The sequence below is a fragment of the Psychrobacter sanguinis genome, from assembly GCF_020736705.1.
GTDB lineage: Bacteria > Pseudomonadota > Gammaproteobacteria > Pseudomonadales > Moraxellaceae > Psychrobacter > Psychrobacter sanguinis.
The window spans coordinates 115,343-576,715 of record NZ_CP085990.1 but is presented as its reverse complement, the minus strand read 5'-3'; the positions used below and the strand labels follow the sequence as shown (position 1 = coordinate 576,715).

Sequence of the window (461,373 nt, the reverse complement as noted above, 5' to 3'; positions counted from 1 at the left end):
CTTCAGTGTCTGGTAAATTGGCCGTACCTGCCACAAAGAACCAACCTTTATAAACAAAGATATAAACCAAAGTCGTTAATAGACCGGCCAACATACCAGCGATGGCACCATAGTTATTAATACGCTTGGAGAAAATACCCATCATTAAAGCGGGGAATAAAGAGGCGCCTGCAATACCAAATGCTAGGGCCACAACTTGTGCTGCGAATCCAGGCGGATTGATACCTAAGTAAGTGGCCACCACGATGGCAACTGCCATAGAAATACGTGCCACCAATAGCTCACCTTTATCAGTAATATCAGGGTTAAAGTTACGTTTTACTAAGTCATGACTGATGGCAGAAGAAATGGCCAACAGTAAGCCTGCTGCTGTCGATAAGGCTGCTGCCAGACCGCCTGCGGCAATTAGACCAATAACCCAAGGTGGTAGATTGGCAATCTCAGGGTTGGCCAATACCATGATGTCATTGTTCACATCCAGCTCATTACCAGCCCAACCTGCATTACTAAATTTACCTTCAAGCTCAGCAGCATGCGCCACCTTCGCTTCTTCAACAGCGGTTGTCGCAGCCGCAACATCTCCGCCTTCTTTTTCAGCGGCAGTTAAAGCAATTTGTGCTGCACCCAGGCCGCTATCGTTATACATTTGAATACGACCGTCGCCATTTAGGTCGGTATATTTGATAAGACCTGTCTCTTCCCAAGTTTGCATCCAGCTTGGACGCTCATCATAACGTAGAGCAGGCTCATTCACACCTTGAGGATATAAAGTGTCCATTAGGTTTAAACGTGCCATGGCACCCACGGCAGGGGCAGTGAAATATAACAGTGCGATAAACACCAATGCCCAACCTGCTGACCAACGCGCATCAGCCACTTTAGGCACAGTAAAGAAACGAATGATAACGTGAGGTAAACCTGCAGTACCAATCATTAAGGATAAGGTGAAGAGCACCATATTAAGCTTATTGGGTACATCTGCTGTGTAGGCAGTGAAGCCAAGGTCAGTCACCACTTGGTCTAGCTTCGTTAATAATGGAATGCCTGATTCACTGTGGGTTGAAAACATACCTAGACCAGGAATAGGATTGCCGGTTAGCTCAAGTGAGATAAATACGGCAGGGATGGTATAGGCAATGATTAGCACCACGTATTGGGCAACCTGAGTATAGGTAATACCCTTCATGCCACCTAAAACCGCATAGAAAAAGACCACAACCGCTGCAATAATTAGCCCTGTGGTATTGTCGACCTCTAAGAATCGAGAGAAGGCGACTCCAGCACCCGTCATTTGTCCAATAACGTAAGTGGTAGAAGCGATAATAAGACAGGCTACAGCCACTAAAGCTGCAGTCTTGGAATAAAAACGATCGCCAATAAAGTCAGGCACCGTGTACTTACCAAACTTACGTAAGTAAGGGGCCAGTAGCATTGCCAGAAGTACATAACCGCCTGTCCAGCCCATTAAGTAAGTTGAAGCCCCATAACCACCAGCTGCAAGCAATCCTGCCATAGAGATAAAAGAGGCAGCACTCATCCAGTCCGCCCCAGTGGCCATACCATTTAGCACCGGGTGAACGCCGCCACCTGCCACATAGAATTCTTTAGTAGAGCCTGCTCGTGCCCAAATAGCGATGCCAAAGTAGAGTAAGAAGGAGGCACCGACAAATAAAATATTAATAGTAAACTGGCTCATAACTTACTCCTCATCTAAGCCGTATTGTTTATCCAGCTTATTCATACGCCAAGCGTAGAAGAAGATGAGAATAATAAAGGTGATAATCGAGCCCTGTTGTGCAAACCAGAATCCCAGATCAGCGCCCCCAAATTTTATCCCTGCCAATAAAGGACGGAATAAAATACCACAGCCGTATGAACAAAAAGCCCATATAAAGAGACAGATAAGAATGAGACGGACATTGGCTTTCCAATAGCCTGATGAGTCTTGTGAAGAATTCATAAGACAAACTCCTTTTGTCAATAAGAGGTGTATAGCGCAACCTCAGTAAGGGAACTGCTTCCTGCAGCCTAAAATAAATGTAAGGATTATGTAATAAATCCTCCTAAAGTAATTTATCTTGTATCAAGATAGTTACTTATAGGTATTTTAGTTTACAGCCGTATACCTGTTTAGGCAATAAACTATTTTTAAAAAAATAAAGTAATATTTTTAAAAAAGGAAGGCGTCTTAAAAGCATGGGTTGTGAAAAAAAAGCGATTGGGAAAATTAAAACGTCATCAACCCATAGCTGCTGTGGTTAAAAGTTAAAAGACGGTTAAATAAAACCAGTCAAATAAATAGAAACTGCTTAAAAATGACATAAATTTTTCAATTTATTTTTTTTATTATTGTCTGTTGTGCTAAAGTCGACATTTTTTTAGAATGACCCGCTTATTTTTTTCGGTTTATGACAAGATTTACGTAGTACTTTTCGTACTAACGAACCAACTAATTAACGAATTAACTCACTAATTAAGTAAATAAGGCTATTAGGCTCATCAATTGATTAAATATTACGGTTACTGATGATAGGCCTTTACTTATCCATTTAAATTGACTTGTTTATCAAAACCAAACACTTGCTTGTTGGTCGTTGTATTTATTTGAGGTTAAACCCGTTAAAGCCATAGGTATTAATTAGGGTATGAGGTATAAGGGCATGAGGGATAAACATCGAGTATCGATTGCCTTTTAAATCGTCCTCTAAGTCGCCCTAGAAATACTAAAATAAATAGCTGACCGATATATAAAACGCTTATAGATAAAAGCCTTAGCATTTATTTAGGGCACTGGTTTTGATAAAAGGAGAATGACTATGCTCGAACAGCCGAATGCTTTCACTGAAGGCTTTAATACCGTTGTAAATTGGGTGAACGGAGTTATCTGGGGTAATGATTCCTGGCTAATCATGGACAATCCATGGTTTGGTTTACTGGTTTTCGTGCTCATTGGTGCCGGTATATTTTTTACAGTGGCCACCCGTTTTATCCAGTTTCGCCATTTTGGTCATATGTGGAGTTTGCTACGCATTTCAGGTGAAGGTCGTAAAGAAGGGGGCATTAGCTCTTTTGAAGCCTTAATGACATCTTTGGCTGCCCGTGTCGGTACTGGTAACTTAGCGGGTGTGGCTATCGCGATTTATATCGGTGGCCCAGGTGCCGTATTCTGGATGTGGATTACCGCTATTCTAGGGATGTCGACCAGCTTTATTGAGTCAACTTTGGCTCAGGCTTATAAAGTACCGCATACAGACAACGTTTACCGTGGTGGACCTGCCTACTATATCGAAAAAGGCTTAGGTAAGCGTTGGATGGCGATATTTTTCTCGCTCTGTTTATTAGTAGCCTTTGGTTTGGCCTTTAATGGGGTTCAGGCCAATACCATCGCTCAAGCTTCGCATGAGGCATTTGGTGCCCCAACGTGGATGACCGGAATCGTCTTAGTAGTATTAGTAGCGCCAATCGTATTTGGTGGTTTACGTTCTGTGGCAAGAGTGGCAGGTAAAGTGGTACCAGTAATGGCCATTTTATACATATTATTGGCCCTGTTTATTATCGTAACGAATTTCAATGCGTTCCCATCGGCGATTGCTTTAATTGTGAAATCAGCCTTTGGTTTGGAGCAAGCGGCAGGGGGTGTGCTAGGTTATGGTATTGCTCAAGCAATGATTAATGGTATCAAACGTGGCCTGTTCTCTAACGAGGCCGGTATGGGTTCTGCACCTAATGCTGCTGCCACCGCAAAAAGCCACCCAGATCATCCAGCTGTACAGGGCTTTATGCAAATGTTAGGGGTGTTCATTGATACTTTAGTGATTTGTAGCGCCACTGCTTCTATCATTATTTTATCAGGTGTGACCAGCGACCCTAATGTTGAGCAAGAAGGTATTAAATTGACTCAGCTAGCGTTATCACAATATGTGGGCGACTCAGGGGTTTACTTTATTGCTGTTGCTATTTTCTTCTTTGCGTTTACTTCTATCATTGCTAATTACAGCTATGGTGAGTCAAACTTAGAGTTTATCTCTGGAGAGAAAAGTGCCAAATCTGCCATTATGATTTTCCGTTTTCTAGTGCTGGCGATGGTGTTTATTGGTTCAGTGGCAAGCTTACCTGCCATCTGGAACTTCGCCGACTTATCTATGGGCTTAATGGCACTGACTAACTTGGTCGCAATTGTGCTGTTGTCACCTGTTGCGCTACGCGTCTTACGTGATTATGAGCGTCAGATTAAAGAGGGCAAAACACCTGATCAAATCACTTTTGATCCTGACCAGTTTGTGAAGTTAAAAGATGAAGCAAACCGTGATGCGTGGAAGGACTAATTAGCGTCAATAAGTTAAAAAAACAACTTAAATACACAAAAAATCCCGTTCATTGAACGGGGTTTTTTTATAAAGCGGTAACTTGTTTATAAGGTATCAATCATAACAATACCTAAAAACATGAGCGTATTAGACTACATGTTTGGATAGTTAGGACCGCCGCCGCCTTCTGGGGTTACCCAAGTAATGTTCTGTGCAGGGTCTTTAATATCACAGGTCTTACAATGAACACAGTTTTGTGCGTTAATCACAAACTTAGCGCCTTCTGCATCCTTCACAATCTCATACACGCCAGCTGGACAATAACGCTGTGCAGGCTCGGCATAGATAGGTAAGTTCACAGTTACCGGTATTGTAGGATCGGTAAGCTTCAAGTGAGTAGGCTGATCTTCTGCATGGTTGGTATTAGAGATAAACACTGAAGACAGCTTATCAAAAGTTAACTTACCATCCGGCTTCGGATAATGAGGCTTATAAGACGTACTGGCCTTATCTAGACTATCATAGTCAGGCGTCGTGTCACGAACAGTCAGTGGCATTTTACCTTTAAGTAAGTTGTGCTCGAGAAAGGTAAAAGCGCCGCCCATGAATTGGCCCATACGGTGCATGACTGGCGAGAAGTTACGCGCTGACTGATTGTCTTCAAATAACCAAGACTCTTTATAACGCTGGCAATAGCTTTCAACTTCATCATGTTGACGGCCAGATTGTAGCGCTTCAAATACCGCTTCAGCAGCTAACATACCTGACTTCATCGAAGTGTGCGTGCCTTTGATCTTAGCAGGGTTTAGGAAACCTGCATCATCACCAACCAATACACCACCTGGGAAAGTTAACTTAGGTAAAGAGTTTAGACCCCCTTTGGTTAAGGCACGAGCGCCATAAGACAAACGCTTACCACCCTCTAATACCTGTCTGATTACCGGATGGGTTTTTAAACGCTGCATCTCATCAAAAGGAGACATGTATGGGTTGTGGTAAGCTAAGTCGATCACCAAACCAAAGCTCACTTGGTTATTTTCATCATGATATAACCACCAACCACCGGTCGAACCCGTTTCGGTTAATGGCCAACCTAGACCGTGCATAACCACACCTTGCTCGTGCTTGCTTGGGTCAACTTCCCACAGCTCTTTGATACCGATACCGTAATGTTGTGGATCGCTGTCTTTGTCTAGCGCAAAACGGCTGATAAGACGTTTGCCTAAATGTCCACGGCAGCCTTCAGCGAAGATAGTGTATTTGGCATTTAGCTCATAGCCTGGCTCATAGCCTGATTTTTTTGAGCCGTCAGATGCCACACCCATATCGCCGGTTAATACGCCACGAACTGACCCATCGTCATTATATAAAATTTCAGATGCTGGGAAGCCTGGGAACATCATAACTTCAAGCTCTTCTGCTTGTTCTGCCAACCAGCGTACTACATTACCTAATGACACAATGTAATTACCATGGTTGTGCATTGGGGCAGGCACAAGAGCATCAGGTACCTTAGTTGAACGTTGTGATGAATTTAAATAATAAATGCGATCTTCGTTAACCGGTACGTTTAATGGCGCGCCTTTTTCTTTCCAATCTGGAATCAGTTCATTCAAAGCACGGGGTTCAATTACCGCACCTGATAAAATGTGAGCGCCAAACTCAGAGCCTTTTTCTACCACACAGACCATGAATTCATCTAGGCCAGCTTGCAGAGCGAGTTGACGTAGACGAATGGCTGCTGAAAGACCAGAGGGACCACCCCCAACGATGACAACATCAAAATCCATTGACTCACGTTCTATTTGTTCATCTTGCATTTTAAACTCCTTATAGCTGGCTTAATCATACCAACACCACATATTAACGGCAGGCGTGGACACTATTAATTTAATCGCTAGCAAACATTAATTTGAATACCCGTCACTATACCCCACCGCATAATAAGCAACGACAGTTAAGTATAGAAAGCAGGATTTCATGACTTGAGCTGCGGAAATATAAAAAAAGGGTTGCAGTTAGTTACCCATTATAAAATAAAAGTTGGATAAAGACGACACGATTTGTGACTCAGTCGTGATAAAGTAACAATACCTATTGTTTTAAGATAATGTTAGTAAGAATAATAAAGGATATAATTATAATGTCACACTCAAACCAGCAACAGTCAAACGAGAATCCTGCCCAGACAGCTAGCAGTTTAGAATCATTGTCTGAGTTTATCAAACAAGAGACCAGTGACCGTCGTGGTCGCTCGATTCCTCCTCTTGAAAAGTGGCAGCCTGAGCGTCAAGGCGAGATGGATCTAGTCATTAAAGCCAATGGTGAATGGTGGCATGAGGGCACTAAAATTACGCGTCAATCTTTAGTAGATTTGTTTGCGTCCATATTGTGGCAAGAAGGGTCTGAGTATTATTTAAAAACCCCTGTCGAAAAGCTGCGTATTAATGTAGAAGATGTGCCTTTTTTAATCACTGAGGTAAATGTTATTGAGCAAAAAGAGCAGGGCACGTCGCTTATTGAATTTATCACCAGTACGGGTGATGTGGTGCACTTAGATGATGAGCATCCGCTTGAAATGGGTGAGTATCAAGGTGAAGAGCGACCTTATATCGAGATTCGTTTTGGTATGAAAGGTCTTGTCTCACGCAATGTATTGATGCATTTGACTAAAATTGGTGAGCTCACTGAGCATGATGGCAAAACCAGTTTGACCTTACACAGTGGTGTCAAGGCCTACTCAGTAACAGTGAGCAATTAGTTTATTTTTATAAGCAGTTTATTAAGCTGGTACAGACTCAATACTGTGCCGGCTTTGATCTATTAACAGTAGCAAGCAGGCCATGGCAACCCAAACCGCAATTAATTCGTCTTCTTCTGTACTCCTGCCTTATTCAGCGCCCATTGGTATTTTTGACTCGGGTGTGGGCGGCTTATCGGTATATCTTCATCTTAAACAGCAACTGCCTAATGAACATTATCTTTATTACGCCGATACCCTAAATGTGCCGTATGGGCCGAGGTCAAGTGCCGAAATCAAAGTCTTGTCCTTAATTGCGGTCGACTGGCTAGTAGCTGCAGGCTGTAAGCTTATCGTTATCGCTTGCAACAGTGCGTCGGCTCATGCACTACCGCATGCTCGTCAGAAACATCCGCATATTCCTATTGTTGGCTTGGTTCCGGCATTGAAGCCCGCCGTTTTAAACAGCAACAGCAAAAATGTGGCGGTCTTGGCCACCAAAGCCACCTTAGATGGTGAACTGTTAAATACGGTGATCAGCGATTATGCTTTGCCAGCTAACGTCAATGTGATGAAGTGGTTTGATCCCAATCTTGTACCGTGGGTGGAAGCGGGAATGCCCTTAGACAGTGAAACGCCAGAACGCTTAAAGTGTCAATTAAAAAGATTTGCTGAGCAAAGAGTAGACCATTTGGTATTGGGCTGTACCCACTATCCTTTTTTCAGAGAGTTTGTGTTAGCTGAGGTAGAGAGCGAGAATTTAGGCATTAAAGTGGTAGATTCTGGCGCCGCTATTGCAGCACGGGTTAAGGCGTTACTTCAGCAATTTCAGTCGTTGGCGCTCAATGGATCTCTAAGCTCCGAACTATCAAATAGCGAGTCGCTAAGCACCGAATTACTAAGCACTAAGTTAATAAATCCTGGACCACTAAGCACTGAATCACTAAATGCTAGACCGACAACCATTGAACTAATAGACACTGAATTTCAAATTCCCTCAGTAAGCGAATTATATATTGGTCATACCACGCAAGGGACAAATGATTTCAGCCAAGTTAAGAATATTAAGAGTAAGCTGTCTTTCTTTGTTTCTGACCCCAAAGCGGACTTGGCACAGGTGACGCGCTTAGTACAACGGTTGATTTATCGTGAGTCGGCTTAAATAGCCCCTTGCTGCTGGTAGGTTGTCGCTACTGGGTTATTGTCTACTTATTACTGATAGATCACAGTCATTAAGTTACCAAAAGCTTGAGTTGGTAATATAAAGCATACGAGTTTGGTTTGTGAAACGTCATGGCTTACAGTAGAATTTAACTTATCGTGCGTAATTCTTCACCTATAATCTTTTATTTAGGTGGAGATGTAAGCACGGGCGACCTATTCTAAGGATTTAGGTTTATTGCTGATAATTGATGCTAAATGCAAATAATGCTAAGTTATACCTATATTCAAGTTGACTGACAAACTATGCTTAAAGCCTATAAATACAGAATTTACCCAAACTACGAACAGCGAGTGCTAATCGAAAAGCATTTTGGCTGTAGTCGGTTTGTGTTCAATTGGGCGTTGGCATTGCAAAAACGCTACTATGCTATGTTTGGCAAATCATTATCACGTAGCAAAATCCAAAGCCATTTAGTAAAAAAGAAAAAGAAAGCTCAGTTTGCATGGCTAAACGAGGTCAATAGCCAATCACTACTAAATGCCTTACTAAATGTCTATACCGCTTTTACTAACTTCTTCAAAGGTCATGCCAAATTTCCACGTTTCAAATCTAAAAAAATCCCACAGCGTAGTTATCAATGCCCTCAACATTGCACCGTAAACTTTGAGCAAGGTATTATCAATCTACCTAAAATAAAAGGCATCAAAACCGTATTTAGCCGTGAATTTGTTGGTAATATCAAAACCGTTACTATTAGTAAAACCGCCACAGGCAAATACTATGCAAGCGTACTGGTTGATAATGCTGATATGTTGCCAACGCCTACGACCATTGAACCTAGATTAACGGTTGGCATTGACTTAGGTATTAGTCACTTACTCAATCTATCAGATGGTAGCAAATTTGATAACCCAAAGCATTTAGCCAAAGCCAGTAAACGACTTGCTATACAGCAAAAAATCTTTGCTCGTAAACAAAAGACCAGTAAGAACTATCAAAAACAAAAATTAGCTGTTGCTCGTATTCATGAAAAAGTACGCAACGCTCGATTAGACTTACATCACAAAATCACGCATAGCCTTATCTGTGAAAACCAAGCGACAAGCTATGCGATAGAAGATTTAGGTGTGAAAAACATGGTAAAGAACCGTAAACTTGCCAAAGCGATTAATGACGTGGGTTGGGGGCAGTTTGTTACCCTGCTTACCTACAAGGCGAATTGGTATGGTAAGAATATCCTAAAGGTAAATCGGTTCTTTGCTAGTAGTAAAATTTGTTCGCATTGTCATCACAAATTAGATACTCTGCCGTTGTCAGTCAGAAATTGGACGTGCCCTAGCTGTCAAACACAGCATGACCGTGATACCAATGCAGCAAGCAATATACGCTCTCAGGCGTTAGCTGATGTAGCAGGACGTGCTACTGTGTAAAGAGTTCCTCCATGCCTATACCTATCAGCGTAGGTGGCATGGCGAAAGGTAACAACTTAGGTTGTTATGGGTCGCAAAGATTCCCCCACCATAACCGTTAGGTTTGGTGGTGGGAGTATGTCAATAATTCTAACTTCAGTATGCTTTAAAATACAGTGACCTAACAGGTCTAAGGATAATAATATGACTAATAATAATGATCATAAGTTAAAACAAGAGATTAACCAGTTAGAAGATACGATGCATGATGCGGATCAGTATCATACATTGGAAGAGCAAGTTGCAGACATGAAGCGTCGAGGCATTGATCCTAGCAGTACTTACAAAAAATGGGATGATGAAAAAGACAACGATTGGGGCGACGCTACCTGGAAAGAAAATGGTAAGTGGGAACATAAAACACCTGAAGACTTAGATAAAAAGGCTCAGGAAAATTGGGATGGTGATAACGGTAAACCAAACCCACCGCCTATTGTTTAAATGCCCAATAAACAGTTAAAAGATTAAACTATAAAAAAAACCACGCAATTGCGTGGCTTTTTTTATGAACTAAATTTAATGAGCTGTGTTTAACAAGCTTAATAATCAGCTAATTAAATTACTGGCCGTTATCAATACGGATAATGCGGAGATTACCGTCTTCTGACATCACTTTACGAGCTCCATCTTGTTGTTGAATAAGACGACCGATACTGTCGTTACTGGTATTACTCTGACTACTTGGCTGACTAATCGGTTGATTGTACTGAGAGTAATTAGGCTGTGACTGAGTACCATGATTGCCCATAATCAAGCGATAGAACTTTTGACCAGCACGGCCATCGGCAGGGAATACGCCCTTGCTGGTTTGATACTGCTGAATCGCTTTACGGGTATTGTCACCAATAATACCGTCGACTTCACCAATGTCATATCCGGCATTAAGTAGCCCTTGCTGGATGTCTTTGGCTTGTTGGCGGCTGATACCTGCATCATCGGTTGGCCAAGCAGTAATGAAGTCAGTTTTGTTGCTGTTCTCGCTCTCGATCAAATCTGACAAATGAGCAATCGCTAAAGCATAGTTTTCCGACGCATTATAAGAGTAGAAAGTATCGAAGTTTTTACCCACTAAGAACGCTGGTCCTTCTAGACCTGCTGGCAATAACAAACCTGCACTGCTTAAATCATAAGGTAAGGGACGGCCGTCAGCTAAAGTAAAGCCTTTGTCACGCCAGTAGCTCATTGATTTTTTGTCTGTACGGCTATTTGAACCCCAGAAGCCGGCTGGTATCTTAACTTCATAACCCCATGGCTCACCGCTACGGTAGCCACGTTTTGCCAAGAAGTTAGCAGTTGAGGCTAGAGCGTCAGTCTTACTATTGACCAAGTCGCGGCGACCATCGCCATCGAAATCAACGGCTAAGTCTAAGAAAGTCCCTGGCATAAATTGAGTCTGACCAAAAGCACCTGCCCAAGAGCCTTTCATATCGCTGGCGGCAATATCACCATTTTGAACGATTTTTAGCGCATTGGCGTATTCACCACGGAAATAAGACTGGCGACGGTCAAAACAAGATAAAGTGGCCAATGATTGAAATAAGTCTTTTTTACCTAAAGTCTGACCAAAGTTGGACTCAACGCCCCATACGCCTAATACATGCTCCGCTTTAACCCCGTAACGCGATTCGATGCGACGTAAAGTGTCTGCCATTTCACGCTTAGCACGAATACCATCTTCAACACGCTCTTTGTCTACCAGTGAAGATAGATAATCCCAAACATCTTTTTGAAATTCTGGCTGGTAATTTAGTGAAGCAATAACACTTGGGTCAGGCTCGCTAGGACGGTAGTTTTCAAAAGTAGAGCTACTGACACCACGGAAGGTGCTTGAGTTTTTGAGGCCATCTAAACATTGTTGGAATTGAGAATTAGATAAATAAGGGGCCTCTGGGGCAGCTTGGGCGCTGGTTGCAGCCAATGATAGACCTATGGCTGTGGTTATAGCAGCAGCAATACGAGTGGGCAGCATAGAATGATTCCTTAATGAGAGTCAGTTATTTATAGTATTAGAATGAGGGATAAAGTAAAAACTAGATGAATAATAAAAGTAAAAACAGGTTATCGGCGTTATAAATCTGTCAAAAACATAGGTTTTAGGATGCTCAATCTTAGGGTAACCAAAATGAAGATTAAATAAAAGGTATGAGCAGGTTTGGTTACCATAAGAAAACGTGTTAAAAAGGTAGGGTTAAGATAGAGGTGTCTTAGATTAGGAAGGGAGCATGTTCATTGTTAAACTAAGCTCATGACTTTCGCCTGGTGCCAAAGCGATACTGTCTAAATGAGCATTGGCTGTCTCTATACATAGCATCTTTTTATAATCATCTTTGGCAAATTGAGAGATTTCGTGGGCTTTGGTATGCCAAGGGTTCCAAACCACCGTACTGTTACTGCCCTTATTTCTTATAATCGGAATACCGGGTGCAAAAGTATAAGCAGACAGATAAGGAGCATCGTGATAAATACGATCGACGCCTTCGCTAAAAGTCACATCACCTTGCTGAGTTTTGGTGGTCCAACCATCTAAAGCGTCGGTATAGGTAACTTTATCTAACCCGCTAATTTTAGTGGTTTCAATATTTGCTGTGGGTAAGTAGGTATGTAGCGCTTGAGAAAAATGTACCGTATCCTCGCTCTGGTTGCTGGTGATTAAACTAATGCTAAAGCCGTCAGAGCTAAATAAGAATTTAACCTGCAAATCTAGCTTAGGATGAAAATTATTAAGCTCTGGTAAGTTTAAAGTCAAGCTTGCGTAGTGTCTAAGGGCATCATCTACATGAAGCGGGTTGAACATTTCAAGATCAAAAACTTGAGTACGGGCGAATCCATGCTGTGTCAAATCAAAACGGCAGTCTGCGAAACTGTCTTTTACGGCCTGAGGGTTGGCATCGAACTGACCAAAGACAGGCCAACATATAGGTACTCCACCTCGAACTGAGTCACCTGCTTTGTATTCAGCTTTTTCACTGACCCAAAGCCAATTATCAGGTTCATATTGGGTAGAGAAGTGTATCAGCTGCGCGCCTTGTAATAACACGGTAGCATGATAATTAGAAGCAGTAATGGTGATTGCATCCAGCTCATCAATTTTGCTGTATTCTAGAGTCGGTAACAAGTCAGTTCCTTAAGGTAGTCAGTTAAAATAGGGGTAGTTAAATCAATTTAATTCAATAAATATCAAAACTAGCTAGCATCTTGTTTTAATTAATCCTAATTTCGTTACAGGCATTATGGGCTGTACAGGTATTAAGGCTATGCAGGTATTAAATGCCAAGCTAGGTTTAAAAAAGGTTTGCCTTCACTGTTTACTTTTTGGGTTTCATGAGATTCAAGTAGAACGAGTTGGTAAGCGTGTTGATAGTAGTCATGAATTCTTTGAGTGGGAATTAAAAAAGGAGGTCCTGAATAATTGGCATACTCAGTTTCATCAACCCCACTTAACCCAAAGCTTAATAAAAGCTGCTGAGCTTTTGGTGCCAGTTTAATCAGTTGCTGAGCATAGCGAAACCGTAGCGAGTCATTCGTACCATCGTCTGGCAAAGCAACCAAAGCAGCTCGATCATATATGGCATCGACCGTTCCGATATCCTGTTGGTTCAATAAAAAGATATCGCCTACCCAGATAATAATATCGCTATTATTATAACGACCTTGATAGTACTTAAGATTGGGCTCGCTCTCATGAGGGTGGACGCTAGCGGCAATATTGTTTTCAGTAAAAAATTCCGCCACAGCTATCTCTACCAACTCTACGCCGACCACATTAAATTGTTGTTCAGCAAGCCAAAGCATATCAATACTTTTGCCACACAACGGCACAAATATACGGCTTCCCTGTGCTAGATTTAGGGTCGGTAGGTACTCAATCAACATCGGATTGGGCTTGTTTTGATTAAAACCAAGCTGATTGCTTTGCCATTTTTTTTGCCAAAATTCAGGAGTCATAATACGGCTCTTTTAAAGGGGATAATGTTTGATTATTGGCATCCGCTACTGCTGTTTATCGTTAAGCGCTGTTATTAATCTTTATTATTGATGATTATTATTGACGATTATTGCTTTGATTTAAAGTGTATCTGATTTCATAACGGGTGGCATTAAAAAAGCTGGAAGCTACTTACGTAGCCCCAGCTCACTAGTTTACCGCTTACTTTTTTTACAGAATTTGGTGGTGGTTCAAAAAGTAGGCTGAAAAAAACAGGCTGAGAAATTGATAAAATAGTGAAATGCACATCACACTATACATCAAATGCCCAGCCTGTCTAAGTGACAATATAAAGAAAAATGGCTTCAAAAGCTATGGTAAACAAAACTATAAATGCAAAGACTGCAAATGGCAGTTTATTGGCGACCATGCCTTAACGTACCAAGGCTGTCACTCCCAAAAAGATAGCAAAATACGACATCTTATGGTTCGAGGCAGTGGCATAAAAGACATCGCTTGCGTTGAGAGAATCAGCAAAGGCAAAGTACTAGCCACCCTAAAAAAGTGTCACTACCAAATAACCCCCAAGCAAAGGCAATATGACTGTCTTGAAGTCGATGAGCTTTGGACATTCGTAGGTAAAAAGACTAACAAACAATGGCTAATTTATGCCTATCACCGTGACACAGGTGAAATTGTTGCCTATGTGTGGGGAAAACGAGACCTTGACACTGTCAAAAAGCTTAAAGCTAAGCTGGAAGCCTTAGGCGTCAGTTGTGCTAAAATCGCTAGTGAAACCTGGGATAGCTTTGTTACCGGTTTTAAGGGCTTTACCCAAGTCATCGGCAAGTTTTTCACGGTCGGCATTGAAGGCAATAATTGCACTATCAGACATCGAGTAAGGCGAGCATTTAGGCGAAGTTGTAACTTTTCTAAAAAGCTGGAAAATCACTTTAAAGCCTTTGATTTAGCTTTCTTTTACATCAATCATGGGTATGTCTAATGTTAGCCTACTTTTTGAACCACCACCCAGAATTTTATTGCTGCAGATACTGCTTGAACTCTTTACGTAGCTTGCTCAATTTCGGTGGAATAACCGCTTGGCAATAGGCTTGTGTTGGGTTCTTATTAAAGTAGTCTTGATGATAGTCTTCGGCCACATGGAACTCATGCACAGGGTGTACTTCAGTGACGATACCAAGTCCCATATCACGTAATTTATTGATAGTGCGGTCGATAGTTGGCTTTTGCGTTTCTTCATCGGTGTAAAATACCACTGAACGATATTGACTACCCACATCGTTGCCCTGACGATCACGAGTCGTAGGATCATGAGTGGCAAAGAAAATATCTAAGATAACCTCTAAGGGCACAATGCTGTCATCGAAGTCGACACGCACTACTTCGATGTGTCCCGTTGTTCCAGAGCACACATCTTTATAATTGGCTAAAGCCGCATCTTCACCGCCCATATAGCCTGAAGTGACTTTTTGCACCCCTTTTACTGACTGAAAAACAGATTCAGTACACCAAAAACAGCCGCCACCTAAAATAATCGTTTGCATATTTTTTCCTTTATTTTTATCGAAACTTGTTTATTAGAACTTATGTTTTATTAGAACTTATGTCTGCCCTTAAATTTTATCAGGACAGGGAACCGCAATAAGTAACAAACAGTAATGATATAATACAGCGTATTGTGATTTGAATAAGAGATTTGAAATGTCAAATACTGTGGATACCGCGCCTAAGCCTGTACAACCTGATACTGTAGTTTATGATAATGTTTTTACCACGCCACTAGACAAAGCTGCCCGTTTCTCCTTTGATGAGCAAGTAGTGGCATGCTTCCCAGACATGATTCGTCGTAGTGTGCCAGGCTATGGTCAGATGTTGGCGATGTTGCCGATATTCGCCAAGCGTCATTGTCAGTTTGGGCAGATAAATGACAAAGGCCAACGTATCAGCCGAGTTTATGACTTGGGTACCTCATTGGGCGGTGCGACTATGGCACTTCTTAATGAAACAGGAGGGTTTGCCCCAGACGAGCTACAAATAAAAGCAGTAGACATTTCTCCGGCTATGACTGAGAAGGCAGAAGTACTGCTTAAAGAAAACTACCCAGACCATGATATCGAAGTCATTACGGCTGATATTCGAGAGCTTGAGTTTGAGCCTTGTGACATGGTGATATTAAACCTTACCTTACAGTTTTTACCGCCTGAAGATAGAACGCAAGTATTACAAACGGTGTATAACGCCCTTAATGATGGCGGTATTTTAGTACTAACAGAAAAGAACCATACTGGCGATGAACAAGATGACGCTTGGTTGGTAGAGCGTTACTATGACTTTAAACGTGCCAATGGCTATAGCGAGCTTGAGATTAGTGGTAAACGTAATGCTTTAGAAAACGTGCTAATTACCGATACCTTAGAGTTACACCATCAGCGCTTAAAACAAGTGGGCTTTAGTCGCAGTTTGACTTGGTTTCAGTTTTTAAACTTTGCTTCTATGGTGGCGTTTAAATAGGATTGCCTTTTAGTGATTCACTACATAACCGGTGGCGAACGTTCAGGCAAAAGTAGCTTGGCGCAATCCTTGGCTGAGCAAATAAGTGACCAGCCTTACTATTTGGCCACCTCAAGAGTGTTGGATGAGGATTTTGCTAATAGGGTAAAGCGTCATATAGAGGATAGAGCAGAATCAAAGAGTAATTGGAGTACTATCGAGGCCAATATAAATTTAGCCAACGCCTTAACCAAATATTTTGACAGTCAGCAGTCCCATCCAAAACACAGCCCAAAAAATCATTCTAAACACATTAACCAACCGCTTAAGCCACTTACGATCGTTATCGACTGTGTCACCTTATGGCTGGCCAATTACGTCATGGATTATGACTATTATATTGAAAAGTGCCTGGAACTCGCTAAGCAAGAAATTGACCAATTATGCGACTTTGCTAATCAGTATCACGCTACGCTGTTTATTATTTCCAATGAAATTGGTATGAGCTTACATGCCAGCACTTCAGAAGGTCGAAAGTTTGTGGCACTTCAAGGCTGGGTCAATCAATATTTGGCACAAGTGGCTGATAAAGCGACTTTGGTAGTTTCGGGTTTGCCGGTTACTCTCAAATAAATCCCTAACGGAAAAGGTTAAATTAGAGCAGTACGGTAAATTTAAAATCAGGAAATTAATCTATCAGCTGATAAAGGATAGTCCATGAGTGCAAGCTTTAACCTCCTAAAAACAGCATTACTACTTGCTGCTACCATCCTGCCTTTCTCAGCAGGTGCTACTGATACTGTTAATGATGATTCCTTTCTTGAAACCGCAGAAGACTGCGAAAAGCCTGCTATAGATATGACAGATACAAAATATACTATGGTGACTTGCCTGCATCAGGGAGTTTCTGTTTTTGGCATAAAAGATGAATTAGATAACAACTATTATGGTTTAATCAATGCCAAAGGTGAAGAGGTGACTGCACCGGAGTATAGAGCAATTCGGTATTTTTCAGATGGATTTTTAAGAGTTTATAAAGGTAATAAAAAGGGTATCATCAGCACCACAGGTAAAGTAGTTTTGCCTATTATTTATGATCATATTGGGTTAATCCATGATGGTTATGCAGAAATTTTGATAGCACAGCCAGACGGTGATAACGTTAAAAAAGGCTTAGTGAACCAAAAAGGTCAGGTTGTTATTGCGCCTAAATACTATGAAATTGTTTATGACATGACGGGGCTTTCAGGTCTTGATAGTGACGTGTTAGCAGTTAGCATTAAAGAGGATGATGATATTAAATACGGTTTAATATCATTTTCTGATGAAGTTGTTGTACCCCTCATCTATGATGACATCCTTGGGTTTTCAGCAGGATGGGCAAGAGCATGTCAGGATAAACGCTGTAATTTTATAAACACTAAGGGTGAGTTGTTATTACCGTATTGGGCGGATAATGTTGGTGTCTTTAATGAGTCTAAGGCTTGGGTTAAGCACAATAGTAGATACGGCTATATCGATGCCTCGGGACAAGTAGTGATACCTTTTTTGTATGATAGTGCTGACTTCTTCAAAAATGGACGTGCTATTGTGTCTTATAATCCTGAAAATCTAACTCGGAAACACAGCCAAGATGAAGAGGTACAATCTGATACTTACGGGTTAATTGATACTGATAATAATACGATTGTCCCGTTTAAATATCAGAAGATAAGAAGAATAAATCCGAATCTTTTTTATGTAGAAAACTCTAATGGCTTTTCTTTTGTAGATAATGATGGCAAGTTAGCGACGACTAAAAACTTTGATAATATTGTTTTCGCATCGATTTTCAATGAATTACTTGCAGTAAAAAGAGAGGGTAAATGGGGTTATATTAATCATAAGTTTGAAACAGTAGTTCCTTTTGAATATCAAAAAGCCATCGAATTTGAAGAAGATTTAGCAGCAGTAAAGAAAAATAATAAGTTCGGCTTTATCGATAAAAAGGGGCAAACAGCTATACCCTTCGAATATGATGACCCAAATATTGATGTTGAAGATTGGCGTACCAGTACTGAGTATAAGTATCGGTTTTATAGTGGTATGACAGCAGTGCGTAAAAATGGCTATTGGGGAGTGATAGATAAAGACAATAATATCATTGTGCCTTTTGAGTATGATGATGTGGTTATTGAAAGTTCCTCCCAAATTAAAGCAACCAAAAATGGCGTAGAAAATTTATTTGATGAGCATGGCAGTCCGATTGAAGATGGTTGTTGCTCTTTAGACTGACGCTATCATTAGGGAAAAAGCATGAACTCAATCCCATTTTTACTCGAACAAAAGATTCATCAAGTTATCATTCAAAAGATTAGTCTCAAAGACTTTGAGCAGTGGTTATATCAAAATGACGAGTTGGAAGTTTTAAATCCAAATTTATATCTTGAATTGATTTCTTTCGATTATAGTCATGAGTCTAGTTTTAAGGAATTTCAGATAAGCTTTGCAAAGTTTGTTGATAGGTATAAGTTTGAAGTTGAGCGTATTAAAGACTATCTATGCTCAATCATTGATAGAGATGAAAACTGTGCAAAATCAATTCTAATGACATACGAGCTATATTGTATGGGTTATGAGTTCTTGCAAAAGCTAGGTTTAAAGTATGGTTTATGTTTGATAGATACCTCTTATCCAGTCGAATTGGTCAAAGATTCTAATGATGTTATCGATATGTTTTATCCCGATGTTATTAGCGATGCAGAAAATGTCTTAGGCTGGTTCAAAGAAGGTAAAATTATTTTCAGAGAAGAGAAAAATGAAAGGGGAGGATTTGAATACGATGATTTACGTACGGAGGAAGAAAAGCAACAAGGAAAGTTCTAGTTCATTTTGTTAGCTATCTATAGTCATTTTCACGTCTAACCGATATCTATTGCATATCTAAGTTCACGCGCACCACCATACCCCTTATAATAAGCACTAAAATACAAGCACTGTAATAATTGCCACCCCACATTCAAACACATAACGAACCGTCTATGACCAATAAAACCATCGAAACCGCAGAACGTGAACTTTATCTAGCACTGATTCAACGTGCCCAATATCGTCCCATTGCCACCCAGTGGTTGGCAAACTTGCCACAGTGGCTCAGTGACGTGAAAGACAAACGCCGCTATGCTCATGCACCAGCCTATTTATCTGCGGTAGAAAATCTACCAAAAATCGAAGTCAACGGAGTAGACTTAAACAGTGACGTGTTGACCATAGAGGCTCAATTAAACGATGGGCAAAGTAAGCAGATAACGGCCTTGATGAAGCAGTTGATGCCGTGGCGTAAGGGCCCATTTCAGATTGGTACTGGCGATAATAGGGTGTTTATTGATACCGAATGGCACAGTGATTGGAAATGGAATCGTATTAAGCCACATTTAGGGACGCTTGAAGGCCGTTACGTACTCGATGTGGGCGGCGGTTCAGGCTATCACGGCTGGCGTATGGCGGGTGCTGGCGCCAAACAAGTTGTTATTATTGATCCGTCTTGTCTTTTTTATCATCAGTTTATGGCCATTCGTCATTTTGTGGCCGGCTTTGATACCGATATGGATGCGGATAAGACGGGAGTAGGCTATCGTACCCATTACATTCCGGTAGGTTTAGAAGAATTACCCTCAAGCTCAGATCAAGGCAATCAATTGTTTGATACGGTGTTTTGTATGGGGGTGCTGTATCATAGACAGTCACCCTTTGAGCATTTAAACCAATTGAGAAATCAGTTAATGACTGGCGGACAGCTGGTGTTAGAGACGTTAGTCATCGAAGGTGATGCCAATACAGTGTTAGTGCCGCACAATCGTTATGCGAAGATGAATAATGTTTATTTTATTCCATCGGTGGCTGCCTTGACCGGCTGGCTAGAGAAAGTGGGCTTTAGTGAGGTGAAGTGTGTGGATATTGATATCACCTCAGTGGAAGAGCAGCGTGCGACAGATTGGATGACGTATCAATCGCTTAAAGATTTCTTAGATCCTGATGACCCGACCAAAACTATTGAAGGATATCCGGCGCCGATGCGAGCCACCTTAATAGCGACCAAATAATCACTCATTACTAATTAGCCGTTCCAGTTAAACTACGCCATTTTCAACTTCACTAAACAGACAGGACAGAGCCTAATGAGCAAATTGCATTTAATAAGCGCAGCTTTATTTGGATTGTCTACAGTGATGACCTTACCTGCTTTAGCGGCAGAAGGCTATGGCAAACCGTTTGAGGATTGGGGTTACAATAAAGATGATTGGCAATTGGTCTGTGATAATACGTTGACCTGCCGGGCAGCCGGTTATTCAAGCGAAGATAACTTTGACAGACCAGCCACAATTTTGATCACCGCCGTACCTCAGCAGATGATACCTAAGGTGGAAGTACAATTTTTACCACCATTAAAATCAGCTAGTAAGCAGGACATTGGGCTGTGGCTAAATGATAAGTTTTATGGTCAATTAAGCGTCAGTTCAGATGGCGATGTTTATCAGTTAAACCAAAAACAGACCCAAGCTCTGCTTAAGCAGGCGAGTCAAAATACTAAAATCGAGATAGTGGCTGTTTCTAAGGTGGGTAGTACACGCTGGCAAGTCAGTGATAAAGGCATGAGTGCGGTGTTACTCAAATTAGATGAGGTACAAGGTCGAGTAGGCAATTCATTGGCGCTGGTCAGTCAGAGTCATCGTAATAAGCAAGTCCCTAAATCAGCGGTAACAAAACCTATTATTCATAAAGCGTTTGCTTTTTCTGATAAAAAACAAACGACGCTTGAGCCCGCAAAGCTTAACTATTTTAAGTCTAATATTGAAAAATGGATAAACGTAGACTCTAAAAGCCTAATGGGTACTCAAGATGAAATGGGGGATTGTGAACTGGCAAACCCTAAGTCTGAACAATATCAATCCTTCAAACGATATGACTCAAATCGTCTTGACTGGACCTTTACTCGAGTAGATAGTGCTCATACCTTGGCCAGTCATTTGTGCTGGAGTGGCGCTTATAATATGGGTTATGGGTATTGGTTGATAGACAACGCTAAACCCAGTAAGCCTCAGCTTATCACTACCTCTGGTTCAGAGTATGCCAAGGGTGAGATTTGGTCGACTCAAAAAGGTCGCGGGTTAGGTGACTGCTGGGGACAAAAACAGTGGGTATGGAATGGGAAGTCTTTTGTGATTTCAAAAGAGGCAACCACGGGCATGTGTCGTGGCTTTGCTGGTGGTGCGTGGCAATTACCTACTTACGTTAGTGACGTTTATAGTAATCAGATAATTAACCATAAAGCGTCGAATGCCAATTAGCCATCGACGCTTAAATAGACATCGTTAGGGTTAAAGAACCCATCTTTCAAACACAACTTCTAGTAGAAGTTTTAATAAGAAGCCAACAAAACCTGCCCCTAAGGCTAGGAAAATCCAGAAAGTTCCTGCACGACCGGCGTCAGATTTCTTGGAGATGTCCCACATAATAAAGAACAAGAAAGCGATAAAGATAGGCAGTAAAACGTATAGGCCCCAATTGGTAACGGTTTCAGCAGCAATAGCAAATACAGTAGCAATCATAAATTTATCCAGTTATAAAAAAGTTTAAAATACAGTGCCCATTATAGAGGAGTGGGCTTGTAAAATGCTATGAACGCTGTATAACGCTAACAAAACAACAAACATCAAAGTTTATGGAAAAAACGGGCAAACCTTGATATATTAAAGGGTTGCTCCAAATATATTAGCAATACATTATCGGTCTGTATTGCTGTAAAATCGTTTACATCTAATATTCACTTAACTTCAGAGTTTAATAAATTATGTCGCAAGCTCAAATTGATGAAATCTTTGCGTTATTGGATAGCGCAGCCAAAGTATTGATTGATCAAGATATATTGCCGAATGACTGGCAAAACAACAGTCAAATTACGCGCAGTAAAAGCCCTGAGCATGGCGATTATGCCAGTAATATCGCTTTAACTGCAGCCAAAGCGGCTAAGTCAAATCCACGTGCTTTGGCAGAGCAACTTATTGCTGCGTTGCCTGACAATGATAGCATTGCTAAGTTAGAGGTGGCAGGACCTGGATTTATTAATATCTTTTTAAACACTGGTGCTAAGTTTGCGGTATTAGACGCTATTTTTGATAACAATGAGCGTTACGGCTTGACCGATGAGTTTTCAGACAAAAAGATTCAAGTTGAGTTCGTCTCTGCCAACCCCACCTCAAGTCTACATGTCGGTCATGGACGCGGTGCGGCCTTTGGTATGAGTGTGGCTAATCTGCTAGAAGCCGTGGGTTATAAGGTAACCCGTGAATATTATGTCAATGATGCTGGTCGTCAAATGGATATCTTAGCGGCAAGTACCTACTTACGCTATTTAGAGCTTAACGGTGAGCAAGTACATTTTCCAGTAGGCGGTTACCAAGGCGATTATGTTACGGATATCGCTCAAACTATCAAGACTCAACAAGCCGATGCTTATGTGCATCCTTATGCTGAAATTAGTGCCAATGTTCCAGAAGATGCGGTATTTGAAACCAATGCTGATGGCGAACAAGAGCTGGTTTCAGGGGATAAAAACGCGCACGTTGATGGCATTATTGCCAACAGTAAACAAGCCCTAGGCGACAATTACGAAATCTTCTTAAATGCGGCGTTGAGTGAAATTTTAGAAGACATCCAAGATGACTTGAATGACTTTGGGGTTCGTTTTGAGCGTTGGTTTAGCGAAAAATCTATTGCCGATGAAATTGAACCTGTTTTAGCAGAACTTGAAAGCAAAGGTCATCTATACGAAAAAGACGGCAATACATGGTTCCGTTCAACTGATTTTGGTGATGAAAAAGACCGTGTAGTACGTCGTGCCAATGGTTTAACCACTTACTTCGCCTCTGATATTGCTTATCACAAAAACAAATTCGAGCGTGGCTTCGATACGGTGATTAATGTCTGGGGTGCAGACCACCATGGCTATATTGCCCGTGTCCGTGCCGCCTTAACGGCTCTAGGTATCGATGAAAAACGTTTAGAGGTTATTTTGGTACAGTTCGTGGCGCTATGGCGTGGCGAAGAAAAAATCCAAATGTCTTCTCGTTCAGGTAAGTTTGTGACTTTACGTGAGCTGCGTGAAGAGGTGGGTAATGATGCGGCTCGTTTTTATTATGTGGCCCGTAAACCTGAAGTTCACATCGACTTCGATTTAGATTTAGCAAAATCACAAAGTAAAGACAACGCGGTTTATTACATTCAATATGCTCATGCGCGTGTGTGTAGCGTGCTTGAAAAGTTAAATGCCAAAGGCTTCAATGTGGATGATGCTCAAGGTAAAGCGATGCAGAATCTGCTACAAGCAGAAGCAGAGAGTGAGTTGATTAAGTTACTGGCGGCTTATCCAGCGACGTTAAAGCGTGCGGCTACCGGTTACGATCCTCACGTATTAACCAACTACCTAAAAGACTTGGCTTCTTTGTTCCATGCTTGGTATAACGACAATCGTATTTTACCGGTTAGTATCATTGCTGATGAAAAACCAACTCAAGAAGAGCTGGATCTCATGCAAGCTCGCTTACGTTTGTCAAAAGCAGTTCGCCAAGTATTGGCCAACGGTCTAAGCCTTCTAGGACTATCAGCCCCTACCAACATGTAGCATTTAGGTGTTAGGTGTGGGCAGTTTGTTTTTAATGTTCGATGGCCTATAAGTCGTTAATAGTTATGCCTTACACGGGCTATATAGAATTGATGGCTTATAGGGGTGTTTATGGCTTATAGGGGTGTCGAAACCTTTAACAAACTTGGCCTGACTGACTCATAAATGGAGAAAATTTATGTTAGCAAAAAAACCAAAAGGTGCAGTAGAAAGGCGACAAGGCGGTGGGGTAGCAAGCTTACTGTGGATGTTCGTCGGTGCTCTACTAACCGTAATGTGCCTAGTGGTATTGTATCTATGGAATCCATTTGATATTGGCTCAGAGACCAAGACCGAAGAGCGCAAAGTAGAGCCTATTAATCAGCCCAAAACCGAAACCAATGATTTCGAGTTTTATGATTTACTGCCCGACCAAGAGATGATCAGCTTGCCAGATGAAGCGGTGGTGGTTGACGACAATACACCTGTCGCAACGGATGAGTTAAAACCTGATGTGGTAGTTACTCAGCCTGGTAGAGAGCCGCGTGATAATAGCATTGGTACTATTGACCACTCTGGTACGACTCAGGATACCACAGCGAATCCAAGTGGTACGCCACAGACGCCAGTGGCTAGCGGCGAACCTGACATTGTTATTGTGGAAGAAGAGGGCACTTATGATGACCCTGCTCCTCAGCCCAATGGAAATACTCAAGGTGCCGCTACCAATCGTCCGACCAAAGGCAACATGACCGCACAATCAGCTGCAAAACCTGCGCCATTAAAGCAAAGCTATATTTTACAGATTAATAGCTTTAGCAGTGCTGAAGATGCCGATAAACGCCGAGCACAAGTATTGATGGCGGGGGTAGATGCTTACGTGGTAAAGACCAAAATGGCTAATGGTCAAGTCATCTACCAAGTGGTATCTCCCACAATGACCAACCGCCAGAAAGTTGTGGCGGCGCAACAAAAATTACAAAATAATGGCATCGATTCTTTGGTCGTTGAACAACGTCGATAGAATCTATAACCCTTAATTTGAAGGTGTGTTAAGTATGCCAAAAGTTTCCTCCATTACTCGAGTGCTGCAAATTATTGAAGCGGTGTCTTACGCGGCAAAGCCGATTACACCGCTTGAGCTGTCACAGCAGTTAGAGATACCCAAACCTACCATTCATCGATTACTGCAACAGTTAATCGATGAAGGGTTTGTGATGGTCGACATTACAGGCGGTATTGTCGCTGGACGACGGGTGCGTAACATGAGCGTTGAACTGTGGCAGCAGCGTCAATTTTATAATGAGCGTCATGTTATTTTGCAGCGCTTGGTACGAGAAGTGAAAGAAACTTGTGGTATTAGTGTGCCGCATAATATGCACATGATTTATACCAATCGTGCCAAAACGGAGTTACCGCTACAGATTTATCTGCCCGTTGGTTCAAAGTCGCCATTATGGTGTACTGCCACTGGTAAGTTGTATCTAAGTCAGCTGTCAGTAGAGCGACGTAATAAAATGCTGCAAAACTTGAGCTTAGATAAATTTACCAAAAATACCATCACCGATATAGACAAGCTCAATAAAGAACTAGATGCCATTGCTCAGACAGGTATTGGTATCGACAACGAAGAATTTATTTCCGAAATGGTCGCGGTATCCGTGCCTATCTTAGATAAGCAAGACCGTTATCTGGCCTCGCTTTATATGCATGCGCCTACGGTAAGAGTGTCACTCGAGGATTTAATACAGACGGTGCCACGTTTACGTGAAGCGGCAGTCGACATTCAAGCACTGGTCTATGAATTACAAAGCTAAAAACTCAAAAAAAGCCCAAGTCACTGACTTGGGCTTTTTGATTTAAGATGGCTTTGACGGCAACTAGTTTAGCGGCAATTGATTTTGCTATGACTGATTTAACACGCTGTCGTTAAAATGGGCCATGATACTAGAAAAGTCTTTTTCATTGTGCTGTTTGATATGCTCATCATACAGCTCAGCAGCTTTGGCGCCCATCGGTACGTCAGCCCCTATGTCTTCTGCCGCTTGCAACGCTAAATGCAAATCTTTGTGCATGTGCTGACTCATAAAGCCGCCAGTATAACCTCGACTTGACGGTACGTTTTCTAGCACACCTGGATAAGGGTTATAGACTTCAAGCGTCCAGTTGCGTCCTGAGCTTTGTAGCATAATCTCAGATAATACGCCTGCATCTAAGCCATTTTGTACGCCAAGATTAATAGCCTCTGCCGTACCGCTCATTAATATGCCTAGCAGCATGTTATTACAGATTTTGGCCACTTGACCCGCCCCATTATCGCCGGCATGAAAAATGTTTTTGCCCATGGCTTTTAAGATAGGCTCAGCACGGTGGAAAGCACTGTCATTACCCCCGACGATGAAAGTAAGCGTACCGGCTTCTGCACCCGCAGTACCGCCCGATACAGGCGCATCTACTAATTCAATGCCCTTGTCGCTCGCAATACGGGCAACGGTTCTAGCCGCTGCAGCGTCAATAGTGGAGCTGTCGATGACTAAGGTGCCCGCTGGTAAGTCTGATAAAAGCCCTTCTTCGGTCAGCTCAGTGGCATCAGCATCGCCTAAATAAACGCTTTTTACATGCTTACTGGCAGGTAACATGGTAATGACTACCTCAGCATTTTTTGCTGCTTCCTTCGGTGAGATTGAGGTAGTAGCGCCAGCTGCGGCCAGTTGCTGCTGGGCATCATCTGATAAGTCAAATACAGTAACGCTATAACCTTTTTTCAATAGGTTTTTGGCCATCGGGCCACCCATGTTGCCCAGTCCGATAAAGGCAATCTGAGGGTTGTTAGTAGAGGCTGTATTTTCTGTCATATCATCACTCCTTGATGAGTCTAAAAAGTTAAGTTAATTTTTATTATGCACCCTAAATATATAAATTTTGACCGACCGACTGAGCCAAAGGTTGGTGCTTTAGCCTTCTAGCAGCGAATGAGTTTTCTGTGAGCCAGCCTTCAAAGATATGTTCACCAGCGGGATAAGGGTTATCGAAGTGGCTAGCAATATAAGCTTGTCCAGCATCATCTAGACATTCCTCTAATGTGCGTGACCAGCTTGGATTCTTATCTTTATCAATAAGAAGTGCCCGAACCCCTTCTTTGAAATCAGGATTGTCGGCACAGTGAACCGAAACATTGGCTTCAAGATATAAGATTTGTTCTAAAGAAAAATCTTTGACGCGGTGATACAACTCATAAGTTAAGCAAGCAGTAACTGGGCAACCTTGACGATACGTAGATAGGGCACGTTGTACCCAGTTATCAGCTGCAAAATTGGCATCAAGCTGGGCTAACTTTTCATCATCTTGCAGTAATGCATCAATCTCACGTAAACCGCCACTGACCATAATGGTCTGTATGGTCTGCCAATGTTCAGCCAATTTGCTAGGTTTAAGCTCAGCGTTAGAACGTTGTTGTAACTCGGCCAGACAATGATTAGCCACACGATGCGCATCACTGTATAAAGTGTCTGCTTCAGAAGAGCTAGACTGCCAAGGAGCAACTAATAGCGCGTCAATAACTTGCTGATAGTCGTCACTGCTAACCGCATATTCAGCAAGACCGGCAAATTTGGCATCATTACCGTTGCAGAGAGCTCCGGTTAAGCCCAAGAAAAGACCGGATTTGGCCGGCATACGTTGTAGAAACCAGCTGCCAGAGGCGTCTGGAAACAAGCCAATGCTAATCTCTGGCATAGCGAATTTGGTGCTGTCAGTGACAATGCGATGACTACAAGCCGCCATCAGTCCCATGCCACCCCCCATGATGATGCCATTGCCCCATAAAATGATTGGCTTATTATAAAAATGCATTTGGCGATACAACGCGTATTCGCTACCAAAAAAGTCTGTGGCATAAGGATTGGGCATCGGTGGATTATCGAGCATGCTATCATACAGCTTACGAATATCACCGCCCGCGCAAAACGCTTTGTCACCAGAGCCGCGTAATAAAACTGCCACGACTTTGTCGTCATTTTGCCACTGACTTAGCTGGGCACTCATAAGCTCACACATATCAGCACTAAGGGCATTCAATGACCTAGGCGAATTGAGCATCATCTCGCCAATGAGATGTCCAGACTCGGTAGGGTGAGTGCTAAATAGGACAGATGCTTGGGTATCTTGCTGCTGCATATCGGTTGCCTCTATTTATTCTGCCAAGTGGGTTTGCGTTTTTCTAAGAAGGCCTTGACCCCTTCGGTCTGATCGGCGGTATCAAATAATTTGACAAAAGCTTCACGCTCATTAATCAGATTATAAGCAGGCGGGGTATAGCGAGCCGATTGTACCAATTGTTTCGATAAGGTCACGGCAACAGGCGACTGCTTGGCGACCTTTTGTGCCAATTCGATAGCGACGGCTAAGCCTTGACCTTTTTCAACCACTTCTTCGACCAGTCCAATACGCAGGGCAGTCTCTGCATCGACACGCTCACCACACAAAATCATGCGTTTAGCCCAGCCTTCGCCGACCAGCCACGGTAGATTTTGAGTACCCCCAGCGCAAGGCAGCAAGCCAACACCCGCTTCAGGCAAGGCCATTACCGCATGCGATTCAGCGATACGAATATCACAAGCCAAAGCACACTCTAGGCCACCGCCCATGGCGTAGCCATTGATAGCAGCAATGCTGACACCGCGGTAGTTAGATAAAGCTTCAAAAGCTTCACCAAAGGCAATCGCCATTGAAATAGCATTGCCTTTATCGCCATCGGCAAAGGTATTTAAATCCGCACCGGCTGAGAAGAACTTCTCGCCATCACCATGGATAACGAGCGCATAGACCGAGTCGTTGTCATTTAAGTCTGTAACGAGCTGTTTAAGCGCAGCCAGACTGTCAGCGGTCCAAGTATGGGCCGGCGGGTTATTTAGCGTTAATGTTGCGACATGACCATCGATATTCAGATCTAAGTTGGTATAGTTTGTCATAGGTTTGCCTTCTATCATTCCGTGTTTTGAACCATCCGTATTGTTAGCAGTGCTGGGTAAGTTGCTTTATATAAGCTACTTTACATAAGCCGCTATTGGCTCTAAAGGGTTTTGCTAAGTTTAACGTAAGCTGTCTAACGCAAAGTCACGCATCATGCTACGTGACACAATGACACGCATAATCTCGTTGGTGCCTTCTAAAATTTGGTGTACTCGTAAGTCTCTTACATGACGCTCAAGTGGATATTCATTGAGATAACCATAGCCACCATGCAGTTGTAATGCCTCATTAGCAACGGCGAAGCTCAAATCAGTGGCTAGGCGTTTGGCCATGGCGCAGTAGGTGGTAGCATCACTGTGTTTTTTATCGACTTTATTAGCGGCTAAGTACAGCATCTGACGGGCAGCAATGGTTTGAGTTAACATATCGGCCAGTTTAAATTGCACCGATTGTAATTCAGCGATGGCACTACCAAACTGCTTGCGCTCTTGCACATAATTTAGTGCCGTTTCTAATGCAGCTTGAGCCGTCCCTACCGCACAAATACCGATATTGATACGGCCACCATCAAGGCCTTTCATGGCAAATTTAAAACCTTCGCCCTCATTACCCAGTAGATTTCTGGCAGGCACTTTGACGTCTTTGAAATGGATGGTGCGGGTAGGCTGAGCTTTCCAGCCCATTTTTTGCTCATTTTTGCCGTAGCTGATGCCTTCACTATGCGCATCGACCACAAAGGCCGAGACACCTTTAGGACCGGCATTACCGGTGCGGGCCATGACCACTAAAATATCGGTGGATCCAGCCCCTGAAATAAAGGTTTTTTCACCATTTAATAAATAGTAGTCTTCGCCGTCTTGTTTGACCGCTTTGGTAGTTAGCGAGCCTGCATCAGAGCCAGCGTTTGGCTCGGTAAGACAGTAACTTGAAAGCAGCTCGCCGCTGACTAATTTGGGCACTATCTCGGCTCGGACGTCGTCTTTGGCATATTCGCCAATCATCCAAGTGACCATGTTGTGAATACTGATATAGGCTGCAACCGCGGTATCGCCCCAAGCCAACTCTTCAAAAACAATGGCAGAATCTAAACGAGGTAAGCCTAGGCCATCATAATCGGGGTTGGTATATAGGCCTAAAAAACCCAGCTCGCCTGTTTTTTTAATCACATCAACGGGGAAGTGGCTGTCTCTATCCCATTGAGCAGCGTTAGGTTTCAATTCCTTCTGAGCGAATTGGCGTGCGGTTTGTTGATAGGCCAATTGTTCTTCGGTTAATGCAAAGTCCATGATGCATCCTATTTAACTATATAAAAGTACCAGTAGTATAAAAGTATTAACAGTTAGGATTAAAGTACCAGTTCTACTAGAGTATCAAAAAGTGAGTTTAGTTGGTGTTTTCGCTATTAATATTAAATGGCTATATTAGATAGCCTCAACGTCGCTAATATTGCTGTACTAGCTTGGCCAATATATGTCGTAATGACATAAGCCATAAAATAGATATTAGCTAGTACAGACTTAGGGCATCGAGATTTACATTGAAATCGTGGTATTAACCTTGCCTTTACTGGCTTCATCATCAAACCAGCGTGCCGTCACAGTCTTGGTCTGGGTATAGAACTGTACTGCCTGCTTGCCGTAAGGACCTAGGTCACCTAATTTACTGGCACGTGATCCTGAGAAGGAGAACATAGGTAGAGGCACAGGAATCGGTAAGTTAATACCGACTTGACCCACATCAATATCTTGCTGGAATTTATGAGCTGCAGCACCCGACTGCGTAAAGATAGCCGTACCATTCCCGTTCGGGTTGGCGTTTATGATCTCAATGGCTTCATCTAATGAGTCTGCACGCATGATGCACAGCACAGGGCCAAAGATTTCTTGGCTATAAATCTGCATATCAGTAGTTACGTTATCAAAAATCGTTGGACCCACGAAGTTACCGTTTTCATAACCTTCAACCGTGATGCCGCGGCCGTCTAATAGTAAAGTAGCCCCTTCATCGACGCCAGATTGAATCAGACGCTCAACACGCTCTTTGGCTTGCGGACTGATTAAAGGACCTAAGTCTTTATCATCTTTACCTGCCGCGACCACTAGGCCTTCTGCCTTGGCTTTAATGTCCTCGATCCAAGCACCTGCTTCACCAACTAGGACCACTACCGATAAGGCCATACAGCGTTGACCTGCTGCGCCAAATGCAGCACCAGCCAATTGGTTTAAAGTTTGTTCTTTATTGGCATCGGGTAGGATTACCGCATGGTTCTTCGCGCCCATCATACACTGTACACGTTTGCCGGCTTTGCTTGCACGGTCATAAACGTGGTGACCAACATTGGTTGAGCCCACAAACGAAACCGCTTTAATATCGGGATGATCACAGATGGCATCTACCGTAGGTTTGCCACCATGGACCACGTTCAATACGCCCTTAGGCACGCCCGCTTCTAAGGCCAACTCTACCAAACGTAGGGTAACCATCGGGTCTTGCTCTGAAGGTTTTAAGATAAAGGTGTTGCCAGTGGCAATCGCCATGGGGAACATCCATAAAGGAATCATGGCAGGGAAGTTGAACGGAGTGATACCGGCACAAACCCCTAATGGCTGCCAGATGCTATAAGTATCGACGCCATTAGCGACGTTTTCAACGAAATCGCCCATTTGTAGGTTGGCAATACCAGCAGCGTGCTCTACCACTTCTAGGCCTCGGAACACATCACCACGAGCATCGGCAATGGTTTTGCCTTGTTCTGAAGTTAATAGCTCAGCCAACTCATCCATGTGCTCACGGATAAGGGCTTGATAGGTTAAAAAGATACGGGCGCGGGTGTTGATAGGAGTTTTGCGCCAAGTCTTAAAGGCTTCTTTGGCGGCGGCCACAGCTTCGTTAATTTCGTCATCGGTAGTTTGAGGTACTTTAGCGATAACTTGTTGAGTGGCTGGATCGGTTAAGTCAATCCATTGTTCGGTTTTGGAGTCAACAAATTCGCCATTGATGAGCTGCTTTACGTGGTGCATGAGATATCCTTATCTTCTCTTGTTTGAGGTTTATCAGCTAAATAAGCAATTTTAAAAAGCTGATATTAATTGGTTTTAATAATAATGATACATATTATCTCATTTTACAAGAAAAATTTATGAAATATGATTATGATTTATATCAACATTTTGTAATCATTAAAATGACCCAAAAATAGTGCCCAAGAAAATAATAACAATGAGAGCAATGATAGGAACAATTACTGCAGTGACAAATACGTCTTTATAAGACTCTCTATGAGTCAATCCGCAAATAGTTAACATTGTAATCACGGCACCATTATGAGGCAGGGCATCTAAGCCTCCTGATGCCAAGGCGGCTATACGATGCATTAACTCAGGATCGATATTGTATTGCTGTGCCAACTGCATATAATTGGCCCCCATAACCTCTAAAGCTATGCCTAACCCACCTGAGGCAGATCCTGTTATGCCAGCCAATACGTTAATGATAATAGCTTCAGAAATCAGAGGGTTGTTGGGTGAAATGCCCATCAGAAAGTGCTGAATAATAGAAAATCCTGCTAAACCAGCAATGACAGAGCCATAGCCTACTTCAGAGGCGGTATTGAATATGGGTAATAATGATCCCATCGCCCCTTTATTTAAGCTTTCTGCTAGATTTTTGATTCTTGTAAAATTGAGGACAATAACGAATAGACAAGCTATGGCTAGGGATAGAATAATCGACCATAGACCTACCACTGAACTTAGACTGACACCGCCAAATTTTTCATCTGCTAGATAGCTGTTGTTCCACATAGGTATGATAAGTTTGGAAAATAGATAGTTACCCACAACCACAATAACAACAGGAAATAGTGCCAACCAAAAGTTTGGTATCTTATCGCCTATATCTAACTCTTTCTCATTCAAAGTATGCGTGCCATAGCCTTCATTATTTTTAGCTGCGACACGTAATTGATGTTGCATCCACCACATACCACCGACCAACATCATAACAGCGGCAATAAGACCCAATATAGGGGCAGCGAAAGCATCTGTTTGAAAGTAGGGCATGGGGATAGCATTGTGTATGGCTGGAGAGCCAGGCAAAGCAGTCATTGTGAACGTAAAGGCACCGATACTGATAGCCCCTGGTATAAAACGCTTAGGAATATTGACTTGTTTGAATAGCTCTGCAGCAATGGGATAAACGGCAAAAGTCACTACGAAAACTGACACGCCACCATAGGTTAATATGGCACACGCCAATACTACCGCTAATAATGCATGCTTATCACCCAGTTTATTGACGATATAACGAGCAATACTATACGCATACCCCGAATCTTCCATTAACTTACCGAAGATAGCCCCTAATATAAATAGTGGAAAGTATTTAATGGCGAATCCGCCCATACCATCCATAAAAATTTGGGTATATATCCCCATTGATTGCGTACCTTGCCCACTTAAAACTACCGCTAAAATAGCTAGGACAGGGGCTAAAATTAGAACGCTTACCCCTCTATAAGCAAAATACATTAGTAAGGCTAAAGACAATAGAATCGCAAAAATACTCATATTTAGTTCCTTCTAAATAAGGGTGCGAATTAAAATTATTAAAAATTACCGTCTAAGATATAGGCGTTATTACAATCTAGTAACTGTCAAGAGCCAGCTTCACCGCGTCAATAGCGGTAGGATCATCAAGAGTCGACATGTCGCCAGGCTGCTGTCCTTCGGCAAGCGCTCGAATGGCGCGGCGTAGGATTTTTCCAGAACGGGTCTTCGGCAGTGCTTTAGGGAAATACACCGCCGCAGGTCGGGCAAGAGCGCCCAGAGACTTAGCCACCACGCCCAATATTTGCTGTTCTACTCGGAATCTATTTTCGGTATCTTCGATGATTGAGGGGTCGCGTAGAATACAAAAAGCGATAGGCAACTCACCTTTGAGCTCATCCTTGATACCCACCACGCCAACTTCTGCAACTTCAGGATGCTCACTAATAGCCGCCTCGATTTCTTGAGTTCCAATACGATGTCCGGCGACGTTAATCACATCATCGGTACGACCTAAGATGTAAAAATAGCCTTCTTCATCGGTGACTGCATAATCTGAGCTTGAATATTGTTGACCATCAAATAGACTGTAATAGCTTTTTATAAAGCGCTTATCATTTTTCCAAACCGTAGTCAAACACCCAGGTGGTAGCGGAGCGGAGATAGCCAATAATCCTTTTTCACCTGGCTGACAAGGCTCACCAGTTTCTTCATTAAGTACTTTGGCATCATAGCCAAACATAGGGTAGCCTGGGGTGCCGGGCTTATGGTCTTTGTGATTGAATTTAGGGGCATGACTTAAAATAGGCCAACCGGTTTCAGTTTGCCAATAATGGTCAATAATCGGCACGCCTAAATGACCAGATAACCATTTACCTGTGGGCTCATCTAATGGCTCGCCGGCTAAGAAGAAGGATTTGACGCTACTGGTATCATAACGAGTTAGCCAAGTCTCATCTTGTTTTTTGAGCATACGTACCCCGGTAGGAGCAGTAAATAAAATATTGACCTTGTTGGCTTCAACAATACGCCACCAGATGCCGGGGTTAGGCGAGTGAGGTAGGCCTTCATACATAATACTGGTCAAGCCAGAGAGTAGTGGGGCGTAAATAGTATAAGAATGGCCTACTGCCCAACCAATATCAGAGATGGCCCAGAAAGTCTCACCAGGCTTAGCGTCGTAGATATAATCCATAGAAGTAGTCAAGGCCACTGCATAGCCTCCAGTATCACGTTGGACCCCTTTAGGAGTGCCTGTGGTACCTGAAGTGTAAAGCAGATAAGAAGGGGTGTTTGACTCAAGCCACTCAGGTTCAACTACCGCTCTGGCATCACAGCTAATACGGCGTTCAGTGGCATAGTCAACGTCAATGGCGGTCGGCTCATAGGGCATGATGCCGCGGTTTACCACTAGCACATGCTCAGGTTTTACTGAAGCTTCTTCTACCCCTTGATTTACTAGGTTTTTATAGTTAATAACTTTACCACCGCGCAAGCCTGCATCCACGGTAATAACTACTTTGGCTTCGGCATCCCTCATTCGTATCGCCAAGTTATGGGCGGCAAACCCACCGAATACCACCGAGTGAATAGCACCAATGCGGGTACAAGCCAACATGGCATAGGCCGCCTCTAAAATCATAGGCATATAAGTAATAACTCGATCGCCTTTACCCACGCCCATGCGCTGTAGCACGTCAGAGAAATAATTCACTTCTTTATAAAGGCGGTTGTAGGTTAAACGGCGCTTGGCATAATCGGTGTAAAATTCAACGTCATTATCCAGTGCCTTAAAGGCAGGTACGATACCAGGATGATTGTCTATTAATTCCTGATTAATCTCTGAGGACACCCAAATAAAGGCATCTTGTTCAGCACGTGTCTCTAAATGGCGGTCGATGCAGTTATAACATAGGTTGGTTTCACCGCCCACAAACCACTGGGCAAAGGGTAGTTTGCTGTCATCGAGGATTTGTTGTGGGGGCTTGTGCCAATAGATACGTTCGGCTTGTTTTTGCCAGAATTCGCTGGGCTTATTGATAGAGGTGTTATAGAGCTCTGAGAATGATTCGGTCGAAGTAGCAGTGTAATTGCTATTTAATTGACTCATAGTGCTGTCCTTAGCTGAATTAAAAAAGACGCGATTGGCTCAGACGCTGAGCTATATCGCAACTAACATTAACAGTCCTTGCTAATGTGGCATAAAAATTGAAAAACGATTCAATGGAACGATCAAATAGAACGACTAAAGAAAGCGATAAAATAGTGCTTATAACATGAGACATATTTTATCGTTTTAATAGCGTTTAATCTAACAAAGTTACTCGCTTGTGGTCAACACAATTATTAACCGTCGGCCAAAATCAAGCAGTCAAGCATTGTGCATCGGAGTCTTTATCATGCCAAAAGCAGCAATCAATAAAGCAATTATTTGTACCACTACCAATAGCGCTACCGTGGCAGACCATTCTCCGTAAGCGTAAGCTAGACCACAAGCCCAAGCTCCTGCAGTGCCCCCTGCATAATAGCCCATATAATATAAGCCGGACGCCAAAGAGCGACCTTCACTCACATTGGTAGCGATATAGCCTATCGTTGCCGATTGGGTAATAAATACCCCTGAGGACATGACGGTTAGACCAATAATAATTAACCACAGCGGTGAGCTTAGCGTGATTAAAACCCCAAGCATCGATATTAACACTGCCACAATAATGGTACGTGCGGAGCCAAAGCGTTGTATTAACTTTGTAGATAGAGGGGTAATGATGACACCAATAAGGTAAACGGCAAAGATATTTGCCAATTGCCCCGTGGTTAAGTGGTAAGGCTCATTGGCCAAATGCAGGTTAATAAAAGTAAAACAGCCCACTAAAGAGAACAGCACACAAAACCCTAACAGCGATGCTGAAACCACATAACGGTTGGTCAAGTGGCGAGATAAAGTACCGAGTGCAGTACGAAACTTAGGACTGGGCACGAAGTTTTTTGAAGCGGGTAGGGTTTTGGCAACCCATAATGCGCCAAAAACTGTCAGCGCAGCCATGAAGTAGTATCCAGTACGCCAACCCACCCACTCATGCAAATGACCGAGAATAAAGCGTCCTAAAAAACCACCCAATACCGATCCTGAAACATAGTAAGCCATGAGTTCGGCTACAGCACTGCCTTTAAACTCCTCGCCCAAATAAGCGATGGTCACCACCGTAATGCCTGGCACTGATAGTCCTTGTAAAAAACGCCAGATGGTCAAGGTTTCTACGCTATTACTGAGGGCAATAAGACCGGTCGGGATAGCTAAGAATAGTAAAGCACCGACAATAATAGACTTACGTCCAAGGGCATCAGACAACATACCTAAAAAAGGCGACATTAGAGCAACCGCCATTACCGTGGCGCCTACTGCCATACCCACCTGAACTTCACTGGCCTTAAAGTCCATCATTAACACTGGCAAAATAGACTGGATAGAATAGACCTGTAAGAAGGCAAACATGCCGATAAGCATGGCAGTGGCTTTTAGCACAAAGCTAGGGGCATTATTTACAGCATCGGTCATAGAAGAGGGCTGGGGGGAGGGCGTAGAGTTTTGCATAAAATGACCAGTCTATGTCAAGGTAAAGCACATCGAAGCATCGACATGCTTTACAGTATAAGGCGTGAAATTTAAATAGTGGCTTGAGGTGCTTATGGCTATAGGGCTGAGCCAGTAGACCATAATAAGTTAGTATGGCCGTAAATTGTATAACTCCCTATGGTATCAGACTATTGTTTTTGCGTAGCTTTTGATTTGACCCTAACGGCCTTTGGACTATTTTGCAATTGGGGCTACTTTTGCATCTAAACCTGTTTTCTCAATTGAGCTAGGTTGTTTGGAGGAACGGTTTGGTTTGATCATGCGTTTTTGCTTGGCTTTGATGGCCAATAGTCTGGCTTTGTGCATCACCTGCCCATAATGAGAGGGGAAAACACGCTGAATTAAATCGATTATCTTAGCATCATCGCCAATCAGACAACGGGCTTGGTCATTTGCTGCAGCCATTAAGATAATTTGTGCCGCAGTATTGGGGTTAAATTTAAGCAATTTATTAAAGCTTCTTAACCCCTTAGCGCCAGTGGCCATACCTAGCGTACTGACACTTTCATTACCACGGGCATTATTGGCAATATTGGTTTTGATACCACCAGGGTGTACGGAGGTTATCGACACGCCACTACGCTCAATCGCCAACTCTTGGCGTAAGCTTTCATTAAAGCCGCGGATGGCGAACTTACTGGCATTATAGGCGGACTGTGCAGGTTGAGCGATAATGCCAAACAAGCTAGATATATTAACGATATGTCCGTTTTGCTTGCCATCACTGTCTTTCACGCTCTGCTTAATAAGCGGTAAGAACGCTTTGGTACCATACACCATGCCCCAGAAGTTAATGCCCATGACCCATTCAATTTCTTCAATGCTTTCTCCCTCAACCGTAGAGGATAAAGCGACGCCAGCATTATTAAAAATGAAATTGACTCGACCATGCTGCTGTTGCACGTCGCTTGCCCAGCGGTAAACGGCTTCTTTATCTGCCACATCGAGTTCAGTAGTACTTACCTTGACGTCATAGTCTTTTAACAGGGCGTGGGTCTCGGCAAGATTCTCGCTATTAATATCGGACAATGCAAGGTCACAGCCAACGGCAGCAAGGTTTAGCGCAAGACCGCGGCCAATGCCTGAACCTGCACCAGTAATAGCGGCGACATGTCCGCTATAAAAATTTGCGAGGACTTGTTCATCAATATATGGTGCTATAAAGGGAGTCACAGGGGATAGCTGTTGTGACAGTCGCTTAGGAAGGTGGTTGGATAGCTGATTAGACAGTTGATTGGTTAGGGATAATAATGACAATGCAGACATGATAATACTCATCCTTGAATAGTGGTAACGCAGAGCAATAGATAACAGACAAATTCTATGTTAGGTTTTTATAATAGGTGAGTGTTGACTCACAAGCAATAAAAAAACGCCCAACGGTAACGGTGGGCGTTTTTAGCTATCAAATTTAACTACCAAACAGGTTTAGCTAATGAAGCCTTGAGCAAGCGCTTCAACGCTAGATTTTGATCGTGTTTGAGGAGGGCTTAAGAAATCTTAGGGGTTGCGCCATCATTAATAACGGACTCATCTACCACCACAGTTTTCGCCTCTGACATAGAAGGCAACTCATACATGGAATCTAGCAAAGCGTTTTCAACGATTGAACGCAAACCACGTGCCCCTGTCTTACGCTCCATAGCCTTATGAGCAATGGCTTTTAAACCTTCTTCTGTAAAGGTCAACTCGGCGTCTTCCATCTCAAATAAGTACTGATACTGTTTGATAATGGCGTTTTTAGGTTCAGTTAAAATCTGCATCAACGCGTCTTCGTCTAACTCTTCAAGGGTCGCAATAACTGGCAGACGACCGATAAGCTCCGGAATCAGGCCAAATTTAATCAAATCTTCTGGCTCAACTTGCTTGAATAGCTCAGTCAGTTGTTTGCCATCTTCTTTCGATTTAACTTCTGCATTAAAGCCAATTCCTGATTTCTCAGTACGCTGCTGAATCACTTTATCCAGACCCGAGAAAGCGCCACCCACAATGATTAGAATATTGCTGGTATCTACTTGGATTAGCTCTTGGTTAGGATGTTTACGGCCGCCATGAGGTGGGATAGCCGCTACCGTACCTTCGATCAGTTTTAGTAAAGCTTGCTGTACGCCTTCACCCGATACATCACGAGTGATAGACATGTTTTCGCCTTTTTTACTAATTTTATCAATCTCATCGACGTAGATAATACCTTGCTCCGCTCTTTCTACATCATAGTCCGCCGCTTGCAATAATTTTTGGACGATGTTTTCAACATCTTCACCGACATAACCGGCTTCGGTTAAGGTCGTCGCATCTGCCATTGCAAAAGGTACGTCTAGCATACGTGCTAAGGTTTGGGCCAATAATGTTTTACCAGAACCGGTAGGACCGATTAGCAAAATATTACTTTTCGATAGCTCAACCATGGCATCATCAGCGCCTATTTTAGCTTGTTTTCTATCATCTGCCAGTTTAGCCGCCACTTTAAGACGTTTATAATGGTTATAAACGGCTACTGATAAGGCTTTTTTGGCAGTTTCTTGACCAATAACATAACTGTCTAAGTGCTGACGAATCTCTTTTGGTGTTGGGAGTTTTTTGGTCAGCCAAGTATTTACTTCGCCGTCTTCACCCTCAACACTGTTGGCATCGCCATCTTCGATTAGATCTGTGCATAGCGCCACACATTCATTACAGATATTAGCGTCATCAGCAGCAATCAGCTGAGCCACTTCGTCTTTCTTTTTACCACAAAATGAACACTGCGGTGTTTTGTCCTTTGCCATGCTTGGCGCTCCTTAATAATTGCATGCTTCGCTGGGACGACTTAGTAACAACAACTTATTAAAGTAGCCATTACAGGGTGCCCAACAGCAAAGCCGTAAATTTGTTAATCTCTTGCTAAAAGCGTTATGCCTCAAAGACCTTTATAATTATTTTAGTTCTTCAGGACGACGCTCTAATACTTCATCTACTAGGCCGTATTCTTTGGCTTCTTGAGCATCTAACCAGTAGTCACGCTCAACGTCTCTTTCGATTTTTTCTAGAGGCTGGCCAGTACGTTCTGCCAAGATACGGTTTAGACGGTCACGGATTTTTAAGATTTCACGTGCATTAATTTCGATATCAGTGGCCTGACCCTGCGCGCCGCCTGAAGGTTGGTGAATCATTACGCGTGAGTTTGCTAACGCATAACGCTTACCTTTCTGACCGGCTGCCAATAGGAATGAACCCATGCTATATGCACCGCCCATACAAATAGTAGACACGTCTGGTTTAATAAAGTTCATGGTATCAAACATGGCCAAACCGGCACTCACTGATCCGCCTGGTGAGTTGATATACAAATGAATGTCTTTATCAGGGTTTTCTGCTTCTAAGAACAGCATTTGAGCCACGATTAAGTTGGCCATGTTGTCTTCAACCTGACCGGTTAAAAAGATAACACGCTCACGCAATAGACGTGAATAGATGTCAAAAGAGCGCTCACCACGGGCTGATTGCTCAACAACCATAGGTACTAAAGCCGCTTGAGGTACGCTTACTGTTGCATCGCGCATGTCTCTTAATACCGCATCATGAGCCGCCACAAGCTTCTCAAAATGAGGGTTGTTTATGATACGTTCGATATCTTGTTGGGTGTTTTGGTGATTCATAAATAATCCCTGTTTATTGGTCAATTTTACAATTTATAAGTAATCGTTTTAAGTAAGTTAAATAGACTCTGCTTTTTTTTGTCACAAAAATAAGCGGACAGCATCGGCCTATGTTATCTCTTTATATTTTGGGGTGGTCAACAATAAATCAAGCATTAACTGCACATTAACCTTATATTAACTGCCTATTGTTATATTAGTCTTATATTAGCTAGCTATATATTAGTTGCCTATGAATATTAATTGTCTAGAAATGTCGCTATCTCGGTTATCTTACTTGATGATAGACGATTAATACACAGTTTTAGAGTCTTAGACAAAAATGCCCCAACAAAAGTGTCGGGGCATTTTTTAGTTTAAGTCGTGACTTATCGCTTAAAGAACAAATAATTGAAGAACACATAATTTAAGCGGATAAGTTAACGCTTAAAGGCAATAACTTACATCATGCCTTGTTGCTGAGCTGCTAAAAGCTCTTGGTAACCTACTTCTTTATCGGTTACTTTACCTTGCTCAAGTAAGAAGTCTACTACTTGGTCTTCTAGTACTACAGACTCGATGTTAGCACGTTGCTGCGCATCGTTGGTGTAGTATTCGATAACTTCAGCTGGGTCTTCATAGTTTTCAGCAGTTTCTTTAATGAAAGTTTCAACTCGTTCTTGGTCAACTTTCAAGTCGTTTTCTTCGATAACACGTGATACTAAAACGCCTAAACGAGCGGCACGGATAGCTTGCTCTTCAAATAGCTCACGTGGCAACATGTCTTTGTCGATGCTGTTTGCGTTACCGCCAAACTGTTGAGCAAAGCGCTGCATCATTAGGTTACGCTGACGGTCCACTTCTTGATCAATCATTGCGCTTGGTACGTCAAATTCGTTTTTCTCAAGTAACGCATCAAAAGCCGCTTGTTTTACTTGGTTGCGAGCTGCGTTCTTAACTTCACGAGTCATGTTCTTACGAACGTCTTCTTTAAGCTGCTCAACACCACCTTCTTTCACGCCGAATAACTCAAGGAATTCAGCATCGATTTCTGGAAGTTTGGCTTCTTCAACAGTTTTAACGTTGATTTTGAACTGAGCTTTTTTGCCTGCTAAGTTTTCTGCTTGGTATTCTTCTGGGAAAGTTACGTCGATAGTTTTTTCATCGCCAGCTTTCATGCCTACGATACCGTCTTCAAAGCCAGGGATCATTTGACCGCTACCTAGCACAAGTTTGAAGTCTTCGGCTGCGCCGCCTTCAAATTTCTCACCGTCGATAGAGCCTTCGAAATCGAAAGTAACTTGGTCGCCTTCCGCGGCTTCACCTTCTTTTTCAGCGAATTCTTGACGTTGTTTACGAAGGTTGTCGATCATAGTGTCAACGTCTTCATCAGTGATGTTAGCAGTATGACGCTCTACTTCGATATCACTGATACCTTCAACTTTAATTTCTGGGAAGATTTCAACAGTGGCTTGATAAACTAAGAACTCGTCTTCAAGTTTTACGTCATCAATGTTTGGCATGCCAACAGCGCGCACGTCTTCAGCTTTGATAGCTTCAAATACGGTATCACGGATAACGTCATTGATAACTTCTTGTTGAATACCAGCACCATACTGAGCACGGATGTGTGAAACAGGCACTTTACCTTTACGGAAACCATCAATTTTGGCAGTTTTTGCCACATTGCGGATACGGCCTTCCACTTTATTTTGAATTTGTTCAACAGGTACTTTTACTGTCAACTGAGTTTGATTGTCGTTTACCTTGTTAGTGGTAACTTGTAGATCTTTTGCCATGGTTATTAACCCTGTATGTTAATCGTTTGATTTTAATGATAAGCAATGCTCAAGTGATATCAGATTAATAAACTTGATATCTAGTCCATGAGAAATGCCAAGAATATAACGCTAAAACTGGTTTTTTAGTGATAAATACTAAAACTATAAAGCCGCCAAGCTTAAATAATAGTGGCTAACCCACAACCTAATATAACGACCAGTTTATGACTCAAACAAGTGACAATATCTAGGTATAAAAGAGCACTACTTATGGCTTTGATACAGCTTTATATAGGCAGCACGCACATCACTTATCTACATAGCGTAGAGGTGATGGGTCTTAGGGGTACTGCTACAAAATTATAAAAGGAGAACAGTATAGTCTATCAGCCTATTAAAGTAAAAATAAAGTACAAATTACTCAATTTAACGCTTTGATATTTAATGCTTTGATATCTAACGCTTAAGTGCCACAGTTCCATCATGGTGCTAAGCATTTGTGAGCTGTTGTAATAAACTTTGAAGCGCAAGGCCGCGGTGACTGATTTTATTCTTTTGTTCAGGGGTCATAGCCGCCGCAGTTTGCTGATACTCAGGCACCCAAAATAAAGGGTCGTAGCCAAAGCCATTTTCACCTTGAGGTTCGGCTAGTATCTCACCTTGCCACAAGCCTTGAGCGATGATAGGCAATGGGTCATCGGCATGACGTACCAAAGCCAGTACACAGACGAAATAGCCTTTTATAGCAGACTCTGTATTAGCAGAATCAAGATCCGTACCTCTATAAGGCTGCAAATCGGCGATGAGTTTGGCATTGTTTTTTGCATCATTGCCATGCTCGCCGGCGTAACGTGCGGAATAGATGCCTGGAGCATTACCTAAAGTAGGCACACACAAGCCTGAATCATCGGCAACGGCAGGTAAGCCACTGATACGACTGGCATGACGGGCTTTGATAATCGCATTCTCTACAAAGCTTAACCCATCTTCAATAGCATCCTCTATATTGAGCTGACCTTGAGGAATAATCTCTATACCCAAATGGGCTTGGTCAAATAGACGCTGAAACTCCGCCAATTTGCCTTTATTGTTACTGGCCAATACCCAACGCTTTTCAGAGGTCACTGAAACAGCTTTTGAGGCAGGGGCAGGGGTTGTAGTTTGACTGTCGCTCATAATGAAACTTCCTTATATATTGGATTTACTGTTTTGTGAAACCGTATTTGATGTTTGATTTAAAATAATAGTGTTTGAAATAACAGTATTTTAAAAGAACGATATTTAAGACAAGGGAGACAGAGTAGGTATTATCCACATTCTATATGACTTTTTTATGGCCTCTTATGTTTATGGCATAAATTTTTACGTGATTAATTTTCAGGCCAACAATAATTCAGGCTAACAATAAGTAGACCTTTCACCTTTCTACTAACTCTATTAACCTATCGGTAAACCTAGCAGGTAAGCACTACTCAAATTTACCGTCTATAACATTCGGTAACTGAGTCGAGACTGGATAATTGTTATAGTAATTATCAAGACTTCGAAGAGGTACGTTAGACTTTATAATCGAGTAAACGTACTATCTTGTTAGACATGGGTTGATAAATTCTCCTCAGTCTATATTATGAAGTGGCAAGTTTAGGGTAATTTGCCTTTGGGCGAATCTTGAATTTGTCTCAGCAGCCTAATTCGATTAAATGTGCTATTAGTTTAATAGGGTTAATGAGCTGACTGTATGGAAATAACTTACAATAAATTCAGCCAACTTAAGTGTTGTTATCGTAACTTTTTATCTGTCTAATTATAATTTCGAGGGTAAGTTACAAGCAACATAACAACATTTATTCAGCCAAGGATAAAATAATATGTCAAACATTACTCTACCAGATCTACCTTATGCAAAAGACGCACTTGAGCCACATATCAGTGCAGAAACTTTAGAGTTTCACCATGACAAGCACCATGCTGCGTATGTTAACAAACTAAATGAATTACTACCTGGTTCTGGTCTTGAAGGCAAAGAGCTTGATGAAATTATCCAAGCTACTGCAAAAGATGACAGCAAACAAGGTATGTTCAACCAAGCTGCTCAAGTTTGGAACCACACTTTCTACTGGAACTGCATGACGCCAGACAATGGTGGCGGCGAACCTACTGGTGATCTTAAAGCGAAAATCGAAGAAGATTTTGGTTCATACGACAAATTCCGTGAAGAGTTCAAAAATGCAGCAACTTCACAGTTTGGTTCAGGTTGGGCTTGGTTAGTAGCTGACTCTGTAGGTGGCAAACTTTCAATCATGAAAACTGCCAACGCGGATACCCCGCTAGCTCATGACAAAGTAGCGGTATTGACTTGTGACGTATGGGAACATGCTTACTACATCGATTACCGTAACCGTCGTCCTGACTATGTAGATACTTTCTTAGACAAGTTAGTAAACTGGGACTATGCAAACGCTAAATATAAAGGTCAAGATGCCGGCGTTGAAGAATAATTAATCTTATGTTTGAATAATTTATCACGTTAAGCTATTAAGACCTCTGTTTTATAGCAGATGCTTGTTTTAAAGCAAAAAGGATACCTTCGGGTATCCTTTTTTTTGTGCTCAATTTATGTGTGTAATAACATAACTTTCACCAGTGCAGCGGCAATAGGCTGACTAAACTCAAGCTGTCTTTCGGGTAAAGTCATTTATCATATTAGTAGAGGATAGGAGCCGACCTGTTTATCAACAGATGCCTGTTAAAAACTCTGAGTAAAAATACCAATCAAAAGTGATAATTAAATATAGCTCCCGAGGCTAATTATTAAACCCTAACTACTCAACCTAACTATTGGACCTAGCTATTAAAGTCGAATAGACGGGCTATAAGACCTCAAACTGTAGGGCTTGTAAAGCCTCACGGAGCATCGCAATGTTATAGTAAGCATGAGCCTTGGTCGAGTTTTGAAAAAACACGTAAAGCTGATCAAAGTGTTGGCGTTGATTGGCAATGGCTTGGGCCCAAGCCTGCATCTCCTCAACGCTATAACGATAATCATGACGTTCACTGGCTGCCAGCGCATTCCACCAATTTAGATTATTGCCATGCATACGTAGATAACCAATACGTGGTTTTGCTAATGAATTAACACCGAGCTCAGTGGGAAGCGTCTCACCTTGCGAATTTGGTCGTTCAGTCTGGGTAGGGAGATGGGGTGAATTAAGCTGGGTAAACAACAGTCTTGATTTGGGTAACCCAGACACTTGAGGATAGTCGACACTACACCAGATAAGCCCAAGCTTTTGGAAACTGTGTTCTACTTGCGCAATGTGCCAGCTGGCATGACGAAACTCAATTGCCAAATCAAAGCCGGCGAACCAATCTGCTAATTTTGCCAAATACAGACGGTGCTCACGGGTTCTATCAAACCCATGTGGAAACTGAATTAGCAAAGGCGCTAAGCAATCCGCTTCAATAAGGGGTTGTATCGCTTCTATAAACGCGATTGCATGCTCGGGCGTTGCTTTTAGAGTATGGCTAAAATCTTGATGCAGCTTAATGGCGAACTTTACCTGTGCCTCTGATTTTCGAACCATGCCTTCATAAGCTTTGTGACCTAAAGGCGCGTAAAAGCTACTGTTAATCTCAACTGCTTTATAATGCTTCGCATATTCAGCCAAAAAATCTGTTTTTTTAGTGCCCAGAGGATACAGCGTGCCTAGCATGTCGGTATCACTATAACCACCGGTACCCAGATAGACAGTTGGGGAGAGGATAGGAGATTTCATCATATAAGATAAGCTAAGCCAGTTTTTTGAAAGTATCAAAGTTTCAAAGTATTGAAAGTATCAAAGTATTGAAAGTATCAAAGTATTAACAGAAAGTTGAGTAACTTATGCCTCTTATCACTTAATCGATGCCCGATATTATGAGGCTTTGAGGCTATATAATATAGCATTCGTGAATGTATTGGCATTCGATGTTATAATTCTCTGTTTATATCGTCTGTCAGGCTCTCTTTAATTATAAATCCAGTTGTAAATCGTAGAGATTTACAGCTGTCTGTAATGCTCACTCTTGATAAAGGGCAATACGCCCCTTATTTATAAGCGGTAGTGAATCATTTTTTTATAAGTGTGCTTTGATTAAGCATTTTAATACTGGCGGTTTAACTTAAATTAGTTGGTAGATTTTACATGAATCTCGTAGTCATCGGTGTGAACCATAAAACTGCCCCCGTCGCGCTGCGTGAACGGTTAGCATTTGTGGGCGGCGACATACAGGTGGCACAGGCGGAATTACAGAAAATAACGGCAGGCAGCCTGATAATCTCGACATGTAACCGTACCGAAATCTATGCTTTGGCGCCCAATACCCAAGCACTAATCGACCAAGTACCAAGCTTACCTTCTTCAGCCTTAGCTAACGAAGCACACGCTGCAACACCGGTAACTACTAGCCAACTTACCGAACAGCTGGTGAGCTGGTTGGCTGAGTTTAAACACTTACCCATTGCGGAAGTGCGTCCTTATCTATATGACTATATTGATAGCCAAGCGCTGACTCATTTATTACGGGTCGCAGCGGGTCTTGACTCTATGATATTGGGTGAGCCGCAAATCTTTGGTCAAATCAAGCGTTCTGTGGCAGATGCCAAACAATATGGTTATTTAACCAATCAGCTAAACTGGGTGGTTGAACAAATTTTTGCAGGCGCCAAGAGGGTCCGTAACGAAACCGATGTCGGTACCCAAGCTATCTCACTGGGTTATGCTGCATCGAAGTTAGTGACCCAAATATTTGATAAGCCAGAAGAAGCGACTTTTCTATTGGTTGCCGCTGGTGAGATGAACCGTTTGGTGGCGCAACATATCGCCGCTCTAGGGGTCAAAAAAATTCTAATCTGTAACCGTACTCCGCAGCGTGCACAGGAACTGGCCCAAGAATTACAACGTCCTGGGTTACAGATTGAAGTACATGCGCTGAGTGAGCTGAATAATCTATTGTATCAAGCAGATATTGTCAGTAGCTGTAGTGGCAGCATGGACATGCTGATTGATCAACATATGACCCGTCGCGCCTTAAAAAAACGTCGTTATAAGCCCATGCTTATGGTGGATTTGGCAGTACCAAGAGACATTGATTCAAGTGTTGGCAAAATTGATGATGTGTATTTGTACTCGGTTGATGATTTACAACATGTCATTGCCGGTAACTTAGAAAAACGTCGTCAAGCAGCGGTTGAAGCAGAGCTTCTGGTCAGTCAACTGGTGGTTGAAATTGAACGCCGTTTTCAGGTTCGTAAAGTCGGCCAAGATATTTACGAATATCGTCATAGTGCAGAACAAAAAGCCGATGCCATATTACAAGACATGCTGCATCAGCTAGCTACTACGGACATGAGTGCTGAGCAGGTCATGACAGAGTTGACCCGCCGGTTAACCCAAACATTATCCCATGCTCCGTCCTCGTTGATGCGCCGCGCTGCGCATGACGGTAACTCAGAGGTATTAAATGTGATTATCACTGGGCTCAAAGACGCTTATCGCAAAAAATAACCCCATACACCATGCAACATAAAATAGATAATAAAAAAAGGAGTGCGCTAAGCACTCCTTTTTTTATGGTTAATGCAACTATTTAAATAGAAACTGGCTAAATAGAAGCTGGTCTCAAGCCAAGAGTAAATAGCAAACTTAATTGAATGTCTCAAGCTTTCTTAAACTCAGTCTTGCTTAGAAAGAGGGGTGCATTAATGCATTGAAGAAATGGGGTAGAACATTTGGAGACAGAATGATAGTCGCTAACACACCGAAACCGCCGCCCCATAAATGAGCTAAGTGATTGATATTGGAATTGCCTTTCTTATTGGCATAAACACTATAAGCGACATAGGCAATGGCAAATACGATGGCGGGAATAGGTAATACGGCAAAGAGGTAAAGCATACTCCAAGGTGCCATCAGAATAAATGAGAACAAAATAGCAGATACTCCGCCAGAGGCACCTAAACTCCTATAATTAGCGTCATTTTTATGCTGTAAATAACTGGGAATCATGGCCACTATAATGGCCCCTAAATAGACCGCCAAGAATCCAAAACCACCCAAAAATTGATTAAAGAATCGTTCAACTGCCCGACCGAAGAAGTACAAGGTGAACATATTAAACAATAGATGGGTACTGTCAGCATGGATAAAACCATGGGTAATAAAACGATACCATTCTCCTTTGTTGACCGCAGGAGGGTAGAAGATTAATTTGGCCATTAATCCTTTGTTTTGCCAAGCCAATAAACTAATAATGACGGTAATAATAATAATTAAAGTCGTATGACTACTTAATAAACTGTTCAAAATATTTCCTTACTTAGCATTATGCTTAAAAGTAAATGAGTAAAAGGAGGAGGTAAATTGTGATTAATAAAAGGATGATAGGGTCAATAAGGGTAAAGCAAACTTGGGGGCTCTATTGAATTATCCTAAGTGCTCAAGTCGGTTAAAAGTAAAATTAAAGGGAGAGCAGTTAACTAAAATCAAACTATTAAAATCAGGTTAACCAATTAGGTCTATATTTACACTATTTTTATTAACAAGGTCTAGCCGGATATTTTATCAGTTTGTGACCAAAATATATTTCTGTAACACGCCTTAACTGAGAATTTACCTGAATATAACGTACTTATTTAAAAGATAGGGTATTGTAGTAGGCAAGTTTGGTAGATAGAAAAAGTTTGCCCTGCATTTAGTACTTTACTTGCATTGATTGCTTTGGCTTTATCAAGCATTTTTAACGGTCATTTGAGTACTAGTGCAGTTAGACCCTGTCTTAAGTAGCCATACTTATTTTAAGTAATAAGTAATTAGTAGCTTAAGTAATTGCACGAGTACGACTCAAGTAATACTACTTAAAAAATTAATTTAATAAAAATTAAAGAGTAGTATCAATGCAGGAATTCTAACTTTAAACTCACCTTACATTTTTGTCATTATTTAGGAGATTATTCAATGGATATCATTGGTCATTTAGCACGTACAGTTACCCCTGCTGTTTTGGGCGACAATCGTAACCCACAAAACGAAGGCTTATTAAAGCAGTTTTACGCTTTGTTTGCTGCCAAACTTGCGGATAACGATACTTACACGCGTTTAGGCACTCAAGAAGTAAATCGTGATGACTTAGGTCTATTTGACCGTTTATGGTCTGATGAAGCCCAAAAGTCAAATATTGCTCAACAGCTTGCTACCCATAACAATGTTGATGTGAGTTCTGTAAAAGGCCTATTGGCTTCTGCAGCCCCATTAGCCTTTAATGAAATTAAAAGTTTAGCAGGCGGCACGCCAGTTCCACAATTCTTGCGTGATAACCTATCGTCATTCCGTGACCATATTCCAAGTTGGGCGACTGCTTTATTACCAGCGGGTATTTTAGGCGCTGGCGTTGCAGGTGCTCATGCGGTACATAATAATGTAACAGCCAATACCACCTCTACTGCGGCTCATACTCATGAAGCAGGTCATCGTATTTCAGATACTACGAGCACAGCACCTTTACAGCGTGAAGAGAAAGAAAGTGGTGGCTTCATGAAAGCTCTACTTCCTATCATTGGTTTAATCATTTTAGGTGCTTTAGCTTGGGCTTTATTGAAAGGCTGTCAAGATAATCCAGCACCAGTGGCTACGCCAGAGCAAACGGTACAGCAGACTACTCAAACGACTACAACCACTCAAACTGATCTTAGCCCAGCAGTGTTAACCCTTGCTACTGGCGAAGGCAATGACTTATTTGCTTGTCGTATCAGTGCGGGTAATGATGAGCTAGGTAACAGTGTAATTAATGCTGTGAAAGATGTATTTGGTGGCAATGCTGATAAATGTCGTGCCGATATCGATGATAACTTCGCGACAGATATGCCAGCCTCAGCACATTTAGCGGCTATCTTACCTCTCATCAAAAATACACCTAATGCCAACGTAATCATCGAAGGCAACGATGTTCGCATTGATGCGCCAGACCAAGCACAACTTGATAAGTTAGTAGCAGACATCAAAGCAGCTGCTCCTGAATTAAATGTTATTGCTGCTGGTCCTCTAGACTTAGATGCTGAAATCAAACAAAGTATTGCTAATGCAACCACTGCTATGGATAATCTAGGTGAAAATCCAGATCCTAAAGATGTGGCACGTGCGTTAAGCCTACAGGTTATTAACTTTGAAGTGGATAAAGCAGACATTCCAGAAGTTAACAAAGCGGTATTAGACCGTGCTGTAGAAGTGATGAAAAATGTTCCAAATATGCAGTTAATGATTTTGGGTCATACTGATAGCGATGGCGATGACGCTCATAACCAAGAGCTATCACAGCGCCGTGCAGAATCTGTAAAACAGTACTTAGTGTCTAAAGGTGTTGACGCATCTAAATTAATGACCAAAGGTATGGGTGAAACAGATCCTATCGCAACTAACCAAACTGACAATGGTAAGTTCCGTAACCGTCGTATCGAATTTACTGTATATGATGAAGCGACAATGGGTAACGATGAAATTCAAGTGACTCAAGATGCTGCAGCAGTAGATCCTGCAAATGCTAATGAAGTAGCTGCACCAGCACAACCAGCAGCTCCAGAAGAAGCTAAAGATCCAGAGTCAACTAACACTGCACAGTAATAAATTTGGACTACTACAACTAAGCGTACCGTATGTAACGTCTACCTTAATTGTTATAGAATCCATTAAAGTTAAATAAAAAAAGACCGTCCTAAGGGGCGGTCTTTTTTATAGTTTGTTGTTTTTTCTGGTACTTTCTTTAGTTTTAGTTGTCTCAGTTCAAATCAAGCCAAAATTTTCAGTTCAAAAACTAATAATGAATTAGTGACTATAATGAGTAGGGTCACGCTCTACGAACACAGACATGGTGTCAGCAAAAAAAGCGTGTTGCACATTTTGTTGAGCGGTCTTCCAATACTCAAACTGAGCACAAGTCGCCTCCAAACTACCTTGCCATTCTGGAATATGGCTGCGCATGGCCTTTAAGCGTTCTTGATTCGGCACAGGTAAAGTAGCCGCAGTTTCAATAGCTTGGATGGCGGCAACACGGTCGTTACAGACTAAAGCCATATCACATCCGGCATTTAGAGCAGCAGTGACTCGGGCGCCCACATCCCCCGCCACATGAGCGGCTTTCATTGACAGGTCATCTGAGAAAAGCACACCGTTAAAGCCCAATTGTTCACGTGCAATGTCCTGCAGCCAAATTTTGGAGAAGCCGGCTGGCTTATCATCCACTTGACTGAAGATCACGTGAGCAGGCATTAAAGCATCTAACCAAGGCTGACACTGAATAAAAGGCTGTAGATCAACCCGTTTGATTTCTTCAAAGCTGCGTTCATCAATAGCGTCTGCCACATGAGAATCTGGAGCAATAGAGCCATGCCCAGGGAAATGTTTGCCTGTGGTGGCCATGCCTGCGGTTTTCATACCCCGCATAAACTGCATAGACAGCGCCACGATAGCTTCTGTACGGCGATGAAAGCTACGATCGCCAATCACTTTACTAACACCATTAATATCCAAGACTGGGGCAAAACTAAGGTCAATACCGACTGCCATAACTTCTGCGGCCATCAGATAACCACAGTCATAAGCTAGGCTCAAAGCGCGGCAAGGATCAGCGTCAAACAAGTCTCCTAATTTACCCATAGCAGGCAGCGGGGTAAAACCGTTACGTAAGCGCGCCACACGGCCACCTTCTTGATCGACACCGATAAGGATATCTGGCTGTAGCTGATGAATGTCATCACAAAGGCGGCGCACCTGATCCGGGTTATCAACGTTACGTGCAAATAAAATAATACCGCCGACTTCCTGACGGCTTAGTACTAAGCGGTCTTCCTCAGTCAATTCTGTGCCAGCGACATCGATCATTAATGGCCCATACATAAGGTTTCCCCTTTGAATTTATTTTAATCTAAATATGAATTGGTTATTATTACAGTAAACGTAATGAATACCAACCGCTGTATCACTCACAATAGCGTCTCTCACTGGCAAGGAAGCTAAATACAGTGAAGTAAGTTAAGGTAGTTGTAGGTTAAACGTAAAATTAGGTAAGAATGCTTATACAGTTTTAGACAGTCAACAGCTATTTGTTATGCTAATATCAAGGCATTATATCTATATTATAAAATAATGAGCGAGAATAATTTATGAGATTTCAACCAACACAGCTGGTATTAAGTGCTGCCGCTATTGGCGTTGCGGGAATTGTTTTTTCCCAAAGTTATACCGAAGCTGTTGCTTCAGATAAAGCTACTTTTGTTGCCACTCCAGAACAAAGACTAACCGCCCGTCAAGTGGCGGCTTTATTAGATAGAGCTCACTATTCTAATAAACGTTTTGACTCAGAGATGGGTCTTAAAGTGTTAGAGATGTATTTTGATCGCCTAGATCCCAACCATACTTTATTTTTGAAATCTGATGTGGATGAATTGACCAAAAAATATGGGTCAACTTTCGCAGACAGACTTAAAAAGGGAGACTTAAGCGCGGCTCAAAGTATCTTTAATCGTTATATTCAACGCTCAAACGAATACTATAATTTTGCCAATAAGTTTTTAAGCAAAGAAGTCAATCTGAATCGCAATGATTCTGTGGTATTAGACCGAGAAAAAGAACCTCGTTTTAATAGTGCTGCAGAGCAACAGCTATACTGGGAACGTCAATTAACTCTACAGATTATCAACTTAACTTTGGGTCAAGAAGAAGATAAAGCTCGAGATGAGCTGTATACCAAGCATCCTGAGCTGACCAAAGGTAATGACTTAATCTTGGGAGAAGATCGAAACCCAAGAGAGGTGCTGCTCAATCGCTTAAACCGTCAAAAAGAACAGTTGTCGCGTATTAAAAGCGATGAGATTATGGAGTCGGTGCTAAATACCGCCATGCTGACTTATGATCCACACAGTAATTATTATGCCCCGGTACAGTCAGTCGAGATGCAAGTACAGTCTAATTTACAGTTAGAAGGCATTGGGGTGACTATTCGCCCTTATCGTAAGAATCCAGACTATACCCAAATCGTTACTTTGGTAGAGGGTGGACCAGCCGCTAAGTCAGGTAAAGTACAACCCAATGATTTAATCATGGCAGTGGCCAAAGACGGAGAGAACTTACAAGATGTGGTAGGTTGGTCGACCCGTGAAGTCGTGGCTTTGATCCGCGGTAAGCGCGGTACTGATGTTACCATAAAAGTAAAACAGCCAAACAGTCCAGATGCCGCTGCCCGCAACATTGTGTTGACCCGTGATGTGATTGAGCAAGAAGATGCTGGCGTGACCCATCGTGTTATTACTGTTAAGCCTGAGGGTAGCAATCAAGAGAAGCGCATTGGAGTGTTAGAGATTCCTAGCTTCTACCTGAACTACCAAGCACGTCGCAACGGTCAGAACTATCGCAGTGTTAGTATCGACACTCAAAATGAGCTTAAAAAGCTAAATGAGCAAAATATTGATGGCCTTGTGGTGGACCTGCGTAATAACCCAGGCGGGTCGCTTGATGAAGTGGCGAAGATGTTAGGGTTATTTATTAAAGAAGGGCCTTTGGTCCAAATTCGTGATAACCGTGGCAACGTCCAAGTGTATCAAGATGAAGATGGCGGTAAGCAGCTGTATTCGGGTGATATGGTAGTGATTACCAATATGGCCTCAGCTTCAGCCTCTGAGATTTTTGCTGCAGCTATCCAAGATTATGGCCGTGGCTTAGTAGTCGGAAGTACCACGACTGGTAAAGGCTCTGCTCAGATTCAGTTAGACAGTTTGGCTTTAGGATCTGCCACCTTGACCCAGCGTAAATTTTATCGCGTTACTGGGGGAAGTACTCAAAATAAAGGGGTAGTACCTGACATTCCTTTAGTTAATATCTATGAAGGTGCAGAATTTAGTGAGCGTGATCAAAAACATGCGATGGCTTGGGACACAATTAAGACCTCACCTTACAAACCAGAAGGTAAATTTAGCAGTCAGACATTGGCCACATTAAATCAGCAATCTAAAATTCGTCAGACCACCAATCCGCAATTCGTGTATTTAGATACTTTGAATAGAGTGCGTAATATGGAAGATGATAAAAAAGCTGTTAAGCTGAATATCAATGAGCGTCGCGCGCATCAAAAACAAATTGAGCAGAAGACTTTAGATGCTGAAAATGCGCGTCGTGTGGCCACCGGTAATAAGCCTTATGCCAGCTGGACAGAATATCAAGCGGCCGTTGAAGCAATGTTTGAAGAGCGTAGTCGTTTAAAAAATGACCAGCGTCCAAAACTACCGGAAGATGAAGCCTATGTGATTGAAGCCGCTAAAATTATGTTAGAGGCCGATAAGTTACAGAGATTTCAGGAGTTAGAAAACTCTAGATAAAAATTAAATAAAAATCAGTCATTCATGGTGTTTATTATAAATGGCTTATTTTGTTATAAACCTTTATACCTCAAGGGGTGTAAAGGTTTTTTAATAGGTAAATTGACTCTTTTATCAGCGGCATCTATCCATGTAAGCATATGCTTACAACACATGACGCTTTGGCGACTTACTCTAATGCAGTTAATTTGCGATTATAGCTTCACGGCATCAAGGATGATGACTCAAAGGATTGAGTGCTTTAAATTATCTGTTTATGGTTCTGACCAATAAGTTGGCAGTCTTATAACAATAAAGTAAAGTTTCCGGATTAAGGACAAGTAGCTTTCATGAACAGAGTATCTGGTTTGATATTGTGCCATGGATTTAGTAGGGAAACCCACTCTTTGATTTTAGTAGCACAGGAAGTGAGACTTAACGTTAAAGGGAAATGTAATATTTAGAGCAGGACGCTCACTATGATTAACTATTCTAGGATGGGGTAGAGAGTTATAGTCTGTCAGGATGACAACAACGAAAGCCGCATAATGAGAATTATGCGGCTTTGTTATGTTTATCGATTGAGTATTTGATCAGTTCAAAATATTCAGAATCATATAACCAAAGTCATATAACGAACGAAACTCATTTAACAGTAACAGCAATTATAAAAATAAGCATTTCAAAAATGGATAGAAAAAAAATAGGTAGGAAAGGACTATTTCTAGTCTTCTCCTACCCATTTCTATATTCAATATTTATTTTATGTCTAAATTTATCTCTCTATAAAATAAAGATAATACCCATTAGATAAATACAGCTATCGACTAAACATCGTGTTTAACACGCCATTCACGAACTTGCTCTTCAACTTTCTCTTTGGTATGGCCATAGCGTTCTTGGATTTTACCAACTAGCTTATCAAAGCTACCTTCAGCATGGGTTAAATCGTCGTCAGTTAGTTCCGCCCACTGCTGTTTAATATCACCTTTAAGCTGGTTCCATTCGCCTTTAAATGTATCTTTATTCATAGTTATATTCCTTGTTTTAGTTAGAGGTTGTTTCAAAAGCTATTTTAAAAATTATCTAAGTTGCTAACTCTTATTGTCTTAGTGATGTTAGTCTTATGGTTATTATTATGCATCTTATAATAATTGATTGTGTATATAGCTATGTGGCTTATTATAGGTTTTTGGTTTCGATTGTTAGCGAAAATAACAATTAATAGTAAAAAGGGTTAGATTAAATTATTTCTCTGTATCCCTTATTCTATAAGATTTTAACAGGTTAACGATTAGTGATGTAAGCATATGCTTACATCACATGATGCTTTTAACGTCTTACCACATGCCTATTAATTTGAGACTATAGCTCTACTGCATCAAGGATGATGAATCATGACCAACAAGCGTAATCTTGTCTCATGAAATTTAGTAAGGATACTCACTCTTGATTTAATACTCATAGGATGTGAGCATTAAATTAGAGTGATAAGTACACTCAGAGCAGGATGCTCATGTTATTAACTATTCTAGGATGGGTTAGATAATAATAGACCGTCAGGATGACGACAACAAAGCCGCATAATCAACGTTATGCGGCTTTGTTGTGTCTGGTCTGGTATCGCTTAGCTTTGTAAGGGTCAGGTTAGAGGCAATTAATTATAGATAGGATAGCGTTGTTAATGAAAGCGCTAAACCTACAGATCAAAAATCAAAGGTCTACAAGAACCAAAGTATGAGACCAAGTCATAATAAGTTATAAATAGTATCTGCTAAAACATACAGAAAACAAGACATCGAAACCTAATCTTGAGACCCAGACTAGAATTAATGAAGAAATACACTGTAATTAATAAAAACTTGAGGCAAGATAAAGAAGTAAAATTAGTTAAATCATAGTGTTAGCGGTAATTTATAGGGGGCAATAGGCTCTTGTAAGCATATGCTTACAGCAATAGACGCTATTGCGTCTTACACCTACGTCGACAATTTGAGATTATAGCGGTACGGCATTAAGGATGATGACTCAAAGGATTGAGTGGTTTAAATTGTTTATAATTTTTTATAATAGGTTTTAGCAATAGTAACTTCCGTATTAAGGATAAGCAGCTATTAAGTTAGCAAGTATGAGCAAGGTATCTAGATTGATAGTGCGCCATACCAAAGTAGGGAGACATGACCTATACAGTACAGACTTACTGTAATAGGGCGCAATACCAGAGCAGGATGTTCGTTAATATTAACGGTCTAAGGCTGGGTTAGTTAATATTATACAGTCAGGATGACACACAGCGAAAGCCGCATAGCGAAAGTTATGCGGCTTTGTTTTTTTATACTAATGGCTAATAGTTAATACTCAAAGATGAGTCGGTAAAGTGGCTTCAATGATTAATCCAGAGTGGCCGTCTTGACGGTTGTAAGCCACCAGTTCCCCTTGATGAGCCAAAATAATCGCATGGGCAATGGCCAAACCTAAGCCATAGCCATTGTATTTTTTGGGGGATTGAGTAGCGTTAGCTTGAGTACTGTTTGGCTGATTCAAGCGCTCTCTAGAGGTACTCAGTCTGACAAAGGGTTGAAAGATACGTTGTAAATCCGCTTCGGCCACACCGCTGCCTGCATCCATAACTTTGACCCTTAAATAAGGTAAGTGCGTCTCCGGGTGCATAAAAGTCTCTAAGCTTACCTCGACGATTGAATGGGGTGCAGTGTGAGTAAAAGCATTGCGAATGATATTTTCAAAAGCACTGTGTAACTGTTGTTGATCGCCCATAAGTTCATAGAGGCCGTTATCATGTCTGGCTAACGGTGCTTTAACATTTGCTTCATTGAGTACCTGCCATCGCCAAGAGACAGATTTTTCCTGAAACTCAAAGCAGACATCTTCCTTAATTTCATCGATTAAAGTATATAAATTAATGGGTTGATGGGCTTCGATATCTAGCGCATATTGACGCATTTGCAATGATTGAATTTGAATGATGTGTTCGATAAGCTCATTCGTAAGCATCCGACCAACCCCCTATTGCGGTGGCACCCAGCGATGAGGCAACAACTCCTCCAGATCCTCTTGAATAGGCAGGCGTCTTAGCACGTCTGTCAAATAAGCAGACACATCCAAACCATTTAAGCGAGCTGACTGAATGATTGACATAATATTCGCAGCCCGCTGCCCACTTCGCAGCGAACCGGCAAACAACCAGTTTTTACGCCCAAGTGCCCACGGACGCATCTGATTCTCCGCCCAATTATTATCAATCGGCAGCCTGCCATCATCTAGATACTGAGTCAGCGCCTGCCAACGTTTCAGGCAATAATCCATCGCCTTACTAATACTGGCATTTTTAGTGGTTAACTGCCTTTTTTCTTGTAACCATTGGTGCAGCTTATCGGCAATCGGTTTGGCTTTTTCTTGCCTGATTTGCCGAACTATTTGGGGATCTCTTGGCATTGGGGGTGTATTTTTTTCAAATCGCTCGTCAATCTCACGTTCAACAGCATACAACTGCCTAAATAACGTTAATGCCTCAATGCTCACGATACTTTGGCCAGTGATATGCAGTTCATGAAACTTACGCCGTGCATGAGCCAGACAACCGATTTCAGTTACACCTTGATGAAATAAGAACTTATACCCGCTGTAATCATCGCAAACCAGCTTACCGCGCCACTTATCTAAAAAGGCTTTAGGGTGCTCATTACGACGACTTTCAGCAAAGTCATAGACCACCGCCTTTAAGGAGCTGTGCTGTGGCGTAAGATACGCCCAGACATAGCCTTTTTTTAATGATTTACCACCTACCTTTACATGGTTCTTCATGATAGATACCGGTGTTTCATCGGCATGTAAGATAGGCTCAGACAGTAATAGTTCATGCAAGCGACTGACTAAAGGCTCAAGGGCAACGCCGCAGCGTCCTACCCAGTCTGCCATAGTAGCATCGGGGATATTTACCCCACTTCGCTGATAGATAATATTCTGCCGATATAACGGGTGATGGTCTGCATATTTGCTAATAAGGATGTGTGCAAGCAGCTCTGGGGTGGCGATGCTTTTGTTAATAATCTGCTTGGGGGTAGCCGCTTGATGAATGATGTCACACTCACGGCATACCCATTTAGGATAGATGTGACGCTCAATATAAAACTGCTTAGGGATAATGCCAAGTTTGTCTTGTTTATCCTCCCCAATTCGCTTCATTTGACAGCCGCAGTCACAGACGGTGGTAAGTGGTTCATGAACCTGGGTTTTCACCTCAAGGTTGTCAGGAATCACTGTGTATTTGGCACGCTTTGTTTTTTTAGGCTGATCAGTAGCTGAAGCTGGCAGCTCATCTGTGCTCTCTTTGCCGGCTTCAAGCTCACCCTCATCGATGAGGGTTTCTGCCTGAGTAAGTTCAATAGCAGGCAGCTTGGCAAGCTCATCTTTGCTTAAGCCACTAAGGTAGTCATCTCGGATTTGTTCAAGCTGCGCTAAGTCCTCTTGCGCCGCCTCATAATTTAAGTGGGTTTGTCTGGCAGTGATGCCTTCACTTTTTTGTCCATAGAGCCGGTGAATAAGCCGCTTTTGTTTTTCGATGAGTTCAAGCACTTGTTCATACAGCTTGTGGTTTTCTTCAACCACTTGGTTAAAAAGCTGCTGTAGTTGATCGTGACTTGTGTTTGTTTGATCAATTTGTTGCTGCAGGTGCTCATTACGCTGTTCAAGCAGGTGAATTTTCAACAAAAGCTCGGCGTAAGTGGGGTCTTTTGATAAGTCGGATAAGTTGGCAACAGTCATGGCGATATGTTGCCAGAGTTTTATTTGCCTGTCATCTGCTATTTATAGGATGGGGGTTAATTTATCTTTGCCCATGTTACGCCAAGGCAGTCCACTGATTAAGGCATTAAATTGTTCACGGTTGATGCTGATGCCAGTTTGAGTGGTGGTGAGCGGCTTGGTTAAGCCATGAAATTTATTGTCATCAAGCTGACGGCTACAAAGCCATACGCCAAGCCCATCATGAATGAATACTTTTAGGCGTGTGCCTGCTTTGTTGTAAAATAGGTAGGCACAGTGAGGGCGAATGCTTTGGTGTTCGGTGAGGATGTGGGCCAGTAGTTTGCCACTACCACATCGCATGTCCATGGGCGTGGTGGATAGCCAGATGTGAGTGATGGGTATCATTGCAGTCCTCGTAGTAGGTCAATCAAGCTTTGAGTGTCTATTTGGGCAATGTTGAGGCTTATCGTCCCAGATGCTCGAGATGTGGTTTGCAGTTTGATGTTCTTTATGACGGAGGCTGAGCCTAGATGCGCACCTTCAGGCGCAAGATGAATTGGAATAAAGTGCGGGTTTGTTGGATTATCTGGTCTGCTTATAGCGCCAGGTAATGTGTCAGCTTGAGTCTGCGTGCGCTGATACTGGCGTTTCCAGTTATGTAGAAGGTTTTGGTTAATGCCATGCTCTAGAGCGATACTGGCAATTGATCGACCTGAGTCTGTCGCTTCTTTTACTAAAAGCGCTTTAAACTCAGCGCTGTAAGTTCTGCGTTTGGGCTTATTAGGGTATTGTGTTGTCATGTTAGTGTCCACGATTATTTGTTCATGGACACTATCTCGCATTTTTTAATAGAAAAAAAGATGGGATGGTCGGATGCTTACGCTCATTCATGCGCTCTGATTCTTTTTCAATACGGTCTAGATAGTGTCCTGCCTCGGGTGCAAAGTCTCGGGTCAATTCGGTGGCCACCTCTAATCGGGCCAAGGGCGAACGTAGTTCATGAGAGATGTCACTTAACATTTGTTTTCGGGCCAATTCACTATTGGCTAAACGGGTAGACAGTTTGGACACGTCTTTTGCCAACATGCCTAGCTCATCGTTACCCAAATCTTTTAACTCCTCTCCAGCAGTAAAGCGTCCTTCACTCATTAAATGAACCGCTTTTTGAACCCGCTTAATGCGGCCAATTAAAGCACGGCTTAACCAGTAACAGACCAAAATGCTAAACAACAAGATAAGTGATACTCTGATTAGAGTGTGGTCTTTGCGCAGTGAGATTAGATCCCGTAAAGAAAGCTTCGGCTGAAGTTGGACGGTATAGCTTATACCGCTGTTGGAAACTACAGTGGTGTCTTTTAACTCCGGATAATTGGTAATTTCCGCACTAACTTGTTGCCAAGGCTGCTCCGACCAAGGCAACAGGAAGCTTCGATCGCGCTCTTCAGGCGGAGGAGATAGTGAGGGTAAGCTTAAGTTAGAGGAACGAGACGATGGGTTTTGAGCATCAGGATGAGGCACTGAATCATAGAGATTAATTCTTTTATTATCAGGATGAAAACGACCAAAGCTAGGTAGAATCACAGCACCTTTTTCATCCACAATACGCATTTGTGACAGTAGCCATCTGTTTCCATGATACAGGTATTTAACGGTCTGTAGGTCATCGTTGGCCAACGCTGCAACAGTATGCTGACGGGCGACTAGCAGCCGAGCAACCTGTAGCTCCATTCTGTTGTTAAGCTCTTTAGCATTGATCCAACGTTCAATCCCTACTGATAGAGCGGAAGTTAATAGTAAAATAGCGAGCATGCTTAAAAACAGACGCCAGAATAAGGTGAGCGGCTGATTGAACCGGTGCTGTGAAACTTTTTTTGGCGTTGTTTTTTTCATATAAAAATACTCTATAGGACCAATTGATAACCTTTACCACGAACGGCTTTAATGGGGTCTTCATGAAAGGGCTGTAGCTTTTTTCTAAGCCGAGAGATATGCACATCTAAGCTTCTATCGAGCGGCTGTAGTTCGCGCTGTAATACGGTCTGTGACAGCCATTCTTTACTGGCCACATTGCCTTGTTGCAGAAGTAAGGCGATCAGTAAATCAAACTCAGTGCCTGTCACTTGCAACACCTTACCATCGACTTTACATACTCGGTGTACCTGGTCAAGCTCTAACCGTTCATGCACTAACGGGGTAAAGTCAGTAGCTTGGGCCGTGGTACGCTTAATTACGGCATTAATCCGGGCCAATAGCTCGCGTGGGTTGCAAGGCTTAGCAATATAGTCATCAGCCCCTAATGCCAAACCAATGATACGATCTATCTCATCACCTTTGGCGGTAAGCATAATGACAGGTGTCTGTGTCAATGTGGGTAACTGACGCAGCACACTTAACCCATCAATCTTTGGCATCATAATATCTAGCACAATTAAGTCATAGCTGTTCGTTTTCAGCTTCTGTAGAACCTGCTCTCCATCATAAGCACAATCGCACTCAATTCCGTGATTGGTGAGATATTCCACCAATAGATCGGAAAGCTCTGTGTCGTCATCGCCTAGTAAAATATGTGTCATAAACAAACCCTGAGAGAGATAGCCGGAGAGATAGAAAGTTAACAGCATTATACGTCGCTTATTAACGGCCAGACTTATTAAAAACCAGACTTATTTAAAATAATGTTATCGAAGTTGGCTGCATAGGAATACTAACGAGGGTCATTGACACAAGCAAGGGCAGAGGAACTGTATTGTTGCAATTGTTACCTTTCTTAAAGTTTCATCAAATTAAGTTACTTAGAAGTGGCTTATGATAGCGTCAATGAATCAAAGTGCTAAAGTTATTGAGTTCACGACCTTCGACGGGTCGATAAATTAATAGATTCAATAAACTTGATGGCTCAAAAAATTTGATTAAGAAAATTTAATGTAAAAACCACTTTAAGGGTAATGGGTATGAAAAAATTAGTATTAAGTTCGATATTGGCAGTATCAGGTAGTTTGGCAATGGTAGGCTGTACTCAGGCCAGTGCAGTTTCTGAGTCTCAAACCACGCCAGCCACTAAAATGCAGCACAAAAAAGGTGAGCACTCTAAAGGTGGTCACCATATGGGTAAGCGTGGTAGTTTTGAGAAGCTTAATTTAACGGATCAACAAAAAGCACAGATGAAAGCCTTGCGAGAAGCACAGAAGCAGAAGCGTCAAGCCAATGCTCAGCAAGACAAAGCAAAAATGCAGCAACTGCATGCACAGACTGAAGCGTTAATTAATAGCCCAACTTTAAACACTGCCGCCTTAAATAGCTTAGCTGATCAACAAGCCGCGTTATCAAAGCAGAGATTTGTTGAGCGTGTTCAAGCACAGCATACGATGGCTCAGATTTTAACTGCTGAGCAAAGAGCAGAATTGAAAAAAATGCGTGAAGAGCAAAAAGCCAAATTCCAAAGCAAAATGGCTGACAGAGCGGCTAAAGCAAACGCAGCTGCCCAGTAATGACCGCTAGTCAATTTATAAATTGACAGTCAATAAGTAGCCATCAAAAAAGAAGTAGCCATCAAAAAAGCGATCTTAGGATCGCTTTTTTTTTGGTTTCTAAAACAGTCTAACTCGTTGTTATAGACCCTATAAAGTTGGTTAAAACTTATTTGACTAAAATAAAGCCAACTAAAATAAGACCGATTGAATGAGGACTATTAAAGGAAGGTTGACTTAAACTTTAAGCATCACGTGCCACATTGCCTTGTAGGGCTGTAGGCAAAGGTAATAGCTGTAGCTCGGAGTTCTCTAAATGTTCAGGGCGGGCCACAACTAACGCTTCAAAGCCTAAATTATCTTGTGTTGCAATAGCATTCACCACTTGGACCTTATCCAAGCTCGCGCCAGGTTGAGGAACTTCCCCCTCACCTTTGACGCGGTGTAAGAAAGCTTTCGGTGAGGCTTTAAAGTAAATTCGAGCGATAACTTCTTGGCCTAGGTAACAGCCTTTATCATAATCTACTCCGCCACGTTGATGTAATCTCAGTTCTTGAGGTTGAAACAGCTCTTGAGTCGCCTCTACAATCCAATAGTTGCCTGTCGCAATACTTAGGGCTTTCCATTCTTCCACATCGCACTTGTCTGCATTATGGCTAAAGGTAGCCTCTTGTTCATCCGTGTCTGCGCCTAACACACAAGGATAGATATCAATGGGCTCTGAGGTAGTGAACTTAGAAAAAGCACCGAATTTTTTTAAGTGAGCCTGTAAGCTTGGTAGACAGTCGGCACTGATTACGATATCAAACTGATCTTCCGCTTGTTTTTTGACCCAAATACCAAATTCGATACGACCTTTTAGATTGGCAATAGCCGCTGGAATATAACTTAAATCGATTTTGTTGATATTAACCGTTAACTGGCTTTGTAAGAATTTTCCAGCATCTTCACCTTGTAAAGTGATTTGTTTAAACGTTAAATTGCTCACAGTGGGCATCCTTTTTAGTGGTTTTTTAAAATTTTTAATTCAGTCTATGTGATTGATATATTAAGTGAGTCTATGGGCAAGATATATTGTCGATTATTATAAAGGCGTCGTAATATCGTACTTTTGTCCGTAGTGGCAGTATGTAACTTATTAAAGTCACGGTAGTTACTACTTTAATTTGGCTGAATAAGATTATTTCAACCGCTTGTTTGAGCAAAAATCTGCAGTTTAGGCTACAATACTAAACGATATGAATTCAATACTGTATCTTAAATAATGGAAATGAGGATAAAATGAGCTTACCTAATTGCCCTAATTGTGATTCTGATTTAACTTATGAAGATGGCGCCTTATTGGTTTGCCCTATGTGTGCTCACGAATGGACAGCTGCTGAATCAGATGGAACGGCTGCTGCTGCAGAAGATAATGTGATTCGTGATGCAGTGGGTAATGAATTACAGGATGGCGATGCCGTTACTGTTATCAAAGATTTAAAAGTGAAAGGTTCTTCTACGCCCTTGAAAGTCGGCACAAAAGTGAAAAGCATTCGTTTACTACATGACGCTCCAGACGACCATGACATTGACTGCAAAATCGATGGTTTTGGTCAAATGAAGTTAAAGTCATCGGTGGTTAAAAAGGCTTAACGAGTTTAATGGGTGCTATTTATAGTGTAGCAACTTAAATTTTAGAAGGTCTGACCTGAATTTTAAAAAGTCTCACTTCGTAAAGGAGTGAGACTTTTTTATGGTTATCGAAATTAGTTCTGAGTGCGCTCTAGTAAGTGGTTTTTAGGATCGTGGATTCGATAATAGAGCATTTACGGATATCAGGATAACAATAATAAAATCATAATGCTCAAATGAATCTTAGTTAATCCATAAATATTTTAAGGGTTTAAAGCTTACAACCATAAAACAATTCATAGATGGTGATTTTTGTGAATTAAGTTACGCAGTCTTTGCTATAATAATTAAATAAATCTATTTAATCTAGGTTAGATAGTTAACAATGAGGAGTGAGCATGTCAAAGAAAAGCGGTAAACCAGAAAAGATTAATGATGAGTACGTGACCAATCAAAAAAAGATTGAAAAGTATGAAACACAGAAGAAAAAAGATGGCTCACGAATCAAGACCAAAGAGGTTATTGACCAAGTATTATTGAAAGACTTGAATGAAGGTAATTTCGATAGTATCTCTGAAAATTTACAAGCGTTAATACATGATGCTTCACCCGATGATCTTGAAAAGCTTAAAGATTTATTTGCAAAACATGCGTTAGCCAATGCGGTTAAAACAGGTGAGAAAAAAGACGATGAGTTGTCAGATAACTGGCGTGAAGGCGGCTATCCTTATAAAAACCGTTTATCCCGTAAAACGTATGAAAAGCAAAAATACCACCTACAAGTAGAGCTACTGAAACTACAGAAGTGGGTACGTGAAAACAATCAAAAAGTGGTTATTATCTTTGAAGGTCGTGATGCGGCTGGTAAAGGGGGTTCTATCAAACGCTTTATGGAAAACCTAAACCCTCGTAGTGCCAGGGTAGTAGCGCTTGATAAGCCGACAGAACGTGAAATGGGGCAATGGTATTTCCAACGTTACATTCAGCATTTGCCTGCTGCCGGTGAAATGGTGTTATTTGACCGTTCTTGGTATAACCGTGCTGGCGTTGAGCGTGTGATGGGTTTCTGTACCGAAGAGCAGTACCAAATCTTTATGAAACAAACCCCCGAGTTTGAAAGACATTTGATTGATTCGGGTATTCATCTCATTAAGTTTTGGTTCTCTGTAAGCCGTGATGAGCAGCGTCGTCGCTTTAAGCAACGTGAAGCGCACCCCTTAAAACAGTGGAAGCTGTCTCCTATTGATATGGCATCACTAGACAAGTGGGATGAGTATACTTTAGCGAAAGAAGCCATGTTCTATAACACGGACACGGCAGAGTCGCCTTGGATTGTTATCAAATCAGATTGTAAAAAACGTGCTCGTCTAAATGCCATGCGTTATGTATTAAATAAACTTCCCTATGAAGGAAGAAACCAGAAGCAAGTCGGTAATGTGGACCCGTTAATTGTGGGCCGTGCTGGTGCCTTGTATGAATTGGGCGAAAAGTCTGATTTAGCCATCTAATTAGTCAGACTTGATCTTCCAATAAAAAAGGAGCAATCATTGATTGCTCCTTTTTCATTTTATATGACTAACTGATAATGTTCTAAGTTTCGCAGTGATGTCCTAACTAGGATGTTGACCACAAGACAAGCCTTAAACTAAGCACTTATTTTGCCCATTTTAACCAATCTAGAAGTAATAGAGCCTTTGGTACGTTGATGACGCTCAGCTAGAGTCTCCACGCTATCACCATTATCAAACCCTGTATTGAGGCTTTCCTCCTCTTCTGTTTCCCAAGGCTTGCCTGCATTGGCCGGTAACTGTGCTTGGCGCTCAATCCATCTTATACGTGCTTGAAGTGCAGGAATAGCCACTTGCAAAGCCCGTTGAATATCATCATTTAAACATAGGCTCTTGGGTGTTAGTGGCTCATCGGATAGAGGGTTAATGCCTTCACTAAGCTTTTCAATAATACGAAAAGCTTCAAAAGTATCCATAGGTGCTACTGCTGCTTCAGGTTGGGCCAGTGATTCTACTGCTGTTTTTATATTATCCATGAGGGATTAATATTCCTTTTGATAGAGATTCAGCTTGGTTTGGTTGAGTTTTCATTACATGTAAATAGTTAAATTAACTAAACTATATTAGCACCAAATCTAATCAATAAAAATATTTTCTTTCAACCTTAGCACGTCACATTGGCCCATGTCCCACTCGTGGTGACTGACTACAATCAATAAATCTTGCTGCTGATGGACCCGCACACTATGCCATACTTTCTCACGGGTCTCGACGTCTAGTCCGGCAAAGGGTTCATCAAGCAGTAACACACGGCGCGGCTTTAAGAGCAGTCGGGCTAAAGCAACGCGTCTGGCCTGTCCGCCAGAGATAGCGGCACCATATTCTCCTAAAGGCGTATCTAACCCTTGAGGCTGAGCATGTAACCAAGGCAGTAAACCTACTTTATCCAAAGCAACTAACAACTCATCGTCCGTAGCATCTGCCTTGCCAAGGCGTAGGTTAGCGGCCAAAGTTTGGTCAAAGATATCCAATTGCTGCCCCAAATAACCCAGTTGATCTTGCCACTCATAATCGAACCAATTGGCATCGTTTAAGGTAGCGTGACCTGAGGTTAAAGGCAGCTCACCTGCCAAAGCTTGCAGTAAGGTAGATTTACCACATCCAGAAGGGCCTTTGATAATTAAGGGGGTACCAGAATGCATGCTAACATTCACATCTTGTGCACCTACCAAAGCGTTAGGAATTTTAGCAGAGACCTGGGTCAACTTAGCGTTAAGTGGCCCAGTGGGTAGTTTTAATCCTGCATGATTCTTAAGTTTATGGTTGCTCGCCGAATAGTTCTCGTCTGTCTTATTATCGAAGATTGTTTTTTCGCTATTTGGTTCAAGTTCTGAGGCGGTTAATAAGGCATTGAGACGATCTTTGGCAGAGACACTGTTGCCTAACGCCAAGTAATGCTGACCGAACGGCACAATAATCTCTTGTATACCTAATAAGCCTAAAGTTACTGCCAATACCAGTGGCACATCTATGTTATTAAGCACAGCTTGAGGCGAGGTAGCATTGCTAGAGAGTTGGAATATTGAAAATAATACCACCAATACGGCAGCATAAAAGAACCATTGAATAAGTAGCATGACAGTAGAGCGTAGTTTTTGAGCGCTCCATTCCAACTTTTGTAATTCATTGTCTTGAGCGATATAAATTTTGGTTTGGGTTTGCCATTGTCGCCAAAGTAGCAGTTGGGTAATAATAGCCAACGGTGCAAGCAGTTTTTGGCGACGGGCTTCAGAAACCTGCGACAGTTTTTTCGCGCGGTTAATGCCTCTTAAGCTGACAATCAAAGGCAGTAGCAACGCTAGTAATAACAACAAATAAATCGTAATTTTACTCACTGCACTGACAGGTAATGCCCAGCTGATAAATAAAGCCAATAATAAAACCGAAACGCTGCCCACCAGCCAAGGCGAGATTACTCTAAGGATAAACTCATCTAACTTATCAATATCACTGACCAAGCGGTGCATATATTGTGAAGCATGTAGCGTATTACGCTGTTGTATCAACGGCAATGCAGCCAAGCGATTAAAAAAGCGTAAGCGTAAGGTCTTCAATAAATCAAAAACCGCATTGTGCGATACCATTAGCTCGCCATAGCGACCTGCAGTGCGTGCCATGGCAAGCATACGGATAATGCCGGCGGGTAGCATATAGTTAAAAGCATGTGACCCTACCGCAATCATGCCAGCCAAAGCCGCTCCGGTGATAAACCAGCCTGATATCATCAATAGTGCAATCATCGATAGCGCTGTGACCAGTCCTAAGATCCAAGAGAATACCCATAAATCAAAAGAGGGCTTAAACATATCACGTAGGCGAAACACGGGGGTAGGCGCTGCTGAATCTAGTAGCTGCTGCGAGTTGACCTTGCTTTCAGTGACTTTCTGCTTATTCATAATCACCTCCCATTTCAGTCAAAGCTACCGGAAGAGACAGCGTTACTTGTCTATCTAACCAGTTTAACGTCTCATAGGCATGGGTAATCCATATGACTGTTTTGCCAATGCTAACCCGCTGCAGAAGTTGATGAATACGCTGCGCGGTATCGGGGTCGAGATGCTCAGTGGGCTCGTCTAATAGCCATAGACTGTCATTTCTTAGCAGTAATTGGGCAATGCCCAAACGCTGCTGTTGACCGCCTGACAAACCTTGACCTCTATCGCCAAGCTGGGTGTTAATTCCTTGGGGCAAGCGCTCAATAAGCTGCCAAAGCTCGACTTCTTTAAGCGCATCAATAAGCTGCTGGTCTGTGGCATTAGGATTGGCAAGGCGTAAGTTTTCAGCGATGGTCAGTGGCATCAATGCCACCTGCTGTGCTAAGTAGCCCATGTGTTGTCTGAGCTGCTGTTGAGGCAGTTGTTTGATGTCTATACGCTCTGAATTGGCAAGGGTAATTTGGATAGTACCCTGATAATCAACGAATCCCATTATCGCCTGTAATAAACTGGACTTGCCGCTGCCACTGTCTCCCGTCAAGGCTATCCTTTCTGTAGGCTGTAACTCGAAACTGACTGGGGCCAAACGGGTGCGATAAGTCATTGCTTTGACTAAACTATCAGTGGCATGAGCATCCGAACCCTTAATATTAGAGCCATCAACTTTAGAGCCATCAGCAGCAGGGCTTAGGTATTGTTCTGAAATATTGTCGCTAATAATGCTATCGCCGCTAAGAATATTATCTTCGCTAATAATAGGGGTCTGAATGCTGACGTTTGTTATTGTTAATCCAAAGGGTTTTGATAAGTCGACAGGAGCTTGTGACAGATCCTCCGGACTTGTGTCTTTCTCAGAATCAAATTTGAAGGTATCTACTGAGTCGCCTTTGCTAAGCTGCGCTGCTTTAATAATGGGCAACAAGCTTTGTACCGCGCCTTCGGCTTCAGCTTTGGCATGATAATCCGCACCAAGTTGACGTAGAGGGACATAAAATTCAGGGGCTAATAGTAAAATAAATAACGCCCCGAAATAAGCCACAGGGACATGACCTTTGTCCCACGGCAAAATACCCATTAATCCGAAACCAAGATAGACCGCAACCAGTGCGATACTCAGGGCGGCCAACAGCTCAAGTACTGCACCATTTAAAAACGCAATCTTCAGTACATCCATAGTGCGGCGACGATACTCTTCACTACTAATGGCCAAGTCCTGCTCGGCAATGGAAGTGGCTTGTAGTCGTTTCAGAGTTGGCATACCCCGAATCCAATCCAAAAAACGACCACTTAACTGTGACAAGGCACTAAATTGAGCCGCGTTTTTTTTGGCGGTAAGATGACCAATTAGGATCATAAATATAGGCACTAAAGGGGCGGTCATTAACAGTAGTGCGGCTGCAAACTTACTCTGCCAAGCCACTGCTATCAGTAGAATAAGGGGCGTGGTAACGGTGACATTCTTTTGCACACTAAAACGGCTGATAAACCCATCTAGGGCATCAGTTTGGTCAATAATTTGACTGGAAATACTGCCATCGCTGCCGAAATGACGTAAGTTAGGCCCTAAAGTAGCCATGGTAGACAGTAATGACTGTCTTAACTCACTACGGACTTTTAAGCTGGCTCGGCTACTCAATAATTCTCGCCCCATATTGAGTAAAGGTCGCAGTACAAAGCACAGTGCAAGTCCTATAAACCAAGCAGAATCAATACCCGTGGATAACGGTATCTTATTAAAGTAGTTGGTTAGCCATAAGCTGAAGAGGCTGGCGAGTAGCCAAGCTTGCCACACAAAAATAAGGGTGCTTATAACCGTGAGTAGCCACGCCAGACTAAGAGGTCGGCGCACGGTATTTACCAGCTGTTTTAAAAAGCTTTTTTCGGCAGTAGAAAGGGTGGCCATAGTAACGTCTGATTTAGAAAAAAAAGAGAAAGTTATAAGATACAAAAGTTAAAAAATATGTTTTTCAATGGGTGTATGATTTAGCAAACATTCTAAGCTTACTACATTGAAAAGCCAATGTATGTTAATGTATCTCGCGAAACCTTGGGCCCGTAATAGAACCCTATAAAATATTTAGCATAGGACAAAGTTCGGTGATTATCTTGATAATTTGCCACGTTTATCATTGCTGTTGTGAAATAAAAGTGAACAGTTTATGGAACAAATATTTTAAATCGAGTAATATAAGCCGCAATAAATCATTGTTGATATAGTGGTTTTATTGTATTTAACGTTGTATCTAATTATGTGCCCAGTGAGTACTCTATTTTTTATACTTTATAAAATTATATATTATAAAATAAAGATGAATGGTTTAGAGCAGTAACAGAGGCTAAGTCGTATTCTTCAGTAGTGTTTTGTGATAATCGTTTTAATCGCTTATTAGCATCTAATGTGGTTTATAGATGTTAAAACTTATCGGTAATGCAGGGTTAATCACTCGTTTGGTTTGATAGGGTAACAGGAGTAGGGAGATAGGGCCAGCCAGTAGGGATGTGAGCAGTAAGGTGGTCCTATACTTTGCATATCAAAGCTATGCCTATCAAGTCATAGTGTGATTTGATCCTTCTTTTTAGGGAGTTTGGTATGATTACTGAACATCTAGTTGATATATCCCGCTTGCAGTTTGCGGTGACGGCGCTTTACCACTTTTTATTTGTCCCATTAACCTTGGGTATGGTTTGGATTCTGGTCATTATGGAATCCGTTTATGTCACAACAGGTAATCAAATCTGGAAGGACATGACTAAGTACTGGGGCAAACTCTTCGGTATTAACTTTGCTCTAGGGGTAACCACTGGGATTACCATGGAGTTCCAGTTTGGTACTAACTGGGCTTATTATTCGCATTATGTGGGTGATATCTTCGGTGCCCCTCTTGCCATTGAAGGTTTAATGGCTTTCTTCCTTGAATCCACCATGGTGGGTCTATTCTTTTTTGGTTGGGATAGATTGTCTCGTGCCCAGCATTTGATCGTTACTATGCTAATGGCCTTAGGGACCAACCTTTCTGCGTTATGGATTTTGATTGCTAACGGCTGGATGCAAAGCCCAGTAGGGGCGTCCTTTAGCTATGAAACCATGCGCATGGAAATGGACAGTTTCGCCACTATCTTATTCAACCCTGATGCGCAGAATAAATTCGTACATACTGTCTCTGCAGGCTATGTTACTGCCTCAATGTTTGTACTTTCTATTTCTGCCCTGTACTTGCTTCGCAAGCGCGATGTGCCTTTTGCCAAGCGTAGCTTCCAAGTGGCTTCAGCCTTTGGTATTGCTTCTATTTTAAGTGTTATCGTTTTAGGGGATGAATCAGGGTATTCAATCGGTGCCGCTCAGCAAACCAAGATGGCAACGATTGAGGCCATGTGGCATACCGAACCTGCACCGGCTTCTTTTAACCTGATTGCAGGTATTAATGAAAAAGAGCAAAAGAACGATTGGCAGATTCAGATTCCTTACGCGATGGGACTAATCGGTACGCGTTCGCTTGATAAAGAAATTCCAGGTATTCACGACATCAAGGCTGTGAACCGAGTACGTATTCAAAATGGGATTGTTGCCGTCAGCTTGCTTGAACAGCTGCGTGAAAATCCTAAAGATGAGATGTTGAAAGCACAGTTTGAAGAAGTGAAAGATGACCTAGGCTTTGGTTTATTGCTTAAAAAGTACACTCAAGATGTGTCACAAGCTACCCCAGAGATGATTCAAAAAGCAGTGGATGACACCATTCCTGCCGTAAAACCTATGTTCTGGTCATTCCGCGGTATGGTGGGTCTTGGTTTCTTAATGTTGGCATTATTTGCAACCAGTATGTGGCATACCGTAAAAGGCAACTTTGCAGAAAAAACATGGTTGTTAAAATGGGCTGTCATTATGTTGCCAGCACCGTGGATTGCCATTGAGCTTGGTTGGTTTGTGGCGGAATATGGCCGTCAACCTTGGACTATTTATGGGGTTCTGCCTACCTACCTTTCAGTTACCAACTTTAGTGTGGCCAACGTTTATGGCTCATTAGCAGGCTTCGTAGGTTTCTATACTATTTTACTTATCATTGAAGTTTATCTAATGGTTAAGTATGTGAAGTTAGGTCCAGCAAGCTTAGGCACAGGTCGTTATGATGGAGAAACTCCGCGTAATGTGACACCTGTAAGTGGCAAAAAGGAGGTCGACCATGTTGTTTGATTATGAAACGCTAAAAATTATTTGGTGGCTTTTAGTCGGGGCTTTACTGATTGGTTTTGCCATTATGGATGGACACGACATGGGGGTGTGTACCCTATTGCCATTCGTCGGCAAAGATGATGATGAACGTCGTGTTATCGTTAATACAGTCGGTCCTCACTGGGAAGGTAACCAAGTCTGGTTTATTACCGCAGGTGGGGCATTATTTGCCGCTTGGCCAATGGTCTATGCGTTAGCCTTCAGTGGTTTCTATTGGGCCATGATGGCGGTATTATGGGCCTTGTTTTTCCGTCCTGTAGGCTTTAAATACCGTAACTTAGTGAAAGACCAAAGATGGCGAAATGCCTGGGACTGGGGCCTATTTGTCGGCTCTTTTGTACCGGCAGTGGTATTCGGTGTGGCATTCGGAAACTTATTTTTAGGGGTGCCTTTTAGTTTTGATAATATGATGCGCTCTACCTATACCGGTAGCTTCTGGAATTTATTGAATCCTTTCGCAATTCTTTGTGGTTTGGTCAGTGCTACTATGCTTATCATGCAGGGTGGGGCTTTTCTTGCCCACCGTACAGAGAATGGCATTCAACAACGTACCATTAAATACACGATGATCTCTGCTGTGGTAATGGTGGTACTTTTTGTGGCAGCAGGCGTGTGGATTCAGTCCATTGATGGCTATGCCATTGTGTCGCAAATTGACACAGCTGCTGTGGCCAACCCATTGACTAAAGAGGTGGTGGTACAGCCCGGTGCTTGGATGGCTAACTTTGAGAAATACCCTTGGGCTTGGGCTTTCCCTGCGCTTGGGGTAATTATGCCACTTATCACCGCCGCTTTATTGAAAGCGGGTAAAACTCTGACCGCTTTTGTGACATCAAGTTTTGCTGTCCTTGGCGTTATCATGACTGCCGGCATCGCGTTATTCCCATTTGTTATGCCATCGTCAACGTTCCCAAATGCCAGCTTAACCGTATGGGATAGTGTGTCTAGTCACTTAACGTTGATGGTGATGTTCTACGTCGTGGTGTTACTGCTACCGATTATTGTGTTTTATACCAGTTGGGCTTATAGCGTCATGCGCGGTAAGGTGACCACTGCTTATATCCGTGAAAATGATCATACGGCATACTAAGCTATCTACTTATTTAGGAGAACATTATGTGGTATTTTGCATGGATATTGGGCCTTGGATTTGCCGTCCTTTTGGCCATTGTGAACGCTGTTTGGTTGGAGCACGAACAAGGTCGTCTAGACTCATATGATGCTCAGCGTAAAAAGATTGACCCTCACTTAGAGAAGACACCTAAGTAACAAGGACTAGGTCAAACCAACCGGCATTTGTGGTTATTGACCTATGCCTGTTAAGCGATAACAGTATGACAATGATACAAAGTGGGCTCATAAGAGCCCACTTTTTTTTGCTAATATAGAGCGGTTGTTACAAGGACAAATGCGTCACATTTGGTTATAGGCGCCAAACCTTGTAATATTGTTGCAGTGATACAGGGTAAATTGTATTTTTGACCTTAAATAGGTTTTCTTTTAACCCAAATCTTATAACTATTATGCTTAAAATCAACACCCTTAAACCTGAACTTTTAACTCTTAACCCTTAAAACTATCTTCCTAATAATCAAAAGACCTAACCTAGGTTTCTTTCATCTGTAAAGTCGAGTGACTACTATGAGTACTAAAAACGAACAACTATTCCTACAAGCCAAAAAACATATTCCAGGGGGTGTTAACTCTCCCGTACGTGCTTTCGCTGGCGTGGGTGGCACGCCAGTATTTATGCACAAAGCAGCTGGCAGCAAAATTTACGATACCGAAGACAACGAATATATTGATTATGTCGGCTCATGGGGCCCTATGATTCTAGGTCATGCACACCCGAAAGTGATTGACGCGGTTAAAGCCGCTGCCGATGACGGACTAAGCTTTGGTACCCCAACTACGTTTGAGACTTCAGTGGCCGATAAAATCTGTGAAATTGTGCCAAGCGTTGAGATGATTCGTATGACCAGCTCAGGCACAGAGGCGACAATGAGCGCTATTCGTCTGGCTCGTGGCTATACTGGACGCGATAAAATCGTCAAATTTGAAGGCTGTTACCACGGTCACTCAGACAGTTTATTGGTAAAAGCAGGCTCAGGTATGTTAGATATCGGTGAGCCAACGTCACAAGGGGTGCCAGTTGACTTTGCTAAGCACACCATTACCTTGCCATATAATGACCCTCAAGCAATTAAAGACTGCTTTGAAAAATGGGGCGATGAGATTGCCTGCGTTATCGTTGAACCTATCGCCGGTAATATGAATATGATTGTACCAACTCAAGAATTCCATGATACTTTGCGCCAACAGTGTACCCAAGGCGGTGCAGTGTTAATTTTTGATGAAGTAATGACCGGTTTTCGTGTGGATCTAAAAGGGGCTCAAGGCTACTTTGATATCGAACCAGACTTAACTTGCTTTGGTAAAATCATTGGTGCAGGTCTGCCAGTAGGTGCCTTCGGTGGTAAGCGTGAAATCATGGAATGCATTGCCCCAATGGGCGGTGTGTATCAAGCCGGTACGTTATCAGGCAACCCACTGGCGATGCGTGCCGGTATTGCCATGTTTGAAGACTTAACCCAGCCTGGTTTTTATAAAGGCGTGGCAGATAAAGTGACTTATTTGGTGAACGGTATTCAAGATGCGGCAGAGAAACACGGCATCGAACTACGTTCAACGAAGCTTGGTGGTATGTTTGGTCTATTCTTTGTGAAAGATAAAGCCACTGGTGTACCGCAGAACTTCGATGAAGTGACAGCATGTGATATGGACAAGTTCAATACTTTCTTCCACGGTATGTTGGAGCGCGGTATCTATCTTGCGCCTTCTGCTTATGAAGTAGGCTTTATGTCCTCTAAGCATAGCACTGAAGATTTGGATGCGACTATTAAAGCCGCTGATGAGGTGTTTGCTGAAATGGCAGCGGCATAATACAGGCCAATAGGATTAATAATATTAGCACGGGTCATTAACACGGATGAGGCCAGTGCTATTTATTAAACAATTGACTATAGAGGTTGTTTTTTACGTCAACCTCTATTGAAAATAAAGTATATTTATTTCATAGGTCTTTATTGGTTTAGGTAAACTTTAGGATGTTAGTCTATTATTAATATGTTAGGCTCTCAATGGTTTACTGGCACTAACGAAGGCCTATTTACCATATTTTACATCCCATTTTTTATAGCAAGGAAGCCGTTTTATGAGTAGTTCTTACTCTGATATAAATGAAGTTTATGCCCGCCACAATGTTAATTACAACCTCTTTATCGATGACAATATTGAAAGTATTATCGACCTGTTACAACCAAAATTAGAACAAAATTATCAAAAAACAGCACTTCGTATGGGGCAGGCTACCCTGTCGTTTGAACAACTCGATATTGCCAGTAAACGCTTTGCTGCATTTTTACAATCTCAAGGGATGATAAAAGGCGATAGAGTGGCTGTACAATTGCCAAATATTTTGCAATATCCAGTTGTTATGTTGGGGTGCTTACGCTCGGGAATGGTGTTGGTCAATGTCAATCCTCTATACACTCACTATGAGTTAGCTCACCAAATTACAGACGCTGACGTAAGAGGTCTGATACTGTTAACTGGTATGGATACGGCTTATCAGCAACTAGAAGACAGTGTAAAAAGTAGTTTGGACTGGGTAATGCATTGCTCGGTGACCGGTGATTCGGCAGCGCAAAATGATATCTTAGCGTTAATGCAACTAGAGACTTCTCTAAGCTCTTCAAGCACGATAACCCCTTCAAGCACAATAGATAGCAATGAAGATGCTCAACCGCAGGAGTCTGTTAGCCTCTCTACTAAGCCACACACCGTAAAGTTTGCTGATGCGATTAATAACCATCATGAAAATGACTTTAAAATGCCAGATATTGGCCGTGAAGATTTGGCGTTATTGCAATATACCGGTGGCACCACGGGTAAGCCAAAAGGGGCTATGTTATCTCACTACAACGTACTGGCGAATATTTTGCAGTGTTATGAGTGCTTTGGCGCTTACGTTGAAGCCAAGTCAACCCAACAAGTCAAAATGCTCAATCCGCTACCGCTGTACCATATATTCTCCTTCACGGTTTGTGGTTTATTGAGTTTGTATGGCGGCTGGGAAGATATATTAGTGACTAACCCTAGAGACATGGATAGTTTGATTGACGTTATTGATAAACATAAGCCAAATATTATTCCTTCAGTAAACACCTTGTTCATAGGCATGCTCAGTCATCCAAAATTTGCTAGCTTAGATTTTAGTGAGTTGTATCTCTCTGTTGGGGGCGGCACGGCCATTATCAGAGCAGTCGCTGAGCGCTGGGAAAAGGTAACAGGTCAAACCATTAATGAAGGGTATGGTATGTCTGAAACCAGTCCGGTTATTTCTTTTAACCCGCCAAGTGTGACAGAATTCAATGGCACAGTAGGCCTGCCTCTGTCGCTAACTGTATTCAAAGTTTTCGATGATGCGGGCAATGAATGTGCAGTTGGGGAGCCGGGTGAAGTCTGTATTAAAGGGCCACAGGTTATGAAAGGCTACTGGCAACGTGATAATGACCAAACCTTTACCGCAGAAGGCTTTTTGAAAACAGGAGACATTGGCTTTATCGATGAATCAGGATTCGTGACTTTAGTGGATAGAAAAAAAGACATGATTTTAGTGTCAGGATTTAATGTTTATCCCAATGAAGTTGAAGCAGCATTGACTGAGCATCCAAAAGTGAAGGAAGTCGCAGTGGTAGGCGTCGCAGATGACTATAGCGGCGAGGCCCCTAAAGCATTTGTGGTAAAAAATGATGAGAGCTTAACGGTAGAAGAGTTACAAGCTTTTGCCACTGAGCGAATGACCGGTTATAAACGTCCTAAGTATTATGAGTTTATTGCTGAATTACCCAAATCTGCTGTGGGCAAGATTCTGAGAAAAGAATTACGCTAAAGCAGGGGGATAGCGACAAGGTCTACTGATCTGGTCAGCCTATCTATTAGTCATTTTATTTATTAATCGCTTTATCTTGTTTTCTCTTAACTATAGTTTTTGTTGGCTATAGAAAGTGACATTTTTATAAGTAACTAAAGTTAATGAGCAACTAAAGCCATCCTATTTATAGGGTGGCTTTTTTGTGAGTCAGGGTTGTTAAATATGCCGAAATTTAAGTAAATTTTATTAATATACCCTTGCTTGCCACTTTTTAGCATAAGTGATTTAATGAGATGGCCTATCTTATTTGTGCTAAAAGTTTGGGGCAACCACCTTTTAAGTTAATTTAGAACGGATTTGGCGAATTTGCTTTCTAACTTTGTTAGAATAGAGCCCTATCAGCGAATATGGTTTTTAATATACTGGCAGCTAAAATGCCTCGCTAAGTTTATTTTTAAGATTTGGTATTTAACTTATCGTGCGTAATTCTCCACCTATAATCTTTGATTTAGGTGGAGATGTAAGCACGGGCGACCTATTCTAAGTATTTAGGTTTATTGCTGGTAATTGATGCTAAATGCAAATAATGCTAGGTTATACCTATATTCAAGTTGACTGACAAACCATGCTTAAAGCCTATAAATACAGAATTTACCCAAACTACGAACAGCGAGTGCTAATCGAAAAGCATTTTGGCTGTAGTCGGTTTGTGTTCAATTGGGCGTTGGCATTGCAAAAACGCTACTATGCTATGTTTGGCAAATCATTATCACGTAGCAAAATCCAAAGCCATTTAGTAAAAAAGAAAAAGAAAGCTCAGTTTGCATGGCTAAACGAGGTCAATAGCCAATCACTACTAAATGCCTTACTAAATATCTATACCGCTTTTACTAACTTCTTCAAAGGTCATGCCAAATTTCCACGGTTCAAATCTAAAAAAATCCCACAGCGTAGTTATCAATGCCCTCAACATTGCACCGTAAACTTTGAGCAAGGTATTATCAATCTACCTAAAATAAAAGGCATCAAAACCGTATTTAGCCGTGAATTTGTTGGTAATATCAAAACCGTTACTATTAGTAAAACCGCCACAGGCAAATACTATGCAAGCGTACTGGTTGATAATGCTGATATATTGCCAACGCCTACGACCATTGAACCTAGATTAACGGTTGGCATTGACTTAGGTATTAGTCACTTACTCAATCTATCAGATGGTAGCAAATTTGATAACCCAAAGCATTTAGCCAAAGCCAGTAAACGACTTGCTATACAGCAAAAAATCTTTGCTCGTAAACAAAAGACCAGTAAGAACTATCAAAAACAAAAATTAGCTGTTGCTTGTATTCATGAAAAAGTACGCAACGCTCGATTAGACTTACATCACAAAATCACGCATAGCCTTATCTGTGAAAACCAAGCGACAAGCTATGCGATAGAAGATTTAGGTGTGAAAAACATGGTAAAGAACCGAAAACTTGCCAAAGCGATTAATGACGTGGGTTGGGGGCAGTTTGTTACCCTGCTTACTTACAAGGCGAATTGGTATGGTAAGAATATCCTAAAGGTAAATCGGTTCTTTGCTAGTAGTAAAATTTGTTCGCATTGTCATCACAAATTAGATACTCTGCCGTTGTCAGTCAGAAATTGGACGTGTCCTAGCTGTCAAACACAGCATGACCGTGATACCAATGCAGCAAGCAATATACGCTCTCAGGCGTTAGCTGATGTAGCAGGACGTGCTACTGTGTAAAGAGTTCCTCCATGCCTATACCTATTAGTGTAGGTGGCATGGCGAAAGGTAACAACTTAGGTTGTTATGGGTCGCAAAGATTCCCCCACCATAACCGTTAGGTTTGGTGGTGGGAGTATGTCAATAACGTTCGATACTTAGCAAAAATCAACAATTAACAACACTCGATACTTAATGATCTTTTCATCCTTGCATTAATTTAAGGTAAGACAGTCGCTTATGCCGAATAATTTTCTAGCAAATAACGAACTTATGGCAGCCATTGACATTGGCTCAAACAGCTTTCACCTAGCTATTGCCCGATTGGATCATGGTGAGGTTCGAAAAGTGGCCTCTATGTCTGAAAAGGTTCAGTTGGCTGCAGGTCTAGATGAAAATAAATACCTCAGTGAAGAGGCTCAACAGCGAGGCTTAGATTGCTTGGCACGTTTCATGGGTCGACTCGACTCAGTATCTGCCGACAGATTACGTATTGTGGCGACCAACGCTTTGCGCCAAGCCAAAAACGCAGAAGATTTTATTAGACGAGCCAATGAAATTCTGCCCAAACCAATTGAGATTATTGCAGGTCGTGAAGAAGCCCGTCTGATTTATTTGGGGGTATCACACACCAATGCCAGTAGTGATAAAAGATTGGTAATCGATATCGGTGGCGGCTCTACTGAATTCATTATTGGTCAAGAGTTTGATCCCTTATTGACTGAAAGTTTGCAAATGGGCTGTGTGGCCTATACGCAGTGGTTTTTCCAATCAGGAGACATCACTGAAAGTGCATTCAACGATGCTATTTCAGATGCCCGTAAAGAGATTTTACGTATCAGTACCACTTATCAAAAAACTGGTTGGACTAGCGTGGTGGGCTCTAGTGGTACTATTAAAGCGGTGCGTAATGTATTGGTCTCCAAAGGTTGGGCAGATGACCAAGAGCGTATTACTTACGAAGGGGTTAAAAACCTACAAAAGCTGCTAATCAAAATCGGCCGTGTTGAAGATATTGATTTAGAAGGGGTAAAAGAGCACCGTAAAGCTGTTTTCCCGGCAGGAGTGGCGGTATTGTTAGCCGCTATGAAAGTGTTGGGTATTGATACCATGACCTATTCAGACGGCGCGTTAAGAGAAGGGGTGATGTACGATATGCTTGGCAGATTTGCCAGAGAAGACGTCCGTGACCGTAGTGTTCATGCCTTAGTTGAGCGTTATTCAGTAGACAAGCGTCAAGCAAAACGCGTGGTTAGAAGCTGTGAGCGTCTTTTTGAGCAGACCCAAGAGGCATTGGGTCTGAGTAATGAGGACAATGACTTGCTGCGTCGCACCGCTTATCTGCATGAAATTGGTCTGGCCATTAGTCACAGTGGCTACCATCATCACAGTGCTTACTTGTTGGAATTCTCAGACATTCCAGGCTTCTCTCAAGTCGATCAAATACGCATGTCACAGTTGGCTCGCAACCACCGTCGCAAGTTAAAGACGGAAATGTTGGAACAAGTGCAAGATATTGGCGGTAGAACCTTGGTGTACTTGTGCCTATTGCTACGCTTAGCGGTATTGGTTCATCGCAGCCGCAATGATCATGATAAGAGTGATTTACAACTGCATATTATCGATGAAGACCATTGGCAAGTTATTGTGGATCCAGAATTTGAAGAATATGCCTTGCTTGTTTTTGATCTGGAAGATGATATAGATCAATTTAAGAAATGGGGTGTGGAGCTGACGGTGATTAGCCATTCAACGGAACAATAAACGTTGCTTGATCGACTGTCAGTTAATAAAACAATTCAATTCAACAAATAAGCAGTACTATAATAATATTTTAAGGACCTATCATGAGCGCAGTTTGGGATAGCGTTGGCTTAGCAAGACACCCTAAACGCCCTTTATTTTTAGATTATGTGGGGCAATTGTTCACTGAGTTTGATGAGCTCCACGGTGACCGTGTGTTTGGTGATGATCGAGCGGTAATCGGTGGTTTGGCACGGTTTAACAATCAGCCAGTGATGGTAATTGGTCAGCACCGAGGCCGTAGTACCCGTGAGCGCATTGCTCATAACTTTGGAATGGCGTATCCAGAAGGCTATCGTAAAGCCATTCGTTTGGTAAAACTGGCTGAGCGTTTTAAGTTGCCAGTATTGACCTTTATTGATACCCAAGGCGCTTACCCTGGGGTGGATGCCGAAGAGCGGGGCCAAGCTCAAGCCATTGCAGAGAGTATTGCAACTTTTAGCAGTCTCAAAACTCCGATTATTGTTACTATTATTGGGGAAGGTGGGTCTGGTGGGGCATTGGCTATCGGCGTCGGCGATAAAATTAATATGCTGCAGCACAGTATTTATTCAGTGATTTCGCCTGAAGGCTGTGCCTCTATCTTATGGAAAACTGCTGAGAAAGCGCCTGAAGCTTCTGAGGCGTTAAAATTGAATTCTAGCAATCTGTATCAATTGGGTTTAATTGACGCCGTTATTGAGGAAGGGGAAGGGGCTCATATCGATGCCAAACCGGTAATGGATAATCTGCAACAGTTATTGATTGGGCAACTAGAGGAACTTAAACAGATAGAAGTAACTGACTTGGTCGAGCAACGTTACCAGCGTTTAAGAAGCTTTGATTCAACGTTAAGTCTCAATATCGTTGAGTCCTAAATTAATTAATCTTTCCGTAAATTTAAGGCAGGCGAAAGCCTGTCTTTTTTATTTTACACTCTTAACAATAAGAATAGGTTAGGCCAATGATATCAAGACGTCGGTACTGTAAGTTTAAAATATTTTAAAAATAATTGGTTTTATTTTAAGTTATTTTAAAATAAAGCTTGCCAAAGAGTAAATAGGGTCCTATAATGCACATCTGCTTGAGAGAAGCCCGCAGCAAATCATTACCTCGTAGTATTAGCATTAATCCTCCGTTTTAAGATTTACCGTAGTTGCTCAAAGCGTTACCCGACCAAATTGGTCATTATGTTTTAAAATTAGGAAGATGAATATGTCAGATACTATCAAAGGTACAGTAAAGTGGTTTAACGAAGCTAAAGGTTTTGGTTTCATTGCTCCAGAATCAGGTCCAGACGTTTTTGCTCATTACAGCGAAATCGCAAGCTCAGGTTTCAAAACCTTAGCGGAAGGCCAAGAAGTTGAGTTCACAGTAACTCAAGGTGCTAAAGGCCCACAAGCCCACGGTATCACAGCTATCTAATTAGCTAAGATAATTTAGAGTAATGATAATTTAAAAACATTACTTTAAATGAATCAAAGAAACGAGCCTATGGCTCGTTTTTTTTGGTCTGTACTTTTTATTCTGTTCTTTATTTTCTTTTTGGCAGTTATTTTCGGCAGCTATTTTTAAGACTCATTTTCAGGCCTTTTTAGAGACTGTCTTCTCGCTAGTATCTTTGATTTTTCTTGTTTTACTATTTTTGATTCTTAGCTCGGTTTTTATTAGTAAATTTAACCGCTAAATCCTTACCATTTATTAAATATCTTTCTGTTTATCTTAATGTATGTGAATTGCTAACATCAGTGACAGTACACACAGATATGACCTATACTTTATGATTATATACTTATGGTTAGGTTAATAATCTTTCTTACCCATAACTCTCTGTTTACCCCTTAAACTTTAGTAAAAGTGAACATTCTCTTGATTAGATTGTAGCTTCAAATTATTAGAATGTGTGCCCTTCAGTTGATAATTATAAAATGAGGTCTACCATGCGCAAGATACCGGTTTATAACCATCCCGCTGCGGGTTGGTCCGCTCTAATAGACTCTTCTCGTGTCCTTATGGATTACAAAGCTTTTTTACGCGGTAGTAGAAGTGTATTAGGCAGTAACCAACCTGAATGGGGCTTTGATTGCCCAGGTTGCGCGTGGCCTGATCATAAAACCCATAAAGCGATTGATGTCTGTGAAACAGGTATCAAAGTCTTAGCCAGTGAAACCATGGATGTCTGTGCCGATGCAGAGTTTTTTTCCAAGCATTCTGTTACAGAATTACAAAATTGGTCAGGCTATGAGCTAGAGCATGCTGGTCGTTTAGCACAGCCGATGCAATATGATGCGTCTCAAGATAAATATCTCCCTATTGCTTGGGAAACGGCTTTCAAGCGTATTGCTGAGAAGCTACAGAATTTAGACTCTCCGGACGAGGCACTGTTTTATACATCAGGCCGTGTTACTAATGAGCCGGCCTTTATGTATCAGTTATTTGTGCGGTTGTTTGGGACTAATAATTTACCAGACTGCTCAAACATGTGTCATGAGCCGACCTCAGTCATGTTGGCTAAGCAGCTTGGCGTTGGTAAGGCATCAGTGGTACTGGAAGACTTTGAACAAGCCAAGCTGATACTGATGTTTGGACAAAATCCAGCCCCCAATCACCCTCGTATGCTAGAGATGCTGGCGCATGCGCATCAGCAAGGCTGCCGCATTATTTCAATAAATCCTATGCGCGAGCAGGGACTGCGTAAGTTTAGAAATCCGCAGAAAGTCACTCATATGGTGGCCGGCTCTAGTGATGATATGGTGGATGAGGTCATTCAAATCCAAATAGGCGGTGACGCTGCTTTATTGACGGGTTTGGCCAAATGGCTTATTGAAAATGACAAATTAAATCAAGATTTCATTGCAGAACATACCTCAGGTTTTGAGCAATTTAGCCGCTGGGTATCTGAGCAAAGTTGGACAGACATCGAAAAGGGCTGTGGCATTAAACAAGCCGATATTATCAACTTAGCGCGTCTGGTTGCGGACAGTCCAGCTACTATCTGTACTTGGGGCATGGGCATTACCCAGCATGTGCAAGGTGAAGATAATGTTGCTATGATTACTAACTTGCTCCTATTGATGGGTATGATAGGCATAGAAGGGGCAGGGGCATCGCCGGTACGTGGGCACTCTAATGTACAGGGTGACCGTACTATGGGCATTCACGAACGTCCTGCTCAATCATTGCTCGACAGCTTACAAAGTTTCTTTAAGCGCCCTATGCCGCAACAGCCTGGTTATGATGGGGTTAAAGGGGCTAAAGCCATGCAGCAAGGCAAAATAAAAGCTTTTATGGCAATGGGAGGTAACTACTCAGTTGCTGCCCCCGACAGTCAAGCCATTCAACAGGCCCTTACTAACAATGAACTCAACGTCTTTGTGGCGACCAAACTTAATGAAACCATGCTTCATCCCGGTGAGAATAATATCATTCTACCTTGCCTAAGTCGTACTGAGCGCTTAGTCACTAGCAAAGGCAATCAATTTGCGACGATAGAAGACTCTATTTGCCAGATTGTTAAAACCCAAGGCAGGCTAAAGCCGATTAGCGATTTTCTTAAATCTGAAGCACAAATTGTAGCGGGAATTGCTACTGAGTTGTTTGGTGAAGATAGTCGCTTAGATTGGCAGGCAATGAGTGAGGATTATGATCTAGTACGCGACTATATCGCACAGACTATTGAGGGTTTTGAGAACTTTAATGTGCGTATTCGTGACAATAAGCGCGGTTTTCATTTATATCATCCTGCCCGTCATCGTCAATGGCATACTGAAAGTGGCAAAGCACAATTTGAAGTGCCGCAGTATCCTATCACTTATGTGGCGCAAGAGATGCAGTCTAAGTCGGATGCTATAGAAGCTGTTCATGAACAGCAAGCCGAGCACAAAGCCTCAGGATCTAATCAAGCGATTTGGCAATTTACTAGCGTGCGCAGCCATGATCAGTTTAATACCACTATTTTTGGTCATGAAGATCGCTATCGTCAAACCAAACGCCGTGATGTATTGTTTATGCATCCCGATGAAATGAGCCGAATGGGGTGGCAGGAAAACGATAAGATTGTTGTTATGCGCAAAGACAGCCAAGGTAAAACCCGTAAATTAGGCCCATTGGTACTCACCAAAATGGATATTGCCTCAAACGCAGTGGCAGGCTACTATCCAGAGTGTAATAACTTAATGGATTTAGACAGTCATGCGCCTACCTCACATATTCCTTCTTATAAGTCGGTGACAGTTGAGCTACAACGGATTGAGGAGGCGGTCTCTGCCTAAATTAAATCCGTGCTCAAATTGAGTCTGTGCTTAAGTCAGATTTAGGATTAATAGACGGCTTGATTTATAAGCCTGATTCTTTATTCGTAAAAGTCAGTTTTTGAGCAAGTTTTTAGAGGCAGTAAACCAAACTTCACGATGTGAATGAGTATGTCAGCATGAGATTAAGGTGGCTACGGCTTTATTTGAAGCGGTGCCACCTTAATTTATTTAGGGGTACGATTATTATGAGTGGCTTAAATTTAGGTACAGTGGCACTATGACAGGTAACAATACAAATAACGCAGATACTAGCACCGAAAATAAAAGTTTGGCCCGTCGACACCCTACTGAACGAGCCTCTTATATAGTTGGGCCTAGCGCACAGGCTCTAAAGCAGTTGCAGGTAAATCATACTTCTGAGAGCTTAGCGGTAGAAGCAGCGATAGCTTTAGTTATCAATGGCATCCACTATGCAGTACTTATGGCCAGTCCCAGTGACCTTGAGTATTTGGCACTAGGCTTCCTTTATAGTGAAGGCTTAATACAACATAGCGGCGAATTGTTAGATTGGAAGATTACCAAACTCACTCCTGAGTCAAACTTAACGGCTTTTATGGATCAAAGATTTGATGAATCGGCGACCTTGCAAATATTGGAACAACAGCTACAAGACTACGAGGCCTATATTGTAGAATTGACCTTAAATCAGCGCCGGCATCAGCAGATTCAATTTCAGCGGCGCCAACTTTCTGGACGTACTGGCTGCGGTATGTGTGGTATGACGGGGCTGAGCCAAGCACTACCTGATTTGAGCGCTTACCGCTGTGACGGCTCAAGCTCTTCTAAGCCACAGTTAGATACCCTGCTAGAGATACGCGAGCAGATTGCCAATGCGCAACAGACCCATCAGTTAACGGGTGCGGTCCATGCGGCAGCCACACTCTATAAGGGACAGCTTAAACTGTTTGAAGATGTGGGCCGCCACAATGCGCTGGATAAACTCATTGGCTGGCAGCTGCGCCATAAACTAGAGTTGGACTTGGTTGTTATGACTTCTAGGCTGTCTATTGAGTTGGCCCAAAAAGCCATCCGTTGTCGATTGCCATGGCTAGTGGGTATGTCTGCCCCAACTAGCACAGCCGTCAAGGTAGCACAGCGTTATGGTTTGGGTCTGGCAGGGTTTTTAAGAGAGAATAGAGTCACTTTTTATACTGACTAGGTGCTTTCTATATTCACTATCTACTTTTTATACTGATTGGCTATACTCGATAGGTACTAGTATTTTCCTATTTATAAAGCTTATCTAACTTGTTTTTTTATGACGTAATTTAACTTTATTATGACCACTAATAATGCATTGGCTCAGGTGCTTCTGAACAGTTTTGAGCAGCATAAACGACAGCTACTAGGTAGAAGAGTATGGCTTGCCTGTAGTGGCGGCCGAGATTCGTTAAGTTTGGCACATCTTTGTCAGCAATTATTTGAAGCAGGCAAGCTACCATTTTTACCACAGTTACTGCATGTGAATCACGGTATGCAACAGGCAAATGAAATTTGGGCTGAGCAGGTCTCAAATTGGGCAAAGCAAAACCGAATGCCTTGCCAAGTGCTTGAAATTAATTTAGTAAAGAAGACAGAACAAGAAGCGCGTCAAGCCAGATATGAGGCAATGATGGGCGTTATGAATCAAAATGACGTGCTGATACTAGGCCACCATCAAGATGATCAGGTCGAAACCTTATTAATGCGCCTGTTTAATGGGGCAGGGGTCAATGGGCTTAGTGGTATGAAAGAATGGTCTACCAAACAAAGCATGGCGAACGATTATCGTTGTCAGAAAAGCATATTTTTATGGCGACCTTTACTGAGCGTCAGTCGGGAACAAATTACCGAGTATGCCAATCATAACCAATTGGCCTATATCGATGACCCGACCAATATCGCCTCACCGCCTATTGATCACATTGTAGAGGACCAGACGCTTAACGATAGAGCGTGGCTACGCAGTGTGTTATTACCGCATATTACTCAGCGTTATCCTAAAGCTAGAGAGGCGATGGCACGCACAGGTCAATTAATGCAAGATGCACATATCATCTTGAATGAACAAAGCACAGCAGATCTAAGCAAGGTATCTATAGCCACTAATTTGTGGTGCGCTATTCTCGATATTGCTCAGTTGAATGACTTGTCGAATGCCCGTCAATCGTCCGTCATTCACAGTTGGCTAGCACCAACCGCCGCTGAGTTACCACCCTCTAAACGATTGGTTGAAGACGTGTTAGGTTTGGCCCAACGTACTGATGCCAATCATCAGACTAGTCTTTATTGGGACAGTGGCGTATACCAATACCAAATTCGGCGCTATCAAAATAAACTATATCGACTGTTTGATAGCTACAGTCAATGGCTGCAATTAGCACCACAAACACAATCTCTTAGTTTTACAGACAACTCGACAGATGGCTCAATAGATAAGTCGGTTAAGGTAACAGATAGGTTGGCTTTAAAATCATCAAATCTTGAGTTTGAATGGCATTTCAGCGGTTTATTGGGTTTAAAAAAGGCCATACAACAGCAATTGGTTGAGGAAGATAAGTCCTTAACATTGATTTTTGAGCCGTTACCTCGTGACTTAAAGCTGGCATTATTAGGTAGGGCCGGGCGTAAATCAGGCAAAAAACTTTTACAGGCTATAGATCAGCCCAGTTTTATGCGTCAGTCTGTGGTCTTATGCTCACTAAAGCTGCCGACACAAGCACAGCCTTTGCCATTGCTACTCGTAACCCCAGACGAATTAGTGGTGTTACAAAGTGATTTTTCACACTCCATTAGGTCGCTAATGACCTCAAATGAGTTGACCTCTCAGTTACAGCGCCGCGTGTAATATAAGTCTCTACTTAATATTATGTCGCCTGATAAACTTAAAGCTAGCGGTTGGCAGTAATATAATCCTCAAAATGATGTGTTACACTAGCAGCATTATTTACGTACATCGTATTTACATTAAATATAACAATGACTAATTTAAAGCTTTAGCCGCAATCAACAATTTCAAGCTAAGCTTTAAATGAAGGGAGGAACAATGGCAGAACTTAAAGGTAAAAAAATCAGTTTTATTGGTGGCGGTAACATGGCTCAAGCCTTAATTAGTGGGTTGATAGGTCGTGGAATTAAGCCAACAGATATTACCGTTGCCGATCCCTCAGCTGATATTCGTGAGCGTCTGAAAAGCCAGAAAATTAATACGGTAGACCCAACAGGCACTACTGAAAGCGATAATTCGCAAATTGCAGTACAAACAGCAGACGTGGTGGTATTGGCGGTTAAACCTCAGGTCATGAGTAAAGTGGTCTCTGACTTTGCAGAAGTGCTAGACCAACAATTGGTCATTTCAGTGGCTGCGGGCTTATCCACTGATAGCATCAGTAAAATGTTGGGGGGTTATAACAATATTGTTCGTGCCATGCCCAATACGCCGGCCATGATCCAAAAAGGCGCCACTGGACTTTATGCCACAGCACAAATTAGCGATACAGATAAAAAGCTAGCAGCAGCATTAATGGCAGCTTCTGGATTGGTAATCTGGGTGGAAGAGGAATCGCAATTACATGCCGTTACTGCGGTATCTGGTTCTGCTCCGGCTTATTTCTTTTACATGATTGAGTCAATGATTGACGCTGCCGTTGAGCAAGGTCTCGATAGAAAGCAAGCAGCTGCATTGGCCATGCAAACCGCATTAGGTGCGGCTCAAATGACTATTGCTAGTGACGAGACGCCAGCAGAATTGCGCCGTAAAGTGACTTCTCCTAATGGCACTACTCAGGCTGCTATTGAGTCGCTCCAGCAAGATAACTTCGTTCAAACCATTAAAACGGCGATGCAAGCATGTTATGCGCGCAGTGAAGAAATCAGTAAAGAGCTAGCAGATTAAATTAAATGCCGCTAAGTGTTTCCTCAATACGATATTAATTGATATAAAAAGACCCTTCGACCCTGTCATATGGTCGATAGCCCCTTTATTAAGCCAAACTAGTAAGAGTACGTTGAATGACAAGTCTTTCGTATACCCTGTTTAATATGGTAGTTAATTTTGCCATGCTTCTTATTTTTATCCGTTTTATGCTTCAGTTTGCGGGGCTTGAGCGTAATCATCCTTATGTTGAGCCGGCTTACAAAGCCACTCGAATTGTTGATGTTTTTGGGCGTATTTTCCCGACTGTGGGCGGTGGCCGAGTAAGCTTAGCTGCAGTTATGTTGTTATTTTTAATAAAATTAATTGATCTTTCTGGTAATGCGGCGCTTGCAGGGCATGGGTATACGCCTATTAGGTTGTTCTTTGAAGGGACTTTATCGTTAATCCTTAGTTTTTTGAGTGTGGCACGTTATCTGATTATTGGCTCAATCATTATCAGTTGGGTAGTATTATTGACCCAAAAAATGCATCCTATCTTTGAGCTAATCGTACAGATGGCTGAGCCTATCTTGGCACCTTTCCGCCGTATCACACCAAATTTGGGGATGCTTGATCTATCGCCTATCGTCGCTATTTTTGGTCTATTGTTAATTGAAATCTTTGTGGGCATCATTGCTAGAAATTTATTGCCTATGATTGGTTAGGTTTTTGATTGGCAGATGTCAATGACGTTAGTTACCGTTTAGGCCTTGAGCAGAGTAAGTTTCAGGTCGTTGTCTTAATTTTTTTATGTACTTATTGGGTAGAATAAGTGGACAAAAAGCCGATTTAAATGGCTTAATTTGTATAAACTATAAAAACATACTTGCAATGCTGATTTAGTTTGCTATAATACTCGCCCACAACATGAGGTAACTGGCTGAATAAGCTGACATCCTAAAGTTGTGTTTTTAGAAGTTTCGGTGAAGTGGGTGAGTGGCTGAAACCGCACCCCTGCTAAGGGTGTATACGTTAACGCGTATCGAGGGTTCGAATCCCTCCTTCACCGCCATTTTTTTAGTGATTTAGTTAAAAATTATTTTTTTAAAAAAATCATAAAAAAAGATTGACTCCTAAAAAAAACTGGCTATAATAGCCATCCTGTTAACGGCAAGTACTACTAGAGATAGTAATCTACTCAGCAGTTAATAAGAGAAAAGATAAGTTAGATAATTGTTGATAAAACAAATATGCGCCTGTAGCTCAGTTGGATAGAGCACTTGGCTACGAACTAAGGGGTCGGGAGTTCGAATCTCTCCAGGCGCACCATCTAACAAATCACTAAATTAATCGCCCATTGTTTGGCGATTTTTTTATGCCTGTCATATTTGTAAAGGTCCTATCTTTGTCTTCATTGCCTGCAAGCAATTCCATCCAGGCATTTTACCTCAAGACAATACATCGATAAGTATTGCGCCGAATAACTTAGAATATGAGCTTTTTGGCATATGAGTTTTCTGGCTTACTGTCTCATGCTGTGTAGTTTTAGCTCTTTCATAATTATGCCCCGTGCTTACCTTCTGCCTTGGCTGTTTTGCCACATTAAATATCCTAGCACTCATCCTCGTCTTCTATCATTCTCAAAATAAGTTACAATAGCTTTTTTATATAAACGCGTCTGCCACTACTGAGTTGTTATTTAATCATGTCTAAACAACGTACCCCCAAGCTTTCTCGTCGTCCTCAGGCTGCACCACTCAAAAGTACTGAGCCACTTAGACCTACCGGTATTGATGGCGTACACATCTCTGGTGAGCCTGAAATCGCCAAAGCCGGAACTCGAGTTATCGCTATCGTATATGATGGCATGCTGATTTTGGCGCTATTGTTTTTGGTAGGGACCGTATTGACGGTACTAGGAACCATGATGACCATGGAAACAGGGGTAACATCTGATCAAGCGCAGACCTTACCACGCTGGTACCAAAATTTAGTGTTAACCCCTGCTTTCATTTTGACTTTAATTGGCTTTTATGGCTTATTTTGGCGCCGAGGCGGGCAGACTTTAGGCATGCAGACTTGGCGTCTAAAAACAGTAGACAGTAACGGCCAGCTCTTGACTTGGTCTAAAGCCATGAAGCGAATTTTAGCCGCTTGTGTGGTGCCCGTTATCTGCGGTTTGATAGGCTATGCGTTTCATGGCTCACGTTCTGCCATGTTATTCAGTGCCTTTTTTGGGCTGATGTTTAACTATCTATTTTGTTTGTTTAACCGTGGCGGTCTGGCAGTACATGATATGTTGTCAGACACCGTCACGCTTAAAATGCCAAAAATCCATCACGAAGGGTTATTGAAGTCTTTCAAGAAGAAAAAATAACGGTAAATAAGAATGGCTTGCATTATTCACATGCTCACACAAAATGTTGTCTAACTTAGACAGTAATCTTAGTTAATCCTAGCTATAATTGAGTGATATTTAAAATCTCTGTACACGACAAAAAACAAAAAAGCTGACTAAGGACAAGGCATAATAGTAATTTTTCTTACGAACCACACTATGCCAAACCTTAATCAGCTCATAAATATATTATCGCAAAACCTAACCATGAACAAGGCAAGACTGACCTGTTTAGCCTTAATTACTCTAGCGATAATACAAGTACAAAGTAGTAACCTCAAACAAATAGCAAGAGGATTTGTCAAAGGTAGGACAAACAGTAATTACAGACGGCTACAACGCTTCTTTGCACAAGTTGACATAGACCAAGACCAGTTAGCCAAATTCATCTATCAACTCTTTGACTTAGACGAAGTCATCATCAGCATAGACAGAACCAACTGGAAATGGGGTAAAAAGAACATTAACATCTTTTTGCTCAGCGTTGTTCATCAAGGAATCGCTATTCCCTTATACTGGACACTACTGGATAAAAAAGGTAACAGCAATAGTAATGAGAGATGTGAGCTCATACAAAAGTTCATCAACACCTTTGGCGCAGACAAAATACAGTATGTATTAGCCGATAGAGAGTTTGTTGGCAAAGAGTGGTTTCAATGGCTAAATAAAGAGCAAATAAAGTTTTGCATTCGCATCAAACACAACACCCTAGTAGCCAATCATCAGGGTAAATTGGTACAAATAAAGACATTGTTACGTCATCTATCCCCTCATGAAACGTTTATGTTAGCCAGAGCTGTTCCCGTATATGGCGTTAAAGTTCGTCTATTTGCAAAGCGTGATGCTGACAACGATTATGTCATTATAGCGACTAACAATTTAGATCATACGGATGCTATGGCTCTTTATAGCAGACGCTGGGAGATTGAAACCTTGTTTTCTTGTTTTAAAGGACGAGGGTTTAATCTTGAAGATACGCATCTTACACAGTTGGATCGGGTAAGTAAGTTAGTGGCTGTTTGTGCGCTAGCATTTTGTTGGTCATATCGCATTGGGATTAAAACTGTACAGCAACACCCTAAAAGACGAAAGCTTAAGAAACATGGTCGACCCCAGCAAAGTTTGTTTGCTATTGGTTTGGATGTTTTGATTGATGGTTTGCGTGAGTATTTCTTTGCTGGCAATCGGCGTGTGTTTGAGGTTCTAATAAGTTATTTGTCTCCTAGTGCACGACCTTTGAGACTTTGAGCATTTTTGTCGTGTACAGAGATTTAAAATAAAAAAGTTTAAATAGTACATATTTATAAGCGCTAAAAATTCTAATAAGCAATTTGACTGATTTTTTGACTGACTTTGGAGAAGACCATGAGTAAAGATACGGGTGTGAATTTCGATCAAGACATTTTCGCCGCATTAATTACTAAACATGATATACAGCGTGACCTATGCGATAAGCTTGAAAATGAAACAAATAACGAAAAACGTAAAACCATTTATGAAGAGTTGAAAGGTGAGCTACAAGCTCATGCAGCAGCAGAAGAACGTCACCTATATATCCCAGTGATGCAGCATGATGAAGGCTTAGATTTGTCGCGTCACGCCATCACTGAGCATCATGAGATGGATGAAATGATGGAAACATTAGATGATGGTCGTATTAGTCAAGACACTTGGGATACCACTTGTGCTGATTTGATTCATAAAGTGCGTCATCATCTACAAGAAGAAGAAAATGAGTTCTTCAAAGAAGCACGTAAAATTTTAGATGATGATTTACAACAGCGTTTAGGCGCTTTATATCAAGTAGAGCATGATGAGTTTGAAAAAACGCATGCTGATGATTAATCTCGTTAAGTTGTAAGTAGTTAACTGTTACTGTAGTAGAAAAGACCCACTAGATTTATCTGGTGGGTTTTTTATTTGCATTTTTTATGTGTGTAATATAATAAAATTGTAACGACCGGTCTATTTTACTTTTAATTTCTAATTACGGCATCATAATAGAGGTCGTAACTCTAACCACAGTAGTTATTAACCCTATTAAAATCATCAAAAAATCAATCAAAAAACTAAAGGAACCTTTATGGCATACGCTACCTTATTCCAACCTCTTGAGATGGGCAATGAAACTTTTAAAAACAGAGTATTTATGGCACCGCTAACCCGTTTACGTGCGATAGAGCCTGGAGATATGCCTAATATTTTGGCAGCAGAGTATTATGCTCAGCGCGCAGGGGCAGGTTTGATTATTACAGAAGCGACTCAAGTGTCGCTACAAGCCAAAGGTTATGCCGGTGCACCAGGTCTGCATGATGAAAATCAAGTAACCGCATGGAAAGTAATTACCGATGCGGTACATGCCAAAGGTGGCAAAATTGTGGTTCAGCTATGGCACACCGGTTTGGTATCACATAAAAGCGTACAGCCAGACGGTAAAGCGCCTATATCTGCCTCTGACGTGAAGGTAGGCGTACGTACTAGCTTACGTGATGCATTAGGCCAAGCGATTCGTGTAGACAGCACCACACCACGCCCAGCAAGCCTAGAAGAAATTAAGCAGGTCATTGCTGACTTTGCTCAAGCTACCAAATACGCCAAAGAAGCTGGTTTTGATGGTGTGGAAATTCATGGTGCTCATGGCTATCTAATACACGAGTTCTGGGCGGAGCATACCAATAAGCGCGATGACAATTATGGCGGCAGTCGTGAGAATCGTGCACGCTTAATGCTAGAAGTGATTGATGCTTGTGTTGATGCTTGGGATAAGGACCATATCGGCATTCGTATCTCACCATTGGGTACTTTTAACAATGTTGAGGTGGGCTATAATGAAGAAGAAGCCACTTGGCTGGTCGAACAAATTAATAAGCGTGGTCTGATGTATTTACATCTTTCTGAGCCAGACTGGGCTGGAGGCACGCCTTATTCGACTGAGTTCCGTCAGAAAATGCGTCAAGCGTTTGACAATACCATTATCGCTGCTGGCGGTTATACTCCTGAGAAAGCGGAATCATTGATTGAGGCCGGCTATATTGATGCTGTTGCTTTTGGCCGTGATTATATCGCTAACCCAGATTTGGCAGAGCGTATCGAAAAAGGGGTGGCCTTAAATAAACAACACCCTGAGACGTTCTACGGTGGAGACAGAAAAGGCTATACTGATTATCTTTTTATGAGTAAATAAGTATTCATTATTCGTTAGCAACTCCATGAGTTAACAAAAAGCCCTACCTGTGACAGGTAGGGCTTTTTAGTGGCTTTATTTTTGATATAGTGAAAGAACTTATAAACTGTTACAAAGCCAAAGAAAATAAAAGAACAAAGTATCGATACAATGCAGACGCCAGTCTTTACGTTTACGCTTGATCCAAGCCCAGGCTTTTTCGATGGGATTTAAATCTGGGCTATAAGGTGGTAGCCATAAAATACAGTGTCCTGCATCATTAATAAGCTCTTGAATATCAAGTCTTTTATGGAAGGTGGCGTTGTCCATAACAACAACGCTATTCTTAGGTAGGTTTGGCAGTAGCAATTGTGTCACCCAGCTATAGAAGACGTCGGCATTGACATTACAATCATAAAGGCCAATAGCGAATAGTTGATTATTGTGAATAGCACCGATAGCATTAGTTTGATTCTTTAGTTGCCAGTTATAACTGCCAAAGCACGGTTTGCCTTTATAGGAATAGCCGTGTGGTCGATTCTCATGAGACTTAAAACCACTTTCGTCTAAATAAATAATAGCTCTATCGCTTTCTTCAAACTCAGACAGTTGTTCAAGAAATAGACGCCTTAGATTGTCATCTGCTTTAGGGTGTTTTAGTGTCTTTTTTTTGAGTAATGCCGATACGCTTGAGAGCTTTTCCTATGCCTCTGTCGCTACAGTTAAATCGCCTTGCTCGTTCATAATGATAGTCATCAGGATAGGCTTTGACATCTGCTATAAGGGCATCGTTGTCTATCTTACTAGGGATTCGTTTGCATTGTTTGCGCTCAAGCCGTTTCTTCCAGTTTTGTATACTGGTTGGGCTAATTTGATACTCTTCGGCTAACTCCCGAAAGCTGTAGCCTTCGTCAAGTTTGCTAAGAATCATTTGTCGGTAGTCTTTTGAATATGCCATAAGTTTTAGTGTACCACTTTATTCGTTCTTTGACTATAGCTTTAACACTCATTATGGTCAAAGGTTGACGACGTCCATAGAGTCAAAATAGTATTAAACTCTTATATGCTAATTAATGCTGATCAAAATAGCGCATAAGCCCATTTAGCAATAGATTTTCTCTAATATGAATAGGATGGGTCAGGTGCTGGGCTAAAATAGGTGAATCGCCTCCAGTCAATGTGAACTCATAGTTGGGGTGGCGCCGGGCTATCTCATTAATAGCGCCCACAATTGACAGTAGAATACCTCGATGAACCGCATCAGACGTAGTCACTCCCTCACTAATGCTATTAAAAGTCCCTTCAACGATACTAATCTGCTTGGTACCTGAGAATAATGCTTCTCGCTGCAAATAAATGCTAGGGAAAATATAACCGCCTAAGTGATGGGCATGGTCTATTAAATCTATGGTCAATGCTGTCCCGCAGCCAACAATACATTGACGCTTTTTGCTATCTACTGCACCCAAAATCTGTAGCCAGCGATCCACGCCTAATTGTCCGGCATCATAGTCACTGCTAAGCAAAGGGTGATGCGCATCCACATGAACAAACTCAAAAGGAATGTCTAATGTGGACAAAGACTCAGCCACTTGAGCATTCACTTCTTCGCCCAATACTGAGGACACACCAATAAATTCTGGCGCAAGTTTATCAAACCTGTCCGTCAATCCTATTAATAACTCAGCCGGAGCTTGTAGATGCTGTTTGGCATCAGAGGTCACAATTTGACCAATATCATCGGCCAGCCAATATTTTAGTCTGGTATTACCCAAATCAAGCCATAAGTTAGCCATACATGCTCCATTGCCTTGGGCGTTAAAAAATTAGTCAATATTAATTAATACAGGGTCTATCAATAAAGGATTTAGCGATAAAGGATCTAGTAATAAAGAATCTAATGATAAAGGGAACAATGATAGCAGCTTATTTTAAAACTGCGCTAGTGAATTTTGCGATTTAAAACGGTCGAAATAGGTGGGTCTTGGTTATCGATTTACAGTAGATTTTGAGTAATAAATCGACTGTTTATGACCTAGCAGATAAGCATTGATTTTATTAAGTTAATACAACAAATTACGTTTTTTTAGAATACTAATTTACTGTAAACTGAATCAACCTATAGAATAATTCAACCTATTCTCTCATTTATCTCTTACAGCGACTGACCCCACTCATAAGCCACAAATGAGATAGGCGATTCCTCTAAGGACATATATGCCAGCAGTAACCTTGCCATTTTTATCTAGACTTAATGCCGCTTCATTAATCGCACTAACTACCGCGCTGCTGGTGACTTCATTGCCGGCTAAAGCACTTGATTTGTTAACCACTGAGGTTTTAGCACAACAAGACAGTCCGCAGGAACAATTTAATTTGGGCTGGATTTATGAGACAGGCAGTGAGGGAGTCACCCAAGACTATAAAAAAGCGTTTCAGTGGTATCAAAAAGCGGCCGTAAATGGTAATGCTGACGCTCAGTTTAATCTAGGGGTGATGTATCATGAGGGCAGAGGGGTTGCTAAAAATATTACTAAAGCGATGCAATGGTATAAAAAAGCAGCAGACCAGGGTGACAAAGATGCCCAATATAATCTGGGAATACTCTATGAAAACGGCATTGGCATTGCTCAAGATTACCAAGAAGCTCTAAAGTGGTATCTAAAGGCGGCACAGCAAGGCGACTTACATGCTCAGTATAAAATTGGCTGGTTTTATGAGAGTGGGCATGGGGTCGATCCTGATATGTCGAAAGCCATAAAGTGGTATCTGCCAGCGGCTGATAAAGGAAATGTCGATGCACAGTACACCATGGCCACTTTATATGATGAAGGCCGAGGTGTGCCTCAAGATTATAACAAAGCACTTAAATGGTATTTAAAAGCCGCCAGTCAGGACGATGTCGATGCTTACGTCAATCTCGGTGTCTTATATTATCAGGGTCATGGCGTTGAGGTAGATTATGCGAAGGCAGTGCAGTGGTTTTTGAAAGCAGCTCAGGAAGACAACGCCATTGGCCAACTCAATCTAGGTATCATGTATGAAAACGGTCTGGGTGTGGAACAAGACTTTGAAATGGCAGCAAGTTGGTACAAGAAAGCTGCTGTTAAAGGAGATCCTCAAGCACAGTACAGTTTAGGTATGCTTTATGACAGTGGCTACGGGGTTGAGTATGATCCGAGACAGGCTGTGGCATGGTACCAAAAAGCAGCCGACCAAGGCATGGCCGAGGCGCAATATAATTTGGCTATGAGTTATTATTTGGGCGAAGGTGTCCCTAAAGATTTCAAAAAAGCGATAAAATGGTATACCCAAGCTGCGGATCAAGACTATGGCAAAGCCAGCTATAATCTGGGAACAATGTATTATAACGGAGATGGGGTGACTCAAAGCTATAGTGAAGCTAAAAAATGGTTTGAGCGCGCCTGTCTGGCAGAGGATGTAGATGGCTGTCGTATTTACATCGATCTGTCCTCTGCAGACGAATGATTTATCCTTCCACAACGGCAAATTAACGAATCAATAAACCCATAAAAAAGACGCTAATTAATTAGCGTCTTTTTTATGGGATAAAAGCTTTTGAAAAGTTAAAGATTCTAAAAAGAGTCCCTAAAACAGATGGTTAGCGTTCGCTTAAGTCGCGGGCTACTAACTTTTTAAGCTCTTCAGGTGAAGACCATAAGCCTTCTAAGTCATAAAATTCACGAGCTTGGCGCGTCATGATATGAACAACAACACCGCCCAAATCTACTAAGGTCCAGTCGCTGTCTTTCTCGCCTTCACGGCCTAATGGCATGAAGCCAGATTTTTTGGCAATGGCGCCTACTTGATCGGCCAAAGCACTCACATGACGCTTTGAAGTACCTTCAGCAATAACCATATAATCCATGACGTCTGTCAATTCTGACACGTGTAGCACAGAGATGTTTCTTGCTTTTAAATCGTCTAGAGCTTCTTGAGCCATCTCAAGGCAAAACTGTAGTCTTTCATCGCTCATGGGTGTTCTTTGATTTGCGTCTATTGTCATAGCTATCCTATAGGGTTGTCTGTATATACTTTATGGCTTGCGGGCCAAAAGGTATGTTTGAAAGTTTGGGTGAAAATTTAGTTCATTAAGAGGGCGTTGGGTTTTACGTAGGCGGTATGGAAACCGTAAACTCAATAAGAATGATATAAATTGTTTTTCATGATATACGAATATACGGAGTGTGGCAAAGCAGATTTTGCAATATCTGACTTACCTTCTGTAATTGCTGCCCGTATAGCACTGCTCGATAAGGGTGCGACGGTATGTGAATCTATGTATATGTGGCCACAAGTATGGTTCTTCAAGTCCTCCACATTGGCGGTCACTTGAGATCTCAAAGATTGAGGCAATAAGGCTTTGATGTCAGTCTCGGACTGTAAAGCATCTCGAGGTACGACCCATAAATGAGCAAACTGGGTCAGTTTATCACCGTCTTGCCATTGGGGTAAGCTGGCGACATTATCGGCACCGATAATAAAAATTAAACTAACCTCAGGAAATTGTTTACGCAGTTCAGCCAAGGTGTTTATGGTGTAAGTAGGCGGGGTTTGCCATATCTCATGCTCACTAATGGCCAGATTTGAGTAAAATTGGGCAGCAGAGTGAGTCGAGGTAAACAATAACTCAGAGAGAGAATCAGATTTTAAGTCTTCAATAGCCTTCGCCAGCATTTGTAACCGATGCTCAGCACTGCTGCTATTCGTTTTAAGTGGTGAGCGTGAGGTGGGCATAAAGTAAGCTTTAATGTCTGCTCCTGAGAGATTACCCACTGCTAGCCTTCGATAGACGTGAGTGATCAATGCCAAGTGACTTTTGTGTACGGGATCAAAAGAACCCCCAAGATAAATATGGATAGCAGAGGGCACAGACATTTGGGTGACATCAGGGCAGGGTACGGCTACAGAAGGGTTAGAGGCTACGGTCATTCAAAATCCATCACATTGGCTTTAGGTAAACAGGTTGAAGCAAGTGCTTTAAAAATAGTCATTGGCTAACTGACAAATAAGATAGCCAACTAATTAGCTATAGTGTTAATGGCTAAGTAAGTATAGAGACTTGCTGTTTGAAAACCAACAGCCTGTGATCAACGGTTAGTTAGCCTAATACCCATACCAATATGGAAATCAAATAAAAAGACATGACTCATAAAAATAGCCGACAATTTGCCGGCTATTTTTTACGAGATATAAACTTTTAGAGTTATACGTCAGGGCTAGCGGCTTGAATAGCCGTTAGAGCGATGGTGTAAACAATGTCATCCACCAAGGCACCACGTGACAAGTCGTTAACTGGTTTATTTAAACCCTGAAGCATAGGACCAACGCTGACCACGTTTGCGCTACGTTGTACCGCTTTATAAGTGGTGTTACCGGTATTTAAATCTGGGAAAATAAATACGTTGGCTTGACCGGCCACAGGCGAATCAGGAGCTTTTTGCTTACCAACGCTAAGAACAGAGGCCGCATCATATTGCAATGGGCCATCTACCATTAAGTTTGGCGCACGTTCACGGACAATCTGCGTAGCTTGTTTTACTTTTTCAACATCATCGCCGGTACCCGATGCACCCGTTGAGTAACTGATCATAGCCACTTTAGGGTCAATACCAAATGCTTTGGCAGAAGCCGCTGATTGAATAGCAATTTCCGCCAATTGTTCAGCATTAGGATCAGGGTTAATCGCACAGTCACCATAAACCACTACTTGTTCGGGTAGTAGCATGAAGAAGATTGAAGAGACCAGTGAGTATTGTGGAGCGGTTTTAATCAACTGGAAGGCAGGGCGTACTGTATTGGCTGTGGTATGAATGGCACCTGAAACTAGGCCATCGACTTCATCCAAATGCAGCATAGTAGTGCCTAGCACTACGTTGTCTTGCAACTCTTCTGTCGCTTGCTCTTCAGAGGCTTTACCTTTACGACGCTCGACGAAAGCTTTGACATACTTATTAAGGTCAATGTTAGCAGGGTCAATAATTTCGATGTCTTCAGGCAAATCGACACCACGGTTTTTGGCCACTTGAGCAATCTCTTCTGCATTACCAATTAACACACACTGAGCAATACCACGGCTCTGACAAATAGCCGCTGCTTCAATGGTACGTGGCTCTTCACCTTCTGGTAATACCACACGTTTTTTAACTTGTTGTGCTTTTTTCACGACCTGATGACGGAAAGCAGAAGGCGATAAGCGCGGTGTATAGTCACGTTCGAAATAAGATTTTAACCAATCTAAGTCTAAGTGAGCTGCCACAAAACGCGTTACCATTTCTGCACGTTCTGAATCGTCTTTTGGAATTTCATTACTGATGGTTGATAAGTTGGTTACGGTCTCTAGACTGTCGGTAGTCACGCTCATGACAGGTAAGCCAGTCTTCAATGCAGGCTGGCACAGATTAATGACAGCATCATTTGGAATAATACCGCCCGTCAACACAATACCGGCCATTGGAATGTCATTCATGGTGGCCATGGCAGTGGCCAATAAAAGGTCATCACGATCGCCTGGGGTGACTACTAATGTACCACGAGTAAAAATTTCACCGACGCGCGAGATAGTGCGTGCAGTTAAGCTGGTTTTTAGTACACGGCGCTGCTTCGCTTCACCTTCACTAAGCCAAGTGGCGCCTAACTGTTGGGCAATGTCCCAAGTGCGAGGCACTGATAGGCTGTTGCTAAAGGGGACCACACCGATTAGATGGAATTTTTCAGTCGCGAAGTTAGGTGAGTGTGACTGCATCGCTGCAATGAAGTCTTCATCGAGCTGTAAAATTGCCTTACCAGGGGCGACGGGCTGAGTGTCAAAGGTATTGGGAACGTTTTTGGCGCGCATTAGGATACTGCCTAGGGTGCGCTCTCCATTTAGGCCACCAAATATACGGGCATGCACGTCTAATTTGTCAGCCAATTGTTTTGGATTTTCAAGATCTGCCATACTGACAAAGATGACTTTGGCATCGAGTGCAGTCGCCAAGGCAAAGTTAACTTGTGAGGCATAGCTGACCTCTTCGGTAGGCACCAAACCTTCACAGACAACGACATCATAATCACCATCTAGTTTGTGAAAGTTAGTGACTACTTCTTCCATTAAGTCATCGACATTTCCCGCATTCATCATGTGCTCAACACGTTCGCGAGGGATAGACTCTGGTGGGTTTAGACCAAAAGCCAGACGGGTTAAGTCGCTTGAGCTGTCTAAAGTATGCTGTGAATCATGTGAATCATCTTGTAAAAACGGCTTCATAAAGCCAGCTTGCATGCCCAAATAGTCTAGTGCCTTAATTAGACCTAGACCTGCAGAAGTTAAACCAATACCACGGCCGGTAGGAACCAGCAAAATAGTTTGCATAAACAAGTCCTTAGTTATTCATTATAGGATTTTAGATTATTAAATTATGGTTATAGGCCCAGTACGGCTCTGGTTTCTTCAGCAATTTGTAATTCTTCGTCGGTTGGAATGACCCAAAGTTCGTACTTACTTTCTGGAGTATGGAAGCTGCCTTCTTCACCGCCATATAAGGTGCTGTTTTTCGCTTCATCAAGGTCTAGGCTAAAGTGGCGCATAACCTCTAAGATTCGGCTTCTAATAGTCGCTGAGTTTTCGCCTATACCGCCTGAGAACACGATACCGGTTAGGGTAGGTAGGGCACAAGAAAGAGCGGCTAGATATTTGCCGGTACGATAGCAGAACATTTCAACAGCAAGTTTGGCGCTTTGCTGATCGGGATGTGACTCATCATTGGCAATGGCCTCAACAGTACGCATGTCATTTGATACGCCAGATATCCCTAATAAGCCGCTTTCTTTATTTAAAATAGTATCAATCTGCTCTAAGTTAAGCCCCATGGTACGCTTTAAGTGGATGTGTAAGCTTGGGTCGACATCACCACAACGGGTACCCATCATTAACCCTTCAAGTGGGGTTAGGCCCATGCTGGTATCTAAGCTTTTACCATCATAGACAGCAGTGGCAGAACTACCATTACCTAAGTGTGCAATGAGCCAGCCATGAGGACCTTCTTGCTCAGTCAATACGCTGGCACGGTTTGATAGGTAAGCATGCGAAGTACCATGGAAGCCATAGCGGCGAATGAAATGTTTTTCATACATCTCTTTTGGGATCGCATAGCGGAAAGCTTTTGGTGGCATAGTTTGGTGAAAAGCGGTATCAAATACCACCACTTGAGGTAGGTCTGGGTGAATGGCTTCAACAGCTTCAATGCCAGTGGCGTTAGCAGGGTTATGCAAAGGAGCAAGCTCTTTTAAACGTCTAACTTCATCTACCACATGAGGGGTCACTTGGACAGCCGAACTAAATTCACGACCACCATGAACCACGCGATGACCAACCGCAATCGGAGATTGATCGCCTAAAAGGTCCATAATCTTAACCAAAGCGGCTTTGTGGTTGGCACCTGGGATACTAACTTCTGTTTTTTTGCCTTCTAGGCATTTGTGCACAATACGAGCATTATCTAACCCTAAGTTTTCAGCCAAACCTGTAATACGGTATTGATTGTCTTCGCTGATTAATGCGTACTTGATAGAGGAGGAACCACAGTTAACAACTAACGTTGGTTTGGTGATAAGGTTATTGCTCATATTGTGTCCTTACATTAAGAATTTAAAAGAAAAAAATATGACAGCAAATACTGTCATAAAATTAATAGGCGCATCGTGCCCCATCTTTTACCAACACATAACATCCTATTAGGGTGTGGCCTGAATTTCGAAATCAATGATCTATATTTGAGCAAATTAGTAATGTATTCTACAAAAATAAAATACCATTGAACTTAAGGTTGCCCTAATATCCACTATGATTGATTGCTGGTATGCACCTGCTTTAAGTATAGCCCAGATTAATTTTAAATACACCGATTTAGTGCTTAAAAATAAGTTAAGTCCTTAAGAATTAAAAGTTTCTTACAGTGGCTTAAATTTTATGGTTAAAAGCTTTTAGGTAAATTTTGAGAATTTTGTTACCATAGCAAACAGTTGTTTTTTTGCCGGTACCTCCACAATTAACATGCATAGGAAGTCGTCCATGCCAAACACTTATTCTCAAAATTCAAATCATGCTGGTTTAGTTGCTCTAACGGATATCAATACAACAAAGCCAAATATCAATCGTTTGGTGGTGGCAGCGACTACAGTTATTTTGACCACTGCTTTTTTGAGTGGCTGTGGTCAAAGAGGAGATCTGTACCCAACTGCAGAGGCACCAAGCAATACCAATTTCCTACTGTATAAGGGCAACAAAGATAGCAGTAAGAGCGCAGAAGAGGCACAAGCTGAGCGTGCTATTGAGCAGCAAAAGGTTGAAGAGGCAGCGCTTCAAGATCCTCAAGATTATTAGGACTCGACAATTGGCAAAGCCCCAACTAGCACTGTCGCAAATTATCATGCTTTTGAATAATCGATAAATCATTATACTCAGTCATTTATTTTAATTGTTTAGATTTAATGATTTAATAAGACTCAACTTTAAGACTTACCTTTAATTGGACACTTTCATACTATGAGTAACCCAGACTTATCTCAGGCCACAGTACAACATACCCCGGATGGACTACGTATCAATGCAGAAAGCTTTGTCAAAAAACTACCCACGTTAAGCTACCAACAAGGGGTTTTATCGATAGAAGCCGTCTCTGCGCAACAGTTGGTTGAACAATACGGCACCCCTCTGTATGTGTATTCTAAGAAGGCAATTTTAGAAGCTTATCAAGCCTATAGTGATAGCTTCGCTGAGATTGATCATCAGGTGTGTTACGCGGTAAAAGCCAATTCTAATTTAGCGGTATTAAAGGTATTGGCAGAAGCAGGGGCAGGGTTTGATTTGGTGTCTTCAGGGGAGCTGGCTCGAGTACTGGCAGTGGGCGCAGATCCTAAGAAAATTGTATTTTCGGGGGTAGGTAAGACTGTCGCTGAGATGAAAGCGGCACTACAAGCAGGCATTGGCTGTTTTAATGTTGAGTCATTAAGTGAGCTGGACCGATTAAATGCGGTGGCAGCAGAGATGCAGGTTAAGGCACCTATCTCTATTCGGGTTAATCCTGATGTCGATGCCAAGACCCACCCTTATATTTCGACCGGTCTTAAAGACAATAAGTTCGGTATTAGCCATGATGTGGCCGTTGAGGCCTATAAGCATGCAAACAGCCTAGCTCACTTGCAAATAGTGGGTATTGATTGCCATATTGGTTCACAGCTTACTGAAATTGATCCTTTCGTGGCTGCCTTAGATAAGGTATGTGAGCTAATTGACGCTTTAAAACAAGCGGGTATTGAGCTTGAGCATATTGATTTAGGCGGTGGCTTGGGGGTTATTTACATCGATGAGCAAGTGGCAGAAGTCAGCGAGTTTGCCAATGCTTTATTACCAAAGCTAAAGCAATTGGGCTTAAAGGTGTTCTTCGAGCCAGGTCGTAGTATCGTGGCTAATGCAGGGGTATTGCTCACTCAGGTTGAAGTACTGAAGCCGACTGAGCACAAAAACTTCGCCATTGTTGATGCGGCCATGAATGATTTGATTCGCCCAGCTCTTTATCAGGCCGAAATGGCAGTTATTCCAGTTAATAGCCAACCGCAATCACAAACACAGGAACAAAGCTGGGATATTGTGGGCGCAGTTTGTGAAACAGGCGACTTCTTGGCCAAAAAACGCTTACTGTCATTAGCAGTAGGTGAAGTCTTGGCCATTACCGGTGCGGGTGCTTATGGCTTTGTGATGAGTAGTAACTATAACTCACGTCCTCGTCCAGCTGAAGTTATGGTGTCAGCTGACAAGCATCAAGTGGTGCGTAAGCGTGAGACCCTTGAGCAGTTATTTGATACTGAGTCATTCTTTAAATTCGACTAAGCTCATCCAAATTAAGTTCAGCGAATTATTAACGAAAACCTGCGTATCACACGCAGGTTTTTTTATGGCTTAAAATCATTATCAAAATTGTGATGCGATGATTTCTTTAATCACAAAGGATATGACTTTAGTCAAATTAAGTGGATATAACCATTTGATAACGGGGAACAAAAGACAGGACACAGTTATTTTATTTAGCAACGCTTCGCTATTATCATTGTTATATTGTGCATGGTAAGATAGGGCATAAATAGACTCTAAGGAATAGAAGAATGCTTATAGAATTTACAAAAATGCATGGATTAGGCAATGATTTCATGGTCATTGACTTAGTCACGCAGCGTTTAGAGTTAACGGAAGAGTTGATTGCGTTACTGGCAGACCGTCATATGGGAATAGGCTTTGATCAGCTGTTAGTGGTTGAACCACCGATGCGTCCAGACGTTGATTTCCGCTACCGTATTTTTAACGCAGATGGTAGTGAAGTAGAGCAGTGTGGTAATGGTGCACGGTGTTTTGCTCGATTTGTACAGGCACGAAAGTTGTCTTTTAAACAGCGCATACGGGTCGAAACTAAGTCAGGTATTTTAACTTTAACCACTGACAACTACGGTTGGGTAGAAGTGGATATGGGCAAGCCACGCTTCGAGCCTGCTGAAATCCCATTTACCCCTAAGGCCATTACCAAGATCCAAAACGCCTACCATCTAGACGTTGAAGGGACGCCGGTGCAGTTATACGTGGCCAATATGGGCAATCCCCATGCAGTGATTAAAGTGGACGATATTCTAACCGCTGATGTTGAAAAACTAGGCAGTGCCATTGAGTCACATCCGGCTTTCCCAGAAAAGGTGAATGTCGGCTTTGTACAGGTCATGAACCAGCGTCATATTCGTTTACGTGTTTATGAGCGTGGCGTGGGGGAGACTCAGGCTTGTGGTACAGGTGCTTGTGCTGCAGTAGCGACGGGTATCAGAGAGGGCTGGCTAGATGAAGGTGAAGAGATTAGAGCACAGCTTTATGGCGGCAGCTTATTGATTCGTTGGTCTCCAGGCTATTCGGTGATGATGACGGGCCCTACTGCCTTTGTTTATGAAGGCGTATTTAGTCCAGATGGTATTATGGCACAAGCAGGTCTAAAGCCGTCTGCTTAAACGATTAAGGCAATTAGACAAACTATGTGTGCTAAGCCAACATCGCCACCAAAACTGCCTCAGAAGTCCGCAAAGACAGATGAGGCAGACAACAAGCAATCCCTAGAGTTATCAGGTGAGTTGCAAGCTTTATTGCTACCTGTCGAACAGTGGTTGGCAGAGTTGTCCGTGCGTCAAATGTCTGCGCATACTATTGAGGCCTATTATGCCGGACTGTTTCAACTGGCCAACTTTCTGGAGGCGGGCAAGTTAAGCTGGACCCGTTGTGACAAACGTCAGTTGGCAAAATACATTGCGCAGCGCTTGGATGTTGACGCCTTAGCCATCTCTAGTGTGCAGCAGGAACTGTCTGCGATTCGTCATTTTTACAGTTGGCTGATAGATCAGGGTCAGGCCCGTATCAATCCGACCACAGGCTATCAGTTAAAACGAGCCCCCCGACCTTTGCCGAGTATCGCTGATGGGGATTTGCTGACTCAGTTATTAGAGCAGCCGATGCCTGATACTCCTGAGCAAGCTAGACTGTGGATACGGGATAAGGCAATGTTTGAGTTGCTTTATAGTAGCGGACTCCGAGTTGGCGAACTCGTTGGTCTTAACGTCTCCGACTTGCGGATAGATGCGCAGGGCGAACGCGGTGAAGTCAGAGTAACTGGTAAAGGCAATAAAACACGTCTGGTACCTGTAGGCAGGCAAGCACTGAAAGCGATTAATACCTATTTGCCCCATCGTTATCTGTGGGAAGAGCAAGGAGACACTGCTTTATTTATCAGTGAAAAATTGGGTACGCGATTGACCACACGGGCTGTCCAACAGCGGCTGAAAGTGGCCGCCAACCGTGCTGGCATTGCTCAAAATATGTATCCCCACTTATTGAGGCACTGCTTTGCTTCCCATATGCTATCGGGCAGTGGTGATTTGCGTGCGGTCCAAGAAATGCTGGGTCACAGTGACATCAGTACCACTCAGATATATACCCACGTTGACTTTGCGAAGTTGACTCAAGTCTATGACAAAGCCCATCCTCGAGCAACGCACAATAAAGACTGACCCTGATAGTCGGGTCCATCTCTATTTGTAAAATCCTAAATTTTATCTCTATTTTATTGCCTAGATAACCGCGATTAGGGCAGTCTATGACAGTTATGAATGGGCATATTTTGACGCCAAGTTTGCTGAGCTTCAGCATTGAATGGCGTCGTAATCAGAGCATACGCTTCGTTTAAGGTGGCCTGACCTGTCTCGACGACCCATTCACCATTGGCATTAGCAAAAGCACTGTGTCCCCAAGTTTCACGACGCGTGTCTTGAATGTGATGAGTACCGCCTTGTGCGGAGCCGACTACTAAGCACTGAGCGTCCAAAGCACGTGCTTGCAACAGCAGCTGCCAGTGTGCTTTACCGGTCTGATAGGTAAAAGCTGAGGGAGCCGTTAAGATATCTGCGCCCGCCTGTCTCAATCTTTGGGCCAAGGCAGGGAAACGTAAGTCAAAGCAGACCATCATACCGATAGAGACAATACCTGATCGGTCTACATTGCCTTTGGCGTCGGCTAAGGTTAAATTAGGGTTTAAATTCTTCAAATCACACTGAGCAACGACGGTATTGTCACCCGGCTCAAAAGTGAGACCTTCATCATAGCTGCCGGTATCATCGGCCACTTGCGCTCTAAATAGGTGAATCTTGTCATAACGTGCCAGACGCTTGCCATCAGGAGCGAAGATTTGGCTAACTTGTCTAAGTCTGTCATTAGGAACAGGAGTACCGTCTGGGCGGTAAGGGCAAGGAAGGGTGCCTGCCACAATAAACATTTGATGCTCAAACGCTAAATTGGCATACCAACTAGATAGTTCATCAAAGCGCTCAGCCAGCTGCTTTTGCCCACCCATACGGCAGGCATTCTCAGGTAATACCAACAAGCTCACCTGTTGACGACTGGCGTCAGCGATGGCTTTTTCGATGATGGCTCTATTGGCTTCAATATCAAACTGACTATTTAATTGTACACATCCAATATTAGGCTGAGTCATAATTACCTTCTGCTGTTATCAATGATTATTAAGATATGGGTGCTAAAAATACGTGATCAAAAAGACTGAGCAGATGCTCTATTTACTTAAAGCTTTGTTTAATTAGAGTAGCATGGAATCTTGCAGCAATCTATTTAGCTTTAGGCAGAATCTAAATGAGAGTATTGGTTGCTTTTTAAGGGTGACATTGTTTATCTGACACACGCTAACGCTGCTAGATGCTAACTTAATAAAAATAACAGCCGCGGCTCTATTGAGAGTAATACTTATTGGTGGGTGTTCATAAATTTATTTACTAGCACAATAAGTTAGGGTATTTTTTATGAGTACAGATAACACAGTTTTATCATTTTTTAGCCGCCAATTGTGTCATTATATTTAATATAAACAGTTAATTTAAATGATAATCTAACCAATACCTTGATTGAGTGATTGGTTGAAAAGCAAAAAACGATCGTTACCTGTCCACCCAACTGTGACAAACTATTGAGGCCAAAAGTATCCTATGATGAGCTCCTCTTTTAATTTAGGTGTCAATCTATCCACAGCACAAAAACTTACCCCTCAAATGCAGCAGGCGATTAAGTTATTGCAGCTTTCTAGCCTTGAGCTTGAGCAAGAAGTGCAAAATAAATTAGACAGCAATCCTCTTTTAGAACGAATAGAGGAAGACGATATCAATGCTGAAGACTTTAACAGTATTGAAGAGCTTACCCGTTTAGAGCTTGATGCTGAAGCCCAAAAAGAGGTTTATGAACTGGCCAATGATCATTCAGAGGGTTATGAAACTGACGCTTACGATGAGTATGATTATGACAATCCTTCAGAGGCTTATCAGTCAGAGTCTGCGTATGAAAAGATAGATAATGATAGCCTGTCCTCAAGTGACAAAGACCCGCTTTCGCAAAATATAGCAGAGATTAAAGCCAGTAATATTGTGGAAAGTACGTCGGACGATAGAAGCAAAGCGGATGAATTGGCAGAGGCTCAGACTTTAGGAGAGCTACCCATTGATACCGACTGGGATGATATCTATATTCATAGTGCAACAGGATTAGCACGCCCAGACACACAAGGTATGAGTGACTATCAAGGTGCCACCTCAGTCAGCTTGCAGGACCATATCCGGTGGCAACTTAATTTCAGCCAACTGTCTCAGCAGCAATCGCTTATTGCAGATTATTTAATTGATGCTATGGATGAATATGGCTTTATCCAGATAGACATGGCGGAGTTAAAAGCAACTTTTGATGAGATGGCCAGTTTCTACAACTGGGAAAATCGCATCGAGCTTGAGCAAATAGAAGCGGTAAGGGCACTGATTCAAACTTTTGAGCCTTTAGGTGTAGGGGCCAGAAGTCTTGCTGAATGTCTGCAAATTCAGCTCTATAATTTGGATCAAGAGACGCCTTTTCGCGAGCAAGCGTTGCGTTTACTCGATGAGCACGAGCTGTTGGTGAGTAATAATATAAAAGAGCTTATGCACCGTACAGGTCTTAAAAATAGCGAGATCGGTCCCAGTCTAGCCCTTATTAGAACCTTGAATGCTGCCCCCGGTTTGGCTTTTTCTACGTCGCAGCCGGATTATGGGGTACAGCCTGAAGCCTACGATATTCCAGATGTCTTGGTGCAGTTGGTGACCAACCACGAGTCAAAGCAAGCCGTTTGGAAGGTAGAGCTAAATCCAGAAACCTTGCCCAAACTCAGGGTCAATCAAGAATATGCGAATCTGATTAAGCGTGGAGATGACAGCCCAGATAATGTTTATTTGCGTGATAATTTAGTCGATGCCCGCTTATTTATCCGTAGTATTGAAGAGCGTAATCAAAATCTACTCAAAGTAGCGACCAGTATTATCAAACGGCAACAAGACTTTTTATTGCAAGGGGCCACTGCCATGAAACCCTTGATACTAAAAGACATTGCTGATGAAGTGGGCTTGCATGAGTCGACAGTTTCTAGACTGACCACCAGTAAAAGCATCTTAACGCCACAAGGTCTATTCTCCTTAAAGCATTTTTTCTCCTCACACGTCTCAAGTGATCAGGGCGACATTTCCTCTACGGCGATTAGTGCCATGATACAAGCGTTGATACAGCAAGAAGATCCCAAATCACCTTTGTCCGATAGTGCCATTAAACAACATCTAAAGCAGCAAGGCATCGATATTGCACGACGCACAGTCGCTAAATATCGAGAAGCGATGAATATTGGTTCTTCTACCCAGAGGAAAGTGAAGTTTTAAACAAATTCTTAGCTAGATAATTATGAGCCAAATTATTTCAGTTAAATTATTAGCTAAGTGATTTCAGTTAAATTCTCGCAGTTAAACGATGAGTTAGAAATATTGTTAATAGTCGTAAAATGAACTTCGAAACCCAGTATAGATATAGGGATACGTCAATTTTAAAAAATAAAAAAATTTCAGATTATATAGTATTTGTTTCTGGAAATACCAATTAATTACATTAATTTACAATAAAAATGCTTGTACAATCCTTATTTTCATGTCAAATTAAAGCTATCCCAACAAATGTTAGCTAATACAAATGAGGGGATAGAGTGAGTTTAATATGGATTTTAAATTTCACTTTTTATGTTAATACCCTATGTGAATGCTTAAGCTGCAAGATCTAATTTGCATTATTGAGTTTGACGCTATTTAGATCATACTAGTTAAATAAATAGTCAAATAAAACAAGGGTGTATCTAATGACTTAGATGGAAAATTAGTGGCATTGCTAACACGTGACCTCAAGTCAGTTGGCATATACGTCATTAACTAAGTCCTTAACTAAAAAGTCACTTTGAGTCAGCACGGGCTACTCAAATTAAAAAAAGGATGTAAGCACTATGAACATTTCAATCACTGGCCATCACATCACTATTTCCGACGCTATGAAAGACATGGTTATGGACAAACTTTCTAAAGTAGAAAGACATTTTGACCAAATCCAGAGCATTAAAGTGATTCTATCATTAGACAATAACCGTAGCGATACCAGCCATAGTGGTAAGAATAACCATAAAGCTGAAGCGCTTATGCGAGTAGCAGGTCAAGAGATGTTTGTACAATCATATGATGATGATATGTATAAGGCTATCCATGAAATGGCAGACAAACTAGATCGCCAAGTACGTAAATATAAGACCCGTCTTGACCGTAAGACCCGTGCCTCTAAACGTAAAGAGCGCTTAGCATTACCAGTAGCAGAGCCCATTGAAGAGTCGTATGCTTATTGAGGCTTAGTCTAGGGTTGCTAATCTACAACCTGAAATGAATGTAAAATTGAAGAAAATATCGAAGATTGAACGTAAAATATACTGAGTACAAAAAAGCCCTTACTTGAATAAAGTAAGGGCTTTTAGATTTTATAGGAGGTTAAATTTAATCAATATTAGCCACCGCCTACTGCTTGTACTACCTCAATAACCATGGACTGCTCAATAGGCGTAGCGGACAATTCAGACTTGGGGATTAGTTCTCCATTAATTTCAACCGCATAACGTCCTTGGGTTAATTGTAATTCGTCTAACACCACTTTCACCATTTGGTGGTTTGTCTGTTGCTGCTCTCCATTTACTGTAATTGTATACATTTTTCCCTCTATTAAATCCTATCTATACTAAAGCTTATGATTTAGTTTCACATGATTTAAACAACAGTATATCTCGTTAACTCGCTGAGTGTCTAAAAGCAGTAACCGCCAACCAAACCCAGCCAATAATCATAAGCGTACCCCCAATTGGGGTAATAGCGCCTAACCAACGCGGTGCACCAAGGGTCATGGCAAATAAGCTACCTGAGAAGATAATAAGGCCAATTTGCAATAACCAAGCAGTAGTAGAGGTGGTATATCCCATCTTAATCAAAATGCCCACCAACAATAAGCCTAAGGCATGATAGAAGAAATATTGTGTGCCGGTTAACCACCACGCCATCTGCTCAGGAGAGGCAATGGATTTAATACCATGTGCCCCAAAAGCACCTAAAGCAACAGCAAGCGCCAAATTAACGGCGGCTATAGCTATCCAATTCATAGTACATCCTAACAATCAAAGTTAAAGAAGCCAGACTGCAAACCTAATTCATTTAGAACATAATATTTAGGAAAAAATATTTAGAATATCAAACCCTAAATCATCGCCGAGAGGATTGTGTTGCTTCAGCGTATGCCCTATAAAACAGTATCTACTAAAGAATCATAGGCAATACAGAATGATTAGAAGCTGTCTTCATTGGGCATAATGACACTATCAATGGTCATCGCTTCACGGATTTTGTCCATAGCATTTTTTTCGATCTGACGTACCCGCTCTGCAGAAATGTTGTAAACCGCAGCCAGTTCATGCAAAGTTGACTTCTGCTCAGACAACCAACGCTGCTCAACAATATCACGAGAGCGGTCATCTAAGGTATCCATGGCATCCATTAGGGCATTGGTATTATTCTCTTCCCAGTCTGCATCTTCCACCATTTCAGCAGGATCCACACCATCTTCTAAGAATAACTGAGGTGCATAGTGACCATCTTCATCATCACTTGATTGTGCTTCAAAGGACGCATCATAAGATGTCAAACGAGATTCCATTTGCAGAACCTGTTTGCGTGTCACATTTAAGTCGGCTGCAATGGCATCTGCTTCTTCTAGAGTAAGCTGATTGTTGGTCTTTTTTAAGCTGCGCAAATTAAAGAAGAGTTTGCGATGAGCTTTGGTGGTTGCAACTTTGACAATACGCCAGTTACGAATCACGAACTCATGTATCTCTGCTTTAATCCAGTGTACTGCAAAAGATACCAGACGCACGCCTTTATTGGGGTCGAAACGCTTTACAGCTTTCATAAGACCTAAGTTACCTTCTTGAATCAAGTCTGCTTGAGGCAGACCATAGCCTGAGTAACTACGAGCGATATGAATCACAAAGCGTAAGTGTGACATGACCAAAATACGTGCTGCCTCAACATCACCTTCGTCATAGTAACGGTGGGCAAGCTCTTGCTCTTGTTCTGTGGTCAAAATAGGAATTTGATGCACAGAGTTCATATAAGCACCAAGGTTAATACCTGGAGCTGAAAGATTGACCGGCATGGCAGGAACCAAATCACGAGTACTGGTATCGGGATAATGACTCACCCATTCTTCTGTGGTCGCAACTTCCTGCGTTAGCAAATCATCTTCAAGTTCATCGTAAGGTAAATCATCCTCTTCAAGATCGAGGGAGTCGTCTTGTTCAAGAGACTCTGCCGGTTCAAGAATAGCCGGGTCGTCTTTTTTAGAGATGTCTTTTTTATTTATTTTAGGAGTAGCCATGTTTTGACCTTCAAAGTAATAACTTTATTGAGGTCTATTGTAATGGATTGCACCCCCTAGTTACCATTCGTTTTGGTAATGATGAGGTGAAAGATTGTATCGAGTTTTTCTAAACTATCATCCAAAGACTTATTACTTAAGGTACTAAGCACAAGTTGCAACCCTGCTTGCTGACAAAAAGCATCTAAATCTGTTTGTGAATTTGGGTCGGTGGCTAAGATATAAACACTTTCTGAAGGCTTCATAGTGCGTAGGGCAACTTTGGTTTTTAATAGAGGCATTGGGCAAGCTAAACCACGGCCATCGACCAAGGCAGTAATGTTTAATTCTGGAGTAATCGCATTAAGTTTTTCGGTTTCAGAAACGGGTAGCGTATCAAGGCTATCTTTAAGCAGGGCTTGTTGATCATCACTTGCTAAATTAATATGTATCATAGAGTGCCATTTTATTCAGTAAATATAGAGAAAGTAAATATAGAGAAGAGGACAGGTCAATCCTTCATGACCGGATTTTTACGACAGACTTTTATTATAGTTCTTTCATAACACATTGGTAATAATAAGTATTTCATATTAGCTTAATAACGCTAGTAGTTTAATAACAGTGGGAGTTTAATAAGAGCAGGAGCTAAATAATAATAGTGGCTCAATGACAAAGGTATAAAAAGTTAGCCTATAAAAACAGTCGCTAAGCCATTGTATAACTTGGGTTACTATAAAAAATTACATCCGAGAAATGATGATATAAGGTTAACCGATTATGATGGTATCATCGAAAGAAGATTTAATAGTGATGCCAAAGAAATAAAATTCAAGCGAATTTTCCAACACCGCCAAGCCCCTCAAGGAATAGATATTTGCGCCCTTTACAGTCCACCATGCGATTAATGCAATATAAAGCATCGACTTTCAAACTCGATTACCGTGCTTCAAAATCGGTAGTGGTCAAGATGCCTTGGGTACTTGTTTTAGCGTTGCTTGGGGCTGGTCATTCTGCCTTTGCTGAGGATAAGGCGGACTATGTGTGGTCAGGAAGTACATGGTCCACAAATGCTTGGTCAGGCAACATGGGGTCTAAAAATACGGCTTCTTTTTCTATTCCAAATGGCTCAAGTAGCTTAGATACGCCTCAATTTAGCTTACCAGAGTTGGGCAGTGGTGGGGGACGTTTTATTGAGGTCAATCAACATAAGGCATTGGGTGAATGGTCCTTGCAACAGTTGGGCAAAAGTGCCCCTTTACTTAATGACCCTTGGTCACAAGAGCAGCTTGAGGCCATCGTCTGGCAAATTAACGCCCAAGCTCGAACACAGGCGCCACTGGGTTTATTGCTGATAAACAATGCCAGTATTAATGCTTTTGCTATTCCAGGCGGAGTAATGGGAATCCATACCGGTACCGTTGTTGAAGCCAATAGTGTGGATGAGCTGGCCAGCGTCATTGCCCATGAAGTTGCCCATTTAAGCCAACGCCATTATGAACACCGTGATGAGGCCAGTCGTAAAGCATTACTGATGCAAATTGGCGGTGTATTAGCGGCCATTGCCGCTTCTGCTGCTGATGGTGATGCGGCCGCAGCGGTAATGATGGGCAGTCAAACGGCAGCACTTAATGCGCAAATGGCATTCAGTCGCAGTAACGAGCGCGAGGCTGATCGTATAGGTATGCAGCTGATGGCAAAGTCAGGATATGACCCTAGAGCCATGCCTAAGTTTTTTGGGACATTGGACAAAAAGTCGCAGCTAAATATGAGCGACAATGCCTATCTTCCCAGTTTTATTATGACCCACCCTTTAAGTTCTGAGCGTCTAAGTGAAGCTCAAAGTCGTGCCAATAGTTACCCAACCTTGGCATTAAACAGTAAACGGCAGCCGCTTAGTTTTGAGCTACTAAAATGGCGACTCAAAATGCTGAGCAACCAGACGACTGAGGGTGAGCTTGAGATTGCCGCTACCAAAAACAAAGGCGCTGAATTGGCACTGGCCTACTGGTATGCAAAACAAAATCGTTATCAACAAGCAGCCGATAGAATTAAGAAGCTAAAAGCAAATACCGCCATTGCTTCTGCTGCAGATAAAGTTTCTTTTGAGATTTTATTAGCGATAACAGAATCACAAATTGCTGGCTTACAAGGGCAGTGGCAAGTGGCAGAAAAAGTACTCATGCCTTATTACAGACTTTATCCAGAGCGCCGCGATGTTAAGCTGCTATTGGCCGATTCTTGGTTGCAGCTTGGTAAATATAATGAAGTGATTGCTATGGTTAAGCCTTTGGTACAAAGCAGACCTCACGACTTAGAGAGCTTATATCGCTTACAACGGGCTTATGAATTGATGGCCATTAGTCCTAATGTCAGCAATACTAGCAACGCAGACACTGTCTTAGTCAAGAATATTACTTTAGTTAATGCACTACGCTATCGGGCCAAAGGAGAGTTATGGCGAGGCAAGTATACGGATGCTTTAGTGTCTTTACAGCAAGCCAAAAAACAGGTTGAAGACTTAAGTTCACAACCTAATGCTGCTTTCAATCCCAAACCTTTATTGGCCAATATTAATAATGAAATCGCAGAAGTGAAAACAGCCAGAGACTTTCGTCCCTAGCTGTAGTAGATGAGTTAACTATTTAATAGATGTGGCTATTTAATAAATAGCTAAATCTTTAAATAAGCGACTTAACCCATTAATGCTTTTTTGACCAATTGTGACATAATGGCAGGGTCAGCACGGCCCGCAGTTTTAGTCTTTAACGCACCCATAACTTTACCCATGTCTTGCATTGAGCTTGCACCTTGAGCGGCTATCTCCTGATTGATCAAGTTAGCCAATTCAGCCTCATCCATTTGTTGTGGCATAAATTCATTGATAATATCGATTTCAAACTGCTCTTTTTGAGCCAAGTCTTCACGGCCATTGTCTTGAAACACAGTCAATGATTCTTGGCGTTGTTTTAATTGCTTCTGTAAAATTTCCAGTACACCGGCATCATCAAGTTCAATTTTACGGTCAATTTCAATTTGCTTTATAACCGATTGTACGTTACGTAATACCTTTACTTTTTCTAACTCACGCGCTTTCATTGAGGTTTTAACTTGTTCGGTAATTCGATCTTTTAATGCGCTCATGATTAAATCCTTATTATATTGTTATGGTTATCACTTAAATAACGTAATGACTGCTATCTCAGCTGAGTATTGTCTGTTTAAGCTAATTATCGTCTAAAATGAGTATTATCTAAGCGGGGAAAACTTAACAGTTATTTTTGGTATAAAAATTTTAGCATAAAAAAACCACCTATATTATGGCGCCATCAGCAAAGTATGCGGGATAGGCGACAAAATAAGGTGGTTTTTCTTAATCAATGGCTAAAAAAATTAAACTTTAGCCTCTATGCACCATTTAAGGAGCAATAGAATTGATTAGTACATACGAGTTGTACGGATAGACTCGCGCTGTAATTTCTTTTTGTAGCGTTTTACTGCTGCTGCCTTTTTACGCTTACGCTCTTGCGTTGGCTTTTCGTAAAACTCGCGCTTACGTACATCAGATAAAACACCAGCTTTTTCGCAGGCACGCTTGAAGCGACGGATAGCGATATCAACAGGTTCGTTTTCTTTAACCTTAACTGAAGGCATGCAGACTCCTTAATAAAAGTAGTGGAAATTAGAGACTAGGAACATTAACAATGCTGTGTGATTGGTATTAGCCGTAGTGTCTCATAGGGTTACGGCATCAGCTATTGCTAGGATATAAACTAAATATTCTATTACGAATGTTAGAATAAGAGCGAGAATATACTAAAAATTAGAGCCATTGTCAAGTTATAGGCTGTTATTAAAGTTATAAGGCTCACCAATATAATAAACTCTAACAAGGCAATACTGACTAAAATAATCTTTAATAAAGGTTGTTTTTGATACACATATTAGCAGTTATAAAAACTGAAAAATTAGTTTGAAGAGTAAATTTAAAGCGTTTATAATAACCTTAAACATTCATTTAAAATGAATCAAATAGATAGAAAATTTGTTTCACGATTTTTGAATTATTAAGACAAAAGCAATGTTGGCGATAGTGACTAATTAAGTGATGTGATATTATTACAAGGTAACGTTGATAAACTATATATAGGTCATTTTTAGACCGCTAAGGGTTTCATAAATTCATAGATATCTTTTTATGGCTTTTATATTTACCCTCTTTGTCTACCCCCTATATTAACCACCCTTTTAGGAGTAAGAAATGTCACTAACCCGTCTTCTAAGCAATAAAATTGCGGCAGGTCGTGCAGTAAAATTAACCACTATTATGTTTGCTGCTGCTTTCACTTTAACCGCATGTGGTGGTGGAGAGCATGAAGTTAAAGCTGTCGATAAATTGGATGAAGCTGCTGAACTTGCCAAAGCAAATGCCCCAGAACATGAGTTTTTAGCGCCAGAAGATATCGCCCCTGCTGCCGCTGCCCCTAATGCTGCAGCTGCTGGTACTGATGCAGCAACCGACGGAGCCGCCGCTACTGATCCTGCAGCTGGTGAAGCCACTGCAACTGGCACCACGACAGAAGCGCCAGCAACGGATGCAGCCGCAAGTACAGCTGCACCAGCAGAGGCTACAACAGCGACTGATGCTACAGCAGCACAGCCAGCAGACCAAAAAGAAGCGGCAGCACAATAAGCTTTCTTAAGTAGATACATTTAAGCAAAGGCGTTGTTAGTGTCGTTATCTGGTCGCATCAAGCTTATGACTTAATAAATGTTTTATCTTTTAATTGATTAAATAGCAAAGGTGAGGTTTCTCATGCTAAAAAGAAGTAAACAATCCAGTAATAAAAAGTCACTAGCCCCTTTGAATAAAGCCACTCTACTTTTGGCAGGTATATTGACCTTGGGCCTAACAGTAGGCTGCAGCGGTGAATCAAAGTCTGATACAGCGGCTGAGCCTAGTGTTAGTGAAAGTGCACCGGCTACTACTGAACCTGTTACCGAACCCGCGACTGAGACTGCAGAGCCTGAAGTAGCACCGGAAGAAGAAGTGGTAGCAGAGCCAGAACAACCTGAAGCCGCGACTGAATCAGCGGAGTCTGAGCCAGCAGAAGCGGCAGCACCTTTAGCGGCAGACGCAGGGGCTAAGCTGTATGAGGCCAAATGTAAGTTGTGTCACGAAAAAGGCTTGTTAAATGCGCCTAAATTTGCCAATCCTGAGGATTGGGCACCGCGTATTGCCAAAGGCAAAGAAACCTTATACAAGCATTCAGCAGAAGGCTTTAATGCGATGCCAGCTCAAGCTGCTGATGGAGTGACTGTAGAACAGGTTCATGCTGCTGTGGATTATATGGTAGACAACGCCAGCTAGTAAGCTTGGTTCGAGTTAATCACCTTTACCACGCTGAGCTGACTTGTATACCCTGAAAACTCACTTGATAATCTGATAAACTACCGCCATTGTGTAGACACATGGCGGTATTTTTTTGTCATGAAATCCGTTCATCGTGTGTTGGTGGTATTCATACCATCAACGACAGAATATTCCCCTTATTAAAACAGTAGGTGCGACTTGAAAGTTTTAGGTTTAGAGACATCATGTGACGAAACAGGATTGGCCATTTTTGACAGTGATCGCCTTGTAGAAGGTAAGAGCGGACTACTGGGGCAAGTACTGTATTCTCAAATTGAATTGCATGCAACGTATGGTGGTGTGGTACCTGAACTTGCCAGCCGTGACCATATTCGTAAACTAGTACCCTTACTTGATGAATTACTGGCCCAGTGCGGTATTAGCAAACATGAGATGGATGCTATTGCCTTTACCAAAGGTCCAGGGCTAATAGGGGCATTGATGACTGGTGCGCTGTTTGGACGTAGCTTAGCCTATGCGCTAGATATTCCAGCCATTGGGGTGCATCATATGGAAGGTCATTTATTGTCTCCACTGTTGGGTCCAAACCCACCGAAATTTCCTTTTGTATCTTTGTTGGTTTCAGGAGGACACACCCTATTGGTGGCCGCTCATGCCATTGGGGAGTATGAGATATTAGGGGAAAGTATTGATGATGCGGCAGGGGAGTGCTTCGACAAGGCCGCTAAGATGTTAGGCTTGCCTTATCCAGGCGGTCCTAACGTAGCACGTCTGGCTCAATCTGGAAATCCACAAGCTTACGACTTACCAAGACCCATGCTGCATAGAGGGTTAGACTTCTCCTTTAGTGGTATGAAAACTGCGGTACACAATCTCATTAAAGACACGCCAGGCTCAGATTCGGACGAGCAGGTTCGTGCGGATATAGCGGCCAGCTTCCAACATGCAGTGGTCGATACTCTGGTTAAAAAGTGTGTCAAAGCTCTTAAACAAACAGGCATGTCGCAACTGGTCATCGCAGGCGGTGTCAGTGCCAACCTCCATCTACGTGACACGTTAGAAAAAGAGTTAGCAAAAATCAATTCGACCGTACATTATGCACCACTTGAGCTGTGTACCGACAATGGAGCAATGATTGCCTATGCAGGCTATCAGCGTTTGCAGGCAGGACAAGCCGATGATTTGGCGGTCAGCTGTGTCCCTAGATGGAATATTAGCGAGTTGCCAGCCTTAACTTAGGTTGGCGGTTTTGATTTCTTTAGATGAATTGATTGCTTTAGATGAATTGACTGTCTTAGGTTAAATAGAATATTGGCGATAGCCTATATTTCTTAAAACGCAGCTTTTAAGACGCGGTTTTTAGGATACAGTTTTTTAAGGCATAGTTTTTTAAAGCAGTTGGTCGCTTAAGCTTACTCTCAAACTTAGTAAGGAACGTAAATGCAGTGGTTGGCGATAGGGATTGGGGCTGGAATAGGGGCGTGCTTACGGGCATGGCTGGCGAAGCTCAATCCTCTGCATTCGTGGATACCTTTAGGTACGTTAAGCGCCAATGTGCTGGGTGGCCTACTTATCGGTATCGCCATGGTGATATTTATGAAAGTTGGACAAAGCTGGCATCCGAACGTGAAGCTATTTGTGATAACCGGTTTTTTAGGCGGCTTGACCACATTTAGCACGTTTAGTAGCGAAGTGTTTGGGCTATTAAATGAGGGAAAAATAGTTGCCGGCTTAAGTTTAATAGGGGTTCATGTATTGTTTACCCTAGTGGCAACCGCCGTTGGCTATTATTTAACCCGCCTAGTATTGTAAGGACTTAATAGTATTGTAGGGGCTTGATAGTCGAAAAATAAATATTTTAGAAAATAAGTGACGCTTGCTACTCTTGCTTATGGTCTTCTCTAACGCATAAAAGTCCATAAATATAGCAAGCGTATGGTTATGAAGTACCTATAAACATGTACGAAACGCATGGAAAACCGTTTTTAAGCATATTTTATACTTGGGTCTGTTGGGTCTATCAAAGTTTGCTTATCTAACCTCTAAGGCTTGACCAGTTCATCTAATAGTTTAGCAAACCCCTGCATATAGGCCACATCTTGGCTTTTCTCACGTGTCGCGGCAAACAATTGGCAGTACACTCCAGGTCTATTATAGTTACCCCTAAAAGAGCGAGCGTCTTTGTTCGACTCCAAGTCTGGTGAAATAAGCGGACGAGTCACTACCCAGCCCTTTTTCTCATACTCTGCTGCTACCCAGTCTGGAAGTGCAGCAACGCCTCTTTCACTGGCCACAAGTTGAATGAGCATTGCGGTCAACTCTGTGGTACGGATTTTGGCAAAATTTACATTGGCTGGGGCCATAAACTTAGCAATCACATCCAGCCTTTTGGCCTCTACCGGATAAGCAATTAAGGTTTGATCCACCAGATCGGTAGGCACAATACTCTCTTTGCTGGCCAAAGGGTGAGTAGGAGAGAGCACCAAGCGACTTTCGTAAGTAAATAGTGGCTGGTAGCAAATGCCCTCTAAATCCAAGTCACTGGTAGTAATCAATAAATCTATATCCCCTTCACTTAGCAGATGATGAGGCTCAGGCTCAAAGCCTGTCGCAAAATCTAGCTCCACATCCGACCATTCGCGTCGAAACTGATTTAAGATCGGCATAAGCCAATCAAAGCAGCTGTGACATTCAGACGCCAATCTGAGACGTCCCGCTTGACCGTGCGCCAGTCTTTTTAGATTATTTTTGGTTCTTATGACTTGAGGCAAAATACTGTCCGCCAGTTTTAGTACCACATTGCCTGCAGGGGTAAATGTCAAAGGACGGGTACGACGGTTAACCAATTTCACACCATAGTAATTCTCTAGCTCTTTTAATTGATGCGAGACGGCAGAAGCGGTCACGTGTAACTCATCTGCGGCTGCCGCGAGTGAGCCGTGTGCTCGTAAAGCAGATAGGGTTTGAAGATGACGAAGCTCAAGCATAATTTCAAATCGTTTTATTTAATTGTTGAGGCCTCTATTCTAACCTATTAGGTAAGATAGATTCATCCGCTTAATCCCGTGCTAATCTTTAAATGGGTAAAAGTGGTCAGATCATGTCTTTAATTTAACGTTCATATCGTTCTATTTAGTGAAAAAAGTGTTCGTTTGACCTGTCAATAATAACCTTTGAGAATAGGTATCATAAAAATTACTTGCGGTAAGGGTAACTTTTACTTTATATTGAGCGCATACTGACGAGTCACATAGATTTACATTAGAGTAACTATTAGTTGAGAAATATTGGCCTGAATCTTTATTTATTGAAATTGCTGATAACCCCTTAATGAACGTTAATTCCTTTGATTGCTGTGACTCAAAACTCACAAGGAAGATGGATAGCTGCTTTGTTTTTATGACAATTATTTCTATTGTCAACGTTAGATAATGAGAAACGTAAAAATCAGTAAAGCAGTTAATCATAGTGAAATTGTCTATAGCAGAGTGAAAAAACAAGAGGGCCGTTAAGCCATAAACGACGTTTTTTCTGTCCCCGCTGCTGTGCTAATGAATGAATTCAGCATCTCCCTTTTAAACAAGTATTCTGAGATAGCAAGTGTGCTCACAGATTAAGGCACTTGCTTATAGGGTTATGCATTGAGGATAAAGCTATGTGGAAAAATATGGGTTTGACCAGTAAGATTCTGGTCGCAATGGTACTAGGTATCATTCTAGGACTAATTTTTAACTATACCGGCTTAAATGCCGAAGGTAGTTTCGTTAACACTTATTTAGTAAATGGCTTATTTAGTATTGTCGGTAAGCTGTTTGTTAACTCGTTAAAAATGTTGGTTGTACCCTTAGTGCTAATCTCACTTATCTGTGGGGTGTGTGGTATTGGTGACATCCGTTTGCTAGGTCGTATTGGTACTAAGACCTTTTTTATCTATATGTTCACTACCGCAATTGCCATTGCAACAGCCATTGGTCTTGGCTCAATATTTGGCATTGGTAAAGGGATGAACCTTAAGCCTGAGAACGCTTTTGAAGCCAAAGATGCACCGCCTTTAATTGACGTTTTCTCAAATATCATTCCATCTAACCCGATTAGTGCTATGGCCAATGGCGATATGCTGTCTATCATCTTCTTTGCCATTTTAATTGGTATTAGTATTCTGATGGTAGGTAAGCCTGCTAAAGGTTTGGTCCAGAGTCTAGAACTGATCAATGAAGTTATCTTAAAAATGGTAACCATCATTATGAACCTGGCACCATACGGTGTATTTGCGCTGTTAGTAATAGCCATGTCAGATTTAGGCTTAGAATTGATGGTGTCATTATTCGGTTATGTGGCCGTATTGGTAGGCTCTTTGGCTTTCCACTTCTTTGTGACCATGATGATTATCCTAAAGCTTACTTCAGGACTGTCGGTAAGAACTTTCTTAGCCAAAATGCGTGAAGTGCAGATTTTTGCTTTTAGTACTTCAAGCTCAAACGCCACTATTCCAGTTAGCTTACGTACCGTAACCAAGCGTATGGGTGTTGATAACTCTGTGGCTTCATTTACCATTCCTTTTGGTGCGACCATCAACATGGATGGTACCGCCATTATGCAAGGTACAGCCACTATCTTTATCGCCAATTTATACGGTATAGATTTAAGTGCGGGCCAGTACTTAATGGTTATCTTAATGTCAGTACTGGCTTCTGTAGGTACTGCAGGGGTACCTGGTGTGGGCTTAATTATGCTTTCAATGGTATTTGCTCAAGTGGGTCTGCCCATCGAAGGTATCGGTCTGATCTTAGGTGTTGACCGTTTGCTTGATATGTTACGTACCGCCGTAAACGTTGGTGGTGATGCTGCTGTAACCGCTATTGTGGCAAAAGCGGAAGGCAAAATGGACTTAGATGTCTATAATGACCCAGAAGCGGGCACCAAAGATGTGTTTGATGGTCACATTGACCCAGAAAGTGAGCAAGAGTTTGCTCATGTCATGAGTGATGGCATCATGGGCAGTGAATATGATGATTTGAATAAGCGCTAGGGCTCATTGACCAAGCGATATCTGCTATAAAGTTATCATTTAAAATTATGATACCTAAAAAAGCCCCAATATCAAGTTGGGGCTTTTTTATATTCGTTAATTAATGTCTGTTACGTAATATGTGTCAAAGAGTTTTATTTTAGAACGTAAAATAGCGATAACTGGCTATTTAGCCCATCATATATTTGGTAACCATGGCCAAACAAACCAGAACAATCACCGGGCGAATAATTTTACTACCGCCTTTTACCACCATATGTGAGCCTGCATAAGCGCCTATGGTTTGTCCGACCATCATCGCTAGGCCTACTTTCCACAGCACATTGCCACCGATAATAAAGAAAATAAGGGAAGCGATATTGGTAGATAGGTTTAATACTTTTGCCGCCCCTGTAGCAGCGATGATTTGTCTACCACGTAATGCCACATTACCTAAAGCAAAAAACATACCGGTACCTGGACCAACATAGCCATCATAAAATCCGATTAAAGGGGCGACCACTCGTTGCCAAGTAGACTCTGATACTCTTGGCTCCGCTTCTACTTCACCTAAACTTGGCGCAAATAAGGTATAGATACCGATAGCCGCAATCAAAAATGGGATAAGCTTTTCTAGCATATCAGGGGGAGACATCTGTACAGCAATGGTACCGAGAACTGAGCCGATAAAAGCACCCGCAATGGCCAATTTCATCTTTGATGGCGAGACCACGCCTTTTTTTATCATTGTGATAGAAGCAGTTAAGGCGCCAGAAGCTGCTTGTAGTTTATTGGTACCTAAGGTTAAAACGGGCGGGATATTGGCCAATAACATAGCAGGAATGGTTAATAAACCGCCACCACCTGCAATGGCGTCGATAAAACCGGCGACAGCGGCCACAGCCGTTAACATTAAAATAACTTCAAGGGTTAAGGATAAATCCATACGTGATATCCAATAATCAGGTTAAGTAGGTAACTTTTTCAGCACCCTCTCAAAAATTAAGCGCAAAAAATAAGAGCATAAAACTAACGTTTGGGCGGTCGCCACATAAGCGCCGAATTATAGCACGCACTAAAAGTCAGAACCTGACACATTGCTTTGTTTCTGGACAATCTATGCTAAAAAAAGCAGGGGCTTAAACAGGTCAGTCAGGTAAGCGTTGACGTATTAAGCGTTATAGATTTCAAATTTTATCTCGATATAGGAGACTTTTCTGCTACCATAAATGCGAAATGTATAAAGACAAATTAATAAATTAAATAGTTTGGTGGGTTACTAGATTGGCCCATTAGCAAGATAGTGAGGAAGCATTGTGTTTCAAAAACTAAAAAAATTCTTTGAGTATGAGGCGGCAGGCGGGATTGTACTGGCCATCGCTGCCATTGCAGCAATGATTGTTGCTAACTCACCTTTGCATGACTGGTATGAGTCCTTTATTCATGCCCCAGTGGTTGTGCAGATAGGAAGTCTTATTATTGACAAAGATGCGCATCACTGGATTAATGATGGGCTAATGGCGATATTCTTCTTCTTAGTGGGTCTAGAGCTCAAGCGAGAGGTGCTCATAGGTGAGCTGTCCAATATTAATCAGATAGTGTTACCAGCAGCAGCAGCCATAGGAGGGATGATAGCTCCCGCTTTAGTCTATGTGGCTTTTAACCATAACAATCCTGAATATTTAGCAGGTTGGGCAATCCCCGCCGCAACAGATATTGCCTTCGCCATTGGTATCTTGAGTTTGCTCGGCAGCCGAGTGCCTAATTCGCTAAAGATATTTCTAGTCTCTATCGCTATTTTTGATGATATCGGTGCTATCTTAATTATTGCTCTATTTTACACCAGTGATTTATCCTTTGTATCATTGGCCGTAGCAGGGCTATGTTTGCCATTCTTGTACTTGCTAAATAAACGCAATGTTACCTCGATTACTCCTTATTTGATCTTTGGTATCATCATGTGGATTGCAGTGCTTAAGTCGGGAATTCATGCGACATTGGCCGGCGTGGTACTGGCTTTGTTTATTCCTATGGTCAATGCGGATGATCCGGAACATTCGCCTTTAGAAGATTTAGAGCATGACTTACATGGCACAGTAGCCTTCGCTATTTTGCCGCTATTTGCTTTTGTTAATGCCGGTATCTCATTGCAAGGAGCAGGCTTTGGCCAGCTACTGCATAGCGTACCTTTCGGTATCGCTGCAGGCTTATTTATAGGTAAGCAAGTGGGTATTATGCTAATGACTTGGGCCATCATTAAAGCTGGAATGGCTAAGCTGCCGAGCGGTACCGACTTTAAGCAAATTTATGGAGTGTCATTACTGTGTGGAGTTGGCTTTACCATGAGTTTGTTTATCAGTGGATTAGCATTCTCAGGCAACACAGATGGCTTTGATCCACGCTTGGGTATTATTTTAGGGTCTATCATCTCTGGTATTGCTGGGTACGTATTATTGAAACGTACTTTAAAAGATGATGTGACCGTCTCAAGTTTGGATTTAACTAAGTTATAAAAAGTTATAGAAGCTCTGAGCCCTTTTAAGGTTTAATTTATACTGAGCGAGATTAAGTGGTTCAGTGTCAGTGAAACCGACATTAGTTGCCATTAATATGCTACTTATGAGCCTGAAAATAAATCTTTATAAGATTAAATTTCAGGCTCATTTTTTATGGTATAAATTCTAACAAACAATAATTTATTGCCAATCTCTAAAGGAAGTAAGGTTATGACGCTAAGCTGTTTTACATTAAGCACGGGTAGAGCAGGCTATTTAGCCGCGATAATGACGGCTGGGTGTGTGTCACTGCTATCAGGTTGTGCCACCCTCTCAAAGCAAGAATGTTTAACCGGCAACTGGCAAGCCGTTGGATTTACGGATGGTGCCGCGGGTAGGCCAGCAGATTACCTGAGTAGTCACAACAAAGCGTGTTCTAAGGTAGGGGTAGCGACGGATTATGCAGCGTGGGAACAGGGCAGACAGGAAGGGTTAAAAAAGTACTGTACTGAAACCCATGCCTATCAGATTGGGCGTAGAGGCGAGCAAATGACCCCAGTGTGTCCTGCGCAGGTAACCCCAAACCTTGAACGCATTAATGCAGATGGGCGCAGTTTCTACTCATTAAGTAAACAACTGAGCATTGAACAAGAGCGTTTAAACAGCTACCAACAGCAGTATGACAAGTTGCTCAAGCGTCATAGCGTAGCCTTAAGCAGCCAATCTGGAGTTACAGAGTATCAGAATGGATTGTCTGAAAGAATTAAAAACACCACTCAGCGTATCAATAACTTAGAGCGTGCACTGCAAGAGTTACAACGCACTTATGGCTATTAGGCCATTAAATTATTAGAAAAAAAGAAATAAGCAGAAATAGTAAGAACAGAAACTCACAAGATTTTATTTTGTTACATAATTTAATCAAAAACGTTAAGAGAATACTAATTTGAACCACAAGAGGTAACAGACAGTGAGAAATGCACTCTTATAATGATAACAAGCTTATTTTTCGGTTGGCTTATGTGGTTTAAGGTTAAGTCTTATAAGACTTAACTGTATGACTTAAGTTTTGGCATAAGATTCAATTCATTCAACGAAACCTTATAAGAAAATATTTAAAAATATTCACTTTCTATTATCCCATGTAGGGGAGCTTAGAATCGAAAGATTCTGGCTCCTTCTCAATTTTGTCTCACTAATAAAACTATTGGAGTTTTTTATGAAAAAATTACTGACGTTATTACCGCTAAGCTTAGTAGTTGCTGCTTGTGCAACTAGTCCAACGACTGCGGTTCAGACTCAAACTCAAACCACTAATAAAGCTTATGACCGCATGGCACCTGAGCGTTTTGTTTGTGAAGACAATGCCACCGTTATGCCAAAGTATTCTATAGATGGCGAACAAGCTACGTTAACTGCTAGCCTACCTAAAGCCAACTGGAACAACCAAACGATAGTTATGGATATTGCCACTTCAGGTTCAGGTTCACGCTATGTCAATAACGCTAGCCAAAACATTACTTATGACTGGCATACCAAAGGTGATCTAGGTATCATGCGATTGAAATGGGCAGACGGCACTGAATACGCGGTTAAATGCGAGCGTCAATCATAGATCAATGAAACTATAGACTAATAAGAGAGCATAGGTAGACAGCTAAATAACTTAAAATATGTCTATCTTTATTTCCTTTAAAGACAATATTTTTTTAAGGACAATCGAAACTAGATCAGCTATTAATTGTCCTTAAAGGCTCTCCTAGACCTTAAAAATATACGATGACAGTCACTATTGATTAAAGTAGTGGCTGTTTTTTTATGGGTCTGCTATAATCTGCCGCTTGGTAAACCAGACGATCGCCGTTTTGCTTTTGCAGAAGGGAGGAAAGTCCGGGCTACATAAGGCAGCGTGCCAGCTAACGGCTGGGCGGGGTAACCCGACGACAAGTGCAACAGAGAGAAGACCGCCTCATGTTAAGCTTTAGAGCCTAGCTCTATAGTATGAGGTAAGGGTGAAAGGGTGCGGTAAGAGCGCACCGCATGGCTGGTAACAGTTCATGGCGAGGTAAACTCCACGCGTAGCAAGACCAAATAGGTGTCCATTACTTGTCGCCTGCAGGGGACACGGGTAGGTTGCTCGAGTGTACTGGCAACGGTACGCCTAGATGAATGATCGTTCACGACAGAACCCGGCTTATCGGTTTACCAAAATCTTTTATGCTTACTTTAAAAAAAGCGTATATAATAGCCACTTGCTAATGAAATAGCAGAGACTACCCCTTAATTTGAAATTATTTTCAATTTTTTTGCTTTTAGGGGTTGACGGCTAACAATGTTTTAGGGATAATACCGCCCTCAAATGGCGATGTAGCTCAGCTGGTTAGAGCGCACGACTCATAATCGTGAGGTCAAGAGTTCAAGTCTCTTCATCGCCACCATATATTTGGCCATTAGCGCCTAAAATAGCCGATTACTTTGCCCTATTATGCTAAGTAGTTGGCTTTTTTTATGTCTCATCGTTTTGTTAGCCTCCCTCTTTTCAAACACGTCGTTAACCATTCGCCTTGTCAGGTAAAAAACTATTAACCTTGCAAGCTAAAAAGCTGTTAATGTTGCCAGACAAACGACTGTTAAAATTTTGCAGTATAAGAGGGCAGAATCTAACCATAGCACTCAAACAGCTCTATTTTGACCACTGTCAATTAGCATTGCATTTCTATCACTTACAAGCCCGCTTAAAGCTGATAGAATAGATCACCTTAATATATTTATTACTTCATTTTTGTTTTTATAAATGAACTCAACAACTAGGTAGCCGCAAGACGTGACCGCATTATCAAACATTCGAAACTTCTCAATCATCGCCCATATTGACCATGGTAAATCTACCTTGGCCGATCGTTTTATTCAGACTTGTGGTGCGCTGCAGGATCGTGAAATGCAGGCTCAAGTCTTAGATTCAATGGATATTGAACGTGAGCGTGGCATTACCATTAAAGCGCAATCCGTAACCTTGTATTATGATCACCCCAATGGTGAGCGCTATCAGCTTAACTTCATTGATACGCCAGGTCACGTTGACTTCTCTTATGAAGTGTCTCGTTCTTTGGCCGCTTGTGAAGGTGCTCTATTGGTAGTGGATGCTGCACAAGGGGTAGAAGCTCAGTCGGTGGCTAACTGCTACACCGCAGTAGATTTAGGTCTTGAAGTATTGCCGGTACTGAATAAAATTGACCTACCGCAAGTAGAGCCTGAACGTGTGATTCAAGAGATTGAAGACATTATCGGTATTGAAGCGATGGATGCCCCTCGCGTTTCTGCCAAATCAGGCCTAGGCGTTGATGAGCTTTTAGAAGCATTGGTAGAACGTATTCCAGCCCCAACTGGGGACCGCGAAGCGCCACTACAAGCGCTTATTATTGATTCATGGTTTGATAATTATCTGGGCGTTGTGTCCTTAGTGCGCGTGCGCCAAGGGACGATAAATAAAGGCGATAAGATTTTAATCAAGTCAACAATGGATGCGCATTTGGTTACCTCTATCGGGGTGTTTACGCCCAAACCTTTAGAGACAGGCAAGTTAGAGGCAGGGGAAGTTGGCTTCGTTATTGCCGGTATTAAAGACATTCATGGTGCGCCAGTGGGGGATACCATTACTCATGCTAAAACCCCAGATGTTGACTTAATTCCTGGTTTCAAACAGATTACGCCGCAGGTATATGCCGGTCTGTTTCCTGTAGATTCTAGTGACTTTGAAAAGTTCCGTGAAGCGTTACAAAAACTGCAGATTAATGACTCTGCTTTGTTCTTTGAACCTGATACTTCAGATGCTCTAGGCTTTGGTTTCCGTTGTGGCTTCCTAGGTATGCTACATATGGAAATCATTCAAGAGCGCTTAGAGCGTGAATACAATCTTGATCTGATTACCACTGCGCCCTCGGTTATCTACCAAATTAAAAAGAAAAATGGGGAAGTCTTACTAGTCGACAACCCTTCACGACTACCAGATCCTGGTTTTGTTGAAGAGTTCCGCGAACCCATTGCCCGCTGTCATATTTTAGTACCCCAAGATTATTTGGGTAACGTGATGACGTTGTGTATGGAACGCCGTGGCACTCAAGTCGATATGCGCTTCATGGGCAAACAGGTTCAGTTGATTTTCGATATCCCACTGGGTGAAGTGGTAATGGATTTCTTTGATCGTCTAAAATCTGTTTCTCGTGGTTTCGCTTCTTTAGATTATGAATTTGATCGTTATGAAGTGGATAAATTGGTCAAAGTTGATGTGTTAATTAATGGCGATAAAGTTGATGCTTTAGCCATGATTTGCCACCAAGATCAAGCGCGTTATCGTGGTGGCCAACTCGTTGAAAAGATGAAAGAGTTGATTCCGAGACAGATGTTTGATGTGGCGATTCAAGCGGCTATTGGTAGCCAGATTATCGCACGTAGTACGGTTAAAGCCATGCGTAAAGACGTTCTTGCTAAATGTTATGGCGGTGACGTTTCTCGTAAGAAGAAACTGTTGTCGAAGCAGAAAGAAGGTAAGAAGCGTATGAAGCAGGTGGGTAGTGTGGAGATTCCACAAGAAGCCTTCCTAGCGGTGTTACAAGTGGACAATCAATAATCTTATTGATAATCGGTAAACTTGGCTCAAGCCTTTTAGGTTTGGGCCAAATTAATACGATTTACCAATCAGCTAAAGCGTTGTCAGCCAAAGAATTGTGCTGAAGACAAAAAGCAACCGATCAATAGCAGAAGCGTGGCGGATATATTAGTTACCTTCATCGAGTTTTAGAAAATAATGACGTGGCTAAGGCAGCAGTATGGACTTTGACTTTAATATAATTTTAGTGCCAGTAACCTTAATTCTTGGGTTGATATGGCTGCTGGACAAGTTCTGGCTTAAGCAGCACAATAAGTCTAAGACGGGTAACTCGAAAGAAATACAGGCAGCTCAAGCAAATCTAGCGGCCAAAAAGAGCGCTTATATTCAGTCGTTGTCTCAACACAACATGCTCACTAGTGATAATGATGAGGCCTTAGAGTCAATTGCCATAGATGAAGCGCCAATGCCCGTTAAGCAGGCAGAGCGTGAGTATCGTGAGGCGAAGCGCCATGCTAATATTGCTACCAGTCAAAAGCTGGCCAAAAGTTCAGATGAGCATTTTTTAGTACGTTGGGCTTATGATTACTTTCCTGTATTGGCCATTGTATTAGTAGTACGCTCATTTATCGTTGAACCTTTTAACATACCTTCTTCCTCGATGGTCCCAACGCTTTATACTGGTGACTTTGTGGCGGTTAATAAGTATGCTTATGGTATTCGCTTACCGCTGACTTATAATAAAGTGATTGATGTGGGTCAGCCAGAGCATGGTGATGTGGTTGTTTTTAGATATCCGGAAAACCCTAAGATTTATTACATCAAACGTATCATTGGTCTACCAGGAGATACGGTTAGCTTTAATAACGGCAAACTGGCGGTAAATGGTAATGTACTGCCTAGTGAGCAAGTAGAATTTACTGCTGATGCCGCTTTAACTGATCAATTGTATACACCAGTGAAAGGCAGCGACCCGAGCAGACAGTGGGATTTGTCGCCTGAAGATGCGGTCGTGGTCGCACAGACAGAAGAAAGTGGTGCGCGATATTATCAAGAGAAGTTGGGTGAGCACACGTATCTTCGTCGTTATTTAGCCCCTACTTTAATTCGTGAAGAGTACTCAAACTTCTTAGAACAACCGATAACACATGCGAGCAACTGGTCGGTTACAGTGCCAGAAGGTAATTACTTTGTTATGGGTGATAACTCTGATCGCAGTGAAGATGGACGTTACTGGGGTTATGTGCCTGATGAAAATTTAGCGGGTAAAGCAGTTTATGTATGGATGCATAAGAAGCCAGGTCTGTCTAACTTACCCACATTTAGCCATAATCGACCCATTGATTAAGTCTTATACTATTTGAGCAGTTTCTTTATCTAACATTTATTATCCGTTAATATCTTTTATGCGGTAAATGATAGAAGCTAAAGAGACTGCCATAATTCAAACATTCTATTTAATCCCTTCAATTAATATACATAGCTGTTTTTAACTGTATTTAAAGTTGATTAACAGTTCTTAATGTGCCGAAATAATATGCCAAAAGTTTTTAAAAAAGAGAGCGGTGATAAAAGTAAAGTAACAGAAATGGCTGATATAGTAGCTTCTACTAAACAGCCACCCAAACAACGTTATACCAGTTTTGAGCAAGGATTGGCCAGTTTACAAAAAGTCTTGGGATATACTTTTAAAGATACTAGTCTGGCAAAACTTGCTTTAACACACCGCTCTTTTGATGGCAAAATTAACTATGAGCGTTTAGAGTTTCTAGGGGATGCCTTACTGGGAATGATCATTGGTGAAGCATTGTATTACCAATATCCTAACCAAAATGAAGGTCGACTCACGCGTATGAGAGCCACTTTGGTACGCCAAGAGTCGTTAGTGATCGTGGCACAGAAGTTAAACTTATCCTCACATCTGATTTTGGGAGTCGGTGAGCGTAAGGGTGGAGGACGTGAGCGGGCCTCAATATTAGCAGACACGGTAGAGTCCTTAATCGGTGCCATTTATCTCGATAGTCAGAGTGTTGATGTGGTTAAAGCCTGTGTGTTGGATTGGTTCGCTGAATTAATCAACAACGTCAATGATCAAAGAGTTTTAAAAGACGCCAAGAGTCGACTGCAAGAATGGCTACAGGGCCATAAGTATGAACTACCTAACTATGAGTTGTTAGAGACTCAAGGCAATGCGCCAAATCAAATATTTATTGTACGGTGTGAAGTAGAAGTGCCACATAGTACGCCTATTATTGAATCTGGTGAAAGTCGCCGTATCGCTGAGCAAAAAACGGCTGAAAAGATGATCAACCAACTTAATAAGCTTGTCAGTGATCGTATTATTAAAGTGAAGCTGTAGACTCAAGACCTTAGTGTAAACTGCAAACTATAATCTAATGTAAACTCTAAAATGCAAACTATAAACAGTATAGTTCGTTCTAATTCTAGGTTGGCTTAGTAACCTATTAACCCTCTACAAAATTAAATTGAAGCCCTTAATTCAAGTGCTTCCACAAGATAACATCGGATAAACAGATATATGTCAAATGCACCACAAGAAAATAAAGAATTAGACCTTCAGTCAACAGACACGACTGATAACCTGTTAGATAGCTTCTTTAATGAAGAGTCATTGCCAGAAGACTATCGCGCGGGCTACGTTGCCATCGTGGGTCGTCCTAACGTGGGTAAATCAACTTTAATGAATCACATGTTGGGACAAAAGTTGTCAATCACCTCACGTAAACCACAAACTACCCGTCATCGCATTCATGGCATTCTGTCCAATTCAGAGATGCAAGCGGTATTTGTTGATACCCCAGGTATTCATAGCAACGAAGTTCGCCTTATTAATGAGCGCATGAACAAAGCGGCTTTTTCAGCGTTGGTTGATGTGGATTTAGTTTTATTTGTGGTTGATGGTGAGCAGTGGCGTGAAGATGATTTGTTGACGCTTGAGAAAATCGGCGAAACGGATACCCCTGTGGTATTGGTTATTAATAAAGCTGATACTATTAAAGACAAAGGCTCTATCTTACCGCTAATTGAAACCTATCATGAAAACTTTGAGTTTGCTGACATCGTACCGGTGTCTGCCTTAAAAAATCAGAACTTAGAACGATTAGAACAAGTGATTCGCTCACACCTGCCACAGGGTGCGCCTATTTATGATACAGAGCAAATTACTGATCGTAGTGAACGTTTCTTAGCCAGTGAAATTATTCGCGAAAAAATCATGCGCCAATCAGGTGACGAAGTACCTTATGATTTAACGGTACAGATTGATGAGTTCAAAGATGAGCCAGCGCATATTGATCCTAAGACTGGACGTAAGCGTAAAGCTGTGACCTTTATTGATGCCACTATTTTTGTTGAGCGTAATGGTCAAAAAGCGATTATCATTGGTGATAAAGGCAGCCGTATTAAACAGATTGGTATGGCCGCACGTGAAGATATGGAAGCTTTATTTGAACGTAAAATCATGCTTAACCTATGGGTTAAAGTGAAGCAGGGCTGGTCAGATGATGCCCGTGCCTTGACCAGTTTGGGATACTAATTTAACGGTCGCTATAGCATGACAGTAAACTATTAATAAATAGTAAACCGTCAATGAGCGACTAAAATTAGTATCAAATCATTAGTCGTTCGTTGTTATTTATAAACCAATAACGATAAGCGGCTAATGATAAATTGGGTTGAAGAGGGGCGCGTTAGTCAAAATCTTACTAGCATATAGGATGGGTAATCACATTGCGTAATGAGCCATTAAATGCGTATAGTTTGCATCAACGCCCCTATCAAGAAAAAAGAAGCATCTATTATTTGCTGACCAAAGAGCATGGTATCTTGCATGGTATTGCCAAAAAGGGCATTCCCCAATTTGTGCCTTTAATGCTCTTTGCGACTGGCAAAAAATCCTTAAAGACCTTGCAACAGGTCAACATTGTCGAAGCCGTTCCAAGCTTGATGGGCCAACAACAGTATGCGGCTCTATACCTTAATGAAATTACCTTAAAACTATTGCCCGTGGAAGACAGTATGCCTGTCGTTTACGAGCAATACAGTCGAACCATTCGCCAATTACAGCAGCCATTAAGCTTGGATCAGTTAAAACTTGTTTTACGACTTTATGAACAGGTTTTGTTTAGCGAGCTCGGCTTCGCCATTGACTTTGAACAAGATAGTGAGCAGGCAATAATTGATGAGAAACAGTGGTACTACTTTGCTCCTGATAGAGGATGGGTCAAGCAATCAATGACCAAAGCAGCGCTAGATGCTCAGGATGCTATGATTCAAGATACTACGATTCAGGAAACGGGTGTTTTCCATGGTAGTGATGTCGAAACTACAGATACCGTTGATACTACTCAAAGCGAACAAGACTCTGAATCTAGTCTTAATCAACGCAACCCTTCAGCCTTTATGCAACAGTTTCCTATCTCAGGCGAGACAATCATAGCCATGCAATCAGGCATTAGTCCTCAAACCATTAACAGTTGGACTGATATTCATCGCCAACTTATTGATCATTTATTTGACTATCAGCCTTTACAAAGCCGCATTTTGTGGCAACAGTTTTATCGTTATCAATAAACTATAATAAACTAGCTGGCAGATACTGGTAAAGTCAGAGGTTGTTTTAAATCGACGTAGTGCTAAGCTTGGTTTTATCTTATATAGTTCGGTCTACGTTATTGTGATCTACATTATATTATTGTCAATTATTAATTATTAATTATTAATTATTAATTATTAATTATTAATTATTAATTATTATCCTTACTAGGTTGTTTCTTTTACTGTTGTTATGACTTTATTAAGTCAGCTAGGGTGACATATTATGAATAAAATGGTTCCAACCGCTGTTAAGACACCATTATTGGGTGTCAATATTGACCACGTGGCCACACTTCGTCAGGCACGTGGGGTTAATTACCCTGATCCAGTGGAAGCTGCCTTACTTTGTGAGCAAGCAGGGGCAGATGGTATCACTCTTCATTTAAGAGAAGACAGACGTCACATCCAAGATGACGATGTCTATCGTATGAAGCCTTTATTAAAGACTCGTATGAACTTAGAAATGGCCACTACCGAAGAGATGTTAAATATCGCGCTAGAGGTCAAGCCTGAATGGATTTGCTTAGTGCCAGAAAAGCGTGAAGAACTGACCACAGAAGGGGGGCTAGACGTGGCCTCGCAGGTAGAAAATATTAAACGCTACATAGCGTCTCTACATCAAGTCGGCAGCAAAGTTTCTTTATTTATTGATCCAGATGCCAAACAGATAGATGCAGCCATAGCTTGTAAGGCAGATGCTATTGAGCTACATACCGGACAATATGCTGAGGCGACATTGGCCAAAGAAAGTACGGCGATTGAACATGAGCTAAATAGAATAAAATCAGCTACCAAATATGCCCTATCGCAACAAGAGACATTGATTGTTAATGCCGGCCATGGTTTAACACGTGATAATGTGTCTGCCATTGCTCGTATTCCAGGCATCTATGAGCTTAATATAGGTCATGCCTTAATTGCCGATAGTGTGTTTATGGGGCTTGAAAAGGCGGTTGCTACTATGAAGCAGGCAATGCAAGGTTAGGGTTTGTAAATTAACTGCAGCCTATAATTTAGAGTGTATTAATTGTATGTGTGAGGGTAAGGGTGTGGATGGCTGTTCATCGTCCAATTAACTAACCAACGTTGCCTTAATCTATCGTAATGCTCTCTGGTGTCTTATTAACTGGTTTTAGCAATTAGTGATCAACAAGAGGGTTCAAGTGATTGGGCAATCAAGTCAAGTAAAAAGTTCTTAAGGGCAACCCGTCTTTTTAAGTCCATAGGGCTTAAAGCGGTGGTTACCTTGTTGGTTTAATGAGATTTGATACATATTATGGATTGAATGATTATTAGGACAATATTTTATGTGACCGAAATGTCCACGAGGTAATCCACTATCACCAAAGAACTTGATATAGTTACGCTTTCCTGCATGCAAATACACTCTACCATAATCTAAATGTAGAGGTTGCTGTAGGATCATTTGATTAATGGCACTATTAAACTGATGATTGCCATCGATATCACTGAAAATTAATAAGTATTCTTTTGCCTGTTTATGGCATTGATAATTAGCATCTGCTAGACAGAGTATGGTGTCTTGACGCTGCATGAAGCTGTGTGCTTTAGCAGTTCGAAAGCCATCGGTTATATGACTGCGTACTTCTTTGGCCTCCCAAGTTCTTAAGGTAGTGATAAAAGAGGGGAGTGCTATTGTAGTCATGGTGGCTAAGATAATCAAGGTTAATAGCAACTCTAATAAAGTAAAGCCTTGATTATGGATATTTCTATCAGAGAAGTGAAGTTTATCCACTGAGTATAGCCTAAAGTTATGTGTTCCCTGCACTTCGTTAGGTACAGCATATCGCAACTTAACAATAGACATGTGCATTGTAGATAAGCCTTATAGTAAGTTTAGCTAAATATATAGTAAAACTCAACAAAGGCCTACTTATAATAGGGAAATATAACCTATTGTCAAATTTTGTTACATTTGGTGAAAAAGTAGGGCTTAAGGATAGAACTATTTGAGCGTATGTATTAGAATTGCCTTTAGTAAGTTGTGTATCACATTTAGTTATATTTAATTACATATCATTTAATCACATAACAGAATAAATGTACCCATTATAATGTGATTGATTTGAGTTAGTGTTTAATAATCGATTACAATGTAATTAGTAAATGGGTTATGTGATTTTTATGTGTACTAGATGACTGGGTCACAAAAATATGTTGTAAATAAATTAATTTATATATAAGCTATTATGCGAAAGTATAAATTAGTGCTTAGTTCGTTTTAAAAATGTCCTGAGTATACAAATTAGAGATATTAAGTGTTTTTTGCACACAAACCGTCCCTTGGAGGAAGTTTATGAAACTTAACAAAATTACTTTGGCATTGATTGCCGCTGCTGCAGCGCCAGTAATGGCAACTGCTGGCGTAACTGTGAGCCCAGTATTACTTGGTTATCACTTCACTGAAACTAATGATGATGACTACGAAAAAGAAGATCTTCGTTTTTCTACTGAAGACGATCTATACACTGGTGCTGCACTAGGTATTGAATTGACTCCTTCAACTCAGTTCCAAGTTGAATATGGTGTAACTGATTCAGACGCTCTATATAAAGGCGACAAAATTGGTGATGCTGAGCGTGAAATGATCAGTGGTAACTTCCTAGTAGGCTTTGATGAGTTCTCAGGCTACCGTGACACTGCTTTCCGTCCATACGCTTTAATCGGTGCCGGTCAACAGAAAATCGAAGTTAAAGATTCAGCTGGTAAACAAGTTCGTCAAACTACTGATACCATTGGTAACCTAGGTCTAGGTGCTATGTACCGTATCAACGATGCACTAAGCCTACGTGGTGAAGCTCGTGCGATCCATAACTTTGACTATGATCTATGGGATTACATGGGTCTAGCTGGTCTAGAAGTAGTTCTAGGCGGTCACTTAGCTCCTGCAGTAGTTGCTCCAGCAACTATGGTTGAACCAACTCCAGTAGTTGTGGTTGAAGCTGACCAAGACAGCGATGGCGATGGCGTAATCGATAGATTAGACCAGTGCCCTAACACTCCTGCTAACGTAGTAGTAGATGAAACTGGTTGTCCAGTACAAGTTCAGATCGATGACGAACTGAAAATGGAACTACGTGTATTCTTCGATAACGATAAATCAGTTATCAAAGAGCAGTACAAGCCTGAAATCGCTAAAGTAGCAGAAAAAATGCGTGAGTATCCAAACTCATCAGCTAGCATCGAAGGTCACGCTTCTAAGACTGGTCCATCAGCTCGTTACAACCAACGTCTATCTGAAGCCCGTGCAATCGCTGTTAAAACTATGCTAACTAACGAATTTGGCGTTGCGCCAAACCGTCTAAGCACAGTTGGTTACGGTTATGACCGTCCAATCGCGCCAAACGATACTGAAGAAGGTCGCGCAATGAACCGTCGTGTATACGCTGTTATCACTGGTAACAAGAGCATGACTGTTGACCAAACTAAAGATATGAACGTTCAATAATATCTTAAGTATGTTTTAGTAGTTATTTGAAAAAAAGCTGCCAAATTGGTGGCTTTTTTTCGTTATATACCATTAGTAACCTTTACATTTTTCTTAATGCATTCACAAAATCAGTTTATTAACTGTAATACAAAGGTGTTATACTTCGAGCGTGAAAAGAGTTACTGATTATTACCCGAAAAATATTGAGTCTTTAAAATATGTCTAACGAAATAAAAAATTTACGCAATATCGCTATTATTGCTCACGTCGACCATGGTAAAACCACCTTAGTTGATACACTATTACATCAATCTGGTACCTTCGACGGGCGTGCAAATATTGCAGAACGCGCAATGGATTCAGGCGCAATTGAACAAGAACGTGGTATTACGATTCTTGCGAAAAACACTGCCATTAAGTGGAAACATCCCGATAGAGATATTGAATATCGCATCAATATTGTAGATACCCCGGGTCACGCCGACTTCGGTGGTGAAGTAGAACGCGTAATGTCTATGGTTGACTGCGTACTATTGGTAGTAGATGCTATTGATGGCCCTATGCCACAAACTCGCTTCGTGACTCAAAAGGCATTCGAACAAGGTTTGAAGCCAATCGTTGTTATTAACAAAATTGACCGTCCAGGTTCGCGTCCTGATTGGGTAATGGATCAAATATTTGATCTATTCGACAATCTTGGTGCCAGTGATGAGCAACTAGATTTTCACGTAGTATATGCATCAGCCTTAAATGGTATTGCTGGCTTAGACCCAGAAAATCTTGCACCAGATATGACGCCATTATTCGAAACAATCGTCGATGTGGTAGAGCCGCCCCAAGTAGATGCAGATGCGCCTTTCCGTATGCAGATTTCAAGCCTTGATTACAATAACTTCGTAGGGGTTATTGGTGTTGGCCGTATTGAGCGTGGTCGTATTTCTACCAACACGCCAGTTACTGTAATCGATAAAGATGGTAATACGCGTAATGGACGTATTCTAAAAATCATGGGTTATCATGGTTTAGACCGTATCGATGTTGAAGACGCACAAGCAGGTGATATTGTATGTATCACAGGTATTGATGCCTTAAACATCTCAGATACTATTTGTGATCCTAATAATGTTGAAGCCTTACCGCCACTTACGGTAGATGAGCCAACAGTTTCTATGACCTTCCAGGTGAACAACTCACCATTCGCAGGTCGTGAAGGTAAATTTGTAACGTCACGTAATATTCGTGAGCGTCTAGAACGTGAACTTATTCATAACGTTGCTTTACGTGTGGAAGACACTGAATCAGCAGAGAAGTTTAAAGTATCAGGTCGTGGTGAGCTTCATTTATCAGTACTGATTGAAAACATGCGCCGTGAAGGGTATGAATTGGCTGTATCACGTCCTGAAGTTATCGTTAAAGAAGTTGATGGTAAGTTACAAGAGCCATATGAAAACGTTATCTTTGATGTGGAAGAACAGCATCAAGGTCCTATCATGGAACAAATAGGTCTGCGTAAAGGCGAAATGACAGATATGCAACTAGACGGCAAAGGCCGTATGCGTATTGAAGCAACTATGCCTGCCCGTGGTCTAATCGGCTTCCGTTCAGAGTTCCTTACTTTAACTTCAGGTACGGGTATCTTGACCTCTAGTTTCTCTCATTACGGTCCACAAAAGATCGGTGATGTAGGCGGACGTACCAACGGTGTTCTAGTATCAATGGCAAACGGTGTTTGTTTAGGTTATGCCTTATTTAACCTTCAGAAGCGTGGTAAGCTTTTCGCTGAACCACAACTTGAAGTATATGAAGGTATGATTGTTGGTCTTAACTCACGTAGTGATGACATGGTTGTTAACCCAACAACCGCTAAACAGTTAACGAACGTTCGTGCCAGTGGTACTGATGAAGCGTTGACTCTAGTACCTGCTGTTAAGTTTACGTTAGAGCAAGCACTTGAGTTTATCGAAGATGATGAATTAGTTGAAGTAACACCTAAGTCAATTCGTCTACGTAAAAAATATCTGACTGAAAGTGAGCGTAAGCGTCACGGCCGTAAAAAAGAGAAATAAATCAAATAGTTGCTAATTCAGATCTAAATGTCAGTAATAAATTAGCATTAAATTGAGTGAGATTCTTGTATTTATCTCTCAAAAATAGGTCAATTATTTACATTTTGACTACTGAATAGCTTTTTGGAAGAGTTAATATAGGCGCATTGTCTATGTTAACTCTTTTTTATTTTGTGTTTAGTCTGTTTAACATATAACAATTAAATGGAATATTAACAGTCCATCTTTCTTGATGGATTTCTGTGTTACCCCCTTATTTTGTACGACCTTAAGGCGTTAAGCATTTCGGTATTTGCTTACATCGTTGGCTCGTGCTTTTTGATTAAGTTTTTATTTTGGAGGAAAAATTATGAGTATGATGTCAGAGTTTAAAGAGTTTGCCCTAAAGGGTAATGTTATGGATTTAGCAGTGGGTGTGATCATTGGTGGCGCATTCTCAGGTATCACAAACTCTTTGGTTGAAGATGTGATCATGCCAATCGTTGCTTTCATCGCTGGCGGTGAGATTAACTTTAAGAACATGTTTATTTTATTAGGCGATGCCCCAGAAGGCGTTGCCATGACTTATGATGCATTGAAAGCAGCTGGTGTTCCCTTATTGGCTTATGGTAGCTTCATCACCGTACTTATTAACTTCTTAATCTTAGCCTTCATTATCTTTATGATGGTGAAAGGTATGAACAAAATGCGCCGTAATAACAAAGTGGAAGAGGTGGTTGAAGAGACCCCGTCAGAAGAAATTTTATTGCTTCGTGAAATTAGCCAAAAGCTAAGCAAGTAACCCTCTAAGCAGTAACTGCACAAGTTAGAAAATAAATAAAAAAAAGAGACTACCTACGGTTAGTCTCTTTTTTTATTCGCCCTATCTTATTAGATTCTGTTTACTTTAATTTACGAGTTAGCTTCAGGTTGGCAGTTTGGACAAAAAGTACTAGCACGGCCAGTAATAGTAACTTTATCAATCGTCGTGCCACAAGTAGGGCAGGGCTGTTTGTGTTTGCCATAAACCAGTAGTGTTTGTTGAAAATACCCTGTAGTCCCACTGGCCACAGTAAAGTCTCTTAGAGTTGAGCCGCCTTGGGTAATGGCACGTTTTAATATAACGCGAATATGCTCTGCTAGTACAGAGAGCTGGGATTTTGTAAGTTTATCGGCGGGAGTGCTAGGGTGAATACCAGATAAAAAGAGGCTTTCAGTGGCATAAATATTGCCCACACCTACCACAAAGACCTGATCCATTATTACTGCTTTAATTGAACGGGTAATGGGCTTTAATTCAGTTTTACTTTGCGGTTTACGGACTTTATTTTCTGAGAGTCTATGAATCTTGTCGTATAAATAATCCCCTGAAAATGCTTCATCTAAAGGTTCTATACCTAAATGACCAAGCAACTTTTGTTCATAATCGTCCAACCATAAAATAGCCCCAAAACGACGAGGATCATGGTAATGCAACTGGATAGGAGTTTGGGTGGCATCAGCGCTGGCATACTGCATGATTACATGATCATGCTTACGTTTTTCAGTGCCTACCGGAAATTGTTGTAGACTACCGGACATGCCTAAATGAATAATTAAGGCCTTAGTATCTCTAGCTGAGGCAATATTTATAATATTAGACTGTTTATTATTCAGAGAATCTTTGTTATCCCGTCTGAATTTTAAAATCAAATATTTTGCCCGACGTTCAATATCCTGAAGTACATAGCCTGTTAAGCTGTCTATATCTTGTGGTACAGGCCAACGTAATTTGGGCTGGAAAACCTCGACTGTCTCTACTTTTTTATTAAGTAAAGGTTTTAAACTGGTTCTGGTGGTTTCAACTTCAGGTAACTCGGGCATAAGGTGACTCAGGTATAGGAACTTAAAAGTATTTATACGGCTCGTCTGGCATGTAAGATACCAGGCTGTTGTTCAAGTTTGGCGAGTAGTTTTGACAATTGCGATAAGCCCGTTACTTCAAGACGGAATTTCAGATGGGCCACATTGTCGTCATCGCTGTTGGTGTCTACGCCTCGAATATTGATGTCTTCTTTATCAATTACTTGAGTAAGATCCCGCAATAAACCTCTTCTATCGTATGCCTCAATAATAATTTCTACGGGTTGATAACTGGTCTGTTGCGAGACCCAAGAGGCTGAAATTTGACGCTCAGGCTCTCGTTCAATTAATCGATTGTATTCTGCGCAGCCACGATTATGTACCGAGACACCACTACTTTGAGTGATATATCCAGCGATAGGCTCACCATAGACAGGCTGACAACAGTTGGCAAAACGCATTTCAATATTATCGAGCCCATCAATATTAATCTTATAAGCATCAAGCTTACCAGTAACTTTAGGATGGACACTTGGGGTGTAGTCCTGCTCTTCCTTATCGATGACTAAATCAAGCTCACGTGAAATATGACCCGTGAGCTGATGAAGCCCAATCTCACCGGTAACCAATCCTACCAAAATATCATCAGCAGAATTAACGTTAAAATGTTTAACGTAGTCTTTTAAGCTAATACTATTGGGATGGACCGATAAGCGCGCTAACTCTTTGGCCAACATTTGCTTACCGATTTCTAAGTTTTTATCGCGGTCTTGCTTGTTAAACCATTGACGTAACTTAGAACGCGCACGTGACGTTTGAATGTAGCCTAAAGACGGCACCAACCAATCACGATTGGGTTCACGAGAAGATTTGGTGATAATCTCGACTTGCTCACCCGTTTTTAATTGATAGGTCAAAGGCACATAGCGTTGGTTAACTCGAGCCGCTTGAGCACGGTTACCTACTTGGGTATGGACATAGTAAGCAAAATCTAAGACAGTAGCGCCTTTAGGTAATTCGGTAATATCACCATCACGGCTAAACACGTAAATGTGTTCTAGTTCCCCAAAATCTACCAGTTGCTCTTCATCTTCATCCACCTCAAACTCATCTATCAGTCCGTTATGAGTAAGGTTTTTGTTGGTGCTATCACTGCCCGCTAATAGTAACTGACGTAAAGAGTTAATCTTCTGATTGAGATACGCATCAGGCTTGTTTTTACCGCCTTCTTTATAGTTCACGTGAGCACACATACCCAACTCAGCCTCAAAGTGCATCTGATGAGTACGAATTTGAATCTCTAGCGATTTATTCTCAGCAATAACAGCCGTATGTAATGAGCGATAACCATTGGCTTTTGGATTGGTGATATAGTCATCAAATTGCTCAGGAATATGGCGCCACATACCATGGACCAGACCTAAGGTGTGATAGCATTCAGATTGGGTATCTACCAAAACCCGCAGTGCCCGAATATCATACAGCTGATCAAAAGATAAGCCTTTGAGTTTCATCTTACGGTAAATTGAATAGATGTGTTTGACCCGTCCTGAGACTTCACCTTTAATGCCTGCCTCTTTTAACGCTGCTTCAAGTTGAGCTTGCACTCGTTCAATGTATTCCTCGCGCTCGCTACGTTTTTCAGCCAATAGTTTGGCTATTTCTTTATAGCGGTCAGGGGCCAAATAACGAAACGCTAAGTCTTCTAACTCCCACTTTATTTGAGCAATGCCTAAGCGATGAGCTAAAGGGGCATAAATGGTCATAACCTCGCGTGCCACACGCTGTCTACGCTCTTCACTGGCGTAAGACAACTCTCTCATGGCAAAGGTACGCTCTGCTAGCTTAATAAGCACCACACGCACGTCATTGGTCATTGAGATAAGCATGCTGTAGATATTCGACAGCTGTTCTCGTTGATTATTAACGAAATGATCTTCTAGGCGCTTATTACTCTCAATGATTTCTGACAATTGTCCCATTGCCAACGCATCATTAACCAGCTTTGCCACTTCATCGCCAAAAACTTCTTGAATGCGTTCATGAGAAATAAGATTGGTACGGGCAGCACGGTACAGCATTGCGGCCGTTAAGGCATCTTCATCTTGGTAGAGATAGGTAAGGATATCGGTCATGCCAATACCAGTCATATAGGCGCTAGATCGATTACCTTCCTCATCTAAACTAGACTTAGTGCCCACCATTTCGCAAGCTTTTGCCAAATCTGGCAACTCTGGAATATTCACTCGATTAGAGACCGCTTTTAGCCAAGCGGGCAGATCAATAATAGTATTGTCTGCCAAGGTCTTGTTGTTACTAGACTCATCGGTAAAACTAGACTTGTCTTGTAGAGGCGTGTCTTTTAGGGGATTAAGGCCAGTGGAATCGTCACTGCTAAGCCCATTATGCGAGTAGGTCAGGGTATCAAGCTGAATCCTTCTGACTAACTCAGCATCGTTAAGAGGCAGGAAGTCCGCTTGAATCGAGCGGTCCATGGCAGTGGTCAATTTGGACGTGGATAATTGCTTTTTTAAGTCTTCATTAAGCAAATCAAAGGAAGCGCTCGCCCCAGGCTTATAGTATCCGTGTTGCTGCTGAGCAATCATTTGCGCAGCCATGGAGGCGCTGTCTTCAGTTGTTGTCTGACCATCAATAAGGGGTAACCCTTCGCGAACTTTTACCAAGTCTTCCTCCCTTAACATATATCGGACCGGCTTAATGACTTAAACCAGGTCCTGTACTATGCTATTTGCTATCACTTAACTATTATTCAGTATTATCTTATCTACAAATAATATTTCAAGCTTAGCTCTGTGAACAGTTGTGAATCAGCGTAATAAACTGACTCAAGAAACAATAAGTATTTTATAGTAAGTGATTGGCATCCATTAATGTGATAGTGAACTTAGGTATATCTTTAATTGCATAAGACCAATTGTTGGGTCTAAACCTTGACTTAAACCGCCTCAACTTTTTCAAAACGGGCAATCGATTCAACATGGCCGGTATGACAGAACATGTCCATAACACCCGCATCCGTTAAACGGTAACCTTGTTCAATCAGTGCTTTAGTATCGCGTGCTAGTGTAGCAGGATTACATGACACATAGACGATGCGAGAGGCATTAAAACGAGGCAGGTATTGCATCACTTCCCAAGCGCCAGAACGAGGCGGATCAATTAAGATAGCATCAAAGCCTTGCTGTGCCCAAGACTGATCACTAAAGTCTTGAGTTAAGTCTTGATTATAAAACTCAGTATTTGTAATACCATTACGCTTGGCATTGTCAGCGGCACGAGCCGTCATCGCATCAGAGCCTTCCACGCCAATAGCTAGGCCTTGTGAACCATCTTCACCACCCACCAAACGGGCTAATGGTAAACTAAAATTACCCAAGCCACTGAATAAGTCTAAAACACGTTCACCTGGCTTTAAGTCAAGCAAGTCGCATGCCAGCTTGGTCATTTTACGGTTTACAGACAAGTTAACCTGGGTGAAATCAGTCGGAATAAACTCATAAGTTAAGTCAAATTCAGGCAGTTGATAATACAAACGGCCAAACTGTTCCGTTAAATCATCGGTGTCGTGTAGGGCAATACGCTCGATGCTGTCAGGGCCTTTTGATTGCAAATAAAGCTGCCAACTGCGGGCTTTAAAGAAAGTCTTTAGCTTCTCGATATCAGATTCAGACAGCGGTTCAAGATGACGCAAAATAAGTGCCACAGGTTGGTCGCCATCGGCTAATTCCGGTATCGCTTCGCCCATTGCCAACTCAATTTGAGCAATATGTGAGCGTGCTTCTAGTGAGCTGATTAATGCTTTTAGATTCTCAATCTCAAAGCCAATGCGCTCATCTAAAATATGACACTCATTTAATTCAGCCAAGAAGTTACTGTTGCGCTCACGGAAGCCAACCAATGCAGTGTCTTTTTTGGCGACATAACGCACACCCATGCGTGCTTTGGTACGATAACCAAGGCGGTCTGCAACTACGGGCGGTAGCCAGTTATCAGGCTGGACATCGGCTTGGTGCTGTAGCAATTCTGCCAATACGGTTTGTTTAAAAGCAATCTGTCCATCGGGCTGCCAGTGCTGCAAGCTACAGCCGCCACATACCCCAAAATGAGGGCAAGGCGGAGTTTGACGCTCTGGATGTGCATTGTCTAGTAACTCAACTGCATCCCCTTCTTCAAAGCTTTTTCGGCTGTTGGTCAGTCTTACATTTACCGACTCATTAGGTAGGGCGAAGCTAACAAACACTTTCTTACCGTGCTTTTCTTCGATATGACCCTCATCGGTGCCAAAGCCATTGCCATATATAGCCACACCGCGGCCATCATGAGACAGACCATCTATTTTGAAAGGAAGCGGAGCGGCATCTTTTAGACGACGACGGACTCTTGAGCTTGGCTTGGAAAGTTTCTTACTTGGGGCCGCTGCAAGAGAAGAATTGTCTGTCGTGTTATCGGTCAAAGAAGAAGTATTGTTTGTGGTATCGGTGGGCTGCATAAACCTGCCTGTCTGTTAAATTTGCTAAAAATAGGGTATGAAAGATGGGAGAGATTTTAACACATAAAGCCTCAGCTTGAGGCCGTATATAAAAAAAGAGAGGGTCATAAGACCCTCTCTTTTTAATTAAGCAAACTGTTTTATATGGTTTAAGATACGGTTCTATATTTACGTCGGTATAAACTTCGAATAATTGGAAGAAATACCATCAGTAAAGCTAAGATCCATAGCGCTATAGTAATAGGGCTACTCCAAAGAATGCTTAATTCACCCTGAGAAATGGACAAGGCACGTCTCAAGTTAGACTCCATTAACTCTCCTAAGACATAGCCTAAAATAAGTGCAGAGAGAGGAAAATTTAGTTTTCGTAAGAAGTACCCAAATACGCCCAATGCAACCATAAAGATTAAGTCAAAGGTTGTACTATGAATCGAATAAACCCCAACGAAGCTAATAGCAGCAATGGCAGGTAGTAACATATAACTGGGGATGTTGAGTAATTTAGCAAAAAAACCTACTAAAGGGATATTTAGGACTAATAGAATGATATTACAAATAAAAAGTGAAGCAATTAAACCCCAAACAATATCAGGCTGTTCCGCAAATAATTGAGGGCCTGGGGTTATATTATAAAGAGTTAAAGCCCCCATCATAACAGCTGTAGTTCCCGATCCTGGGACGCCTAGCGTTAGCATAGGGATAAATGACCCACAAGCTGACGCATTATTAGCGGCCTCAGGGGCAGCTATTCCGCGTAAGTCGCCATCGCCAAACGTACCACTTTCACCCGCTATTTTTCTTTCACTAGCATACGTCATAGCACTAGCAATGGTAGCACCTGCTCCTGGAAGAATGCCAACAACAAATCCCATAAGTCCACTGCGAAGCATGGTGGCTAGACTAAATAAAAACTCTTTAAAGTTTAAAAGGCTACGTTTGCCCTGTTCTATAACTTTATGTCCCGTAGTCGTTCTTTCTAATAGAATCAGAATTTCACTGACGCTAAAAAAACCAATGACTATCGTGGTAAATTGAATGCCATCTGAAAGGTGTACTGAGTCAAAAGTAAATCGATAAATACCGGTAACAGCATCAACGCCTACGGTTGCTAACCCTAAACCTATTAGAGCAGCGATAGCTGTCTTTATAGGTTGATCACCCACTAAACCGCTTAAGCAGGTAATGGCGAATACCATGAGTACGAAATACTCAGCTGGACCAAAAGAAACCGCCCATTTTGCTAATAGTGGGGCAAATAAAACCACACCAATAGTCGCAATAGTGGCACCTATAAAAGAGCTAACTGCAGATAAAGACAATGCAATACCTGCTTTACCTTGACGTGCTAGGGGATAACCATCAAGTGTAGACATAATGGCACCAGCGTCACCAGGTACGTTAATTAGGATAGCAGAGATGCGACCCCCATATTCACATCCTAAATAAACAGCAGCTAACAAAATCAAGGCACTTTCTGGAGGTAGGCCAAGAGCATAGGCAAAAGGCAGTAGGATTGCTACACCATTAATAGGGCCTAGTCCTGGTAACATACCCACAATAGTTCCTATAAAAGCACCAATTAAGGCAATTAATAAGTTTTGTGGGGTCATAGCAATGGCAAAGCCATGCATCAAAAATTCAAAAGTACTCATCATTTACCCCCTTAGTCCTGAAAGAAATCCAAGCGGTAGTTTCACGTCTAGTAAAATATCAAATAAAATATATAAAAAGACGCTAAGCAGAGCAGAGTAAATTAGACTCTTTACCGGGCTACCACCAAACAACACTCCAACAGCAAATGACATTAGGGTTGTGGCAATAGGAAAACCAAGGGATTCAAAGAAAAGTCCGTAAACCAATAAAGCTACGGTACATAAGATAAGATTTCTAATAATAGGTGGCGTAAAGCCTAAGTCGATTTTTTGGGTAAATCGTGCAGGACGCACGGCTACTATAAGACTGCCTACAGCCAACATGGAAAATATTAGTATAGGATAAGGTCTTGGACCAATAGGATCATAGGCTATAGGGGCTGTATATCCCATAGCCAAATAAATACATCCTAAACTGACTAAGGCAAGTAGCCCTGAAAAAAGACGCTCCATCGTCATGATAATATCCCTGAAGCTAAAAATGAAAAGGCTAGCATTTTAGTGCCAGCCTTAATAAACTGGTTAGCAGTAAGTAATTACTTAATTAATGAACTATTTTTCTACTAGGTTAAATTCAGCAGACAGTTCACGTAATTCGCCTGTACGTTTGTAAACATATTGTTCAAGTTCTTCACCTGTCATTGAGAAAGGTAACAAGTCTTGTTGCTCACGAATTTCGGCAAATTTTGGATCAGCTAGCATAGTGTCAAAACTATTTTTCCACCATTTATAAGACGCTTCACTAACATCAGGACCCATATAGTAGCCACGAATTACCGGCCATACGACATCGTAACCTTGCTCTTTAGCAGTTGGGACATCGGCTAAATTACCTTTTAATCTTTCATCAGAGAATACAGCTAGAACACGCAGTTTCCCGGCGGTGACTTGAGGCATGACTTCAGCAAGACCTGAACTTACAGCTGTGATGTGATTACCTAAAACCGCAGTTACGGCTTCGCCACCCCCTTCCATAGCAACATAGGTCATAGTATTGGGATCAATACCTACTGTTTTAGCAAACATAGCGGTTTGTAGCCAGTCTTGTCCACCAACACTACCGCCTGCTCCGAAACTTACTGATTTAGGGTCTTTCTTAAGGGCATCTGCCAAGTCACTTAGGTTCTTGATAGGGGAGTCTGCACTGACTGAAATAGCCCCATAATCTGTTCCTACTGCAGCCAACCATTTGACATCTTTTTCGGTAAATTTACCAAATTTACCTTGGGATAGATTCAAGATTGAACCTGTCGAAAATGCGACGATGGCATCATTGTTAGCACGGTCGTTGCTGACAATCTTATTGTAAGCTACTGCACCAACGCCCCCTGGCATATAAGTAACGCGCATAGGTTTTTGTAACAAATTAGTATTTTTTAAACCAGATTGTGCCAGTTTACAAGTAAGATCAAATCCACCGCCTGGTTTTGCTGGAGCGATACATTCAGGACGAGAAGGTTCGCCCTCTGAATTGTTAGAAGCAGATGGATTTTTATCAGTATTATTACAAGCTGTTAAAGAGAGAACGGAAAGTCCGAAGACTAAATAAGATAGTTTTTTCACACTAAACTCCATTTTGTGTTGACTAACAAACTAAAGACAATCATTTATCCAATGATTTGATAACAGAAAATAATTCTGATAGGTATTGACGTGGTTATTTATGACTTTGAACCATTTATTCAATATTGTTACAGAACTATGTCTTAAGTAACAAATAATGCTACATAGAATATATAAATTCAATAGCCTAGATGAATGTTGCCACTATAATTATAAAGAGAGTTTAGTATCCGTTTAAACTGAAAGGTTTTTAGTTAACTGGCCAATAATCTAAAAAATCCTGATGACGAACGCTATCGTTTTCATTGCGCTTATTTTGCAAGAAATCACGGGTTTCAGCTTGCCACATGTCAAAGTCAGCAGACGAGATATTACCTATCAGACGCATCCAACGTAGGTAAATCAACCACGTATTTAGCACGTCGGATTCGCAATAAATAGAGAGTTGTTGCCACTGTTTTTGTGCCACCATTTCACCTACTTGACTACCATCTATGTCGCGCTTACCGGGCAAGCCATATAAATTAGCCACAATGCTCATTGCTTCGCGACGACTGCCACCATATTGGCTAAATCTATCCATTAAATCCAGATGGCGGGATTGATAGCGATTGACATAGTTGTCATAGCGCATGGCGTTGATGCGATTGCCTTCCTCAAATAATAACGGCACACTGAGGTCATACAGCATCGCTCGATAGATTAATACTGGAATATCGAAGCCTGACCCATTCCAACTGACCAACTGGGGCAACGTATTAAGGTCTTTAAAGGCGCGGAAGAAGGTGGATAAAATTTCTTTTTCTGAGAGAGTCTCAGCAGTTAATGAAAATAAAGAAAACTGACCCTCTTTGATATAAAACACAGAGATGCACACAATCTTATGTAGTGGCAAACGCATAAAATCATGGCCTGACTCTTGGATACGCAAGCTTGTCAAAGCTGTTAAAGCATCTTCATCGTTCAAATTGGCCAACTGCGGATAAACGCGACGCGCGCCTTCGATATCGGCGATGGTTTCAATATCGAATACCAAAACAGGATTTTTTAGAAAGTCAGTCATAGCGTATCTACTGTATTTATGTCACGTTATATAAGGGTGTTGCTTATGGGCCATCTTGTCATTTACAGGGCAGAGCATTTTCAATACTCGTTAAAGACGCTCTGCACACACTCCAAACTGTTAATTCAGTCTGAATTTGCTTATTCAGCGGTAACTTTACTTATTCAGCAGTAAATAGGCCAGTGGATAAATATCTATCACCACGATCACAAACAATAAATGCTATAACCGCATCAGGCTGAGTGTCTTTAATCTCTTTAGCAACTTCAATCGCTGCCCAAGCAGCGGCACCAGAAGAAACCCCAGCTAAGATACCTTCAGTACGGGCCAATTTACGCATGTAAACCTCTGCCGTATGTTGGCTAATGTCCATAGTGCGATCAATAACAGCAGGGTCATAAATTTCAGGTTTGTATTCTTCAGGCCAGCGGCGGATACCGGCGATAGAAGACTCATCATCAGGCTGTAGACCAATAACTTGAATGTTGGGGTTTTGCTCTTTTAGGTATTTACCCGTGCCAGAGATGGTACCTGTCGTGCCCATTGAACTAATAAAATGAGTGATACGGCCCCCAGTTTGACGCCATAATTCTGGACCAGTTGTCTCATAGTGAGCTGCACTATTGTCTGGGTTGGCAAACTGATTCAATACAATGCCTTTACCTTCAGCCTGTAGTTGTAACGCTTGATCGCGTGCGGCTTCAATACCTTCATCTACTTCGATTAAAGTTGCGCCATAGGCGGCCATCGCATCTTTACGTTCTTGTGTAGAGTTGGTTGGCATTAATAAGATCATATTGTAGCCACGCATCGCAGCAACCATCGCCAATGCAATACCGGTATTGCCGCTGGTGGCCTCAATTAAGGTATCCCCTGGTTTAATTTGTCCCCGGTTTTCGGCTTGTTGAATCATATTGAAAGCAGGGCGGTCTTTGACCGAGCTGGCAGGGTTGTTGCCTTCTAACTTAGCCAATACTTGTACTTGAGTGTCAATACCTTCAAGCTGCGGTAGACGCTGCAAAGACACCAAAGGGGTATTGCCGACGCAATCTGCTAGGGTAGTGACTTGTTCGAAGAAGTTAATGGGAGTTTGAGTCGTATTTGACATAGATGGCCTCAGTACACGTTATCGGTAGTATGGTGTGATTATAAGTGCGAAAGATTATAACATTTTGAGTCTCTCCAAGTTATCTGCAATGCGTTGAAAACCTGTTACACTTATTCTAACTTCTGCTTTGTCCTAAGTTGTGCTTTACTTGACCTAAGATTTACTCGACCTATAGTTTATTTGATGGTTTGTTTAATGATTTATTTAATAGGTTATTTACTAAATTGTTCCCCTAATCTATGACGGCTTCATGGCCCCTGAATAAAGTCTGGACCTAATGCGAAAGAAAATAATTGATTTTAGTAGTGCTTATGCACAGCTCATCTTGCTGGTGTTTTTACCGATTGTGGTATTGGCAGCGGTAGGCGCTTATTTGGTAGAAAAAGAGTCAAGTAAAGCAATTAAGTCTGAGCAACATACCTTGGCGACTGCTGCTTTAATACGCTATGAGCCTATGGTCAAACAACTGTTGCCTATTATCTTAAAAAACCAAGACCTAGATTTAAACAATCAAAGCCTAGAAAATAACCGCATCAATTTAGAGGCAACAGACACTAATAGCCAGAGCGGGCCAAAGTCAAAACTAGATAATGAAACAGAAGCATCCGAAGACGCTGCCACGCAAGTGACCAATATGTCATTGCCTGATGAGCTTAAGGGCAAAAATGGCGTCATTGAAAGTCAGCAGATTGAAAAAAATCTTCAGTCCTTGGATGACGTACAGAAGCGTATCAGCTATCTATTGTCGTCCATGAATAACAATCAGCATATTCAGCGTGTGGCCATTATCGATCAAGACGGTAAGGTATTGGCGTCTTCTGGTGACCAACAATCAGAGCCTTGGATTGATTTCAAACAGTATTCATTACTTGACCGAACGGCAGTGGACCAACAGGGATTTATCTCTAGCATACCGACTGATATGGGGACTGCTTACGGTCATTTATTAGGAGATTATGAAGGCAGGCAGTATTGGCTATTCGTCGATATGGACAATGAGCCGCTGACCATAGCCCAGTTAAAAGTATGGCTAGGTTTAGGGATTACGGGTCTGTTCACGCTGCTTATGTTGCTTTTAAGTTTGAATACCTACGCCAAGCGCTGGATTGCACCGATTTATAACTTAAGACTTTACCTACAGCAAATTACCCCTGAAAATATGTATTTGCCGGTCAATATTGAGTCGACTGGGGAGTTAAATCAGTTACAGCAAGACCTACTGAAGACTTTTAGACGTCTATATGGGGACTTTCAAGAGCTAAAAGACCACTCGGATCAGACCGAAGATGATTTACGGGATGCCTTTGATGAGATGGAGATGCAAAACATCTTTATTCGCGAGGCTCGCGACCAAGCAGTATCGAGTAGCCAAGCTAAGTCGGCCTTTCTTGCAAACATCAGTCATGAGTTACGAACGCCTTTGAACAGTATTGATGGGTTTATTAACTTATTGGCCCGTCATGGTGATTTGACAGCAGAGCAAGATTTGTACGTGCAGACCATTCGTAAATCCTCCGCTCATTTGTTGGCATTGGTAAATGATGTTTTAGACTTTTCAAAAATTGAAGCGGGTAAACTGGTGTTGGATAAACATGAGTTTAGCTTATACTCAGCAATCTACGATGTGATGGATATGTTGTCCCCTTTGGCAGCTGAAAAGGGGCTACGTATGGCAGTGATGTACTACAACGATGTGCCCAATACTATTATCGGTGATGCACTACGGGTGAAACAGGTATTAACCAATTTGGTGGGTAATGCCATTAAGTTTACCGATGTTGGTGAGGTGGTAATTCGGGTAGGCATTGACGAGGTAGAGGATGTGACCGTCATTGATATGCCGTCAGAGCAAGACAGTATCAAAGTTGAGGACCAAAGCAGTCAACCATCTGGCAGTATGATTCACATTGCTATTCAAGATACCGGTCATGGCTTGTCTGAACAAGCAAAAAGCTATCTGTTCAAAAGTTTTAGTCAAGGTGACCCTTCGATTACGCGTCAATATGGGGGTACGGGTTTGGGCTTGGTTATTTCCAAGCAATTAACCAGACTAATGGGGGGTAATATCGGCTTTTACAACAATGACAATGCCGGAGCAGAAGGGCAAGTGGTCGTGGCAGATTCCGCCTTACAGCCCACAGCCAATAAAAGCCCAGTACGCACCGGGGCAACCTTCTGGTTTAGTGTGCCTGCTCATGTGGAGGTCGATGTACCTGATGATATAGAGTTTGGTGCCACACATGAAGATTTAGAAGACGAAGATCAAATTAAGCTGCCTGTCCTACGACCTTTTGGCCAATCTACCGCAGACGACAAGCCATTTGAAATGTTGGTTTGGATAAACCACGGCCCAAGCATACAAGTATTTATGGCTGCCACGCGTCCATTAAATATGAATGTGACCATTGCCCGTTCTCTGGCAGGGGCGCTAGAGAAACTTAAAGAGGGAGGCAACCGCTGGGATTGGGTCATAATCGATGGTGGTGAGAGTGAAACGAGAGAGGACAAAGCCGCACTATTAAAACAGATTCGACTACATTATCAGGGTAAATTAGCGATTTATGGTTATCAAGTGTCGTTAGATGCGACGTTACTTGAGCGTTATAAAGCGATGGGACTGTATCAACCTTTCGACAAACGTCAACTCTATCGCATGCTAGACACCAGAACCACCCATGTTTCTACTTTAGTAGCACCACCGACTTGGCAAGGGGTGACCGTATTAGCAGTAGATGATCATCTGCCCAATTTGTTGGTACTTGATGCGTTATTAAGTGAGTTGGGTATCAAAGTGATCACCGCAAACAGTGGTTATGATGCCGTCGATATCATCAGTAAGCAGATTATGTACGATACTTATGAACCATCGGACGTCTCTATAGACCAAGACGTAGACGCTGCTAAGAATGTGAAAAAGGGTAAAAATGCTAAGATTGACTTGGTGTTTATGGATGTTCAAATGCCAAGGATGTCAGGTGACGAGGCAGCTAAGAAAATACGTCAATTAGAAGAAGATGCGCAAAAGCAACATCCGAATTATCACAAACGTTTACCAATTATCGCGTTAACTGCTCATGGCTTAGCCGATGGCAAAGACAAGTTAATTGCAGCGGGTATCGATGATTATGTCGGTAAACCCATTAGCCGACCTCAGTTATTGCAGATACTACAGCGCTGGTTGGGCCGGGGTGGTGAAACTCCTGCGAGTACTCTGAAACAAACGCTTAAAAGCTCACCTTCAAATACGGCAATCAACAATCAACCTGCTGAAGGAACGGTGTCTAATACAGAAGGTGGCGAGCTGCCGGTTGTGGATTGGCGAGATGCCTTAATGCGCTCAGCAAACAAAGCAGACTTGGCAAAACAGTTGTTGCTGATGATGCAAGACTCAGTCGAGAATGAGTTGATTGATCTTCAAAAAGCTTGGGATGATAGAGATCGAGAGCAGTTGGCACAAATCGCCCATCGAATTTTGGGGGCAAGTCGCTATTCTGGTGTGCCACAAATTCGCCAAGCCAGCCAGGACCTTGAAGACAAATGTCTGCTTAACGTACAGCACACCACGCCTTCACAGTTTAGTATGTTGGAGGAGTATTACAGCACGCTGATCACAAGCTTGAAGGTATTACAGGCATTAGATTTGGAAGCTTATATTACCCATCAAATGCAGCAGAATGAAGATAAGCCGTTAAGTGAAAATGATATGACTTGGAAAATGATTTAAGCCTATCAAAGTTATGATAGGTCCAACCTATATCGTTTTTATAGCTTTAATGATAAGTAAATTCCAAGTGAAGATCACCAGTACAATTTATGAACACCGTTATAATCAGAGATGCAGTTTAAGCCAATATTACAATTAAAACCAATAGTACAACTTAAGCCAAAAGAGAGCCGTTATGTCATCAGTATTCAATAAAATGTTAAATAAAACCGATTCAAGCAACAGTTATTCAAGTAGCAGCTATTTAAGCCATACCTATCAGACCATTACGTTAACCGAAGCCAATGATATTTTGACAGTGACTTTAAATCGTCCTGAAAAGAAAAATGCGATGAGCTTTGAGATGATGAAGGAGCTTATTCATCTGGCTAAAGGGCTGAAAAAAGACCGTCAGACTCGTGTTGTCATCCTCAATGGGGCAGGTGATACTTTTTGCGCAGGCATTGATTTGGGGGATTTAAATGACCCAAAAAATGCCGCAATGGCTATGTATGAATTGGTAAAACCGACTCAAAGTATTTTCCAAAAGGTATGTTTAATATGGCGTGAAGTACCGATGCCTGTTATCAGTGTTACTCATGGCTATTGTATTGGGGCGGGCATGCAGTTGGCATTAGGGTGCGACTTCCGTATTAGCGCGGCAGAATGCCAGTTCTCTATTATGGAAGCCAAATGGGGATTGGTACCAGATATGGGGTTGACCCAATCCGCTTTGCATTTGCTGCCAGTGGATACTTTAAAAGAGTTGACCATGACAGCCCGTCTAATTTCAGCAGATGAGGCGCAACAATTTCATTTAGTGACGCACGTGGATGACGAGCCATACCAACGAGCACAAGCACTGGCTGAAGAAATAGCCACACGTTCGCCAGATGCTGTATTGGCCAGTAAACGTGTAATTAACCGTATGACCCAGCAAGGTTGTAGCTCTTTATATCAAGAGAAAGTGTGGCAGCTTAAGTTGATGGCAGGCGGCAAAAACCGTAAATTGGCCATCAAAAAAGCCAAGGACAACAGTGTGCAGTTTCTAAAGCGCCAATTTGGTTAACTTCAGTTTGCTTGTCGAGAGACTGGTTTTTAATATTCGTAAGGCCTTATTTATTTTATGTCAAACAAACAAACGACTTCTCATAATAAGCAAGAGATGCCCGTAGCTTGGATTATGATGCTCGGGCTAATTGTCGCCATAGGCCCATTGTCGATAGATATGTATCTGCCCGCGTTACCTACCATGGCTGAAGACTTCGGCGTCAGTACGGCGCGGATTTCAAACTCGGTACCTGCTTATTTTGTGGGATTGGTGTTTGGTCAACTTATTTATGGCCCACTGAGCGACCGTGTGGGTCGGGTTAAACCGCTTTATTTTGGGATGACCCTATATGTCATAGCCTCACTTATCTGTGCTACCACAGACAGTGAATATGTTTTATTTGCTGCCCGTACTTTGCAAGCATTAGGGGCTTGTGTGGGTGCGGTAGTAACTCGAGCGGCGATTCGAGATACTTTACCGCCTAGACAGATGGCCAAAGCTTTCTCTATTATGGTTTTGGTCATGGGATTGGCACCAATCTTAGCGCCTTCAATGGGTGCCGCTTTTCTACATTTCTTTGATTGGCATGCTATTTTCTGGTTTTTAGCCGGATTTGGGGTTTTAAACCTGCTGCTGACCAAGTTCTTTTTTAAAGAGACTCTGACCGATAAAAATCGTAATACTCAGCCGTTGAATACCATCTTTAGCCAATATGTGAGTTTGTTAAAGGACCCAAGTTTTGGTTATCCAGCCATTGGTGCCGGGCTATTGATGGGAGCAATGTTTGTTTATATTAGTGCTGCCCCAGAGTTACTAATGGATGGTTATGGGCTCACAGAGAGTCAATTCAGTATTGTTTTCGGTATTAACGCCGCTGGGTTTATAGGCCTGACTCAAGTAAATCAGTTTTTGACCAATCGCTTTCGTCTGGTTTCATTATTAAGATTTGGGGCGACAATGCAAGCCATTGCTGCGATAGGGTTATTAATTTTGGGTGTCTTGTATGGCGCAGAGGCTTGGTTGCCTTTAGTTTTAATCTGTATTTTCTTTTGTATTGCTGGTCTAGGATTGACCCAACCCAATGCCACAGCGATTGCTTTGGCTTTCCAAAAACACCGTGCAGGCATGGCCAGTGCTTTGCAAGGCTCACTCATGTTTTGTGTGGGTATATTTGGTGGCGTTTTCTTAAATATGTTCCCGGTCAATCCCGTATTAAAATTGGGGGCGACCATGACCATCTTAATGTGCTTAGGGGCTTATTCGGTATACCGTATCGATAGAAATCTAAATTTAGATGAAACAGAGTAGGGCTGGTTTGCCAAGGCATCGACTTTGGTTAATTTACTGAGCCAAAATTCTAGACGTAAAAGATAAAAGGTGGCAACCTATATAAATAAAAAAGACCTTCCGGCTTACTGGCAGAAGGTCTTTTTTGATAGCATTTTCAACATAGCGATGCGAGTTAATTGGCATGAAATCCTACCAAACTCGTGGTCGCCAGAAAGGGTCTTGACGACCATAAGAGTAGGGACCGTAGCCATAAGGTCCATAACCCCAAGGGTAAGGGGTGCTTAAGTACTCCATATCGCGCTGGCGAAGATAGTAATAACGCCCTTGATTGTAAGCCTCTTCTAATTTTTCAATACCCTCTAGAGGACAGACAGGTTGCCAGCCATAACCTTCTCGGCCAAGCTTATAAGCATTAAGCTCAGTACAAAATTCTTTTAACCCCTCCTGACGGCCTTGCTCCCACAACATACGGTTAGGAGCACTGCCTGGTATCGGTGTACAGTTTTCAAGGTGTTTGGCGAAGTAAGCACCAGATCGACCTACCATGCCGTCTGCATAACCAATTTGTTGCCAGTTGCCGGCCTGACATTGTTCAGGGGATAGGGAAGGTGTGGTGGCACATCCTGAGAGCAGACTCAAAGCCAAAGTTAAGCCACTACCTATTAAAGTCATACGTATTAAGGTCATTTTTTGCTCCTAAGAATTGACACCTAGATTGACAGTCGCTTTACAAGTTAAACGGTAGTAGAGCTAGGTTTAATAAATCTAATTAAGAGAGCATCACGTTATCTGCTTATACAATACGCTAGTTCTGCTATTATAGTGACTGATTTACTGCATAAAGTTAATAGGCAAATATTGAATTTAAGTTAAATCACGTATATATAAGTAGTATAGAAAGGATTTATAAATTTTTAAATGACAATAAACGATAATAATGGGCAGTAACTATGAACACAGTATTAGTGGCAAATCAAAAGGGAGGCTGCGGTAAGACATCAGTAGCAATTACGCTTGCCGCCGCTTTGGCAAATCAAGGGCAAACAGTTGCTTTGGCTGACGCTGATCCCCAAAAATCTAGCTTACGCTGGTTAGAGCAGCGCCCAGAGACCGCCGCAAAAATTTATGCTGTTGATTGGCGTGATGAAGAAGATATTGGCGAGCTTCCTAAGAAAGCTGCCAAAAAATTAGGTAAAAAAGACTGGCTAATTATTGATGCCCCCGGCTCGTTAACTGCGGATCGTGCTCAGTCTTTAATTAGTGAGGCTAAAGCAATATTGATTCCGGTTTTACCCTCGATATTTGATGCGGACAGTACCAAACAATTTTTAACGTCCATTCAAGACATGAAGCGTATCCGTAAAGGTAAAGTGGATATTCATTTGTTGGCCAATCGCATTCGTCCACAGACCAGTACTAACCAAACACTACAAAATTTCTTCGTTGAAATAGGTCAGCAACCTCTTGCCTGGTTAAGCGAAAGAAGCTTGTATCCTCAATTGGCGGAGCAAGGTCTTAGTGTTTTCGACTTTAATCAAAAACGTTATCGTGATGTTCAAGCTCAGTGGCAGCCAGTTATGGATGCTTTAATGCCCAAAGTGGCCGGCAAGTACGAAGAGATATTATCGGACAGCCAGATACCTGCAACATTAGAAAAACTGGCCAATACCCATAATTTAAGCGGTAATCCAAATATCAGTCAAGTCAGCAATCAAAGCAGTAAGCAAAGCAACAATCAAGGCAATAAATCATCAAAAAAAGCAGATGATAGCTCAACATGGTATGAATAAAAGCAAAAAACGAATAAACTAGCGCCCTATTTATATCACTGACGGTCTTTGTCATTACTGACAGCGTGTCAAAATTACGGGGAAACTATGGGTACCTGGATAGCCATTGCTATTGTATTGTTTGTATTAGGTTCAATTATGGCACTGAAGCCTAGTGCCATTGATGTGCGTCTCGATAAATTACGTATGACCGCCAGAAGATTAGAGCTTAATCCTAAGCTCATTGAGTGTCCAGAATGGATTCGAGGGCGTGACAATGAGTTTGGTAAAGGGATGATTGGACAATATGCCATTATCGTGAATGATATGAAATTTCCTGAGACACACTATCAAGCAATCGACGGCAAATTAAGACTCGACAACCACCCTCACTCCAACCAAAATAGTGTCAAATCTGCCTCTCTAGAGGGACTAGGGTCAATGCCTAAACAGGCATTAGGGAGTACTTTGGATTCTGAATTGATAGCACTGCCAACCCCGATAATACCCTTAGTAAAAGGGGTCTATACCAAAGCCAATGGTTTGGTGGTATTTTGGCATGACATCGGCTATGTGCAGCCCAAAACAAACCCAAATTTTGACATGGCACAAATAGAGCCTGACTTATTGGCACTGAAGTCAACCATGGAGACTTGGGCTCAAAAGTTAGCCGCAAAAGCCTAAAATAAAGGCCCAAACCATCTAAATTTGTACAATACTTATGCCTCGCTCTTGAAAAACACTGTTGACAGCGCAACTGTTAGCAGTGTAACGTCAATGAAATTTTAAGCATTAAAGGTCTTTTAATAGTAAAGTGCATGCTTAACCCTCATATATAAAAAATATAATTTATAAAAAAGCTTAATTAGGATTGTGATATCAATGGCTAAAACCACCGGTAAAAAAACAACATCGACCTCTTCAGCCAGTGCCAAAGGTAAGTCACTGGTTATTGTGGAGTCCCCTGCAAAAGCAAAAACCATCAATAAGTATTTGGGCGATGACTTTATTGTGCGCTCAAGTATTGGTCATGTCCGTGATTTACCGACCAGTAGCGGTACCAAGAAAAAAGCAACCAATGCTGACGAAGGGCTATCAAAAGAAGAGAAAGCGCAGCAAGCATTGGTACGCAGAATGGGAATTGACCCAGAACATGGCTGGAAGGCGGTGTATGAAGTCTTGCCTAGCAAAACCAAAGTCATTAAAGAGCTAAAGTCTCTGGCCAAAGATGCCGATAAGATTTATCTGGCAACGGATTTGGATAGAGAGGGAGAGGCTATTGCCTGGCACTTACGCGAGGTAATCGGTGGTGATGACAGCAAATATCAGCGTGTGGTGTTTAACGAGATTACCAAAACCGCTATCCAAAACGCTTTTAAAGAACCCGGCAAGTTGGATATTGACCGCGTAAATGCCCAACAGGCACGCCGCTTTTTGGACCGAGTCGTGGGCTTTATGGTCTCACCTTTATTGTGGCAAAAAATTGCCCGTGGTTTGTCAGCAGGCCGAGTACAGTCGGTAGCGACACGTTTGGTAGTAGAGCGTGAACGTGAAATTCGCGCCTTTATTCCTGAAGAGTATTGGCAAATTTATGCCGATACCACCATGAAGGGCAATGACAATGCCAACGTGGCCCAAGATACGCCGATCCGTCTAGAAGCGGTTAAGCAAGATGGTAAGACCTTAAAGCTAGGTAATAAAGAGCAAACTGACGCGGTTTTAGAGGTTCTAAAGCCTGCTAAGTATGTAGTTAAAGAGCGTGAAGAAAAACCAACACAGTCTAAGCCGAGTTCACCATTTATTACCTCGACCTTACAGCAAGCAGCCAGTACTCGCTTGGGTTTCCCAGTGAAGAAAACCATGATGTTGGCTCAGCGTCTGTATGAAGCCGGTCATATTACTTATATGCGTACCGACTCTACCTTCCTATCTGCTGATGCGTTGGCCGGAGTTCGAGGCTTTATCGAAGACAGCTATGGCAAACAATACTTACCTGAAAAGCCTAACTTCTATGGTAGTAAGCAAAACGCACAAGAAGCCCACGAAGCCATTCGTCCGACCAATGCCAACCTGAAATCAACGCAGTTAAAAGGTGTCGAGCGTGATGCCATTCGTTTATACGAGCTAATTTGGCGTCAGTTTGTGGCTTGTCAGATGTTACCTGCCAAATATAAGTCGGTTAACTTGCTGGTTGAAGCAGATAACGTAGAATTAAAAGCCCGTGGTCGCACTATGACCTTTGATGGCTATACCAAAGTTATGCCACCAGCAAAAACAGACGACACGTTATTGCCCGATGTTAAAAAAGGCGATGAGCTGAATTTAATTAAGCTTGACCCGAGTCAGCATTTTACTAAGCCGCCGGCACGTTATACCGAAGCTAGCTTGGTAAAAGAGCTTGAGAAAAAAGGCATTGGCCGTCCATCCACCTACGCGTCTATTATTTCTACTATTCAAGATCGTGGTTATGTGAGATTGGAAAACAAACGCCTCTATGCAGAAAAGATGGGTGACATTGTTACCGATCGTCTGACTGAAAGTTTCCCAGAATTGATGGATTATACCTTTACTGCAGGTCTTGAAGATGAGTTGGACCACGTTGCGCAAGGTGATCAAGATTGGAAAGCAGTACTCGATGACTTCTATGGCGACTTCAAAAACAAGCTTGAACATGCCAAAGAAAAAGACGGTATGCGTCCCAATGATCCGACAGATGTGCCAGATGTGCACTGTGACCTATGTGACAGACCGATGCAGCTACGTAATGGCTCAACTGGGGTATTCTTAGGCTGTACCGGTTATAACTTACCGCCCAAAGAGCGCTGTAAAGGTACCAAAAACTTAATGCCTGTTGAGGCCTTCGCTAACTTAGATGACAGTGAGATTGATGAGACCGCTGAAGTCAAAGAGTTGATGGAGAAGAAACGCTGTCCAAAATGTAGCACTGCAATGGATGGCTATATTGTCGATGGCGGTTTGAAATTACATATTTGCGGGAATAACCCAGATTGTGATGGCTATCTTCTAGAAGAAGGTAAGTTTGAAGTGCCAGGCTCTGATGCACCGACCATCGACTGTAATAAATGTGATGGCCAAATGGAACTGAAGACCGGACGTTTTGGACCATATTTTGCCTGTAACAAATGTGATAATACTCGTAAAGTGCTTAAAAATGGGGAACCTGCGCCACCGCGTATGGATCCTATCGATCTGCCAGAGCTTAAGTCGACCAAGCATGAGGACCATTTTATCTTACGGGAAGGGGCGGCAGGTCTATTCTTAGCGGCCTCTAAATTCCCTAAAGTGCGTGAGACAAGACCACCGAAGTTGGCTGAACTGCGTGCTATTAAAGACCGGATGGATGAGAAGTTTCAATACTTATTCAAAGGTCCTGATGAAGATCCAGAAGGTAACCCTACCATTCTGCGTTGGTCACGTAAGCAAAAAGAGCAGTATATTGGGTCAGAGAATATTAAAACTGGTAAGGCAACGCGCTGGGGTCTTTACTGGCGCAATGGCGAGTGGGTAGAGGCGTAAAAGTTTACCCTAAGACTCTATAGCCAGTAAGTCATTTTTTAACCATTAAAAAGGCCCAACACTTAGGTGTTGGGCCTTTTTGTTAGATTAAGTTCTTTGGTTAAAGATGTCTGATTGAATCTGCTTAATCAAGTGTACAGATAAATATGCAAAAAATAGCGCTCAATTAACCGTAGAGCGGTAGATTAATCTTGCTGTTGTTCTAGTTTAGCCTGTAATTTTTGCTGTTTACGCGCCTCAATAACCTCTTTTACCTCTGCGCCAATGTGGGCTTCACCACGCTCTTTGGCCAGTTGAATTTGACGTTGACGTTCGCGGAACCTTGCACGCTGCTCTTCGGTAGCTTTATCAATACAATGCGGGCAAGACTCACCTTTAACATAAGCGGGATGTTGTTTGTCTGCTTCAGTGATAGGCATACGACAGGCATAACATTGGTCGTAGTCGCTTTTCTCAAGACTGTGATTGACTGCTACTCGGTTATCAAACACAAAGCAGTCGCCCTCCCACATAGATTCCTCAGCCGGCACTTCTTCTAGATACTTTAAGATACCGCCTTCTAAATGATAGACCTCATCAAAACCTTGTTCACGTAAGTAAGCGGTGGACTTCTCGCAACGGATACCACCAGTACAGAACATGGCAACTTTCTTATGTTTGGTAGGATCTAATTCATTTTTAACATAGTCAGGAAACTCACGAAATGTCTCAGTCTTGGGATTGACCGCATTTTTAAAAGTGCCGATCTGAACTTCATAGTCGTTACGGGTATCAATTAACAGTACCTCAGGATCACTAATCAGATCATTCCACTCACTTGGTTTCACATAGCGGCCCACGGATTGCAAAGGATCAATACCTTCGACTCCCATAGTGACGATTTCTTTTTTTAGTTTAACTTTGGTACGAAAGAAAGGCTGGGTATCAGTGAAAGATTCTTTATATTCTACCGTGCCGATAGCAGGTATCTGCTGGATATAGTTGAGTACTGCGTCAATACCGGCACGGTCGCCAGAGATAGTACCGTTAATACCTTCAGAAGCAAGCAGTAGGGTACCGCGTACGCCATTGTCTAGCATGATCTGACGTAACGGTTCACGGTAGTCTTCATAATCGCTAAAACGGGTAAATTTATAAAGGGCAGTGACGACTATGTCTTCTGTCTGAGAGGTCGTCTCTACGGTTGAAAGGTGCTGATTTTTCATGTTTTTCTCCTGCTGGCTAGGTCGCAAACCTAGTGCTGATTGAGTCAGTACTATAGGAATATACCAAAATGGATAGTCTATAAGCACTGAAAAGATAGATATAAACAAAGCTCTATTGAATGGCTTCTGCTTAGTGGTACTGCTTGAGTAATTCAATAAGTTAACACTAAGTCGTTGCTATGCTTTAAGTCCTTATTTATATCAAAAATAAAAGCGCTATTCTAAAAATAGCGCTTTTGGATATTATATCATGATAATTGAGGCCACTATAGCTGAGCTGGCTCATTGATTGGCTTGCTTCAAAGCTAAATTTACTCTGAGTAATTTGCCAAGAAAATGTAGGTTATTACCCTTTATTCTGCCTGCGCCGCTTCAATCTTTTTATCGACCGGTTTGGTTTCTGCTTTTTCAGTAGGTTTGACCGGTTCTGGTTTTCTCACAGGTTTTGGCTCATTTGCTAAAACCGCAGGAGGCTCAACCGGCTCAGGTGGTTTTCTTTCCGTCAAAGCAGCCCTAGGTAAGGTAACACCTGCATTACCAGTCACCTTATGGTTGGTGATTTTAGTAGTGTTATCGCCTTCAGCTTTACCATCCTTATTATCGGTCAAGTTCACGACCTTTTGTTTGGTAATTTCCGACTTAGCGACATTATTGAGCATCACCCATTGATAAGGGGTAGATTTCAAGGCAGTGCGCATATATTCAACCCAGATAGGTAATGCCGCAACTCCCCCGTATTCTCCTCTACCTAAGGTAGAAGGTTGGTCGAAACCTAACCAGACCACAGACACCTGAGTAGGATGGAAGCCGGCGAACCATGCATCCTTCATCTCGTTGGTAGTCCCTGTTTTACCCCCAACGTCACTACGGCCTAGAGCTTTAGCGCGAGTAGCTGTACCACTTTGGATAACAGATCGCAGCATATCTGCCATTTCATACGCAACCGCAGGCTTTAAGATACGAGGGGCTTGGTCAGCCACCTTATAAGTTAAAGGCACAGGCTTTAATCGGTCAGACTCTGGACCAGCATCATAGCGCAATGACTCGATTGTGGCTTGTAGCGACTGTTTGGCATCAGGCTTAACGTCTTTTGCGTCTTTGTCTTCTGCTGTATCAGACTCTGAGTCTGAAGTTGGCTCAGAATTAGCCTCTGGTACTTCATCGGTCGCTTCTACGTCCAATAAGTTTGGATCTTCTTTTAAAGCTTTTAACGCTTTTTCGCGTTGTTCGACTTCTGTATCCGTTTGTTCTTCAAAATCTTTTATTTGCTGCTCATTCAACTTCTGCAAATCATTGTTATAACATAGAGCGCAGGCACGTTGTGGATTGGCCAAATACAATAGATTGTTTTGATAATCGTAAACTTGATCAATAAAGTAAGGCTGTATGCGATGGCCGCCATTGGCAAAAGCAGCGTAAGCGGTGGCCATTTGTAAAGGCGTGGCTTGACCTGCACCCAATGCCAAAGATAGGGTAGTCGGTAACTTTTCTTTGTCTAAGCCAAACTGATCCAATAGTTGACGGGCTTCAGCCGTACCTACCGCCTGCAGCAGACGAATAGAAACTAAGTTACGCGATAAAATGAGACCACGTCTGATGGTCATGTCACCATAGAAACGGTTGTCAGAGTTTTTAGGCTGCCAGTCACCAATACGTAAAGGACCGTCTGAAATCATACTATCAGGACGATAGCCTTTTTCTAAAGCAGCAGCATAGTTTAATGGCTTAATAGTTGAGCCTGGCTGACGCCAACCTTGAGTGGCACGGTTGAACTTACTATAACGATAATCAAAGCCACCGACTAAGGCCTCGATTGCCCCTGTTTCAGGATCTAAGGCGACGAGACTGCCTTGTACTTTTGGTAGCTGTGTTAAGCGCCAAGAAGTATTATTTTCATTAGCAATCAAGCGTACGATATCATCTTTTTTAACGATATCTGAAGCACTGTTGGGATACCTTCTAATGCGGTTGGCATCAAGATATTCTTTGGCCCAGCTCATGCCAGACCAAGGTATGGTAACCACGTCTCCGTTTTGCAGTTCCGCCTTAAAGCTACGGCCACTTACTTCAGTCACTTTGGCAGGTACCATATTAGAGTAGGTACTGAACTCAGATAAAGGTTTGCCATGAGCTTCTGCACCGCGCCAACCGTGACGACGGTCATAGCCAATCAATCCCTTTTTAATAGCCGTATCAGCGGCTCTTTGGTCCACGCTGTCGACGGTAAGCTTAACGCGCCAACCCGCATTAACCACCTCTTCCCCATAACGATCTACCAAAGTACGACGCGTCATTTCTGCCAAATACGGCATATTCACATCTAGCTTTGCTTTATAAAGATGAACACCGATAGGTTCTTTTACCGCACTGTCATGTTCAGCTTGCGTAATATGACCCAGCTCTAGCATACGGCCTAGAATCCAGTTACGACGCTCAAGCGCTACTTCAGGATTAGAAACGGGGTTATTTTGAGAAGGGGCTTTGGGCAGACCTGCTAGCGTTGCCATTTCTGCAAGGGTCAGGTTTTCAAGCGACTTACTAAAATATTTTTTGGCAGCGGCACGGATACCGTAAGCGCCTTCACCCATATAAATTTTGTTGACGTATAAAGTTAAGATTTCTTCTTTGCTTAACTTATCTTCCATGCTGCGCGCTAAATATAATTCCGTTAGCTTACGGCTAAAGGTACGTTCAGGGCTTAAAAAATAGTTTTTAGCCACCTGCATAGTGATGGTTGAACCGCCCGTTTGACCCTCATCGTCAGTAATAATCTCAGTAACAGCACGGCCAAGACCTTTGATACTAATCCCACTGTGTTCATAAAAAGAAGAGTCTTCAGCCGCTAAAAAGGCGTTAATAAATTTCTTCGGCACTTCTTCGTAGGTAACCGGTAACGACATGCGATTACCGTACTGGCCAATTAACTTATTGTCTTTACTGTAAATCTGCAAAGGCATTTCTAGATTTGAGGTCTTAATATCTGAAATTTCAGGTAAGTCTGGCGAGATATACATGGCCATCCCATAAAATCCAATAGGGAATGCCAACACCAATATGAGAGCCAATGCAATAATGGCCAATAATATGGACACAATATAGTGGATAAGACGAGAATTAGCAGACGATTGAGGCATAGTGACTCTATTATTTAGAAACTGAAATATTTGGCATAGAAAAGATCACAATACTTAGCTAGATAGCCAATCAGAACATTAATCTATAGCAGAAGCTATGACAGATTAACTTAAAGATAGACAGTAATTGTGACGCCTTACTATGTATACAACGCGCATATAAGGACAATTATAAAGCAAATTATAAAGTAAATGAGCGATATCTTATAGACCTAACATTAAAACACAATAATGCTAGGAGTTTTATATCAAAAAACTGCCAAGTTTATTCTAAAAATAAGTTTTGAATATAACAATAAATATCGAATATGTAATTTAGTTAAAATTATCAGACATCATACTTATAGTGATTATTATCTTAACAGTTATATTAAATTTAATTTAAAATTAAGTTGACAAAGTCAGTTCAAATAAATAGAGTAAGTTCAAATAAATAGGCTAGTTAAACCCATCACTCGGCCGACGATACTACTTTTACCCGTCATTATAAGGATGTGTTTATTGAGGCTATATTTTGCAAAACCTAAGACACTTATTGGTATCGCGATTAGCACTACCACATTAAGCTTGGTGGAATTAAATCATAAAAATAAACAATATCATTTGTTGAGTTATGGGCTTACCGTACTGAGTGAAGGAGAGGTAATAGACAATCAAATTATTGATAGTGAGCAAATGGGCCAACATATTGCTACGCTAATAGCACAGCTTAAATGTACGACCAAAAAGGCAGCCATAGCACTAGGTGCTAACTTAGTCATAACGCGTGAGATTGAATTGCCTATCGACTTTAGCGAGCAAGATATTGACGCACAAATTCGAGTCGACGCTGACCAGTATATTCCTTATCCGTTATCAGAGGTGAATCTTGACTTTGCAATATTAGGTCGCTCTTTAGTGCAAGCCAACTACAACAAGGTTTTATTAGTTATATCGCGCTCAGAGCATATTGAACAGCACAGCGATGCTTTGGTGTTTGCAGGACTAAAGCCTAGTGTCATAGATACTGAGCCTGAAGCCAGACAACGCGCCTTTCAATTTTTATCTAGCCATAATACTGACTTTTTGGGTACTACGGTATGGGTGGATATAGGCCAAACCCGTCTCACCATTTATATTGCGGTTAAGGGCGAGTTTGTTTATCACTTAGAGCAGCTGTTCGGCGACAGTCACTTGGTTCGTGCCATTGCCACACACTATAACTTATCAGCTGCTGACGCTGAGCAAGCTAAATTAGACCCGCAGCTATTGGGCTCTCAGTGTCTTATGGACTATGACCTCGTTATCTTTCAGCCCTTTATACAAAGCCTTGTTGATTCTATCAAAGTTGCTTTTGAGCAATATATTGCTATATCACCAGATAAAGAAGTAGAACAAATCATATTAAGCGGAGATGCCGCTGGCCTACCACAACTTGATAAAAGTTTACAGCATCAAATGGGACTACCAGTAACCTTGGCCAATCCTTTTTTATCCATGTCCTTGTCTCATAGTATAGATGCAGAGCAATTATTTAAAGATGCCCCACAGCTCATGACAGCTTGTGGCTTAGCCATGCGAAGTCGCACTATGACCCAGATTTACTAATGGCAGCCATTAATCTGTTACCGTGGCGTGAGCGTCATCGTCAACATAAAAACAGGCAGTTCACAATCGCCCTTACTCTCAGTTTTGTGTTGAGTATAGTGGGTGCGGCTGCCGTGTGGGGTTACCTATATCAATCCAAAATTAATCTAATTTCAGCCAATCAATATCTAATCGAAAATAATACGCTCTTAGAAGCGGCATTACAGCACGATCAGTTAATGAAGCAACGCCGTGAAAAGACCTTAGCTCAATCTAAGCACGTAGAGAAATTGGCTAACTACCAAATGGAATTAGTACAGTTGTGGTCAGATTTGGCGACAGTGATACCAACCTCTCTTTATTTGACAGACTTTAGGAGAGAACAAGCATCAATTATGTTGAGAGGTAGCACCATCGAGTCAAGTCAGGTCTCAAAACTCGACTCTTATTTGCAACAAAATAAATCTCTACAGCAAGCCCAAATTAAATTTATAAAAACCGTGGAATCAGGGGCGCACTCTGTGTCCAATCAGAAGGGGAATGATCAAGATGCCATTAACCATACTGGTGCTGCCAATCCTAATCGCTATCTACAGTTTGAAATTGTGGCCACCATGTCTGAATCTGAAGCTAAGGATACTTACTCAGCACAGACAGCTATCACAGAGCTAGATTTAAAAAATGAGGTGGGGCAATGAGCGCAAGATTTGAGAATCTACTGCCTCTCTTAAATAAGCAAAGTGCAGCAAAGCGGTTTGAACTAAAACAGTTTTATTATCAGCTACGAAGCTTAGATAGTGAAAACTATGGGAGTTGGCCCAGAGCGGTTAAGCTGTTCATGCTAATGGCAGTCATATTGATAACCTGCGTAATAAGCTATGCACTGCCTATTAATAGTCAATTAAAGCAGATTAAGGCCCAACAAAATCAGCAACAGATCCTACTCCAAACTTATCGTAGCAATAAAGCGCAAGTACGGCGGCAACGAAGTAATCTTACTCAACAGAAGATTGACCAGCAACGGTTATCGCAGTTGGCACAACTGCTGCCCACGAAGGAGCCCATCGCTTTGCCACAGCAGTTTAATGAGTTGGCCCTTAGCAGTGGGGTTGTGCTGCAAGATTTGATGGTTGATGCCGAGGTAAAACAAACCTTTTATATTGAGCAGCCGCTGCATCTGGTGGCACTCGGCAACTATCATCAACTCGGGCAGTTTTTGGGAAGTTTGTCTGCCTTACCACGTTTGGTTACTGTGCATGATTTTAATCTTAAACCTGTACTACAGGTTGCCATAGCAGAAACAAGCACACCACGCTTAGTGCTCACGTTGCATATCAAAGCCTATCGTGCCAAACCTGACGACCCAATGGATACACAAGCTAAAACACAAATTGAGACTGCATCTTCTAGCACCAATACTGAACTTAAGGAGTAATCCCATTTGGTTATGGCTATAGTGCTGAACTCAAATACCACAATAAACCGTCTAAAATTGGTTTTATTAATCACGGTCTATTTGATATCGCTCAATGGCTGTAAGGACTATCTAACGCTGGTAAAACAAGAAGTGGATGAATACCCAACACACTTATTGACCACGACAAAGAGTACAGAAACGCTTCCTAATAGTCTTAGAACAAAAGCTAAGGTTGAGACCGAAGTTGAAATACTCAGTAATCCCTATCAAACCACTACCCAGCGTAGTCCTTTTGATTTGCCTGATTTTATAAAGCCAAAACCCAGTGGCGCAAATAAAGTTAGTCTCGATTCTAAAATGACTGACGGTAACGATGCTACTAACGATGCTACTAACACGCCTTTTGAAAATAGGTCGGCACCCAATAGAGGGCAACGACATCCGCTTACTTATTTTAAATATCGAGGCATGATGTCCAGAATGGGTGGTTTAGATTATGGTCTGGTTCAGCGTCCCGACGGGATAATAATAAGTGTCAAAGTAGGACAAAGTATAGGAATTAAGCAGATTCAAGTAGTAGAAATCACTCCCACTCAACTTAATCTGGTTGAAAAAATTGAATCGCCTCAATTTGGGAAAACAGAAAATAGATGGGCACTGATAGCACCAGTACAACCCTGATATAGGTTGATTTCGATTTAAATAGTCTGATTAACTAAGCCGCTATATAAAAACTTTAACAGGCTTAAAAAACTTAAACATTTTAAACACCCTCTAACCGCTATACAGGAAATGCCCGATGACATTTTATCCCTCGGCTTTAAAGCTGACTTGGTCGGGATTGCTGCCTGCGTTAACCTTGTCTCTAAAGATAAGTCTGTATTCGATTTTAATCTTAGAATTGCTTTTGGGTTTTAATAGGTTCGGGTATGCCAGCAGTTCTCACTTTGAAAATAGACCTTCTCTTAAACAAAAGGCGATCAGCTATCAACCCCTCTCTGACGGTATTGAAAAGATTGATATTGTTTTGGCGGATGTTACGACCAAAGTGGATATCGAGCGACAAGGCAATAAGATAATACTGCGTCTGGGCAATACTAAAGTGGAACCGGGTCTAATATATAAGCAACATTCAAAACAACGTTTGCTACGCTCTATCTATACCGATAATAAAGGCAAACAGGGTCGAATTAGGATTGATATAAAGCAAGATTTTGAGTATCAAAGCTATCAGCTAGGCAATAAGCTAACGTTGACCATACAGCCGGTACAACGTCTCATAAAGCCTGAACCTGCCGTAGACAAGTACAGCGGCAAGCCTATCTCAGTCGACTTCCAAAATGTAGAAGTGCGCAGCGTACTTCATTTGTTGTCACAATTTATGCAAACCAATATTGTGGCCAGTGATGAGGTGACTGGGACCATTATGCTCAACTTAATTAATGTGCCTTCTGATCAAGCGCTGGATATTATCTTAAGCAGTAAGCACCTAGGCAAGCGGGTGAATGGCAATGTTATCTTGGTAGCGCCTCTTGCAGAGTTGGCCAAACAACAGGAGAACTATCTTAACGCTCAACAACAAAAAATCGCCAGGCTGCCGTTACGCAGCGAATATATTCGTTTGAATTATGCCAAAGCCAGTGAGGTACACGCTTTAATTCTGAAAGCCAGTAGTCAACATATTGATAACCGTATTAATAGTAGACATTATATTGACAATAATGGCCTTGAAAGCAGCCACGTGAATTCAAATCCAACTGAAAGTGATGAGACAAGTCAGTTATCTTCCACGAATAACAGTACCTTATTATCGAGTCGCGGCGTTATTGCGGTCGATACGCGCACCAACACATTAATTGTCAAAGACACTGCGGACAGTATTAATAATATTAGAATGCTTATTAGTCAAATAGATATCCCGGTTCAGCAAGTAATGATTGAGGCGAGAATTGTTAGTGCCACAGACAACTTTAGTAAAGAGTTGGGCGTTAAATGGGGGGTACTATCGAATGGAGTGGCAAACAATGATACTTTGTTGGTCGGCGGGAGCGATCAGACGTTAGCAGATTTAAAACAGTTTAGCATGCGCAATACTACCTTTAAGGGAAAGCCACTCAGCTATCCCGATTATGCAGTGAGCCGTCCGGATAATCTAAACATAGACTTAGGAATTGCCAACCCTGCTGGCAGTATCGCCTTTGGTATATTGAGCATGTCAGACTTGATGATTGATTTGGAGTTATCAGCGATGCAAGCAGAAGGTCGTGGTGAGGTAATTTCAACACCCAAAATTCTCACTTTAGACAAACAAACTGCCAAAGTGTCTTCCGGTACTAAAATTCCTTATCAAAGTGAATCAGAGGGTGGCGGAACGACCACTCAATTTGAAGAAGCACTGTTAAGCTTGGAGGTGACCCCTAATATCACCCCTGAAGGCGAGATATCATTACAGCTTAATATTGAAAATGGGCGGCCCAACCCTGTAAGTTCAGGCGTAATACTGATTGACACCGATAGATTAAGCACTCATGTTACCGTAGCAGATGGTCAAACCATTGTTTTGGGCGGGATTTACCGTAATCAGATATTTAATAATGTGGAAAAAGTGCCTTTTTTTGGTGACTTACCCCTTTTGGGCCGTTTATTTAAGAAAGACTTACGCCGCAATGATAAGCAAGAGCTGCTGATTTTTGTTACCCCTACCTTAATACAGAAACCTCAAACTTAATACAGCAACAGCAACAGCAACCCTAACTTACCTCTCGTAAATATTGTTTTTATCTTTTTAAGATAAAGTGACTTGTGATCTGACTCTTGTGAGCAAAATAAACCCTCAGTATATTTAATTATGCTGTGGATTTTGTTTTTATTGTGCTCATTTGTCTCTTAGGTTGTGGCTAAGCCAGAATTGAGTTGCTATTATTAGACCGATATTGAACTTATTATGACTAGATTATTGATAACTACGGTCTTTTGAAAGTAAGTTTAATCAGTCAGTTAATCTTTTATATTCAATCTTTTGTAGTTTTTTAGTTTGATGGGATTGTTCAGCGAAACAGGACTAACGACGAAAATGCCTGTATAATCTGTGAATTTATGTGAGAGATAATAATGCAATCGACATTGCCGTCATTATTTATTGTAGGCCCTATGGGAGCAGGGAAGACCACTATTGGAAGGCTACTAGCAAAGCATTTAGGGCGCACTTTTATAGACAGCGATCATTACATTTGTGAACAAACGGGTGCTGATATTCCGTGGATTTTTGAAAAAGAAGGTGAGGCGGGCTTTAGAGAGCGTGAGGCAAAAGCGATTGCTGAGTTAACGGAATTACCTGACATTGTATTGGCCACGGGCGGAGGCGTAGTAACCCAACCTCAGAATCGTCAAAACCTAAAAAATCACGGTATTACCATTTATCTCAGAGCCAATGTCGATGTGCAATTAAAAAGAACGTCTAAAGATAAGTCACGGCCTTTATTAAACAACCCCAATCCTCGTGCTGTGCTGCAATCCTTATTTGAGGTTCGTGATCCGTTATATCTGGAAGTTGCAGATATTGTGGTAGAGACCGGCGACGGCTATCCGCGCTATATGCTAAAGAAAATAATAGAAGCTCTAAAAGAAAAATATCCTGGACATTTAGCGGATAGCAAATAGCATACGATGCTATTAAATGTGCAGGCACTTAAATAAGTGGGCAATAGAATAATAAAAGCCCGAGGTTAACACCGGCTGTTAGATATATTATCCGTTCATGGAAGTACTGATTAAAAATTGTAAATAGCCCAACAGCAGATATGAGAGACCTATGAAAGCTAATTTAACTGTGCATACCCAAAGTCATGATTACCCTATTGTAATCACCAGTCAGTGTGATATGGCTACCGAAATAGCGCCCTATATTAAGGGTAAGCAAGTAATGGTGGTTACTAATACTACTGTAGAGAAGCTATATTTGCAGCCGCTGGTTGAAGGGCTTAAAGCAGATTTCGAGGTGTTTAGTGTGGTATTGCCAGATGGCGAGCAGTACAAGACACAACAGTATATCGACAAAATTTACGATGCTTTAATGGGTCATCACTGTGCTCGAGATGTGACCCTAGTCGCCTTAGGCGGTGGAGTAATTGGTGATATGACCGGATTTGCTGCAGCTTCCTTTATGCGTGGGGTTAATTTTATTCAAATTCCGACCACGTTACTGTCTCAAGTAGATTCTAGCGTGGGCGGGAAAACCGGCATTAACCATCCCAAAGGTAAGAACATGATAGGGGCTTTCTGGCAGCCCCAAATGGTGCTAGCAGACATGCATACCCTAACCACATTGCCGAGTCGTGAGCTTTCCGCGGGTATGGCTGAGGTTGTAAAATATGCATTGATTATGGATGCAGGTTTCCTAACGTGGTTAGAGGACAATATGTCTGCCTTGATGACATTAGATAAGTCAGCGTTGGCAGAAGCGGTCGCCAGATGCTGTCAATATAAAGCAGATATTGTGGCTCAAGATGAACGTGAGTCAGGTAAAAGAGCTTTATTGAACTTTGGACATACCTTTGGTCATGTGATTGAAACTCATGAGGGGTATGGACAATGGTTACATGGCGAAGCAGTGGCAGCGGGCATGGTACAGGCAGCTCAGCTATCTGAAAAGATGGGCTGGATTAGTGAGCAAGAGGTACAGCGTATCTGTCATGTTCTACAATCTGCCCAGTTGCCTATTCGCCCGCCTAGCATTGATACCGAGACCGCTTTGGGCTTAATGCAACATGATAAAAAAGTTAAGTTAGGACAAGTTCGATTGATTTTGTTAAAATCGTTGGGTGAAGCCGTGGTGACCGCTGACTTTGATCACACATTGCTTGAGGCTGTCCTTAGTGACACAGTATAATAAGCGGTGTAGCAGCGCTTAAGTTAGCACAAAGTTAGATGAATTATCTTAACTGCTTTAGCTTTCTTTTAATTACTGTCACAGGCAGTAATAATACTCTTTTAGTCACCTTCTTTTTTTAATAACTATCTATTTACTGGATTTGCTCTATGGCAATCACTCAAAGCTCTCCTTCTAATAATCCTGAGAAGTCACAGAAGAATAAAAAACGCATTGTTGCCAGCGTGTGGCTTATCATGGCTTTATTAACGAGCGCTGCAGCTCTGGCTTTGTGGATGTTCAGCTCGGCTCCAATCTTCGAAGATGAGAAAGAAGCAGAGAAAGAGGCGCCACCAGAAGTGCTGGCTTCTAATATTGATCAGGTAAAGCACATTGAACAATTAAATGAGTTAAGTGCAGATGTTAAGCCTATCTCTTTTGATGAACTGGTTAGAGAGTTACGTGATTATCCTAGTGAGTTTAAAGACTCTAGATATTTGAAGAAAAATAAGGGTAAATGGACGGTTCAGGTAATGGACGTGTCTGAGCATGAGATTATTACTGACTATTTAGATTCACGCGATGATAGACAAAAGTTTGCCTATTTTCGTTATCGTGATTCTAATAACCAACCCCGTTATTTGTTAACTTACGATGTCATGGGCAATAAGCAGCAGGCAACCAATGCTGCTGATAGTGTAGATTTTGGTTTACCCGCCAATGTTCAAGTCCTTCCTGAAGAGATTTCAGATTATTTAGACATTATCGAAAACTACGAGCTATCTGGACCGGTAAAAGATTTGTCTAGAAACAGAACCAGACAAGTGAAGCTTCAGCCTACTAGACGTGAGTTGGCTGCTCGTACTCGTGCCACTGAGTCAAAATCTAATCAGAACAATGCCCCGACTAAGAGCAACGAAAACAGCTATACTAGCAATAATAATTCGTCCTCCTCTGCCTCGAGCCAGCCAGCGGTTACTAGTAATGAGATTAGAAACTCTAACGATACCAGTGAGACTTTATCGGTTAAAGAAGAGCGTAAAGTGGTGACTAATGAGACGTCTACCGAAAAAGAAACTACCGCGCCGAAGACTCCTACCAAACCTAAAGTCGAGCCTACTAAGCCTCAAGAAAAGCAAGAGAAAAAGTCAGCTGAAAGTAATAAAAATAGTCAAAAATCCTCGAACAATGGTGAAAATGACAGTATTAAACAACTTATCGATCAAAAATCTGAATAGTAAACTTAACGTGTTTTAAGATTATTTACGCTAAAGGTGCTCAATTAAGAGCACCTTTTTTTATGTCTGAAAATAGACTTATAAAAAATGAAAATGAGTTTTGTGTTAGGGTTTGTTCACCTTTGTTATCAAGGCACGATAGCATATCTAGTGTGTATGGCAGACTCTAAAATTACATATTCTAAAGGGCAAGGACAGATTTTCTAAACACTACAAATCGATAAAGCTATTAGTTAATAAGGGCTTACGCAAAAATAAAATGTCACGAAAAAAACCAACTGGGTCATTAAATTTCACTGGATTTTATAACTATGTTTCTCTAATATGGTTTGTAGAACGTTTAGCAATGTTATTATAGGTATTTTTATTCTTGATAGTAATGACCGATATTTTCCGCTATCTTAGATAATTGCTCCGTTCATTATTCATTCATTATTTACGACGCTTTTTTAGATGATGAATAGTTACCTGGTGAGGGCGATAAAGTATTAAATATTATCCCAGCTTTATCTGACTTATTTAGGTAGAGTGTTAATGTTTAAGCGATGTATTGTTGTTAGACATTGGCCTCACAAAGCGTCACAGTCATTAAGATACGTAGTGAGATGCTTATTCGAACTCTCTATTTTTTGGCTTACTTCCTACCACAGCTGTTATATCTATCCCGATAGCTGTGCCTATCTAGAAAAATCATTTAGTGATGAGTCAAAGCCATCACATAAATAAAGGACACGCCATGACACAGACTTTTACAGCCCACTCTGCCGCCCTAAATTATCCCGATAGCAAGCCTCCTCATTCTTCTACAGACAATTCTACTACCGATAACATTACCTATTTAGCCTCTCCTGACGATTTCACAGACAACTGTGGTTTCGGATTAGTGGCTCATATTGAAGGTAAACCAAGTCATCATTTAGTTAAAACTGCCATTCATAGTTTAAGCTGTATGACTCACCGTGGTGGGGTTGCTGCTGACGGTAAAACGGGTGATGGTTGTGGTTTGTTATTGGCCAAACCAGTTGAGTTTTTCCAAGTGGTTGCTGCAGAGCTAGGTATTGAATTAGAAGAAAACTTTGCAGTTGGTATGGTATTTTTAAACCTTGATGACAGCCTAGCGGCACATAGCCAACAGGTATTGGACAAAGAAATTGAGCAGCAAGGACTGACCGTTGCCGGTTGGCGTGATGTGCCAGTAGATTTGTCAATAGTTGGCGAAATCGCTCGTGAGACACTACCACAGTTCAAGCAAGTTTTTGTCAATGCGCCTGCTGAACTGTGCGCTGAGGATTTTAACCGTAAGTTATATGTTGCTCGTAAAAAAGCAGAGATTGCATTAACCGAAGATCCTTTATTTTATGTGACTTCTTTAAACTGTGAAACGGTTATCTATAAAGGTTTGGTAATGCCTTCAGATCTACCTGCCTTTTATAGCGACTTGCAAGACAGCCGTCTGCATTCTCATATCGTGGTTTTCCATCAACGCTTTTCAACCAATACGTTGCCACGTTGGCCATTGGCCCAGCCTTTCCGTTATTTGGCACACAATGGTGAGCTAAACACCATTACCGCCAACCGCAACTGGTCGGTCGCCCGCACGCCTAAACTTGAGACACCAAAGTTACCAGAAATCACCCAATTACATCCTTTGGTTAACCGCACTGGTTCGGACTCTTCAAGCTTAGACAATATGCTTGAGGTATTGATTTCAGGGGGTATGAGTTTGTTCCATGCCATGTCAATTTTAGTGCCACCTGCTTGGCAAAACGTTGACAGCATGGACATGGATTTACGTGCTTTCTATGAATTTTACTCGCAGCATATGGAGCCATGGGATGGTCCGGCAGGTCTGGTTATTCAAGATGGCCGTTATGCAGTATGTATGTTAGACCGTAATGGTTTACGTCCTTCACGTTGGGTTACTACCAAAAATGGTTACATCACAGTAGCTTCAGAGATTGGGGTTTGGGATTATGACCCTAACGATGTGATTGCCAAAGGTCGTGTCGGACCTGGTCAAATGTTGGTTATTGACACCTTAAATGGTGAGGTATTGGATGACCAGGTGATCAGTAATCGCTTGAAAAAAGCCCACCCTTATCGCAAATGGTTACGTGAAGAAGCCACTCGAATTCGTGAAAATGAACAGATAGAAGAAAAGCTGCTTGAGCAAGGAGTACGCGGTGAGCCGCTAAAAGCACTGCAAAAAATGTTCAACATCACCAACGAAGAGCGTACCGAAATCATTCGTCCCAATGCTGAAAATGGTCAAGAGCCAGTAGGTTCAATGGGGGATGATACGCCTATGGCAGTATTGTCTAAGCAAGTGCGTAATGTGGCTGACTTCTTCCGTCAGCAATTCGCTCAGGTTACCAACCCGCCAATCGACCCTTTACGTGAATCGATTGTAATGTCGCTACAGACGTGTTTGGGAGCTGAGACCAATATTTTTAACCCGACTCCTCGAGACGCGCACCGTATTATCTTATCGTCACCAGTATTGTCACCAAGTAAGATGCAGCAAATCGAAGCGTTAGATGATTCGGCATTTGTCAGTCAGCGTATCGATATCAACTACGATGAGTCTCTGTCATTAGACACTGCCATTAAGCAAATTTGTGAGCAGGTTGAGCAAGCCATTTTAGACAAAAAAACACTGATTATCTTGTCAGATAAAGGCATTGAGAAAGGTAAATTGCCTGCCAATGCTATATTGGTGACAGGGGCAGTACATCATTACCTTATCGAAAAAGGGCTTCGTACCGATGCCAACTTAATTATTGAAACAGGTATTGCCCGTGACTCGCATCAAGTTGCAGTATTAATTGGCTTCGGCGCTACCTGTGTCTATCCTTACTTGGCTTATGATGTTATTTCAGATTTGGTATCATCAGGTGAGCTATTGGGTGACCCTCTACAAGCACGCGCTAATTTCCGTAAAGGCTTAGACAAAGGCTTGTTAAAAATCCTATCTAAAATGGGTATCTCAACCATTGTCTCTTATCGTGGTGCTCAGCTTTTCGAAGCAGTGGGCTTGTCCGAAGAGATTGTAGAGCTATGCTTTAAAGGGGTGCAAAGCCGTATTCAGGGCGCAACTTTTAAAGATTTAGCAGAAGACCAAGCTTTACTGGCTAAGAATGCCTTTAGTCGTCGTACGCCCCTGGATCAAGGTGGTATGTTGAAATTCGTTTTCAACAAAGAATACCATGCGTTTAACCCTGATGTGATTAACACCCTACATACAGCGGTTCGTACCGGTGATTATGAAAATTATCGTCAATACGCTAGCTTAGTAAATATGCGCCCTGTGGCCACATTGCGTGATTTACTGCAATTAAAGTCAGGCAATAGTATTCCTGTGGAGGAAGTAGAGGATATCGCTGATATTTTACCTCGTTTCGATTCTGCAGGTATGTCCTTGGGCGCGTTATCCCCTGAGGCTCATGAAGCTATTGCGATGGCGATGAATACCATTGGCGGTCGTTCAAACTCTGGTGAGGGTGGTGAAGATCCAGTACGTTACGGCACTATGCGTAACTCAAAAATTAAACAGATTGCCTCTGGCCGATTTGGGGTAACGCCAGCGTACCTACGTTCGGCACAAGTAATGCAGATTAAAGTAGCCCAAGGGGCAAAACCGGGCGAGGGTGGTCAGTTGCCAGGTGGTAAAGTGAACTCACTTATTGCCCGTCTGCGCTATTCAGTACCGGGTGTGACTTTGATCTCTCCACCACCGCATCATGATATTTACTCGATTGAGGATTTGGCCCAGTTAATCTTCGACTTAAAACAAGTGAACCCTGAAGCATTAGTATCAGTGAAGCTCGTTTCTCGTCCTGGGGTAGGGACTATTGCTACCGGTGTTGCCAAGGCCTATGCTGATTTGATTACTATTTCTGGTTATGATGGCGGTACTGCAGCATCACCTTTATCTTCAATCCATCATGCCGGCTCTCCTTGGGAATTAGGCTTGGCTGAAGCGCACCAATCCTTACGGGTTAATGGTCTGCGTGACAAAGTGCGTATGCAAACTGATGGTGGCTTAAAAACGGGTCTTGATGTGGTAAAAGCCGCTATTTTAGGGGCAGAAAGCTTTGGTTTTGGTACCACGCCAATGATTGCAGTGGGCTGTAAGTACCTAAGGATTTGTCATTTAAACAACTGTCCAACAGGTGTCGCTACTCAGCAAGCCCGTTTACGTGACGAGCATTTCATTGGTGAAGCTGAAATGCTAATTAACTTCTTCAAGTTTGTGGCTACTGAAACTCGTGAGTGGTTGGCCTTCTTAGGTGTGCGTTCTATGGAAGAGTTGGTCGGTCGTACAGACTTATTAGAGATTATAGAAGGTACAACTCAGAAGCAGCGTAATCTAGACTTAACGCCTCTGTTACGTAGTCATCCTGCCGCTGAAGGTAAGCCGCAAACTTGTCAGGTAGAACGTAACGAGCCGTTTGATAAAGGCTTGTTGGCTGAAAAAATGGTCGACGATATGATTTTGGCAATTCGTCAAGGTCAAGGCGGGACTTATAGCTATCAAGTAGGTAACTGTGACCGCTCAATTGGTGCCCGTATCTCAGGTGAGATTGCTCAGGTATGGGGAAATTTAGGAATGTCAGACAGTCCTATTAAATTGCACCTTGCCGGTACCGCAGGTCAAAGTTTGGGTGTATGGAATGCGGGCGGATTAAACATCGAGCTTGAAGGTGATGCCAACGACTATGTTGGTAAAGGTATGGCGGGCGGTGAAATTGTTATTTATCCGCCTAAAGGGTCAACGTTTGCGTCGCAAGAAACTGCCATTATTGGTAATACCTGTTTATATGGCGCAACGGGCGGTAAATTGTATGCTTCGGGGACTGCGGGAGAGCGTTTTGCAGTCCGTAACTCAGGGGCTCATGCTGTAGTTGAAGGCGTCGGCGATCACTGCTGTGAATACATGACTGGGGGTGTGGTGACCGTGTTGGGTAAAACCGGTCTAAACTTTGGTGCTGGTATGACTGGTGGCTTTGCCTTTGTTCTCGACTTAGACAATACTTTCTTTGATCGTTGTAACCACGAGCTTATTGACTTGCATCGCATCTCAAGCGAGCAGACGGAAGAGCATCGTATTTATCTAAAACAAATCATTGAAACCCATGTCGAAAAAACCGGTAGTGCTTGGGGTCGTCAGATTTTGGCAGACTTTGAACATTATGTGCGTAAAGTATTCTTAGTGAAACCTAAAGCCGCTAATATGGCCTCACTATTACACAGCACAACGGCAGACCCTCAATAGGGAGCATATGAACCTTAGTCTTGGGGATCAATAATTTGAGATCCAAGACTGCTTACCCCAAGATTGGTTTTATTTTAATAAAGGTTGAGAATTAAAGAAGAAAAGCAGTTTACAGTTTTCTATTTGAAGCTTAAGCCTTTCTCTTTGTCCCAACCTCCCAGTATATTTTGTCCAAGTGAGGGAGCAACCCCTCTTGCGGCAGGTTTTACCGTAGCAGCAGCGTATGGGCCAACTATTTTATTTAAGCCTGATGACTGCAGTGGTAATACCAACTTAAGGAGACAAAACCCTAATGAAGCGTATTAATAACAACTTTCAGTTTTTAGATGTGCCTCGTCGTGAGCCCGAGAAAAAAGACATTGTCACTCGCTCAACTGAATTCGTAGAAATCTATACCCCTTTCGAATCTCAAGAAGCCGCGCAGCAAGCACACCGCTGCTTAGAGTGTGGTAACCCGTATTGTGAATGGAAGTGTCCGGTACATAACTACATTCCTAACTGGTTAAAGCTGGCTACTGAAGGTCAAATTTTCCAGGCTGCGGAGCTGTGCCATCGTACTAATACTTTGCCTGAAGTATGTGGTCGTGTTTGTCCACAAGACCGACTTTGTGAAGGCGCCTGTACTCTAAACGATGGCTTTGGTGCCGTAACCATTGGTAATGTTGAAAAATATATCAACGATACTGCCTTTGCTTTAGGCTGGCGTCCTGACATGAGTGACGTGCAGTGGACGGATAAAAAAGTCGCCATTATTGGCGCCGGTCCTGCCGGTCTTGGCTGTGCGGATGTTCTGGTTCGTGCCGGCGTGAAGCCAGTAGTATTTGATAAGCGTCCGGAGATTGGTGGCCTGCTCACTTTTGGTATTCCAGAGTTTAAGATGGAAAAACAAGTGATGCGCAATCGTCGTGAAATCTTTGAAGGCATGGGCATTGAGTTTCGTTTAAATACTGAAGTAGGTACAGATGTGACCATTGAGCAATTACTAGAGGATTACGACGCAGTCTTTATGGGTATGGGTACCTATACTTATATGCGTGGCGGCTATCCTGGAGAGGAGTTAAACGGGGTTTATGATGCGCTAGATTATTTGATTGCCAACGTTAACCGCTGTAATGAATGGGAACAGAATCCAGAAGAGTACATTAACTTAAAAGACAAAAAGGTAGTGGTACTCGGCGGTGGTGATACCGCAATGGACTGTAACCGTACCGCCATTCGTCAAGGGGCAGATAGAGTGGTTTGTGCTTATCGCCGTGACGAAGCCAATATGCCCGGGTCGCTTCGTGAAGTAAAAAACGCCAAAGAAGAAGGCGTTGAGTTTCTATTTAACCGTCAGCCCACACAAATTGTCGGTTTAAATGGCCAAGTTAAAGGAGTGAAAGTAGTCACCACTCAGCTAGGCAAACCTGACAATCGGGGTAGACGCCGTCCTGAGCCTATCCCTAATTCTGAAGAAATCATTGAATGTGATGCGGTCATCATGGCTTTTGGTTTCCGCCCAAGTCCAGCCGATTGGTTTGCCACCAGCGATATTGGTATGGACGAATCAGGTCGTGTTGTCGCACCAGAAGAACAACCATTCAAATTCCAGACCAAAAACCCAAAAGTATTCGCTGGTGGAGACATGGTACGTGGTTCTGATTTGGTAGTAACTGCCATTTGGGAAGGTCGTGAAGCAGCCAAAGGTATTTTGGATTATCTAGAAGTATAATTTTAATATAGAGCCATTCTTAGAGTAGAAAACTACTTTCAAACAGTTATCACATAAAGCCCTCTAATATGAGGGCTTTATGCTATCTACAGCTTTTATTTATATACCTATTTATGAACTACTTATTGCATCAACAAGCCAGTCAAAGTCACAGTTATGGTCAGTCAGAATAGTAGTGAAATAAAATAGCAATGATTCAAAGCATCAAGACACTGTTGTCAAAAGAGCAGTATCGTGTCTCAGTTTAGTCAGGGTCGAGCCTGTTAAATCACAATAAATTTGTGGGTTTTCAAGCTTAAGGAAATTGTGGAAGGTCTGTAAAACTTAGCATAATAATGGCTAAGAACCTCATTGGCTTATGTTAGAATTATCCCCAAACTTTCTAATGTACCCCTATTTTCAGCCCCATATTTAACCCTATTTTTGACAAGGACGAGACCGATATCATGCCATCAAGAAATCAAGGTGACAAACCTAAGACCGGTGAAGAAGCATTACAGTGGCTAAAAAGTGGCAATGCCAGATATGTCAAAAGCTTAACTGATCCTAATCATCCTATGCCTGCCCGTCATGAACTAATTTCAGAGCAAGACCCATTTGCCATTATTTTAGGCTGCTCAGATGCTCGTGTACCCGTAGAGATTGTCTTTGACCAAGGTTTGGGAGATTTATTCGTTATTCGAGTCGCAGGCAACGTGGTTGCACCATCTCAAATTGGCTCGATTGAGTTTGCGGTGGAGAAGTTCGGTACTCGTTTGGTGGTAGTATTAGGTCATTCTCATTGCGGTGCAGTGACCGCTTGTGTTGAAGCATTAATGAATCCAGAGCAAAACTACACCACCAATCTGCAGTCGATCGTCGATCGTATTCGCCCCAGTGTGTATAACTTACATGAGCTTGCCACTGCCAAAGGCGGCGATATTGATGTACAAGAGCTTATTGATCGCTCAATTAGCGCCAATGTGCGTATGTCAGTCAGCCAACTAAAACATGCCTCACGCTTACTAGAAGACATGAACCGTGAGGGTGAGTTGCTTATTGTGGGGGCGGAGTATAATTTAGACACAGGTGAGGTAGAATTTTTACCTATGTAAGAGCCTCCATGTAAAAGCTTCTAGTTCATTTTTCACTTTATTGATATTAGTGGTATTGATAGGAGTGATTTGAATAAATTGACTGTCATTTATTGATTTAGATTAACTTTTTTATCTCAAATTTTTTATCTCAATTATAGCTAAGGAAATAACTATGTCTGTTACTTATATTGATCAACCAGAAAATTCAGTACAGGTAGATGGAGTGCAGCCGATTGCCTCTGCCACGTCTGGTTATACTTTTAACCATACGATGTTGCGGGTAAAAGACCCGAAGCAGTCTTTGGCCTTTTATACTGGGGTCCTTGGCATGACATTATTGACTGTTAAAAAGTTTCCTGAAATGGAGTTTGATTTGTACTTTTTGGCCAAATTGACTGAAGAAGAGGCTGCCAATCTGCCTGCAGATCAAGACTTGGCAATTTATACATTCCGTCAGAGAGGCATTTTAGAGTTGACCCATAACTATGGCACTGAGAATGAAGAAGGCCGTATCTATCATGATGGTAATGCCGAACCTCAAGGCTTCGGTCATATTTGCTTTAGCGTACCAGATTTAAATGCAGCAGTGGCTTGGTTTGACGAAAACAACGTGGAGTTTAAAAAACGTCCTGACGAAGGCAAAATGAAAAACGTTGTTTTTATTAAAGACGTGGATGGCTACTGGATTGAAGTAGTACAGGCAGACTTAATGGGCTAAAGCGTCTTAAGTGTTCAAGTATCAATAATTTATTGATTAAACCATTTAATTTTTATAAGGAGTTTCATGCCCCAGGTAACGGTTACTGACAAAGTAGGTGATAAGATAAATGAATATCAGGTCATAGCCTCGGCTGCCAATGATATGGTAAACGACTTTATTGTTCGTTTGCCTTATTTTATGGTGGCGGTTGTCGTGCTACTGGTATTTTGGCTGTTATCGCTTATTTTTAAGAGCGTGGTTAGTAAGCTACTGTCAAAAAGCCATACCCATCGTAACTTAGTGCGTGTGTTTCAGCGTATTGGCGGGGCATTAATCTTCTTTATTGGTTTAATGATAGCCATGGTGATTGCCATACCCGGCTTCACCCCTGCCAAGCTTGTCGGTGCGCTAGGGATTGGTTCGGTAGCCATTGGTTTTGCTTTTAAAGACATTTTTCAAAACCTACTATCAGGTATCTTGTTGCTACTTTCTGAACCGTTTCGAATTGGCGACCAGATTGTTTCCGGCGAATTTGAAGGTACGGTAGAGGACATTAAGGTCAGAGCCACTTTGAAGGTACGGTAGAGGACATTAAGGTCAGAGCCACTACCATACGCACTTATGACGGTAGACAGGTAGTTATTCCCAATTCTCAACTTTATACCAGTGCCTTAACTGTCAATACGGCTTATAAACGTCGTCGTTTAGAGCTGACGGTGGGTATAGGCTACGAAGATGATATTAGAAAAGCAAAAGAAGTTATTCTACAGGCGCTTGAAAAAGCGGAGACTGTTTCTAAATTAGCAGAGCCTTCTGTAGTGGCAACAGAGTTTGGTGCATCAAGTATTGACTTAAAGGTCAGATGGTTTATTAATGATGGTACTCAAGCCAATAAAGTCGCCTCTATTCATGAGGTAATCTTAGAGATTAAAGACCAACTAGATGCAGCAGGGGTGAATATTCCGTTTCCTATTCGTACTTTGGATTTTAGTGATGAATCGGCCAGTGAGCTGGTTAAGAAGATGGCTAAGTTACAAAGCCAACAGCTAGACCAACAGCCAGAATAATTGAAGATTGCTTATTCAAACAAGGTTTTTTTGAAAAGTGATATTAATACGATACTTAAAAGCCCTGAATAAATTCAGGGCTTTTTTTTGCTAATAATTAGAGTAAATGAAAATAAACTTTAATCCTTGGCCTTTCTAAAGTCTTCATGACAAGACTGACAGCTGTCACCCACTGGTTTTAAAGCCGGCAAGATTTCCTCTAAAGTCGTTGCATTTTGAGCCGTTGTGTTCAGTTCTGCGGTTACTTTTTGAAAGTTTTCAGTTTCTGCTTTAAAATCAGTAGCATTGACCCATACAGCATCAGTGGCCTCACCTAATTGGTTTTTATCCGCAAAGTGAGCCCAAGGTTTATTGGCACTTTCTGCGAGAAACTTGGCGTTTTCTTGAAACTTAGCAAGATCGAAAGTTTCAGGCGCTTTGGCCATGCCACCCATAACACTCATGGCATCTTTCCAATCTTTCATAACATCTTGACGGGCACTAACGTCAGGATTTGAACCACCTGAACAAGCCGTTAATGCCAAAGTTAGGGGAAGAGTAATTGCCACTAATAAAGATTTTATTTGCATAGCGATATCCTTGCTTTAGTAATTTATACTTTTTCTATAAAACAACCTATCTTTTTCAAACTCACTAAACCAATTACTTGTCGTGTTGGCATTGGTTTTGCGTGATAGGTTGATTTTTAGATTCGGTATTCCGGGTTATTTAACTCATAAAATAGAGCTCTTTAATCCATAATATTAGCAAAATTAATAAAAATGTCACATTCGAAATGTGGCTATCTTGTTATCAACGGAAAATTTAACTCATTACTAAGACTTGGTCGCTAAGATTTATGCTCTAAGAACTGTTATCTAAGAATCACTGTCTAAGTTCAGCCAATCATGGGGCTTCAAGTAATAATTAGTCAGTTCATACTCTGCGGTACCTGGCTCAGGCTCATAGCGATATTGCCAGCCAGTCAATGGCGGTAAGCTAACTAAAATCGACTCGATACGGCCGTTGCTTTGTAAGCCAAATAAAGTACCACGGTCATAGACTAAGTTATACTCTACATAACGGCCACGGCGATATAGCTGGAAATCACGCTGCTGTTCGGTATAAGGGGCATTTTTGCGTTTTTCGAATATTGGCAATATTGCCTCTAGATAACCTTGACCCACTGCTTGCATAAATTTAAAGCAGGTTTCAAAGTCCCAGCCACGACTCATAGTGTTGACATCATCATAGAATAAGCCGCCAATACCACGCTGCTCATCGCGGTGACGTAAATAAAAATAATCATCACACCATTTTTTGAATTCAGGATAAATCTCTTCTCCAAACGGTGCACATAAGTCATGACAAACTTTATGCCAGTGCACGCAGTCCTCTAATACAGGATAAAAAGGAGTCAGGTCAAAACCGCCCCCAAACCACCAAATAGGCGCTTCACCTTCTTTTTCGGCCACAAATAAACGCACATTAGCATGGCTAGTAGGAACGTTTGGATTGCGAGGGTGTATGACCAATGAAACGCCCAAAGCTTGGGCTTTACGACCCGCGATATCAGGATGACGAGCGGTGGCAGTAGGGGGCAAATTATTAATGTGGATGTGACTGAACATCACGCCTGCTTTTTCAATGACTTCGCCACCTGCCATAACACAAGAGCGACCACCACCACCTTCAGGACGCTTCCAATCATCGGGCGTAAAAGTTGCCGTACCGCCACCGTCTGCCTCTTGTTGCTCTATGGCTTGACAAATATCCGCTTGCAGTTGAACCAGAAAGTCATGTACCCGTTGGATATCATGCACAGTAGGATTGCTACTTTTGTCAGTGGCGGTTTGTGAGTGGTCATTGGTTCCGATAGAGGATATAGTCATGCCGTACTCCATTATGAGTTGTAATGCAGTGGATTAGAGGAAACTTACCGCTTAAATACGCTGTTTTTATGTGGCTAGTTATAGAAGAGTAATGGTTAACAAAGTAAAATGAAAACCTACTAGGCTGTTTATTTACTCGTTTATTTGTTGGTCTACGATAGGTTTGAAAACCAAAGAGCCGATGTCACTTTGTAAATGATGTCCCATACGCTCACGTTTGGTGGCCAAGTAGTCGACATTAAATGGGTTTAGTCCCACGACTAAAGGAATACGTTCAACTACCTCAAAACCTAGATCTTCTAGATAGCTGAGCTTATCTGGATTATTGGTTAATAAGCGCAATTTGGTAATACCCACGTGATCTAACATAGGCTTACACATTTCATAAGTGCGCGCATCCGCAGGTAGACCTAGCATTAAATTAGCATCAAGAGTGTCATGGCCTTGATCTTGCAATGCATACGCTCGAATTTTGTTGGTTAAGCCAATCCCTCGACCTTCTTGACGTAAATACAAAATCGCCCCACAGCCTTCCTCTTGAATGGCTTGCATCGTGGCATTTAGCTGCGGTCCGCAATCACATTTTAAAGAGGAAAAAGCATCACCCGTTAAGCACTCTGAATGAATGCGCACCAAAGGCGCCATTTGGTTAGCCGTTTTACTCCCATTCTTATCCAGTGGTAGGCCACAAGTCAGCATAACGTGTTCTTGCTTCTCAGCGTTTTCAAACACGTGGATATCAAACTCTCCATGAGCGGTAGGAAGCTTTGCTTTACTGACAAACTTATAAGGAGAGTGTATTTTTGTTTCTGAGAATTGTTGAGACATTGCAGACCTAAGGAGTCATATTCGTGAATAAGGGTAGGGATTAGGGCGATATATCAATACAAACCAAGCGTCGGCGGCAATAAATAATCACGCTATACTTTATAGTCTTGCGTAAAATACATAATAGTTTTTAGCGAAATACATCACAGTCTTGCGTGAAATACATAGAAAATTCACATAGCAAGTCCGATGAATAAAGCGTTAAATGAAAAAAAATGCTATTATGCCATACTCTTAATTCCGATACAGTGTTTGCTTTCTCTCAGCCTTTACCTGAATAGGGTACTCTGAGGTAAGATATCGCTTTATAATTGGCAAAAGCACTATGATTAGCCAAAGCGCTGTCATTGGCTTTAACCCTCACTATAAATTACTTTTTGATTAAGTTTGTGATTAAGACAGTATGGCTTATCGTAGTCATTATAACTTATCATAGAGAAGTAAATGACGGCAGTTCACTAAATATCAAGTAGCTCATATTAAGTACTTAGTATAATAACTGCTAATATAAAGAATACTGGAACGGGTTTTAATCTATGCAGAAGATGCATAGGTCTGATATCTTAGCAAGGTTTAGCCATTTTTATGAACTGTCGCTTGAGAACAGATAAATTATTTTTACCCCTATTCACCCACACTGATGCTCCGCTTATGATTTTGGTAATGCTTTACCTCAGCAATAAGCAATCGTGATATTAAGTCAGTTATATTAACTTGATAGATAGCGTCTATATACTAAGATTAGTAGGTTTTGTAAGGTCTATGCAGCAATATTCTAACTCAACTAAGCCCAAGCCTGCGCCTTCGCATCAAATAGATTCATCGTCTGAAGATAGCAGCGTTGATGTGGCGATTTCTAAGACTGTGGTTAATAAACCAGCAGCTATGCGTCTTTTTAGTGAGATTCCTACCTCGCGTCCTACTACCCCTTTATTAGACACTATAGATTCGCCTACCGATTTAAAGCCTTTAAGCCAGGATCAACTTCTGATTCTAGCCGATGAGTTACGTGAGTACCTATTGTATTCAGCGGGTCAAAGCGGCGGACATTTTGGCGCCAACTTGGGTGTGGTAGAATTGACCTTAGCCTTACATTATTTACTAGACACGCCTAAAGATAAACTTGTTTGGGATGTGGGTCATCAGGCCTATGCTCATAAAGTATTGACTGGCCGCCGTGACCGTCTGTCTTCAATTCGCTCCAAACAAGGCTTAACTGCCTTCCCTGAACGCCAAGAATCAGAATATGATACTTTTGGTGTGGGACACTCTTCCACCTCTATTTCTGCCGGACTTGGTATGAGTCTAGCGCTGCGTCATCTTAAATCAGATGCAAAAGTAGCCTGTGTTATCGGTGATGGTGCGATGACTGGAGGTATGGCTTTTGAAGCTTTGAATGATGCGGTACAACAAAATGCAGATTTATTGGTAGTCTTAAATGACAATGATATGTCGATTTCTTGCTCTATTGGCGGTTTCTCACGTCATTTAGCCATGCTTTGGGAATCAGGCTATCAAGTGGACATTACCGCAGGTGGCAAGCCCAAACTGACTCATCTTCCTGAGATGCCTTTGGCCAATCGTCGTGCCCGTCATAGTGCGTTACGTGATATTCCAAAAGTAGCCGATAACTTATTTAAAGCCATTGGTTTTAGCTACTTCGGACCTTTTGATGGCCACGATTTGCCCGAGTTACTTAGAGTACTCGAACGGGCCAAAAATGTTTCAGGCCCAGTATTGGTACATGTTTATACCACTAAAGGCAAAGGCTTTATTCCTGCAGAAGGCGACCCTGTCACCTACCATGCGATTAGTAAATTACCGCAACCCTCAGTGGATCAGCAAACCAGCGAGTCTACTACTAAATCTACTACACATAAGAAAAAATATTCGCAAGTATTTGGTGAATTTCTTTGTGATAAAGCGGCTGTCGATAATAAGCTGATTGCGATTACCCCCGCGATGGAAGAGGGGTCAGGTATGACTGAGTTTGCTCAGCAGTATCCTGAGCAGTTCTTTGATGTGGCGATCGCTGAACAGCATGCGGTTACTTTAGCCGCTGGTATGGCCACACTGGATGTGAAACCGATTGTCGCTATTTACTCAACTTTTTTACAGCGCGGATATGATCAACTGATCCATGACGTTGCTTTGCAAAATTTGGATGTGACGTTCGGTATCGATAGAGCAGGTCTGGTAGGAGAGGATGGTGCCACTCACGCTGGGGTGTTTGATTTGGCATATATGCGCTGTGTTCCAAATTTAGTGATTGCCACACCTAAAGATGAAAACGAGTGTTATCACTTATTAAATACGTGTTATGAGTATAAAGGCCCTAGTGCAGTGCGTTATCCTCGCGGCACAGGTCCAGGCGCTGAAATCACCAAACCTGGTCAGGATTATGAAATTGGTAAAGCAGTGGTTGATGTGGTGTATCAGGCCTCATCTGTCTCAAACAACAGTGATAAAAAGCTGGCATTACTTGCGTTTGGTCCGATGGTAGCGACCGCAGATGCAGTAGCCAATAATCTGATGGCTGATAGCACTGTCCCTGCAGAGATTAGTGTGGTCAACATGCGCTGGGTGAAACCTCTAGATACCGACCTACTTGATAACTTAATTGCTAAGGGCTATACCCATATCGTAACCCTTGAGGAACATTCGGTTATGGGCGGTGCAGGCAGCGCTGTTAATGAGTATCTATTGAATCACACCGCCAGTATTGAGCAAAAAGTACATATTAAAAATATTGGTATTGCGGATGAGTTTATCGCCCACGGCAGTCACGCTGAGCAATTAGCAGAGTGTCGCTTAGATGTGGCTGGCGTGACCTCACAGTTGCGTGAGTGGTTTGCGACACAGTAAAGCCAGCTATTTAATCAATTTATTTCCGACTCTCTTTTAGTGTTTCTTTATATTCAGCTATTAAATAAGCCATTATAAAAGCGATTAAAGAGAGTCGAAAGTGTCATTTTTTATCCCACGTTATAGAGTAGGCTACTGAATTTAATCTGAAGTCATTACGCTTATATACATTAACCTTAGCTGAAGATTACAGCTGAGTTTTTAACCGCTTTAATAGAGCAAATAGGAAAATTATGGAACCAATGGTCGTAATAGCAGCACGCGCTGCTGAAAAAGTCGGTGCTGAATTATTAAAAGCGCATCAAAACCGTCATAAAATTGAATTCGATACGGAATCAAAAGGCCTTGAAGGTCTTGTCACTAAGATTGACCGCTTTAGTGAAGAGTTGACGATTGAAACTTTGAAGTACAATTATCCTAATCATTCTTTCTTAGGTGAAGAGTTTGGCTTGCAAGAAGGTCAGGGTAGTGACTCAGAATGGTGCTGGATTATTGACCCACTAGATGGGACTCATAACTTCGTACATGGTGTTCCACATTTTTGTATTTCGATCGCTGTTCAGCACAACGGGGTGACTGAGCATGGCGTAATTTACGATCCAGTCCGCGATGAAATGTTCTCGGCCAGTCGTGGTAAAGGTGCTCGTTTAAACCAACGACGTCTACAAGTTAGCCAACGCAAAACTATTGAAGGTGGTCTATTCACTACCGGTCATCCTGTTGAGCGTCAAGAAGGCGACAAAGTCGTCTCATACGCCAAAGAACATTTTGCTACTTTACAGAAGATTGCTGAAGAAGGCGGCCAAGTACGTCGTTTAGGCTCAGCTGCTCTAGACTTAGCTTATGTGGCAGCAGGCCGTTTTGACGGTTACTTCGAAATGAAATTAAAGCCTTGGGATATTGCTGCTGGTGAGCTTATCGTTAACGAAGCACGCGGCGTGGTTGTAGATCATCATGGTGCTCATAACGCGATGCAAACAGGCTCTATCTTTGCTTGTAACGTAAAACTGTTAAAACCATTAATGAAGATGGTTGTGCCTACTTGGGGCAATGCAGTTCGTTAAGTTTAAGCCGTAAGCTAATAAAAGTTTATACATAAAAAGCCCATAAATCATTTTGATTTACGGGCTTTTTTATAGGCTATTGCTTAGACATAAAGCTGATTCACATCATAAGCTATATGGGCGAATAGCTAGAGCTAACTAAAAACCACAGTTTTATTGCCTGCCACAATGACACGGTTTTGCACATGCCAGTTTACCGCACGTGCCAATACATTACGCTCTACATCACGGCCAATGGCACGCAGTTCAGTTACGCCTTGACGATGAGTCACACGGTGTACATCTTGCTCAATGATAGGGCCTTGGTCTAAGTCCGCAGTGACGTAATGGGCGGTCGCACCAATTAATTTGACACCTTTATCAAACGCTTGGCGATAGGGGTCTGCACCTACGAAAGCAGGTAAGAATGAATGATGAATGTTAATAATCTTCATCGGCCAACGATTGACAAAATCAGACGATAAAATCTGCATGTAACGGGCCAAGACCAATAAATCATTACCTTCCATTATCTGATGAATTTGTTCTTCAGCTTCGGCTTTATTTTCTTTGGTAACTTGTACATGATGAAAAGGAATACCAAAGTTTTTTACTGCTTGGCGCAAATCATTGTGGTTACTTACCACGCAGGTTATATCACAGTCTAATAAACCGCGCTGGTGGCGCCATAGAAGGTCGAGTAGGGCATGGTCAAATTTTGAGACTAAGATACCCACCTTGGTTTTAATTGCATTGTCATGTAATCGCCATTCCATCTCATAACGCTTGGCCACTGTGTGCGAGAAACTGGCTTCAAAGTTTTCAATAATTTCACTAAGTCCTGCCAAAGCGAACTCTAAACGCATGAAATACTGACCACCTTCATGAGCGGTTGAGTATTGGTCCAAGGTAATGATATTGGCACCATAGCGATGAATGAATTCAGAAACGGCTTGGACGATGCCTGCTTGATCTTTACATTTGATTAATAAGGTGGCGGTATCAATGGCAGGATTTTCTATGGTTATGTTTTTTGACATAAAAACTCACTAAATAATAAGATGAAAAAAAGCAGGCAAGACAATCATCGACTGCCAGCCTGTTCTAAAAATTAATTCCAAAGATATAGAGCATATTAAATATATTTGCTATTGAAGACTATTATAGCAGTTACCGACACGGGTAAAGTTGACAATAAATCATCTAATTAATAGGTTTATTTAACCATATATAACCAAATAACCCACTCGCAGTGAGTGGGTTATTTATTTATGCATTAAAGGATATCGAAGGTAGCTATCTGTTATTTAAGTGCTTCGCAAGCAATACTAACTTTATTATCTTTATATTTGTTAAAGATTTTTTAAATATAAGAGACTGAGCATATTGTCTAAATAATAACAGTATTGTAATATTATAGTAACAAGCTGAAATAAAAAACATTAAGCCTGTTAAGTAAAAAATAATGATTTTAACAAAAAATAAAGGGTATTTTGATTATTACGGAGAGAAAAATGTCCCTAGTGAATTTATCGAAACTTAGTTTTGTAGTTGTATTGGGATTAGGTGCTGTTGCATGCAGTAGTGGTGGTTCAAGCTCATCATTTGGGGGTAGCTCTCCAATCATAACTCCAGAACAACAGGCGCAAAAAATCGAAGCTAATCGTGTAGCTTTAGTAGCAAAAGCAAAAAAAGCAGGCTTAACAGAGGCTCAAGCAAATGCTTATGCAGAGGCTAACAAAGAAGCCAGTGCAAAAGATGCTGAAAACTCTCTAAATAAAATTTTATCTGACATTGCAGAAGCGCAACGTTTAGAAAAAATCGAAGCAAATCGTGTGGCTTTAGTAGCGAAAGCGAAAAAAGCGGGTTTAACAGATGCTCAAGCAAATGCTTATGCAGAGGCTAACAAAGAAGCCAGTGCAAAAGATGCTGAAAACTCTCTAAATAAAATTTTATCTGACATTGCAGAAGCGCAACGTTTAGAAAAAATCGAAGCAAATCGTGTGGCTTTAGTAGCGAAAGCGAAAAAAGCGGGTTTAACAGATGCTCAAGCAAACGCTTATGCAGAGGCTAACAAAGAAGCCAGTGGAAAAGATGCTGAAAGTGCTCTAAACAAAATAGTAGCTGATATTGCAGAAGCGCAGCGTTTAGAGAAGATTGAAGCAAACCGTATTGCATTAGTAGCGAAAGCGAAAAAAGCAGGTTTAACAGAGGCTCAAGCAAACGCTTATGCTCAAGCCAACAAAGAAGCTAATGCTACAGACGCTGAAAGTGCTTTAAATAAAATTCTAGCGGATATTGCAGAGGCGCAGCGTTTAGAGAAGATTGAAGCAAACCGTATTGCATTAGTAGCGAAAGCGAAAAAAGCAGGTTTAACAGAGGCTCAAGCAAACGCTTATGCTCAAGCCAACAAAGAAGCTAATGCTACAGACGCTGAAAGTGCTTTAAATAAAATTCTAGCGGATATTGAGGCAGAGCGTTTAGAGAAGATCGAAGCGAATCGTGTAGCATTAGTAGCAAAAGCTAAAAAGGCAGGTTTAACAGAGGCTCAAGCAAATGCTTATGCTCAAGCTAACAAAGAAGCCAGTACAGAAGATGCTGAAAGTGCTCTAAACAAAATTTTAGCTGACATCGCAGAGGCTCAGCGTTTAGAGAAGATCGAGGCGAACCGCGTAGCCTTAGTAGCAAAAGCTAAAAAAGCAGGTTTAACAGATGCTCAAGCAAACGCTTATGCTCAAGCTAACAAAGAAGCCAGTACAAAAGATGCTGAAAGTGCTCTAAACAAAATTTTAGCTGACATCGCAGAGGCTCAGCGTTTAGAGAAAATTGAAGCGAATCGTGTGGCTTTAGTAGCGAAAGCAAAACAAGCAGGCTTAAGTGAGGAGCAAGCGACAGCTTATGCTGAGGCCAATAAAGAGGCCAGTGCAGAAGAAGCTAAAAATGCGTTAGATGTTATCGTTGCTGAGAATGCGCATAATAAATTTTTAGCAGATGTTGAATCAGCTAAAGGTGTATCAAATAGTAACTATCCTATTGAAACTATTACAGCAAAAACACGTGCATCGGCCAGTAGTACAAGAAATGCTTTTACTCAAGAGGATAGAATTCAAACAGTTGTTTATAACCAAAATTACTCTGTAATTCTTGGAAATTACTCAGGTAATTTAAGCTATAACAATCAGAATGGCACAATCATCACCGATAACAGACAGGCGTCTATTATTGCTAAAGGTTATGAGACTAAACCTGAAGCAATTCCAAGCACAGGAATAGCACTATATAGAGGAAAAGCTTTTAATGGGACTTACAAACATGATTTCTTTGATGCCAAAATTATGGAAGGTTCTTTAAGTTATAATGTCGATTTTGATAGTCGTACAGGCTATGGAACAATTACTGGCCTAGGTGACGTAGTTGAGCTAAATGAAGGAACTATCTCAGGTTCTGGAATATCTTCATCGGCCAAACAGTCATATAGAAATGGAAGTTACTCGTTAGGTTTCTATGGTAAGGAAGCTGAGGAGGTTGCAGGTAAAGTAGAGTTTAATGGTAAAGATACTATTGGCTTTGGTGGTACGCGTGGCGAAATTATCAAGTAAGCCTCAGCTCTAATTTAACTACTCTAAAAGTCGTCTGAAAATATACTCATGTATTTCAGACGGCTTTTTTCATATTGGTATCTCTATGAATAAAAAATATCATGTCATCATCTATTTTGTAGTAGCAACGGTGACACATGCTCAGGAAGTGCCTTTAGCACAAACGATTTTTTTTGATGAAGAGCCTCAGATAAAGCCAGAATTACTGCTTGATCATTCAAAAAAAGATTCAATTCAAATTGTTGTGCCTCCACAAACTCAAGACTTAGAATCACAAGTGAATTTTGCGATTATCAGCAAGAACTGGGATAAGCTGACAACTTTACTAGAGCAATATAAAGACACACCAAGTATGGATCCTATTTTATACAATTATGGATTAGGAGCTCTTTACAGGCATGATGGTCGCCAGGCTGAGGCTATTAAGCTGTATGAAAGCATAATACAGCAACAACCAAACTTGTATTATCCTCGTTTTGATCTAGCAATGATGTTATATGAAAATAAGCAGTTTAATGAGTCTAAAAGTCATTTAGAGGTTGTTGAACCATATTTATCACCTCAGATGCAGATAATTGTAAGTAAAGTTTTACAAGATATAAAAAAATCACAGCAGTGGAATTACGATGTTAACTTTAGTTATGAAAAAACGGATAACGTCAATCAAGCTTCTGATTTAAAAGAACTTGTTCTTGGTGATGCGGTGTTCGTTAGAAGTGAAGACTCCCTGCCACAAAAGGCCCACGGTATTCGTTATGGTTTAAGTAGTAGTATGGATAAAAATATATTTGGTAACCACTACTTAGTAGCGGATGCAGAACTATCAGGTGTTCATTATTGGGACAATTCAGATTATAGTGAGATTACTCCAAATGCGAGCCTAGGTTATCGCTTTAAAGATATTAAACAGACGTTAGGAGTTACAGCACTTGTTGATAAGAACTTTTTGGGTGGAGAAGATTACAGTACAAATTACGGTGGTGTGCTGTCGTATAATCGCAAGTTATCTAATCAACTTCAAGTGTCAGGAAGCTATTCACATATCCAAAAGAACTATACTGAAGATGATTTAGCTAAAAACTACGATGGACATCTAAATGCAGCTTCTTTGCTTCTCTTTTACCAACCCAAATTAAAATGGCTACTTTATGTGGGGGCAGATGCAATCTATGACAGACTTGAGGATAAGTCTGAATCTTCAGATAAGAAAGGTCTCAGAGCAGGCACGGTATTTTCAGGAGATAAATTTATTGTAAGAACAAACCTTCGCTACTCTGAAAGGGACTTTTTAGATAACAACTATTTGTACAATACGAAAAGAAAGGACGAAGAGTATCAATTAAGCACATCAATAGGTCATAAAGACTTAGTTTGGAATGGGTTTTCTCCAAAAATTAATTATGAATTTAAAAACATAGATAGTAACTTGCCTCTGTATGAAAGAAACGATAGCACAGTGTTCATTGAAGTTAATAAAAGCTTTTAAAATTTAAGTAAAGGAACAGAAAGTTGGTACGGTATATTCAATACCAATATCTATACCAACGAATATACCGTAATTTACTAAAATATCTCTTAGTTTTTTGATTAATATAGAGTAAACAAGAAAATGAGAATTAATAAAATAGTAGTTAGATTAAAGAGTTAGGCATGAAAAAAAACCTGCCGTATTAGTATGGCAGGTCTTTTTAGTGCTTGACAGCAATGGAAGTAACTAAACAAGCCATTCTATATAAGCCTTGGTATAGAAAGGTTATGATTTTTTAGTACCATTCAACATCAGCATTTATCCCAACAATTTTTTGTAAAAGGTCAGTCGCAGCATTTTTAAAATAGTTTATTTACCTTGTTATCAATAAATATTCAAATTGCAAAACTAGTCTAGCATGTGACTTAGAGTAAGGTACTCCCCAATGTCTAGACCAAATTATCATAAAATTAAGATAGAATTGGGTTGATAAAACGATTCATTATCCGAACTATTGTTAGCCAGATAAACCTGTGCAGGAGTATGGTAATCGAGCGACTGATGTAAATGCTCATGATTGTAAAACTCGAAATACTCTTTCAAACCTGCTCTTGCCTGACTGACTGTCTCAAACTGTCGCAAATACACGCATTCATACTTCACTGACCGCCAAAGCCTTTCCACAAAGATATTATCCAGTGCCCTACCGCGACCATCCATACTGATGGCAATACCCTGCTCAATGAGCGGTCTGGTAAATCTTGGGCTGGTAAACTGAGAGCCTTGATCCGTATTAAAAATCTCACAGCGCAACCCATTGTGCAGTAAGCTGCTCACCGTATCCACGCAGAAATCCGCCTCAAGCGTGGTAGATAGCGACCAGTCTAGAACATAACGACTGTACCAATCTATCACCGCCATCAAATACACGAAGCCCTTGGCTAGGCGAATATAGGTGATATCAGTACTCCACACTTGATTACAACGGCTAATCGGTACATGCCTAAGCAAATACGGGTAAACTTGATGTTCAGAGTTAGGCTTACTCGTGTTAGGATGCTGATAAATGGCATCTAGCCCCATTTGCCGTAGTAAGCGCCTAACTCGCTTTTCTCCCACTTGATAGCCTAGTTGCCTCAAATACGCTGTCATGCGTTTAACCCCATAAAATGGGGTCTTGGTGTACTGTTCGTCAAGCAAGTTCATCAGCGTAATATCAAGCTCGCTGATGGGCTTTGGCTGATAGTACAAACTTGAGCGGTTGATACTGAGTAATTCACATTGCTTACGAACACTAAAATCCTTGTTATCAGGTTCTAGCAGTTGTTTACGAGTGCTCAGGGTAGCTGTGAGGACTTTTTTTTAAGCCAGTCTCTTTCGCTTATAACTTGCCCTAGCTGCCTATGTAGTTCATCGATAATAGCTTGCTGGGCTTGTTCGTTGGCTTGCTGTTTGGTATTGAATGCAGTAGGGGTAACTGCCAAAGCCTGCTTTTTCCAGTTGCTGATTTGGGTTGCATGAACCCCATATTCTGCGGTTAACTCGTTGAGGGTCTTGTGTTCTTTGATGGCTTCAACGGCGACTTTGCTTTTAAATTCAGCATTGTGACGCTTACGTACTTTTGTCATTAGATAGACCTCTTTTTCTAAAGGATATTCTATCTTATTTGCTACAATTTTTTGGTCTAGTTTTCCGGGAGTATTATAGAGAGTCCCTGTGACGTTTTTCTTGCTGCTGAATTTCGCTACCCACACCCATCAGCTTAGCCTTACTCAAGGTGCAATTCAAAGCAGTTTGGTAATCATGCTCATCTAAAGCCAAGTTACGTACTCTTTCAACTTCATCGAGAATACTATCAATGGTAATAAAATCTCTGAATCTTGTTCTCATTGTAAGTTATCCTTTATTCCATATTAATACGAAAACGTACATAAATGGGGTTGTTTATGATTAAAAATTAAGTATATAGGTAATATTTGACAAACTCATGAAAATTTTTCTTAAACTTAGTATAGAGTGATATTTAGTTTTTAATAAGCATTATCAAAATACGGTCATTTAAGTATCTGATATTAATGAGATACTTATATATCTTATTTAATTATATAAATAAGAATAACTTAAATATAACAGAATAAGGAGAGTTATACTAAAGAAAATGCAACGTGGTTGTTAACTATGTTTGCAAGTTCACTCATTTATCTTCAGAAGTAATGTACTATTTACAATTACACCTTCAACTGGCTATAGCCGTTTTAGGTTTATTTAAGGTTTATTGAAAAAAGCTGATAGCTCTAATTACATCGAATTTAAATATATTCAATACCAACATCTATACCAACAAATGTACTGTAATCTTATAAAACCACTATTATTTTTTGATAAATGTAGATTGAGCAAAACACTCTATATACCTAAAATAATAATTAAATCAATTATTTAGATCCATAAAAAAAGACCTGCCATATTTAATATGACAGGTCTTTTAAATGTTTGGTCGGAACGGCAGGATTTGAACCTGCGACCACTACACCCCCAGTGTAGTGCGCTACCAGACTGCGCTACGCCCCGATGGACAAACTATTTTACTGATAAAAATATTTAATGCAAGCCCTAGTGCAATTTTAGCCCAAAATCTCTTTCAAAATTTGGTTAACTTGTTGCGGATTGGCTTTACCACGACTGGCTTTCATCACTTGACCGACTAAACCATTAAAGGCTTTCTCTTTACCGCCTTTATATTCATCTACCATCGTTTGGTTATTGGCGATCACTTCTTCCACCATAGCTTTGATAGCACCGGTGTCTGTCTCTTGTTTTAGACCTTTGGCTTCAATAATCTTATCGGCCGCATCTGCGTCTGTACCGCCTTCACCATCATATAAGGCAGTAAACACTTGCTTCGCTAGTTTACCCGATAAAGTATTGTCATTTAAGCGCTTTAACAAGCCAGCCAATTGCACTTCAGTGATAGGGGAGTCGGTGATGGTTTTGTCATCTTTGTTCAAGGCGCCAAGTAAATCACCCATAATCCAGTTAGCAGCCAGCTTGGCATGCTCAGAGCCTACAGATTCAAGCACCGCTTCGAAGTAGTCTGCCAATTCACGGCTGTCGGTCAAGATGCGAGCATCATATTCAGATAAACCGAAGGCTTCTTCGAATCTAGCACGGCGGGCAACAGGCAGTTCTGGCATGCTATTACGAATAGCCTCTACTGTTTCTTGCTCAATGCGAACTGGCAGTAAGTCTGGGTCTGGGAAGTAGCGATAATCATCGGCATCTTCTTTGGTACGCATGATGCGAGTTTCATCATTGACAGGATCATACAACATAGTGGCCTGAATCACTTGACCACCGTCTTCAATAATATCAATTTGACGCTCGATTTCGCGGTTAATGGCGTTTTCGATATTGCGGAAAGAGTTTAAGTTTTTAAGCTCAGTACGGGTACCGAATTCTGCACCTGGCTGACGCACAGAGACGTTACAGTCACAGCGGAACGAACCCTCTGCCATTATGGCATCAGAGATGTCTAACCAAGTTACCAACTGATGAATGGCTTTGATATAGGCTACTGCTTCTTTGGAAGAACGCATGTCTGGCTCGGAGACGATTTCAATTAACGGCGTGCCAGCACGGTTTAAGTCGATACCTGTCATACCTGCTACGGCGTCATGCACAGATTTACCTGCATCTTCTTCTAGATGACCACGGGTGATACCGATACGTTTGCCGTATTCGTTTTTCTCGCCTTCATTGACTACGATATCGATATAGCCTTTACCGACGATGGGATTAGCCATTTGAGTGATTTGGTAGCCCTTAGGAAGGTCAGGGTAGAAGTAGTTTTTACGGTCGAAAGTATTTAGCATGCCAAGCTCAGCATTAACCCCGATACCGAATTTTAAAGCGCGTTCAATCAAGCCCGCATTTAACACAGGCAATACACCAGGTAAACCTAAGTCTACGATACTGGCTTGAGTGTTTGGCTCGTTACCAAATTTAGTAGACGAGCTTGAGAAAATTTTACTTTCTGTATTGAGTTGGCAGTGGATTTCAATACCAATGACCACTTCGTAGCCGTCGATTAATAATTCTTTGCGAACAGGCTGGTGTGTGGTGTTACTTTCAGTGATAGCAGTCATTAGATGCTCTCCTGTGCAGTAGCCGATAGTTTAGTGTGATAGTCAGTGTGTTGTTGGAATATATGAGCCGTCGATAATAACTTGCTGTCATCCCAATGGTTGCCAATTAATTGTAGACCGACTGGCAGGCCTGATTCAGTGAAGCCTGCAGGCATACTAATGGCAGGAAGACCGGCTAAGTTAACACCGATGGTATAAACGTCACCAAGATACATGGTTACTGGATCTAAATCTGCTCCTAGCTTATAAGCTGCCGTAGGTGCAGTTGGACTGGCAATCACATCACACTTCTCGAACGCTTTGATAAAGTCTTCTAGGATTAAGCGGCGTACTTTCTGCGCTTTGGTGTAGTAAGCATCAAAGTAACCAGCAGATAGAGCGTAAGTACCCATTAAGATACGGCGCTGTACTTCGTCACCGAAACCTTCAGAGCGTGAACGGGTGTATAAATCTGCTAGGTCTTTTGGGTCTTCACAGCGATAGCCAAAACGAACCCCATCAAAACGAGATAGGTTAGAAGAGGCTTCAGCAGGTGCTAGCATATAATAGGTGGCTAAGGTAATAGCGGGGTCAGTAATATTGACCTCCACAATAGTAGCGCCCAAATCTTCATACTGTTTAAGAGCAGCACGAACTTTGCTATCCACTTCTGAATCTAAACCTTCACCAAAGTACTCTTTGGCTACCCCAATACGTAGTCCAGTAAAAGGTTTGTTAGCGTCTGCTTTTTGAGCAGCGTCGTGCATTTCGGCGACATAGTTTGGTACATCGCGTTTGATAGAGGTGGCATCACGAGGGTCATGACCGGCCATAGGCTGCAATAAATAAGCACAGTCTTCACTTGAGCGCCCGAACGTACCAGCTTGGTCTAAACTTGAGGCATAAGCAATCATACCAAAACGAGACACACGGCCGTAAGTCGGTTTCATACCGGTCAAGCCACAGAATGAGGCAGGCTGACGAATAGAGCCCCCAGTATCACTACCCGTTGCAAAAGGCACAAAGCCTGCTGCAACAGCGGCCGCAGAGCCACCAGATGAGCCACCAGGGACGCGGCTTGTGTCCCATGGGTTATGTACAGCGCCATAGTAAGAGCTTTCATTGTCAGAGCCCATAGCGAACTCATCCATATTTAGCTTACCTAAGCACACGGCACCTGCATTACGAATATTGGTAACAATCGTGGCATCATAGGGCGACACAAAGTTGTGCAGCATTTTTGAGCCAGAAGTGGTGAGTAAGCCTTTGGTACAAAATAAGTCTTTATGAGCCATTGGCAGGCCAAGTAATGCTGAAGTATCGCCCGAGCTGCGCTTCTCATCTGCCGCTTTGGCTACTTGACGTGCGCCTTCTTCATCAACTGTGATAAAGCTGTTAATTTTTTCATCAAGCTTATTGATGCGCTTTAAAAAGTGATCAGTCAATTCCACACTGCTAAACTGTTGGTTTTTGAGACCATCGGCAAGCTGAGCAACGGATAGGTGATGTAGGTCAGACATATTGGGTGTCCATTATTAATAATTGATAGGGGAATAAGGAATAGCGTTTTAACCAGTATATTGGCAGTTGTTATTGTTATAAGCTTTTGCTTTTTTGATAGCTAACAACTTAATTGCTTTTAAGCTAATAGACTCTAAATTTAAGCCAATCATCGCTTAATTGTTATAAGTAATAAGCTACTCAATGACTTGAGGTACCAAATATAGACCTTGCTCTACCGCTGGTGCGACAGACTGATTTAACTCACGGTCAATATCAGCATTAGGGATATCAGCACGGAGCTCTTGTGCTGCTTCATGAACGTTGGCAAGAGGTGTTAAATCATCGGTATCTACACTAGAAAGCGTTTGCATCATGGTTAAGATTTTGGCGATGTCATCGGCAAAGTTTTGTGCCGCTTTTTCATCTACGGCCAGACGAGACAGTTTAGCAACTTCTAGAATGTCAGTGGTGCAGATTTGGTCTTCGCGAATATCGCTAATAGGCGTTTGCGAATTTGGTGTGCTGTTGTTAGTCATGAGCCAAAGCATCCTTTAAATAAGAACGGTTAATAGGAAAGTAAATAGAACAATATATGAGTGTGATACACTCAACGCATAGGTTTTAATATAATTCACGATATTATAAAGCAACTGGCAGTTATTTTCAGTGGTTACCTTGATATACAGTTGCTATACGCTCCTAGATAATTGTTTGCATAGATACCTAATCAATTAAACCTTAAATTCTGATATTACAATTCTAACAACTGAGCAAAAATGGTGATAAAACCGTAACAGAAAATGCACAACTGTCGAATGTATTCTAATCTCGACATGAGATGTTGCAAATTAATTTTGTATAGTCACAGGAAATGCATGAGATTCGCATGATTTATCAACAATTAAGCGTTATAATTTGCACCACCTGAATATTTGAATAAATTTTCAAGGTTTTTTCTTGTCGTCATGCTTTACATTGGTTAAAGTGTGTCCTTATTTCTATTCGACAATGTCTCAAAATATTTTTTACAATATTAAACTCTTTTTTTGAGAGCCAGTCTCTGCTAATTGAACGCAAGGGATGATGACGTTTCTCTTTAACTCGCAATACGCTGGAACACGATACATGAACCCGTTTGGATTTCTATCTAACAATATCGCCATTGACCTTGGTACTGCCAATACATTGATTTATGCGCCTGGAAAGGGTGTGGTTCTCGATGAGCCTACAGTAGTGGCTCTGCGTAGTAATCGTACTCAAAATCCAACTGTGGCTGCTGTCGGCATCGATGCAAAGCAAATGCTAGGTCGTACCCCAGATAACATTACCGCAATCCGTCCTTTAAAAGATGGGGTGATTGCAGATTTTGAGGTGACTCAAAAGATGCTGAAACACTTCATCAATAAAGTAAAAGCAAGACGCTTTTTGGCTCAGCCAAACGTCGTGGTTTGTGTGCCTTGCAAATCAACGCTTGTAGAGCGCCGTGCCATTCGTGAAGCGGTATCCTCAGCCGGTGCTAATAAAGTTTTCTTATTAGAAGAACCTATGGCTGCTGCTATTGGTGCAGATTTACCAGTGCATGAAGCCAGTGGGTCAATGGTAGTAGATATCGGTGGTGGTACCACAGAAATCGCTGTTATTTCATTGTCAGGCTGTGTTTACGCCGATTCTATTCGTATCGGTGGCGATATCTTCGATGAGGCAATCATCACTCATGTACGCCGTAACCATGGCTGTGTTATCGGTGAAACCACTGCTGAGCGTATTAAGCAAAGCGTAGGTTCGGCGATTGACGAAGATGCCAAGCTTGAGGTAGAGGTACGTGGGCGTAGTATGGCAGAAGGTGTGCCTAAGACCCTAACCGTAACTTCTGAAGAAGTCCAAAAAGCATTGAGTGATTCTTTGACCGGTATCGTTAGTGCGGTTAAAACTGCCCTTGAACAGACTCCACCTGAATTGTCATCAGACATCGCAGAACGTGGCATTGTATTAACCGGCGGTGGTGCTTTACTACGTAACCTTGATAAGTTAATTTCTAAAGAGACCGGTCTGCCTGTGACCGTTGCGGATGACCCTTTAACTTGTGTTAGCCGTGGTGGCGGTGCTGCTTTATCATTTATTAATAACAAAAGTTTAAATATGATTTTTGTCTAATCTATAAGTTTGTAGATTCACTATGCCAACGACTCTCTTTGCTCAGTACAATCTTACCATAAGAAAAACAGTGGCCGTGTTGTTGGTCGCTATGATTTTGATGTTACTGGATAGCAAAAATCCGGATTGGTTTAATCCTATTCGTGATGCCAGTCACTCCGCTATGCAACCGATTTACCAGATGTCAGTTTTACCAAGCTTTGTTAGTCACTGGGCTGATGGTACTTTGATGAGTAAAGAGGCGTTGCGCCGTGAGAATGTACAGCTGCATGCACAGTTGCTAAATGCTCAAGCCAAACTGCAGCAGCAGGACTATGTTTTGGCCCAGAATGCCCGTTTACAAGGTATTTTATCGACCACTAAACCGGATCAATATGATTTGAACTTGGCGCAAGTTATCGGTACTGATACCAATCCTTTAAAGCAGATCGTTGTGCTTAATAAAGGCAGTAAGGATGGGGTGGAAGTGGGGCAAACAGCCATTGATGAAAATGGTATTTTAGGCCAAATTATCAATGTTTATCCGAATACCAGTCGTTTGTTACTCATTACCGACGAGCTACAGTCAGTATCAGTGACCGTAAGAAGGACAGGACAGCGCGCCATTGTATCAGGGGAAGGTTCGCCCAGTGCCTTAAAGTTAGACTATATTTTTAAGACTTCAGATATTCGTATTGGTGATGAATTAATCTCTTCTGGTTTAGGAGGCCGTTTTCCAGCCGGCTACCGAGTAGGTCGTGTTGAGTACATCAGTCCTGAACAAAACGAAAACTTCATGAATATTGAAGTGACACCGGAAGCAGATTTTGTAAACAGCTCTTATGTGCTGATTATGCAGGACAGTAAACACTCTCCAAACTATAAAGACGATCGCTTCACAGGATCTTTAGAGTTGACTCAGACCCCTTATGTTCCCATGAGTCGTCCTAGTGGGACTGAGTAAGTGTATTGTGAGAGTTTATATGATAAGTATCGCCTGCTATGGGACAGCCAATTCTCATTTGTCACTTAACATTCAGCATAGGATTGTTCAGCGTCTTTTTAAACGTATTTTTAAACGTAATAGCCAGCCGCTTAACTACCTTTCTTTTAACAATAGCTACCTCGCAAATAGTCACTGCCTGAGCTTACCTATTGAGGCTTCCTAACAGGCGCTCCTGCTATTATGATGAAAACTCCTTTAAGCCCTCTACAGTCCTTAATGGTGATTATTGCCAGTTTTGTGGTAGCTTCCGTCATCAACATTTACCCTATGGGATTAGATGCATCATTGCTGCGCCCGATGGCACTAATTATGGTGCTTATTTTTTGGCTAATTTTTAAGCCGGGTTATGTGGGTGTGGTGACTGCTTTTGCCATTGGTATTATTTCAGATTTGTTATTAGACACCCGTCTTGGTCAGCAGGCCTTTGCAGCAGTCATAATGGCATTTTCGATTCGTTTCATGGGGCAATATATTAAGCAGCTGAATTTATCGGTTGCCTGGACAGTGGCCACCATTGGATTGATTGTGTTCCAATTGACTTTATGGGGCGTACAATACATGACCCAAAATATACTTTTCACTAGTGCCTTGTTTAGTTTACTGGTCAGTATTGTTACTTGGCCTTTGGTCTTTTTTGCCCTTCATCGATTCTTAAGAAGGTACTAACCCGGTTCAATACTTGAAAATTTTGAGAACATGATGAAAATTATTTTGGCTTCTACTTCCCCGCGTCGTCAAGACCTTCTAGCACTGGCTGATATTCAGTTTATTACTCAAGCAGTAGACGTGGATGAGAGTGTCTTATCTGAAGAGATACCACAGGATTATATTGTACGTATGGTACAGGCTAAAGCAGATGCGGCGGCTGAAGTGATTAAGCAGTCTGGTAGTAGTGATAAAAACTCTACGGCAACTAATCCTGAGCAAAAACAAAAAGAGCATTATTTAGTCATAACGGCCGACACAATTGGGGTTCTTGCTGATGGTGTCTCTATTCTAGTCAAACCCACAGACAAGAACGATGCATTTGCCATGTGGCAAAAGATGTCTGATACTCAGCACGCAGTTTGGACAGCAGTTCAGCTAAGCGTTGTTGATAGTGTAGGCAAAGTTATCCATACCGATAATATCTTAGAGAAAACAGAAGTCACTTTTATTGAGCTAGATAAGGCTGCCATGGAAGCTTACTGGGCAACTGGAGAGCCTACCGATAAAGCAGGTGGGTACGCTATTCAAGGTAAAGGTGCTGCTTGGGTCGAGCGTATTAATGGCAGTTATTCGAATGTAGTGGGGCTACCACTGGCCCAAACCCTCGCTGCTATTAAGCGTATTGAACAGCAATTTTGTGAATAATATTAAATCTATAAGCGATAATAAGGTCATAATCCATGATGAGCGATTTGGCCAAAAAAAGTAATTATAGTATAAGTATAAAAACAAGAAAGGTAGGGGTGCTACGACGTAATTATAAAGAGATAAGCAGGTCATTGTGAAGTGATACACCAATAGACAAGATAACAATTTTTTAGTGTCAGTGGTACACTGGTATTAAATAGAGATATTTTTGTTATGTGATAAAAACGATAAATATCTCGCTATAATTAACTGTTATTTCTCCATCTCCCTTAATTAATATTAAAATAAAAGGTCTGCTATGTCAGAAGAGCTACTCATTAATGTCAGCCCAATGGAATCTCGAGTTGCCGTTTTGGATAATGGTGTGGTCAGTGAGGTTTATATTGAGCGTCATAATAAGCTTGGCTTAGTGGGCAATATTTATTTAGGTACGGTGGTCCGAGTATTACCGGGCATGCAAGCAGCTTTTGTTGAAATTGGTCAATCGCGTACTGCCTTCTTGCACGTCAACGATATGCGCCGCTTACCCCGTCCCACTGCCGTAGAAGAAAAGTCTTCCGAACCTCGTCATCATACCAAACAAGAGCCTAGAGTATTAACCAGTATGCCGGTTGATCGCTCCGCACATCTTGCTGAAAATAAAGGTCAGGGCACACATAACGTTGACTCTATAGTCCATGATTCAGGAGCTTCAATACTATCCCATAGTGTAGACAGTACCATGTCTAGCACGGCTAAGGTAGAAGTTGAGCCTACTGGTCTAAGAGAAAAACAGTCAGCATTGGCAGATGAATCTGCAAATCTACAAAATGATTTAATAGACAATGGTTTGTCAGACAGCAGCGTAGTCGAAAAAAACTTATTTGAAGCAGATTCTCCCGATAAAGTAGGCAATGCCATTACTCAAGCAGATACCAAGCCTGTGCCTGTTAAAGAACGTCAAATTATTGAGCCACCTCGTCATGAGCTGATTCAATATCGTTTGCATGAAGGTCAAAAGATATTGGTACAGGTTACCAAAGACCAACTAGGCACTAAAGGCGCTCGGTTAACCACCAATATCTCATTACCCTCACGCTATCTGGTTTACCTGCCTTCTAGTGAGCATATCGGCATCTCACAGCGTATTGATAATGAAGAAGAGCGCTTACGCTTAAAGACTGAGCTTGCGCAGTTAATGCAAACGGTGAATTTAACGGGTGGATTAATTGCCCGTACTGCCGCTGAGCGAGTACCGGTAGCCAAATTAGAAGAAGATATTTATTATTTAGTACAGCTATGGCGCACAATTCAAGCCCGTAAAGAGGCGTCAGCAGGCAGTGGACAGAGTGCTGTTCTTATCTATCAAGAGCTATCGTTGCCTCTACGTTCAATCCGTGATTTAGTACATCCTGATACTGAAAAGGTCATTGTCGACCATGAAGGGATGTATAACGAAGTGCGTCAGTTTGCCAAGGAGTTTGTGCCTTTTATATACTCGCGCATTCTGCCTTACATGGGTGAGCAGCCTTTGTTTGATGTGCATCGAGTTGAGGAAGACTTACGAGATGCATTGAAGCGTCGAGTAGACTTAAAGTCAGGCGGTTATTTAATTATTGATCAAACCGAAGCGATGACCACTATCGACGTTAATACTGGTTCCTTTGTGGGCGGGCGTTCTCTAGAGGACACCGTTTACAAGACCAATTTAGAAGCTACTCATGCTATTGCTAGACAACTGCGCTTAAGAAACCTAGGTGGCATTATCATTCTTGACTTTATTGATATGTTAGAGCAAGAGCATAAAGATGATGTATTACAGAGTTTACAACAGCAGTTGTCACAAGATTACGCCAAGACTAAGATTACTCAGGTTAGTGAGCTAGGTTTGGTAGAGATGACCCGAAAACGTACCCGTGAGTCTCTAGAGCAACAGCTGTGCGAGCCTTGTAAGACATGTGAGGGTAAGGGGTTTATCAAGACCGCGGAAACCGTTTGTTTTGAGATTTTCCGTGAAATTATGCGCTGTGCCCGTACTTATAACTCTCCGAAGAAGTTCACAGTTGTGGCCCATGCGTCGGTGATTGATTTACTGCTGTCTTCAGAGGCGGATACGGTGGCAGATTTAGAATATTTATTGGGTAGGGTCATTACTTTTGAAGTGGAAAATCTCTATACTCAAGAGCAATATGACATCGTATTAGATTAAAAAGTGTGATTTCAAATCAAAAAAAGAGCAGATATTGATAGTGTTATTGAAATGTAAAATGACATATTTAATTTACTTTTTTAAGGATTAAACGCTGATATTGCCCTTGCAATTGGCTGTCAGCTATGTATAATACAACCACTGATTTTATATGAGCGTTTCAAGTCGGTGTGAGGCAAATATGGCAACATATTTAGTAGTAGACACCATTTAAGCTTGACGTTATACAGCCGGAGCAACGTTTCTGGCACTAATTTCATTCTTCTTTGCTACCTTCCTATATGGAAATGGTGGGCAAGGATTAAACTTATTTTGTTTTTTGAATTGTTGGATGTGATTAGCATCACGATTTAACCAAAAAATGAATCATTTATATAACGGCTATTTATCATTTAAGACCTACCATTAGGGTAGCAAAATGATAAAACCACTTATTAGGAGCTTGCTGGCATGGCTAACCAGAGAATCCGTATCCGACTAAAGTCTTTTGATCATAGATTGATCGATCAGTCGGCACAAGAGATTGTCGATACCGCAAAGCGCACTGGTGCGCAAGTTTGTGGTCCTGTACCGTTGCCTACTCGCATCGAGCGTTTCAACGTCCTAACCTCGCCACACGTCAACAAAGACGCGCGAGATCAGTACGAGATTCGTACTCATAAGCGTATGCTTGACATCGTGCAACCAACTGATAAAACAGTTGATGCGTTGATGAAATTGGACTTGGCTGCTGGTGTAGACGTTCAAATCGCATTGGGTTAATCAAAAGCGCGTATATTTAAGCGTAATGATTAATAAAACGCGACTTTTAGATATTACCCCAAACTATTAATTGAAGATATAAAGAGGTTTAACATGGCGATCGGTTTAGTCGGTAAGAAATGCGGCATGACCCGTGTCTTCACTGAAACAGGCGCTTCTATCCCTGTAACGGTTGTTGAGGTCGATGCAAACCGCATTACTCAAATTAAAACCAATGACACTGACGGCTATCAAGCCATCCAAGTAACCACTGGTGAGCGTCGTGACAGCCGCGTAACTGCAGCACAAAAAGGTCACTTTGCTAAAGCTGGCGTTAAAGCTGGCCGTGGTACATGGGAATTCCGTGTTACAGAAGAAGAACTTGAAGGACGTGAAGCGGGTAGCGAAATTGCTGCTGACCTATTTGAAGCAGGGCAACTTGTGGATGTTACAGGTCAAAGTAAAGGTAAAGGCTTCCAAGGTGGCGTAAAACGTCATAACTTTAGTATGCAAGATGCTACACACGGTAACTCAGTATCGCATCGCGTATTGGGTTCAACAGGTCAGAACCAAAGCCCAGGTAAAGTTTTCAAAGGTAAGAAAATGCCAGGGCAAATGGGTAACAAACGCGTTACCGTTCAAGGACTTGAAATCGTGTCAGTAGATGCTGAAAAAGGTCTTCTCGTCATTAAAGGTGCCATTCCAGGCGCCAATGGTGGCGATGTCATCGTACGTCCGTCAATCAAAGCCTAAGCAAGGGGATTAACGTGAATTTAAAAACTGTTACAGGCGCAGCGGTTGAGCTGTCTGACACGGCATTTGGTCGTGAATTCAACGAAGCCCTCGTTCACCAAGTCGTCACTGCTTATTTAGCAGGCGCACGTCAAGGTACCCGCGCACAAAAGACTCGTGCTGAAGTTTCTGGCGGTGGTAAAAAACCATGGCGTCAAAAAGGTACAGGTCGTGCTCGTGCTGGTTCTACTCGTAGCCCAGTATGGGTTGGCGGTGGTAGAGCGTTTGCTGCTAAGCCACAAGACTGGTCACAGAAAGTGAACCGTAAAATGTATCGCGGTGCGATGCAGTGTATCTTAGCTGAGTTGGTTCGCCAAGACCGTCTAATTTTAGTTGAAAACATTAGTGTTTCAGCTCCAAAGACTAAAGAACTAATTAGCAAATTGGAAGAACTTAATGCTCCAAGAGCATTAATCGTGACCAATGAAGTTGATGAGAATCTATACTTAGCTGCCCGCAACATTCCACATGTGAATGTTCTAGGTACTAACGAAGTGGATCCAGTTAGCTTGATTGCGTTTGATAAAGTCATCATGTCTGTTGACGCAGCGAAACAATTTGAGGAAGCACTAGCATGAATAACGCAAGACTTTATCAGGTCTTAAAAGGGCCTGTGTTCTCAGAGAAATCTCAGCTGTTAGGTGACTCGCTAGGTGTTCAAGTTTTCAAAGTTGACAACAATGCCACTAAGCGTGAAATCAAAAAAGCAGTCGAGTTAATGTTTGAAGGTGTGGAAGTTACTAAGGTAAACACCTTAAATGTTAAAGGTAAAACAAAGCGCTTTGGTCGCACTGTAGGTCGTCGTAATGACTATAAAAAAGCCTATGTGACTTTAAAAGCTGGTCAAGATGTACAAATGGCTGATGCTGGTGAAGAGATTGCAGAAAATGCAGCTTCTACTAGCGAAACAGCGAACAACGAATAAGGATACAAATCATGCCTATCGTAAAAGCAAAGCCAACATCACCAGGTCGCCGTTTTGTTGAAAAAGTGGTGCATCCACACCTTTACAAAGGTCGTCCGCATGCCCCACTTGTTGAAGCACAAGGTAGATCAGGTGGTCGTAATAACAATGGTCGTATTACGTCACGTCATATTGGTGGTGGACATAAACAACACTATCGTATCATCGACTTCAAACGTACTAAAGACAATATCCCAGCAACGGTAGAGCGTATCGAATACGATCCAAACCGTACTGCTCATATTGCTTTACTTAAATACGCTGACGGTGAGCGTCGTTATATTATCGCACCTAAGAAACTTAAAGTTGGCGATACAGTAATGTCAGGTGAATCATCACCAATTCGTGCAGGTAACTGTTTACCACTGAAAAACATTCCAGTAGGTACTACAATTAGTAATATCGAACTAAAAATCGGTAAAGGCGCGCAAATGGCTCGCTCAGCTGGTGCTTCAGTTCAGTTGCTAGGTAAAGATGGTATTTACGCAATCTTACGTTTACGTTCAGGCGAAACTCGTCGTGTACACGTAAATTGCCGCGCAGTTATTGGTGAAGTTTCAAATACTGAAAACAACCTAAAATCACTTGGTAAAGCAGGTGCATCTCGTTGGCGCGGTGTTCGTCCAACGGTTCGTGGTACTGCGATGAACCCAGTAGATCACCCACATGGTGGTGGTGAAGGTCGTACAATGGGTAAACATCCAACTACGCCATGGGGTCAGAAGACCAAAGGTCTTAAAACGCGTTCTAATAAGCGTACTGACAGTATGATCATTCGTCGCCGTCGCGCCAAGAAGAAATAAAGGAAAATTTCATGCCTCGTTCATTGAAAAAAGGTCCATTCATTGATGCGCATCTGTTTGCCAAAGTAGAAAAAGCTGTAGAGTCAAACTCTCGCAAGCCAATCAAAACTTGGTCACGTCGCTCGATGATTCTGCCACAAATGGTTGGTCTAACAATATCTGTTCACAACGGCCGTACACATGTACCGGTTATCATTAGTGAGCAAATGGTAGGCCATAAACTAGGTGAATTTGCCCCGACTCGCACATATCGCGGTCATGGCTTTGACAAGAAAGCAAAAAAATAAGGTGCTCACTATGGAAGTAACTGCAAAATTACGCGGTGCCGCCATTTCGGCACAGAAAGTTCGACTTGTCGCAGATGAAGTTCGTGGTAAGTCTATTGAGCGTGCTTTGGATATCCTTGCGTTCAGCAACAAAAAAGGCGCAGTATTCGTTAAGAAATGTCTTGAGTCTGCTATTGCTAATGCTGAACACAACCACGGTTTAGATATCGATACGCTTAAAGTATCAACTATCTATGTGGATGAAGGCACCACGCTAAAGCGTATCCTACCACGTGCAAAGGGTCGTGCTGATCGTATCAGTAAACGTACCTGTCACATCACTGTTAAGGTAGGAGAATAACTCATGGGACAAAAAGTACATCCAATCGGAATTCGTCTTGGTGTTGTAAAAAAACACAACGCTAACTGGTATGCAAATCCTAAGCAGTATTCTGAATACTTACTAAACGATATACAAGTACGTGACTATCTTCGTAAGAAGTTAGATAATGCTATGATTAGCCATATTATGATTGAGCGTCCTACTGGTGCTGCGAAGATCACAATTTCAACGGCTCGTCCAGGTATCGTTATCGGTAAGAAAGGCGAAGATATTGAGAAGTTACAGAAAGAATTAACCAAAATGATGGGCGTACCCGCTCAGGTTAATATCGAAGAAATTACTTCTCCAGATTTAGATGCTCGTCTAGTTGCTGAAGGTATTGCTAGCCAACTAGAACGCCGTGTTATGTTCCGTCGTGCGATGAAGCGCGCCGTACAAAATAGCATGCGTTCTGGCGCTCAAGGTATTAAAGTTGAACTGTCTGGTCGTTTAGGTGGTGCTGAAATCGCTCGTACTGAGTGGTATCGTGAAGGTCGTGTACCTTTACATACTCTACGTGCTGATATCGATTATGCATCAGTTCGTGCAGAGACTACTTACGGAACCATCGGTGTTAAAGTATGGATTTTCCGTGGTGAAATTCTAGACGGTATGGATAGCGTTTATAATCCTCCTAAAGAAGACAAGACTCGTGCGCCAAAACGCCGCGGCCGTGGAAACCGTCGCAATTCCGACAGAGCAAACACAGATAGAGGTTAAGCTATGTTACAACCAAAACGTACTAAATTTCGCAAAATGTTCAAAGGGCGTAACACGGGTTTATCACATCGTGGAAGCACTGTAGCATTTGGTCAATTTGGCTTAAAATCAGTTGGTCGTGGTCGTATGACTGCTCGTCAAATTGAAGCCGCACGTCGTGCTATTACTCGTAAGGTTAAGCGTGGTGGTAAAATCTGGATTCGTGTATTCCCAGACAAACCAATCACCAACAAACCATTAGAAGTTCGTATGGGTAAAGGTAAAGGTCCTGTAGAATACTGGGTATGCGAAATCAAACCAGGTAAAATGCTTTATGAGATCGAAGGGGTTTCAGAAGAATTAGCACGCGAAGCGTTCACGCTTGCTGCAGCTAAGCTTCCCTTCAAAACTACCATTGTTAAGCGGACGATAATGTAATGAAGATCAGTGAATTACGAGACAAATCAGTAGAAGAGCTGACTGGATTACTAGACGAGAAGCAACTTGACGCATTTCGTCTTCGTATGGCTAAAGCCACCGGTCAACTAGGTAGCACACACGAAGTCAGAGCCAATCGCCGTGCGATCGCTCAAATTAAGACTTTGATTAATGAAAAACAAAGAGGCGCCTAATGAGTGACGATATTCAACAAACCGAAGGTGTAGGTATTGTTACTGGTAAGGTTGTCAGTAACAAGATGGATAAGTCTATTACAGTGCTAATCGAACGTAAAGTTCGTCACCCACTATATGGCAAACAGATCCGTCGTTCTACGAAAATTAAAGCCCATGACGAAAACAATGTCTGTAAAGAAGGTGATGTGGTTCGTATTATCGAAACACGTCCAATCTCTAAGACAAAGTCTTGGAAATTAGTTGACGTTGTGGAAACAGCGGAAAAAATATAAGCAAATTGCAATTGGCAATTAATACTGGTAAAATACGTCCCCTTTATGGCGACATACCAAATTAGTGAATACTTCATGTGATTTTCACAATTACATGAAGTAAATTCACCAGTATTGTTATTGCCTATTGTATATGATTGGAGTAACGCGATGATTCAGACTGAGACAATTCTGGAAGTTGCAGATAATAGTGGTGCACGACGTGTACAGTGTATTAAGGTACTAGGCGGTTCACATCGTCGTTATGCCTCTGTAGGCGACATCATTAAAGTATCTGTTAAAGAAGCAATTCCACGTGGTCGTGTTAAAAAAGGCGATGTAATGAATGCTGTGGTTGTACGTACCAAAAAAGGTGTACGTCGTCCAGATGGTTCAGTACTACGTTTTGATGACAATGCTGCAGTATTGCTTAACCAGAATAAAGCCCCGATTGCCACTCGTATCTTTGGGCCGGTAACTCGTGAACTACGTGGTGATCAATTCATGAAGATTGTATCACTAGCACCAGAAGTACTGTAGAGGTAACCCATGGCTAAATTACGTAAAGGCGACAATGTCATTGTTATTGCTGGGAAAGATAAAGGCAAACAAGGCACTGTGCTAGCGGTAAAAAATGACCGTATCAAAGTTGAAGGCATTAACATTGTAACCAAACACCAAAAGCCAAATGCGGCGACTGGTGCGGAAGGTGGCATCGTTAAGCAAGAAGCATTTTTACATATTTCTAACGTCGCAATTTTAAATGCGCAAACCCAAAAAGCTGATCGTATTACTTATCAGTTTGACGAAGACGGCAAAAAGCAACGTGTCTATCGTTCAAACGGTGAAGTAGTGGCGACTGCGTAAAACACTAAGGGTGTAATAGCAATGGCTAGATTAAAATCACTATACAATGACCAGTACAAGCAACAGATCAAAGATGAACTAGGCTTGGAAAATGTCATGCAAGTACCAAAAATCACCAAAATTACTCTTAACATGGGTGTTGGCGGTGCTTCACAAGACAAGAAGCTTTTAGAAGGTGCCGTAGCGGACATGACTGCAATTGCAGGTCAGAAGCCGGTAATTACTAAAGCTCGTAAATCTGTCGCTGGCTTTAAAATTCGTGAAGAATGGCCGATTGGCTGTAAAGTGACACTTCGTGGCGAGCAAATGTATGAGTTTTTAGATCGTCTCATTGCTATTGCTATCCCACGTATCCGTGACTTCCGCGGCTTTTCACCAAAAGCTTTCGATGGTCGTGGTAACTACTCGTTAGGTATTAAAGAGCAAATCGTTTTCCCAGAAGTTGATTATGATAAAATTGATCGCCTTCGTGGGCTTGATATCACTATCACGACATCTGCTCAGGATGACGAGCAGGGTCGCGCATTGCTTAAAGCATTCGGCTTCCCATTCAAATAGGAATAAAGCATTATGGCAAAAAAGAGCATGATTAATCGCGAATTAAAACGCGAGAAAATGGTTGCTAAGTATGCTGAGAAGCGTGCAAATCTTAAAGCAATCATTAGTGACATGAACGCAAGTGATGAAGAAAGAATGGACGCCATTCTTGAGCTTCAATCACTGCCACGTAATTCGTCTCCAGTAAGACTACGTAATCGTTGTGGTGTAACTGGCCGTCCTCATGGTTACTTCCGTAAGTTTGGTTTATCACGTAACATTTTACGCGAACGCGTAATGCAAGGTGATGTTCCAGGCGTTCGTAAAGCTAGTTGGTAAGGGAGTAATACTATGAGTATGCAAGATACAGTTGCTGATATGCTAACCCGTATCCGTAACGCACAAATGGCACGTAAAGTTTCTGTTGCTATGCCTAGCTCTAAGCTACGTAAGTCAATCGCTGACCTACTAGTTCAAGAAGGTTACATCGCTTCTGCTGACGTAACTGATGAAGGTAATGGTAAAGCAACACTTAGCATTGAATTAAAATACTTCGAAGGCAAGCCTGTAATCGAAGTAATCAAACGCTATAGCCGTCCAGGTTTACGTCAATACCGCGGTAAAGACGCAATCCCATCGGTACAGCAAGGTTTAGGCGTTGCGATTGTTTCTACCAGCCAAGGCATTATGAGCGATCGCGCTGCTCGTGCTGCTGGCATCGGTGGCGAAGTTATCGCATTTGTTGCTTAAATCATATTTTGTATTATTTAACTTTTTTAAGTTCTATTAATCAGGTATAATAGCTGCCTTTATTTAGGTATCTAGTTACTGTTAATAGTTAAAAGCTTAAGTAATATAGAGCTGATTATTTAAATTAACAGGCCTTGTGCCTGTTAATTTTTTAATAATCATTCGTTATTTATCTGTTATTAAGATTTATCTTACTAAGGAAATCCCCTATGTCTCGTGTGGCTAAAGCCCCAGTAGCACTGCCTAAGGGCGTAAGTGTTACTTTGAACGGTCAGCAGGTAGAAGTTAAAGGCACTAAAGGTACTATGTCTTTACGCCTGCATGATTTGGTCGAGCTAAAACAAGAAGAAGATCAAGTTGTCTTATCACCTGTTTCTGATTCTAAAGATGCTTGGATGTACACTGGTACTATGCGTTCACTAGTTAACAATTTAGTGATCGGTGTATCTGAAGGGTTCGAAAGAAAGCTTCAATTGATCGGTGTTGGTTATCGTGCTCAAGTAGCGGGTAATAAAGTAACTTTAAACGTTGGTTACTCTCATCCAGTTGAGTACACGCTTCCAGAAGGTGTTACTGCTGAAACTCCAACCCAAACTGAAATCATTTTAAAATCAAATGATAAGCAGGCACTAGGTCAAGCTGCTGCGAAAATCCGTGGTTATCGTCCACCTGAGCCATATAAAGGTAAAGGTATCCGTTATAGTGACGAGCATGTGGTTCGTAAAGAAGCTAAGAAAAAATAAGGTGAAATGACATGTTTGATAAAAAAGCTGCTCGCTTACGTCGAGCTAAGAAAACACGTGCCCACATCCGTTATTTAGGTGTGCATCGTTTAGTTGTTAACCGTACTCCACGCCATATTTATGCTCAGATCATCTCTCCGACTGGCGGAGAAGTATTGGCTCAAGCTTCAACACTTGACGAAACATTACGCTCTGGCGCTACTGGTAACGTTGATGCAGCAACTGCTGTAGGTAAACTTATCGCTGAACGTGGAAAATCTGCAGGTATCACTAAAGTTGCCTTTGACCGTAGTGGTTTTAAATACCACGGTCGCGTTAAAGCATTGGCTGACGCCGCTCGTGAAAATGGATTGGAGTTTTAATCATGGCTAAAGTAGAGCAAAATGACGGTTTAGTAGAAAAATTAGTTTCTGTTGATCGTGTATCTAAAGTAGTTAAAGGTGGTCGTATTTTCTCATTCACAGCATTGACTGTTGTTGGTGATGGTAACGGCCGTGTAGGTTTTGGACGTGGTAAAGCTCGTGAAGTTCCAGCGGCTATCCAAAAAGCACTTGAAGCTGCTAAACGCAATATGATCACTGTAGATCTTGATGGCGTTACTTTACAGCACCCAATTATTGCCCGTCATGGTGCAAGTAAAGTATACATGCAGCCAGCTAACGAAGGTACTGGCGTAATCGCCGGTGGTGCAGTACGTGCCGTTCTTGAATCAGCTGGTGTAGAAGACGTATTAACTAAATGTTATGGTTCAACGAACCCAACTAACGTAGTACGTGCAACATTCAATGGTTTACGTGATATGTCGTCTCCTGAAAAGGCGGCTGCAAAACGTGGTAAATCTGTAGACGAAATCTTGGGCTAACCATTATTTAGATATTAAAGTAGGTGAGTTACGATGAAAAAAATGAAAGTTACTCAAATTAAATCTGGTGCCCATCGCCTCAAGAGCCACAAAGCTTGTCTTATGGGCCTTGGTTTACGCCGTATTGGACATACAGTTGAAGTTGAAGACACGCCTTCAACCCGTGGAATGGTGAATCGCATCAATTACATGGTAAAAGTGGAGGAAGCGTAATGGGACTTAAATTAAACGAATTATCACCAGGCGTAGGCGCTAAAAAAACTGCACACCGTAAAGGTCGTGGTATCGGTTCTGGCCTAGGCAAGACTGGTGGCCGTGGTGTTAAAGGTCAGAAGTCACGTTCTGGTTCAAGCATTCGTACAGGTTTTGAAGGCGGTCAAATGCCTTTATTCCGTCGTGTACCTAAGTTTGGTTTTACCAGTCAAATGGCATTAACCACTGCAGAAGTACGTCTATCTGAACTTAATAAGATCGATGGCGACGTAGTAAGCGTTGAAACTTTAAAAGAAGCTAACATTATCCGTCATGACATGAAACGTGCGCGTATCATCTTATCTGGCGAGATTACTAAAGCTTATACATTTAAAGGTGTTAAAGTGACCAAAGGTGCTAAAGCTGCTATTGAAGCTGCTGGTGGCACAGTTGAGGAAACTGAGGAGTAATTTAAATGGCGAAGCAATCTGTGCCTACCTCTGCAATTCCGATGAATCCGCTTGTCTTTATTCGTAAGTATGATGAGCTATGGAGTCGCTTGTTGTTTTTGATGGGGGCGCTGGTTGTTTACCGTTTAGGTTCACATATTCCAGTTCCTGGTATTAATCCAGTTAGCCTAGCTGAATTGTTCTCTCGTAATGAAAACACCATCTTGAGCATGTTTAACATGTTCTCTGGTGGTGCTTTAGAGAGAATGTCGATTATGGCTTTAGGTATCATGCCTTATATCTCAGCTTCTATTATTGTTCAAATGATGTCAGCAGTATTGCCCTCATTGGAAGCTTTGAAAAAAGAAGGAGAGTCCGGTCGTCGTAAACTCAATAAGTATACGAGACAAGGCACTCTCTTTTTGGCGTCTATCCAAGCCATTTTTATGTGTACTGGATTAATCAGTCAAAACCTGACATTGTCTTCAGGATTAACATTTTATATTCCTGCTGTGAGTTCTCTTGTAGCAGGCGCCATGTTCTTGATGTGGCTTGGTGAGCAAATTACAGAACGCGGTGTGGGCAATGGTATTTCAATGCTTATTTTTGCAAGCATTGTGGCCAGTGTGCCTAGTATGTTAGGTCAGTCCTTTGACATGGTCAAAAACGACCCTCAAAGTCTGATTGTACTGTTAGTATTTGCGGTATTAGGTATTGCAGTGACAGCGGGTATTGTGTTTATCGAAAGAGCACAGCGTCGTATCCCTGTAAACTATGCCCAAAAACAACAACTAGGTCGTAAAATTTACGCTGATCAGCAATCACATTTGCCATTAAAGATTAATATGGCCGGGGTAATCCCAGCTATTTTTGCAAGTGCGTTGTTGATGTTCCCTGCAAGTTTAGGACAATGGGTAGGTAATTCTGCCGATCCTAGTGCATGGCAGCAATTTTTACAAACTCTGTCATTGGTTCTAGCACCGGGTCAGCCCTTATATTTGGTTTTATTTGGTGCAATGATTATCTTCTTCTGTTACTTCTATACGGCACTAGTGTTTAGTCCGAGAGAAGTGGCGGAGAACTTGAAGCGTAGTGGTGCTTATATTCCAGGTATTAGACCTGGCTTACAAACTCAGCGTTACTTAGATCATGTTTTAAATCGCTTAACCTTTATCGGTGCTATTTATATGACTGTGATTTGTTTAATGCCGATGCTACTGCAATCTTCATTTGGCATACCATTCCACTTAGGTGGTACATCACTTTTAATTATGGTAGTCGTGGTGATGGATTTCATATCCCAGCTACAGGCTCACTTAATGACACATCAGTATCATGAGCAGACATTAATCAGATAGTTTTAACTTATATTTAAAGCTTTTGAATGGGTCTGTTCAATAGGAGAAAATTATGAAAGTTCAAGCATCTGTTAAGAAAATTTGTGGTAGCTGTAAAGTAGTACGTCGTAAAGGTAAAGTACACGTTATCTGCAAAGCAGAACCACGTCATAAACAACGTCAAGGTTAATGGTTGATTTTTGTATTTTAAAGTTATTTATAATACATATTACCAAATAAACTTGAAAATTTAGGGCGGATGAGCTATCATCCGCCACTTGCCGTCGTTTACTAACTTTTTTACATGTTTTGGCGTTCAAAACCAAAGCGTTAATAAATAAAATTGGTAAATGGCAAAATCTGAAACATAAGTCTACTCAATTATTCGTTTATAATAAGAGACTCATTTTTCACAACTGGAGAGAAATCAATGGCTCGTATTGCCGGCGTCAATATCCCGGATAACAAGCATGCAGTGATTTCATTGACTTATATCTTTGGTATCGGTCGTACTACCGCTCAGAAAATCTTAGCAGCGGTTGGTATTGAACCTACTACTAAAGTCAGTCAATTAGATGACGCACAGCTTGATGCTATCCGTGCAGAAGTTGGTAACTACATGACAGAGGGTGACCTACGTCGTGAAGTTTCAATGAATATCAAGCGTTTGGTCGATTTAGGTTGTTACCGTGGCATTCGCCATCGTCGTAATTTACCTGTAAGAGGTCAAAACACGAAGAACAACGCTCGTACTCGTAAGGGTCCGATTCGTTCAATTAAAAGATAATTAACTTAGGAAGCTAAAAGATGGCAAAAGACACCCGTGGTCGTAAAAAAACGGCACGTCGTTCGGTATCCGAGGGCGTAGCCCACATTCATGCGTCTTTTAATAACACCATTGTAACGATTACTGATCGTCAAGGTAATGCATTGGCTTGGGCCACCTCTGGTGGACAAGGCTTCCGTGGTTCACGTAAATCTACTCCATTTGCAGCCCAGGTTGCAGCTGAAGTTGCTGGTAAAGCAGCTCAGGAAACTTATGGTGTAAAAAATGTCGATGTTCTGGTTAAAGGTCCAGGACCGGGTCGTGAGTCTGCGGTAAGAGCTTTAGGTGCATTAGGTTATAAAATTAACAGCATATCTGATGTAACCCCAATCCCACACAACGGTTGCCGTCCGCCTAAAAAGCGTCGCGTATAAACTATTGTTACCGTATGCTTTGCTTTATTGAAAGCAAAGTTGCGGTGTGTGTATTAAGACGAAATTACCGTTACAAGTTACTATTAAGACGTAACTCAAGGAGACACAAGCATGGCCCGTTATATAGGTCCAAAATTAAAGTTGTCGCGTCGTGAAGGTACTGATTTACAATTAAAATCAGGTGTTAAACCTTATGACGTTAAAACTAAAAAAGCAGGTCGCGTACCTGGTCAACATGGCAATACGCGCAATAAAGCTTCTGAATACTCGCTACAGTTGCGTGAGAAGCAAAAAGTTAAGCGTATGTATGGCGTTTTAGAGCGTCAGTTCGCTAACTACTATAAAGAATCTGCACGTGCTCGCGGCGCAACTGGTGAACACCTATTGCAAATGCTAGAGCGCCGTTTAGACAACGTAGTATATCGTATGGGCTTTGGTTCAACTCGTGCTGAAGCACGTCAGTTAGTAAGCCACCGTGCGATTATGCTTAAGAAAGCTGGTCGTGATGAGTTTGTTCGTGTGAACATTCCATCAATCCAAGTTCAAGATGGTGATGTAATCGCTATTCATGAAAAAGCGAAAGAACAGTTACGTATTAAGAATGCTATCGAACTTGCTACCCAACGTGGTATCCCTGAGTGGTTAGACGTTGATCATAGCAAAATGCAAGGTACATTTAAGCAAGCTCCAGATCGTATTGATCTACCTGCAGAAATCACCGAAAGCTTAATCGTTGAATTGTATTCTAAATAATCGCTAACAATAATTTGATTAACTAATCGAGGTGACAATATGATGCTAAATGCTACCGAGTTTCTGACCCCTAATGCCATTAATGTGGATGCGGTTGACGAAACCAATGCAAAAGTCACGCTCGAGCCGTTAGAACGCGGCTTTGGGCATACCCTAGGTAATGCCCTTCGTCGCATTCTTTTATCTTCGTTACCTGGTGCAGCGGTAATTGAAGCAGAAATTGAAGGCGTAGATCATGAATATTCTACCCTTGAAGGTCTGCAAGAAGACGTTTTAGATTTATTATTAAATCTGAAAGGTCTTGCAATTACTATGCACGATCAAAATGAAGTATTTTTAACGCTAGATAAAAAAGGTCCTGGCATTATCACGGCGGCAGATATTGAACTGCCACATAACGTTGATATTGTTAACCCTGATTTGGTTCTAGGTACGCTAGGTGACCGTGGTCATCTAAAAATGCGCTTACGTGTGGTTATGGGCCGTGGTTACGAGCCTGCTAACCTTCGCCGTGAAGACGGTGATACTAAGGCCATTGGTCGCTTGAAATTGGATGCTAGCTTTAGCCCAGTTTCACGCGTAGCTTACCAAGTTGAGAATGCTCGTGTTGAACAGCGTACGGATCTTGACCGTCTTATCATTGAGCTTGAAACTAATGGTACGATCGATCCTGAAGAAGCAATTCGCAAAGCAGCAACTATTTTGCAGCAACAAATCTCTATTTTTGTAGATTTAGAAGCAGAAGAAGCGCCAGAGCCTGTGAAAGAGAAAGAAGAGGTTGATCCTGTGCTATTACGCCCAGTAGATGACCTTGAACTAACGGTTCGCTCAGCAAACTGTTTAAAAGCTGAAAACATTTACTATATCGGCGATTTGGTACAGCGTTCAGAAACTGAACTGCTTAAAACACCAAACCTTGGTAAGAAATCATTAACCGAAATTAAAGACGTATTAGCGTCTAAAGGTCTTGAACTGGATATGCGCCTAGAAAATTGGCCGCCAGCAGATCTACGTGTTGATGACCGTTTTTCTTACCGTAGCCGTTAAACTATTAAGGATATTTGACCATGCGACATCGTAAGAGTGGAGTTAAGCTGGGTCGCACCGGCAGCCATCGTAAGGCAATGTTCCAGAACATGACAAACTCTCTGTTTGAGCATGAACTGATTAAAACAACATTACCTAAAGCTAAAGAGCTTCGCCGTGTAGCTGAGCCTTTAATTACTTTGGCAAAAGAAGATTCAGTTGCTAACCGCCGTTTAGCATTCAGCCGTATGCGTAACAAAGATATGGTTGGTAAGTTATTTGGTACATTAGCACCACGTTATCAAGCGCGCCCAGGTGGATACATCCGTATCATCAAATGTGGCAACCGTGATGGTGACAATGCACCAATGGCGTATGTTGAGCTAGTAGATCGCGACTAATTTTCTAATTAGTTCGATTTATTGGTGTCAATGGCTAGGTATTTGCTTACTAGTCAACTACCTAGCACGACAGCAAGTTATACAGAAACCTCAGTCGCTTTATAAATTTTGTTTTATACAATTTATTGAGCGACTGAGGTTTTCTTATGTTTTATGAAAACACAATGATACTAAGTTAAGTCAAATAAGAAAGATATAAAAAAGCGAATTAAACAGGTTAATTCGCTAGGTAAGTTATTTTGCTAAGCAGGGTCAATATTCATTATATTTGCAATTCTAGCCATAGCATTACTCATCAATGAGTAAACTAGCATCTCCTGCACCTTGACGTATGAGTTCAGGTGGTGACACCGTCATATCGACAATAGTGGTTAATTTAGTGGTTAGAACACCCGCATTAATCATCACATCTATGTTATTGCCAAGCTTATCCTCGATATCAAATGGGTCATCTAAGGCAAGTTGCATATCTGGTAGGATTAAAGAGCTGGTTAGAATAGGTTCTCCCATAGCGTCTAGTATCATCTGTGAAATCGGATTAGAGGGGACTCTGATACCGATGGTCTTTTTCTTCGGATGAGACAGCTTTTTGGGTACATCCTTAGTGGCGTCTAAAATAAACGTGATAGGGGATGGGGTAGAGGCTTTAAGCAGTTTAAATTGTTGATTGTCTACAGTGGCATAAGTGGCGATTTCGCTCAGGTCACGGCACAGTAGGGTGAACTGATGCCTGTCATCAAGTTGACGAATCAATCTCAGCTTTTCAATGGCTTCTTTTGATCCAATCTTACAGCCAAAGGCGTAACTGGTATCAGTGGGATAAATAATGAGTTGGTCGCGGTTTAACGCATCGACCACTTGGCTTATCAGTCTAGGCTGAGGGTTTTCCGGGTGAATATATAAAGTTTGCATAAAATGGCTCCTGTGGCTACTGTTTATAGACAACGATCTTCTTCATTATTTTCTTTATTGTTATCGGTACTATTTTTTTCGATATTATATTTTCAACAAAGCATGGACTGGTCTTTGAGGTCTAACGTTAGTATGACCTTATAGTTTTTAATCACTCTTGTTAGGTGAATATCACTGCTAACGCCCAGTCTCTATAGTATCATGACACACAAAAGCAAAAACCGTTAATAGAGTTTTGGCGTCAGTAGGTAAGTTTTGTGGTTGATTAATGTAAAGTTGTGCTTGATGATACACATCTATCGCAAAAGTACTTTGACTGGTATCAAAATTTGCATGTAGGTTGTCTTGTGAAACCCTGAAGCTTCTGCCACACATTAGGCTAAACAAACATTCAATCGCCTGAGGTTTGATTTCAACCTGTTCAAAAGCCTTCTGTTGGGCTTCGGTACGGCCATCGGGTGCATACCAATAGCCAAAGTCAGGTAATGTACGGCGATGAGCGCCAGCCAAGCTCCAATGGCTTATTTCATGTAAGGCACTTTGGAAGAAACCATGGGCAAATTCAATGCGAGCAGGATGAGTAGCGGTAGCAGGGAAATATTCAGGGTCACTGTCACCCCGAACTAAGACAACATTTTTGGCAGCAAATACCGTATCAAATAAATTTATTAACCAATCTACTTGTTGTTTTTCGATAGATTCAGTCGAGTTTATATATTGTAGAGGCTCATTTTGTATACTTTGTTTATACAGCTGCTGCCATTGTTGTTTAAAATGATAAATATCAATATTTGTACCGATGGGGTAGCTTGGCTCCGTCGTGGCAGAGATTGAAAGTGGCAAGGTGTCTTGCTGATTTAAATGTGTGGTCGATTTCAAATAGGTAGCCAACGCCGAAATTGGTAACTCAGAGAAGTTGATAACAGACATAAAGTTAAAACAATCCAAAGTGATTAAAAAAAGTAATTAATAGGGGGCTAGCAAATGGCCCTTTAAGCCCTCAAGTACAAAAAAATAAGACTAATAACCAGAAGCAATATTAGCAAATGAAAGCAATGTCGTTAGGCAGAGGCCAAGCGATCGAACGATATTACTAAATAATGTCACTAGTTACTTAATGGTATTTGAATACAGATAAGATAAGATATTTGAAACTTGCCACTTAATTAACTAATTAAGCAGTTGACCTACTAACCGGTTAACTAGATAGGGTAGAAGCCCAGATGTCATTCTATCAATTAAATCAAGGCTGACAACCGACTAATTCAGTGCTGACAATCGATGATATCTTAGTAAAAGTATTTTAGATAACTTGTTTTATCAAAAGCATTTTATTCAAACAGAAGATCACGGTAGCAGAGTCTGAATTGTACCGTTAACTGTCACGCCATTGATATCAGTTTTAAATGAGAGAGAAGTATGACAAAATACATCCAGGATAATATATCCACCAACTTGACGGATTCTAAATTGAGCAACCTTAAAAATAGCAACACAGAAAAAAGCGCCTTACAGCTGCCTAATCATGTTAACTTAGAGAAATGGGAAGATGTAGGCTATACTTGGTCTGGTACCATTACTCCCCGAATTCTAACCAGATTGGTAGATATTGTACCTGAAGAATACCAAGATAAAGCCATTGATTTAAAATGTGAACTGAAGAAACAAGGTCAGCTACTGACTTTGATTATGCAGTTCTCTGGCGATATCTGGGTGACTTGCCAACGTTGTCTTACCCCGTTAAATATCGATATTACTCATGATGCAGAGTTGATATTATTGCAACGTAAAGAGCAACAAGGCTTGGTTGATGAGTCTGATGACTATCTTCTGCTAGAAGAGTTGTTAGCGGAACAGCCTGAAAACATAAAAGGGGATAGATTATTGCCTCTGAAGAAGTTAGTGGAAGATGAGCTTTTACTTGATGTTCCTTTATCTGCCAAACATGACGACTGCGAAATGGCGGTTGAGCAAGTGGGTGAGATTATTGAAGAAGAAGCTGAAAATCCATTTGCGGCTCTTGAAGCACTAAAGGGTAAGTTATAACTGAGTTTATAAGTCTGTTAGTTATAGGATTTATTAGGCTAAGTAAACTTGCGAAATTAATACCCCTTTATTTTATCCGATAAAGCGAGTATAATCCCTCGTTTATTATTCCCAGATTTTAAACCTATTTGATTTTTAATAAGAGTTGCTCTTATTGAGGTCAATAGAGAACTCATTTTGCTAAGTGAGCATATTGTATTTTGTATCTAAGTTTATATAAAATACAGGGCCCTCACCACTACAGCATATTTTAGAATAGGAGCAAGACCCATGGCTGTTCAAAAAAGTCGTAAAAGCCGCTCACGCCGTGATATGCGTCGTTCACACCACCATATGGAAGTTGCTGAGCTAAGCGTTGACGCTACCACTGGTGAAAAGCATCGTCGTCATCACATGACTAAAGATGGTTTCTATCGTGGCCGTCAATTGTTCAAAGCGAGCCAAGAAGACTAAGTCACATTCATTCATAATGATTGTGGTTTAATACAAGAGCTAAGCCTTACTAATGACTTTTATATCATTAGTGGCGCTTGGCTCTTTTTTTATGAGTATGTTTAGGCACAAGAAGGCTGAAAATGTCATTAAAACCGTCGCAAGCAGTTAGAAAGCAAGGTCAACTAGATATGCCCCGTCGTATTGCCGTTGTATTTCCTGGCCAAGGTTCGCAAACTGTAGGTATGCTAAATGAGCTAAGCGAGGAATATCCTATCGTAAAGCAAACGTTTAGCGAAGCCAGTGAAGCGTTAGGATTTGATTTGTGGGCAGTTTGTCAGAATGAAGAAGAGCTGGCAAAGACTGAAAATACTCAACCTGCTTTGTTAGCAGCCAGTATTGCTATTTGGCGTATTCTCAAAGAAAAGAGTGATTTCGAACCCTTATTTTTTGCAGGACATTCACTAGGTGAATATAGTGCCTTATGTGCTGCAGGTGCAATAAAATTCGAAGATGCGATTAGATTGGTTCATGCCCGTGGTCAATATATGCAGCAAGCGGTAGTGGGTGTAGATACCAAGATGGCAGCGGTCTTAGGCCTAGACAATAGCCAAGTAATTAGCGTTTGTGAACAAGTAGAAAGTAACAATGACGATACCATCGTCAGCGCCGCTAATTTCAATAGCCCAGGTCAAGTAGTGGTTGCTGGTAACACGGAAGGCGTTGACATTCTCAGCCAACACATACAATGTATGGGTAAGAGAATGGTGCCGCTTAAGGTCAGCGTTCCTTCACATTGTGCGTTAATGCAGCCTGCCACAGATGCCTTAGCTGAAAAACTTGCTCAATGTGAATTCCAGTTGCCAAAGGTTCCTGTGATTCAGAACAGAAATGCAGTGGAAGAAAAAACGATTGTGGCTATTAAAAAAGCATTGACTGAGCAATTGAGTAATCCAGTGTTATGGACTCAAACAATGCAAAAATTAGCAGACAAGCACATTAACATGATTATTGAGTGTGGTGCGGGCACGGTGCTAAGTAACCTTGCTAAAAGACAGGACACACCGATTGTTACCTATCCCACAGATAAGCCTGAGCGTCTCGCTAAATTATTCGATAAATTGAATGGGGAGCTAGCATGAGTCGTACAATTACTTTAGTGACGGGTGCCAGTCGTGGTATTGGTAAAGCCATTGCCAAACGCTTTGCCAAGCAAGGACACTTTGTTATTGGCACAGCAACCACTGCAGAAGGTGCTCAATCAATTGATGAGTATTTACATGATGCGGGTGGTATTGGTCGCATCTTAGATGTGACCAATCAAGAGCAAATTGACAAACTCTTTGAAGAAATTGAAAGCGTATACGGTAGCGTCCAAGTGTTAGTCAATAATGCTGGTATCTCTCAAGATGGCTTGCTGATTCGCATGAAAGATGAAGACTGGGATAAAGTAGTCGATACCAACTTAACTGCCATCTATCGTATGAGTAAACGGGCGATGAGAGGTATGATGAAAGCGCGTAAAGGGCGTATCATTAATATCACCTCTGTGGTGGCTGAGATGGGAAATGCGGGTCAAGCCAACTATGCAGCGACCAAGGCAGGTGTTGAAGGTTTTAGCCGCACCTTAGCTCGTGAAATTGGCTCACGTCAAGTGACGGTTAACTGCGTAGCCCCTGGTCTGGTTGAAACTGATATGACAGATGAGTTGGACGAGCGCTTGTTAAACTCTATGCTTGATGCAGTGCCTGTAGGCCGTTTAGGGCAGCCAGAAGATGTTGCAGCAGCGGTCTCTTATTTGGCGAGCGATGAAGCCAGCTACGTGACAGGGGCGGTAATACCTGTTAATGGCGGCATGTACATGTAGTCGATTAGATATGCAGTTTATGAGATACATGTAGTTAGTAAGATCAACATATAACGTACTAATAAGTTAGAATTGCAGCAGTGCTTTTGCTATTATAGTGATTAGAATAATAGGGTAGTGGCAACTGATCATTTTTAGAGCCTTAACCTACAATTCATCAATGTCTATTTGTTGATGAAGATTCTTTCATTAAATAATATTCGATAAGTGTTCGATGTTTAAACCTGATAATCAGAATTGATAATCAAACCGTGAAAATTTCAAACTAAAAAATAAGGATGGAGATTCCTATGAGCGAAGAAATTGAGTTAAAAGTAAAATCAGCCGTGGCAGAACAACTAGACGTTGATATTGATGACATCAATAATGATTCTTCATTCATCAATGACTTAGGTGCTGACTCTTTAGACGTCGTAGAGCTAGTAATGACTTTCGAAAATGACTTTGATATCACCATCCCTGATGATGATTCAAATGAACTAACTACGGTACAAAAAGCAGTAGACTACATTAAATCAAAGCTTGAGTCTTAATTATTAATTTGCCTAGTTAATTCCAGAGCTATTTCTACTGATTACCTCTATTAACTAGGTTAATTAACGTTTAAGAATTAATAGCCACTAAGTTTTAATGACTTAAAGCTATTTAAAGAAAAGCTATATTGAAGAAAGACCATAAATTTATTTGTGGTCTTTTTTTTGGTTGTTTATTCAGAGGCTAACGAATTATTAGCGATAGTTATTTATAAGCTTTTGATTTTGTTTGACAAATATCATAAGCAATAAAATTTAACAATTATCTACATTGATATAGTAATAAATAACCTAGGTTGTGGGTATACTTTAATCGTGAAAAACACAACTATAAGCCGCTCTTAGGTGAGCCTAAATCATTTTTTATTTTATTGTGCTTATTTACTTTTGGTAAATCTGTTGATGGTAAAAATGGCTAGGTCTATGCAGTTAAGATAATAATAGTATGAATAAAATTATACGTGGCTTATAAATCAACAATAATTTATAGGAGAAATTCATGGGAATTTTTAGTTTTGCAAAGGATATGGGCGATAAGATTTTTAATCGTGACGATGCTAAAAAAGAAACAGAATCACATGCAGATGCTAATAAAGCACCAGCAGCAACTGAGCCATCAGCTCAGTCAGTAGCTAACCTTTTATTAAAACGTATTCAGCAGCAAAATCTTAACATTACTGATCTTAAAGTTAAGTACAATGCAACCACAGATACAGCAGAGATTAGTGGTAAAGCAGAAACTCAAGCAGATCGCGAGAAAGCAATTATTGCTATTGGTAACGTTCAGCACGTTGCTAAAGTTATCGATAACATCGATATTAAACAAGATGCGCCTGAGTCAACCATGTACACTGTGAAATCTGGTGATTCACTGTCTAAGATTGCTCAAGAAGTTTATGGCTCAGCTAACGAATATAACAAAATTTTTGAAGCCAACAAGCCAATGCTATCAAGCCCAGATAAAATCTATCCAGGCCAAGTACTTCGTATTCCTAAACCATAGTTCTTGCTGAAGCTAATAAGCTGCAGTTATTAAGTTAAGTGAATAACAAGTTACAAGTTAAGTAAAATTATTAATATTAATAACGCTTAGTAGCATCTAGAAATAGCTAGAATGCAAAACAAAAGCACCTATTCAATTAGATAGGTGCTTTTTTTAATCTGCTTTTCTAATTTCTTTAATTGGCTTTAGCCTGTTGTTCGGCAATTGCCCAATGAATGTGTTCATCTAACACGTCGCCGAGCGTGCCTAATCTTGATTCAAGAGCGGTTATATTGTCAGCAGTATAAGGGGCATTGCCAATTCCTATGGCTAAATTACGCAGGAAATTAACATAGCCTGTGCGCCTTAATGAACTGCCTTGAGTTTTGTCTAAAAACATTGCTTCAGACCATTGCCACAGTTCAATAAGTAAGCTGTTGTCTAAATTATGACGTGCCAAAAAGTCATCGATAGGACTGAGATTGGCATAGCGGTTCCAAGGGCATATTAACTGACAGTCATCACAGCCAAACACTCGATTACCAATCGCCTTTCGATACTTTTCCTCAATAACGCCATCATGCTCGATGGTTAAGTAGGAGATACAAGCGTCTGCTTTGAGCTTATAGGGACCGATAATAGCCTTAGTAGGGCAGATATCAATACAAGCACTACAACTGCCACAGTGAGGCGTTACTGGCTTATCATCAGGTAATTCTAAGCTTAAAAACAGCTCTCCTAATACAAAAAAGGAGCCGGACTGTTTATTAATCAATAAAGTATGCTTACCGGTCCAACCCAGACCCGCAGCATCAGCTAAAGGACGCTCAAAGATTGGGGCAGAATCACTAAAGGGTCGAAACACGAAAGGCTGATCGGCATTAACGTCGAGGTGCTGCCATTGTGGCAGCATCGTTTCGATTTTTTGAGCCAATTGTTTTAGACGCGAACGCATGGTCTTATGGTAATCACGGCCACGGGCATAACGGGCGATAATCGCATGATTAGGACGATGATTGTCTTCTATACGTCGAGGTTTGGGAGCGACTTCTAGATAGTCCATGCGCACCGATAGAATAGTACGTGAGCCTTCCACCAATAAGCCAGGGTTGGCTCTTTTGTCGTGGTTTAGCTCCATAAACTTAAGCTGACCATAATGGCCTGCTGCTAGCCAATCGCGTAACCCCTGCATTTGTGCGGCAAAAACAGGATGATTAACGCCAATAAACCCGCAATCGGCAAAACCTAACGCCAATGCTTGCTCACGTATCCAATCTTTGACATCTTGGGCATCATTGAAAGGGTTTAAAGCTAAGGGCGGGGTATGGGCGGAATTTGAATCGATAGAGGCTGGCATGGCTTGGATGACTCGAAGCTTAAATAAAGGAGTATGATAAGCTATAAACCAACAAATATAAAATGATAAGGTCTGTTGTCACAGGTCGTACTTTATAGAGGAGCAGTTGAGCCATGCCAATGTATCGCCATCTAAGTAATCCATATAACCCGCAATTTATCACCAAGTCTATCGCTTTATTTAGTCCAGAACAGGTCTATGCCATCGAAAAATCTTGGTTTGATAACGGTAATCGCAGTGACTCGCTCATGCAACAAGCAGCTTGGCAAAGCGCATACTGGATTAATCAAAATATTACCTCTAACGCTTGCATTAGCCCTACTCAACAAGGTGCATCTATTGTTTCGCCGAACAATGTATTAAGTGTTTGTGTTTGGGTGGGTAGTGGCAACAATGGGGGTGATGGTTGGCTGGTGGCTTATTATTTACGGCAGCTCGGTGCACAAGTTGTCGTGATTGAAGTAGGCGAAGCTGCCACCGAAGATGCTAAATCAGCTAAGAATAAAGCCCTAGAAAGCGGTATCCGTGCGTATCCATTCTCAGAGTTTATTGGGACAGATGACAACTATTGCTTAGAGCAGTGTCCATTGTCTGTACGCGAAGCAGAAATCTATGTTGATGCTTTATTTGGAATCGGACTTGATCGCATGCCTGTTGGTAATTATGAGCAAGCAATTGAAATGATTAATGAGCGTAAGCGGTCTTACAATGATAGGTTGAAGGTGATTAGCATTGATATTCCTAGTGGGTTGGTTGCCGGTACCGGTCAAGTTTTTGAGGGCTGTGCAGTTAAAGCGGATGTCACCTTATGTTTGGTTGCCCGTAAAGTCGGTCTACACATTAAAGATGCTGCTGATTATTGTGGTCAAATCATTGATGTGCCTCTGATACCCAGTGTCTTAACCGAGTCGCCAGTGGCTTGGTTACAGCATCAGGCATCGCCGCTTGCTCAACGTGAAAATAATACTCATAAAGGCAGCTTCGGACATGCGTTAATTATTGGGGGTAATCAAATTGACGGATCACAAGGTATGGGCGGTGCGGCTATTTTGTCAGCGAGTACAGCGTTTGCGACGGGTATCGGTAAATTAACTGTGGCCTGTCATAAGGCTTTTCATAGCAGCGTCATTGGTAGTGTGCCTAATGCTATGAGCTTGGATTTACACCATACGCAGGCTGTAAGAGAGCTGATAAAAAAAAGCGATAGTATTGCCATAGGTATGGGCCTAGGTCGTGATGATTTAAGCTTGAGCTTGTTTGAACAGTATCTTCAGCAAGCAATAGAACAAGAAAAAGACTTAATTATCGATGCAGACGGTCTATATCATTTGGCGACACTGGCCGATAAAACGCCCAAACTGATGGCACAATTGGCCACTCATGCTGAGCAACATGAAGTATGGTATACCCCGCACAGCGGAGAGGCGGCTAGATTGTTAAATGTTGAGACCAGTAAAGTTGAGAAAGATAGGCTCAAGGCATTGTCTAGCTTGAGAGAGAAATTTAAAGGCAGTTGGCTACTAAAAGGCGCAGGATCCATCGTCATGACTGAACAGCAGACCTATGTTTGCGGGGTAGGCAATCCGGGTATGGCCACCGCTGGCATGGGAGATGTGTTGTCAGGACTGGCAGCGGGGTTGCTAGTACAGTCCGCTCTAGCAAAAAATACGCGTAGTTTACAACAGGCAGTGATGTTGCATGCTATGGCTGGGGATAAGCTACAACAACAAAAAGGGACATGGGCGGTACAGGCCAGCGACATGCCAACGATGGTAGGAGAGGTATTAAAAGAGTTAACTTTAAATTCTGTTAATTAAGACCTTTGTATTCTCAACTGGGTTTTTAATACGGAGCATTTAATTGGGTTCATAATCACTCTATCCGTCAAGATTTTTGCAATACTGAGTCAATAGCTTACGTGTGTCTTCTATTTTAACGGTCACTTCAATGGGCGTTAAATAGCGGCGTTCGTTATTGGCTTTAGACTCATAAATTTCTCCACCAGCTTGTAAGTTCGTCAGATTTCTATTGAGTTTTTGACATTGAGATAGGGTGACGGATTGGGTATTGGAAGTGTTAGGGGTGTGGCTTTTGGTGCTTCGACTGCTTGGGTTTTGATTGTTAGAGCTCTGATGAGTTGGAATCTGATAAACATCAGTCGTGGCAAAAAGACCGGGCTGACTTTGGCGACCATCGTTGCGCATTTGAATAATCTCGGATTTTATGCCGGCATCAGGCTCAAATTGTGAGTACTTAACCTCTCCAAATTCCCCAGTGCTTTTGTAGATGGTCTTATAGTGGTCTGTACTCTGGGCATGAGATAAGCCACTAACGCCAATAAGCAGCGTGGAGACTGCCAATAACCTGCCAATGTCCAGTGCTCGGTATCCATACTCATAGTTAAAAGCTTTTATTAAGTACTGAAGCCCAGGCAAAGTCATTGGCAATAGTTTCCAGATAGGGTTAGCAGATATTACAGGTCAATAGCAGCTAGCTAATATTGTTCTATAGTCTGCTAACGCGGCTAATAGCGTTTGATACTCTTATCTTTAGAGATACTCTCTTCATGAATCGGAAACTTAGCATGGTCTGTGATGGTTTTACGGTCATTAAAGTAGTGCTTTAAGGTGCGTTTAACTGCCTCGAATGCAATCTCTTCCCAAGGGATATCTTGTTCTTCAAATAAAGCACACTCTAAGCTTTCTGGACCAACATTATATTTACCATCCTGTAGCTCAGTGAGGTAGAGAATATAAATTTGACCAATGTCAGGGATGTCATATAAGCAATAAAGGTGAGGATGAATAGCCACCGCATCTGCTTCTTCTACTGTTTCACGGGCGGCGCCTTCTGCCATAGTCTCACCGATTTCCATAAAGCCGGCAGGTAAGGTCCAATAACCGTATCTAGGTTCGATAGCACGGCGGCAAAGCAGTACTTTGCCTTCATGAATGACAATGGCACCGCAAATAACTTTAGGGTTTTCATAATGAATATAATGACAATTGGGGCAAACCAAACGAGGTTTATGATCCCCCTCTGGAATCTTATGTTCCGCTTGGTGACCGCATTGTAAACAGTACGCCATAGGGCAGTCCTTATTATTAGAAGTTGTGACTGAGTATATTTTTAATGATAATGATTTTGATAGCTTTTCTTTATTTTAAAGACATGTATTTTAAACGATAGAGACTCAGCTTGAATAAGTCGGCTGCGATAATATCAGGCGCCTTTCTTATTTCGATATTCTTGTTTTATATAAAGTTTATGTTTCTACATAAAATAGCTAGATACGCTGATTATCATTAATGATACACAATTACTAAAACGTGCAAGTCATCACGATAGCATACTTAGGGGTAATAGGTTAGTCTAACCTTATCCTATAAACTGTTTAAAAATTGTTTGATATATCCTATGAAATCCCCGATTGAAATGTTGTCAGCGTCAAAAGCCCGTCATAAAAATACCCATTCTCCTCGGTTTGAAGAGTTGGCTGTGGTGTTACCGGAACATCTTACTCAGCCTAGCCTAAAACAGATGACACAACGCATTCAACAGACCATGCTTGGAGAGTCAGTAATCGACAAGGGGTATAAAGGGGAGATTGGACGGGTACAAGCGATTTTAGAACATTTGGTAACCACTCCCATTGCAGATGCTGCGGTATTGGTACTCATTACCAATGAAGTACAGCCAAAGGTATTACTGACTAGGCGCGCGGCTCATTTAAGCAGTCATGCTGGCGAAGTCTCTTTTGCCGGAGGTAAGCACGATGAGGGAGATGGTAATAACGTGGTTACTGCCCTGCGTGAAGCGTGTGAGGAAACCGCATTACCACCGAGTAAAGCGCAAATCGTCGGTCAATTACCGCCACAAACCTCCAAAAAAGGACTCGCTGTACGGCCTATCGTGGCTTTGGTGGAGCCACCCGTTACCTACGTTCCTGAGCTAGGAGAAATTGCCCGTATATTCTGGGGAGATTTTGAACAGCTGATTACTCAGCCGACTTGTGATTATGTTTTACCTTACTCTATGGGTGGACGATCAATAAGTATTAAGACTCCCTGCTGGCGAGTAGATGGAGAAGTAGTTTGGGGTTTGACAGGACGAATACTGGCAAACTTACTGGAGGTAGGTTTCGACAGAGAGATTGATTGGTATTATGATCCTGTCGATGCTTAAACTAAGCATGCCTCTTACTTAAAGCCAAATCGAACTGACGTTGTCCTAATTAACACCAAATCTAGAAAACAACCTATCTAAGAGTAAACCTATCTACGAAAGCGATCGTCAATACGACAAGTAGATAGGTTCATCGAGTCTGACAAAGATAGGTTGCTATATAAAAAAGTTATCGCTCTAAATAACGCGAATGGTACCCGTATAGACGTTAATCATGCCCACCTCATTGTTAGACTGAAGTTGCAAACTACCATCTGCATTTATCCCCGTCACTTTACCTTCTAAGATCTGTGGTTCAAAAACTTGTGGTGCAGTATCGGCGCCTACTTGTTTAGTCGTAATCAAAGACTGCTGAGTGATTTGTACTTGATGACCTGCCAGCACATTCACTGCACTATAGTCTTTAATAAACTCGGTTAAGCTATAAGGGTCTTGTTTAAAAGTCATAAACTGATTTATAGCCCGCAAAATTGTGGCGCTGACCGGTCGATATAAATCGTCCGCTCTGGGAAAGGCTACTGCCGTATTTTTAAGTCCCGTATTGATATGATTCTTATCGCCTTGACGGTTGTGAGCCAACTGAGTTTCTTCGATTATTTGGGTTAAGCTTATGGCTTGATAGTCCATTCCTTCTTTGGTGGTTTCAGATAACAGGGGAGCGGCTTCGATATTTATGCCAACCCCGACAATAACCCCAGTAATCTGATTGTCGGTCAATACTGGCTCAATCAAAATACCAGCCAGTTTATTAAAACTGCTGCGATCAGTACGTAAGGGCTGAGGCAAGATTTGGTCAGCGGGCTGAGTGGGTGGTTGACTAGAGGGACGCACGTCATAATAGCCAATATCGTTCGCCCATTTGACCCCAACACTAGGCAGACCAACAGTACGGCGTTGACGGTTAATTTGCTGAATAATAGGCAGGCGCGTCAGATGAAAGCCGACCACCAACGACAACAGTCCCGACAAGGGTACTTGCAAAGGGTGATATAGAGACAGGTAGATATTGCCAATCGGCGATTGCCAAGTTCGGGCTCGTTGGCCACGGCCAGCCGTTTGCATACCTGCAGTCAACATATAGGGTTGAGAGGGGTCAATCTTTGCTGTATTGACACTTTGCATCAGCTCGCTGTTGGTTGAACTGCACACTTCTAAATGATGATGAGCAATAGGCTGATTGATAATGAAGTTTGAATAAGAATACATACAGCAGCCTGTTTAAGCCTAGAGGAAATAGAGAAATTAAGCCAACTCAACCTAAGAGTCACTCATAATATAAGCACCCTTAGCCTAAATACTTATACAACAAGCACTAGGGAGTTAAAATCGCTGCTATAAATATTAGCACATTCTTTACTCAGACGATTATAGGTTTGGTGCCATGAGCGACCAAAAAATTTCCCCATTTAGCTCTCTATTTATCTTTTCCTATATGTGTCCTTCATATTGATTGGCCTCTAGGCTACCGATTTTATTAAATTTTGACTATAAGGTTTTGCTATACTGTGGGTTTAATATTTTTTGATAGCAGAGTAGTGGGCTTATGATGATAGTTTGGTTTTTAGTGGCTGGCGCTTTTGCAGGTCTATGTGCAGGGTTATTTGGTATTGGAGGCGGCATGATTATTGTGCCTGCTCTGGTATGGATTTTTACGGCTTATGGGTATTCTCCAGAAATCATTGCACATATGGCAGTCGGCACATCTCTGGCCACTATCGTTGTCACTTCCATTAGCTCGTTAACTGCTCATAACAAGCGAGGTGGAGTACGCTGGGATGTCTGGAAAAATATGGCCATTGGCTTGGTGGTCGGTAGTCTAGTAGGTGCCGCTATCGCTGATCAAATTCATGGTCTTATGCTGCAGGCATTGATTGGTGGAGGGGCACTGTTGGTGGCCTTCAAGATGTTGTTTTTATCCAATAAAGAAAACTTGGGTAAACCTTTGCCTTCAGCACCGGTACAAGTGGCCGCGGGTTCAGGTATCGGTATGGCATCTTCTATTTTTGGTATCGGTGGGGGCAGTCTAACTGTGCCATTTCTAACTTGGGCAGGCTTACCGATGCGTCAAGCGGTCGGCACCTCAGCAGCCTGTGGTCTACCGATTGCCCTAGCAGGGGCTGCTGGATTTGCTTGGTTTGGTCAAAATGTTTCTGAGTTACCAGAAGGGGCGGTGGGCTTCGTCCATGTTATTGGGTTTATCTGTATTTCGATTGCCAGCTTTATTACTGCCAAGTTAGGGGCCAAGTGGGCACACCAATTGCCTGCAGCTACTTTAAAGAAAGCTTTTGGGGGATTGCTAGTGATTGCAGGAAGTCAGCTATTATGGTCGGGGCTATCGGGTATGAATATCGTTTAATAAGCTTCCCATAATTGGCCATATAAAATACCTGTAGCCATGAATAAATACAGCCATGTAAAAAAATAAGGCGGACGTCGTAGAGGCGACGCCTTTTATTGTTTCTAATCAGACCAATCATTACCGTTGGCGACGGTTTTAGTAATGGCTAATACTGTCACTACTTGTCTATTGCTACTTGTCTATTGCTACTTGCCTATGGTTTGTCTATTGCTTATCGAGGGCATCCAAACCCAGACGCATCCACCGTTTTGCTAACTCATCTCGCTCTGATAGCATGTCCCATAAGGCATCTTCGCTTAACAAGGAATGAGCGTCTCCAGAATACTGAAGCTCTAAATCTTGTTCGCGGTCTGTCATCCACTGTGGGCTTAAGTAATACTCTTTTAACTCGCTATATAAGGCTTCTGCTTCTAGCCAATTTTTTTGTGCTTCTAATTGCTCAAGGCGTAGTTTGTGCCACTGCTCAAATTTTTGTTGTAATTGTTGAGGGTCATATTTTGACATAGCAGACTCTTTACTGGGTTAGTAACTGATTTAATATCTAACTGTGACGTTATAACAGTTACTAAAGGGTGATAATATTTAAGATTAGCATTCAATATAGGTGCTTTTGCCGTGCAATTCAATTTGTACCTCTTTATGTTTTGTTTATTTAATAGGACTTACGCAAAACCAGAGATATATTGCCAACCTAAAGCACAGCGTAGTACCATAATAGTCATGAAGAAGCCTAAAGTAACCCGACTAGATTATTGCCAATATCTCATGGTGAGCCAAATAAACTACACCATCACCAACTATGCTGATCATCATCCTGAGAACATCAGTCATGACCGTATCAACCGTTATATTAAAGGTGACAAGCTCAAACCTCGTCTAGTATGGGAACAAGTTAAACAAGACATTGTCGCCGATGCTGAGGGTTACTTGCTCTTTGATGACACCGTATTAGACAAAGATCACAGTCATAAGATAGAACTGGTCAACCGCCAATATAGTGGCAATGCTAAACGATTAATTAAAGGCATTGGTCTTGTAAACTGCATCTACGTTAACCCGCATACCCAGCAGTATTGGGTTATTGACTACCGTATTTACGACAAAGCCATCGATGGTAAAACCAAGCTTGATCATTTAGAAGATATGTTACGACACACGATCGAGTACAAGCAATTGGTATTTAAAACGGTGCTCATGGACAGCTGGTATGCCACTAAAGATATCATGCTGACCATTGATGGTTTAGGTAAAATCTTTTACTGTCCGCTTAAGAGCAACCGTTTGGTTGATGATTCTAAGGGGCAACGCGCTTATACCTCAGTCAGTGCTTTACAATGGACTGAGGCCGAACAAGATAATGGCAAATTAATTAAGATCAATAAATTTCCTAAACACTATAAAGTGCAACTGTTTCGGGTTGTGGTGAGTACTCACCGCACGGATTGGGTCGTAACCAACGACACCACTCAAACAAATCGTGATGACGTACAACAGGTGTGCGCCATACGCTGGAAAATTGAGCAGTTTCATCGTGAGATTAAGCAATTAACAGGTATAGAGTCTAATCAGTGTCGAAAAGCACGTATTCAGCGCAATCATATTTGCTGTTCTATATTAGTTTGGATAAGTTTGACCCGTATTGCTAGGCAGACAAAGAAAACGGTATATCAGTTAAAACATGGCTTGCTGGATGACTATCTCTGCGAGCAGTTGCGCTCGCCTAGACTGATTGTTGCGTAAGTCCTATTTAAGTAGATAAGGGGCTTAGACCTGAAAAATAGCGTAATTTCAGGTAAAATACGCCACTTTATCAAGCGTCTTACTTTTTACTAACTCACAACTAAATGCGGCCTTCATGCGTCTAAAATCTCTTAAGCTGGCAGGATTTAAGTCTTTTGCTAATCCCACAACTTTCACCTTTCGCCATGGCATTACTGCCATTGTCGGTCCGAACGGTTGTGGTAAATCCAATGTGATTGATGCCATTCGCTGGGTATTAGGTGAATCTTCCGCCAAGCAGCTCAGAGGCGGGGCAATGAGTGATGTGATTTTTGCAGGCACTCAAAATAAGGCAGCAAAAAGCGTTGCCAGTGTTGAGCTAACCTTCGAACACACTCAAGATGAGCAGACTGGTATTCGTCATGAGTTAAATCTATACCATGAGTTATCGGTGCGTCGCCAAATTAACGTTGAGGGTAAGTCAGATTATTTTATCAACGGTACGCGCTGTCGCCGCCGCGATGTGGTCGATGTGTTTTTGGGAACTGGATTAGGGCCACGCAGTTATTCAGTCATTCAGCAAGGTATGATTGGACGTATTGTTGACTCAAGTCCCCAACAGCTACGTGAGTTCATTGAGGAGGCAGCAGGTGTTTCTCGCTATCAGGCGCGCCGTGAAGAAACCCAAAAAAAGCTGCTTAAAACTCGAGAAAATCTAGAACGTCTTAACGATATTGAGGCGGAGCTAAGTCGTCAAAAGAAAAAACTGGTCAAACAGGCCGAAAGTGCCAATCAATATCAACAAATTCAGCAAGAGTTAGCAGCTGTGAAAGAGCAGTTGGCTATTCATCAGCTGTGTCAGGCGAAAGCAGCACAACTGTCACACAAGGCCAATCAAGACGTCCTTACTAAGTCAGTAACTGTGTTACAACAGCAGCACGAGCAGCTGAAAAATAAATTTAACAAGCTCAGTGACCGCTTGGCTGAAGAGCAGTGGCTTAAAGATGAAGCACGTGACAAGCTGCATCTGCAAGACATGCAGCGTCAACAAGAAGAACACCAATTAAATAACCTACAGGCTAATATTAATCAGCTTGATGGACGGTATCAAGCCAATTTAGAGCGTCAAAAAAGAGCGGAAAGCTCACTGGCAGAGACCCAAAAAGAGCAACAAGCCCAAGCTGAGTTAATAGCTAGCTTAACTCCTAAAATTACTGAGCTTGAACAGCGTCAGACGCAGACTCAGCAAGCCTATGCGCCTTTACAAGTCGCTTGGGATGAGACCAATGCTCAGGTAATGGCGTTAGAAAAAGAGCAACGTCAGTATGAGCAGCAACTGGCACTTGATAAACAAGCAGCACATCGAGTGCAGCAAGATTTATCTAAGTGGCAGACTCAGCAAAGCTTATGGCAACAAGAAGCGGTCAAGTGGGGTGTTGCTCAATCACCACAAAATGCGAATAACGGTGATGATAAAACAGCTAAGGATTTGTCTGATAATCCAGACGTTTTATCCGACAATCCAGACACGGCTTTAGTAGATTTAGAGGCGAAGCTATCGGGGCTTATCAAACAACAAGAAACCGTCACCGAAAGTTTAGAGACTGAGCAACCAGCGTTAAATAAGCTATCCCAGACTGTAACGACTCAACAAACTCAATTGGCTCAGCTAGAGAAACAGCACGCCAGCTTGATAGCTGAGTATGAAACGCTGCACAGTATTGTCCATCCTAAAAAAGACAAGAAATCACAACTTGAGGCTTCCGATGTTGCATCTGCCAGCGCCACTACTGATTCAGCACTAAAGGACAATCAATCTACTGCCTCTTTATCCCGTCTGAACAAACTGCCAGCATTGCATCAGCAAATAAAATTGAGCAAAGCGGGCGAACAATATGCTTTGGTGTTAGACAGGTGGTTGGCATTTTGGCTAGACAGTCGGGTTATGGATATCACAGCCACCAAAGACAAAACAGAGGTGGGTCAGTGGTATCAGTTATTGTCTGGGTTGATAGGCTCAGAATCAGATTTAGCGGCAAACAACGTTTTAAATCAATCCTCTAAGCATACCTCCAGGCCAAAGCAAAACCAGAATAAACAAAAAGACAGCTCGTCTGAAAATGAGCAGGCAGGTAGTGTGCTATTTGCTAACTCTGCATCGCAAACGATCACCAAAGCAATGGGATCGCAGCTTATTCCTTTATCTGACTTAATCACGACACCCAAACTGGGCTTATGGCAACAGTGTTATCTGTATGCTGATAAAAATTTGAAAGACTTGAAAACGGGTGAGGACAACACAGCCTTGCAAATGGCTGCAGAACTTATCGTACAGTTGCCACAATTTGCTTTAATTATTACGGCGTCAGGCTGGGTAATGGGGCACTTTGGGGCGATTCACCTCTCTAAACTTAGCGGTGAGTCGCAAAATGCACAGTTTTTGAGTGTGCGCTTACAACAGCAACAACGTTTAGCGATCTTGGAAGACCAGCTCAACGAAATCGAAGCGCAGATGGAACAACTTAGTCAACAGTTGAAGGCCAATCAGCTCAAGAAAGAACAAGGTTCGGTCGTTGTTGAAGAGTTGTCAGCACAGCTTTCGACTCTGACCCATAGCCTGCACAATCTGAAGCAGCAACAGGTAGAGCTGCGTGCCAAACAAGACAGACAAAATAGTGAGCAGCAGCGGCTAAAGCAGCAACGTCAGCAGCTTGATGAAGACTACCAACAGTTACAGCAAGAGCTGACACAGCTTACGGTCAGTCAAGAGCAGGCTAAGAAAGAGCTTCACACTGTTGAGCCTAAACTTATTGTTGTAAAAGACAAGCAACAACAATTACAGCAGCAGCGACAAGTTATTAGTCAGCAAGAGCGTGAAGATGGTAATAGCCTGCGTCAACTTCAGCTAGAAGTGAGCAGGGCGGAGCTGGCAGAAAAGCACAATCAACAGCAGTTACAGCAATTGTCTATAGACTTAAAACAACTTAAGCAGGCCGAGCAGCGACTACAACAAGAACAGCAGAAATTACAACAACAACTGCCAAAGCTTGACGCCAGTTTAAAGCAAACGCGTAGCACGCATCATGAGATGCAGACGGCGCTAGATGAGCGTAATGCCATTATTAATACGTTGCAAACTGAAGCCAATGATTTGCAACAACAGCGCGATGATACTGAACAGCAGCTACAGCAGCAGCAACAACAGTTAGCAGAAACGGTGACCCAAGTGGCCATTGCCAATGAGCGTATCAGTGAAGCAGGCGTGCGTCTTACGCAAGTGAATAATGAGCTAACACCCGAGACGATATTGACAGATTATTTGGCTCATGGTCGAAGCCTGTCAGAGGTTAAACTGCAAAAGCTACAAAGTGATGATCTACAGCTCAGCGCTAAATTGAATAATATGGGACCCGTAAACTTGGCTGCAGCCGCAGAGTTAGCGGCAGTCGATGAGCGTCTATTGCCTTTAGAGCAGCAGATAAATGATATCACTGCAAGTATGGCCACGCTCACTGATGCTATTGCCTCCATTGATGCCAAAACCAAGACGCTATTCTTGGAGACCTTAGACTCAGTGAATGAATCATTGACTAATTTATTTACCAAAGTCTTCGGGGGCGGCCAGGCCAGTCTTACGTTGAGTAAAGAAGAGGATTTAGAGCAAAGCGAGCAGTGGCGAGCAGGCTTGGAATTAATGGCGCAGCCTAAAGGTAAGAAGAACAGCCGATTGGCAGTGCTGTCTGGCGGCGAAAAAACTTTGACCGCATTGAGCCTTATATTTGCCATCTTTAAACAACATCCGGCTCCGTTTTGTGTGTTGGATGAAGTTGATGCACCTCTTGATGATGCTAACGTAATGAGGTTTACTAATTTAATTTCAGATCTGGCAGATGAGGTGCAGTTTATCTTTATTAGCCATAATAAATTGGCGATGCAAATAGCGGATGAATTAAAAGGGGTGACTATGCCGCAACCCGGCATATCGACTTTGGTTAGTGTAAGCTTAGAAGAGGCAGAGCAATATTTGGATCCTACGGCTTAAGCACTATAGTTTAGTTTCTAGATCTGCTATTCCATTAAATCTCTGCTGATTGACATAATTTGGCGTAGTTTATCGTTACATTGGTAAGATAGATTCATTGTGCTATATGACGTTAAAATGAAAGACAAATTGGCATGAGTTTTAAGCATTACTTACTCGAATAGACCAGTCATTAACCTTAAATTTTTTCTAAATCACTAACGCTTTTAGATTTGCTCTAAATAGTTATCTATTGCTTGTCATCACTAATGACGAGCGAGGGTAAGCATGGTAGACTAACAGCGTTTTTTCTATCTCAATTTTAGGACGCGTACATCATGACCACCGTAGACTATATTTTAATTATTATCGCTGTTGTAATTATGGTGGTAGGTCTTTATATGATTATTCGCGGCATGTTAAACCGCAAAGCCGAGACCAACTCACAAGCGGTTATTCGTGATAAAAATGGTATCCCTATTATCCCTCGTCATGAACGAAAATTGGTTGAAGAATATAAGCCAGAAGAGATGATGGAAAGTGAAACGGTTATTATCCCTGACCGCGAGCATCTACAGCCGATTATTCACGAAGAATCAGCCATGCCTACGCATCATGAGTCTGTTCAACAGCATGCTTATGAACCTGCGACAATGGAAGACTATGCAGATCATGAGACAGTGGCAACTCCGCCAAAGACCACTCATTTTACCAATCCTTCTGCCTCGCAGAATAACAGACCCGGTAATGGTACCCATTCAGCGGTTAATCAGCAGTCAACCGATATGGATCTTACTGGATTACAGATTGATGATTGTGAAGATGATGTCTTCTCTAGTCTGGCGTCTGCGACTGAAAAATTGATGCCTGTTATTGAAACTGCACAAGAGCGTGATTTTGAAGAAAATAGTCCGATGTTAGACCATCATTTACTGGCAGAAGCGGATCAAGATCAGAATAGCCCTTTGAATCATGCTCAAGAAAACATCAATATTACTTTGATGCCTAAAAACAGTTACGACCTTATTGATGGTAGAACCATATTGTCTTTGGTGTCTCAGTATGGCCTAAAATATGGGGCGATGAACATGTTCCATCGTTATGAAAACAAAGATGGCTCAGGCATCTTATGGTTTAGTATGATGGGTATTAATCACGATGGGATTACGCCATTTGATTTGAATTTACTACCCACGTCTAAATACAATGGATTGGTACTGTTTTTATCCTTGCCACACCCTAAAGCCATGCAGGGATTTGATACCATGATGAGTGTGGTTAATTTAATCTCTAATGATTTAAATGCAGTCATATTAGATGAAAATAATGAAATAGTAACACGTGAGCGTAGACAGCAGTTGCGCGCGCAGGTGCAAGAATATCAGGCAGCAATGCGTTAGAGATTGTCTTATAAGGCTTGTCCTTGTCATTTTAAATAAAAAGCCGTCGCTTGAGTTAAGCGACGGCTTTTTTAATTCAATAAATTATTATAAGAGAGAGTTTAGAACGTAAAAGGCTATAAGAGGCAAGACTATGAGAGTCAGAGCTATGAGAGGCAGGGTTTTAAGAAACAAGTTATCCTAATTTATTGACCAAGTGCAAGGGTAGGTGCTTCATCGCTTTACCAATGACCATCCAAGGTAGAGCAGGGACACAGGCTTGTTCTACGCCAGATTCAATGGCAGCAACTAAAGCATTACTTCCGGTCACTTCATCCACTTCAAAAGCCAGCTTCGGTGCTCCCTCGTTAATTTCAGTGCGAATATAGCCCGGATAAATCGTGGTCACTTTGATCGGTAACTTGTCCGCAATCATTTCTGCACGAATACCCTCTGCTAAATGAGCTAATCCTGCTTTACTGGCAGCATAGACCGTTAAGTGTTTGGGCATCCCCCGCATTGCAGACATACTAGAGATGGCGACCAAGTGGCCAAATTTTTGTGCACGGAATATTTCCATAGCGGCTTCACATTGGGCCAACGCAGAGATAAAATTAATTTCAGCGGTGCGGCGGTTGATATGAAACCGTCCTGTGCCTACTCGGCGGCCCTCACCAACACCCGCATTAACAATGACGCGATCAATACTATCAAACAGGTGTTGAAACTCTTTAAACGTTTCAAATACGGCGTCATAGTCACTGACATCGAGCGCCTTTAGTTCGACCCGAATTTCAGGGTTCTCCGCCAGTATTTCGGCTTTGAGTGTTTCTAAACGCTCAATACGCCGCGCACAAATGGCCAAATTGTAACCAAGCTTACCAAAGATTCGTGCCATACCGGCACCGATACCTGAACTGGCACCGGTAATAATGATGGTTTTGTCTTTACCAATTTTGTCCTTTATCAGGCCGCTCATGTCCGGATTTTGTAGCAGGGTTTTGGTTTCTGCAATTTTGGTTTGCACCGTGTCCATAACTCCTTTTTGCAGGGTGCCCAATAGCGAGTTTTTCATAAATATCCTTATTATCTGAAATACGGGTCTATGGCTCAGTATGCATAATACTGTCATACTGAGCGTTTATCTTGAGTAATGATTTAACCAGCAACTTAGCTAATAATTAAAACAGTAATTTAAATGACAACTGAAACAATTTCTAAAACGATTAGTGCCATGACACCAAGCTTTGACCTTCATGGTACAGATGGCTGTGTTCATTTAAAGACAGCAATTTGGGTGAGTCGCCCTTTAGAACCACGGCGGTAACTCCCGTATTAATCAAACTACGGTTTATCTGATAAGCAGTCGTACTCAGATTGTCACTGCCTGATTTTAGCAAACTGGCCGCAATGGCCGCGATAACTCCACCTGATGTAAACGTTAACACCGTATTGGCTTCTTGCTGCTGAGCATATTCAATAACCTGCTGTAGCGCCTGCTGTACCCGTGCATTAAATTGCGACCAACTTTCTAAATAATCAGCATCATGCTCGCCTGAATGCCAACGAATCATGGCCTCATTAAAAAGCTCGGCCAAACGTACTTTAGGGACCGGTGCTTGCGCCACCGCAGCCATTACTCCAGCTTCTGTGGCAAAGCTAGGATTGAATTTAATAAACACATCTTTATGGTTGAACTCATTAAATGGTTCAATGATTTTAGGTTCAGATAGCTCTGGGTTGACTATACCTTGTTGCTTATAAGCGTTCAAAAAATGCGCCGCTGAGTGTTGTTGACGTACCAGACTGCCACTGACAATCGCATCAATTTTACGTTGTGTAGAGCCATAATGGCTGCCCAACAAAGCAGCTTGTTTTTCTCCCAGGGGAGATAGTTTGTCGTAATTACTTTGACCAAAAGAGGCCTGCCCATGTCTGGCAAATAGCAGAGTAGTCATAGTGTCCTTTATTCTTAAAGTTTTAATTGTATTTAATCAATCAATGACGGGTATCCGCACCATTCATCTTGTTAATTTTTCAACTCATGGCTGATGACTTATAGTTTGTACTTATAATTTATAAGTGACTAATTTATAAGGGCATAAGATCAGCCAATCACTTAGGGTACCCAGCGTTCGGCTAGCGATTGAATCGGTTTGGGTAGTGTGTTTTTATCGACAACCCGTAAGGCTTCATGTTTGGCAATAAGTTTTAAAGCGCGGGCATGAATCGCGTGAATAATAATCCAGAAGTTTTTAAAAGCAAGATTGTCGGTTTGCTTGTGGTAATAACGGTAATAAATTTGCTGAGCAATACCCGCTAAACGGAATAAGCCAAATACTTCGTAGAAAGTCCAGTTGCTACTGTCCATGCCGGTCTTTTGCAGATAATAATTCACCACCTCCTCACGAGTCATCATACCTTCTAGATGGGTGGGTTGACGGCGGGATTGACGCATAATTTTATTGTCGTCAGCTTGAACCCAATAGGCTAGGGCACTGCCTAAATCCATGAGCGGATCGCCCAAAGTGGCCATTTCCCAGTCCAATACCCCAATTACCTTAGTCGGCTGCTCGGGGTCTAACACCACATTGTCAAAACGCCAGTCATTGTGAATGACGCAGATACGACTGTCCTCTGGAAGATTGCGCTTTAGCCACTGACGCACAATAAAGAAACTCGGCACATTAGGGGTCTTGGCTTTTTTATAGCGCTTGTCCCAGCCCATAACTTGACGCTCGCAATAGCCTTCCCCTTTGCCAAGGGCGCTTAACTCTGGGTTATTTTGATAATCGATTTGGTGCAGTTCGATTAAGGCATCGATAACATTGGTACACAAGTTACGAACCTCTGTGCTGTCTAGATTTAGAGATTTGGGAAGATTGGCACGAGGGATGATACCCACTAGGCGCTGCATTACATAGAAATCACAGCCAATCACTGAATCATCGGTACACAGTGCAATCATTTTAGGCACATAAGGATAATCGTCGGCTAAGGCCTGTTGCACCTTATATTCACGTACCATGTCATGAGCGGACTTAGCTTTGGTACCCGCCGGCGGACGACGTAGAATCAAGTCCATATTGGGGTACTGCAAACGGTAGGTCCAGTTGGAGGCGCCGCCTGAAAACTGAGTCACTTCTGGCTCGCCTTCAACCTCAATGCCTTGTGAAATCAGCCACTGCGTCACTGCTTGGCTGTCTAAAGCTTCGGAATCACGAACTTTACCTGCTTTATCAATAACCGTGTTTTGGTCAGGGGCTTCTCGGTTACTGGTTTTTTGGTTGCTGGCTTGATGCTCAGTAGCTTGAGGTTGACGGGTACTCATAAAAATCCTTTTTATATGTTTGGTTGAAATTGTGCGCAAAATGCATGAGGTTCTAAATGTCATTTGCGCTTAATGCACTGTGCTCTAAAGAAGGTCCGTTATCACTTAGAACGGGGGCGGCTATAGCCTAATTTTTTTAGCTCAAGTTTGGCAATCATGGTTTTATGCACTTCGTCTGGGCCATCTGCTAAGCGTAAGCTACGAGCTTGGGCATAAAATCTGGGTAACATGGTGTCTTGACTAACGCCCATACCACCATGAATTTGCATCGCCATGTCGACCACTTCTTGCAGCACAGTTGGGGCAACCACTTTAATCGCTGAAATTTCAGTTAATGCCGCTTTTATCCCTTTCTCGTCCATTTTTTGGGCGGCATATAAGGTCAATAAACGGGCTTGATCAATTTTAACTCGGGCATCAGCAATGCGTTCCATATTGCCGCCAAGCTGTAGGATAGGCTTGCCAAAACCGGTACGACTCATACCACGGTGAACCGCCAATTCCAATGATTTTTCAGCAGCGCCAATGCAGCGCATACAATGGTGAATACGACCAGGACCTAGGCGACCTTGGGCAATCTCAAAGCCCATGCCTGGACCACCAATGATATTGTCTACAGGCACTCGGACATTATTAAATTCAACCTCACCATGACCGTGCGGCGCATCATAGTCCCCAAATACCTGTAACATACGCTGAATACTGACCCCTTCAGCATCAATCGGTACTAGTACCATAGAATGCTGATGATGACGGTCTTTGTTGTTATCTGGGGTATAGGCCATAAATATTATGAAATCGACGTCAGGATCACCAAGACCAGAGGACCACCATTTGCGGCCATTTAGCACAATCTCATCACCTTCAATGATTGCCGTCGCTTGCATATTGGTGGCATCACTTGAGGCCACACTAGGCTCAGTCATGCAAAATACGGAGCGCGTTTTGCCTTCTAGCAGTGGGGTAAGAAAACGCTGTTTTTGAGAGTCATTACCATATCGCCATAACAATTCCATATTGCCACTATCAGGGGCATTACAGTTAAAGATATTAGGGGCAATAAGACTGCGGCCAGTTAATTCAGCGATGGGCGCATAGTCAGTAACCGATAAGCCAGCACCGAGCTGATCATCGGGCAAGAACATATTCCAAAGACCTGCCTGTTTCGCTTTTTGGCGTAGACTATGATATTGCTCTGGCCACTGCCAAGTACGCCAATCGCCACTGGGATTAAGGGCGTGACACTGTTGCCAGAAGTCATCTTCAATGGGTTCGATTTCTTGCTGGATGAAGTCTTGGGTACGTTGATAGAAATCTTGAACACGTTCACTGATATTGAACATTATAAATTCCTTTTTATAGACGAGAGTCGTGTTATTTAATGAGGGAGCTATCGATTGGCAGGCCTCTTCTTGCCAGACCACTGCTCAATAAACTGACTGAAAGCGTAAGCTTATCGCTAATTATATAAAGAAGCAAAGCAATAGGTCATGAGTAGACAATAAAGTTGACAAAAAATAGCGGATTTTAAATAACGTCCTAGACTCTAACTGTATCATTAAATTAGGAATTTTTTGTTGTTTGCTTCTGACCGCATAGTGTTTTTTGGTTAACAACCTGCTGACTGTCTTTAGTTTATCTCGGCAGCCACAAACGAAAATTGTTATCATAATAGTCCCAATCTTTTAGACCATTTAGGGCGACTCATAGCAGACCCTTTATGACAAAAATAACTTCCAATAAAAGTCAGACTACTAAAATGAATGCCATCAAATCGCTTAATCAAGAGCAGCAAGATATTGTAGCCAAAATGCGTACCCTGATTACCGAGGTGCGTAAACATAACAATGCCTATTATGTGATGGACGAGCCGACCATAAGCGATAACGAATATGACCAATTACGTTTGAGCTTGATTGAGCTTGAGGAGCGTTATCCCGACTTAACCCAATCGGATAGTCCTACTGCCAGTGTTGGGGATAATCCTTTGCCATCATTTTCTCAAGTACAGCATGATATTCCCATGCTGTCTTTGGGTAATGTATTCAATAAAGAGGAACTGGCAGAGTTTATGCGCCGGGTGAATGATCGACTCAGTAGCAACAACAAAAACCCAGCGTATGAGATGGAGTTAAAACTAGATGGCTTAGCAGTGTCATTGAAATATCAGAATGGTCGCTTTGTCAGAGGCGTGACTCGCGGAGATGGCCAAACGGGTGAAGACATTACTCAAAACGTAAAAACCATTAATAACATACCTTTAGTGCTTGAGGCAGCATTTGATATTGAAGTGCTTGAAGTGCGAGGGGAAGTACTGATGCCCAAAGCTGGCTTTGAGCGTCTAAACCGAGAAGCAAAACAGGTCGATGGTAAAATCTTTGCCAATCCGCGTAACGCTGCGGCCGGCAGCTTGCGTCAGTTAGATCCTGCTGTGGCAGCCAACCGTCCTTTGGCTTTTTATGCGTATTCTGTGAATCAAGGCTTGCCTGAGCATATTGTTAATCAATCTGAAGCCTTAGGTTGGTTAAAAGAAATTGGTTTTACTGTCAGTGCCGTAAAAGTAGTCAACGATCTGGAGGAGGCTCAAGCTTATTATGAGTCAGTGATTGAGGAGCGCAGTGGCCTACCTTTTGAAATTGATGGTACCGTTATCAAAGTCGATAATTTACAGCTACAAAGCGAGCTTGGTTACCTATCGCGTGAACCACGTTGGGCCACAGCGTATAAATTCCCTGCTGAAACAGTCATGACTAAGCTTAACGCTATTGAATGGCAAGTAGGGCGCACCGGTCAGATTACGCCCGTAGGCAAGCTTGAGCCAGTACAAGTAGGCGGTGTTACGGTCAGCAATGTGACCTTGCATAATATTGGTGAGATTCAGCGCCTTGACGTGCGTGCCGGTGACACCGTAAGTGTGCACCGTGCTGGAGATGTGATCCCGAAAGTAACCCGCGTCTGGCATGAGCTGCGTCCTGAAGACTCACAGCCAGTGACTCTGCCGACTCATTGCCCAGTGTGTGACTCTCCAGTTGTGTTGCCAGAAGGCGAGGCTTTGGCCCGCTGTACCGGAGAGCTGTTTTGTCCGGCGCAGCAGCAAGAAGCCTTGATCCACTTTGTGTCTCGTAAAGCCATGGACATAGACGGATTAGGGGAGCGTTGGTTAATTAGCTTCTTTGAGCAAGGCATTGTTAAGACAGTGGCCGATATCTATCATTTAGAGCAACATAGAGAAGCGCTTATTAACTTTGAAAAATTAGGTGAGAAATCAGTCAACAATCTGCTAGCCGCGATAGATAATAGTAAAAAAACCACTTTATCTCGTTTTATTTATGCCATAGGTATTAAAGGGGTGGGTGAGACCACCGCTCAAAATTTGGCTCAGCATTTTGGTGATTTACCTGCTCTGATGGATGCTAGTATCGAGTCATTAGAGGCGGTGCCAGATATTGGTACTATTACCGCAGAACAGATCTATGACTTTTTCCGTGCCAAACACAATGTAGAGGTTATTGAGGCCTTAATAGAGGCAGGCGTGCATTGGGAAAAAGTAGAACAGATGGAGGCAGAGGGTTTACCTTTAGACGGTGAAACGTGGGTAATTACTGGCACGTTGGTCGAAAGTGGTATGTCACGCGATGATGCTAAGTCGAAGCTACAAGCGTTAGGTGCAAAAGTATCGGGCAGTGTTTCAGCTAAGACTTCAGCTCTTCTGGCAGGTGAGAAAGCTGGCTCTAAGCTGACTAAGGCACAGCAGCTTGGGGTGCGAGTGGTTGAGGAAACTGAATTCTTACAGATGATTCAAGATTAACGTCTCATTGTAGAACAGCGAACTATCGCATTTAAGGACGTTTAATATGACTTTAAAAAAGGCAGCCTAGGCTGCCTTTTTTAATAAGTTATTCATTATAACGTCGTTACCTTTTGAGCATAAGGTATAGTAATGTCATATATTAATTAGGAAAACACAGGCTTATATCAATCAAGTTAAAGAAAATACGTATTAATGGAAGTAGCAGAATCAAATAATATAATGTAAAAAATTGTAAATTTAATTAATTTTATGTTAATATATTTCTAAATTGTTATTTTATTGTAATTATAGTTGTAACTAATGATTTAGAGAATTTGGACATTTGTTGCCAATAAAATTTAATTTACAGGTTTCAGTTAAATTGAATTGAGCTGGCTTTAACTTTATTAAACCCAGTATCCCTTCCATTACCTTGAGCAAGTTTACTAGAGCATAAGCTATGGAAAGACTTAGCGCCTATATTAATTCCAAACTAAAAAAACTTATCTTAAAAAATAAGCGAACCAGTATTAGACAGAATACAACCCTCCTTATTATCGATGTAGATAAAACTGAATCAATCAGTGTTAACACACGTTTGATTAGATCATTCAAACCTATCGTCATTATTTCGGCCGTTACTCTGATACTGTGCGTTACCCTCATTATTATATTGATAGGTTTAAGTGTCAAAAAAAGTATACAAGTACAACAGGCTAAAAAAGCAGAAGCAGAAGCCTATCAAGCGACGCTTGATCTGCAAGACACTGTAAAAAAGCTTCAGATGCAGTCTTCAAAAGAATTACAAGAAAAACTAGGGACCTTGGAAGCAACGGGTAAAACGGTTAATGAACTGCAGTATTACTTAAAAGAGCGGGGTATTAAGCTACCAAAAGTTGCCCCGAATGATAATTCTAAAAGCGTCAAAGATAATAACGACCAAGCTTCTGACAAAGTATTGAAACAAACCACTCTAACAAGTGATTTTAAAAATCATAGGGGTGGTCCTTTGATTAAAGATGTCAGTCATATGCGACAGTATGCGCAACAGATAAAAGTCTTAAATGGTATAGCACGAAATGTGCCTATAGGGCTGCCCCATAGGGGAGCATTATCTTCACGGTTCGGAAAGCGCTCAAACCCTTTTACAGGTCGGTCCTCTGAGTTTCATCATGGCTTAGATTTTAAAGGTAAAACGGGTCAGCCTATCAAAACCACTGCCGACGGCGTTGTTGTTACCGCAGGTAAGTTAGGGGGTTATGGCTTAGCAGTTAAAGTCAAACATGGCTACGGTTATATGACTGTCTATGGGCATCTATCTAAAGTTAATGTGTCAGTTGGTCAAGAACTCAAAGCGGGTAATGTGATTGGTAAGCTTGGCTCAACGGGTCGTTCTACAGGGCCACACTTACATTATGAAATACGGCAAAAAGGTCTCTTTCTAGATCCTGAGGGTTTTATTAGCCTTACTTCTTCCGCGCATTAAATCTTATATCGTCTTTAATAGCTATGGCGGTGATATTTCAATAGTAGCTGTTTTCTTATTTAAGTTATGACAATCAACAATCATCATTTATTTTTATTAAGGTAAACCAATGTTTGGCAGTCGAAGTGATAAACAACCCAATAAAGCTAACTCGATTAGTTTTGCAAAGTCAGCAAACTCAAACAATATTGACACTTTAATAAGTGACGCCTGTCAAATCACAGGTGATATTAACAGTGAAAAATCTATTAAAATCGATGGACAAGTTACTGGCAATGTATGTGCTAAAGGCACAATAGTTATATCATCAACCGGTCGTATAATCGGAGATATCAACTCTGAAAGTCTAATCGTTTATGGAAATATTGATGGCAATAGCGTAACTCAGGAAATTCATCTGCAGCAAGGTGGCCATGTTGAGGGCAATATTGAAACTCAAAGTTTACAGGTCGAACCAGATGCAACCTATAATGGCGTCATATCCATGACTCAGCGTCTTGCACACACAATACCTGTATTGCCTTACGCTACTGAAAATATGTTGGATGACGAAGAAGCGGCATCATAGTACTCTCTCAAGTGTTATAAAGATGTAATGTATTAAATAATACAGTTTTTTAATAAAACCTCTTAAGCTAGTTTATGAGGTTTTTTTATACATAAATTTCACCTATTTATTGGTATTCTAGATATTGGATTAAAGTTTAGTAAAAGGCAGGCTAGGCTGCGTTTTTTAATTTTCAATTTTTCAAAATAAAACTTGATAAACGATTGATAAACTCAATCAATTTAGTGGTACTTTGTGCTCATAAAAGCGGTATCATAATGCAATGCACGACTCATCTATAAAAAATTGTGGGGCGTGCTTTTTTTATTGAATAATTCAACTTGTTAGCCTGACAGTTTGATTTACTGGACCAGGTAAAAGGAAATTTTATGCAATACGACGTTATTGTGATTGGCTCAGGTATGGTAGGCACCTCTATTGCATGGCACCTACAAAAAAATAACTCTAAAGTGTTAGTGATAGATAAGAAGGCCCCAGGGGAAGAAACTTCATACGGAAATGCAGGTTTGATCCAAAGAGAGGCGGTATATCCAAAAGCTTTCCCACGTGAAATGGGCGAGATTTTCAGAGTACTTCCTAATACCAGTACCGATATTCGTTATCGTTGGTCTGCTTTGTTTAACTATCAAAGTGCGTTATATCAGTATTGGACCAACTCAGTTCCCAAAAAACTAACAAAAATTGAAGATGAGTGGGCCACTTTAATTGAGCACTGTACCAGTGAGCATGACGTAATGATTCAAGCGTCAGGCGCAGATGATTTAGTACGTAAAGGCGGTTGGTTTGAAATTTACCGCACCCAAAAAAAATATGATGAAGCCATTAAGCTAGCAGAAAGAGCGGCCACGAAAGGGGTACAGTATAAGCTGCTAACCCCTGAAGAGTTAAAAGAATTTGAGCCAAACGTTAATTTCGAACCTTTTATCGGGGGTATTCATTGGCAGAACTCTTGGCAGGTAAAAAACCCAAGCCGTTTGGTTAAAACCTATGCCAAAAGCTTTGAAGCTATGCAGGGTGAAATTAAACAAGCTGCAGTAAAAAATATCGAGCAAATGGAAGACAAGAGCTGGCAAGTTACCGTTGAAACCAATGAAGGTGAGACAGCGGTTTATACCAGTACGAATGTGGTTATTGCGGCAGGGCCTTGGTCAACCGAACTAACCCGCCCACTGGGTTATAACTTCCCTCTATTCCCAATGCGTGGCTACCATCAGCATTTCAAAGTCAGCGAAGGTAACCGTATCGGTCATAGCTTATTTGATGCCGAAAAAGGCTATCTAATGGGCCCAATGGAGCAAGGTATTCGCATTACCACGGGTGCTGAAATGACCACTTTGAATGCGCCAAAGAATTTTGGTCAGCTTGAAGCGGTATTGAAAATCGCCAAAGACGTATTGCCCTTAGAAGAAGCGGTTGAATCAGAAGCGTGGTGTGGGTCTAGACCTTGTATGGCTGATATGAAGCCTGTTATTGGTCCAGCACCTAGACATGAAAAATTGTGGTTCGCTTTTGGCCATGCGCATCAAGGCTTTACATTAGGCCCAGCAACAGGACGTTTGGTGGAAGAGATGATCAATGATAAGCCTTTATACATTGACGCCACGCCTTTTAGTGCTGAGAGATTTGGTCGTTAATCTGCCAAATTATTTATCTACCGAATTGTTAATTTACCAGGCTATTACTTTATCAAGCTGATAATTTACAATATTTCAGTCAATCGTTAGCCTTATTGAGAACGTACGACCAACTTTAAGGTTAAATAAAATAGAGAATAACTATGCAAAAGTTACACAGCAATCAGCGCATGAGTAAAATCGTGATTCATAACGATACTATCTACTTATGTGGACAAGTGGGCAATGCTGAGGACGATATTTCAGCACAAACCTTGACTTGTCTACAGAAGATTGAAGCCTTGCTACAAGAAGTAGGGAGTGATAAGTCTAAAATCTTATCGACCACTGTTTGGCTAAAAGACATGGCAGATTTTGCTGCGATGAATGCGGTATGGGATGAGTGGTTTAGTGATGTACTTCCCCCTGCTCGTGCTTGTGGTGAAGCCGCATTGGCCCGTCCTGAATTGCTGGTTGAGATGATAGTTATTGCCGCTGTTTAGAACAGACGATAACGATTTACGAAAATAAAGGTAGTGAAAAAGGCAGCCTTAGGGCTGCCTTTTTTATGTTTATCAATAAATGCTAATAGCTTTATAACTAACGTGAAGACTCAGCCATTGCTTTTCTATTTAGTAGAGGCGTATTCCTGTTAAGTAGAGGGTTGTTCAGTAGAGGATGGTTCTGTCGCTGGCTGCTCAGTAGCAGGCTGCGCTGAGTCTGACTTTTGGTCGGCAGTCTGAGGGATAATTTCGATAGGCAAGGTCAAACCACGTGCAAACTCATGGGCAATCACATAATCGTGTTTACTAGGCTCAACATTGGGTGTGGTATAAATTATCAGCTTTGCTTCACTTTCAGAGAATTTATGCGACAGGTAGCTGTCTCCTAACTGATCGAGTATTTTTTCAAGAGGTTCATTACTGGCCATGCCAACGGTTAAGGCATGCTGAGCTTGCTTTGGGGTAATGTTTGAGAATTTGGCCTGTGATTTCACCGAGTCACCATTCAACTCAAAAGGATATTTAAAGGTGTCAGGGGCAACAGGCTTTTGTCCTGAATCAATACGATCCCAGTCAATACTTAATGGCTTATCCCGCGTAAATACGTGTTCATTGCCTGCTGTATCTTCCGCCTCGACACCATTATGTTGTGCAGACTTAGATGAGGTAGTGGCAGCGTTAGACGACTGCGTGACATCTACCGGAGTCTCTGTTTTGACAGGGGACTCTTTATTACAACCAGACAGTATCAACACAGAGCTGGCCGCAACAGCCATTGCTAAGGTAGACAGTATTTTGGGACTGGCTGTTTTTTGCAAGACTGGCTTATGAGTAGAGAAAAGACTTAAGCTTTTGCATTTTTGCTTGTAGTTTTGCATAGGGACTCTCAACGACAGAGCTGACATTATGGAATAAGGCCAGCTGCTAACTAAAAAATTGAATGAAACGAAATTAAACTAACTGAACTAAACCAAACCAAAGAAAGCAATAATCAATGGGATGTAGCAAATTAGACCTCTTTTTGAACACCCTTAGTGGGTCTATTGTAACCCATCTGCTAATTCAACCAATTTAATAAATTCACTGCGACTACCGGTTTTGTCTACGTTACTATTTAAGCCAGATTTAGCCAGTCCGGCAACTTGCTTATAGTTTAAACCGTTGACATATTTACTGTGAGTCAGTAGTTGACCGTAACCGGCGACTGCCATCGCAAAATTGGTATCTGCAGAGGCAGTCGTCACTTTATTAGCAATAGGAAAATTTAACAGTTTTGAGGTGTCAGCGTCGGGGGATTTATAGCGAATCTTTAAGAAGCCAAGCTCATTTTTATTCTGACCAGAGACCGTAGTCGTATTTTGATAACGACTGGGTTCCAATAAGCCTTTTGCGCCTGTTGGGGTCACTTCAAACAATGCCACTACTGATTTACCGGCGCCTAACTCTCCAGCATCTACCTTATCATTATTAAAGTCTTCTTTGGCCAGTAAGCGGTTTTCATAACCTATTAATCGCCATTCAGAGACAGCGGCTGGGTTAAACTCAAGTTGAATTTTAACGTCTTTGGCCACGGTATTAAAGGTGGAAGACATTTCATCAATCAATACTTTTTTAGCCTCTGACAAAGAGTCGATATAACTGTAGTTGCCATTGCCGTTGTCTGCAATTTGTTCCATCATATGATCGTTGTAATTACCTTGACCAAAACCTAAGGTGGATAAAGAGATGCCTTTATCGCGATTGTTGCGAATAATGTCTAACATATCTTTGACGTTAGATACCCCCACATTAAAGTCGCCATCGGTCAGCATTAAAATACGATTAATGCCTTGTTTTTTAAAGTTCTCTTCGGCTTGTTGATAGGCTAATTTAATCGCCGCCTCACCATTGGTTGACCCATTGGCACTTAAATTATCTATGGCGTTGAGAATTTTTTGAGTTTGATTGCCTGGGGTTGCTGGCAACACAACTTCAGTATTCCCAGCGTAGGTAATCAGTGTGATGGTGTCTTGCGCTCGCAGCTGTTTAGTCAGCATTTTAAGACTGGCTTTGGCCAGCTGCAACTTGTCATCGCTATTCATTGAGCCCGATACATCTACCAAAAATACTAAGTTGGCTGCTGGTTGGTTTTGTTTGGTAGCGAGGACGTCTTCTGCCTTGATGCCTATTTTTACAATTCGATTGGTGGCATGCCAGGGTGATTTGACCACCTCTGTGGTGACTAAGAAGGGGGCATTACCCTGCTTTTTTGCATTTTTGAAATCATAATTAAAATAGTTAATTAGCTCTTCGACTCTAACAGCATCAGTCGGGGGTAGACTGCCATTATTTAAAAAGCGACGGACGTTGGCATAGCTGCCAGTATCGTTATCAATGCTTAAAGTCGCAAAAGCTTGCTCATGAGTAGCATGGACAGCATTACGCTCTATTTCAGCATAGTTTTCAGAATTAGAGATAGAGGTTCCAATTGATGGCATTGAGGAAGGAGCTCGAATACTGGCTGGAGCTGACATCTTGCTATAAGACCTATCGGATTCAACCAAGATTACCGGTGCGGCCTCAACCACCTCAGAATTTTGAATAACGTTACTACTTGGCTCATTTGCATTGGAAATGTCTTGCTGAGGGCTACAACCATTGAGGCTTGATAAGGTTATGGCGGCTAATGATGTGACCAGAAGCGAGTGCTTTAAAGAAGTAATAGGCTGCATGAGAAATCCTTATCTATTTTGAAGATCGGCTCTGTTCTATAGAGCCGCTGTGTTTTATGAAATGAAGTGTTTTTGTTATAACTTTTGCCTTAATAAATAGCTCAAAGTGAACAGCGGTTGCGTTACCAGTTAATGTGATTGCGCTGAAACAGTCAGTTAATAATAGAAAAATAGCGGGTCGCTGTTAAAATAAATTAATACAAAAAGGGGCTATGCTTACAATCGTAATATGATTTTAGTTAAATTACGAGATAAACTACCCGTCAGTAGAAAATATATACTTAATTTAAATACATATTAATTTTATATCGCACTTGTCTTACTTTTACTATATCAATGTTTAATAGCTTTGATGTCTGTCTTTTGAACTCACTTTCAGCGTGGTTTTTAACATTATTTTTAATGGCGCTATTCATATGATTTCTATTTATATGATTTCTAGCCTCTTTAATAAGAGATTCAGTTAGTAGGCAATAAATAAAGTAGAAGGTAAGGTAAGTGACGGTTTTTAAGGAGATTTTATGGCAGCTGGTAGTCTATTAATGTTACTCGATGATATTAGTTTGATTATGGACGATGTAGCAACTATGACCAAAGTCGCCGCCAAAAAAACGGTTGGGGTCTTGGGTGATGATCTAGCGCTAAATGCTGAGCAGGTAAGTGGGGTTAAGCCCAGTCGTGAGCTGCCTGTAGTTTGGGCAGTGGCAAAAGGCTCTTTTATAAATAAATTAATCCTCGTACCCGCCGCACTTGTAATTAGTTTTTTTGTGCCTTGGCTTATTACGCCGTTACTTATGGTCGGAGGCTTATTTTTATCCTTTGAAGGCGCTGAAAAAGTGGTTCATAAGTTTTGGCCGAGACTTTTACCTGATGATGAAGAGCAGCAAGCACGGGTAGCGGCAAACGCTGATGAAAGCGTTGACCTAGTGGCCATGGAAAAGGAAAAGGTAAAAGGAGCGATCCGTACCGATTTTATCTTATCGGCTGAAATTGTGGTGATTAGTTTAGGTACTATGACTGCCGCGAATTTGGTAGATAAGAGTTTGGCCCTTTCAATTATTGCAATTGCAGTTACTATTGGTATTTACGGCTTAGTTGGTTTTATTGTTAAAATTGATGACATAGGCCTGCATATGATGCGCAAGCCAGGGGCCAGTAATACTACTCAAAAAATAGGCCAGTTTCTATTGTCTGCAGCGCCTAAATTGATGAAAGTACTAACTATCGTGGGTACACTAGCGATGTTCTTAGTAGGTGGCGGTATTATCGTGCATGGTGTGAACAGCTTAGAACATGCGGTAGAAGACCTTGCCGACCTAACTGGAGTATTTGAAGGCTTATCTGCTAACCTTTTAAATGGGGTTATCGGTTTTGGCATTGGTTTGGTTGTTTTATTTATAGTCACGATGATCAAAAAGATGCGTTCAAACGCTCATTAAGGCAGGGCGGCTCAGTCAGGTTAGTTGAGACTGAGCCTAATGTTTAGGACTACGTAATGAGAAAGCTGATTAAATTGCATAAGCTCAACTCAACTGAGATAACTGATCAATAGCACTTCAATAAAAGACAATATAAAAAAAGGCCACTTATTATAAGTGGCCTTTTTCGTGTCATTAACTTGTACCATTTGCCATAGAAACATCATCTATGGCAGCAGGTACCTTAAGCAACCGTTCTAAAACAATTAGCTTTCATTGTTGTTCTCAGAGGTATTATCTGCCTGAACCTGCTTCTTTTGCTCTTCTTTGGTCTTACGACTGCGTGCTTTTGGCACCTTAGGTGACGTCAAGTTTAACAGACCCGTTTGAGGCAATAGTTGCTCAGAGATATTTTCAATCATACTCTTATAAGTCTCAATACTGGTCTTATTTGACGCCGTTGCAGACGATTCTTGAGCTTCTTGGCTTGGCGTTGAGGTTTCAGGGTGCTGCGTCTCTTTCAACGATTTAGAACTCGCGTCGCTGACGGCATCTGCCTCTGGTTCATTGACCAAAGCCGTTGCTGGCTGGTCTAAGCTTTCAGTCACTTGCTCTTCTACTGTTTTAGAAGACAGTTTCTGAACTAAGTTCTGAGCGGCCAAAGCTAAATGGTCCTGAGGTTGATTTAGCGCTTTTAGGAAAGCTGCTTCCGTTTGACCAGACTGAACAATATCTAGACCTTTTTGACCTAAGACTTGGTTGATAAAGCCGCCAACGTTTAACTGAAGTAAGCTTGCCATTGTGTCTTTAGAAGACTTATTCGTAGCTACTTCAGTAGTAGATTGTGCTACTTTGTCTACCACTGGTGCGGCGTCTACTTCTGATGCTGCCGTCTGAGTTTCGGTTTCGACTTCAGATTTGACGTCGGGTTTAGCCTCAGTGTTAACTTCAACAACAGGTGCATTGTAGTCAGGATGCTGGCCACGAGGGTCATTGGTCGCTCTAGCACCTATCGGCGTTGGTTCAACCTGAGTTTTACCCTGCTCAATATTATGAGCGGCCACAGCAGAGGTCATCTGAGCAAAACGCTCTAAGTAGCTAGGTGACAATGACTGATAGCCATAGTTTACGAAACTAAACGCTTGCAGCGACTCAGGCGTGCTTTGATTAGTGCTCTTACGCTTGGTCATTGACTTAGTTGAGCCACCTGACGTTTCTTTGTGCGCATTTAATGCCGCTAAGAAACAAGCAATAACACCGTCTTTGGCCAAACGCATGCTGGGCTGTGCCAGATGAGTATGGATAAACTGACCGACTGACCCAGTAATGGGTGCGGCTTTGACAGTTTGAGCTTCTTCAACTGGCGCTGGTTTACGTTGCTTCATCAACGATGCTTTGATTAAGCGTGGGTCATTGCTGGCTTGGCCAAACTTCTGCGCTGCCACATAACGGTCAGCAAACAAGTCGCTGGCATCAAAGCTTAAACTGTCATTTTCAGACTTAGAGCTTTGAGTTGAGTTTGACACCACTGGTTTGTCTGCAGTAGGTTCAGCTTTAGTAGTCTCTGTTTTTTCATTGCTAACATCGGCTCTGCTTGGTTCAGACGCTTGGGCTTCAGAGCGGTTAGTCTCAGCCTTAATAGTGTCAGACTTAGCAGTGCTTTCATTGGTCTTTTGCTGCTTAATAGCCGATGACTTATCCTCTGAAGCGTGACGCGGCTGTTTTGGCTGCGCTTGCTCTGGCTTAGCCACTACTTCTACTTTGGCTTCAGTGTCAGCAGTGTCAGATTTAGCGTACTCTGGTTTGCCATGATCTGCAGCTTTACTCTGAACGTCTTTCTCAGCGGGCGCTTCTTCAGTAGACACTGACTTATCTTCCGCTTTAGCTACAGATTTTGTGTCTTGTTTTGGCTGCGCTTTTACATCAGATTTAGCATCAGACTTGGCTTCAGTAGCAGAAGTTGCTTTAGTATCATCTAGTGAGATATGAACCACTTCTGATTTTTTAAGCGTTGTTTCTGCTTCAGTGACGCGTAGATTCACTTCATTAGGATCTACGTTACGCTCGTTTTGTGCACGGCCTCCATTTCTATCTGAAGACTTGTTTCTGTCGTCTTGTTTAGCACGATTGTCTTGGCTAGATTTGCCTTGTGGCTGTTTGGTTTCACCACGCTCAATCGGACCGCGTGAGTCGCGTCTGCTATTGGCCTCACGTTTGGGTAGCTCTTTGGCAGTGCTGTTGTCTTGACTTGACGCTGAGCTCTCAGTCTCTGACTTATCTACTGAGCTATTAGATTTTCTGTCTTCTTTTTCAGGTTGACGGCGACGACTCTCAGGTTTAGCGCGCTTGTCATATTTGTTACGACTTCTATTATTGCGCGAACGACGGCGATCTTTGTCGTTATCGCTCTCATTGTCTGTATCACTGTCATTGTCTTCTTTGCCGTTCGCTTCATCTTGGGGAGCAGCTGGTACTATCGCAGCTTGTGGGGCTGGAGTAGGTGCGACAGGGGCAGCACTGACTTGACCAAAAGCCCCACGGCTTTGAGCGCCGGTGTTGACGATGGCTTCAATTGCTTGTGCGGCATCGGCGCTGCTAACGGTAGCAGACATCTGGGCTTGCGGGGTAGGGGCAAATAAATTTGATAGCCAAGCCACAGCAGAAGGTTTAGCCGCCTCGACAGGTGCTTGTGTTTGCGGCTGAGGGGCTTGGTTTTTTGCCGCTGGGGCTGGGGTAGTAGCCGCTTGCTTAGTCGGTGCAGTGTTAGCGGCTGCAGTAGGTGCATTGCTAGCTGATTGACGGGGCTGACGAATAGGCTGCTGTTCTGGACGTTCAGATTCGGCAGTTTGCCAGTCTACTTCATAGCCTAGGCCGCTGGTTTCTTGTTGCTGAGTATCGGTCACACGCTCATAGCTTGCAGGGGCAAAGCCATGATGATTAAAGTGGATATTGAAGTTAGGCGACTCTAAGTGAGCATGTGGCAAAATGGTAATGCGAGTACCACTGTCTTGCTCAAGATAAACCAAGCTTTCGCGTTTTTCATTCAATAAGAAAGCAGCAATATCAGTGGGTACTTCGGCCTGTACCTCACCATGACGCTCTTTTAAAGCCGTCTGTTCGATTTGACGCATGATAGACAGAGACAAAGAGCGTAAGTCGCGAATCATGCCATTACCATGACAACGTGGGCAAATATAACCGGTTGATTCCTCTAAAGAAGGACGCAGACGTTGACGGCTCATTTCCATCAAACCAAAGCGTGAAATTTCGCCAAACTGTACGCGGGCACGGTCGTATTTAGTCGCTTCAACTAGGCGCTTTTCAACTTCTTTTTGATGTTTGTGATCGCTCATGTCAATAAAGTCGATGACGATAAGACCGCCCATATCACGCAGACGTAATTGACGAGCAATTTCATCAGCCGCTTCTAAGTTGGTGTGATAAGCAGTTTCTGCAACATCGGCACCTTTAGTTGATTTGGCTGAGTTAATATCGATAGAGACTAACGCTTCTGTTTGATCAATAACGATTGAGCCGCCAGAAGGCAGACGAACTTCACGTTGATAGGCAGTCTCGATTTGACGCTCAACATTGAAGCTTGAGAACATAGGTTCAAAGTCAGTGTATTTACGTAGCTTATCGATTTGAGTGGGCATGACCGCTTTGATAAAGGTTTCAGCCTCAATAAAGGCTTCTTCATTATCAATCCAGATTTCACTGATATCATCACGTAAATAGTCACGTACGGCGCGAGTCACCACACCGGCTTCTTGGTGTACCAGACGCGGAGAAGCGTATTTCTTATTTTGGTCTTGGATGGCATTCCAGATATTCAGCAGATGGTTTAGATCATGCTGCAAGTCTTCTTGAGTCTTGCCAATACCAGCGGTACGTACGATAACGCTCATGCCTTTTGGTAGGTCTAAATTGCCTAGCATACGCTTCATATCTTCGCGTAGTTTGCCAGAGATTTGACGTGAAATACCGCCGCCTTTAGGATTGTTTGGCATTAAGACTAAGTAGCGACCGGCCAAAGAAACATAAGTAGAAAGGGCAGCGCCTTTGTTACCGCGCTCTTCTTTTTCGACTTGAACAATAAGCTCATCGCCTTCTTTGATCAGCTTACGGATGTTTTCTTCGCGAGGGTTGCCAGAAAGATATTCGCTGGCAATTTCACGAACAGGCAAGAAGCCTTGGCGCTTTGATCCATATTCGACAAAGACCGCTTCTAAAGAAGGCTCAACACGGGTAACGTGGCCTTTATAGATGTTGGCTTTTTTCTGTTCGCGGGTGCGGTTTTCAAGATCGAAGTCGTAAAGATGGTTGCCTTTGCATAAAGCAACACGAACTTCTTCGTTGTGAGTGGCGTTAATAAGAATGCGTTTCATTGCTGTGTCCTAGTTAGGTCATGACACACAATGGCTGGTATTTAGAAGTAAAGCTTGAGCATGAATGTGGCTAAAATATAAGCCCTATTAATAACGCATTTTTCTGATATTACAGTAAAAACGAACGGTATTTATGAGTAAATAGACCAATGACAAGTGTGATAATCAAACTGTAGGGCAGTGTATTTATTAAGCGTTAAACAGGGAGAGGCAGTTTTTAGCGTCCTGCTGTTATTAAGTATGCAGCTTATAGCAAACCTTTAAGATATATGGAGCTATGAGGCTCTCAAAGGTTACTATTAATTACGTGATGTATGACATCCGTAGTTACTGCTAGTTTTCAGCTTCTATTGACAAGAAGACTGCCTTACTATGTTAATGCTTAAAGTTGAAAATAGTCATAATCAAGTCATTCTGAACCTAGCTATTTAATGCATTTAAGGCGGAGTGTAAGGGCCACCTTATGTCATGCCGGTATGACGAACTAATTTGTATTGTAATTAGTGGGGTGTCAGTGACCAGAGAGTTAGTCTGTCTTAATTATATAAACTTAATCAATTAAATGTTAAACCCTAAAGTTTTATCTCATTATCAGTTTAGCGCCAAATTTGGCGGGGCGTACTTGGCAAATAACGGCTTTTTTATTCAGACAAAAAGCAAAATTTATTAAACGTTTAACTACAGTTATTTGACCGCCAATTCGGCGTAATTTGGTCTTATATATTCATGCTGTTTACCAGGGAATATAAGCGGTAGCTTAGACTTAGGTTGTATAAGGCGTAAGGTCATACGACGGGACTAGCGGCTACATTATTTCGCTGGGCTTTTAATAGCGGCGGCTTTTGGCTCGCGCTATTGTCTTTCCAAAATATTACAACATTGTGTACATGTTAAATTTAAATGGGGGTGTCGTGCCAAGTCGGCAAAAGAGAGCTATAAACTCCTAAACCACCTACCCAAAATCATTGTTTATAAAAATAACGTTGTGGGCTGACTTTATATTCCCTACGGAATATTTAAAAAGATACTTTATGCCAAACAGGTATGCTGTTGCTAATAGATATCAAATAATGGTGTAATCGAGTAAAGCTATAAAAGGGATCATAAAAAATGAGCGTTTATTCATAACAATACACGAGACACAAAGTCAACGTGTTAGACTATACCAAATCTTTTGCCAAACACCTAACAAAATATGTCAAAATTCCATCGAAAATCCGAGAAAAATGTAGATCAAATGAATAATGAAAATAGCAAAATAGAGCGTGACTTAGACGGTCTTATGGCCAGTGTTGGCGTTGAACCTTCTCAGGTTAGACGTCATTCTACCAAGGCGCGTCCGCAAAGTGCTGATGAAGATATTAAAGATTTTAGTCAGGTCAATCATTTAGAAGTGACCCGTCACCAACATGGTCAGCGCGTGGATAACTTCCTCTTAGCACGTCTTAAAGGCATGCCTCGCGCCCATATTTATAAAATGATTCGCTCTGATGAAGTGCGTATCAACAACAAACGCTGCAAGCCTTATGACAATCTTGAGCGTGGTGATGTGGTACGCATTGCCCCAGTTAGATTGGCCACTCGTGAAAAACCAGTAATTAGCGAAGGCTTTGCTAAGAGCTTACTAGAGCGTGTGGTATATGAAGACGAGGGGCTTATTGTATTAAATAAGCCTTCTGGTATGGCAGTGCATGGTGGTAGCGGCTTGGACTTCGGGGTTATTGAAGCCATGCGCGATGCCACTAGTAAAAAATATCTAGAATTGGTGCACCGTATTGACAAAGACACTTCCGGCTTATTGATGATTGCTAAGAAGCGCTCGACCCTAAAAGTGTTACAAGAGCATTTACGCGAGAAGACCATCCAAAAGCATTACTTGTGTATCGTCAAAGGGCAACCTGCGTTGAACGATATCAGCATTGATGCGCCGTTATTGCGTTATACGCTTGCCAGTGGTGAGCGACGAGTTAGGGTAGATAAGAATAGTCCCGACGCTAAGACGAGCCAAACCACGTGCAAGGTATTGGCCCGCTTTGAAATTAATGGTGAGCCGGTTAGTCTCATTGAAGCGATGCCACATACGGGCCGCACCCATCAAATCCGAGTGCATTTGGCTTATTTAGGTCATCCTATTCTGGGTGATGACAAATACCATATTCAGGATAACTCTGGGGTGCGTCGTCTGTGTCTACATGCGTGGCAACTAGATATTCCTGAGTATGAAACTATTAAAGCACCGCTACCAGAAGACATGCAATCTTTGTTGCCTGCTGACTTAAACTTAGATTAAAGCAGTCAGTGGGCAGTAACCACTGACTTAGGATATATGACTTTATAACCCATTGATTTAGAATAAGGACAGGCAACATGTCTCATTTGATGTCATCGGCAGCGGTGAACTCAAAAGCACAGAATTCAACAATGATGAGTGACTTACGTGATAAGTCGCTCATTATTTTTGATTGGGATGGTACGTTGATGGATTCCATAGGTTTAATTGTTAAATCTATGCATATCGCCGGTGAAGCCAATGGGTTTTATACCACTGATGAAGCGGTTAAATCTATTATCGGCTTAAGTCTTATTCGCGGGATACAGATCTTGTATCCGCAAGCCACCCCAGAGCAGCATTTAGCGATTCAGCAAAGCTATGCTGACTATTATGTGCAGGCAAGTATTGCACCTAATCAGCCTCATTCACAGTTTTTTGAAGGCATTGAGGGTATGTTGCAGCAGCTTAAACGACAACATAAGCAGTTGGCAGTAGCGACAGGCAAAAAGCGCGCTGGACTAGACCGAGTCATGGACTATTCACAAAGTCGTCATTATTTTGTTACCAGTCGATGTGCTGATGAGTCGGGGTCAAAACCGGATCCTCAAATGTTGATTGATATTTTACAAGAGACCAATCATAAGGTCTCTGAGGCCATATTTATTGGAGATAGTATCCATGATATACAGATGGCCAAGCAGCTAGATATGACTTCTATTGCCGTTAGTTATGGGGCAATGAGTAGAGAAGTACTTGCTGCGCAAAACCCTACTTATCATGTCGATACGCCAGCTCAACTGATTGAACTGTTAATCACAGACTAAGTGTTTGCTAAGGGTAGTTTCAATAAGGTGGGTGATAGGGCTATTTATGACACGGTCTGCCGACAGATAAATACCCAGCTCATTTTATGTTTCATTTTATTTTTTTTAATTGGACCGAGTAAATTTCGGCGTAATTGATTGGCCTTGCTGACTTGCTATGACTCATTCTACTTTTCGAAATAAGCTTCAAGCTTACATTCATCTGACTCGCTTTGATAAGCCGGTAGGCATTGAATTGTTATTATGGCCGACATTATGGGCGGTGTTCTTGGCGGCTTTTGGGGCGCCTAGCGCGTTATCTGAAGCGGCCATGACGGCTTTACCCAGTGTATTACCTTCTTGGTCTGTGTTACTGATTTTTGCTTTAGGGGCTATTTTGATGCGTGCGGCAGGCTGTGCCATCAATGACTTTGCAGACCGTAAAGTAGATGGCTCAGTGAGTCGTACCAAGGGGCGCCCTTTGGCCAATGGTAGACTGTCTGCAAAAGAGGCGGTAGGGGCGTTTTTGGTGCTATCTCTATTGAGTGCTAGTCTCTTATTATGGTTACCAATAGAGGTGTTTTACTGGTCTCTCGGGGCAGTTTTCTTAGCCTTTATTTATCCATTTATGAAACGTTATACCCATTTACCTCAAGTGTTTTTGGCAGCTGCTTTTGGATGGGCAATTCCTATGGCTTATGTGGCTGTACAGGGATATCCTGATATCTGGTGCTGGCTATTGTTTATCGCGTATATGTGCTGGACGGTGGCTTATGACACCCAATACGCCATGGCTGATCGCGAAGATGATTTAAAAATTGGGGTCAAGTCTACTGCCATCTTGTTTGGTCAGTTTGATGTGTTAATTATTGCCTTATTACAGACAGCCTTCTTGGGGCTAATGGGCGTGGTGCTGTATCACTATTTCTCTGATACGCGCTTGGGGCTGATTCCGGTCTATGCTTTAGGATTGGTAGCTATTTTATTTGCGCAACAAAATAGAGCGTGTGCCACACGGCAGCCCATGGCTTGTTTCAAAGCGTTTTTGGCCAATGTGTGGGTCGGACGTTATGTATTTTTAGTGGTCGCCTTAAGCTGTGTTTGGATTGAGTTCAACGGGATAAGTTAAACGTCTGTGTTTAAAAGCCATCACTTACTGCCTTTATTAATAGAGTTCACTCATGGCAAAACCTTCTAAGACCGCCTTAAACACTCAAACCTCACTAGAGGCACAAAGCCGGTTTCAACAAAACCTAATTAAAGAAGGTTTGACACGGTCTCAAGCGATAGAAATGGAGCGTAGTTTGGCTAAATTTGCCAATACTATGGACTCTTTTGTACGTATTCCTTTTACCAAACAAGGGGTCGGTGCAGATGCGGCACTGTCGACTATTCCGGTAGCAGGTGATGTGGCAGGGCTGTTATTAACGGGCTATGCTTTTGTGTTAGGCAGAAGACTGGGTGTGCCAGCAGCTAAACTAATACCGGCTATTAGGTTGGCCTTAATTGATTTGGTAGTTGGAGTGGTGCCCGTAGCTGGCACCGTCATGGATGTCTTTTTACGACCCAGTCGTAAGACGTTAGAGATTGTAAGGGCACACTTAAAGACGGAATATGACATAGAGGAGACCGCTCATATTGAGCGTCCATTTATGCATCAAGCATTGCAAAAAAAGCAGCAGCGCTCGAAATTTTGGCGAAATCCAGTGATGGCTTGGGTTTATTTGCATATTCCTGATATTTTAGGATTAATTGTGCTGATACTAATGGGGCTTGCACTTTGGAGCGTAAGTAGCTGGATGGTTGGTTTGTTTAGCAATCAGGTTTAATGCGGGGCTATTTCTAATATTTACGGTACAGTTTTTATCTGAAGAAATTGTTATTTCAACGACCATGATTCTGAAATAAGCTAATGAAAGTTAAGATAAATCAAAAAACAGGCAGTAGGCTGATGCTACTGCCTGTTTTTTTGTTTTCCAATTTTACTCAACATAAAGTCAACCGCTCAATATTAGATTAATTATGGTCAGAGTGTCTACGGTTAGGCTATTAAGCTTTTGATGTTGAACTATTTAGGGTTGATTACTTCTTAGGTTTGATCACTTCAGCGTCCGTTTTTACCGCATCAAATTTAATGGTCTCATTTTCATATAATAAGTCTATTTTAGAACCACCCCCATGGGTGACTAATTCAATAGAACCATCTGCCGAGCGATACGTAGGATTATTTCCTTGTCCAGGAGGGGCGGTCAGCAATATGCGTTTACCTGAGGGCATTCTTAAACTGGCTTGTAGGGCATCAGTTGCTGAGGTCTGGAAGGTAACATGGATACTGCGACCATTACTGTCTTTATATTCAACATCGGTCAATTGAACTTCTGAAGCAGGAGCCGCAGCTTTTGCTGCAGGTGCTAATTCTGAGCCAGTAGCAGGATCGGCATTAGTAGATTCAGCTTCTGATGTCTGGGAAGCATCATTTGCAGTGGCTTCACTATCAGGAGTAGGGTGCTCAACATCAACGACTTCTACTGGTTTCGATGGCTGGCTAGTCTCTACAGTCGATGTCTCAGTAGTGTTTACCGCTGTCGTGTTTTCAGTGGTGTTTTTATTCGAATCCTCTTGCTCCTCATTAGGTTTTTGGCAAGCGCTTAAGCTAAGTAAACTACTCAGCATTACGGTACATACGGCAAGCTTAGGTACTGAACGGGTTGAAAATATATTTGTCATTGTTCTCTCACTTCTTATGATTTTATTTTTGAAGTATTTAAACTGATTTAAATCATTAAAGATTGTATCGACAATACTCAGTAAAATCGGCACTATCAATATCCAGTAAGTCTGTAAAGCAAGGTATAAAGTTAAACATACCCTAGGTCCAGACACAGTTTTAACTGTGTATGAGTTATTTAGCCAATTCTATCCGTCGCGCAAATATAGGGCAGTAAGGCCTCGCTAAGGTAGAACAAGACTGCATTTAACAGAGTATATCTTTTGCCTACTGCTATAGCTTATAGTGCTTAATATTTAGCTTTCAATTAAGGTTATTGTTTATTAACTATTAGGCTTAAGTATTGACAGTAATGACTAAGCGCCGGCCACTGGCATGGTTACGGTGTTCACATAGATACACCCCTTGCCAAGTTCCTAGTCCCAATCGCCCTCTAATTAACGGAATATTTAAACTCACACCTAACATAATGCTCTTGAAGTGGGCAGGCAAATCATCTGAGCCTTCTAACGTGTGGCGATACTGAGGTTGATTAGCAGGCGCTATCGTATTTAACCAATCTTCAGTATCTAGACGCACATCCGGATCTGCATTCTCATTGAAAATCAAATAAAGCTGTCTATGAGCATATTGGTCGTTACAAGTTGCTCTCCAACGTCTGTAAACATTAAAAAATTAAGCGATAAGTGCCCCTATTAAGTTAAGTAATAGAGGCGCTTATTTTATGTAAAAATTTAATATTATCTTAACAATAATTTAAGATAATTAGTTTAATGTTTACTAATACGTATAACTGTGGTTGTATACATAGGAAGTGCAATGTATTAATAGTTAACCGTTAATCTATTACGGTATGAAAACTTTTTAAATAAACACACTAATTATATGATTTAGCACTAGAAGGATAACAGCAATGAGTAAAACACCACGAGCAGGATCTAAATCGACCGTACTTATTGCAATCAGTAATGGACCCTCATTCAATTACACCTCATATAAAAAAGATACCGTTGCTGGTTATACGTTGTACTCATTTATCGATAATGCAGAGGCGACAGCCGAACATACTTTTTTTAACGGTCAGCCTGCCTACTTACTTGATCAAACTACTCAGCCCAAATGCTTCGGTGATGCAGCGGGTAGAGGAGGCGGTGTGAAATCAGGTACTGTCGGCGGTAAGGTCAAGCCTATATCAGGATCAAGCACTATATTTATCGAAGGCAAGGCACTGGTTAGAGAAGGTGATGCTTGCACGATGAACAACGGCAATGTCAAAGGGATGTATATCACGGTAGATGCCACTCAGGCTGAGCAAATTATGGCGCAATGGGCTGATCTATCAACTAAGGACGCTCTAGCAGATGGTGGGCTTTGGGCAGGTCCTGGAGAGGGAAATACTGATCGACGGACCGGTAAGGTGTACCCTACAAAATCTGAACAGGCTTTAGAGGTCACTAGAATTAGGGAAGCATATGAGACCATGATTGCTAGAGCTAGGTTCTTAGGACAAGATTTTGCGGCAGATAATCTACAACGCTTTATTGATGGTGAAGGTAGTGTTAAAAATATTCCTTCTGACTATATTAGGCAATATGGCGCTATACAAGATGCAGAACAAAGAATCAGAGGTTATATTGAGAAAAATCAATTACAGGGTGAAACAGGTGAATTTTCTATAGACGATAATAAAATAGTATCTAAAGACAGTTGGGATGCTGATATCTACGAATACAACCCACTTTCTGAGTTAGCCTACGCATCAGGAGCAAGTGATATCAGATCGGATGTTGAAATAGTATTATATAAAGATGGCGATTCACACTATAAAGGAGAGGGGATTGTCAGTATGAATTGGAGTGATCCTTACGATTGGAATGAAGGACAAGGGTTTCGCATACCGGGAACGGGTATGGTGAGCGATGACGATGGTATATATCTAAAAGAAAACGACGGTGCAAAAGATTTTTTAATGGAATCCAAATGGCAGTCATCTTTTGAAGGTATCTATAACCCAGAAACTAAAAAATGGGAATCGATCGAATGGATAGATTGACTTTTGCTTTATGCTGTTGCTTTTTCATTTCCCTAACCTCGTCATGCACTGTGCAAAGAGATTATATTCCATTAAACCTAGAGAAGCTCGAAATAGTAAATAATGTCATCGAAAGCCAGTGTTTAAATAAGTTTGATAACGATGTGTTGATAACTGTATTGGAAAACGAGAACATAAGCTATGTTGTTGAAAACAATAAAGTTTACGTGGAGAGAAGAGTAATGAATAAAAAGGATTTTTTTGATGATATCAACCGTGATATACAAAACGAACTTTTAGATGACAATATTCCAGAAGGATATGTCCCATTTAAGTACAGAAGGTTAAACAAAAGAGCCAATAGATATGAAACAAGACCACTAGATAATCTAGACAAAGCTTTGCTGCCAGATATTATAAAAAGAGGAGGTTTTAAATATGTTGTTATCAATAATTGTCTTTATGTAGAACGAGAATTGATAGACAATCAAGATTTTCTTAGTAAAGCAGTCCGTATGCTAGATTTTGAGCGTGGCGAAGGACCTGACCCGTATCGTCATTAACAAAGGACCCTCATTCAATTACACCTCATATAAAAAAGATACCGTTGCTGGTTATACGTTGTACTCATTTATCGATAATGCAGAGGCGATATCAGATCGGATGTTGAAATAGTATTATATAAAGATGGCGATTCGCACTATAAAGGAGAGGGGGTTGTCAGTATGAATTGGAGTGATCCTTACGATTGGAATGAAGGACAGGGATTTTGCATACCGGAAACGGGTATGGTGAGCGATGACGATGGTATATATCTAAAAGAAAACGGCGGTGCAAAAGATTTTTTGATGAAATCCAAATGGCAGTCATCTTTTGAAGGTATCTATAACCCAGAAACTAAAAAATGGGAATCGATCGAATGGATAGATTGACTTTCGTTTTATGCTGTTGCTTTTTTATTTCCTTAACTTCGTCATGCACTGTGCAAAGGGATCTTGTTCCATTAAATCTAGAGAAGCTCGAAATAGTAAATAATGTCATCGAAAGCCAGTGTTTAAATAAGTTTGATAACGATGTGTTGATAACTGTATTGGAAAACAAGAACATAAGCTATGTTGTTGAAAATAATAAAGTTTACGTGGAGAGAAGAGTAATGAATAAAAAGGATTTTTTTGATAATATTAATCGTGATATACAAAACGAACTTTCAGATGACAGTATTCCAAAAGGATATGTCCCATTTAAATACAGAAGATTAAACATAAAAGCCAATATATATGAAACAAGACCGCTAGACGATTTAGACAAAGCTTTGCTGCCAGATATCGTTAAGAAAAACGGATTCAAATACATATTAAAAAACGATTGTCTTTATGTAGAGAAAGAATTGATAGAAAATCAGGATTTTCTTAGTAAGGCAGTGGGTATGCTAGATTTTGAGCGTGGCGAAGGACCTGACCCGTATCGGCATTAATAAAGGATCTTCCTTTAAGCTTTCCATAAAAACTGTTGACTAGTTATTGTATTTCAATTTCTAACTTTAATCCAACAACCGAAGGGCATTAGCATCAACTCCACGACTTTTGCTCTGTTTCTGTTCTAGTTCTGATCGCTACGTTTGCCTTGTCAGTTCGGCTCTATAATAGACTGCTCTATATAAGGCGTAATAATATGCACGCCACGCGCATGGGCAGGCAGGGTGATTGTGGTTTGATAGTAGGCCATAAAGACCAGCTCCTATAGATTAAAGCTTCTAATAAGTTAAAACACTAAAATTTAAAACGCTATAAGCTAAAAAATCCACTATCTAGCAGATACTGTGCCTGCGACAGTTTGCTTTTTAAGGTGCTATTGACAGACTGTAGTGTCTCTGGCGAAGCAGATCCAGTTTGATACTGCTGCTCAGCAACTTTTTCTAAGCGGTTTAAACAATCATCTATTAACTGCTGCACGCGATCGATTTTCTGTTCTAGTAAGGCTTGATGATGCGAAGAAATTTTATTTAGTGAGCCGTTATCATCGAGTGTCGCACTGTTTGTCTCATTCAAAGCACTACGTAATAATTGAGGTAGGGCTTTGCTCAGTATTTTATCAAAAGCAGATAAATCGATGCTATTACCCAATAGGGCTTCGCTATAGGCAATGGTATTTTCTGCGGTAAAAGTCAGTTGTCCCAGTTGTAATAATATACCTTGTTCAAAATAGGCCGCATGGTTTGCCAAGCTTAATTCACTGGGTGCGATGATATCGCAGTCTTTTAAGTAGCTGTGACCTCGTTCAATTAATAGCTCAGATGTCGGCACATCTTGTAACTCGCTTAAATCCATGTCCGGTGCCTTTAGCGACTGCAAACTGTCATTGGTAGGGGCATCAGGGTGAAATTCTCCGTATACCGATTGCAAGTAGCTGCGATTTGCTAAGATATTGGTCGCAACCTGCTGTTGTCCATCACTTTGTATACGCTGCATAAATTCTAGCACTGAGGTAAGTTGACCGTAAGTAATGTCTTGGCTGGTCAAATTGTTTTGGTTATCTATAATTGCGTTTTCCGCGTAGTCTGTGTCTAAAGCCAAGTAATCTTCAATAATTTCACTGAGTCTGGTGCCAGCTAATTTATCCACAGTGAAACGCTGCTCAGGATCTAGTTTTACTGAAGCCAGTGCCAGATATTGGCTGTGAATCTTACCCAGTAATTGACGAAAGCTGATAGGCAGAGCCGGATGGTTACGGTACTGATTAATGGCATTGGCAATTTGCAACTGTTCTGCAGAGGCTTTAGTACCATGATTTTGGGTGGCCGAACCTGCATTGCCAAGATACTTCTGAGTGGGCTGTTGATTCTCCAACAGATTTTGGTTCGAGCGCCCTCTGACCACAAATACGGTAGGAACAATGACAATGAGGCTTATGATCAATAGCAATAACGGATAAGACATGACAGAGTTAACTTCTTAAATTAGTGGGATAATGTCAAACTAAAGCGATAAAGTCGGTAAAAGATATACTATTAATTAAATAGATATTTAACAGGAAAGGATAAAACATAACCTTCACCAATAAAAAAACTCAATTTAATTGAGGGTAACTTCTAGATGAGCAATCAATAAGCGAAGCTCATGTCTTTCCAGTGTAGACAAGCTATGAGTAGGTTTAAATACCGCTTATGTAACTTGCAGCTTGGAGTAAGTATTAGACAAAGAGGCAGAATGAGAAGGAAAACAACCCGTTTGAGACAGCGTTCGCTTTTATACCAGTAAACACTTTCCACAAAAAATAACAGATAAAAAAATAGCCAAGTCGCAAAGCTTTGATAGGCTGCTAGGGAGTGTATAATAGGCACTCGAAAAAGCAGAGCAGACAAAACTTTAGAGACTGGCTATTTATGGGTTGGTGATTTTACCCGATCCCTTTAATCCATAATATAAATGGGTCAAAGGGAGTTAGTGCAAAATTACTGACTAACGCGAGTTTGGTAATCACCTGTACGAGTATCTACACGTACTACTTCATTTTGTTGTACGAATAAAGGCACACGAACCACAGCACCCGTTTCTAAGCGAGCAGGCTTACCACCGCCACCAGATGTATCACCACGAACGCCTGGATCAGTTTCAACGATTTCAAGCTCAACAAAGTTTGGTGCAGTCACTGATAAAGGCACACCGTTGAATAGAGTGATGGTGCATAAATCGTTGCCGTTCTCTTTTAACCATTGCTTCGCATCCGCCATTGCATTAGCATCTGCTTGCAATTGCTCAAAGGTCTCAGGGTGCATGAAATGCCAAAACTCACCATCGTTATATAGATAGTTCATTTCAGTATCTACAACATCTGCTGCATCTAAGCTGTCGCCTGATTTGAAAGTTTGCTCCAATACTTTGCCCGTGCGCAAGTTACGTAATTTGACGCGGTTAAAAGCTTGGCCTTTGCCTGGCTTAACAAATTCGTTATCGATAATGGCACAAGGATGGCCATCGTACATAACTTTAAGACCGGCTTTAAATTCGTTAGTTGAAAAACTTGCCACAATATTGCTCCTGATACATTTCAAATTAATGACAAAAAATCAAATATGATGAGTCCCATGATAAACCATTTACCCGAACAAAAAAACAAGCAAATCCTTATTACATCAGTCGCTACTGGCTCATCTGAGCTTAATTCGAATGACAAATTTAAGGAGAAAGCTACGAGTAATCAGCCTATCAGTTGGCAAACACAAGTTGCAGATGTTATTACAGATATAGATCAGTTGCTAGCTATTTTAGAATTATCTGATATTAAGTCTGAACTTTATATCCCTAAAGGCTTTGGTTTACGTGTGCCTAAGGCTTTTGTGGCTAAGATGAAAAAGGGTGATCCTAAAGATCCTCTGCTGCTACAAGTACTGCCCAGTAAGCTTGAGCAGGCTAAGATTAGCGGTTATGTGACCGATCCTTTAGCTGAAAATGAACAAAACCCCATTAAAGGTTTGTTACATAAATATCATTCTCGAGTCTTAGTGACCGTTACCGGTGCCTGTGCCATTCATTGCCGTTACTGCTTTAGACAACACTTTGATTATCAAGGAAACTTGCCAAAATCAGAGCAGCTTGAGCTTATCCAAGATTATATTGGTCAACATCCTGAGATTCGAGAAGTGTTATTGAGTGGTGGCGACCCGTTGAGCCTGTCAAATCGACGTTTATTTTTATGGCTAGACGCGTTAGAAGCTTTGCCGCAAATTAGCACCATACGGATTCATACGCGATTGCCTATCGTCATTCCGGAGCGATTAGACTCAGAGCTCTTATCTCGGTTACAAGCCAGTCGCTGCCAAATCGTTATGGTGGTGCATACCAACCATGCCAATGAGATTGATGAGCATACAGCCAATTATTTGCTACAAGCACGGCAAAAAGGCATTACCTTATTGAATCAGACGGTACTGTTAGCAGGAATTAATGACTCAGTGTCGGTACAAGTTGACTTAAGCGAGCAACTTTTTGCAGCAGGCGTGTTGCCTTATTATTTGCATCTGTTGGACAAAGTAGAAGGCGCAGCTCATTTTGATATGACTCAGCGCCGAGCTGTTGAGTTATATTGGGAAATGTTGCAGCAGTTACCGGGGTATTTAGTGCCAAAATTGGTACAAGAGCTTCCTAACCGACCCTTTAAAACGCCAGTAGACCTATACAATCATTATTAATGGCGTAAAATAGTCTTCTTTGAGTTAGCAGTCTCTAACCTTGCCAACTTTAGTAATACCTATCCTTATAAGTGAGTTGATGATGTTAAAAATTTATAGCCCACACGCTAGTGTCCAACACTCAAAGTACCGTCTAAGCGTCAAGAAGTTAAGCGTTTCATTATTATTGTCAGGTTTAACTGCTCTGAGTGTGGGCTGTACACCGACCCCGCCTGATCATCGTGCTCAAGTCACTGCTCCCGTCTATGAGGCAGGGGATAGTTATAGAGGTGAGCAGCTTTATGAGGACCAGTGTAGCCAGTGTCATACGCTAAAGCCAGGCAGCAATAAAAAAGGCCCACAGTTGATTGGGGTCTATATGGCGCCGTCGGCACAACTAAAGGATTACAAATACAGTGAAGCGCTAGAAAAAGCACATTGGGTATGGGATGCCAAAACGCTAGATTCTTATATCGCAGATCCTGAAGCAGTATTGGCAGACACACGTATGCTGTCAGACCCAATACCGAATGCCAAAGACAGACAAGACATTATCGCCTATTTGTCTACTTTAGGCCGAGAAGCACCGCCTGTCGCTGAAGAAACTAAGTAGCCCCATATTTGGAAGTGAATTTTGGTGAATACTGAGGTGTATTTTACTCATGTTTATTTCTCCGAAGTTCACTTCGTCCTTGTTTATTCACTCTATTATTAACTCTATCATAGTCATTTCGCCAGTAGTGGGTAGGGATTAACAGCACCTGATTGGGTATAGATGCCATAATGTACATGGGGCGGGGTGCCTTTGGCGTTGCCACTATCACCAACATAGCCCAAGACAGTGCCCACTTCTACCCAGTCACCAGGCTGAATATCAGCAAATTGCTGCAGGTGAGCGTAATAGTGACCGACCCCGCCTGGACCCAATATAGAGACAACATTACCGCCCAACGAATCTGTGCCTACTTTTCGTACGATACCTGGGGTCGTGCTATGAATAGGTGTTCCTTGTGCTGCAAAAATATCTATGCCTTCATGATGACGCCCTCCACTTCGAGCCGCTCCCCAAGTATCGGTTAAATGAGCGTTTGGGATAGGCGTAGGTAAGCTATTTGGCTGAGGCGGGTCTTGTTTTATCAGTTTGCTATATCGCATTGCATTGCCAACATACGTGGTTAACTGTTGACGAATGTCTGCTGAATATACAAAGGCCAAATACCCCACCCCTAGCAGTAACAAGATTTTAAGCAGACGTTTCAGTAAGGCTATGGGTCCATTTGAGCCAGATGGGGGTGTGCTTTGATTAGCAGCATTGGAATAGGTCATAAACTGAAATCGCTCTTCAAGTGAATAGGATGTTTAGATAATTAACACCTAAATGTGAAAGCTAAAAGTTAAACAGGCTTATAATACCGAGCGTATTAGCACCGTTAAGTTATGGCTATAGTAGAAAAAAAGCAGTTTGTTAAACAAAGTCTGTCAAAATCAGTATATAGCGATGGACCGTAGGATTGATGAGGAATTAATGAAAAGCATTAGGAAAATCTCATCAATTGAATACATAATAAAAAACCGTGCTCTAGGCACGGTTTTTTATATTTAGCTTTTAGCATTTAGTACTTAATGCAGGGACGATACTTAGCCATAAGCCATAGCCATAAATACTACTTATTATGGCGCTGCTTATCGGCATGATTTCTGGCCATACGTTGTTCTAGAGTCATTTCTGCATCACGCAAACGAGGGTCATTTTGGTGCGCCTCATTAAAATCTGTTTGGTCTACTTGTTCCTCTACGCTGTTCTGTTCAGAGGTCATTTCGACATCCCCATCTTGTTCATAGCCATGAGCACTATTGGCATCGCCTGTTTCTTCTTGTATCTCAGATTGAACAGGCTGGCTAGAGTGAGTAGCTGCTGAAGATGATGTAGGATTCTCAATCTCTTCAATAACATAAGGCGTTAAGTTACCTGCAGCATTCTCAAGCGTGTGTGGGTTTTCACGTGGTAAAGCATGAATGAGATGCTCATCGAAAACATCAGTTAATAGTGCATCGAAACGTATCGCATTATATTCGATCAGCTGCTCTGATTCTGCTTCAGTAATCACACCCTCTTTTAGAGCAGTCAGTACATGATCTTCAAAAGTTAAGCCCACAAACTTACCTTTGTGTTCAGATTTTTTGAATTTCTGCCATAAAGGTTCAACTTGAAGCAAGGTCTGATAAGCATTTTCGATACGACCGGTGTTGTCTTCAGGATTGGTGGTGTAGTAAACCAGACTTTTAATCTGCTCGCGGAAAGGGTTCTCCTTGCCATCAAGCATAATAAGTTCACCAACTTGACGTTTAAGGTCATCACTGGGCTTGTCTGTGAAGTCGCCACCTGGGAAACACACAAACTTAACTAAGCTTGCTGCCATACGATTAGGGAAGTTCTCAAATATCTCAAAGAATGCTTCCTGAATGATATATAAAGATTTCTCTAACGCTAAACGAGCATGAAGTTGCTCTGACTCCGACTGGCTACCATGGGCATAATATTGCAAGATGGCAGTCATAATGAATAAATGTGCATGAATGTCAGCCAAACGTCCTGACAGCATCTCTTTACGTTTTAGGTCACCCGCAAGTATGCCAAGTGCCATATCAGCCGTTAACGCAAAGTTGGCGCTCAAACGGTTAATCTTTTTGTAGTAAGGGCGGGTGAAGCTATCCGCATACTTAGGTGCGCTACCACTGCCACCAAAATAGCCGGCCACAAAGGACTTCGCACCGCGATTAAAGGTATAGCCTAAGTGCTTGAAGAACATGTCATCAAATTTGCGTTGTGCTTCTTTTTTATCATCGCTTTGAAGCAGTTGTAACTCTTCAAATAGGTAAGGGTGACAACGCATGGCACCTTGACCAAAAATCATCAATGAACGGGTTAGAATGTTAGCGCCTTCCACTGTGATAGACACTGGAATCGCTTGATAAGGTAGGGCTAAGAAGTTACGAGGGCCTAACTGAATAGCACGACCACCCACGATGTCCATACCATCGTTGACCAGACCGCGCATGGTCTCAGTCGCATAGTATTTGGCCATAGCGGTCATGACTGATGGAGTACCGCCTTCATTTAAACCACAAGTGACTAAGTGACGGAACGACTCTAGCATATAAGTACTGCTGGCAATATTACTACTGGCTTCTTGTACCCCTTCAAATTTACCAACAGGTATTTTGAACTGCTCACGAACCTTAGCAAATGCACCCACAGTCAAGTAGGTCATTTCGCCTGCAGAAGTAGAGAGGGCGGGCAATGATATACCACGACCTACCGCCAAACACTCCATTAGCATGCGCCAACCTCTACCAGCGTTTTCAATACCACCGATAATGAAATCAAGCGGGATAAACACATCTTTGCCCACCACGGTACCATTCATAAACGGTGAGCCAGGGTTATGACGTTCACCAGTCTTAACACCTTCGTAGCTGGCCGGAATTAGAGCACAAGTAATGCCATAATCGGTTTTATTTTTATCGCCTAATAAGCCGTCAGGGTCATGAAGTTTGAAAGCCAAACCAACCACAGTGGCTATCGGGGCAAGGGTAATCCAGCGTTTAGAGAAAGTCATATTTAGACCCAATACTTCACGGCCTTCATACATACCATAACAGACTACCCCAGTATCGGGGATAGCGCCGGCATCTGAGCCTGCTTCAGGACCTGTTAGACCAAAGCAAGGAATTTCAGTACCATTTGCTAAACCTGGCAACCAGCGCTGCTTTTGTTCCTCAGTACCATAGTGCATCAATAGCTCACCTGGACCTAAGGAGTTTGGCACCATACAGCTTACTGCTGCGGTTAAGCTACGTGACGCAATTTTACTCATGATACGGCTTTGAGCATAAGGTGTGAATTCACGTCCGCCGTAGCTTTCAGGGATAATTAAACCTAAGAATCCATTGTCTTTAATATATTGCCAAGCTTCTGGCGATAGATCTTTATCATGATGATGGATTTGCCACTCATCTAACATGGAACATAAGGTTTCCACTTCATTGTCAATGAATGACTGCTCTTTTTCTGACAACGTCGGATGTTTGAAGTTGGCAAATTTATTCCAGTCGGGCGCACCCATGAAGAGCTCTTTTTCCCACCAACTGGTACCGGCATCTAAAGCTTCACGTTCAGTATCACTCATACTTGGCATTGCCCCAGCCAAGGTGTTATAGGCCGTATTACTGATTAATGATTGACGTAAAGGCGGAATTAATACAAGCAAGCTGCCTATGATCAATGGCACGCCCAGTAATAATGACCAGGGGGCGATAATAGCGGCCACAACAGCAATAATAATAATTAAAGCTGCGCCTACAGTGCGGCTTAAACCGTATAAAAATACCAATAGTAAAGCAAACAGCTGCAATAGTATGGCGAGTATAAAAAAGCCAACTAAGGTTAAAGTTGTCATAGTTTGCACCCTAAAAATTAAAATAAGTTAGATTCAGAAGCTTATGTTTTATTATTTGCACTTCTTTATAAATACCGTCTCTTCACTATTGTTGGCTCTTTAATGACTACTTATTAATTGATGATTACCTATTAATCTGCTCATCAATCTATTTACCGATCCATCCATATAATTGTATGTACCGATCTAATTAATAAATAATGATAGGTAGATGATTTAGACAGCCATTTGAACAACTATTTAAATAACCATTAATAGAGTCTGCCACTAATAAAGAAAATAATATCTATGTTACAGAGTAAGTAGGTAGAAAGAGATAATCAAGACTAGAATCTTTACAATTGGTTAATTTCGTAGCATTTATTTTTAAGCTTTTTAATAAGTTCGCTATCAATCAACCATGATGGTAGTTTTAAACCTTGGAATTATGCAATTAGTTGAGTCTGATTAAAAGGGAAAAGTCCCCGTTTCTGCAAAAGAAAGGGTGTCATTGCGTCCGACAATAATATGATCGACTAGGCTTAAGTCAATGGCTTGGCAGGCCTGCTTTAAGGTTTCGGTTAAATGAATATCAGCGTCAGAAGGTGTGGCATCTTGATTAGGGTGATTGTGAGCTATTATAAGTTGGCTAGAACCCTGCTCTAAACCATGGCGTAACACTTGTTTGATACATACTGAGCAAGAAGAAATACCGCCCACAAAAAGAACTTTAAAATCTAAAAGATTTAATCCATTGTCTAGACACAATACGGCGAATACTTCATTGGTCTCACGGCGCAATTGAGTGGTGATATAGTCTTTCACCACTTGTGACCGGTTCAGACTATTGCCAGACTTTAACTCGCTGTCTAAGTAACGTTTGCCAATCTCAAGACTGGCGAGTAACTGTGCATACTTTGCCGTGCCAATGCCATGATAGGCCAATACCTCCTCTTTTGGGGCTACTAATAGCTCGGCAATACTGCCAAATTTATCAATTAAGCTGCGGGCAAGTTCGATGGCAGACTGCGCTTTGGTGCCCGTGCGCAGAAATATGGCCAATATCTCAGCATCAGTTAAATACTCAGGCCCGTGTTTAAGCAGTTTTTCTCGCGGTCGATCGTCTTCGTGCCAGTCTTTAATCGCCATTATTTAAGCCTGTGTTTGAGTAGAGCAAGGGAAAAGTGATGAAGGTATTATCGTGAGACGGGTAGGTTTCAACTTTTGAAAGGCCAGTGCTTATAAGATTAGCTTTTATAACGTTAGTGTTTACAACAATGATGTTTATTAGGTCTATGTTTGTTAAACCTTTATTTACTAAACCGGTATTTATCAAGTCGGTATTTATTAAGTCAATGTCTAGTCGGTTAGTGCGGTAGAATCGGGTAAAGGTATGTATTATATTATACCTATTTTAAATAAATAAAATTAAGTTTATCTTATCTATGTTTTGAAAATCGCTATGAGCCGTTTTACTGTGAATTTTATTATTTACCTAATATCTTGGATATGTCTTAAATGAAAACCAATGAAATAACTATTAAACCCCTCACTGAATCAGATTATTCTGATTGGCATAAGTACTGGCAAGCTTATTTAAGTTTCTATAAAACTGTGTTAACGGCAGAGGTGACTGAGGCCACTTGGTCAAAGATATTAGACCATGATGTGCCTATTTATGGGTTCGGGGCATTTAAGGGTACTAAGCTTGTCGGTATTACCCATGTGGTACTGCACCCCAATACTTGGAACACTACAGACTGCTGCTATCTTGAAGACTTGTATGTTGATAGCGCGGCTAGAGGTTTGGGCATAGGGCTAATGCTGATTGAGCAGGTGTATCAGTTTGCCGAAGCGCATAATTGCAATCGTGTGTACTGGGTGACCAATGCGGATAATAGAACCGCGCGTTACTTGTACGACAAATTAGCCCAACAAACCGACGTGGTTCAGTACCGTAAGGACTTACCTTTATAGTCGTTATAGCAGGCAGGGCTTTTATAAATGGGATTATTAAATCTATCCAAAGGCCCCTGAAACTTGTTACCATAAGCACATTTTATTAAATGCTATTAATTAGTGCTGTGAAACCATCTATCGCTTTATATCACTTGATTATTAGGCTTTTGCATTTTGTCCTTTAAGGTAATCCTCAGTTATGAGCCAAATCTTCACTCCAGTCGTTCCTGTTGCCCCAAATATCACTAACGTTATTCTCGCCATAACCGGTGGGATTGCTGCCTATAAATCTGCTTTGTTGGCGCGCTTGCTGATCAAAGCTGGATTCGAAGTTAGGGTAATAATGACCCAAGGTGCGCAGCAGTTTATTACGCCATTGACGCTACAAGCACTGACCGGTAATGAGGTACATACTGAATTACTAGATACCAAAGCCGAAGCGGGTATGGGTCACATCGAGTTGGCAAAATGGGCGGATCTTATTGTTATTGCACCGGCTTCAGCCAACACTTTAGCGCGTTTGGCAATGGGTATGGCCGATGATCTATTGGCGACCGTATGTCTGGCAACGACTGCTCCAGTGATGGTCGCTCCTGCAATGAATCAACAAATGTGGGCACATCCTGCAGTTCAACTTAATGTACAAACTTTAGCTGATATGGGCTATGAGATGATTAAGCCTGATAGTGGCATACAGGCTTGTGGAGATACGGGGGCTGGCCGATTGCCAGAGCCTGAGATTTTATTAAGACGGGTTATTAATTTTAAAGCTAAGCTCATGACACCGCAGTACTTGGCGGGCAAGAAAGTGACCATTACAGCGGGTCCAACTATAGAGTCCATTGACCCTGTAAGATTTTTGTCCAATCATTCAACAGGCAAAATGGGCTTTGCCTTAGCGCGAGCTTGCCGTGATGCTGGTGCTGAAGTCACTTTAATAGCCGGTGGTAAGGTCGGGCTTGAGACGCCTTTAGATGTGCAACGTGTGAATGTTTTGTCGGCCAATGACATGATGCAAGCTGCGGAAAGGTCTGCTCAAGCTGAATGTGATATTTTTATTGCCTCGGCAGCAGTGGCAGATTATCGTACGCGGGATGCGGCACCTCAAAAAATCAAGAAGACTCAAGAGCAAATGACTTTGGAGCTGGTGAAGAACCCAGACATTTTAGCGACTATTTCACACAATTATCCTGATATGTTTATGGTAGGTTTTGCAGCTGAGACTCAGGATGTCGAAAAATATGCCCGAGGTAAGTTGGTATCTAAGAACTTAGATATGATTGCTTGTAATGATGTGTCACGTTCAGATATTGGCTTTGCCAGTGATGAAAATGCGATGACGGTGTTTTTTGCTGAACAATATCAAAAACAGCCTGTTGAATTAGAAAAAATGGATAAAAATAACATAGCAGAACATTTAGTTAACTTAATAGGTACCATTATTAAGTAAACAATACCTTAAAATTAAAAGTGAGCAGATAAGGAAGAAATAGCGGTAAGATACGATTATTTATCAAGAATATCTATTAAAAAGCCTATTGGAAACAATAGGCTTTAATTTGTAGGTCATAATCCAGACCAGCTATTGATAGAAAGATAAAGGGCAAAACCACTTACTGATTAAATTTCCCTTAAAAGCTGTCCAAAAAACGCACTTAAAAAATCAATAATAGTTAAGGGTAAGTCATGACAGAGACTTCAGAGCAGTCAAATATAACCAAGATTAAAAACATCAATTCTACATTAGAGGCCATGTTGTCACACCGTTCAGTTCGTAGCTTTACCGATGAACCTATCAGTGCCGAGATGTTAGAGGCGGTATTAGAAGCGGGCCGTGCCGTCTCAACGTCTAACTATATGCAGTCGGTCAGTGTCATTCGTATCACCGATCGAGAGCAGCGTATTAAATTTCATCAAATCTCTAATGGGATGAGCGAAGAGGAATACAATCAAGCCTTAAGTGAAGGTAAAAAGCTGGCGCATCCTTATGTTCTAGAGTGTCCAGAGTATTTGGTGTTTTGTATGGATAACTATCGTCATAACATGGTTGAGCCAGAAGCACAGCTTGATTGGATGGAGGTAATTTTAATCTCTGCGTTAGACGCTGGATTATTTGCTCAAAACGTATTGGCTGCGGCTGAATCTCTTGGTTTAGGCGGTGTTTATATTGGTAGTCTACGTAATGATATCGAGCGAGCAGGTGAGGTTATCAATGCGCCCAAACATGTTGTGCCTATCTTTGGTATGTGTTTGGGACATCCTAGTGATTCTCCGATTAATTCATCCCAAAAGCCACGTTTTCCATTGTCCTTATTGGTCTCTGAAAATCAATATCAACCGGCCACTCAGCAGCAGATTGATGCGTTTAATGAAGACGTAAAACAATATTATTCTGATCGTGGAAGTGAAAACCATCAAGCATGGGAAGCGCAAGTGACTAAGACTTTTGCTCAACCGGTACGTCCTCAAGTGAGTGACTATTTACACAAGCAAGGGTTCGGTAAGCGCTAGTTCTTCCCATCGACACTTAAAAAAGCTAAGCTTTTTGAGGCTAAGGCAGTTATGAGTAAGTGGCAGCCAAGATAAGGTGACAAATGACAGGCTCATTTATCACAGTGGGATAACAGGTGATGGTTTACTGGGCTATAGGGATGGGTCGTGTTTAATTTTGAAAACTTGTTATTAACCTTCATATTTGCCGTCGCCTCAGTGCTACATGGAATTAGTGGCATTGGGGTTACCTTAGTCGCTACTACAGCGTTGGCAAGTCTGTACCCTTTACAGCATGCCATTATTCTTATTATATTTCCCTCATTTGCGCTCAATCTAATGACTTGGCTTATCGGGGGTGAGCGCAGTGTCTGGGGCAATTTTACCTATTACCTCAAACATTATTGGCTGTTGGCCTTAATGAGTCTGCTCGGCAGTATCTTAGGTGTCAAGCTACTGATGTGGGTAGATAGTAGCTATATTTTATTGTTATTAGCGGCAGTCATTGCTTTTTATGTCATTAGTAACGCGTTGGGTAAAAAAATAATTCTCCCTGCCACGACACCTGTTTTGATAGCCACGGGGCTGATAGCGGGTATTGTCGGTGGCTCTACCAATGCCATGTCTACTATTTTGCTGATGTATTTGTTGGGCAGTACTGACGATAAAAACACCATCGCCAAAGTGGGCAATATGTGTTATTTATTGGGTAAGGTGGCTCAGATAATAGTGCTACGTGACTCATTAATAGCGCTACCCACCAGTGACTGGCTACTTATCGGTTTGGTTACCACAGTCTCAGTTATCTTCTTACTGTTTGGCATTCGTTTGCGTCATTATTTATCGCAGCACAGATTTCGCCAGCTGGTATTGGTTATTTTAACTGTGCTCGGCTTAAGAGTGGGTTGGCAAGGGATTACGGGTCTAATGTCTTTGATTTAAAACGCTTAGAGGAGTTAACCTTTATAAGCTGTAAAAGCGTAATTTCACCCTAGGGAGCAAATCATGGCAAACGGTTCACAGCCATCCAATCAAATAACCACTATAGACACTCTCAATGAGTTAGAGCGTCATATCAAACAACTGATCCAAATCGAACCCCGATTTGCGCCAGTATATAAGCAAGTAGGCACACCAAGCTTACGCCGTAATAACGGTGGGTTCAATGAATTAATGCGAGCGATGGTAGGACAGCAGCTATCGGTAGCAGCGGCTGACAGTATTTGGAATAAATTAGATAAAGCAGGAATGACCACCCCTCAAGCTATTAAAAATGCCGACGATGATGAGCTTCGTATCAATGGTTTATCTAGACAAAAAATCCGCTATCTTCGATCATTGGTTGAGCATGATATTGATTTTGCGGAACTTGAAAACTTGCCCGATGATGAGGTGATAGCCACTCTAACCGCAGTAACGGGGATTGGCAGATGGACAGCCGAAATGTATTTGCTATTCAGCCTCGGACGAGCCGATGTATTGGCAGTTGATGACCTTGCCATTAAGGCTGGGGCAATGTCCTTATTGGGGCTAGATGATAGACCCACGCCCAAACAATTAAGACTGCTTTCTGAGACTTGGTCACCATATCGCAGTGCTGCCAGTTTACTATTGTGGTCACACTACGGTTGGCTTAAAAAACGAGATGCTGTACCTTTATAGCTCCTTTCTTAGAGAGCGTCTTTTTCAATTTCTTTTATAAAGTGTCTGTTTTTTAAAACCTGCTTTACCTCTCTTTTTTTGGCTACTCCAAGGCAGATAGCTGCTGATACTTTACCAATTGCGGCGTCTGATACACATAAAATCCCATAAAAAAGGCACAAACCCCGATAAAAATTAAGTACATGGCGGGAGCAAAGCTAATAATTTCAGTAATATACAATAGTGAAAAAGGCAGGATAACCCCAGTAAACACGGTTATAACATTGAAAATAACATTGGTACACATCAGGCGTTTTTGAGTAGGAAATAGCTGAAGAAATATCATAGGACATAGGCTAATAATGCCATTGCTAAAGCCTACCATCGTAAAGATGGGTACTAAATAAGTACCGTGGCCATGCGATAGATAATAATAGAGAAGTACCGCATTTAAACAAAGCAGGATAGAGCCTACCATTAGCACACGACCAAGGTTAATTTTATCTGCTAACCAGCCATAAAATAACATCCCTAAGGCCAATCCAATCATACCAAATGCACTCAATATACGCAGGGTAAATTCATCGATACTTACTTGACTGTTAATAAATTTTGGTAGCAGTAATAGCAGTAAAATCATTGAGCTTGAATAGATAAGAGTTAAAAAGAACGTTAAGAAATAGGCGTTAAAACGTTTTAAGTCATAGGTAAAACTTGATAACTCTATGGGTTCGATAGAGTCGCTCTTATGCTTCATAAACAGAGTTGTCTCGCTCAACTTATGTACCAAAAGATAGCCGATAAATGCCATAAGGCCACTGATAACAAATGGGATACGCCAAGCAAAGGCTACCAATTGGGCGTCTGAAAATACAAAGTTTAAATAGGTAATCATCAAGGCGCAGAAAATCACACCTAATGCTGAGCTCCCGCACACCATGCCAATACAAGTTGCCAAACGGCTACGCGGTAAACTTTCTGCCACATAGACCCAGCCTAATCCCAATTGATTGGCGAAAGCAGCCCCCTGAATAAGGCGTACGATTACCAATAATACAGAAGCCGTTACTCCAACTTGAGAGTAAGTAGGCAAGCAAGCGGCAACAATAGAGGTTAAAAATAATAGGAATAACCCTATATGTAGAACCGGCTTTCGACCCTTAATATCCGCATACCGTCCAAGTAATAACGCCCCAAAAGGGCGAGCGATAAAACCAATAGCGACGAGGCTAACCAGCTTAAGCTGTTGAGAAAACTCATCACCTGATTCAGCAAAGAAAGTAATGCTTAAGCTATCAGAGAGAAAAACAAAAATTGTAAAATCGAAGCTTGCTACAAATGTGACAAAGCAAATAATAAACAGCTTGCTACGCACACTATTTTCAGTGTGCGATTCAATACGGTTAAGTAAGGTACCGATTTTCTGTAAAGCAGTAGAATTCTGGGACTCTGTTTTTAGCATAATTTGACATTTATGTATTATTATTAAGATAAATAGTATAGTAAACCTATTTACAATCGATTACAAAGAGAGATAAGATTATTCTTATAAGTATTCAGATAAGTCGTGAAACAAATATAACTTCCTGTTTTAAAAAGTTTTTTATGTAAAATAACTGAAAATAAAGACATAAAATGGGGTGGTAAAAAGTATTTTATTTATAAAATATTACTAAATTATCTAATGTATATTAAAACTCAATTAGAAAATAATGGACATCAATGGCGGGTTATATGAGAAGTGAATTATTGAAGTAAGAGTTGCAAAAAGGGCAATAAATAAAAAGGTCGAAATTAATATTCGACCTTTTTGATGGTAAATAATTCGAGAGTGACTAATTTAGAAACGGCTAAGTTTGAGCTTTAAGATTTAGTTTGGCTGTAACTCAAGCAGTCTTTGATACAAAGCATTTTTCTTAACTCCTGTAATATCAGAGGCTAACGCAGCCGCTTTTTTCACCGACAAGTCTTCAAGTAAACGCTGTAATAAAGGATCATGGACACTCAAATCATCGCTGCTGCTATTCACGTTGCCGCCCACAACGAGCACGATTTCGCCTTTTTGCTGATTGTTATCTGACTCAACAAAGTTGACCAACTCGCCAAGTGTAGACTTCTTAACAGTTTCAAAAGTCTTAGTCAGCTCTCGGCATAAAGTAGCAGGTCTATTGTCACCAAAAACAGCCGCCATGTCTTTTAAACTGGCCACAATACGGTGTGGTGCTTCATAAAAGATTAGCGTTTCTGTACGTTCAGCGTAGTCCTGAAGCTGTTTTACTCGTCCATGGGTCTTAGCTGGTAAAAAGCCCACAAAGCTAAACTTGTCAGAGGGTAGACCGGCCACACTTAGAGCGCCAATTGCCGCACTGGCACCCACGACGGGGACGACGCTAACACCTGCCAAGTGAGCGGCCTGAACCAATTGATAACCTGGATCGCTAATAAGCGGTGTACCTGCATCACTAATCAAAGCCACAGAGTGGCCTCGCTGAATCATTTCTATAATTTTTGGGGTTTGGATTTCACTGTTGTGCTCATGATAGGCCCAAGTTTGGGTATCTATGTTAAAGTTGGAAAGCAGTTTTCCAGAAGTCCGAGTATCTTCACAAGCGATAATATCTACCTTCTTTAGCACGTCGATAGCACGAGCAGTAATATCGCCCATGTTTCCAATAGGGGTGGCCACAATGTAGAGATAGGCTTTGGCTACTGAAATATTACTTGGCTGAGAAGATTGCGAGGTTTGTTGAGCGTCGTCTTGCACTGACATAAAAGACCTTCATTAAATTTAAATATAGGGATAAGTTGCATATTACCAGTTTACCATGATGTGCTAATATATCTGTGTTCACTTGTCTTTATATGGCACGATAGTCGCATCATACTTATGTCAACAATAATGCCTATGCCCAAAATAACGCATAAAACAAAGCTTAAAGCAAAGCAATGCCTAAGCAACTAAGAAACGTCTTTTATAAATAGCGCTGTTATGGCTCAGTGATAAGTTATCAATGGAAAGTTTATGACTTACCACTGATAATCGATAACTGACGACGATGTTCACTTCCTCAGCCGTAAAATAAATCTAATAGGCTCCTCTATGCCCTCTAATCCTTCCTTATTAAGCTCGCCCAAACAGCGACATGGTGGGGATTATGAAAAAATCGCAGCTGATTTTTTACAGCAACAGGGCTTGGTTGTCCTTGCCAAAAACTGGCAGCAGCCTAATGTGGGCGAGATTGATTTGATACTGTTACATCCGGAAAAGGCATGGAATACCTTGGTGTTTGCTGAAGTTCGGAAACGTAAAGTTTCCAATTACGGGGATGCTTTAATGAGTATTACCCGAGCCAAACAGCGCAAATTGATTAAGACCGCTCGTTTCTTTTTAAGACACCATCCCAATTATGCCCATCTAGAGTGTCGATTTGATGTGGTCGCTTTTAACGAGCAGGTAGGGGCAAGTGAGGCGCATAAATTCATTCAGCCAGAGTGGGTACAAGGTGCCTTTATGGCCAATGCTTGGTGAATAATTTATCACTTCGGAAGGCTTTGCGTTAGGGTTTTGTTACCAAATATGTAAGGTAGTTTGAGCTGATAAAGGTAAACTAGAGCACATATTTTTTTCGTATTTTCATATTATAGCTAGAGATACCTTTGCTTTGAGCAATTTATTGAAAGTTGAAATTATTGAGTATTAAACTGTAAATGAAATTATTGAGTATTAAGCTGTAAATAAGGACATTGTAAAATGGTAAGTTCTTGGTTATCAGATAGTAAGTCTATTAAATGTACCACGCTTTGTGCCACATTAAGCCTCGGTCTGATGAGTGGCTGTGTGTCTATGCAAGCCATAAAATCTCCCAATGAGTCTTTTGGGGTAGCAGCAACAGATCGAACCTTAGCTCAGCGTATCTTAGACCAGAGTATTGAGAATACCGCAAAAGTTAACATCAGTCGTATTGACCCTACTTTTTCAGCACGCAGCCGTATTAGTATTAATAGTTTCTATAGCAATGTACTGCTAACGGGTGAAGTACCCGATGAAGAAGCTAAAAAGCAGGTAGAGGCCGTCGTATCTTCTATGCCTGATATTAAAAATCTCTATAATAAACTGACGGTTGCTAATGTCAAAGGGGCCAGTTATACCGTACACGATGCTTATATTAGCTCAAAAGTGAATGCTAAAATCTTAACCAACAATGCGATCAAAAATAGCCAAGTAAAAGTGGTTACTGACGACGGCGTTGTCTATGTCATGGGTAAACTGACACCGGCTCAGCGTGAACATTTGATTAATATTATCAATAGCACAGTGGGCATTAAAGAGTTGGTGCTATTAACCCAGCTTATCGATAATAATGGCGCAGAAATTAATGAAGATGCCATTATTCAAGAGACCAATCTTGAGCCGCCTGCACCGCGTTATATAGAAGAACCAATTGAAGTAGTGCCAGGTGCTAATGTTGAACAGTCTTATGCTCCACAACAGCAACAGGTGCCAGTCGTTCAGGGTGCAGAGGCTACTCAATATCAAGCACCACAAACGCCAGTTAGCGGTGTAAACAATGATATCGCGCCTGTGTCATCCCCACAGAGCTCAAACAATACTTATCCCAGTCCTTACATTGAAATGTATAAGCAAGAGGTAAATGGTTGGTAGAAACCATAGAGCCACAACCAAGGCTTTATCAGAATAATCCTTAAAAATAACGGAACGATCAGTCCATGTCGATGCAAAAATATAAGAAGTTGAGTGTTTCAGTAGCGGTTACAGGCGTGGCTTTATGGTCATTACATACCACGGCCAATGCTTCGCCAGGGTTAAAGCTATTGAATGCCATTACGCCTAATGGTGAAGTGAGTGTTATCAAGGATTTGAATTACGGTAATGAGCCGGATCAGAATTTAGATATCTACTATCCTAAAGAGCTTGCTAAAGCCGTAGATAATCATCAAAAGCCCAGTGCAGAGTATCCTTTTATCGTTTTTGTCCATGGTGGCTCTTGGGAAAGCGGTAATAAAGATCAGTATGCCTTTGTGGGTCAGAGTTTGGCCAAAGCGGGTTACGTTACGGCAGTGATTAACTATAGAAAAGCGCCACAGTTTATTTATCCTGAATTTGTTAAAGATACGGCTCAAGCGATTGCTTGGTCGCATGAAAATGCAGATAAATTTTTCGCCGATGCGAATAGAATGGCAGTTGTGGGTCATTCTGCCGGAGCATTTAACGCAGTCGCTGCAGTTTCTAATGCTGACTTTTTAAAGCCGTATGGATTGCAGCCAAATGATATCAAGGCGGTAGTGGGCATTGCGGGTCCTTACAGCTATGACTTTAGGAAGTTCTCTTCGCGCACTGTTTTCCCTGAAGGGGCAACGCCAGATGAGGTCATGCCAGATCGATTACTTAAAGCAGGAAGTAGTGGTCAACAACCTGATTATTTATTAATGACTGCTGAAAATGATAAAGTGGTACATATCAGTAATTCTGAAAAAATGGTAAAAGCTTTAACGGATGTCGGTGCTAATGTCAGTACTGAAGAAATTAAAGGTGCGACCCATGCTTCTATCATTGCGGCCATGTCGACTTCATTAACTTGGGTCAACCCTGTACGAGCACAAGTGCTAACTTATTTAGACCAAAAGCTGCAACCGCAACCAATCACAACAAAAGCTAAAGCCAGCTAGAAAAATTAGAAACTAGGTACGAAGGTCTAAAGCTGCTACTAACACTGGTTGGCTTTTAATCTTATACTTTTAATCTTCTAATAGTTATTAGCTTTTAGTTTTTTAACAGTGATTGCCTTTTAATATTGCTAATTTTGAGTCAATGTAAAATATTGGCTGAGATATTAATAAACATCTATTAGGCAAATATCGGCAACACTTGCTATAATCAAAAACTTATAACTTGTTATTCATTGCCAACCTATAGTCTGTCTATTGTCTGCAACAAACAAGTCAAAATATTTATTCATCTTAATTTATTAATACTAATTATAGGTAGTTTCCATGAGCATGAACGCTGATGATTTAATCGCATTTCTACAGCCACATTACCCAGAAGCTTTTATTCAAGCGGCCAATCAAGGCAATAAATTTGATGTACGCGTTGTGGATGCCAGTTTTGAGGGCAAGCGTCTGGTACAGCGTCAACAAGCAGTTTATGGCTTAGTAGGGGATATTATTGCCCGTGGCGATATTCATGCTCTTAATATTCAAGCTTTAACCCCTAAAGAATGGGAAGAGAAGCAAGCGAATCAATAATTTTAACTGAGTCAATTAACTAAGATGGGTAGGGCATAAGTTGATTGCTACCTATTATAGTCCTCTTTATTTTTTAATCGTTATTTCAGTTTAGGACAGTATTCAATGGACCAATTTCTAATTACCGGCCGTAGTCGCATTGCAGGCGAAGTCACTATCTCAGGCGCGAAAAACGCAGCCTTACCACTTCTTGCTGCTATGATTTTGGCAGAAACCCCCACCACATTGAAAAACGTTCCTTCACTGCAAGATGTGCGTACCTTAATCAAGCTGATTGCAGGCTTGGGTATTACTATTGAAAAACAGGGTGATACTGTTACTTGTGACACCAGCACCATCGAAAACTACTTTGCTCCTTATGAGTTAGTAAAAACCATGCGTGCCTCTATTTTGGTTTTAGGCCCATTATTGGCGCGTTTTGGTGAAGCCGAAGTATCGCTACCTGGTGGCTGTGCTATTGGTTCGCGTCCCGTTGATCAACATTTAAAAGCATTTAAAGCCATGGGTGCAGAAATAAATGTGGAAAATGGTTATGTGATTGCTAAGGCGCCTGAAGGGGGACGTTTGATCGGCTGTGAATACGGCTTTGACATGGTAACGGTTGGTGGTACTGAAAATGTTCTAATTGCAGCAACCTTAGCAAAAGGCACTACCGTTTTAGAAAACTGTGCTCGTGAACCAGAAGTGGTGGATTTGGCAAATATGCTAGTGGCGATGGGTGCCAAAATTGAAGGTATCGGTACAGCCACTTTGACCATTGAAGGTGTGGACAGCTTACATGGTTGTGAATACTCTGTGGTTGCCGATCGCATTGAAACCGGTTCTTACTTAGCGGGCGCGTTAATGACTGAAGGCGACGTCACCACTAGAAATACAGACCCTTCTTTATTGCTACCTGTTCTACAAAAGTTTGAAGAAATGGGTGCGGTCATTACCACGGGTGATGACTGGATTCGGGCGCAAATGACAGGCCGTCCTAAGCCAGTTGATATTCGTACGCAGCCTCATCCAGGATTCCCAACGGATATGCAAGCGCAATTAATGGCAGTTTGTTGTTTAGCAGACGGTACCAGTACCATTAGTGAGAACATTTTTGAAAACCGCTACATGCATGTGCCTGAATTAAAGCGTATGGGTGCAGACATTCAAGTAGATGGTCATACTGCGATTATTCGTGGTGTAGAAGAGTTTAACGCCGCTCCAGTTATGGCTACTGATCTACGTGCTTCAATGTCATTGGTTATGGCAGCAGCGGCAGCGGAAGGGGAAACCTTAATTGACCGTATCTACCATATTGACCGTGGTTATGAAAATGTGGAAGAAAAATTACGCGGCTTAGGGGTGAACATTGAGCGTGTTAATCCAGTAACTGATGGTACAGATTCGGATATCGCTGACTAGTAGTGACAGCCTAGCCTTATAAACCCATACTAAAAATACTCTCATCTAATTAAGACATACCTGACTATGACTGACACAAACGAATTATTGAATCAAGCTGATAGTGATTATAATGGGCTGACGTTGGCGTTATCTAAAGGACGTATTTTAAAAGAGACATTGCCCTTGCTAAAAGCAGCTGGTATCGAACTTTTAGAAGATCCTGACAAATCACGTAAACTTATTTTCCCGACCTCTCATCCGCAAGTTCGAGTGTTAATCTTACGCGCCAGTGACGTACCAACCTATGTCGAGCATGGCGCTGCTGACTTCGGTGTGGCCGGTAAAGATGTGTTGTTAGAGTATGGCGCCAAGCATGTTTACGAGCTACTTGATCTGAAAATAGCTCAATGTAAACTGATGACAGCAGGTATTAAAGGGGCAGAATTGCCCAACCGTCGTCTGCGTATTGCTACCAAGTATGTCAACGTAGCACGGGCTTATTTTGCCAGCCAAGGCCAACAAGTGGATATTATTAAGCTTTATGGCTCTATGGAATTGGCTCCGCTCGTGGGTTTAGGTGACTTAATTGTCGACGTGGTTGATACAGGAAATACTTTACGAGCTAATGGTTTAGAGCCTATCGATCATATCTGTAATGTGTCTTCACGATTGATTGTCAACCAAGTCAGTTATAAGCGTAAATATAGTTTACTTGAGCCTATTTTGGACAGCTTTAAGCAGAGTATAGGTGACTAGAGAGTTGAGTTGGTTATAGATGTATAAATAGGTTATTTGTTCTATATGAGAAAAACACCACTTAATGTGGTGTTTTTTTTGTGAAAGGTAACAGTGAAAGAGAAGGATAAAGCATTAATGGTTGTTGATGAGTTGACAGTATTTTATAAATCAACGGTAAGCTCTAAATTAATAGTCAATACCAGTCGCAATGTATAAACGACTCGCATCTTGTATGGTCTGATCTTTATCAAGGTACTTTTGTTCAAGCACACCTTTCGTTGACCAAGTCGCAAAATCATCATCATTAAGTAGACCTATATGTCCTTGACCCATCAACCATATGCCTTCTAATTTGTCATGTGGATAGTTAAATGCTTTGACAGCATCTAGAACCAGAGTCTTATTTACGGGTTGGATGCCTGCTTTATTGAGCGTCTGCCAGCTGCCATTATCTGCCGTTACTATTTGTTCTAATGTCTTGCCATTAAGGGTCAAGCCAAGCGTCTTATCTTGTTTCAAAGAGGCCGTCTCAGTCATAGCTTCTAAGTCAGTGGCCTTGTCTAGAGTCACTTTATGAATATGCTTTTGAGCCCCGGGTTTTTTTAATTGAAAAGTGCTATCACGTTCGATGACCAAAAAGGTTTTATTATCTAAAGCAACAATGCCTGAATTAGAATTTTGTGGAGACTGTTGTTTATAAAGGTATTGTGAGATTCTACCGTCGACTAGACTAATAGTAACGATACGGGTGATGTCTTGCTTACGGACAGCTTTACTAGGATTGTCCATGGTAGATTGCATGATACCCACTAAGGTTTTTTGGTCAGGAGTGATGGTTAAACCCTCCATACCTCGATTGGCACGACGGTTTGCAAATTCAGCAGGTAACAGTATTCTTTTGCCATTCACGATTATATTATTGCGACTGTCTGCCTCAAAAGCATTAATACGATTTATCTCGCGACCATTGGCATCAAAGTGCACTAAGTGCGGTCCATATTCGTCGCTTACCCAAAAGGTGCCATCACGCAGAGCGGCCAGACCTTCTCCATCAAGACCATAGACATCAGTTTTGATAGGGTTACTTACCTTATTAAACGGTTTAGACATATCCATCAAGATGGGGTTGCCATATTTGTCGTAAGGCGTCTCGCCAGTACCCCCTAAATTTTCAGTATTGGGTAGGCCTGATATGTTATGACCCTTAGTATCCTTTAACAGAATTTCTTTGATTTTTTTGATACGGCCATCTGCTTGTAATTCAAACAATCCTATACGTGGCACATAATTGGGCGTGGGGAATAACTTACCTTTGCCAAGTCTACCCTTAGATTTAGCATTAGGCCCACGGTCGGTCAGGGCATAAAACTGTGAGAGGTTAGTGGGATGGGCGGCTGCATCCGAACCAAATCCTCCGTTACGTATCTCTAAATTTTTGGTAGGGTGTAATCCATTTTTTAGGCTAGAATCAATAACTGTATAGGGCAGTAAGGCACCTTGTTTGTCTAATGAAGAAGCGTAATTACTGGCCTGTTCTTTAATCTGGCTGCTAGACTTATTCAGTGAGGACACACTGGTCTGGTACTGGGGTGCCGACGTACAGCTGCTGAGCATGCCAACCAATGAGACGCTGATTAACAAGGTGTTAAAAATAGGCGTTGAAGAAGTAAATCTGACAGACTTTCGAGTTGGAGACATTATTGGTTTCCCAAGATAAGAAAGGCCAAGATTGGCTGAGTCTAGGATGGATTTCTATACTAAATTAGTAAGTATTGCTTAATATAAAATGTAGAAAGTTCAGATAGCGTACCTAGGCTCTATTGCATTACGATGACGCAAATTAGAGATGACGCAAGTAAAGCTAGCAATTGGCTTCTTAGCACCAATAAGACATAGCGTTATTAACTGCCAATACTTTTATTAGGTGTCAATGCCATTATTAAGTGTGAATTGAGTTAAGTGCAAATTGAGTGCCAATGTAGTAGGCGGAAATGGAAATTAAATTGGTCAATAAGTCTGCTTTATAGAAAGAGGGAAATGATTTATATTTAAACTATTGATTGATAAAACCAATGTATTTGCATGCTACACTAAGGCTAAGGTCTTTGGTTTCAGACCTAGACCTTTACTGCCCTCTATGATTTTCAGGGCTATTTAGTTAAGTATTTCATTAACATAAGCTTCTATACTTTATAACCGTATTATCCCGAGGATATTCATGCGTACTTTAACCAGCTCTGACACTAATTTTGACACGCAGTTAACCGATTTACTTGCCTTTGAAACCGTCAATGACAAACAACTATTAGCCATAGTGGACGATATTATTAATCAAGTACGTCACTCAGGTGATGATGCCGTATTGGCCTTGACCCGACAATTTGATTCACATCCAGCAACCAATATGCAGCAACTAACTTTGACGGCTAATGAGCTCAAAAAAGCGTATGAAGCATTAGATGGCGAGGTTAAAACAGCGTTAAAAACAGCTGCCGAACGTATTAAGGATTTCCATCAGCGTCAAGCACAGTCTTCATGGGATTATACCGATAACCTTGGTAACCGTTTAGGACAAAAGGTCACCCCGCTAGATAGAGTGGGTATTTATGTACCAGGTGGCCTAGCTTCTTATCCGTCTTCAGTATTGATGAATGCCATTCCTGCCAAAGTGGCTGGAGTAGGCGAGGTAATCATGGTTGTTCCTGCGCCAAAAGGGGAGCTGAATCCTCTAGTACTGGCCGCAGCCTATCTGTCTGGCGTGGATAAGGTATTTACTATTGGTGGCGCCCAAGCAGTTGCAGCACTGGCGTATGGTACAGACAGTATTCCTCAAGTAGACAAAATTACTGGCCCTGGTAATAAATATGTGGCGGCAGCAAAACGAGCAGTATTTGGCCAAGTAGGTATTGATATGATTGCTGGACCGTCAGAAGTATTGGTTTATGCAGAAGGGGAGGATGGTGATAATACAGATTGGTTGGCGATGGATTTATTGTCACAAGCTGAGCATGATACAGTGGCACAAGCTATTTTTGTTACTACCAGCAGTGAGCAGCTGAAAGCTGTAGAACAGGCCATTGAAAAAGCGCTTCAGCTATTGCCAAAAGCGGACATCGCTCGAGAAGCTTTACAAAATCGAGGAGCGCTTATTTTAGTGAAAGACCGTGCTGAGGGTATTGAGGTCATTAATCGCGTGGCTCCAGAACATTTAGAGTTATCACTGGATAATCCAGATGAACTGATTGCCGATATTCGTCATGCGGGGGCAATATTTATGGGTCGTCATACACCAGAGGCGATTGGAGATTACTGTGCAGGACCTAACCATGTATTGCCCACTTCAGGCACGGCGCGCTTTTCTTCGCCACTCGGTGTATATGACTTTCAGAAGAAATCCTCTTTAATATATTGCTCAGTTGAAGGCTCAAAACCATTGGCTCAAGTGGCTGATACCTTAGCGATGCAGGAAGATTTAGAAGCACACGCCCGTTCAGCGCGCTATCGCAGTGGGCAGTAAACTGTCTTTGGACGGTATGTAAAGACAGCAACTTGTATTCAACGACAACGACCGTCGTGTATGATGAATAATTAGATTGTTTTAACTGAAAATCATCGTTTAGCCTTTAGTAGCGTGCTAAGATAAGTAGCTGTATTGACTGCGATGGTTGCCCCTAATAGTTATACCTAATATAGGCAAAATTGAAGATAATAGGGCTATAAAAATCCACCAATAGCCCCTTCAACAAAATACTTATTATAAGATGATAAAGACTATGGAATTTAAACTTGATACCCGCTTATGGTCAACAAAAGCCCGTAACTTAACGCCTTATGTGCCAGGTGAGCAGCCAAAGCATGATAATTTATGTAAGTTAAACACCAATGAAAATCCTTTTCCGCCTTCTCCAAAAGTGGCCGAAGCGATCGCAGAAGCCTTAGTTAATCAAGCAGATCAATTGCGTTTGTATCCTGCTCCAGAATCCGATGAGCTAAGACAAGCGTTGGCGGAAGCTTATGGCTTAAATCTGAATCAAGTTTTTGTCGGCAATGGCTCCGATGAGGTACTGGCATTGGTATTTGCTAGCTTCTTTATGAAGGAACGTCCTTTATTAGCGCCTGACATTAGCTATAGTTTTTATCCTGTATATGCAGAAACCTTTGGGGTTGACTTGATTAAGATACCTTTATCGAGTGACTTTAGTATCGAAACCGATGACTACCGTCAGCCTTGCTCAGGCATTATTATCGCCAACCCCAATGCACCAACGGGCATTTTGATGTCATTAGAAGCGATTGATAAGTTGACCGGTGAGCACCCGAATGCAGTGGTCGTCATTGATGAAGCTTATATTGATTTTGCCGATAAAGAAGCGGTGTCTGCCATTAGTTTGATTGATAAACATGATAATTTATTGGTGACGCAGACCTTCTCTAAGTCTCGTTCTTTAGCGGGCTTGCGTGTGGGCATGGCGTTTGGTGACCCTTCATTAATTGAAGCATTAACCCGAATGAAAAACAGCTTCAATAGCTATCCTTTAGATCGTTTGGCGCAAGCAGGTGCATTGGCCAGTGTTAAAGACGTGAGTTATTTTAAAGACACTTGCTGTAAAGTAATCGAGTTGCGTGAGCAGTTGGTTAAGGATTTGTCCGAGCTTGAGTTTGAGGTATTGCCTTCACAAGCAAACTTTGTGTTTGCACGTCCTACTCAGGGCAATGCAAGTGAGATTGCTCAAGATTTACGTGAGCAAGGCATTATCGTTCGTTATTTTAATCAGCCAAGGATTAATGACTACTTACGTATCACAATTGGTACTGCTGAACAAAACCAACGTCTGATTGAGGCCTTAAAGCAAATAGCCTCCGTATAATTTACAACGGCATGTGATAGTTTGAAATAAAAAGGCCAGAATTAAATTCTGGCCTTTTTTAATCTGCAAGACTCTACTGAGGATCTAATACAGTAACTAGATTACCCACTTTGTCATGGCACTCTTGATATTCAGCTGCACATTCTGAACCCACAGTGATACCACCACCCGCCCATAAGGCTACCTTACCTTGTGAGTCTGCTTGCAATGAGCGAATAAGTACATTCCATTGCCCTGTACCGTCAAAGTTCATATAGCCTAACGTTCCGCAATAAGCCCCTCTAGGTGCTGCTTCTAACTCACTGATTATTTCAACGGCTCTCTTCTTTGGCGTACCGGTGATTGAGCCAGCGGGTAAGCTATTAAATAAGACCGTCAACGGGTGATGCTCTTCTTTAATTGTGGCAGTAATGGTGCTGACCATGTGGTGCACATTACTAAAGCTTTCAATGGCAAAGAGTTTGGGGACATTGACACTGCCTACTTCAGCATATTTGCCCAAGTCATTACGTAGCAAGTCGACAATCATTACGTTTTCAGCTTTATCTTTGTCGCTCATAGCCAGCTGCTGCTTGAGCTGTTCATCTTGTTCAGCGTTAACACCGCGAGGTAAGGTGCCTTTAATGGGTTTGGTGATAATCTGCTGTTGGCCTTCTGCGTTTTTGTTAAATAATACAAACAGCTCTGGTGAACAGCTCAGCAACTCAAACTCACTAATACTTTGTTTCTTAGCAGTCGGAGCCATATTAGTAATACCTAAATAACCCGCAAAAGGTGCTTGAGTCTTATGGTGTAATTGAGGTAAGTAATCCACCAAACGTAGACAAGGCTTGCAATGAGTGAGTGTGTCATTAGGGGTGAAAGTTGACAAGCTGAGCTGTCCTTGCCATTTTTGAGTCAGATTAATTTGGTAACTGTCGCCCTGATGTAAGTACTGCTGCGTTTTATTAAACGCTTGGGTATATTGCTCAAAGTTCCATACCGGCTTCAAAGGCAAAGCAGGGGGCGTGGAAGGAAAAGTGACAGATTGCGTCAGTAACACGGTCAACTGGGCTTCAAAAGCTTGCAGATAGGCGACCATACTGTCTTGGAGGATTTGAGGCGTGTTATCCTCAGTATGCAACGCCCATTTTATATCAGGACCAGATTTATCAGTATAAGGTTTAAGGTAAATGTCATAGTGAGCCAAAAATGCACAGGGCTGTTCGGCTATTTCAATTTTTGAGCCAACAGCCAGTGCTTGGGCACCAATGTCATAGCCTATAAATCCCATTAAGCCACTTTGGAAAGTATCAGAATCCGCTACTGCTCGATCCTCTGCTTGACCTTCTAAGTTCAATGATAAGTTTTGCCCTAAATTGACATTACTTTTACAGTAGTCAATCAGTTCTTCAATCCACTTTTTATATTCGATTGAATAAATTATGCTATGACTGTTAATGGTGCTAGCAATAGCATCACTGGAGTTTTTATTGTTATTACTTGTGCTTTCTACCTTGGAAGTTAGATTTGGGGTTTTTAAGTTTGATCGCTGATAAGCGTCTATTTTGTCACTAGAGACTTGACGCGATGTCTTTAATATCTCAATATCTAATAATGGAGTGATAGACTTCGACTGAGGTAGGGCGTTTTTATACGCTGTCCATGACGTTTTAGGCAGTAGACCAATGACTTGCTCACTATCATTGTTCAGCCAACAGACATGCCAAGGCAAAAGAGATGATGACTCTTGCTCCATAAAATGATTCAAGTAAGGTACAAGCTGGTGAGCGGGCAAATTTTGAAATGAGAAAGTATGGTAAATCATAAAGGCTCAATATTTTAAATGGCGAACGCAAAACTCAAGACAGTGTAAGTTGTAACCCAGTTAGGTGTTAGGGTAGGTAAATAGTAGACTATTTTACATTGTGCTAAACCGCGATAACACTGTTTAAACTGATAAACCACTCTGAATTACATAAAATTGAATACAGTACTAGCGACATTATTAATTATTAAGTAGCTATTCAGTTAATTATTGAATAGCTATTAATTACGATGACGACTAAAGATACATTCTAGGGCTTATCGTTTTACTAATAAAATTTATTAAAATCTTATTTATTTATAATCTAAATTTTCAGGAAGAATTTTTTATGGCTAAGCAATCAAAGAACTCTAAAAGTAATAGTAAAATTATTAACGGCGTTGATGCCGTAGGCAGTGTCGCTCGTAGCGGGCTAGAGCGTTTTGGCTCATTGCTTGATAGTTTAAATGCTAAATCAGGTAAAGCCAGTCAATTTAAAGCAGTGGATTTATCAGAATATAAAAACAGCACTGCCAATAACTTATTAAGCCAACAAACCATCAAAACCTCTGAGCAATTGCTAGGCAGTCGTTTTACTACTTATAGTAAATATGCCAAAAAAGTAGTACCAGATAGCCTGTTTCAAAAAGCTTCAGATAGTGCTTTCTCACAAGTTGCTAAATTAGCGGCTAATTGGAGTGAAGTAGATTTACCAGGTCAACAACGTTTCAAAGGTACTCAAGCATTAACTGATCAAGAGCGTAATGCTTTAGCGCGTGATATTGCGAACCAAAACCGTGCCTTAGCCACTATTGGTGGTGTGACTGGTCTAGCCGGTCTTCCAGGTATGTTAGCAGATACGCTATGGTTGCTTTTGGTTTCTCTACGCACTGTATATCAATTAGCGATAGTGTATGACAAGCCATTAACCGGTAAGCAAGGCATAAAGATGGCTTATGCCGTAATTGGCAGTGCAGATCTTAGTAAAATGCAAGAGAAACAAACTATTTTAGCGACTCTTGGGGTGGCTAAAGGATTAGTTAATAGTGCAGATAATAGTGGCTTGCGCAGTGAGTTAACCAAAGGGTTAGGTATTGCTAATCCTAATGTTCAGTTCTATGCACAGCAAGTAGATAAGCTTGCCGAACAGTTCAACTTTGATTTAGATGGTATCAACTTAGGTTGGATGTCTAAATTTATACCTTTGTTATCAGTAGCGACTACCGTTCACTACAATAGTCATTTGATTGATCAAGTTATTGGCGTGGCAAAAGCTACTTTTGGTCCAGAGCCTATCATGGCTAAGCAAGCCCTTGCCGATCAGGCAAATTCTGAGAAATCAGATGATCAAAAAAACAGCGCTAACGAAGACGAGTCTGCTAAAGATACCAATAAGAAAGATGATTCTACAAAAGATGAGTCTAAATCAGCTGATAAATCAGAGAAGACTGATAAAAATGAGCAAAATCAGCAAAAACAAGCTGAAGCAGATAAAGAAGAACAAGCTTCGGATAAAGAGAGCGCAGATAAAGAAACTGCAGCTAAAAAATCTGAAGAAAAAGCAGAGACAGAGGAAGGATCAGAGTCTCCTAAATCTGAGTCTAAACAGGAGCAAACTTCGCAGAAAAAAGACGATCAACAAGATACGTCTAAAGAAGCTGACTCTAAATCAAATAAAGAACAAAAGTAGATAAATTAATAAGGATTGTCTAGTTTAGACTTTCTCTTACCTGAAAATAGGACGTGTTGCAACATTAATAACTTGCAACACGCCCTATAAATCGGTAAAATCACCGCCTTAACTTCCCGCTGAGGAAGGCTAGAATAGCAGGGGGTTGGTGTTGTGTGCTGGAATGAGCCAGTGACATGATGGCTAACCACTAATGCGTTTAGTGCCTCAGTTACGTACAGCACCGCTGTATATCGGACATAGAGAGAATTTATCATGCGTAAAGATATCCATCCAGAGTACCAAGAAGTATTATTCCACGACACTAACGCTGACGTGTTCTTCTTAACTCGTTCAACTGCTAAAACCAAAGCAACTCGCGAGTATGAAGGTAAAGAATACCCATACTACCCACTAGATATCTCTAGTGCGTCACACCCTTTCTACACTGGCGAACAACGTAAAACTTCTAACGAAGGTCGTGTTGCTAGCTTCAACAAACGCTTTGGTGCGTTTGGTGGCCGTAGCAAGGCTAAAACTACTGACGCGGAGTAATTTTTATAGTTACTTTAATGTAGCTATCTTGCGTTAAGAGTTAAGCGAAAAACCACTGCATTGCTAATATAGGTTGCGGTGGTTTTTTTATGTCTGTCGTAAAGCTTTTATATTCTAGTTTAGGCAATGTATTCTAAATTGTCAGTCATAAAAAACACCAGTCGCTAAGACTGGTGTTTTGATTAATATTCTAAGACGGATAGCCTTTTATAGCTTAACCATGCTTCAACTGACGTGGTCGGAAACCTGAGGCCAACAAAACTATGCCATATACAGCAGCACCCACTGCACAAATAAGTAATAAGGCAAAGACACGATGCCACTGCGTATCGTGAGTTGGGAAGTAAGGTAGCATTAGATATAATGATGCCACCATAAGCACACTAGAGATACCAAACTGTGCGAACAGTTTTTTCCATTGTGGGCCAAAACGGAATAAATTACGTTTGTGCAGTAAATAATATAACAAACCAGCGTTAACCAATGAGGCTGCTGTGGTCGCAAGTGCTAAACCGCCATGCAACGGCAGTTTGAAATAGTAAAATATACCCACAAAGATTAAGCTGAATATCATGTTAGCGATAACGGTGATAATACCAATTTTAACCGGTGTCTTCGTATCCTGACGAGCGAAGAAAGCGGGTGCGAAAATCTTAATTAGCATAAAGCCTAAGATACCACCCGACATACTACGAAGGGCAAAGCCACTCATATTAGCATCTCGTAGCGCAAACTCGCCACGCATAAACAATGTCTGCATCAACACATCTGATAGCACAAACATAGCACAGGCAGCGGGCAGACCCACGACAATAATCAATCGAGCAGCCCAGTCTAAGGTCTTACGGAAGTTGACATCATCTTGTTTGGCTTGACTGGTTGATAAGCTAGGCAAGATAACAGTACCGATTGCTACCCCAATCAAACCTAATGGTAACTCAGTTAAACGTTCTGCGGCGTACAACCAGGATACTGAGCCGGTTATCATTAATGAAGCCAATACGGTATTTAACAGTAGGTTAATTTGGGTAACAGATACCCCAAAAATTGCTGGTAACATGAGTTTTAGAATGCGGCGCACCCCTTCATGTTGAAAATCAATCTTAGGTTTAACCAGTAATTTTTGCATATAAAGCTGTGGTAGCTGAATAAAGAACTGTAATAGACCTGCTATAGCAACGGCATAACCCAGTGCCATAATAGGTTTATCAAACATGGGCGCAAAAATTAAGGCCCCAGCGATCATCGATAAGTTCAACAGTACTGGAGCAATAGCCGGTGCCGCAAAACGGCCATAGCTTTGCAAAATACTGCCAGCAAACGCTGTCATAGAGATGAATAGCAAATAGGGGAAGGTTAAACGTAACAACTCGCTTGCGGTATTAAACTTCTCAGGATCGTCTGAGAAACCTGGGGCAAAAAGAGCAATAACCCAAGGAGAGGCGAGCATAACCACAACGGTTATTAGGGACAGAATCATCAGCAGGGCACCGGAAGTGCGGCTGATTAAGATTTGTACTTCTTGCAATGTGAAACGTTCTTTGTATTCGGTTAATACGGGAACGAAAGCTTGGCTAAAGGCACCTTCAGCGAATAAACGACGTAGGAAGTTGGGTATTTTGAAGGCCACTAAGAAGGCATCCATCAGACCGCCAGCCCCAAAGACACTCATTAAGACCATATCGCGTACTAGGCCTAAAATACGCGAGAGCATGGTCATTGAGCTGACAATCATTGTCGAGCGAAACAGTTTACTTTTTGCCATGTAATCTCAATACCTATTTATATTAAAAGGTTTTAAACTGATTTTTAAAGTTTTAAAAAACTGGCAAATTATAGCATTATCCAGATACGATAATGCTGTTGGCCGATGAAATTGTGATGAAAAGTAAGGCTGAGATTTATTTATAAAAATTATTATATAAAAGTTATTGATAGCTAAAGCTATGAATTAATGTATAAAAAATTATTTTAACAGGGACTGATAATGAATAACTCAATACAATTAACCGGCTTTACCGATTCAGATAAACGATCAGAACCATTAGCAACAGCAAAGAAGCTAGCACGGCGTAGTTGGCTATTTGTACCAGCAACAAGGCCGGAACGATTTATCAAAGCTATGAACAGTGGGGCAGATGCTGTTATTTTAGATTTGGAAGATGCGGTGGGTATGGTAGAGAAATCACAAGCCCGTCAAAATGTAGCACAGTTTATGCAAAACAGCTCAGTAGCTATCAGTTGTGAATCAACTGGGCCCAGTCTATGGCTTAGATTAAATAATGACAGCCAACTTGAGGAAGACCTACAGTTATGCCAGTCGTTAGCCAAACATCAGGTGTTGGCAGGCGTAGTTTTACCGAAGGTGACAGATGTTTTGCCAATACAACAGACCTTTAAGGCATTAAACTTACCTGTTGTGGTTCAAATAGAGTCTGCGCAAGGGATAACGAAGTTATCGGATATTGCCGAAAGTGAAGGCGTGATGGCTATTAGCTACGGACGACTAGATATCAGTAATCAGTTAAATCTAAGAGTGGGCAGTCAGGCAGAGCAGGATTTTTTTGACCATTTGCGTATCAAACTGTTGTTGACCAGTCATACTCATGGACTGATAGCACCCATTGAAAGTGTCTATCCAGATTTCAAAAATGAACAGGGAATGACGACTACCGCAAGCTATGTATCGGATTTAGGATTTTCTGGGATGTTATGTATTCATCCAAGCCAAGTGGCGATAGTCAATCAAGCTTTTAAAGCCACGGCTGATCAGTTGGCTTTTGCCACAAAAGTTGTAGAGCATTATCAACAAACGGGTGATAATATTTTCGCCATTGAGGGGGTCATGGTGGATCTCCCCGTGATTTTGCAGTGCCAAAGACTATTACAGCAAAATTGATTGGCTAAAAGCACCACAAGTGGTGTGTTGTTATCTAACCTAACTTAGATTAGCTTGGTGGTTGGCTTATGTGTTGGCTAAATGTTGACTCAATAAGCCACGCAGCTTATCCCATTCAAAGTGTTCGCCAGGGTCCGTTTTTCGAACTGGAGCAATATCACTATGACCGGTTAAATGGCGACGAGTCTTTGGATAAGTGTCATAAATAGCCGCTATGGCACTTGCCAAAGCTAAATATTGTGCCTCCGTAAAATCTTGATGGTCTGAGCCTTCAAGTTCAATACCAATACTATAGTCATTGCATTCCGGCTTGCCTAGATAACTAGAGCGACCTGCATGCCAAGCTCTGTCTTCAAAGTTTACCAGCTGAGTGATGTCGCCACTGCGCTCAATAAATAAATGCGCCGATACTTGCATCCCTTCGATGGTTTTGAAATAAGGATGAGCCTCCCAATCCAAAGTATTGGTAAAGAAAGCTTTAACATAGTGGAGACCGCTTGCATCTGTTTTCTCAAACTCATCAGGGGGTAAACTAATATTATGAATAACGATGGCGCTAATATCAGTATTATCTGGACGCTGATTAAAGTTAGGAGAGGCTAGCCATTGAGCTTGACTTAAGCGACCCTGTTGAATGTCCATAGCCTCGAAGGTTGTGACGGATTTAGATTTAAACAGTGGTTTTTTCATAGTCGGTATACTAATAGTTGTATATGAATAGTGGAATAAACAAACTTCTTTATGGCTGAAGACCTGTTATTAATTGGTAGTATTTACACCAGTTTGAATGGCTTTGAATAGGGGACATGTTATCATTATTGATGGCGTATACACTAGGCTTAACAGCTTCTCATTATCGTATCTGCTCGCTATATAATCATAGAAGTATCTAACATAGGCGTATATAAGATAAGCAAACTCTACGAGTTGCTAACGCTACCAGCTGCTAATCATAGCAAACAATAAATAGGGTGAATCATGGTGAATGCTAAATCTGTTGTCTTGTCCTCTACTAAGCCTGTCTCTTCATTTTTGTTTAAAAATAAGAGTATGCTTAACAGTACTGTTAGCCTGAGCCCGATATTAGTAATGAGCGCTGCGGCCAGCTTAGCATTTTCGGCTCCGGCGATGGCGCAGCAGCAAAATGCTCAATCTACAACTTTGCAAGCTGATAACACCAGTCTAAATATAGACGCAAATCCAGATATAAAGAGAAATGCAGCAATAACCCTAGAGTCAGGTAATCAGCCGCTAAGCTCTAACCTCACGGATCAGTTAATTCAAAAGGCCAACCAAAAGAATTTGGCCACTCATCCAACTTGGTTGAGACTGCATTACTATGAGCCAGACCAGAAAGCAAAAGCGCCAACTTCAACCAAACAAAGGACTTATAAAAGCAAAATCGAAAAGCCGGAGTTTTTTATAAATGAGCAAGGTAAGACTGACCCTCAGGCTGAACTTGAAGCTTTTATTAAAGCTACCGTCACTCAAGGGATAGATGGCGACGATAGTGTGGCATGCCGTTTTCCTGCCCGTACCTACTGGTTAAAAGAGCAGTTGGGTTTAGAGCAAGTTCAGCCCAATTGCCCTGACTTTGATGCATGGTTAAAAAATCTCGACCCTCAGAAATTATCGGTGGTTTTTGCTGAAGAGTATCCAGACCGTCCGGTTTCTGCTTTCGGTCATACTTTAATGCTAATTGATTCGACTGCGAGTCTAGCCGACCCCAAAGCCATCGACAAAGCCCATGCCCTTAATGATACGGTGGCAGGTAACCCTGATGATTCATTTATTAAGTATGCCATAAACTCGGCTTTTGGTGGCTATCCTAATGACATTACTATCGAGCCTTATCCGCAAAAGCTGGCAGATTATCTACAAAATGACAATCGTGATGTCTGGACTTACGGTCTTAATTTAACAAAGGCAGAAGTACAGCAGATTATGCGTCATGTGTATGAGACTAAGGACTTAGAGCTGCCTTATTATTTCACTATGGATAACTGTGCTTCAGAAATACTGAGGTACATTGATGTGGTGCGTCCTAATGGTAACTTACTGGATGAGTTCACGTTAGCCGTGGTTCCCTCAGATGTGGTTCGTTTGCTACAAAAAGAGGGATTAATTGACCAGCAAAACTATTTTCCATCAGATAAAACCTTAGCGCAAGCCAAGTTAAATAATTCACAGTCGACACAGCTACCCAGCAGTAGTATTGATGCTAACAATCAGTTGATACCTACGCAACTAACTCCCGTAGACAATAACCCGTTAGACGCCCATTCCTTGCAACGTATGAAGATAGGAGCGGGGGCTCAAGATGACACCGGATATATCAGTTTGGCCTATCGAGGGGGTTTTAACGATCCCCTAGATCGTCCTAGTGGCTATCCTCAAAACTTCCACTTGGAAGCAGGCTCAGTTGAATTAAGAGTCTATAAGGACGATGAAAAGAATAAAGGAGACCATAATCGCGTTGAATTACAAGAGTTGGCTATTTTGCGTGGTCGCTCGTTTAATCCGATAAATACCGCCAAAAAAGGCGACTCTCTATTTTCAAGCTGGGGCGTTAATGTGCAAGCCACTCAGGTAAAGGATGGCTCACAAATGAATAATAATAATCGCAGTGGTGACCCAGATAGCAGTCATTTGGTAGGCAGCTTCGGTTATGAGAAAGGAATATCTGCTGCCTTCGGTAGTCCACAAGCAGGTTCAGGGCAATTACCACCTCAGGTTTGCTATGCGCTTGGAACAGGACTAGCCCAAGTGGGTAAGGGGCTGAGTAAAGGTTACCGTGTTGGGGCAGGTGTGAATTTAGGCTGTCGTTATCAATTTAGTCCTAATGCTCGATTGATAGGAGAGGTGCAGGTGCCTTACTGGTATCATGGTAGTACAGATAATGACCAAATAAAAGGCAGCTACTGGCAGCCGATTTTGAGTTTAGGGGCGCAGTATGATTTGGATAGAAACAAAGCCATTAGAATACAAGGTAGCTATGAACTACAAGACGGTATAGAAGGACGCGATGATATTCAGCTGGCGTATGTGACGTATTTTTAGGGTGTTAATTGTAAGAGTAGCGTAGTAGTATGAGGCTACTCACAAGGATGTACTCCCCATGACACGCTTTGCTAATGCACTCTCTTCAGATGATAATAGCGCTAAAAAAAAGGCCAATAATAAAACGGTGGAGGGGCATTCTCCACCTTACCCATCTGCGCCTAACGAATCTTCCCCTCATCAATCTGAGCCTAGTCAATCAGATTCCCAAACTATTGAGTCTATCTCCGAACCAGTGCTAAATACGAAAGCGTATCTGTCAATGAGTGACTTTTTAGCGGGCATCAGTCAGCTTGCTGTTATTGGAGTGATAGAAACCACAGGCATTGTCGAGTCGATACATCGTGAAATTGTTTTACGACCGCTAGGGCTATCAAACCATAAGTACGGACGACTCTGGCATAAAGGCATCGGCAGTAGAGTATACAGTTTGGTAAAAGGGGTTACCTCGGTAGTAGGCCATAGCTTAGCGTTTGGTATTACTCAGTATAATCAGCTATTGGGTCATAAAAATCCGCAACCTTTGCCGGCCAGTCTAACTATGTTGGTTAATACCATAAATGGGGTAATGGGTGACCATTTAGTAACCAATCACAACCCACTTGCTTTGCCTATGATTCTTTATACCAGTCATGGTGAACCGCTTGTTTTATCTCAACAGTCAGAGCAGACAGACCAAGCTTCTGGCGCCGAAAATCTCTCTTCAACGGTGGTGATTTTGCTTCATGGTCTGTGTATGGGCTATGTTAATTGGCAGCCCGATCAATCTGATAGCTTGGGGCAAATGATTTTAAAACGTCAGCCTGAGGTTAGTGTCTTATATTTAAACTACAATACCGGAAGACGCATCTCTATCAATGGTCGTGAGTTTGCTAAATTATTACAAACACTAGTCACTAAACACCCAAATATTACTAAAATTAATTTAGTAGGACATAGTATGGGTGGTCTGGTCTCTCGTAGTGCACTTTATTATGGGAGTGAGACATCTGATAGTTGGGTTAGCAAGGTAGATAAGCTTATAACACTTGGCACGCCACACCATGGGGCAGTACTAGAGCGTATTGGTGATATAGTGCAGCAGAGTATTAGCAAGCTGCCATTTGCAGGATCATTAGGGAAGCTAGGCGATATACGCAGCACTGGTATTATAGATTTACGTCATGGTAGTGTCCGTGATGAAGATTGGCAGTCACTCGTAACACGCAGTGTGTTGCCTGATAGCGAGCGTCAGGTTACGCCTTTGCCACCCCATATTACCGCCTATTTCCTTGCAGGAACTTTAAGTGAGACAGAGGAAAAGGATAGCTCTAAAATGAGCTATTTACTTGGTGATGGTCTGGTTAATATTAATTCGGCACTTGGCGAGCACACAGAGATGCATACGTTACAGGTGCCAAGAGAGCGAAAAAAGGTGTTTTATGGCGTGGGTCACTTTGGTTTATTGTCTGATAAACAAGTGCCAGATCAAGCAATTGATTGGTTAAGTGACAGTCAATAGTTCATTAATTGAATGACTTAGTTAACACCTATGTATTAGTTAAAGGTTACAATTTTTTGTGTCTGTGATACCTAGTAAATCAAATCCTACTTATCACTATAACTTGGTAATAAAGGTTCAACATACCCTCTAATTAATTATGCTAAATTCAAATAGTTATCAATCAAGAGTTTTTAACTATTTAAAGCTATATTCATTCTGATTCAAAGCAATAATGAGGTAGCTAAGATAATAGAATCAAAAAAATCTAATAATCAAAAGAAAAGCACAATAATAAATAAGGATACCCCCCATGAATAAATTCTCAGAATCAACATCAGCAAATACTACCTCAGCTCAATATTTAATTATTGGCCAAGGTGATATAGGTCTTGCTGTTACGAATACCTTAGCGAAACAACAAAAACATGTCACAGGTTTAGCACGTGGTGAAAGACAGTCTTATGCGCTACATGAGCAGGCTCACTTCTTACAAGCTGATGCTTTAAAACTTTCTGCCGAGCAGATTAAAGAAATGACCCATATAGCCATCGTTGTTACCCCTGATAACTATGATGCTGAGAACTATAAAAACACCTATCTAGGCATTGCACAGCATATTGCTGATTTAGAAAGTCAATTGCCACAGCTCAAAAGAGTGGTGTTTATTTCCTCAACGGGTGTATATGGTCAAGATGATGGAGAATGGATAGATGAAGCGGTTGAGCCAAAGCCAGCTAAGCGTGAAGGCTCTAAATATATCCTTCAAGCAGAGCAAGTATTACAACAAGCTTATGGCAGTCGAGCGGTTATTATTCGACCTAGCGGTATTTATGGCGAAGAGCGCTTAATGCGAATACGTCAAGTGAAAGAAAAACAGCTAGAAGCATTGCCTCAATATGATTGGACCAATCGAATTATGGATACGGATTTAGTAACCATTATTGCTCAGGTTTTAAGCTTATCGGATGCAGAACAAGTAAGGCCAATATACCTAGCTACTGATTATGCACCAGTGACTTCATTTGAATTAACAAGCTGGTTAGCAACTGAGCTAAACAGCAATCCACCCACACTTCAGGTCTCTAACGAGGATAAGCCAATGAGTGGTAAACGTTTGCATAGTAATATTCCACTTGATTGGTTGCAGTATCCTGATTGGCAAAGTGGCTACGCTCATATCCTAAAAGCTAAATAAGGAGGAAGGGCGTTGTTTATTTCTTCTTTTAAATTAAGTTGTTGAAATTCTCAATATACCATTGCTCAAAAAGCAAGTATCATAGAGGGTGTAATAGATAATTCTGAAGAGGGTAACTTGCGAACGGATAGTTTAAGAAACAATGATAACGAAGATTTAATAGCTCAGTCTTTATTACACCATCAAATTGAGTATGCAGGAATGAGACACCCTAATTTTCATTCGTCGATGACAACTGTAAATCCTGATCGCCCTTTAACAGACATCCCTGACCCTAGTCCTCGCTATCAACAGTCTCTAAGTAAACTGTTGTCTATAAGTAGTACCAATGCGACAGGCGGTGATGATAATGCTACTAAAGCAGAAGACGGGTCAGATGCGTCAATGTGGTCTTTAATTGCATCCCCAGAGCTTGCTTCCCATTTAGACTTGTTGCAGCTGGGTGGTTTAATTAACTTACCTACTCAGTTTTTTGAGTCTAAAGCCGATAGTGGCTCAGAAATTTTAGCGCCCTTAACTGAGATGACCTTGTTGGATATGTCTGATATTTATCAAGTTTGTCTCAAGTATCCCACCTTGACAAGGTACGGTTTTAAGACCAATGATGACAATCAAGTATCTGCTGAAAGCACTGTCGTAGAGATTAAGGACGACGCAAAGACTGATCCAAGTAGTAGCGATTTGTCGGCTGCCATGCCTGAGATGATTAATGATTTATTTGCCCCAAGTTGGGAGCCTATTTTATACCCTGAGCGCTTCGATAATGGGGTCGACAGTTTAACCACAGATATCTTGGCCTGTAGCACCGCAGTACATGTTCTAAAGCAATGTCAAACCCGTCAGTCCGTTAATCGTAGCCTCACTGCTAAACAGATATGTCAACACATGCGTAGTTATGTTCTCAGTCAATGTAATACGCACCCACAGTTTGAAAAGCAGTATCGTCAAATTAGATTATTTGAAGGTCACATAGTAGTGGCTGCCAGTTATTTGGGCTTAGAAATTGTTCATGCTGACAAACACTCGTCAGCCTCTACTGTGAATAATAAGGGAGAGACCAGTTCCAATTTAGGGCAAGCTATTTATTTCAATATTTCTTCTCAATCTTCATTATTTGTTCGATACCCTAATATCAGTGCTTATTATATTAATGGCTGGTCATAATATCTGTATCTGTAAGCCATAACGGTTATAATACGTGCTTTTATTGAAGTGGTTTATGTATTAGTTTTTTGCTGTATTAATAGCTTATTAGACTTAGACAGTAAATATAAATTTCATTGGTTTTATAGGAATATTCATGGCAGTTTCTCCTTCAACACGCACGTTTAGCAGCAGCGACTTTATCCAACTGGCTTTATCAAATGATGTTTTAAAGTTCGGTGAATATGTACTTAAGTCAGGGCGTATCAGTCCTTACTTTTTCAACGCTGGTTTATTAGCTACCGGTGAAACTCTGTCAGTATTGGCCAATGGATATGCACAAGCCTTAGCAGAGCAAGTTAAAGAGAGCGCAAGTGATGAATTAGTTATCTTTGGCGCGGCCTATAAAGGAATTCCTTTTGTGGCGGCAACTGCTCAAGCACTTTGGAACAACCACGGGATTAATGCCCGTTGGGGTTATAATCGCAAAGAGGCGAAAGACCACGGTGAAGGCGGTAATTTAGTAGGTGCTGATGTTAATGGTAAGGCAGTATGGGTGCTAGACGATGTGATTACTGCAGGCACTGCAATGCGTGAAGTGGTTGATATTCTAGATGCCGCTGGTGCCACTGTCGCCGGTATCATCGTCGCTTTAGATCGTAAAGAACGCGGTCTAAATGAACAATCGGCTATTCAAGAGCTGGCAGAAAGTTTACAAGTGCCAGTTCAAGCTCTAGTAGATATCGATGACATCATTGACTATGTGGCCAATAATGGCGATGCTACTCAATTGGCCAAAATGCGTCATTATCGCGAGCAGTATGGAGTTTAATTTAGTAGTGAGTTAGCCTCTCATGGCTTTGTATCGCTAATATCATTTTTTTGTCAATTTTTTATACTCAAGCTGTCAATCTTAGGTTGGCAGCTTTATTATATCTACCTTTATTATAATTATAATTATCTATCTGCCTGTCAGAGGCAGTTTAAGCGGAGTAAATTATCATGAGTCAGCAGTCAGCCAATAAACCACTTAATATTTTAGTGGTCATGGACCTCATTGAAACGGTGAACTATAAAAAAGATTCAACTCTGGCAATGATGTGGGCTGCCAGTGATCGAGGCCATGATTTAGGTTACTGTCAGATTCATGATATGTGGTTAGATAGAGGCGAACTTAAGGTTGATGCTCAAAAGGTGACAGTGCGCCGTGATCCACAAGATTTTTATAGTTTAGAAAATAAATTAACTCAGCCGATTACAGATTATGATGTGGTGCTAATGCGTAAGGACCCGCCGTTCAATATGCGCTTTTTATACAGTACTTATATGCTCGATCATGCCAAAAAGGCGGGTGTATTAGTGGTCAATGATCCACAAGCCATTCGAGATTGTAATGAAAAACTGTTTGCCACTTGGTTTAGTGACTTAATGAGCCCCACCATTGTGACCAGTAAGCAGTCTCATATTCGTCAATTTATCACTGAGCAACAAGATGTTATTGTCAAGCCTCTTGATGGTATGGGTGGTACAGGTATCTTTAGATTGACAGCCGATAGTCCAAATATCGGCGCCACACTTGAGATGCTAACCGAACTTGAGACGTTGCCCATTATGGCGCAGCGTTATCTTCCTGAAATTAAAGAAGGCGATAAGCGTATTTTAATCGTTGATGGAGAGGTGGTGCCATTTTGTCTAGCCCGTATTCCTACTAAGGGTGAGACCCGTGGTAATTTAGCAGCGGGTGGTCAGGGTGTGGCAATGCCTGTGTCAGATAAAGAGATGGCAGTGGCAAAAAAGGTAGCGCCTATTGTCAAGCAAAAAGGCTTAATGTTCGTAGGCTTAGATGTGATTGGTGGTAGAATTACTGAGATTAATGTCACAAGTCCGACTTGTATTCGTGAAATTAATGATCAATGTGGCACTGATATTGCGACTGACTTAATGATCGCTATAGAGAAAAAGCTTAACTAACTCACCTAAAAATGCTGGTTCAATTAATTCAGCAATACTGTAGCAATGGTTAGTTAAATATATATTACAATTTCATTAAGTATTATGCCGTATAACCATTGATTTTTTGTTACAGTATCCTATTATTGATAACGGTACTTAAAAGTCAGTATTAGGGATAAAGGTTATTGCCTTTAGTCTTACAAGGTAAAGGAAAGATGGCCATAATTTATAAAAGGCTTATAACAATAATAGCTTATAAGTGAACATAAATATTATAAGCTGATAAAAAGGCTTTAATCATTTTTTTCCCTACTTTTAAGAAATAATTTTCTGTTACTTAACTGGTTTTACCTACTTTTTTGTTTTGTAGATTTATATGTAAGACAAGTAAGGGGTAAATCAATAAGCGCATAAATAAGTCGCAAATAAATCAGTTCAGTAAATAAGTAAGGATATTACGAAATGAAAAATTTCACGAAATCAGTATTATTGACTGCAGGTTTGGCATTAGGTATTAGTGCAAGTGCGGCAGACCAATTGAATAACACTAAGTGGACCACTTATAATGATAGTGGTAAGCCTGATGCGGTAATTCAGTTTAATGAAAGTAATGGTAAGCTTTCTGCAAAAATCGTAGAAGTTTTAGATCCTCGTGCTACCAATAAGTCTGTTTGTGATACGTGTAAAGGTAAGTTTAAAGACAAACCTTTAACGGGGGCGACAGTACTTTGGGATTTGAAGGCTGATCCGAATAATCCGAACAAATATATTGATGGTAAAGGTATTGAGCCTGAAACAGGTATGACTTTCTCTGGTAAAGCAGAATTAAAAGGCAATACTTTGCAGTTACGTGGCTATAAAGGTATTTCAGCATTTGGTAAGACGCGAACTTTGAAACGTCGTTAGATTTTTAAGCGATTCTAAAACTTTCGAATTGTCTTAACTTTAGTGGTTTTAAATTTGTTTTAAAGAGACATTGTTTAAAATATTATGGCCAAGCTTCGACGAATCGTGGCTTGGTTTTTTATTTTTAACTTAAATTTATATCGGCTTTTTAAGTGTCATCAATGAACACATTAAAAGGCGAATTTTATTATTAAAATGATAATTATATCCTTAGTAAAAACTTTATAGTTTGTTGTACAATACCCCGCTTTGTTAAAAGCGTAGCATCGTCTAAGCACATTAGTTATGCTATGATTTTTCAATTTCTGCGTAGACCTGTTTTGATATCGAAAATCTAGGAGATTTTGCTGTGTCTGAGACCTCGGCTGTAAATAATACTCATCAAAATGCTTTGGCTAAAAAAACGACAAGTAGTGCTCCGAACGTGTTGATGATGGCAGCAGGTACGGGAGGACACGTATTTCCCGCATTGGCTGTGGCCGAAGAGCTTACCAAGCAGGGAGCTAAAGTACATTGGTTAGGTACGCCGCAGGGGATGGAAAACGACTTAGTTCGTCCTGTAGGCTATACTTTTCATACTATTGATATGCAAGGGGTGCGCGGTAAGGGGGTCGGCAGAATTCTAAAAATGCCATTCACTTTGTCTCAAGCGATGCTCGCTAGTATTAGAGTGATTAAGAGTAATAATATAGATGTGGTCGTCGGCTTTGGCGGCTATGTCAGCGCACCAGGTGGACTGGCAGCAAAAGCAACTGGTACACCGCTTATTATCCATGAGCAAAATGCTATCGCTGGCATGAGTAACCGCTATTTGGCAAAACTGGCTACTAAAGTACTGCAAGCATTCCCCAATACTTTTGGTGACAGCGATAGCCCAGAAAACCCTAAGCTTGAGACGGTAGGCAATCCAGTCCGTGATGCTATTTGTAAAATAGCCCCGCCAGAAGAGCGTTATGATCTACAAGATGACAGTCCTTTAAAGTTACTGGTAGTAGGCGGGTCATTAGGAGCAGAGGCTTTAAATAAGACTGTGCCTGCGGCTTTAGCCAAAATTGACAAACCTATTACCGTTTACCATCAGTGCGGTCGCAACAACTTAGCGGGTACTGAAAGCTATTATCAGCCCGTAAATAGAGCCATACATAATGTCACCGTTAAGCCTTTTATTGAGGATATGGCGCAAGCGTATGCTTGGGCAGACGTGATTTTGTGTCGAGCAGGAGCCTTAACAGTTACTGAGGTTCAAAATGTCGGTTTAGCGGCTATATTTGTGCCGTTGCCCCATGCAGTAGATGATCATCAAACTGCCAACGCACGCTCATTGGCCGTTGAAGATGCGGCTTATTTAATACCACAAAGCAAGTTAACCCCTGACTACTTAGCGGAAACCTTACTTGATCTAGATCGTGAAAAGTGCAAAGCAATGGCCGAAAAAGGCAAAGCGTTAGCTAATCCTGGTTCTACTTCGGTGACCGCTGATTTTATTTGGAATCAGGTGGTTAAGTAACCATTGTTAAATAAAAATGCACGCTATAAAAAAATGTCTATATCAACCCCTTGAGTTAGTAACCGAGTGTATTTAAGGACATTGTGAATGGCCTTCGCAGTTATCACTGCTTAAATACCAGGTTTAAATATCAGTTTTTATTTTTATCTATTACAAAAAGAGATAGTTATGTCACAAGCAGCCTTGCCAAAAAGATTGATTGAAATTCCAGAAATGCGCCGTATCAAATGCATTCACTTTATCGGCATTGGTGGGGCAGGGATGTGTGGTATTGCTGAAGTTATGAAAAACCAAGGCTATGGTGTTAGTGGGTCAGATATTAAAGAAAGCGCAGTGACTCAGCGTCTTCAAAGCTTAGGTATCGAAGTATTTATTGGTCATGACTCTAAAAATATTGCCAATGCAGATGTGATAGTGGTGTCTTCTGCTATTGACCGTAATAACCCAGAGATCCAAGCAGCATTAAAAGCACAGCTGCCTGTAGTACGTCGTGCCGATATGTTGGGCGAATTGATGCGCTATCGTCATGGTATTGCTGTGGCGGGTGCACACGGAAAAACCACCACCACCAGCTTACTCACTATGATGATGACAGAAGCAGGCCTAGATCCTACTTATGTGATTGGCGGTAAACTAAATGCTTCTGGGAAAAATGCGTCACTGGGAGAGAGTCGTTATTTAATCGCAGAAGCTGATGAGTCTGATGCTTCATTTTTGACCTTGCACCCTATGGCTGCTATCGTTACCAATATCGACCAAGACCATATGGAAACATATGGCAATAGTTTCGATAAGTTAAAAGCGGCCTATATTCAGTTTTTACAAAACATGCCCTTTTACGGATTGGCAGTAGTTTGTGGTGATGATAAAGAACTGTACAGCATGATCGATGACATCGGTCGTCCTGTGTTAACTTATGGTTTCGAACCACATAATAATGTGCAAGCCACAGATGTTAGAGTAGAAGGCACCAAGACGCATTTTACAGTTTTGCGTAAAGACCATGAGCCGCTGCAACTCACACTGAATATTCCAGGCCAACATAACGTCCTCAATGCGTTAGCAGCGATTACTATGGCGACAGATGAAGGGGTGGATGACGAAGCCATTAAACGTGCTTTAGCCAAGTTTGCTGGTGTCGGTCGCCGTTTTGAACAACAAGCCTGTGTCAAAAAAGATGAAGGTGATGTGCTACTTATTGATGACTATGGTCACCATCCGGTAGAGGTGGCAGCCACAATTAAAGCCGCTCGTGAAAGTTATCCTGAGCGTCGTTTGGTTATGTTATTCCAGCCACATCGTTATACCCGTACTCGCGACTGCTACGATGATTTCGTTGCTGTGTTATCGCAAGTTGATGAGTTAATGCTGTTGGATGTTTATAGTGCAGGCGAGACCCCTATAGTTGGGGCAGATACCAAGTCATTGGCACGCAGTATTCGTCTTCGTGGTGAAGTAGAGCCTATGGTGATTGATAAAGACGAGTTGGCACCGGCAATGCAGCGTATATTGAAGGCCGGTGATATTTTAATCACTCAAGGCGCGGGTAACGTTGGCCAGTTATGTCAAGAATTGGCTGCCAATAATCTTTATATTTAATTCATGCTTATTATGATTGGGTTTTAGGGTTTTTGTACTTCTACTCTTTAACCCTTTTATTTTTGTTAGCCCTTTTATTTTAGCGATTAACTAGCCTTTATTTGACCAGTTAATGGCTATTTAAGATACTCATAACCCTTGTTTAAGATGCCGATAACTATGACTGATGCTGTTAATTCAACTTTTGATACTGATTTTTCCGATAAAGCCAGCGGTCTTGCTTCTGATAAAGACCCGAGTGTTTTCGGTAAAGTAGCGGTGGTTTATGGCGGTAGTAGTAATGAGCGTGATGTTTCTTTGGACAGTGGTAATGCGGTATTAAAAGCATTGCAATCCCAAGGTGTGGAGGCGAATCATTTCGATCCTAAACACCAAGATGTTACTGAATTAAAAAACTATGATCGTGTGTTTAATGTGTTACACGGTCGTGGTGGTGAAGATGGTCAGCTACAAGGGTTACTAGATTGGTTGCAAATTCCGCAAACAGGTTCAGGGGTGTTAGCTTCTGCCATAGGTATGGATAAAGTACGCACTAAGCAGCTTTGGCTAGGTTGTGGTTTGTCGACTGCCCTTTTTGCAGTATTAACCAAAGACACAGATTGGCAACAAGTAGTTAGTGCGCTAGGTTTACCTTTAATTGTTAAGCCGGTTCATGAAGGCTCAAGTATTGGTATGAGTAAAGTAAATACCTTAGATGAGTTGCCTAAGGCCTTTGAGTTAGCCTCAGGCTGTGGCGATGTGGTTATGGCTGAGAAATGGATTACCGGCCGCGAATTTACCATTGTAATTATTGATGATGAGGCGTATCCGGTTATTAGATTGCAGCCTGCTGATGTATCTAACTTCTATGATTATGAAGCCAAGTATAATCGTAATGATACGATGTATCATATCCCTTGTGGCTTATCTGAAGAAGAGGAAACACACTTACAAGCGCTTAGTTTAGCGGCTTTTAAAGCAGTGGATGCGAAGGGATGGGGTCGTATTGACGCCATGCAAGACGAAAACGGCAATTTCTGGCTCCTAGAAATCAATACGGTGCCTGGAATGACCAGTCACAGCTTAGTGCCTATGGCTGCTAAAGCCCGCGGTATGGATTTTGAGCAGTTATGTTGGCATATTTTGGCTCAAACCTTATAGCTGAAGAAGCTGTGGACAATGTTACAAGTTTTTAATATCTAGCAAGATTTAACTATATAGGTAATCTATATATAAGTAATTTCTATAACGATTTACCTCGAAAATTATAATGGCTAAAGGTGATTTAAGTCACAACAAGGATATAAGTACTTAGTTTATTGCTCATATCGTTTGTTCTGTCATAAATTGATACATGCTCGCTAAATATAGTCGCTATCGCTGCTCCAGCAAATGCGTTACAATTATGAGTTATTAGACAAAATGGAAACTACGGCTGCTTCTGTGAATAAAACTGCGCTGAACCCAAGTAAATTTTTATCCGTTAAAACGTGGATTAGTATTGCTGTAGTTTTATTTGTTGCTATTTTTTTATTAGTATCAAATAGAATTTATAGCTCTCAACCCGCTAAAGTGGTTGTTAATACTAAGAACCTTGACGCCGCTCAGTATGAGACCTTAAATAAGGCTATGAGCAAAAAACAGGCGGGTAGTTTCTTTACTGCAGTTTTACCTGAGTTAAAAGACAGTGTCATGCAGCAGCGTTGGATTAGTCAAGTGGACATTGAGCGTAAATGGGGTGAAGGTATTGTTATTACTGCCTTACCGCGTGAGGCTGTCGCTCGATTTGGCAGTGAGCATTTAATAGATGCGCAAGGACAGGTTTACAAACCGGTTAGTGAGTCTGAACTTTTACAACCCGGTTTGATAATGTTACAAGGGGATACCGATCAATCCTCTTTAATTATGAAACAAATGCAGCAGGTGAATCAGTGGTTTGCACCATTAAAGATGCAAGTTGAGGATTTGGTACTGACGCCCCGTATGACTTGGGCGATTAAATTTGATAATGGGATGCGTATCATTGTAGACAATGAGCATACCTCACAAAAGCTTATGAATTTAAGTCAATTATTGCAGAATCAATTGGCTGACAAACGCGAAGATATTGCGGCAGCTGATTTACGCTATAAAAATGGTTTTGTTATTGACTGGAAAAACGAATCTGTAGATACTGCTCCCGCCGCTTCAGTACAAGCGGAGGCAAGTAAGCCTCAAGCGGTAGACAATACGAACAAAGCAGATACAGCAGTGCAGGAAGCCAGTGCAGCAGAAAGTGAAATACCACTTTAATTGAAAGCCGCCTCAAAGTTGATTTGAAGCGGTTTTATTTAGTAATGAAAACTTATTCGTTATGATGTATTACAATCAGGTATGGCTTATTGTCTGGCTAGCATGACCAAAGGTTGGCTAGCATGATTAAGGATAGGCTCATAGCAATACTTAAAATTAAACCCTAACCTAACCTTACTGTTTTAATTTGGATGAAAAGTATATTTTTATACTTAAAATTCCTCACAGTACATATATGTTTTAAACTTTATGAGTAAATCTGAAAATCTCCTAGCCGTCATTCATTTAAGCGCCTCTGCAGTCTATGTCGTGGTGGCTAATGTTGTTTCTGCGACCGACATTCGTATTAAGGGTGTTGGTGAGGTTCCTACGGAGGACTTTCAGCAAGGTCAAATTAGACATTTTGATCGCCTTAAGAGCTCTATTCGCCAAGCGATTATCCAAGCAGAGGAAATGGCGAATTGTCGTATTCATAGTGTGTGGTTAACGTTATCCACTCCTGAGCTACTAAGTCATAATGGCTTTGGCGCTGTAGATATAGAAAGTGGGGTTGTAGAAACCCAGCATATTGTTAAAGCTTTAAGTCTGGCGAAAGCCAGTGTACTACCCAATACTCATTACCTTATGCACCATTGCCAACAAGGCATATTTTTAGACAATCAAGAACAAATGGTTGACGATGCTATTGGTATGTACGCGAATAAGGTCACTGTGATGTATCACCTTATGATGATGCCAGTATCAAGTAGACAAAATATTCAAAAACTTATTCAAGCCTGTGATGTCAGTATTGATCATATGTTGTTCGATGCGGTTTCTAGTGCTGAATATAGCCTAATGTCTGAAGAGCGTGAACAAGGGGTTTGTTTAATTGATATAGGAGCAAGTACCACCAGTATTTGCATTTATCGCGAAAATAAACTAATTTTTACGCACTGTATTGCGGATGGTGGCAATAAGGTCACCATGGATATCTCAGCTGAGTTAGGTCTCACTATGATGGAGGCCGAAAAGCTTAAAATTCAGAGAGGGACAGTGGATACTCGTGATGTAGATCCTACGAGATTTGAAACTTTCCCCAGAGTAGGTATGGCGGATGAAGCCACCATCAGCATGCTACAATTGGCTCAAATTATTGAAGCACGTTATATCGAACTTTATCGGGTTATTTTTCAAAAGTTATCCGATGAAGGGTTGATGGACTATTTACAACGTGGTGTTATTTTAACCGGTGGCGGTAGTCAGATTCGCGGTATGGTGCGTTTTTCAAAACGTCTACTTGAGATGCCGGTGGTAATGACTAATGCCCATATTGCTATTTCTGCTTACAATCATTTTGATAGTGATGACAAATTCAAAGAGTTGAATTTGAGAGTGGGTCAGCGTAACTTACAGACGGCTTATGGTGCCTTGTTATACAGCCAAAGTGAACAATTCAAACACAGTGAGAAGAGTTCACCAGAAGCGTTAGAGGTCAATAAACCTACTAAATTTAGTACGATCAAACATAATTTGAGTAATTTTTTCAAAAGCATAATATAGCTTCCCTATATCTTAATTTTCATATTTCACAGTCACTACTTTAGTTTTAGCTTATATAAAGGTAATGACTAAATAGATGACCTCAAGGAGTGATAATGTCTAAGTATACAATGGCTACTAACAGCCACGATTTAAATAATGGTCAAGCGCGTTTCACTGTGTTCGGTGTGGGCGGCGGCGGCGGTAATGCTGTTGAGCACATGGTTCAGCAAGGCGTCAAAGGCGTTACTTTTGTGTGTGCTAATACCGATAAGCAAGCGTTGGACAGACTAACCGCTGACAACAAGCTGCAACTTGGCGCGCATACCAACCGTGGTCTTGGTGCAGGCGCAAATCCTGAAGTGGGTCGTGAAGCTGCTGAACAAGATGAAGAAGCCATCCGTAAGTTGCTTGAAGACTCAGACATGGTATTTATCACTGCGGGTATGGGCGGCGGTACGGGTACAGGTGCAGCACCAGTGGTAGCTCGTATTGCTAAAGAAATGGAAATTTTGACTGTGGGCGTGGTCACCACGCCTTTCAAATTTGAAGGTGGCAAGCGTATTAAAGCGGCCAAAGCAGGTATTGACCAGCTTTCAAACTTTGTAGACTCTATCATTACTATTCCTAATGATAAACTGCTTAAAGTTTACGGCAATATCTCAATGCAAGATGCTTTCAAAAAAGCTGATGATGTGTTGATGCATGCAGTACAGGGTATTGCACAAACCATTTCAAGCGAAGGTGTTATCAACATCGACTTTAACGATATTCGTACCGCTATGACTGCGAAAGGTCACGCTATGATGGGTATTGGCCGTGCCAGTGGTGAAGACCGCGCACGTCAAGCCACTGAAAAAGCCATTCGTTCTCCTCTATTAGATAACTTGTTATTGGAAAATGCCAAAGGCCTTATCGTAAACGTTGTGTCATCAGAATCAGTTACCTTAGATGAGCTTAACCAAATTACTGAAGTGGTTAATGACATCACTGATATTGAAGATGCCAATATCTTCATCGGTACGGTTATTGATGAGAAGCTAGGTGAAGATTTACACGTAACTGTAATTGCTACGGGTTTAACCCTAGATGAAGACAACGATGCACACAAACCAATGCCTTCAGCGAACAGTACACAGACAGTTGATCCAGCAACACATACCAGTGCCTTTAATGCTCATCAAAGAACCACTGCAACTCAAAGCCATGTAAATAATCCTGCTGGAACATCTACACCGACGTCACAACCTTCTTCTGCTACCAAAACAAATAGCATTCAGGATTACTTAAAACGTCAACAAAATCGTTAATTCTTACACGATTTAACAGTTATTTATTACAGTAGCTATTATAAAAGTAGATAGTGTTAAAAAATATAATGTTAAAACAGCAGCATTAAACTAGCCTTATTGAGAAAAAGCCAAGCTTAAGCTTGGCTTTTTTTATGGGTAAACTTAATGGACTAAAGTAAATATCGTTTGATACGAATTATCTTAATAGTTTACTGTGTTAAAATTCCTATATTTGAGTCAATACTCATAGCTAAGTAATAAGGGTACCAACTTTATGAAACAACGCACATTAAAGCAGCCTATTGAAGTCATCGGTGTCGGATTACACAGTGGCCAAAATGTGACGCTTATCCTAGAGCCAGCGGCTATTGATAGCGGTATACATTTTTTACGCACTGATATAGACAATGCACCGTTAATCGCTGCCGATGCTTTTTTAGTCACTGATACGGTCATGTCGTCAAATCTAATAGTGGATGGCGTGAAAATTGGTACCGTGGAGCATTTATTAAGTGCTTTATCAGGGCTTGGTATCGACAATTTATTGGTTAAAGTCTCTGATGCTGAGATTCCTATTATGGATGGTAGTGCCGAAGACTACGTGCAATTGATACTAGAAGCAGGTATTAAAGAGCAAACTGCCCCAAAGAAGTTTATGAGAATCTTAAAGACTGTCAGAGTCGAAGAGGGTGATAAGTCTGCGCAACTAGAGCCTTATTCGGGATTTTGCTTGGACTTTGAAATTGAATTTGAACATCCAGGCATACCCAAAGATACACAGCACTATCAGTTCGAGTTTTCCACAAAGAGTTATATTGAAAATGTAGGCAATGCCAGAACCTTTGGTTTTATGCGCGATATTGAACATCTACAAAAAAACAATTTGGCTTTAGGAGGCAGTTTGGATAATGCCATCGTCCTTGATGACGACGGTATTATGAATAAAGAAGGACTGCGACACAAAGAAGAGTTCGTACGTCATAAGATTTTAGATGCTATTGGGGACTTATATTTGGCAAAATACAGTCTGATTGGTAAGTTTTCGGCCTATAAATCAGGGCATGCTTTGAACAATAAATTGATTAGAGCGGTATATAGTGACCCAGACAACTTTGAAATTGTAACAATGTATGACAAACTTGATTTTGCAATTGACTATAAAATATAAAAATCAAGATGTAATCGAAAATATTTTCCAATTTTTTAGCGTTATTTTTGAGTGGTAAGCAACATTAGGGAAATATAAAAAAAAGCGAAACTTAAGTTTCGCTTTTTTTTATCAAAAATTAATGAAAACTTGCACAATCCAAACATTTTCAATACTTAGAAGACCTCAATCAATAAAAATTAGTCATAGATTAAATAATAAATTTGGTTGTTTTTACGAATCTAGTTTTAAAAACCAAACATTGTCTACCAATAACACCACGCTTGATTACATAATAAAACATAATAGAAAGGTTTTAGTTAGGTTTTGTAAGCCTTTTTAGGGATTCTTTTAAGCGTTCATCTTTAATGACATGCTCTAATGTGTATGTTATAGTTCGTTTCGTTGTTTCGGTGAGGTCACGATTAATATGGCTTCCGCCCTTACTAAGAGTTAAGTTCGATTGATTTGAATGTGATATTGAGTAATCCTGATTCTCATTTAAGTGGTCAATCGAAGCAGGGTAAGTAACGATTACATCTATATTTTTTAGTACGCTGAATGTAAGAGATTGTTCTTTTAGTATATTAATTAGGTTGTTTGATTGGTATCGAAGATGGTTTGCTGCAGTCTGAGACTGCACAGAAAGCACCAATAAACCTTCTTCATACTTAACTATCCAAAGTGATTTTAAGATCTCTTCTGGTAGTCCTCTTCCTAGTAATGCTTTTATCTCTTGCGTTAATTTGTTCAGCTCAGAGCATTTATCACTTAAAGACTTAGGCAAGGAAGACGCTGCAGACTTTTGATGATCAATACGCTTTGCTAAATGATTGGGTTTTAAAGGGTTTTGCATAGCAGGCCTCAAACTTGATTTATAGATAAAGTTATCACTGAGTATATAGATAGCATAAACGGTTGCTAAGTCTAAATATAGGCTGTTTCGATAGGTCGTTTGTTTTAAATGAATATCAAAAGGCTGTTTGACAGGTAGGTTGAACAGTACATTGCAAAAATTAATTCTGGGAATTTTATGAAAAAGTCACTTATTATTTTGTCGTTAATGGGGCTAAGTGCCACGCAAGTAAATGCAACAGTTCAACAAACTTTTGAGCCAGCCACAAGTTCTCCATCAGTTAAAACGTATAAAGTAGTAAATAGTTACTCTAATATTTCATCTAATACCTCTGAGCGTGTTCAGAATATTGAATATTTAAGCAATCAAGCACAACAAAAAAGTGATGAATTGGCTCAACTAGCAAGACAATTAGAAAGTAGATACAGCACTTCAACGTCGTTTGCTACTTCTGCAAACACACCATCATTCTCTTCTGGGCGTTTAGACAGCTCAGCACCTCCAGCTCTAGCCGCTGCTCGTGCTGCCCGCGCTGCTCACTCAAGAACACTAGGTCTTTGTGCACGATATGTGCGTCAAGCTCTACAATCAGCAGGCTACAGTTTTACCCCTAATAACTCAGCCTATCAGTACGCAACTCGTGGTACCTTAGCAGAAGCTGGATTCGTTAAACTTAGCAATGATAACTACCAGCCACAGGTAGGTGATGTTGCTGTATTCAACCGCTCATCAAAAAACCCACATGGCCATATTCAGATTTTTGATGGCTCACAATGGGTATCAGATTTCGTACAATCAAAATTCAGCCCTTATAGCAGCCACAATGGATATACTGTTTGGCGCGATGGTCGTTATTTAGATGCTTCAAATCAGGGTACTTATTTAGCAATGAACGACTAATTGCTAACGATGGTTATCAGTACTTGTTCGTAATTAATACGATAAAATTGATAAAATAAAAATCTCATTTATTTAAATAGATGAGGTTTTTTTTATGGTCTATTATTGCTGCACTTATATTGTCGATTAAAAATAAATTCTAGATTAAAAAAATAAAGGCCGCTATTTATTAGCGGCCTTTACTGTTAATTTATTACCTGTTCATTCAATAACGGGTTTAGCCAATTAGCGACAGTAATTGCTTAATCGCAATCAACCGCTAACTTCTAATCACTATAACGGCTTAAGTTAGATAGCTTAGGGTTGGCGTTAGGATTACGACGTAATAAAAGTGCCATACGACCAATAGTGTGAATAAGCTGTGCACCTGTTTTATTCGCAAGGTCGCTACTGAAAGCTTCACGCTCTTCTTTGGTACCTGGTGGGGTTTTGATTTTGATAAGTTCATGATCGTTCAGTGCACGATCTAACTCTTCTACTACTGAATCAGTCAAGCCTTTATTGCCGATAGTCACCACAGGCTTTAATTCATGGCCAATACCTTTAAGGCGGCGCAGTTCAGTATTGTCCAATGTAGGACGGTTGTTTTTTGCAGTACTCATAGTTTCTCAGTATTAATTATTAGGCCTAACTTTACCAGCCTTGGAAAATGTATAAATCATCAGATAAATAGAGTAGACCAAAAATCTAAAATTCTGTATTTATTGACGACTTTTTGCTTAAGCTCTGTGTCAGTCACCGAGCTTAAGCCGTAGACTAAGCATTAAATGCTAGGGGTGCATTATAAAGAAAGTTAGGGGGTCTTGCATGACGACTTTGTAAGAAAGGCAGATTTTTAATGAATAACGCAATCAAAAGTAAAGTTGATTAGCTTAGCCTAGAAATTAGCTGACCACTTAACGTAGAACGTAATTGATAACTTAATTTGGACTCTAACCATAAACGGTATGAGTGTGCGTATAGTTAGTCAGTTTAATTAAACAAATAATGCTAGAATTAATAATTATCTTATAGTTATCACTTCTCTAAATAAATAGTGAGGATATTGTGGCGACACGTATTACCAATAAAACCTTGTCTAAAAGCAGTAAAGCTTGGATGAAAGAGCACCTTGATGATCATTATGTACAACTGGCCCAAAAAGAGGGTTATCGTGCTCGTGCAGCTTATAAGCTGTTAGAAATTAACGAAAAGACCAACCTTATTAAAAAAGGAATGACTGTGGTCGATTTGGGCAGTGCCCCTGGAAGCTGGTCGCAGGTAGCAGGTAGACTGGTGGGGGATGAGGGAATATTAATCGCCTCAGATATCTTGCCAATGGATGCCTTAGAAAACGTCACTTTTATTCAAGGCGACTTTAGAGAAGAAGAAGTGTTTGACAAGCTGATGGGTGAAGTGGGCGATAGACAGGTGGATGTGGTGCTATCTGATATGGCACCCAACACCTCTGGACACACGGCAGTAGACCAACCGCGTATGATTTACCTGTGCGAGTTAGCGGTAGATTTTGCCTTACGGGTATTGCCTAAAGGTGGCTCTTTGGTGATGAAGATGTTCCAAGGCGAGGGTGAACAGCAACTACGCCAGCAGCTACAATCTCAGTTTTCAAAAGTTCGCACTATTAAGCCTGCCGCTTCTCGTGCGCGTTCAAAAGAAGTGTTTTGGGTTGCCACAAAGTAAAGACAGAAGGTAAAAGGCTGTCTCAATATTATCCAACCTATAGATCTAAACTTATGAAATTGAGGCTATAGAACTAAGTTTACTGAATTTATAGATCGGCTCTGTATTATGGGTATTTGTATTATAGATAAATGTTAAGTTAGATTTATGACTTAATTGACAACGATATCAGACCCTATATGACCCTGTAGTATGGCGAGGGCAACAGCAACTTTAGCAACTTGTGCTTTTATTTGGATATTATTATTTGGTTTATGCTTGATAAATAACGAGGTTGACCTAATAAAGAGAGGTAGAAGCAATGGTTCATTAAGCTGGTATTTGTTAATACTGCTAAATTCTGTCAGAAATATTATAAAAAATTGATGACAGAATAATCAATGGGTGTATTAACACGGTGACGAGCCATAGTTGTTTTTTTGTCTCATGCTATAATGCGAGATTAGGCAGAATTTTGAATACATCAATAAGTAAGGGATGGTATAGCTTGTGAGCGACATGGTAAAAAATACCTTATTGTGGCTAGTTGTTATCGGCGTATTAGTGCTGGTATTTAGCAACTTTGATAGCAGTAATGAGCCTGATACGCTTAATTACTCTGAGTTTGTAACTCAAGTCACTGAAGACCAGATAAAAAGCGTCAAAATCGATGGTGAACAAATCACTGGCGAAAAAGTTAACGGCTCGGAATTCGAGACCGTTGTACCTGCCGTGGCTGACGATCAGTTAATGCCTACATTACGTAAGCATAAAGTTGAGGTGCAGGGCGCCGCCCCTGAACGCCAAAGCGTCATGATGCAATTATTGATTGCAAGCTTCCCTGTTCTGCTTATTATCGGTATCTTCTTATTCTTCATGCGTAACATGCAAGGTGGCGCCGGCGGCAAAGCGGGCGGTCCGATGAGCTTTGGTAAGTCAAAAGCAAAAATGTTGGGTGAAGATCAAATCAAAGTGACCTTTAATGATGTGGCGGGTGCTGAAGAAGCCAAAGAAGAAGTTGTTGAGGTCGTTGATTTCCTAAAAGATCCTGACAAATTCACTAAGCTTGGTGCCACTATTCCTCGTGGTATCTTGATGGTTGGTCCTCCAGGTACCGGTAAAACTTTATTGGCAAAAGCCATTGCTGGTGAAGCCAAAGTACCGTTCTTCTCAATTTCAGGTTCTGACTTCGTTGAAATGTTTGTCGGTGTTGGTGCCTCACGTGTTCGCGATATGTTCGAACAAGCTAAGAAGAATGCCCCTTGTATCATCTTTATTGATGAGATTGATGCTGTAGGCCGTAGCCGTGGTACGGGTATGGGCGGTGGTAATGATGAACGTGAACAGACCCTAAACCAATTATTGGTTGAGATGGATGGGTTTGAAGGTAATGACGGTATTATCGTTATTGCGGCCACTAACCGTGCGGATGTTCTGGATAAAGCATTATTACGTCCAGGTCGTTTTGACCGTCAGGTGCATGTGGGTCTGCCAGACATTAAGGGTCGTGAAGAAATCTTAAAAGTTCATTTACGTAAGTTACCAGCGACAGTTGGTGTGGATGTCAATGCGTTAGCTCGCGGTACGCCAGGCTTTAGTGGTGCGCAGATTGCTAACTTGGTTAACGAAGCTGCTTTGTTTGCCGCTCGTCGTAATAAGACCAGTGTTGACATGAATGACTTTGAAGACGCTAAAGACAAGCTATTTATGGGTCCTGAGCGTAAGTCTATGGTACTGCGTGAAGAAGAGCGCCGTGCGACCGCTTATCATGAGGCAGGTCATGCTCTAGTCGCTGAAATGCTACCAGGTACTGATCCGGTGCATAAAGTGACTATCATGCCACGTGGTTGGGCTTTGGGTGTGACTTGGCAGCTGCCTGAGTTCGATCAGACCAGCATGGATAAGTCGAAGATGCTAAATGATATTTCAATTTTGTTCGGTGGCCGTATTGCTGAAGAAATATTTGAAAATCAAAAAACCACAGGTGCTTCTAATGACTTTGAGCGTGCTACCAAAATGGCACGAGCTATGGTGACCAAATATGGTATGTCTGATGCGCTAGGTATTATGGTCTATGAAGATGATGATGCATCACAAGGTTACTTTGGTGCAGGTGCGCGTTCTATTTCTGAAGCCACTCAACAAAAGGTTGATGAAGAGATTCGTCGCATACTAGAAGAGCAGTACGATATTGCTCGTGAAATCATCGAAGCGAATCAAGATAAGATGCATGCCATGGTTGATGCGCTAATGAAATGGGAAACCATTGATAGAGATCAATTACAGGATATCTTGGCAGGTAATGAGCCACGTGAGCCGCGCAATTATCAGGAAAAAGATGTGACCCCTAAAAAAGAAATACTAGGGCCATCAGATTCAAGCTCTGGACCAACGCCGCCACCATTACCAGCGATGTAGTCCGCGTAAATCGTGATTTGTAGTGAGTAGTAAAAAAAAGGCACTTTCGACTGAAAGTGCCTTTTTTATTGCCAGTTATTTTGTACCACTTGCCATGTCGCTAGCTATTCTGTTAGTCATTTTTGAGTTAGAAACCATTATTTGAACTGCGGTATTTGAAGTGCAGTATTTAAGCCACTGTATTTAAGCTACTGGGTGTCTTTGGTTTACGGTTATGAAGTCTACGGTTAATTATTACTTTGCTAGGATTGATTCGTTGAAATTGGTTCAAGGATATTAGTTGATAAAGAGTGAGTGGTATTAATTGTCTAATACTAGTTGTCTAAGATTAATTTGCCGAAATTAATTGGCTTAAATGGGTTCACTGTCAATATGGCTAGCTATTGAGTCACTATCACCTTTTATATCTGTTAAAATACGAAGCCTGTGAAGCTTATAGTAGTTATAGGTTTATTACTGCACGACCAATGACGGTGCAATGTTTTAGATTAAATAATACAGTTTTAGATCTGCGAGTGGCAGGTTTACTAATATAGAATTAGAAGAATAGTTATTATGCATTTACATCCTTTTCCGAAACGCATTATTGAGGCTAGAACTTTGCAGGGTAATACCAAGCAATTGGATCTGTCTCAGCCACATATTATGGGTATCTTGAATGTCACACCAGATTCTTTTTCGGATGGTGGGAAATTTAATAATGTAGAAGCAGCTCTCCATCATTGTGAGCAAATGCTAAATGAGGGTGCGACTATTATTGATATTGGGGGTGAGTCCACCCGTCCAAATGCCAGTCTCGTCGCAGAAGAAGAAGAGTGTGCTCGTGTAGTCCCTGTAGTAGAAGCGATACGTCAGCAGTTTGGGGATGAGTTTTGGGTGTCTATTGATACCAGTTCACCGCAAGTTATAGAGCAGGCGGTACAAGTAGGTGCGGATATCTGGAATGATGTGAGAGCGTTAACTCGTACAGGCGCGCCACAGATGGCCGCTAAGCTCGATATCCCTGTAGTACTGATGCACATGCGAGGGGAGCCGACTACGATGACTTCCAAAGCTCATTATACTGATGTGCTACAAGAGGTGATCACAGAGTTAAAGCAGCGTATCGATTGTGCTATCCAAGCTGGCGTAAAGCGCAGTAATATTATTATCGATACAGGTTTTGGTTTCGCCAAAGATTATGAGCACCACAAAATACTCTTGAATCAATTAACTGAGCTACATCAGCTACAGTTGCCTATTTTATTCGGTGTTTCACGTAAGCGGTTTTTGGGCGAAGTGCTCAGCAATACTCAATTACCCGCTTTTGATAATCATAAGGCCATTGATAGAGACGGCGTAGGTATGGCTGCTGCCTTACTGGCTTATCAGCAAGGGGCCAGTATAGTGCGTACCCATAATGTGGGATTGACCATGCAGGCAGTTGCTTTATGGCAGCAGTTAAACCAATAAATTTATTGAAATAATACACCTTTAATAAAATACATCTATGATAGCAAGTACCTTATAAACCGCAATTTTACATTATATTTTGGAGCAGCTTAATATGACACAACCAGAGCCTACCAACGAGCAGCGCAGAGTTATCTATCAAGCCCGCCGCGGATTAAAAGAGTTGGACTTTTATATTGACCCTTATGTTAAACAGCATTATTTAACGGCTGATGAAGACGAACAGGCAACTTTTGCCAAGCTGTTAACTTATGAAGACCCTGATCTGCTTAACTATTTTATGAATCAAGATACACCAGAGGATTCAAAGGTAGCGGATTTGGTATTAAAGCTTAAAACCTTACAACATGGTGATTTATCTTAGATTTGAGGCAATTCTATATCTGCCATGAGCCAAAAGTCTTATCAAATAGACAGACAGCATGAGCCGTCAGTTGGTGATAGAGATAACTCATAAAAGCGGGTGGCAACGACTCTATTACATTGGATTTTTCGTGGCGATAATGAGCATGGTTAGTAGCACTGCGCTGCCATTTTATGGGCTATGGGTAGTGGCTCTGATAACCATGCTACTTTGTGTTTTTGCGATTATTAAAAGTCGCAATCAGCTCCTACATATTACGGGATCCAATCTCGATAATGTGAATAGCTATTGGCAATTACTGAGTCAGGGACGTCATCAGCCAATATTATGGCAGGCGCAGCTGATAAAGAGTCAAAGCTTTCCGCACTGTGTACAACTGGTTTTTGATACACAGCAGCCGATGATAAAAAGAGAAACAGTTGTGATATGGAAAGACCAAGTAGAGGCCGACACTTGGCGACAATTAAAAGTACTCACTCGGTGGGCCTAGCGTTGAAAGTGGAACGAGTAAGAGTTAGATAACAAATCACATAAAAATAGCATTTTAAATAGCACACAATTAAGTGTTAAGCTTGATTACAATCAGCTAGCTTCAGTCTGTCTGCTTTAGTCAACAATAACCTATATATTAGTGCTGATGTCAGCCGTACTAATTTAGTGACATCAATTTAATGACATTAATTTAGTAGTTTATAGACTGAAAATAGTACGACCAATTATTGAATATTTTGAAGGTATTAAGGAGATTATATGAGTTTATTAGGGAATTTAATTACTCAAGTTGCTCGTCAAGCAATGGATCCAGAAGATGCAAGACGTAACCCAGTAAATCAGCGTATTCAACCTCGTCCTACTGGTGGGTTAGGTGATATTCTAGGTAGGGTCTTAGGGGGTAACAATCAAGCACATCGTACTCAAAACCAAGCACAAGACAATGGCTTTGGATTAGATGACTTAATAGGCGGTGTGCTGGGTGGTCAGATGGGCGGCAATCGCAATACTGGCGGTTTAGGCAGTATCTTAGGTAGCGTCTTAGGCGGCAATAGCCGTGGCGCTCGCTCAGGTGGCGGTAAAGCTATGTTGGTGGCTGCCCTTATGCCGATTGCACTTAATTGGATTCAGCGTAATGGCGGCTTATCTGGGGCACTAAACAAAATTCAAGAAATGGGTTTTGGTAATCAAGCTCAGTCATGGATGAGTACTCAACAGCAAAATGAGAATCTTGATCCTAATCAAATAAATAAACTATTTGATGAGCAAGAGATTCATCACGTCGTTCAGACCACTGGGGCAGATGAAACTGAAGTGCGCCAGGGCCTAGCCGAGTTGTTACCTGAGATTGTGAACCAGTTGACGCCAGAGGGTGACTTAGCCAAAGAAAAAGAAGCCAATAATGAGATTGAGGATATTTTGAGTCAAATCTCAGCTTCTCTTCCTAAATAGTACGGATTAATAGTTAGATCGAAAATTGGATTGCTATTCAGTTTGAGAGACATAATGAATCAGCCAGACTGCTTTAAATTAGCAGTTTGGCTTTTTTATTGTTAGGCTTATGTGAATTTAAGATGAGAATTGGCAGAATGGTATAACAATCGATTTATCAAAGCCAAGGCTAGTGGTATGATAATGCGACTTAATCTGGCAACCCTGTAAGATATATTTTGCATTTTAGCGTTTAAAGAGGCCCTCATGTTTTTGGCAGTAGATACCGTTTTCGATCAATGTTCTGTAGCAGTAGTGGATAGACAGCTACAGGTTCTAAGTTGTCATACTGAGCCTGGGAAACGTGAGCAAACCCAACTTATACTGCCCATGATTGATGCAGCATTAAAGGAAGCTGAGATTAAACTTAGTGATATAACTGCTTTAATCTTCAATCGTGGTCCGGGTCCTTTTAGTGGCATTCGAATTAATACTGCGGTGGTACAAGCTCTGTCTGTAGCGCATGACCTACCTTGTTTGGGTGTGTCAAGTCTGGCAGCAATAGCCCAAGCTGCCTATGAGCAGCAAAAAGTAGAGCAAGTTTACGCTGCTTTTGATGCCCGTATGAAGCAAGTATATTTTGCTCAATATCAGCTAAATCCGAATTCACAGACCATGACTTTAGCAGAGGGTAGTTCAGAGCAGCTATTAGACTATGAGCAAAGTACCGAACAGGTTTTGCCGATAGCAGGTAATGGTGCTAATTTATTAAAGGCACAGCAAAATCAATCTGTGTACCCTGAAACGACGCCTAATGCAGTAACACTTGCTAAGCTAGGCATCGCTCAATATTTGCAGTCAGGGGGCGTGTCTGCTGAGCAAGCGCTTCCGGTATACTTGCGTAACGACGCGTGGAAAACGCTGAAAGAACAAGGCAAAGCCTAAGTTCTAATCGAATCAAGTCTAATGTTTATGGTCTTAAGGCCAGAAGTTTATGGTTTTAAGACTAAAATATGAATGTAAATCATCCCTCCTAATATTATTTTATTTTTCATAGCGAGAATCTACTTTGGATCTATTACTCATTTTCAAAGCAATAATCATGGGTATTGTTGAAGGTATTACTGAGTTTTTACCCATATCCAGTACCGGTTATTTAATTTTATCTGCAGACATCATGGGTTTTTGGACCAAAGAAAAAGCAGATTTATTTATTGTGGTCATTCAGTTAGGCGCTATATTGGCGGTTATTTATGAATATTGGGGCCGTTTATGGGGGGCCTTAATGGGACTAATAACCGGTAAGTCTGAAGGACCTAATGCCTTAAAAAACCCACGTCAATTGGGACTTAGCCTTATTGTGGCTACTATTCCGGTGATGATTATTGGTTTTACCATGGCCGATCAGATTAAGGAATATCTATTTAATCCTTATACTGTAGCAATCATGCTTATTTTGGGTGGTCTGCTCATATTCTATGTTGAGCGTAAGCCTATTCCTGTGGTGGCAGAAGAAGCAGAAGATGTAAGCTTAAAACATGCGTTACTGATTGGTCTGTTTCAGTGTCTGGCGTTGATCCCAGGGACCTCACGGTCAGGTTCGACTATTATTGGCGCCCTATGGTTAGGCGTGTCACGTAAGGCCGCCGCAGAATTTTCCTTCTTCCTAGGCATACCGGTGATTGTGGGTGCAGGCCTGCTTGATATGATCAAGCACAAAGATGTGTTGGCAAGCTCCGAAGATTGGGTGGTGCTGGCTGTGGGTGTTGTGGTGTCCTTTATTGTGGCATTACTATGTATCCGCTGGCTGGTAGATTGGGTTAGCCGTCGTGACTTTACTATTTTTGCTTGGTTGCGTATTGTTACCGGTGTTATGGTTCTACTGGCCGCTTGGGTATTTGGTTATAACATCCAAGGTTAAAAAGGGTAAAACAGCGCAATGAGTAATCTGGCTTATGTCCCATTAATTTATTCAGACTTTAGTTTAGCTAGGGTAGAGCCAGTTATCCAGATATTGCAGGGCTTAGTTGAAAAGGCGAATTTGCCACTAGCTCTACAGGTCAATGCCGTCGATCAAAAGCTGACTCAAAAAGTACGTAAGCAGCTTAGTGAACAGTATGCTCAACCGATATTTATTATTGATGATAAAGCACAGCTTTCGTTACTGACTCATCAGATTAGTGTGTCACCGGATTGGCAGAGTTTGCAGCGCCGTGTGGTAAGTGCCGGGCGCAAGTCAGAATTATTATTGCAGGCTTGTAAACTGACGGATAAAAGCGGCGTACTTGATGCCACAGCTGGATTTGGGCATGATAGCTTAATCTTGGCCAGTACCGGTGCTCAAGTCACTATGCTAGAGCGTGATCCACTAATGGCATTGCTGCTTATGTATGAGCAGCAGTTGATGTCACAGCAGAGCAATTGGCAAAAGTTGATGTCAAGATTGACTATCGTTTGTGACGATTCTGCACAGTTTATGTCTCTTAAGGAGCCAGTCGATGATCAAAAACAAACTGGCGCATCTGGAACGGTTTATGATGTCATTTACTTAGACCCCATGTTTCCTGAGAACAGCTATGAAAACACGGTCACAGGCAAAGGGGCGAAAGTGGGCAAACACATGCAAGCCTTACATCACATTGCGCCGCCTCCGAGCAGCACGGAAGAACAAAAACTATTGGACTTAGCGTTAGCTCTAGTCGTAACTGGCGGGCGAGTGGTGGTAAAAAGACCTGTGTCGGCGCCATTATTTGCCCAGAGACAAGCGGACGAAAGTTGGCAAAACGATGTGCTACGGTTTGATGGTTACTTTCGCAAGATATAAGTTTAACCAGCCTTTTAATGTGCATTTTAAAGACCACTTTTAATATGCATTTTAATAACAATTTTAACAAGCATAATGTTATTAATAGACATACAACAGTCCTGTTAAAGCAATCATCATACCTGCTGTTAAACATCAACTAGATATCACTTAATAGGGCTTACTAAAACTGGGTATAAATGATAAGCTAACTGAAATTAAACCCTCTTTAAAAGTAACTATGACTCAATCATCCTTACAGCCGAATAAAGAAACCAGTATCTTTAATTTGCCGAACAATCTGACCATTGCTCGCATAGCAATGATTCCATTGTTTGTGGCAATTGCGTATTGGCCACCTGCACTGGGTATTGGGGTGCCGATGATTTCAGACAATGCTATTGCTAATATTGGCATGAATATGGATGCCTTCAGCGACAGTATGTTAAGGCATCTTCTATTGACATTATTGTTTGCTTTGGCAGCGATAACTGATTGGCTAGATGGTTATTTAGCCCGTAAGATGAATATTGTTTCTGCCTTCGGTCGATTTTTAGACCCCGTAGCAGATAAGCTTATGGTAGCCGTGGCGTTGATAGTATTGGTACAGTGGCACCCTAACATTATCATGTCGATTGCAGCTATTGTTATTATCTCGCGTGAAATTGCGGTTTCAGCGTTACGTGAGTGGATGGCTGAGCTTGGGGCACGTACCAGTGTGGCAGTGTCGTATGTAGGCAAATTAAAAACGACCTTCCAAATGATTGCCATTATAGTTTTACTATTAAATATAGAGTCGCTTGAAACTTTGGGCTATATTCTAATGATGGCAGCAGTGGTGCTCACCTTATGGTCTATGATGATTTATATGAAAGCGGCTTGGCCTTATTTGAAGCAGAATTAAGCTAATCAATAATTTTATATAAATCCTTGTTCATCGATGATTATGCACAAAAAACGCCCTAATAATTAGGGCGTTTTTTTATGGATACTATTAGGATTAAGGAGAGTTATTACTAGCAAGATGTTATCAATTAAAAATCATATTCATTATAACAACTTTGACCACACAATTTACTAAGTAGGCTACTAAATCCTAGTCGAATTCAACAGAGCCATTTTCGCCTAAGCTGTCTGCAACTTTACCATCTTGAAGAGCAGCGGCTGCCAATTTCGCCGCATTTACCAGACTATTACCAGTGCGCCAGTATTCTGCACCGTTAGGCACTACTTTGATAAGTTGAACGTTTTCGTCTTCTTTACCATGTTCAAAAAAAGCATTGTTCATAGACGACCATAACTCATCTAATTTAGTCTGATCTTCAACCAATTCTGCTACGCCATTGATTGACACATAGTCTTTACCATCCTGACTCACATAGGACAAGTTTACCTGAGGATTTTTGTCGATATCGGCGACTGCTTCAGAAGTCTTATCACCAATAAACCAAACTTCACGGGCACCTAGACTGGTTTCACTAGTCGTCATAGGACAAGCATGCAAATGACCTTCATCGGTAACAGTGGTCATCATTGCAAATTTAACTTCTTTTACAATGGCGCGAATAAGATCTATCTGTTCTTGTTTACTCATATTTATTTCCTTATTTATATTATCTTCAGTTACGTTGTTATTGAATTTTATAGAAGCACTACTAAAACAATGGTTAGGCTCTCAAAGAGTTAAGCTTTTCTCAGTAGCTAAATGTCAGTAATTAGATTGAGTACTTAGCATTAGCTACTTGAATACTTGGTTTATCGTAAATCGGTCTAGATCTAATTAATACATAGACAATGTAAGAGATAATGAAACTTTGTAAATAAAAAATGGGTAAGGTTAAATTGAGTAAGGAAAACATTTTTAAACTAACGTTTTGTTAGCAGTTATCCGTCATTACCATTATAGTTTAGGGCATTTTGAGCGCATTTTTGATAGAGATCTTAAAATCAGATTTTTGTTTTGAAAAAGCCTGTGAAAGATAGTGGTTCAATGCCACGTTTGCGGTAACTTCTTGCTATAATAGCGGCTAATTTAATCGGCTTTTTGCTCGATTGGGTGGTTCACCCTCTAAAAGTAACCAAAGCAATGGCATTAAGATGGCATGCTGTCTTGACCCATTGTTTTATGATATTTGTTTTTGTTACTACTTTTTCTTCCCTCTTAGATACTGCGGAAATTGCCTTATGATGACCCTCGCTGGACACCGTTTTTTAACCGAGTTTAAAACCAATCAACTGATTGAGCAGTTAAATAGCCAAGCGGCCCTCAAAGTAACTGGCATTGACACTCAACAAGTGTATGTCTTATCGCGTGACCTTAACGATGCAGAGCGTAAAAAGGCCTTAGATTTATTGAATCAAGGCGAGGAAGTAAGCCAAATCACAGCAACAGCAGGGCAGTGCCAAGTTATTGTTAGCCCCAGATTTGGTACTATTTCGCCTTGGTCTAGTAAGGCAACTGATATTTTTAATAACTGTGATCTTAACGTAGAGCGTGTGGAGCGGGTCATCGTTTTCACCTTAACAGGTGACGACTTACCTGCCAAACTACCAAAAGAAGCCGAGCAAATCTTACATGATCGTATGACGCAAAGCTTGGTATATGACTTTAGTAAGCTTGAGCAGTTGTTTGATGATCATAGTCCAGCACGTTTGAATCATATTGATGTCATCGGTGAAGGTCGTGCGGCTCTAGAGGCAGCCAACCAAGAATTTGGTTTTGCGTTATCAAGTGAAGACATTGATTACTTAATGACCGCCTACGTTGATGAGTTAAAGCGTAACCCAACAGATGTAGAGCTTATGATGTTTGCTCAAGCCAACTCTGAGCACTGCCGTCATAAAATCTTCAACTCAGAGTGGACCATCGATGGTGAAGTTCAGCCAAAATCATTGTTTAAAATGATCCGTAACACCCATGAGAAAAATCCTCAAGGTATTTTATCAGCGTATAAAGACAACGCTGCGGTAATGGAAGGCTTTGAGGCTCAGCGTTTTTATCCGCTACCTAAAGATGAGCTTGGCGATGAAGCGTTATCGACTGAAATGCATCAGTATGGTTTCCATAACGAGAACATCGATATCTTGATGAAAGTTGAGACTCATAACCACCCAACAGCGATTGCCCCTTATGCGGGTGCTTCAACAGGCGCTGGTGGTGAGATTCGTGATGAAGGGGCAACCGGCCGTGGTGGTAAGCCAAAAGCAGGTTTGACCGGCTTCAACGTTTCTCACTTACATCTACCAGACATGCCCGAGAAGTGGGAACAGTCCGGTAAAGTAAGCACTAAAGACTATGGTAAGCCAGATCGTATGGCCTCAAGCTTAGAGATTATGACAGAAGCACCTTTAGGTTCTGCTAACTTCTCAAACGAGTTTGGTCGTCCTAACTTATGTGGTTACTTCCGCTCATTCCAATTGGACACCAGTAAAGAACAAGATGGTAGCGAAATGCGTGGTTACCATAAGCCTATTATGATTGCTGGCGGTTACGGTAATATCAAGCGCAATCTAGTAGAGAAAAATGGCATTGTTGAAGGTGATTTGCTAATTGTACTGGGTGGCCCAGCGATGCAAATCGGTCTGGGTGGTGGTGCCGCTTCCTCTGTAGACAGTGGTGAGTTAGATGAAGGCTTAGACTTTGCTTCTGTACAGCGGGATAACGCGGAGATGGAGCGTCGTTGTCAAGAGGTTATCGACCGCTGTTGGGCACTAGCTGGTAATGATGTTGATGCTAGCAACAGCAGTAAAGATGGCAACCCAATCGTATCAATTCATGACGTGGGTGCAGGTGGTTTATCAAATGCTATGCCTGAACTGGTAGATGATCATGACATGGGTGCTCACCTAAACCTACGTCGCATTCCTTCATTGGAGGCAGGCATGTCGCCAATGGCTATCTGGTCAAATGAGGCGCAAGAACGTTATGTATTGGCCATTCGTCCAGAAAGCGAAGCATTATTTGATGCCATCTGTAAACGTGAGCGTTGCCCGTACGCTATCTTAGGTACAGCAACCACCATCCGTCAGTTAAAAGTAGATGACGACTTATTGGACGACCAACCAGTAGATATGCCTATGCAAGTGCTGCTGGGTGGTACACCGCAGATGAAGCGTTCATTTGAGCGTAGCGAACAGCAGTTGGCTGCCTTGAACTTAGCAGATACTGATATTTCAGAAGCCGTGCATGATGTACTACGTCATCCGACAGTCGCGAGCAAATCATTCTTAATCAGCATTGGTGACCGTTCTATCACCGGTATGGTGACCCAAGACCAGTATGTCGGTCGTTATCAAGTGCCAGTGGCAGACTGTGCTGTGACCATCTCTGGCTTAATGTCAGATACCGGTGAAGCGATGAGTGTTGGTGAGCGTCCACCTGTGGCTTTGATTAATCCAGCGGCTTCAGCGCGTTTGGCAGTGGCCGAAGCCATTACCAACATTGCTGGTGCTCGTATTGATAAAATCTCAGACATTACCTTATCGGCCAACTGGATGGCAGCGTGTGGTGAAGATAAAGAGGATGCCGCTTTATTTGACGCGGTTTACGCCATCGGTGAAGAGTTATGCCCTGCTTTAGGTATCGCAATTCCAGTCGGTAAAGACTCGTTGTCTATGCGTGCTGGCTGGACAGATGAAGACGGCGATAAGGCTGTTGTTAGCCCAATGAGCTTAGTGATTACCGCTTTCGCACCCGTACAGGATGTGAACAAGACCTTAACCCCTGAGCTTAAAAATGCGGATTCAGCATTGTATCGTTTGGATTTATCAAAAGGTCAGTTCCGTTTGGGTGGTTCAATTCTAGCTCAAACTCAAAGCCAGCTAGGTAATGAATGCCCAGACTTAGCCAGCCCAGAAGACTTGATTAACTTCTTTAACTTTATTCAAGCCGGTAATGAGCAGGGCGTTATCAGTGCTTATCACGATATCGGTGATGGTGGTTTGTTAACGACTGTGGCAGAGATGCAATTCACCAATCGTTTGGCAATCAACCTCAATCTAACCGATGACAACTTATTAGGTCAGTTATTCAGCGAGGAGTTGGGTGCCGTTATTCAGGTATTGCCTGAGCATGTTGAAGCAGTGATGACATTGGCTGATGAGCATAATGTCGCTGATATGCTAAGCCTTGTGGGTCAAACTATCGAGACCCCAGTTGGCGGTGCGAACCAAGATAAGCTAACCATTATTACCCCATCGCATCAAGGTGAAAATGCTTTGGTATTCAGCCGTAGCGACTTACAGCAAACTTGGACTCAAGTGAGCTATCACATTGCTAAACGCCGTGATAACCCAGAATGTGTACAGCAAGAGTTTGACTTGATTGCTGACCCTAATCATCATGGTCTGATTGCTCAAGCCAACTATGACTTAAACCAAAAAGTCGAAGAGCCTTATTTAGAGAGCCGTCCTAATAAGCCAAAAGTAGCTATTTTGCGTGAGCAGGGTGTCAATGGTCAGTTAGAGATGGCAGCAGGCTTTACCCGTGCAGGGTTTGAAGCCGTTGACGTGCATATGAGCGATCTGCTTGAAGGCCGTATCGATTTACGCGACTTCAATGGTTTAGTGGCTTGTGGTGGTTTTAGTTATGGTGACGTATTGGGTGCAGGCTCTGGTTGGGCCAACTCAATCTTGTTCCATGACGAATTACGTATGCAGTTTGTCCGTTTCTTTACCCGTCCTGATACTTTCAGTCTAGGGGTATGTAACGGTTGTCAGATGATGGCACAGTTAAAAGACTTAATTCCAGGTGCAGAAAACTTCCCACGTTTCACTTATAACGAGTCGGCTCGTTTTGAAGCGCGTACTGTGAACGTGAAGATTGAGCGTACTAAATCTATCTTGTTGAAAGGTATGCAAGACAGTATCTTGCCGATTGCGGTGGCTCATGGTGAAGGTTTTGCGACCTTAAATGAGACGGATATTGAAGGTATGGCAAACCATGGTCAGATTGCGATGCGCTATGTCGATAGCCAAGGCAATCCTACTGAGACGTACCCATTGAACCCGAACGGTTCTATTGGCGGGGTAACGGGTGTTTGTAGTACCGATGGTCGCGTGACATTAATGATGCCACACCCTGAGCGTAACTTACGTGCGATCAACCACAGCTGGAAGCCAGAAGACTGGTCTGAGGATGGCGCTTGGATGCGTATGTTCCGTAATGCGAGAGCATTCGTAAGATAAGTTCTTCTAAATTTAAAATAAAAAAAGGTGAGTCACTTAGTGGCTTGCCTTTTTTTGTGCGTATAGTTTCACCAAAATTAGATTTTGATAATAGTAAGTTGCTTTAAAGCATAAGAACAGTCAACTAGCTTGTAATTAGTCTTATTATGAAAATTTTTTTAGTAGTGAAACTTAAAGATAGACAGATTTTTAGTAATATGACAATTTTATTTTTGTAATAATATAGACATATTTGTTACATATAGTCTACACCTCATATACAGGGGTTAACTTTCGACAATTGGTTTTAAAGTTATTTAAAAGAGCTAGGTCTAAGGTTATGTGACTTTCCTCTCAATAACTTTTTTTGTATAAGGATATTTTATGGGTGCGTTTGGAAAACTAAAAATCTCTATCTTAGCAGTCACTATGACTACGTTAGTTGGCTGTTCTACTGTTGCCGATGTTGCAGGATATAACACGGCTGCATTAAATAACAGTGCCGCGAAAAGCTACAGCCAAGTGATTTCTAAGGCAAGCAGCCAAGGAACAGTAGACACAACCTCCAATACTGCGATTCGCGTAAATAGAATATTCAATCGGCTAAAGCCTTACGCGGATAAGGCTAATGCAACGGGTATTCCCTTTGATTGGCAAATGACGGTTATTCGCTCTCCTGAGCTAAATGCGTGGGCAATGCCAGGAGGAAAAATGGTCGTGTATACTGGTATTGTAGAGAAGTTAAAACTTACAGATGCTGAAGTTGCTGCTATTATTGGACACGAGATGACGCATGCTTTAGAGGAGCACAGTAAAAAGGATGCAGGGCAAAAGATCCTAACCGGTTTGGCTCTTCAATTAGGTGGTACAGCGATACAAGCTAAAACGGGCCTGAGTGCGGATTCTATTGGTATACTTAGTGACTTAGGTATCGATAAGCCATTCTCTCGTAGTCAAGAGTCATCAGCTGATGCTGGAGGTGTACGTCTGATGGCGCAAGCAGGTTATGATCCGGCAGCGGCAGTTTCAGTTTGGGAAAAAATGGAAGCCGTTAAGGGCCGTAGTAATGCAGTAGTGACATTAATGTCTACTCATCCAAACTCGCAACAACGTATTAATAAAATAAAAGCATTATTACCTGAGGTCACTCCCATTTACCAAGCTGCTTCTAAAGCCCCTAATGGTAAGTAGTTATAAACTAATGGGTTGATGTCACTTCCTGAGATCAGTCAACATTTTCTACATACTTATTATGCAAAGCCCTCAAAATGGCATAGGTCTCTAAGTCCATTTTTCCTGTCAGGTTTTGAGGTCTAAAGTGTAGTTGGAAGGCATAAATCACATTACGGCTGGGCTTGTCCCAGTCATCACTCTCATTGATTGCATATCCATAGTCTCTGAACAGCTGTTTAATTTGTAGCGTAGTCGCTGTTTTAAAAGAGCCATCCGTCATAAACCGTTGTTTATCTGCCTCATCATACCAAGCCCCAATACCGTACTCTTTGTATAACCGCTCCCAAGGGAATTTTGCCCCAGGGTCAATCTTACGTGAAGGGGCCATGTCAGAATGACCGATAATCTGCGTGGGTTTAATTTCATATTTTTGGACCAACTGTTGAATCAAGTGCGCCAGCTTTTTGATTTGGGTGTCACTAAATGCCACAAAATGTTCAGGAGGATGATAGCCATCATTGTCTTTATTGGCAGATTTCCGGTATTGCTGTTTTATACCTTCATTGACAATCTCAATCCCAATGGAAGTGTCATTTAATACCTGTCTACCGGCGAATTCGCCTGCACCTGCATGCCATGCTCGTTCATTATCGGGGACCAAATGATAAATGGTATTATTTTCTGTTAGGGGGATAAGATAGTGGGCACTGACATTTTCTTTGGTCAATATTCGAATAGATTCTGCCTCATCTTCAGCCGTATAGTGCAATATAATAGATTGAATGCGTTGGCTTTTGCCTTGTGACTGATAGCTTTGGTTATCAATAACAAAGCCGGTATTACTCACACAGCTTGATAAAATAAGGCTCATACTTAAGCCTAATATTAATAGTGAAGCCGTTTTCAAAATATGAGGCATTCGGGATATTTTTCTAACTTTATGGTTGTTAAAAGTTGTTATCATAAGTTTTTCTAGTAGCAGTTGAGTAGAAGATGCTTTATTAGTTAAGCAAAGCTACGGGTATAATAACCTGTGAGCAGCGTGTAATTTTACAATGAACTCCTAAAATCAGTATTAAATACAGTTAAGTAATAATAATGCTCAATTGTTACCGTTTTGAATAAGTTTGATGTTTAAATACTGTTTTAAGTTTTTTCGTATCGTAGAGTGTCGACAAAGGTATTTTTAAATTGTATGATAAATTTGCTCATGTTAAGTTAAATGATAATTGTTTTGAATAAAATGTTAAATAAAATAGCATTTAACAATATTTATAACGATTTGATTGATAATGATTTGATGATGGCTTGAATGGCAATTTATTCTCGCTAACTTCTTATTTATTTCTTTATCATGGCATACGTAAAATTACATTGAATACCTTAAATGGATTTATTTATTTTTCGATTGGAGTCGATATGAAACGTTTTACTACTTTACTTGCTACCGCCACTTTAACTGGTCTAATGTCAACAGTCGCTATGGCAGCTTCACTAAACGGTACCCAATGGCAATCAGTAGATGATAAAACTGGTGAAAAGAAAGCCATTATCAAAATGACTGAGTCAAACGGCGTGGTGACAGGAACGATTATCAAAATTAATGATGCGTCAAAAGCTAAAGAAGTGTGCTCAAAATGTTCAGGATCATTAAAAAATAGACCAATTGTTGGTTTACCTATTTTAACTGGTCTTAAAGCAGATGGTAATAACAAGTGGTCAGGGGGCGATCTGGTTGACCCTGAAAATGGCAAGGTTTATGGTGGTAAAGTCACCTTGTCTGATAATGGTCAAACTTTGAAGTTAACAGGTAATATCAAGCACACGCCTCTAAAACGTAGTCAGACTTGGACTCGCGTTAAATAATTTTTAGAAGATAGTTTGCATGATTTGTTGGTTTTTTAAATCAAGTAAAGGTGGTTGAACGCCTATACTAAAAAACTAAAAATTACAGTTCTAGAAATCGGATTGTTAGAGCTTACGATATTAAAAGATGCACTGTATTAAAAAAGGTTAGGGGGCTAAGCTCCCTAACCTTTTTTAGTTTTAGCATTTAAATGAGTGACTTATATTAATAGTTTTACAGTAGCGGCTTTAAGGTATCTGAAGGCTTTATATTGCCTTGTTCATCAAATCTATCATTAGACTCACGTTTTGGTACTACCGTTAATTTAGCATCGCTTTCAAAGATTACCGCAGCAACCTCCTCAAAATCGTGAATACCTTCACTGCGCATGGCACATTCAATCTCTTGACGGGTTAAGCGTTCTTTACGCATTGCCTCCGGCAAAAACTGCCCTTGATAAAAAACCACACGAGGCTCAGACAGGATAACGTTGGCGAATTCTGCTGATATCGACGCGTATGTGGTGACTAAATATTGCAAAATAAGTAAAGTAACTACCGAAGCCATGCCCTCAATAATGGGCACGTTTTTTAAGATGATAGTACTGGCGCCAATAGAGCCAATCATTACTGTCACTACCCAGTCAAAATTATTTAACTGAGAAGTTGAACGCTTACCTGATACCTTGTGAAATAGCACAATACAAAGGTAAACCACGACGGCTGATACGACCATTCGTATCAGGGTTTGCGTACTGTCGAAAAATAACATATCCATAAATCATGACCTTGCATAGGGCTAAAAGCCGAAATAATTACTGCTTTGCGGTCCAGTCTAACATGGTGTCCAGTACATAGCGGGCTTCATAAGTATTAAGAGGTTGACTACTATTGCTTGAGCCATTGATTATGCCAACCACCACATAATCTTGTCCCGACAGGCCATGTACGTAACCAGCCATCGATGTTACATCATTTAGAGTGCCGGTTTTTATCCATGCACGTCCTATGGCAGCAGAGTTTGGCAGACGCTCTCCATGTTCCGTAATGGTACCACTAATGCCTGCAATACCTAATGAATTAACATAGGTATTAAAATCAGGATGGTTATAAGCGAAGCCAAGCAATTCGGCCAAGTTCTCAGCAGTCACACTGCAATCTCGGCACAATCCCGATCCATTGCTCATCGCGGGAGGCATGGTGGTTAGATGTTGCTGCCACCAGTTGTTAATCGTTGCCAAGGCTTTTAGATAGTCAGACTGAGTATTGACTTTAGATCTAGTCACCTTTGGTAAAGGTGAACCATCGGAATTTGTTTCTTTTGGATTGGTTTTGGTATATAAAGGCAATGTTAAAGTCACTTGCTCAGTCATTACATTATTAGAATAGTGATTAATATCATAAATCTGCTGTGAAAGAGGTAATGAGGGGTAACTAACAAAAGGCAGCGGAGAAGATGGTAAGATCGCCGAAAGATTGGCCATAAGGTCTTGTTTATCGCCACTAGCACTCATATCAAGGTAGCTGCCATAAACGGTCTTAATAGGACTTTCGGTATTAATCATATCTCCTGACACTGTATTGCCCAGCCCCAAGAATTTAATATTACCTGATAAGGTGTTGCCAAGGTTTAACCATTGATTTTTAACCACCCGTTTGGCGAAATCTTTAGCGTCGGGATAGGCAATATAAAAAGTGTGTGCACCGCAACTTTCTGGCAGCAGTCTATTAAACTTAAGCCCTGACTTCTGCCAAACCGGAGCTAAGCTTGAGCGCGCAGATGCGCATTTACCCGCAGTGGTCGTGGCCAAAGTGTTAGGTAGGTCGTAATCTGCCAACCTTGGTTTATAGTATAGTTTTGACAGGCCTTTATTGCTGTCATTTAATAAAGGAACGGCCGTAATCTCCACAGAGCTGAAATTAATCAATAAGCCGTCGGGACTGGCATTATAAGGTCTTAAAGGATCGTTATCAAAAGCAGCAGGGTCTTTAGTCACGGCTTGAAACACAGAGCTGTCTAAAACTATATCGCCCTTGATATGCTGGATGCCGGCTTTTTGTACTTGCTCCAACAGCTTATTTAGACGTTGCGTGGTTAACTTAGGATCTCCACTGCCTTTGATAATTAAATCACCATACAAGGTATTGGCAGAGACAAACCCCGTATGATAAACCTGAGTGAACCACACAAAGTCAGGGCCCAATAAGTCTAAAGCCACAAATGTTGGGATAAGCTTCATAGTGCTGGCAGGTCTGCGAGGCAAGTCGGCCAAATGTCTAATGGGAAATTCTACAGTATGACTATCAGTGGCAGTCGAACTGGGAGAAGAAACAGTCGTGTCAGTTGTGGGAGACAATGCATAAGGGGATACGACAGTCTTGGTGGCGGTCGAAGCATTGGTAGTCGTAGCAGTATGCTGAGTTTGGTTGGTCGATGGTTTCGAAGCTTGGTTGGAGTTTTGACTAGAAGTTTGAGTGGCTAAAGATGTTGGGGCTAAAATTAATTCTTCAGTCTCTGGAGGCAAAGCGTCAGGATCAGGCTTCGATGGTAGCTCAGCCTCCATAACCTTTGCCACTTCAGGTTTAATGATTTCCGGTAATCTACTCTTATTACTCGCGGGCTTTCCGTCAGCACCTGGGGCTGGATTCACAGGTACGATTACCAGGCTAATGTCATCGGTACTAATTTTAGCGCGGTTCAACGCAGCTTCCACAGTAGGGGGAAGCTGAGCTTGAGACCATGATGATAGACCAATGCATAAACTTAGAGCGGTTGCCAGTTTACTAAAAGTTTTTGAGCCTCGCTGTTCATGAGGTCGGTTTGATGAGTAAGGCAATAAAGAATCGTATTTTAGTTTTGACAGAGGCATAAGCTTACAAGTATCGGTTGAGTTGAAACAGGAGAGTGAGATTAAGCCTGGTATTATAACCGCTGGGTCGGTTAATAGACACTAGCGATAACAACAATTGTCGTCTAAGGGTTGTATTAATCTACTTATACTCCATCTGTAATTGTCTAAAAATTAGCTAAGAGCTATCTAAGATGGAGAAATACCATAGCCGTCATTAGCGCATCATTATAAGCATCATGAGCGGCTAATTCGGGCAGCTGCAATTGGGTCGCAATAGAGCTTAGTTGTTGGGCTTGATGGGAGATGCCTTGGGTGCGATTGCCACTATATCGATTGTAAAGGTCGCGTATGTCGATAATAGGATTGGGTAGGGCAGTGCCCATGTAGGACTTACTGATTTTGTTTAAAAATCCCATGTCTAATTGAGGACAATAACCCACGATAGGTCGATTATCAATAAAAGGCAGTAAACGCTCTAGCATTTGCTCGTAGCTTAAGCCATTTTCCACATCTATGGGTCGTAGACCATGAATAATAATGGTCTCTTTGGTAGGCATTACTGGAGGTCGACAAATAAGATGGAGGCCTTGACCACTTTGTATGTTTGAGCCGTTAATGTGGATGGCGGCAATGGATAATAAATGGTCTTTCTTAGGATTCAACCCTGTCATTTCACAGTCGATGGCTACCCACTTATCAGATGGGGAAGGCTCAAACATACCTTTTAGCTCGGGGCGAGTGAGCTGTCTTAGGTACCAAGCGGACTTTATATGATGCGCTAGGGTCATAATCGATCTCCTAATTAAGCTATCTCCAATTGATAGCGTTGACGCAGTTCATTTTTAAAGCTTTTAACCACATTTAAGCACTCTTTTAATAGGTCCCTTTCCAAAGCAGATAATGTCGAGGGATCGACCTGCCGAGCCAACTTGTCATCAGTAGCAAGTGCAATGTCTAAACGCCGTGCCATAAAAAATTCTAGGGCTTCATTTAAAGTTTCCGCACGATTATGGGTCATAACTCCTGCATGGACTAACTGCTGCAATCGAGCTTTGCTACTGGTGACATCAAAGATATCGTTCTCTAAGGCGAGTGATCGTATCCCATGCACTAAGGGAAAAATACCGGCCTTTTTCAAATCAATATCTTGGGGGAGAGGCTTTCCAATTAAAGGGGCGAACTTTTTCCACCATTGGTTAACTTCACCAAATTGTAAAGCCGCTTTTGCGAAACTTCGGACAAACATAGGGTCAGCGCTACGGTGTGCGATTTGAAGATGTTTACGTAACGCTTCCAATAAGCGTTCATCGCCGCAAACATAGGAGGCATCAAGCAGTGAGGAAAGCCAAATGGCATGTTCGGGCTGTTTTTGACTAAACCAAGTAGACACCTCAGATTTAAAGCGATTCAAAGGTTGCCGCCAAAGTGGGTTGGTCATCATAATATTACCGTCACACAAAGGGTAGCCCATGTCTGCCAAAGCATGATTAAAGGCTGCTGCATAGTCAGCAAGCTTCGGGTCACTAAAGCCATTACGGATAATAAGCGCATTGTCCTGATCGGTCCGCATAATTTGCTCGCCCCGCCCTTCGGAGCCCATAACAATAATGCAGGTATTTTCATAGACCATATCGGGGACGATGAGACGCCATAACTTGCTAAAGACGTGAGCATTTAGTGCCTGTACAATGCGACTAATAACCCCAATTTTTATACCATTATTATGTTGTCCACGAATATATTGGCCAATCTGTTCCACCGGTAGTTTCAAAGCGTCAATACTATCAGCGTTTTCTATCTGAAGAGTAATGATCTGGGAGTGATGACTCAAAAAGGCCAGTAAGTCACTTTGAGCGAGGACGCCTATTACCTCTTCATTGTCATCTAAAACGGGCAGTCGGTGCACTCGATGACGAATCATGGTCAATAAGGCTTCACTAATGTCTTGCTGATAAGAGACAGTATACAGTTTAAATTTGGCATAATCGCGACACAGCATCGTACTCATGTCCACCTGTTCACTCACCGCTCGACAAATATCTGCGTCGGTTAATATACCAAGATTACTTTGATGCGAGCGTGTGGGGTGACGTTCAATAGTGGGTGTGCGTTTTACCAATACATGTTTTAAGCCAGCTTGGGTCATGGTACGAGCTGCCTCGAACAAGGTGGCTGTCTCTGAAATGGTATGCACTTGTAGCATACGGATGGCAGTGACCGGTTGTAGCATTAATTGTTGTGATTCAGCTTGATTACCTGCTGTGGCACCGGCCAAAGAGTAAGACAATGCAGATGAATGACTGCTACCGCTTCGCTGATTATACGCCTGCATACGCTCTGCTAATTCACCTTTTAGCAGTTTGTGAATATGAGGGTTTTGTGCCGACAGTTTATCTATGGCGGCGGAGTTTACTTGAAGTAATAGGCTATCTTCTAAGGCTTGATAGTGGTAGTCACGGGTTGAATTATGGGGAAGGTGACTATCACCATTGTTGTGGTTGTCTAAGTCATCTTCAGATACAGCGGCAGTTATAGGCAGTGATGAAAGGGAGTCATTTGTCGGCTTTTTGCGGGCATCAAACCAATCATTGCTAAAGTTAGTGGCTGCATAATCATGCAGCTCATCTCCGGCTAGGCTCTGCTGAATACGGCCTTTTAATACCACATAAAAGTAATCATGATCAGCCACAGGCAAGGCTTCATTCTTGGCCAAATAACGAATTTGGGTCTGTTTTTTAAGACTTTCACGCTCACTGGAATTTAAAGCGTCAAAAGGCGGCTGTGTAAAATCTAGCCTTGTCATGAACCACTCCTTGGTTATTGGTATGCACTGCTACTGATATTACAACCTACCATAACGGGTGTTGCAACTAGGATTATTCCGTTTTTGTCCTCTAAATTCGAATGCTTCTAAATTACTTACCTCATGTCTCACCACTGATTTAACCCAGTTTATTAGCTTGGCTTAGTCACAGACAAAAGGATGCAAATTAAAGACAGTTGAATGGTTATTAACTGTCATTATCAGTAAAAGCAGGTATTGATAAAAGCCTCTATTAATGGAAAAACAGCTTATTGAAAACAATACTTATCGAAAACAGCGTTTATGGGTCATTAGCATAACATGATAAAACCCTTAAGTAAGCAAGGTTTTAATACGAGTAATGGCTTCTCGGCTTTCCTCAACACTGGCCACTAGCGCAAGTCTTACAAAACCTTTACCTGGATTAACACCATTGACCTCACGGGATAAATAACGGCCGGCTAAGGCGTTAATATTAACCTTTTCAAACAACGCTTTAACAAAGGCCTCGTCATCTGGTTGACCTTGTGCGTCTTTAAATTGCTCTGGAACTGGTACCCAAAAGTAAAAACCTGCATCAGGCTTAGTCAGTTTTAGAGTATCGCCAAGCTCAGTTATCCATAAATCAAATTTCTGGGCATAGAGGTTACGGTTTTCTGCAACATGCGTCTCATCTTGCCAAGCCGCGATAGAGGCCAACTGATGGTGTATCGGTAAAGCACATCCTTGATAGGTACGGTATTGAAGATAGGGTTTGAGTAGGCTGGCATCGCCAGCGACAAAGCCTGAACGTAAACCCGGTAAGTTTGAGCGTTTAGACAACGAATGAAACACGATACAGTTTTTATAGTCATTACGACCCATATTGGCACAGACTTCAAGTAGGCCTACAGGTGCTTTATCAAAATAGAGTTCGCTATAGCACTCATCACTGGCAATAATAAAGTCATGTTGATCAGACAGCTCAATTAATGCTTGCCAGTCTGCCTCGCTAAATACAGCGCCAGTAGGATTATTCGGGCTACAGACGAAGACCACCTGAGTACGTTGCCATATTTCACTTGGCACAGAGCGGTAATCTCCCTTAAATTCATTGTCAGCGTGACAATCAACAAAATAAGGTTCTGCGCCAGCCAACAAGGTAGCGCCTTCATAGATTTGATAAAAAGGATTGGGCATCACTACCAACGGCTTTTCATGACTGTCCGCAACTTTGGAGCCGTCGATAGCCGCTTGTACAAAGCTAAATAAAGCTTCACGAGTGCCCATAACCGGAATAATCTGTGAGTCAGTATCGATTGCTGTCAGTCTGAAGCGCTGCTTTAACCATTGTGCAATCGCTTGTCGCAATTCAGGAAGACCATTGGTACTGGGATAATTTTGAACTTTATTTAAGTTTTCAGCCAGTACTTTAAGCACGAAAGCCGGAGGCTCGTGTTTGGGCTCACCAATCCCTAGTTTAATGGTTTCATAATCACTGGCAGGAACTGAGTCGGCCAAAAGAGTGGCCATCTTAGCAAAGGGATAGGGGTGCAGCAGATCTAATTGTGGGTTCATGGGCAGCCTATTTATTAACGTTCTTCTCTGAACATTTTTAATTTTTCATTTAAAGGGTTAGGTAATGCTAAGGGTCTCAAATACCACAGTCATTTAATCATTCAGCTATTTAGTTAGCCATAATTAAACATAAAGAAAACTAAGTCGAGACCCCAGTTCAGATACTGGCAATATCCCAGCATCTAATAATTCAGTTACCTTGAGTTTAACTAATTATTCGGGGTAAGCACTTCTATCAAAGTATTTTTTAATCGCTCTAATTTGGTATCACTGAGCATAGCATCCCCAATATCACTGATATAGAACATGTCTTCAGCACGCTCTCCTAAAGTGGTAATACGGGCCGCATGTACCTCGATACCTTCATTCAAAAACACTTGTCCAATACGTGCCAATAAGCCAGGTTGGTCTAATGTGGTTAGACTCATAACATGCTGATGACTCGCTTCATTATAGTTAAAATCAATAGTGGTTGGTACTTGAAAGTTCTTTAGTCGACGGGGTAGACGTTTTTGTACCAGCTTTGGACTTTCAGGGTTCTTAAATGCTTCAATCAAGCGGCGACTTAATTCTTCTCGAGACTCAGGATCGGTTAGCAAAGTACCGTGTCGGTCCAATAGCACGTAAGAGTCCAAAGCGAAATCACGGGTGGCCGTAATAATTCGGGCATCAAGAACGTCCAAATTCATTTGATCAAATACGGCCATTGTGACCGCAAAGAGATTGGCTTGATTTTGGGTGTAAATAAATATCTGTACCGCATCAAGGGCTAACTCTCTGTGCTCACGCAATACAATCAATGGCTCGCTACTGGCGTCTGATGCCTTACCAATGGGCGGGTGATTCAATATGGCTTCGGTATGCCACATGATGGCTTCAGGGATTTCTCGTAAGAAATACTCATCGCCTAACTCATCCCATAGCGCCAACACTTCATCACGGTTCATATGCTGATTGTCTACCTTGTCGAGCATGGCCAATGCTTGTTGACGGGTAGTGGCAATCATTTCTTGACGGTTGGTTGGTGCATCTAAATCTGCACGTAAAATGCGACGTGTTTGGATGTAAAGCTGCTTCATCAAGCTAGCACGCCAACTGTTCCAGAGTTGAGGGTTGGTCGCGTTCATATCAGCGACCGTTAACACATATAAATGGTTTAGATGGGTGACGTTGCCGACAAGATTGGCAAATCGAGTCACCACTTCAGGATCGGAGATATCTTGTTTTTGCGCCGTCATTGACATTAATAGGTGGTAGCGGGTTAACCAACCGATTAGTTTGGCATCGGCTTCACTCATGCCGTGACTTAAGCAAAACTCTATGGCATCAATTTCTCCGAGCTCACTGTGATCACCGCCACGCCCTTTGGCGATATCATGGAAGATGGCCGCTAATACGATGATTTCCTTACGTTCAATACGTTTATAAATAGAACTGACCAACGCAAAATCATCTTTGTATTTAGGGTCAGTGAAGCGATGCAACATACGCACCAATAATAAGATATGGGCATCGACGGTATAGCGATGGAATAAATCGTATTGCATCAAGCCTACTAGATTGGCAAATTGAGGTAAATAATTAGCCAATACCCCATAGCGCTTCATAATACGCAGGCGCTGATATAAGTAGTTCTGCTCTTTTAGGTTGTCCAAAAACAACTGTTTATGGCGTTCATTTTCGCGGTAGTTCTGGTCAATACCTCTAGCAGCAATCTTCAATGCACGCAGAGTACGAGTGCGAATATACTTAATACCATGCTGACCCATTAATAAGAACATCTCTAAAATTGCTTCAGGATGCTGAGCAAAGACATGATGGTGGGCCATAGCGATATGATCGCCAACTTGATTGAATCGGGCATTGAGTACCGATCTTTTGGGACGCTCTGATTCAGGCAGTCGTGCCTCAATTAAAGTCTCATAATAATGGGCAGTTAACATCTCAGAAAGCGTTGATATTTGCATGGCGCAGCGGTAGTAGTCACGCATGAAAGCTTCGACTGCTGCGTTTGGCTCATCGTCTGGCTCTGCATGATAGCCCATACGTTCGGCAATTTCTCTTTGATAATCAAAAAGTAATTTGTTTTCGTTACGGCCCGTTAAGCGATGCAAATGATGACGAATCCGCCATAAAAAGCCCTCTGCAAACATCAGCTCGTCAAATTCTCTTTCGGTCAGAAACTCTTGAGGAACCAAGTCGTAGAGCTTACCAATTCTAAAGTAACGCTTGGTTATCCAGCCAATTGTGTGGATATCACGTAGACCACCCGGCGACTTTTTAATGTCCGGCTCAAGGTTATATTCGGTGTCGTTATGACGCAAATGACGGGCACGGGCTTCTGCCATTTTAGCTTCATAAAAGTCTTTCTGAGACCAAAGCTGCTGCACAATTTCATTAGGTACGTTGCGAAGTGTCTCGTTACCTGCCAACAGACGCCCTTCAAGAAGGTTGGTTGCCACAGTTATGTCTGTCGCCACTTGAAAGCAGTCTTTTATACTGCGTACTGCCAGACCTGGTTCAATCCCTATGTCCCAAAGCCGGGCCACGAAGGCGTCTACTTTTTGACTGGTGTTTTTATCTAAATCATCAGGAGACAGTAATAGAATATCCACATCAGAGTAAGGAGACAGCTCACCACGTCCATAGCCACCTACGGCAAACAAAGCCAACTCAGTTTGTTGTAGGTCGTGTAGTTTAAATAGTTCAATCAATAGACTGTCAATGGCTTCAGCCCGTGCTTCAACCAAGCTTCTGATGTCTACTCCTTTCGCCAAGGCGACCGAAATATCGTCTTCGATCTGCTTTAGCCAGTCAGGGATACCCAAGTTTCTGGACTGGTTTGAGGAGACATTTGATAGGTCGGGTAACTCAGTAATTAAAGTGTCGGTTGAGTCGGCAATAAACATATTGAAATCCAAACGCGGTCTAAGTAAGAGGGTGAGTATACGCTAGCTCTGGCTTTATCTAAAAAGACGCTTAACTGAGAGAGTATAAAACTATTACAGTGTAGAGCCATAACAGTATAGAGCTATGTTACGAGAGTTGGCATCATTTTCACCAAAAAAAAGACTGCCTAAGCAGTCTTTTTTTGTGAATTAAGCAGTTAAAAAGCTTAAGTCTTCTTCAGGTCGTGTGGTAAATACTTCACAGCCATTATCGGTTACCATTAAGGTATGTTCCCACTGTGCTGATAACTTACGGTCTTTGGTAATTGCGGTCCACTGATCTGGTAAGACTTTAGTCTTCCATGTGCCTTGGTTAATCATAGGCTCAATGGTGAAGGTCATACCTGTTTTTAATTCCATACCAGTGCCTTTACGTCCGTAATGCAACACTTGAGGCTCATGATGAAAGGTATTACTAATACCATGACCACAAAACTCACGAACAATACTAAAACGTTCAGGTTCAACCACTTCTTGAATAGCAGCACCAATATCGCCTAAATGAGCGCCATTTTTCACCACACTCATACCAGCGTATAAGGCTTTTTGAGCCACATCACAGATACGTTGGGCCATAATTGACCCTTCGCCAATAATCCACATTTTTGACGTATCACCATAATAACCATCTTTAATAACAGTAACATCAATATTAATAATGTCGCCGTCTTTTAAGATTTTAGTTTCTGAGGGGATACCGTGACAAACCACATGGTTTACTGAGGTACAAATTGATTTAGGGAAAGGCGGTTGTCCATAGTTTAATGGCGCAGGAATTGCCCCGTTTTGTAGGGTGAATTCATGAGCAATCTGGTTTAGCGCCTCTGTACTCACGCCTTCTTTAACATGCTCATCAAGGAGTACTAGCAAATCACTGGCCAGTTTACCGGCAACTCGCATTTTTTCAATGGCTTCAGGGCCAAGTATTAAATCGTCTGGTTTATTCATAATATTTTTGTTCTAAATTGAGTTAAAAGATATATCAAAAATTAAATTGCATTAAGAGATAGCTAACAAAAGAATTAGTAAAAGCTAGCAAAATGATTAAAAGCAAGATAATTAAAAGGTAGAAAACATGGTTTACAAAGTAGAATGGATAAAGCTACTTACTACAGTAAGGCGACATTATAACATAGCCCTATAGCGATTTAATTTATGCGAATGTTAACAACTTTAGCTTTGAGATAGGCACTGTATAACCTTTACCTGTGTGATCTGTATGACTAATTCCTTGTAACTATCTACTTGTAACTAACACCTTATGTAAAAGTTCGGAGACGTAAATAATTAAGACAAATAATTTCGGTCCGTAGTGGGTTTGTTATCTTCTTAAACCGTTTTCAATATTCGAAACGATATAGATCGCAAAGTCCCATAGTATTTTTCCATAAAATCAACAGTTTAGGATGGTAAAAATAATGATAAACAATGCATATTAGACTGAAATATTACCTGTGCTCAACACCTCACTGACTCTTCTATATTTATATATAGTATGGTAAAATATGCACCTCATTTTATTTTTCTGTTTTGTACTAATTAAATTAAAGCAGAAATGAAAAAGTAAACTGTAGATTAATTTATTTAACCAATGACACACACATTGCGTTAAAGAATTGCTGGGTGTTTATCGGCTTGACTAATTTACTGTTTTTTGAAAGAGCTGATTTAATAAGGCTTTTGTAGAAAGTAGTGAATGCGTGTCGATAGATCGGTGATTTTTGCAGTGTGGAGGCATAACCCAATTTTCTAAGGAATTCAAATGTCAAATAGTCCAACTAATATGCCAATGCGCGACCTTCTACAAGCGGGCGCTCACTTCGGTCACCAAACTCGTTTTTGGAACCCAAAAATGAACCAATATATCTTTGGTGCCCGTAACAAAATTCATATCATCAACCTTGAGCACACTGTTAAAGCGTTCAACGAAGCATTAACTTACGTTAACGGTCTAGCGGCTAAAAACAACAAAGTATTATTTGTTGGTACTAAACGTGCAGCAAGTGGTGTGATCCGTGAGCAAGCTTTACGTGCTGGCATGCCATACGTTGATCATCGCTGGTTAGGCGGTATGTTGACTAACTGGAAAACTTTACGTCAGTCAATCAACCGTTTAAAAGAGCTAGAAAAACAAGCTGAAGACGGTACTTTCGCTAAGCTAACTAAGCGTGAAGCGTTAGAGCGTACTCGTGCAATGGAAAAATTAGAGCGCTCTTTAGGTGGTATCAAAAACATGGGCGGTCTACCTGACGCTATCTTCGTTGTGGACGTTGACCACGAAGCTATCGCCATTAAAGAAGCTAAAAACTTAGGTATTCCAGTAATCGGTATCGTTGATACTAACTCAAACCCAGACAACGTTGATTACATTATCCCAGCTAACGACGATGCTATCCGTGCTGTAACTTTATATGTTACTCGTATGGCTGATGCAATCATCGCTGGTAAAGAATACGCTAAAACACAAGCCGGTGGCGCTGCTGCTACTGAAGCTCCTGCTGAAGAAGTTCAAACTGAAGAAGCTGCTGCACCTGAAGCTGACTCAGCTGAATAATTTAAGTAACAAGCAGAAGTAATGAATTAGGTAACACGTTATTGACAATACAGTAATGAAGCTTGTAAAGCTGAGTACTAAAAAACGGTATTACCATAAGCCGTTACCTAATCTCATAAGTATTCTATGACTTATTGCGGCATGATGTGGAAACCCTCGTCATGCCCTTGTCATTTTATAATCTTACACTGCGCAATTAATTAAATAATATATTCAATAAGCTATACCCCATAACTACTCAAATAGAGGAAAAACTATGTCTAATATTTCTGCTAAATTAGTAAAAGAGCTTCGTGACCGTACTGGTCTTGGCATGATGGAATGTAAAAAAGCCCTTGAAGAAACTGGTGGTGATGTTGAGCAAGCGATCGACAACCTACGTAAATCAGGTCAAGCTAAAGCCGCTAAAAAAGCAGGTAATATTGCAGCTGATGGCGCAATCGTTATCGCTCAAGAAGGCAATAAAGCAATCCTAGTAGAAGTAAACTGCCAAACTGACTTCGTTGCTAAAGATGATAACTTCACTGAATTTGCTAACAAAGTAGCTGAATTAGCACTAGCTAACAACACTACTGACGTAGCGACTATCTCTGAGCTTGACTATGGTAATGGTCAAACTGTTGAAGAAGCACGTGTTTCTCTAGTTCAAAAAATCGGTGAAAACATCCAAGTACGTCGTGCACAAATCGTTGAAGGTGATAACCTAGCTTCTTACCGTCATGGTCTACGTATCGGTGTTGTGGTATCAACTGAAGGCGGTAGCGAAGAAACTGGTAAGAGCTTAGCGATGCACATCGCTGCATTCAACCCAGTTGCTGCTAACGATACTGACGTACCTGCTGAAGTATTGGCACGTGAAAAAGACATCGCTGAAGCCAAAGCACGTGAATCAGGCAAGCCTGACAACATCGTTGAAAAAATGATTGAAGGTAGCCTACGTAAGTACCTAGACGAAGTAGTATTGGTTCGTCAGGCCTATGTAATGGACAACGACAAGAAAGTTGGTGATGTTCTTAAATCTGAAGGCGTAACGGTTAAAAACTTCGTACGCTTTGAAGTTGGCGAAGGTATTGAGAAAAAACAAGAAGACTTCGCTGCTGAAGTTGCTGCTGCTCAAGCCGCTGCTGCACAGTAAGTTTAAACTCGCATTGGATAGAAATTAGTATTAATTAATCCGATACAAGTTTAGCAAATTTTAAAAGGCCCATCACTTTTGTGATGGGCCTTTTTTATATTAATATCTTAGGACAATACCAACATTTTAAAACAATATTTGTAGTTTAAAGCGAGAGATTAGCCCGTATTACGTAAGCCAGCGGCCAAGGCATTGATACTGCGGATTAAGGGGTCTTCTACTGCTAGGCCGTCTTTTACCTCGATGTCAGTATTATCGGTAGAATCACTATTTTGAAGGCGTAACCGTTTTAATAGCTCAATTTGGATATAATTCATTGGGTCAAGATAAGCATTACGCCATTCAAGAGAGCTTGCCAACTCTTGTTGACCTGACAACAAAGACTGCTGCTGTAATAGAGAATTTAGTCCTGACTCAGTAAGTTCATGCTCCTTAATCACTGCTTGCATGACCGTTTCACGTAGCGTCTCATCTTCACAGAGCTGACTGTAAGCACGGGCAATACTCATTTCTGACTTGGTAAAAGCCATTTCAATATTGCTGATAAAGGCTTTAAAGAATGGCCAGTTGTCATTCATTTCTCGCATCAATGCTTCATCTTGCTTAACACTGTCTAGCGCACTACCGACACCATACCAAGCGGGCAGTGTAAAACGGGCCAACGACCAACCAAATACCCAAGGAATGGCACGGATAGTTGATTTGCTAGGCAGTCCTTTTTTACGGTGGGCAGGACGTGAGCCGATATTGAGCAAAGAAATTTCCTGTACAGGAGTTGCCTGAGAATAAAATTTGTAGAAGCCTTCAGTATTATCAGTTAAGGCACGGTATTGATTTTCACCTGCTTCAGCTAAGCGGGCAAACAACGACTCATAACTGGCCAGTTGTTTGGGCTGTTCCACAAATCTTGAAGAGCTGGCCTTTAAAGCACCCGTAATTCCCATGGTTAGTTCAAATACGGCAGTATCTGGATTGGCGTATTTTGCATAAAGCACTTCGCCTTGCTCAGTAAATTTGATTTGGCCATTTAAGGTACCCACTGGCTGAGCGGCGATTGCTTGGTGGGTTGAGCCACCACCGCGGCTAACAGAACCCCCACGGCCATGGAAAAGACGGGTATGAATGCCGTACTTTTGAGCGATATCAGTAATGGTTTGCTGCGCACTATAAAGCTGCCAAGCGGAAGTAATAATACCGCCATCTTTAGAAGAATCAGAATATCCCAACATAATCTCTTGGGTATTATCAGACCCTTGTAGTAGCTGACGATAAAGAGGGTTATCCAAGACAGTAGGCATAATTTTATCGATATTTTTTAGGTCATCGATGGTTTCAAATAAGGGAGCCACTGGCAATGCAGCAAATAAATGACCTTCGCTATCGATACCAGACAGCCCCGCAAAACGCATTAATAACAAGACCTCTAACAGTTGACTGGCATTGTTGGTCATCGAAATAATATAGCTACCAAACGTATTCTCACCCACTAGCTTTCTTAATTTAGCGATAGAGTGCATTAGCGCCAATTGTTCTCGGGTCTGGTCTTTTAAATTATCGGTATAAATAAGTGGCGTGCCTGGTTTTTCAAGCAAACGAGTCAACCATTGTTGACGCTCTTCTTCACTAAGTTTGCGATAATCGGGTAGGTTGGAGGCGCTGTCAAAAATATCAGCGATGACCTCACCATGATAAGCTGAATCTTGACGAATATCTAAAGAAGCCAAGTGGAAGCCGCAAGTCTTAACCAAGCGGATTATATCTAGCAGCTGACCTTGTGAATGGGCCTGATCATGAGTGCGCAGACTTTCACGGATAAGACGTAGATCATCGATTAGCTGTTGAGGGCTTAGGTACGCATCTTTAGCTGCTGCTGAGTCATTACCTTGGCTTTGAATGTAGTCATTGGTGGCGGTGACTTTCGCTAAGATAATAGACAATAGTCTACGATAAGGCTCGTGATTGTAGTCTTCCGGGTTGTATAAAAACACCCTCTGATCCAGGTCACTATATGACTTAATACGCTCATATACTTCAGGAGCGATGGTGACAATGGTATCACTATGAATCAGCTCACGGCGTAGTTTTTTGAGCATAACGCGGTAATGACGCAGTACGGTATTGGCATGCATCAGTACTGCCATTTCCGTGGTTTCATGGGTGACAAATGGGTTGCCATCTCTATCGCCGCCAATCCACGAACCAAAGCGCAAGAAAGCGGGTAGGGCATAATCTGTTAATTCTGGATAGATATCAACAATGGCATTTTTTATATTGCGATAAACCTGAGGGATGGCGGTAAACAAACTGGCGTTGAAATAGTGCAAACCATTATTAATTTCATCATAAACCAAAGGCTTGCGTGTCCGAACTTCATCTGAGGACCATAACAAATCAATAGTCTCAGCCGTTTTTTGTTTGGCCTCTTCATAGGCCATACTGCCTTCAGGTAACTCATTTAATGCCGTACTGTGCGCATATAAAGTCTGCAGGATGTTCATGGTAGTTCGGCGACGCGCTTCTGTAGGGTGCGCGGTAAATACTGGTATAAATTTTAATTGGTCAATAAGCTCTTTGATTTGTTCTGCTTCAATGTGACGCTCTTTACACCCTAACAAGGTATGTCGGAACGAACCTTCCCAAAATTGTGAAGATTGTTCTTTTAGGAGACGACGCTCTTCTCGCAAAAAGTTTTCTTCAGTAAGGTTGGCCAAAAAAAAGTAAATTGAAAAGCCACGAATAACGTTTTGTAGAGTCTTATTGTCTAAAGAGGCAATCAGCTCTATCAGCTGTTGCTTATTTTGGGCATTGGGGGCACGGCGCTCTTGAATAAATCCTTTGCGTAAGGCTTCAATAGTACGGACGGTGTCTTCCCCTGACTGACGAGCGATTGCTTCGCCTAAAAATGACCCTAAAAGTCTAACGCGCGAGCGTAATACGTCGTTATTCGATGGCATTTTGGTTTCCTTGAGTTCACAGCTTGCGTTAAAAATAGCTAATTTGGTGGTGTAACCTTCTTTATTGTTTGACTGACTATAAATGATGTTCTTTACTTAAAATAGGGTATATCTACTCTAAAAAACTTTATAGAAGTTTGCCAATGAAAACAATACCTGAAATTCAAGGATTTATCATCTATTTCACGATTAACTTTAAAACTCAGTATGACTATAAATTTAATGAAAGAAAAAGCTGATGGTTGGTAATTAATATATTTTGAGGATTAATATATTTGAAAAGTTAATATATTTTTGAAACGGTGTCCGCTATCGGCTCTGTGAGGGTATACTTAGCAGTAATCAACTAAATCTGCTGTAAACTGGTATTTTGCCTAAATGGTGAGATAGAGTAACAACGAATAATAAACACCCTATGTATTAGGATAGATAAAGTGAATGGTGCTAGGTTAATTTATGATAAAAGTTAAGGACAACCCTCAGCTGCCAGCCATAGGGCTGATTATAGGGTGTATTATATTCGGGCTAGGTAGCCTTATTGTGGCCCACGTTGAAGTGGGTGGGTATGCCATGGCTTTTTGGCGTTTGGCAATATCGGGTATAGTATTTACGGTATTGGCCACCGTGTTTGGTCAAAAAATGCCGGCCAACAGCGACAGCAAAAAAAATAAAAAAGCGTTTTTTTATACGTTATTGTCTGGTGCTTTTTTGGGCTTAGATTTGGCATTGTGGCACGAGAGTATTTATGCGGTAGGCCCTGGTATATCGACCCTATTAAACAGCTTACAGATATTCTTCTTAGCCGCTTTAGGCTTTTTGATATTCAAAGAGCGTCAAACTATCTTGCAATTGATAAGTTTGGTAATTGCCTTAGCAGGCGTGGTGTTTATTGCCAGTCCGGAGTTTGCCAATAATAATCATGCCGCTTATGGCTTTGTGACGGGTATTGTTTCGGCCAGCATGTTAGCGGCCTCAATGACCTTTATTCGCTTGACCCATCAAACCTCACCGACGCCTATATTCATATTAATGCAGCGGATTAGTATCGGCGGTAGTGTGGCCATGCTCATTCCGATGTTTTTATTTGATTGGGGCAGTATATTGCCCAATTCTTTGTCTGAGTTAGGTTGGATTATCGTTTATGGCACGGTGATGCAGTGTTTGGCTTGGGGTTTAATTGCCTATTCAATACCTAAGTTGTCGCTGGCATTAACCGGGCTATTATTATTGAGCGAGCCAGTAGCGGCTCTGATTATTGATTATTTTTGGTTAGACAAACCCATTAATACGTTACAGTGGACGGGGGCGGGGTTGACCATGTTTGCTATTTATTTAGGCTCACTAAAGCCGAAGTCCCTTGAGCAATCAGCGAAGCTACGCCGCTATCGATTTTTTTCAAAGTTTTATCGACGCAGATAACCCCAGTAAATATCATTGTAAATAGTACTATCAAGTGGCGAAAGTAGATAGCCCTAAAAAAGCCCACAGTTTAAAGTGGGCTTTTTATTGAGCCATTCAAGGACCCTTATCTGCAGTTTAAAGATGGCTAAGCCAATAATGACTGGCTAATAATAACTAAACTCGTTTATTGGCAATCTCACGGTTGAAAAAGGCATTTAATAAAATAGCCGCTAAAGTAGCCGTACCAATACCGCCTAAGTCAAAGCCGCCTAGATGAAGACTGAAGTTACCGGCACCCATAATTACGGTTACAGCTGCAATTATTAGGTTGTTATTTTTACTAAAATCGATTTTGTTATCTATCCAGATTTTCACACCAGACACAGCAATCAGACCAAAGACAACGATAGAGGCACCCCCAAGTAAGGCAGCTGGAATGCTTTGTACAATAGCACCAAATTTAGGCGATAATCCCAAAAATATAGCCACAATGCCCGCCATAACAAAGATGGTCGTACTGTATACCTTGGTTACTGCCATTACCCCAATGTTTTCGGCATAAGTGGTCACACCCGTTCCGCCGAATCCTGAAGATAACGTAGTGGCTAAGCCATCTGCTAAGAAGCCGCGTCCGATATAAGGGGTCACATGAGACTTAGTCATGCCTTCTACCGCTTTAAAATGCCCTAAGTTTTCTGCCACTAAAATAAAAGCGATAGGGGCAATAAGGATAATAGCGTCTAAACTAAATTCTGGCTTATGTGTGCTAGGCAGACCAAACCAAGCCGCTTGTTGCACATGGCTAAAGTCGATAGGGGTGCCAAAGCCCATCACATTAGACACAAGATAATAGATGATATAGGATAGGATTAAGCCCACAAGCAGTAGCAGACGACGCAACATACCGCGAGTAAATATCGCCACGCTACTAATGAGTACCACTGTTAATGTCGCCATCCAAGCATCAAATTGATTGGCAGAGACACCTTGTACAGTCACTGGAGCAAGGTTAAGACCGATAATCATCACAATAGCGCCTGTCACGATAGGCGGCATTAATTTCTCAATCCAGTTGGTGCCTACTTTCATGACCAGTAGACCTACTAGTGCATAGATAATACCACACACCATAATGGCACCTAATGCCACATTTAAGTTGGTATTGGGGCCGCTTCCTGCATAGGCTGTAGCAGCAATTACAGGGCCGATAAAGGCAAAGCTTGACCCTAGATAGCTTGGCATGCGCCCGCCAGTGATGATGAAGAACAAGATGGTACAAATGCCGGACATCAAGATGGCAAGGTTGACATCGAAGCCCATCAATAAAGGAGCCAACACCGTCGCCCCAAACATAGCAAAGGTATGTTGTACCCCAAGCATCACACTCTTACCAGGTGGTAAATACTCATTAATGGCCACAGCATGTTGGTCTAAATCACCTTGGAAGGGTTTCCAGTTTGGGAACCATTTTCCATTACTAAAGTCAGGATCATATTCATATAAAGGAGCGGGTTCTACTGTGTGGGAAGTGGGGGTATCCACAGGGCGAGGGTCCATAGGTAGTCCTTAGTGTGAGGGTTACATTGCTGTATTAGTGACGTTAATAGAGAAATTGATAGTAGTATTGTAAGGAAATGTATTATAGACGAATTTAAGGGGGTATAAGTAGAGTGTTGCCATGACAAAGTAAAATAAACAATGAAATAATAGGGGTTATTGCTTTTATATCCGATAGGGTAAAACCAACATGAGTAACTCAATGATTCGAAAGCATGGTCGTACCACAGAGATAACTCAGCATGCTGAGCTAGAAGTGTTAAGACGAATTCGCAAATTCTTATTACCAAAGGACTTCACAGTATCTTCAGCACTCCTGGAAGAAATGGCTGCGGGGTATGATATCGGTGATCCAGTGGTCGACAGGTTGCTTGCGAAAAACCAAAAGTTTGCCAAACCACTGCAAGCTTATATTCTCAATAAATCTCCCCAAGCTGAATCCATTCATTCAAATGTTGAGTCTAATAATGTTTTAATTACTGAATCAACCAATGGATCAATGAATGAATCAATCATTGACTCAGACTTAAGTAATAACTTAACGGACAACCCTAATTTTCAGCAGCTGGCTACTCAATTTTCTAGTCATCCAGAATGGTTTGACCCAGACTTGGCCGAAATTGGCGCCATAGCTTATCGACGCTATCCCTTAATGTTGATTTGGTTGCTAAGAAATGTTTCCTTAATGGCAGGATATAGTATTCCCGCTTTGTCACTTCCTCTCATTAAGACAGGTGCATTGGTTCACGATGCATTGCCTAGGTTGATGCGTACCTACTCTTATATTTTGGCAGTTTCAGAGCACCCTGATCTTAATGGAGCCCAAACAGTATTGGCTATCGGTAGTGAAGGGTGGCGTCAGAGCATCAACGTGCGTCAAATACATGCCATAGTACGTCAAAAGCTTACTGAGGACGGTTGGGATAGCGCCTATTGGGGCATACCTATTAATCAAACCGATATGGTGGCCACTCATTTGCAATTTTCACTGCTTATTATGCGTGGCCTAAGAATATTAGGGGCAAGAATTAGCAAAGAGGAAGCCAAAGGTATCCTACATCTGTGGCACTTGGCCAGTTGGTGGATGGGCATTGATTTAAAACGCTTACCTGAAAATGAAACTGACTGTTGGACTTGGCTTTATACCTATTTGGCGACGCAGCATTTAGATTTTGAGGTAGGTAAGCCTTTGGCGGATGCGCTGCATAGATTGCCGTCACAAATTATGGGTGAGGACAATAGAAAGGGTAGGTTTGTAGAATTGGTGAATGCTAGTGTGACCCGTACGCTTGTCGGTGATGACATCAGTGATGGACTGGGATTGCCTAAGTCTCGACTACGTCATGGGGTATTGGTCAGTGTGCCTATATTATTTGGGCTAGATACTTTAAGGCGGCATAATACCAAGGCGGCTATTAAACTTGAGGACTTTAGAGCGAAACGTCAGAATAATATGAACTGGTGGTTACGCCAGAATGATAGCTATTATAGTGAGTAATCATTACCGACCTAAAATGTTTATCAATCATCACTGATTAATAAATTTTAGAGTAAAGAGATTAAAATAAAGAGGACAGCCAGAGTCTTAACTTAAGCGACCACTCAGGTTGGATACCGGTTAAACCCTGGGTCATTTCACCGTCTTTAAGAACCACATAAGAGGGAGTAACCTGGCCCTGCCAATCGCTGAATATCTCTCCCGATTCATCATTTATGGTAGTAAATGAGTAGCCGTGTTGTGTCATAAACTGCTCAATATCTTGATTACTACCTGATTGAGTGGCAATGGTTACTACAGGATAAGTTTGTGATTCAGCCAAAGCATTTACCTTCGGCGAGGTGGTGCTACAGATAGGGCACCAAGTTCCCCAAAAATAAACCAATACTGGAGACTGGTAGCTCAGTGCCTCAATATCCACCACCTGTCCTTGATAGTCTGTTAATGTCAACTCAGGATTCGCTGGCATAATAGGCTGTCGCCACCAGTTAATCACCGTATATATAACCGCAAATATCAACAAGTACTTAAGTCCTGACAACAACCAAGAGAGCGCTTTTGGCTTTGACCCAGACTCCTTTGAGCCCTTTAAGGCTTGGGATTCTGGGGACGTCGTTTGAGAACTCTTCTTGGTACGTTGCAGGTCAGTCACGTTTAATCCTGGGTTAGGGCCTGTCGGTTATTTGAACCAGCCAGATGGGTCAATGACTTATGAGAATACTCATAAGCAATGAGCCATAAACTTTAAGTTATGAAGGTTTAGTGGCTCTATCATGTAAAGGCACACCCTCTCTTACACTATGAGAGTTTTGCTTCAACTCTTCTGGCGAGCTATTTTCCACAGATTGCTTGGCTTTTTTCTTCCATTTCAGCGTAAAGATATCATCACGGCGATCTTTAAGGTTGTTGACAGACCCTTCGTTACGCACATGAATAAGTTTATCTAAGTCTAAGTCAGAGAAGAAGACCATTTCCGTATTGGGTGTGGTCTCAGCCATAATAGCATCATGCGGGAAAGCAAAATCAGAAGGTGAGAATACTGAAGACTGAGCATATTGAATGTCTAAGCTTTCTACCTGAGGTAGGTTACCCACAGAGCCGCAAATCATCACATAGCATTCGTTTTCAATGGCACGTGCCTGAGCACAATGACGAACGCGTAAGTAGCCGTTTTTGGTATCTGTCCAGAAAGGAACAAACAAGATATCCATGTCCTCTAATGCCAATAGGCGGGCAAGCTCAGGGAACTCTACATCATAACAAACTAAAATCCCAATACGACCTGCATCGGTATCGAATACTTGTACCTTGTTACCACCTTCAATTACCCAAGCACTACGTTCATGCGGGGTAATATGAATTTTGCGTTGCTCTTCTACCGTACCGTCGCGGCGACACAGATAACTGACGTTATATAATACTTCTGTCTCTTTATCAAATAACGGCATTGAGCCGGTAATGACGTTAACGTTATAACTGACCGCTAAGTTTGAAATCTCGTTTTTAAACCATTCGGTATAGTCGGCCAAAAATCGAATCGCAATGTTTTGATCCGTTGACTCACACAGTCCCATTAATGGGGCGTTGAAGAATTCAGGCAGGCAAGCAAAGTCAGCATTATAATCTGCCATGATGTCCACGAAGAATTCCACTTGTTGTAGCAGCTCTTCAGGAGACTCTACTTCACGCATTTGCCATTGAATACCACCAATACGCACATCGGTTTTACGAGCATTAGGCTTATAATCTTGAGGTTCATAGTAGATATTGGCCCATTCTAGCAGCGTGGCAAATCCTTTCGACTGTTTATCATCAGGCAGATATCCGGTCAAGATACGTTTAACAATAAAGCCGTTTGACAACTGAAAAGACAACGTGGGGTCATATATCTCACGATTTTCTACCGCATCAATATATTCGCCAGGGGTCATATCTTGATAGTTATGATATTTAGGAATTCGGCCCCCTGCCAAAATAGCTCGGAAGTTCATCTGACGACATAGCTCTTTACGCGCATCATACAGGCGACGTCCTAGACGATAGCCACGGTAATCAGGGTCAATAAGGGCATCAATCCCATATAACGCATCACCTTCTGGGTCGTCTTTGATAATTTCACGTTGACCTAATAAGTCGTCATAGGTATGTGGGTTAGAGAATCTTTGATAATTAACACGCATGGTTAATACCATACCGATAAGCTTATCGTGGTCGAATAAAGCAATTTGGCCTTCAGGGAACGAGTCAATTAAGGTGTTTATAGTGGTTTTAGACCAAGCACCGCCTAAGCTGACATACACACGGTCCATTAAGGTCTTCAATTGAGGGTAATCTTTTTTCTTAATTTCAGCTATTTTTAGGTGAAAGTCTTCAGTTTTTTGGGTCATGGGGTTACTCGTCACGCGAATTAAATGTTAAGGGCATTTGGATTTCAGGTTTTGTAGATTAAATGAGCGCTTAATTATTAGGCGTCTAAATATTAAAGGCTAAGTTTTAAATGCCAATCACTCAATTAAGGTTAATAATTTAAATATGTAGATGCTTACGTCTCTAAATAAGGGAACCACAGACTTATAGAAGTTAGTCTATAAAGCCAGAATACGCTTTGCCAATTGAGTGGCAATAAAGAACAAATTTATGAAACATATTATGAAGACCATATTATAAAGGCTAGGTAGGGTATAAAAAATGAAGAATTGTAAAGTATTGATTTTTGTTGTGAATTAATTCTTATCGATTAAATAGTAGGATGGATAGGTTAGGAGAGATTTCAATAACTAGTATTAACCATTTTTGTTGGTTTATGCATAAGTTAGCGATTTATTTATATTGTTAATTGCTATATAAAAATAGTAATTTATTGTATGATTAACATTAAATCATGTATGTCTTATTTTAATGCTGCTTTGGGTTCAAGACTATGACGCATGCTAAGGACTCGAATTATGCCTCTTCACGAATACAATACGGTTAATACGCTAAATAATATTAAAGACGATGCGCTCATTCGCTTGGTCTATGTCAGCCGTTTGACTTTTAAAAGCCGTTTCAAGCCTGCTATTTTCAATACCGTCGAACGAGAAGCGCGCAAGTATAATCAACAGAATGGTATCACTGGCATACTTTGTTATGGCGATGGAAATTTCCTTCAATGTCTTGAAGGTAGAAAAGAAGTATTGCTGCCTTTGGTGCAAGATATATTCGATGACAGTCGACATGGAAAACCGCGAATATTGCTGATAAAACCTATTGTTCATCGTGATTTTGAAAACTGGGGTATGCGCCTAATGTTTTTAGAGCGTTGGCTATGGTCTCCTGAGACTAAGAAGCAAGCTGACACTTTGTCTAAGTTCTTACCTTTTAAACCCAATAAGTGGAATGAGGAAAATACTGAAGAATTTTTACAAGCCATTCGAAAAATTGAAACACCGCCACATGTACAAGAGTCAGGTATTACTTTAAATGCTTTAGGAAATATGATTCAACACTTCGTGGGACCACACCAAGCTTTTATCTTGGTACAAGGTGTTCTTAGCATATTGCTCATTTTTGCTATTTTTATTCTGTTAAAATAGTTTTAAAAAATTAGCTTTCAAAAAAAAGACGCCCTATAGGCGTAATGCCAGTCAGTTAAGGCTGACTGGTATTTTTTTTGGGATATTTTTGTGGCTTACCCTTAACCACCCTCGGGCAAGATCGCTTTCTGCGTTCAGGAATAACAAACAATTTTCCTTCCTCTAAAAGTGCATCTAACAACTTAGGGAAGAGTCCTGCAGCCTGTAAAGGTGCAAACCGTAACAGATCAACAATCGTAATAGACGCCATATGAAAGCTAATTCGTAGAGGGCTAACCTTAGCTCTAAGAGCCATATATCGCATCAAACGTCTTATCAGATTATAAGCAATCATAAGCCCCCAGAATTCTTGTAATACAAGCTGTGGCAGCTTACTTCTTAACAACAGCCCCTGCTGTAAATCAGACTTAATTTCCCTAAAAGCCATCTCGATCTCCCAGCGCTGCAAGTAAAGCTGTGCCACTTTATCCTTAGTAAAGCGTTTATCATCTATTAAAGAGGTGATGTATCGTCTTGTCTTACCCTCATAACGACACTCAATTAATCGAGCTTGCCAAGTATCGGGTAGGTTTGGATTTTTCTTTTGTGCCTGAGGAGAGACGGGCATTTGTATTAAGTAGTCCCCTTCACTAAAGGTTTCAATCACAGTGTAACGCAGATTATCTTTAGCCCGCATGAGCCAGTGACTGTTTGGATGGGCTTGTTGCCAACTGATAAGTAGGTCTGCTGAGAAATAGGCTCTATCAAAGAGCGTAATGCTGTTGTCTTGAACATTTAGCTGACGGGCTAAGGTGATCTCTCCTTGACCCATATCTGCAAGGGTTGTGTCAATGATCTCATGCGTGTCAGTATTGATCAGACATACCGAACGCATTTGGGGATAGGGCGCCTCTTTAGTTCTGCCTTTGCTTGAGCTAAAGTGCTGAAGGTTCTCATCAGTGGATGGGAGTGAGTATACGACGCCATCTACAGCTTGGACGCTAAGTCCCATGAAGTCTTGCTGCTGGGCTCGTGATTCTGTTTGGTAGTGAGCACTTAGTTGATGAAATAGCTGCTTTAGAGGCTCATGCCCGAGGCGTTGTCTCGCTTGTACCACAGCGCTGGGTACGCAGGCCTGTGAGTCTATATTAAGCCGCATTTGCTCTGTGATATACCAAATTGAACGGTTACGATATAAAGCTGTGCCGATGACTATCCAAACAACGTGTTCGGCAGGTAGCTTACGTCTTCTAATGCTCGCTTTGCCCGTATATTCTAAAGCCTGCTGTATCCACTCAGGGTCTATTAATTCACTAAATTGTTCTAGGGTGTCTGGAATCCTTTTATGCGTCTCATTAATAGCGTCTTGTAGTCTCATAGTAAAATAGCCCATCTACTTATTAGATAGGCTATTTTATTACTTTTATTGAGTTTTTGCCTTAACTGACTGGCATTACCCTATAGGCGTCTTTTTTAATGGTAACAAGGTTTAAAACTGCCACTTATTTAAGGCGATTTATGGTTTAAGTAAATCGTCAACAAGCGGGCAGTTTAGCTTTGATTATTTAACTATGACTAACACATTACAGATCGCACGCATTAAATATCAAAGATTTTGCCACGGTTCATAATACCCTTTGGATCAAACACCTTCTTCAGCGCTTTTAGGTATTCAATCTCAGTATGACTGCGACTGTATTCTAAATAAGGCTTTTTAGTCATACCAACACCATGCTCGGCAGACACTGAACCGCCATATTTTTGGACAGTGCTGAACACCAAATCATTAACACTTTGACATTTCTCAAAAAACTCATCTTTAGATAAGTTATCAGGCTTTAAGATATTTAGGTGCAGGTTACCATCACCGATATGACCAAACCAGCAAATCTCGAAGTCCGGATAGTTGGCGTTTACCACCGATTCGATGTCTTTAATAAATTCAGGCACGTAGCTAATTAATACTGACACATCGTTTTTATATGGGGTAAATACTGAGATAGTTTCCGAAATATACTCGCGCAGTTTCCACAGCTCAGCTGCTTGAGCAATACTTTGACTCATGACACCATCGACAATCCAGCCGTTTTCCATGCACTGTTCAAACATGGCCATGGCTTTGTCCATAATAGGCTCATACGGCGCTTCGAACTCTAGTAGCGCATAGTATTTGGTACGTGCTTCAAAAGGCTGCTGCACATGACCGGTCGCCATCAGCTTTTCAATGGCCACCTCATCAAAGAATTCAAAGGCAGTTAGGTCAATTTGAGATTGAAAAGCAGACAGCACATTCATGACATGCTCAAACTCTTCCATACCAAATACCATCACCGTCAAATCTTGCGGTGCACGCTCAAGTTTAATTTGTGCTTTGGTGACAATCCCTAACGTGCCTTCAGCGCCGATAAATAAATGGCGTAAGTCGTAACCAGTAGCGTTTTTGATCATACCGCGGTTCAGCTCTAAAATATCACCGTTACCCGTCACCACGGTTAAGCCTAATATCCAGTTGCGGGTCATACCATAGCGAATCACTTTGATACCGCCAGCATTGGTACCGATGTTACCCCCAATTTGGCTAGAGCCTGCTGAGGCAAAGTCTACGGGATAATATAAGCCTTTGTCTTCTGCAAACTGCTGTAGCTGTTCGGTGATAACCCCCGCTTCAATTTCAACCATTCTATCAGCGGCAAAAAACTGACCGATTTTATTCATTTTATCCAGACTGACCACAATTTCACCGTTGCTGGCCACTGCACCGGCTGACAGGCCTGTACGACCGCCACTTGGGGTAACCACGATGCCATGCTCATTGGCCAATTTCACCACCGCTTGAACTTGTTCGGTGGATTTAGGAAACACAATCGCTGAGGGCGCAGGTGCAAAATGCTTGGTCCAGTCTTTACCCCAATGCTCTAAACTTTCACCATCTGTTTTAATTTGATTGTCTTCAAAGCCATGAGAGGCTGTTAAAGCAGTGAGTAGAGTGTTCAAGGCTGTAGAGTCTATAGCAGTATCTTTTGAAAGCTGCGGGGCATCAATGGGGGATTGATCTGAGCTGTGTGCCAGTTCATGGGCTGGAGAAGCATTATTTACAGTATTGGATGCAGTCATATTGGTCTCTACAGAAGTTTAGGATATAAAATAATTAAAAACTAAAATACAGCGGCTGCGATAAATAGCATAACTGGAAGTTTGTTATTATAGTCGCATTTGGCAGGCCTTTATTCATAATTTAGTCTGCCAAAATAATTAAATATGTTATAAGATAGTTCTATTATGACATAGTGCTAATAGAGTATGTAAGTCACAATAAATTGACTTTACTTTTAAAGAAGCTGGATTTTTTGTGGCTCACTACCGTCATATTAGTTAATTTAACGCTTTTTATGACTTATAAAGTTTCACCTATAAAGTTACACTTAAAGTAGAATTTATAGATTAGCACCGGATAAGGTTCTTACCTAACAACCCATCAAAATAAGGGCAAAGACATGGCATTATCGCTTGAGAAAGATAAAATACGTTTTTTACTGCTAGAGGGCTTACACGAAAACTCACTTAAAGTTTTAAATGATGCGGGTTACACTAATATTGAATACCTATCGCATGCTTTAGATCCTGATGAATTAGCAGAGAAAATTAAAGACGCTCATTTTATCGGTATTCGCTCACGCACTCAGTTAACGCGCGACATTCTTGAGAAAGCAGAGAAGTTGATTGCGATTGGTTGTTTCTGTATTGGTACCAACCAAGTTGATTTAGAAGCTGCTCGTGAGTTTGGTATTCCTGTATTTAATGCCCCTTATTCTAATACCCGTTCAGTGGCTGAATTGGTATTGGCAGAAGCGATTATGTTGTACCGTGGTATCCCAGAGAAGAGTACGGTAGTTCACCGTGGTGGCTGGGGTAAGTCTGCTAAAAACTCTCACGAAGTTCGTGGTAAAGTGATGGGTATTGTCGGCTATGGCTCAATTGGCTCTCAATTGTCAGTATTGGCTGAAAGCTTAGGTATGAAGGTTATTTATCACGACGTTATGACTAAGTTACCTTTGGGTAATGCAGTACAAGTAGGTAGCCTAGAAGAATTATTACAGAACGCCGATATTGTGACACTGCATGTGCCAGATCTACCTAGCACCCGTTATATGATGAAAAAAGAGCAGTTTGATTTAATGAAAGAGGGCAGTTACTTCATTAACGCCGCCCGAGGCACCTGTGTTGAGATTGATGACTTAGCTGCTGCTTTAGAATCAGGTCGAATTTTAGGCGCTGCAATTGACGTGTTCCCGAAAGAGCCTAAGTCTGCAGAAGAAGAATTTGAATCACCACTGCGTAAATTTGACAACGTTATCTTGACCCCACACATTGGTGGATCAACTCAAGAAGCACAAGCCAATATCGGCTTAGAAGTGGCTGAGAAGTTTGTTAGATACTCAGACGCAGGCGATACCACAACATCAGTGAACTTCCCTGAAGTTAGTGTTCCTGTGAAAGAAGGCTCACACCGTTTATTGCATATTCATAAAAACGTACCAGGTGTTCTATCACAAATTAACAGCTCATTTGCCAGTGCCGGTATTAACATTCTAGCGCAAAGCTTAATGACTGAAGGTGATGTGGGTTATTTAGTTATGGATGTAGACAACCGTAACTCTCAAGAAGCCTTAGATAAGTTGAGAGATATTAAAGAGACCATTCGCGTTCGCGTGTTATTCTAGTCTACATTGCCTTGTTCAAGGTAGTCTCGATTTAAGTCATAAAAGAAGCTGGCATCTGCCAGCTTTTTTTATATGTCTCATTTGATAAAGTAAGCTACGGTAACTATACTTATATTTATAATATTTTTAAGTATAATGTTGTGTGATGTTTGAAGAATTTAGAAGACCACATTCAAGAATAGAAATTAATCGCCGATAGCTGATAACAGTTACCCATATTAGATAAAAGGACAACCCTTATGCAAGTTAAGTCATTTTTACATGAGGATACGGAGACTTATACTCACGTATTAATCGATGAAACCAATAAATTGTGTGCCATTATTGATCCTGTATTGGATTACGACTTTAAGTCAGCGCACACGGGTACTAGGTCTGCCGATCGCGTCATTGACTATGTGAAACAGCAAGGCCTAACCTTACAGTATATTATTGAAACACATGCCCATGCTGATCATTTAAGTGCTGCGCCACATATTAAGCAAGCGCTAGGTGGGCAACTCGTCATCGGCAAGCATATCACTGAAGTGCAGAAGATTTTTAAAGAAGTCTTCAATCTAGATAATTACTTCAAAACAGATGCCAGTCAATTCGACCAACTGACGGAAGAGGGTACAGAGTTTATGCTAGGTAATATTAAGCTTAGCGTCATCCATGTCCCTGGCCACACCCCAGCAGACATGGCTTATATCGCTGAGGACACCACAGACAGTGAACGAAGCCTGGCAATATTTGTTGGAGATACTTTGTTTGCCCCTGATGTGGGTACCGCGCGAGTCGACTTCCCTGGTGGGGATGTAAATGACTTATATCACTCTATTCAAAAAATCCTATCTCTTCCGGGCGATACTGAAATCTACCTTTGTCATGACTATCCGCCTGAAGGTCGGGAACACTGCCCGGTAACCACAGTGGCTGCTGAAAAAGCGGAAAACATCCATGTGCGCGACGGTATCAGTCAAGCTGAGTTTGCCAAAATGCGAACAGAGCGTGACGCCACATTAGAGATGCCTAGATTGATTATACCGTCAGTACAAGTCAATATAAGAGCAGGCGAATTTCCAGAGCCTGAAGATAATGGGGTTCGTTATCTAAAAGTGCCCATTAATACCTTACAATAATATTTTGTAATGGTTCGGTCGTTGGTCTTATTTTGGTCTAGACCAAGATATACCATCAATATAATGGCTTGCGTCGCTGAATAAATAAACGCTTATCAAAATAGCCTGCTTTGTTATTTGTTTAGCGTTATTTATTCAGTAGGCACTTTATGATAGTATAACAAGCTAACATCGTGGGTTTAATTGATAGGGTCTCATCAAAAACCATTATCACTGCAACTTCCAGCACGATATAAAATAACTCTGGTAAAGCGCAAGAGCCTATACTCCGACTGGGTAATCTGTGCCTGATACGTCTTATTTATGGTCGGAGTTTTAGGAGTTTCAAAATGTCTACATCCTCTTCCGTTACTTCTGCTTGTGGTACTTTTCAATATACTCGGCGCTATACCCCCCAATGCGACTTGGCTAAACTTATCGTTAATGAAATGAAAGTGCAGCATTTTCATGCCCCTCAAATCATAAAAGCCATGGGATATCCTGCTAAGCATAGTATTGCTGCGATAGATCGCCTGCGTTATGTATTGTGTAGCCCGAATTTAGGGTTAGATGGGAGTTACATCGATGCCTTTTATAGCTCGCCTGAATTTCTAATTGAGTTATTTAATGTTTTGGGCATAACACCTGAACAATACTTAGAAGAGATGGCGTCCATTCGTCAAAGGTTAGAGCAATCAAAATAACAACACAATCAGTTAGGCTGCTTTACAATGCTTTTTTACAGTAGCTTATTGGCACTGAGACATTGTTCAGACTGATTATAGGTAGTTGGCTAAAGTGAATCCGTAGAAGAAGGATGGTGTGCTCAAAATACTTAACTACAAAGACGGCGATACCATACTAGCTATTATCTTGCTTACCTTTATAAAATTAGTATTGGCTATGGGTCTGTGTTTGTTTGCCTTTTATTTAGCTTTTGCCTCTACAATGGGGCCCACCATAGCGCCTGAAATTTGGATAGGCAGTATGCCATTAGATATGTTTATACGTTTTGCAATGATGATTGCTGCGGTAGGTATCATCCTTTTTGCAATAGTGTGGTTGTTCTATCCTTTACTACATTATCTCTATAAAAAATCGTTTCATAATTAACATAGATAAAAATAAGGCACCTATTTGTGTAATAGGTGCCTATATCAATATATTTCAGTAGATATTAAACATCAGTAGGTCTTAACGTTATCAATGATGGCTATGACCTAAATGACTATGACCACCAGCCATGCTATCTGCTTCTTCCAAAGAGCAAACAATGGCATCAAGTCTGTTATGCGGATGCTCAATAGACTCAACTTGTATGGTTGTATGGTTAATACCCAGCTCTTCTAAGCTATGCTCAAGCTCATGAATCAATTCACTGGCCTGTAAGATACGCATGTCGCCATCGACTACCACGTGACAAGATAAAGCGTGAAGACCACTGGTAATAGTCCAAATATGCAAATCGTGAACGGTAATGATGTGATCATGAGACTCGATAGTCTGTTTCACTTCATCCAATGAAATCTCTTCTGGAGTACCCTCCATTAAGATATGGGTAGAGGCTTTTACCACTCTATAACCACTCACTAAAATCAAAACAGCCACGATTATAGAGGCGACGGGGTCAGCCCACCACCAGCCCATCCACATCATCGCTAGTGCCGCAATAATGGCAGCTACTGAACCCAGTAAGTCGCCCAACACATGTAGATAAGCACTGTGCATGTTAAGGTTCTGGACACCTGATTCAGGATCTTCATGGTCATGACTGTGAGAAGCACCACCACGGTGCAGCATATAGGCCACTATTAAGTTAACGGTTAAACCAATGGTGGCAATAATTAACATGCCTTTTGAGGCAATGTCAGGCGGTGAAGAGAAGCGTCCAATAGCTTCCCAAACGATCATCAGGGAGATGATGATTAAAGTCGCCCCATTGGCACCCGCGACCAGAATTTCAAATCGTTTATAGCCATACGTCTTCTGGTTATTGGCTTCTTTTTCGCCAATTTTAAAGGCCAATAAAGTAGCCCCTAGCGCAACCGCATCAGATAACATATGACCTGCATCTGACAACAGAGCCAAACTGTTTGTTAAGACACCACCCGCGGCCTCCACCAACATAAATACCGTAATTAAGATAAAGCTAAACAGTAGGGTTTTTCGCTGTTTGCTCATATCACGGGCTTCAGGTTCATCATGAAAGTGAGGAGGATTATGATCGTGAACGGGCTTATGACCGTGACTATGACTGTGATCCGAATGATGATTAGAATTATGAGAAGTCATGACTATCATTAATCTCCGTAAGATGACACGTTAATATGTTTTTATTATAAGTAAAATTAGACAATCTACCAGCCGATAGGATCTACATCCAAAGTTAACTTTAAGTATTTGGCTGAGGGTAACTGTAACACTTGTGGCCACCAAAAATTTAGCAGTTGATGTAACTGTGGTCGCTGTTTTGATAACAATAAAAGCTGACTGTGATAGCGACTGTTCTTCATTTTCATCGGTGCATCAATCGGCCCTAAAATAGCCAGTTCATGCGGTGGCATAATGGCAATGGCATCTTTTAATACCTGAGTGGCCTGTCGTAATGTCTTAGCCTCGCAGCGGATAAGGGCACCGTAAGTATAGGGCGGCAAGCCTAGCATTTTACGTTCTTTCAACAACTCTAATGCAAAAGGCTGATAACCATCACGTACCAATTTTCGCAGTAATGGATTCTCTGGCTGTACCGTCTGTATTAATACCTTACCTGGTTTACTGCCGCGACCTGAGCGTCCTGCTACTTGGACAATTAATTGAGCTGTGTGTTCAGGAGAGCGGAAGTCTGGAGACAAAAATCCTCGATCGGCATTGGGCAAACACACCAATGTGACATTAGGGAAGTGATGACCTTTGGCAACCATTTGAGTCCCAACTAAGATAGCAGGGTTGCCGCTATTAATACGGCGGTAGATGTCCTCCCAGCTGTCCTTTTTTCGTGTGGTGTCGCGGTCAATCTGAATAATAGGGTAGGTTTTTTTGCTGGTTTGTGGGTTGGAAAAAAGAGCATGCAAGCTTTCGGTTAACCGAGTGGTGCCCATGCCCACAGCATTTAGATTGACGCTTGCACAATCTGGACAGGCTAGAGGAATAGAGGCTTGCCAGTCACAATGGTGACACTTTAAATAGCTTGGCTGTTGTGTGTTGAGCTGACTGTGATGTACGGTCATATGTGCTTCACAGCGGACGCAATCTGCCTGCCAGCCACATGCTTCACACAGTAATATAGGGGCATATCCTCGGCGATTCAAGAACACCAATACTTGTTCGCCCGCTTCTAGCGTCTCGCGGATGGCCACAATAGTATCGTCAGTGAGTCCGGTGTTTTGTGAGCCTTTGAGATTGGGCAATAAAGATGCTTGCTGAGTAGGAGCCGCTGGCGAGTCGCTATACTTAGTCGGGGTATCGCGAGCATCGACCAACTGCATAGTGGCCTCTTTGGCATTACCGGCTCGCTGCGTTAGTAGCAATTCGGTCAATTTGCCATCTTGCACCAGCTTGAGATGCTCAAGTGATGGGGTAGCGGTGCCGAGTACCACGGGAATACCCAGTTGATAGCCTCGATATAAGGCCACATCAGCCGCATGATAGCGCAGTGTGTCTTGCTGCTTATAAGATTGATCATGAGACTCATCCACCACAATAAGGCCCAAATCCGCAAAGGGATGCAAGATAGAGGAGCGAGTACCAATAATAATCTGAGCACGACCTTGACGGCAGTCCTCCCAGCCATGTAGTCGCTGAGTCACATTTAATCCAGAATGTAACAGCAGTATATTGGCGGCGAAACGAGCGGCGAAACGGGCTCTTGTTTGTGGGGTTAAGCCAATCTCAGGCACTAAGACCAACACCTGCTTGCCAGCTTCCAAAATAGCTTGCATGGTTTGCAGATATACTTCAGTTTTCCCACTGCCAGTTACCCCGTTCAGCAAAAACCCGCCGTACTTCGCTTGTTTGGCGGTCGCTCCTATCTTATCTACGGCTTGTTGTTGTTGCTCATTAAGGGTCAACGGCATCTTGGCGAGTGTGACCGGACGCGGCGCGGCTTGCTCTTCTAAGAAACGCTCAATTAAGCCATTTTCCTCCAAGCGCTTTAAGAATGGACGTTCCATACCCTCTAACAGTAAGGTATCTTCACTGGCACCGTGCTCACCATGCAGTTTTAGCATGGCGAACTGTTGCTTTTGCTTATGCGCATTACTGTGGAAGTCATCTTCGCTGACATTGGGTAAGATACGCCAATGCGTAACCAACATATCTAGGGGTTTACCCTGACGAATAAGGGTAGGCAGCATCACCGAGAGTACATCTCCCAAAGGATAGTGATAGTAACTGGCCAACCAACGTGCCAAAGAAAGCATTTGTAGGTCTAATATAGGAGCAGTATCAATGACTTGCTTTATGGCTTTAAGTTTGTTTAATGGGACATCGCTTTGATTGCTATCGATATGATCGACCACAATCCCAATTAAGGTTTGACGGCCAAAAGAAACTTGTACTCTACCTCCAATAGGAGGCAGGGCAGCCACATTACTGGCAGAATCTGTAAGGGTGTTGGCGCTATTGGTATTATTAGAGCTGGGGAGGTAATCAAATTCACGATAAAGAGGCACCGGTAGGGCGACACGAATAAGCATCAGATGGTGACCTCCTTAAATGAAAGGTTATAAACTGGCTCGAAGTCAGTTTATAACCTAAGTATTTAATAGCATAAAGCAGACGTTGTTTTTAACGTCAAGATTTCAGCGTTGAGATAATAAAATGAGAGGACAATTAATCTTCGATAAATAAAATAGATTCAATCTCAACAATGCCGCCTTTAGGAAGAGCAGCAACTTGTACTGCAGCACGGGCAGGATATGGTTCCGCCAAACGCTCAGCAAAAACAGCGTTTAAAGCCGCAAAATCATTCAAGTCAGTCAGTGACACATTGAATTTAACCACATCGCTTAGTTTACCACCGGCTGCTTCACAGATGGCTTCAATGTTGTCCATCACTTGAGCAGCTTGAGCGTCAAAGCCTTCACGAAGTTCCATAGTTTCAGGATCAAAACCTAATTGGCCTGAGATATATACTAAGCTGCCACCTGCTGATGGGATTTTAACCGCTTGTGAGTAGGCACCAACGGCTGCAGGCGCTTTATCGGTATGAATAGTTTGACGTGCCATAATGAGTTCCTTTTTTATTAATTAACAATTTAAATTACAAATTTATATCGTTGAAAAAGCAGCCATCACCAGTAGGTATTAATGGTAGCGATCAAGCGTGCTATGTATTAAAACCTTATTCCTATTGAGGCTAGACTATCAGTTATAAGCGATATAGACGGCGAATACTACCAAAGCCCACATGGGGACGTAAAGCCTCGATACCCTCTAAAACATGACTACGACTGCGCACAATCACATGGATAATCGTTGAGTCAGAACGCACATCCATTTTTTCAATACCAATATTCAATTGACGTAACGTATAGAGAACATGGGACACTTGCTCATCATTTAGTGCCAAGTTTATTTTCAAATAAGCGGTAAAGTGAGGACGTTCGCTTGGATGTTCAATACTTTTTTCTATCTGCTCTTCACTATACCAATTAAGTTGAACCAACTCATAAGGCTTGTCAGCATATTTGTCGACGATAGAGTAACAGCGATGACGGTGTAACACCAAGCCATGCATGGTCAAATGACCAATAATGGGATCACCGAATATCGGGCGACAACAGCCGGCAAAATGTACCTCAACCCCGTTAGCATTAGACAATAATTGGTTGGGACGGTCAAAGCCTTTTTTACGCGCTTGCTCATGCGTTTTGGTCACATCATCGCTGAATAAGCGAGAGACCACCAACTGTGGTAACAGAGCGCCGGCGCACATACTTTCGTACAACGCTTCTTTGTTATCGATATTTTGCCATTTTAATAGATCTTGCCAGTCCGCTTCAGTCAAATCCTCAAGTGATTTTCCGTACGTTTTTAACGCCCGATCTAACGCTTGCTTCCCATGCTGTTGTTGCTCCTCAATAGGTAAGCTACTAAACCAGCGTTTCAGTGAGCGTTGGGCTTTACTGGTCACCACAATACCTAACCACTCCGCCTTAGGTTTAGCATCTGAATCTACCTCAATTTCTACCGTATCACCTGCTTTAAGAATAGAGCCAAGCTTGGCTTTTTTACCATTAATATTGGCACCCACTGCCACATTACCTACTTTAGGACCCACCGCATAGGCAAAGTCCAAAGCGGTTGCGCCTCGTGGCAACTCGTAAGCTCGACCTTTGGGGCTATAACACAAGATTTTTCGACTATTTAAATAAGAGATAAGCTCATCAATAGTGCTAACCATGTCATCATAGTCGGGGTCGCCTTCTTTATGGCCACTTTCATTATCATAATCAATGAGCTCTTTCATATTGCGTAATGAGGCTTTAATCACAGATCGGCTAAGCTCAGACGCCTGATCTGCACCAATCACCCCTAAACGAGATACCGCTTCCATCTTGCGAGTAAGCAGCGTCACTTGAATGATGTCGTTATCGCGTCTATAGGTCAAAGTCAGCGACTGATTACCACCGGGTAGAGGGTGACGAATATTATCTTCAACAAATTTTTCTGAAATTCGGTATTTTTTGATCAGGTAACCGGCCAATGAATCACATTCTTCAATGGTGTTGGTCACAATTTCAAAAGCATAATGACGCAATAAGTCATCAATCTCACCACGGTTACGGAAAAACTGACGGTACATAATGACGGTGTTCTCTAAGGCACGAACATGTCCCGAGATATGATGTTTATCCATCACATAGTTAAGATACTGCTGAATATTCTCTTTTTGATATTTTCTACCTAGGCCATGCTGTAGAAGCTTGTCCGACATTTTGGTATACATCACCGGATCAAGGTTGCGATAACACAAGATTTCCATGTAGTCAGCGATGTCATTCATGCCCATTAGTCGGGCAAAAGGCACATAAAATTCTAAAGTTTCAGAAGCGGTCGACTTTTGCTTTTCCGGACGCACTGAGTCTAGAGTAGACATATTGTGCAAACGGTCAGCTAATTTGATAATTAACACTCTAGGATCATCTAAAGTGGCCGACATAATCTTATGAAAAGTCGCGGCTTTATTTTGTCTCTTATTGTGATTGGAGGATTTTAGTTTGGTGACCCCATCTACTAAGCGTTCTACTGTTACCCCAAAACGTTTGATAATCTCTTCTGAAGTGACCTCAGTATCCTCTACTGTATCGTGCAAAATTGCGGCAATAATGGTGTCACGGTCTAATCTAAAGCCGGCTAAAATCTCGGCAACAGCGATAGGATGGGTGATATAAGGTTCACCGGATTTTCTTTTGTCTTTAATATGGGCTTGATCGCCATATGCACAGGCCTCTAAGACCTCCTTTTTCTCAGCGTCATTAAGGTATGACACAGCGCGCATTAAATTGCGCTGTGCTTCATCTACCAAATGATGGCTTAACTTAGGCAGGTTTTGCATATAAGCCGTCTGATTTAAATGCTCATCATCATACAAGTCTAGCAGAGAAATATCTGGGCTTAATATGGGATCCAAAACATTATCTGCATTGGCAATATTATTAATCACATTGCCATCAATATCAGTACTTAGCGAATTAAGCATATCAGGTTCGGAGTCAGAGGTGCTCGAGCCAGGATTAGGGGCGTTTTGAGTTTTAGGGGGTAACATAATTTGATCATCCTTTAGCTAGGCAACAGACAATAATATGCATCAATAGAGAGTGAAAAACCGTAGCTATCTATCAGTCTATTCTATGGGAAATCGCACTTTATATGGCGCAATAAATTCCAGCCGATAAAAATAGTATGGGGATAACAATAATAAAAAAACAGTTAACCCCTTAATTAATCTTAAAAATAGCTTGCTGTCAACTATTAAGCGATGAATCCTTAAAATAAAGCTAAGCTTTTCTACTAGATAGCCGAGCTTACAGTAACATAGCCTACATTATCCAAGGCCTATTAAAGTCAAAAAAACATGGCTATTAACAACCTATAAATAAGTAAATGATGACTATAAAAACAGGCCTCATTATTGACCAAGTCTGACTATTGAAATAGATAGAATATAAAAAACCACGATTTGCTAAATGCCTATCGTGGTTTTTATTCAACCGGCTTAAATGAGATAGGGGATTATAATAAAAAATCAAACCCTACTTATTTAAAAGATCTAAAATTAGAAGCCTTGACCGCCACTTAATGCCATATCTAATGGATTTGTAGCATAGTGATGATCGGGCTGATCTAAAATATCTTTAGTCACTAAGCCAGCAGCAATTTCGCGTAATGCCAATACAGTCGGCTTATCGTTATTGACTTCCACTAGAGGCTCAGCGATGCCTTTGGCCAGTTGATGGGCGCGCTTGCTGGCAACCAATACCAGCTCAAAGCGGTTGTCTACTGCATGTAAGCAATCTTCTACGGTTACACGTGCCATAAAGTCCTCTTGTTATCACTAGGTGATATATAAAAATTCGATAGTTAATCAATCATTATAGCAAATTTAAGGAGCTAAGTGGGTAGCTTTATTTAAGTTAACCCCAATCAAATCATTTAATTAGCCAAAACGATTACAGTGTAATCACATTATAAGCAGTGAATAGACAGTGCTACTCGCTGATTAAGTCATTAATAGTGTCTGCATAACGCGCTTGTTGACGGGCGAGAGTTTGACGTTTAGCGACAATAATAGATTTAAGTTCAGACAAAGCGGCCTCAAACTGATCATTAATAATCACATAATCAAAGTGCACGTACTGCTGCATTTCAGTGACGGCACCGGCCAAGCGTTTTTCGATAACTTCTTGAGAATCTTGACCGCGTGATGATAAACGTTGACGTAGAGTGGCTTTGCTAGGCGGTAGGATAAATATCATTGTCACATCCTCATAAAGCTCTTTGACCTGCAAAGCACCCTGCCAATCAATTTCTAAAATAACGTCCATGCCAGAGTCTAGCTGTTGGTTAACACTCTGCCGAGAAGTTCCATAGTAGTTGTCAAAAACTTTGGCATGTTCAAGGTATTCACCTGCTTGAATACCCTCGACAAACTTAGCGGTATCAGTAAAGTGATAGTGCTGACCATCAATCTCACCAGGGCGAGGTTCGCGTGTGGTATGTGAGACGCTTACTGCCAGATCGTTCGTTGTGGCGATAAGCTGTTTAACCAATGAGGTTTTGCCGGTACCTGAAGCAGCAGTGACAATAAAAAGTGAACCTTTCATAAAAGAAATCTCTTTGAGTTGGGGACTTAAATAATAAGTTAAATAACGAGTTAAATAGGGGTTTAAATAGCGATTATAGTAAAAAGGATTATGAAAAATAGATGTTTATTACGCATAAATAGCAGCCAGTGTGACTCCTATTTTACTGGATATGTTAAAGTAGTCACAAAATAGTTTGACCAATAGGGTTAAGAGACTTACAAACTTAATTAGATTTGGCATACTTTATTTATTCGATTATCTATTGTGAAGGTCTGTTATGCAAATTTATCTTGCGAATCCACGTGGTTTTTGTGCAGGGGTTGATCGTGCTATTGCTATCGTTAATGAGGCATTAACGCGTTTTGAGCCGCCTATTTATGTGCGTCATGAAGTAGTACACAACAAATTCGTGGTTTCTGACTTAGCCAATCGTGGCGCAGTATTTGTGGAAGAGCTGCATGAAGTGCCCGATGGTTCTATCGTTATTTTCTCAGCGCATGGCGTTTCTAAAGCTGTGGAAGATGAAGCGCAGCGTCGAGATCTGACAGTCTTTGATGCCACTTGTCCTCTAGTAACTAAAGTTCATATTGAAGTGGCTAAATTTGCACGTGACAATATGGATGCAATCTTAATTGGTCACCATGGTCATCCTGAAGTTGAAGGCACAATGGGGCGTTTTAGTGCTCAGTATGGTGGTGAGATTTATCTGGTTGAAAATGAGGCTGACGTCGAAAAGCTTGAAGTTAGCAATCCGGATCGTTTGGCATTTGTTACTCAGACTACCTTATCGATGGATGACACCGCAGTAGTGATTGATGCGCTGCGTAAAAAGTTCCCTAATATTCAAGGACCTCGTAAAGATGACATCTGCTATGCCACTCAAAACCGTCAAGACGCGGTAAAAGATTTGGCCAGTCGCTGTGAAGTGGTATTGGTCGTCGGCTCTCCCAATTCTTCAAACTCAAATCGTCTGCGTGAGCTAGCAGAACGTATGGATTGCCGAGCTTATCTAATTGATAATGCAAGCGAAATGAAGAAAGAATGGTTTGATGGCGTTGAAGCAGTAGGCGTTACTGCGGGCGCTTCAGCACCGGAGATTTTGATTCAAGAAGTGCTACAGCAATTGCAACAGTGGGGCGGGGACATTCCTGACGAGCTAAAAGGCATTGAAGAAAATGTGACCTTTAGCTTGCCCAAAGAGCTGCGTATACCGGTGCAGCAAGTAGGCTTGTAATAGCGAAAAATTAGGATATATTTAAAACTGTGACTTATTTAAGTCACAGTTTTTTGGCTTTTAAACCATTACTTATTTTTTAAACTGTTAAAAATCTAAAAAGGTAACATATTTAAGCAAAACTGCTAAGGCGTAACCTGTAGAACTTAAATGATAAAATTTAGATTATAGAAACAAAAACCGTAGAAACAATAGGAAAGACTGCCGCAAAGGCAGTTGCCTACCATGTTAAGGATGACTTATGGCTTCGTATTACCAATTTATCAAACGTGACACTCAGGCAGATGGAAGCGTCATTGCGTTTTATCAACCGAATGTGCATGCACAAGGGGCATGGAATGATCATGAGCAACATATGGCACCAGCCACCGGCCTTTTGGCACATGAGTTATTGCAATATTGTCCCCAGCCCAATTTACGTTTGGCACGTTTGGGCCTAGATATCTTAGGTCTAATACCTTTGGCTGAATTTAGCATCACCACCCGTTGTATTCGCCCTGGTAGAACCATTGAGCTCATTGAGTCCGTCATGAGTAGTGGTGGGCGTGATTGTATTATCGCTCGGGCTTGGCGTTTGGTTACCCAAGATACTACTGAGATTGCTGGATTAGAAGATTCAGTGATGAGCTCTGACCCCAATCAATTGCCATTATGGGAGGAGATGAAAGGTTGGCCAGGAGGATTTATAGAAAGTATTAAAGCGGTCGCTGATCCCAATCGTCGTCCCGGTAAGGGCCTTGTTTGGTTGACCACAGAGGTTGATATGGTAGAAGGGGAGGTAACCTCAGACTTAGTGCGTTTTATGGGACTGGTGGATACGGCGAATGGCGTAGTGCCTAGAAATGGGCTGCAATTGGCCGATATGCAGTGGGCGTTTCCGAATACTGATCTTCAAATTCATATGCACCGATTGCCACAAGGTAAGTGGCTAGGTATTGAGGCGGTACAGCAATACGGTGAAGATGGTATTGGCTTAACCAGTGCTGTTTTGCATGATTTACAGGGACCATTTGGGCGCAGTGAGCAGATATTAACCATTCGGGCGCTACAAAAATAGGCGACAGTATTCGATCGTATCGTTCACTAATATCTATTAATTAATTATCTATCTATCTATCAATAAAAGTGACAGATAACCCTCATAAAAAATAAATCACCTCTACCAAGAGGTTATAAAAGCCGGCCAAATCTGACCGGCTTTTTGATATGTCTCAGTCCGCTCTTTTATAATCGACAAAAATCATGACGCCTCAGCTTGAAAAACACAGGGCCTGCCCCTATTAGTAAGGTAACCCAAACGCCAGATCATAGCTTTAATAGAGTCATATGATAACGGGCGAGATAGCCAATAGGCATAAAAATAATTATGGACAAACTAAGAGGATATTATGAGCGATACTCAACAAACTGATAACCAACAACCTGACAGTCAAAACGCCACTCAGCACGTTTTTGAGGCAGAAGTTGCCCAGTTACTAAATCTAGTGACTCACTCACTGTATTCAAATTCTGATATTTTTGTGCGTGAGTTGGTATCAAACGCTTCAGATGCGTGTGATAAGCTACGTTTTGAAGCCACCAGTGATGATAGTTTGTATGAAGATGATGGCGAATTAAAAGTCCGTATTGATATTGATGAAGACGCCAAAACTATTACCTTTATCGATAACGGTATCGGTATGAATGAAGCTGATACTATCGAAAACCTAGGTACCATTGCTAAATCAGGAACCAAAGCCTTCTTAGAGCAGCTGTCTGAATCACAAAAACAAGATGGCCAGTTGATTGGCCAATTTGGTGTGGGCTTTTACTCAGGATTTATCGTATCAGACACGATCACTGTAGAATCACGTAAAGCGGGTGAGCCTGCTGAACAAGGGGTGCGCTGGGTATCAGATGGTACAGGTAAGTTTACGACTGAAACCATTACTAAGCAAAGCCGTGGTACCTCTATTACCCTACATTTGAAAGAAGAGTTTACCGAAGGTGAAGACAATTATCTTGACCGTAATAAACTAAAACGTCTGGTGAATAAGTACTCAGATCACATTAGCTTACCGATTCAAATGCGTAAAGAAGTTTGGCAAGAAGATGTGAGCGAAGACGTCGAAGGCGAAGTTGATGAGTATGGCGCAGCCGTTAGTCCTAGCGGTGAGATGGTGCTTACCGATGAATGGGAAACCATCAACAAAGCCAGTGCCTTATGGACGCGTTCGAGCTCTGAGATTGAAGATGAAGAATATACTGAGTTTTACAAAAACATCAGCTATGACTTTGAAGAGCCATTAGCTTGGACTCACAACCGTGTAGAAGGTCGTGTGCAATATACTCAGCTTCTGTACATTCCGAAAAAAGCGCCGTTTGATCTGTATGCCCGTGAGCAACAAAACGGTCTTAAGCTTTATGTAAAACGTGTGTTTATTATGGATGACGCTGAGCAGCTTCTGCCCATGTACCTGCGTTTTGTTAAGGGTGTGATTGACTCAGCAGACTTACCACTGAACGTTAGCCGTGAAATTCTTCAAGAATCACGTGATGTGAAAGCCATCCGTGATGGTAACGCTCGCCGCGTATTAACATTGCTGGCTAGTTTAGCCAACAGCGAAGACAGCGACAAACAAGATAAATTTAAGCAGTTTTATGCTGAGTTTGGTGATGTCATTAAAGAAGGTCTTGGCGAGGACATGTCTAACCAAGAGCGTATTGCTAAATTGCTACGTTATGCGACCAGCACAAATGATGGTTTAGAAACTGGCTTTGCTGACTATAAAGAACGCATGAAAGAAGGCCAAAAAGCAATTTATTATCTAACCGCTGAAAACTTAGCCGCTGCGAAGAACAGCCCTCAGCTTGAGTTATTTAAGAAAAAAGGCATCGAGGTTATTTTGATGACCAGTCGTGTCGATGAGTGGGCAATGAACTTCCTAACTCAGTTCGACGGTACGCCACTACAGAACATTGCCAAAGGGGCAGTGGACTTAGGCGACTTGCAAGACGAAGCTGAAAAGGAAGAGGCTAAAAAAGCGGAAGAGAACCTAAAACCAGTAGTAGATAAGCTAAAAACAGCATTGGGCGACCGTGCAAAAGACGTTCAAGTGTCAACACGTTTGGTTGATAGTCCGGCCTGTTTGGTGGTTGGAGATGGTGAATTAACACCGCAAATGGTGCAAATGCTGAAGCAAATGGGTCAAGAAGTGCCAGACATTAAACCAACGCTTGAGGTAAACCCAAACCATCCGCTGATTCAGAAGTTAGAAACTAGCGAGCAGTTTGACGACCTTGCACAAGTTATCTTTGACCAAGCGTTACTCGCAGATGGTGGACAATTAGATGATCCGGCGGCTTATTTGAAACGTGTTAATGAGCTTTTATTAAAATAAGTATTCAATAGCTTAATTTGTTCGTTCGATTATTATAAAAAAGGACCCAATACGTGGGTCCTTTTTTTGGTCTATATGTTAAGCAGCTAAATATCTATGGTCGGTATATAGCTATCGGCGGTGGTTTGCCTTACGACGACTTTAAAATTCTTTGACTATGGATAAACTATTTGTCATAAAGTGACCATATTAAGCCAGTTGTGTTCTTTCGTTTGGATAATGATAACCTCTAATAGTAGAGTCAAAATAAAAGACTAAAAGTCCCAAGCTAAAATAATAAAGTCAAAATAGCTTTAATTTGCTTAAACAGTCATAATATCGACATTAATAAATAATAAATTGATTTGATAACCTTTGAGCAAGCTTATGACCCAACCAATTATTACCTCTTTATTAGACAACGACTTGTATAAATTCACCATGTTACAAGCCATGTTGCATCAGTTTCCCCAGACTCATGGTGTCTATCGTTTTCGCTGTCGTAACTATCAGGATACCGCTTATCCCCTAGCAGATATTAAAGAAGCTTTAGAACAGCAGCTGGATTATTTGTGTGAGTTGAGCTTTACTCAAGATGAACTGGACTACTTAAGTAGTCTACGCTTTATTCGATCAGACTTTGTCGATTACTTAGAGTTATTTAAGCTAAAGCGTCGCCATATTATAGTCAGTGTCGATCAAAAAAATCGTCTTAACATAGACATTGAAGGCCCTATGATTCAGGCGATGTTTTTTGAAGTGTTTGTCCTAGCCATCGTCAATGAATTGTATTATCAGCAGTTGACCACGCCGGCAGTATTAGAGGAAGGGGAGTATCGTCTACAGCAGAAAGTGGCTACCTTACAAGAGTATGCGCTAAAAGCAGAACGAGGAGAGCCCCCCTTTATAGTGGCTGACTTCGGTACCCGTCGCCGTTTTAGCAAAGCTTGGCATGACCATGTGTTGGAGACCTTACACAAAGCAGCGCCTAGCATCGTGCGTGGCACCTCTAACGTCTATCTGGCCAAGAAATATAAGCTAACCCCCATTGGCACTATGGCACACGAGTTTATGCAGGCTTTTCAGGCACTCGATGTGCGTTTACGCGATTCACAAAAGGCAGCATTAGAAGCATGGGTACATGAATATAGAGGTGATTTGGGTATTGCTTTGACCGATGTAGTGGGAATGGACGCCTTCTTACGTGATTTTGACTTGTATTTCGCTAAATTATTTGACGGCTTACGTCATGACAGTGGTGATCCTTATGAATGGGGCGATAAAGCCATTGAGCATTATAAAAAGCTTAAAATTGATCCCACAACCAAGCTACTTACTTTTAGTGATGGCCTAGATATTGAAAAAGCTTGGGAGCTGCATCAGTACTTTAAGCAGCGTATTAAGACCAGTTTTGGGATAGGCACCAATTTGACCAATGATATGGGACTGACACAGTTGAATATTGTATTGAAGCTGGTCGAGTGTAATGGTCAGCCTGTCGCTAAGCTGTCAGACAGTCCAGGCAAGACTATGATTCACAATGACACCTATTTGGCTTACTTACGTCAGGTGTTTGATATTGAAGACGAGAACAATCTTAAAGACAAATAGCCGTTTTTGTAGGGTCTGAAACCCTGACGAAATAAAATCCTCATAGACTGCGTTGGTTTATGGGGATTTTATTTTATGGGTGTTGGTAGTATCAATAACCTCAAGCGTTAACCCTGTGACTTTCCTTTAAGCTTATCGTTTTAAGCTTATTCTTTTAAATGCACCCTCTTACAGTTGTTAATCTTTTAGAGTCATTAGTATTTTAAACTGCGGTGTCTTTCAAACCATATTTAGAAATTTGAGTCTGACGAGAGTGATATCTAAAATTGTAAGTTAAATATAATAATACTTATTAATGAGTAAGAATAACTGTACAATTGATTTTTAATTTTTATTAGATTATTTTAAATATGGATTAAAAAATTTATCATTGCTCTGCTTCAGTTATCTTATATTTTAAGGGTTGGATGTAAATCCGTATTTAATATCCAGTGCTTTCTAAATAGCTGTATACCAGTAGGACATAAAAATAATAGAAGACAAAACAGGTCTTACTTTACAGGAAAGCACTATGACAAAATCGAAAAAGCTTGCCGCCGAATTTTTAGGCACAATGTGGTTGGTACTAGGCGGTTGTGGCAGCGCAACTTTTGCCGCTAACTTTGGTGGGGATGGAAATCCATTAGGTATTGGATTTGTGGGTGTGGCCTTAGCCTTTGGTTTGACCGTATTAACCGGTGCATATGCTTTTGGACATATCTCAGGCGGACACTTCAACCCAGCAGTCAGTATTGGTTTGATGGTCGGTAAGCGTTTCCCAGCAGCTGAGCTACCAGGTTATATTGTTGCTCAAGTATTGGGCGGGATATTTGGGGCATTCATCATCTATCTTATCGCTTCAGGACAGTCTGGTTTTGCAATAGATGCCAGTAGTGCCGGCGCTTTTGCGACCAATGGGTTCGGTGAGTTTTCACCAGGTGGATACAGTATGATGTCTGCGTTGATTGCAGAGATTGTGCTAACCGCTGTTTTCTTGATTATTATAATGGGCTCTACCCATCATCAAGCCCCTGTTGGTTTTGCCCCAATCGCCATCGGTCTTGGTCTAACATTAATCCATCTAATTAGCATTCCAATTACCAACACCTCTGTTAACCCTGCACGTTCAACCGCAGTCGCTTTATTTGTTGGCGGAGAAAGTATCTCTCAGTTATGGTTATTCTGGGTCGCGCCTATCATTGGTGCTGTCATTGGCGGCGGAATTTATGCTTGGTTAGGCCATGAAGGTCCAGATATTATTGGTGAGTAATCCATCGTTTATCACCCTAAGCCTTCCCTAGTTGAGTTTTACTCATAAAAAAGGAGACCCTATAGAAATATAGTCTCCTTTTTTATGCTAGAAATTTAGAATATAGGTTAAATCGATAGTTGGCTTCGATAGCAATAGTCGATGTTAATAGCAATGCTAGATAGACCGCGTTAACTAGGTAATACAGAATAGGCGATGCTAATTAAATGAAGATTTTCAATGATATAAATATATGAGTAAAACGATAAAAATAGTTTCATTTTAGAAATATTTATGCTTATATATTTAGGTATCCTTACAGCTATCACAGGAAGTTGATAGCTACCCCTCAACATTTGACAAGGAGAGTTTCAATGTTAAGAGACTTATTAGAGCAACGTTATCCTCAAGCATCCTCCCGAAATGCCCCTCTAAAAATGAGCCATGATATCGGTCCTACGGACAGCCCGTTAATCGAAGACACTATTGGCGATTATTTTGACAAAGTAGTGGCTCAGTATCCCGATAAAGAAGCCTTAGTATCGCGTCATCAAAACATTCGTATGACTTATAAACAACTGCAGCAACAAGCCAATCAATTGGCCAGCAGCATGATTAATATGGGTCTACAAAAAGGCGATCGTGTCGGTATCTGGTCGCACAACAACGCACAGTGGCTACTGATGCAATTGGCAACAGCCAAAGCGGGCGTTATTTTAGTCAATATTAACCCTGCTTATCGTATTTCAGAGCTACAGTATGCATTGAATAAAGTGGACTGCAAAGTATTGGTCTATATGCGTCACTTTAAGAGCAGTGACTATGTACAAATGGTACAAGAAATGGCTCCAGAAATTTGCCATCAAGACTATCGCTATTTGGAGCTAACTACCTTACCCAATTTAAAACGTTTGATTCTGATTGATCAACCAGACACTTGGGAAACCTTCGGCTATATGCAGAATTTCTCTGACTGGTTAGCAGAAGGGGATGCCAACGACCCTAGATTGGCAGAGCGACAAAAACAGCTAAATGCCAATGATGCGATCAATATCCAATTTACCAGTGGCACCACAGGTACCCCAAAAGGGGCAACCTTAACTCATCGAAACTTATTGAATAACGCCTATCACTTAGCAGAATCACTGTGCTTATCCTCCAAGGATAAATTGTGCTTACCACTGCCTCTATATCATTGTTTTGCGATGGTATTGGGGAATCTAACCATGTTATCCATAGGGGGTACAGTGGTCTATCCTAGTAGCAGCTTTGAGCCGCTAACTGTATTACAGGCAGTCAGTGAAGAGCGTTGTACTTTATTACATGGGGTGCCAAGCATGTTCTTGGCAATGTTAAACCACCCAGAGTTTTCAACGTTTGATTTGAGTAGTTTGCGAGGGGGCTTATCGGGTGGTGCAAGCTGTCCAAGTGAATTGATGCAGCGCGTCATCAATGACATGCATATGAAAGAGCTGAGCATCGCTTATGGCATGACTGAAACCAGTCCGAAGTCTACCCAAACATTGCCAACGACTGAATTTAAAAAACGTATTTCGACAGTGGGTGTGGTTCAGCCGCATTTAGAAGTGAAAATTGTTGACACAGAGACGGGCGAAACGCTGCCTATTGGTGAAGTGGGGGAAGTACTGACCAAAGGCTATGCAGTAATGCAAGGCTACTGGAATGACAAGATTAAAACCGACGAGGCAGTCGTTGATGGCTGGATGCACACCGGTGATTTAGGCAGCATGGATGAGCAAGGCTATATCTCAATTGTAGGGCGTAGCAAAGATATGATTATTCGCGGTGGGGAAAATATTTATCCCATTGAAGTCGAAAACTTCTTATATCGTCATCCCAAAATCTCTGACGTACAAATAGTAGGGGTACCAGATAAGCAGTATGGTGAGGTTCTAGCCGCTTGGATTATTCCTAGAGCAGGAGAAACCATCACTGAACAAGAAATACGTGATTTTTGTTATAACCAAATTGCTCACTTTAAGATTCCTACTTATATTCGTTTTGTTGAGCAGTACCCAATGACGGTAACTGGGAAAATTCAAAAATTCAAAATTATTGAGGCTATGAAAGAAGAATTAGGCATAGTAGCATAGGTCTAATTTTATGATTAATCTTTAATACGCAGTGTATTTGTATCCTCTTAGCTAATATAAAGCCCAGCCTGAATTTTCAGACTGGGCTTTTGGCTTAAATACAAAACTGTCATTCAGCTTTTTAACAGCGTCAGACAATGTATAAAGTATGACGATTATTACTTACTCTTAAGACGCTTTTTCCAACGTCTTGCAAAGTGAGCAAACAACGCCATTGTGTTGAGGTGAGTACAATACATCAGGACGCTCATATTGCTGTTCACATTCTACACAGTGATACAAAGTAGCCACTGGTGTTCCTTCCCTATCGAAACGTGATTCTTCGATACCATCATTATTCTGTTTTAGATAGTATTTACCCTTGGTAATAATCGCCATTAAAGGGGTCAGTACAAAGCCGACTACCAAAGCAATAATAGGAGAGTATGGCGCTAGAAAATCGCCTAGAACCCCAAAGAATGCCAAGATAGATAGGCCTGCTGCTACACCAAATGCTACCAAACCAACTGGGTTAAAATCATATAACATACCGCGGCGGAATTCAGGCTCTTTCGGAGACAGTCCAAGTACATACTTATTAATGGCAATATCAGTTGAGACCACCACAATCCAAGCAATCGCGAAGTTAGAATAGAAGCCTAGGATTTTACCTAGAGCTGAGAACATATCCATTTCCATTAATAACAAGGCGATAGACACGTTGAAAATAACGAAGATAATGCGACCTGGATAGTGTTTGGTTACTCGAGCATAGGCACTGGTCCAAGACAATGACCCAGAGTAAGCATTAGTAACGTTGATTTTAATTTGTGAAATAACCACTAAGATAACAGCCAAAGCAATGGCAAATCCGCCGGGAATAATATTTTGGAATACTGATGTGAACTGCTGTACCGGCTCAGTAATGACATTGTCAGGTAGCATATTGGCCATTAAATAGAAGGCCAAGAAAGCACCTGTAATTTGTTTGATAGCTCCTAACACGACCCAACCTGGTCCTGCCGACAGCATGGCAATCCACCAAGAAACTTTGTTTTCTTCCGTCTTAGCAGGCATGAAACGTAGATAGTCAATCTGCTCACCGATTTGCATAATCAGTGCCAAACAGACGCCTGCACCTAGCATAACCGCAGACATATCGAGACCTGTATAGTCGCCATTACCGGAGAATGCGGCCCAGTCATTGACCATACTTGGGTTTTGGAACACTAAGTAGGCTACGGGGCCAACCATTAGAAATAACCATAGTGGGGTAGTCCAGACTTGTAATTTACTAAGTGCCTTCATACCAAAGACAACCAGAGGGATTACCATGACACTAGATAGAAGATAGCCTAACCATAACGGTACCCCGAGCCCCATTTTGAGACCTTGCGCCATAATAGCGCCTTCTAATGCGAAGAAAATAAAGGTAAAACTGGCGAAAATGATACTGGTGATTACCGTTCCATAATAGCCAAAACCTGAGCCCCGCGAGATCAAGTCCAAGTCAATATTATAGCGAGCCGCATAGTAAGAGACCGGAATACCGGTTAAAAAGATAACCACTGCGGCCAACAAAATGGCCACAACTGCATTGGTTGTACCATAAGCCAAGCCAATACTGGCTCCAATGGAAAAGTCAGCCAAATAAGCGATACCGCCAAGTGCGGTAATGGCCACCACACCTGGCGTCCATTTACGAAAGCTATGTGGAGCATAGCGTAAAGTATAATCTTCTAAGGTTTCGTTAACGGCCGAATTCGCAGGCTCGCCTGGATTTAAGGGCACGTCATTAATAATTGGAGCGGTATCTTTAGGGTTCATAGTACACACCTTATGGCTCGATTGAATGATAACTTAAACCTAGAGAAACTAACGAATATGTTGGCTTTAAGATTGGCTAGGTTTAAGAATAAAAACAAAGGGTTAACGAGTTAACTTATTGGAAAAGGTGCAAGTTATGTACCACGTTAAAAATAAGACAGCCGCTATTATTTGCACCTAATTAAGGCACAGATGCGTCATAGTGGAAGATATATCGCCATAGAGTCGATACAGTCAAGGAAACCTGTACTTTACGAGGGCTTACTTTCAAAAGTAGAGTGCTATGTTAGAATCGCTATATAAATCGATAGATAAGAATTTCATTCTCATTTTGGCCCAAGCCAAGTTAAATCGTCAGGTTTAAAGGGTGTTTTATAAACCTGTACTATTTATAAGTCATCTTATTTAAAAAAGGATGTGTCATATGTCAGCGTTAACATTACAAACTAAAAATCGCTGTTTCAATGGTGAGCAGCGTTATTACTCGCATCAATCCTCTGTGACCAATACAGAGATGATCTTTAGTATTTATTTACCAGACGAAGCCCTTGTTGGTAAGACGTGCCCAGCGATATTGTATCTCTCAGGATTAACCTGCAGCCCAGACAACGTCACTCATAAAGCACACTTCCAACAAAAATGTAGTGAACTGGGTATGATATTTGTCGCCCCTGATACTTCACCTAAAGGTGAAAACGTGGCGAATGATGATCGCTATTTTGTGGGTCAAGGTGCCAGCTATTATGTGGACGCTACTGAGCAACCTTGGGCAGAGAACTTCAAAATGCACAGTTATATTGCTGAAGAGTTTTACGACTTGATTCGCAGTCAGTTTGCCATAAGTAGTGTGGGCATAACCGGTCATTCAATGGGCGGGCATGGGGCCATTATGTTTGGCTTTAAATACCCCAGTAAATTTATCAGTGTTTCAGCGATTGCACCTGTTTGTGTGGCCAGTGAGTCGGATTGGGGTAAAGCGGCATTTGGGGAGTACTTTGGTCAAGACAATGATCAACAGCAGGCTTGGTCACAGTTTGATGCTGTGACGGTGGTAGAGCAGGCAGGCAAGCAGTATCCACTAATATTAGTTGATCAAGGCGCAGCAGATGATTTTTATATTGACGGTTATTTACGCCCTGAAGCCTTACAGCAAGCTTGTCAAAAAGCAGAGCAACCATTAACTTTGCGTTATCACGCTGGCTATGATCACAGTTACTATTTTATTCAAACGGTGATTGAAGATCATATTGAGCACCATTATAACGCCGCATTAACTCATGGATAGCTATACGACTGTCGACTTAGCTTTTGCTTTGTCTATTTTTAATTAAAAGTTTTTCTTTTAACTAACAGCTTTTCTTTATTAGTTTAGAATGAGGGTGGGGCTAGCGATAGCACCACCTTTAAAATCTTAAAAATGCTAATTTAGACTGCTCGTCTGCCATAAATAGGTGTGAGTTTTAATGGAATATAATGTGCTAAATAACATTATTAAGTATCTTGACTAGTAGCATATCTTAAAATATAATCGGTGCTACTCAAGGGGAGTAACTTCTCACTTTATTATTAAGTTTGTGGCTTATCGTCATTCCATAAGGCATCGTTAAATCAATAACGTTACTTATCGGTAAGTCAACTATTATTAAAATAGTTAGCCAGACCTTGACCTGTTGTTAATCATTTGTGATTGGCATGGGTCAAGGTTTTTTGCGTTTTAAATCACCTTCACTTGTCGCTCATCACAAGATTATCAAATTTTGATGATATCTTTTAGGAGCGATTATGTCACTTGCTAGTTTACCTACGACGGAAGCATTGAGTATTGGTAGTCCAACACTATATGCAATTTTTTTCTCCATCGTAGCCATCTTATTATTAGTCGATTTTTTTACTTTCAAAACACCTTTGAATGGTGAAAGTGTGTCCATGCGTCAAGCAGGCATTTGGAGCGCTATCTGGGTTGGTGTATCGGCACTATTTGCCGCAGGACTTTGGTGGTATTTACAACAAAACTTCGGTATTAGTCTAGCGAATCAGAAAGTTACTGAGTTTGTTACAGGTTATTTATTGGAAAAATCATTAGCAATTGATAACGTATTTGTGTGGTTAATGATTTTTGCAGCTTTTGCCGTCTCACCTGCTATGCAACGTAAAATTTTATTATATGGCGTAATTGGTGCCATTATTATGCGTACGGTAATGATTTTTGCGGGTGCTTGGCTCGTCAGTGAATTTAGTTGGATTTTATACTTATTCGGTGCTTTCTTGCTCTATACTGGGTTTAAAATGTGGCAAAATCATAATGTACAAGAAGATCCTAAACAATCGGAGATATATCGATTTTTACAAAAATATTTACGTTTGACGGACGAAACCCATGACGCATCTGGTCAAGAACGATTTGTACTGATCAAAAACGGGATTAAATATTTTACCCCGTTTGCGGTGGTGTTGGTTTTAGTAGAGTTATCTGATGTGATTTTTGCGGTGGATTCAATTCCTGCAATCTTTGCAGTGACGACCGACCCGTTTATTGTACTAACGGCAAACTTGTTAGCGATTTTGGGATTGCGCGCCATGTTCTTTTTATTATCAGGATTGGCGGATAAGTTCCACTTATTACCGTATGCTTTGAGCGTGATTTTGATATTCATCGGTACTAAAATGCTATTACTTGATGTATTTCATGTGCCTATGGCGATTTCTCTTGGCTTTATTGTGTTGGTTTTAACCGTGACTGCATTTTTATCAATAAAATATCCTAACTTAGCCAAATAGCTTAGTAATTACTAAGGTTTAGATAACGTTAATGTTTTTTAATTATGAGAAGATAAACCTTTATATGAAGGCTTATCTTCTTGAGTAAACCTAATGACTTGGAAAACCTTAGTTGTCTACTTTCGATACATGATTGAATGACTGTTTAGGAGCCGTCGTTATTTAGTAATTTTGACAGTAAATTAAGGCTTATGGCGCTGTTACTTAGCTCCATTGATATGTCTAAATCTAATGAAAGGCTTAAACCCCAAGTTTTAAGCCTTGAGTTTTAGGCTTTAGTTTTTAAGCTTTAATATGAGTTTATTTCGGCATTAACATACTTTTAAACGATACATAAATTAAAAAGCATTTAGGAGAAACTATTGTCAACAAAAGACACATTACCCACTATGCAAGCGGATATGGACAGATTACTGAGCCAGAAGGCTGATTTGACGCATGAGCCATCTATAAGCACAGACAGTTGTGTCCCTGATGTCACTGTTCTTGATGATATACAAATCTCACGTATTATTGAGATGGCATGGGAGGACAGAACACCATTTTCAGCCATTGAGCGCACGTATGGCCTTAGTGAACCTGAGGTTATTAAACTGATGCGAAGTCAATTAAAGCCGTCTTCTTTTAGAATGTGGCGTAAACGAGTATCGGGGAGAGTTACTAAGCATCAAAGCAAACGACCTTTTGAAGTTGGACGTGCTTACTGTAAAACCCAGTATAAACCTCGTTAAAGTTTGATAGAATACAGATACTCATTAAACAGGTTTGCAGCCTAACGTATTCATGTATTAATTGTCCTAATATTATGTACTTGCTGTACTGTCTTTCAAATAATTATTAGAAGCTATATTCATAAGCTAAAGCCAGATTATTTTTGGTATAAAATAAGGCACTACCAGATGAAATTGGGTTGAATCGTCGTTCTATTCACTCTGAATTTTGACAAAGTATTGCGTTATTTTAAGCAGCAATAATCCAATATCGCTTGTAAGTATGAGTTTCTACAATCCTCGGTAGCCTATTATGATTTGTCCTGAAAAGCCCTATCTTATTGCCCCCTCTATTCTTTCAGCTGACTTTGCACGTTTGGGAGAAGAGGTTGAGAATGTCCTAAAATCTGGCGCTGATGTCGTGCATTTTGATGTTATGGACAATCACTATGTGCCCAATCTCACCTTTGGTAGTATGATATGTAATGCCCTACGTGATTACGGTATCGATGCCCCCATTGATGTGCATTTGATGGTGTCACCAGTAGACAGCATGATTGAGCAGTTCTTGGAAGCAGGCGCTAGTATTATTACTTTTCACCCAGAAGCGACCAACCATATCGACCGCTCATTACAGATGATTAAAGACGGTGGTGCTAAATGTGGCTTGGTATTAAATCCTGCTACACCGTTACACTATCTTGATTATGTTATGGATAAGGTCGATCAAATCCTACTCATGAGCGTCAACCCAGGCTTTGGTGGTCAGTCATTTATTGAAGGTACCTTAGATAAAATTAAACAGGTACGTCAACGTATTGATGCCAGTGGCCGAGAAATTCGTCTAGAAGTGGATGGTGGGGTGAAAGCCAGTAATATCAGAGCCATTGCAGAAGCTGGGGCAGACATGTTCGTTGCTGGGTCAGCGATTTTTAATCAGCCTGACTATAAACAAGCCATTGATGCTATGCGTCATGAATTAAGCCTTGTAGGTACTGCCCAAGCCTAATACTGCCTTGGGGTTAACAGAAACCTCATACCTGAACTGAAATTTGATCGATTAAAGAGGCGCTATGACAAACGATAAGTCTAGAAATGATAAGCCTATAAATGGCGGGCTGAACTCTGAGCTGAATACGAGTAATGTTACCCAAGATTCGTTGACTGCGAAGCCAAGCTTAGTGCCTAAAGCATTTACGGTTGGTTTGGCTATCTTTTCTTTGGTGCTTAGCTTGTCAGGTTATGTCTTTCGTTATATAACCGGTGACTCTATCAGTGCTATTTTGCGTCATGCTGTGGTGCTGGTGCCGGCCTTTGTGATAGGCGTTCCGCTTGCTTTTTGGATTGGTGCCTTGATTATGAATAAGGTAAAGGGTATGCATATTCAAAGACGTAATGCCTTTACCTTAGGCTGGCTTATTTCCTGCGTGACCATGCTTTGGTTGATGGGTACTTATAGCTAACTGCGATATATCGGCGTTAGGTAATATATTGTGGTTAAGTTAATCTCTTATAGCATAGCAATATAAATGGTATAACAATATAAAAAGGAACTCACTTGTCGATTTTTGATCGCAATTCATTTTATTATCCTTATCCCGAAAGTATACCCAAGGGGCTGATTAAAGCGTTAATTATTGGCTGTCTGTTAATGGGACTTTCGGGTCTGCGTCATGCAGAAGGTTGGCAAGGCTGGTTGGCAGTGTTTGAGAATTGGCTGTTGATGTTGGTTATTTTTCCGACCGCTACCGCCGTAGTGGCCCTCCCTTTCAAATACCGCGACCCTACCTTTGAACTTAAAAATGCTTATTATCTAGGAATGTTTGTGTCATTCTTATTTCAAATGGCTAAATTAAGGTATTGGCGTTAACGCACTTGTTAGCCCTTTGATCTATAGAGCTTTCTTATCAGGCATTTATAAGATAAAGGGTTAAACATCCCAGTCTTTTATTCAAATAAACTATCCAAATAAGCTGTAAATAATAGGTTTAAACACCGTTTGCAACAAATAGACCTTGAAATTTGGGTCATTAGCGTCCATTGTTAATAGATACACATATGCTATATGAGGTGAATAGGGCATGGTATTTGATTTTGAAAAAGACAACATTGACGTTGAGATTGATGCAGACACAGGGGAGAGAACTACCCGAAAAGGTCGTGGCTTCGCTCAAGAAACTATATTGGAATTGGTTGAAAACGATAAGGGTCAAATCGTCCTACGTGATTCGTCAGATGCTGAGAATCCTTTAGTCACTATTGCTTTCTCTGATAAGATTAAAGATATGTTAGGCCGAGAGGCACATATTATTGGCCATAAAATGATTCATGCTGCGGTACAAGAAATGATGCAGAAGCAAGTAAGCCAGTGGCATGCCAATGTCTATGACGAAGAGCCTGAGCACTATAGTTAAGTTGAGAGATAGTTAAAGCAAAGGCTAGTTATAGTAAGGGCTAGTTAAACTGAAGGCTCATTAACCATGGTTGAAGTTTGGCAATGGCAAAAGACTAAATAGAGTCGATTCCAAAGAGTTCTTGAATAGCATGACATTAAACTAGTTTGGTTTTAGGCACTATAATAAAAACATAAAAAAGCGGGTTATCCTAAGATAACCCGCTTTTTTTGTGCTAATAAATCAAAAAATTATTTGATTTTAGCTTCTTTAAAGATAACGTGCTGACGTACTTTTGGATCAAACTTTTTGATTTCCATTTTGCCAGGCATAGTACGTTTGTTTTTAGTAGTGGTATAAAAATAACCAGTACCAGCGGTAGATACTAACTTAATCTTGTCTCTCATGATGCATTCCTATTAATTTGTAAAGTAAGATGGCTTAGTAGAAAGCCATCTAGTTAGTCGATTAAAAGACTATACTTTTTCACCTTTGGCGCGTAAATCAGCAAGTACTTTATCAATACCGTGCTTATCGATAATACGCATGCCTTTAGTAGAAACACGAAGACGGACAAAACGGTTTTCAGATTCTACCCAAAAACGATGGTTGTGTAGATTTGGCAAAAAGCGACGACGGGTTCTGTTAAGCGCATGCGAAACATTGTTACCCACCTGAGGGCGCTTTCCTGTCACTTGACATACTCGAGACATGACGGACTCCTAATAAAGTTGTAAGGCAACCGAAAGACATGTCAATCATGTCAAGATAGTTGGTTGCCTTAACTACTCAAGATAACGAATCACAATGCGGCTATGGACACATAGGACTGCAACTTGAATAAAATGTTAACAGAAAGATAGTGGTCTTCGCCTTTAATCGCCACAACAAGTAAAGGTTGACCAGGATAAATTTTTAAGGGCGTATTTATACCACATAAACCCAGTTTTTTCAAATCAATTGTTTGCCTATTATCGCATAACTGCCACAAAAAATTAAGTCTCCTAGGCGTAAATGATATTTTATTTAGGCCTAAATAAAGAGTGTTATAACCTTAGGAGGTGTCACGGGTCAATGAGGTTCAATAATTTGAACGTAAAAATGGATTTAAAAGTAAAAAGATTAAGCGGATAGCATGGGCTATTTATTAAGACCATGTTAAAACCGGATATTATAGCAGATATTTCGTTATAGGTTATCAAACTCTACTTTTAATTTTAGTCAAACAGTATAAAGTACTCGCTATTTAATAAAATTCAGTACTAATTTAAGCAAATGCTCATATATCACTTACGGGATTACCGCATACGATGGCAAGTCCGCCTAATTTAAATTCCTCGCCTTCAGAGGAAAAAGCTCTACATAATTTAGAATCGCAAACTAAGTTGACGACCGATAAAGCTCCTTATCGCTTGATGGCGGTTTTATTGACTCTTTATTTCGCTCAAGGTTTGCCAGCAGGGTTTATTACTCAAGCCCTGCCAGCTATTTTGCGAGAGTATGAGGTATCGCTACAAATGATAGGGCTGTCTGGGTTTTTACTAATCCCTTGGGCCTTAAAATTTTTATGGGCACCAGTGGTAGATAAGTACTTTGTGACTAAATGGGGTCGCTCACGCAGTTGGATTTTACCCTTGCAGTTAATTTCGGCAGGTATTGTGGCAGTGGTGGGCTTGTTTAACCCGCATCAATTAAGCTCAGCTAACACGCTTTGGGCAATCTATGGATTGCTATTTTTATTGAGCTTAATAGGAGCGACCCATGATGTGGCCGCTGACGGTCTAGCCACGCGGTCATTAACGAGCTTGATACGCAATAACCCTTCTTTGCCTGCGGTGAAAAATCCTTATCAAGGTATGGGCAATGCCGCGCAAGTCATTGGTTATCGCATGGGGCTTATTTTAGGAGGCGGGGTATTGTTGCTAGTCCTAGGGCAATGGTCTTGGCGTTATAGTTTTTTTGCTATGGCGGCTTTAATTGTACTAAATACGCTGCCCATCTGGCGTTATCCTGAAAATAAATATATCCCCATTATAGTACCTGACTCGGAGCCAAAGACGGTCAACAATGAGGATATCAGACACCAATCTAGAGCACCGCTGACCCTTGCTTCAGTGAGTCGTTATATTTGGGAGCATTATGGTTACTTTTGGCAAGACGCACACATGCGCGCTTGGCTTACAGTGTTGCTGACATTCAAAATTGTGGATGGTGTGTCAAGTGGTATGGTAAAACCGATGATGGTAGATATGGGAATATCGACTGCCAGCATCGGATTGTGGGCCAGTGTGCTAGGGTCTGTAGCATCTCTGGTGGGTGCTGCTTTAGCCGCTTGGCTGTTAAAGCGGATGGCCCATCATAATGCGTTAATCGCATTTAATGCCTTACAGGTCGCTACCACCGCTTTATACGTGGGTGTAGCAGTGGGGTTTGAACATCCAAGTTGGCTCGGCTTTAATAGTCAGGCTCAGTCGGTACCTTTTTGGTGGGCATATGCCGCCAATGCTATCGAGCATCTGGCAGGGGCGATGGCATTGGTAGCCATGTTGACCATGATCATGCACTATGCTCGGCATGATAAAGCGGGCAGTGATTTTACCACCCAAGTATGTTTATTGACCGTTTTTAGTGGTGGGGCACATTTGATTAGTGGCTTTATAGCGGCTCAGGTCGGCTATAGTGGCCATTTTATATTAAGTGTGGCACTAGGTTGTCTTTGCCTATTACCATTGATTTATTGGCGTAAAAGATTTGCCAGCTAGATGGCTAATTCGTTCTGACATTGAAAGCTTATGACTTATATTTGGAGCTACCATTTGAATTTTTAACGTCAGCCAAAGCATTGAGGTTAGCGCCAGTTATTGATTATTAGCCAATTAAAGCCGGTAGTTAACAATTAGCGAAATGTCCTAAAGCAGTATTTCTAACACGAATTTACTGCCAATAAAGCCGATGGCCAATACCACAAAGGCAAGTATTGTCATATTGGCAGCTCGGCGACCGCGCCAGCCATACTTCCAGTGTCCGAACAACAAGTACCCTAGCATTAGCCAAGACAACATGCTTAGGATTGTTTTATGAGCAATGTGCTGAGCCAGCAAGTCATTGACATAGACAAAGCCAATAGCCAAAGCAAGGGTAAGTAGACTAAAGCCTACTAGAATCATGTCGAATAACAACGACTCCATACTTTGTAATGAGGGCAGTTTATTGACCCAGAAACGCTGATTGGTTTTGTGTTTAAGCTCACGGATTTGAATGCGTAGAATGATGGCCTGTACGGCTGACATTAATAAGACACAATAGGCCGCAATAGATAAGATAATATGAGCTTCTAACCCTTCACTTATCTCAGTTAAGGGGGCGTAAGGAGCCACCCCAAAATAGCCTAAGCTTAGGCCAATGATAGCAGTAGGGGCGGCAAACAGGCCAAGACTTAAAATAGGTCGGTACAGACAAAACAGCACGTAAAACAGCACAAAGTAGAAGCTGGTTAAGCTAGCGGTATTAAAGACATTGAAGTTAAGACCATGTATGGTAAATATATTAGGATATAAGGTCACCGCATGTGCCACTAGGGCTACCATCAGCATACCTAGAGTAAAGCCTTTGGCAATAGGTTTTAGACGTAGCAAAGCCCAAACCAAATGACAGCTTACAAGAAGGTAGATAATAAGGGCGATGACATAGGCAAGCAACACGGTATTTTGGTCCTCAAAGAAATCGAGTTAACAAATTAGGTCGTACAATGTTTGATATACTAGATGTGGTATTCTGTGCATCAATAAAACTGTCAGCCACTAAGGTTGTCAGTAGCTGAAAGTGCTGGCAACAGGGTAGAGCTGATTTATCACCAAGCAATCATACCCTAATTTAGCATAGAATGACTCTTATTTGCGATTGCTCTACAGTTAAAGCTATGCTTTTGTTAAAATTAACATTTTAAGGGTTTGCCCCTAGTATCATTAGGATAGATTGACGGTTATTGAACAAAACAAAATAGCTGCCTTGAAATAGAAGGTAGATAGCCTGATTAATAGTTTATTATAAATGCTTAGCCCATAAAATATGTTCCATACTGACATTAAAATAATGTAAAAGAGTTTATCAACCAATTTTGCTAAACTTGCCTAAAATTAAATTAGGTCACTGTTGATTATGTCTTTATCAATGATGTGGCGATAAATAAATTGTTTAACTACTAAAAAGCAGAGAATAACCCTATTGAGTGGTTTTTATTGGTAAATTTTATTACTAATTTAGCTCAGCCATTAATTTTGAATGCCCCTTAATTTCACAGACGTTTTATCGAGAAAATCTTATGTTTGATACTCTAACCGAACGACTTTCTGGCAGCCTGCGTAAGATTTCAGGCTCAGGTCAGTTAAATGAAGACAATATTAAAGACACCCTGCGTGAAGTGCGTATGGCGCTACTAGAGGCAGACGTTGCTTTACCGATCACTCGTGACTTCGTTAAGCGTGTGAAAGAGCAAGCGTTGGGTCAAGAAGTATTAAAAGAGTTGGCGCCAGGTCAAGCCTTTGTGAAGATCGTTTATGACGAATTGACCGAGATGATGGGCAGTGCCAATCAACAACTAGAGATGACGGGTAAGCCGCCCGTAATATATCTGCTAGCAGGTCTACAAGGTGCTGGTAAAACCACTACCGCAGGTAAACTTGCTAAGTATTTACAAGAGCGTCATAAGAAAAAAGTAATGCTGGTATCGGCTGACGTTTACCGTCCTGCAGCGATCAAACAGCTAGAACAAGTGGCGGTACAGGTAAACGCTAAGTTTGTTAACTCAAGCACTGATGAAAACCCCATTGATATTGCCAAGCGTGCTATCGAAGAGGCGAAGCTTCAGTATCAAGATATCTTGATTATTGATACCGCGGGTCGTCTACATATCGATGAAGCGATGATGGATGAGATTAAAGCGTTGACCGCTGCAGTTAATCCCTCAGAGACTTTATTCGTTGTTGATGCCATGACCGGTCAAGATGCCGCCAATACTGCTAAGGCATTTAATGATGCCTTACCGCTGACTGGGGTTATCTTAACCAAGACCGACGGTGATGCACGTGGTGGTGCTGCCCTTTCAGTGCGTGCCATTACTGGTAAGCCTATTAAGTTCTTAGGTCGTGGTGAAAAACTAGATGCCTTAGAAGCTTTCCACCCAGAGCGTATTGCACAACGTATCCTAGGTATGGGTGACGTGCTAAGTCTGGTAGAAGAGGTCGAGCAAAAAATTGACCGTGAAAAAGCCGAAAAAATGGCTAAGAAAATCCAGAAAGGGGGCGAGTTTGACCTTGAGGATTTATTGACCCAGTTCCAGCAAATGAAGAATATGGGTGGCATGACTGGATTTTTGGATAAGATGCCAGGTATGAGCGGTGCGGGTGTCAAAGAAGCGTTAGAAGAAGCGAAACCAGAAGAAAAAGTGAAAGAAATGGAAGCGCTTATTAACTCCATGACCCCTTATGAGCGCAAAAACCCAGATAAGATTAATCCAAGCCGTAAACGTCGTATTGCTGCCGGTTCTGGTAAAGAGATTCAAGATATCAACCGTTTGCTTAAACAGCACAAACAGATGGCAAAAATGATGAAAATGCTGTCTAAGCCTGAAGGCCTGAGCAAAATGATGAAAGCGGTACAAGGCTTAACTGGCATGGGTGGCGGCGGTTCTGCTGGTGCTGGTGGCCCACTGTTTGGCGGTGGCCAAAACAATGCAGGGGCTAAATCTGGCGGTGCGGGTGGTATGCCACCTTTTGGTCTAGATCCAAGTAATATGCCGAGTAAAGAAGAGATGGAGCGCCAAATGAAAGAGCTTGAACAGAAGCTGCCGCCAGATTTCAAAAAGCGTTTCTAATATAAAGTCTTAAGAGACAAAGTGTATTTTGATACTCATAAAGGCTAGGTCGTGTGACCTAGCCTTTTTATTTTTAATCAAGAGAAGGCTGCCCTTATGGCACATAAGAAAAAGAACGTTCGTAAAAAAGAATGCCCAGTTTGTGAGCGAGAATTTAGTTGGAGTAAAAAACTCGACAAAAACTGGGACAGTATGGTTTATTGCTCGGACAGATGCCGACGGGTCAAAACTTATGAGGGCGTAGAGAAGCCAAATCAATAATATGGTTTATTTGATAAATGTTCGCTATAAATTATACTTCTTAGTTCTGTTAGTCCTTGTATACAGCTCACCAAAGGTCTCACGGTGATGTAAGTGTAAACCGATAATAAAGCAGAGGATTCCAATAAAAGTAAGGTATAACGCAGGCGCAAAACTAATATGTTCCGTTGAATAAAATAGAAATAAAGGAAGGGCCGCGCCGAGTATCGCTGCTATCACATTATAAATTACCGATACTGCGGTTAGTCGTATATTAGTTGGAAATACCTGCACGAAAATCGCAATACACAGTCCAATCATTCCTGTACAAAATCCTAATAAACCATACAGTGGTATCACAAGAACGTCATTCCCATTGGCAAGGTAAACATAAAGCATCCAAACTTGCAAAGTCAACGCAACTGAGGCCAACATAAAGGTCTTACCCGTCCCAATTTTGTCCGCTAACATGCCATAAATAATACATCCCAATATTTGCATAACCAGTGCTATCAAACTTACATTAACCAAGAAGCTAGGGTCACTGTAGAATTTAAGTGCAATCAGTTTAGGCAATAGCAGCATAACAACCATAATTAAACTGTGTCTCACAAAGGATAAAGAGACTGACAGCATCATAGCTGAAGAGCGGGTAATGAATGGTTTTAGGCCTAAAGTATGTGGCTTATCAGATAGGGTGTCTTTAGACCTTGTATAGACAGGTGTTTCTTCGACATGACGCCACATTAATAACGTTAGTGCACTCAGTACGCCACCGATAATAGCGGGAATACGCCAACCATAGTCTAGCATAGCCCCAGTATCTAAAATCCCAGTTAATAACTTAGCGCATGAAATGGCTAGTACAGAACCAAAAATACCGCCTGCAACGGCTAAGCTGCAGTACGTTGCCAAACGATTCTTGGGGGCGTGCTCAGCGACAAACACCCAGCTCAGTGGGGTATGCCCGCCGAATGCCATGCCTTGAAGTATACGAATAAAGAGGAATAATATCGGTGCTAATACGCCCACCTGTGCATAGGTGGGCAAAAACGCAGTCAGCAAAGTGGTCACTGCCAAAAAGCAGATACTGATAAGTAGAGCAGGTTTGCGTCCGTGCTTATCGCCATAGCGACCTATCAATAGACCACCCAGTGGACGTGCTAAATAACCGACACTCATAAGCCCAATAATTTTTAATTGTGTCAGTGAGGTGCTGTCTGTGGCAGGGAAAAAAATGGTGCTGATGACCTCTGCTAGTTTAACGTAGACAAGAAAGTCAAATGCAGCTAATGCATAGCTTAAGGAGATAAAAATTACTTGATGACGAGTTACCTTGTTACCGACGCAAAGCAGCTCATCCATACCTGCTTTGTTCTCTATCGTATTCTTACTGCTGATATTATTCTCCAAAACTACACAATGGTACACAAAATAAAAGTTTAACATTTCTTACAATGGGTGTGTATAAACTACACATATGTTTACATAATGCTGCCATACGAATCTATTAATTCGATAAAAAAATAAATTAATATTTTATATTAATAGTATTAAATATAGGATTTAAGTGATTGATGACAGTTTAGCGTGTCTTTATTAAATTAGAGTTAAACTAAAAGCAAAATGAATCTATGAAGACATAAAAAAAGACACAAAGTTTGGTATTGTGTCTTTTTTAACAGAATCAGAAGAATAAATAGAATTGAAATCGAAATCGTTTTAGTGATTAAGCCTTATCTTTACGTACAAAAAAGTTCGCCAATAAGGCACCACTAACACTGTGCCAGACGCTAAATAAAGCACTAGGCAGACCTGCGATAGGATTGAAGTAAGTTGCGGCAAGAGCGGCACCTAATCCAGAATTTTGCATACCCACCTCAACCATGATCGCACGACGCTGTGCTTCACTGAAACCGCTGATACGGGCGACCAAGTATCCTAGAGCATAACCGATTGTATTGTGAAGAATGACGACGATAAATACCAATACACCACTGGTTAAAATAGTATCTCTAGAGACTGCAATGACTGCGGCAATAATAATAGAAATACCTATTATTGAGACAAGCGGTAGGATATCGTTAGCAATGTGTACTTTTTCACCCATAACTTTGTGAAATATTAGGCCTAATGAAATAGGTAATATAATAATTTTAGTAATTGACCACATCATGCTAGCAAGCTCAATTTCAATTAATTGTCCGGCAAATACTTTGAGCAAGAGGGGGGTCAATATTGGAGCCAGTAGGGTAGATATAGAAGTGATTGCTACGCTTAATGCCACATCGCCTTTGGCTAAGAAAGTAATGACATTACTAGATGTGCCACCTGGACAACAGCCGACTAATATCACACCGACCGCAATCATCGGGTCTAGCTTAAACATTAAGGTAAGAACATAAGCAATTAAAGGCATAATCGTAAATTGAGCCATTAAGCCAATTAAAACTACCTTGGGTCGCTTGACCACTTCAACAAAATCGTCTGTCTTAAGCGTGGTACCCATGCCAAACATAATAATACCTAGTATAGGCACAATGAACTTGGCCAATGGCGCAAAAAATCCAGGAGACATGAAGCCCAACACAGCACTTAATAGTGCCCATATCGCAAAGGTTTTCCCTACCCATTGCGAGGCTTTAACGATAGCTTGCAAGATAAAAACTCCTAATTCAAACAACGATAATCTGTTAAGTTATCATGAAAATAATATAGGAGTTATAAAATAATTTTTGTGAAATATGATAAATAAGTTAGAAGTCTACCCGTGTGATATACGGTTATTTGAATAAATGTAGAATAAAAGGAATTTACTTTTTTATCTTAGTCTATTTACGATAGTACTTACCCCAGAGATTAGCTTGAATTTTAAAATGATGCTTAGGGTATGAATGACGTTGGTTGTATTTAGCTGAGTCTGTGCAATAGTGTTGCTACTGTCTACTAAGTTGCTATTGGCTAGTAATAAGATACGCTAGAAATGCCTTCAATCGGCTTACTATGTCGACAAGATAACAGGGACATTACTGGGTATTATTAACATGACTATTTTGAAAAAAGCGGTGATGAATCGTTGATAAAACTAATAATGTGGTGATATGGCTAAACTAAAATAACAAAGTCCTGTCATTTATTTACAATGAATCCTTCGGTTCTTCAGTTACTATATTAAGAGTTAATCATAGACGAAATTTAAAATTCATTTGAATTCATTCAATATAAATAAACAGACTGAGGTAAATCCATGTCAGTAGAAAATAACAAATCTAAAATAGTAGCGCTGATAAACCTACAAGAAGGCAAGATTGAACAGTTTTACCAACTTGCTGATGAATTAATCGCCAATAGCAGAAAAGAAACAGGTATTGTGACCTATAAACTATTTAAAAGTACTGAAAATGACAACGAAGTCCTGTTCTTTGAAGAATATGCTGACCAAGAAGCGATGCAACAGCATTCAAAATCAGCTCATTTCAATAAGTTTATGGAAGCGGTTAAGCCTTTATTGGCAAGTGAGCCACGTTTAGAAATGTTCTAAAAGTTGTCTTTTAGCCATTATTAAAGGCTCAATGTTAATAGTCAAATGATGCAACTTAGACTCGTAACTTAAAACCGTAGCCTTTTTTGATAGTAGATAAAAGTGCAAAATAAGACCCCATTGAAGGGGTTTTATTTTATTGATAACTAACGAAAGAACATCTAAGCCAAGTTAGGATTCAACCATTTCTCAGCGGTTTTCATATCCCAATCTTTACGTTTGGCATAATCCTCTAACTGATCACGATCGATTTTACCCACGTTAAAGTAGACACTTTCAGGATGTGAGTAGTAGAAGCCACTCACAGAAGACGCAGGCCACATCGCAAAGCTTTCAGTCAGATAAGTACCGATAGCATTAGTAGTGTCTAACCAATCAAACAGTTTGCCTTTTTCAGTATGCTCAGGGCAGGCAGGGTAGCCTGGTGCAGGGCGGATACCCACATACTTCTCTTTAATCAGCTCTTCATTACTGAGCTGCTCAGTAGGCTGATAGCCCCAGTATTTAGTACGGATTAGCTCGTGCAAGTGTTCAGCGAAGGCTTCAGCTAAGCGGTCGCAAAGTGCTTGGACCATAATGGCGTTATAGTCATCACCAGCTTCCTTGTAAGCATCAGATAGCTCTTGTGCGCCTTCAATAGACACGGTGAATCCGCCTAAATAGTCAGTGTGTTCATCTGAGGGTGAGATAAAGTCAGCCAAGCTGTAGTTGGGTTTACCACTGGCTTTATCTGACTGTTGACGCAGATGCTCAAACACATGTGTTGGCTGACCACCCTCACTAGGCGGTTTGTCATAGACGGTAACCGTGTCATGATCCGTGCGTTTGGCCGGCATGATTTTGAATACCCCTTTAGGCGTCACTAAGTTCTCATCCATAAACTTCTGTAGCAACTCTTTGGCATTGCCAAACAAGTCTTTGGCTTCTTCACCGACCACTTCATCGTCAAAGATTTTTGGATATTTGCCGACTAAGCCCCAAGAGATAAAGAACGGTGTCCAGTCGATGTACGGAATTAAGTTTTCAATAGGATAACTGTCGAAAACAACTTGTCCTAGCTCATTCGGAGTAGGCGGAGTATAAGTCTCCCAATCAAACTGGAAGCCTTGCTCGATAGACTCTTCATAGCTTAGTTTGGCCGCTTTTGGTTTACGATTGGCCAGACGCTCGCGTACTTTCTCATACTCTTCACGCGTTTCGCGAATCAGCTCCACACGATGTTCTTTAGAAAGCAGCTTGGTCACCACACCCACAGAGCGTGAAGCATCAGACACATAAATTACCGCATCGTTTTGATAATTGGGTTCGATTTTAACCGCAGTATGGGCTTTAGAGGTAGTCGCACCGCCAATCATGAGGGGCAGATCCATGCCACGCTCTTGCATTTGCTTGGCCACGTAGACCATTTCATCAAGACTAGGGGTAATTAGACCAGACAAACCGATAATGTCTGCTTTTTCAGCGATGGCTGTGTCCAAAATTTTGTCACAGGGCACCATAACGCCTAGGTCGACCACGTCATAGCCATTACAGCCCAGTACCACGCCGACGATGTTTTTACCGATATCGTGCACGTCGCCTTTGACTGTGGCCATTACTACTTTACCCTTAACTTCACCTTCTACCTTTTCAGCTTCGATGTAAGGGTTCAATACCGCCACCGCTCGTTTCATAACGCGGGCTGACTTCACAACTTGAGGTAGGAACATTTTACCCGCCCCAAATAGATCGCCGACCACGTTCATGCCATCCATTAATGGCCCTTCAATCACATGCAACGGTTTGGGGTATTTGAGACGTGCCTCTTCGGTATCTTCATCAATATAAGTAGTAATACCTTTGACTAAAGCATGCTCAATGCGCTTTTCAACCGACTGTTCACGCCATGATAGATCGATAGTACCATCGTTTTTCTTACCACCAGCCACATAGGCTTCGGCAATGGTCATTAAGCGTTCAGTGGCGTCTTGACCGCTTTCACCTTGGTTACGGTTAAGCATTACATCTTCAATGGCTTCACGCGCTTCTTTTGGAATTTCGTCATACACTTCAAGCATGGCAGGGTTGACGATACCCATAGTTAGCCCTGCTTTAATAGCGTGGTATAAGAAGACTGCGTTAATCGCTTCACGAATAGGGTTGCCACGGAAACTGAACGAAACGTTTGAGACACCACCTGATACCATGGCATTGGGTAGATTGTCAGTAATCCACTGGGTCGCGTTAATAAAGTCTGCACCATAGTTGTTATGTTCAGGGATACCAGTTGCTACCGCAAAGATATTGGGGTCAAAGATGATATCTTCAGAAGGGAAGCCCACGTCGTTAACCAAGACGTCATAACTGCGCTGACAGATTTGTATTTTGCGCTCATAAGTATCTGCCTGACCATCTTCATCAAAGGCCATAACAATAACCGCTGCACCATAACGCATACACAGTTTGGCTCTTTCGACAAATTCGTCATAGCCCTCTTTTAGCGAAATGGAGTTCACCACTGCTTTACCTTGAGTCCGCTTTAACCCTTCCTCAATGATGTCCCATTTTGAAGAGTCAATCATCAGTGGCACACGGCTAATATCAGGTTCGCCAGCGACTAAGTTTAAAAAGTGAATCATCGCTCCTTTGGAGTCGAGCATGCCTTCATCCATGTTGATGTCGACAATTTGAGCACCGCCATCTACTTGGTCGCGTGCCACATCCAATGCTTCAGTGAATTCGCCGGTTTTGATAAGTCGTAAGAATTTTTTAGAGCCGGTAACGTTGGTACGCTCGCCGACGTTCACAAATAGACTGTCTTTAGTGATGGTAAATGGCTCTAAACCAGACAGACGGCAAGCCGGTGGAATGGTTGGAATCTGGCGCGGCGGATATTGTTTCATTACGTCGCTAATGGCTTTGATGTGCTCAGGACGAGTACCACAGCAGCCACCAACGATGTTTAAGATTCCTGCTTTACCAAAGCCATTGAGTAGGGCAGCGGTCTCTTCAGGCGTCTCGTCGTATTCACCAAATTCGTTGGGCAAGCCAGCATTCGGATGCGCAGACACATAGGTATCAGCAATATCTGATAATGTTTGAATATGAGGTCTTAAGGCGTCGGCACCCAAAGCACAGTTGAAGCCTACCGATAGTGGCTTGGCATGACGAATCGAGTTATAAAAAGCTTCAGCAGTTTGACCTGATAAGGTACGACCAGAGGCATCGGTAATAGTACCTGAGATCATGATAGGCAATTCAAAACCAATGGTATCAAATACGCCGGTTACCGCAAATATAGCTGCCTTAGCATTCAAGGTATCAAAGATAGTCTCAATTAATACAAGGTCAATACCGCCTTCTATTAATGCAAATAAGGCTTCGGTATAGTTGTCTACTAGCTCATCAAAAGTCACATTACGATAGGCTGGGTCGTTAACATCAGGTGATAGTGAACAGGTACGTGACGTGGGGCCAATAACTCCGGCCACAAAGCGGGGTTTATCCGGATTTTGAGCGGTAAATTCGTCTGCTGCTGCGCGAGCCAATAACGCCGCTTCACGGTTAATCTCAGGAACCAAATGCTCCATGCCATAATCAGACATTGAAATTTGAGTGGCGTTAAACGTGTTGGTTTCAATAATATCGGCACCGGCCGCTAGATGATCGGTATGAATGCTTTTAATGATTTGTGGCTGTGTTAATACCAATAAGTCGTTATTGCCTTGCACATCTTGACCAAAGTCTGCAAAGCGCTCTCCACGATAATCCGCCTCTTGTAATTTAAAGGTCTGGATTTGGGTACCCATCGCACCATCAAGCATCAAGATACGCTGATCAAGCTGTTCTACAATACGCTGGCGCGCCGTCAGCTGCTGCTCTTTGAATGGGAAATTAGCCGGTGGCACTAAGTTGAAGTTGTCAGGATTATGTCCTTTCTTAGGCGTATTTTCTGAAGACTCTTTTGGGGTATTGTGTTCGGGGTGAGAGCAATGGGCCATAGCACTATCTTATACAGTAAGTTAATAGGGGGAAACGTCTTATCTTTATAGTAGGATATTTGGTAAGCAAGGTCACCAATTAAAATTTTTAAAACTAGGTTAGTGTAGCATACTGCTTATTAATATCTAATTCCTTGCCGGTATAAATCAATACGGATAGGGAGGAAGTCTATTACGCTAAACTGACAGCTTTAGTTTAACATTTTCCTTATATTTTCTAGATTAATAACAGCAATAACGCTATTTAATGGTTTGTAAAAACCGAGATCAATAATAGCTGTTTTTGTTTATTTTGTTTAAACTAAAAGTAGAACAAGGGTGTTCATTTTAGCCAAAATCCTGTAGGTCTACTATAACTAGACCCTAGGATAGGTATGCCACTATAAGCAAAATACGACCCTTAAAACAGCAAAGGTACTGCTGCTAATTATCAAACACAAAGGACGAGCAACATGAATAATACGCCCGTATGGACACTGGCTATGACTTTAATGGCAATTACTGGATGCCAAAATACGGCGCAGTCTGCAACGCCTGTTTCTATGACTGCCGTTTCTGGGACCTCTACTGACGCTGAAATATCGCAAAGCGGTTTAGTGGCTAATAGCAACAATGCAGCCAATCAAACGATTCGGCTACCCAACGCTACTTATAGTACTTTTACCCAGCCATCTTTAACGACTAGTCATTCTAATCAAGTTGCTGTGCCTACTACGATAGCCCCTATAGCCATAAGCTATGATGCCTCTGAAAATGCCCTACAGCTAGCACGGCGTAATCCTAATTTATCAATTCTAGTAGAAGCCATCGATGCCGCTGGCTTGACAGGTGCCTTAAGATTTGCCGGAAGTAACTATACGATTTTCGCCCCAGACAATGCGGCATTTGAAGCTTGGTTTAATGAAACCACAATGACCAAGCAAAAGCTTATGCAAAATAAGCCTTTATTGCGTATTTTATTGGGCTATCACGTGGTGAAAACTCAGCCACCGTTAACGGTGGCACAAATGCAGCCCAGTCAGTTGACCACCTTCAATAATCACCGACTCACCATTACCAATCAAAAAACCATCCGTGATGGCATAGGGCGTACAGCAGTTATCAAGGCAGCCGATATCCCAACCCGTAATGGCACGGTTCATGTAATTGATAAAGTGCTTTTTCCAGACGGCTAGTGCAATAAGCGATACACATAAAAAAACCCGATACTTTAAGTATCGGGTTTTCTATATTCAACTGTTAATTCACTGACTTATTTAAGGTCATTCTTACGATTAGATTCTACCGTTTGTTTGTAACGCTCTTCCCAATAAGTAGCATTCTTGATACCGAACTTCTTAGGATCAAACACAAAGCGTTTGTCAGAAGTACCACCACCTGCTTTCAACTGTGCTTCGTAGTCTTTAAGCATAGTTAATGTTGGTTTCGCTACAAAGAAGATGATAATAATACCAACGATGTTCAACCAAGCCATTAAACCAACACCCACGTCGCCTAAGCCCCAGATATAACCTGAGCTATTTAAGGCGCCGTAAGCCACCATAATCATGATCACGACTTTCACCAAGAACAATCCAGTTTTACTAGCGCCTTTGCCCATAGAACGGGTCAAGTAAGAGATGTTAACTTCAGCGATATAGTAGTAAGCTAGGATAGTGGTAAAGGCGAAGAAGAATACAGCGATTGCGATGAAAGAGTCACCGAACGTACCGTACACTGATTCCATTGCCATTTGGGTAAATGAAGGTGAGTTGATTTCAATATCAGCGGCAACATTTTGAACGATAAATTGACCGTCCTCTAGTGTACCTTGAATATTGTACATACCAGTAGATAAGATCATAAAGGCAGTTGCAGAACAAACCAATAACGTATCCACATATACCGAAAACGCTTGAACCAATCCCTGCTGTGAAGGATGGTCTACTGACGCTGCAGCTGCAGCATGAGGGCCTGTACCTTGACCGGCTTCGTTAGAGTAAATACCACGTTTCACACCCCAACCGATAGCCGCACCAAAACCTGCTTGAGCACTGAATGCATCACCGATAATCATACCGAATACTTCAGGTACTTTACTGAAGTTAGTGAACATAATTAAGATGGCTAAGGCGATATAACCTACTGCCATAAAAGGCACTGCATATTCAGCAAAGTTAGCAATACGCTTAATACCACCGAAGATAATAAAGCCTAAAACTAGCAAAATGATAGCCAAAGCAATTAGACGGCTAGAGCCAACATCCATGCCCATAAAGTTCATCATTGTGCCTTCACCCGTTACCTGGGCGACCGCATTAACCACACCGTTTGCCTGTACGCCTGGTAAAAAGATACCACAAGCAATAATCGATGAAATAGCGAATAAAATACCGTACCATTTTTGACCTAGAGCACGTTCGAAGTAGTACGCTGGACCACCACGATATTCGCCAGTAATGACGTCACGCTCTTTATAGATTTGACCTAATGTAGATTCAACATAGGCAGTAGACGCGCCTAAGAAGGCCACAATCCACATCCAAAATACCGCACCTGGACCACCGAAACCGATAGCAGCAGCAACCCCTGCGATGTTACCCATACCGACGCGACCTGCAAGTGCGACAGCAAGGGCCTGAAAAGAAGAAATACCGTCATTATCCGGCTTTCCTTTAAAAAGAAGACGAATCATCTCTTTAAAAAGACGGATTTGAACGAAGCGGGTCATTATTGAATAGAATAAACCTGCACCTAAACAGAGGTAAATTAGAGCAGGACTCCAAATGATGTCATTTAAAGCACTTACGATGCCTTCCATAGTGTGTTTCCTAGTGTTAGCTAATTGAGGAACGTACCTGTCACTCAATTAATTGTAAAGTTCTAAAGGTGTGTACAGCGCTTATTTAATTAATAGATCTATATAAAAGCTTAACCAATACAATTAGATAAACACAAACACATAAGTAAGTTGCATATTAGAGTAACTGTAAAGCAGTTTAGCTAAATGTTACACAAACATACCGCTAGGTAACTGCAATTTGCCACAAAAAACATTAAATTACCAGAGTATTTTTTAGTATTTACCTAAAAAAATTAGACAAATTAGCCATTTATTAGTCCTTCTAAAACCTATTACTATCGTGATATTGGAGTAATGCGGTTGTATTTAAGTAACAGAAAATTGTATTAATTGTGCTTTGACATCATTCAACAGTACAATTGCAGCACCTTACTAATAAATTTAATAAATCTAAAGTGAACTTGCAGGTTTGTGGTTGATTAATTAGCCTTGTTTGATGATATTGCTTTTCTGATCAAAGGTAATAATCAGCTATCGATAAAGCGTTTTCTAAAAATAGGCTATGCAGCAGATAAACAAACTTATATAGTTAGCTTTTAATTGAAATATTCTGGAGTCGTTATGTCACGTAAATCTATCCTTAAGCCGCTTATGTTATCTACCGTATTAGGCATGTCAGCGGTGAGCTTATCGGGCTGTGGTTATAACAACCTACAAGCCCAAGATGAGCAGGTTAAGGCAGCTTGGTCTGAAGTCGTTAACCAATATCAGCGTCGTGATGACCTAGTGCCTAACTTGGTAAAAGTAGTTAAGCAGTATGCTGACCAAGAGCAAGAGGTATTTACTCAAGTAGCTGAAGCCCGTTCAAAAGCCGGAAGCATTCAGTTGACACCTGAGACCTTAAATGATCCTCAAGCAATGGAAAACTATCAAGCTGCTCAAGCTGAAATGACGGGCGCCTTATCTCGTCTAATGGCAGTATCTGAGCGTTATCCTGAGCTTAAGTCAGATAAGCTGTTCCAAGATTTACAAGCCCAGCTTGAAGGCACAGAAAACCGTATAACAGTTGCCCGTAATCGTTATATCCAAGAGGTTCAGAGCTACAATACAACGGTACGTCAATTCCCAACCAATATTACGGCTAAAGTATTTGGTATGGATGCTAAGCCTAACTTTACGGTTGAAAATGAGAAAGAAATCTCTACAGCGCCAGAAGTTAATTTCGGTGATAAATAAAAAGTTAAAGTTTGGTGTATATGGCCATAATGTTTAATTATGGTAGATGGTTTTAATATGCAGTAAAGCAGCTTATGAGCCATAGATTCATAGGCTGTCAATTAACCTGTTTTCAAGTACAAGTTTTTTAGTACAGGAAAATCAATACCAAAAAACTTGTACTAGAAGAATGGGTATCAAATTAAGTGTATTCGAATAAAGTGGTGATGATGCGCATGCAAAAGTTGAAACGTAGCTGGTCCATATTGTCAATAATGGGCGCGACCTTATTGGTAACGCCTTTAAGTTTCGCCGTCAATAGCGAGGCCACGAGTGCGGCATCATCTCAATCTGCTCAGCAATTTGGCGATCAAAGTGTTGATGATTTGGTGGCGATTGCAAAAGCAGGGCAACAAAACGAAGCGATTAATGATGCGGTACTAGGTAATGAAGCCATTACCGACAATATTCCTAATATTGGAGAAGCTACCGCAGAAGACAATACGTCAAAGTCATCTCCCTCTGCCAATACGGCTCAGCCTCGTCAATCTACCGCTCAAGGGGTTGATAGCGACAAGCTAATTTTAAACTCTCCTGTGGTCGATCAGGCCAATATTTTTACCCCTCAAGAAAAGCAAATGCTGACCCAAAGATTGCGTCATATTTATGAGCAAGGTTTGGCTCAAGCTGCCTTAGTGACCGTACCTACCACCAATGGTATGGATATTTTCCAATACAGCTTACAGGTAGCAGATAAGTGGAAGCTAGGTAATAAAGATACTGATGATGGCCTACTAATTTTAGTATCGGTCAATGACCGTAAGATGTATATTCTGTCTGGATATGGCTTAGAAGGCGTATTACCAGATGCTATTTTAAACCGAATCATCGATGACGAGATTACCCCTTCATTTAAGCAAGGCGATTATGCGGGTGGTTTGGTAAAAGGTATTAACCGTATCGAAGAGCGTTTGGTCGCTGACCCTGATGTTTTAGCGCAATCAGATAAGTTAGCCAAAGAGCGTAGTCAGGCACAAAATCCAGCCAGTAGCGATTCACCTTCCTTATTTGGTACTTTCCTTATTGCCTTAATTTTTGGTCTTTTTATCACTTCTGTATTAGGCCGAATTTTAGGGTCATTTGTCGCCACTGGCGGCTTTGCTTTAATGGCTTTGTCTACTGGTGCAGGTCTTTTCACTACTATATTTATGGCTATATTTTTATGGCTATTCCTTATCTCACGCGGTGGTGGGGGCGGTGGTAAAGGCGGCAAAGGTGGCCGAGGCGGTGGTCGTCGCGGCGGCGTAGTCTTCTTCCCAGGCGGTGGCTTTGGTGGCGGAGGCGGCGGTTTTGGTGGGGGCGGCTTCGGCGGCGGTGGCTTCGGTGGCGGCGGCGGTGGCTTCGGTGGCGGCGGTGCTGGCGGGTCTTGGTAATTTTAAAGCCAAAAGCTAAAAATCAAATTACTGAAGAAATTGAACAAATAGTTATTAAAATAAAAAGTTATTAAATTGAACGACTTAACTTCTATGGCTAGGCCAGCTAACAAAAATAAGGTTTGAGGTAAGACTGACATGCAACAAAATGCAAAGCCCGACTTAAAATCTGCACATCCTAACGTTGCTGAAGGGCATACGGTGGTTAGTGAGCCAAGCTTTGCAAGATGGTGGCGACAAGCGATTTTTATCCCTATTTTAAACAATAGATGGGTATCTGATGAGGTCATGGCACGCTTGACGCAGAAAGTGACAGAGGCTGAAAAAGGCCACCGAGGCGAAGTATTCCTAGTCATTGAAAATCATCTGCCTATTCATCAAGCTTACCGGATTGGTAGTCGTGAACGGGCCATTGACTTATTTAGCTTATATCGAGTGTGGGATACTGAAGAAAATACTGGAGTCTTGGTCTACGTCAATATCTGTGAACGTGCTCTAGAGATTGTCGCAGATAGAGGTATTAGCGCCTTAGTTAGTCCTACAGTATGGCGAGCAATGTGTGATAAGGCCCTTGCAAGTATGGCCAAAGGTAATATGGAACAAAGCCTAGCTGACCTATTAGATGAAACTGGGTTACTGCTTAGACAACATTATTATCTAGAGCATGATCCTGAAGGTAACGAGCTATCGGATACCGTTGTGTTTTTAAAATAAAACACGGGTTTTTAAACACAGAATACGGTGTCAAAATAACAAAAAAGCTAGGCCTTGATTTCAAGCCTAGCTTTTTTTTGTCAATTTTGTATTGTCGACGGTGCTTTTAAATCTTTCCTTTGTTACCCATAAAAGCAACAGCTAGTAATATTTTAGTACTGCACTTAGTCACTATGGACTTACCAAACATTAGCAATCAAAATGCCAATAATAAAGAGGTTAGGAGTGGTTGTTAGCTTAACTCAGCGATCAAGCGTGGCAATAACTCTCCAGCTTTGCCTGCCAATACCACATCGATTATCGGATTCTGAGTTGGGTTTGGGTTGATTTCAATTAGCTTGGCTCCGTTACGTTTAGCCAGTTGTGATAATCCTGCAGCAGGGTACACTAAGCTTGAAGTACCTATACTTATGAAGACATCACAGTGAGCTGAGGCTTGCTCCGCATATTGCCAATCTTTGTGTGGTAGCATTTCACCAAACCAAACGATGTCAGGTCGGATATAAGCCTCACACTGAGGACAGTACAGTAGCGTATCTTGGTCATAATCGACTTCGGCAAGATACGGCGACTCACATTGGCTACATTTATTTTTCCATAAATTACCATGCAGATGAGTGGCTTGACTGCCAGCTTGTTCATGTAAGTCATCTACGTTTTGGGTAATAAGACTCAATGTCTTATGATGAGTATTTGCCCAGTCTTCAAGAGTGGCCAACGCATGGTGAGCAGGATTAGGACGTTTGTCTTTTACTAGATTACGTCGCCATTGATACCAAGACCAGACCATCTTTGGATCACGCTCGAATGCTTCAATACTGGCTAAATCTTCTGCTCTATAGTTTTCCCAAAGCCCAGTCTGTTTGTCTCTAAAAGTAGGGATGCCACTTTCTGCAGAGATACCCGCACCTGTTAAGATACAAATATGTTGTGCGTTTTGGAGGAGATTAATAGTTTGCTTCAATTCATTGGTCATAAAACACCTATAATAAGCTGTGGTTTGTGTATCATAATATATTATTGATAATCGGAGGACGTATGAATCAGACTTTCAGTGGCGCAATATTACTTGCGGCAGTACTCCTAATCGCTGCGATACTGTTTGCTATTGCCTTAGTAATGAAGCCAAAGGCAGCAGTCTCTAAGCGAAATAAAACTGCTAAAAACAAACCTGATTTAAACACAGGTAAATCAACTTTCAATAGTAAAGCTGGAGCGTTTGGCAAAGCGTCAAATGCACAACTGATGAAGCTCAAAAATCAGATTAGCAAAAACTTCCCTGATTTTAATGCCTTAATGCGTGATCATCACTTAGTACTAGAGCGTAATGCCAAGAAGGTCGCTTTATTGACACTGGATGTCAATGCGGCATTAGGGCGTCGACGTTTAGGAGAAGTGACTGTCATTAATTTTCATCAAGTTCCCAGTGTTGAAGAGTTAAGAATCGAGCTAAGTGGCGTATAACGACGCTACGCAGTGCTTGAAATACAGGCAGTTGTAAGTTGTACTTTATAAGGAAGTATAACCACAGCTGAAGATTACTATGACTAGATTTTAGCAATAAAGGCATTGAAAAGTTGATAGGTAATAGGTTGTCGTTGATAAATTAATATTTAATAAAATACTTACTTAGCAAGAAGAAAATAATATGTACTTTCTATAATTAAAAGTTAATTTTAGATAGACTTAACAATATAATAGTGTGCTAAAGTGATAGAATACCTCTGTAATATTCTAATGCTGATTTATTATCATATTTATAATTAAACTGACAGGCTTACGTTATTATGCGATGGCAAGAGGAAAAAACTTTACAGGACGTTGAGTTAAGGGACAAAACTAGGCCAGAAACGGGCTTCTTATCTTGGCCTAACTATATAAAGAAACACAAGGATAATTCTGCCAAAAGATATGAAGTAGCGCAGCAGTTTTTGCCTTGGCCGCTAGGTTTTAAAGAGTCCGTACTGGCGTTAAGAGCCATTATCCGTGACAAAAAGAAAGCGGATGAGGACTATGAGTCAGAACTACTCTCGCTCTATAAGCTCGCCGCTTGGGAGTCTTTCTGTCCAAAGTACTGTGAGACGTTACAAGAGCCAGGCTTTAAAGTATTTGACCAGATACCTGGCGGGACAGTCACCGCATTACCCATAGATTATCAACAGCTAGGCTATAAACAGCTAAAATTAATTATCAAGACCGATGCTAAGATGTTGGTCAGTCTCTATGGTGAACCTAAGCAGCACACTACGTTAAATCAATTGTTTGCAGAGGTTTGGCATCAAGCAGAAATAGACTATTGCAACCGCCTAAAACAGCAGCAGAGCAATAAGCAACAAGGTTCTACTATAGTCTCTGATATTCTTGTCGATAAATCCGTTATTAAGTCAACCGATCAAGTGGCGGATACTGTTGAAATTGTCTCTACCCAAAAGCCCAGTGCAAAAATCAAGTATGGTCTTAATACAGCGTCTAAGAAATATGATGCCAATGGGCAAGTGATCATCCCCTCAGTATCTAGTACTGACAAACCCAAAAAGCCTATCAAAGTAAAAGTTAATCAAAAGGCAACGTCGAAGACCCCAAGTAAAAGCAGTAAATCTGCTCAAACAATCGCTAAGACCAAGCAGCTTTCTAGTTTGATGGTTCAAGCTTTAAGAGATAGAGAGTTGATTAAGGAAAGGGTCTTGAATGGCTCTTTCAACAATATTAAGCGTACGTTGGCCAAAAGAAAACTGATGGTCTTTTTGGGAGCGAGTTGTCTCATTGTGACTCGGAGAGGGCGGTCTAGGTAGAGGTTATTCTACTCAGTAATCTTTTATGTAATATAACTAACTTTTAATTTTAGTTATATTAAGACTATAATTAAGACATTATTTTTACATGATAAAGAGTTTTAATTATGAAAAAGTCCCTGTTCTTCATGTTTTTAGCATGTATATCCCAAATAGCGTTTGCTGATTCTTTTTGGGACCATAATGGTTCGACTATGAGGCTAGTGGCAAATGGGAATGAGCGTCAGTTCGTTTATGAAGTGCCTTCTAAAAGAATGTATAACACAGGCGTAAGGCGGGGAAACGTTCTTTTTAATGGATATAAGAGTGGTAATAAATATTTCGGTACCTCCACTGTATTCTCGAAGAATTGTCATTATGATTTAGCTTATAAGGTCAGTGGCAATGTATATGAAGGGCCTAAAGTAGTGCTCTATGGTAAAAGAAAACAGTACGATACGAGTAACAATAAGTGTGTACCTACAGGAAAGGTTGTATCTGACAAATTAGTGTTCACCTACATGTATACGGAATAGGCAATAATTTTAGATTCGGACCTAATCCTATGTCTTAGGTAGCATATACAGCAGTGTGTACAACATTTTATAGGTGTTATTAGGTATTAACAGGATACGTGAAAGAACTAAAGTCTCGTATAATAAAGGCTTTGAGAGGGTATAGGTTATAAGAGGTGATGCTAAAAGAGAAGAGATGGTGCGCTTGGCGGGAATCGAACCCACGACCCTCGGCTTCGGAGACCGATACTCTATCCAACTGAGCTACAAGCGCATATTTTTGGAAATAAACTTTTAGAGTTAAGCAAAAGAGAATTCAGCAAAAAAAGTTAAGCACAAAATCAGTCTGTTCAATCGCTGATGACGGCTTTACTCAAGCACGCTAGTCTAGCAAAAACCATCAAAAAAACCAATGTTATCCTGCTTAATAAATGACAAAGGTGGGTATAATTTGGTACATTAGGCACTATTCGTAATAATTGGGTAACTTTATTAGGGTAAAAACCTCCTTTTGTCGTAAGAGTCACTATTGAAACATGGCTTTTAACCCCCTTTTCCCATTATAATATTATGGAAAAGAATTTATTACTGGTTTTATATTGATAAGTTAAAACAATTCACTCAATCATACACGACGTTTCAAGTCTGCTAAGCCATTATTTTATTAAGCTAAGTCATAGCAACTTAGAAACGTCGCTCTAAAAAGAGATTGTGACGCATGAAAAAAATCGTGATGTTATCCGCTGCCGCCATCTTTGGTCTATCAGGTATTTCTTTAAGCCAAGCTGAAGACGCTGCTGCTCCAGCTGCGCAAACCACTGAAGCGGCTACTGCGACTACTGATGCTAAAGCAGAAACCACCGATGCAGCAGCAGGTGAAAAAGCTACTGATGCAGCTGCTGCTGATGCGACAGCTACCGATGGTGCGGCTACTGATGCAGCTGCTGCCGATGGAGAAGCTACTGCTGCTGCACCTGCAGCGCCAGTAGAAGAAGAGCCAATTCCTGAAGATACCCCTCAAGTTAAAAAACTTATTGCTTTATATCCAAAGCTGATTGAACGTATCCAACCTTACGGTAAAGTATGTTTTGACGGTGATGACAACTGTGATATTACCTTAACGGCTTCAAGTGCCGGTAATGCAGGTGAGCCACGTGACGGTAAAGCAGTTTATGAAGCTATTTGTCAGACTTGTCATGGTAGTGGTGTTTTGGGTGCGCCTAAATTTGGGGATGCTGGCTCATGGGCACCTCACGTTGCTAAAGGTAAAGCCACACTATATGATCACGCTATGAATGGTTTCAATGCTATGCCAGCTCGTGGTGGTGCAGATATTCCTGACGAAGAAGTTAAGAATGCTGTTGATTACATGGTTGAACAATCAAGCTAATATCTTATTAATGAGAAATTTTACTCGTTAATATTGTTTAGACAATAGCTATATCAAAATCTGTATTTTGTGTTGCTATTGATGTTAGCCATATTTTCGCTTTCCTAAAGTACGACACAATATTCAGTAAAGACGCTCACTGCAAGGTGAGCGTCTTTTGTCGTTTAAATTATTGATGACTTTTATCAATGACTCTGTTTACACCTAGTTGGGTTTAATTAAAGATTTTAGGCTCCATATACCTTACACACTATATTTTAGACACCCTATTTGACTATTTTGGTCTTCATTATAAAAGCTAATAAAGATATAAATTTATGACTAATACAACCCCTGCATTACAGATTACTAACCTCTCTAAAGTTTATGGCAATGGGTTTACCGCCTTGAAGAATGTAAACTTGACGGTGCCACAAGGAGAGTTTTTTGCTTTGCTAGGCCCTAACGGTGCTGGTAAATCAACGATGATTGGCATTATTAGCTCCTTGTTTAAACCTACTGAGGGTAGTATCGAGATATTTGGAACTGATTTGTTACAGAACCCATCTATTGCCAAACAATATTTAGGCATCGTTCCTCAAGAGTTTAACTTTAACCAGTTTGAAAAGGTTGAAGATATTCTGATTACTCAAGCAGGCTATTTTGGTATTTCTGCCAAAGATTCGAGACCAAGAGCTAAGAAGTTACTGACGGCTCTTGGACTTTGGGACAAACGAAACAACAAAGCTCGTGAATTATCAGGTGGTATGAAACGTCGATTAATGATTGCTCGGGCTTTGATTCACAAGCCAAGATTGCTAATTTTGGATGAACCCACAGCTGGGGTTGATATCGAGCTGCGCCGCTCAATGTGGGAGTTTATGCAGCAGATTAATGAAGAAGAAAAGACCACTATTATTCTGACTACCCATTATTTAGAAGAAGCGGAACAGTTGTGTCGATATATCGCTATTTTAGACCATGGCGAAATTCGCATTAATACTGAAATGAAAGAGCTGTTGGGTCAATTATCTATTGAAACGTTTATTTTGGACTTAGAAAAGCCCACTTCAGGTCAAGTGTCTATTACTGGTGTCACTTCTGTCTTGCAGCCTGATGATCAAACTTTGGAAGTTACTCTATCTGACGGTGAATCGTTAAATGAGGTGTTTAAACAATTAACTGAGCAAGGCGTTGAGGTAGCAAGTATGCGTAATAAGGCTAACCGTTTGGAAGAGCTATTTATGCGTCTGGTTGATCAAGGCGTACAAACCAAAGATAGCATGAAGGAGGCAGGACTATGAGCAGCATTAATAAACAAACACCCGTTAAAGGTCACAGCAATGACGGCTTAACGTTTGCTCAAAAGTGGATTGCTTTCCGGACTATCTTAGTCAAAGAAATACGCCGTATTTTGCGTATCTGGCCACAAACATTGTTGCCACCCGTTATCACTATGAGCTTGTATTTCGTCATCTTCGGTAAAATGATTGGTTCACGTGTCGGCGAAATGGGCGGGGTACCGTATATGCAGTTCATTGTGCCTGGCCTTATCATGATGTCGGTGATTACCAATAGTTATTCTAACGTGGTCTCAAGCTTCTTTAGTGCTAAGTTTACCTCCAGCATTGAAGAGCTTTTGGTATCACCTGTGTCTAAGCACTCGATATTGATTGGTTATATCGGCGGCGGAGTATTCCGTGGTCTAATGATTGCTGTGATTGTATCGATAGTGGCTCAGTTCTTTACCGAACTTGGTATTGAGCATTTCTTCGTGATGTTATTTACCGTCTTAGGCACCTCGATACTGTTTTCATTAGGGGGTTTCATTAACGCGGTATATGCCCGTTCATTTGATGATATCTCTATCATTCCAAGCTTTGTATTAACACCTCTAACGTATTTGGGTGGGGTGTTTTATTCTTTAGAAAACTTATCACCTTTTTGGCAAAATATCTCTTTGCTCAACCCAATTGTGTATATGGTTAACTCTTTCCGCTACGGCATTTTGGGGTATTCTGACGTTAATGTATGGTATTCAATGGGGGCTATTTTCTTCTTCTGTGTTATTTTCTATGTCATTGCTTATCGTTTATTACAAAATGGCTCACGTCTAAGACTGTAGTTGCGTTTAAGACTATAGTTATAAGATGGAGTCATGGCATAGTTATATGATGTTATATGGCCGCTATATAGCTTGATAAGTAAATAGCAGACTATAAATGGCCAGGCTGTAAAAGATATTTCAATTCAACATTTATGATAGGACTTACTTATGAGTATTCATGGCGTATTGGGAGAGAGTACCAGTTATCCCAAAACTTATCAGCCAGATACCCTTTATGCTATCCCACGCTCAATGGGACGTAATGAAATTAATTGGCAACAAGATAAGTTAGCAGTCGGGGTAGACTGGTGGCATGCGTTTGAAGTGTCTTGGCTTAATAATCAAGGTATTTCGCAAATGGCCATTGCTCGATTCTCTATACCTGCAAGCTCACCTAATATCGTTGAATCTAAGTCACTCAAGCTTTATTTGAATAGTCTAAACTTTACTGAGTTTGATAATTGGGAAGCGGTGCAACAAACCATTGCCAAAGATTTATCAGCTTGTGTAGGGGCGGAAGTCGGGGTGGCATTGTTTGAGCTTGATGCCATTAGTTCAGGCAGTGAGTCTGATACTGGGTTTTTGATTGCCCACCCACAAGGCAAGTGTATAGACAATGCCTTAGACGGCTTGGCGCATAAGGTTAGCTTAGTTGAGCACCCCGACGCTAGCTTACTATCGTCAACTGATTTATTGTCGACTGATCATGAAGATACTGCATCAGGCACTGAGAAACTAGGTACTGAGAAACTAAGTACTGAAAAAGAGTATCAACTGTATTCAAATTTACTGCGTAGTAATTGCCCAGTGACCAATCAACCCGATTGGGGGACTTTGTCGATAGAAATAAGCACGTCGCATGTTATCGATGAGGCCAAGCTACTGAGCTATATTTTAAGTTTCCGTCAACACAATGGTTTTCATGAGCAATGTGTAGAGCAGATTTTTGCTGACTTAAGCCAAAGATACTTGCCGTCAAAGCTGATGGTACGAGCGTGGTACACCCGCCGCGGTGGTATCGATATTAATCCTTGCCGAGTTAGTGATATCAGTTTAATGCCCAAACCAAGCCGCTTGGTACGTCAGTAACTAAGCCAGACTAATAGCCAGCTCAATATAACAAAGAACCCAAGTGTATTTATACGCTTGGGTTTTTTATGTCGTCAAATTTATGAGTCGTTATTAATTGATTAATTTCAGTATGGTATCGTATTAATTTAATTTAGTTGACATGGGGGGTAAAACATCGGATTATAGAATCATGATTAGTCGGTTAACGGTCTCCATGAGAGAGTTAACTATAAAGTAGCAACTATTGCTGGATTACCGTCCGTAGTAGGGTGGCTTCTTTTAATGTGATGAATGAGAAGGTTGTTAAAACTTCAAACATTCAGGGACTTATCGGTCTACAGCGACTAAGTAATCATTCTGGAATACGATTGTAGAATTATGATGGTATCAGGGTGATGGGTATAGTTTTTATACTTTTTAACCCGATTTGTATGTTTCAGTAGCACTTTAGGCTATCGCTTTAAGTTACTAGCACACCAATCTTGTTAAGTTCTTAAAATGGTCTTATTTCTCTTATAGTTATAGGGTCCAGCTTTTCAGCGTCGTTTGGTCACCGTATTTTTAAGTTCCCATATCACATGGCTAAGGCCTGTTGGTATTTTTTGTCGTGTCTATAGGGTTATTTTATTTTATAGATATGAGTTGTAAATTATGCATAAAATAACAATTTGAATAGGATTAAAAGTAAATCAAGAAACTTTTAACAGACTATTTAAAACATTAGGTGTATACGATTAGTATGCTTTGCTGACCAGCAACTTTTATTACAAAAGCCTTAATAACATCCCGCAATAAAATAGGTGATGACAGTGACCCAAACAACCCAAAGCCCTAATATGACAGGGCACACTCAAACAGCCCACGCTGCCATTAACTTTGGCAAAAAGCGTGAACTTTTAGAAAATGGCGATGGGCCAATCATGCTCTCTGGTGGTGAGATGCTTATTCAGTCCTTAATTGATGAGGGCGTCGAATACATTTTTGGTTACCCAGGTGGCGCGGTATTGCACATTTATGATGCAATCTTTAAACAAGACGCCATTGAGCATATTTTAGTACGTCATGAACAAGCGGCTGGTCATATGGCAGATGCTTACTCGCGTAGAACGGGTAAAACTGGTGTGGTATTGGCCACTTCAGGTCCAGGCGCAACCAACACCGTTACCGCTATTGCGACTGCTTTTATGGATTCAATTCCAATGGTGGTTATCTCAGGTCAGGTGCCTAAGTATCTTATCGGTGATGACGCATTCCAAGAGACTGACATGGTAGGCGTATCACGTCCTATCGTTAAGCACAGTTTCCAGGTGCGTGAGGCTAGCGAAATTCCCGACATTATCAAAAAAGCTTTCTATATCGCTCAGTCAGGTCGTCCTGGTCCTGTAGTTATTGATATCCCGAAAGACACCACGGCGCCACATGAGAAGTTTGAATATAATTACCCAGAGTCGGTGAATCTACGTTCATATCAGCCGTCAGTAAAAGGTCACAGTGGTCAGATTAAAAAAGCGGTTGAGACTTTATTATCGGCCAAACGTCCTATCCTATATTCAGGGGGCGGCGTTATCTTGGGCAATGCACATAAAGAATTAACCCAATTGGCACATCAGTTGAACCTGCCCGTAACCAATACTTTAATGGGCTTAGGGGCTTTCCCAGGTTCTGATCGTCAGTTCCTTGGTATGCTAGGCATGCACGGTACTTATGAAGCAAATATGACCATGCACCATGCGGATGTTATTTTGGCGGTAGGGGCACGCTTTGATGACCGTGTGACCAACAATGTTCAGAAATTCTGTCCAAATGCGACCATTATCCATATTGATATTGATCCTGCATCAATTTCAAAAACCATCAATGCCGATATTCCAATCGTTGGCGATGTGAAGTCTGTATTAACTGACATGCTTGAGCTGTTGCAAGGCGATGATAAACAATTAGATCAGCCTGCGTTGTTGGACTGGTGGTCACAAATTAATGAATGGCGTAAGCGTCATGGTCTACGTTATGACACCAGCACTGAGCAGGGCATGAAGCCACAAGCCGTTGTTGAGAAACTCTATGAAGTAACCAATGGTAACGCCATTATTACCAGTGACGTGGGTCAGCACCAAATGTTTGCTGCGCTTTATTACAAATACAATGAGCCGCGCCAGTGGTTGAACTCAGGTGGCTTAGGTACCATGGGTGTGGGTCTGCCTTATGCCATGGCGGCTAAATTAGTAGAGCCTGAGCGTGATGTGGTCTGTATCACTGGTGAAGGCTCGATTCAAATGAATATTCAAGAGCTGTCTACTTGTTTCCAGTATGGTCTGCCCGTTAAGATTTTATGCTTAAACAATGCCCAATTAGGTATGGTTAAGCAGTGGCAAGACATGCTGTATGAAGGTCGTCATGCCTCTTCTTATATGGAATCATTACCAGACTTTGTGAAGCTTGCGGAAAGCTACGGTCATGTGGGCATCAAGATTACCGATCCAGAGAAGCTTGAAGAACAACTGGCAGAAGCGATGGCAATGAAGGACAAACTTGTATTTATTGATGTGTACGTTGATCGTAATGAGCACGTTTATCCAATGCAGGTTGCGGGGCAGTCTATGCGTGATATGTGGTTATCTAAGGGGGAGCGTACCTAATGCAACATTTAATCTCTGTACTAATGGAAAACGAAGCTGGGTCGCTGTCACGTCTGGTAGGACTATTTTCACAACGCGGTTATAACATTGAAACGCTAAACGTAGCCCCTACTGAAGATGAAACCATTTCACGCTTAACCCTGACCACCAATGCCAGCGCTGATAAAATCGAGCAGATCACTAAGCATTTGCACAAGCTAATTGAAGTGGTTAAAGTAATTGACTTAACAGACAATGCTCACGTAGAGCGTGAACTTATGCTGATCAAAGTTCGAGCGACTGGCAGTGCTCGTGCTGAAGTAAAACGCAGTGCTGATATTTTCCGAGCCCAAATCGTCGATGTGACCTCAAGCATTTATACCTTACAAATTGTGGGTGACGAAGCTAAGCTTGACGGCTTTATCGAAGTGATTGGTCGTGACCGTATTCTAGAAGTGGTACGTTCAGGGGTTATCGGTATTTTACGCGGTGAGCGCACCTTGAGCCTTTAGCCTATACTAGCCTTTGGCTAATAGTCTGATTTGTAGTAATAGTAATGCCTTAAGCGTTTGCCAATGAAAGAGTTTGTTAGCAGGCGCTTAAATAAAACCCGAAAGTTGTTATATTAAAAAGTTGAACTTCAACACTACCCCCTATTTTCAACATTATTTGAAAGTATTTAAAAGGACTAAATTATGAATGTTTATTACGATAAAGATTGTGACTTATCTATCATCCAGGGCAAAAAAGTAGCTATTATTGGTTATGGTTCGCAAGGTCATGCCCATGCGCTTAACCTTCAAGACTCAGGTGTTGATGTGACTGTAGGTCTACGTGCTAACTCAGGCTCTTGGAAAAAAGCTGAGAATGCAGGCCTTAAAGTTGCTGAAGTTGCAGATGCGGTACAAGCAGCTGAAGTGGTTATGATTCTAACCCCAGATGAGTTCCAAAAATCTTTATACGAAGACGTTATTGAGCCAAACATTAAGGAAGGCGCAACGCTAGCATTTGCTCATGGCTTTGCTATCCATTATAACCAAGTTGTGCCACGTAAAGATCTAGACGTTATTATGGTTGCACCAAAAGCACCAGGTCACACAGTACGTTCTGAGTTCACTAAAGGTGGCGGTATTCCAGATCTAATCGCAATTTATCAAGATGCGTCAGGTCAAGCCAAACAAGTGGCTTTATCTTATGCTGCTGGTGTAGGTGGTGGTCGTTCAGGTATCATCGAAACTACGTTCAAAGATGAAACTGAAACTGACTTATTCGGTGAGCAAGCTGTACTTTGTGGTGGCGCAGTAGAGTTGGTTAAAATGGGCTTTGAAACCCTAACTGAAGCAGGTTATGCGCCAGAAATGGCTTACTTTGAGTGCTTACATGAGTTAAAACTTATCGTAGACTTAATGTATGAAGGCGGTATTGCTGATATGAACTATTCAATCAGTAACAACGCTGAGTATGGCGAGTATGTGACTGGTCCTGAAGTTATTAATGAACAGTCTCGTGAAGCCATGCGCAATGCTCTAAAACGCATTCAGTCTGGTGAATACGCTAAGATGTTCATCTCTGAAGGTGCCACAAACTATCCTTCAATGACTGCTCGTCGTCGTAACAACGCAGAGCATGAAATTGAAAAAACAGGCGCTAAGCTACGTGCGATGATGCCTTGGATTGGTGGTAACAAAATCATCGATAAAGAAAAGAACTAATTTAAGCTATTAAATATAGTCACTGTTTAAATCTAGTTAGGACTTAAATTTAATCATTATTTAAATGAGAGCAATCAGATTTAATAGAGTGGCAATTTTAAAAGCTGCAAAAATTGCAAACGCTATAAAAGCTCATGTGTCTACGGATACATGGGCTTTTTTAAGCTTTGAATAAACAGCCGCTCTTGAAGCGCTTAAAAAAAACGCTATATAGTTTATATTGCCCTAAATAAATTACTCGATAACTCACACATAATCGAATAACTGATCGCTTGATAATTAATAGGATAACTTGAAAACATGGATACCCAGTGGTTCACAACTCTTAATCCACCCTCTATTTATATTGCTCTTAGCGCTGTGGTTGCACTTTTAATATGGACAGAAGGGCAGATGCTCAAAAAAACTGGGGGCAAGTTACCGGAATCAAAATTTTTCCATGTGAGCTCTTTAATTGATACTTTTTGGCTATTTGTTTCTATTGCTGTAGTGTACTGGTTTGATTTTAAGTCTATCGAAATGGCAGTGCCTGTGGCATATTGGATTTATACGGTATCAGGCTGGGTGTATGGCAGTCGTCTATTAAGACGAACAGGCTTACCGTCGAAGCCAGAAGAACTCGTCATTCCTAAGCCTTATATTGCTTTTAGTCAGGCTTTTGCGACTACTTTTTTTGCGTTATGTATTTTTGTTTTATTCATTGCTAAGCAAACTAGTTAGATAATATTTACATTTTTTACATCAAACTAACTAAAACTACAGATATTATTAGGACAACGTGCTTAAAGCTGTTATACTAGTCCGTAGTAAGTAAGTTACTTTTTGAATGAATAGCACAGCTACTAATTCAAACATGACTGCATTAACATGTAGAAATGTAAGAAAAGTGGTTATTTATTAGAGTGAAGATTAGTCAACATTCTAATCAATACTACTCGCTTTACGTTTTCTACCGACACAGTCTCTACCAAGTAGAGCGGGTCAGTTAAAAGCATCATGACTATAGTTAAATCAATTTTATATTAGGAAAAGTTATGTCAGAACGTGTACAAGGTACTGTTAAGTGGTTCAACGAAGCTAAAGGTTTTGGTTTCATCGCACAAGACGATGGCGGTCAAGACGTATTTGCTCATTACAGTGCTATTCAAGGCAGCGGTTTCAAAACCCTAGCCGAAGGTCAAAAAGTTACTTTCGTATTAGGCCAAGGCCAAAAAGGTCCACAAGCTGAACAAATCGAATCAGCTGAATAATTTATTGTAGGCTTTGTCCTACAAAAAGCATAAATTATCTATAAAGATGATGATGCTATAAAAAGACAACCACTTGGTTGTCTTTTTTTTGGTCCGAAATTAGAGCTAGCCGCTATATTTAAGTTTTAGAAGCTGTATAACTGATACACAACTTATAGTAACACTGAAATAATTTTAGGGTATCTAGTTCGGCAAGGTTAACTAAAGCAACGTTAATAAACGACAAAACGTGTTCAAATCTAAAAAAGCAGTTATAAATGTAAAAATTAAAGGTCGCTAGGGAAGATATTCAAAATTTCTAGGGCAAAAATCATAAATAATGAATAAATTTATGACCCTTTATTCACGTCCATGGCTTGACCTTCATGGGTTGGTCACGCAATATAATGTCGTCTGATAATAAATGTTTATTTATACTGCACCAAAGCCTAAAAAATGGTTGGTAAAAACTATTTTCGGTTTAGTAGACTATTGGGTTGATTAACGAGTCAGATGACTGAACAAATCCTGTTAATTAAATCCAACAAATTGTTATATATATTGGTCCCTATATTGGCTAAGATGTATAAGAATTAATTTTGAAGTGCAAGATAAGATATACTGAGCACTTTGTTTAGAATCGTAATTTTGATAACTCATAACATTAATAAACGAGGAACGTATGAAAGCATTAGTCGCTGTTAAGCGTGTGATTGACTATAACGTAAAAGTTCGCGTTAAAGCTGATAATTCTGGCGTTGATCTTAGTAACACAAAAATGTCTATCAACCCATTTTGTGAAATCGCTGTTGAAGAAGCAGTACGTCTGAAAGAAGCAGGCGTGGTTGATGAGGTAATTGTTGCTTCTATCGGCCCTAAAGAATCTCAAGAACAAATTCGTGCTGCTCTAGCGCTAGGTGCTGACCGTGGTATTTTGGTTCAGACTGATGACAAAGCATACCCTCTACAAGTTGCAAAAATCCTTAAAGGTATCGCTGAGCAAGAAGGCACAGACATTATCCTACTTGGTAAACAAGCAATTGATGACGACAACAACCAGACTGGCCAGATGCTTGCTGCATTAATGGGTATCGGTCAAGGTACTTTCGCATCAGAAGTTAAAGTTGAAGGCGATAAAGTAAATGTAACGCGTGAAATCGACGGCGGCTTACAGACAGTAGCGTTACCATTACCTGCAGTAATCACTACTGATTTACGTCTAAACGAACCACGTTACGCAAAACTTCCAAACATCATGAAAGCTAAGAAGAAGCCGCTTGATGAGAAAACACCAGCAGATTTCGGTGTAGACATGGCTTCTAAGCAAGAAGTTGTGAAAGTAACTCCACCACCTGAGCGTTCTGCAGGTATTAAAGTTAGTTCAGTGGATGAGCTAATTGACAAACTAAGAAATGAAGCCAAAGTTATTTAATTGTTGAACTGACTTCTTATAAATTTGATTAGTTTCGTTACGTTATCGGCCTGTCATTATTTCTAGAGGTTTTGAAGTTAACCTATTTTAAAGCCGAAATATTTTGAAGCTGACAGGCGGTAATTAAGAGTTACCAAATCACAATTTTTTATAATTATTTGAAAGGATAATAATCTCATGGCAATTTTAGTATATGCAGAACATGATAACGCCGAGCTAAAAAAAGCAACGCTAAGCACAGTAACTGCTGCTTCTCAAATGGGCAGTGACATCCATGTATTGGTTGCAGGTTCTGGTTGTAAGCCAGTGGCTGAACAAGCGGCTAAAGTAGCAGGCGTAAGCAAAGTAATTTGTGTCGATAGCCCAGCTTATGAATATCAATTGGCTGAAAATGTTTCTTTATTAGTTAAAGATCTTGCTGGCGATTACAGCCATATCGTTGCACCAGCGACGACTAACGGTAAAAACTTCATGCCACGTGTGGCAGCTCTTTTAGACGTTAGCATGATTACTGATATTATGCAGGTAATCGACGCCAATACTTTCGAGCGTCCTATCTATGCAGGTAACGCTTTAGCGACCGTTAAAACTTCTGAAGATAAAGTACTAGTTACAGTTCGTACTACTGCATTTGATGCGGCGGCTGCTGAAGGCGGTTCTGCTGAAATCCAAGAGTTAGACAACTCACAAGATGCTGCTAAATCAAGCTTTGTTAGCGAAGAATTAGCGAAGTCTGATCGTCCAGAGCTAACTTCTGCTGAAATCGTAGTTTCAGGTGGTCGTGCTTTAGCCAATGGTGAAAACTTCACAAAATATATCGAGCCACTAGCAGACAAACTAGGCGCGGCAATCGGTGCATCACGTGCCGCTGTTGACGCCGGTTATGTACCTAATGATATGCAAGTAGGTCAAACAGGTAAAATCGTTGCACCAAACTTATATATCGCTGCCGGTATCTCAGGTGCTATTCAGCATTTAGCAGGTATGAAAGATTCTAAAGTTATCGTTGCTATCAACAACGATCCAGAAGCGCCAATTGCTAGCGTTGCTGACTACTTCCTAGAAGGCGATTTATTTACCGTACTTCCTGAGTTAACCAGCAAGCTGTAATTTTTGTCTTGCCAGTTAACTTTTACTAAATTAGTTTCTAGCAAGCTGCTTTTTAAGCAAACTACTTTTTAGTAAATTGCTTTTTGAGCAATCAAAAGCCCTCAATATTTTATTGAGGGCTTTTTTAATACTTTTTTTAGTTATTTAATTTTATATACTGTGATGACAGTTTTTATTTGAGTTTCGCCCATGCCCCATTCTCATCTTACCAATCTATGTCCCATATCTATCACAAACGCTGACCCTCATTTGCTTCAACAAGTGGCTGATATTGAGCGAAAGGTGCAGTTAGATAGTTGGAACCAACAGCAGATTGACGCTCTTTTACAGCAAGATATTAATCAGTGTTGGGGGATAGTACAGGCAGACCAACCCCAGCAACAAGATAAGCAACTGGTCGCTTATTGTCTTATAAGCACTGTATTTGAAGTGGCTGAAGTATTACGCATTGGTACGCATCCTGACTTTCAGCGTCGAGGCTTGGCTGCCAGTTTGCTACAGGCATTAATTCAGGATATGCCACATAAGCAATTAGATAGAATTTTATTAGAAGTTAGAGCAGATAACACCAAAGCGATTGCGTTGTATCGGAAAATGGGCTTTGAGGTCATTCATACCCGTAAAGGGTATTACGCCATCCCTGCTGAAGACAGCAGCATAGAACGACGATGTGATGCGTTAATCATGCAGTATGAAAGGCAGGCCTAAGATTGTGTTTTTATCTACACTGATGTCCCTGTCTATGAAAAAGCTACAAGATAAACTGTACAGTGGAGGTCTGTAGTAGTCTCAATACCTCGTCGCTGTCTGGCGTCTGCTCAAAGTAGGTCCAGCGATTATTGATTAATAACTCAATCGGAGTGTAGTCGGTCTTATAACTCATCTTTTTCACCGTAGGAATCCAGAAGCCTAAGTAGGCATACTCTAATCCCAACTGTTTGGCAGTTTCAATTTGGCTTAATATACAAAAAACACCTAAGCTGCGTGAATTATAGCTTGGGTCTGGGTCGAAAAAGGTATAAATGCTTGATAAGCCATCGCTTAGCTTATCAGTCACTGCCACCGCAATCAGCTTATTATTGGCTTCTCTCACTTCCATAAACATCGTATCTGCTGGACTGTCCACTAAAAATTGCTCGAAAGTATGCAGACTAGGGGGATACATATCGCCTTCAGCATGTCGTGCAGAGATGTACTTTTGATACAAAGCATAATGCTCTTGGCCGGCCTCAGATGCTGCTATAAATTTGGTCGTCACCCCGCTATTACGATTAACTACTTTGCGATAGCGTCTTGAGGGCACAAACTTATTTACCACCACACGACTCGAGATGCACTGTAAACAATGTGAGCAATTGGGTCGATAGAAAGCCGTACCACTACGTCTGAAGCCTTGGGCACATAGCTGAGTATATAGCTCAGTATCAATACTTTGGTTGGTGTCTAACAGCATAAAGGTCAGCTGCGATACCTGTTCTGGGATATAGCTACATAGACTGGGAGGAGAGAGATTAAAGCTATTTTCAACTTCAAAATTATCGAGGTGTACCATATTGTCTGCATAAAGATGCATCTAACTTAATCCTTGCGGTCTTGGGTCAGTGAGGTAGAGGGGATAGGCATAGTGGTATGGGGCAGTTGATTCACCAAAAAGCGAGTGTGAGCCTGAGCGTGCCAACTGGAACTGCTTTGTACTACCAGCTTAGATAAAGTTTGCAAAAATGGTTCGCGTGGCATGATACCGGCGCCTAAACTCTGCAGATGGGGATTGGGTAACTGGCAGTCTATAAGCTTAACGTTGCTAAATTGACAAAAGTTATTGAGAGCCCAGAAAGCCACTTTTGAGGCATTGCTCTTACGATGAAACATGGATTCGCCAAAATAAATTTGTCCTATTTTTAAGCCATATAGGCCCCCAATCAAGACATCGTCCTCCCATACTTCAAAGCTATGGGCGTAGCCAAGCTCATGAAGCTCGGTATAAGCCTCTATCATCTCCTCGTGAATCCAAGTGTCTTTGGCATAGCTACGCGGTAAGCTACAAGCGTGAATAACCTCCTCAAAAGCGCTATTAATGCTCCAGTGCCACGTACTAGACTTGGCGAGTCGTGTGAGTGATTTACTAGCAGCGTAGGAGCTAGGGTCTAAGATACAGCGGGGCTCAGGAGACCACCATGCAATAGGCTCATCTTCATTAAACCAAGGAAATAGGCCTTGAGAATAAGCTGCTAACAAGGTTTCGGGGGACAAATCTCCACCGATAGCCACCAGTCCTAAACCATCAGGATCTGCCACACTGGGTTCAGGAAATAAGTAGGGGCAGTCAAATAGGGGAGAGGACGCTTGTGCGGTTTGCCTACTTTGTGAGGGAGTGTCTGAGTTGCTTTGATTGTCTGAGGTCACAAAGTTTATCTCTTATTAATAAAGTAAATAAAGCCACGTAAGATAACATGATAAGTCAGCAGTTAGCATTAGAAAACAGCGTTAAGTACGACGTTAAACTAAGTGCTAGATTAAAATAAACAAAGAGTTAGTATATCAATTGCTTAAGCATTGACAACAATTCACCTTTATTATTTCATAAATAGCCCGTCATAAAAAAAAGTGCCAATCAGTTTTTGATTGGCACCTCTTATGATTAAGCTCAGCATCCAAACTTATAAGTAGCTAGATTTATAAGTAGCAAGCGCTTAACGAACTTAATAGATTTAAGCCTGATCATCCTCGGTTAAAGTAGAGGCGTAAGTATGATCTTTCGCATCGGCCTCACCGATTGAGTCTAGGTATTTTTCCGCATCCAGTGCGGCCATACAGCCAGTACCTGCTGAGGTAATGGCCTGACGATAAACATGGTCAGCCACATCGCCCGCTGCAAATACACCCTCAATACTGGTTTGAGTCGCATTGCCTTGGATACCGCTATTGACCACGATATAACCATCTTTCATATCTAATTGACCATCGAACATGTCTGTATTTGGTTTGTGACCGATAGCCACAAACATACCCATGACATCTAAGTGCTTGGTGCTACCATCTTTTGTCGATTCGATAACAATACCGTTAACTCCCATGTCATCACCGACCACTTCTTTAACTTGATGGTTCCATTCGATAGTGACGTTGCCTTTTTTGGCTTTTTCAAACAGCTTGTCTTGCAAGATTTTCTCAGAGCGTAAGCTGTCACGGCGGTGCACTAAGATGACTTCTTTGGCTATGTTTGATAAGTACAACGCTTCTTCGACAGCAGTGTTGCCGCCACCGATAACCGCTACTTTCTGGTTCTTATAGAAGAAACCATCACAAGTGGCACAAGCAGACACGCCTAGACCTTTAAATTTATTTTCTGACTCAAGACCTAAGTACTGAGCTGAAGCACCGGTAGCGATGATTAGCGCATCACAGGTGTAGCTGCCAGCATTACCTTCAAGTTTGAAAGGACGCTCGGTCAAGGTCACTGAGTTAATATGATCATTGATAATCTCAGTACCAAAACGCTCGGCATGCTCTTTCATACGTACCATTAAATCAGGACCGGTCAAACCATGAGCATCACCTGGCCAGTTGTCAACTTCGGTAGTCGTAGTTAACTGACCGCCGACTTGCATACCTGAAATGATAACTGGCTTTAAGTTAGCACGAGCAGCGTAAACAGCCGCTGAGTATCCTGCAGGGCCTGAGCCTAGAATAATTAGTTTTTCGTGACGAGGTGCTGAGGTCTCTTGTGTCATGTACTTTCCTTATTTTGATTTTTGAGTAACATTTGAAAGTTTGCGTTAGCGTGGTAAATGCCATAAGTAACAAAAGGCGCTACTATAAAGGACAATTTATCGACGTTGGTATTTATAAGAATGGGGGCATTTGTTTACAATAGCAAATGAGTTTAAGTTATCATGTTTATTTATATGATAAATAAGCCAGTCAATGCTCGAAAATAGAGCACAATTTGCTATTATAGAGGATTATAAAAACTAGGCTAATAATTTTGCTTAATGGCCGATGTTCACCAGTCATAAACGTCTATTTTATACCATTCTTTATTTAAAATTGCACCGTTAACTCCTGCTCAAAAAGCAGCTGGCCTTATTGCTTAAACTGAAATCCGTAATAGTCAGTGATAAGCAGTGCAGGGTCATTATGGGTTTGTGGTTTATATCAGGTTTATGGTTTATATCTAAGTTTCAAACGTTGGGAAAAATTAATGATAACGGCACCTTTCATTCATACGCTTAAAAAAATTGTTTTTACTTTACTTGCCGTCCTGCTGTCCGCATTCTTGTTCGTTATCTTGGTTACTTATACCCCCAATGATCCAAGTTGGTCGCGTATCAGCAGTGATATGGGTCAGATTAGTAATATGGGCGGCGCAGTGGGCGCATGGCTATCAGACCTTTTATATACTTTTCTAGGCTGGCCAGCCTGGTGGTTAATGGCCTTTTTGGTTTATGAAGCGGTTTGTATGTGGTGGCATCGTGATCAAGCTTCTGGTCCTTTAAGAGCCATTGCCTATGTGTTTTTGCTACTGGCTAGCTGTGGTCTTTTAGCAGTCACACCGCAAGTGTCGGGTTTGATCTCTGATAATGGTGCCCGTTTTGGTGGTATTTTAGGGGTAGAAGTCGCCACGCCTTTGTCTGGGCTATTGACCATTTATGGGGCGGCTTTATTCTTACTAGTATTTAGCTTGATTACGGCGACATTTGCTTTTGATATTCATTGGAAGCGGGTGTTCAAAGAAGTCTTCAGCTTATCGTGGTTAGGCAGTGGCATACAACGCGATGCAGCAGCGGCCAATGAAGCGTCTGAATTAGCAGAGGATAACGCATTAACCACTGATGAAACCTCTGATCAAGTACATCCAACAGATACTGAGTCTCCTTTATTTGAACAGTTAAAATTAAAACTGCCTGAAACAGCGGATGATGAAGAGGCTGATTTGCTAGCCAATAGCCACTCAGCCTACAGTAGAAAGTCTGACCCAGCATTAACTAATGTATTAGATGAATTCCTAGTAAACTCAGGCCTTACTGAAAGTATCTTGGCGCTGCGTGAACAAGAGGCAGAAGAAGCGCGTAGCAATTCTGAAAAACAAAACAAAGCCGATCAGCAGCCTATAAAAGCAAACCCTGTTCTAAAAAAGCAGGAACCAAGTTTTGCTTGGAATGACCAAAATGCTATTAATGAGTTGCTAGATGAACAAGCTTTACCGGTTGCCGTTGCTGTGACTTCTAGTGTAACCGCTACCTCTAATAACGTAGACAATAAAGCCAGCGACGTGGAAGCTACCGAAGAGACCCTTGACTCAGTCAGTACAGTGCATGAAGCGGCAGACGATTTAGAAACATTAGAGCCAGAGACAGAGACTTTCCCTTCTATCGCTAAAACTTCTGTAGCTATAGACACAGTTGAACCTGAAACATTAGCAGATAAACCTAAAATAGAGCCAACCAGTGCTGCACAACAAAATAATGAGCCTGTTGATGAGGATGCTTATGACAATAATGAGCAACCTGACGTTGCGTTAGAAGACAATAAAGTAGAAGAGATTGAACTAGTCGATAGTGAACTCGAAGACCGTGAGACAGAACAAGAGGCGACTGACGTTGAGTCTGATATCGAAGTTGATGAGGTGTTGGATCTAACACCGACCAATACCCCACCTTCGAACCCAAAGAAACCTCATGAGCCGAGTGAGGCACAGAATACAGAAACTAGAGTCGCCCCGACTATTCGATTTGCAACGCCTGATGGTGATGCAAGTAACCATATTGAAGACATGGTGCCTGATATAGACGATGAAGAAGATGATGATATAAGTCTTCCTGAAATTCATGATGATGCGGCTTTTGCGTCTAGTAGTCGTGCCATGCAAACGGCTAAGTATCGTGAAGGTTTATCACCTATTCCTGAGCTGTCCATTTTGGATAAGCCAGACCCCGATCGTACGCCAAGCTATAATCAGGCTGAACTACAGCAGCTGTCTGAGTTATTAGAAATTAAACTGCAAGAATTTAATGTAAAAGCCGAAGTGGTTAACGCCATTCCTGGGCCTGTAGTCACGCGCTTTGAAGTGGATTTAGCACCTGGGGTAAAAGCCAGTAAAGTGACCGGTATTTCACGAGATTTGGCGCGTTCTTTATCTATGGCGTCATTGCGTGTGGTAGAGGTCATCCCCGGTAAGCCTTATATCGGTATTGAAGTGCCCAATAAAAAACGCGAAATGGTGCGTTTGGTTGAACTGCTGCAAACCGAAGATTATAAAAATCCCAAAGCTCAGATTAGTATGGCTATGGGTAAAGACATCGGTGGTAAGCCTGTCATTACTGACCTAGCACGTGCCCCTCATATGTTAGTAGCGGGTACCACCGGCTCGGGTAAGTCTGTATTGGTCAACGCCATGCTGTTATCTATGCTGCTTAAATACACGCCTTCACAATTAAGATTAATCTTGATTGATCCCAAACAGCTAGAATTAGCCAACTACAATGACATTCCTCATCTGTTAACCCCCGTGGTGACGGATATGAATGAAGCAGCCAGTAGCTTGGCATGGTGTGTGGCAGAAATGGAGCGCCGTTATCAGTTAATGAGCTTACTTAAAGTACGTAAGTTAAGTGAATTTAACAAAAAGGTAATCGCCGCTGAAAAAGCAGGCAGACCGATGATTGATCCATTATGGCGTCCTAATGACAGCGTCAGTATCGATAAAGCGCCTAAGCTTAAGACCCTACCAATGATTGTCATTGTCGCTGATGAGTTCGCAGACATGATTATGCAAGTCGGTAAACAAGCAGAAGAGCTGATTACCCGCTTGGCACAGAAGTCTCGTGCGGCTGGTATTCACTTAATGTTAGCGACGCAGCGTCCGTCTGTCGATGTTATTACCGGTCTAATTAAAGCCAACATTCCAGTACGTGCGGCATTACGGGTTAACTCTAAAGTAGACTCTCGCACTATCTTGGATGCTGGCGGGGCAGAGGACATGCTGGGTAACGGTGATATGCTGTTCTTAGGCCCAGGTCAAATTGAGCCTGATCGTGTGCATGGTGCGTATGTCAGTGATGAAGAGGTCAACCGAGTGTGTGATGCTTGGCGTGAGCGCGGTGCCCCTGATTACATTGATAATATGGCCAATAACTTCGATCTAACCAGTCCGAGCAGTAGTGGGGCAGGTAATACCTCAGGAGAGGACGATGCTCTTTATGATGAGGCGGTGGCTTTCGTTTTAGAAACACGTAAAGTCTCTGCGTCTAGTATCCAACGTAAATTTAGTATTGGTTACAACCGAGCTGCGCGTATTGTTGATTCTATGGAAGAGGCAGGACTGGTCAGCTCCATGGGTAAAAGTGGCAAGCGTGAACTACTGATGTAATGATTTCAAATGAGTAACGTAGGTATTAACTAAGGGGCTTAAGCCCCTTTTTTATGGCTATTTTTTAGGTCATTTAACACCCACTTAACAGTTATTTTAATAGGCATTGAACTCTTTACACAATTAAACTAAAGTTAACAGTGACTAGTGTTGGTTAAGTATATATTCATGATATAATGGCTTCATTAAAACGAAACATAGATATAAAAATGAGGATTACCTATGAAAACTATCGTACATAAAGCCAATACTCGTGGTAGCGCAGATCATGGCTGGTTAAAAAGCAAACACACTTTTAGCTTTGCAAACTACTACAATCCTGAGCGTATGGGATTTGGCGCATTACGTGTGATTAATGATGACCATGTCGAAGGGGGTATGGGTTTTGGTACTCACCCTCACCGTGATATGGAAATTATTTCAATTCCAACATCAGGTAAATTGGCTCACAAAGACACCATTGGTACTAACGGCATTATCGAAAGTGGTGAAATTCAAGTAATGTCAGCCGGTACTGGTATCGCACACAGTGAGATGAATGGCCAACCTGGTGAACCCGTTAAGTTTTTCCAAATTTGGGTAATGCCAAATAAACAAGGGGTTGAGCCTCGTTATCAACAGCTAAAAATAGCAGATATGTTGAAGCCTAATGAATTTGGTCAGATCTTATCGCCCAACCCAGATGATGCAGGCGTATGGATTCACCAAGATGCCTGGTTCCATATGGGCAACCTTGATAAAGGGGTGAGTGCTAGCTATGATCTAAAAGGGAACCAACATGGCGTCTATGCCTTTGTTATCGAAGGCAAAGTAAAAATCGGTGATAAAATTCTAGAAACTCGTGATGGTATGGGTATCGTGGATACCAAAGGCTTCGAGGTAGAAGCGCTAGAAGGCTCTCGTGTGTTACTAATGGAAGTTCCCATGTAGTTTAGACAACTTGAGTAATTCGCGTAATTTAGATAATTTAAGTCATTGGCTTTGATTATTTTCGCCTTTACTCATAGTTATCTATCAAAAGCCAAACCTTTGGGTTTGGCTTTTTTGTTGGCATTGTTATAAGCTATCCAATTATCGACCATCACACTCAAGCAGGGAAGGCTATGTTTAAAGAGTATCCGCAATATGACGCCCTTGGATTGGCGCAGTTAATCAAATCAGGCGATATCAGTGCCAAAGAAGCATTAGAAGCTGCTATCTATCAAGCCAATAAACTCAACCCTAAATTAAATGCCATTATTCATCGTTTTGACGAACGTGCATTTAATGCAGCACAGCAAGGTCTACCTCAAGGAATTTTTACAGGGGTGCCTTACCTGCTAAAGGATTTAAACTATCTATTTGCTGATGAGCCTATCAAAATGGGCAGCCGTAGTGTCAACATTGTGCCAACAGAAGACAGTGAGCTGGTAAGGCGGATGAAAGCCACGGGCGTCAATACCTTTGGTAAGACCAACACGCCAGAGTTTGGTTTAATCATTACCACAGAGCCTAAATCTTTCGGGGCCACTCATAACCCGTTCAAAAAAGGCTATAGCAGTGGTGGCTCATCAGGGGGCAGTGCAGCAGCGGTTAGTGCCGGTATTGTACCTATGGCAGGTGGGGGTGATGGTGGCGGTTCGATACGCTTTCCGTCAGCTTGGTGTGGTGTATTCGGTTTAAAACCAAGCCGAGGTCGTAACCCTAGTGGGCCTCTGTACGCCGAAGGTTGGGAAGGGGCAGTCGCTGATCATGTTATCACTCGTAGTGTCCGCGACAGCGCCGCTATGTTAGACGCTACTGCTGGCAGAGAGGTGGGGGCAGCTTTTATAGCAGAATCGTCAGACCAAGGTAGATTTTTGGAGGCCACCAAGACTCCGTCTAAGTCATTAAAGATAGCCTTAATGCGAGAGCCGTTGTTTCCGGGTGCAAAAGTAGATAAAGAAGTTATGGCGGTATTAGAACAAACAGGCAGACAGCTTGAGGACATGGGACATAGGGTAGACTATGATACGCCAAAAATTGACAGTGACCGGATGTGGCGCGATTTCTTTACCGTAGTTTGCGCCCACACTGCTTATCTTGTTGAAGACTTGGGTCTGCGATATGGTAAGCAGCAAGTGGCCAATCTTGAGCCACAGACCCGTAATATGGCGATGATAGGGCGCTCATTAAGCGTTATGGATTTGCTCAAAGCAAAACAGGGCTGGCATGAGGTGCAGTATCAAACCGGACTAATCCTGGAGCAATATGACATGATATTGTGCCCCACTGTACCCACGGCTGCTGTAAAGCATGGGGTATTGCCGCCCGGTCGTATTGATGAGCTATTACTTAATGTCAGCGGACTCATTGAGAAAGGGATCAATATAGGCAAATGGATCTATAATTCAAGCATAGTAGAACGTCTTAGCGCACCAGTATTAAGTAAAATGGCCTTCACCACGCTAGGTAACATAACTGGCCTGCCAGCGATGTCTGTGCCCCTAGGTATGACGAGTCAAGGTTTACCGATTGGTATGCAGTTTATTGGCCGTATGAATGATGAGGCTAGATTGTTTGCTTTGGCTGCCCAGTTTGAAAGTGCTGGCTTGTTTACTGAACCGGCGATTTAGGACGAAGTAATCTGAGGATGGCTTGAGTGCTTTGCTACGCTTAATCTTTTTTTTAATAAGATGCGATATAAAAAGAGCCTATTACGATGTCGTAATAGGCTCTTTTTAAATGACTATTAAATGACTATTAAATGACTATTAAATGACTATGTTGATTAAAGAGTTACCTTAATTAGATGGTCATATTATTAATATCGTATAAACAAGGAACTAGCAGCTCTTTTTGGTATGTAATTTAGCTCTGCACACGACAAAAAAAACAAAAAAGTCTGTTAAAGCAAAGGCATAATAGTAATTTTTAAGACGAATCAGACCATGCCAAACTTTAACAGACTTAGTGAAACTTTAACCCAAAACCTGAGTATGAACAAGGCAAGAATCACATGTTTGAGCTTAATGATAATAGCCCTGATTACTGCTCAAAGCAGTAATCTTAAAAAAAATAGCAAGACACATTCCTAAGGGTGGCAAGACCGACAGTCACTATCGCAGACTACAGCGATTTTTTGCCGAAGCGAGGATAGACTATGATCAATTAGCTTTAATGATATATCGACTGTTTGGGCTAGGCAAAGTCACCTTAACCATTGACCGCACCAACTGGAAATGGGGTAAAAGTAACCTCAACATCTTTATGCTAGGGGTGGTATATAAAGGGATAGCCATCCCCTTATACTGGCAAATGCTAGATAAGCGAGGTAATACAAACCATCTTGAACGCTGTGAACTTATTGAGCGGTTTATCAAACAATTTGGCAAAGATAACCTTGAGATGATAGTAGCAGACAGAGAGTTTGTTGGCGAAAAATGGTTTAACTGGCTCACCAATAATCACATACCCTTTGCCATACGGATTAAGAAGAACAGTAAAGTTAAGAATCATCATGGCAAGTTGGTACAGATTAAAGAGTTATTTCGCCATGTTGGCCATCAAGAAACATATCGACATGGGCGAATACTGACTGTCGATGGTTGTTTGGTTCGAGTATTTGCCAAGCGTGATAAAGACTACGGTTTAGTGATTGTGGCAACCAATCAACTAGAAACAGTGGATGCGATGATAAGCTATGGCAAGCGTTGGGAAATTGAGACTTTATTTGCTTGTCTAAAGGGGAGTGGCTTTAATCTTGAAGATACCCACTTAACCCATCTTGATCGGGTCAGTAAATTAGTCGCAGTGAACGCCTTAGCATTTTGTTGGGCTTATCATGTCGGTATTTATAAAGACAAAGATAAGCCGTTAAAACGCAAGTTGAAGTCAAACGCTCGACCTCAAGCCAGTTTGTTTGCGCTTGGTCTGGATTTATTGATTGAAGGTCTTCGTTTGGTGTTTTTTAACAATGATAAGACTGTCTTTCGACAGTTAGTTAGCTTTTTAACCCCTAAACCTATGAAAATCCGGTGGGGATGATTTTTTTGTCGTGTGCAGAGGTAATTTAGTGAGGTTTTCACGACGCAATTTTGCCGCATCGATGGCTTCCTCTGTATTTGCATAAGTACCAATTAGTGCTGGCCAAAATAATACAGCAGCGGCAACATTGGTACCTGTAACTTTACGATCGTCACGTGCTTCTTTTTCAAATCTTTCTGCTTCTGATATTTCTGTGACAATCTGCTTACAAGACAAATTTGTATCAGTAGCTTTTGTCGTTTGAACCACGTGTGGTGTCGCACAACCTTGAGCCAATAAAGCCAAAATACCTACTGCAATTAAACCCTTTTTCATAATTCTCTCATATTTGTACTAAAAGTTAGGACATGTGAACTAAGAAAAATCAGCATGAGTAAGTTTTAGGTAATTAAAAAAGTAATAGTTCAGTTACAGTTATATTATTTTGTAGTATAAATGTCAATATTTTTTAAGATATACTTCAAAAAGTTACCAATGTTACTTAATTGTTAAAATAGACACAGTTAAGGAAACTACATTGAAAGGGAATATAGTTAAGGAGACTGCAAAAGCCGCTTTGCAAGGTTACTATCAGGGTTGTAATGTAAGTCACGGCATTCGCCAGTACTATCCCAGCGGATAGATATATAGAGATACTTTTCTAATTCATTGCGATTATAATGTTTCTCTAGCATTATTTGCTCGTGACAAAATATTTGAGTATTGGCTTGCTCTGAGTTGATTTTAGCCCAAATATTTTGCTGAGCGATATTGTTTTCTACTTGATTAATCGTCTGCTGGGTTGGATTGGTATAGGTTTTAGATAAGAAAATAAAGCCTTCGTATACGCCCTCATTCCTATAATAGCTACGGCTTTGTTGGTTCAGGTTGTTTGTAATATCATTCATAAGTCTTATCAGCTCTTCTTTACTTGGTTTTTCCCCTTTTACAGGTCTCGGAGTATATAAATCAGGGTTTTGCTTATTAAATTGGTAAACTGAATAGTACTGTAAGCCAATGATAGAGAGTACGAATAACCCTACCAAGGTAACAAAAATGTCTTTTATTCTGGAGCCAATTGTTTTACTTTTAAAGTTCTGAGTAGACATAGTTATTCATCATTTTGGTTTATAACCTCAAACATTCAAAAGGCAATATAAATAGCTTTAGTAACCCTAAACTACCTCGCCACAGGCCTTACCACTGGCCCAAGCCCACTGGAAATTATAGCCCCCTAGCCAGCCAGTAACGTCTAATACTTCTCCGATAAAATACAGATTAGGTTGCAGTTTACTTTCAAAAGTTTTAGAAGAGACTTGATCAGTATTAACTCCACCTCGAGTGACCTCAGCAGTGCGATAGCCTTCAGTACCAGAAGGTTTGATGGTCCAGTTATTTATTTTATCGCCAATGGCTATTAAATTTTCATCTTTGATATTTGCTAATTCTTTATCTTTAAATTCTGACCAATGCAAATCTTGTAACGCCAATAACAGCTTTTTAGGGAAGTATTCGGTGAGCACACTACGAATTAACTGTTTAGGATGATTGGCTTTGGCCTCAATCAATAAGTCGCTGATATTGACATTGGGTACAAGATTAATATGAATGGCTTCGCCCACTTGCCAGTAGTTAGACAATTGCAGCATGGCAGGACCAGATAAGCCACGGTGAGTAAATAACATTGGGCGAGGGAATGAAATGCGCTCATTAAAAGCAACCACATCGAGGCTAATACCTGCTAGAGAGGCAATCATATCACCCACTTTATCGGTAAAAGTAAACGGTACTAAGCCTGCTGAAGTAAGGATAATATCATGGCCGAACTGCTGCGCCACCTCATAGCCAAAGCCGGTGGCTCCCATGGTAGGGATAGATAAACCACCAGTAGCAATGACCAAAGAAGCACATTGAATGGTGCCTTTTGAGGTCTCGATTATAAAGCCTTGTGCTTCGCTGTCGTTAACGACGGGTTTAATCGCTATGATGTCAGTTTTTAATTGCACTTTGGCTCCCGCTTGAGCGCATTCATCGAGCAATAAGTTTAGGATGTCTTTTGAAGAGTCATCACAAAACAGCTGTCCATAGTCACGCTCATGGTAGGGAATCCCATGCTTTTCAACCAAACCGATAAACTCCCAAGGGTTATAGCGGGTTAAAGCAGATTTACAAAAATGGGCATTTTCACCGATAAAATTTTCAGGCTCCACCACATAGTTGGTAAAGTTACACCGGCCACCGCCGGACATTAATATTTTTTTACCAGCCTTATTGGCATGGTCTATGACTAATACCGAACGGCCTCTTTGAGCAGCCGTCATGGCACAATATAGACCGGAAGCACCAGCCCCTATTATGACCACATCAACAGTTACCTTGGCTTTAGGAGTAGGGGCACTTGTTGTTGCCTCATTTTTAACAAGAGATGCTTTAGCGGTAGTGTGATTAACAGTATTTTTGGTCATAAATTTGGCTTTTTAAATAATTGACAACAGAGACAGTAAAGAAATTATAGAGAGGGTATAGCGGGTATGTGTTTATAGGGGGTAACTGAGGGAATAAATGGCTATTTTGCCAATATAATAGGTTAAAAATCATAAACATTTTATGAGTTTAGACCAAATAACAGTTTACAACTGTATCAAAATCTAGTAAAACTATGGGGTGCTACAGTCATAGGGATAGGACTGAGTAAACTCACAATAAATACCTAATAATAGGCATACAAAGACAGTTGTAGGGAATAAACTAACCCTAATCTTTCAACAATAGGTCTTTCGCCTTTATCTATCGTGCTTGTTTTACCACCCTCCGCTTCATTCCCTATCACATTTTATCATGATAACAGCTCGTATGACGTTTGCTGTTATTACTATCAGTAATACCCCGTGATTTCTAGGATAGATTCACTATAAAAAAAGGACTTTATAATATGAAAAAATTCGCCACCAGTTCTGAATTTGCCGCTCAAGCCAATACCAACCCAGAGAAATATGCCCAGTTATATCAGCAGTCTATTGAGTCTGAGGAGAACAATGAGGCTTTTTGGGCCAAACGGGCAGAGTTAATTGATTGGATAAAGCCACCTACCAAAATCAAAAATGTTAATTACGATTTGGATAATTTTACAATCAAGTGGTTCGAAGATGGTGAGCTAAACGTTTCGGTCAACTGCTTAGACCGTCATCTGGTCGAGAATCCTTTTAAGCCTGCCATTATCTGGGAAGGTGATCACCCTTCATTACACAAAATTATCTCGTTTAAAGAGCTGCATTCTGAAGTCTGCCGCTTGGGCAATGCCATGCGTAAGATGGGCGTGGGCAAAGGTGATAGAGTCGTACTATATTTGCCAATGGTGCCAGAGGCTGTGGTATCTATGTTGGCCTGTGCTCGTATTGGGGCCATCCACACTGTGGTATTTGGTGGCTTCTCTGCTGAGAGCTTGGCCAGTCGTATTGTGGATAGCCAGGCCAAATTGGTTATTACTGCTGATGAAGGGGTACGTGGTGGTAGATATACTCCGCTTAAGACCAATGTCGATAAAGCTTTAGATGTCGATGGTACCGAATGTATTGAAAAAGTCATTGTCGTGCATCGTACCGGTAATTCAGTGCCAATGAGTGGTCGACGAGACGTGTGGTATCACACCGTTATTGATAATGCCAATGAGAACTGCGAACCAGAGCCAATGAACGCGGAAGATCCTTTGTTCTTATTATATACCTCAGGCTCAACTGGTAAGCCAAAAGGGGTAGTGCATACTACAGGTGGATATATCACTTATGCACTGTCGACTTTTAGAGATGTGTTTGATGTCAAAGAAGATGACGTCTTTTGGTGTACCGCGGATGTGGGCTGGATTACTGGACACAGTTATGTGACCTATGCGCCTTTGGCCAATGGCACCACTACTGTTATGTTTGAGGGGGTGCCTCAATATCCTACTTGGGCGCGTATCGGTCAAATTATTGATAAGCATGATGTGAGTATTTTATATACCGCGCCTACTGCCATTCGTGCGATGATGAAAGAAGGCGATGCCTTTGTCCGTGAGTCTAACCGTGAAAGTTTACGTCTGCTAGGTACAGTAGGTGAGCCGATTAACCCAGAAGCTTGGGACTGGTATCATACAGTAGTTGGTGAAGGACGTTGCCCTATCGTAGACACTTGGTGGCAAACAGAGACCGGAGGTATTTTGATGGCTCCGCTACCCAACTCTGTGGACATGAAGCCAGGGGCGGCGATGAATCCACTGTATGGCATTAAGCCCGCTATTGTGGATTCAGAAGGAAACGAGCTTGAAGATGCTGCAGCAGGCAACCTAATTATTACCGATGGCTGGCCAGGTCAAATGCGCACCATTTATGGTGACCACAAACGATTCTTGGAAACCTATTACACCACTTATCCTGGCAGCTATTTTACCGGTGATGGTGCAATGCGTGATGAAGAAGGTCATTATTGGATTACAGGTCGTGTGGATGACGTGCTTAACGTATCGGGTCACCGTATTGGTACTGCCGAGATTGAAAGTGCGTTGGTATCGCATCCTGCCGCTGCAGAGACTGCCATTGTGGGTATGCCTCATGAGTTAAAAGGGCAGGGTATTTGCGCTTATATCATCTTAAGACATGGTGAGGAAGACACCGAGAGATTACGTGGCGAATTAAACCGTCATGTGCGTGCTGAAATTGGTCCTATCGCCAACCTTGACACCATTTATATCGTGGAAGCCCTGCCGAAGACCCGTTCTGGTAAGATTATGCGCCGTATCTTACGTAAGCTTGCTGCTGGCGAGTTTGAGGGTCTGGGTGATACCTCAACCTTGGCAGAAGCCAGTGTGG

The 461,373-nt window shown here is 41.5% G+C and carries 375 protein-coding genes, 5 tRNA genes, 1 other RNA gene and 5 pseudogenes (2 of these 386 only partly in view); 247 read left to right on the top strand and 139 right to left on the bottom strand.

Annotated features, from left to right (window positions below):
* Together LK453_RS02475 and LK453_RS02470 are read right to left on the bottom strand one after the other, a co-directional pair.
* On the bottom strand, positions 1–1,696 hold the 5' portion of the coding sequence (locus LK453_RS02475) for a sodium:solute symporter family protein (RefSeq protein ID WP_201541909.1). It extends 173 nt beyond the left edge of the window; the window shows 1,696 of its 1,869 coding nt (coding positions 1–1,696); it begins with the start codon at positions 1,694–1,696; its stop codon lies off the left edge, out of view.
* A 3-nt stretch (positions 1,697–1,699) separates the two neighbouring features.
* Entirely contained in the window at positions 1,700–1,960 is a 261-nt protein-coding gene (locus LK453_RS02470; RefSeq protein ID WP_007394401.1) for a DUF4212 domain-containing protein, read from the bottom strand.
* A gap of 856 nt (positions 1,961–2,816) precedes the next feature.
* Here LK453_RS02470 and LK453_RS02465 point away from each other — a divergent pair.
* Positions 2,817–4,325 (top strand): alanine/glycine:cation symporter family protein, encoded by a 1,509-nt coding sequence (locus tag LK453_RS02465; protein ID WP_227674427.1) that lies wholly within the window; start codon positions 2,817–2,819, stop codon positions 4,323–4,325.
* Positions 4,326–4,459: 134 nt separating this feature from the next.
* On the opposite strand, the gene LK453_RS02460 is transcribed toward LK453_RS02465, so the two are convergent.
* On the bottom strand, positions 4,460–6,127 hold the full coding sequence (locus LK453_RS02460; RefSeq protein WP_201541911.1) for an electron transfer flavoprotein-ubiquinone oxidoreductase: 1,668 nt from the start codon (positions 6,125–6,127) through the stop codon (positions 4,460–4,462).
* A gap of 323 nt (positions 6,128–6,450) precedes the next feature.
* On the opposite strand from LK453_RS02460, the gene LK453_RS02455 reads away from it, so the two are divergent.
* The 4 genes from LK453_RS02455 (at position 6,451) to LK453_RS02440 (ending at position 10,122) form a co-directional block, all read left to right on the top strand.
* Positions 6,451–7,068, top strand: a complete 618-nt coding sequence (locus LK453_RS02455) for a DUF1285 domain-containing protein (protein WP_227674428.1) — start codon at positions 6,451–6,453, stop codon at positions 7,066–7,068.
* Positions 7,069–7,150: 82 nt separating this feature from the next.
* Positions 7,151–8,209 (top strand): glutamate racemase, encoded by a 1,059-nt coding sequence (murI, locus tag LK453_RS02450; RefSeq protein WP_201541915.1) that lies wholly within the window; start codon positions 7,151–7,153, stop codon positions 8,207–8,209.
* A gap of 305 nt (positions 8,210–8,514) precedes the next feature.
* Entirely contained in the window at positions 8,515–9,642 is a 1,128-nt protein-coding gene (locus tag LK453_RS02445; protein ID WP_227954052.1) for a transposase, read from the top strand.
* A gap of 183 nt (positions 9,643–9,825) precedes the next feature.
* Complete coding sequence (locus tag LK453_RS02440) at positions 9,826–10,122, top strand: hypothetical protein (RefSeq protein ID WP_201541768.1); 297 nt, start codon at positions 9,826–9,828, stop codon at positions 10,120–10,122.
* Between the two features lie 118 nt (positions 10,123–10,240).
* Here LK453_RS02440 and LK453_RS02435 read toward each other — a convergent pair whose 3' ends face one another.
* The 3 genes from LK453_RS02435 to LK453_RS02425 all read right to left on the bottom strand — a co-directional run bounded on the left by LK453_RS02435 (position 10,241) and on the right by LK453_RS02425 (position 13,626).
* The gene (locus LK453_RS02435; protein ID WP_201541770.1) at positions 10,241–11,650 is read right to left on the bottom strand and encodes a lytic murein transglycosylase; all 1,410 of its coding nucleotides are present in this window, start codon (positions 11,648–11,650) and stop codon (positions 10,241–10,243) included.
* Positions 11,651–11,890: 240 nt separating this feature from the next.
* A complete protein-coding gene (locus LK453_RS02430; protein WP_201541772.1) occupies positions 11,891–12,796 on the bottom strand; it encodes a D-hexose-6-phosphate mutarotase in 906 nt (301 codons plus the stop codon).
* 137 nt (positions 12,797–12,933) lie between these two features.
* Complete coding sequence (locus LK453_RS02425; protein WP_201541774.1) at positions 12,934–13,626, bottom strand: class I SAM-dependent methyltransferase; 693 nt, start codon at positions 13,624–13,626, stop codon at positions 12,934–12,936.
* A gap of 281 nt (positions 13,627–13,907) precedes the next feature.
* Between LK453_RS02425 and LK453_RS02420 the strand changes: the two genes are divergently transcribed.
* Entirely contained in the window at positions 13,908–14,609 is a 702-nt protein-coding gene (locus LK453_RS02420) for an IS1 family transposase (RefSeq protein WP_227954051.1), read from the top strand.
* Between the two features lie 34 nt (positions 14,610–14,643).
* Here the strand turns inward: LK453_RS02420 and msrA are convergent, their stop codons facing one another.
* A complete protein-coding gene (gene msrA / locus LK453_RS02415; protein WP_201541778.1) occupies positions 14,644–15,171 on the bottom strand; it encodes a peptide-methionine (S)-S-oxide reductase MsrA in 528 nt (175 codons plus the stop codon).
* Between the two features lie 157 nt (positions 15,172–15,328).
* Between msrA and cmoA the strand changes: the two genes are divergently transcribed.
* From cmoA to LK453_RS02385, 6 genes are all read left to right on the top strand, one after another.
* Positions 15,329–16,138 (top strand): carboxy-S-adenosyl-L-methionine synthase CmoA, encoded by an 810-nt coding sequence (cmoA, locus tag LK453_RS02410; protein ID WP_201541780.1) that lies wholly within the window; start codon positions 15,329–15,331, stop codon positions 16,136–16,138.
* Between the two features lie 12 nt (positions 16,139–16,150).
* On the top strand, positions 16,151–16,750 hold the full coding sequence (locus LK453_RS02405; protein WP_201541782.1) for a bifunctional adenosylcobinamide kinase/adenosylcobinamide-phosphate guanylyltransferase: 600 nt from the start codon (positions 16,151–16,153) through the stop codon (positions 16,748–16,750).
* 84 nt (positions 16,751–16,834) lie between these two features.
* A complete protein-coding gene (locus tag LK453_RS02400) occupies positions 16,835–18,391 on the top strand; it encodes a WG repeat-containing protein (protein ID WP_201541784.1) in 1,557 nt (518 codons plus the stop codon).
* A 21-nt stretch (positions 18,392–18,412) separates the two neighbouring features.
* A complete protein-coding gene (locus LK453_RS02395) occupies positions 18,413–18,982 on the top strand; it encodes a hypothetical protein (protein ID WP_201541786.1) in 570 nt (189 codons plus the stop codon).
* A 155-nt stretch (positions 18,983–19,137) separates the two neighbouring features.
* Positions 19,138–20,199 (top strand): tRNA 5-methoxyuridine(34)/uridine 5-oxyacetic acid(34) synthase CmoB, encoded by a 1,062-nt coding sequence (cmoB, locus tag LK453_RS02390; protein WP_201541789.1) that lies wholly within the window; start codon positions 19,138–19,140, stop codon positions 20,197–20,199.
* A 75-nt stretch (positions 20,200–20,274) separates the two neighbouring features.
* The gene (locus tag LK453_RS02385; protein ID WP_201541791.1) at positions 20,275–21,444 is read left to right on the top strand and encodes a DUF1176 domain-containing protein; all 1,170 of its coding nucleotides are present in this window, start codon (positions 20,275–20,277) and stop codon (positions 21,442–21,444) included.
* A 30-nt stretch (positions 21,445–21,474) separates the two neighbouring features.
* Here the strand turns inward: LK453_RS02385 and LK453_RS02380 are convergent, their stop codons facing one another.
* Positions 21,475–21,705 (bottom strand): DUF2788 domain-containing protein, encoded by a 231-nt coding sequence (locus tag LK453_RS02380; protein ID WP_007394386.1) that lies wholly within the window; start codon positions 21,703–21,705, stop codon positions 21,475–21,477.
* 242 nt (positions 21,706–21,947) lie between these two features.
* Between LK453_RS02380 and argS the strand changes: the two genes are divergently transcribed.
* The 3 genes from argS to LK453_RS02365 all read left to right on the top strand — a co-directional run bounded on the left by argS (position 21,948) and on the right by LK453_RS02365 (position 25,573).
* The gene (gene argS / locus LK453_RS02375; RefSeq protein ID WP_201541793.1) at positions 21,948–23,777 is read left to right on the top strand and encodes an arginine--tRNA ligase; all 1,830 of its coding nucleotides are present in this window, start codon (positions 21,948–21,950) and stop codon (positions 23,775–23,777) included.
* Between the two features lie 178 nt (positions 23,778–23,955).
* A complete protein-coding gene (locus tag LK453_RS02370; protein WP_201541796.1) occupies positions 23,956–24,780 on the top strand; it encodes an SPOR domain-containing protein in 825 nt (274 codons plus the stop codon).
* A 34-nt stretch (positions 24,781–24,814) separates the two neighbouring features.
* Positions 24,815–25,573, top strand: a complete 759-nt coding sequence (locus LK453_RS02365; RefSeq protein ID WP_007394383.1) for an IclR family transcriptional regulator — start codon at positions 24,815–24,817, stop codon at positions 25,571–25,573.
* 87 nt (positions 25,574–25,660) lie between these two features.
* Here the strand turns inward: LK453_RS02365 and mmsB are convergent, their stop codons facing one another.
* The 13 genes from mmsB to rdgB form a co-directional block, all read right to left on the bottom strand.
* On the bottom strand, positions 25,661–26,611 hold the full coding sequence (mmsB, locus tag LK453_RS02360) for a 3-hydroxyisobutyrate dehydrogenase (RefSeq protein WP_201541798.1): 951 nt from the start codon (positions 26,609–26,611) through the stop codon (positions 25,661–25,663).
* 52 nt (positions 26,612–26,663) lie between these two features.
* Positions 26,664–27,932, bottom strand: a complete 1,269-nt coding sequence (locus LK453_RS02355; protein ID WP_201541800.1) for an enoyl-CoA hydratase/isomerase family protein — start codon at positions 27,930–27,932, stop codon at positions 26,664–26,666.
* 11 nt (positions 27,933–27,943) lie between these two features.
* The gene (locus LK453_RS02350) at positions 27,944–28,726 is read right to left on the bottom strand and encodes an enoyl-CoA hydratase (protein WP_201541802.1); all 783 of its coding nucleotides are present in this window, start codon (positions 28,724–28,726) and stop codon (positions 27,944–27,946) included.
* A 120-nt stretch (positions 28,727–28,846) separates the two neighbouring features.
* Positions 28,847–30,013: an acyl-CoA dehydrogenase family protein gene (locus tag LK453_RS02345; protein ID WP_201541804.1), complete on the bottom strand. Its 1,167-nt coding sequence runs from the start codon at positions 30,011–30,013 to the stop codon at positions 28,847–28,849.
* Positions 30,014–30,259: 246 nt separating this feature from the next.
* Positions 30,260–31,747, bottom strand: coding sequence for a CoA-acylating methylmalonate-semialdehyde dehydrogenase (locus tag LK453_RS02340; protein WP_007394378.1), 1,488 nt, complete (start codon positions 31,745–31,747; stop codon positions 30,260–30,262).
* 159 nt (positions 31,748–31,906) lie between these two features.
* On the bottom strand, positions 31,907–33,295 hold the full coding sequence (locus LK453_RS02335) for a GntP family permease (protein WP_201541806.1): 1,389 nt from the start codon (positions 33,293–33,295) through the stop codon (positions 31,907–31,909).
* A gap of 76 nt (positions 33,296–33,371) precedes the next feature.
* The gene (locus tag LK453_RS02330; protein ID WP_201541815.1) at positions 33,372–35,384 is read right to left on the bottom strand and encodes a propionate--CoA ligase; all 2,013 of its coding nucleotides are present in this window, start codon (positions 35,382–35,384) and stop codon (positions 33,372–33,374) included.
* 261 nt (positions 35,385–35,645) lie between these two features.
* Positions 35,646–36,833: an MFS transporter gene (locus LK453_RS02325; RefSeq protein ID WP_201541840.1), complete on the bottom strand. Its 1,188-nt coding sequence runs from the start codon at positions 36,831–36,833 to the stop codon at positions 35,646–35,648.
* 252 nt (positions 36,834–37,085) lie between these two features.
* Entirely contained in the window at positions 37,086–38,177 is a 1,092-nt protein-coding gene (locus LK453_RS02320) for an SDR family NAD(P)-dependent oxidoreductase (RefSeq protein WP_201541817.1), read from the bottom strand.
* A 224-nt stretch (positions 38,178–38,401) separates the two neighbouring features.
* Entirely contained in the window at positions 38,402–39,679 is a 1,278-nt protein-coding gene (clpX, locus tag LK453_RS02315; protein ID WP_201541819.1) for an ATP-dependent protease ATP-binding subunit ClpX, read from the bottom strand.
* Between the two features lie 147 nt (positions 39,680–39,826).
* Complete coding sequence (clpP, locus tag LK453_RS02310) at positions 39,827–40,453, bottom strand: ATP-dependent Clp endopeptidase proteolytic subunit ClpP (RefSeq protein ID WP_044298221.1); 627 nt, start codon at positions 40,451–40,453, stop codon at positions 39,827–39,829.
* Between the two features lie 536 nt (positions 40,454–40,989).
* On the bottom strand, positions 40,990–42,327 hold the full coding sequence (gene tig, locus LK453_RS02305) for a trigger factor (protein ID WP_201541821.1): 1,338 nt from the start codon (positions 42,325–42,327) through the stop codon (positions 40,990–40,992).
* A 471-nt stretch (positions 42,328–42,798) separates the two neighbouring features.
* Positions 42,799–43,485, bottom strand: coding sequence for an RdgB/HAM1 family non-canonical purine NTP pyrophosphatase (gene rdgB / locus LK453_RS02300; RefSeq protein ID WP_227674410.1), 687 nt, complete (start codon positions 43,483–43,485; stop codon positions 42,799–42,801).
* A 692-nt stretch (positions 43,486–44,177) separates the two neighbouring features.
* Here rdgB and LK453_RS02295 point away from each other — a divergent pair.
* On the top strand, positions 44,178–44,807 hold the full coding sequence (locus LK453_RS02295) for a superoxide dismutase (RefSeq protein WP_007394369.1): 630 nt from the start codon (positions 44,178–44,180) through the stop codon (positions 44,805–44,807).
* 372 nt (positions 44,808–45,179) lie between these two features.
* Here LK453_RS02295 and LK453_RS02290 read toward each other — a convergent pair whose 3' ends face one another.
* Positions 45,180–46,088: a DUF72 domain-containing protein gene (locus LK453_RS02290; RefSeq protein ID WP_201541822.1), complete on the bottom strand. Its 909-nt coding sequence runs from the start codon at positions 46,086–46,088 to the stop codon at positions 45,180–45,182.
* A 405-nt stretch (positions 46,089–46,493) separates the two neighbouring features.
* Here LK453_RS02290 and hemA point away from each other — a divergent pair, with 405 nt between their 5' ends.
* The gene (hemA, locus tag LK453_RS02285) at positions 46,494–47,855 is read left to right on the top strand and encodes a glutamyl-tRNA reductase (RefSeq protein ID WP_201541824.1); all 1,362 of its coding nucleotides are present in this window, start codon (positions 46,494–46,496) and stop codon (positions 47,853–47,855) included.
* Between the two features lie 177 nt (positions 47,856–48,032).
* Here hemA and LK453_RS02280 read toward each other — a convergent pair whose 3' ends face one another.
* Positions 48,033–48,653, bottom strand: a complete 621-nt coding sequence (locus tag LK453_RS02280) for a rhomboid family intramembrane serine protease (RefSeq protein ID WP_201541832.1) — start codon at positions 48,651–48,653, stop codon at positions 48,033–48,035.
* A gap of 651 nt (positions 48,654–49,304) precedes the next feature.
* Here LK453_RS02280 and LK453_RS02275 point away from each other — a divergent pair.
* Positions 49,305–50,963, top strand: coding sequence for an OmpA family protein (locus LK453_RS02275; RefSeq protein ID WP_201541834.1), 1,659 nt, complete (start codon positions 49,305–49,307; stop codon positions 50,961–50,963).
* A gap of 201 nt (positions 50,964–51,164) precedes the next feature.
* Here LK453_RS02275 and nagZ read toward each other — a convergent pair whose 3' ends face one another.
* The gene (gene nagZ, locus LK453_RS02270; RefSeq protein ID WP_201541836.1) at positions 51,165–52,235 is read right to left on the bottom strand and encodes a beta-N-acetylhexosaminidase; all 1,071 of its coding nucleotides are present in this window, start codon (positions 52,233–52,235) and stop codon (positions 51,165–51,167) included.
* Between the two features lie 266 nt (positions 52,236–52,501).
* Here nagZ and LK453_RS02265 point away from each other — a divergent pair, with 266 nt between their 5' ends.
* Complete coding sequence (locus LK453_RS02265) at positions 52,502–54,709, top strand: carboxy terminal-processing peptidase (protein ID WP_007394363.1); 2,208 nt, start codon at positions 52,502–52,504, stop codon at positions 54,707–54,709.
* An 806-nt stretch (positions 54,710–55,515) separates the two neighbouring features.
* Here LK453_RS02265 and LK453_RS02260 read toward each other — a convergent pair.
* The 7 genes from LK453_RS02260 to LK453_RS02230 all read right to left on the bottom strand — a co-directional run bounded on the left by LK453_RS02260 (position 55,516) and on the right by LK453_RS02230 (position 62,025).
* Positions 55,516–55,719 carry a CsbD family protein gene (locus LK453_RS02260; RefSeq protein ID WP_007394362.1) on the bottom strand — a complete coding sequence of 68 codons (204 nt, stop codon included), beginning with the start codon at positions 55,717–55,719 and terminating at the stop codon, positions 55,516–55,518.
* Positions 55,720–57,046: 1,327 nt separating this feature from the next.
* Entirely contained in the window at positions 57,047–57,700 is a 654-nt protein-coding gene (locus tag LK453_RS02255; RefSeq protein ID WP_227674411.1) for an ATP-binding protein, read from the bottom strand.
* A gap of 12 nt (positions 57,701–57,712) precedes the next feature.
* On the bottom strand, positions 57,713–59,470 hold the full coding sequence (gene tnpC / locus LK453_RS02250) for an IS66 family transposase (RefSeq protein ID WP_227954050.1): 1,758 nt from the start codon (positions 59,468–59,470) through the stop codon (positions 57,713–57,715).
* 42 nt (positions 59,471–59,512) lie between these two features.
* Positions 59,513–59,857: an IS66 family insertion sequence element accessory protein TnpB gene (tnpB, locus tag LK453_RS02245; protein WP_115342999.1), complete on the bottom strand. Its 345-nt coding sequence runs from the start codon at positions 59,855–59,857 to the stop codon at positions 59,513–59,515.
* Positions 59,854–60,252 carry a transposase gene (locus tag LK453_RS02240; RefSeq protein WP_227954049.1) on the bottom strand — a complete coding sequence of 133 codons (399 nt, stop codon included), beginning with the start codon at positions 60,250–60,252 and terminating at the stop codon, positions 59,854–59,856. The genes tnpB and LK453_RS02240 overlap by 4 nt, the downstream gene beginning before the upstream one ends.
* Positions 60,253–60,283: 31 nt before the next feature.
* Positions 60,284–61,342, bottom strand: coding sequence for a histidine kinase dimerization/phospho-acceptor domain-containing protein (locus LK453_RS02235; RefSeq protein WP_227674464.1), 1,059 nt, complete (start codon positions 61,340–61,342; stop codon positions 60,284–60,286).
* 11 nt (positions 61,343–61,353) lie between these two features.
* Positions 61,354–62,025, bottom strand: a complete 672-nt coding sequence (locus tag LK453_RS02230; protein ID WP_201542047.1) for a response regulator transcription factor — start codon at positions 62,023–62,025, stop codon at positions 61,354–61,356.
* A 378-nt stretch (positions 62,026–62,403) separates the two neighbouring features.
* Here LK453_RS02230 and LK453_RS02225 point away from each other — a divergent pair, with 378 nt between their 5' ends.
* Positions 62,404–62,940 (top strand): Spy/CpxP family protein refolding chaperone, encoded by a 537-nt coding sequence (locus LK453_RS02225; RefSeq protein ID WP_201542049.1) that lies wholly within the window; start codon positions 62,404–62,406, stop codon positions 62,938–62,940.
* A gap of 223 nt (positions 62,941–63,163) precedes the next feature.
* Here the strand turns inward: LK453_RS02225 and ygfZ are convergent, their stop codons facing one another.
* A complete protein-coding gene (gene ygfZ / locus LK453_RS02220; protein WP_201542051.1) occupies positions 63,164–63,916 on the bottom strand; it encodes a CAF17-like 4Fe-4S cluster assembly/insertion protein YgfZ in 753 nt (250 codons plus the stop codon).
* 284 nt (positions 63,917–64,200) lie between these two features.
* Here ygfZ and LK453_RS02215 point away from each other — a divergent pair, with 284 nt between their 5' ends.
* Complete coding sequence (locus tag LK453_RS02215; RefSeq protein ID WP_201538090.1) at positions 64,201–64,554, top strand: zinc ribbon domain-containing protein YjdM; 354 nt, start codon at positions 64,201–64,203, stop codon at positions 64,552–64,554.
* Between the two features lie 377 nt (positions 64,555–64,931).
* Positions 64,932–66,041: a polyphosphate kinase 2 gene (ppk2, locus tag LK453_RS02210; RefSeq protein ID WP_201528928.1), complete on the top strand. Its 1,110-nt coding sequence runs from the start codon at positions 64,932–64,934 to the stop codon at positions 66,039–66,041.
* Positions 66,042–66,178: 137 nt separating this feature from the next.
* Here ppk2 and LK453_RS02205 read toward each other — a convergent pair whose 3' ends face one another.
* The 3 genes from LK453_RS02205 to LK453_RS02195 all read right to left on the bottom strand — a co-directional run bounded on the left by LK453_RS02205 (position 66,179) and on the right by LK453_RS02195 (position 70,439).
* On the bottom strand, positions 66,179–66,577 hold the full coding sequence (locus LK453_RS02205) for a hypothetical protein (protein WP_201542053.1): 399 nt from the start codon (positions 66,575–66,577) through the stop codon (positions 66,179–66,181).
* A 99-nt stretch (positions 66,578–66,676) separates the two neighbouring features.
* Entirely contained in the window at positions 66,677–68,497 is a 1,821-nt protein-coding gene (locus tag LK453_RS02200; protein ID WP_201542060.1) for an amino acid ABC transporter ATP-binding/permease protein, read from the bottom strand.
* Positions 68,490–70,439 (bottom strand): ABC transporter ATP-binding protein/permease, encoded by a 1,950-nt coding sequence (locus tag LK453_RS02195; RefSeq protein WP_201542062.1) that lies wholly within the window; start codon positions 70,437–70,439, stop codon positions 68,490–68,492. Before LK453_RS02195 ends, LK453_RS02200 begins: the two co-directional genes overlap by 8 nt.
* Positions 70,440–71,126: 687 nt before the next feature.
* Here LK453_RS02195 and LK453_RS02190 point away from each other — a divergent pair.
* From LK453_RS02190 to nemA, 20 genes are all read left to right on the top strand, one after another.
* Entirely contained in the window at positions 71,127–72,725 is a 1,599-nt protein-coding gene (locus LK453_RS02190; RefSeq protein WP_201538098.1) for a cytochrome ubiquinol oxidase subunit I, read from the top strand.
* Positions 72,718–73,854, top strand: a complete 1,137-nt coding sequence (cydB, locus tag LK453_RS02185; RefSeq protein ID WP_201542066.1) for a cytochrome d ubiquinol oxidase subunit II — start codon at positions 72,718–72,720, stop codon at positions 73,852–73,854. The genes LK453_RS02190 and cydB overlap by 8 nt, the downstream gene beginning before the upstream one ends.
* A gap of 26 nt (positions 73,855–73,880) precedes the next feature.
* Complete coding sequence (cydX, locus tag LK453_RS02180) at positions 73,881–74,033, top strand: cytochrome bd-I oxidase subunit CydX (RefSeq protein ID WP_007394350.1); 153 nt, start codon at positions 73,881–73,883, stop codon at positions 74,031–74,033.
* Between the two features lie 372 nt (positions 74,034–74,405).
* Entirely contained in the window at positions 74,406–75,707 is a 1,302-nt protein-coding gene (gene hemL / locus LK453_RS02175; RefSeq protein WP_201542064.1) for a glutamate-1-semialdehyde 2,1-aminomutase, read from the top strand.
* 271 nt (positions 75,708–75,978) lie between these two features.
* Positions 75,979–77,718: an AMP-binding protein gene (locus LK453_RS02170; RefSeq protein WP_201542065.1), complete on the top strand. Its 1,740-nt coding sequence runs from the start codon at positions 75,979–75,981 to the stop codon at positions 77,716–77,718.
* Positions 77,719–78,325: 607 nt separating this feature from the next.
* A complete protein-coding gene (locus LK453_RS02165) occupies positions 78,326–79,453 on the top strand; it encodes a transposase (protein ID WP_227954048.1) in 1,128 nt (375 codons plus the stop codon).
* Positions 79,454–79,672: 219 nt separating this feature from the next.
* Positions 79,673–81,196, top strand: a complete 1,524-nt coding sequence (gene ppx / locus LK453_RS02160; RefSeq protein WP_201528914.1) for an exopolyphosphatase — start codon at positions 79,673–79,675, stop codon at positions 81,194–81,196.
* Positions 81,197–81,279: 83 nt separating this feature from the next.
* On the top strand, positions 81,280–82,092 hold the full coding sequence (locus LK453_RS02155) for an acetyl-CoA carboxylase carboxyltransferase subunit alpha (RefSeq protein WP_201542322.1): 813 nt from the start codon (positions 81,280–81,282) through the stop codon (positions 82,090–82,092).
* Between the two features lie 337 nt (positions 82,093–82,429).
* Positions 82,430–82,639, top strand: a complete 210-nt coding sequence (locus tag LK453_RS02150; protein ID WP_096065671.1) for a cold-shock protein — start codon at positions 82,430–82,432, stop codon at positions 82,637–82,639.
* A 515-nt stretch (positions 82,640–83,154) separates the two neighbouring features.
* A complete protein-coding gene (locus LK453_RS02145) occupies positions 83,155–85,485 on the top strand; it encodes an FdhF/YdeP family oxidoreductase (RefSeq protein WP_201542196.1) in 2,331 nt (776 codons plus the stop codon).
* Positions 85,486–85,744: 259 nt separating this feature from the next.
* Entirely contained in the window at positions 85,745–86,686 is a 942-nt protein-coding gene (gene fdhD / locus LK453_RS02140) for a formate dehydrogenase accessory sulfurtransferase FdhD (protein WP_201542194.1), read from the top strand.
* A 120-nt stretch (positions 86,687–86,806) separates the two neighbouring features.
* Entirely contained in the window at positions 86,807–88,354 is a 1,548-nt protein-coding gene (gene tilS, locus LK453_RS02135) for a tRNA lysidine(34) synthetase TilS (RefSeq protein WP_201542192.1), read from the top strand.
* A 198-nt stretch (positions 88,355–88,552) separates the two neighbouring features.
* On the top strand, positions 88,553–89,401 hold the full coding sequence (gene proC / locus LK453_RS02130) for a pyrroline-5-carboxylate reductase (RefSeq protein WP_201542185.1): 849 nt from the start codon (positions 88,553–88,555) through the stop codon (positions 89,399–89,401).
* A gap of 116 nt (positions 89,402–89,517) precedes the next feature.
* Positions 89,518–90,087: a YggT family protein gene (locus LK453_RS02125; protein WP_044297990.1), complete on the top strand. Its 570-nt coding sequence runs from the start codon at positions 89,518–89,520 to the stop codon at positions 90,085–90,087.
* Positions 90,088–90,344: 257 nt separating this feature from the next.
* A tRNA-Ser gene (locus LK453_RS02120) sits at positions 90,345–90,434 on the top strand.
* 180 nt (positions 90,435–90,614) lie between these two features.
* A tRNA-Arg gene (locus tag LK453_RS02115) sits at positions 90,615–90,691 on the top strand.
* A gap of 376 nt (positions 90,692–91,067) precedes the next feature.
* A complete protein-coding gene (locus LK453_RS02110; protein ID WP_201542183.1) occupies positions 91,068–91,739 on the top strand; it encodes an RDD family protein in 672 nt (223 codons plus the stop codon).
* A 180-nt stretch (positions 91,740–91,919) separates the two neighbouring features.
* Positions 91,920–93,008, top strand: a complete 1,089-nt coding sequence (locus tag LK453_RS02105; protein WP_227954047.1) for an IS4 family transposase — start codon at positions 91,920–91,922, stop codon at positions 93,006–93,008.
* A gap of 117 nt (positions 93,009–93,125) precedes the next feature.
* Positions 93,126–93,605 carry a hemerythrin domain-containing protein gene (locus LK453_RS02100; RefSeq protein ID WP_201527014.1) on the top strand — a complete coding sequence of 160 codons (480 nt, stop codon included), beginning with the start codon at positions 93,126–93,128 and terminating at the stop codon, positions 93,603–93,605.
* A gap of 238 nt (positions 93,606–93,843) precedes the next feature.
* Complete coding sequence (gene nemA / locus LK453_RS02095; protein ID WP_201542333.1) at positions 93,844–94,944, top strand: alkene reductase; 1,101 nt, start codon at positions 93,844–93,846, stop codon at positions 94,942–94,944.
* Positions 94,945–95,043: 99 nt separating this feature from the next.
* On the opposite strand, the pseudogene LK453_RS02090 reads toward nemA, so the two are convergent.
* From LK453_RS02090 to LK453_RS02080, 3 genes and pseudogenes are all read right to left on the bottom strand, one after another.
* A pseudogene (locus LK453_RS02090) lies at positions 95,044–95,538 on the bottom strand (IS630 family transposase); the annotation flags it as partial.
* Positions 95,539–95,569: 31 nt separating this feature from the next.
* Entirely contained in the window at positions 95,570–95,881 is a 312-nt protein-coding gene (locus tag LK453_RS02085) for an IS630 transposase-related protein (RefSeq protein ID WP_201541622.1), read from the bottom strand.
* Between the two features lie 112 nt (positions 95,882–95,993).
* The gene (locus LK453_RS02080; RefSeq protein WP_201541878.1) at positions 95,994–96,719 is read right to left on the bottom strand and encodes a pantothenate kinase; all 726 of its coding nucleotides are present in this window, start codon (positions 96,717–96,719) and stop codon (positions 95,994–95,996) included.
* Between the two features lie 421 nt (positions 96,720–97,140).
* Between LK453_RS02080 and LK453_RS02075 the strand changes: the two genes are divergently transcribed.
* Entirely contained in the window at positions 97,141–98,412 is a 1,272-nt protein-coding gene (locus LK453_RS02075; protein WP_201541876.1) for an SEL1-like repeat protein, read from the top strand.
* Positions 98,413–98,545: 133 nt separating this feature from the next.
* Here LK453_RS02075 and rsfS read toward each other — a convergent pair whose 3' ends face one another.
* The 4 genes from rsfS to LK453_RS02055 form a co-directional block, all read right to left on the bottom strand.
* Complete coding sequence (gene rsfS / locus LK453_RS02070; protein ID WP_007394333.1) at positions 98,546–98,950, bottom strand: ribosome silencing factor; 405 nt, start codon at positions 98,948–98,950, stop codon at positions 98,546–98,548.
* Between the two features lie 131 nt (positions 98,951–99,081).
* On the bottom strand, positions 99,082–99,876 hold the full coding sequence (nadD, locus tag LK453_RS02065; RefSeq protein ID WP_201541874.1) for a nicotinate (nicotinamide) nucleotide adenylyltransferase: 795 nt from the start codon (positions 99,874–99,876) through the stop codon (positions 99,082–99,084).
* A 274-nt stretch (positions 99,877–100,150) separates the two neighbouring features.
* On the bottom strand, positions 100,151–102,298 hold the full coding sequence (gene pta / locus LK453_RS02060; RefSeq protein WP_201541872.1) for a phosphate acetyltransferase: 2,148 nt from the start codon (positions 102,296–102,298) through the stop codon (positions 100,151–100,153).
* Between the two features lie 50 nt (positions 102,299–102,348).
* Positions 102,349–103,551, bottom strand: coding sequence for an acetate/propionate family kinase (locus LK453_RS02055; protein ID WP_201541870.1), 1,203 nt, complete (start codon positions 103,549–103,551; stop codon positions 102,349–102,351).
* A gap of 445 nt (positions 103,552–103,996) precedes the next feature.
* Here LK453_RS02055 and lptM point away from each other — a divergent pair, with 445 nt between their 5' ends.
* From lptM to LK453_RS02035, 4 genes are all read left to right on the top strand, one after another.
* A complete protein-coding gene (lptM, locus tag LK453_RS02050) occupies positions 103,997–104,308 on the top strand; it encodes an LPS translocon maturation chaperone LptM (RefSeq protein WP_201541868.1) in 312 nt (103 codons plus the stop codon).
* Between the two features lie 162 nt (positions 104,309–104,470).
* Positions 104,471–105,814 carry a diaminopimelate decarboxylase gene (gene lysA, locus LK453_RS02045; protein WP_201541866.1) on the top strand — a complete coding sequence of 448 codons (1,344 nt, stop codon included), beginning with the start codon at positions 104,471–104,473 and terminating at the stop codon, positions 105,812–105,814.
* A gap of 272 nt (positions 105,815–106,086) precedes the next feature.
* The gene (dapF, locus tag LK453_RS02040) at positions 106,087–106,968 is read left to right on the top strand and encodes a diaminopimelate epimerase (RefSeq protein WP_201526996.1); all 882 of its coding nucleotides are present in this window, start codon (positions 106,087–106,089) and stop codon (positions 106,966–106,968) included.
* Positions 106,969–106,992: 24 nt separating this feature from the next.
* The gene (locus tag LK453_RS02035) at positions 106,993–108,018 is read left to right on the top strand and encodes a tyrosine recombinase XerC (RefSeq protein WP_201541864.1); all 1,026 of its coding nucleotides are present in this window, start codon (positions 106,993–106,995) and stop codon (positions 108,016–108,018) included.
* 74 nt (positions 108,019–108,092) lie between these two features.
* Here the strand turns inward: LK453_RS02035 and LK453_RS02030 are convergent, their stop codons facing one another.
* Complete coding sequence (locus tag LK453_RS02030) at positions 108,093–108,998, bottom strand: nitrilase-related carbon-nitrogen hydrolase (RefSeq protein WP_201541862.1); 906 nt, start codon at positions 108,996–108,998, stop codon at positions 108,093–108,095.
* A gap of 505 nt (positions 108,999–109,503) precedes the next feature.
* Between LK453_RS02030 and rpoN the strand changes: the two genes are divergently transcribed.
* Together rpoN and hpf are read left to right on the top strand one after the other, a co-directional pair.
* Positions 109,504–111,243, top strand: a complete 1,740-nt coding sequence (gene rpoN / locus LK453_RS02025; protein WP_201541860.1) for an RNA polymerase factor sigma-54 — start codon at positions 109,504–109,506, stop codon at positions 111,241–111,243.
* A 608-nt stretch (positions 111,244–111,851) separates the two neighbouring features.
* The gene (hpf, locus tag LK453_RS02020) at positions 111,852–112,241 is read left to right on the top strand and encodes a ribosome hibernation-promoting factor, HPF/YfiA family (protein ID WP_007394323.1); all 390 of its coding nucleotides are present in this window, start codon (positions 111,852–111,854) and stop codon (positions 112,239–112,241) included.
* Positions 112,242–112,396: 155 nt separating this feature from the next.
* Here hpf and thiS read toward each other — a convergent pair whose 3' ends face one another.
* From thiS to LK453_RS02000, 4 genes are all read right to left on the bottom strand, one after another.
* A complete protein-coding gene (gene thiS / locus LK453_RS02015) occupies positions 112,397–112,597 on the bottom strand; it encodes a sulfur carrier protein ThiS (RefSeq protein WP_201541858.1) in 201 nt (66 codons plus the stop codon).
* 76 nt (positions 112,598–112,673) lie between these two features.
* Positions 112,674–113,039: a DUF423 domain-containing protein gene (locus LK453_RS02010; RefSeq protein ID WP_201537510.1), complete on the bottom strand. Its 366-nt coding sequence runs from the start codon at positions 113,037–113,039 to the stop codon at positions 112,674–112,676.
* A gap of 182 nt (positions 113,040–113,221) precedes the next feature.
* The gene (gene rpoH, locus LK453_RS02005) at positions 113,222–114,088 is read right to left on the bottom strand and encodes an RNA polymerase sigma factor RpoH (protein ID WP_201541880.1); all 867 of its coding nucleotides are present in this window, start codon (positions 114,086–114,088) and stop codon (positions 113,222–113,224) included.
* 278 nt (positions 114,089–114,366) lie between these two features.
* Positions 114,367–114,744 (bottom strand): sulfurtransferase TusA family protein, encoded by a 378-nt coding sequence (locus LK453_RS02000; protein ID WP_201541856.1) that lies wholly within the window; start codon positions 114,742–114,744, stop codon positions 114,367–114,369.
* A 422-nt stretch (positions 114,745–115,166) separates the two neighbouring features.
* On the opposite strand from LK453_RS02000, the gene LK453_RS01995 reads away from it, so the two are divergent.
* Positions 115,167–116,912 carry a M48 family metalloprotease gene (locus tag LK453_RS01995; RefSeq protein ID WP_201537514.1) on the top strand — a complete coding sequence of 582 codons (1,746 nt, stop codon included), beginning with the start codon at positions 115,167–115,169 and terminating at the stop codon, positions 116,910–116,912.
* A gap of 71 nt (positions 116,913–116,983) precedes the next feature.
* On the opposite strand, the gene LK453_RS01990 is transcribed toward LK453_RS01995, so the two are convergent.
* Positions 116,984–117,433 (bottom strand): GatB/YqeY domain-containing protein, encoded by a 450-nt coding sequence (locus tag LK453_RS01990; RefSeq protein ID WP_201537517.1) that lies wholly within the window; start codon positions 117,431–117,433, stop codon positions 116,984–116,986.
* A 294-nt stretch (positions 117,434–117,727) separates the two neighbouring features.
* On the bottom strand, positions 117,728–117,943 hold the full coding sequence (gene rpsU / locus LK453_RS01985; protein ID WP_007394316.1) for a 30S ribosomal protein S21: 216 nt from the start codon (positions 117,941–117,943) through the stop codon (positions 117,728–117,730).
* 607 nt (positions 117,944–118,550) lie between these two features.
* Between rpsU and LK453_RS01980 the strand changes: the two genes are divergently transcribed.
* From LK453_RS01980 to crcB, 4 genes are all read left to right on the top strand, one after another.
* Positions 118,551–118,982: a hypothetical protein gene (locus tag LK453_RS01980; RefSeq protein ID WP_201537519.1), complete on the top strand. Its 432-nt coding sequence runs from the start codon at positions 118,551–118,553 to the stop codon at positions 118,980–118,982.
* A 123-nt stretch (positions 118,983–119,105) separates the two neighbouring features.
* Positions 119,106–119,660: a c-type cytochrome gene (locus LK453_RS01975; RefSeq protein WP_201537521.1), complete on the top strand. Its 555-nt coding sequence runs from the start codon at positions 119,106–119,108 to the stop codon at positions 119,658–119,660.
* Between the two features lie 201 nt (positions 119,661–119,861).
* Positions 119,862–120,902, top strand: a complete 1,041-nt coding sequence (gene tsaD / locus LK453_RS01970) for a tRNA (adenosine(37)-N6)-threonylcarbamoyltransferase complex transferase subunit TsaD (protein WP_201537523.1) — start codon at positions 119,862–119,864, stop codon at positions 120,900–120,902.
* Positions 120,903–121,103: 201 nt separating this feature from the next.
* Entirely contained in the window at positions 121,104–121,475 is a 372-nt protein-coding gene (gene crcB / locus LK453_RS01965) for a fluoride efflux transporter CrcB (protein WP_201537525.1), read from the top strand.
* A 230-nt stretch (positions 121,476–121,705) separates the two neighbouring features.
* Here crcB and LK453_RS01960 read toward each other — a convergent pair whose 3' ends face one another.
* A complete protein-coding gene (locus LK453_RS01960) occupies positions 121,706–122,650 on the bottom strand; it encodes a LysR family transcriptional regulator (RefSeq protein ID WP_201537527.1) in 945 nt (314 codons plus the stop codon).
* A 668-nt stretch (positions 122,651–123,318) separates the two neighbouring features.
* On the opposite strand from LK453_RS01960, the gene LK453_RS01955 reads away from it, so the two are divergent.
* Complete coding sequence (locus LK453_RS01955; RefSeq protein WP_201526957.1) at positions 123,319–124,692, top strand: dicarboxylate/amino acid:cation symporter; 1,374 nt, start codon at positions 123,319–123,321, stop codon at positions 124,690–124,692.
* Positions 124,693–124,861: 169 nt separating this feature from the next.
* Here LK453_RS01955 and LK453_RS01950 read toward each other — a convergent pair whose 3' ends face one another.
* Positions 124,862–125,617, bottom strand: coding sequence for a TSUP family transporter (locus tag LK453_RS01950; protein WP_201526955.1), 756 nt, complete (start codon positions 125,615–125,617; stop codon positions 124,862–124,864).
* A 370-nt stretch (positions 125,618–125,987) separates the two neighbouring features.
* Here LK453_RS01950 and nhaA point away from each other — a divergent pair, with 370 nt between their 5' ends.
* From nhaA to pdxJ, 11 genes are all read left to right on the top strand, one after another.
* Positions 125,988–127,184 (top strand): Na+/H+ antiporter NhaA, encoded by a 1,197-nt coding sequence (gene nhaA / locus LK453_RS01945; RefSeq protein ID WP_376751546.1) that lies wholly within the window; start codon positions 125,988–125,990, stop codon positions 127,182–127,184.
* Between the two features lie 285 nt (positions 127,185–127,469).
* Positions 127,470–128,003, top strand: a complete 534-nt coding sequence (locus LK453_RS01940) for a DUF2799 domain-containing protein (RefSeq protein ID WP_227954046.1) — start codon at positions 127,470–127,472, stop codon at positions 128,001–128,003.
* A 382-nt stretch (positions 128,004–128,385) separates the two neighbouring features.
* Complete coding sequence (locus LK453_RS01935) at positions 128,386–128,781, top strand: MliC family protein (protein ID WP_007394305.1); 396 nt, start codon at positions 128,386–128,388, stop codon at positions 128,779–128,781.
* A gap of 226 nt (positions 128,782–129,007) precedes the next feature.
* An RNA gene (gene rnpB, locus LK453_RS01930) (RNase P RNA component class A) lies at positions 129,008–129,379 on the top strand.
* A 148-nt stretch (positions 129,380–129,527) separates the two neighbouring features.
* Positions 129,528–129,604, top strand: a tRNA-Met gene (locus tag LK453_RS01925).
* Between the two features lie 386 nt (positions 129,605–129,990).
* Entirely contained in the window at positions 129,991–131,793 is a 1,803-nt protein-coding gene (lepA, locus tag LK453_RS01920) for a translation elongation factor 4 (RefSeq protein ID WP_007394303.1), read from the top strand.
* 199 nt (positions 131,794–131,992) lie between these two features.
* A complete protein-coding gene (gene lepB, locus LK453_RS01915; protein WP_201526948.1) occupies positions 131,993–133,120 on the top strand; it encodes a signal peptidase I in 1,128 nt (375 codons plus the stop codon).
* Between the two features lie 240 nt (positions 133,121–133,360).
* Positions 133,361–134,131 carry a ribonuclease III gene (rnc, locus tag LK453_RS01910; RefSeq protein WP_227673730.1) on the top strand — a complete coding sequence of 257 codons (771 nt, stop codon included), beginning with the start codon at positions 133,361–133,363 and terminating at the stop codon, positions 134,129–134,131.
* Between the two features lie 180 nt (positions 134,132–134,311).
* A complete protein-coding gene (gene era / locus LK453_RS01905) occupies positions 134,312–135,328 on the top strand; it encodes a GTPase Era (protein ID WP_201526945.1) in 1,017 nt (338 codons plus the stop codon).
* A 194-nt stretch (positions 135,329–135,522) separates the two neighbouring features.
* Positions 135,523–136,365, top strand: a complete 843-nt coding sequence (gene recO / locus LK453_RS01900) for a DNA repair protein RecO (protein WP_201537533.1) — start codon at positions 135,523–135,525, stop codon at positions 136,363–136,365.
* Between the two features lie 247 nt (positions 136,366–136,612).
* Positions 136,613–137,374, top strand: a complete 762-nt coding sequence (pdxJ, locus tag LK453_RS01895; RefSeq protein WP_007394298.1) for a pyridoxine 5'-phosphate synthase — start codon at positions 136,613–136,615, stop codon at positions 137,372–137,374.
* Between the two features lie 210 nt (positions 137,375–137,584).
* Here the strand turns inward: pdxJ and LK453_RS01890 are convergent, their stop codons facing one another.
* Positions 137,585–138,217: a prepilin-type N-terminal cleavage/methylation domain-containing protein gene (locus LK453_RS01890; protein ID WP_227954045.1), complete on the bottom strand. Its 633-nt coding sequence runs from the start codon at positions 138,215–138,217 to the stop codon at positions 137,585–137,587.
* A 489-nt stretch (positions 138,218–138,706) separates the two neighbouring features.
* Between LK453_RS01890 and LK453_RS01885 the strand changes: the two genes are divergently transcribed.
* From LK453_RS01885 to mscL, 3 genes are all read left to right on the top strand, one after another.
* A complete protein-coding gene (locus LK453_RS01885) occupies positions 138,707–139,858 on the top strand; it encodes an OmpA family protein (RefSeq protein ID WP_201536324.1) in 1,152 nt (383 codons plus the stop codon).
* 200 nt (positions 139,859–140,058) lie between these two features.
* A complete protein-coding gene (typA, locus tag LK453_RS01880) occupies positions 140,059–141,906 on the top strand; it encodes a translational GTPase TypA (RefSeq protein ID WP_201526925.1) in 1,848 nt (615 codons plus the stop codon).
* A 349-nt stretch (positions 141,907–142,255) separates the two neighbouring features.
* Positions 142,256–142,687: a large conductance mechanosensitive channel protein MscL gene (gene mscL / locus LK453_RS01875; RefSeq protein ID WP_201526921.1), complete on the top strand. Its 432-nt coding sequence runs from the start codon at positions 142,256–142,258 to the stop codon at positions 142,685–142,687.
* A gap of 110 nt (positions 142,688–142,797) precedes the next feature.
* Here mscL and mutM read toward each other — a convergent pair whose 3' ends face one another.
* The 8 genes from mutM to cysM all read right to left on the bottom strand — a co-directional run bounded on the left by mutM (position 142,798) and on the right by cysM (position 153,623).
* Positions 142,798–143,748 (bottom strand): bifunctional DNA-formamidopyrimidine glycosylase/DNA-(apurinic or apyrimidinic site) lyase, encoded by a 951-nt coding sequence (gene mutM, locus LK453_RS01870; protein ID WP_201536329.1) that lies wholly within the window; start codon positions 143,746–143,748, stop codon positions 142,798–142,800.
* Positions 143,749–143,780: 32 nt separating this feature from the next.
* Positions 143,781–146,429 carry a RelA/SpoT family protein gene (locus tag LK453_RS01865; protein WP_379652660.1) on the bottom strand — a complete coding sequence of 883 codons (2,649 nt, stop codon included), beginning with the start codon at positions 146,427–146,429 and terminating at the stop codon, positions 143,781–143,783.
* Between the two features lie 254 nt (positions 146,430–146,683).
* Complete coding sequence (gene rlmD / locus LK453_RS01860) at positions 146,684–148,237, bottom strand: 23S rRNA (uracil(1939)-C(5))-methyltransferase RlmD (protein ID WP_201536349.1); 1,554 nt, start codon at positions 148,235–148,237, stop codon at positions 146,684–146,686.
* 149 nt (positions 148,238–148,386) lie between these two features.
* Complete coding sequence (locus LK453_RS01855) at positions 148,387–149,889, bottom strand: tripartite tricarboxylate transporter permease (protein ID WP_201536352.1); 1,503 nt, start codon at positions 149,887–149,889, stop codon at positions 148,387–148,389.
* Between the two features lie 3 nt (positions 149,890–149,892).
* Complete coding sequence (locus LK453_RS01850) at positions 149,893–150,348, bottom strand: tripartite tricarboxylate transporter TctB family protein (protein ID WP_201536355.1); 456 nt, start codon at positions 150,346–150,348, stop codon at positions 149,893–149,895.
* A gap of 93 nt (positions 150,349–150,441) precedes the next feature.
* Complete coding sequence (locus LK453_RS01845) at positions 150,442–151,464, bottom strand: Bug family tripartite tricarboxylate transporter substrate binding protein (RefSeq protein ID WP_201536358.1); 1,023 nt, start codon at positions 151,462–151,464, stop codon at positions 150,442–150,444.
* Between the two features lie 238 nt (positions 151,465–151,702).
* Positions 151,703–152,515 carry a 3'-5' exonuclease gene (locus tag LK453_RS01840; protein ID WP_201536361.1) on the bottom strand — a complete coding sequence of 271 codons (813 nt, stop codon included), beginning with the start codon at positions 152,513–152,515 and terminating at the stop codon, positions 151,703–151,705.
* A gap of 160 nt (positions 152,516–152,675) precedes the next feature.
* On the bottom strand, positions 152,676–153,623 hold the full coding sequence (cysM, locus tag LK453_RS01835) for a cysteine synthase CysM (protein WP_007394288.1): 948 nt from the start codon (positions 153,621–153,623) through the stop codon (positions 152,676–152,678).
* 277 nt (positions 153,624–153,900) lie between these two features.
* Between cysM and LK453_RS01830 the strand changes: the two genes are divergently transcribed.
* From LK453_RS01830 to LK453_RS01820, 3 genes are all read left to right on the top strand, one after another.
* Entirely contained in the window at positions 153,901–157,347 is a 3,447-nt protein-coding gene (locus tag LK453_RS01830) for a histidine kinase dimerization/phospho-acceptor domain-containing protein (RefSeq protein WP_201536364.1), read from the top strand.
* 175 nt (positions 157,348–157,522) lie between these two features.
* Positions 157,523–158,395 (top strand): crotonase/enoyl-CoA hydratase family protein, encoded by an 873-nt coding sequence (locus tag LK453_RS01825; protein WP_201536367.1) that lies wholly within the window; start codon positions 157,523–157,525, stop codon positions 158,393–158,395.
* A 57-nt stretch (positions 158,396–158,452) separates the two neighbouring features.
* Positions 158,453–159,685 carry a multidrug effflux MFS transporter gene (locus LK453_RS01820; protein WP_201536370.1) on the top strand — a complete coding sequence of 411 codons (1,233 nt, stop codon included), beginning with the start codon at positions 158,453–158,455 and terminating at the stop codon, positions 159,683–159,685.
* 171 nt (positions 159,686–159,856) lie between these two features.
* Here the strand turns inward: LK453_RS01820 and LK453_RS01815 are convergent, their stop codons facing one another.
* Positions 159,857–160,354 (bottom strand): DUF2799 domain-containing protein, encoded by a 498-nt coding sequence (locus LK453_RS01815; protein WP_201526886.1) that lies wholly within the window; start codon positions 160,352–160,354, stop codon positions 159,857–159,859.
* A 263-nt stretch (positions 160,355–160,617) separates the two neighbouring features.
* Between LK453_RS01815 and LK453_RS01810 the strand changes: the two are divergent.
* From LK453_RS01810 to topA, 3 genes and pseudogenes are all read left to right on the top strand, one after another.
* Positions 160,618–161,259: pseudogene (locus tag LK453_RS01810) on the top strand (ParA family protein); the annotation flags it as partial.
* 285 nt (positions 161,260–161,544) lie between these two features.
* Positions 161,545–162,120, top strand: a complete 576-nt coding sequence (locus LK453_RS01805) for a hypothetical protein (protein ID WP_201536376.1) — start codon at positions 161,545–161,547, stop codon at positions 162,118–162,120.
* Positions 162,121–162,309: 189 nt separating this feature from the next.
* On the top strand, positions 162,310–164,973 hold the full coding sequence (topA, locus tag LK453_RS01800; RefSeq protein WP_379652661.1) for a type I DNA topoisomerase: 2,664 nt from the start codon (positions 162,310–162,312) through the stop codon (positions 164,971–164,973).
* Between the two features lie 185 nt (positions 164,974–165,158).
* Here topA and trhO read toward each other — a convergent pair whose 3' ends face one another.
* Entirely contained in the window at positions 165,159–166,178 is a 1,020-nt protein-coding gene (trhO, locus tag LK453_RS01795; protein WP_201536381.1) for an oxygen-dependent tRNA uridine(34) hydroxylase TrhO, read from the bottom strand.
* A 353-nt stretch (positions 166,179–166,531) separates the two neighbouring features.
* Complete coding sequence (locus LK453_RS01790; RefSeq protein WP_201541715.1) at positions 166,532–169,312, bottom strand: penicillin-binding protein 1A; 2,781 nt, start codon at positions 169,310–169,312, stop codon at positions 166,532–166,534.
* Between the two features lie 501 nt (positions 169,313–169,813).
* Between LK453_RS01790 and pilM the strand changes: the two genes are divergently transcribed.
* The 15 genes and pseudogenes from pilM (at position 169,814) to LK453_RS14295 (ending at position 188,229) form a co-directional block, all read left to right on the top strand.
* Positions 169,814–170,899, top strand: a complete 1,086-nt coding sequence (gene pilM, locus LK453_RS01785) for a type IV pilus assembly protein PilM (RefSeq protein ID WP_201541710.1) — start codon at positions 169,814–169,816, stop codon at positions 170,897–170,899.
* On the top strand, positions 170,899–171,576 hold the full coding sequence (locus tag LK453_RS01780) for a PilN domain-containing protein (protein WP_201536396.1): 678 nt from the start codon (positions 170,899–170,901) through the stop codon (positions 171,574–171,576). Before pilM ends, LK453_RS01780 begins: the two co-directional genes overlap by 1 nt.
* A complete protein-coding gene (locus LK453_RS01775) occupies positions 171,573–172,313 on the top strand; it encodes a type IV pilus inner membrane component PilO (RefSeq protein ID WP_201536398.1) in 741 nt (246 codons plus the stop codon). Before LK453_RS01780 ends, LK453_RS01775 begins: the two co-directional genes overlap by 4 nt.
* 12 nt (positions 172,314–172,325) lie before the next feature.
* Positions 172,326–172,976, top strand: coding sequence for a pilus assembly protein PilP (locus tag LK453_RS01770; protein ID WP_227674381.1), 651 nt, complete (start codon positions 172,326–172,328; stop codon positions 172,974–172,976).
* 118 nt (positions 172,977–173,094) lie between these two features.
* Positions 173,095–175,023, top strand: a complete 1,929-nt coding sequence (locus tag LK453_RS01765; protein WP_227674380.1) for a type IV pilus secretin PilQ — start codon at positions 173,095–173,097, stop codon at positions 175,021–175,023.
* 383 nt (positions 175,024–175,406) lie between these two features.
* The gene (gene aroK, locus LK453_RS01760; protein ID WP_201536424.1) at positions 175,407–175,955 is read left to right on the top strand and encodes a shikimate kinase AroK; all 549 of its coding nucleotides are present in this window, start codon (positions 175,407–175,409) and stop codon (positions 175,953–175,955) included.
* A 151-nt stretch (positions 175,956–176,106) separates the two neighbouring features.
* The gene (gene aroB / locus LK453_RS01755) at positions 176,107–177,183 is read left to right on the top strand and encodes a 3-dehydroquinate synthase (RefSeq protein WP_201536427.1); all 1,077 of its coding nucleotides are present in this window, start codon (positions 176,107–176,109) and stop codon (positions 177,181–177,183) included.
* A 149-nt stretch (positions 177,184–177,332) separates the two neighbouring features.
* Complete coding sequence (locus LK453_RS01750) at positions 177,333–178,400, top strand: hypothetical protein (RefSeq protein WP_201536430.1); 1,068 nt, start codon at positions 177,333–177,335, stop codon at positions 178,398–178,400.
* 736 nt (positions 178,401–179,136) lie between these two features.
* Positions 179,137–183,675, top strand: coding sequence for a glutamate synthase large subunit (gene gltB / locus LK453_RS01745; protein WP_227674379.1), 4,539 nt, complete (start codon positions 179,137–179,139; stop codon positions 183,673–183,675).
* Between the two features lie 292 nt (positions 183,676–183,967).
* Entirely contained in the window at positions 183,968–185,386 is a 1,419-nt protein-coding gene (locus LK453_RS01740) for an FAD-dependent oxidoreductase (RefSeq protein ID WP_201536433.1), read from the top strand.
* A 446-nt stretch (positions 185,387–185,832) separates the two neighbouring features.
* Positions 185,833–186,480 carry a carbonic anhydrase gene (locus LK453_RS01735; protein WP_201526824.1) on the top strand — a complete coding sequence of 216 codons (648 nt, stop codon included), beginning with the start codon at positions 185,833–185,835 and terminating at the stop codon, positions 186,478–186,480.
* 154 nt (positions 186,481–186,634) lie between these two features.
* Positions 186,635–187,180 (top strand): lactoylglutathione lyase, encoded by a 546-nt coding sequence (gene gloA / locus LK453_RS01730; RefSeq protein WP_201536436.1) that lies wholly within the window; start codon positions 186,635–186,637, stop codon positions 187,178–187,180.
* A 66-nt stretch (positions 187,181–187,246) separates the two neighbouring features.
* Positions 187,247–187,747 (top strand): mechanosensitive ion channel family protein, encoded by a 501-nt coding sequence (locus tag LK453_RS14300; RefSeq protein ID WP_265088897.1) that lies wholly within the window; start codon positions 187,247–187,249, stop codon positions 187,745–187,747.
* Between the two features lie 5 nt (positions 187,748–187,752).
* Positions 187,753–187,806 (top strand): annotated as a pseudogene (locus tag LK453_RS14385) (hypothetical protein); the annotation flags it as partial.
* 72 nt (positions 187,807–187,878) lie between these two features.
* The gene (locus LK453_RS14295) at positions 187,879–188,229 is read left to right on the top strand and encodes a hypothetical protein (protein WP_379652662.1); all 351 of its coding nucleotides are present in this window, start codon (positions 187,879–187,881) and stop codon (positions 188,227–188,229) included.
* A 119-nt stretch (positions 188,230–188,348) separates the two neighbouring features.
* Here the strand turns inward: LK453_RS14295 and LK453_RS01720 are convergent, their stop codons facing one another.
* The 3 genes from LK453_RS01720 to ribA form a co-directional block, all read right to left on the bottom strand.
* On the bottom strand, positions 188,349–188,798 hold the full coding sequence (locus LK453_RS01720) for a c-type cytochrome (protein WP_201536442.1): 450 nt from the start codon (positions 188,796–188,798) through the stop codon (positions 188,349–188,351).
* A gap of 288 nt (positions 188,799–189,086) precedes the next feature.
* Positions 189,087–190,100: an oxygen-dependent coproporphyrinogen oxidase gene (hemF, locus tag LK453_RS01715; protein WP_201526811.1), complete on the bottom strand. Its 1,014-nt coding sequence runs from the start codon at positions 190,098–190,100 to the stop codon at positions 189,087–189,089.
* A gap of 132 nt (positions 190,101–190,232) precedes the next feature.
* The gene (ribA, locus tag LK453_RS01710; protein WP_201526809.1) at positions 190,233–190,928 is read right to left on the bottom strand and encodes a GTP cyclohydrolase II; all 696 of its coding nucleotides are present in this window, start codon (positions 190,926–190,928) and stop codon (positions 190,233–190,235) included.
* Between the two features lie 762 nt (positions 190,929–191,690).
* Here ribA and dxs point away from each other — a divergent pair.
* Both dxs and LK453_RS01700 read left to right on the top strand, forming a co-directional pair.
* Positions 191,691–193,793: a 1-deoxy-D-xylulose-5-phosphate synthase gene (gene dxs, locus LK453_RS01705; protein WP_376751570.1), complete on the top strand. Its 2,103-nt coding sequence runs from the start codon at positions 191,691–191,693 to the stop codon at positions 193,791–193,793.
* A gap of 233 nt (positions 193,794–194,026) precedes the next feature.
* The gene (locus tag LK453_RS01700) at positions 194,027–194,857 is read left to right on the top strand and encodes an inositol monophosphatase family protein (RefSeq protein WP_007394260.1); all 831 of its coding nucleotides are present in this window, start codon (positions 194,027–194,029) and stop codon (positions 194,855–194,857) included.
* A gap of 134 nt (positions 194,858–194,991) precedes the next feature.
* Here the strand turns inward: LK453_RS01700 and purU are convergent, their stop codons facing one another.
* Entirely contained in the window at positions 194,992–195,858 is an 867-nt protein-coding gene (purU, locus tag LK453_RS01695; protein WP_379652664.1) for a formyltetrahydrofolate deformylase, read from the bottom strand.
* A 492-nt stretch (positions 195,859–196,350) separates the two neighbouring features.
* Here purU and LK453_RS01690 point away from each other — a divergent pair, with 492 nt between their 5' ends.
* Positions 196,351–198,435 carry a Slam-dependent surface lipoprotein gene (locus LK453_RS01690; protein ID WP_227945174.1) on the top strand — a complete coding sequence of 695 codons (2,085 nt, stop codon included), beginning with the start codon at positions 196,351–196,353 and terminating at the stop codon, positions 198,433–198,435.
* 85 nt (positions 198,436–198,520) lie between these two features.
* On the top strand, positions 198,521–199,921 hold the full coding sequence (locus LK453_RS01685; protein ID WP_201537440.1) for a porin family protein: 1,401 nt from the start codon (positions 198,521–198,523) through the stop codon (positions 199,919–199,921).
* Between the two features lie 444 nt (positions 199,922–200,365).
* Here the strand turns inward: LK453_RS01685 and LK453_RS01680 are convergent.
* From LK453_RS01680 to gatC, 6 genes are all read right to left on the bottom strand, one after another.
* Positions 200,366–201,531, bottom strand: a protein-coding gene (locus LK453_RS01680) for an IS3-like element ISPpy1 family transposase (protein ID WP_227954044.1) whose coding sequence is annotated in 2 segments (ribosomal slippage) — positions 200,366–201,258 and positions 201,258–201,531 — 1,167 coding nt in all. Because the reading frame shifts where the segments join, the coding sequence is not laid out codon by codon here.
* Between the two features lie 73 nt (positions 201,532–201,604).
* Positions 201,605–201,793: a hypothetical protein gene (locus LK453_RS01675; RefSeq protein WP_201542399.1), complete on the bottom strand. Its 189-nt coding sequence runs from the start codon at positions 201,791–201,793 to the stop codon at positions 201,605–201,607.
* A 604-nt stretch (positions 201,794–202,397) separates the two neighbouring features.
* Positions 202,398–202,474 (bottom strand) — tRNA-Pro (locus LK453_RS01670).
* 53 nt (positions 202,475–202,527) lie between these two features.
* Positions 202,528–204,048 (bottom strand): Asp-tRNA(Asn)/Glu-tRNA(Gln) amidotransferase subunit GatB, encoded by a 1,521-nt coding sequence (gatB, locus tag LK453_RS01665; protein WP_201526795.1) that lies wholly within the window; start codon positions 204,046–204,048, stop codon positions 202,528–202,530.
* Positions 204,048–205,547 (bottom strand): Asp-tRNA(Asn)/Glu-tRNA(Gln) amidotransferase subunit GatA, encoded by a 1,500-nt coding sequence (gene gatA / locus LK453_RS01660; protein WP_201537443.1) that lies wholly within the window; start codon positions 205,545–205,547, stop codon positions 204,048–204,050. The genes gatB and gatA overlap by 1 nt, the downstream gene beginning before the upstream one ends.
* 177 nt (positions 205,548–205,724) lie before the next feature.
* Positions 205,725–206,066, bottom strand: coding sequence for an Asp-tRNA(Asn)/Glu-tRNA(Gln) amidotransferase subunit GatC (gene gatC / locus LK453_RS01655; RefSeq protein ID WP_201537445.1), 342 nt, complete (start codon positions 206,064–206,066; stop codon positions 205,725–205,727).
* A gap of 589 nt (positions 206,067–206,655) precedes the next feature.
* Between gatC and LK453_RS01650 the strand changes: the two genes are divergently transcribed.
* The 33 genes and pseudogenes from LK453_RS01650 (at position 206,656) to rplQ (ending at position 226,863) form a co-directional block, all read left to right on the top strand.
* Positions 206,656–207,684: a rod shape-determining protein gene (locus LK453_RS01650; protein ID WP_044297982.1), complete on the top strand. Its 1,029-nt coding sequence runs from the start codon at positions 206,656–206,658 to the stop codon at positions 207,682–207,684.
* Between the two features lie 22 nt (positions 207,685–207,706).
* Positions 207,707–208,627: a rod shape-determining protein MreC gene (mreC, locus tag LK453_RS01645; RefSeq protein ID WP_201526783.1), complete on the top strand. Its 921-nt coding sequence runs from the start codon at positions 207,707–207,709 to the stop codon at positions 208,625–208,627.
* A gap of 222 nt (positions 208,628–208,849) precedes the next feature.
* A complete protein-coding gene (mreD, locus tag LK453_RS01640) occupies positions 208,850–209,335 on the top strand; it encodes a rod shape-determining protein MreD (RefSeq protein WP_201526781.1) in 486 nt (161 codons plus the stop codon).
* A gap of 33 nt (positions 209,336–209,368) precedes the next feature.
* Positions 209,369–210,022, top strand: coding sequence for a Maf family protein (locus tag LK453_RS01635; protein ID WP_201537470.1), 654 nt, complete (start codon positions 209,369–209,371; stop codon positions 210,020–210,022).
* A gap of 301 nt (positions 210,023–210,323) precedes the next feature.
* The gene (locus tag LK453_RS01630) at positions 210,324–212,213 is read left to right on the top strand and encodes an Rne/Rng family ribonuclease (protein WP_201537447.1); all 1,890 of its coding nucleotides are present in this window, start codon (positions 210,324–210,326) and stop codon (positions 212,211–212,213) included.
* A gap of 450 nt (positions 212,214–212,663) precedes the next feature.
* Positions 212,664–212,975 carry a 30S ribosomal protein S10 gene (gene rpsJ, locus LK453_RS01625; protein ID WP_007394248.1) on the top strand — a complete coding sequence of 104 codons (312 nt, stop codon included), beginning with the start codon at positions 212,664–212,666 and terminating at the stop codon, positions 212,973–212,975.
* Between the two features lie 93 nt (positions 212,976–213,068).
* The gene (gene rplC, locus LK453_RS01620; RefSeq protein ID WP_007394247.1) at positions 213,069–213,707 is read left to right on the top strand and encodes a 50S ribosomal protein L3; all 639 of its coding nucleotides are present in this window, start codon (positions 213,069–213,071) and stop codon (positions 213,705–213,707) included.
* 14 nt (positions 213,708–213,721) lie between these two features.
* Complete coding sequence (gene rplD / locus LK453_RS01615) at positions 213,722–214,324, top strand: 50S ribosomal protein L4 (RefSeq protein ID WP_007394246.1); 603 nt, start codon at positions 213,722–213,724, stop codon at positions 214,322–214,324.
* The gene (rplW, locus tag LK453_RS01610; protein WP_201526769.1) at positions 214,321–214,671 is read left to right on the top strand and encodes a 50S ribosomal protein L23; all 351 of its coding nucleotides are present in this window, start codon (positions 214,321–214,323) and stop codon (positions 214,669–214,671) included. Before rplD ends, rplW begins: the two co-directional genes overlap by 4 nt.
* Positions 214,672–214,682: 11 nt before the next feature.
* Positions 214,683–215,513 (top strand): 50S ribosomal protein L2, encoded by an 831-nt coding sequence (gene rplB / locus LK453_RS01605; RefSeq protein ID WP_201526767.1) that lies wholly within the window; start codon positions 214,683–214,685, stop codon positions 215,511–215,513.
* A gap of 11 nt (positions 215,514–215,524) precedes the next feature.
* Complete coding sequence (gene rpsS, locus LK453_RS01600) at positions 215,525–215,800, top strand: 30S ribosomal protein S19 (protein ID WP_007394243.1); 276 nt, start codon at positions 215,525–215,527, stop codon at positions 215,798–215,800.
* 10 nt (positions 215,801–215,810) lie between these two features.
* Entirely contained in the window at positions 215,811–216,140 is a 330-nt protein-coding gene (gene rplV / locus LK453_RS01595; RefSeq protein WP_201537449.1) for a 50S ribosomal protein L22, read from the top strand.
* A 3-nt stretch (positions 216,141–216,143) separates the two neighbouring features.
* Positions 216,144–216,966: pseudogene (rpsC, locus tag LK453_RS01590) on the top strand (30S ribosomal protein S3).
* Positions 216,885–217,298, top strand: a complete 414-nt coding sequence (gene rplP / locus LK453_RS01585) for a 50S ribosomal protein L16 (protein ID WP_007394240.1) — start codon at positions 216,885–216,887, stop codon at positions 217,296–217,298. Before rpsC ends, rplP begins: the two are co-directional and overlap by 82 nt.
* Complete coding sequence (gene rpmC, locus LK453_RS01580; RefSeq protein WP_007394239.1) at positions 217,298–217,492, top strand: 50S ribosomal protein L29; 195 nt, start codon at positions 217,298–217,300, stop codon at positions 217,490–217,492. Before rplP ends, rpmC begins: the two co-directional genes overlap by 1 nt.
* Positions 217,492–217,767, top strand: a complete 276-nt coding sequence (rpsQ, locus tag LK453_RS01575; protein ID WP_002883934.1) for a 30S ribosomal protein S17 — start codon at positions 217,492–217,494, stop codon at positions 217,765–217,767. The genes rpmC and rpsQ overlap by 1 nt, the downstream gene beginning before the upstream one ends.
* A gap of 150 nt (positions 217,768–217,917) precedes the next feature.
* On the top strand, positions 217,918–218,286 hold the full coding sequence (gene rplN, locus LK453_RS01570) for a 50S ribosomal protein L14 (protein WP_007394238.1): 369 nt from the start codon (positions 217,918–217,920) through the stop codon (positions 218,284–218,286).
* Positions 218,287–218,295: 9 nt separating this feature from the next.
* Positions 218,296–218,613 (top strand): 50S ribosomal protein L24, encoded by a 318-nt coding sequence (rplX, locus tag LK453_RS01565; protein WP_007394237.1) that lies wholly within the window; start codon positions 218,296–218,298, stop codon positions 218,611–218,613.
* Positions 218,614–218,634: 21 nt separating this feature from the next.
* Complete coding sequence (rplE, locus tag LK453_RS01560; protein ID WP_007394236.1) at positions 218,635–219,171, top strand: 50S ribosomal protein L5; 537 nt, start codon at positions 218,635–218,637, stop codon at positions 219,169–219,171.
* 12 nt (positions 219,172–219,183) lie between these two features.
* Entirely contained in the window at positions 219,184–219,489 is a 306-nt protein-coding gene (gene rpsN, locus LK453_RS01555; RefSeq protein ID WP_007394235.1) for a 30S ribosomal protein S14, read from the top strand.
* A gap of 12 nt (positions 219,490–219,501) precedes the next feature.
* Positions 219,502–219,900 carry a 30S ribosomal protein S8 gene (rpsH, locus tag LK453_RS01550; RefSeq protein ID WP_007394234.1) on the top strand — a complete coding sequence of 133 codons (399 nt, stop codon included), beginning with the start codon at positions 219,502–219,504 and terminating at the stop codon, positions 219,898–219,900.
* A gap of 209 nt (positions 219,901–220,109) precedes the next feature.
* The gene (rplF, locus tag LK453_RS01545; protein ID WP_007394233.1) at positions 220,110–220,643 is read left to right on the top strand and encodes a 50S ribosomal protein L6; all 534 of its coding nucleotides are present in this window, start codon (positions 220,110–220,112) and stop codon (positions 220,641–220,643) included.
* 11 nt (positions 220,644–220,654) lie between these two features.
* Positions 220,655–221,005, top strand: a complete 351-nt coding sequence (gene rplR, locus LK453_RS01540) for a 50S ribosomal protein L18 (protein ID WP_007394232.1) — start codon at positions 220,655–220,657, stop codon at positions 221,003–221,005.
* 2 nt (positions 221,006–221,007) lie between these two features.
* Positions 221,008–221,505, top strand: coding sequence for a 30S ribosomal protein S5 (rpsE, locus tag LK453_RS01535; protein ID WP_007394231.1), 498 nt, complete (start codon positions 221,008–221,010; stop codon positions 221,503–221,505).
* Positions 221,506–221,538: 33 nt separating this feature from the next.
* On the top strand, positions 221,539–221,718 hold the full coding sequence (gene rpmD / locus LK453_RS01530) for a 50S ribosomal protein L30 (RefSeq protein ID WP_007394230.1): 180 nt from the start codon (positions 221,539–221,541) through the stop codon (positions 221,716–221,718).
* A complete protein-coding gene (gene rplO, locus LK453_RS01525) occupies positions 221,718–222,167 on the top strand; it encodes a 50S ribosomal protein L15 (protein ID WP_007394229.1) in 450 nt (149 codons plus the stop codon). The genes rpmD and rplO overlap by 1 nt, the downstream gene beginning before the upstream one ends.
* Before the next feature lie 5 nt (positions 222,168–222,172).
* The gene (gene secY, locus LK453_RS01520; protein ID WP_007394228.1) at positions 222,173–223,504 is read left to right on the top strand and encodes a preprotein translocase subunit SecY; all 1,332 of its coding nucleotides are present in this window, start codon (positions 222,173–222,175) and stop codon (positions 223,502–223,504) included.
* A 52-nt stretch (positions 223,505–223,556) separates the two neighbouring features.
* Complete coding sequence (gene rpmJ / locus LK453_RS01515; RefSeq protein WP_007394227.1) at positions 223,557–223,673, top strand: 50S ribosomal protein L36; 117 nt, start codon at positions 223,557–223,559, stop codon at positions 223,671–223,673.
* A gap of 240 nt (positions 223,674–223,913) precedes the next feature.
* A complete protein-coding gene (gene rpsM / locus LK453_RS01510; protein WP_007394226.1) occupies positions 223,914–224,270 on the top strand; it encodes a 30S ribosomal protein S13 in 357 nt (118 codons plus the stop codon).
* A 20-nt stretch (positions 224,271–224,290) separates the two neighbouring features.
* Positions 224,291–224,683, top strand: a complete 393-nt coding sequence (gene rpsK / locus LK453_RS01505) for a 30S ribosomal protein S11 (protein ID WP_007394225.1) — start codon at positions 224,291–224,293, stop codon at positions 224,681–224,683.
* Positions 224,684–224,794: 111 nt separating this feature from the next.
* Positions 224,795–225,436, top strand: coding sequence for a 30S ribosomal protein S4 (rpsD, locus tag LK453_RS01500; protein WP_007394224.1), 642 nt, complete (start codon positions 224,795–224,797; stop codon positions 225,434–225,436).
* A 39-nt stretch (positions 225,437–225,475) separates the two neighbouring features.
* Positions 225,476–226,483 carry a DNA-directed RNA polymerase subunit alpha gene (locus LK453_RS01495; RefSeq protein ID WP_007394223.1) on the top strand — a complete coding sequence of 336 codons (1,008 nt, stop codon included), beginning with the start codon at positions 225,476–225,478 and terminating at the stop codon, positions 226,481–226,483.
* 20 nt (positions 226,484–226,503) lie between these two features.
* Positions 226,504–226,863 (top strand): 50S ribosomal protein L17, encoded by a 360-nt coding sequence (gene rplQ, locus LK453_RS01490; RefSeq protein ID WP_007394222.1) that lies wholly within the window; start codon positions 226,504–226,506, stop codon positions 226,861–226,863.
* 288 nt (positions 226,864–227,151) lie between these two features.
* On the opposite strand, the gene LK453_RS01485 is transcribed toward rplQ, so the two are convergent.
* Both LK453_RS01485 and LK453_RS01480 read right to left on the bottom strand, forming a co-directional pair.
* Positions 227,152–227,775 (bottom strand): L-threonylcarbamoyladenylate synthase, encoded by a 624-nt coding sequence (locus LK453_RS01485; RefSeq protein ID WP_201526753.1) that lies wholly within the window; start codon positions 227,773–227,775, stop codon positions 227,152–227,154.
* Between the two features lie 177 nt (positions 227,776–227,952).
* A complete protein-coding gene (locus LK453_RS01480; protein WP_201537451.1) occupies positions 227,953–228,705 on the bottom strand; it encodes an elongation factor P hydroxylase in 753 nt (250 codons plus the stop codon).
* Between the two features lie 489 nt (positions 228,706–229,194).
* Between LK453_RS01480 and LK453_RS01475 the strand changes: the two genes are divergently transcribed.
* The 6 genes from LK453_RS01475 to lysM all read left to right on the top strand — a co-directional run bounded on the left by LK453_RS01475 (position 229,195) and on the right by lysM (position 233,656).
* A complete protein-coding gene (locus tag LK453_RS01475) occupies positions 229,195–229,821 on the top strand; it encodes a YceD family protein (protein ID WP_201537453.1) in 627 nt (208 codons plus the stop codon).
* Positions 229,822–230,091: 270 nt separating this feature from the next.
* Positions 230,092–230,274 carry a 50S ribosomal protein L32 gene (rpmF, locus tag LK453_RS01470; protein WP_007394217.1) on the top strand — a complete coding sequence of 61 codons (183 nt, stop codon included), beginning with the start codon at positions 230,092–230,094 and terminating at the stop codon, positions 230,272–230,274.
* A gap of 122 nt (positions 230,275–230,396) precedes the next feature.
* Complete coding sequence (gene fabD / locus LK453_RS01465) at positions 230,397–231,395, top strand: ACP S-malonyltransferase (RefSeq protein ID WP_201537455.1); 999 nt, start codon at positions 230,397–230,399, stop codon at positions 231,393–231,395.
* Entirely contained in the window at positions 231,392–232,120 is a 729-nt protein-coding gene (fabG, locus tag LK453_RS01460; RefSeq protein ID WP_007394215.1) for a 3-oxoacyl-ACP reductase FabG, read from the top strand. Before fabD ends, fabG begins: the two co-directional genes overlap by 4 nt.
* Before the next feature lie 290 nt (positions 232,121–232,410).
* Positions 232,411–232,653, top strand: coding sequence for an acyl carrier protein (gene acpP, locus LK453_RS01455; protein WP_037031550.1), 243 nt, complete (start codon positions 232,411–232,413; stop codon positions 232,651–232,653).
* 499 nt (positions 232,654–233,152) lie between these two features.
* Positions 233,153–233,656 carry a peptidoglycan-binding protein LysM gene (gene lysM / locus LK453_RS01450; RefSeq protein WP_007394213.1) on the top strand — a complete coding sequence of 168 codons (504 nt, stop codon included), beginning with the start codon at positions 233,153–233,155 and terminating at the stop codon, positions 233,654–233,656.
* 175 nt (positions 233,657–233,831) lie between these two features.
* On the opposite strand, the gene queG is transcribed toward lysM, so the two are convergent.
* Positions 233,832–234,992, bottom strand: a complete 1,161-nt coding sequence (gene queG, locus LK453_RS01445; protein WP_201537457.1) for a tRNA epoxyqueuosine(34) reductase QueG — start codon at positions 234,990–234,992, stop codon at positions 233,832–233,834.
* 113 nt (positions 234,993–235,105) lie between these two features.
* On the opposite strand from queG, the gene LK453_RS01440 reads away from it, so the two are divergent.
* Complete coding sequence (locus LK453_RS01440) at positions 235,106–236,809, top strand: NAD(P)H-hydrate dehydratase (RefSeq protein WP_201537459.1); 1,704 nt, start codon at positions 235,106–235,108, stop codon at positions 236,807–236,809.
* Between the two features lie 60 nt (positions 236,810–236,869).
* Here the strand turns inward: LK453_RS01440 and LK453_RS01435 are convergent, their stop codons facing one another.
* Together LK453_RS01435 and LK453_RS01430 are read right to left on the bottom strand one after the other, a co-directional pair.
* Positions 236,870–237,433, bottom strand: a complete 564-nt coding sequence (locus LK453_RS01435) for a hypothetical protein (RefSeq protein WP_201537460.1) — start codon at positions 237,431–237,433, stop codon at positions 236,870–236,872.
* A gap of 83 nt (positions 237,434–237,516) precedes the next feature.
* Complete coding sequence (locus tag LK453_RS01430) at positions 237,517–238,080, bottom strand: NUDIX hydrolase (protein ID WP_201537462.1); 564 nt, start codon at positions 238,078–238,080, stop codon at positions 237,517–237,519.
* Between the two features lie 329 nt (positions 238,081–238,409).
* On the opposite strand from LK453_RS01430, the gene LK453_RS01425 reads away from it, so the two are divergent.
* Entirely contained in the window at positions 238,410–239,177 is a 768-nt protein-coding gene (locus LK453_RS01425) for an NUDIX hydrolase (protein WP_201537464.1), read from the top strand.
* Between the two features lie 177 nt (positions 239,178–239,354).
* On the opposite strand, the gene LK453_RS01420 is transcribed toward LK453_RS01425, so the two are convergent.
* Positions 239,355–240,383: a biotin--[acetyl-CoA-carboxylase] ligase gene (locus LK453_RS01420; RefSeq protein WP_201537466.1), complete on the bottom strand. Its 1,029-nt coding sequence runs from the start codon at positions 240,381–240,383 to the stop codon at positions 239,355–239,357.
* A 337-nt stretch (positions 240,384–240,720) separates the two neighbouring features.
* On the opposite strand from LK453_RS01420, the gene LK453_RS01415 reads away from it, so the two are divergent.
* A complete protein-coding gene (locus tag LK453_RS01415; RefSeq protein ID WP_201537468.1) occupies positions 240,721–241,533 on the top strand; it encodes a sulfite exporter TauE/SafE family protein in 813 nt (270 codons plus the stop codon).
* 207 nt (positions 241,534–241,740) lie between these two features.
* Here the strand turns inward: LK453_RS01415 and LK453_RS01410 are convergent, their stop codons facing one another.
* Positions 241,741–242,040: a DUF4298 domain-containing protein gene (locus tag LK453_RS01410; RefSeq protein ID WP_007394205.1), complete on the bottom strand. Its 300-nt coding sequence runs from the start codon at positions 242,038–242,040 to the stop codon at positions 241,741–241,743.
* 216 nt (positions 242,041–242,256) lie between these two features.
* On the opposite strand from LK453_RS01410, the gene LK453_RS01405 reads away from it, so the two are divergent.
* The 3 genes from LK453_RS01405 to LK453_RS01395 all read left to right on the top strand — a co-directional run bounded on the left by LK453_RS01405 (position 242,257) and on the right by LK453_RS01395 (position 248,676).
* Positions 242,257–243,276 carry an IS701 family transposase gene (locus LK453_RS01405; protein ID WP_227945173.1) on the top strand — a complete coding sequence of 340 codons (1,020 nt, stop codon included), beginning with the start codon at positions 242,257–242,259 and terminating at the stop codon, positions 243,274–243,276.
* Between the two features lie 115 nt (positions 243,277–243,391).
* Positions 243,392–247,297, top strand: coding sequence for an AAA family ATPase (locus LK453_RS01400; protein WP_201535316.1), 3,906 nt, complete (start codon positions 243,392–243,394; stop codon positions 247,295–247,297).
* 317 nt (positions 247,298–247,614) lie between these two features.
* The gene (locus LK453_RS01395; protein WP_201526715.1) at positions 247,615–248,676 is read left to right on the top strand and encodes a cell division protein ZipA C-terminal FtsZ-binding domain-containing protein; all 1,062 of its coding nucleotides are present in this window, start codon (positions 247,615–247,617) and stop codon (positions 248,674–248,676) included.
* A gap of 175 nt (positions 248,677–248,851) precedes the next feature.
* Here the strand turns inward: LK453_RS01395 and LK453_RS01390 are convergent, their stop codons facing one another.
* From LK453_RS01390 to LK453_RS01375, 4 genes are all read right to left on the bottom strand, one after another.
* Entirely contained in the window at positions 248,852–249,634 is a 783-nt protein-coding gene (locus LK453_RS01390) for an SDR family oxidoreductase (RefSeq protein ID WP_227673728.1), read from the bottom strand.
* A gap of 247 nt (positions 249,635–249,881) precedes the next feature.
* Positions 249,882–250,613 carry a histidine phosphatase family protein gene (locus LK453_RS01385; protein ID WP_201526713.1) on the bottom strand — a complete coding sequence of 244 codons (732 nt, stop codon included), beginning with the start codon at positions 250,611–250,613 and terminating at the stop codon, positions 249,882–249,884.
* A gap of 161 nt (positions 250,614–250,774) precedes the next feature.
* Entirely contained in the window at positions 250,775–251,986 is a 1,212-nt protein-coding gene (locus tag LK453_RS01380; protein ID WP_227674476.1) for a phosphotransferase family protein, read from the bottom strand.
* Positions 251,987–252,087: 101 nt separating this feature from the next.
* Complete coding sequence (locus LK453_RS01375; protein WP_201535337.1) at positions 252,088–253,329, bottom strand: acyl-CoA dehydrogenase family protein; 1,242 nt, start codon at positions 253,327–253,329, stop codon at positions 252,088–252,090.
* A gap of 416 nt (positions 253,330–253,745) precedes the next feature.
* On the opposite strand from LK453_RS01375, the gene ligA reads away from it, so the two are divergent.
* The 5 genes from ligA (at position 253,746) to LK453_RS01350 (ending at position 259,946) form a co-directional block, all read left to right on the top strand.
* The gene (gene ligA / locus LK453_RS01370) at positions 253,746–255,794 is read left to right on the top strand and encodes an NAD-dependent DNA ligase LigA (RefSeq protein WP_227674477.1); all 2,049 of its coding nucleotides are present in this window, start codon (positions 253,746–253,748) and stop codon (positions 255,792–255,794) included.
* Positions 255,795–256,236: 442 nt separating this feature from the next.
* Positions 256,237–257,262, top strand: coding sequence for a M23 family metallopeptidase (locus LK453_RS01365; RefSeq protein ID WP_201535343.1), 1,026 nt, complete (start codon positions 256,237–256,239; stop codon positions 257,260–257,262).
* Between the two features lie 109 nt (positions 257,263–257,371).
* The gene (locus LK453_RS01360; protein ID WP_201526700.1) at positions 257,372–257,830 is read left to right on the top strand and encodes a bactofilin family protein; all 459 of its coding nucleotides are present in this window, start codon (positions 257,372–257,374) and stop codon (positions 257,828–257,830) included.
* Between the two features lie 368 nt (positions 257,831–258,198).
* The gene (locus LK453_RS01355) at positions 258,199–259,464 is read left to right on the top strand and encodes an NAD(P)/FAD-dependent oxidoreductase (protein WP_201535346.1); all 1,266 of its coding nucleotides are present in this window, start codon (positions 258,199–258,201) and stop codon (positions 259,462–259,464) included.
* 143 nt (positions 259,465–259,607) lie between these two features.
* Entirely contained in the window at positions 259,608–259,946 is a 339-nt protein-coding gene (locus LK453_RS01350) for a RidA family protein (protein ID WP_201526696.1), read from the top strand.
* Positions 259,947–260,095: 149 nt separating this feature from the next.
* On the opposite strand, the gene LK453_RS01345 is transcribed toward LK453_RS01350, so the two are convergent.
* Together LK453_RS01345 and LK453_RS01340 are read right to left on the bottom strand one after the other, a co-directional pair.
* The gene (locus tag LK453_RS01345) at positions 260,096–260,824 is read right to left on the bottom strand and encodes a hypothetical protein (RefSeq protein WP_201535349.1); all 729 of its coding nucleotides are present in this window, start codon (positions 260,822–260,824) and stop codon (positions 260,096–260,098) included.
* 162 nt (positions 260,825–260,986) lie between these two features.
* On the bottom strand, positions 260,987–262,657 hold the full coding sequence (locus LK453_RS01340; protein ID WP_201535363.1) for a vWA domain-containing protein: 1,671 nt from the start codon (positions 262,655–262,657) through the stop codon (positions 260,987–260,989).
* 521 nt (positions 262,658–263,178) lie between these two features.
* Here LK453_RS01340 and LK453_RS01335 point away from each other — a divergent pair.
* Complete coding sequence (locus LK453_RS01335) at positions 263,179–264,096, top strand: DUF808 domain-containing protein (RefSeq protein ID WP_201526692.1); 918 nt, start codon at positions 263,179–263,181, stop codon at positions 264,094–264,096.
* A gap of 245 nt (positions 264,097–264,341) precedes the next feature.
* On the opposite strand, the gene LK453_RS01330 is transcribed toward LK453_RS01335, so the two are convergent.
* Positions 264,342–268,463, bottom strand: a complete 4,122-nt coding sequence (locus LK453_RS01330) for an Rne/Rng family ribonuclease (protein WP_201535366.1) — start codon at positions 268,461–268,463, stop codon at positions 264,342–264,344.
* Between the two features lie 1,237 nt (positions 268,464–269,700).
* On the opposite strand from LK453_RS01330, the gene LK453_RS01325 reads away from it, so the two are divergent.
* The 4 genes from LK453_RS01325 to LK453_RS01310 all read left to right on the top strand — a co-directional run bounded on the left by LK453_RS01325 (position 269,701) and on the right by LK453_RS01310 (position 273,367).
* A complete protein-coding gene (locus tag LK453_RS01325) occupies positions 269,701–270,753 on the top strand; it encodes an RluA family pseudouridine synthase (protein WP_227674430.1) in 1,053 nt (350 codons plus the stop codon).
* A gap of 89 nt (positions 270,754–270,842) precedes the next feature.
* Positions 270,843–271,559, top strand: a complete 717-nt coding sequence (locus LK453_RS01320; protein WP_201535536.1) for an HAD family hydrolase — start codon at positions 270,843–270,845, stop codon at positions 271,557–271,559.
* A gap of 157 nt (positions 271,560–271,716) precedes the next feature.
* A complete protein-coding gene (gene ubiA, locus LK453_RS01315) occupies positions 271,717–272,667 on the top strand; it encodes a 4-hydroxybenzoate octaprenyltransferase (RefSeq protein WP_201535372.1) in 951 nt (316 codons plus the stop codon).
* Positions 272,668–272,719: 52 nt separating this feature from the next.
* Positions 272,720–273,367 (top strand): DUF4112 domain-containing protein, encoded by a 648-nt coding sequence (locus tag LK453_RS01310; RefSeq protein ID WP_201535375.1) that lies wholly within the window; start codon positions 272,720–272,722, stop codon positions 273,365–273,367.
* Between the two features lie 253 nt (positions 273,368–273,620).
* Here the strand turns inward: LK453_RS01310 and LK453_RS01305 are convergent, their stop codons facing one another.
* Both LK453_RS01305 and LK453_RS01300 read right to left on the bottom strand, forming a co-directional pair.
* The gene (locus tag LK453_RS01305; protein ID WP_201535378.1) at positions 273,621–274,265 is read right to left on the bottom strand and encodes a hypothetical protein; all 645 of its coding nucleotides are present in this window, start codon (positions 274,263–274,265) and stop codon (positions 273,621–273,623) included.
* A gap of 337 nt (positions 274,266–274,602) precedes the next feature.
* A pseudogene (locus tag LK453_RS01300) lies at positions 274,603–274,884 on the bottom strand (secondary thiamine-phosphate synthase enzyme YjbQ); the annotation flags it as partial.
* A 295-nt stretch (positions 274,885–275,179) separates the two neighbouring features.
* Between LK453_RS01300 and LK453_RS01295 the strand changes: the two are divergent.
* The 4 genes from LK453_RS01295 (at position 275,180) to LK453_RS01280 (ending at position 277,772) form a co-directional block, all read left to right on the top strand.
* Positions 275,180–276,319: a DUF4150 domain-containing protein gene (locus LK453_RS01295; RefSeq protein WP_201535381.1), complete on the top strand. Its 1,140-nt coding sequence runs from the start codon at positions 275,180–275,182 to the stop codon at positions 276,317–276,319.
* Positions 276,320–276,369: 50 nt separating this feature from the next.
* On the top strand, positions 276,370–276,861 hold the full coding sequence (locus LK453_RS01290) for a hypothetical protein (RefSeq protein WP_201535384.1): 492 nt from the start codon (positions 276,370–276,372) through the stop codon (positions 276,859–276,861).
* 162 nt (positions 276,862–277,023) lie between these two features.
* Positions 277,024–277,230, top strand: a complete 207-nt coding sequence (locus LK453_RS01285) for a hypothetical protein (RefSeq protein ID WP_201535387.1) — start codon at positions 277,024–277,026, stop codon at positions 277,228–277,230.
* A 50-nt stretch (positions 277,231–277,280) separates the two neighbouring features.
* Complete coding sequence (locus LK453_RS01280; protein WP_201535402.1) at positions 277,281–277,772, top strand: hypothetical protein; 492 nt, start codon at positions 277,281–277,283, stop codon at positions 277,770–277,772.
* 310 nt (positions 277,773–278,082) lie between these two features.
* Here LK453_RS01280 and LK453_RS01275 read toward each other — a convergent pair whose 3' ends face one another.
* Together LK453_RS01275 and efp are read right to left on the bottom strand one after the other, a co-directional pair.
* Positions 278,083–279,234, bottom strand: a complete 1,152-nt coding sequence (locus tag LK453_RS01275) for a hypothetical protein (protein WP_201535405.1) — start codon at positions 279,232–279,234, stop codon at positions 278,083–278,085.
* 515 nt (positions 279,235–279,749) lie between these two features.
* The gene (gene efp, locus LK453_RS01270) at positions 279,750–280,325 is read right to left on the bottom strand and encodes an elongation factor P (protein WP_007394182.1); all 576 of its coding nucleotides are present in this window, start codon (positions 280,323–280,325) and stop codon (positions 279,750–279,752) included.
* A 57-nt stretch (positions 280,326–280,382) separates the two neighbouring features.
* Between efp and epmB the strand changes: the two genes are divergently transcribed.
* Positions 280,383–281,486 (top strand): EF-P beta-lysylation protein EpmB, encoded by a 1,104-nt coding sequence (gene epmB / locus LK453_RS01265; protein ID WP_227674431.1) that lies wholly within the window; start codon positions 280,383–280,385, stop codon positions 281,484–281,486.
* A 79-nt stretch (positions 281,487–281,565) separates the two neighbouring features.
* Positions 281,566–282,078 carry a c-type cytochrome gene (locus LK453_RS01260; RefSeq protein WP_201535408.1) on the top strand — a complete coding sequence of 171 codons (513 nt, stop codon included), beginning with the start codon at positions 281,566–281,568 and terminating at the stop codon, positions 282,076–282,078.
* 113 nt (positions 282,079–282,191) lie between these two features.
* On the opposite strand, the gene LK453_RS01255 is transcribed toward LK453_RS01260, so the two are convergent.
* The 3 genes from LK453_RS01255 to radC all read right to left on the bottom strand — a co-directional run bounded on the left by LK453_RS01255 (position 282,192) and on the right by radC (position 287,053).
* Positions 282,192–282,791: a M23 family metallopeptidase gene (locus LK453_RS01255; protein ID WP_201535410.1), complete on the bottom strand. Its 600-nt coding sequence runs from the start codon at positions 282,789–282,791 to the stop codon at positions 282,192–282,194.
* Between the two features lie 338 nt (positions 282,792–283,129).
* Positions 283,130–285,925, bottom strand: coding sequence for an acyl-CoA dehydrogenase (locus LK453_RS01250; RefSeq protein ID WP_201535413.1), 2,796 nt, complete (start codon positions 285,923–285,925; stop codon positions 283,130–283,132).
* Between the two features lie 447 nt (positions 285,926–286,372).
* Positions 286,373–287,053 (bottom strand): RadC family protein, encoded by a 681-nt coding sequence (gene radC / locus LK453_RS01245; RefSeq protein ID WP_201535416.1) that lies wholly within the window; start codon positions 287,051–287,053, stop codon positions 286,373–286,375.
* 369 nt (positions 287,054–287,422) lie between these two features.
* On the opposite strand from radC, the gene LK453_RS01240 reads away from it, so the two are divergent.
* From LK453_RS01240 to LK453_RS01220, 5 genes are all read left to right on the top strand, one after another.
* The gene (locus tag LK453_RS01240) at positions 287,423–287,881 is read left to right on the top strand and encodes a GNAT family N-acetyltransferase (RefSeq protein WP_201535419.1); all 459 of its coding nucleotides are present in this window, start codon (positions 287,423–287,425) and stop codon (positions 287,879–287,881) included.
* Between the two features lie 181 nt (positions 287,882–288,062).
* Positions 288,063–289,313, top strand: a complete 1,251-nt coding sequence (gene coaBC / locus LK453_RS01235) for a bifunctional phosphopantothenoylcysteine decarboxylase/phosphopantothenate--cysteine ligase CoaBC (RefSeq protein ID WP_201535430.1) — start codon at positions 288,063–288,065, stop codon at positions 289,311–289,313.
* A 236-nt stretch (positions 289,314–289,549) separates the two neighbouring features.
* Positions 289,550–290,374, top strand: coding sequence for an oxygen-insensitive NADPH nitroreductase (gene nfsA / locus LK453_RS01230; RefSeq protein WP_201535433.1), 825 nt, complete (start codon positions 289,550–289,552; stop codon positions 290,372–290,374).
* 147 nt (positions 290,375–290,521) lie between these two features.
* Positions 290,522–291,295 (top strand): sulfite exporter TauE/SafE family protein, encoded by a 774-nt coding sequence (locus LK453_RS01225; RefSeq protein WP_201526663.1) that lies wholly within the window; start codon positions 290,522–290,524, stop codon positions 291,293–291,295.
* Positions 291,296–291,358: 63 nt separating this feature from the next.
* A complete protein-coding gene (locus LK453_RS01220; RefSeq protein ID WP_201535436.1) occupies positions 291,359–292,015 on the top strand; it encodes a DNA-3-methyladenine glycosylase family protein in 657 nt (218 codons plus the stop codon).
* A gap of 82 nt (positions 292,016–292,097) precedes the next feature.
* Here the strand turns inward: LK453_RS01220 and LK453_RS01215 are convergent, their stop codons facing one another.
* Together LK453_RS01215 and rsmI are read right to left on the bottom strand one after the other, a co-directional pair.
* The gene (locus LK453_RS01215; protein ID WP_201535439.1) at positions 292,098–293,456 is read right to left on the bottom strand and encodes an MFS transporter; all 1,359 of its coding nucleotides are present in this window, start codon (positions 293,454–293,456) and stop codon (positions 292,098–292,100) included.
* A gap of 408 nt (positions 293,457–293,864) precedes the next feature.
* Positions 293,865–294,764, bottom strand: a complete 900-nt coding sequence (rsmI, locus tag LK453_RS01210; RefSeq protein ID WP_201535442.1) for a 16S rRNA (cytidine(1402)-2'-O)-methyltransferase — start codon at positions 294,762–294,764, stop codon at positions 293,865–293,867.
* A gap of 330 nt (positions 294,765–295,094) precedes the next feature.
* Here rsmI and LK453_RS01205 point away from each other — a divergent pair, with 330 nt between their 5' ends.
* The 6 genes from LK453_RS01205 (at position 295,095) to hisG (ending at position 300,400) form a co-directional block, all read left to right on the top strand.
* On the top strand, positions 295,095–295,523 hold the full coding sequence (locus tag LK453_RS01205) for a YraN family protein (protein WP_379652741.1): 429 nt from the start codon (positions 295,095–295,097) through the stop codon (positions 295,521–295,523).
* Positions 295,524–295,745: 222 nt separating this feature from the next.
* A complete protein-coding gene (locus LK453_RS01200; RefSeq protein WP_201526658.1) occupies positions 295,746–296,657 on the top strand; it encodes a BON domain-containing protein in 912 nt (303 codons plus the stop codon).
* Positions 296,658–296,722: 65 nt separating this feature from the next.
* Positions 296,723–297,682, top strand: a complete 960-nt coding sequence (locus tag LK453_RS01195; protein ID WP_201535445.1) for an alpha/beta hydrolase — start codon at positions 296,723–296,725, stop codon at positions 297,680–297,682.
* A gap of 324 nt (positions 297,683–298,006) precedes the next feature.
* The gene (locus LK453_RS01190; protein ID WP_007394165.1) at positions 298,007–298,261 is read left to right on the top strand and encodes a BolA family protein; all 255 of its coding nucleotides are present in this window, start codon (positions 298,007–298,009) and stop codon (positions 298,259–298,261) included.
* 105 nt (positions 298,262–298,366) lie between these two features.
* Positions 298,367–299,662: a UDP-N-acetylglucosamine 1-carboxyvinyltransferase gene (murA, locus tag LK453_RS01185; RefSeq protein ID WP_201535458.1), complete on the top strand. Its 1,296-nt coding sequence runs from the start codon at positions 298,367–298,369 to the stop codon at positions 299,660–299,662.
* 66 nt (positions 299,663–299,728) lie between these two features.
* Positions 299,729–300,400, top strand: a complete 672-nt coding sequence (gene hisG / locus LK453_RS01180; RefSeq protein WP_007394163.1) for an ATP phosphoribosyltransferase — start codon at positions 299,729–299,731, stop codon at positions 300,398–300,400.
* A 168-nt stretch (positions 300,401–300,568) separates the two neighbouring features.
* Here hisG and LK453_RS01175 read toward each other — a convergent pair whose 3' ends face one another.
* The gene (locus LK453_RS01175; RefSeq protein WP_227674355.1) at positions 300,569–302,080 is read right to left on the bottom strand and encodes an esterase-like activity of phytase family protein; all 1,512 of its coding nucleotides are present in this window, start codon (positions 302,078–302,080) and stop codon (positions 300,569–300,571) included.
* 520 nt (positions 302,081–302,600) lie between these two features.
* Here LK453_RS01175 and hisD point away from each other — a divergent pair.
* Together hisD and hisC are read left to right on the top strand one after the other, a co-directional pair.
* Positions 302,601–303,899, top strand: a complete 1,299-nt coding sequence (gene hisD / locus LK453_RS01170) for a histidinol dehydrogenase (protein ID WP_201535461.1) — start codon at positions 302,601–302,603, stop codon at positions 303,897–303,899.
* Positions 303,900–304,143: 244 nt separating this feature from the next.
* The gene (gene hisC, locus LK453_RS01165) at positions 304,144–305,250 is read left to right on the top strand and encodes a histidinol-phosphate transaminase (RefSeq protein ID WP_201535464.1); all 1,107 of its coding nucleotides are present in this window, start codon (positions 304,144–304,146) and stop codon (positions 305,248–305,250) included.
* A 73-nt stretch (positions 305,251–305,323) separates the two neighbouring features.
* Here the strand turns inward: hisC and LK453_RS01160 are convergent, their stop codons facing one another.
* On the bottom strand, positions 305,324–307,057 hold the full coding sequence (locus tag LK453_RS01160; protein ID WP_201535467.1) for an anthranilate synthase component I family protein: 1,734 nt from the start codon (positions 307,055–307,057) through the stop codon (positions 305,324–305,326).
* A gap of 328 nt (positions 307,058–307,385) precedes the next feature.
* Between LK453_RS01160 and LK453_RS01155 the strand changes: the two genes are divergently transcribed.
* Together LK453_RS01155 and LK453_RS01150 are read left to right on the top strand one after the other, a co-directional pair.
* The gene (locus LK453_RS01155; RefSeq protein WP_201535470.1) at positions 307,386–308,726 is read left to right on the top strand and encodes an EcsC family protein; all 1,341 of its coding nucleotides are present in this window, start codon (positions 307,386–307,388) and stop codon (positions 308,724–308,726) included.
* 255 nt (positions 308,727–308,981) lie between these two features.
* Positions 308,982–309,260, top strand: a complete 279-nt coding sequence (locus LK453_RS01150) for a type B 50S ribosomal protein L31 (RefSeq protein WP_007394157.1) — start codon at positions 308,982–308,984, stop codon at positions 309,258–309,260.
* A 214-nt stretch (positions 309,261–309,474) separates the two neighbouring features.
* Here the strand turns inward: LK453_RS01150 and murJ are convergent, their stop codons facing one another.
* Positions 309,475–311,025 carry a murein biosynthesis integral membrane protein MurJ gene (gene murJ, locus LK453_RS01145; protein ID WP_007394156.1) on the bottom strand — a complete coding sequence of 517 codons (1,551 nt, stop codon included), beginning with the start codon at positions 311,023–311,025 and terminating at the stop codon, positions 309,475–309,477.
* Positions 311,026–311,247: 222 nt separating this feature from the next.
* Between murJ and LK453_RS01140 the strand changes: the two genes are divergently transcribed.
* On the top strand, positions 311,248–312,159 hold the full coding sequence (locus LK453_RS01140) for an HpcH/HpaI aldolase/citrate lyase family protein (protein ID WP_227674354.1): 912 nt from the start codon (positions 311,248–311,250) through the stop codon (positions 312,157–312,159).
* 66 nt (positions 312,160–312,225) lie between these two features.
* Here the strand turns inward: LK453_RS01140 and ampD are convergent, their stop codons facing one another.
* Positions 312,226–312,849, bottom strand: coding sequence for a 1,6-anhydro-N-acetylmuramyl-L-alanine amidase AmpD (ampD, locus tag LK453_RS01135; RefSeq protein WP_201535473.1), 624 nt, complete (start codon positions 312,847–312,849; stop codon positions 312,226–312,228).
* Positions 312,850–313,137: 288 nt separating this feature from the next.
* Here ampD and LK453_RS01130 point away from each other — a divergent pair, with 288 nt between their 5' ends.
* The 14 genes from LK453_RS01130 (at position 313,138) to lpxC (ending at position 331,257) form a co-directional block, all read left to right on the top strand.
* On the top strand, positions 313,138–315,219 hold the full coding sequence (locus LK453_RS01130) for an Lnb N-terminal periplasmic domain-containing protein (RefSeq protein ID WP_201535476.1): 2,082 nt from the start codon (positions 313,138–313,140) through the stop codon (positions 315,217–315,219).
* A gap of 58 nt (positions 315,220–315,277) precedes the next feature.
* Positions 315,278–316,720: an alpha/beta fold hydrolase gene (locus tag LK453_RS01125; protein WP_201535479.1), complete on the top strand. Its 1,443-nt coding sequence runs from the start codon at positions 315,278–315,280 to the stop codon at positions 316,718–316,720.
* 292 nt (positions 316,721–317,012) lie between these two features.
* Entirely contained in the window at positions 317,013–317,897 is an 885-nt protein-coding gene (locus LK453_RS01120; RefSeq protein WP_201535482.1) for an NAD-dependent epimerase/dehydratase family protein, read from the top strand.
* A 117-nt stretch (positions 317,898–318,014) separates the two neighbouring features.
* Positions 318,015–319,061: a hypothetical protein gene (locus tag LK453_RS01115; RefSeq protein WP_201535485.1), complete on the top strand. Its 1,047-nt coding sequence runs from the start codon at positions 318,015–318,017 to the stop codon at positions 319,059–319,061.
* A 136-nt stretch (positions 319,062–319,197) separates the two neighbouring features.
* Positions 319,198–319,872: an orotate phosphoribosyltransferase gene (gene pyrE / locus LK453_RS01110; RefSeq protein ID WP_007394148.1), complete on the top strand. Its 675-nt coding sequence runs from the start codon at positions 319,198–319,200 to the stop codon at positions 319,870–319,872.
* A gap of 170 nt (positions 319,873–320,042) precedes the next feature.
* Entirely contained in the window at positions 320,043–321,011 is a 969-nt protein-coding gene (gshB, locus tag LK453_RS01105; protein ID WP_201541614.1) for a glutathione synthase, read from the top strand.
* A 444-nt stretch (positions 321,012–321,455) separates the two neighbouring features.
* Entirely contained in the window at positions 321,456–321,899 is a 444-nt protein-coding gene (locus tag LK453_RS01100) for a DUF2147 domain-containing protein (protein WP_201535491.1), read from the top strand.
* Positions 321,900–322,329: 430 nt separating this feature from the next.
* Complete coding sequence (gene murG / locus LK453_RS01095) at positions 322,330–323,406, top strand: undecaprenyldiphospho-muramoylpentapeptide beta-N-acetylglucosaminyltransferase (protein ID WP_227674356.1); 1,077 nt, start codon at positions 322,330–322,332, stop codon at positions 323,404–323,406.
* A 168-nt stretch (positions 323,407–323,574) separates the two neighbouring features.
* Positions 323,575–325,005 (top strand): UDP-N-acetylmuramate--L-alanine ligase, encoded by a 1,431-nt coding sequence (murC, locus tag LK453_RS01090; protein WP_201526634.1) that lies wholly within the window; start codon positions 323,575–323,577, stop codon positions 325,003–325,005.
* A 147-nt stretch (positions 325,006–325,152) separates the two neighbouring features.
* Positions 325,153–326,145 carry a D-alanine--D-alanine ligase gene (locus LK453_RS01085; protein WP_201535498.1) on the top strand — a complete coding sequence of 331 codons (993 nt, stop codon included), beginning with the start codon at positions 325,153–325,155 and terminating at the stop codon, positions 326,143–326,145.
* Between the two features lie 261 nt (positions 326,146–326,406).
* Positions 326,407–327,276 (top strand): cell division protein FtsQ/DivIB, encoded by an 870-nt coding sequence (locus LK453_RS01080; RefSeq protein ID WP_227945172.1) that lies wholly within the window; start codon positions 326,407–326,409, stop codon positions 327,274–327,276.
* Between the two features lie 249 nt (positions 327,277–327,525).
* On the top strand, positions 327,526–328,818 hold the full coding sequence (gene ftsA, locus LK453_RS01075) for a cell division protein FtsA (RefSeq protein ID WP_007394142.1): 1,293 nt from the start codon (positions 327,526–327,528) through the stop codon (positions 328,816–328,818).
* 95 nt (positions 328,819–328,913) lie between these two features.
* Positions 328,914–330,107, top strand: a complete 1,194-nt coding sequence (gene ftsZ / locus LK453_RS01070) for a cell division protein FtsZ (protein ID WP_201535519.1) — start codon at positions 328,914–328,916, stop codon at positions 330,105–330,107.
* 256 nt (positions 330,108–330,363) lie between these two features.
* A complete protein-coding gene (gene lpxC, locus LK453_RS01065; RefSeq protein ID WP_007394140.1) occupies positions 330,364–331,257 on the top strand; it encodes a UDP-3-O-acyl-N-acetylglucosamine deacetylase in 894 nt (297 codons plus the stop codon).
* 295 nt (positions 331,258–331,552) lie between these two features.
* On the opposite strand, the gene LK453_RS01060 is transcribed toward lpxC, so the two are convergent.
* Complete coding sequence (locus LK453_RS01060) at positions 331,553–332,092, bottom strand: hypothetical protein (RefSeq protein ID WP_201537212.1); 540 nt, start codon at positions 332,090–332,092, stop codon at positions 331,553–331,555.
* A gap of 177 nt (positions 332,093–332,269) precedes the next feature.
* Between LK453_RS01060 and LK453_RS01055 the strand changes: the two genes are divergently transcribed.
* A complete protein-coding gene (locus LK453_RS01055; protein WP_007394138.1) occupies positions 332,270–332,992 on the top strand; it encodes a CHAP domain-containing protein in 723 nt (240 codons plus the stop codon).
* 266 nt (positions 332,993–333,258) lie between these two features.
* Here LK453_RS01055 and LK453_RS01050 read toward each other — a convergent pair whose 3' ends face one another.
* Positions 333,259–333,594, bottom strand: coding sequence for a YhbY family RNA-binding protein (locus tag LK453_RS01050; RefSeq protein WP_007394137.1), 336 nt, complete (start codon positions 333,592–333,594; stop codon positions 333,259–333,261).
* Between the two features lie 445 nt (positions 333,595–334,039).
* Here LK453_RS01050 and rlmE point away from each other — a divergent pair, with 445 nt between their 5' ends.
* The 10 genes from rlmE (at position 334,040) to pgsA (ending at position 344,014) form a co-directional block, all read left to right on the top strand.
* Entirely contained in the window at positions 334,040–334,672 is a 633-nt protein-coding gene (rlmE, locus tag LK453_RS01045) for a 23S rRNA (uridine(2552)-2'-O)-methyltransferase RlmE (RefSeq protein WP_201537215.1), read from the top strand.
* Positions 334,673–335,170: 498 nt separating this feature from the next.
* Positions 335,171–337,069, top strand: coding sequence for an ATP-dependent zinc metalloprotease FtsH (ftsH, locus tag LK453_RS01040; RefSeq protein ID WP_044298182.1), 1,899 nt, complete (start codon positions 335,171–335,173; stop codon positions 337,067–337,069).
* A 555-nt stretch (positions 337,070–337,624) separates the two neighbouring features.
* Positions 337,625–338,521: a dihydropteroate synthase gene (gene folP / locus LK453_RS01035; RefSeq protein WP_201541612.1), complete on the top strand. Its 897-nt coding sequence runs from the start codon at positions 337,625–337,627 to the stop codon at positions 338,519–338,521.
* A 94-nt stretch (positions 338,522–338,615) separates the two neighbouring features.
* Complete coding sequence (locus LK453_RS01030; protein ID WP_201526626.1) at positions 338,616–338,885, top strand: FAD assembly factor SdhE; 270 nt, start codon at positions 338,616–338,618, stop codon at positions 338,883–338,885.
* A gap of 58 nt (positions 338,886–338,943) precedes the next feature.
* Positions 338,944–339,375, top strand: a complete 432-nt coding sequence (locus LK453_RS01025; RefSeq protein WP_201537222.1) for a protein YgfX — start codon at positions 338,944–338,946, stop codon at positions 339,373–339,375.
* A 260-nt stretch (positions 339,376–339,635) separates the two neighbouring features.
* Positions 339,636–340,328: a YidB family protein gene (locus tag LK453_RS01020; protein WP_201537224.1), complete on the top strand. Its 693-nt coding sequence runs from the start codon at positions 339,636–339,638 to the stop codon at positions 340,326–340,328.
* Between the two features lie 246 nt (positions 340,329–340,574).
* Positions 340,575–341,252, top strand: a complete 678-nt coding sequence (gene tsaB / locus LK453_RS01015; protein WP_201537227.1) for a tRNA (adenosine(37)-N6)-threonylcarbamoyltransferase complex dimerization subunit type 1 TsaB — start codon at positions 340,575–340,577, stop codon at positions 341,250–341,252.
* A gap of 124 nt (positions 341,253–341,376) precedes the next feature.
* Positions 341,377–342,228 (top strand): undecaprenyl-diphosphate phosphatase, encoded by an 852-nt coding sequence (locus LK453_RS01010; protein ID WP_201537230.1) that lies wholly within the window; start codon positions 341,377–341,379, stop codon positions 342,226–342,228.
* Positions 342,229–342,246: 18 nt separating this feature from the next.
* Positions 342,247–343,131 (top strand): class I SAM-dependent methyltransferase, encoded by an 885-nt coding sequence (locus LK453_RS01005; RefSeq protein ID WP_201537234.1) that lies wholly within the window; start codon positions 342,247–342,249, stop codon positions 343,129–343,131.
* A 220-nt stretch (positions 343,132–343,351) separates the two neighbouring features.
* Complete coding sequence (gene pgsA, locus LK453_RS01000; RefSeq protein ID WP_201526611.1) at positions 343,352–344,014, top strand: CDP-diacylglycerol--glycerol-3-phosphate 3-phosphatidyltransferase; 663 nt, start codon at positions 343,352–343,354, stop codon at positions 344,012–344,014.
* Between the two features lie 192 nt (positions 344,015–344,206).
* Here the strand turns inward: pgsA and LK453_RS00995 are convergent, their stop codons facing one another.
* The gene (locus LK453_RS00995) at positions 344,207–344,704 is read right to left on the bottom strand and encodes a pyridoxamine 5'-phosphate oxidase family protein (protein WP_201537237.1); all 498 of its coding nucleotides are present in this window, start codon (positions 344,702–344,704) and stop codon (positions 344,207–344,209) included.
* Between the two features lie 590 nt (positions 344,705–345,294).
* On the opposite strand from LK453_RS00995, the gene purL reads away from it, so the two are divergent.
* Both purL and LK453_RS00985 read left to right on the top strand, forming a co-directional pair.
* On the top strand, positions 345,295–349,296 hold the full coding sequence (purL, locus tag LK453_RS00990; protein WP_201537240.1) for a phosphoribosylformylglycinamidine synthase: 4,002 nt from the start codon (positions 345,295–345,297) through the stop codon (positions 349,294–349,296).
* A 363-nt stretch (positions 349,297–349,659) separates the two neighbouring features.
* Positions 349,660–350,466 (top strand): M48 family metallopeptidase, encoded by an 807-nt coding sequence (locus LK453_RS00985; RefSeq protein WP_201541608.1) that lies wholly within the window; start codon positions 349,660–349,662, stop codon positions 350,464–350,466.
* A 34-nt stretch (positions 350,467–350,500) separates the two neighbouring features.
* On the opposite strand, the gene LK453_RS00980 is transcribed toward LK453_RS00985, so the two are convergent.
* A complete protein-coding gene (locus LK453_RS00980) occupies positions 350,501–351,319 on the bottom strand; it encodes an N-acetylmuramoyl-L-alanine amidase (protein WP_227674353.1) in 819 nt (272 codons plus the stop codon).
* 548 nt (positions 351,320–351,867) lie between these two features.
* Between LK453_RS00980 and LK453_RS00975 the strand changes: the two genes are divergently transcribed.
* Positions 351,868–352,314 (top strand): DUF2147 domain-containing protein, encoded by a 447-nt coding sequence (locus LK453_RS00975; RefSeq protein WP_007394120.1) that lies wholly within the window; start codon positions 351,868–351,870, stop codon positions 352,312–352,314.
* A gap of 214 nt (positions 352,315–352,528) precedes the next feature.
* Here the strand turns inward: LK453_RS00975 and LK453_RS00970 are convergent, their stop codons facing one another.
* From LK453_RS00970 to map, 7 genes are all read right to left on the bottom strand, one after another.
* The gene (locus LK453_RS00970) at positions 352,529–353,071 is read right to left on the bottom strand and encodes a DUF421 domain-containing protein (RefSeq protein WP_201526598.1); all 543 of its coding nucleotides are present in this window, start codon (positions 353,069–353,071) and stop codon (positions 352,529–352,531) included.
* A 37-nt stretch (positions 353,072–353,108) separates the two neighbouring features.
* The gene (locus LK453_RS00965; RefSeq protein ID WP_201537249.1) at positions 353,109–355,163 is read right to left on the bottom strand and encodes a D-alanyl-D-alanine carboxypeptidase/D-alanyl-D-alanine-endopeptidase; all 2,055 of its coding nucleotides are present in this window, start codon (positions 355,161–355,163) and stop codon (positions 353,109–353,111) included.
* A gap of 164 nt (positions 355,164–355,327) precedes the next feature.
* Positions 355,328–355,933, bottom strand: a complete 606-nt coding sequence (locus tag LK453_RS00960; protein WP_201526596.1) for a 3'-5' exonuclease — start codon at positions 355,931–355,933, stop codon at positions 355,328–355,330.
* Between the two features lie 14 nt (positions 355,934–355,947).
* Positions 355,948–357,948, bottom strand: a complete 2,001-nt coding sequence (locus LK453_RS00955) for a DUF294 nucleotidyltransferase-like domain-containing protein (RefSeq protein ID WP_201537252.1) — start codon at positions 357,946–357,948, stop codon at positions 355,948–355,950.
* A gap of 333 nt (positions 357,949–358,281) precedes the next feature.
* Complete coding sequence (gene dapC / locus LK453_RS00950) at positions 358,282–359,505, bottom strand: succinyldiaminopimelate transaminase (RefSeq protein ID WP_201537255.1); 1,224 nt, start codon at positions 359,503–359,505, stop codon at positions 358,282–358,284.
* 209 nt (positions 359,506–359,714) lie between these two features.
* Positions 359,715–362,414 (bottom strand): [protein-PII] uridylyltransferase, encoded by a 2,700-nt coding sequence (gene glnD, locus LK453_RS00945; protein WP_201541606.1) that lies wholly within the window; start codon positions 362,412–362,414, stop codon positions 359,715–359,717.
* A 189-nt stretch (positions 362,415–362,603) separates the two neighbouring features.
* Positions 362,604–363,401, bottom strand: a complete 798-nt coding sequence (gene map / locus LK453_RS00940; protein WP_007394113.1) for a type I methionyl aminopeptidase — start codon at positions 363,399–363,401, stop codon at positions 362,604–362,606.
* Between the two features lie 814 nt (positions 363,402–364,215).
* On the opposite strand from map, the gene rpsB reads away from it, so the two are divergent.
* Both rpsB and tsf read left to right on the top strand, forming a co-directional pair.
* Positions 364,216–365,007 (top strand): 30S ribosomal protein S2, encoded by a 792-nt coding sequence (gene rpsB / locus LK453_RS00935; protein WP_201526580.1) that lies wholly within the window; start codon positions 364,216–364,218, stop codon positions 365,005–365,007.
* A gap of 256 nt (positions 365,008–365,263) precedes the next feature.
* Positions 365,264–366,142: a translation elongation factor Ts gene (gene tsf / locus LK453_RS00930; protein ID WP_007394111.1), complete on the top strand. Its 879-nt coding sequence runs from the start codon at positions 365,264–365,266 to the stop codon at positions 366,140–366,142.
* Between the two features lie 158 nt (positions 366,143–366,300).
* On the opposite strand, the gene ppc is transcribed toward tsf, so the two are convergent.
* A complete protein-coding gene (ppc, locus tag LK453_RS00925; protein ID WP_201537258.1) occupies positions 366,301–369,096 on the bottom strand; it encodes a phosphoenolpyruvate carboxylase in 2,796 nt (931 codons plus the stop codon).
* A gap of 456 nt (positions 369,097–369,552) precedes the next feature.
* On the opposite strand from ppc, the gene LK453_RS00920 reads away from it, so the two are divergent.
* Positions 369,553–370,515, top strand: coding sequence for a DMT family transporter (locus LK453_RS00920; RefSeq protein ID WP_201526576.1), 963 nt, complete (start codon positions 369,553–369,555; stop codon positions 370,513–370,515).
* A gap of 156 nt (positions 370,516–370,671) precedes the next feature.
* On the opposite strand, the gene LK453_RS00915 is transcribed toward LK453_RS00920, so the two are convergent.
* Entirely contained in the window at positions 370,672–372,054 is a 1,383-nt protein-coding gene (locus LK453_RS00915) for a solute carrier family 23 protein (RefSeq protein ID WP_201537261.1), read from the bottom strand.
* 190 nt (positions 372,055–372,244) lie between these two features.
* Here LK453_RS00915 and LK453_RS00910 point away from each other — a divergent pair, with 190 nt between their 5' ends.
* Positions 372,245–373,552: an oxygenase MpaB family protein gene (locus LK453_RS00910; RefSeq protein ID WP_201537264.1), complete on the top strand. Its 1,308-nt coding sequence runs from the start codon at positions 372,245–372,247 to the stop codon at positions 373,550–373,552.
* Positions 373,553–373,613: 61 nt separating this feature from the next.
* On the opposite strand, the gene LK453_RS00905 is transcribed toward LK453_RS00910, so the two are convergent.
* Both LK453_RS00905 and LK453_RS00900 read right to left on the bottom strand, forming a co-directional pair.
* Positions 373,614–374,204 (bottom strand): protein disulfide oxidoreductase, encoded by a 591-nt coding sequence (locus tag LK453_RS00905; protein WP_201537267.1) that lies wholly within the window; start codon positions 374,202–374,204, stop codon positions 373,614–373,616.
* Between the two features lie 97 nt (positions 374,205–374,301).
* Positions 374,302–375,939 carry a carbon-nitrogen hydrolase family protein gene (locus tag LK453_RS00900; protein ID WP_201541604.1) on the bottom strand — a complete coding sequence of 546 codons (1,638 nt, stop codon included), beginning with the start codon at positions 375,937–375,939 and terminating at the stop codon, positions 374,302–374,304.
* 558 nt (positions 375,940–376,497) lie between these two features.
* Between LK453_RS00900 and LK453_RS00895 the strand changes: the two genes are divergently transcribed.
* A complete protein-coding gene (locus tag LK453_RS00895) occupies positions 376,498–377,127 on the top strand; it encodes a BLUF domain-containing protein (RefSeq protein ID WP_201537273.1) in 630 nt (209 codons plus the stop codon).
* 55 nt (positions 377,128–377,182) lie between these two features.
* Here the strand turns inward: LK453_RS00895 and LK453_RS00890 are convergent, their stop codons facing one another.
* Positions 377,183–378,484, bottom strand: a complete 1,302-nt coding sequence (locus LK453_RS00890) for an IS4 family transposase (RefSeq protein ID WP_227945142.1) — start codon at positions 378,482–378,484, stop codon at positions 377,183–377,185.
* Positions 378,485–378,705: 221 nt separating this feature from the next.
* Positions 378,706–380,220: an FAD-binding oxidoreductase gene (locus LK453_RS00885; RefSeq protein ID WP_201537751.1), complete on the bottom strand. Its 1,515-nt coding sequence runs from the start codon at positions 380,218–380,220 to the stop codon at positions 378,706–378,708.
* A 380-nt stretch (positions 380,221–380,600) separates the two neighbouring features.
* Here LK453_RS00885 and serA point away from each other — a divergent pair, with 380 nt between their 5' ends.
* The 3 genes from serA to LK453_RS00870 all read left to right on the top strand — a co-directional run bounded on the left by serA (position 380,601) and on the right by LK453_RS00870 (position 383,631).
* A complete protein-coding gene (gene serA, locus LK453_RS00880; protein WP_201529177.1) occupies positions 380,601–381,827 on the top strand; it encodes a phosphoglycerate dehydrogenase in 1,227 nt (408 codons plus the stop codon).
* A 239-nt stretch (positions 381,828–382,066) separates the two neighbouring features.
* Positions 382,067–382,948 carry an MBL fold metallo-hydrolase gene (locus tag LK453_RS00875; RefSeq protein WP_201537749.1) on the top strand — a complete coding sequence of 294 codons (882 nt, stop codon included), beginning with the start codon at positions 382,067–382,069 and terminating at the stop codon, positions 382,946–382,948.
* A 329-nt stretch (positions 382,949–383,277) separates the two neighbouring features.
* Entirely contained in the window at positions 383,278–383,631 is a 354-nt protein-coding gene (locus LK453_RS00870; protein ID WP_227674360.1) for a hypothetical protein, read from the top strand.
* Between the two features lie 499 nt (positions 383,632–384,130).
* On the opposite strand, the gene LK453_RS00865 is transcribed toward LK453_RS00870, so the two are convergent.
* From LK453_RS00865 to gmk, 6 genes are all read right to left on the bottom strand, one after another.
* The gene (locus tag LK453_RS00865) at positions 384,131–385,228 is read right to left on the bottom strand and encodes a cation diffusion facilitator family transporter (RefSeq protein WP_288775163.1); all 1,098 of its coding nucleotides are present in this window, start codon (positions 385,226–385,228) and stop codon (positions 384,131–384,133) included.
* A 56-nt stretch (positions 385,229–385,284) separates the two neighbouring features.
* On the bottom strand, positions 385,285–387,621 hold the full coding sequence (locus LK453_RS00860; RefSeq protein WP_201537747.1) for a primosomal protein N': 2,337 nt from the start codon (positions 387,619–387,621) through the stop codon (positions 385,285–385,287).
* A gap of 136 nt (positions 387,622–387,757) precedes the next feature.
* Positions 387,758–388,153 carry a Rid family detoxifying hydrolase gene (locus LK453_RS00855; RefSeq protein ID WP_007394095.1) on the bottom strand — a complete coding sequence of 132 codons (396 nt, stop codon included), beginning with the start codon at positions 388,151–388,153 and terminating at the stop codon, positions 387,758–387,760.
* A gap of 142 nt (positions 388,154–388,295) precedes the next feature.
* Positions 388,296–390,485 (bottom strand): RelA/SpoT family protein, encoded by a 2,190-nt coding sequence (locus LK453_RS00850; RefSeq protein ID WP_201537757.1) that lies wholly within the window; start codon positions 390,483–390,485, stop codon positions 388,296–388,298.
* A 720-nt stretch (positions 390,486–391,205) separates the two neighbouring features.
* Entirely contained in the window at positions 391,206–391,466 is a 261-nt protein-coding gene (gene rpoZ, locus LK453_RS00845) for a DNA-directed RNA polymerase subunit omega (protein ID WP_007394091.1), read from the bottom strand.
* A 172-nt stretch (positions 391,467–391,638) separates the two neighbouring features.
* A complete protein-coding gene (gene gmk / locus LK453_RS00840; protein ID WP_201537745.1) occupies positions 391,639–392,253 on the bottom strand; it encodes a guanylate kinase in 615 nt (204 codons plus the stop codon).
* A 259-nt stretch (positions 392,254–392,512) separates the two neighbouring features.
* Here gmk and ispH point away from each other — a divergent pair, with 259 nt between their 5' ends.
* The 6 genes from ispH to LK453_RS00810 all read left to right on the top strand — a co-directional run bounded on the left by ispH (position 392,513) and on the right by LK453_RS00810 (position 401,781).
* The gene (gene ispH, locus LK453_RS00835; RefSeq protein ID WP_201537743.1) at positions 392,513–393,469 is read left to right on the top strand and encodes a 4-hydroxy-3-methylbut-2-enyl diphosphate reductase; all 957 of its coding nucleotides are present in this window, start codon (positions 392,513–392,515) and stop codon (positions 393,467–393,469) included.
* 241 nt (positions 393,470–393,710) lie between these two features.
* On the top strand, positions 393,711–394,526 hold the full coding sequence (locus tag LK453_RS00830) for a thioesterase family protein (protein WP_201537741.1): 816 nt from the start codon (positions 393,711–393,713) through the stop codon (positions 394,524–394,526).
* Between the two features lie 331 nt (positions 394,527–394,857).
* Positions 394,858–396,849 carry a molecular chaperone HtpG gene (htpG, locus tag LK453_RS00825; protein ID WP_201537739.1) on the top strand — a complete coding sequence of 664 codons (1,992 nt, stop codon included), beginning with the start codon at positions 394,858–394,860 and terminating at the stop codon, positions 396,847–396,849.
* Between the two features lie 366 nt (positions 396,850–397,215).
* A complete protein-coding gene (pncB, locus tag LK453_RS00820) occupies positions 397,216–398,439 on the top strand; it encodes a nicotinate phosphoribosyltransferase (protein ID WP_379652735.1) in 1,224 nt (407 codons plus the stop codon).
* A 511-nt stretch (positions 398,440–398,950) separates the two neighbouring features.
* Positions 398,951–399,688: an aquaporin Z gene (gene aqpZ / locus LK453_RS00815; RefSeq protein WP_201537737.1), complete on the top strand. Its 738-nt coding sequence runs from the start codon at positions 398,951–398,953 to the stop codon at positions 399,686–399,688.
* 353 nt (positions 399,689–400,041) lie between these two features.
* Positions 400,042–401,781 (top strand): AMP-binding protein, encoded by a 1,740-nt coding sequence (locus tag LK453_RS00810; RefSeq protein WP_201537735.1) that lies wholly within the window; start codon positions 400,042–400,044, stop codon positions 401,779–401,781.
* A gap of 168 nt (positions 401,782–401,949) precedes the next feature.
* On the opposite strand, the gene LK453_RS00805 is transcribed toward LK453_RS00810, so the two are convergent.
* Positions 401,950–403,587 carry a purine-cytosine permease family protein gene (locus tag LK453_RS00805; RefSeq protein WP_227674361.1) on the bottom strand — a complete coding sequence of 546 codons (1,638 nt, stop codon included), beginning with the start codon at positions 403,585–403,587 and terminating at the stop codon, positions 401,950–401,952.
* Between the two features lie 424 nt (positions 403,588–404,011).
* On the opposite strand from LK453_RS00805, the gene fghA reads away from it, so the two are divergent.
* The 7 genes from fghA to LK453_RS00770 all read left to right on the top strand — a co-directional run bounded on the left by fghA (position 404,012) and on the right by LK453_RS00770 (position 409,489).
* Positions 404,012–404,872 (top strand): S-formylglutathione hydrolase, encoded by an 861-nt coding sequence (gene fghA / locus LK453_RS00800; RefSeq protein WP_201537733.1) that lies wholly within the window; start codon positions 404,012–404,014, stop codon positions 404,870–404,872.
* A gap of 497 nt (positions 404,873–405,369) precedes the next feature.
* A complete protein-coding gene (locus LK453_RS00795; RefSeq protein ID WP_201537731.1) occupies positions 405,370–406,365 on the top strand; it encodes a TerC family protein in 996 nt (331 codons plus the stop codon).
* A 494-nt stretch (positions 406,366–406,859) separates the two neighbouring features.
* Entirely contained in the window at positions 406,860–407,096 is a 237-nt protein-coding gene (locus LK453_RS14365) for a TIGR03643 family protein (RefSeq protein ID WP_288776226.1), read from the top strand.
* A gap of 292 nt (positions 407,097–407,388) precedes the next feature.
* Positions 407,389–408,084 (top strand): ribulose-phosphate 3-epimerase, encoded by a 696-nt coding sequence (gene rpe / locus LK453_RS00785; protein ID WP_201537727.1) that lies wholly within the window; start codon positions 407,389–407,391, stop codon positions 408,082–408,084.
* 64 nt (positions 408,085–408,148) lie between these two features.
* Positions 408,149–408,538, top strand: a complete 390-nt coding sequence (locus LK453_RS00780) for a hypothetical protein (protein ID WP_227674362.1) — start codon at positions 408,149–408,151, stop codon at positions 408,536–408,538.
* 95 nt (positions 408,539–408,633) lie between these two features.
* Entirely contained in the window at positions 408,634–408,945 is a 312-nt protein-coding gene (locus LK453_RS00775) for a hypothetical protein (RefSeq protein WP_201529207.1), read from the top strand.
* Between the two features lie 211 nt (positions 408,946–409,156).
* Complete coding sequence (locus LK453_RS00770) at positions 409,157–409,489, top strand: hypothetical protein (RefSeq protein WP_007394062.1); 333 nt, start codon at positions 409,157–409,159, stop codon at positions 409,487–409,489.
* Positions 409,490–409,719: 230 nt separating this feature from the next.
* Here the strand turns inward: LK453_RS00770 and rpmG are convergent, their stop codons facing one another.
* Entirely contained in the window at positions 409,720–409,875 is a 156-nt protein-coding gene (rpmG, locus tag LK453_RS00765) for a 50S ribosomal protein L33 (protein ID WP_007394061.1), read from the bottom strand.
* A gap of 69 nt (positions 409,876–409,944) precedes the next feature.
* Positions 409,945–410,181 (bottom strand): 50S ribosomal protein L28, encoded by a 237-nt coding sequence (rpmB, locus tag LK453_RS00760; RefSeq protein ID WP_007394060.1) that lies wholly within the window; start codon positions 410,179–410,181, stop codon positions 409,945–409,947.
* Positions 410,182–410,778: 597 nt separating this feature from the next.
* Here rpmB and LK453_RS00755 point away from each other — a divergent pair.
* The gene (locus LK453_RS00755) at positions 410,779–412,230 is read left to right on the top strand and encodes an MFS transporter (protein WP_201541628.1); all 1,452 of its coding nucleotides are present in this window, start codon (positions 410,779–410,781) and stop codon (positions 412,228–412,230) included.
* Positions 412,231–412,377: 147 nt separating this feature from the next.
* Here LK453_RS00755 and LK453_RS00750 read toward each other — a convergent pair whose 3' ends face one another.
* Positions 412,378–413,169: a cytochrome C assembly family protein gene (locus tag LK453_RS00750; RefSeq protein ID WP_201534375.1), complete on the bottom strand. Its 792-nt coding sequence runs from the start codon at positions 413,167–413,169 to the stop codon at positions 412,378–412,380.
* 620 nt (positions 413,170–413,789) lie between these two features.
* On the opposite strand from LK453_RS00750, the gene ffh reads away from it, so the two are divergent.
* Both ffh and LK453_RS00740 read left to right on the top strand, forming a co-directional pair.
* Entirely contained in the window at positions 413,790–415,340 is a 1,551-nt protein-coding gene (ffh, locus tag LK453_RS00745) for a signal recognition particle protein (protein ID WP_201534358.1), read from the top strand.
* A gap of 96 nt (positions 415,341–415,436) precedes the next feature.
* Positions 415,437–415,601 carry a DUF2256 domain-containing protein gene (locus tag LK453_RS00740; protein ID WP_201529215.1) on the top strand — a complete coding sequence of 55 codons (165 nt, stop codon included), beginning with the start codon at positions 415,437–415,439 and terminating at the stop codon, positions 415,599–415,601.
* A 24-nt stretch (positions 415,602–415,625) separates the two neighbouring features.
* Here the strand turns inward: LK453_RS00740 and LK453_RS00735 are convergent, their stop codons facing one another.
* Positions 415,626–416,993 carry an MFS transporter gene (locus tag LK453_RS00735; RefSeq protein WP_227674363.1) on the bottom strand — a complete coding sequence of 456 codons (1,368 nt, stop codon included), beginning with the start codon at positions 416,991–416,993 and terminating at the stop codon, positions 415,626–415,628.
* A 316-nt stretch (positions 416,994–417,309) separates the two neighbouring features.
* The gene (locus LK453_RS00730) at positions 417,310–418,239 is read right to left on the bottom strand and encodes a bile acid:sodium symporter family protein (RefSeq protein ID WP_201534352.1); all 930 of its coding nucleotides are present in this window, start codon (positions 418,237–418,239) and stop codon (positions 417,310–417,312) included.
* 588 nt (positions 418,240–418,827) lie between these two features.
* On the opposite strand from LK453_RS00730, the gene LK453_RS00725 reads away from it, so the two are divergent.
* A complete protein-coding gene (locus LK453_RS00725) occupies positions 418,828–419,121 on the top strand; it encodes a putative quinol monooxygenase (RefSeq protein ID WP_201529221.1) in 294 nt (97 codons plus the stop codon).
* 161 nt (positions 419,122–419,282) lie between these two features.
* On the opposite strand, the gene metH is transcribed toward LK453_RS00725, so the two are convergent.
* Positions 419,283–423,101 (bottom strand): methionine synthase, encoded by a 3,819-nt coding sequence (gene metH / locus LK453_RS00720; protein WP_227674364.1) that lies wholly within the window; start codon positions 423,099–423,101, stop codon positions 419,283–419,285.
* 452 nt (positions 423,102–423,553) lie between these two features.
* On the opposite strand from metH, the gene LK453_RS00715 reads away from it, so the two are divergent.
* Positions 423,554–424,276, top strand: a complete 723-nt coding sequence (locus LK453_RS00715) for a fasciclin domain-containing protein (RefSeq protein WP_201534349.1) — start codon at positions 423,554–423,556, stop codon at positions 424,274–424,276.
* A 77-nt stretch (positions 424,277–424,353) separates the two neighbouring features.
* Here the strand turns inward: LK453_RS00715 and LK453_RS00710 are convergent, their stop codons facing one another.
* Positions 424,354–425,901, bottom strand: a complete 1,548-nt coding sequence (locus LK453_RS00710; RefSeq protein ID WP_007394046.1) for an alanine/glycine:cation symporter family protein — start codon at positions 425,899–425,901, stop codon at positions 424,354–424,356.
* A 603-nt stretch (positions 425,902–426,504) separates the two neighbouring features.
* Between LK453_RS00710 and LK453_RS00705 the strand changes: the two genes are divergently transcribed.
* The 3 genes from LK453_RS00705 (at position 426,505) to LK453_RS00695 (ending at position 429,245) form a co-directional block, all read left to right on the top strand.
* Positions 426,505–427,119 carry a LemA family protein gene (locus LK453_RS00705; RefSeq protein ID WP_201534346.1) on the top strand — a complete coding sequence of 205 codons (615 nt, stop codon included), beginning with the start codon at positions 426,505–426,507 and terminating at the stop codon, positions 427,117–427,119.
* Between the two features lie 215 nt (positions 427,120–427,334).
* The gene (locus tag LK453_RS00700; RefSeq protein ID WP_201534466.1) at positions 427,335–428,531 is read left to right on the top strand and encodes a TPM domain-containing protein; all 1,197 of its coding nucleotides are present in this window, start codon (positions 427,335–427,337) and stop codon (positions 428,529–428,531) included.
* Between the two features lie 138 nt (positions 428,532–428,669).
* On the top strand, positions 428,670–429,245 hold the full coding sequence (locus tag LK453_RS00695; RefSeq protein ID WP_201529229.1) for a TPM domain-containing protein: 576 nt from the start codon (positions 428,670–428,672) through the stop codon (positions 429,243–429,245).
* A gap of 232 nt (positions 429,246–429,477) precedes the next feature.
* Here LK453_RS00695 and LK453_RS00690 read toward each other — a convergent pair whose 3' ends face one another.
* Entirely contained in the window at positions 429,478–430,221 is a 744-nt protein-coding gene (locus tag LK453_RS00690; RefSeq protein WP_201534343.1) for an SIR2 family NAD-dependent protein deacylase, read from the bottom strand.
* Between the two features lie 62 nt (positions 430,222–430,283).
* Here LK453_RS00690 and LK453_RS00685 point away from each other — a divergent pair, with 62 nt between their 5' ends.
* Both LK453_RS00685 and LK453_RS00680 read left to right on the top strand, forming a co-directional pair.
* A complete protein-coding gene (locus tag LK453_RS00685; protein WP_007394040.1) occupies positions 430,284–430,709 on the top strand; it encodes a hypothetical protein in 426 nt (141 codons plus the stop codon).
* Positions 430,710–431,032: 323 nt separating this feature from the next.
* Positions 431,033–432,037, top strand: a complete 1,005-nt coding sequence (locus LK453_RS00680) for a hypothetical protein (protein WP_201534340.1) — start codon at positions 431,033–431,035, stop codon at positions 432,035–432,037.
* A gap of 691 nt (positions 432,038–432,728) precedes the next feature.
* Here the strand turns inward: LK453_RS00680 and LK453_RS00675 are convergent.
* Positions 432,729–432,805 (bottom strand) — tRNA-Arg (locus LK453_RS00675).
* Positions 432,806–433,249: 444 nt separating this feature from the next.
* Here LK453_RS00675 and LK453_RS00670 point away from each other — a divergent pair.
* The 12 genes from LK453_RS00670 to rimI all read left to right on the top strand — a co-directional run bounded on the left by LK453_RS00670 (position 433,250) and on the right by rimI (position 445,884).
* Entirely contained in the window at positions 433,250–433,921 is a 672-nt protein-coding gene (locus LK453_RS00670; RefSeq protein WP_201534337.1) for a c-type cytochrome, read from the top strand.
* A 317-nt stretch (positions 433,922–434,238) separates the two neighbouring features.
* Complete coding sequence (locus LK453_RS00665) at positions 434,239–435,204, top strand: ABC transporter ATP-binding protein (protein ID WP_201534334.1); 966 nt, start codon at positions 434,239–434,241, stop codon at positions 435,202–435,204.
* Entirely contained in the window at positions 435,201–436,025 is an 825-nt protein-coding gene (locus LK453_RS00660; protein WP_227674365.1) for an ABC transporter permease, read from the top strand. Before LK453_RS00665 ends, LK453_RS00660 begins: the two co-directional genes overlap by 4 nt.
* A 150-nt stretch (positions 436,026–436,175) precedes the next feature.
* Positions 436,176–437,096, top strand: coding sequence for an NADPH-dependent 7-cyano-7-deazaguanine reductase QueF (gene queF / locus LK453_RS00655; protein WP_201534331.1), 921 nt, complete (start codon positions 436,176–436,178; stop codon positions 437,094–437,096).
* 902 nt (positions 437,097–437,998) lie between these two features.
* Entirely contained in the window at positions 437,999–439,714 is a 1,716-nt protein-coding gene (locus LK453_RS00650) for an acetolactate synthase 3 large subunit (protein WP_201541632.1), read from the top strand.
* Positions 439,714–440,205 carry an acetolactate synthase small subunit gene (gene ilvN, locus LK453_RS00645; protein ID WP_007394033.1) on the top strand — a complete coding sequence of 164 codons (492 nt, stop codon included), beginning with the start codon at positions 439,714–439,716 and terminating at the stop codon, positions 440,203–440,205. Before LK453_RS00650 ends, ilvN begins: the two co-directional genes overlap by 1 nt.
* Positions 440,206–440,388: 183 nt before the next feature.
* Positions 440,389–441,405, top strand: a complete 1,017-nt coding sequence (gene ilvC / locus LK453_RS00640) for a ketol-acid reductoisomerase (RefSeq protein WP_007394032.1) — start codon at positions 440,389–440,391, stop codon at positions 441,403–441,405.
* A 393-nt stretch (positions 441,406–441,798) separates the two neighbouring features.
* Positions 441,799–442,125: a hypothetical protein gene (locus tag LK453_RS00635; RefSeq protein WP_227954043.1), complete on the top strand. Its 327-nt coding sequence runs from the start codon at positions 441,799–441,801 to the stop codon at positions 442,123–442,125.
* A 314-nt stretch (positions 442,126–442,439) separates the two neighbouring features.
* A complete protein-coding gene (locus LK453_RS00630) occupies positions 442,440–442,655 on the top strand; it encodes a cold-shock protein (RefSeq protein ID WP_007394029.1) in 216 nt (71 codons plus the stop codon).
* 661 nt (positions 442,656–443,316) lie between these two features.
* A complete protein-coding gene (locus tag LK453_RS00625; RefSeq protein ID WP_201541630.1) occupies positions 443,317–444,066 on the top strand; it encodes an electron transfer flavoprotein subunit beta/FixA family protein in 750 nt (249 codons plus the stop codon).
* A gap of 177 nt (positions 444,067–444,243) precedes the next feature.
* On the top strand, positions 444,244–445,176 hold the full coding sequence (locus LK453_RS00620) for an electron transfer flavoprotein subunit alpha/FixB family protein (RefSeq protein WP_007394027.1): 933 nt from the start codon (positions 444,244–444,246) through the stop codon (positions 445,174–445,176).
* A gap of 189 nt (positions 445,177–445,365) precedes the next feature.
* Positions 445,366–445,884, top strand: a complete 519-nt coding sequence (gene rimI, locus LK453_RS00615; RefSeq protein ID WP_201534311.1) for a ribosomal protein S18-alanine N-acetyltransferase — start codon at positions 445,366–445,368, stop codon at positions 445,882–445,884.
* Between the two features lie 43 nt (positions 445,885–445,927).
* Here the strand turns inward: rimI and LK453_RS00610 are convergent, their stop codons facing one another.
* The 3 genes from LK453_RS00610 to trxB all read right to left on the bottom strand — a co-directional run bounded on the left by LK453_RS00610 (position 445,928) and on the right by trxB (position 448,907).
* Positions 445,928–446,749 (bottom strand): arginyltransferase, encoded by an 822-nt coding sequence (locus tag LK453_RS00610; protein WP_201534291.1) that lies wholly within the window; start codon positions 446,747–446,749, stop codon positions 445,928–445,930.
* A 5-nt stretch (positions 446,750–446,754) separates the two neighbouring features.
* On the bottom strand, positions 446,755–447,471 hold the full coding sequence (gene aat / locus LK453_RS00605) for a leucyl/phenylalanyl-tRNA--protein transferase (protein ID WP_227674366.1): 717 nt from the start codon (positions 447,469–447,471) through the stop codon (positions 446,755–446,757).
* A gap of 413 nt (positions 447,472–447,884) precedes the next feature.
* The gene (gene trxB / locus LK453_RS00600) at positions 447,885–448,907 is read right to left on the bottom strand and encodes a thioredoxin-disulfide reductase (protein WP_201529253.1); all 1,023 of its coding nucleotides are present in this window, start codon (positions 448,905–448,907) and stop codon (positions 447,885–447,887) included.
* Between the two features lie 470 nt (positions 448,908–449,377).
* Here trxB and LK453_RS00595 point away from each other — a divergent pair, with 470 nt between their 5' ends.
* From LK453_RS00595 to LK453_RS00580, 4 genes are all read left to right on the top strand, one after another.
* Positions 449,378–452,545 (top strand): DNA translocase FtsK, encoded by a 3,168-nt coding sequence (locus LK453_RS00595; RefSeq protein WP_201534285.1) that lies wholly within the window; start codon positions 449,378–449,380, stop codon positions 452,543–452,545.
* 222 nt (positions 452,546–452,767) lie between these two features.
* Positions 452,768–453,475 (top strand): pirin family protein, encoded by a 708-nt coding sequence (locus LK453_RS00590; RefSeq protein ID WP_201534276.1) that lies wholly within the window; start codon positions 452,768–452,770, stop codon positions 453,473–453,475.
* Between the two features lie 173 nt (positions 453,476–453,648).
* Entirely contained in the window at positions 453,649–455,139 is a 1,491-nt protein-coding gene (locus tag LK453_RS00585; protein ID WP_201534273.1) for an amidase, read from the top strand.
* A 415-nt stretch (positions 455,140–455,554) separates the two neighbouring features.
* A complete protein-coding gene (locus LK453_RS00580; protein ID WP_265335061.1) occupies positions 455,555–456,550 on the top strand; it encodes an IS4 family transposase in 996 nt (331 codons plus the stop codon).
* On the opposite strand, the gene LK453_RS00575 is transcribed toward LK453_RS00580, so the two are convergent.
* The 3 genes from LK453_RS00575 to LK453_RS00565 form a co-directional block, all read right to left on the bottom strand.
* Positions 456,515–456,865 (bottom strand): hypothetical protein, encoded by a 351-nt coding sequence (locus LK453_RS00575; protein WP_201541932.1) that lies wholly within the window; start codon positions 456,863–456,865, stop codon positions 456,515–456,517. The genes LK453_RS00580 and LK453_RS00575 overlap by 36 nt on opposite strands.
* 218 nt (positions 456,866–457,083) lie before the next feature.
* Entirely contained in the window at positions 457,084–457,638 is a 555-nt protein-coding gene (locus LK453_RS00570; RefSeq protein WP_201534267.1) for a hypothetical protein, read from the bottom strand.
* Between the two features lie 66 nt (positions 457,639–457,704).
* The gene (locus tag LK453_RS00565) at positions 457,705–458,850 is read right to left on the bottom strand and encodes a BaiN/RdsA family NAD(P)/FAD-dependent oxidoreductase (protein ID WP_379652686.1); all 1,146 of its coding nucleotides are present in this window, start codon (positions 458,848–458,850) and stop codon (positions 457,705–457,707) included.
* Between the two features lie 611 nt (positions 458,851–459,461).
* On the opposite strand from LK453_RS00565, the gene acs reads away from it, so the two are divergent.
* Positions 459,462–461,373, top strand: partial view of an acetate--CoA ligase gene (acs, locus tag LK453_RS00560; protein WP_201534263.1) — the 5' portion only. The gene runs 35 nt beyond the window's last position; the window shows 1,912 of its 1,947 coding nt (coding positions 1–1,912); the start codon lies at positions 459,462–459,464; its stop codon lies beyond the right edge, outside the window.

What these genes read in the sequence shown, in the direction of transcription:
- LK453_RS01025 (WP_201537222.1), top strand. Translation starts at nt 338,944, where the DNA reads ATGAGCCGTCAGTTGGTGATAGAGATAACTCATAAAAGCGGGTGGCAA.
- tig (WP_201541821.1), bottom strand. Translation starts at nt 42,327, where the DNA reads ATGGCAAAAGATCTACAAGTTACCACTAACAAGGTAAACGACAATCAA.
- rpoZ (WP_007394091.1), bottom strand. Translation starts at nt 391,466, where the DNA reads ATGGCACGTGTAACCGTAGAAGATTGCTTACATGCAGTAGACAACCGC.
- LK453_RS01275 (WP_201535405.1), bottom strand. Translation starts at nt 279,234, where the DNA reads ATGTCTTATCCGTTATTGCTATTGATCATAAGCCTCATTGTCATTGTT.
- LK453_RS02055 (WP_201541870.1), bottom strand. Translation starts at nt 103,551, where the DNA reads ATGAGCAATAACCTTATCACCAAACCAACGTTAGTTGTTAACTGTGGT.
- lepB (WP_201526948.1), top strand. Translation starts at nt 131,993, where the DNA reads ATGGACTTTGACTTTAATATAATTTTAGTGCCAGTAACCTTAATTCTT.
- rpsN (WP_007394235.1), top strand. Translation starts at nt 219,184, where the DNA reads ATGGCAAAAAAGAGCATGATTAATCGCGAATTAAAACGCGAGAAAATG.
- LK453_RS02275 (WP_201541834.1), top strand. Translation starts at nt 49,305, where the DNA reads ATGGATATCATTGGTCATTTAGCACGTACAGTTACCCCTGCTGTTTTG.
- LK453_RS01330 (WP_201535366.1), bottom strand. Translation starts at nt 268,463, where the DNA reads ATGAAACGCATTCTTATTAACGCCACTCACAACGAAGAAGTTCGTGTT.
- LK453_RS01700 (WP_007394260.1), top strand. Translation starts at nt 194,027, where the DNA reads ATGGAACCAATGGTCGTAATAGCAGCACGCGCTGCTGAAAAAGTCGGT.
- LK453_RS01480 (WP_201537451.1), bottom strand. Translation starts at nt 228,705, where the DNA reads ATGTCTGTTATCAACTTCTCTGAGTTACCAATTTCGGCGTTGGCTACC.
- pta (WP_201541872.1), bottom strand. Translation starts at nt 102,298, where the DNA reads ATGCAAACTATTTTGCTGGTTCCTACCGGCCGTGGTATTGGTTTAACT.
- glnD (WP_201541606.1), bottom strand. Translation starts at nt 362,414, where the DNA reads ATGTTTATTGCCGACTCAACCGACACTTTAATTACTGAGTTACCCGAC.
- LK453_RS01440 (WP_201537459.1), top strand. Translation starts at nt 235,106, where the DNA reads ATGCCAATGTATCGCCATCTAAGTAATCCATATAACCCGCAATTTATC.
- lptM (WP_201541868.1), top strand. Translation starts at nt 103,997, where the DNA reads ATGCCAAACACTTATTCTCAAAATTCAAATCATGCTGGTTTAGTTGCT.
- nagZ (WP_201541836.1), bottom strand. Translation starts at nt 52,235, where the DNA reads ATGTATGGGCCATTAATGATCGATGTCGCTGGCACAGAATTGACTGAG.
- rpsM (WP_007394226.1), top strand. Translation starts at nt 223,914, where the DNA reads ATGGCTCGTATTGCCGGCGTCAATATCCCGGATAACAAGCATGCAGTG.
- LK453_RS00795 (WP_201537731.1), top strand. Translation starts at nt 405,370, where the DNA reads ATGTCACTTGCTAGTTTACCTACGACGGAAGCATTGAGTATTGGTAGT.
- rplV (WP_201537449.1), top strand. Translation starts at nt 215,811, where the DNA reads ATGGAAGTAACTGCAAAATTACGCGGTGCCGCCATTTCGGCACAGAAA.
- LK453_RS01060 (WP_201537212.1), bottom strand. Translation starts at nt 332,092, where the DNA reads ATGCAAAACCCTTTAAAACCCAATCATTTAGCAAAGCGTATTGATCAT.
- LK453_RS01420 (WP_201537466.1), bottom strand. Translation starts at nt 240,383, where the DNA reads ATGTATTCTTATTCAAACTTCATTATCAATCAGCCTATTGCTCATCAT.
- rplO (WP_007394229.1), top strand. Translation starts at nt 221,718, where the DNA reads ATGGGACTTAAATTAAACGAATTATCACCAGGCGTAGGCGCTAAAAAA.
- LK453_RS00620 (WP_007394027.1), top strand. Translation starts at nt 444,244, where the DNA reads ATGGCAATTTTAGTATATGCAGAACATGATAACGCCGAGCTAAAAAAA.
- hemF (WP_201526811.1), bottom strand. Translation starts at nt 190,100, where the DNA reads ATGACTATATCCTCTATCGGAACCAATGACCACTCACAAACCGCCACT.
- LK453_RS02470 (WP_007394401.1), bottom strand. Translation starts at nt 1,960, where the DNA reads ATGAATTCTTCACAAGACTCATCAGGCTATTGGAAAGCCAATGTCCGT.
- LK453_RS00565 (WP_379652686.1), bottom strand. Translation starts at nt 458,850, where the DNA reads ATGACGGCTGCTCAAAGAGGCCGTTCGGTATTAGTCATAGACCATGCC.
- queF (WP_201534331.1), top strand. Translation starts at nt 436,176, where the DNA reads ATGAGTATTCATGGCGTATTGGGAGAGAGTACCAGTTATCCCAAAACT.
- rdgB (WP_227674410.1), bottom strand. Translation starts at nt 43,485, where the DNA reads ATGAGCGACAGTCAAACTACAACCCCTGCCCCTGCCTCAAAAGCTGTT.
- era (WP_201526945.1), top strand. Translation starts at nt 134,312, where the DNA reads ATGTCAAATGCACCACAAGAAAATAAAGAATTAGACCTTCAGTCAACA.
- LK453_RS01240 (WP_201535419.1), top strand. Translation starts at nt 287,423, where the DNA reads ATGAAAACCAATGAAATAACTATTAAACCCCTCACTGAATCAGATTAT.
- LK453_RS01650 (WP_044297982.1), top strand. Translation starts at nt 206,656, where the DNA reads ATGAACCCGTTTGGATTTCTATCTAACAATATCGCCATTGACCTTGGT.
- LK453_RS00685 (WP_007394040.1), top strand. Translation starts at nt 430,284, where the DNA reads ATGAATCAGACTTTCAGTGGCGCAATATTACTTGCGGCAGTACTCCTA.
- hpf (WP_007394323.1), top strand. Translation starts at nt 111,852, where the DNA reads ATGAACATTTCAATCACTGGCCATCACATCACTATTTCCGACGCTATG.
- LK453_RS00870 (WP_227674360.1), top strand. Translation starts at nt 383,278, where the DNA reads ATGTCTACATCCTCTTCCGTTACTTCTGCTTGTGGTACTTTTCAATAT.
- LK453_RS00855 (WP_007394095.1), bottom strand. Translation starts at nt 388,153, where the DNA reads ATGGCACGTCAAACTATTCATACCGATAAAGCGCCTGCAGCCGTTGGT.
- LK453_RS01335 (WP_201526692.1), top strand. Translation starts at nt 263,179, where the DNA reads ATGGCAGCTGGTAGTCTATTAATGTTACTCGATGATATTAGTTTGATT.
- LK453_RS02075 (WP_201541876.1), top strand. Translation starts at nt 97,141, where the DNA reads ATGCCAGCAGTAACCTTGCCATTTTTATCTAGACTTAATGCCGCTTCA.
- LK453_RS01030 (WP_201526626.1), top strand. Translation starts at nt 338,616, where the DNA reads ATGACACAACCAGAGCCTACCAACGAGCAGCGCAGAGTTATCTATCAA.
- LK453_RS01260 (WP_201535408.1), top strand. Translation starts at nt 281,566, where the DNA reads ATGATGTTAAAAATTTATAGCCCACACGCTAGTGTCCAACACTCAAAG.
- LK453_RS02440 (WP_201541768.1), top strand. Translation starts at nt 9,826, where the DNA reads ATGACTAATAATAATGATCATAAGTTAAAACAAGAGATTAACCAGTTA.
- LK453_RS01415 (WP_201537468.1), top strand. Translation starts at nt 240,721, where the DNA reads ATGATGATAGTTTGGTTTTTAGTGGCTGGCGCTTTTGCAGGTCTATGT.
- LK453_RS01790 (WP_201541715.1), bottom strand. Translation starts at nt 169,312, where the DNA reads ATGCCTCAATCGTCTGCTAATTCTCGTCTTATCCACTATATTGTGTCC.
- mreD (WP_201526781.1), top strand. Translation starts at nt 208,850, where the DNA reads ATGATGAAAACTCCTTTAAGCCCTCTACAGTCCTTAATGGTGATTATT.
- LK453_RS00895 (WP_201537273.1), top strand. Translation starts at nt 376,498, where the DNA reads ATGCCTCTTCACGAATACAATACGGTTAATACGCTAAATAATATTAAA.
- msrA (WP_201541778.1), bottom strand. Translation starts at nt 15,171, where the DNA reads ATGCAAACGATTATTTTAGGTGGCGGCTGTTTTTGGTGTACTGAATCT.
- LK453_RS01885 (WP_201536324.1), top strand. Translation starts at nt 138,707, where the DNA reads ATGAAACTTAACAAAATTACTTTGGCATTGATTGCCGCTGCTGCAGCG.
- LK453_RS01720 (WP_201536442.1), bottom strand. Translation starts at nt 188,798, where the DNA reads ATGCAAATAAAATCTTTATTAGTGGCAATTACTCTTCCCCTAACTTTG.
- LK453_RS02195 (WP_201542062.1), bottom strand. Translation starts at nt 70,439, where the DNA reads ATGGCCACCCTTTCTACTGCCGAAAAAAGCTTTTTAAAACAGCTGGTA.
- LK453_RS00915 (WP_201537261.1), bottom strand. Translation starts at nt 372,054, where the DNA reads ATGGACCCTCGCCCTGTGGATACCCCCACTTCCCACACAGTAGAACCC.
- LK453_RS01890 (WP_227954045.1), bottom strand. Translation starts at nt 138,217, where the DNA reads ATGTCTATTGTTAAGTTGCGATATGCTGTACCTAACGAAGTGCAGGGA.
- LK453_RS01405 (WP_227945173.1), top strand. Translation starts at nt 242,257, where the DNA reads ATGAAGAAGCCTAAAGTAACCCGACTAGATTATTGCCAATATCTCATG.
- rpsU (WP_007394316.1), bottom strand. Translation starts at nt 117,943, where the DNA reads ATGCCTTCAGTTAAGGTTAAAGAAAACGAACCTGTTGATATCGCTATC.
- LK453_RS00625 (WP_201541630.1), top strand. Translation starts at nt 443,317, where the DNA reads ATGAAAGCATTAGTCGCTGTTAAGCGTGTGATTGACTATAACGTAAAA.
- LK453_RS01425 (WP_201537464.1), top strand. Translation starts at nt 238,410, where the DNA reads ATGAAATCCCCGATTGAAATGTTGTCAGCGTCAAAAGCCCGTCATAAA.
- rpsQ (WP_002883934.1), top strand. Translation starts at nt 217,492, where the DNA reads ATGAGTGACGATATTCAACAAACCGAAGGTGTAGGTATTGTTACTGGT.
- purL (WP_201537240.1), top strand. Translation starts at nt 345,295, where the DNA reads ATGATGACCCTCGCTGGACACCGTTTTTTAACCGAGTTTAAAACCAAT.
- LK453_RS02165 (WP_227954048.1), top strand. Translation starts at nt 78,326, where the DNA reads ATGCTTAAAGCCTATAAATACAGAATTTACCCAAACTACGAACAGCGA.
- LK453_RS01285 (WP_201535387.1), top strand. Translation starts at nt 277,024, where the DNA reads ATGAATTGGAGTGATCCTTACGATTGGAATGAAGGACAGGGATTTTGC.
- rpsK (WP_007394225.1), top strand. Translation starts at nt 224,291, where the DNA reads ATGGCAAAAGACACCCGTGGTCGTAAAAAAACGGCACGTCGTTCGGTA.
- LK453_RS01975 (WP_201537521.1), top strand. Translation starts at nt 119,106, where the DNA reads ATGCTAAAAAGAAGTAAACAATCCAGTAATAAAAAGTCACTAGCCCCT.
- LK453_RS01845 (WP_201536358.1), bottom strand. Translation starts at nt 151,464, where the DNA reads ATGGAGTTTAGTGTGAAAAAACTATCTTATTTAGTCTTCGGACTTTCC.
- folP (WP_201541612.1), top strand. Translation starts at nt 337,625, where the DNA reads ATGCATTTACATCCTTTTCCGAAACGCATTATTGAGGCTAGAACTTTG.
- LK453_RS01100 (WP_201535491.1), top strand. Translation starts at nt 321,456, where the DNA reads ATGAAAAATTTCACGAAATCAGTATTATTGACTGCAGGTTTGGCATTA.
- coaBC (WP_201535430.1), top strand. Translation starts at nt 288,063, where the DNA reads ATGAGCCAAATCTTCACTCCAGTCGTTCCTGTTGCCCCAAATATCACT.
- LK453_RS02260 (WP_007394362.1), bottom strand. Translation starts at nt 55,719, where the DNA reads ATGAATAAAGATACATTTAAAGGCGAATGGAACCAGCTTAAAGGTGAT.
- LK453_RS01005 (WP_201537234.1), top strand. Translation starts at nt 342,247, where the DNA reads ATGAGTAATCTGGCTTATGTCCCATTAATTTATTCAGACTTTAGTTTA.
- LK453_RS01190 (WP_007394165.1), top strand. Translation starts at nt 298,007, where the DNA reads ATGAGCATGAACGCTGATGATTTAATCGCATTTCTACAGCCACATTAC.
- secY (WP_007394228.1), top strand. Translation starts at nt 222,173, where the DNA reads ATGGCGAAGCAATCTGTGCCTACCTCTGCAATTCCGATGAATCCGCTT.
- LK453_RS02355 (WP_201541800.1), bottom strand. Translation starts at nt 27,932, where the DNA reads ATGCAGCAGCAAGATACCCAAGCATCTGTCCTATTTAGCACTCACCCT.
- LK453_RS00975 (WP_007394120.1), top strand. Translation starts at nt 351,868, where the DNA reads ATGAAACGTTTTACTACTTTACTTGCTACCGCCACTTTAACTGGTCTA.
- radC (WP_201535416.1), bottom strand. Translation starts at nt 287,053, where the DNA reads ATGGCGATTAAAGACTGGCACGAAGACGATCGACCGCGAGAAAAACTG.
- LK453_RS01825 (WP_201536367.1), top strand. Translation starts at nt 157,523, where the DNA reads ATGTCATCAGTATTCAATAAAATGTTAAATAAAACCGATTCAAGCAAC.
- LK453_RS01435 (WP_201537460.1), bottom strand. Translation starts at nt 237,433, where the DNA reads ATGACTTTGCCTGGGCTTCAGTACTTAATAAAAGCTTTTAACTATGAG.
- rplW (WP_201526769.1), top strand. Translation starts at nt 214,321, where the DNA reads ATGAATAACGCAAGACTTTATCAGGTCTTAAAAGGGCCTGTGTTCTCA.
- ribA (WP_201526809.1), bottom strand. Translation starts at nt 190,928, where the DNA reads ATGTCTCAACAATTCTCAGAAACAAAAATACACTCTCCTTATAAGTTT.
- rpsS (WP_007394243.1), top strand. Translation starts at nt 215,525, where the DNA reads ATGCCTCGTTCATTGAAAAAAGGTCCATTCATTGATGCGCATCTGTTT.
- dapC (WP_201537255.1), bottom strand. Translation starts at nt 359,505, where the DNA reads ATGAACCCACAATTAGATCTGCTGCACCCCTATCCCTTTGCTAAGATG.
- LK453_RS02030 (WP_201541862.1), bottom strand. Translation starts at nt 108,998, where the DNA reads ATGACTCAGCCTAATATTGGATGTGTACAATTAAATAGTCAGTTTGAT.
- gatB (WP_201526795.1), bottom strand. Translation starts at nt 204,048, where the DNA reads ATGACTGCTATCACTGAAAGTAACACCACACACCAGCCTGTTCGCAAA.
- LK453_RS00875 (WP_201537749.1), top strand. Translation starts at nt 382,067, where the DNA reads ATGCAAGTTAAGTCATTTTTACATGAGGATACGGAGACTTATACTCAC.
- queG (WP_201537457.1), bottom strand. Translation starts at nt 234,992, where the DNA reads ATGCCAGCCTCTATCGATTCAAATTCCGCCCATACCCCGCCCTTAGCT.
- cmoA (WP_201541780.1), top strand. Translation starts at nt 15,329, where the DNA reads ATGTCAAATACTGTGGATACCGCGCCTAAGCCTGTACAACCTGATACT.
- LK453_RS01820 (WP_201536370.1), top strand. Translation starts at nt 158,453, where the DNA reads ATGTCAAACAAACAAACGACTTCTCATAATAAGCAAGAGATGCCCGTA.
- LK453_RS01950 (WP_201526955.1), bottom strand. Translation starts at nt 125,617, where the DNA reads ATGGATTTATCCTTAACCCTTGAAGTTATTTTAATGTTAACGGCTGTG.
- ligA (WP_227674477.1), top strand. Translation starts at nt 253,746, where the DNA reads ATGAATGCCATCAAATCGCTTAATCAAGAGCAGCAAGATATTGTAGCC.
- LK453_RS01175 (WP_227674355.1), bottom strand. Translation starts at nt 302,080, where the DNA reads ATGTCTCCAACTCGAAAGTCTGTCAGATTTACTTCTTCAACGCCTATT.
- LK453_RS01255 (WP_201535410.1), bottom strand. Translation starts at nt 282,791, where the DNA reads ATGACCTATTCCAATGCTGCTAATCAAAGCACACCCCCATCTGGCTCA.
- LK453_RS01195 (WP_201535445.1), top strand. Translation starts at nt 296,723, where the DNA reads ATGTCGATGCAAAAATATAAGAAGTTGAGTGTTTCAGTAGCGGTTACA.
- LK453_RS00590 (WP_201534276.1), top strand. Translation starts at nt 452,768, where the DNA reads ATGAAAACTATCGTACATAAAGCCAATACTCGTGGTAGCGCAGATCAT.
- LK453_RS00715 (WP_201534349.1), top strand. Translation starts at nt 423,554, where the DNA reads ATGAATAATACGCCCGTATGGACACTGGCTATGACTTTAATGGCAATT.
- LK453_RS02455 (WP_227674428.1), top strand. Translation starts at nt 6,451, where the DNA reads ATGTCACACTCAAACCAGCAACAGTCAAACGAGAATCCTGCCCAGACA.
- mmsB (WP_201541798.1), bottom strand. Translation starts at nt 26,611, where the DNA reads ATGACAGAAAATACAGCCTCTACTAACAACCCTCAGATTGCCTTTATC.
- LK453_RS14300 (WP_265088897.1), top strand. Translation starts at nt 187,247, where the DNA reads ATGCCCCAGGTAACGGTTACTGACAAAGTAGGTGATAAGATAAATGAA.
- LK453_RS02320 (WP_201541817.1), bottom strand. Translation starts at nt 38,177, where the DNA reads ATGTCTGCATTGTCATTATTATCCCTAACCAATCAACTGTCTAATCAG.
- LK453_RS01780 (WP_201536396.1), top strand. Translation starts at nt 170,899, where the DNA reads ATGGCAGCCATTAATCTGTTACCGTGGCGTGAGCGTCATCGTCAACAT.
- LK453_RS01350 (WP_201526696.1), top strand. Translation starts at nt 259,608, where the DNA reads ATGCAAAAGTTACACAGCAATCAGCGCATGAGTAAAATCGTGATTCAT.
- LK453_RS02395 (WP_201541786.1), top strand. Translation starts at nt 18,413, where the DNA reads ATGAACTCAATCCCATTTTTACTCGAACAAAAGATTCATCAAGTTATC.
- tnpB (WP_115342999.1), bottom strand. Translation starts at nt 59,857, where the DNA reads ATGATACCCATCACTCACATCTGGCTATCCACCACGCCCATGGACATG.
- LK453_RS01855 (WP_201536352.1), bottom strand. Translation starts at nt 149,889, where the DNA reads ATGAGTACTTTTGAATTTTTGATGCATGGCTTTGCCATTGCTATGACC.
- LK453_RS01980 (WP_201537519.1), top strand. Translation starts at nt 118,551, where the DNA reads ATGTCACTAACCCGTCTTCTAAGCAATAAAATTGCGGCAGGTCGTGCA.
- LK453_RS01050 (WP_007394137.1), bottom strand. Translation starts at nt 333,594, where the DNA reads ATGAGTACTGCAAAAAACAACCGTCCTACATTGGACAATACTGAACTG.
- LK453_RS02330 (WP_201541815.1), bottom strand. Translation starts at nt 35,384, where the DNA reads ATGAGTCAATTAAATAGCAATTACACTGCTACTTCGACCGAATCATTC.
- gloA (WP_201536436.1), top strand. Translation starts at nt 186,635, where the DNA reads ATGTCTGTTACTTATATTGATCAACCAGAAAATTCAGTACAGGTAGAT.
- LK453_RS02190 (WP_201538098.1), top strand. Translation starts at nt 71,127, where the DNA reads ATGATTACTGAACATCTAGTTGATATATCCCGCTTGCAGTTTGCGGTG.
- rplX (WP_007394237.1), top strand. Translation starts at nt 218,296, where the DNA reads ATGGCTAAATTACGTAAAGGCGACAATGTCATTGTTATTGCTGGGAAA.
- LK453_RS01380 (WP_227674476.1), bottom strand. Translation starts at nt 251,986, where the DNA reads ATGAGTACCCGTCAACCTCAAGCTACTGAGCATCAAGCCAGCAACCAA.
- serA (WP_201529177.1), top strand. Translation starts at nt 380,601, where the DNA reads ATGGCATTATCGCTTGAGAAAGATAAAATACGTTTTTTACTGCTAGAG.
- LK453_RS00885 (WP_201537751.1), bottom strand. Translation starts at nt 380,220, where the DNA reads ATGACTGCATCCAATACTGTAAATAATGCTTCTCCAGCCCATGAACTG.
- LK453_RS01840 (WP_201536361.1), bottom strand. Translation starts at nt 152,515, where the DNA reads ATGACTGACTTTCTAAAAAATCCTGTTTTGGTATTCGATATTGAAACC.
- LK453_RS02230 (WP_201542047.1), bottom strand. Translation starts at nt 62,025, where the DNA reads ATGACACATATTTTACTAGGCGATGACGACACAGAGCTTTCCGATCTA.
- pdxJ (WP_007394298.1), top strand. Translation starts at nt 136,613, where the DNA reads ATGAATAAAATGGTTCCAACCGCTGTTAAGACACCATTATTGGGTGTC.
- LK453_RS00755 (WP_201541628.1), top strand. Translation starts at nt 410,779, where the DNA reads ATGGCAAGTCCGCCTAATTTAAATTCCTCGCCTTCAGAGGAAAAAGCT.
- LK453_RS01865 (WP_379652660.1), bottom strand. Translation starts at nt 146,429, where the DNA reads ATGTTAAGGGAGGAAGACTTGGTAAAAGTTCGCGAAGGGTTACCCCTT.
- tsaB (WP_201537227.1), top strand. Translation starts at nt 340,575, where the DNA reads ATGTTTTTGGCAGTAGATACCGTTTTCGATCAATGTTCTGTAGCAGTA.
- pgsA (WP_201526611.1), top strand. Translation starts at nt 343,352, where the DNA reads ATGACTCAATCATCCTTACAGCCGAATAAAGAAACCAGTATCTTTAAT.
- LK453_RS01775 (WP_201536398.1), top strand. Translation starts at nt 171,573, where the DNA reads ATGAGCGCAAGATTTGAGAATCTACTGCCTCTCTTAAATAAGCAAAGT.
- LK453_RS00810 (WP_201537735.1), top strand. Translation starts at nt 400,042, where the DNA reads ATGTTAAGAGACTTATTAGAGCAACGTTATCCTCAAGCATCCTCCCGA.
- LK453_RS00570 (WP_201534267.1), bottom strand. Translation starts at nt 457,638, where the DNA reads ATGTCTACTCAGAACTTTAAAAGTAAAACAATTGGCTCCAGAATAAAA.
- ppc (WP_201537258.1), bottom strand. Translation starts at nt 369,096, where the DNA reads ATGCCATCGAATAACGACGTATTACGCTCGCGCGTTAGACTTTTAGGG.
- LK453_RS00585 (WP_201534273.1), top strand. Translation starts at nt 453,649, where the DNA reads ATGTTTAAAGAGTATCCGCAATATGACGCCCTTGGATTGGCGCAGTTA.
- LK453_RS00860 (WP_201537747.1), bottom strand. Translation starts at nt 387,621, where the DNA reads ATGCTTATTCGTGTCGCCCTACCGGTGCCTCTTTATCGTGAATTTGAT.
- LK453_RS02370 (WP_201541796.1), top strand. Translation starts at nt 23,956, where the DNA reads ATGTTAGCAAAAAAACCAAAAGGTGCAGTAGAAAGGCGACAAGGCGGT.
- LK453_RS02200 (WP_201542060.1), bottom strand. Translation starts at nt 68,497, where the DNA reads ATGAATAAGCAGAAAGTCACTGAAAGCAAGGTCAACTCGCAGCAGCTA.
- rpoN (WP_201541860.1), top strand. Translation starts at nt 109,504, where the DNA reads ATGATGAGCTCCTCTTTTAATTTAGGTGTCAATCTATCCACAGCACAA.
- rpsB (WP_201526580.1), top strand. Translation starts at nt 364,216, where the DNA reads ATGTCAAATAGTCCAACTAATATGCCAATGCGCGACCTTCTACAAGCG.
- ygfZ (WP_201542051.1), bottom strand. Translation starts at nt 63,916, where the DNA reads ATGCCCACTGTGAGCAATTTAACGTTTAAACAAATCACTTTACAAGGT.
- gatC (WP_201537445.1), bottom strand. Translation starts at nt 206,066, where the DNA reads ATGACTAACAACAGCACACCAAATTCGCAAACGCCTATTAGCGATATT.
- rplF (WP_007394233.1), top strand. Translation starts at nt 220,110, where the DNA reads ATGTCTCGTGTGGCTAAAGCCCCAGTAGCACTGCCTAAGGGCGTAAGT.
- mreC (WP_201526783.1), top strand. Translation starts at nt 207,707, where the DNA reads ATGCCAACGACTCTCTTTGCTCAGTACAATCTTACCATAAGAAAAACA.
- LK453_RS00980 (WP_227674353.1), bottom strand. Translation starts at nt 351,319, where the DNA reads ATGAGCCTTATTTTATCAAGCTGTGTGAGTAATACCGGCTTTGTTATT.
- LK453_RS02240 (WP_227954049.1), bottom strand. Translation starts at nt 60,252, where the DNA reads ATGACAACACAATACCCTAATAAGCCCAAACGCAGAACTTACAGCGCT.
- LK453_RS01355 (WP_201535346.1), top strand. Translation starts at nt 258,199, where the DNA reads ATGCAATACGACGTTATTGTGATTGGCTCAGGTATGGTAGGCACCTCT.
- LK453_RS01310 (WP_201535375.1), top strand. Translation starts at nt 272,720, where the DNA reads ATGGCAAAACCTTCTAAGACCGCCTTAAACACTCAAACCTCACTAGAG.
- pyrE (WP_007394148.1), top strand. Translation starts at nt 319,198, where the DNA reads ATGGCAGTTTCTCCTTCAACACGCACGTTTAGCAGCAGCGACTTTATC.
- rpsE (WP_007394231.1), top strand. Translation starts at nt 221,008, where the DNA reads ATGGCTAAAGTAGAGCAAAATGACGGTTTAGTAGAAAAATTAGTTTCT.
- thiS (WP_201541858.1), bottom strand. Translation starts at nt 112,597, where the DNA reads ATGTATACAATTACAGTAAATGGAGAGCAGCAACAGACAAACCACCAA.
- rplR (WP_007394232.1), top strand. Translation starts at nt 220,655, where the DNA reads ATGTTTGATAAAAAAGCTGCTCGCTTACGTCGAGCTAAGAAAACACGT.
- trhO (WP_201536381.1), bottom strand. Translation starts at nt 166,178, where the DNA reads ATGAAAAATCAGCACCTTTCAACCGTAGAGACGACCTCTCAGACAGAA.
- fabG (WP_007394215.1), top strand. Translation starts at nt 231,392, where the DNA reads ATGAGTCGTACAATTACTTTAGTGACGGGTGCCAGTCGTGGTATTGGT.
- rpsJ (WP_007394248.1), top strand. Translation starts at nt 212,664, where the DNA reads ATGGCTAACCAGAGAATCCGTATCCGACTAAAGTCTTTTGATCATAGA.
- rpe (WP_201537727.1), top strand. Translation starts at nt 407,389, where the DNA reads ATGATTTGTCCTGAAAAGCCCTATCTTATTGCCCCCTCTATTCTTTCA.
- lysM (WP_007394213.1), top strand. Translation starts at nt 233,153, where the DNA reads ATGGGAATTTTTAGTTTTGCAAAGGATATGGGCGATAAGATTTTTAAT.
- LK453_RS01850 (WP_201536355.1), bottom strand. Translation starts at nt 150,348, where the DNA reads ATGACGATGGAGCGTCTTTTTTCAGGGCTACTTGCCTTAGTCAGTTTA.
- LK453_RS01125 (WP_201535479.1), top strand. Translation starts at nt 315,278, where the DNA reads ATGACACGCTTTGCTAATGCACTCTCTTCAGATGATAATAGCGCTAAA.
- LK453_RS02345 (WP_201541804.1), bottom strand. Translation starts at nt 30,013, where the DNA reads ATGGACTTTGCATTAACCGAAGAACAATTGGCCTATCAACAAACCGCA.
- LK453_RS00670 (WP_201534337.1), top strand. Translation starts at nt 433,250, where the DNA reads ATGAAAAAAATCGTGATGTTATCCGCTGCCGCCATCTTTGGTCTATCA.
- LK453_RS02265 (WP_007394363.1), top strand. Translation starts at nt 52,502, where the DNA reads ATGAGATTTCAACCAACACAGCTGGTATTAAGTGCTGCCGCTATTGGC.
- LK453_RS02225 (WP_201542049.1), top strand. Translation starts at nt 62,404, where the DNA reads ATGAAAAAATTAGTATTAAGTTCGATATTGGCAGTATCAGGTAGTTTG.
- LK453_RS01990 (WP_201537517.1), bottom strand. Translation starts at nt 117,433, where the DNA reads ATGAGCGCATTAAAAGATCGAATTACCGAACAAGTTAAAACCTCAATG.
- LK453_RS01390 (WP_227673728.1), bottom strand. Translation starts at nt 249,634, where the DNA reads ATGAGCGGCCTGATAAAGGACAAAATTGGTAAAGACAAAACCATCATT.
- murJ (WP_007394156.1), bottom strand. Translation starts at nt 311,025, where the DNA reads ATGGCAAAAAGTAAACTGTTTCGCTCGACAATGATTGTCAGCTCAATG.
- LK453_RS01345 (WP_201535349.1), bottom strand. Translation starts at nt 260,824, where the DNA reads ATGCAAAACTACAAGCAAAAATGCAAAAGCTTAAGTCTTTTCTCTACT.
- LK453_RS02010 (WP_201537510.1), bottom strand. Translation starts at nt 113,039, where the DNA reads ATGAATTGGATAGCTATAGCCGCCGTTAATTTGGCGCTTGCTGTTGCT.
- LK453_RS02215 (WP_201538090.1), top strand. Translation starts at nt 64,201, where the DNA reads ATGAGCTTACCTAATTGCCCTAATTGTGATTCTGATTTAACTTATGAA.
- LK453_RS00830 (WP_201537741.1), top strand. Translation starts at nt 393,711, where the DNA reads ATGGCTTCGTATTACCAATTTATCAAACGTGACACTCAGGCAGATGGA.
- LK453_RS02150 (WP_096065671.1), top strand. Translation starts at nt 82,430, where the DNA reads ATGTCAGATACTATCAAAGGTACAGTAAAGTGGTTTAACGAAGCTAAA.
- LK453_RS01750 (WP_201536430.1), top strand. Translation starts at nt 177,333, where the DNA reads ATGGCAATCACTCAAAGCTCTCCTTCTAATAATCCTGAGAAGTCACAG.
- LK453_RS00725 (WP_201529221.1), top strand. Translation starts at nt 418,828, where the DNA reads ATGTCAGTAGAAAATAACAAATCTAAAATAGTAGCGCTGATAAACCTA.
- cysM (WP_007394288.1), bottom strand. Translation starts at nt 153,623, where the DNA reads ATGTCAAATACGACTCAAACTCCCATTAACTTCTTCGAACAAGTCACT.
- LK453_RS01200 (WP_201526658.1), top strand. Translation starts at nt 295,746, where the DNA reads ATGGTAAGTTCTTGGTTATCAGATAGTAAGTCTATTAAATGTACCACG.
- ftsZ (WP_201535519.1), top strand. Translation starts at nt 328,914, where the DNA reads ATGTCTAAGTATACAATGGCTACTAACAGCCACGATTTAAATAATGGT.
- LK453_RS02380 (WP_007394386.1), bottom strand. Translation starts at nt 21,705, where the DNA reads ATGATTGCTACTGTATTTGCTATTGCTGCTGAAACCGTTACCAATTGG.
- LK453_RS01160 (WP_201535467.1), bottom strand. Translation starts at nt 307,057, where the DNA reads ATGATTTACCATACTTTCTCATTTCAAAATTTGCCCGCTCACCAGCTT.
- nemA (WP_201542333.1), top strand. Translation starts at nt 93,844, where the DNA reads ATGGCATACGCTACCTTATTCCAACCTCTTGAGATGGGCAATGAAACT.
- cydX (WP_007394350.1), top strand. Translation starts at nt 73,881, where the DNA reads ATGTGGTATTTTGCATGGATATTGGGCCTTGGATTTGCCGTCCTTTTG.
- hemA (WP_201541824.1), top strand. Translation starts at nt 46,494, where the DNA reads ATGAATCTCGTAGTCATCGGTGTGAACCATAAAACTGCCCCCGTCGCG.
- LK453_RS00780 (WP_227674362.1), top strand. Translation starts at nt 408,149, where the DNA reads ATGACAAACGATAAGTCTAGAAATGATAAGCCTATAAATGGCGGGCTG.
- acpP (WP_037031550.1), top strand. Translation starts at nt 232,411, where the DNA reads ATGAGCGAAGAAATTGAGTTAAAAGTAAAATCAGCCGTGGCAGAACAA.
- LK453_RS00710 (WP_007394046.1), bottom strand. Translation starts at nt 425,901, where the DNA reads ATGGAAGGCATCGTAAGTGCTTTAAATGACATCATTTGGAGTCCTGCT.
- LK453_RS01400 (WP_201535316.1), top strand. Translation starts at nt 243,392, where the DNA reads ATGCGTCTAAAATCTCTTAAGCTGGCAGGATTTAAGTCTTTTGCTAAT.
- murI (WP_201541915.1), top strand. Translation starts at nt 7,151, where the DNA reads ATGGCAACCCAAACCGCAATTAATTCGTCTTCTTCTGTACTCCTGCCT.
- hisG (WP_007394163.1), top strand. Translation starts at nt 299,729, where the DNA reads ATGACTGACACAAACGAATTATTGAATCAAGCTGATAGTGATTATAAT.
- LK453_RS00660 (WP_227674365.1), top strand. Translation starts at nt 435,201, where the DNA reads ATGAGCAGCATTAATAAACAAACACCCGTTAAAGGTCACAGCAATGAC.
- rplB (WP_201526767.1), top strand. Translation starts at nt 214,683, where the DNA reads ATGCCTATCGTAAAAGCAAAGCCAACATCACCAGGTCGCCGTTTTGTT.
- LK453_RS01485 (WP_201526753.1), bottom strand. Translation starts at nt 227,775, where the DNA reads ATGCAAACTTTATATATTCACCCGGAAAACCCTCAGCCTAGACTGATA.
- LK453_RS01935 (WP_007394305.1), top strand. Translation starts at nt 128,386, where the DNA reads ATGAAAAAATTACTGACGTTATTACCGCTAAGCTTAGTAGTTGCTGCT.
- rsfS (WP_007394333.1), bottom strand. Translation starts at nt 98,950, where the DNA reads ATGACAATAGACGCAAATCAAAGAACACCCATGAGCGATGAAAGACTA.
- rpmJ (WP_007394227.1), top strand. Translation starts at nt 223,557, where the DNA reads ATGAAAGTTCAAGCATCTGTTAAGAAAATTTGTGGTAGCTGTAAAGTA.
- clpP (WP_044298221.1), bottom strand. Translation starts at nt 40,453, where the DNA reads ATGCGCGATGCAACAGTAAGCGTACCTCAAGCGGCTTTAGTACCTATG.
- mscL (WP_201526921.1), top strand. Translation starts at nt 142,256, where the DNA reads ATGAGTATGATGTCAGAGTTTAAAGAGTTTGCCCTAAAGGGTAATGTT.
- ispH (WP_201537743.1), top strand. Translation starts at nt 392,513, where the DNA reads ATGCAAATTTATCTTGCGAATCCACGTGGTTTTTGTGCAGGGGTTGAT.
- LK453_RS02290 (WP_201541822.1), bottom strand. Translation starts at nt 46,088, where the DNA reads ATGATGAAATCTCCTATCCTCTCCCCAACTGTCTATCTGGGTACCGGT.
- rimI (WP_201534311.1), top strand. Translation starts at nt 445,366, where the DNA reads ATGCCCCATTCTCATCTTACCAATCTATGTCCCATATCTATCACAAAC.
- rsmI (WP_201535442.1), bottom strand. Translation starts at nt 294,764, where the DNA reads ATGTCAGTGCAAGACGACGCTCAACAAACCTCGCAATCTTCTCAGCCA.
- rplP (WP_007394240.1), top strand. Translation starts at nt 216,885, where the DNA reads ATGTTACAACCAAAACGTACTAAATTTCGCAAAATGTTCAAAGGGCGT.
- LK453_RS02365 (WP_007394383.1), top strand. Translation starts at nt 24,815, where the DNA reads ATGCCAAAAGTTTCCTCCATTACTCGAGTGCTGCAAATTATTGAAGCG.
- LK453_RS00595 (WP_201534285.1), top strand. Translation starts at nt 449,378, where the DNA reads ATGATAACGGCACCTTTCATTCATACGCTTAAAAAAATTGTTTTTACT.
- rpmB (WP_007394060.1), bottom strand. Translation starts at nt 410,181, where the DNA reads ATGTCTCGAGTATGTCAAGTGACAGGAAAGCGCCCTCAGGTGGGTAAC.
- LK453_RS01385 (WP_201526713.1), bottom strand. Translation starts at nt 250,613, where the DNA reads ATGACTACTCTGCTATTTGCCAGACATGGGCAGGCCTCTTTTGGTCAA.
- LK453_RS01020 (WP_201537224.1), top strand. Translation starts at nt 339,636, where the DNA reads ATGAGTTTATTAGGGAATTTAATTACTCAAGTTGCTCGTCAAGCAATG.
- fabD (WP_201537455.1), top strand. Translation starts at nt 230,397, where the DNA reads ATGTCATTAAAACCGTCGCAAGCAGTTAGAAAGCAAGGTCAACTAGAT.
- LK453_RS01305 (WP_201535378.1), bottom strand. Translation starts at nt 274,265, where the DNA reads ATGACAAATATATTTTCAACCCGTTCAGTACCTAAGCTTGCCGTATGT.
- map (WP_007394113.1), bottom strand. Translation starts at nt 363,401, where the DNA reads ATGAATAAACCAGACGATTTAATACTTGGCCCTGAAGCCATTGAAAAA.
- rpmF (WP_007394217.1), top strand. Translation starts at nt 230,092, where the DNA reads ATGGCTGTTCAAAAAAGTCGTAAAAGCCGCTCACGCCGTGATATGCGT.
- LK453_RS01495 (WP_007394223.1), top strand. Translation starts at nt 225,476, where the DNA reads ATGATGCTAAATGCTACCGAGTTTCTGACCCCTAATGCCATTAATGTG.
- LK453_RS02445 (WP_227954052.1), top strand. Translation starts at nt 8,515, where the DNA reads ATGCTTAAAGCCTATAAATACAGAATTTACCCAAACTACGAACAGCGA.
- rplC (WP_007394247.1), top strand. Translation starts at nt 213,069, where the DNA reads ATGGCGATCGGTTTAGTCGGTAAGAAATGCGGCATGACCCGTGTCTTC.
- LK453_RS02255 (WP_227674411.1), bottom strand. Translation starts at nt 57,700, where the DNA reads ATGCTTACGAATGAGCTTATCGAACACATCATTCAAATTCAATCATTG.
- LK453_RS01740 (WP_201536433.1), top strand. Translation starts at nt 183,968, where the DNA reads ATGAAGCGTATTAATAACAACTTTCAGTTTTTAGATGTGCCTCGTCGT.
- LK453_RS01085 (WP_201535498.1), top strand. Translation starts at nt 325,153, where the DNA reads ATGCCGATAACTATGACTGATGCTGTTAATTCAACTTTTGATACTGAT.
- hemL (WP_201542064.1), top strand. Translation starts at nt 74,406, where the DNA reads ATGAGTACTAAAAACGAACAACTATTCCTACAAGCCAAAAAACATATT.
- LK453_RS00700 (WP_201534466.1), top strand. Translation starts at nt 427,335, where the DNA reads ATGCAAAAGTTGAAACGTAGCTGGTCCATATTGTCAATAATGGGCGCG.
- LK453_RS01770 (WP_227674381.1), top strand. Translation starts at nt 172,326, where the DNA reads ATGGCTATAGTGCTGAACTCAAATACCACAATAAACCGTCTAAAATTG.
- LK453_RS01830 (WP_201536364.1), top strand. Translation starts at nt 153,901, where the DNA reads ATGCGAAAGAAAATAATTGATTTTAGTAGTGCTTATGCACAGCTCATC.
- rnc (WP_227673730.1), top strand. Translation starts at nt 133,361, where the DNA reads ATGGCTGATATAGTAGCTTCTACTAAACAGCCACCCAAACAACGTTAT.
- LK453_RS02155 (WP_201542322.1), top strand. Translation starts at nt 81,280, where the DNA reads ATGAGCGCAGTTTGGGATAGCGTTGGCTTAGCAAGACACCCTAAACGC.
- htpG (WP_201537739.1), top strand. Translation starts at nt 394,858, where the DNA reads ATGAGCGATACTCAACAAACTGATAACCAACAACCTGACAGTCAAAAC.
- epmB (WP_227674431.1), top strand. Translation starts at nt 280,383, where the DNA reads ATGATAAACCATTTACCCGAACAAAAAAACAAGCAAATCCTTATTACA.
- aroK (WP_201536424.1), top strand. Translation starts at nt 175,407, where the DNA reads ATGCAATCGACATTGCCGTCATTATTTATTGTAGGCCCTATGGGAGCA.
- LK453_RS00650 (WP_201541632.1), top strand. Translation starts at nt 437,999, where the DNA reads ATGCTCTCTGGTGGTGAGATGCTTATTCAGTCCTTAATTGATGAGGGC.
- LK453_RS00680 (WP_201534340.1), top strand. Translation starts at nt 431,033, where the DNA reads ATGCGATGGCAAGAGGAAAAAACTTTACAGGACGTTGAGTTAAGGGAC.
- LK453_RS02110 (WP_201542183.1), top strand. Translation starts at nt 91,068, where the DNA reads ATGTCTAAACAACGTACCCCCAAGCTTTCTCGTCGTCCTCAGGCTGCA.
- LK453_RS01150 (WP_007394157.1), top strand. Translation starts at nt 308,982, where the DNA reads ATGCGTAAAGATATCCATCCAGAGTACCAAGAAGTATTATTCCACGAC.
- LK453_RS01215 (WP_201535439.1), bottom strand. Translation starts at nt 293,456, where the DNA reads ATGCTAAAAACAGAGTCCCAGAATTCTACTGCTTTACAGAAAATCGGT.
- rpsD (WP_007394224.1), top strand. Translation starts at nt 224,795, where the DNA reads ATGGCCCGTTATATAGGTCCAAAATTAAAGTTGTCGCGTCGTGAAGGT.
- LK453_RS00965 (WP_201537249.1), bottom strand. Translation starts at nt 355,163, where the DNA reads ATGCCTCTGTCAAAACTAAAATACGATTCTTTATTGCCTTACTCATCA.
- LK453_RS01475 (WP_201537453.1), top strand. Translation starts at nt 229,195, where the DNA reads ATGACAAAATACATCCAGGATAATATATCCACCAACTTGACGGATTCT.
- ilvN (WP_007394033.1), top strand. Translation starts at nt 439,714, where the DNA reads ATGCAACATTTAATCTCTGTACTAATGGAAAACGAAGCTGGGTCGCTG.
- LK453_RS01805 (WP_201536376.1), top strand. Translation starts at nt 161,545, where the DNA reads ATGGGTACCTGGATAGCCATTGCTATTGTATTGTTTGTATTAGGTTCA.
- LK453_RS01685 (WP_201537440.1), top strand. Translation starts at nt 198,521, where the DNA reads ATGAATAAAAAATATCATGTCATCATCTATTTTGTAGTAGCAACGGTG.
- LK453_RS02235 (WP_227674464.1), bottom strand. Translation starts at nt 61,342, where the DNA reads ATGAAAAAAACAACGCCAAAAAAAGTTTCACAGCACCGGTTCAATCAG.
- LK453_RS01815 (WP_201526886.1), bottom strand. Translation starts at nt 160,354, where the DNA reads ATGACCTTAATACGTATGACTTTAATAGGTAGTGGCTTAACTTTGGCT.
- LK453_RS02035 (WP_201541864.1), top strand. Translation starts at nt 106,993, where the DNA reads ATGTGTGCTAAGCCAACATCGCCACCAAAACTGCCTCAGAAGTCCGCA.
- rpsH (WP_007394234.1), top strand. Translation starts at nt 219,502, where the DNA reads ATGAGTATGCAAGATACAGTTGCTGATATGCTAACCCGTATCCGTAAC.
- LK453_RS02460 (WP_201541911.1), bottom strand. Translation starts at nt 6,127, where the DNA reads ATGCAAGATGAACAAATAGAACGTGAGTCAATGGATTTTGATGTTGTC.
- tnpC (WP_227954050.1), bottom strand. Translation starts at nt 59,470, where the DNA reads ATGACTGTTGCCAACTTATCCGACTTATCAAAAGACCCCACTTACGCC.
- LK453_RS00740 (WP_201529215.1), top strand. Translation starts at nt 415,437, where the DNA reads ATGGCACATAAGAAAAAGAACGTTCGTAAAAAAGAATGCCCAGTTTGT.
- LK453_RS01955 (WP_201526957.1), top strand. Translation starts at nt 123,319, where the DNA reads ATGTGGAAAAATATGGGTTTGACCAGTAAGATTCTGGTCGCAATGGTA.
- LK453_RS01080 (WP_227945172.1), top strand. Translation starts at nt 326,407, where the DNA reads ATGGAAACTACGGCTGCTTCTGTGAATAAAACTGCGCTGAACCCAAGT.
- trxB (WP_201529253.1), bottom strand. Translation starts at nt 448,907, where the DNA reads ATGACACAAGAGACCTCAGCACCTCGTCACGAAAAACTAATTATTCTA.
- LK453_RS00890 (WP_227945142.1), bottom strand. Translation starts at nt 378,484, where the DNA reads ATGAGACTACAAGACGCTATTAATGAGACGCATAAAAGGATTCCAGAC.
- clpX (WP_201541819.1), bottom strand. Translation starts at nt 39,679, where the DNA reads ATGGCAAAGGACAAAACACCGCAGTGTTCATTTTGTGGTAAAAAGAAA.
- murC (WP_201526634.1), top strand. Translation starts at nt 323,575, where the DNA reads ATGTCACAAGCAGCCTTGCCAAAAAGATTGATTGAAATTCCAGAAATG.
- LK453_RS01630 (WP_201537447.1), top strand. Translation starts at nt 210,324, where the DNA reads ATGTCAGAAGAGCTACTCATTAATGTCAGCCCAATGGAATCTCGAGTT.
- LK453_RS02145 (WP_201542196.1), top strand. Translation starts at nt 83,155, where the DNA reads ATGCGCAAGATACCGGTTTATAACCATCCCGCTGCGGGTTGGTCCGCT.
- crcB (WP_201537525.1), top strand. Translation starts at nt 121,104, where the DNA reads ATGCAGTGGTTGGCGATAGGGATTGGGGCTGGAATAGGGGCGTGCTTA.
- metH (WP_227674364.1), bottom strand. Translation starts at nt 423,101, where the DNA reads ATGGCCCATTGCTCTCACCCCGAACACAATACCCCAAAAGAGTCTTCA.
- gatA (WP_201537443.1), bottom strand. Translation starts at nt 205,547, where the DNA reads ATGTCTGACCTACATCACCTATCCGTTGCTCAGCTTGCCGATGGTCTC.
- LK453_RS02425 (WP_201541774.1), bottom strand. Translation starts at nt 13,626, where the DNA reads ATGACTCCTGAATTTTGGCAAAAAAAATGGCAAAGCAATCAGCTTGGT.
- ppk2 (WP_201528928.1), top strand. Translation starts at nt 64,932, where the DNA reads ATGTCAAAGAAAAGCGGTAAACCAGAAAAGATTAATGATGAGTACGTG.
- rpmD (WP_007394230.1), top strand. Translation starts at nt 221,539, where the DNA reads ATGAAAAAAATGAAAGTTACTCAAATTAAATCTGGTGCCCATCGCCTC.
- cmoB (WP_201541789.1), top strand. Translation starts at nt 19,138, where the DNA reads ATGACCAATAAAACCATCGAAACCGCAGAACGTGAACTTTATCTAGCA.
- lysA (WP_201541866.1), top strand. Translation starts at nt 104,471, where the DNA reads ATGAGTAACCCAGACTTATCTCAGGCCACAGTACAACATACCCCGGAT.
- ubiA (WP_201535372.1), top strand. Translation starts at nt 271,717, where the DNA reads ATGACTCATTCTACTTTTCGAAATAAGCTTCAAGCTTACATTCATCTG.
- LK453_RS02340 (WP_007394378.1), bottom strand. Translation starts at nt 31,747, where the DNA reads ATGCACCACGTAAAGCAGCTCATCAATGGCGAATTTGTTGACTCCAAA.
- murG (WP_227674356.1), top strand. Translation starts at nt 322,330, where the DNA reads ATGATGGCAGCAGGTACGGGAGGACACGTATTTCCCGCATTGGCTGTG.
- nadD (WP_201541874.1), bottom strand. Translation starts at nt 99,876, where the DNA reads ATGACCGTAGCCTCTAACCCTTCTGTAGCCGTACCCTGCCCTGATGTC.
- LK453_RS02100 (WP_201527014.1), top strand. Translation starts at nt 93,126, where the DNA reads ATGAGTAAAGATACGGGTGTGAATTTCGATCAAGACATTTTCGCCGCA.
- LK453_RS00995 (WP_201537237.1), bottom strand. Translation starts at nt 344,704, where the DNA reads ATGAGTAAACAAGAACAGATAGATCTTATTCGCGCCATTGTAAAAGAA.
- gshB (WP_201541614.1), top strand. Translation starts at nt 320,043, where the DNA reads ATGAGTCAGCAGTCAGCCAATAAACCACTTAATATTTTAGTGGTCATG.
- LK453_RS00850 (WP_201537757.1), bottom strand. Translation starts at nt 390,485, where the DNA reads ATGCAAAACCTGCCTAAGTTAAGCCATCATTTGGTAGATGAAGCACAG.
- LK453_RS01635 (WP_201537470.1), top strand. Translation starts at nt 209,369, where the DNA reads ATGAAAATTATTTTGGCTTCTACTTCCCCGCGTCGTCAAGACCTTCTA.
- LK453_RS02125 (WP_044297990.1), top strand. Translation starts at nt 89,518, where the DNA reads ATGACAAGTCTTTCGTATACCCTGTTTAATATGGTAGTTAATTTTGCC.
- LK453_RS00695 (WP_201529229.1), top strand. Translation starts at nt 428,670, where the DNA reads ATGCAACAAAATGCAAAGCCCGACTTAAAATCTGCACATCCTAACGTT.
- LK453_RS00690 (WP_201534343.1), bottom strand. Translation starts at nt 430,221, where the DNA reads ATGACCAATGAATTGAAGCAAACTATTAATCTCCTCCAAAACGCACAA.
- LK453_RS02000 (WP_201541856.1), bottom strand. Translation starts at nt 114,744, where the DNA reads ATGATACATATTAATTTAGCAAGTGATGATCAACAAGCCCTGCTTAAA.
- LK453_RS02170 (WP_201542065.1), top strand. Translation starts at nt 75,979, where the DNA reads ATGAGTAGTTCTTACTCTGATATAAATGAAGTTTATGCCCGCCACAAT.
- argS (WP_201541793.1), top strand. Translation starts at nt 21,948, where the DNA reads ATGTCGCAAGCTCAAATTGATGAAATCTTTGCGTTATTGGATAGCGCA.
- LK453_RS02080 (WP_201541878.1), bottom strand. Translation starts at nt 96,719, where the DNA reads ATGGCTAACTTATGGCTTGATTTGGGTAATACCAGACTAAAATATTGG.
- LK453_RS01375 (WP_201535337.1), bottom strand. Translation starts at nt 253,329, where the DNA reads ATGTTCAATATCAGTGAACGTGTTCAAGATTTCTATCAACGTACCCAA.
- LK453_RS00970 (WP_201526598.1), bottom strand. Translation starts at nt 353,071, where the DNA reads ATGGATATGTTATTTTTCGACAGTACGCAAACCCTGATACGAATGGTC.
- LK453_RS02325 (WP_201541840.1), bottom strand. Translation starts at nt 36,833, where the DNA reads ATGACCGATGCTGTAAATAATGCCCCTAGCTTTGTGCTAAAAGCCACT.
- LK453_RS02085 (WP_201541622.1), bottom strand. Translation starts at nt 95,881, where the DNA reads ATGGCATATTCAAAAGACTACCGACAAATGATTCTTAGCAAACTTGAC.
- ftsA (WP_007394142.1), top strand. Translation starts at nt 327,526, where the DNA reads ATGAGTAAATCTGAAAATCTCCTAGCCGTCATTCATTTAAGCGCCTCT.
- LK453_RS00865 (WP_288775163.1), bottom strand. Translation starts at nt 385,228, where the DNA reads ATGATAGTCATGACTTCTCATAATTCTAATCATCATTCGGATCACAGT.
- LK453_RS00630 (WP_007394029.1), top strand. Translation starts at nt 442,440, where the DNA reads ATGTCAGAACGTGTACAAGGTACTGTTAAGTGGTTCAACGAAGCTAAA.
- LK453_RS01765 (WP_227674380.1), top strand. Translation starts at nt 173,095, where the DNA reads ATGACATTTTATCCCTCGGCTTTAAAGCTGACTTGGTCGGGATTGCTG.
- lpxC (WP_007394140.1), top strand. Translation starts at nt 330,364, where the DNA reads ATGAAACAACGCACATTAAAGCAGCCTATTGAAGTCATCGGTGTCGGA.
- LK453_RS02335 (WP_201541806.1), bottom strand. Translation starts at nt 33,295, where the DNA reads ATGAGTATTTTTGCGATTCTATTGTCTTTAGCCTTACTAATGTATTTT.
- LK453_RS01735 (WP_201526824.1), top strand. Translation starts at nt 185,833, where the DNA reads ATGCCATCAAGAAATCAAGGTGACAAACCTAAGACCGGTGAAGAAGCA.
- rpmG (WP_007394061.1), bottom strand. Translation starts at nt 409,875, where the DNA reads ATGAGAGACAAGATTAAGTTAGTATCTACCGCTGGTACTGGTTATTTT.
- nfsA (WP_201535433.1), top strand. Translation starts at nt 289,550, where the DNA reads ATGACAGAGACTTCAGAGCAGTCAAATATAACCAAGATTAAAAACATC.
- LK453_RS01140 (WP_227674354.1), top strand. Translation starts at nt 311,248, where the DNA reads ATGAATAACTCAATACAATTAACCGGCTTTACCGATTCAGATAAACGA.
- ampD (WP_201535473.1), bottom strand. Translation starts at nt 312,849, where the DNA reads ATGAAAAAACCACTGTTTAAATCTAAATCCGTCACAACCTTCGAGGCT.
- LK453_RS01120 (WP_201535482.1), top strand. Translation starts at nt 317,013, where the DNA reads ATGAATAAATTCTCAGAATCAACATCAGCAAATACTACCTCAGCTCAA.
- gltB (WP_227674379.1), top strand. Translation starts at nt 179,137, where the DNA reads ATGACACAGACTTTTACAGCCCACTCTGCCGCCCTAAATTATCCCGAT.
- LK453_RS01365 (WP_201535343.1), top strand. Translation starts at nt 256,237, where the DNA reads ATGGAAAGACTTAGCGCCTATATTAATTCCAAACTAAAAAAACTTATC.
- LK453_RS02400 (WP_201541784.1), top strand. Translation starts at nt 16,835, where the DNA reads ATGAGTGCAAGCTTTAACCTCCTAAAAACAGCATTACTACTTGCTGCT.
- LK453_RS01320 (WP_201535536.1), top strand. Translation starts at nt 270,843, where the DNA reads ATGTCATCGGCAGCGGTGAACTCAAAAGCACAGAATTCAACAATGATG.
- LK453_RS00985 (WP_201541608.1), top strand. Translation starts at nt 349,660, where the DNA reads ATGGGTGCGTTTGGAAAACTAAAAATCTCTATCTTAGCAGTCACTATG.
- aroB (WP_201536427.1), top strand. Translation starts at nt 176,107, where the DNA reads ATGAAAGCTAATTTAACTGTGCATACCCAAAGTCATGATTACCCTATT.
- LK453_RS00665 (WP_201534334.1), top strand. Translation starts at nt 434,239, where the DNA reads ATGACTAATACAACCCCTGCATTACAGATTACTAACCTCTCTAAAGTT.
- rplN (WP_007394238.1), top strand. Translation starts at nt 217,918, where the DNA reads ATGATTCAGACTGAGACAATTCTGGAAGTTGCAGATAATAGTGGTGCA.
- LK453_RS01155 (WP_201535470.1), top strand. Translation starts at nt 307,386, where the DNA reads ATGGCTAAGCAATCAAAGAACTCTAAAAGTAATAGTAAAATTATTAAC.
- LK453_RS01410 (WP_007394205.1), bottom strand. Translation starts at nt 242,040, where the DNA reads ATGTCAAAATATGACCCTCAACAATTACAACAAAAATTTGAGCAGTGG.
- mutM (WP_201536329.1), bottom strand. Translation starts at nt 143,748, where the DNA reads ATGCCCGAGTTACCTGAAGTTGAAACCACCAGAACCAGTTTAAAACCT.
- rplE (WP_007394236.1), top strand. Translation starts at nt 218,635, where the DNA reads ATGGCTAGATTAAAATCACTATACAATGACCAGTACAAGCAACAGATC.
- rpoH (WP_201541880.1), bottom strand. Translation starts at nt 114,088, where the DNA reads ATGCCGGTCAATCTTTCAGCTCCAGGTATTAACCTTGGTGCTTATATG.
- LK453_RS00635 (WP_227954043.1), top strand. Translation starts at nt 441,799, where the DNA reads ATGCTCAAAAAAACTGGGGGCAAGTTACCGGAATCAAAATTTTTCCAT.
- LK453_RS00610 (WP_201534291.1), bottom strand. Translation starts at nt 446,749, where the DNA reads ATGCATCTTTATGCAGACAATATGGTACACCTCGATAATTTTGAAGTT.
- dxs (WP_376751570.1), top strand. Translation starts at nt 191,691, where the DNA reads ATGCAGCAATATTCTAACTCAACTAAGCCCAAGCCTGCGCCTTCGCAT.
- LK453_RS02105 (WP_227954047.1), top strand. Translation starts at nt 91,920, where the DNA reads ATGCCAAACCTTAATCAGCTCATAAATATATTATCGCAAAACCTAACC.
- aqpZ (WP_201537737.1), top strand. Translation starts at nt 398,951, where the DNA reads ATGACAAAATCGAAAAAGCTTGCCGCCGAATTTTTAGGCACAATGTGG.
- LK453_RS02295 (WP_007394369.1), top strand. Translation starts at nt 44,178, where the DNA reads ATGTCAAACATTACTCTACCAGATCTACCTTATGCAAAAGACGCACTT.
- proC (WP_201542185.1), top strand. Translation starts at nt 88,553, where the DNA reads ATGGCAGAACTTAAAGGTAAAAAAATCAGTTTTATTGGTGGCGGTAAC.
- gmk (WP_201537745.1), bottom strand. Translation starts at nt 392,253, where the DNA reads ATGAAAGGTTCACTTTTTATTGTCACTGCTGCTTCAGGTACCGGCAAA.
- rplQ (WP_007394222.1), top strand. Translation starts at nt 226,504, where the DNA reads ATGCGACATCGTAAGAGTGGAGTTAAGCTGGGTCGCACCGGCAGCCAT.
- LK453_RS01220 (WP_201535436.1), top strand. Translation starts at nt 291,359, where the DNA reads ATGGCAAACGGTTCACAGCCATCCAATCAAATAACCACTATAGACACT.
- LK453_RS01360 (WP_201526700.1), top strand. Translation starts at nt 257,372, where the DNA reads ATGTTTGGCAGTCGAAGTGATAAACAACCCAATAAAGCTAACTCGATT.
- LK453_RS01205 (WP_379652741.1), top strand. Translation starts at nt 295,095, where the DNA reads ATGCCCTCTAATCCTTCCTTATTAAGCTCGCCCAAACAGCGACATGGT.
- LK453_RS01675 (WP_201542399.1), bottom strand. Translation starts at nt 201,793, where the DNA reads ATGAGAACAAGATTCAGAGATTTTATTACCATTGATAGTATTCTCGAT.
- typA (WP_201526925.1), top strand. Translation starts at nt 140,059, where the DNA reads ATGTCTAACGAAATAAAAAATTTACGCAATATCGCTATTATTGCTCAC.
- LK453_RS01130 (WP_201535476.1), top strand. Translation starts at nt 313,138, where the DNA reads ATGGTGAATGCTAAATCTGTTGTCTTGTCCTCTACTAAGCCTGTCTCT.
- LK453_RS00910 (WP_201537264.1), top strand. Translation starts at nt 372,245, where the DNA reads ATGAGTAACTCAATGATTCGAAAGCATGGTCGTACCACAGAGATAACT.
- fdhD (WP_201542194.1), top strand. Translation starts at nt 85,745, where the DNA reads ATGACAGGTAACAATACAAATAACGCAGATACTAGCACCGAAAATAAA.
- LK453_RS02420 (WP_227954051.1), top strand. Translation starts at nt 13,908, where the DNA reads ATGCACATCACACTATACATCAAATGCCCAGCCTGTCTAAGTGACAAT.
- LK453_RS02465 (WP_227674427.1), top strand. Translation starts at nt 2,817, where the DNA reads ATGCTCGAACAGCCGAATGCTTTCACTGAAGGCTTTAATACCGTTGTA.
- LK453_RS01295 (WP_201535381.1), top strand. Translation starts at nt 275,180, where the DNA reads ATGAGTAAAACACCACGAGCAGGATCTAAATCGACCGTACTTATTGCA.
- LK453_RS02435 (WP_201541770.1), bottom strand. Translation starts at nt 11,650, where the DNA reads ATGCTGCCCACTCGTATTGCTGCTGCTATAACCACAGCCATAGGTCTA.
- ffh (WP_201534358.1), top strand. Translation starts at nt 413,790, where the DNA reads ATGTTTGATACTCTAACCGAACGACTTTCTGGCAGCCTGCGTAAGATT.
- ilvC (WP_007394032.1), top strand. Translation starts at nt 440,389, where the DNA reads ATGAATGTTTATTACGATAAAGATTGTGACTTATCTATCATCCAGGGC.
- LK453_RS00575 (WP_201541932.1), bottom strand. Translation starts at nt 456,865, where the DNA reads ATGAAAAAGGGTTTAATTGCAGTAGGTATTTTGGCTTTATTGGCTCAA.
- LK453_RS00900 (WP_201541604.1), bottom strand. Translation starts at nt 375,939, where the DNA reads ATGACCCAAAAAACTGAAGACTTTCACCTAAAAATAGCTGAAATTAAG.
- LK453_RS00960 (WP_201526596.1), bottom strand. Translation starts at nt 355,933, where the DNA reads ATGACCCTAGCGCATCATATAAAGTCCGCTTGGTACCTAAGACAGCTC.
- LK453_RS01055 (WP_007394138.1), top strand. Translation starts at nt 332,270, where the DNA reads ATGAAAAAGTCACTTATTATTTTGTCGTTAATGGGGCTAAGTGCCACG.
- hisD (WP_201535461.1), top strand. Translation starts at nt 302,601, where the DNA reads ATGCGTACTTTAACCAGCTCTGACACTAATTTTGACACGCAGTTAACC.
- LK453_RS01690 (WP_227945174.1), top strand. Translation starts at nt 196,351, where the DNA reads ATGTCCCTAGTGAATTTATCGAAACTTAGTTTTGTAGTTGTATTGGGA.
- pncB (WP_379652735.1), top strand. Translation starts at nt 397,216, where the DNA reads ATGACCCAACCAATTATTACCTCTTTATTAGACAACGACTTGTATAAA.
- LK453_RS01430 (WP_201537462.1), bottom strand. Translation starts at nt 238,080, where the DNA reads ATGGCGTACTGTTTACAATGCGGTCACCAAGCGGAACATAAGATTCCA.
- LK453_RS00770 (WP_007394062.1), top strand. Translation starts at nt 409,157, where the DNA reads ATGGTATTTGATTTTGAAAAAGACAACATTGACGTTGAGATTGATGCA.
- LK453_RS01325 (WP_227674430.1), top strand. Translation starts at nt 269,701, where the DNA reads ATGAATAATGAAAATAGCAAAATAGAGCGTGACTTAGACGGTCTTATG.
- ftsH (WP_044298182.1), top strand. Translation starts at nt 335,171, where the DNA reads ATGGTAAAAAATACCTTATTGTGGCTAGTTGTTATCGGCGTATTAGTG.
- rlmD (WP_201536349.1), bottom strand. Translation starts at nt 148,237, where the DNA reads ATGCAGCCCACCGATACCACAAACAATACTTCTTCTTTGACCGATAAC.
- dapF (WP_201526996.1), top strand. Translation starts at nt 106,087, where the DNA reads ATGCTTATAGAATTTACAAAAATGCATGGATTAGGCAATGATTTCATG.
- tsf (WP_007394111.1), top strand. Translation starts at nt 365,264, where the DNA reads ATGTCTAATATTTCTGCTAAATTAGTAAAAGAGCTTCGTGACCGTACT.
- LK453_RS01250 (WP_201535413.1), bottom strand. Translation starts at nt 285,925, where the DNA reads ATGACAACTTTAACCTTAGTTGGCTTTTTTATACTCGCCATACTATTG.
- fghA (WP_201537733.1), top strand. Translation starts at nt 404,012, where the DNA reads ATGTCAGCGTTAACATTACAAACTAAAAATCGCTGTTTCAATGGTGAG.
- ppx (WP_201528914.1), top strand. Translation starts at nt 79,673, where the DNA reads ATGCCGAATAATTTTCTAGCAAATAACGAACTTATGGCAGCCATTGAC.
- rpmC (WP_007394239.1), top strand. Translation starts at nt 217,298, where the DNA reads ATGAAGATCAGTGAATTACGAGACAAATCAGTAGAAGAGCTGACTGGA.
- LK453_RS00955 (WP_201537252.1), bottom strand. Translation starts at nt 357,948, where the DNA reads ATGACAAGGCTAGATTTTACACAGCCGCCTTTTGACGCTTTAAATTCC.
- murA (WP_201535458.1), top strand. Translation starts at nt 298,367, where the DNA reads ATGGACCAATTTCTAATTACCGGCCGTAGTCGCATTGCAGGCGAAGTC.
- LK453_RS01340 (WP_201535363.1), bottom strand. Translation starts at nt 262,657, where the DNA reads ATGCAGCCTATTACTTCTTTAAAGCACTCGCTTCTGGTCACATCATTA.
- LK453_RS00805 (WP_227674361.1), bottom strand. Translation starts at nt 403,587, where the DNA reads ATGAACCCTAAAGATACCGCTCCAATTATTAATGACGTGCCCTTAAAT.
- LK453_RS00705 (WP_201534346.1), top strand. Translation starts at nt 426,505, where the DNA reads ATGTCACGTAAATCTATCCTTAAGCCGCTTATGTTATCTACCGTATTA.
- LK453_RS00920 (WP_201526576.1), top strand. Translation starts at nt 369,553, where the DNA reads ATGATAAAAGTTAAGGACAACCCTCAGCTGCCAGCCATAGGGCTGATT.
- LK453_RS02385 (WP_201541791.1), top strand. Translation starts at nt 20,275, where the DNA reads ATGAGCAAATTGCATTTAATAAGCGCAGCTTTATTTGGATTGTCTACA.
- LK453_RS01960 (WP_201537527.1), bottom strand. Translation starts at nt 122,650, where the DNA reads ATGCTTGAGCTTCGTCATCTTCAAACCCTATCTGCTTTACGAGCACAC.
- LK453_RS01395 (WP_201526715.1), top strand. Translation starts at nt 247,615, where the DNA reads ATGACCACCGTAGACTATATTTTAATTATTATCGCTGTTGTAATTATG.
- tilS (WP_201542192.1), top strand. Translation starts at nt 86,807, where the DNA reads ATGACCACTAATAATGCATTGGCTCAGGTGCTTCTGAACAGTTTTGAG.
- LK453_RS02205 (WP_201542053.1), bottom strand. Translation starts at nt 66,577, where the DNA reads ATGGATAATATAAAAACAGCAGTAGAATCACTGGCCCAACCTGAAGCA.
- LK453_RS02350 (WP_201541802.1), bottom strand. Translation starts at nt 28,726, where the DNA reads ATGACAAACTATACCAACTTAGATCTGAATATCGATGGTCATGTCGCA.
- hisC (WP_201535464.1), top strand. Translation starts at nt 304,144, where the DNA reads ATGATAAAGACTATGGAATTTAAACTTGATACCCGCTTATGGTCAACA.